This window comes from Methylobacterium sp. AC315 (assembly GCF_979253755.1).
The window spans coordinates 1-442,031 of sequence record NZ_CEEDEA010000004.1; the positions used below are offsets into that span (position 1 = coordinate 1).

441 protein-coding genes, 2 tRNA genes and 3 pseudogenes (1 of these 446 running past the window's edge) are annotated in these 442,031 nt (G+C 69.6%); 222 read left to right on the plus strand and 224 right to left on the minus strand.

Annotation, left to right across the window (positions count from 1 at the left end; all coding sequences use genetic code 11):
- Positions 1-290: 290 nt before the first annotated feature.
- Positions 291-1,508, plus strand: a complete 1,218-nt coding sequence (locus AC0IY0_RS07655; RefSeq protein ID WP_471763723.1) for a TIGR03862 family flavoprotein — start codon at positions 291-293, stop codon at positions 1,506-1,508.
- Positions 1,509-1,554: 46 nt separating this feature from the next.
- Here the strand turns inward: AC0IY0_RS07655 and AC0IY0_RS07660 are convergent, their stop codons facing one another.
- Complete coding sequence (locus tag AC0IY0_RS07660; RefSeq protein WP_471763477.1) at positions 1,555-2,385, minus strand: collagen-like protein; 831 nt, start codon at positions 2,383-2,385, stop codon at positions 1,555-1,557.
- 228 nt (positions 2,386-2,613) lie between these two features.
- Here AC0IY0_RS07660 and AC0IY0_RS07665 point away from each other — a divergent pair, with 228 nt between their 5' ends.
- Genes AC0IY0_RS07665 through AC0IY0_RS07675 form a run of 3 tightly spaced genes read left to right on the plus strand, consistent with a single transcriptional unit; the run spans position 2,614 to position 8,187 of the window.
- Positions 2,614-3,405: an ImuA family protein gene (locus tag AC0IY0_RS07665; protein ID WP_147910608.1), complete on the plus strand. Its 792-nt coding sequence runs from the start codon at positions 2,614-2,616 to the stop codon at positions 3,403-3,405.
- Positions 3,332-4,900, plus strand: a complete 1,569-nt coding sequence (locus AC0IY0_RS07670) for a Y-family DNA polymerase (RefSeq protein WP_471763479.1) — start codon at positions 3,332-3,334, stop codon at positions 4,898-4,900. Before AC0IY0_RS07665 ends, AC0IY0_RS07670 begins: the two co-directional genes overlap by 74 nt.
- Positions 4,897-8,187, plus strand: a complete 3,291-nt coding sequence (locus AC0IY0_RS07675; RefSeq protein WP_471763481.1) for an error-prone DNA polymerase — start codon at positions 4,897-4,899, stop codon at positions 8,185-8,187. Before AC0IY0_RS07670 ends, AC0IY0_RS07675 begins: the two co-directional genes overlap by 4 nt.
- A 148-nt stretch (positions 8,188-8,335) precedes the next feature.
- Here AC0IY0_RS07675 and AC0IY0_RS07680 read toward each other — a convergent pair whose 3' ends face one another.
- The 3 genes from AC0IY0_RS07680 to AC0IY0_RS07690 form a co-directional block, all read right to left on the minus strand.
- On the minus strand, positions 8,336-8,803 hold the full coding sequence (locus AC0IY0_RS07680) for a BLUF domain-containing protein (protein WP_471763482.1): 468 nt from the start codon (positions 8,801-8,803) through the stop codon (positions 8,336-8,338).
- A 126-nt stretch (positions 8,804-8,929) separates the two neighbouring features.
- Entirely contained in the window at positions 8,930-9,352 is a 423-nt protein-coding gene (locus tag AC0IY0_RS07685; protein WP_471763484.1) for a BLUF domain-containing protein, read from the minus strand.
- 51 nt (positions 9,353-9,403) lie between these two features.
- Positions 9,404-10,129 (minus strand): cobalamin B12-binding domain-containing protein, encoded by a 726-nt coding sequence (locus AC0IY0_RS07690; protein ID WP_461231172.1) that lies wholly within the window; start codon positions 10,127-10,129, stop codon positions 9,404-9,406.
- A 1,302-nt stretch (positions 10,130-11,431) separates the two neighbouring features.
- Between AC0IY0_RS07690 and AC0IY0_RS07695 the strand changes: the two genes are divergently transcribed.
- From AC0IY0_RS07695 to AC0IY0_RS07705, 3 genes are read left to right on the plus strand one after another with little or no spacing between them, the layout of a single operon-like run.
- Positions 11,432-12,553 carry a histidine kinase dimerization/phosphoacceptor domain -containing protein gene (locus tag AC0IY0_RS07695; protein ID WP_147909323.1) on the plus strand — a complete coding sequence of 374 codons (1,122 nt, stop codon included), beginning with the start codon at positions 11,432-11,434 and terminating at the stop codon, positions 12,551-12,553.
- Positions 12,550-12,999 (plus strand): response regulator, encoded by a 450-nt coding sequence (locus AC0IY0_RS07700; RefSeq protein WP_147909322.1) that lies wholly within the window; start codon positions 12,550-12,552, stop codon positions 12,997-12,999. Before AC0IY0_RS07695 ends, AC0IY0_RS07700 begins: the two co-directional genes overlap by 4 nt.
- 44 nt (positions 13,000-13,043) lie before the next feature.
- Positions 13,044-13,511, plus strand: a complete 468-nt coding sequence (locus AC0IY0_RS07705) for a hypothetical protein (RefSeq protein ID WP_147940487.1) — start codon at positions 13,044-13,046, stop codon at positions 13,509-13,511.
- On the opposite strand, the gene fae is transcribed toward AC0IY0_RS07705, so the two are convergent.
- Positions 13,512-14,051, minus strand: a complete 540-nt coding sequence (gene fae, locus AC0IY0_RS07710) for a formaldehyde-activating enzyme (RefSeq protein ID WP_471763486.1) — start codon at positions 14,049-14,051, stop codon at positions 13,512-13,514. It lies immediately after the preceding gene.
- Between the two features lie 56 nt (positions 14,052-14,107).
- Positions 14,108-14,308 (minus strand): hypothetical protein, encoded by a 201-nt coding sequence (locus tag AC0IY0_RS07715; protein ID WP_147909319.1) that lies wholly within the window; start codon positions 14,306-14,308, stop codon positions 14,108-14,110.
- Here AC0IY0_RS07715 and AC0IY0_RS07720 point away from each other — a divergent pair.
- Positions 14,307-14,522, plus strand: coding sequence for a hypothetical protein (locus tag AC0IY0_RS07720; protein ID WP_147909318.1), 216 nt, complete (start codon positions 14,307-14,309; stop codon positions 14,520-14,522). The two genes, AC0IY0_RS07715 and AC0IY0_RS07720, sit on opposite strands and share 2 nt — an antisense overlap.
- A gap of 35 nt (positions 14,523-14,557) precedes the next feature.
- Here the strand turns inward: AC0IY0_RS07720 and AC0IY0_RS07725 are convergent, their stop codons facing one another.
- Positions 14,558-15,010: a hypothetical protein gene (locus tag AC0IY0_RS07725; protein WP_147940489.1), complete on the minus strand. Its 453-nt coding sequence runs from the start codon at positions 15,008-15,010 to the stop codon at positions 14,558-14,560.
- 250 nt (positions 15,011-15,260) lie between these two features.
- Positions 15,261-15,860: a biliverdin-producing heme oxygenase gene (locus AC0IY0_RS07730; protein WP_471763487.1), complete on the minus strand. Its 600-nt coding sequence runs from the start codon at positions 15,858-15,860 to the stop codon at positions 15,261-15,263.
- Positions 15,861-16,180: 320 nt separating this feature from the next.
- Between AC0IY0_RS07730 and lexA the strand changes: the two genes are divergently transcribed.
- Positions 16,181-16,900, plus strand: a complete 720-nt coding sequence (gene lexA, locus AC0IY0_RS07735) for a transcriptional repressor LexA (RefSeq protein WP_147909315.1) — start codon at positions 16,181-16,183, stop codon at positions 16,898-16,900.
- Here the strand turns inward: lexA and AC0IY0_RS07740 are convergent.
- Positions 16,894-19,167, minus strand: coding sequence for a ComEC/Rec2 family competence protein (locus AC0IY0_RS07740; RefSeq protein ID WP_471763489.1), 2,274 nt, complete (start codon positions 19,165-19,167; stop codon positions 16,894-16,896). The genes lexA and AC0IY0_RS07740 overlap by 7 nt on opposite strands.
- Before the next feature lie 170 nt (positions 19,168-19,337).
- Between AC0IY0_RS07740 and gltX the strand changes: the two genes are divergently transcribed.
- The 3 genes from gltX (at position 19,338) to AC0IY0_RS07755 (ending at position 23,251) form a co-directional block, all read left to right on the plus strand.
- Positions 19,338-20,765 (plus strand): glutamate--tRNA ligase, encoded by a 1,428-nt coding sequence (gene gltX / locus AC0IY0_RS07745; RefSeq protein WP_147909313.1) that lies wholly within the window; start codon positions 19,338-19,340, stop codon positions 20,763-20,765.
- 228 nt (positions 20,766-20,993) lie between these two features.
- The gene (gltA, locus tag AC0IY0_RS07750) at positions 20,994-22,283 is read left to right on the plus strand and encodes a citrate synthase (protein ID WP_147909312.1); all 1,290 of its coding nucleotides are present in this window, start codon (positions 20,994-20,996) and stop codon (positions 22,281-22,283) included.
- Positions 22,178-23,251, plus strand: coding sequence for a DNA-3-methyladenine glycosylase family protein (locus tag AC0IY0_RS07755; protein ID WP_471763490.1), 1,074 nt, complete (start codon positions 22,178-22,180; stop codon positions 23,249-23,251). The genes gltA and AC0IY0_RS07755 overlap by 106 nt, the downstream gene beginning before the upstream one ends.
- Positions 23,252-23,260: 9 nt before the next feature.
- On the opposite strand, the gene parC is transcribed toward AC0IY0_RS07755, so the two are convergent.
- Both parC and recO read right to left on the minus strand, forming a co-directional pair.
- Complete coding sequence (parC, locus tag AC0IY0_RS07760) at positions 23,261-25,507, minus strand: DNA topoisomerase IV subunit A (RefSeq protein WP_147909311.1); 2,247 nt, start codon at positions 25,505-25,507, stop codon at positions 23,261-23,263.
- 160 nt (positions 25,508-25,667) lie between these two features.
- Positions 25,668-26,387 carry a DNA repair protein RecO gene (gene recO, locus AC0IY0_RS07765; RefSeq protein WP_419829684.1) on the minus strand — a complete coding sequence of 240 codons (720 nt, stop codon included), beginning with the start codon at positions 26,385-26,387 and terminating at the stop codon, positions 25,668-25,670.
- A gap of 145 nt (positions 26,388-26,532) precedes the next feature.
- Between recO and AC0IY0_RS07770 the strand changes: the two genes are divergently transcribed.
- Positions 26,533-26,934: a hypothetical protein gene (locus AC0IY0_RS07770; protein ID WP_147940492.1), complete on the plus strand. Its 402-nt coding sequence runs from the start codon at positions 26,533-26,535 to the stop codon at positions 26,932-26,934.
- A 19-nt stretch (positions 26,935-26,953) separates the two neighbouring features.
- Positions 26,954-27,649: a gamma-glutamylcyclotransferase gene (locus AC0IY0_RS07775; protein WP_471763492.1), complete on the plus strand. Its 696-nt coding sequence runs from the start codon at positions 26,954-26,956 to the stop codon at positions 27,647-27,649.
- Between the two features lie 3 nt (positions 27,650-27,652).
- On the opposite strand, the gene AC0IY0_RS07780 is transcribed toward AC0IY0_RS07775, so the two are convergent.
- Complete coding sequence (locus AC0IY0_RS07780; RefSeq protein WP_162886512.1) at positions 27,653-27,796, minus strand: hypothetical protein; 144 nt, start codon at positions 27,794-27,796, stop codon at positions 27,653-27,655.
- Between the two features lie 275 nt (positions 27,797-28,071).
- On the opposite strand from AC0IY0_RS07780, the gene AC0IY0_RS07785 reads away from it, so the two are divergent.
- Positions 28,072-28,689 (plus strand): hypothetical protein, encoded by a 618-nt coding sequence (locus tag AC0IY0_RS07785; RefSeq protein WP_147940499.1) that lies wholly within the window; start codon positions 28,072-28,074, stop codon positions 28,687-28,689.
- Between the two features lie 349 nt (positions 28,690-29,038).
- Here the strand turns inward: AC0IY0_RS07785 and AC0IY0_RS07790 are convergent, their stop codons facing one another.
- Positions 29,039-29,953, minus strand: a complete 915-nt coding sequence (locus tag AC0IY0_RS07790) for a manganese catalase family protein (protein ID WP_147853587.1) — start codon at positions 29,951-29,953, stop codon at positions 29,039-29,041.
- Between the two features lie 351 nt (positions 29,954-30,304).
- Here AC0IY0_RS07790 and AC0IY0_RS07795 point away from each other — a divergent pair.
- Positions 30,305-30,448 (plus strand): annotated as a pseudogene (locus AC0IY0_RS07795) (L,D-transpeptidase); the annotation flags it as partial.
- Here the strand turns inward: AC0IY0_RS07795 and dnaE are convergent.
- A complete protein-coding gene (gene dnaE, locus AC0IY0_RS07800) occupies positions 30,445-33,945 on the minus strand; it encodes a DNA polymerase III subunit alpha (protein ID WP_419829681.1) in 3,501 nt (1,166 codons plus the stop codon). The pseudogene AC0IY0_RS07795 and the gene dnaE sit on opposite strands and share 4 nt — an antisense overlap.
- 527 nt (positions 33,946-34,472) lie before the next feature.
- Here dnaE and AC0IY0_RS07805 point away from each other — a divergent pair.
- Positions 34,473-35,774 (plus strand): glycosyltransferase, encoded by a 1,302-nt coding sequence (locus AC0IY0_RS07805; RefSeq protein WP_461232467.1) that lies wholly within the window; start codon positions 34,473-34,475, stop codon positions 35,772-35,774.
- A gap of 55 nt (positions 35,775-35,829) precedes the next feature.
- Here AC0IY0_RS07805 and AC0IY0_RS07810 read toward each other — a convergent pair whose 3' ends face one another.
- Positions 35,830-36,291 (minus strand): hypothetical protein, encoded by a 462-nt coding sequence (locus tag AC0IY0_RS07810; RefSeq protein WP_471763494.1) that lies wholly within the window; start codon positions 36,289-36,291, stop codon positions 35,830-35,832.
- Positions 36,292-36,464: 173 nt separating this feature from the next.
- On the opposite strand from AC0IY0_RS07810, the gene AC0IY0_RS07815 reads away from it, so the two are divergent.
- Positions 36,465-37,121, plus strand: a complete 657-nt coding sequence (locus AC0IY0_RS07815) for a hypothetical protein (protein WP_471763496.1) — start codon at positions 36,465-36,467, stop codon at positions 37,119-37,121.
- 54 nt (positions 37,122-37,175) lie between these two features.
- Here AC0IY0_RS07815 and AC0IY0_RS07820 read toward each other — a convergent pair whose 3' ends face one another.
- The 4 genes from AC0IY0_RS07820 to AC0IY0_RS07835 form a co-directional block, all read right to left on the minus strand.
- Positions 37,176-37,889, minus strand: coding sequence for an ABC transporter ATP-binding protein (locus AC0IY0_RS07820; RefSeq protein ID WP_147909306.1), 714 nt, complete (start codon positions 37,887-37,889; stop codon positions 37,176-37,178).
- A gap of 13 nt (positions 37,890-37,902) precedes the next feature.
- Positions 37,903-39,201: a lipoprotein-releasing ABC transporter permease subunit gene (locus tag AC0IY0_RS07825; protein WP_147909305.1), complete on the minus strand. Its 1,299-nt coding sequence runs from the start codon at positions 39,199-39,201 to the stop codon at positions 37,903-37,905.
- Between the two features lie 129 nt (positions 39,202-39,330).
- Positions 39,331-40,656 (minus strand): proline--tRNA ligase, encoded by a 1,326-nt coding sequence (gene proS, locus AC0IY0_RS07830; RefSeq protein WP_147909304.1) that lies wholly within the window; start codon positions 40,654-40,656, stop codon positions 39,331-39,333.
- 348 nt (positions 40,657-41,004) lie between these two features.
- Entirely contained in the window at positions 41,005-41,127 is a 123-nt protein-coding gene (locus AC0IY0_RS07835; protein ID WP_281407091.1) for a hypothetical protein, read from the minus strand.
- 179 nt (positions 41,128-41,306) lie between these two features.
- Here AC0IY0_RS07835 and AC0IY0_RS07840 point away from each other — a divergent pair, with 179 nt between their 5' ends.
- The gene (locus tag AC0IY0_RS07840; protein ID WP_147909303.1) at positions 41,307-41,504 is read left to right on the plus strand and encodes a hypothetical protein; all 198 of its coding nucleotides are present in this window, start codon (positions 41,307-41,309) and stop codon (positions 41,502-41,504) included.
- 905 nt (positions 41,505-42,409) lie between these two features.
- Here AC0IY0_RS07840 and AC0IY0_RS07845 read toward each other — a convergent pair.
- From AC0IY0_RS07845 to AC0IY0_RS07855, 3 genes are all read right to left on the minus strand, one after another.
- Complete coding sequence (locus AC0IY0_RS07845; RefSeq protein WP_471763498.1) at positions 42,410-43,402, minus strand: hypothetical protein; 993 nt, start codon at positions 43,400-43,402, stop codon at positions 42,410-42,412.
- 321 nt (positions 43,403-43,723) lie between these two features.
- Complete coding sequence (gene msrB / locus AC0IY0_RS07850; RefSeq protein WP_147909638.1) at positions 43,724-44,134, minus strand: peptide-methionine (R)-S-oxide reductase MsrB; 411 nt, start codon at positions 44,132-44,134, stop codon at positions 43,724-43,726.
- A gap of 122 nt (positions 44,135-44,256) precedes the next feature.
- Positions 44,257-45,450, minus strand: coding sequence for a YihY/virulence factor BrkB family protein (locus tag AC0IY0_RS07855; RefSeq protein ID WP_147909639.1), 1,194 nt, complete (start codon positions 45,448-45,450; stop codon positions 44,257-44,259).
- A gap of 122 nt (positions 45,451-45,572) precedes the next feature.
- Between AC0IY0_RS07855 and AC0IY0_RS07860 the strand changes: the two genes are divergently transcribed.
- The 3 genes from AC0IY0_RS07860 to AC0IY0_RS07870 all read left to right on the plus strand — a co-directional run bounded on the left by AC0IY0_RS07860 (position 45,573) and on the right by AC0IY0_RS07870 (position 47,626).
- Positions 45,573-46,643, plus strand: a complete 1,071-nt coding sequence (locus AC0IY0_RS07860) for an apurinic/apyrimidinic endonuclease family protein (protein ID WP_419829677.1) — start codon at positions 45,573-45,575, stop codon at positions 46,641-46,643.
- A 106-nt stretch (positions 46,644-46,749) separates the two neighbouring features.
- Positions 46,750-47,301, plus strand: coding sequence for an RBBP9/YdeN family alpha/beta hydrolase (locus tag AC0IY0_RS07865; protein WP_471763500.1), 552 nt, complete (start codon positions 46,750-46,752; stop codon positions 47,299-47,301).
- A 94-nt stretch (positions 47,302-47,395) separates the two neighbouring features.
- Positions 47,396-47,626: a hypothetical protein gene (locus AC0IY0_RS07870; protein ID WP_147856450.1), complete on the plus strand. Its 231-nt coding sequence runs from the start codon at positions 47,396-47,398 to the stop codon at positions 47,624-47,626.
- A gap of 10 nt (positions 47,627-47,636) precedes the next feature.
- Here AC0IY0_RS07870 and AC0IY0_RS07875 read toward each other — a convergent pair whose 3' ends face one another.
- From AC0IY0_RS07875 to AC0IY0_RS07910, 8 genes are all read right to left on the minus strand, one after another.
- Positions 47,637-48,665, minus strand: a complete 1,029-nt coding sequence (locus tag AC0IY0_RS07875) for a YcjF family protein (protein WP_471763501.1) — start codon at positions 48,663-48,665, stop codon at positions 47,637-47,639.
- Between the two features lie 269 nt (positions 48,666-48,934).
- A complete protein-coding gene (locus AC0IY0_RS07880) occupies positions 48,935-50,380 on the minus strand; it encodes a YcjX family GTP-binding protein (RefSeq protein WP_147909643.1) in 1,446 nt (481 codons plus the stop codon).
- Between the two features lie 73 nt (positions 50,381-50,453).
- Positions 50,454-51,599 (minus strand): hypothetical protein, encoded by a 1,146-nt coding sequence (locus AC0IY0_RS07885; RefSeq protein ID WP_471763503.1) that lies wholly within the window; start codon positions 51,597-51,599, stop codon positions 50,454-50,456.
- 46 nt (positions 51,600-51,645) lie between these two features.
- Entirely contained in the window at positions 51,646-52,434 is a 789-nt protein-coding gene (gene hisN, locus AC0IY0_RS07890) for a histidinol-phosphatase (RefSeq protein WP_471763504.1), read from the minus strand.
- 146 nt (positions 52,435-52,580) lie between these two features.
- Complete coding sequence (locus AC0IY0_RS07895; protein WP_471763506.1) at positions 52,581-54,635, minus strand: AI-2E family transporter; 2,055 nt, start codon at positions 54,633-54,635, stop codon at positions 52,581-52,583.
- A 137-nt stretch (positions 54,636-54,772) separates the two neighbouring features.
- Positions 54,773-56,236 (minus strand): MmgE/PrpD family protein, encoded by a 1,464-nt coding sequence (locus AC0IY0_RS07900; protein WP_419829674.1) that lies wholly within the window; start codon positions 56,234-56,236, stop codon positions 54,773-54,775.
- Between the two features lie 309 nt (positions 56,237-56,545).
- Entirely contained in the window at positions 56,546-57,838 is a 1,293-nt protein-coding gene (locus tag AC0IY0_RS07905; protein ID WP_471763508.1) for a nicotinate phosphoribosyltransferase, read from the minus strand.
- A 127-nt stretch (positions 57,839-57,965) separates the two neighbouring features.
- A complete protein-coding gene (locus AC0IY0_RS07910) occupies positions 57,966-58,469 on the minus strand; it encodes a pyridoxamine 5'-phosphate oxidase family protein (protein ID WP_147856598.1) in 504 nt (167 codons plus the stop codon).
- 416 nt (positions 58,470-58,885) lie between these two features.
- Between AC0IY0_RS07910 and apbC the strand changes: the two genes are divergently transcribed.
- On the plus strand, positions 58,886-60,034 hold the full coding sequence (apbC, locus tag AC0IY0_RS07915) for an iron-sulfur cluster carrier protein ApbC (protein ID WP_147939578.1): 1,149 nt from the start codon (positions 58,886-58,888) through the stop codon (positions 60,032-60,034).
- Between the two features lie 10 nt (positions 60,035-60,044).
- Positions 60,045-60,671: a molybdenum cofactor guanylyltransferase MobA gene (mobA, locus tag AC0IY0_RS07920; protein WP_471763510.1), complete on the plus strand. Its 627-nt coding sequence runs from the start codon at positions 60,045-60,047 to the stop codon at positions 60,669-60,671.
- Positions 60,672-60,679: 8 nt separating this feature from the next.
- Here mobA and AC0IY0_RS07925 read toward each other — a convergent pair whose 3' ends face one another.
- From AC0IY0_RS07925 to AC0IY0_RS07955, 7 genes are all read right to left on the minus strand, one after another.
- Complete coding sequence (locus AC0IY0_RS07925; RefSeq protein WP_147939552.1) at positions 60,680-61,567, minus strand: EamA family transporter; 888 nt, start codon at positions 61,565-61,567, stop codon at positions 60,680-60,682.
- A 100-nt stretch (positions 61,568-61,667) separates the two neighbouring features.
- Positions 61,668-62,129 carry a peptidylprolyl isomerase gene (locus AC0IY0_RS07930; protein ID WP_147855449.1) on the minus strand — a complete coding sequence of 154 codons (462 nt, stop codon included), beginning with the start codon at positions 62,127-62,129 and terminating at the stop codon, positions 61,668-61,670.
- 66 nt (positions 62,130-62,195) lie between these two features.
- A complete protein-coding gene (locus AC0IY0_RS07935; RefSeq protein WP_471763511.1) occupies positions 62,196-62,693 on the minus strand; it encodes a hypothetical protein in 498 nt (165 codons plus the stop codon).
- A 10-nt stretch (positions 62,694-62,703) separates the two neighbouring features.
- Complete coding sequence (locus AC0IY0_RS07940; RefSeq protein ID WP_147909651.1) at positions 62,704-63,252, minus strand: peptidylprolyl isomerase; 549 nt, start codon at positions 63,250-63,252, stop codon at positions 62,704-62,706.
- 27 nt (positions 63,253-63,279) lie between these two features.
- Positions 63,280-63,783 carry a pantetheine-phosphate adenylyltransferase gene (gene coaD, locus AC0IY0_RS07945; RefSeq protein ID WP_147909652.1) on the minus strand — a complete coding sequence of 168 codons (504 nt, stop codon included), beginning with the start codon at positions 63,781-63,783 and terminating at the stop codon, positions 63,280-63,282.
- 61 nt (positions 63,784-63,844) lie between these two features.
- Positions 63,845-66,619, minus strand: a complete 2,775-nt coding sequence (gyrA, locus tag AC0IY0_RS07950) for a DNA gyrase subunit A (RefSeq protein ID WP_471763513.1) — start codon at positions 66,617-66,619, stop codon at positions 63,845-63,847.
- Positions 66,620-66,795: 176 nt separating this feature from the next.
- Positions 66,796-67,098: a hypothetical protein gene (locus AC0IY0_RS07955; RefSeq protein WP_147909654.1), complete on the minus strand. Its 303-nt coding sequence runs from the start codon at positions 67,096-67,098 to the stop codon at positions 66,796-66,798.
- Positions 67,099-67,315: 217 nt separating this feature from the next.
- On the opposite strand from AC0IY0_RS07955, the gene AC0IY0_RS07960 reads away from it, so the two are divergent.
- Complete coding sequence (locus tag AC0IY0_RS07960) at positions 67,316-68,167, plus strand: S49 family peptidase (RefSeq protein ID WP_471763514.1); 852 nt, start codon at positions 67,316-67,318, stop codon at positions 68,165-68,167.
- 13 nt (positions 68,168-68,180) lie between these two features.
- On the opposite strand, the gene AC0IY0_RS07965 is transcribed toward AC0IY0_RS07960, so the two are convergent.
- Positions 68,181-69,050: an NAD(P)-dependent oxidoreductase gene (locus AC0IY0_RS07965; protein ID WP_471763516.1), complete on the minus strand. Its 870-nt coding sequence runs from the start codon at positions 69,048-69,050 to the stop codon at positions 68,181-68,183.
- Positions 69,051-69,145: 95 nt separating this feature from the next.
- Here AC0IY0_RS07965 and AC0IY0_RS07970 point away from each other — a divergent pair, with 95 nt between their 5' ends.
- Positions 69,146-70,171, plus strand: a complete 1,026-nt coding sequence (locus tag AC0IY0_RS07970; protein ID WP_471763517.1) for a P1 family peptidase — start codon at positions 69,146-69,148, stop codon at positions 70,169-70,171.
- 545 nt (positions 70,172-70,716) lie between these two features.
- Positions 70,717-71,262 (plus strand): GNAT family N-acetyltransferase, encoded by a 546-nt coding sequence (locus AC0IY0_RS07975; RefSeq protein ID WP_471763724.1) that lies wholly within the window; start codon positions 70,717-70,719, stop codon positions 71,260-71,262.
- Between the two features lie 365 nt (positions 71,263-71,627).
- Here AC0IY0_RS07975 and AC0IY0_RS07980 read toward each other — a convergent pair whose 3' ends face one another.
- The 9 genes from AC0IY0_RS07980 to metC form a co-directional block, all read right to left on the minus strand.
- Positions 71,628-71,909, minus strand: coding sequence for a hypothetical protein (locus AC0IY0_RS07980; protein ID WP_471763518.1), 282 nt, complete (start codon positions 71,907-71,909; stop codon positions 71,628-71,630).
- Positions 71,906-74,305, minus strand: coding sequence for a response regulator (locus AC0IY0_RS07985; protein WP_471763520.1), 2,400 nt, complete (start codon positions 74,303-74,305; stop codon positions 71,906-71,908). Before AC0IY0_RS07985 ends, AC0IY0_RS07980 begins: the two co-directional genes overlap by 4 nt.
- Before the next feature lie 48 nt (positions 74,306-74,353).
- Positions 74,354-75,253, minus strand: a complete 900-nt coding sequence (gene rarD, locus AC0IY0_RS07990; RefSeq protein WP_147939558.1) for an EamA family transporter RarD — start codon at positions 75,251-75,253, stop codon at positions 74,354-74,356.
- Between the two features lie 149 nt (positions 75,254-75,402).
- Positions 75,403-77,037: a methyl-accepting chemotaxis protein gene (locus AC0IY0_RS07995; RefSeq protein WP_471763522.1), complete on the minus strand. Its 1,635-nt coding sequence runs from the start codon at positions 77,035-77,037 to the stop codon at positions 75,403-75,405.
- A 307-nt stretch (positions 77,038-77,344) separates the two neighbouring features.
- Positions 77,345-77,944, minus strand: a complete 600-nt coding sequence (locus AC0IY0_RS08000; RefSeq protein WP_147909208.1) for a pyridoxamine 5'-phosphate oxidase family protein — start codon at positions 77,942-77,944, stop codon at positions 77,345-77,347.
- Positions 77,941-78,276, minus strand: coding sequence for a lipid-A-disaccharide synthase N-terminal domain-containing protein (locus tag AC0IY0_RS08005; protein ID WP_147909207.1), 336 nt, complete (start codon positions 78,274-78,276; stop codon positions 77,941-77,943). The genes AC0IY0_RS08000 and AC0IY0_RS08005 overlap by 4 nt, the downstream gene beginning before the upstream one ends.
- Positions 78,270-79,037, minus strand: a complete 768-nt coding sequence (locus tag AC0IY0_RS08010) for a glycosyltransferase family 2 protein (protein WP_471763523.1) — start codon at positions 79,035-79,037, stop codon at positions 78,270-78,272. The genes AC0IY0_RS08005 and AC0IY0_RS08010 overlap by 7 nt, the downstream gene beginning before the upstream one ends.
- Positions 79,034-80,755, minus strand: coding sequence for an ArnT family glycosyltransferase (locus AC0IY0_RS08015; RefSeq protein WP_471763524.1), 1,722 nt, complete (start codon positions 80,753-80,755; stop codon positions 79,034-79,036). The genes AC0IY0_RS08010 and AC0IY0_RS08015 overlap by 4 nt, the downstream gene beginning before the upstream one ends.
- Before the next feature lie 82 nt (positions 80,756-80,837).
- Entirely contained in the window at positions 80,838-82,028 is a 1,191-nt protein-coding gene (gene metC, locus AC0IY0_RS08020; protein WP_471763525.1) for a cystathionine beta-lyase, read from the minus strand.
- A 164-nt stretch (positions 82,029-82,192) separates the two neighbouring features.
- Here metC and AC0IY0_RS08025 point away from each other — a divergent pair, with 164 nt between their 5' ends.
- Entirely contained in the window at positions 82,193-82,459 is a 267-nt protein-coding gene (locus AC0IY0_RS08025) for a type II toxin-antitoxin system HicA family toxin (RefSeq protein WP_471763526.1), read from the plus strand.
- Complete coding sequence (locus AC0IY0_RS08030) at positions 82,456-82,815, plus strand: type II toxin-antitoxin system HicB family antitoxin (RefSeq protein WP_147909202.1); 360 nt, start codon at positions 82,456-82,458, stop codon at positions 82,813-82,815. Before AC0IY0_RS08025 ends, AC0IY0_RS08030 begins: the two co-directional genes overlap by 4 nt.
- Before the next feature lie 29 nt (positions 82,816-82,844).
- Here AC0IY0_RS08030 and AC0IY0_RS08035 read toward each other — a convergent pair whose 3' ends face one another.
- Complete coding sequence (locus AC0IY0_RS08035; RefSeq protein ID WP_187193593.1) at positions 82,845-83,018, minus strand: ribosome modulation factor; 174 nt, start codon at positions 83,016-83,018, stop codon at positions 82,845-82,847.
- 74 nt (positions 83,019-83,092) lie between these two features.
- Here AC0IY0_RS08035 and AC0IY0_RS08040 point away from each other — a divergent pair, with 74 nt between their 5' ends.
- Complete coding sequence (locus tag AC0IY0_RS08040; protein ID WP_246692262.1) at positions 83,093-83,395, plus strand: hypothetical protein; 303 nt, start codon at positions 83,093-83,095, stop codon at positions 83,393-83,395.
- A gap of 51 nt (positions 83,396-83,446) precedes the next feature.
- On the opposite strand, the gene ntrC is transcribed toward AC0IY0_RS08040, so the two are convergent.
- Genes ntrC through dusB form a run of 3 tightly spaced genes read right to left on the minus strand, consistent with a single transcriptional unit; the run spans position 83,447 to position 87,117 of the window.
- The gene (gene ntrC, locus AC0IY0_RS08045; protein WP_147909200.1) at positions 83,447-84,907 is read right to left on the minus strand and encodes a nitrogen regulation protein NR(I); all 1,461 of its coding nucleotides are present in this window, start codon (positions 84,905-84,907) and stop codon (positions 83,447-83,449) included.
- 48 nt (positions 84,908-84,955) lie between these two features.
- Complete coding sequence (locus tag AC0IY0_RS08050; RefSeq protein WP_147909199.1) at positions 84,956-86,098, minus strand: two-component system sensor histidine kinase NtrB; 1,143 nt, start codon at positions 86,096-86,098, stop codon at positions 84,956-84,958.
- Positions 86,095-87,117, minus strand: coding sequence for a tRNA dihydrouridine synthase DusB (gene dusB / locus AC0IY0_RS08055; RefSeq protein ID WP_471763527.1), 1,023 nt, complete (start codon positions 87,115-87,117; stop codon positions 86,095-86,097). Before dusB ends, AC0IY0_RS08050 begins: the two co-directional genes overlap by 4 nt.
- A 172-nt stretch (positions 87,118-87,289) precedes the next feature.
- Here dusB and AC0IY0_RS08060 point away from each other — a divergent pair, with 172 nt between their 5' ends.
- Complete coding sequence (locus tag AC0IY0_RS08060) at positions 87,290-88,621, plus strand: bifunctional 2-C-methyl-D-erythritol 4-phosphate cytidylyltransferase/2-C-methyl-D-erythritol 2,4-cyclodiphosphate synthase (protein WP_147909197.1); 1,332 nt, start codon at positions 87,290-87,292, stop codon at positions 88,619-88,621.
- Positions 88,622-88,875: 254 nt separating this feature from the next.
- On the opposite strand, the gene AC0IY0_RS08065 is transcribed toward AC0IY0_RS08060, so the two are convergent.
- Positions 88,876-89,274: an MAPEG family protein gene (locus AC0IY0_RS08065; protein ID WP_147939566.1), complete on the minus strand. Its 399-nt coding sequence runs from the start codon at positions 89,272-89,274 to the stop codon at positions 88,876-88,878.
- Positions 89,275-89,375: 101 nt separating this feature from the next.
- Here AC0IY0_RS08065 and AC0IY0_RS08070 point away from each other — a divergent pair, with 101 nt between their 5' ends.
- Together AC0IY0_RS08070 and AC0IY0_RS08075 are read left to right on the plus strand one after the other, a co-directional pair.
- Positions 89,376-89,873 (plus strand): CinA family protein, encoded by a 498-nt coding sequence (locus AC0IY0_RS08070; RefSeq protein WP_147939567.1) that lies wholly within the window; start codon positions 89,376-89,378, stop codon positions 89,871-89,873.
- A 20-nt stretch (positions 89,874-89,893) separates the two neighbouring features.
- Positions 89,894-91,111: an FAD-dependent oxidoreductase gene (locus AC0IY0_RS08075; protein ID WP_471763529.1), complete on the plus strand. Its 1,218-nt coding sequence runs from the start codon at positions 89,894-89,896 to the stop codon at positions 91,109-91,111.
- A gap of 5 nt (positions 91,112-91,116) precedes the next feature.
- Here AC0IY0_RS08075 and AC0IY0_RS08080 read toward each other — a convergent pair whose 3' ends face one another.
- The 7 genes from AC0IY0_RS08080 to AC0IY0_RS08110 all read right to left on the minus strand — a co-directional run bounded on the left by AC0IY0_RS08080 (position 91,117) and on the right by AC0IY0_RS08110 (position 98,243).
- Positions 91,117-91,587 carry a type II toxin-antitoxin system RatA family toxin gene (locus AC0IY0_RS08080; RefSeq protein ID WP_471763531.1) on the minus strand — a complete coding sequence of 157 codons (471 nt, stop codon included), beginning with the start codon at positions 91,585-91,587 and terminating at the stop codon, positions 91,117-91,119.
- Positions 91,588-91,603: 16 nt separating this feature from the next.
- A complete protein-coding gene (gene lipA / locus AC0IY0_RS08085; RefSeq protein ID WP_147909192.1) occupies positions 91,604-92,599 on the minus strand; it encodes a lipoyl synthase in 996 nt (331 codons plus the stop codon).
- 128 nt (positions 92,600-92,727) lie between these two features.
- Positions 92,728-93,459, minus strand: a complete 732-nt coding sequence (locus AC0IY0_RS08090; RefSeq protein WP_147909191.1) for an MIP/aquaporin family protein — start codon at positions 93,457-93,459, stop codon at positions 92,728-92,730.
- A 217-nt stretch (positions 93,460-93,676) separates the two neighbouring features.
- On the minus strand, positions 93,677-95,182 hold the full coding sequence (gene glpK / locus AC0IY0_RS08095; RefSeq protein ID WP_419829662.1) for a glycerol kinase GlpK: 1,506 nt from the start codon (positions 95,180-95,182) through the stop codon (positions 93,677-93,679).
- Positions 95,183-95,238: 56 nt separating this feature from the next.
- Positions 95,239-96,771 (minus strand): glycerol-3-phosphate dehydrogenase, encoded by a 1,533-nt coding sequence (glpD, locus tag AC0IY0_RS08100; RefSeq protein ID WP_471763533.1) that lies wholly within the window; start codon positions 96,769-96,771, stop codon positions 95,239-95,241.
- Positions 96,772-96,856: 85 nt separating this feature from the next.
- On the minus strand, positions 96,857-97,678 hold the full coding sequence (locus tag AC0IY0_RS08105; protein ID WP_147909188.1) for a DeoR/GlpR family DNA-binding transcription regulator: 822 nt from the start codon (positions 97,676-97,678) through the stop codon (positions 96,857-96,859).
- Positions 97,679-97,994: 316 nt separating this feature from the next.
- Complete coding sequence (locus AC0IY0_RS08110) at positions 97,995-98,243, minus strand: hypothetical protein (RefSeq protein WP_147857686.1); 249 nt, start codon at positions 98,241-98,243, stop codon at positions 97,995-97,997.
- A 209-nt stretch (positions 98,244-98,452) separates the two neighbouring features.
- Between AC0IY0_RS08110 and AC0IY0_RS08115 the strand changes: the two genes are divergently transcribed.
- Genes AC0IY0_RS08115 through AC0IY0_RS08150 form a run of 8 tightly spaced genes read left to right on the plus strand, consistent with a single transcriptional unit; the run spans position 98,453 to position 109,804 of the window.
- The gene (locus AC0IY0_RS08115; RefSeq protein ID WP_147909187.1) at positions 98,453-98,947 is read left to right on the plus strand and encodes a chemotaxis protein CheW; all 495 of its coding nucleotides are present in this window, start codon (positions 98,453-98,455) and stop codon (positions 98,945-98,947) included.
- 7 nt (positions 98,948-98,954) lie between these two features.
- On the plus strand, positions 98,955-100,457 hold the full coding sequence (locus AC0IY0_RS08120) for a CheR family methyltransferase (RefSeq protein WP_471763535.1): 1,503 nt from the start codon (positions 98,955-98,957) through the stop codon (positions 100,455-100,457).
- On the plus strand, positions 100,457-101,077 hold the full coding sequence (locus AC0IY0_RS08125; RefSeq protein WP_471763537.1) for a chemotaxis protein CheW: 621 nt from the start codon (positions 100,457-100,459) through the stop codon (positions 101,075-101,077). Before AC0IY0_RS08120 ends, AC0IY0_RS08125 begins: the two co-directional genes overlap by 1 nt.
- Before the next feature lie 41 nt (positions 101,078-101,118).
- Positions 101,119-102,792 carry a methyl-accepting chemotaxis protein gene (locus tag AC0IY0_RS08130; protein WP_147939576.1) on the plus strand — a complete coding sequence of 558 codons (1,674 nt, stop codon included), beginning with the start codon at positions 101,119-101,121 and terminating at the stop codon, positions 102,790-102,792.
- Positions 102,793-102,805: 13 nt separating this feature from the next.
- Complete coding sequence (locus AC0IY0_RS08135) at positions 102,806-105,055, plus strand: hybrid sensor histidine kinase/response regulator (RefSeq protein WP_471763538.1); 2,250 nt, start codon at positions 102,806-102,808, stop codon at positions 105,053-105,055.
- On the plus strand, positions 105,052-106,119 hold the full coding sequence (gene cheB / locus AC0IY0_RS08140; RefSeq protein WP_419829658.1) for a chemotaxis-specific protein-glutamate methyltransferase CheB: 1,068 nt from the start codon (positions 105,052-105,054) through the stop codon (positions 106,117-106,119). The genes AC0IY0_RS08135 and cheB overlap by 4 nt, the downstream gene beginning before the upstream one ends.
- Complete coding sequence (locus AC0IY0_RS08145; RefSeq protein WP_147909514.1) at positions 106,116-107,837, plus strand: response regulator; 1,722 nt, start codon at positions 106,116-106,118, stop codon at positions 107,835-107,837. Before cheB ends, AC0IY0_RS08145 begins: the two co-directional genes overlap by 4 nt.
- Positions 107,834-109,804 carry a response regulator gene (locus AC0IY0_RS08150; protein ID WP_471763540.1) on the plus strand — a complete coding sequence of 657 codons (1,971 nt, stop codon included), beginning with the start codon at positions 107,834-107,836 and terminating at the stop codon, positions 109,802-109,804. The genes AC0IY0_RS08145 and AC0IY0_RS08150 overlap by 4 nt, the downstream gene beginning before the upstream one ends.
- Positions 109,805-110,339: 535 nt before the next feature.
- Here AC0IY0_RS08150 and rplQ read toward each other — a convergent pair.
- The 5 genes from rplQ to rpsM all read right to left on the minus strand — a co-directional run bounded on the left by rplQ (position 110,340) and on the right by rpsM (position 113,896).
- Entirely contained in the window at positions 110,340-110,750 is a 411-nt protein-coding gene (gene rplQ, locus AC0IY0_RS08155) for a 50S ribosomal protein L17 (RefSeq protein ID WP_147909515.1), read from the minus strand.
- Positions 110,751-110,943: 193 nt separating this feature from the next.
- A complete protein-coding gene (locus AC0IY0_RS08160; protein ID WP_147909516.1) occupies positions 110,944-111,963 on the minus strand; it encodes a DNA-directed RNA polymerase subunit alpha in 1,020 nt (339 codons plus the stop codon).
- A 105-nt stretch (positions 111,964-112,068) separates the two neighbouring features.
- Positions 112,069-112,941, minus strand: coding sequence for an MBL fold metallo-hydrolase (locus AC0IY0_RS08165; RefSeq protein WP_471763542.1), 873 nt, complete (start codon positions 112,939-112,941; stop codon positions 112,069-112,071).
- A 25-nt stretch (positions 112,942-112,966) separates the two neighbouring features.
- Positions 112,967-113,356, minus strand: coding sequence for a 30S ribosomal protein S11 (gene rpsK, locus AC0IY0_RS08170; protein ID WP_007557606.1), 390 nt, complete (start codon positions 113,354-113,356; stop codon positions 112,967-112,969).
- 171 nt (positions 113,357-113,527) lie between these two features.
- Complete coding sequence (rpsM, locus tag AC0IY0_RS08175; RefSeq protein WP_147853146.1) at positions 113,528-113,896, minus strand: 30S ribosomal protein S13; 369 nt, start codon at positions 113,894-113,896, stop codon at positions 113,528-113,530.
- A gap of 251 nt (positions 113,897-114,147) precedes the next feature.
- Between rpsM and AC0IY0_RS08180 the strand changes: the two genes are divergently transcribed.
- Positions 114,148-114,510, plus strand: coding sequence for a hypothetical protein (locus AC0IY0_RS08180; protein WP_147909518.1), 363 nt, complete (start codon positions 114,148-114,150; stop codon positions 114,508-114,510).
- Between the two features lie 10 nt (positions 114,511-114,520).
- On the opposite strand, the gene AC0IY0_RS08185 is transcribed toward AC0IY0_RS08180, so the two are convergent.
- Positions 114,521-114,751: a hypothetical protein gene (locus AC0IY0_RS08185; protein ID WP_471763544.1), complete on the minus strand. Its 231-nt coding sequence runs from the start codon at positions 114,749-114,751 to the stop codon at positions 114,521-114,523.
- A 287-nt stretch (positions 114,752-115,038) separates the two neighbouring features.
- On the opposite strand from AC0IY0_RS08185, the gene AC0IY0_RS08190 reads away from it, so the two are divergent.
- Complete coding sequence (locus AC0IY0_RS08190; RefSeq protein ID WP_471763546.1) at positions 115,039-115,224, plus strand: hypothetical protein; 186 nt, start codon at positions 115,039-115,041, stop codon at positions 115,222-115,224.
- 211 nt (positions 115,225-115,435) lie between these two features.
- Positions 115,436-116,779 (plus strand): glycosyltransferase family 61 protein, encoded by a 1,344-nt coding sequence (locus AC0IY0_RS08195; RefSeq protein ID WP_471763547.1) that lies wholly within the window; start codon positions 115,436-115,438, stop codon positions 116,777-116,779.
- Between the two features lie 182 nt (positions 116,780-116,961).
- Here the strand turns inward: AC0IY0_RS08195 and AC0IY0_RS08200 are convergent, their stop codons facing one another.
- From AC0IY0_RS08200 to AC0IY0_RS08275, 16 genes are all read right to left on the minus strand, one after another.
- The gene (locus tag AC0IY0_RS08200; RefSeq protein ID WP_147909521.1) at positions 116,962-117,564 is read right to left on the minus strand and encodes an adenylate kinase; all 603 of its coding nucleotides are present in this window, start codon (positions 117,562-117,564) and stop codon (positions 116,962-116,964) included.
- A 170-nt stretch (positions 117,565-117,734) separates the two neighbouring features.
- Positions 117,735-119,081: a preprotein translocase subunit SecY gene (secY, locus tag AC0IY0_RS08205; protein WP_058192231.1), complete on the minus strand. Its 1,347-nt coding sequence runs from the start codon at positions 119,079-119,081 to the stop codon at positions 117,735-117,737.
- Positions 119,082-119,235: 154 nt separating this feature from the next.
- Positions 119,236-119,742 carry a 50S ribosomal protein L15 gene (gene rplO, locus AC0IY0_RS08210; RefSeq protein WP_147909522.1) on the minus strand — a complete coding sequence of 169 codons (507 nt, stop codon included), beginning with the start codon at positions 119,740-119,742 and terminating at the stop codon, positions 119,236-119,238.
- A 10-nt stretch (positions 119,743-119,752) separates the two neighbouring features.
- Positions 119,753-119,944, minus strand: a complete 192-nt coding sequence (rpmD, locus tag AC0IY0_RS08215; RefSeq protein ID WP_007557591.1) for a 50S ribosomal protein L30 — start codon at positions 119,942-119,944, stop codon at positions 119,753-119,755.
- Between the two features lie 12 nt (positions 119,945-119,956).
- Positions 119,957-120,544 (minus strand): 30S ribosomal protein S5, encoded by a 588-nt coding sequence (gene rpsE, locus AC0IY0_RS08220; protein ID WP_007557588.1) that lies wholly within the window; start codon positions 120,542-120,544, stop codon positions 119,957-119,959.
- 112 nt (positions 120,545-120,656) lie between these two features.
- Entirely contained in the window at positions 120,657-121,019 is a 363-nt protein-coding gene (rplR, locus tag AC0IY0_RS08225; RefSeq protein WP_010686176.1) for a 50S ribosomal protein L18, read from the minus strand.
- A gap of 10 nt (positions 121,020-121,029) precedes the next feature.
- Complete coding sequence (gene rplF, locus AC0IY0_RS08230) at positions 121,030-121,563, minus strand: 50S ribosomal protein L6 (RefSeq protein WP_147898533.1); 534 nt, start codon at positions 121,561-121,563, stop codon at positions 121,030-121,032.
- Positions 121,564-121,585: 22 nt separating this feature from the next.
- Positions 121,586-121,981: a 30S ribosomal protein S8 gene (rpsH, locus tag AC0IY0_RS08235; RefSeq protein ID WP_007557585.1), complete on the minus strand. Its 396-nt coding sequence runs from the start codon at positions 121,979-121,981 to the stop codon at positions 121,586-121,588.
- Between the two features lie 10 nt (positions 121,982-121,991).
- Positions 121,992-122,297, minus strand: coding sequence for a 30S ribosomal protein S14 (gene rpsN / locus AC0IY0_RS08240; protein WP_092039092.1), 306 nt, complete (start codon positions 122,295-122,297; stop codon positions 121,992-121,994).
- 40 nt (positions 122,298-122,337) lie between these two features.
- Complete coding sequence (rplE, locus tag AC0IY0_RS08245; protein WP_147853154.1) at positions 122,338-122,904, minus strand: 50S ribosomal protein L5; 567 nt, start codon at positions 122,902-122,904, stop codon at positions 122,338-122,340.
- Positions 122,897-123,211, minus strand: a complete 315-nt coding sequence (gene rplX / locus AC0IY0_RS08250; protein ID WP_007557581.1) for a 50S ribosomal protein L24 — start codon at positions 123,209-123,211, stop codon at positions 122,897-122,899. The genes rplE and rplX overlap by 8 nt, the downstream gene beginning before the upstream one ends.
- The gene (rplN, locus tag AC0IY0_RS08255; RefSeq protein ID WP_007557579.1) at positions 123,211-123,579 is read right to left on the minus strand and encodes a 50S ribosomal protein L14; all 369 of its coding nucleotides are present in this window, start codon (positions 123,577-123,579) and stop codon (positions 123,211-123,213) included. The genes rplX and rplN overlap by 1 nt, the downstream gene beginning before the upstream one ends.
- Positions 123,580-124,055: 476 nt before the next feature.
- Complete coding sequence (locus AC0IY0_RS08260; protein WP_147909523.1) at positions 124,056-124,433, minus strand: hypothetical protein; 378 nt, start codon at positions 124,431-124,433, stop codon at positions 124,056-124,058.
- A gap of 294 nt (positions 124,434-124,727) precedes the next feature.
- Positions 124,728-125,117: an ABC transporter permease subunit gene (locus AC0IY0_RS08265; RefSeq protein WP_419829654.1), complete on the minus strand. Its 390-nt coding sequence runs from the start codon at positions 125,115-125,117 to the stop codon at positions 124,728-124,730.
- Between the two features lie 27 nt (positions 125,118-125,144).
- Positions 125,145-125,414 (minus strand): ABC transporter permease subunit, encoded by a 270-nt coding sequence (locus AC0IY0_RS08270; protein WP_246692258.1) that lies wholly within the window; start codon positions 125,412-125,414, stop codon positions 125,145-125,147.
- 48 nt (positions 125,415-125,462) lie between these two features.
- Positions 125,463-125,831 carry a type 2 periplasmic-binding domain-containing protein gene (locus AC0IY0_RS08275; protein ID WP_471763553.1) on the minus strand — a complete coding sequence of 123 codons (369 nt, stop codon included), beginning with the start codon at positions 125,829-125,831 and terminating at the stop codon, positions 125,463-125,465.
- 356 nt (positions 125,832-126,187) lie between these two features.
- Between AC0IY0_RS08275 and AC0IY0_RS08280 the strand changes: the two genes are divergently transcribed.
- The 17 genes from AC0IY0_RS08280 (at position 126,188) to rpsQ (ending at position 136,859) form a co-directional block, all read left to right on the plus strand.
- Positions 126,188-126,598, plus strand: a complete 411-nt coding sequence (locus tag AC0IY0_RS08280) for a hypothetical protein (RefSeq protein WP_471763555.1) — start codon at positions 126,188-126,190, stop codon at positions 126,596-126,598.
- On the plus strand, positions 126,582-126,854 hold the full coding sequence (locus tag AC0IY0_RS08285) for a DUF805 domain-containing protein (RefSeq protein WP_471763725.1): 273 nt from the start codon (positions 126,582-126,584) through the stop codon (positions 126,852-126,854). Before AC0IY0_RS08280 ends, AC0IY0_RS08285 begins: the two co-directional genes overlap by 17 nt.
- Before the next feature lie 361 nt (positions 126,855-127,215).
- The gene (gene rpsL / locus AC0IY0_RS08290) at positions 127,216-127,587 is read left to right on the plus strand and encodes a 30S ribosomal protein S12 (RefSeq protein WP_007557568.1); all 372 of its coding nucleotides are present in this window, start codon (positions 127,216-127,218) and stop codon (positions 127,585-127,587) included.
- A gap of 133 nt (positions 127,588-127,720) precedes the next feature.
- Positions 127,721-128,191, plus strand: a complete 471-nt coding sequence (rpsG, locus tag AC0IY0_RS08295) for a 30S ribosomal protein S7 (protein ID WP_007557567.1) — start codon at positions 127,721-127,723, stop codon at positions 128,189-128,191.
- 30 nt (positions 128,192-128,221) lie between these two features.
- Positions 128,222-130,297 carry an elongation factor G gene (gene fusA, locus AC0IY0_RS08300; RefSeq protein WP_147909525.1) on the plus strand — a complete coding sequence of 692 codons (2,076 nt, stop codon included), beginning with the start codon at positions 128,222-128,224 and terminating at the stop codon, positions 130,295-130,297.
- Positions 130,298-130,354: 57 nt separating this feature from the next.
- On the plus strand, positions 130,355-131,545 hold the full coding sequence (gene tuf, locus AC0IY0_RS08305; protein WP_147853161.1) for an elongation factor Tu: 1,191 nt from the start codon (positions 130,355-130,357) through the stop codon (positions 131,543-131,545).
- A gap of 79 nt (positions 131,546-131,624) precedes the next feature.
- Positions 131,625-131,933, plus strand: a complete 309-nt coding sequence (gene rpsJ / locus AC0IY0_RS08310) for a 30S ribosomal protein S10 (protein ID WP_007569268.1) — start codon at positions 131,625-131,627, stop codon at positions 131,931-131,933.
- Between the two features lie 50 nt (positions 131,934-131,983).
- Entirely contained in the window at positions 131,984-132,721 is a 738-nt protein-coding gene (gene rplC / locus AC0IY0_RS08315) for a 50S ribosomal protein L3 (RefSeq protein WP_058194332.1), read from the plus strand.
- Positions 132,721-133,341: a 50S ribosomal protein L4 gene (gene rplD / locus AC0IY0_RS08320; protein ID WP_147853162.1), complete on the plus strand. Its 621-nt coding sequence runs from the start codon at positions 132,721-132,723 to the stop codon at positions 133,339-133,341. The genes rplC and rplD overlap by 1 nt, the downstream gene beginning before the upstream one ends.
- Entirely contained in the window at positions 133,338-133,634 is a 297-nt protein-coding gene (locus AC0IY0_RS08325) for a 50S ribosomal protein L23 (RefSeq protein ID WP_007569272.1), read from the plus strand. Before rplD ends, AC0IY0_RS08325 begins: the two co-directional genes overlap by 4 nt.
- Positions 133,635-133,659: 25 nt before the next feature.
- The gene (gene rplB, locus AC0IY0_RS08330) at positions 133,660-134,496 is read left to right on the plus strand and encodes a 50S ribosomal protein L2 (protein ID WP_147853163.1); all 837 of its coding nucleotides are present in this window, start codon (positions 133,660-133,662) and stop codon (positions 134,494-134,496) included.
- A 5-nt stretch (positions 134,497-134,501) separates the two neighbouring features.
- Positions 134,502-134,780 carry a 30S ribosomal protein S19 gene (rpsS, locus tag AC0IY0_RS08335; protein WP_007569276.1) on the plus strand — a complete coding sequence of 93 codons (279 nt, stop codon included), beginning with the start codon at positions 134,502-134,504 and terminating at the stop codon, positions 134,778-134,780.
- A gap of 1 nt (position 134,781) precedes the next feature.
- On the plus strand, positions 134,782-135,168 hold the full coding sequence (gene rplV, locus AC0IY0_RS08340) for a 50S ribosomal protein L22 (protein WP_147853164.1): 387 nt from the start codon (positions 134,782-134,784) through the stop codon (positions 135,166-135,168).
- Positions 135,169-135,178: 10 nt separating this feature from the next.
- The gene (gene rpsC, locus AC0IY0_RS08345; RefSeq protein WP_147853165.1) at positions 135,179-135,919 is read left to right on the plus strand and encodes a 30S ribosomal protein S3; all 741 of its coding nucleotides are present in this window, start codon (positions 135,179-135,181) and stop codon (positions 135,917-135,919) included.
- 11 nt (positions 135,920-135,930) lie between these two features.
- Complete coding sequence (rplP, locus tag AC0IY0_RS08350) at positions 135,931-136,344, plus strand: 50S ribosomal protein L16 (RefSeq protein ID WP_007569280.1); 414 nt, start codon at positions 135,931-135,933, stop codon at positions 136,342-136,344.
- Positions 136,345-136,356: 12 nt separating this feature from the next.
- Positions 136,357-136,572 (plus strand): 50S ribosomal protein L29, encoded by a 216-nt coding sequence (rpmC, locus tag AC0IY0_RS08355; protein ID WP_058194328.1) that lies wholly within the window; start codon positions 136,357-136,359, stop codon positions 136,570-136,572.
- Between the two features lie 20 nt (positions 136,573-136,592).
- Complete coding sequence (gene rpsQ, locus AC0IY0_RS08360; RefSeq protein ID WP_147907559.1) at positions 136,593-136,859, plus strand: 30S ribosomal protein S17; 267 nt, start codon at positions 136,593-136,595, stop codon at positions 136,857-136,859.
- Between the two features lie 359 nt (positions 136,860-137,218).
- Here rpsQ and recA read toward each other — a convergent pair whose 3' ends face one another.
- From recA to flgB, 8 genes are all read right to left on the minus strand, one after another.
- Complete coding sequence (gene recA, locus AC0IY0_RS08365; protein WP_409565429.1) at positions 137,219-138,280, minus strand: recombinase RecA; 1,062 nt, start codon at positions 138,278-138,280, stop codon at positions 137,219-137,221.
- A gap of 195 nt (positions 138,281-138,475) precedes the next feature.
- Positions 138,476-141,181 carry a cell cycle histidine kinase CckA gene (gene cckA / locus AC0IY0_RS08370; protein ID WP_147907561.1) on the minus strand — a complete coding sequence of 902 codons (2,706 nt, stop codon included), beginning with the start codon at positions 141,179-141,181 and terminating at the stop codon, positions 138,476-138,478.
- 198 nt (positions 141,182-141,379) lie between these two features.
- Positions 141,380-142,447 carry an EscU/YscU/HrcU family type III secretion system export apparatus switch protein gene (locus AC0IY0_RS08375; protein ID WP_471763560.1) on the minus strand — a complete coding sequence of 356 codons (1,068 nt, stop codon included), beginning with the start codon at positions 142,445-142,447 and terminating at the stop codon, positions 141,380-141,382.
- A 32-nt stretch (positions 142,448-142,479) separates the two neighbouring features.
- Positions 142,480-143,241 carry a flagellar biosynthetic protein FliR gene (gene fliR / locus AC0IY0_RS08380; protein ID WP_147907563.1) on the minus strand — a complete coding sequence of 254 codons (762 nt, stop codon included), beginning with the start codon at positions 143,239-143,241 and terminating at the stop codon, positions 142,480-142,482.
- 51 nt (positions 143,242-143,292) lie between these two features.
- Positions 143,293-143,559, minus strand: a complete 267-nt coding sequence (gene fliQ / locus AC0IY0_RS08385) for a flagellar biosynthesis protein FliQ (RefSeq protein WP_147907564.1) — start codon at positions 143,557-143,559, stop codon at positions 143,293-143,295.
- Positions 143,560-143,614: 55 nt separating this feature from the next.
- Positions 143,615-143,929 carry a flagellar hook-basal body complex protein FliE gene (fliE, locus tag AC0IY0_RS08390; RefSeq protein WP_147907565.1) on the minus strand — a complete coding sequence of 105 codons (315 nt, stop codon included), beginning with the start codon at positions 143,927-143,929 and terminating at the stop codon, positions 143,615-143,617.
- Between the two features lie 35 nt (positions 143,930-143,964).
- Positions 143,965-144,372, minus strand: a complete 408-nt coding sequence (gene flgC / locus AC0IY0_RS08395) for a flagellar basal body rod protein FlgC (RefSeq protein ID WP_147907566.1) — start codon at positions 144,370-144,372, stop codon at positions 143,965-143,967.
- A 65-nt stretch (positions 144,373-144,437) separates the two neighbouring features.
- The gene (flgB, locus tag AC0IY0_RS08400) at positions 144,438-144,842 is read right to left on the minus strand and encodes a flagellar basal body rod protein FlgB (RefSeq protein WP_147907567.1); all 405 of its coding nucleotides are present in this window, start codon (positions 144,840-144,842) and stop codon (positions 144,438-144,440) included.
- 343 nt (positions 144,843-145,185) lie between these two features.
- Between flgB and AC0IY0_RS08405 the strand changes: the two genes are divergently transcribed.
- Together AC0IY0_RS08405 and AC0IY0_RS08410 are read left to right on the plus strand one after the other, a co-directional pair.
- On the plus strand, positions 145,186-146,469 hold the full coding sequence (locus AC0IY0_RS08405; RefSeq protein ID WP_471763562.1) for a hypothetical protein: 1,284 nt from the start codon (positions 145,186-145,188) through the stop codon (positions 146,467-146,469).
- 61 nt (positions 146,470-146,530) lie between these two features.
- Complete coding sequence (locus AC0IY0_RS08410; protein WP_147941550.1) at positions 146,531-146,752, plus strand: hypothetical protein; 222 nt, start codon at positions 146,531-146,533, stop codon at positions 146,750-146,752.
- Positions 146,753-146,770: 18 nt separating this feature from the next.
- Here the strand turns inward: AC0IY0_RS08410 and AC0IY0_RS08415 are convergent, their stop codons facing one another.
- Positions 146,771-148,081, minus strand: a complete 1,311-nt coding sequence (locus AC0IY0_RS08415) for an MFS transporter (protein WP_471763563.1) — start codon at positions 148,079-148,081, stop codon at positions 146,771-146,773.
- A gap of 221 nt (positions 148,082-148,302) precedes the next feature.
- Between AC0IY0_RS08415 and dnaN the strand changes: the two genes are divergently transcribed.
- The 3 genes from dnaN to recF all read left to right on the plus strand — a co-directional run bounded on the left by dnaN (position 148,303) and on the right by recF (position 151,115).
- Positions 148,303-149,424 (plus strand): DNA polymerase III subunit beta, encoded by a 1,122-nt coding sequence (gene dnaN / locus AC0IY0_RS08420; protein WP_147907571.1) that lies wholly within the window; start codon positions 148,303-148,305, stop codon positions 149,422-149,424.
- Positions 149,425-149,436: 12 nt separating this feature from the next.
- A complete protein-coding gene (locus AC0IY0_RS08425) occupies positions 149,437-149,688 on the plus strand; it encodes a type II toxin-antitoxin system ParD family antitoxin (protein ID WP_471763564.1) in 252 nt (83 codons plus the stop codon).
- A gap of 290 nt (positions 149,689-149,978) precedes the next feature.
- Complete coding sequence (recF, locus tag AC0IY0_RS08430; protein ID WP_471763566.1) at positions 149,979-151,115, plus strand: DNA replication/repair protein RecF; 1,137 nt, start codon at positions 149,979-149,981, stop codon at positions 151,113-151,115.
- 51 nt (positions 151,116-151,166) lie between these two features.
- On the opposite strand, the gene AC0IY0_RS08435 is transcribed toward recF, so the two are convergent.
- A complete protein-coding gene (locus tag AC0IY0_RS08435) occupies positions 151,167-151,841 on the minus strand; it encodes a Crp/Fnr family transcriptional regulator (RefSeq protein WP_147941552.1) in 675 nt (224 codons plus the stop codon).
- A 183-nt stretch (positions 151,842-152,024) separates the two neighbouring features.
- Between AC0IY0_RS08435 and AC0IY0_RS08440 the strand changes: the two genes are divergently transcribed.
- Together AC0IY0_RS08440 and AC0IY0_RS08445 are read left to right on the plus strand one after the other, a co-directional pair.
- Entirely contained in the window at positions 152,025-152,828 is an 804-nt protein-coding gene (locus AC0IY0_RS08440) for a pentapeptide repeat-containing protein (protein ID WP_419829649.1), read from the plus strand.
- A gap of 601 nt (positions 152,829-153,429) precedes the next feature.
- Positions 153,430-153,783, plus strand: coding sequence for a hypothetical protein (locus AC0IY0_RS08445; protein ID WP_147941553.1), 354 nt, complete (start codon positions 153,430-153,432; stop codon positions 153,781-153,783).
- Positions 153,784-154,106: 323 nt separating this feature from the next.
- Here the strand turns inward: AC0IY0_RS08445 and AC0IY0_RS08450 are convergent, their stop codons facing one another.
- Positions 154,107-155,798, minus strand: a complete 1,692-nt coding sequence (locus AC0IY0_RS08450) for a methyl-accepting chemotaxis protein (protein ID WP_471763568.1) — start codon at positions 155,796-155,798, stop codon at positions 154,107-154,109.
- A gap of 410 nt (positions 155,799-156,208) precedes the next feature.
- Between AC0IY0_RS08450 and AC0IY0_RS08455 the strand changes: the two genes are divergently transcribed.
- Together AC0IY0_RS08455 and AC0IY0_RS08460 are read left to right on the plus strand one after the other, a co-directional pair.
- On the plus strand, positions 156,209-156,604 hold the full coding sequence (locus tag AC0IY0_RS08455) for a VOC family protein (protein WP_147907578.1): 396 nt from the start codon (positions 156,209-156,211) through the stop codon (positions 156,602-156,604).
- A gap of 140 nt (positions 156,605-156,744) precedes the next feature.
- On the plus strand, positions 156,745-157,332 hold the full coding sequence (locus tag AC0IY0_RS08460; RefSeq protein WP_147938402.1) for a histidine phosphatase family protein: 588 nt from the start codon (positions 156,745-156,747) through the stop codon (positions 157,330-157,332).
- Here AC0IY0_RS08460 and AC0IY0_RS08465 read toward each other — a convergent pair whose 3' ends face one another.
- The 5 genes from AC0IY0_RS08465 to AC0IY0_RS08485 form a co-directional block, all read right to left on the minus strand.
- A complete protein-coding gene (locus AC0IY0_RS08465) occupies positions 157,333-158,049 on the minus strand; it encodes a hypothetical protein (RefSeq protein WP_461231139.1) in 717 nt (238 codons plus the stop codon).
- 146 nt (positions 158,050-158,195) lie between these two features.
- A complete protein-coding gene (locus tag AC0IY0_RS08470; RefSeq protein ID WP_471763570.1) occupies positions 158,196-159,188 on the minus strand; it encodes a nickel/cobalt transporter in 993 nt (330 codons plus the stop codon).
- On the minus strand, positions 159,179-159,889 hold the full coding sequence (locus AC0IY0_RS08475; protein WP_471763572.1) for a DUF1007 family protein: 711 nt from the start codon (positions 159,887-159,889) through the stop codon (positions 159,179-159,181). Before AC0IY0_RS08475 ends, AC0IY0_RS08470 begins: the two co-directional genes overlap by 10 nt.
- 103 nt (positions 159,890-159,992) lie before the next feature.
- Positions 159,993-160,919 (minus strand): amino acid ABC transporter substrate-binding protein, encoded by a 927-nt coding sequence (locus tag AC0IY0_RS08480; protein WP_419829646.1) that lies wholly within the window; start codon positions 160,917-160,919, stop codon positions 159,993-159,995.
- A gap of 30 nt (positions 160,920-160,949) precedes the next feature.
- Complete coding sequence (locus AC0IY0_RS08485; RefSeq protein WP_147907583.1) at positions 160,950-162,230, minus strand: dicarboxylate/amino acid:cation symporter; 1,281 nt, start codon at positions 162,228-162,230, stop codon at positions 160,950-160,952.
- A gap of 244 nt (positions 162,231-162,474) precedes the next feature.
- Between AC0IY0_RS08485 and AC0IY0_RS08490 the strand changes: the two genes are divergently transcribed.
- The 10 genes from AC0IY0_RS08490 (at position 162,475) to AC0IY0_RS08535 (ending at position 171,814) form a co-directional block, all read left to right on the plus strand.
- Entirely contained in the window at positions 162,475-163,392 is a 918-nt protein-coding gene (locus AC0IY0_RS08490) for a branched-chain amino acid ABC transporter permease (protein WP_147907584.1), read from the plus strand.
- Positions 163,392-164,801, plus strand: coding sequence for a high-affinity branched-chain amino acid ABC transporter permease LivM (gene livM, locus AC0IY0_RS08495; RefSeq protein ID WP_147907585.1), 1,410 nt, complete (start codon positions 163,392-163,394; stop codon positions 164,799-164,801). The genes AC0IY0_RS08490 and livM overlap by 1 nt, the downstream gene beginning before the upstream one ends.
- A complete protein-coding gene (locus AC0IY0_RS08500) occupies positions 164,801-165,730 on the plus strand; it encodes an ABC transporter ATP-binding protein (RefSeq protein WP_471763573.1) in 930 nt (309 codons plus the stop codon). The genes livM and AC0IY0_RS08500 overlap by 1 nt, the downstream gene beginning before the upstream one ends.
- Positions 165,727-166,524, plus strand: coding sequence for an ABC transporter ATP-binding protein (locus AC0IY0_RS08505; RefSeq protein ID WP_147907587.1), 798 nt, complete (start codon positions 165,727-165,729; stop codon positions 166,522-166,524). Before AC0IY0_RS08500 ends, AC0IY0_RS08505 begins: the two co-directional genes overlap by 4 nt.
- A 5-nt stretch (positions 166,525-166,529) precedes the next feature.
- Complete coding sequence (locus AC0IY0_RS08510) at positions 166,530-166,898, plus strand: DUF6867 family protein (protein ID WP_147907625.1); 369 nt, start codon at positions 166,530-166,532, stop codon at positions 166,896-166,898.
- A 49-nt stretch (positions 166,899-166,947) separates the two neighbouring features.
- Entirely contained in the window at positions 166,948-168,069 is a 1,122-nt protein-coding gene (locus tag AC0IY0_RS08515) for a branched-chain amino acid ABC transporter substrate-binding protein (protein WP_147907588.1), read from the plus strand.
- A 384-nt stretch (positions 168,070-168,453) separates the two neighbouring features.
- Positions 168,454-169,377 (plus strand): amino acid ABC transporter substrate-binding protein, encoded by a 924-nt coding sequence (locus tag AC0IY0_RS08520; RefSeq protein WP_147907589.1) that lies wholly within the window; start codon positions 168,454-168,456, stop codon positions 169,375-169,377.
- Positions 169,378-169,454: 77 nt separating this feature from the next.
- The gene (locus AC0IY0_RS08525; protein WP_147907590.1) at positions 169,455-170,177 is read left to right on the plus strand and encodes an amino acid ABC transporter permease; all 723 of its coding nucleotides are present in this window, start codon (positions 169,455-169,457) and stop codon (positions 170,175-170,177) included.
- A 63-nt stretch (positions 170,178-170,240) separates the two neighbouring features.
- Positions 170,241-170,933: an amino acid ABC transporter permease gene (locus tag AC0IY0_RS08530; RefSeq protein ID WP_147907591.1), complete on the plus strand. Its 693-nt coding sequence runs from the start codon at positions 170,241-170,243 to the stop codon at positions 170,931-170,933.
- A gap of 152 nt (positions 170,934-171,085) precedes the next feature.
- Complete coding sequence (locus AC0IY0_RS08535) at positions 171,086-171,814, plus strand: amino acid ABC transporter ATP-binding protein (RefSeq protein ID WP_147907626.1); 729 nt, start codon at positions 171,086-171,088, stop codon at positions 171,812-171,814.
- 27 nt (positions 171,815-171,841) lie between these two features.
- Here AC0IY0_RS08535 and AC0IY0_RS08540 read toward each other — a convergent pair whose 3' ends face one another.
- On the minus strand, positions 171,842-172,861 hold the full coding sequence (locus AC0IY0_RS08540) for a gamma carbonic anhydrase family protein (protein WP_471763575.1): 1,020 nt from the start codon (positions 172,859-172,861) through the stop codon (positions 171,842-171,844).
- Positions 172,862-173,004: 143 nt separating this feature from the next.
- Between AC0IY0_RS08540 and AC0IY0_RS08545 the strand changes: the two genes are divergently transcribed.
- Positions 173,005-173,475, plus strand: coding sequence for a molybdenum cofactor biosynthesis protein MoaE (locus tag AC0IY0_RS08545; RefSeq protein ID WP_147907593.1), 471 nt, complete (start codon positions 173,005-173,007; stop codon positions 173,473-173,475).
- Between the two features lie 124 nt (positions 173,476-173,599).
- On the opposite strand, the gene AC0IY0_RS08550 is transcribed toward AC0IY0_RS08545, so the two are convergent.
- Entirely contained in the window at positions 173,600-173,740 is a 141-nt protein-coding gene (locus tag AC0IY0_RS08550; protein ID WP_187193590.1) for a hypothetical protein, read from the minus strand.
- A 165-nt stretch (positions 173,741-173,905) separates the two neighbouring features.
- Between AC0IY0_RS08550 and AC0IY0_RS08555 the strand changes: the two genes are divergently transcribed.
- Together AC0IY0_RS08555 and AC0IY0_RS08560 are read left to right on the plus strand one after the other, a co-directional pair.
- Positions 173,906-175,039, plus strand: coding sequence for an AI-2E family transporter (locus AC0IY0_RS08555; RefSeq protein WP_187193589.1), 1,134 nt, complete (start codon positions 173,906-173,908; stop codon positions 175,037-175,039).
- A 273-nt stretch (positions 175,040-175,312) separates the two neighbouring features.
- Complete coding sequence (locus AC0IY0_RS08560) at positions 175,313-176,068, plus strand: SDR family NAD(P)-dependent oxidoreductase (RefSeq protein ID WP_471763576.1); 756 nt, start codon at positions 175,313-175,315, stop codon at positions 176,066-176,068.
- A gap of 244 nt (positions 176,069-176,312) precedes the next feature.
- On the opposite strand, the gene AC0IY0_RS08565 is transcribed toward AC0IY0_RS08560, so the two are convergent.
- Complete coding sequence (locus AC0IY0_RS08565; protein WP_471763578.1) at positions 176,313-177,545, minus strand: amidase; 1,233 nt, start codon at positions 177,543-177,545, stop codon at positions 176,313-176,315.
- Positions 177,546-177,759: 214 nt separating this feature from the next.
- Between AC0IY0_RS08565 and AC0IY0_RS08570 the strand changes: the two genes are divergently transcribed.
- The 6 genes from AC0IY0_RS08570 to AC0IY0_RS08595 all read left to right on the plus strand — a co-directional run bounded on the left by AC0IY0_RS08570 (position 177,760) and on the right by AC0IY0_RS08595 (position 183,086).
- A complete protein-coding gene (locus tag AC0IY0_RS08570) occupies positions 177,760-178,764 on the plus strand; it encodes an extensin-like domain-containing protein (RefSeq protein ID WP_147938408.1) in 1,005 nt (334 codons plus the stop codon).
- Between the two features lie 161 nt (positions 178,765-178,925).
- Positions 178,926-179,387, plus strand: coding sequence for a hypothetical protein (locus AC0IY0_RS08575; RefSeq protein ID WP_007562510.1), 462 nt, complete (start codon positions 178,926-178,928; stop codon positions 179,385-179,387).
- Between the two features lie 2 nt (positions 179,388-179,389).
- Complete coding sequence (locus AC0IY0_RS08580; protein WP_419829641.1) at positions 179,390-180,052, plus strand: ribonuclease T2 family protein; 663 nt, start codon at positions 179,390-179,392, stop codon at positions 180,050-180,052.
- Positions 180,053-180,118: 66 nt separating this feature from the next.
- Positions 180,119-180,967, plus strand: coding sequence for a 23S rRNA (adenine(2030)-N(6))-methyltransferase RlmJ (locus tag AC0IY0_RS08585; protein ID WP_419829640.1), 849 nt, complete (start codon positions 180,119-180,121; stop codon positions 180,965-180,967).
- Between the two features lie 224 nt (positions 180,968-181,191).
- Positions 181,192-182,469 (plus strand): porin, encoded by a 1,278-nt coding sequence (locus AC0IY0_RS08590; protein ID WP_147907598.1) that lies wholly within the window; start codon positions 181,192-181,194, stop codon positions 182,467-182,469.
- Between the two features lie 296 nt (positions 182,470-182,765).
- A complete protein-coding gene (locus tag AC0IY0_RS08595) occupies positions 182,766-183,086 on the plus strand; it encodes a hypothetical protein (RefSeq protein ID WP_419829639.1) in 321 nt (106 codons plus the stop codon).
- A gap of 44 nt (positions 183,087-183,130) precedes the next feature.
- On the opposite strand, the gene AC0IY0_RS08600 is transcribed toward AC0IY0_RS08595, so the two are convergent.
- The gene (locus tag AC0IY0_RS08600) at positions 183,131-183,676 is read right to left on the minus strand and encodes a GNAT family N-acetyltransferase (protein WP_147907600.1); all 546 of its coding nucleotides are present in this window, start codon (positions 183,674-183,676) and stop codon (positions 183,131-183,133) included.
- Positions 183,677-183,866: 190 nt separating this feature from the next.
- On the opposite strand from AC0IY0_RS08600, the gene AC0IY0_RS08605 reads away from it, so the two are divergent.
- The gene (locus AC0IY0_RS08605) at positions 183,867-185,318 is read left to right on the plus strand and encodes a peptidoglycan DD-metalloendopeptidase family protein (RefSeq protein ID WP_471763579.1); all 1,452 of its coding nucleotides are present in this window, start codon (positions 183,867-183,869) and stop codon (positions 185,316-185,318) included.
- Positions 185,319-185,410: 92 nt separating this feature from the next.
- On the opposite strand, the pseudogene AC0IY0_RS08610 reads toward AC0IY0_RS08605, so the two are convergent.
- Positions 185,411-185,761, minus strand: a pseudogene (locus AC0IY0_RS08610) (YidB family protein); the annotation flags it as partial.
- A 172-nt stretch (positions 185,762-185,933) separates the two neighbouring features.
- A complete protein-coding gene (locus AC0IY0_RS08615; RefSeq protein ID WP_471763580.1) occupies positions 185,934-186,326 on the minus strand; it encodes a YidB family protein in 393 nt (130 codons plus the stop codon).
- 136 nt (positions 186,327-186,462) lie between these two features.
- On the opposite strand from AC0IY0_RS08615, the gene AC0IY0_RS08620 reads away from it, so the two are divergent.
- From AC0IY0_RS08620 to AC0IY0_RS08645, 6 genes are all read left to right on the plus strand, one after another.
- Positions 186,463-187,347 (plus strand): alpha/beta fold hydrolase, encoded by an 885-nt coding sequence (locus AC0IY0_RS08620; protein WP_471763581.1) that lies wholly within the window; start codon positions 186,463-186,465, stop codon positions 187,345-187,347.
- Between the two features lie 120 nt (positions 187,348-187,467).
- Entirely contained in the window at positions 187,468-187,803 is a 336-nt protein-coding gene (yajC, locus tag AC0IY0_RS08625) for a preprotein translocase subunit YajC (protein WP_147907605.1), read from the plus strand.
- Between the two features lie 57 nt (positions 187,804-187,860).
- Entirely contained in the window at positions 187,861-189,465 is a 1,605-nt protein-coding gene (gene secD, locus AC0IY0_RS08630; RefSeq protein WP_147907606.1) for a protein translocase subunit SecD, read from the plus strand.
- 233 nt (positions 189,466-189,698) lie between these two features.
- The gene (secF, locus tag AC0IY0_RS08635; protein ID WP_147907607.1) at positions 189,699-190,640 is read left to right on the plus strand and encodes a protein translocase subunit SecF; all 942 of its coding nucleotides are present in this window, start codon (positions 189,699-189,701) and stop codon (positions 190,638-190,640) included.
- A gap of 12 nt (positions 190,641-190,652) precedes the next feature.
- Positions 190,653-191,051: an Mth938-like domain-containing protein gene (locus AC0IY0_RS08640; protein ID WP_147907608.1), complete on the plus strand. Its 399-nt coding sequence runs from the start codon at positions 190,653-190,655 to the stop codon at positions 191,049-191,051.
- Complete coding sequence (locus tag AC0IY0_RS08645; RefSeq protein WP_471763584.1) at positions 191,051-191,929, plus strand: phytoene/squalene synthase family protein; 879 nt, start codon at positions 191,051-191,053, stop codon at positions 191,927-191,929. Before AC0IY0_RS08640 ends, AC0IY0_RS08645 begins: the two co-directional genes overlap by 1 nt.
- 299 nt (positions 191,930-192,228) lie before the next feature.
- Here the strand turns inward: AC0IY0_RS08645 and AC0IY0_RS08650 are convergent.
- The 7 genes and pseudogenes from AC0IY0_RS08650 to AC0IY0_RS08680 all read right to left on the minus strand — a co-directional run.
- Positions 192,229-192,534: pseudogene (locus AC0IY0_RS08650) on the minus strand (DUF6883 domain-containing protein); the annotation flags it as partial.
- A gap of 41 nt (positions 192,535-192,575) precedes the next feature.
- Positions 192,576-192,827, minus strand: coding sequence for a DUF4926 domain-containing protein (locus AC0IY0_RS08655; RefSeq protein ID WP_147938385.1), 252 nt, complete (start codon positions 192,825-192,827; stop codon positions 192,576-192,578).
- 45 nt (positions 192,828-192,872) lie between these two features.
- A complete protein-coding gene (locus AC0IY0_RS08660) occupies positions 192,873-193,520 on the minus strand; it encodes a protein-L-isoaspartate O-methyltransferase family protein (RefSeq protein WP_471763586.1) in 648 nt (215 codons plus the stop codon).
- Positions 193,517-194,281, minus strand: a complete 765-nt coding sequence (gene surE / locus AC0IY0_RS08665; protein WP_147907613.1) for a 5'/3'-nucleotidase SurE — start codon at positions 194,279-194,281, stop codon at positions 193,517-193,519. The genes AC0IY0_RS08660 and surE overlap by 4 nt, the downstream gene beginning before the upstream one ends.
- Positions 194,281-195,639, minus strand: a complete 1,359-nt coding sequence (gene serS / locus AC0IY0_RS08670) for a serine--tRNA ligase (protein WP_471763588.1) — start codon at positions 195,637-195,639, stop codon at positions 194,281-194,283. Before serS ends, surE begins: the two co-directional genes overlap by 1 nt.
- Before the next feature lie 91 nt (positions 195,640-195,730).
- On the minus strand, positions 195,731-196,096 hold the full coding sequence (locus AC0IY0_RS08675) for a YybH family protein (protein ID WP_471763590.1): 366 nt from the start codon (positions 196,094-196,096) through the stop codon (positions 195,731-195,733).
- Positions 196,097-196,212: 116 nt separating this feature from the next.
- Positions 196,213-196,656, minus strand: a complete 444-nt coding sequence (locus AC0IY0_RS08680; protein WP_471763592.1) for an OsmC family protein — start codon at positions 196,654-196,656, stop codon at positions 196,213-196,215.
- 151 nt (positions 196,657-196,807) lie between these two features.
- Here AC0IY0_RS08680 and AC0IY0_RS08685 point away from each other — a divergent pair, with 151 nt between their 5' ends.
- On the plus strand, positions 196,808-197,674 hold the full coding sequence (locus AC0IY0_RS08685) for an ATP-binding protein (RefSeq protein WP_419829633.1): 867 nt from the start codon (positions 196,808-196,810) through the stop codon (positions 197,672-197,674).
- A 353-nt stretch (positions 197,675-198,027) separates the two neighbouring features.
- Here AC0IY0_RS08685 and dut read toward each other — a convergent pair whose 3' ends face one another.
- Positions 198,028-198,498, minus strand: coding sequence for a dUTP diphosphatase (gene dut / locus AC0IY0_RS08690; protein WP_471763594.1), 471 nt, complete (start codon positions 198,496-198,498; stop codon positions 198,028-198,030).
- Entirely contained in the window at positions 198,495-199,376 is an 882-nt protein-coding gene (locus tag AC0IY0_RS08695; RefSeq protein ID WP_471763596.1) for an HpcH/HpaI aldolase/citrate lyase family protein, read from the minus strand. The genes dut and AC0IY0_RS08695 overlap by 4 nt, the downstream gene beginning before the upstream one ends.
- 95 nt (positions 199,377-199,471) lie before the next feature.
- On the opposite strand from AC0IY0_RS08695, the gene AC0IY0_RS08700 reads away from it, so the two are divergent.
- From AC0IY0_RS08700 to AC0IY0_RS08710, 3 genes are all read left to right on the plus strand, one after another.
- Positions 199,472-200,212: a DUF429 domain-containing protein gene (locus AC0IY0_RS08700; protein ID WP_147907620.1), complete on the plus strand. Its 741-nt coding sequence runs from the start codon at positions 199,472-199,474 to the stop codon at positions 200,210-200,212.
- A gap of 90 nt (positions 200,213-200,302) precedes the next feature.
- Positions 200,303-200,818 carry an NUDIX hydrolase gene (locus AC0IY0_RS08705; protein ID WP_147907621.1) on the plus strand — a complete coding sequence of 172 codons (516 nt, stop codon included), beginning with the start codon at positions 200,303-200,305 and terminating at the stop codon, positions 200,816-200,818.
- A gap of 45 nt (positions 200,819-200,863) precedes the next feature.
- The gene (locus AC0IY0_RS08710) at positions 200,864-201,526 is read left to right on the plus strand and encodes a carbonic anhydrase (protein WP_147856742.1); all 663 of its coding nucleotides are present in this window, start codon (positions 200,864-200,866) and stop codon (positions 201,524-201,526) included.
- Positions 201,527-201,973: 447 nt separating this feature from the next.
- Here AC0IY0_RS08710 and AC0IY0_RS08715 read toward each other — a convergent pair whose 3' ends face one another.
- A complete protein-coding gene (locus tag AC0IY0_RS08715; RefSeq protein ID WP_147938375.1) occupies positions 201,974-202,678 on the minus strand; it encodes a DUF4142 domain-containing protein in 705 nt (234 codons plus the stop codon).
- A gap of 207 nt (positions 202,679-202,885) precedes the next feature.
- Here AC0IY0_RS08715 and AC0IY0_RS08720 point away from each other — a divergent pair, with 207 nt between their 5' ends.
- The 5 genes from AC0IY0_RS08720 (at position 202,886) to nudC (ending at position 207,000) form a co-directional block, all read left to right on the plus strand.
- Entirely contained in the window at positions 202,886-204,034 is a 1,149-nt protein-coding gene (locus AC0IY0_RS08720; RefSeq protein ID WP_471763598.1) for an acyltransferase family protein, read from the plus strand.
- 27 nt (positions 204,035-204,061) lie between these two features.
- Complete coding sequence (locus AC0IY0_RS08725) at positions 204,062-204,925, plus strand: universal stress protein (protein WP_471763600.1); 864 nt, start codon at positions 204,062-204,064, stop codon at positions 204,923-204,925.
- 61 nt (positions 204,926-204,986) lie between these two features.
- Positions 204,987-205,592 carry a hypothetical protein gene (locus AC0IY0_RS08730; protein ID WP_471763601.1) on the plus strand — a complete coding sequence of 202 codons (606 nt, stop codon included), beginning with the start codon at positions 204,987-204,989 and terminating at the stop codon, positions 205,590-205,592.
- An 82-nt stretch (positions 205,593-205,674) separates the two neighbouring features.
- Positions 205,675-206,094 (plus strand): HIT domain-containing protein, encoded by a 420-nt coding sequence (locus tag AC0IY0_RS08735; RefSeq protein WP_147909553.1) that lies wholly within the window; start codon positions 205,675-205,677, stop codon positions 206,092-206,094.
- Between the two features lie 6 nt (positions 206,095-206,100).
- Complete coding sequence (nudC, locus tag AC0IY0_RS08740; RefSeq protein ID WP_147909554.1) at positions 206,101-207,000, plus strand: NAD(+) diphosphatase; 900 nt, start codon at positions 206,101-206,103, stop codon at positions 206,998-207,000.
- A 211-nt stretch (positions 207,001-207,211) separates the two neighbouring features.
- Here nudC and AC0IY0_RS08745 read toward each other — a convergent pair whose 3' ends face one another.
- From AC0IY0_RS08745 to AC0IY0_RS08785, 9 genes are all read right to left on the minus strand, one after another.
- On the minus strand, positions 207,212-207,346 hold the full coding sequence (locus AC0IY0_RS08745) for a hypothetical protein (RefSeq protein ID WP_471763602.1): 135 nt from the start codon (positions 207,344-207,346) through the stop codon (positions 207,212-207,214).
- Positions 207,347-207,426: 80 nt separating this feature from the next.
- On the minus strand, positions 207,427-208,905 hold the full coding sequence (gene cysG, locus AC0IY0_RS08750; protein ID WP_471763603.1) for a siroheme synthase CysG: 1,479 nt from the start codon (positions 208,903-208,905) through the stop codon (positions 207,427-207,429).
- Between the two features lie 154 nt (positions 208,906-209,059).
- Positions 209,060-211,756 (minus strand): molybdopterin-dependent oxidoreductase, encoded by a 2,697-nt coding sequence (locus AC0IY0_RS08755; protein WP_471763605.1) that lies wholly within the window; start codon positions 211,754-211,756, stop codon positions 209,060-209,062.
- 92 nt (positions 211,757-211,848) lie between these two features.
- Positions 211,849-213,453, minus strand: coding sequence for a sulfite reductase subunit alpha (locus tag AC0IY0_RS08760; RefSeq protein WP_471763607.1), 1,605 nt, complete (start codon positions 213,451-213,453; stop codon positions 211,849-211,851).
- Positions 213,450-215,261 (minus strand): NirA family protein, encoded by a 1,812-nt coding sequence (locus AC0IY0_RS08765; protein WP_471763609.1) that lies wholly within the window; start codon positions 215,259-215,261, stop codon positions 213,450-213,452. The genes AC0IY0_RS08760 and AC0IY0_RS08765 overlap by 4 nt, the downstream gene beginning before the upstream one ends.
- A gap of 102 nt (positions 215,262-215,363) precedes the next feature.
- Entirely contained in the window at positions 215,364-216,632 is a 1,269-nt protein-coding gene (locus AC0IY0_RS08770) for an NAD(P)/FAD-dependent oxidoreductase (protein ID WP_471763611.1), read from the minus strand.
- A gap of 527 nt (positions 216,633-217,159) precedes the next feature.
- Positions 217,160-217,468 (minus strand): hypothetical protein, encoded by a 309-nt coding sequence (locus AC0IY0_RS08775; protein WP_147938367.1) that lies wholly within the window; start codon positions 217,466-217,468, stop codon positions 217,160-217,162.
- Positions 217,469-218,482 (minus strand): CmpA/NrtA family ABC transporter substrate-binding protein, encoded by a 1,014-nt coding sequence (locus tag AC0IY0_RS08780; RefSeq protein WP_471763613.1) that lies wholly within the window; start codon positions 218,480-218,482, stop codon positions 217,469-217,471. It lies immediately after the preceding gene.
- Positions 218,479-219,066, minus strand: a complete 588-nt coding sequence (locus AC0IY0_RS08785; protein ID WP_147854501.1) for an ANTAR domain-containing response regulator — start codon at positions 219,064-219,066, stop codon at positions 218,479-218,481. Before AC0IY0_RS08785 ends, AC0IY0_RS08780 begins: the two co-directional genes overlap by 4 nt.
- A 181-nt stretch (positions 219,067-219,247) precedes the next feature.
- Here AC0IY0_RS08785 and AC0IY0_RS08790 point away from each other — a divergent pair, with 181 nt between their 5' ends.
- The 9 genes from AC0IY0_RS08790 to argC all read left to right on the plus strand — a co-directional run bounded on the left by AC0IY0_RS08790 (position 219,248) and on the right by argC (position 232,125).
- Positions 219,248-219,835: a hypothetical protein gene (locus AC0IY0_RS08790; RefSeq protein WP_187193587.1), complete on the plus strand. Its 588-nt coding sequence runs from the start codon at positions 219,248-219,250 to the stop codon at positions 219,833-219,835.
- A gap of 139 nt (positions 219,836-219,974) precedes the next feature.
- Positions 219,975-221,864, plus strand: a complete 1,890-nt coding sequence (locus AC0IY0_RS08795; protein WP_419829621.1) for a glycoside hydrolase family 15 protein — start codon at positions 219,975-219,977, stop codon at positions 221,862-221,864.
- Positions 221,861-223,936: a transketolase gene (gene tkt / locus AC0IY0_RS08800; protein WP_471763615.1), complete on the plus strand. Its 2,076-nt coding sequence runs from the start codon at positions 221,861-221,863 to the stop codon at positions 223,934-223,936. Before AC0IY0_RS08795 ends, tkt begins: the two co-directional genes overlap by 4 nt.
- Before the next feature lie 151 nt (positions 223,937-224,087).
- Positions 224,088-226,934: a bifunctional transaldolase/phosoglucose isomerase gene (locus AC0IY0_RS08805; RefSeq protein WP_471763617.1), complete on the plus strand. Its 2,847-nt coding sequence runs from the start codon at positions 224,088-224,090 to the stop codon at positions 226,932-226,934.
- Between the two features lie 142 nt (positions 226,935-227,076).
- Complete coding sequence (gene gnd / locus AC0IY0_RS08810; protein ID WP_147909568.1) at positions 227,077-228,057, plus strand: phosphogluconate dehydrogenase (NAD(+)-dependent, decarboxylating); 981 nt, start codon at positions 227,077-227,079, stop codon at positions 228,055-228,057.
- Positions 228,058-228,096: 39 nt separating this feature from the next.
- Positions 228,097-228,822, plus strand: coding sequence for a 6-phosphogluconolactonase (gene pgl, locus AC0IY0_RS08815; protein ID WP_471763619.1), 726 nt, complete (start codon positions 228,097-228,099; stop codon positions 228,820-228,822).
- 111 nt (positions 228,823-228,933) lie between these two features.
- Positions 228,934-230,004 carry an HD-GYP domain-containing protein gene (locus AC0IY0_RS08820; RefSeq protein WP_419829618.1) on the plus strand — a complete coding sequence of 357 codons (1,071 nt, stop codon included), beginning with the start codon at positions 228,934-228,936 and terminating at the stop codon, positions 230,002-230,004.
- A 406-nt stretch (positions 230,005-230,410) separates the two neighbouring features.
- Positions 230,411-230,932: a cysteine dioxygenase gene (locus tag AC0IY0_RS08825; RefSeq protein ID WP_471763621.1), complete on the plus strand. Its 522-nt coding sequence runs from the start codon at positions 230,411-230,413 to the stop codon at positions 230,930-230,932.
- Between the two features lie 215 nt (positions 230,933-231,147).
- Positions 231,148-232,125 carry an N-acetyl-gamma-glutamyl-phosphate reductase gene (gene argC, locus AC0IY0_RS08830; protein WP_147938360.1) on the plus strand — a complete coding sequence of 326 codons (978 nt, stop codon included), beginning with the start codon at positions 231,148-231,150 and terminating at the stop codon, positions 232,123-232,125.
- A 155-nt stretch (positions 232,126-232,280) separates the two neighbouring features.
- On the opposite strand, the gene AC0IY0_RS08835 is transcribed toward argC, so the two are convergent.
- Positions 232,281-232,742 (minus strand): Lrp/AsnC family transcriptional regulator, encoded by a 462-nt coding sequence (locus AC0IY0_RS08835; protein WP_147908820.1) that lies wholly within the window; start codon positions 232,740-232,742, stop codon positions 232,281-232,283.
- A 38-nt stretch (positions 232,743-232,780) separates the two neighbouring features.
- Positions 232,781-233,920, minus strand: coding sequence for a 2'-deoxycytidine 5'-triphosphate deaminase (locus tag AC0IY0_RS08840; protein ID WP_147938359.1), 1,140 nt, complete (start codon positions 233,918-233,920; stop codon positions 232,781-232,783).
- A 264-nt stretch (positions 233,921-234,184) separates the two neighbouring features.
- Between AC0IY0_RS08840 and apaG the strand changes: the two genes are divergently transcribed.
- From apaG to speG, 3 genes are read left to right on the plus strand one after another with little or no spacing between them, the layout of a single operon-like run.
- The gene (gene apaG / locus AC0IY0_RS08845) at positions 234,185-234,577 is read left to right on the plus strand and encodes a Co2+/Mg2+ efflux protein ApaG (RefSeq protein WP_147908818.1); all 393 of its coding nucleotides are present in this window, start codon (positions 234,185-234,187) and stop codon (positions 234,575-234,577) included.
- A 35-nt stretch (positions 234,578-234,612) separates the two neighbouring features.
- Positions 234,613-235,782 carry an acetylornithine deacetylase gene (gene argE, locus AC0IY0_RS08850; RefSeq protein WP_419829616.1) on the plus strand — a complete coding sequence of 390 codons (1,170 nt, stop codon included), beginning with the start codon at positions 234,613-234,615 and terminating at the stop codon, positions 235,780-235,782.
- The gene (gene speG, locus AC0IY0_RS08855) at positions 235,779-236,345 is read left to right on the plus strand and encodes a spermidine N1-acetyltransferase (RefSeq protein WP_147908816.1); all 567 of its coding nucleotides are present in this window, start codon (positions 235,779-235,781) and stop codon (positions 236,343-236,345) included. Before argE ends, speG begins: the two co-directional genes overlap by 4 nt.
- 50 nt (positions 236,346-236,395) lie before the next feature.
- On the opposite strand, the gene AC0IY0_RS08860 is transcribed toward speG, so the two are convergent.
- The 4 genes from AC0IY0_RS08860 to AC0IY0_RS08875 form a co-directional block, all read right to left on the minus strand.
- On the minus strand, positions 236,396-237,493 hold the full coding sequence (locus AC0IY0_RS08860; RefSeq protein WP_471763624.1) for a hypothetical protein: 1,098 nt from the start codon (positions 237,491-237,493) through the stop codon (positions 236,396-236,398).
- A 172-nt stretch (positions 237,494-237,665) separates the two neighbouring features.
- Positions 237,666-238,691 carry an Hsp33 family molecular chaperone gene (locus tag AC0IY0_RS08865; protein ID WP_147908814.1) on the minus strand — a complete coding sequence of 342 codons (1,026 nt, stop codon included), beginning with the start codon at positions 238,689-238,691 and terminating at the stop codon, positions 237,666-237,668.
- 317 nt (positions 238,692-239,008) lie between these two features.
- Positions 239,009-239,989, minus strand: coding sequence for an ornithine carbamoyltransferase (gene argF, locus AC0IY0_RS08870; protein ID WP_147938355.1), 981 nt, complete (start codon positions 239,987-239,989; stop codon positions 239,009-239,011).
- A 177-nt stretch (positions 239,990-240,166) separates the two neighbouring features.
- Positions 240,167-241,357 carry an aspartate aminotransferase family protein gene (locus tag AC0IY0_RS08875; protein WP_147908812.1) on the minus strand — a complete coding sequence of 397 codons (1,191 nt, stop codon included), beginning with the start codon at positions 241,355-241,357 and terminating at the stop codon, positions 240,167-240,169.
- Positions 241,358-241,627: 270 nt separating this feature from the next.
- On the opposite strand from AC0IY0_RS08875, the gene AC0IY0_RS08880 reads away from it, so the two are divergent.
- The 4 genes from AC0IY0_RS08880 (at position 241,628) to AC0IY0_RS08895 (ending at position 245,403) form a co-directional block, all read left to right on the plus strand.
- Positions 241,628-242,101: a RidA family protein gene (locus AC0IY0_RS08880; protein WP_419829613.1), complete on the plus strand. Its 474-nt coding sequence runs from the start codon at positions 241,628-241,630 to the stop codon at positions 242,099-242,101.
- 2 nt (positions 242,102-242,103) lie between these two features.
- Complete coding sequence (locus tag AC0IY0_RS08885) at positions 242,104-242,853, plus strand: glycerophosphodiester phosphodiesterase family protein (RefSeq protein WP_471763625.1); 750 nt, start codon at positions 242,104-242,106, stop codon at positions 242,851-242,853.
- Between the two features lie 124 nt (positions 242,854-242,977).
- A complete protein-coding gene (locus AC0IY0_RS08890) occupies positions 242,978-244,246 on the plus strand; it encodes a GNAT family N-acetyltransferase (RefSeq protein ID WP_471763626.1) in 1,269 nt (422 codons plus the stop codon).
- Positions 244,243-245,403, plus strand: coding sequence for a M20 aminoacylase family protein (locus tag AC0IY0_RS08895; protein WP_147908808.1), 1,161 nt, complete (start codon positions 244,243-244,245; stop codon positions 245,401-245,403). Before AC0IY0_RS08890 ends, AC0IY0_RS08895 begins: the two co-directional genes overlap by 4 nt.
- A 9-nt stretch (positions 245,404-245,412) precedes the next feature.
- Here AC0IY0_RS08895 and AC0IY0_RS08900 read toward each other — a convergent pair whose 3' ends face one another.
- Genes AC0IY0_RS08900 through AC0IY0_RS08910 form a run of 3 tightly spaced genes read right to left on the minus strand, consistent with a single transcriptional unit; the run spans position 245,413 to position 247,039 of the window.
- Positions 245,413-245,967 (minus strand): TetR/AcrR family transcriptional regulator, encoded by a 555-nt coding sequence (locus AC0IY0_RS08900; protein WP_471763627.1) that lies wholly within the window; start codon positions 245,965-245,967, stop codon positions 245,413-245,415.
- Between the two features lie 5 nt (positions 245,968-245,972).
- The gene (locus AC0IY0_RS08905; protein WP_471763628.1) at positions 245,973-246,440 is read right to left on the minus strand and encodes a nuclear transport factor 2 family protein; all 468 of its coding nucleotides are present in this window, start codon (positions 246,438-246,440) and stop codon (positions 245,973-245,975) included.
- A gap of 59 nt (positions 246,441-246,499) precedes the next feature.
- Complete coding sequence (locus AC0IY0_RS08910; RefSeq protein ID WP_471763629.1) at positions 246,500-247,039, minus strand: AraC family transcriptional regulator; 540 nt, start codon at positions 247,037-247,039, stop codon at positions 246,500-246,502.
- Between the two features lie 278 nt (positions 247,040-247,317).
- On the opposite strand from AC0IY0_RS08910, the gene AC0IY0_RS08915 reads away from it, so the two are divergent.
- From AC0IY0_RS08915 to AC0IY0_RS08935, 5 genes are all read left to right on the plus strand, one after another.
- Positions 247,318-247,530 carry a hypothetical protein gene (locus AC0IY0_RS08915; RefSeq protein WP_471763630.1) on the plus strand — a complete coding sequence of 71 codons (213 nt, stop codon included), beginning with the start codon at positions 247,318-247,320 and terminating at the stop codon, positions 247,528-247,530.
- Positions 247,531-247,744: 214 nt separating this feature from the next.
- A complete protein-coding gene (locus AC0IY0_RS08920; protein WP_419829608.1) occupies positions 247,745-248,350 on the plus strand; it encodes a PAS domain-containing protein in 606 nt (201 codons plus the stop codon).
- 338 nt (positions 248,351-248,688) lie between these two features.
- Positions 248,689-249,852 carry an MFS transporter gene (locus AC0IY0_RS08925; protein ID WP_471763631.1) on the plus strand — a complete coding sequence of 388 codons (1,164 nt, stop codon included), beginning with the start codon at positions 248,689-248,691 and terminating at the stop codon, positions 249,850-249,852.
- A 64-nt stretch (positions 249,853-249,916) separates the two neighbouring features.
- Positions 249,917-252,103: a primosomal protein N' gene (locus AC0IY0_RS08930; RefSeq protein ID WP_471763632.1), complete on the plus strand. Its 2,187-nt coding sequence runs from the start codon at positions 249,917-249,919 to the stop codon at positions 252,101-252,103.
- 77 nt (positions 252,104-252,180) lie between these two features.
- Entirely contained in the window at positions 252,181-252,543 is a 363-nt protein-coding gene (locus tag AC0IY0_RS08935) for a SpoIIAA family protein (protein WP_147854795.1), read from the plus strand.
- 6 nt (positions 252,544-252,549) lie between these two features.
- Here the strand turns inward: AC0IY0_RS08935 and AC0IY0_RS08940 are convergent, their stop codons facing one another.
- The 6 genes from AC0IY0_RS08940 to AC0IY0_RS08965 all read right to left on the minus strand — a co-directional run bounded on the left by AC0IY0_RS08940 (position 252,550) and on the right by AC0IY0_RS08965 (position 257,004).
- Positions 252,550-252,939, minus strand: coding sequence for a hypothetical protein (locus tag AC0IY0_RS08940; RefSeq protein WP_419829607.1), 390 nt, complete (start codon positions 252,937-252,939; stop codon positions 252,550-252,552).
- Positions 252,940-253,536: 597 nt separating this feature from the next.
- Positions 253,537-253,743, minus strand: a complete 207-nt coding sequence (locus tag AC0IY0_RS08945) for a Trm112 family protein (protein ID WP_147854793.1) — start codon at positions 253,741-253,743, stop codon at positions 253,537-253,539.
- 13 nt (positions 253,744-253,756) lie between these two features.
- Positions 253,757-254,422, minus strand: coding sequence for an LON peptidase substrate-binding domain-containing protein (locus tag AC0IY0_RS08950; protein ID WP_147938342.1), 666 nt, complete (start codon positions 254,420-254,422; stop codon positions 253,757-253,759).
- A 61-nt stretch (positions 254,423-254,483) separates the two neighbouring features.
- A complete protein-coding gene (trxA, locus tag AC0IY0_RS08955; protein ID WP_471763633.1) occupies positions 254,484-255,398 on the minus strand; it encodes a thioredoxin in 915 nt (304 codons plus the stop codon).
- A 72-nt stretch (positions 255,399-255,470) separates the two neighbouring features.
- Positions 255,471-255,938, minus strand: coding sequence for a hypothetical protein (locus AC0IY0_RS08960; protein WP_147908797.1), 468 nt, complete (start codon positions 255,936-255,938; stop codon positions 255,471-255,473).
- Positions 255,939-256,029: 91 nt separating this feature from the next.
- The gene (locus AC0IY0_RS08965) at positions 256,030-257,004 is read right to left on the minus strand and encodes a glutathione S-transferase family protein (protein WP_471763634.1); all 975 of its coding nucleotides are present in this window, start codon (positions 257,002-257,004) and stop codon (positions 256,030-256,032) included.
- A gap of 235 nt (positions 257,005-257,239) precedes the next feature.
- On the opposite strand from AC0IY0_RS08965, the gene AC0IY0_RS08970 reads away from it, so the two are divergent.
- Positions 257,240-257,464 (plus strand): hypothetical protein, encoded by a 225-nt coding sequence (locus AC0IY0_RS08970; protein ID WP_147908795.1) that lies wholly within the window; start codon positions 257,240-257,242, stop codon positions 257,462-257,464.
- Here the strand turns inward: AC0IY0_RS08970 and AC0IY0_RS08975 are convergent.
- Positions 257,458-258,411 carry an alginate O-acetyltransferase AlgX-related protein gene (locus AC0IY0_RS08975; protein ID WP_471763635.1) on the minus strand — a complete coding sequence of 318 codons (954 nt, stop codon included), beginning with the start codon at positions 258,409-258,411 and terminating at the stop codon, positions 257,458-257,460. The genes AC0IY0_RS08970 and AC0IY0_RS08975 overlap by 7 nt on opposite strands.
- A gap of 157 nt (positions 258,412-258,568) precedes the next feature.
- Here AC0IY0_RS08975 and AC0IY0_RS08980 point away from each other — a divergent pair, with 157 nt between their 5' ends.
- The 4 genes from AC0IY0_RS08980 to AC0IY0_RS08995 all read left to right on the plus strand — a co-directional run bounded on the left by AC0IY0_RS08980 (position 258,569) and on the right by AC0IY0_RS08995 (position 262,574).
- Positions 258,569-259,675, plus strand: a complete 1,107-nt coding sequence (locus AC0IY0_RS08980; protein WP_147908826.1) for an SPL family radical SAM protein — start codon at positions 258,569-258,571, stop codon at positions 259,673-259,675.
- 26 nt (positions 259,676-259,701) lie between these two features.
- Positions 259,702-260,220 (plus strand): 2'-5' RNA ligase family protein, encoded by a 519-nt coding sequence (locus AC0IY0_RS08985; RefSeq protein ID WP_147908825.1) that lies wholly within the window; start codon positions 259,702-259,704, stop codon positions 260,218-260,220.
- Between the two features lie 31 nt (positions 260,221-260,251).
- Positions 260,252-261,010 carry a phosphatase PAP2 family protein gene (locus AC0IY0_RS08990; RefSeq protein WP_147908793.1) on the plus strand — a complete coding sequence of 253 codons (759 nt, stop codon included), beginning with the start codon at positions 260,252-260,254 and terminating at the stop codon, positions 261,008-261,010.
- A gap of 265 nt (positions 261,011-261,275) precedes the next feature.
- Positions 261,276-262,574, plus strand: coding sequence for a Gfo/Idh/MocA family protein (locus AC0IY0_RS08995; protein WP_147908792.1), 1,299 nt, complete (start codon positions 261,276-261,278; stop codon positions 262,572-262,574).
- A gap of 6 nt (positions 262,575-262,580) precedes the next feature.
- On the opposite strand, the gene flgH is transcribed toward AC0IY0_RS08995, so the two are convergent.
- From flgH to flgF, 4 genes are read right to left on the minus strand one after another with little or no spacing between them, the layout of a single operon-like run.
- Positions 262,581-263,327, minus strand: a complete 747-nt coding sequence (gene flgH, locus AC0IY0_RS09000; RefSeq protein WP_147855644.1) for a flagellar basal body L-ring protein FlgH — start codon at positions 263,325-263,327, stop codon at positions 262,581-262,583.
- Between the two features lie 31 nt (positions 263,328-263,358).
- The gene (flgA, locus tag AC0IY0_RS09005) at positions 263,359-264,510 is read right to left on the minus strand and encodes a flagellar basal body P-ring formation chaperone FlgA (protein WP_461231118.1); all 1,152 of its coding nucleotides are present in this window, start codon (positions 264,508-264,510) and stop codon (positions 263,359-263,361) included.
- Positions 264,511-264,544: 34 nt separating this feature from the next.
- Positions 264,545-265,336 (minus strand): flagellar basal-body rod protein FlgG, encoded by a 792-nt coding sequence (gene flgG, locus AC0IY0_RS09010; protein WP_092038758.1) that lies wholly within the window; start codon positions 265,334-265,336, stop codon positions 264,545-264,547.
- A 14-nt stretch (positions 265,337-265,350) separates the two neighbouring features.
- On the minus strand, positions 265,351-266,091 hold the full coding sequence (gene flgF, locus AC0IY0_RS09015) for a flagellar basal-body rod protein FlgF (RefSeq protein WP_147896360.1): 741 nt from the start codon (positions 266,089-266,091) through the stop codon (positions 265,351-265,353).
- Positions 266,092-266,348: 257 nt separating this feature from the next.
- On the opposite strand from flgF, the gene fliL reads away from it, so the two are divergent.
- The 5 genes from fliL (at position 266,349) to AC0IY0_RS09040 (ending at position 270,702) form a co-directional block, all read left to right on the plus strand.
- Positions 266,349-266,915 carry a flagellar basal body-associated protein FliL gene (fliL, locus tag AC0IY0_RS09020; RefSeq protein WP_471763636.1) on the plus strand — a complete coding sequence of 189 codons (567 nt, stop codon included), beginning with the start codon at positions 266,349-266,351 and terminating at the stop codon, positions 266,913-266,915.
- A 55-nt stretch (positions 266,916-266,970) separates the two neighbouring features.
- Complete coding sequence (fliM, locus tag AC0IY0_RS09025) at positions 266,971-268,185, plus strand: flagellar motor switch protein FliM (protein ID WP_378995020.1); 1,215 nt, start codon at positions 266,971-266,973, stop codon at positions 268,183-268,185.
- 19 nt (positions 268,186-268,204) lie between these two features.
- Entirely contained in the window at positions 268,205-268,711 is a 507-nt protein-coding gene (locus AC0IY0_RS09030) for a DUF6468 domain-containing protein (RefSeq protein ID WP_147938337.1), read from the plus strand.
- The gene (locus AC0IY0_RS09035) at positions 268,708-269,565 is read left to right on the plus strand and encodes a MotE family protein (protein ID WP_246692624.1); all 858 of its coding nucleotides are present in this window, start codon (positions 268,708-268,710) and stop codon (positions 269,563-269,565) included. The genes AC0IY0_RS09030 and AC0IY0_RS09035 overlap by 4 nt, the downstream gene beginning before the upstream one ends.
- Before the next feature lie 345 nt (positions 269,566-269,910).
- A complete protein-coding gene (locus AC0IY0_RS09040) occupies positions 269,911-270,702 on the plus strand; it encodes an FkbM family methyltransferase (protein ID WP_419829602.1) in 792 nt (263 codons plus the stop codon).
- A gap of 25 nt (positions 270,703-270,727) precedes the next feature.
- Here the strand turns inward: AC0IY0_RS09040 and AC0IY0_RS09045 are convergent, their stop codons facing one another.
- The 4 genes from AC0IY0_RS09045 to AC0IY0_RS09060 are packed head-to-tail and all read right to left on the minus strand — an operon-like array spanning position 270,728 to position 275,112.
- Positions 270,728-272,044, minus strand: a complete 1,317-nt coding sequence (locus tag AC0IY0_RS09045) for a leucine-rich repeat-containing protein kinase family protein (protein ID WP_471763637.1) — start codon at positions 272,042-272,044, stop codon at positions 270,728-270,730.
- A 4-nt stretch (positions 272,045-272,048) separates the two neighbouring features.
- Positions 272,049-272,240 (minus strand): DUF1192 family protein, encoded by a 192-nt coding sequence (locus AC0IY0_RS09050; RefSeq protein WP_147910565.1) that lies wholly within the window; start codon positions 272,238-272,240, stop codon positions 272,049-272,051.
- A gap of 11 nt (positions 272,241-272,251) precedes the next feature.
- Positions 272,252-273,472, minus strand: a complete 1,221-nt coding sequence (locus AC0IY0_RS09055; RefSeq protein ID WP_471763638.1) for a phosphopentomutase — start codon at positions 273,470-273,472, stop codon at positions 272,252-272,254.
- Positions 273,473-273,474: 2 nt separating this feature from the next.
- Entirely contained in the window at positions 273,475-275,112 is a 1,638-nt protein-coding gene (locus AC0IY0_RS09060) for an ABC transporter ATP-binding protein (protein ID WP_471763639.1), read from the minus strand.
- Between the two features lie 204 nt (positions 275,113-275,316).
- Here AC0IY0_RS09060 and AC0IY0_RS09065 point away from each other — a divergent pair, with 204 nt between their 5' ends.
- Both AC0IY0_RS09065 and AC0IY0_RS09070 read left to right on the plus strand, forming a co-directional pair.
- On the plus strand, positions 275,317-276,585 hold the full coding sequence (locus AC0IY0_RS09065; RefSeq protein ID WP_471763640.1) for a CoA transferase: 1,269 nt from the start codon (positions 275,317-275,319) through the stop codon (positions 276,583-276,585).
- Positions 276,586-277,060: 475 nt separating this feature from the next.
- The gene (locus AC0IY0_RS09070; protein ID WP_471763641.1) at positions 277,061-278,044 is read left to right on the plus strand and encodes a phytanoyl-CoA dioxygenase family protein; all 984 of its coding nucleotides are present in this window, start codon (positions 277,061-277,063) and stop codon (positions 278,042-278,044) included.
- A 587-nt stretch (positions 278,045-278,631) separates the two neighbouring features.
- Here the strand turns inward: AC0IY0_RS09070 and AC0IY0_RS09075 are convergent.
- From AC0IY0_RS09075 to AC0IY0_RS09085, 3 genes are read right to left on the minus strand one after another with little or no spacing between them, the layout of a single operon-like run.
- Entirely contained in the window at positions 278,632-279,123 is a 492-nt protein-coding gene (locus AC0IY0_RS09075) for a RidA family protein (RefSeq protein WP_147909376.1), read from the minus strand.
- The gene (locus AC0IY0_RS09080) at positions 279,120-279,545 is read right to left on the minus strand and encodes a c-type cytochrome (RefSeq protein WP_147909375.1); all 426 of its coding nucleotides are present in this window, start codon (positions 279,543-279,545) and stop codon (positions 279,120-279,122) included. The genes AC0IY0_RS09075 and AC0IY0_RS09080 overlap by 4 nt, the downstream gene beginning before the upstream one ends.
- Positions 279,542-281,137 carry a flavin monoamine oxidase family protein gene (locus tag AC0IY0_RS09085; protein ID WP_471763642.1) on the minus strand — a complete coding sequence of 532 codons (1,596 nt, stop codon included), beginning with the start codon at positions 281,135-281,137 and terminating at the stop codon, positions 279,542-279,544. Before AC0IY0_RS09085 ends, AC0IY0_RS09080 begins: the two co-directional genes overlap by 4 nt.
- 414 nt (positions 281,138-281,551) lie before the next feature.
- Between AC0IY0_RS09085 and AC0IY0_RS09090 the strand changes: the two genes are divergently transcribed.
- Entirely contained in the window at positions 281,552-282,493 is a 942-nt protein-coding gene (locus AC0IY0_RS09090) for a transglycosylase SLT domain-containing protein (protein ID WP_471763643.1), read from the plus strand.
- 86 nt (positions 282,494-282,579) lie between these two features.
- Positions 282,580-283,482: an alpha/beta hydrolase gene (locus AC0IY0_RS09095; RefSeq protein WP_147909373.1), complete on the plus strand. Its 903-nt coding sequence runs from the start codon at positions 282,580-282,582 to the stop codon at positions 283,480-283,482.
- 11 nt (positions 283,483-283,493) lie between these two features.
- On the opposite strand, the gene AC0IY0_RS09100 is transcribed toward AC0IY0_RS09095, so the two are convergent.
- The 5 genes from AC0IY0_RS09100 to AC0IY0_RS09120 form a co-directional block, all read right to left on the minus strand.
- Complete coding sequence (locus AC0IY0_RS09100) at positions 283,494-285,077, minus strand: ABC-F family ATP-binding cassette domain-containing protein (RefSeq protein WP_471763644.1); 1,584 nt, start codon at positions 285,075-285,077, stop codon at positions 283,494-283,496.
- A gap of 168 nt (positions 285,078-285,245) precedes the next feature.
- Positions 285,246-285,866 (minus strand): GNAT family N-acetyltransferase, encoded by a 621-nt coding sequence (locus AC0IY0_RS09105; RefSeq protein ID WP_471763645.1) that lies wholly within the window; start codon positions 285,864-285,866, stop codon positions 285,246-285,248.
- A gap of 54 nt (positions 285,867-285,920) precedes the next feature.
- On the minus strand, positions 285,921-286,940 hold the full coding sequence (locus tag AC0IY0_RS09110) for a zinc-dependent alcohol dehydrogenase family protein (protein WP_471763646.1): 1,020 nt from the start codon (positions 286,938-286,940) through the stop codon (positions 285,921-285,923).
- A 152-nt stretch (positions 286,941-287,092) separates the two neighbouring features.
- Positions 287,093-287,482: a PIN domain-containing protein gene (locus AC0IY0_RS09115; RefSeq protein ID WP_147855094.1), complete on the minus strand. Its 390-nt coding sequence runs from the start codon at positions 287,480-287,482 to the stop codon at positions 287,093-287,095.
- Complete coding sequence (locus AC0IY0_RS09120) at positions 287,479-287,721, minus strand: AbrB/MazE/SpoVT family DNA-binding domain-containing protein (RefSeq protein ID WP_147855093.1); 243 nt, start codon at positions 287,719-287,721, stop codon at positions 287,479-287,481. The genes AC0IY0_RS09115 and AC0IY0_RS09120 overlap by 4 nt, the downstream gene beginning before the upstream one ends.
- A 226-nt stretch (positions 287,722-287,947) precedes the next feature.
- Here AC0IY0_RS09120 and AC0IY0_RS09125 point away from each other — a divergent pair, with 226 nt between their 5' ends.
- Positions 287,948-289,273, plus strand: coding sequence for an O-antigen ligase family protein (locus AC0IY0_RS09125; protein ID WP_419829592.1), 1,326 nt, complete (start codon positions 287,948-287,950; stop codon positions 289,271-289,273).
- 143 nt (positions 289,274-289,416) lie between these two features.
- Here AC0IY0_RS09125 and AC0IY0_RS09130 read toward each other — a convergent pair whose 3' ends face one another.
- Both AC0IY0_RS09130 and AC0IY0_RS09135 read right to left on the minus strand, forming a co-directional pair.
- Positions 289,417-289,674 carry a DUF6894 family protein gene (locus AC0IY0_RS09130; RefSeq protein ID WP_147909368.1) on the minus strand — a complete coding sequence of 86 codons (258 nt, stop codon included), beginning with the start codon at positions 289,672-289,674 and terminating at the stop codon, positions 289,417-289,419.
- Positions 289,674-290,387, minus strand: a complete 714-nt coding sequence (locus AC0IY0_RS09135) for a Crp/Fnr family transcriptional regulator (RefSeq protein ID WP_147909367.1) — start codon at positions 290,385-290,387, stop codon at positions 289,674-289,676. The genes AC0IY0_RS09130 and AC0IY0_RS09135 overlap by 1 nt, the downstream gene beginning before the upstream one ends.
- A gap of 275 nt (positions 290,388-290,662) precedes the next feature.
- On the opposite strand from AC0IY0_RS09135, the gene AC0IY0_RS09140 reads away from it, so the two are divergent.
- From AC0IY0_RS09140 to AC0IY0_RS09150, 3 genes are read left to right on the plus strand one after another with little or no spacing between them, the layout of a single operon-like run.
- Positions 290,663-291,340: a cyclic nucleotide-binding domain-containing protein gene (locus AC0IY0_RS09140; RefSeq protein WP_471763647.1), complete on the plus strand. Its 678-nt coding sequence runs from the start codon at positions 290,663-290,665 to the stop codon at positions 291,338-291,340.
- A 5-nt stretch (positions 291,341-291,345) separates the two neighbouring features.
- Entirely contained in the window at positions 291,346-291,801 is a 456-nt protein-coding gene (locus AC0IY0_RS09145) for a Crp/Fnr family transcriptional regulator (protein ID WP_471763648.1), read from the plus strand.
- On the plus strand, positions 291,798-292,043 hold the full coding sequence (locus tag AC0IY0_RS09150; protein WP_147909365.1) for a hypothetical protein: 246 nt from the start codon (positions 291,798-291,800) through the stop codon (positions 292,041-292,043). The genes AC0IY0_RS09145 and AC0IY0_RS09150 overlap by 4 nt, the downstream gene beginning before the upstream one ends.
- 22 nt (positions 292,044-292,065) lie before the next feature.
- Here the strand turns inward: AC0IY0_RS09150 and AC0IY0_RS09155 are convergent, their stop codons facing one another.
- The 3 genes from AC0IY0_RS09155 to AC0IY0_RS09165 all read right to left on the minus strand — a co-directional run bounded on the left by AC0IY0_RS09155 (position 292,066) and on the right by AC0IY0_RS09165 (position 294,768).
- Positions 292,066-292,320, minus strand: coding sequence for a hypothetical protein (locus AC0IY0_RS09155; RefSeq protein WP_147909364.1), 255 nt, complete (start codon positions 292,318-292,320; stop codon positions 292,066-292,068).
- A gap of 217 nt (positions 292,321-292,537) precedes the next feature.
- Positions 292,538-292,963, minus strand: a complete 426-nt coding sequence (locus tag AC0IY0_RS09160) for an acyl-CoA thioesterase (RefSeq protein WP_471763649.1) — start codon at positions 292,961-292,963, stop codon at positions 292,538-292,540.
- A 56-nt stretch (positions 292,964-293,019) separates the two neighbouring features.
- A complete protein-coding gene (locus AC0IY0_RS09165; protein ID WP_471763650.1) occupies positions 293,020-294,768 on the minus strand; it encodes an outer membrane protein assembly factor BamB family protein in 1,749 nt (582 codons plus the stop codon).
- Between the two features lie 362 nt (positions 294,769-295,130).
- Between AC0IY0_RS09165 and AC0IY0_RS09170 the strand changes: the two genes are divergently transcribed.
- Positions 295,131-295,430: a hypothetical protein gene (locus AC0IY0_RS09170; RefSeq protein ID WP_471763651.1), complete on the plus strand. Its 300-nt coding sequence runs from the start codon at positions 295,131-295,133 to the stop codon at positions 295,428-295,430.
- A complete protein-coding gene (locus AC0IY0_RS09175) occupies positions 295,427-295,891 on the plus strand; it encodes a hypothetical protein (protein ID WP_147940685.1) in 465 nt (154 codons plus the stop codon). The genes AC0IY0_RS09170 and AC0IY0_RS09175 overlap by 4 nt, the downstream gene beginning before the upstream one ends.
- A gap of 302 nt (positions 295,892-296,193) precedes the next feature.
- Here AC0IY0_RS09175 and AC0IY0_RS09180 read toward each other — a convergent pair whose 3' ends face one another.
- A complete protein-coding gene (locus AC0IY0_RS09180; RefSeq protein WP_471763652.1) occupies positions 296,194-296,727 on the minus strand; it encodes an ankyrin repeat domain-containing protein in 534 nt (177 codons plus the stop codon).
- Between the two features lie 167 nt (positions 296,728-296,894).
- Here AC0IY0_RS09180 and AC0IY0_RS09185 point away from each other — a divergent pair, with 167 nt between their 5' ends.
- The gene (locus tag AC0IY0_RS09185; RefSeq protein ID WP_471763653.1) at positions 296,895-297,260 is read left to right on the plus strand and encodes a flavodoxin family protein; all 366 of its coding nucleotides are present in this window, start codon (positions 296,895-296,897) and stop codon (positions 297,258-297,260) included.
- Positions 297,261-297,378: 118 nt separating this feature from the next.
- Positions 297,379-297,597 (plus strand): hypothetical protein, encoded by a 219-nt coding sequence (locus AC0IY0_RS09190; protein WP_147909354.1) that lies wholly within the window; start codon positions 297,379-297,381, stop codon positions 297,595-297,597.
- Between the two features lie 11 nt (positions 297,598-297,608).
- Here the strand turns inward: AC0IY0_RS09190 and uvrB are convergent, their stop codons facing one another.
- Complete coding sequence (gene uvrB, locus AC0IY0_RS09195) at positions 297,609-300,368, minus strand: excinuclease ABC subunit UvrB (protein ID WP_471763654.1); 2,760 nt, start codon at positions 300,366-300,368, stop codon at positions 297,609-297,611.
- Positions 300,369-300,450: 82 nt separating this feature from the next.
- Between uvrB and AC0IY0_RS09200 the strand changes: the two genes are divergently transcribed.
- The 10 genes from AC0IY0_RS09200 to AC0IY0_RS09245 all read left to right on the plus strand — a co-directional run bounded on the left by AC0IY0_RS09200 (position 300,451) and on the right by AC0IY0_RS09245 (position 311,665).
- Positions 300,451-300,936: a VOC family protein gene (locus AC0IY0_RS09200; RefSeq protein ID WP_147940690.1), complete on the plus strand. Its 486-nt coding sequence runs from the start codon at positions 300,451-300,453 to the stop codon at positions 300,934-300,936.
- A 158-nt stretch (positions 300,937-301,094) separates the two neighbouring features.
- The gene (locus tag AC0IY0_RS09205) at positions 301,095-301,712 is read left to right on the plus strand and encodes a hypothetical protein (protein ID WP_147909351.1); all 618 of its coding nucleotides are present in this window, start codon (positions 301,095-301,097) and stop codon (positions 301,710-301,712) included.
- Complete coding sequence (locus AC0IY0_RS09210; RefSeq protein ID WP_147857943.1) at positions 301,699-302,088, plus strand: transcriptional regulator; 390 nt, start codon at positions 301,699-301,701, stop codon at positions 302,086-302,088. Before AC0IY0_RS09205 ends, AC0IY0_RS09210 begins: the two co-directional genes overlap by 14 nt.
- 77 nt (positions 302,089-302,165) lie before the next feature.
- The gene (locus tag AC0IY0_RS09215) at positions 302,166-302,888 is read left to right on the plus strand and encodes a di-trans,poly-cis-decaprenylcistransferase (RefSeq protein ID WP_147909350.1); all 723 of its coding nucleotides are present in this window, start codon (positions 302,166-302,168) and stop codon (positions 302,886-302,888) included.
- A gap of 49 nt (positions 302,889-302,937) precedes the next feature.
- On the plus strand, positions 302,938-304,206 hold the full coding sequence (coaBC, locus tag AC0IY0_RS09220) for a bifunctional phosphopantothenoylcysteine decarboxylase/phosphopantothenate--cysteine ligase CoaBC (protein WP_471763655.1): 1,269 nt from the start codon (positions 302,938-302,940) through the stop codon (positions 304,204-304,206).
- 414 nt (positions 304,207-304,620) lie between these two features.
- Positions 304,621-306,054, plus strand: coding sequence for a carbohydrate porin (locus AC0IY0_RS09225; protein ID WP_471763656.1), 1,434 nt, complete (start codon positions 304,621-304,623; stop codon positions 306,052-306,054).
- Positions 306,055-306,557: 503 nt separating this feature from the next.
- A complete protein-coding gene (locus AC0IY0_RS09230; protein ID WP_471763657.1) occupies positions 306,558-309,041 on the plus strand; it encodes a methyl-accepting chemotaxis protein in 2,484 nt (827 codons plus the stop codon).
- A gap of 183 nt (positions 309,042-309,224) precedes the next feature.
- Positions 309,225-309,641: an FKBP-type peptidyl-prolyl cis-trans isomerase gene (locus AC0IY0_RS09235; RefSeq protein ID WP_007569323.1), complete on the plus strand. Its 417-nt coding sequence runs from the start codon at positions 309,225-309,227 to the stop codon at positions 309,639-309,641.
- 34 nt (positions 309,642-309,675) lie between these two features.
- The gene (locus tag AC0IY0_RS09240) at positions 309,676-311,046 is read left to right on the plus strand and encodes a Wadjet anti-phage system protein JetA family protein (RefSeq protein ID WP_419829578.1); all 1,371 of its coding nucleotides are present in this window, start codon (positions 309,676-309,678) and stop codon (positions 311,044-311,046) included.
- On the plus strand, positions 311,039-311,665 hold the full coding sequence (locus tag AC0IY0_RS09245) for a DUF4194 domain-containing protein (protein ID WP_147909955.1): 627 nt from the start codon (positions 311,039-311,041) through the stop codon (positions 311,663-311,665). The genes AC0IY0_RS09240 and AC0IY0_RS09245 overlap by 8 nt, the downstream gene beginning before the upstream one ends.
- A gap of 171 nt (positions 311,666-311,836) precedes the next feature.
- On the opposite strand, the gene AC0IY0_RS09250 is transcribed toward AC0IY0_RS09245, so the two are convergent.
- Positions 311,837-313,513, minus strand: coding sequence for a methyl-accepting chemotaxis protein (locus tag AC0IY0_RS09250; protein ID WP_147909964.1), 1,677 nt, complete (start codon positions 313,511-313,513; stop codon positions 311,837-311,839).
- Positions 313,514-313,685: 172 nt separating this feature from the next.
- Between AC0IY0_RS09250 and AC0IY0_RS09255 the strand changes: the two genes are divergently transcribed.
- Positions 313,686-317,123 carry an SbcC/MukB-like Walker B domain-containing protein gene (locus tag AC0IY0_RS09255; RefSeq protein ID WP_471763658.1) on the plus strand — a complete coding sequence of 1,146 codons (3,438 nt, stop codon included), beginning with the start codon at positions 313,686-313,688 and terminating at the stop codon, positions 317,121-317,123.
- A gap of 64 nt (positions 317,124-317,187) precedes the next feature.
- Here AC0IY0_RS09255 and AC0IY0_RS09260 read toward each other — a convergent pair whose 3' ends face one another.
- Both AC0IY0_RS09260 and AC0IY0_RS09265 read right to left on the minus strand, forming a co-directional pair.
- Positions 317,188-317,460, minus strand: a complete 273-nt coding sequence (locus AC0IY0_RS09260; protein ID WP_471763659.1) for a DUF1640 domain-containing protein — start codon at positions 317,458-317,460, stop codon at positions 317,188-317,190.
- A 319-nt stretch (positions 317,461-317,779) separates the two neighbouring features.
- Positions 317,780-317,995, minus strand: a complete 216-nt coding sequence (locus AC0IY0_RS09265; protein WP_147909957.1) for a hypothetical protein — start codon at positions 317,993-317,995, stop codon at positions 317,780-317,782.
- Between the two features lie 443 nt (positions 317,996-318,438).
- Between AC0IY0_RS09265 and AC0IY0_RS09270 the strand changes: the two genes are divergently transcribed.
- From AC0IY0_RS09270 to AC0IY0_RS09280, 3 genes are read left to right on the plus strand one after another with little or no spacing between them, the layout of a single operon-like run.
- On the plus strand, positions 318,439-319,569 hold the full coding sequence (locus AC0IY0_RS09270) for a S1C family serine protease (RefSeq protein ID WP_419829575.1): 1,131 nt from the start codon (positions 318,439-318,441) through the stop codon (positions 319,567-319,569).
- Positions 319,566-319,817, plus strand: a complete 252-nt coding sequence (locus tag AC0IY0_RS09275) for a hypothetical protein (RefSeq protein ID WP_147909959.1) — start codon at positions 319,566-319,568, stop codon at positions 319,815-319,817. Before AC0IY0_RS09270 ends, AC0IY0_RS09275 begins: the two co-directional genes overlap by 4 nt.
- A gap of 15 nt (positions 319,818-319,832) precedes the next feature.
- On the plus strand, positions 319,833-320,579 hold the full coding sequence (locus tag AC0IY0_RS09280; protein ID WP_471763660.1) for a J domain-containing protein: 747 nt from the start codon (positions 319,833-319,835) through the stop codon (positions 320,577-320,579).
- Positions 320,580-320,791: 212 nt separating this feature from the next.
- Here the strand turns inward: AC0IY0_RS09280 and AC0IY0_RS09285 are convergent, their stop codons facing one another.
- Positions 320,792-322,273: a D-alanyl-D-alanine carboxypeptidase gene (locus AC0IY0_RS09285; RefSeq protein WP_147909961.1), complete on the minus strand. Its 1,482-nt coding sequence runs from the start codon at positions 322,271-322,273 to the stop codon at positions 320,792-320,794.
- Between the two features lie 604 nt (positions 322,274-322,877).
- Between AC0IY0_RS09285 and clpS the strand changes: the two genes are divergently transcribed.
- The 4 genes from clpS to AC0IY0_RS09305 all read left to right on the plus strand — a co-directional run bounded on the left by clpS (position 322,878) and on the right by AC0IY0_RS09305 (position 327,749).
- Complete coding sequence (clpS, locus tag AC0IY0_RS09290) at positions 322,878-323,279, plus strand: ATP-dependent Clp protease adapter ClpS (protein ID WP_187193701.1); 402 nt, start codon at positions 322,878-322,880, stop codon at positions 323,277-323,279.
- A 37-nt stretch (positions 323,280-323,316) separates the two neighbouring features.
- Positions 323,317-325,818 (plus strand): ATP-dependent Clp protease ATP-binding subunit ClpA, encoded by a 2,502-nt coding sequence (gene clpA / locus AC0IY0_RS09295; RefSeq protein ID WP_471763661.1) that lies wholly within the window; start codon positions 323,317-323,319, stop codon positions 325,816-325,818.
- Positions 325,819-325,909: 91 nt separating this feature from the next.
- Positions 325,910-326,191: a hypothetical protein gene (locus AC0IY0_RS09300; protein WP_147909963.1), complete on the plus strand. Its 282-nt coding sequence runs from the start codon at positions 325,910-325,912 to the stop codon at positions 326,189-326,191.
- A gap of 259 nt (positions 326,192-326,450) precedes the next feature.
- Positions 326,451-327,749: a flavin monoamine oxidase family protein gene (locus tag AC0IY0_RS09305; protein ID WP_471763662.1), complete on the plus strand. Its 1,299-nt coding sequence runs from the start codon at positions 326,451-326,453 to the stop codon at positions 327,747-327,749.
- A 101-nt stretch (positions 327,750-327,850) separates the two neighbouring features.
- Here AC0IY0_RS09305 and AC0IY0_RS09310 read toward each other — a convergent pair whose 3' ends face one another.
- From AC0IY0_RS09310 to egtB, 3 genes are all read right to left on the minus strand, one after another.
- Positions 327,851-328,867 carry an adenylate/guanylate cyclase domain-containing protein gene (locus AC0IY0_RS09310; RefSeq protein ID WP_471763663.1) on the minus strand — a complete coding sequence of 339 codons (1,017 nt, stop codon included), beginning with the start codon at positions 328,865-328,867 and terminating at the stop codon, positions 327,851-327,853.
- A 42-nt stretch (positions 328,868-328,909) separates the two neighbouring features.
- Positions 328,910-329,884 carry an L-histidine N(alpha)-methyltransferase gene (gene egtD, locus AC0IY0_RS09315; RefSeq protein ID WP_471763664.1) on the minus strand — a complete coding sequence of 325 codons (975 nt, stop codon included), beginning with the start codon at positions 329,882-329,884 and terminating at the stop codon, positions 328,910-328,912.
- A 107-nt stretch (positions 329,885-329,991) separates the two neighbouring features.
- A complete protein-coding gene (gene egtB / locus AC0IY0_RS09320; RefSeq protein WP_471763665.1) occupies positions 329,992-331,260 on the minus strand; it encodes an ergothioneine biosynthesis protein EgtB in 1,269 nt (422 codons plus the stop codon).
- Between the two features lie 261 nt (positions 331,261-331,521).
- On the opposite strand from egtB, the gene murI reads away from it, so the two are divergent.
- Entirely contained in the window at positions 331,522-332,397 is an 876-nt protein-coding gene (gene murI, locus AC0IY0_RS09325; protein WP_147905807.1) for a glutamate racemase, read from the plus strand.
- Between the two features lie 232 nt (positions 332,398-332,629).
- On the opposite strand, the gene AC0IY0_RS09330 is transcribed toward murI, so the two are convergent.
- Entirely contained in the window at positions 332,630-332,794 is a 165-nt protein-coding gene (locus AC0IY0_RS09330; RefSeq protein WP_187193582.1) for a hypothetical protein, read from the minus strand.
- A gap of 395 nt (positions 332,795-333,189) precedes the next feature.
- Here AC0IY0_RS09330 and AC0IY0_RS09335 point away from each other — a divergent pair, with 395 nt between their 5' ends.
- Together AC0IY0_RS09335 and AC0IY0_RS09340 are read left to right on the plus strand one after the other, a co-directional pair.
- Positions 333,190-333,402, plus strand: coding sequence for a hypothetical protein (locus tag AC0IY0_RS09335; RefSeq protein WP_147905806.1), 213 nt, complete (start codon positions 333,190-333,192; stop codon positions 333,400-333,402).
- A gap of 255 nt (positions 333,403-333,657) precedes the next feature.
- On the plus strand, positions 333,658-333,915 hold the full coding sequence (locus tag AC0IY0_RS09340) for a hypothetical protein (protein ID WP_461231092.1): 258 nt from the start codon (positions 333,658-333,660) through the stop codon (positions 333,913-333,915).
- A gap of 92 nt (positions 333,916-334,007) precedes the next feature.
- Here the strand turns inward: AC0IY0_RS09340 and mqo are convergent, their stop codons facing one another.
- From mqo to leuC, 4 genes are all read right to left on the minus strand, one after another.
- The gene (gene mqo / locus AC0IY0_RS09345) at positions 334,008-335,729 is read right to left on the minus strand and encodes a malate dehydrogenase (quinone) (RefSeq protein WP_419829569.1); all 1,722 of its coding nucleotides are present in this window, start codon (positions 335,727-335,729) and stop codon (positions 334,008-334,010) included.
- 475 nt (positions 335,730-336,204) lie between these two features.
- The gene (locus AC0IY0_RS09350; RefSeq protein ID WP_471763666.1) at positions 336,205-336,726 is read right to left on the minus strand and encodes a lipocalin-like domain-containing protein; all 522 of its coding nucleotides are present in this window, start codon (positions 336,724-336,726) and stop codon (positions 336,205-336,207) included.
- Positions 336,727-336,999: 273 nt separating this feature from the next.
- Positions 337,000-337,084 (minus strand) — tRNA-Leu (locus AC0IY0_RS09355).
- Between the two features lie 82 nt (positions 337,085-337,166).
- Complete coding sequence (leuC, locus tag AC0IY0_RS09360) at positions 337,167-338,579, minus strand: 3-isopropylmalate dehydratase large subunit (protein WP_147905802.1); 1,413 nt, start codon at positions 338,577-338,579, stop codon at positions 337,167-337,169.
- A gap of 279 nt (positions 338,580-338,858) precedes the next feature.
- On the opposite strand from leuC, the gene AC0IY0_RS09365 reads away from it, so the two are divergent.
- Positions 338,859-339,824: a 2-hydroxyacid dehydrogenase gene (locus tag AC0IY0_RS09365; RefSeq protein WP_147905801.1), complete on the plus strand. Its 966-nt coding sequence runs from the start codon at positions 338,859-338,861 to the stop codon at positions 339,822-339,824.
- Complete coding sequence (locus AC0IY0_RS09370) at positions 339,821-340,717, plus strand: AprI/Inh family metalloprotease inhibitor (protein WP_147905800.1); 897 nt, start codon at positions 339,821-339,823, stop codon at positions 340,715-340,717. The genes AC0IY0_RS09365 and AC0IY0_RS09370 overlap by 4 nt, the downstream gene beginning before the upstream one ends.
- Before the next feature lie 104 nt (positions 340,718-340,821).
- Here the strand turns inward: AC0IY0_RS09370 and AC0IY0_RS09375 are convergent, their stop codons facing one another.
- The 4 genes from AC0IY0_RS09375 to AC0IY0_RS09390 all read right to left on the minus strand — a co-directional run bounded on the left by AC0IY0_RS09375 (position 340,822) and on the right by AC0IY0_RS09390 (position 344,207).
- Positions 340,822-341,448: a cytochrome b gene (locus tag AC0IY0_RS09375; RefSeq protein WP_147938119.1), complete on the minus strand. Its 627-nt coding sequence runs from the start codon at positions 341,446-341,448 to the stop codon at positions 340,822-340,824.
- Between the two features lie 147 nt (positions 341,449-341,595).
- Complete coding sequence (locus AC0IY0_RS09380; protein ID WP_147905798.1) at positions 341,596-342,168, minus strand: NAD(P)H-dependent oxidoreductase; 573 nt, start codon at positions 342,166-342,168, stop codon at positions 341,596-341,598.
- Between the two features lie 213 nt (positions 342,169-342,381).
- Complete coding sequence (locus AC0IY0_RS09385; RefSeq protein ID WP_147938118.1) at positions 342,382-343,041, minus strand: class I SAM-dependent methyltransferase; 660 nt, start codon at positions 343,039-343,041, stop codon at positions 342,382-342,384.
- A gap of 2 nt (positions 343,042-343,043) precedes the next feature.
- Positions 343,044-344,207: a glycosyltransferase family 4 protein gene (locus tag AC0IY0_RS09390; protein ID WP_471763667.1), complete on the minus strand. Its 1,164-nt coding sequence runs from the start codon at positions 344,205-344,207 to the stop codon at positions 343,044-343,046.
- A 236-nt stretch (positions 344,208-344,443) separates the two neighbouring features.
- Here AC0IY0_RS09390 and AC0IY0_RS09395 point away from each other — a divergent pair, with 236 nt between their 5' ends.
- A complete protein-coding gene (locus tag AC0IY0_RS09395; RefSeq protein WP_471763726.1) occupies positions 344,444-345,667 on the plus strand; it encodes a DNA topoisomerase IB in 1,224 nt (407 codons plus the stop codon).
- Positions 345,668-345,970: 303 nt separating this feature from the next.
- On the opposite strand, the gene AC0IY0_RS09400 is transcribed toward AC0IY0_RS09395, so the two are convergent.
- Together AC0IY0_RS09400 and AC0IY0_RS09405 are read right to left on the minus strand one after the other, a co-directional pair.
- On the minus strand, positions 345,971-346,639 hold the full coding sequence (locus tag AC0IY0_RS09400; protein ID WP_147905795.1) for a LuxR C-terminal-related transcriptional regulator: 669 nt from the start codon (positions 346,637-346,639) through the stop codon (positions 345,971-345,973).
- A gap of 214 nt (positions 346,640-346,853) precedes the next feature.
- Positions 346,854-347,750, minus strand: a complete 897-nt coding sequence (locus AC0IY0_RS09405; protein WP_147938116.1) for a GGDEF domain-containing protein — start codon at positions 347,748-347,750, stop codon at positions 346,854-346,856.
- 78 nt (positions 347,751-347,828) lie between these two features.
- Between AC0IY0_RS09405 and AC0IY0_RS09410 the strand changes: the two genes are divergently transcribed.
- Positions 347,829-348,185, plus strand: a complete 357-nt coding sequence (locus tag AC0IY0_RS09410; RefSeq protein WP_471763668.1) for a hypothetical protein — start codon at positions 347,829-347,831, stop codon at positions 348,183-348,185.
- On the opposite strand, the gene AC0IY0_RS09415 is transcribed toward AC0IY0_RS09410, so the two are convergent.
- Positions 348,157-348,489 carry a hypothetical protein gene (locus AC0IY0_RS09415; RefSeq protein ID WP_147905792.1) on the minus strand — a complete coding sequence of 111 codons (333 nt, stop codon included), beginning with the start codon at positions 348,487-348,489 and terminating at the stop codon, positions 348,157-348,159. The genes AC0IY0_RS09410 and AC0IY0_RS09415 overlap by 29 nt on opposite strands.
- Positions 348,490-348,599: 110 nt before the next feature.
- A complete protein-coding gene (locus AC0IY0_RS09420; protein WP_471763669.1) occupies positions 348,600-348,839 on the minus strand; it encodes a hypothetical protein in 240 nt (79 codons plus the stop codon).
- A 269-nt stretch (positions 348,840-349,108) separates the two neighbouring features.
- Here AC0IY0_RS09420 and ruvB point away from each other — a divergent pair, with 269 nt between their 5' ends.
- The 3 genes from ruvB (at position 349,109) to ybgC (ending at position 351,839) form a co-directional block, all read left to right on the plus strand.
- Positions 349,109-350,158 carry a Holliday junction branch migration DNA helicase RuvB gene (ruvB, locus tag AC0IY0_RS09425; RefSeq protein WP_147854170.1) on the plus strand — a complete coding sequence of 350 codons (1,050 nt, stop codon included), beginning with the start codon at positions 349,109-349,111 and terminating at the stop codon, positions 350,156-350,158.
- 365 nt (positions 350,159-350,523) lie between these two features.
- Positions 350,524-351,249 (plus strand): DUF4142 domain-containing protein, encoded by a 726-nt coding sequence (locus AC0IY0_RS09430; RefSeq protein ID WP_147905790.1) that lies wholly within the window; start codon positions 350,524-350,526, stop codon positions 351,247-351,249.
- 143 nt (positions 351,250-351,392) lie between these two features.
- Complete coding sequence (gene ybgC / locus AC0IY0_RS09435) at positions 351,393-351,839, plus strand: tol-pal system-associated acyl-CoA thioesterase (RefSeq protein WP_147938113.1); 447 nt, start codon at positions 351,393-351,395, stop codon at positions 351,837-351,839.
- Positions 351,840-351,848: 9 nt separating this feature from the next.
- Here the strand turns inward: ybgC and AC0IY0_RS09440 are convergent, their stop codons facing one another.
- The gene (locus AC0IY0_RS09440) at positions 351,849-352,637 is read right to left on the minus strand and encodes an HpcH/HpaI aldolase family protein (RefSeq protein ID WP_471763670.1); all 789 of its coding nucleotides are present in this window, start codon (positions 352,635-352,637) and stop codon (positions 351,849-351,851) included.
- A 328-nt stretch (positions 352,638-352,965) separates the two neighbouring features.
- Here AC0IY0_RS09440 and tolQ point away from each other — a divergent pair, with 328 nt between their 5' ends.
- From tolQ to tolB, 4 genes are all read left to right on the plus strand, one after another.
- Entirely contained in the window at positions 352,966-353,682 is a 717-nt protein-coding gene (gene tolQ, locus AC0IY0_RS09445; protein ID WP_147905787.1) for a protein TolQ, read from the plus strand.
- 25 nt (positions 353,683-353,707) lie between these two features.
- Positions 353,708-354,154 carry an ExbD/TolR family protein gene (locus AC0IY0_RS09450; protein ID WP_147905786.1) on the plus strand — a complete coding sequence of 149 codons (447 nt, stop codon included), beginning with the start codon at positions 353,708-353,710 and terminating at the stop codon, positions 354,152-354,154.
- A gap of 10 nt (positions 354,155-354,164) precedes the next feature.
- Entirely contained in the window at positions 354,165-355,466 is a 1,302-nt protein-coding gene (gene tolA, locus AC0IY0_RS09455; RefSeq protein WP_147905785.1) for a cell envelope integrity protein TolA, read from the plus strand.
- 81 nt (positions 355,467-355,547) lie between these two features.
- Entirely contained in the window at positions 355,548-356,906 is a 1,359-nt protein-coding gene (gene tolB, locus AC0IY0_RS09460; RefSeq protein ID WP_246692246.1) for a Tol-Pal system beta propeller repeat protein TolB, read from the plus strand.
- A gap of 24 nt (positions 356,907-356,930) precedes the next feature.
- On the opposite strand, the gene AC0IY0_RS09465 is transcribed toward tolB, so the two are convergent.
- From AC0IY0_RS09465 to secA, 7 genes are all read right to left on the minus strand, one after another.
- The gene (locus tag AC0IY0_RS09465) at positions 356,931-357,989 is read right to left on the minus strand and encodes a GSU2403 family nucleotidyltransferase fold protein (protein ID WP_471763671.1); all 1,059 of its coding nucleotides are present in this window, start codon (positions 357,987-357,989) and stop codon (positions 356,931-356,933) included.
- Positions 357,990-358,120: 131 nt separating this feature from the next.
- Positions 358,121-359,353: an MFS transporter gene (locus tag AC0IY0_RS09470; protein WP_147905783.1), complete on the minus strand. Its 1,233-nt coding sequence runs from the start codon at positions 359,351-359,353 to the stop codon at positions 358,121-358,123.
- 293 nt (positions 359,354-359,646) lie between these two features.
- A complete protein-coding gene (locus tag AC0IY0_RS09475; protein ID WP_471763672.1) occupies positions 359,647-362,196 on the minus strand; it encodes a sensor histidine kinase in 2,550 nt (849 codons plus the stop codon).
- A gap of 395 nt (positions 362,197-362,591) precedes the next feature.
- Positions 362,592-363,992, minus strand: a complete 1,401-nt coding sequence (ahcY, locus tag AC0IY0_RS09480) for an adenosylhomocysteinase (protein WP_147905781.1) — start codon at positions 363,990-363,992, stop codon at positions 362,592-362,594.
- Positions 363,993-364,132: 140 nt separating this feature from the next.
- Complete coding sequence (locus tag AC0IY0_RS09485; RefSeq protein ID WP_471763673.1) at positions 364,133-366,082, minus strand: potassium transporter Kup; 1,950 nt, start codon at positions 366,080-366,082, stop codon at positions 364,133-364,135.
- A 270-nt stretch (positions 366,083-366,352) separates the two neighbouring features.
- Complete coding sequence (gene bioD, locus AC0IY0_RS09490; RefSeq protein ID WP_471763674.1) at positions 366,353-367,024, minus strand: dethiobiotin synthase; 672 nt, start codon at positions 367,022-367,024, stop codon at positions 366,353-366,355.
- Positions 367,025-367,037: 13 nt separating this feature from the next.
- On the minus strand, positions 367,038-369,935 hold the full coding sequence (secA, locus tag AC0IY0_RS09495) for a preprotein translocase subunit SecA (protein ID WP_147905778.1): 2,898 nt from the start codon (positions 369,933-369,935) through the stop codon (positions 367,038-367,040).
- Between the two features lie 249 nt (positions 369,936-370,184).
- Between secA and AC0IY0_RS09500 the strand changes: the two genes are divergently transcribed.
- Positions 370,185-371,099 (plus strand): peptidylprolyl isomerase, encoded by a 915-nt coding sequence (locus tag AC0IY0_RS09500; protein ID WP_147905777.1) that lies wholly within the window; start codon positions 370,185-370,187, stop codon positions 371,097-371,099.
- Between the two features lie 245 nt (positions 371,100-371,344).
- Here AC0IY0_RS09500 and AC0IY0_RS09505 read toward each other — a convergent pair whose 3' ends face one another.
- A complete protein-coding gene (locus AC0IY0_RS09505) occupies positions 371,345-371,503 on the minus strand; it encodes a hypothetical protein (RefSeq protein ID WP_187193581.1) in 159 nt (52 codons plus the stop codon).
- Between the two features lie 94 nt (positions 371,504-371,597).
- Positions 371,598-372,680: a ferrochelatase gene (hemH, locus tag AC0IY0_RS09510; protein WP_147938107.1), complete on the minus strand. Its 1,083-nt coding sequence runs from the start codon at positions 372,678-372,680 to the stop codon at positions 371,598-371,600.
- A 241-nt stretch (positions 372,681-372,921) separates the two neighbouring features.
- Here hemH and AC0IY0_RS09515 point away from each other — a divergent pair, with 241 nt between their 5' ends.
- On the plus strand, positions 372,922-373,611 hold the full coding sequence (locus AC0IY0_RS09515) for a uracil-DNA glycosylase (RefSeq protein WP_147905775.1): 690 nt from the start codon (positions 372,922-372,924) through the stop codon (positions 373,609-373,611).
- Positions 373,612-373,615: 4 nt separating this feature from the next.
- On the opposite strand, the gene AC0IY0_RS09520 is transcribed toward AC0IY0_RS09515, so the two are convergent.
- Complete coding sequence (locus AC0IY0_RS09520) at positions 373,616-374,071, minus strand: hypothetical protein (protein WP_471763675.1); 456 nt, start codon at positions 374,069-374,071, stop codon at positions 373,616-373,618.
- A 273-nt stretch (positions 374,072-374,344) separates the two neighbouring features.
- Between AC0IY0_RS09520 and AC0IY0_RS09525 the strand changes: the two genes are divergently transcribed.
- The 7 genes from AC0IY0_RS09525 to AC0IY0_RS09555 all read left to right on the plus strand — a co-directional run bounded on the left by AC0IY0_RS09525 (position 374,345) and on the right by AC0IY0_RS09555 (position 378,684).
- Positions 374,345-374,827: an AMP-dependent synthetase gene (locus tag AC0IY0_RS09525; RefSeq protein ID WP_147905773.1), complete on the plus strand. Its 483-nt coding sequence runs from the start codon at positions 374,345-374,347 to the stop codon at positions 374,825-374,827.
- Positions 374,828-374,909: 82 nt separating this feature from the next.
- Positions 374,910-375,146 (plus strand): hypothetical protein, encoded by a 237-nt coding sequence (locus AC0IY0_RS09530; protein ID WP_471763676.1) that lies wholly within the window; start codon positions 374,910-374,912, stop codon positions 375,144-375,146.
- Positions 375,112-375,576 (plus strand): hypothetical protein, encoded by a 465-nt coding sequence (locus AC0IY0_RS09535; protein WP_471763677.1) that lies wholly within the window; start codon positions 375,112-375,114, stop codon positions 375,574-375,576. The genes AC0IY0_RS09530 and AC0IY0_RS09535 overlap by 35 nt, the downstream gene beginning before the upstream one ends.
- 81 nt (positions 375,577-375,657) lie before the next feature.
- Positions 375,658-375,873 (plus strand): hypothetical protein, encoded by a 216-nt coding sequence (locus AC0IY0_RS09540; protein WP_471763678.1) that lies wholly within the window; start codon positions 375,658-375,660, stop codon positions 375,871-375,873.
- Positions 375,874-375,939: 66 nt separating this feature from the next.
- A complete protein-coding gene (locus AC0IY0_RS09545) occupies positions 375,940-376,746 on the plus strand; it encodes an enoyl-CoA hydratase (protein WP_147938101.1) in 807 nt (268 codons plus the stop codon).
- Positions 376,747-376,866: 120 nt separating this feature from the next.
- Positions 376,867-377,181: a hypothetical protein gene (locus AC0IY0_RS09550; RefSeq protein ID WP_471763679.1), complete on the plus strand. Its 315-nt coding sequence runs from the start codon at positions 376,867-376,869 to the stop codon at positions 377,179-377,181.
- A 66-nt stretch (positions 377,182-377,247) separates the two neighbouring features.
- Positions 377,248-378,684 carry a phospholipase D-like domain-containing protein gene (locus AC0IY0_RS09555; protein ID WP_471763680.1) on the plus strand — a complete coding sequence of 479 codons (1,437 nt, stop codon included), beginning with the start codon at positions 377,248-377,250 and terminating at the stop codon, positions 378,682-378,684.
- On the opposite strand, the gene AC0IY0_RS09560 is transcribed toward AC0IY0_RS09555, so the two are convergent.
- Positions 378,602-379,381 (minus strand): endonuclease/exonuclease/phosphatase family protein, encoded by a 780-nt coding sequence (locus tag AC0IY0_RS09560; protein WP_246692489.1) that lies wholly within the window; start codon positions 379,379-379,381, stop codon positions 378,602-378,604. The genes AC0IY0_RS09555 and AC0IY0_RS09560 overlap by 83 nt on opposite strands.
- Positions 379,382-379,819: 438 nt before the next feature.
- On the opposite strand from AC0IY0_RS09560, the gene katG reads away from it, so the two are divergent.
- From katG to AC0IY0_RS09580, 4 genes are all read left to right on the plus strand, one after another.
- Positions 379,820-382,141, plus strand: a complete 2,322-nt coding sequence (gene katG / locus AC0IY0_RS09565) for a catalase/peroxidase HPI (RefSeq protein ID WP_147938098.1) — start codon at positions 379,820-379,822, stop codon at positions 382,139-382,141.
- Between the two features lie 368 nt (positions 382,142-382,509).
- Positions 382,510-383,529, plus strand: a complete 1,020-nt coding sequence (locus tag AC0IY0_RS09570) for a helix-turn-helix domain-containing protein (RefSeq protein WP_471763681.1) — start codon at positions 382,510-382,512, stop codon at positions 383,527-383,529.
- Between the two features lie 312 nt (positions 383,530-383,841).
- Positions 383,842-385,080 carry a metallophosphoesterase family protein gene (locus tag AC0IY0_RS09575; RefSeq protein ID WP_147905764.1) on the plus strand — a complete coding sequence of 413 codons (1,239 nt, stop codon included), beginning with the start codon at positions 383,842-383,844 and terminating at the stop codon, positions 385,078-385,080.
- Positions 385,081-385,090: 10 nt separating this feature from the next.
- Positions 385,091-388,567 (plus strand): ATP-binding protein, encoded by a 3,477-nt coding sequence (locus tag AC0IY0_RS09580; protein WP_471763682.1) that lies wholly within the window; start codon positions 385,091-385,093, stop codon positions 388,565-388,567.
- Between the two features lie 306 nt (positions 388,568-388,873).
- Here AC0IY0_RS09580 and AC0IY0_RS09585 read toward each other — a convergent pair whose 3' ends face one another.
- The gene (locus AC0IY0_RS09585; protein ID WP_471763683.1) at positions 388,874-390,364 is read right to left on the minus strand and encodes a carboxypeptidase M32; all 1,491 of its coding nucleotides are present in this window, start codon (positions 390,362-390,364) and stop codon (positions 388,874-388,876) included.
- Positions 390,365-390,841: 477 nt separating this feature from the next.
- Here AC0IY0_RS09585 and AC0IY0_RS09590 point away from each other — a divergent pair, with 477 nt between their 5' ends.
- Positions 390,842-391,582, plus strand: a complete 741-nt coding sequence (locus tag AC0IY0_RS09590) for a glyoxalase superfamily protein (RefSeq protein WP_471763684.1) — start codon at positions 390,842-390,844, stop codon at positions 391,580-391,582.
- 70 nt (positions 391,583-391,652) lie between these two features.
- On the opposite strand, the gene AC0IY0_RS09595 is transcribed toward AC0IY0_RS09590, so the two are convergent.
- The 4 genes from AC0IY0_RS09595 to AC0IY0_RS09610 all read right to left on the minus strand — a co-directional run bounded on the left by AC0IY0_RS09595 (position 391,653) and on the right by AC0IY0_RS09610 (position 394,628).
- Complete coding sequence (locus tag AC0IY0_RS09595) at positions 391,653-393,455, minus strand: ABC-F family ATP-binding cassette domain-containing protein (RefSeq protein WP_471763685.1); 1,803 nt, start codon at positions 393,453-393,455, stop codon at positions 391,653-391,655.
- A gap of 71 nt (positions 393,456-393,526) precedes the next feature.
- The gene (locus AC0IY0_RS09600) at positions 393,527-393,763 is read right to left on the minus strand and encodes a hypothetical protein (RefSeq protein ID WP_471763686.1); all 237 of its coding nucleotides are present in this window, start codon (positions 393,761-393,763) and stop codon (positions 393,527-393,529) included.
- A gap of 80 nt (positions 393,764-393,843) precedes the next feature.
- Positions 393,844-394,158, minus strand: coding sequence for a polyhydroxyalkanoic acid system family protein (locus AC0IY0_RS09605; RefSeq protein WP_147854969.1), 315 nt, complete (start codon positions 394,156-394,158; stop codon positions 393,844-393,846).
- A gap of 119 nt (positions 394,159-394,277) precedes the next feature.
- A complete protein-coding gene (locus tag AC0IY0_RS09610; RefSeq protein ID WP_147896292.1) occupies positions 394,278-394,628 on the minus strand; it encodes a septal ring lytic transglycosylase RlpA family protein in 351 nt (116 codons plus the stop codon).
- Between the two features lie 658 nt (positions 394,629-395,286).
- Between AC0IY0_RS09610 and AC0IY0_RS09615 the strand changes: the two genes are divergently transcribed.
- On the plus strand, positions 395,287-396,393 hold the full coding sequence (locus AC0IY0_RS09615) for a site-specific DNA-methyltransferase (RefSeq protein ID WP_147905758.1): 1,107 nt from the start codon (positions 395,287-395,289) through the stop codon (positions 396,391-396,393).
- Positions 396,394-396,459: 66 nt separating this feature from the next.
- Here AC0IY0_RS09615 and mutY read toward each other — a convergent pair whose 3' ends face one another.
- Entirely contained in the window at positions 396,460-397,800 is a 1,341-nt protein-coding gene (gene mutY, locus AC0IY0_RS09620) for an A/G-specific adenine glycosylase (RefSeq protein WP_147938093.1), read from the minus strand.
- Positions 397,801-397,927: 127 nt separating this feature from the next.
- On the opposite strand from mutY, the gene AC0IY0_RS09625 reads away from it, so the two are divergent.
- The 7 genes from AC0IY0_RS09625 to AC0IY0_RS09655 all read left to right on the plus strand — a co-directional run bounded on the left by AC0IY0_RS09625 (position 397,928) and on the right by AC0IY0_RS09655 (position 402,127).
- Positions 397,928-398,410, plus strand: coding sequence for a DUF721 domain-containing protein (locus tag AC0IY0_RS09625; protein WP_147905819.1), 483 nt, complete (start codon positions 397,928-397,930; stop codon positions 398,408-398,410).
- A 115-nt stretch (positions 398,411-398,525) separates the two neighbouring features.
- Positions 398,526-399,170 carry a DsbA family protein gene (locus tag AC0IY0_RS09630; protein WP_147938092.1) on the plus strand — a complete coding sequence of 215 codons (645 nt, stop codon included), beginning with the start codon at positions 398,526-398,528 and terminating at the stop codon, positions 399,168-399,170.
- A 188-nt stretch (positions 399,171-399,358) separates the two neighbouring features.
- Entirely contained in the window at positions 399,359-399,733 is a 375-nt protein-coding gene (locus AC0IY0_RS09635; RefSeq protein WP_147938091.1) for an AtpZ/AtpI family protein, read from the plus strand.
- A 73-nt stretch (positions 399,734-399,806) separates the two neighbouring features.
- A complete protein-coding gene (locus tag AC0IY0_RS09640; RefSeq protein WP_147905754.1) occupies positions 399,807-400,562 on the plus strand; it encodes a F0F1 ATP synthase subunit A in 756 nt (251 codons plus the stop codon).
- A 107-nt stretch (positions 400,563-400,669) separates the two neighbouring features.
- Positions 400,670-400,897, plus strand: a complete 228-nt coding sequence (locus AC0IY0_RS09645) for a F0F1 ATP synthase subunit C (protein ID WP_007566773.1) — start codon at positions 400,670-400,672, stop codon at positions 400,895-400,897.
- A 149-nt stretch (positions 400,898-401,046) separates the two neighbouring features.
- On the plus strand, positions 401,047-401,625 hold the full coding sequence (locus tag AC0IY0_RS09650; protein WP_471763687.1) for a F0F1 ATP synthase subunit B family protein: 579 nt from the start codon (positions 401,047-401,049) through the stop codon (positions 401,623-401,625).
- 16 nt (positions 401,626-401,641) lie between these two features.
- Positions 401,642-402,127 carry a F0F1 ATP synthase subunit B family protein gene (locus tag AC0IY0_RS09655; protein WP_187193699.1) on the plus strand — a complete coding sequence of 162 codons (486 nt, stop codon included), beginning with the start codon at positions 401,642-401,644 and terminating at the stop codon, positions 402,125-402,127.
- A 114-nt stretch (positions 402,128-402,241) separates the two neighbouring features.
- On the opposite strand, the gene AC0IY0_RS09660 is transcribed toward AC0IY0_RS09655, so the two are convergent.
- On the minus strand, positions 402,242-402,565 hold the full coding sequence (locus AC0IY0_RS09660) for a hypothetical protein (RefSeq protein WP_471763688.1): 324 nt from the start codon (positions 402,563-402,565) through the stop codon (positions 402,242-402,244).
- Positions 402,566-402,588: 23 nt separating this feature from the next.
- Complete coding sequence (locus AC0IY0_RS09665; protein ID WP_471763689.1) at positions 402,589-404,511, minus strand: Hint domain-containing protein; 1,923 nt, start codon at positions 404,509-404,511, stop codon at positions 402,589-402,591.
- Positions 404,512-404,876: 365 nt separating this feature from the next.
- On the opposite strand from AC0IY0_RS09665, the gene AC0IY0_RS09670 reads away from it, so the two are divergent.
- Positions 404,877-406,157 (plus strand): NAD(P)/FAD-dependent oxidoreductase, encoded by a 1,281-nt coding sequence (locus tag AC0IY0_RS09670; RefSeq protein WP_471763690.1) that lies wholly within the window; start codon positions 404,877-404,879, stop codon positions 406,155-406,157.
- Between the two features lie 53 nt (positions 406,158-406,210).
- On the opposite strand, the gene AC0IY0_RS09675 is transcribed toward AC0IY0_RS09670, so the two are convergent.
- Positions 406,211-407,080 carry a formate/nitrite transporter family protein gene (locus tag AC0IY0_RS09675; RefSeq protein WP_147905748.1) on the minus strand — a complete coding sequence of 290 codons (870 nt, stop codon included), beginning with the start codon at positions 407,078-407,080 and terminating at the stop codon, positions 406,211-406,213.
- 41 nt (positions 407,081-407,121) lie between these two features.
- A complete protein-coding gene (locus tag AC0IY0_RS09680; RefSeq protein WP_471763691.1) occupies positions 407,122-407,862 on the minus strand; it encodes a competence/damage-inducible protein A in 741 nt (246 codons plus the stop codon).
- Positions 407,863-408,027: 165 nt separating this feature from the next.
- On the opposite strand from AC0IY0_RS09680, the gene sfsA reads away from it, so the two are divergent.
- Positions 408,028-408,741 (plus strand): DNA/RNA nuclease SfsA, encoded by a 714-nt coding sequence (gene sfsA / locus AC0IY0_RS09685; protein WP_471763692.1) that lies wholly within the window; start codon positions 408,028-408,030, stop codon positions 408,739-408,741.
- Here the strand turns inward: sfsA and AC0IY0_RS09690 are convergent.
- The gene (locus AC0IY0_RS09690; RefSeq protein WP_419829546.1) at positions 408,728-409,573 is read right to left on the minus strand and encodes an FkbM family methyltransferase; all 846 of its coding nucleotides are present in this window, start codon (positions 409,571-409,573) and stop codon (positions 408,728-408,730) included. The two genes, sfsA and AC0IY0_RS09690, sit on opposite strands and share 14 nt — an antisense overlap.
- A gap of 116 nt (positions 409,574-409,689) precedes the next feature.
- Between AC0IY0_RS09690 and AC0IY0_RS09695 the strand changes: the two genes are divergently transcribed.
- Positions 409,690-410,454 carry an alpha/beta fold hydrolase gene (locus tag AC0IY0_RS09695; protein ID WP_147938084.1) on the plus strand — a complete coding sequence of 255 codons (765 nt, stop codon included), beginning with the start codon at positions 409,690-409,692 and terminating at the stop codon, positions 410,452-410,454.
- 3 nt (positions 410,455-410,457) lie between these two features.
- On the opposite strand, the gene AC0IY0_RS09700 is transcribed toward AC0IY0_RS09695, so the two are convergent.
- From AC0IY0_RS09700 to AC0IY0_RS09750, 11 genes are all read right to left on the minus strand, one after another.
- Complete coding sequence (locus AC0IY0_RS09700; RefSeq protein ID WP_147905818.1) at positions 410,458-411,219, minus strand: ABC transporter permease; 762 nt, start codon at positions 411,217-411,219, stop codon at positions 410,458-410,460.
- Positions 411,220-411,233: 14 nt separating this feature from the next.
- Entirely contained in the window at positions 411,234-412,166 is a 933-nt protein-coding gene (locus AC0IY0_RS09705; RefSeq protein ID WP_147905817.1) for an ABC transporter ATP-binding protein, read from the minus strand.
- A gap of 191 nt (positions 412,167-412,357) precedes the next feature.
- Complete coding sequence (locus tag AC0IY0_RS09710; RefSeq protein ID WP_147905743.1) at positions 412,358-412,612, minus strand: hypothetical protein; 255 nt, start codon at positions 412,610-412,612, stop codon at positions 412,358-412,360.
- A gap of 356 nt (positions 412,613-412,968) precedes the next feature.
- Positions 412,969-413,280 (minus strand): hypothetical protein, encoded by a 312-nt coding sequence (locus AC0IY0_RS09715; protein WP_471763693.1) that lies wholly within the window; start codon positions 413,278-413,280, stop codon positions 412,969-412,971.
- A 313-nt stretch (positions 413,281-413,593) separates the two neighbouring features.
- The gene (locus AC0IY0_RS09720; RefSeq protein WP_471763694.1) at positions 413,594-413,935 is read right to left on the minus strand and encodes a hypothetical protein; all 342 of its coding nucleotides are present in this window, start codon (positions 413,933-413,935) and stop codon (positions 413,594-413,596) included.
- Between the two features lie 391 nt (positions 413,936-414,326).
- Positions 414,327-414,710 carry an SUF system Fe-S cluster assembly protein gene (locus AC0IY0_RS09725; protein WP_147852895.1) on the minus strand — a complete coding sequence of 128 codons (384 nt, stop codon included), beginning with the start codon at positions 414,708-414,710 and terminating at the stop codon, positions 414,327-414,329.
- A gap of 92 nt (positions 414,711-414,802) precedes the next feature.
- Positions 414,803-416,047 (minus strand): cysteine desulfurase, encoded by a 1,245-nt coding sequence (locus tag AC0IY0_RS09730; protein ID WP_471763695.1) that lies wholly within the window; start codon positions 416,045-416,047, stop codon positions 414,803-414,805.
- A 177-nt stretch (positions 416,048-416,224) separates the two neighbouring features.
- A complete protein-coding gene (locus AC0IY0_RS09735; RefSeq protein ID WP_419829543.1) occupies positions 416,225-417,547 on the minus strand; it encodes a SufB/SufD family protein in 1,323 nt (440 codons plus the stop codon).
- Between the two features lie 4 nt (positions 417,548-417,551).
- On the minus strand, positions 417,552-418,304 hold the full coding sequence (gene sufC / locus AC0IY0_RS09740) for a Fe-S cluster assembly ATPase SufC (protein ID WP_147852892.1): 753 nt from the start codon (positions 418,302-418,304) through the stop codon (positions 417,552-417,554).
- Between the two features lie 194 nt (positions 418,305-418,498).
- Complete coding sequence (gene sufB, locus AC0IY0_RS09745) at positions 418,499-419,968, minus strand: Fe-S cluster assembly protein SufB (RefSeq protein WP_147905738.1); 1,470 nt, start codon at positions 419,966-419,968, stop codon at positions 418,499-418,501.
- A gap of 70 nt (positions 419,969-420,038) precedes the next feature.
- Complete coding sequence (locus AC0IY0_RS09750; RefSeq protein ID WP_471763696.1) at positions 420,039-421,208, minus strand: cysteine desulfurase family protein; 1,170 nt, start codon at positions 421,206-421,208, stop codon at positions 420,039-420,041.
- Positions 421,209-421,482: 274 nt separating this feature from the next.
- Between AC0IY0_RS09750 and AC0IY0_RS09755 the strand changes: the two genes are divergently transcribed.
- From AC0IY0_RS09755 to AC0IY0_RS09765, 3 genes are all read left to right on the plus strand, one after another.
- Entirely contained in the window at positions 421,483-422,139 is a 657-nt protein-coding gene (locus AC0IY0_RS09755) for an alpha/beta hydrolase (protein ID WP_092045953.1), read from the plus strand.
- A gap of 86 nt (positions 422,140-422,225) precedes the next feature.
- Positions 422,226-422,612 (plus strand): response regulator, encoded by a 387-nt coding sequence (locus AC0IY0_RS09760; RefSeq protein WP_147852889.1) that lies wholly within the window; start codon positions 422,226-422,228, stop codon positions 422,610-422,612.
- Positions 422,613-422,670: 58 nt separating this feature from the next.
- Positions 422,671-423,963: an O-acetylhomoserine aminocarboxypropyltransferase/cysteine synthase family protein gene (locus AC0IY0_RS09765; RefSeq protein ID WP_471763697.1), complete on the plus strand. Its 1,293-nt coding sequence runs from the start codon at positions 422,671-422,673 to the stop codon at positions 423,961-423,963.
- A 46-nt stretch (positions 423,964-424,009) separates the two neighbouring features.
- Here AC0IY0_RS09765 and AC0IY0_RS09770 read toward each other — a convergent pair whose 3' ends face one another.
- The 6 genes from AC0IY0_RS09770 to AC0IY0_RS09795 all read right to left on the minus strand — a co-directional run bounded on the left by AC0IY0_RS09770 (position 424,010) and on the right by AC0IY0_RS09795 (position 429,825).
- Positions 424,010-425,179, minus strand: coding sequence for an acetyl-CoA acetyltransferase (locus AC0IY0_RS09770; protein ID WP_147938079.1), 1,170 nt, complete (start codon positions 425,177-425,179; stop codon positions 424,010-424,012).
- A gap of 69 nt (positions 425,180-425,248) precedes the next feature.
- A complete protein-coding gene (locus AC0IY0_RS09775; RefSeq protein ID WP_471763698.1) occupies positions 425,249-426,967 on the minus strand; it encodes an IlvD/Edd family dehydratase in 1,719 nt (572 codons plus the stop codon).
- Between the two features lie 114 nt (positions 426,968-427,081).
- The gene (locus AC0IY0_RS09780; protein ID WP_471763699.1) at positions 427,082-427,651 is read right to left on the minus strand and encodes an NUDIX domain-containing protein; all 570 of its coding nucleotides are present in this window, start codon (positions 427,649-427,651) and stop codon (positions 427,082-427,084) included.
- 177 nt (positions 427,652-427,828) lie between these two features.
- A tRNA-Thr gene (locus AC0IY0_RS09785) sits at positions 427,829-427,903 on the minus strand.
- A 157-nt stretch (positions 427,904-428,060) separates the two neighbouring features.
- Positions 428,061-429,206, minus strand: a complete 1,146-nt coding sequence (gene aroB, locus AC0IY0_RS09790; protein WP_471763700.1) for a 3-dehydroquinate synthase — start codon at positions 429,204-429,206, stop codon at positions 428,061-428,063.
- Between the two features lie 19 nt (positions 429,207-429,225).
- Positions 429,226-429,825: a shikimate kinase gene (locus AC0IY0_RS09795; RefSeq protein WP_246692242.1), complete on the minus strand. Its 600-nt coding sequence runs from the start codon at positions 429,823-429,825 to the stop codon at positions 429,226-429,228.
- 256 nt (positions 429,826-430,081) lie between these two features.
- Between AC0IY0_RS09795 and AC0IY0_RS09800 the strand changes: the two genes are divergently transcribed.
- From AC0IY0_RS09800 to AC0IY0_RS09810, 3 genes are all read left to right on the plus strand, one after another.
- Positions 430,082-430,234 (plus strand): histidine kinase, encoded by a 153-nt coding sequence (locus tag AC0IY0_RS09800; RefSeq protein ID WP_147896272.1) that lies wholly within the window; start codon positions 430,082-430,084, stop codon positions 430,232-430,234.
- Positions 430,231-431,172, plus strand: a complete 942-nt coding sequence (locus AC0IY0_RS09805; protein WP_147896271.1) for a site-specific tyrosine recombinase XerD — start codon at positions 430,231-430,233, stop codon at positions 431,170-431,172. The genes AC0IY0_RS09800 and AC0IY0_RS09805 overlap by 4 nt, the downstream gene beginning before the upstream one ends.
- 124 nt (positions 431,173-431,296) lie before the next feature.
- Positions 431,297-431,818 (plus strand): MarR family winged helix-turn-helix transcriptional regulator, encoded by a 522-nt coding sequence (locus AC0IY0_RS09810; protein ID WP_187278325.1) that lies wholly within the window; start codon positions 431,297-431,299, stop codon positions 431,816-431,818.
- A 109-nt stretch (positions 431,819-431,927) separates the two neighbouring features.
- On the opposite strand, the gene AC0IY0_RS09815 is transcribed toward AC0IY0_RS09810, so the two are convergent.
- The gene (locus AC0IY0_RS09815) at positions 431,928-432,293 is read right to left on the minus strand and encodes a c-type cytochrome (protein WP_147905729.1); all 366 of its coding nucleotides are present in this window, start codon (positions 432,291-432,293) and stop codon (positions 431,928-431,930) included.
- Positions 432,294-432,599: 306 nt separating this feature from the next.
- Here AC0IY0_RS09815 and AC0IY0_RS09820 point away from each other — a divergent pair, with 306 nt between their 5' ends.
- Positions 432,600-432,821, plus strand: coding sequence for a hypothetical protein (locus AC0IY0_RS09820; protein WP_471763701.1), 222 nt, complete (start codon positions 432,600-432,602; stop codon positions 432,819-432,821).
- Between the two features lie 16 nt (positions 432,822-432,837).
- Here AC0IY0_RS09820 and AC0IY0_RS09825 read toward each other — a convergent pair whose 3' ends face one another.
- Positions 432,838-433,854 (minus strand): NAD-dependent epimerase, encoded by a 1,017-nt coding sequence (locus AC0IY0_RS09825; RefSeq protein ID WP_471763702.1) that lies wholly within the window; start codon positions 433,852-433,854, stop codon positions 432,838-432,840.
- Positions 433,855-433,990: 136 nt separating this feature from the next.
- Here AC0IY0_RS09825 and AC0IY0_RS09830 point away from each other — a divergent pair, with 136 nt between their 5' ends.
- The 9 genes from AC0IY0_RS09830 to xseA all read left to right on the plus strand — a co-directional run bounded on the left by AC0IY0_RS09830 (position 433,991) and on the right by xseA (position 440,678).
- Positions 433,991-434,224, plus strand: coding sequence for a hypothetical protein (locus AC0IY0_RS09830; RefSeq protein ID WP_147938073.1), 234 nt, complete (start codon positions 433,991-433,993; stop codon positions 434,222-434,224).
- Between the two features lie 165 nt (positions 434,225-434,389).
- The gene (locus tag AC0IY0_RS09835; RefSeq protein ID WP_147905725.1) at positions 434,390-434,653 is read left to right on the plus strand and encodes a hypothetical protein; all 264 of its coding nucleotides are present in this window, start codon (positions 434,390-434,392) and stop codon (positions 434,651-434,653) included.
- Between the two features lie 84 nt (positions 434,654-434,737).
- A complete protein-coding gene (locus AC0IY0_RS09840; protein WP_147852874.1) occupies positions 434,738-434,995 on the plus strand; it encodes a DUF6894 family protein in 258 nt (85 codons plus the stop codon).
- A 58-nt stretch (positions 434,996-435,053) separates the two neighbouring features.
- Complete coding sequence (locus AC0IY0_RS09845; RefSeq protein WP_147852873.1) at positions 435,054-435,263, plus strand: Rmf/CrpP family protein; 210 nt, start codon at positions 435,054-435,056, stop codon at positions 435,261-435,263.
- Positions 435,263-436,582 (plus strand): MFS transporter, encoded by a 1,320-nt coding sequence (locus AC0IY0_RS09850; protein WP_471763703.1) that lies wholly within the window; start codon positions 435,263-435,265, stop codon positions 436,580-436,582. The genes AC0IY0_RS09845 and AC0IY0_RS09850 overlap by 1 nt, the downstream gene beginning before the upstream one ends.
- 97 nt (positions 436,583-436,679) lie before the next feature.
- Positions 436,680-438,152: an MDR family MFS transporter gene (locus tag AC0IY0_RS09855; RefSeq protein WP_147938071.1), complete on the plus strand. Its 1,473-nt coding sequence runs from the start codon at positions 436,680-436,682 to the stop codon at positions 438,150-438,152.
- 146 nt (positions 438,153-438,298) lie between these two features.
- Entirely contained in the window at positions 438,299-438,580 is a 282-nt protein-coding gene (locus tag AC0IY0_RS09860; protein ID WP_147905722.1) for a type II toxin-antitoxin system ParD family antitoxin, read from the plus strand.
- Entirely contained in the window at positions 438,577-438,879 is a 303-nt protein-coding gene (locus AC0IY0_RS09865) for a type II toxin-antitoxin system RelE/ParE family toxin (protein WP_147852869.1), read from the plus strand. The genes AC0IY0_RS09860 and AC0IY0_RS09865 overlap by 4 nt, the downstream gene beginning before the upstream one ends.
- 113 nt (positions 438,880-438,992) lie before the next feature.
- Positions 438,993-440,678: an exodeoxyribonuclease VII large subunit gene (xseA, locus tag AC0IY0_RS09870; protein WP_471763704.1), complete on the plus strand. Its 1,686-nt coding sequence runs from the start codon at positions 438,993-438,995 to the stop codon at positions 440,676-440,678.
- Between the two features lie 7 nt (positions 440,679-440,685).
- Here the strand turns inward: xseA and AC0IY0_RS09875 are convergent, their stop codons facing one another.
- Positions 440,686-441,450 (minus strand): GNAT family N-acetyltransferase, encoded by a 765-nt coding sequence (locus tag AC0IY0_RS09875; RefSeq protein WP_471763705.1) that lies wholly within the window; start codon positions 441,448-441,450, stop codon positions 440,686-440,688.
- A 120-nt stretch (positions 441,451-441,570) separates the two neighbouring features.
- Between AC0IY0_RS09875 and AC0IY0_RS09880 the strand changes: the two genes are divergently transcribed.
- A protein-coding gene (locus AC0IY0_RS09880) for an alpha/beta hydrolase (RefSeq protein ID WP_471763706.1) crosses the window boundary here: on the plus strand, positions 441,571-442,031 show its start. 964 nt of this gene lie beyond the right edge of the window; only the first 461 of its 1,425 coding nucleotides appear in the window; it begins with the start codon at positions 441,571-441,573; the stop codon falls past the right edge of the window.

Consider the following 442,031-nt stretch of genomic DNA (forward strand, 5'->3'; position numbering starts at 1 on the left):
CTCATCCTGAGGCGCCGGAGCGCAGCGGAGGCCTCGAAGGAGCCCTCCAGCCAGCCGCGCGATCCCTGGAGGGCTCCTTCGAGGCGGCTGCGCCGCACCTCAGGATGAGGGGGGAGTGTGGGATCTCCGCCAACCGGAACCGTCACGCGACGGGAACCGGGCGGACAAACAGGCTGTCGGGGAGCCGCATCGTCGCAGAACGACGCCGGGTAAGGCGGTCCGGCCCCTGAGACGCCGCCGACATCGGCCACATCTTGACAGGTGCGGGCAGCCTGCCGCTCTCCAGGCGGATGCCGGACGACATCAACGATATCGCCATCGTGGGCGGCGGGCCGGCCGGGCTGGCCGCGGCCGAGGTGCTGGCGCAGGCCGGCCGCGCGGTCACGGTTTACGACCGGATGCCCTCTGTCGCCCGCAAGCTGCTGATCGCCGGGCGCGGCGGCCTCAACCTCACCCACAGCGAGCCGCGCGCGGCCTTCCTGGCCCGCTACCATCCCGCCGGCCACCTGGACGCCGCCATCGCGGCGTTTCCCCCGGAGGCCCTGCGAGACTGGTGCGCGGATCTCGGCGAGCCGACCTTCGTGGGATCGAGCGGGCGGGTGTTTCCGACGAGCTTCAAGGCATCGCCGCTGCTCCGGGCCTGGCTGGCGCGGCTCGACCGGCTCGGGGTCCGGATCCGCACCCGACACCGGCTCACGGCGATCGGTGAGGCACTTGCCTTCGCGACGCCGGACGGGCCGGTCGAGATCCGGCCCCGGGCTGCCCTGCTGGCGCTCGGCGGGGCGAGCTGGCCGCGGCTCGGCTCTGACGGGCTCTGGGTGCCGCTTCTCGAGGGGCTCGGCGTGGACGTCGCGCCCCTGGAGCCGGCCAATGCGGGCTTTGCCGTGGCGTGGTCCGCCCTGTTCCGCGAGCGGTTTTCCGGGGCGCCGCTCAAGCGGGTGGCGCTCGCCTGCGACGGCGTTGCGGTCCGGGGCGAGGCCGTGATCACGGCCGCCGGGATCGAGGGCGGGGCGATCTACGCCCTGTCGCGGCCCCTGCGGACGGCGATCGCCGGGCGGGGCCGTGCCCGGCTCACCGTCGATCTGCGCCCCGACCTGACCGGGACGGATCTCGCCCGCCGCCTCGCCGGCGCCCGGCCGGGGGACTCGACCGCGACCCGCCTGCGCAAGGCCGCGGGGCTCTCGCCGGTGGCCGCGGGTCTCCTGCGCGAGGCGGCCGGCCAAAACCTTCCCGGCGAGCCCGAGGCGCTCGCCGGGCTGATCAAGGCCGCCCCCCTCGACCTCACCGGCTCGGCCCCGATCGAGCGGGCGATCTCGACGGCGGGCGGGGTCCGGCTCGACGCCCTCGACGGCCGCGCCATGCTGCGCGCCCGTCCCGGCCTGTTCCTGGCCGGCGAGATGCTCGACTGGGAGGCGCCGACCGGCGGCTACCTGCTCCAGGGCGCCTTCGCGGGCGGACGGGCCGCCGCCGCCGGGATGCTCGACTGGCTGCGCCAGAGCGGCGGCTAGGGCGCCCGTCGCGGCTAGGACGCTCGTCGCCGAAGGGGATACCGGCTCACCGCCGGGTGCAGAACCCGACGATCCCCGAGGCGTCCGCCGGGCAGGTGGCGCCCTCCCCGTCATAGACGGGGGTGCCGCCCTTGATGCAGTGGGCGGTGACCAGCATCTCATCGGCCGCGCAGGTGACGGTGCAGCCGCCCGCGCAGTCGGACTTGCGCACGGCCCGCAGGGCGGATGCGCCGGTCTCGCCCCTGGACCCTGCCCCGCCGGCCGGGCCGGGCTCGCCCTTGATGCCCGGCTCGCCCTTCGGTCCTGGATCGCCCTTTGCGCCCGGAATTCCCGCAGCACCCGGCTCACCCTTCTCGCCAGGCTCTCCCTTGCTGCCCGGTTCACCCTTGCTGCCCGAGTCGCCCTTGCTGCCCGGTTCACCCTTCGGGCCGGTCTCGCCCTTCGGACCAGGCTCCCCGGTCGGACCCGCGGCGCCCTGGGGGCCGGGCGGGCCCGGCGGGCCTTCGGCGGCGCAGTTCGCGACGACCGCCTCGCGCTCGTCCGGGTCGGCCTTGAGGGTCACCACGCAGGTCGGCGGCCGGTAGGGGACCCGGAACGCGAAGCGCCCGCGCCGGTCGGCCTGGATCGAGATGTCGTCGTCCAGGACCACGATCGCCCCCGGCTTGCGCACCGAGCCCGAGATCCGCAGGTCGCCGGCCTCGATCCGGGCGTCGTAGACCATGATCGGCTGGCTCGGGACCGGCGCGTGCCGGGGGCGCGGCTTGGCCTGGCGCGGGGGCGCCTCGGAGGATGGGGCGGGGCCGGGGTCGGGCGGCTGCTGGGCGAGGGCCGCTCCTGAGAGGGCGAGCAGGATCGTCAAGGCGAGGGCTGGGCGCATGCTCGGACCGTGTCGGCCGCGTCTGGCGCGGCAGACGACTGTGGTCTCGGCTCGCGGGCTCGGTCAACCGTGGCTTTGGTCGCGGGCGGGGCGGCTGATTCCACAGGCGTCCACAATCATCCACAGGCCAAGCTGCTGGCCCGGCGTCCGATTCAGGTGACCCGCTGAAACGGTTTGAACATGTTCCTGTTATGTTCTTATCGTCCGGCATGATCGGAGCACGCGGAGATGGGGCTGGACCCTGCGAACCAGACCGGGCGGGATCCCGCGCCGGGCAGCCCCCGGGAGCGGCTGGCGGCGCTGCGGGCGCGCCTGTCCGCGTCGGCCGGTCCGGCAGCCCCGCCGTCGGTCCTGTCCCTGGATCTGCCGGCGATCGACGCGCACCTGCCCGGCGGCGGTCTGGCGCTCGGGCCGCCGCACGAAATCGCCCCGGCCGAGCCTGCGGACGCGATCGCGGCCCTGAGCTTCGCCCTGGCGCTCTGTGCCGCCCGGCTCGCCCGCACGCAAGGCGCGGCGCTGATCGCCGCCGCCCCGAACCAGCCGTTGCCCCACGGGCCCGGCCTGGCCGGCCTCGGCCTGGATCCGGCCCGGCTGCTCCTGCTGGAAGCGGGCGGCGACGCGGAGGTGTTCCGCGCGCTCGAGGCGGCGCTCCACGCCCGCACCTTGTCGGCGCTCGTCGGCCTGGTCCAGGACGGCCTGCCGCTGAAGCCGGGCCGGCGCCTGCAGCTCGCCGCCGAAGGGGGCACGGAGGGCGACGGGCCGCCGCTCGTGCTGATCCTGCGGCCCGCCGAGGCCGGGCTGCCCAACGGCGCCGCCACCCGGTGGCGGATCGCCTCGGCTCCGGCCGCCCGGGACCGGTTCGGCACCCTCGACAACCCGCGCTGGCGGGCGCGCCTCGATCGCTGCCGCAACGGCCGGGGCGGCGACTGGCTTCTGGAGTGGGACCATGCCGCGCATCGTCTGCGTCTGCCTGAGCCATTGGCCCGTGACGCGGTTGCGGCGGGCCGGTCTCGTGCCTGACCGGGGCCCGCTCGCGGTGGCGGCCGAGGGGCCCGGCGGCCTGCGGCTCCTCGCCCTCGACCCGGAGGCGGGTGCCCTCGGCTTGAGGCCCGGCGAACTCCTGGGCCGGGTCCGGGCGCGGATCGGCGTGCCGCTCCAGGTCTACCCCGCCGATCCCGAAGCCGACCGGGCAGCGCTGCTGCGGCTCTGCCGCTGGGCGGAGTGCTACGCCCCCGGGGTGGCGCCGTTCGGGCCGGCCGAGGCCGCGGACGGGTTTTACGTCGACGTCGCCGGGGCGAGCCACCTGCGCGGGGGCGAGGCCCCCCTCGTGGACGACCTCGCCGGGCGCCTCGCCCGGTCGAAGATTCCCGCCCGGATCGCGCTGGCCGACACCCCCGGCGGCGCCTTCGCTGTGGCCCGCTTCGGCGCCGCCGACCGGGTGGTCGTACCCCCCGGCGAGGCCGCCCGGGCCCTCGGGGGGCTGCCCGTGGAGGCCCTGCGCCTCGATCCCGGCACGGTCTCGGGCCTGAGGCGGCTCGGCCTGCGCCGGGTCGGCGAGATCGACGCCCTCGCCCGGGGGCCGCTGGCCCGCCGCTTCGGCGAGGCCCTGCTGCTGCGCCTCGACCAGGCGATGGGCCGCCGGCCCGAACCCCTGGCGCCGCTCACCGAGGAGGCCGCGTACCGGGCCGCCCGGGGCTTCCTCGACCCGATCGGCCGGCAGTCGGACATCGTCGTCACCGCCCGGCTGCTGATGGCGGAGATCGCCCCCCGGCTGGAGCGCGACGGGGTCGGCGCCTGCGCCCTGCGCCTCGTCCTGCACCGGGTCGACGGGGTCACGCGCGCCCTCGATCTCGGCCTGTCCCGGCCCGAGCGCTGTCCCGAGCGCGTCGCCACCCTGGTCTCCCTGCGCCTCGACCGCCTCGGGGCGGCTCTCGACGCCGGCTTCGGCTTCGAGACCGTGGCGCTCACCGTCACGGTGACCGGGCCGATGACGGCCCGCCAGACGGATCTCGGGGCGTCGCCCCAGGGGGACGGGATCGGAGTCCTGGCCGACGCCCTGGCGCAGAGGCTCGGCCGGCCGCTCCTGCGCCTCGGGGCGCGGGCGAGCCACCTCCCGGAGCGCGCCGGCCACACCCTCCCGTGGACTGCAGACCCGACGCCCTGGCCGGACCACCTCCCGCCCCGGCCCCTGGTGCTGTTCCCCCGGGGCGAGGCTGCCCTCGACGTGCTGTCCACGGTGCCCGAGGGACCGCCCCGGCGCTTCCGCTGGCGCGCCCGGATCCACGCGATCGTCCATGCCGAGGGGCCGGAGCGGATCGCGGCCGAGTGGTGGCACACGCCCGGCGCGCCCGCCGCCGGCAGGGATGCCGACGCGGCGAACGGGGGCGCCTCCGGCCAGGCCCGGGACTATTACCGGGTCGAGTGCGCGGCCGGCCGAAGGCTCTGGCTGTACCGGGACGGGCCGCACGCCCCCGGCCGCCCGGCCGCCTGGTTCGTCCACGGGGTGTTCCCATGAGCGATCCCGCCTACGCCGAACTCGCCCTGACCACGAACTTCTCGTTTTTACGCGGCGCCTCGCATCCGCAGGAATACGTCGTGCAAGGCGCAGCCTACGGGCTCGCCGCGATCGGGATCGCCGACCGCAACACCGTGGCCGGGGTGGTGCGGGCCCATGCGGCGGCCCAGGCCCTCGCGGCGGAGGGCGTGGCGATCCGTGTCCTGCCGGGCGTGCGCCTCGTCACCGAGGACGGGTTCGAGGCCGTGACCTATCCGGTGGACCGGCAGGCCTGGGGCCGCCTCTGCCGGTTGCTCACCCAGGGCAACCGGCGCAGCCGCAAGGGCGCGTGCCAGTTCTCCTTCGCCGAGATGCTGGAGGCCGCCGAGGGACAGATGTTCATCGCGATCCCGCCGGGCCGGCGCCCGCGGCCCCCGGACGGCTTCCTCGGGCGGCTCGAGGCCCTGGCCGCCGCCGCGCCGGGCCGGACCTGGCTCGGGGCGAGCCATGCGCGGCGGGGCGACGAGCGCCGCCGTCTCGGCCTCCTGGCCGAGCTGGGGGAGACCTACGGGGCGCCCATGGTCGCGATCTCGGATGCGCTCTACCACCATCCCGACCGGCGCCCGCTCCAGGACGTGGTGGCCTGCATCCGCGAACGCTGCCGGATCGGGGAGGCCGGCTATCGGCTGGAGGCCAACGCCGAGCGCCACCTGAAGCCGCCCTCCGAGATCGCCCGGCTGTTCGCCGACCATCCGGAGGCGCTCGCCCGCACGGTCGAGATCGCGCAGGCCTGCACCTTCTGCCTGTCGCAGCTGCACTACGAGTATCCCGACGAGCCGGTGCCCCCCGGGCGCACGGCCCAGGAATACCTGGAGGAGAAGACCTGGGAGCGGGCGCGCTGGCGCTATGCCGGCGCCGTCCCGGACTCGGTCGGGGCCACGCTCGGCGAGGAGCTGCGGCTCATCGCCAAGCTGGACTACGCCCGCTACTTCCTGACCCTGTTCGACGTGGTCGAGTTCGCCCGGAGCCGGGGAATCCTGTGCCAGGGGCGCGGCTCGGCGGCCAATTCCGCCGTGTGCTTCTGCCTGGGCATCACCGCGGTGGACCCGTCCAAGCACCGGCTGCTGTTCGCCCGGTTCATCTCCGAGAACCGGGGCGAGCCCCCCGACATCGACGTCGATTTCGAGCACGAGCGGCGGGAGGAGGTGATCCAGCACCTCTACCACCGCTACGGGCGGGAGCGTGCCGCCCTCTGCGCCACGGTGATCCACTACCGTCCGCGCATGGCGATCCGGGAGGTCGGCAAGGTCTTGGGGCTCACCGAGGACGTGACCGCGGCGATCGCCGACACGGTTTGGGGCTCCTGGGGCAAGGACGTGCCGGACAAGCACGTGCGCGAGGCCGGCCTCGACCCCGACAACCCGGTGCTCCGGCAGGCGCTCGACCTCGCGCACCAGCTGATCGGCTTCCCCCGCCACCTGTCGCAGCATGTCGGCGGCTTCATCCTGACCCGCGGGCGCCTCGACGAGACCGTGCCGGTGGGCAACGGCGCCATGGCGGACCGCACCTTCATCGAGTGGGACAAGGACGACATCGACGCGATCGGCCTGATGAAGGTCGACGTGCTGGCGCTCGGCATGCTGACCTGCCTCAAGCGCGGCCTCGATTTTCTGGAGACGGACCACGGCGTCTTCTACGAGACCCTGGCCGACCTGCCCCGGGAGGATCCCGACACCTACGCGATGCTGGCGAAGGCCGATTCCGTCGGCGTGTTCCAGGTCGAGAGCCGGGCGCAGATGTCGATGCTGCCCCGCCTCAAGCCGAAGGAATTCTACGACCTCGTCGTCCAGGTGGCGATCGTGCGCCCGGGCCCGATCCAGGGCGACATGGTCCATCCCTACCTGCGCCGGCGGTCGGGGCAGGAGCCGGTGGTCTATCCGTCGCCCGACCCCGCCCACGGCGATGCGGACGAGCTGAAGGAAGTCCTGAAAAAAACCTACGGCGTGCCGCTGTTCCAGGAGCACGCGATGCAGATCGCCATCACGGCGGCGGGCTTCACCCCGGCCGAGGCCGACGGCCTGCGCCGGGCGATGGCGACGTTCCGGCATGTCGGCACGATCGGCGGCTTCGAGCAGAAGTTCGTGGGCGGGATGACCCGCCGCGGCTACCCGGCGGATTTCGCCCAGCGCTGCTTCGCGCAGATCAAGGGGTTCTCTACCTACGGTTTCCCGGAGAGCCACGCGGCGAGCTTCGCGCTCCTGGTCTACGCCTCGGCCTGGATGAAGTGCCGGCACCCGGACGTGTTCCTGGCCGCGATCCTCAACGCCCAGCCGATGGGCTTCTACCAGCCGGCCCAGCTGGTGCGGGACGCCCGCGCCCACGGGGTCGAGGTGCGGGGCGTCTGCGTCAACGCCAGCGCCTGGGACTGCACCCTGGAGCCGGCCGGGGATCCGAAGCTGCACGCGGTGCGTCTCGGCCTGCGCCAGGTGAACGGCCTGCCTGAGGCCGCGATGCACCGGCTCGTCCGGCTTCGCGCCAACGGCTATGCCAGCATCGAGGGCCTGCAGGCGGCCCTCGCCTTGCCACGCAACGCCTTGGAGCGCCTGGCCGAGGCCGATGCGTTCCGGTCGCTCGGCCTCGATCGGCGCGCCGCCCTGTGGATGGTGCGGACCCTCGAGGGCACCTCGGCCCGGAGGGCGGCCAAGGCAGACGGCACCGAGCGGCGCGGCCACCTCCTCGACGCGCCGCTGCCGCTGTTCGCCTGGCACGCCGACGACGGCCTGTTCCGGCACGAGCCGAACGTGGACCTGCCCTCGCTGCCCCTGTCCGAGGCGGTGGCCGAGGATTACGCCGCCACCGGCCTGTCCCTGCAGGGGCACCCGGTCGCGTTCTTCCGGGGCCGGCTCGCCCGGATCGGCGCGATCCCGGCCCGGGCCCATCAGGATCCGGCCCTGCCCCAGGGCGCCCGGGTCACGGTGGCGGGCCTGGTGCTGATCCGCCAGCGGCCGGGCACCGCCAAGGGCGTGGTGTTCCTGACCCTGGAGGACGAGACCGGCATCGCCAACGTGATCATCTGGAAGACGGTGTTCGAGGCGAACCGCCGGGCCGCCATGCAGGCCCGTTTCCTCGCCGTGCGCGGCCGGGTGCAGCGAGCCAAGGGGGTGGTCCACTTGGTCGCCGAGGGATTTCGCGATCTGACGGAATCCCTGCGCGACCTGCGCGCCGCCGGGATGAAGCTGCCCCCCGAGACCACCGATTTCGGGGCGCCTCAGGACCGGCGGGCGTATCCGAGCCGGGATTTCCATTGAGCGTTCGACCGGGGACGCCCGCCGCGAACGCGCGCGCAGCGACGCGACCGAGCGGCGGATGACAGACGCTTGGCAGCGCCTGCCGGCGACCCGATCGAGGCGTACACGGTGCTCCTAGGATCTGCCGAAAAGCGGATAGGGGCCCCGATCAGCCTCGACCAAGTGGACCCGCATCGAGTTGTTCGAGGATCCGCGTCAGCGTCGCACGATTGTTTTTATCGTCTGCGTTTTCGAGTGCATCTTCCAACACGAGCCGGATATCCTCGGCCTCGACTTTCTCCATGTCCCAGTTCGGGTAAAGACGCTCTCGTTCTTCTTCGCTCTGGCTCAGCGAAACGATGTCGTGATGCCGCTTGTCGCGATGCAAAATCGCGATCAGGTTCTGGATCTTGGTGGCCGGCCCCTCAATCCACTGGAAGAAGACGCCGCTGCCGAAAACCAGCACCCCGGTGATGCCGTGTTCGAAATTGTTGCGCTGGGCCGTCTCGACGATGCGGCAGACTTCGGCGTCGTCAACGCCCTCGGCGGCACGACTGCAATAGACAAAATGGTAGAGTTTGGGCAGTGCAGCTTCGTCTAACTCGACGCCGCGCGGGATGCCGTATTCGTCGAACATGAGTAAGCTCGCTTGATGTGTGACACTGTAATCAAGCCGCGACCTCAATCGGACCCGCGCCCGCATATGCGGGGCGGTGCCGGTCCAATCCGGTCGAGACTCATACGTTGCGGATCGCTCAGCGGTTCATGAGTCGCGAAGCGCGTCGCCGCGTTCGGGTTCGGCCGCAAGCCGCTCGAAGACTTTCAATGCTTGCACAGGAGTGGCCCGGTTTATCGCGCCGTTCGCGACTTCAGCTTGTGACCACATCCAAGATCGGGCCGGATCGTCCCGCATGGCCCAGCTCGGGAATAATCGGTCCGTCACAGTGTGATAGGACAATCGCCTGATCTCCAAATGCCGGTCGTCCCGCAAGATCCGAGCATAGGTGTCATCCAGCGCTTCGGCCGAGCCCTCCAACAACTGCATGTAGACATCGGCCCTACAGATGAGGGCGCCAGTGATCCCATCTCGCGCGTTGCATCGCCGCGATTGCGATAGGATGCCGTTGAGCATCGCTTGGTCAAACCCAAAGGGGCGTGAGGCATAGATGAGCTGAACGACAGACATGGCTGCTGGATCCTATCGGGCCGTCGGATTGGTTCGGATCGGTAGAGAGATCTACGTTCGGTCGTTCACAGGCTCGAAGGCGGATGTGAGCAATCTCTGCGCGAGCAGAACCGCGGTGGGTGCATCGACCGCCGAGGCATCGGCGCCGACCCGTTCGACGTATTCGGGATGCTCCAGGAAGACGGGTCCCCCGACCATGACGCCGATCGAGGGGTTGAGCGACGCCCGTCGTACCGCCTGGATCGAGGCGGCGAGTTGATCGAGATGGCTCTCCCGGCTCAGCGTCAGACCCACGACGCCGAACCGCTCCGAAGCGACGAGATCGGCGATCTCCTGGGGGCTGGAGGCAAGCCCGCTATCCGCATGCCAGCCGGCCTTCCGCATGAACTGTTCGACGATGGCCAAGCCGAAGGTGTGAAGTTCGCCCGGTGCTCCCATCAGGAGGATGCGGCGCCCGCTATCGTAGGGCGCGACGCCTCCGTCCGTGCGGAACGTGGCCAGCAGGAACTGGAGTTGGGCGAGGCCGGCCGTGACCTCGATGAAGTCGCACAGATCGTCGTCCCACATGCGCCCCAGCAGGGCCGCCGAAGGTGCCAACAGGTCGAGGAACAGGTCGTCGACGGAATATCCCTTGGCCGTCAGGGCGGTGAAGGCGTCCATGAGGGCCGTGACGTCGTGCCCGAGGATCAGGTCCGTGAAGCCCGCGACCGTTTCCGCTTCCAGCTTCGGCAGGACGTCCGACCGGACCTCCCTCTCGCCGCGATCGACCAGCATCATCCGCGGGATGATGTCCGTCTGAACGATGCGGCCAAGCGCTAGGGTTCGGTGCCGTGCCTCGTCGACGGATCTTCGTCGTGCATAATCCTCCCGGGCATACGCCGCTTCGGCGATCCCCTCCGTGATCAGATCGGCCCACTCTCGGTGGGTTGATCCCTGATCCAGCATTGCCTCCTCCCCATGGTCCGGGGTTGGCATCCCCGTTTGTTATTGACCGTCGTCGGCGAGTACGGGGCGCAGGAGAGACGCAAATGCGCGCGTTGTAAAGGAGACGACTCTCCTACCGCGCTCGCCCGATATCAGCAGTTTACGGCGGGCAGAGAAGTACAGCCGTCAGGCGGGAGATACAGGTCTTCGAACGTCCGCCCCTCGTCGACCGCAGCCTCGGGCGGACCGACTGCTCCCCAGCCGTTACGGACGGCACCAAACGTCGGATCCCGTCTCGGCGCATGAAGACGCAGACCCATCGACCGCCACGCCGCCCTTGACAATGTTCCTATTTTGTGCTCATTAGCCGTCACCTGTCCTTCGGCGGTGTGGGGGTGACTCCACGGCGCTCCTCGGGGGTCCGTCCGGTGGCTGACCGGCGGGCTCGGGGGACGGGGCGATGCCCGCGTCGGTGGCTCTCAGCCGCCATCGCCCCGGGCGGCGTGCCGATGCAGGGCGTGTCTCGGATGCGGGCGTGAAGATCGGGCGGTAGTCTGCCCGGCGGGGTGCGGAAATGCCCCCGCGGCGACCCGGATCTGGGCGTGACCCTCAGAAACCTGCGGACCCGCCCACTACGAGGCGGATGTCGGGTGGAAGGCCACGGCGGTGATGCGGGTTCCGGGGGCGTCTCGGCTGCGATTGCGGCTTGGGCGCCATGGGCAGTGACCGCTAACACGGAGTCGCGGGGATCGGGGCGTCGCACAGACATCGCGACGAGACAGACGGCACCGGCCGGGGACCATGCCCGGCCGATGCCGCGGGTCGCCGCGGGGATCGGATCCCGCGCGTAACTTGGCCGACACCTGGGTTCCCGCGGCGTCCCGCGTCCAGCGTGAGGAGACTTCTTGGGCCATGCCCCCGGCGCACCAGGCGCGCGGGGACGATGAAGCCTGTCGGGAGGTCGCGTGGCCGGCGCGCCCGCAAAACCGGACCGGGGCCCACCCGTGCGGCATCCTGTCTGGTCGATTCCAGAATCAAAGTGAGACTGGGCTGAACCCAATCTTCTGATTGGCCGTTGAGCGTTCGGCACTGCGACCGCGCAGGCCCAGCCGATTGCCGGAGGTCACGAACGCCGGGCATGAAAGAGTCGATTCGATGGAACAGCCCGACGCTTGGCATCTGACGGACCGGCTCGATGCCGAACACGGCAAGGGCGATCCGTTCGCCGCCGCGGTCCGTGCCACGCGGATGGCGATGATCGTGACCAATCCGCGCCTGCCCGACAACCCGATCGTCTTCGCCAACGACGCGTTCCTGCGGATGAGCGGCTATGACCGCCAGGATGTGCTCGGCCGCAACTGCCGCTTCCTCCAGGGGCCCGACACCGACCGGGGCGCCGTGGCGCTGATCCGGGAGGCCGTGGCGGCCCAGCGCGACATCGCGATCGACGTCCTGAACTATCGCAAGGACGGGGCGCCGTTCTGGAACGCCCTGTATCTCAGCCCCGTCGCCAACGAGGCCGGCGAGGTGCTGTTCTTCTTCGCCTCGCAGCTCGACGTCACCGATCGCGTCGACGCGCACCTGCAGGTGCAGAAGGAGAAGGACCATTTCGAGGCCGAGGTCGCCCGCCGGACCCGCGACCTCACCGAGGCCCTGGCCACGCAGACCATGCTGGTCCACGAGGTCGATCATCGGGTCAAGAACAACCTCCAGATGATCGCGGCCCTCCTGGCCATGCAGACGCGGGCGATCACCGATCCCGCCGCCCGCGCCGCGATGGAATCCATGCTGACCCGGGTGGAGGCCCTCGGCACGGTCCACCGCAGGCTCTACCAGTCCAACAACGTCGAGCGGTTCGACGTGGCCGAGTTCGCTCGCGACCTCGCCACCGACCTGATCCGCGGTTCCGGGACCGACCGGATCCGCCTGCACCTGGATCTGGAAACCGTGGAGATCCCGGTGACAAAGGCCCCGCCGGTGGCGCTGATGATGAACGAGCTGATCACCAACGCCCTCAAGCACGCCTTCCCGGACCACCGCGCCGGCCGGCTCTCCGTGACGGTGGCGCCGGACGACCGCCACTTCACCATCAAGATCGCCGACGACGGCGTCGGCATGCCCGTGCAGGTCATGGAGCAGCGCTCGTTCGGCAAGCGGCTGATCGGCACCCTCTGCCGCCAGCTCAATGCCAGCATCGCCTGGCAGGCGAACGACCCGGGCACGATCGTCAACGTTCGCCTGCCCCGCGAATTGGCTACCGGTCCGGAGGCCAGATGAGCGAGCCGATGCGAATCCTCGTCGTCGAGGACGAGGCCCTGATCCTGATGCAGATCGAGATGATGCTGGAGGAGGCCGGCTATCGCGTCGTGGGCACCGCCATGACGGCGGCAGAGGCGATCGCCCTCGTCCACGAAACCCGGCCCGAACTGGTGCTGATCGACCTGCGCCTCGGCGATGATTCCTCGGGCGTGGACGTGGCGCACGCGGTGCGCGCCATCGGCGGCATCACGGCCGCCTTCATGACCGCCAACGCCCGGGCCCTCTCGGACGACCTGGAGGGCGCCACGGCGGTGATCGCCAAGCCGTTCACCGGAGCGGTCCTGGAGGAATCCCTGGCCTACCTCGAGGATTGCGTCCGCCGGCCGCCGCCGGCCGAGCTGGTGCCGACCGGGATGCGCCTCGCCCCGGCCCTGCTCAAGAGCTTCGCCCAGATGCGGCAGTGAACGCCGCCCTCGACACCTCCGGCCCGGCGCGTAGAGTGCCGGCCATGTCAAGCTTCCGCGTCGCCCGCCCGCTCCTGGCCACATTCCTCGCGGCCCTGGCCGGCCTGCCCCTCGCCGCCCGGGCGGAGCCGTGTGACGACCTCGCCCAGCAGATCGCCGGGGCGATCGGCGGCAAGGTCGGCAAGCGCGCCGGGCCGAGCATCGACATCCGCCTGGCCGGTCCGATCAAGTTCGACGTGACCTGCCGGGCCGAACCGATCGTGCAGGCGACCTCCGCGGAGCCCGCTCCCTCGGCGGCCTTCTTCCGCGACCTCGCGGCGGCCTCGGAGATCCTGGTCGGCGAGCCGGCCGCGCGGGTCGAGCCGATCATCGCCGACGCCTACCGGACCGCCCTGTCGGACCGCCGCAAGTCGTTCATCCAGCAGAACGGCTGGTCCGCCTCCTGCTACACCGATCCCGGCAGCAGCGCGATGCGCACCCTGTGCTCGGTGGGGCGCATCCCGCCGCGCTGATCAATACTCGATCACGTCCTCAAGCGCGTAATGCTTCACGGTCTTCCGGTTGGCGATCAGCTCGTCCACGGTCGGCTCGCCCTTGAGGGCCCGGGCGATGGCGAGCTTCGTCGCCTCGTAGTTGGTGCGGTACAGGTCCTTGCGGTCGAGGTTGTCGTCCTCCGCGCAGCGCGGGTCGAGCCAGATCATGACGATCATGCACAGCTCGTCGAGACCGTCCTTGGGCAGCACGCCCTCGATGATGCAATCCACGATCGCGTCGCCGGTGGCGGCCTGGACGACGCCGCCGAGCAGCTCGACATACTCGGCCGTGTGGATCGTCGCCTTGGTGGTCATCATCGTGGCGGGGCGCACGAGCTGGTTGAGGTCGCGCACCACGAACATCCGGGTGTGGCCCTGGACCTGCCCCATCATCGACGCGAAGGCCTGACCCACCGGTCCCCGTACCGAGCCGATCAGCACCTCGGGCATGGCGTCGGTGTACTGCCCGTCGGCGGCCAGGACGGTGGCCTCGCCGGTGCGGAACCAGATCTCTTGCATGTGTCGCGACTCCCCGTGTCAGGTCGCCCGGGGGAGACATCATCGAGGCGCCGGCGTCAATCGCTCCGGAGCAGGCCGACCCCGTCGAGGGCGCCGACCCCGGCGATCGCCACGGTCGGGCCGGCGCTCTTGAGGAACTCGGATCCGCGGGGCAGGGAAGTCGGGTGCGGCGCGACGCGGGAACAGTCCCGGGCCAGGGCCGTTCCGGCCGGAGCCTGCGGCGTTGTCTCGGGTCCGGCAGCCGGGAGGGATGTCATGACGGAGAGCACGGATCGGGGGGGCGGCTGGAGCCTCCAGGCGAGCGCCATGCCGGACGGGGTACGGCTCGAACTCGCCCTCGCCGACCTCGGCGGCGGCCCGGTCACCGCGGCGATCGTGCTGGACCGGGCGGAGGCCCGGGCCTTCGCCCGCGCCCTGCTGGCGGCGGCCGGCGATGCGGCCGAGCGCACCTTCCCCAAGCCGGGCGCCTGACCGGGCGGTCTCGGGGCCGGCGCGGGCGGCTCAGATCATTGTTGGATGAAGCCCGGATTGCGGCCCGGCAGGCGCGGCACCACCGTGCCCCGCTTCTCGATCGGCGCGTCGCAGGCGTAGGTGAATTCGCTCTTCTGCGGATCGAACACCGTCTCGCCGGTGATCCGGCAATCCTCCCGCACGGTCTCGTCGAGATAGGCGCGGGCGGCGGTGCGGAAGCGCTTCACCCGGGTCGCGGCCGGATCGGGATCGATCCGCACCTCGCTGAGATTGCAGCCGGTGTACTCGCGCAGGGCGTTCGAGACGACGAGCATCCGGCGCACCTGCCGGTTGTCGTAGACCTCGTAGGGCTCCTTGCAGCCGATGGTGACCACCTGCGGGGTGAGCGCCACGTAGTTGCGCGAGATATACGAGAACCCGGTGGTGCAGCCGGCCAGCGCCAGGCCGACGGCCCCGGCACCGATGGGCAGAAGAGCCGCGCGTCGCATCCTCGTCATCCCAAGCCCAATTCCAGCCCAGTCTCGAAGCCGCCGGGACGATCCGCCTGCCCCGCCGACCGGGGCAAGCACCTCGGCGCATTGAAACGGCGCCGCTTGCCCAGTCAATTCGTTTGTCGCCCGAGACGCCGTTCCAAGCGTCCGCGACCGGTCATCGCTCGACTCGGCGGTGGACGGCGCGCGTGACAGGCTTTGTTGCTGCGCCAGGACGGCGGAACGATCCGACCGGGTGGCGGCGCCGTTAGTCCTCGAAGACGTCCCCGACCAGCCGACGCACGAACTGGAACGCCTCCGTCGCCCCCGCGGCGACGCGTTGCTCCCCGGCCTCCCGGAGTTCGACCCGGTCGAGGGCGGCCGTGAAAAGCCGCCAATGCAACCCGCGTCCTTCGGGATGTCCGGCAAGATGGCGCGCACCGTGGGTTTCCGACAGGCCGAGCGCCCGGGCCTCCTTGAGCAGGATGGCCGCCCCGAGATTCGAGCCCTCGGCGACGTAGAGCCAGCCCAATCCCTGCGCCGGTTCGATCGTCCCGGGATGTTCCTCGGACGCGCCGTCAGGGACGGGCGCTCCGACATCGCGCAGATCCTGCTGGATCAAGGGCAGTCGGCGCCTGCCGTCGAGATCGGGCAGGACATGGGCGAACGCGCCATCGCGATAGACTCGATCGACGACCGCATGGAACCTGTACTGGATCTGGAGGAACAGCGCGTAGCGCTCCAGGCTCGCGAACGGCTTTGCCGCCATGATGCGCCGGTCGAGCTGATCATGGGCGGCCGCGGTCGCCACTCTCAGGCGCTTCACGCGGCTGCCGGTCTCGGCGATGTCGGATGATGCGGCGTCCATGCGATCTATGTCTGTCGTCCGGGCAAGGTGCCGTGGGCAGACGTGAGCGGCCCGCCGCGCCACTCTGACCGTCCCAGCCTATGGACCACTCCGGCGATTCGGGTCACCGAGGCTGGCCCGGGATCGTGCCGATCCGGCCAGACCGGTTCTGCCATGGCGGCGCGACCGCGTCACGGCACACAACGGCCGCATCCGCACATCGCCGATCGATCAAGCTCGGCCGATCACGCTTGCGGAACACTTGCGGAACGTTTAACGTGTTCGTGATTTGTTTCCGCGACCGCATCGATGCGGTCCTCCAAGCCGCGAGTCCCCCGTCGATGCTCACGCGCAAGCAGCTGGACCTCCTGCGTTTCATCCAGAGCCGCATGCAGGAATGTGGCGTCCCGCCCTCGTTCGACGAGATGAAGGACGCCCTCGATCTGAAGTCCAAATCGGGCATCCACCGGCTGATCACGGCCCTCGAGGAGCGCGGCTTCCTGCGCCGCCTGCCGAACCGGGCGCGCGCCATCGAGGTGATCCGCATCCCCGAGAGCCTGTCCCAGGCGGCTGCTCCACCCGCGGAGCCCCGCCGCTTCACCCCGAGCGTGGTCGAGGGCGGGAAGTCCAAGCTGCCGGCGCAGCCGGCGACCGCCCGGATGATCGACGACGGCGGCCGCGCCATCTCGATCCCCGTGATGGGCCGGATCGCGGCCGGTACGCCGGTCTCGGCGATCCAGAACCAGAGCCACGCCATCACCATGTCGCCGGACTTCCTGGCCGGCGGCGAGCATTACGCCCTCGAGGTCCGCGGCGACTCGATGGTCGATGCCGGCATCCTGGACGGTGATCTCGTGGTGATCCGCAAGCAGGATACGGCCAATACCGGCGACATCATCGTGGCGCTGATCGACGACGAGGAGGCGACGCTCAAGCGCCTCCGCCGCCGGGGCTCCTCGATCGCCCTGGAGGCCGCCAACCCGGCCTACGAGACCCGCGTGCTCGGGCCCGACCGGGTCCAGATCCAGGGCCGGCTCGTCAGCCTCGTCCGCCGCTACTGAAGGGGTTCGGCCGGCGCGTCGCCGGGCGCGGCCTCGGAACCGGCGACGTCGGCCTCGGCCGGGATCGGCTCGGAGGGCGTTACCACTTTCGGTTGTGGGACAGGCGATGGCCGCGAAGCCGGTGATGCCCGCCAAGGCACGGTACGGCCCGTGTCGCGGGTATAGCGTGCCGTGAAGCCATCCCGGTCGGCCCGGAGTGCGACGGCGCCTCGTTCGGCGAGCACCCGGCGGTCGATCACCAGCGGCCCCGTGCAGGTGGGCGGCGCCGCGAGCCGCGAGATCAGCAGGGCCGCCCGGGCGCAGTCCTCCGTGAAGGCGCGCCGGTCGCGGACCAGGGCGACGGCGCGGCCGTCCGGCAGGCTTGCGGTGCAGCCGAGCCGGTCGCACCGTCCGACAGCCGACGAAGCCTGGATCACCGCCTTCGCCGATCGCCCGTCGCCATCCGCTTTCAGCCACTGCTCCATCACGAAGGCCGAAGGATTGCCGAGGGCCCACAGGACTCCGTCCGGTCCACGCACGGCCGCACCACCGCCCTGCCGGTCGACGTACAGGTCGAATCGCTCCGGAACGACGGCGAGGCCGAGCCCGAGCAGGGCGGGCGGCAGGGCCAGCCAGCGCAGCCGCGATACCGGCAGCGTCGCCAGCAGCAGCCCGGCCGCCAGCAGCATCAGCGCGCCGGTGCCGAAGGCCGGCAGCACCAGGACGGCCCGATTGAAGCCGGCGATCCATTCGGAGATCGCCAGCATGCCGCCCACCGCCTGTCCCATCAGCCACCAGATCGGCCGGTCCAGGGCGAAGGGATAGGCCAGGATCCCGATCACCGCCGCCGGCATCACGACCAGGGAGACCAGCGGCAGGGTCAGGGCGTTGCCGATCAGCCCGAACGGCTGGACCGTCTGGAAATGGTAGGTCGCGAACGGCGCCGTCGCGACCTGTGCCACCAGGGTCGTCGCGAGGGTGCCTGTCACGGCCGAGAGGCCGGTGCCGACGAACCGCTCGATCCGCCCCGCCCCGGGACGCTGGAACAGGCGTCCGTCGATCAGCCGCGCGCAGGCGATCAGCCCGGCCACCGCCCCGAACGACATCTGGAAGCTCGGTCCGAGCAGGCCCTCGGGTTCCCGCGCCAATGCTATCAGGGCGGCCAGCGCGAGGTTGCGCATGGACAGCGCCGGCCGGTCGACCAGGATCGCGCCGAGCATGATCAGCGTCATGATCAGCGAGCGCTCGGCGGCGATGTCCCAGCCCGAGAATGCGCAATAGGCGGTGACGCCCAGCATCGCGAACCCGGCGGCGATCTTCTTGATCGGCCAGACCAGCGCGCAATACGGCACCAGCGCCAAGACGGCCCGCACCAGCCAGAACACCACGCCGGCGGCCAGCACCATGTGGAGGCCCGAGATGGAAACGACGTGATAGATGCCCGCCGCCCGGAGCGCATCGTTGGCGGCCGGTCCGATCAGGCCGCGCTTGCCCGTGACCAGGGCCGCCGCCACGGCCCCCGCTTGCCCGCCCTCGGCCTGCGCGATCCGGCGTGTCAGCGCGTTGCGGGCCTCGTCCAGCAAGGCTGCCAGTCGCAGGCGCAGAGGTGGCGGGGTGGGCGGCTCTCGAACCGTGATCGCCCCGATCAGCGAGCCTACCGCGCCGAGTCCCTGAAAGTAGGCATCCCGGGCGAAATCGTAGCCGCCCGGTCGTGCCGCCTCGGGCGGCGGCAGCAATCTTGCCGTCGCGACGATGGAGTCCCCGGGCCGCAGGGATGGCGCCTTCCGGAACGAGACCCGCACCCGAAGCGGCCTCAAAGCGGGTTCGAGCCCGGCGAAGCTCTCGACCCTGATCACCAGCCGGGCGCCGACCTCGCGCTCGTCCAGCCCCTCGATCATCCCGGTCAGCGGCCCGATTGTGGTGCGGGTGAGGATCGGCGCCGCCACCTGCGAGACCCGCCAGGTCGCCGCCGCGAAGCCCAGGAAGCCGGCTGTCAGCGCCAGGCAAAGGGCGAGTGCCCCCGGCCGCGCACCCAGGAACGGCGCCGGCGCGAGGGCGAGCGCCGCTCCTGCCAAGGGGGCGGCGAGGAACGGCGTCCCGTCGGCACGCCCGAAGAAGACCAGGATCCCGGCGCCGAACGCCACCGCCAGCCACGGGAACAGGCGGCGCTGCTCGACCTCCCGGGTGAGCCCATCGGCGAGCCAGCCGCGGAGCGCCGGCATCGAGACCGGGCGCGTGCCGGCCAGCGCCACCGCGCCGCCCGCCAGCCTCGCGCCGATCCGCCGCATCCGCCCCGCCCCGTGCCGGACGACTCAAGTCCCGGCCGGGGATTCTTAACGCACCCGTCGGCCCGTGCTACAGCGGACGCTTCGTGCTACGGGCGCCACGCCGTGCGACGGGCGCCGCCCTGACGCCCTGCACCGCCCCGTCGCCCTTCGCCCCCGAACATATCGGCCCGATGTCCTCAGCCGTCGTCACGCGCTTCGCCCCCTCGCCCACCGGATACCTCCATATCGGCGGTGCCCGCACGGCGCTGTTCAATTGGCTGTACGCCCGCCACACCGGCGGCAAGATGCTGCTGCGCATCGAGGATACCGACCGGGAACGCTCGACCAAGGGCGCGATCGACGCGATCCTCGACGGCCTGTCCTGGCTCGGCCTCGATTGGGACGGGGACGTGGTCTTCCAGTTCGCCCGCGCCGAGCGCCATCGCGCGGTCGCCGAGGAGCTGCTGGCCGCCGGCCGCGCCTACCATTGCTACGCCTCCGCGGAGGAACTGACGCAGATGCGGGAGACCGCCCGAGCCGAGGGCCGGGCCCCGCGCTACGACGGGCGGTGGCGCGATCGCGACCCGTCCGAGGCTCCTGCCGGGGTCAGGCCGGTGATCCGGCTGCGCGCGCCCATCGAGGGCGAGACGGTGGTCGAGGATGCCGTGCAGGGGCGGGTGACCTGGGCCAACCGCGATCTCGACGACCTCGTCCTGCTGCGCTCGGACGGGACGCCGACCTACATGCTCGCCGTCGTGGTCGACGACCACGACATGGGCGTCACCCAGGTCATCCGCGGCGACGACCACCTCACCAACGCGGCCCGGCAGAGCCAGATCTTCTCTGCGCTCGGCTGGGACATCCCCAGGATGGCCCATATCCCGCTGATCCACGGCGCCGACGGGGCGAAGCTGTCGAAGCGCCACGGGGCGCTCGGGGTCGAGGCCTACCGCGACCTCGGCTACCTGCCGGAGGCGCTGCGCAACTACCTCGTGCGCCTGGGCTGGAGCCACGGCGACCAGGAGGTGTTCTCCACCGACGAGATGATCACGGCCTTCGATCTCCGCGCAGTGGGGCGCTCGGCGGCGCGGTTCGACTTCGCCAAGCTCGCCAACCTCAACGGACTCTACATCCGAGGCAGCGCCGATGCGGATCTGGTCGCCGCGCTCGAGACGATCCTGCCGAACGTCGGCCCGGAGCGCGGCCTCCCGGCGACGCTCCAGCCAGCCCTCAAGGACCAGCTGATCCAGGCCATGCCGGGCCTGAAAGAGCGGGCCAAGACACTGATCGAACTGCTCGACAGCGCCTATTACCTCACCGCCCAGCGTCCCCTGGTGCTCGACGACAAGGCCCGGACGCTCCTGTCCGACGAGGGCCGGGCGCGTCTGGCTGGGGTGCTGCCGGATCTCCAGTCGCTGCCCGAGTGGAGCGCGGCGGCGACCGAGGGTGCGGTGCGTCAGTATGCGGAGACAGCCGGGTGCAAGCTTGGGCAGGTGGCCCAGCCCCTGCGGGCCGCACTCACCGGCCGCACCACCTCCCCGCCCCTGTTCGACGTGATGGCGGTGCTCGGACGATCCGAGACCCTGGCGCGCCTCGCCGATCAGGTGCCGCAGGGCTGAGCGGGCGGGAAGGAACTGCGCGCCTCGGCCCGGATTTCGCTTGGTACCGGATTTTGCTTGGCGATGGCGGTCGGTTGTCACCGACCCCGTTGCTGCTGCACTGCCGTTTGGGTAACCCATGGCCTGTGAGCACCCGCAACATAACGCGCGGCGTGCTCCGGCCCCGGGGTCGACTCGGGCAGCCCGAGGCCGGCATCCGCCACGTCGCCAGAGAAGGGTCCACGTTCCATGAGCGCATCCAGCACCATCACCGTGGACGGCAAGGAGATCGAACTGCCGGTCAAGTCCGGCACGATCGGCCCGGACGTCATCGACATCGGCAAGCTCTACGCCAAGACCGGCGCCTTCACCTTCGATCCGGGCTTCACCTCGACGGCCTCGTGCGAATCGAAGATCACCTACATCGACGGCGATGAGGGCGTGCTGCTCTATCGCGGCTACCCGATCGAGCAACTCGCCGAGAAGGGCGACTTCCTCGAGACCTGCTACCTGATGCTGTTCGGTACGCTGCCGACCGCCGCCCAGAAGGCCGATTTCGACTATCGGGTCACGCGCCACACCATGGTGCACGACCAGATGAACCGGTTCTTCACCGGCTTCCGGCGTGACGCCCACCCCATGGCCGTGATGGTCGCCTCCGTCGGCGCGCTCTCGGCCTTCTACCACGACTCGACCGACATCACCGACGAGAGCCAGCGGCTGATCGCGTCGATCCGCATGATCGCCAAGATGCCGACGCTGGCCGCGATGGCCTACAAGTACTCTATCGGCCAGCCCTTCGTGTATCCGAAGAACGATCTGGACTATACCTCGAACTTCCTGCGGATGTGTTACGCGGTTCCGTGCGAGGATTACGAAGTCAATCCGGTCTTCGCGAAAGCCCTCGACAAGATCTTCATCCTGCACGCCGACCACGAGCAGAACGCCTCGACCTCGACCGTGCGGCTCGCCGGTTCGTCCGGCGCGAACCCGTTCGCCTGCATCGCGGCCGGCATCGCGTGCCTATGGGGGCCGGCCCATGGCGGCGCCAACGAGGCGGCGCTGAAGATGCTGATGGAGATTGGCACGCCCGAGAACGTCGGCAAGTACGTCGCGAAGGCCAAGGATAAGAACGACCCGTTCCGCCTCATGGGCTTCGGCCACCGGGTCTATAAGAACTACGATCCGCGCGCCCGGATCATGCAGAGCACCACGCACCAGGTCCTCAAGGAACTCGGCAAGACGGAGGATCCGCTGCTCCACGTTGCCATGGAACTGGAGCAGATCGCCCTCAAGGACGAGTACTTCATCGAGAAGAAGCTCTACCCGAACATCGATTTCTATTCGGGCATCACGCTCAAGGCGATGGGTTTCCCGACCGACATGTTCACTGTGCTGTTCGCGGTGGCGCGCACCGTCGGCTGGATCGCGCAATGGGCCGAGATGATCGAGGACCCGATGCAGAAGATCGGCCGTCCGCGCCAGCTCTATGTCGGCCCGGCGCAGCGCGACTACGTGCCGGTCGACGAGCGCGGCTGAGCCGAGCCATCGAACCCGAAGCGACACCGGGGGCGGCCGAAGGGCCGCCCCTGTCGCTTTGGCCGGTCCTGGCCAGCGGGGCGGTCGTCACGCTCCGCATCCCTTGTCGGCAACCCTATGATTGGCCGTCGATCCGCGCCTTCCTGGCGAAGCGAGCCATCCTTGGGGTCGAAGCGGCCGAGCCCGGCGCGCAATGTTACGCTCGCACGGTCTGCATCGGCGGACGGCCCGGCATCGTCGCGGTCGCGTTCGGCGATGCCGGCCTGGACGCGACGCTCCAGGGCCTCGACGTCACGTCCGGGATTGAGTTCGCCGAGCGCCTGCGCCGCCTGTTCGATTGCGACGCCGATCCGGCCGCGATCGCGGCCTGCCTGTCCCGAGACCCTACCCTGGCCGGACTCGTGGCGGCCAGGCCAGGATTGCGGCTGCCCGGCGCGTGGGACCCGTTCGAGACCGGATGCCGGGCGATCCTCGGCCAGCAGGTCTCGGTTCAGGCCGCGATCCGGCTCGCCGGAAAGCTGGTCGCCGCATTCGGGACGCCGCTGGCAGAGCCGGCGGGCAGCCTGACCCATGTCTTCCCGACGCCGCTTCAACTGGTCGAGGCCGACGTGGCGCTCGCGCTGAACATGCCCCGCGCCCGCGGCGCAGCGATCCGGGCGCTGGCGGCCGCCGCGCTCGCGAACCCGGACCTGTTCGCCCCGGCCGGGACCCTGGAGGATGCGGTGCTGCGCTTCACGGCGATCCGCGGGATCGGCCCCTGGACCGCGCAGTACATCGCCATGCGGGCGCTCAAGCTGCCGGACGCCCTGCCGGTGGGCGACATCGGCCTTCTCCGCGCCCTCGAGACCGCCACCGGCCGTCCCAGCCCGGCCGCACTCCTCGCCCGGGCCGAGGCATGGCGCCCGTTCAGAGCCTACGCGGCCCAGCATCTCTGGGCCGCCGACGAGGCTTTTGTGCGCGAGCGGTAATGCTGCCCCTCACCGCCCGAACCGCTCGAATTTCGGGAAGCTGCGCGCCATCATCAGGCCGACCTCGCCGCGGTGACCCAGCCATTTCTCGAGAACCGACGCGTTGGCGAGCCGCCCCTCGGGTGAGCCGTCCTGCCAGGGCAGACCGTCGGCCAGCCGGAAGACGTGCGCGTCGGTGAGGCCGCCGCTGCGGCAGCGCTGGAGCCGGACGCCCTTGCCCCGGGAGAGTTCGGCCACCTCCGAGATCGGGAAGATCAGCAGCAGCTTCTCGGTGTTGACCACCGCGACGTGATCGCCGTCGGCGGGGACGAGCACCACGGCCGCCGCGTCGCCGTCGAGGCCGAGCACGCCCTTGCCCTTGCGGGTGTTGGCCACCAGCGCGTCCGACGGCGCCACGAAGCCGCGCCCATCCGAGCCCACGATCAGCAGCTTGGTCTCCGGCTTGTAGGGCAGCGCGGCCACCACCTCGGTGCCGTCGTCGAGATCGACCATCAGCCGCACCGGATCGCCGAAGCCGCGCCCGCCCGGCAGCTTCGACGCCTCGATGGTGAACACTTTACCGTTCGAGGCGAGCAGCAGGATCTTTTGAGTGGTCTCGCTCGGGAAGGCGATCTTCAGGCCGTCGTCACCCTTGAACGCCACCCCTGACAGGTCGGCGACGTGCCCCTTGAGCGCCCGGATCCAGCCCTTGTTCGAGACGATCACGGTGATCGGCTCGCGCTCGACCAAGGCTGCCGTGAAATCGATGCCGCCGACATCCGGCGGGCTCGCGAGCGTGGTGCGGCGCTTGCCCAGCTTGGTCTCCGGCCCGAAGGTTTTTTTCACGGCGCGGATCTGGGCTTGGATCGCCTTCCATTGCGCTGGCTCGGAGGCGAGCAGCGCATCGATCTCCGCCTTCTCGGCGGTGAGTGCGTCCAGTTCGCGCTTCAGCTCCATCTCTTCGAGCTTTCGCAAGGACCGGAGGCGCGTGTCGAGGATCGCGTTGGCCTGGATCTCGGTCAGCTCGAACCGGGCCATCAGGGCCGGCTTCGGCTCGTCCTCCTCGCGGATGATGCGGATCACCTCGTCGAGGTCGAGATAGACGATCAGCAGTCCGCCGAGGATCTCCAGGCGCCTGTCGATCTGCCCGAGGCGATGGCGCGAGCGGCGCTGGAGCACCACGCGGCGATGGTCGACCCACTCCCGCAGGCATTCGGTGAGCCCGATCACCTTCGGCACGAGGCCGCCGACCAGGACGTTGAGGTTGAGCGGGATGCGGGCTTCCAGCTCGGTCAGCCGGAACAGCGATTCCATCAGGATCACGGGATCGACCGTGCGCGAGCGCGGCTCCAGCACAACGCGGACGTCCTCGGCCGATTCGTCGCGTACGTCGGCCAGCAGCGGCAGCTTCTTCTCCTGGAGAAGCTCTGCCATCTTCTCGATCAGCCGGCCCTTCGGGATGCCGTACGGGATCTCGGTGACGATGATGTTCCAGGTGCCGCGGCCGAGATCCTCCTTGTGCCAGCGGGCCCGGACCCGGAAGGCGCCGCGGCCGGTCCGGTAGGCCTCGGTGATCGACTCCGCCGAATCGACCAGGATGCCGCCGGTCGGGAAGTCCGGCCCCTGGACGAAGCTGTTGAGCTGCGCTGACGTCGCCCCAGGATGGCTGATCAGGTAGAGCGCCGCGTCGCACAGCTCGGCGGCGTTGTGGGGCGGGATCGAGGTCGCCATGCCGACCGCGATGCCCTGGCTGCCGTTGGCCAGCAGGTTCGGGAAGGCCGCCGGCAGCACCACCGGCTCGTCTTTCTCGCCGTTGTAGGACGGGCGGAAATCAACCGTGTCCTCGTCGATCCCGTCGAGCAGCAGCCGCGCGACCTCGGTGAGCCGGGCCTCCGTGTAGCGGTAGGCGGCCGGGCCGTCGCCGTCGATATTGCCGAAATTGCCCTGCCCGTCGACCAGCGGATAGCGCTGCGCGAAGTCCTGAGAGAGCCGCACCAGCGCGTCGTAGATCGCCTGGTCGCCGTGTGGGTGGAAGTCACCCATCACGTCGCCGACGATCTTGGCGCATTTCTTGTGCGCGGTGTTCGGGTCGAGGCGAAGCAGCCGCATGCCGTACAGGATGCGCCGGTGCACGGGCTTCAGCCCGTCGCGGGCATCCGGCAGCGCCCGGTGCATGATCGTGGAGAGCGCATAGGCGAGGTAGCGCTCTTCCAGCGCGGATTTCAGCTCGACGCTCTCGATCCCGTCGCCGGACGGCGGCTCGAAGGGCTGGCCCATGACGGCTCCTGTCTCAGGGCAGGGCCGCCGACCGGCAGCACCGCCTCAACGCGCGATTCGTCATTCCGTGGCGCCGTCGGCGAGCCCGGAATGACGGGGTTGGTTTCAACCGGGGCTCAGTCGCCCCCGGCTCGGCCGTCTCTAGAACATAACGCGAACATTACTCGGCCTCGCGACCGAGCGCAACGAATCGTGCGCGCTCTTCCGGCGCGGCGAGGCCGCGCGGACCCCAGACGTGCCGGTCGAGGAAGTATCCCGTCAAGGTAAACCCTTGGGCAACACCGTCCGGCCCCGGGGATCCGCCCGCGTGCAGGAAGGTCGGCAGCGCCAGCAGGCGATCGCGAAACGGCTCCCCAGCCGAGGCGCTGACCGCCCGGCCGCTCTTCGGCGAGACGTAGGCCAGCGCGTCGTTGCCGCCGGTCGCTGCGCAGGCAGTCAGGTCGAGGCCGAATCCGAGCTCAGACAGGATCTCCAGCTCGAACCGCACCATCAGGGGCGGCGCGACGGCCGGGTCGTCGAGGTGCTCGACCAGCACGCCGGCCGCCTCGTAGAGAGCCGGATGCGGATCCCGCTCCGGCAGGAGCCGCAGCAGCGCCGCCATGTGGCCGAGCCCGTAGAGCGCGATGCCCGACCCGATCATCCGCGAGACCTGGGATTCCAGCGGCTCCACAGTGTAGGCGCCGAGCCCCTCGTCGAGCCGCGCCCGCCAGCTCAGCCGGACCCGGTTGCCGGGCTGAAGCACTGGCTGCATCCGGCGCGAACGTCCGCCATGCACGAGGCCGAGATGGCGCCCGTGGTATTCGGTCATCGCTTCCAGAATGACGCCGGTCTCTCCGTGCCGGCGCAAGCCGAGCACGAGGGCGTCGTCGGTCCACTGCATCGAGTTCCCGTGACCGGTGGGCGTGGCGCGGGTCGGCGAACGCCGGTGATCCGCAAGAGATCTCCATATAAGCGCTCCTCGGCCGCCACGCCGCCTTTGCGCGCCGGCGGCGCAGCTTTAGCGTGGCCGTAAAGGAATCACGCCCATGCGCCGCGCCGCAGTTCTGGTTCTTGTCCTGGCCCTGACGCTCACCGGCGCGCGGGCTGCGCCCAAGGCGGCGAAGCCCGTTGCCGCGGAAGCGCCCTCCCCGGCCTTGAAGCAGCGGCTTGCCGCGCTCGCCCTGAAACAGGTCGATTTCGGTTCGGTCTCGCTGCTGCCGGTGCGCTTCGCGGGCAGCCGGCTCGCCGGGCCGATCGAGGATGGCGGGCGGACGATCTACTGCGTGTCGAGCCGGATGAGCGGCCGGACCTTCGGCAAGCCCGAGCGGCCCAAGGCGGTGATGCGCTACGCCGCCGACCGGCTGGACGTGATCGACGACGACGAGGTCTGCACCGGCCATCGCAGCCAGCCGTTCCCGGAACTGGACGCCCTCGGCAACGCGCGGTGAGCCGGCCGCGTTGATGGCCATGCCCTCGATACACGCGCGCACCCTGGACCTCAGCCTCGATCTGATCGTGCGCGCCCATGCCACCCCGGTCCCGGACGATCCGAGCACACTCGAGCTGCTCAGCGATGCGGAGCTGCGTCCCGGCCTCGAAGCGATCACGGCCGGGCGGGAGGGGCATGACCTCTGGGTGTTCGCCTACGGGTCCCTGATGTGGCGGCCGGAATTTCCGGTGGCCGAGCGCCGGATCGGGACCGTGCGGGGCTTCCACCGCCGCTTCTGTCTGCTCCAACGGCGGTTCCGTGGCACCCCGGAGCGGCCGGGTTTCGTCCTGGCGCTGGATCGCGGCGGCCTGTGCAAGGGCGTCGTGTTCCGTCTGCCGGGGACGGAGATCCGCGAGGCGCTGATGCCGGTCTGGCGGCGGGAGATGCGCGGCCGCGGCTATGTCGCCCGTTGGCTGCCGGTGGCGACCGAGGCCGGGACCGTCTCGGCGCTGACCTTCCTGGCCAACCGAGCCAACGAGCGCTACGCGGGCCGTCTCTCGGACCCGGACATCGCTGACAAGATCGCGGCCGCCCGCGGGCATGCCGGGCCGAGCGCCGAGTACCTGTTCCGGACCGTCGAGGCTTGCGAACGGCTCGGTATCCGCGACCGCCACCTCTGGAGCCTTCAGGCCCTCGTGGCTGCGCGGCTCAAGGCCCGTGCGGCGCGGCAGTGAGCCTCAAGACCAGGCGCGCTTCATCGCGATCACCACACGGCCGCCCGCATGCTCGGTATCCGGGTTGCGCGGCTCGCGGATACCCGGCGCCCGCCCGGTGGTGAGATAGACGACGAGGGTGAGGGCGAGGAGGATCTTGGTGCGCATCGCAACGCTCAGGGTTGAGCGAGGGTGCATAGGATCGATCGGTTTTTACGAAGTTGCCGACAGGCTCACAGGCTGTGGTTGTGGGCATTTCCATGGATCGTGGTGAACGAATCGTTGCGGGCCGGCCGCGATCGTCTCGCGTAGCCCGTTCCCGCGCGACCCTGGCAGGACGCCTTAGTTCCTTGAAATCGCATGGGGATTCCAAAAGGCTGGATTCGACTTTCACGCCTCATGCTTTATGCCGCCGGCCCAGGATCCCCATGGGCGAGGACAGGATGCGGCTGAGGATCGGTGTGGCTCTGGCGATTCTGGTGGTTGCGGTCGCAGTGCTGGCCGCGGGCCCCTGGCCCCACGGCTTCCGGCTGTCCGACGTCTTGACCGGGGGGACGCCTCTCCTGCCGGACGGGTCGCGGCCGATGGCCGGCGCCGTGGAACTTGCCGGCAACGCCACTCTGGGCGCCGGTCAGCGTCCCGCGACCCTGCGGCTCGCCTGCGACCCCGCGGGGGCCGGCCTGTCGGCGGTCCTGACGGTCCAGCGCTTCACGGATTTAGCGGATGGGTTCGATGTGGCCCGCCTCGACGGAGGAGGACCACCGCTCACCAGCATCCTGGTGTCGAGCGCGGGGAGCGTCCGCTCCGTGCGGATGGCAGCGCAGGGGGCTGTCTCGACCGATCCCAACAAACAGATCACCCTGACGGTGACCGGCGGCCACCGGGGCGAGGACCCATTGCGCGGCGTCGCCCTGGCGCTTGCCCAGCCCGGGACCCGAATCACCTGGACGCAGACGAGCCCACGCGCCGGTGACCAATCCCTGGTGGGGAGCTTCTCGGTGGCGGAAGGTGATGCGGCAGCGTTGAAGGCCGCGCTGAACAGCTGCCTCGCGGTGCCGTAACGGCGCTTGGCACCGACTGCGACATCTGAATTAAGCGTCGTGCCTTCAAAGGCACCGGGCGCTTGGATCTGGAGTCAAGCTGCAGTGGCTCGCTGCACGTCGTCTCGTGCGTCGATGGTGTACTCTGCCGTCGAACCCGCACTGCCCGTCGGGCGCTCCGGCGGCAAGACACACGTGGGTGGTCTGGGATCGAACGATCAATCCCAGACCACGATGCCGAACGCCCTGTCCGGCAGGGGGAGGCAGGACGGCTCGACATCCTGCTCCGAGGAGACGAAGACGCTTCACCCTGTCCGGGGTGGCCTCCTTGATGGCTTGGCGCCGGCAAAGGGCCCCAAGCGGAGCGGACTCAGCGCCCCTTCTTGTAGAGTTTGCTGGCGATCTCGAAGATTTCTTCCGGCGCGTAATCCGGCGCGAAGGCCCCGTAGTTGCCATCGAGTTCCGGAATCTTGCCGCCCTCGGGATAGCCATCAACCACTTCGAGGTTGCCCGGCGGGTCGCCCGGCAGCGCCACCTCGTCGTTCGACCAGACGCCGGCAGCTTCCTGATAATCCGCCTCGCTGAACGTGTAGAGGCGCCGGTGCTTGCCCTCGTCGAGGTACTTCTGACACTCAGGGACCCGCGACAGATCGATGTTCGGGGTCGGCAGCATCTTCTCGATCTCGACGCCGGTGAGCTTCTTCAGGGCCAGTGCGTAGGCATGGGCGTGCAGCGAGCCGCGGACCAGAAGGTAGGCACAGACTTCCCGGCCGGTCGGCTCGGACATGGTCTCGTAGACCCGCAGCTTGTGGATGCGGGCACCGCATTCCAAGTGGAAGTTGTGCAGCAGGTCGATGATCAGGTTACCGGTCGTCGTGACCATGTCCATGTTCCAGGACGCGGCGTTGGAATTCATCGGCATCGCGCCGCCGCCATTCGCCAGGAAGCTGCCGGCGAGGCGGACATCCTGCATCTCGGCAAACGGTGCCTTGGAGATGTCGACGTCCTTCTTCGGGTTGCCTGGACCATTGTTCAGCATGGCGATGCCGGTCGAGACGAGTTCGACGTGTCCGATCTCTTCAGCGAAGATGCTCGACACGAGGCTATAGAAAGGCCGAAGTTTGGTCTTGTTGCGGAAATTGAAGCTCTGGAACATGTAGTTCCCGAGGGTCGACATCTCGCCGTACTTGCCACCGAGCAGTTCCTGCAGGGCGGCGGCTGCGTTGGGCTCGGGCTTCTTCGGCTCCGGTAGCTCCGTCAGCAGACGGTCGATCTTCATGAACATGCGGGCAGCTCCGTTTGCGCGAGGTGCGCATGGGACCTACCGGCGAGGGACATACATGTTCCTGCCTGCGACCGAGCTTCTTTTGCCGTCCCCGCAGGAACGTTTCAGCTACGGCACCACGATAGCCGGAGAAGAATATTCTCAGAATGGCGTCGCCGCACGCCCCGATCGATGACATCCGCAACAGGTCAATCCGGCAGGATCAGCTGCGTTCCTCGATCATGCCGCCGACGTCCGGCGCGGTCCTGAGGCTGCGGGGCTCGGTGCTTCTCGGGGCCGGCAACCACCGTCGGGCAGCCTGGATGCATCTCGACCACGGCGTCACGCTGCGTCGCCGGTCCCTTCCGCAGCACGACGGAACCCCAGACCATCGGGACCATGGTGTCTTCGGGCTGCGTGCGGTTCCTGAACCAGGACATCGTCGACCTGTACGCCCGCGTGCCGGTCGGTACGCGGGCGGTGGTGCTGGCGGCAGGTGGCTCAGCGGCGAGTTAGCTCACCTCCACCTGCACCACCCCCGGCACGGTGCGAAGCAGGCCGGCGAGCTGGGGCGAGGCCTGGAACTTGCCCGGAAGCCGGATCTCGACCTCGCGGCCGCCACCATCGAGCTTGAGGATCAAGGAGACCTCGCTCTCCCCGCGCATCGAAAGCCGCTGCTGCACCGGCGCGACCCCGCGCGGGTCGCTCAGATGAATGCGAATGCCCTTCTGGTGCCGGGCGACCGCGTGATCGAGCGGTTCCGCGGTGAGGATCCGGGCGCGCACGTCCTCGCCCTCCAGGTTCGCCTGAAGCTGGAGCACCAGGGGTCGGCCCGGTTCAAGGATATCCCGGTACTGGCCGAGTCCCTCGGAGAAGATGATCGCCTCGAAATGGGCGGTCCGGTCCGACAGGGTGACGATGCCCATCTTGTTGCCGGTCTTGGTCCGCCGTTCTGCCCGGTCGAGCACCGAGGCGGCCACGCGGCCGACGCTGCTGGTCCCGGCCCGGACCGAGCGGCAGAAATCCGCCCAGCTCTGCACCCGCAGCTTGTCCAGAAGGTCGCCGTACTCGTCGAGCGGGTGGCCTGAGACGAAGAAGCCGATCGCCGTGTATTCGCGCTTGAGGGTGTCGGCCATCGGCCAGACCTCGTGCGGCGGGATGCGCAGCGACACGTCGTCCGCGACCACGCCGCCGAACATGTCGGTGACGCCGGTGGAGGCGGCCTCTGCGGCGCTGGCAGCCAGCTTCATCATCGGCTCGACCGCCGCGAAGGCCCGGGCGCGGTCCGGTTCGATGCAATCGAGGGCGCCGGCCTGGACCAGGCTCTCCAGGGTGCGCTTGTTGATCATCCGCGGGTTGAGCCGCCGGGCGAGGCAGGCCAGGTCCTTGAACGGCCGGTCGCCCCGCGCCTCGACCAGCGCCCGCACCGCTTCGCGGCCGACGCCCTTGATGGCGGCGAGCGCGTAGAAGATCTTGCCGTCGCGCACCTCGAACACTTCGCCGGAGGTGTTGATCGAGGGCGGCTCCACCGTGATCTTGAGCCGCTGCGCGTCCTGACGGAATTCGGCGAGCTTGTCGGTGTTGTCGATGTCCAGCGTCATGGCGGCGGCCAGGAACTCGACCGGGAAGTTCGCCTTCAGGTATCCGGTCTGGTAGGTCAGCAGCGCGTAGGCCGCCGCGTGGCTCTTGTTGAAGCCGTAATCGGCGAACTTGGCGAGCAGGTCGAAGATCTCGTTGGCCTTGGCCTTGATCAGCCCGCGCTCGATGCAGCCTTTCACGAACCGATCGCGCTGCGCATCCATCTCGGCGCGGATCTTCTTGCCCATGGCGCGCCGGAGCATGTCGGCCTCGCCGAGCGAGTAGCCGGCCAGGACCTTGGCGATCTCCATCACCTGTTCCTGGTAGACGATGATGCCGAAGGTCTCCTTCAGCATCGGCTCCAGCTTCGGATCCGGGTACCAGGACGCCTCGTTGCCGGCGTCGCGGCCGAGCTTGCGCTCGCAATAGACCGGGATGTTGGCCATCGGGCCCGGCCGGTAGAGCGCCACCAGGGCGATGATGTCCTCGAACCGGTCGGCCTGCATCTCGCAGAGCGCCTTGCGCATGCCGGCGGATTCCACCTGGAACACCCCGACGGTCTCGCCACGGCCCATCGGCTTGTAGGTCTCTTCGTTGTCGAGCGGCAGGCTCGCGAGGTCGATCTCGATGCCACGCTGCTTCAGCAGGTCGGTGCAGCACCGCAGCATGGTAAGCGTCTTCAGGCCCAGAAAATCGAACTTCACCAAGCCCGCCTGCTCGACCCACTTCATGTTGAACTGGGTCACCCGCATTCCGGTCTTCGGGTCCCGGTAGAGCGGCACCAGCTCCTCGAGGGGCCGATCGCCGATCACCACGCCGGCCGCGTGGGTGGAGGCGTGGCGGTGCAGGCCCTCGAGCTTCTTGGAGATGTCGATGAGCCGGGCGACGATCGGCTCCTCCTCCATGGCCTGCTGGAGCTTGGGCTCTCCCTCGATCGCCTGTGCGAGCGTCACCGGGTTGGCTGGATTCTGCGGGACGAGCTTGGTCAGCTTGTCGACTTGCCCGTAGGGCATCTCCAGCACGCGGCCGACATCGCGCAGCACGCCGCGGGCGAGCAGCGTACCGAAGGTGATGATCTGACCGACCTGCCGCTCGCCGTAGCGCTGCTGCACGTAGCGGATCACGCGCTCGCGGCCCTCGACGCAGAAATCGATGTCGAAATCCGGCATCGAGACGCGCTCGGGGTTGAGGAAGCGCTCGAACAGCAGGCCGAAGCGCAGCGGATCGAGGTCGGTGATGAGCAGCGACCAGGCCACCAGCGAGCCGGCGCCGGAGCCGCGGCCGGGACCAACCGGGATGTCGTGGTCCTTGGCCCACTTGATGAAGTCCGAGACGATCAGGAAGTAGCCCGGGAACTTCATCGACACGATGACGTCGAGCTCGAAGGCGAGGCGTTTGCGGTAATCGTCCTCCGAGAAACCCGGCGCAGTGCCGTGCTGCTTCAGCCGCAGCTCCAGCCCGGCCTCGGCCTGCCGGCGCAGCTCGGTCGGCTCGTTCGCGACTGACGCGACGCCAGGTTCACCGGCGTGATCCTCGGCGATCGCCTCGGCCACGACCTTCGAAAAGTTCGGCAGGATCGGCTTGCGGGTCCGCGCCCGCACGGCGCAGCGCATGGCGATCTCGACGGTGGCCTGAAGCGCATCCGGCAGGTCGCTGAACAGTTCGGCCATCTCGGCGCGGGTCTTGAAGGCGTGACGTGGCGTCACCCGGCGCCGGCGCTCGTCCGAGACGAGCCGTCCGTCCGCGATGGCGAGCAGCGCGTCATGGGCGTCGTAATCGTCGGACTTGGCGAAGAACGGTTCGTTGGTCGCGACAATTCCAAGACCGTGCCGGCCGGCGATGTCGAGCAGCGCCGTCTCGATCCGACCCTCCTCGGGCGAGCCGTGGCGCTGGATCTCGACGTAGAGCCGGTCCTCGCCGAAGGCCGCTTTCAGCTGCCCGAGGCGGCTCAGCGCCAGCTCGGGTCGCCCGGCCCGAAACGCCGCGTCGAGGGGCCCCGACAGACCGCCGGTGAGCGCGATCAAGCCGGCCCCTGCCTCGGCCAGGGCGGAGGCTTCGACTCGGGGCGCCTCGCCGAGCGCAGTGTCGAAATAGGCGCGGCTCGCCAGACGCAGAAGATTGGCGTAGCCGGTCTCGTCCTGGGCGAGCAGCACGACGCCGTGGCTCGTCGGAGCCGTGCGCTGGTGCGGGTCGGCCGCCTCGAACGCCACCGAGAGCTGCACCCCGGCGATCGGCTGGACACCCTCTCCGGCCGCCTTCTCGGAGAATTCCAGCGCACCGAACAGATTGTTGGTGTCGGTAAGCGCCAGGGCCGGCTGCCGGTCGGCGACCGCGGCCTTGACCAGAGAGCCGACCTTCAGCGCCCCTTCGAGGAGGGAATAGGACGAATGGACGTGGAGGTGGACGAATCCGACCTCCTTGAGCTGGCGTGGCATGGCCGACCTTGATCCGGGGTCGCCCAACATCCCCGCTCGGCCTTGCCAAGTCGACGTATGCCTGAGCCGAACCTGACGATATCCACCGGTCGTGCTCCCGGCGCACCAGTTCGGGCGCCCTCTGTGGATAATCGGCGTGGCCGGCTCGATCGCCTGTGCATAAGCCGCGCATGGCCGGAACTCGGCCCCGAAAGGGAGGACCCGGCTAACGAACCGGTGCCAGAGCTATTGCCCAGGCGCCGACCGCCGCAAACAGCATCCCGAAGGCCATGAACTCGACCATCCCGGTCAGGACCAACCGCTTCAGCATCGTCGCGCCTCCCGTGTTCCGTCTCCATTATGTTCATGTTTCGTTCTGGCGATAGGGGCGTGAGCGGTGCAGTGCCTGCGGCTTTACATCATAGTAAACAAATAGTGGCTTGATGGAGATCGGGCGGGCTGCCATGTCCGCCTTTATCGGGGCGTTCGTTATTTGACCGGGGGGGTCAAGGGAGCAGGCTATTCCCGCGCAACACATTGGGGGACGGATCCAGGTCGCGCTGGTGGCCGTCGGGACGCACGGCGACGTGCTGCCGTTCATCGCGCTGGGCCACATGCTCCTGGCCCGCGGGCATGGCGTCACCTTGGCCGCACCGGCGCCGTTCGAGGCGATGGCGCGGCGCGCGGGTCTGTACTTCCAGCCCCTCGGCACGACCGCCGATTACGAGGCCGTGATCGGCCAGCCCGAACTCTGGCATCCGCGCTGGGGCTTCCGTCCGATGTTCGACTTCGCCCTGCGGGTGGCCGAGACCACCTGCCTCTGGCTCGGAGCCACCCGGGCGCGCGGGGTCGATCAGATCGTGGTCGCATCGCCCCTGGCCTGGGGCGCGCGGCTCGCCCAGGAACTCTACGACATGCGGGCCGCGACTCTGCACGTGATGCCGTTCCTGATCGAAAGCCGGTCCGATCCGCCCCGGCTGCCGGGACTGCCGTTGCCCCGGATCCTCCCGGCGGCGTTGCGGGCCTGGCTCAACCAGGGCGCCGACACGGTGGCGGTCGGCCCGTTCACGCTGCCGCCCCTGAACGCGCTGCGTCAACGCCTCGGCCTCGATCCGGTGACCCGGCTGCGGCATTGGTGGAACAGCCCGACCCGCATGCTGCTGATGTTCCCGGATTGGTACGCCGCGCGACAGGCGGACTGGCCGTCCCAGGCGGTGCAACTCGGCTTCCCGCTCGTCGATCGGTTCGGCGACGTGCCGGCGATGCCGACGGAACTCGAGACCTTCCTGGCCGAAGGCGACGCGCCGATCGTGTTCACCTACGGCTCGGCGATGCGCCAGGGCGCCGCGTTCTTCGAGACCGCTCTGGAGGTGTGCCGGCGGATGGGCCGTCGCGGCGTCCTGCTCGCTCCCCAGGACGGCCAGATCCCGATGCCGCTGCCGCCCGGGATCATCCACCTGCCCTACGCGCCGTTGAGCGCGTTGCTGCCGCGCAGCGCCGCCCTGGTCCACCACGGTGGCGTCGGCACGGTGGCGCAGGCCCTGGCGGCGGGCATCCCGCAGCTCGTCGTCCCGGTGGCGTTCGATCATTTCGACGAGGGGCGGCGCCTGAAGGACCGGACGCTGGGCACCACCTTGAGCCGCCACGCCTTCCGTCCGGCCCGGGCCGCCCGGGTCCTGGGGCGGTTGCTGGCCGACCCGGCGGTGACGCGCGCTTGCGCCCAGGCCAAGGCGCACTTGGCCGAGAGCCCCGACGCGATCATCGCCGCTTGCGACCGCGTCGAAGAGCTGGCGTTTCTTACGGTCGAGCGCGGACCCGGCCTGAAGGTCGCAGAGGCCGGCCGCCGATGAGGGCTCGGGGCGACTGGAAGGCATAGCTCCGCTGAGTCGATGGCTTTGCCGGCCTTCAGGGGCTTCGCGACATCCGGAAATCACGGATCCGCGGTGCTGGGCCCGACGGTGCTGCGAGCCATGTGCGCCGCTGCTTGATCAGCGCCTTGAGCCGTGCGCGTCGCGGGTTCGACCGAATGCAATCGCAGCCGTCGAGGTCCGTCGACTCGCAGCTGAGGATCGATGCCACCATCACCACGATCGCGAGGATCGCCAGCGCCACGAGGGGCCAGGCGAGGCCGAGCCCGACCAACGCGGCGATCGCAAGTTTACCGGCCAGTGAGCCGACGATCTTGGCTTTCATCAGGACGAGCAGGGTGGTGCCGCCGCCTGCTCCGCCGCGCAGGGCCCGGACGATCCGCTTGCGCAACCGATGCTGTGCGGCGAGGGCCTCCAGGCGCCGAAGCTGCCGGCGGACCCGCGCGATCCCCGAAGAGACCGGATCGTGACGGAGGTTGGTCCGCGATTGATCCGCCACCGGCCCTCCGGGCTCTCGTCCGATCTGCTTCTCCTCAATGTTTAGCGCGACCGTACGAGCCGGTCGACAAGACCGATCCGGGCGAAGCTCGCTCCGGCGGCTGAAGGCCATGATTTGAACGACGGACCGGAGCAACATAGCGTTGATCCGATGATCCTGATCCGGAGGTTGCGGTGATCCGCCTGCTGTCGAGTGTCATGCTGCTGGGATGGATGCAGAGCGCCCAGGCCACGGATATCATCGTGGATTACCGGGACCGCGGCTTCCGGGATGCCAAGCCTTCGGTCGCGCCGGACGAGCGGGCCCGTCTCGCGCGGGTCATGGCCGAAGAGGCTCCGCAAGCGCTGCGCACGGAACTGGGGCCCGACTCCGTGGTGCTGGGGGTGGCCGCAGGTGCGTTCACGCGGCCCGGCAGACGCGAGCGCGCCTATCTCGTTCAGCGAACGGCGCCCGTGGCGAGCGAGCCGTTTCCGAATGCGGTGGCACCCGTCCTCGTCGTTCTCGGCGACGGCGCGAAGGCGCACTTCTTCCGCCTGCCCAAGGACGTCCAGTATCAGCGCGTCGCCGCCGCAGTCGATGCCGATCGCGACGGACGCAGCGACGTGCTGCTCGAATCCGGGTTCTACAACATGGGCGAGAGCGTCACGGCGCTCACCGCGGTCAAGCTCGATCCGGGCAGCGGGCTGGCGACGCCGGCCCAGGTCATCCGGGATGTCTTCACCGACAGCTGCGACGGCGGCTCGGCCCGCAAGAGCCGGACGGCGTCGACCCTGTCCCTCGACGCGGCGGGGAAACTCGTCACCCGGCGCTACCGGCTCACCTGTCGATGAAGGATCCAAAGTCCCTCAGGATGACGAAGGGCCGGGATTCCGCGCGCCGCGCCGTCAATCGAGCGGTGTGATCAGCCCGTCGCGGATCGTCACCCGGCGGTCCATGCGGGCGGCGAGGTCCAGGTTGTGGGTCGCAACCAGGGCCGCGAGGCCCGAGGCCCGCACCAGCGACATCAGCACCGAGAACACGTGGCCGGCGGTACCGGGGTCGAGATTCCCCGTGGGCTCGTCCGCCAGGAGCAGCCGCGGGCCGTTGGCCACCGCGCGGGCGATGGCGACGCGCTGCTGCTCGCCCCCCGACAGCTCGGCCGGTCGATGCGGCAGGCGGTCCTTGAGGCCGAGGAAGCTCAGCAGCTCGGTGGCGCGGGTCTTCGCCTCGCCACGGCCGAGGCCGCGGATGAGCTGCGGCATCACCACGTTCTCGAGGGCCGAGAACTCCGGTAGCAGATGGTGGAACTGGTAGACGAAGCCCATCTCCTCCCGGCGCAGGCGGGTGCGCTCGGTATCCGGCATCGCGGCGGTGGGCCGGCCGCCGATATAGACCTCGCCACCGTCCGGCCGCTCCAGCAGGCCGGCGAGGTGCAGGAGCGTCGACTTGCCGGCCCCGGAGGGCGCGACGAGGGCAACCAGCTCCCCGGGCCAGATCGCGAGATCGGCCCCGCGCAGGATGTCCAGGGCTCCTTCGGCCTGCCGGTAGCGCCGCTCGACGCGGGCGAAGAACAGGGCCGGCACCGGCGGGCTGCCGGCGGGCTCGCTTGCGTCACTCATGGGGTGCGGACCGTCAGCCGTAGCGCAGAGCCTGCACCGGATCGAGCCGGGCGGCACGCCAGGAGGGATAGAGCGTCGCTGCGAGCGACAGCAGCAGCGAGGTGATCACCACGGCGGTGATCTCCCGCGGGTTCATCTGAGCCGGGATCTCGGCGAGGAAGCGCACGGTCGGGTCCCAGGCCCCGGGAAACAGCACGTGCTGGATCGGCTTGATGTTCAGGGTGATCAGGACCCCGAGCCCGAGACCGCTCAGGGTCCCGACCAGGCCGATCAGTGCGCCGTTGATCAGGAACACCCGCATGATCGTGCCGGGGGTCGCCCCCATGGTGCGCAGGATCGCGATATCGCTCGACTTGTCGCGCACCAGCAGGATCAGGCCCGAGACGATGTTGAGCGTGGCCACCACCACGATCAGGCTGAGGATCAGGAACATCACGTTGCGCTCCACCTCGAGCGCCCCGAAGAAGGTGCGGTTGCGCTGGCGCCAGTCGGTCAGCAGGATCGGGCGCTCGGCCGCCATCTCGAGGGGCTCGCGCATGTCGCCGACCTGATCGGGGTTGTCGACGTAGATCTCGATCATGCTGACGTCGCTCTCCCGGTTGAAGAACGCCTGCGCCTCGGTCAGCGGCATGAACACGAAGGTCTGATCGAACTCGGTCATGCCGACCTCGAACACCGCCTTGACCGCGTAGCTCTTGGTCCTGGGCGCCGTACCGAAGGGCGTGGACGACCCCTTGGGCGTGACCAGCGTGATGTTGTCCCCTGCTTGAAGCCCCAGGGAATCCGCGAGCCGCCGGCCGATCAGGACGCCGGTGCCGTCATCGAACCCCTCCAGCGTGCCGCCGCGGATCGCGCTGGAGACCGCGGCCAGCGCGTCGAGGTCGGCGGCGCGCACGCCGCGCACGATCACGCCGGAGCCGCCGAACTGCGACGAGGCGAAGGCCTGGCCTTCCACGAGCGGCACTGCGGCGCGCACGCCCGCCACCTTCGACAGGCGCTCCGACAGGTCGACCCAGTCGTTGAACGGGCGGTCGATCGGCGTGGCGAACAGGTGACCGTTGATGCCGACGATCTTGGAGAGCAGCTCGGCGCGAAACCCGTTCATCACCGAGAGCACGATGATCAGGGTGGCGACGCCCAGCGCGATGCCGAGGACGGAGAAGAACGCCACCACCGACACGCCGCCACCCCGGCGACGCGCCCGCAGGTAGCGGCCGGCGATGATCCACTCGAACGGCGCGAAGGGGGCCGTCCCCTCGCGCAAGGAGGCCGCGAAGCCCCTCACCCGGTCGATCGCCGCTGCTCCAGTCATCGGCCTAGCCCTAAGCACCATTGGCTGCGTTGTCGCCGCTCAAGTGGCGAAAATGATGCCTAAACACGGATTGAAGCAGAATTGCCGCCGGCAATTTGGCCGGCCGCCGCGCTGGCGCCCTTTGCCGGCTCAGACGCGGCGGATGCGGGCCAGAAGGTCGACGGTCGCGAGGCTCTCTCGCTCGCCGCCGGCGCGCCGCTTCAGCTCGACCTTGCCCTCGGCCAGGCCCTTCGGCCCGACGATCACCTGCCAGGGCAGGCCGATCAGGTCCGCGGTGGCGAATTTCGCGCCCGGCCGCTCGTCGCGGTCGTCGTACAGCACCGACAGGCCGGCCGCCTCGAGGTCCGCCTGGATCTGCGCGCAGGCGGCGTCGGTGCCGGAATCGCCGACCTTGAGGTTGATCAGGGCCACATCGAAGGGGGCGACCGAGTCCGGCCAGATGATGCCGGCCTCGTCGTGGCTGGCCTCGATGATCGCAGCCACCAGCCGGCTCGGCCCGATGCCGTAGGAGCCCATGTGGACCGGCCGCTCGATCCCGTCGGGCCCGGTGACCTTGGCACCCATCGGCTCGGAATACTTGGTGCCGAAATAGAAGATGTGCCCGACCTCGATGCCCCGGGCGGCGAGGCGGTCGGCCTCCGGCACCTCCGCGAAGGCCTCCGGCTCGTGGATCTCGTCCGTGGCGGCGTAATGGGAGGTCCAGGCGTCGACGATGCCCTGCAGGCTCGCGACGTCGTCGAAGTCCACGGTCTCGGGCGGGGTCTCGAAATCGAGGTAGGCCCGGTCGCAGAACACCTCGCTCTCGCCGGTCTTGGCCAGGATGATGAACTCGTGGGACAGGTCGCCGCCGATCGGGCCGGTATCGGCGCGCATCGGGATCGCCCGGAGGCCGAGCCCCGCGAAGGTGCGCAGGTAGGCCACGAACATGCGATTGTAGGCGTGGCGCGCCCCGGCCTGGTCGAAGTCGAACGAGTAGGCGTCCTTCATCAGGAACTCGCGGGAGCGCATCGTGCCGAAGCGCGGCCGCACCTCGTCGCGGAACTTCCACGAGATCTGGTAGAGGTTCTTGGGCAGGTCCTTGTAGGAGCGCACGCTGGCCCGGAAGATCTCCGTGACCATCTCCTCGGCGGTCGGGCCGTAGAGCATCTCGCGGTCGTGCCGGTCCTTCAGGCGCAGCATCTCCTTGCCGTAGGCGTCGTAGCGCCCGGATTCCCGCCACAGCTCGGCCGATTGCACGGTCGGCATCAGGATCTCGATGGCGCCGGAGCGATCCTGTTCCCGGCGGATCACCGCGCAGACGCGCTCCAGCACCCGCAGGCCGAGCGGCAGCCACGCGTAGATGCCGGCCGATTCCTGGCGCACCAAACCGGCGCGCAGCATCAGACGGTGGGAGACGATCTCGGCTTCCTTGGGCGTCTCGCGCAAGGTCGGCATGAAGTAGCGAGACAGACGCATGTTTTCGGAGGCTTGTCTTCGGGGAGTTCGGCCTGGATCCGGCCGGGAGGCACCGAGGCGCCCGAGCACACAACACGCCGGGGACGCAAATTACAAGCACCGTCGGCCGACAGAGCGCGTAATCCGGCCGCGCCGCCGGAGGGCAGGCCGACCGGGCGCGGTGCCGCAATAGGAATCGAACTGCCCATTTGCCGGCAAGAAAGCGCAGATTTTTCTCGCACACCCGGTGACAACACGAATTGTTGTTCCTATAAGCGGCGCGTGATGTTTGCGACGCCCGCAAGAGGTGGCGCAGGGTCCGAGTCTCGGGAGGAAAACCGACCGCCACGCAGGCAATGCGTAGGATAATCAAAGGTCGAGCCACTGCAGCTTGAAAAGCAAGGCCTCAGGCCTTGCTTTTTTTGTTGTTCGGCATCCTTCGCCGCGCCCGTCCCGATCTTCCAGCACGCTGCCGGGCGTGGAAGTTGCCATCGTCGGCCCTCCCTCCAGGTCACGTCGCAGGCCTGATGCAGACGCCACGCTGTGAAGAGCGGTGAAAGCGCGGACAAGTCGATGGTTTGTCGACTATTCGACTTTGGCGGCGCAACCCATTAACCCGCAAGGCCTTTTCGCGGCGCATGGTGGTCCAGACCTTACGGGGTGGATTCGCCATGCACTTCCAGATCCGCCAGGCCGAGCATCTGTGGTCCTGGGTCCTGCTTAACGAGGCCGACGAGACCGTCGCCGAGTCGTCCCGGACGTTTCCTTCGGCCGCGCAGGCCTCGGCGGCTGCCCTGGCCTTCGCCCACTTGGTGTCCCGGGCCGGGAAGTCGCTGACGGTGCGGTCCTCCTCCGGGATGCTGCTGTAGAACCTGATCCGGTTTCGTCCCGAACTCAGGTTCATCGGGACGGTTCGCACGCGACCGCCTGACAGGCCTCATCGTCCCCGCGCGCCTGGTGCGCCGGGGGCATGGCCCAAGAAGTCTCCTCACGCTGGACGCGGGACGCCGCGGGAACCCAGGTGTCGGCCAAGTTACGCGCGGGATCCGATCCCCGCGGCGACCCGCGGCATTGGCCGGGCATGGTCCCCGGCCGGTGCCGTCTGTCTCGTCGCGATGTCTGTGCGACGCCCCGATCCCCGCGACTCCGTGTTAGCGGTCACTGCCCATGGCGCCCAAGCCGCAATCGCAGCCGAGACGCCCCCGGAACCCGCATCACCGCCGTGGCCTTCCACCCGACATCCGCCTCGTAGTGGGCGGGTCCGCAGGTTTCTGAGGGTCACGCCCAGATCCGGGTCGCCGCGGGGGCATTTCCGCACCCCGCCGGGCAGACTACCGCCCGATCTTCACGCCCGCATCCGAGACACGCCCTGCATCGGCACGCCGCCCGGGGCGATAGCGGCTGAGAGCCACCGACGCGGGCATCGCCCCATCCCCCGAGCCCGCCGGTCAGCCACCGGACGAACCCCCGAGGAGCGCCGTGGAGTCACCCCCACACCGCCGAAGGACAGGTGACGGCTAATGAGCACAAAATAGGAACATTGTCAAGGGCGGAGTGCCGCTCTGCCGGCTCCGTTGCGGCGAGCCCAGCCAAGCGGCCCGGGTTTGCCCCATTCTGAGCGCGCGTGCCGCACGGGGTTTGGTTCGCTCCGCTTGCGATGACGGAGGGGGCCGCGCAGGGCCCGTCACGTGGAAGCCTCATGTGGCTCCACGGCGCGCAGCAAAAAGGCCGCGGTGGCGCCCTGCCCCCGCGGCCTTCTCGATGGATCGGTTGATCAGGTCTGCTGCTGCGTCCGGCGGGGGCGCACGGTCCAGCGCTCGAACACGCCTGCCGACTCGTCGGCCTTCGCGTCCTTGGGCTCGGCGGTCGGCTCGGGATGCTGATGGATCGCGGCGCCGAGCGCCTGCGACAGGCTCTCGATCACGTCGTCGATGCGCGCGTCGCTGTGGATGCCGTCGTGGGCGGCGGCCGGGGCCGGGGTGGTTTCGTGGGCGGTCGGCGCCGGGGGCGCGACGGGCTCCGGGGCCGGCTCGGGTTGATGCTCGGGCTCCGGCGGCGGAGCCTCGGCGACGGGCAGGGGTGCGGGCGGCGGCTCGACGGCTTCGGGGGCCGGCGCCGGTGCAGGCGCGGGCGGTGCCGCCGGTGCGGCGGCCGCAGGCGTCACGATGCGGCGCATGGCGCTCATCGCGCCGTCGTCCGACGTCTCGCTGCCGCGCGCGTTGCTGCTGTAGCGGCCGAAGCCGAAACGCGGCTCGATCAGATCGAGCACGGCGTCGAGCGCCGCGTTGCTCAGCGGCACCTCCTCGCCGGCCGGCACGCCCTGGATGGCCAGAGCCTGGCGCTCGTAGGCCGGCTCGCTGCTGACCTCGCGTCCGAACCAGTTCGGGGTCTGGAAGGCACCCGCGTCGCCGTCATTGTCGAAGGCGACGCTGATCAGGTCGAGATTGCCCGGCGTGACGTACCGGTCGATCGTGACCTCGCGCCCGCCGAGCGTCAGCACGGTGCGGTCGTAGGCGGCCTTGCCGGGGCAGACATCCAGCAGCGCGTCGCCGTGGGCGCGCGGCACGTCGGTCCGCTCCTCGGCCGGGATGCCGTCGGCGCCCTTGTTCACCAGCACCAGCTGGCAGATCTGGCCATCGACGCGCACGTAGGAGCTGCGGCCGCCCTGGGCGACGAAGTGGCCCTCGGTGATCCGGGCGCCGCCCCGTTCCTTGCGGATCAGGCGGACCAGGGATGGCGCGACCAGGAATCGGCGAATGGTGCTCATGAACTCAAAACCCCTCCCGCTTCGTCGGCGGTGCGCCGATCCGGCGGACTGCCCTCAGGGCCGCCGGCCCGGATGGATCTGGTAAGTCGAGCCGGCCGGCACGGCGTAAAAGCTCAGCCGCAACGCCGTATTGGCTCTCCCTCAACCGCATCCATCGCCAATACCGGACGGCGACAACATGAGACGGTTAAGCGCTAAGCAAAAACACGACGAAATCAAGTCCGGAATGGGGTTGCGATTCCCCCAATTCCGGGCCTGTCCCCGATATCCCGTCTTTCGGTATGGATTTTCCAACCCAGGTTAATCCCGGGCCGGCCCGGCTCAGGCCGCCGGCTCGAAGGTCATGGCGGCGCCGTTCATGCAGTAGCGCAGGCCCGTGGGGGCGGGGCCGTCGTCGAAGACGTGGCCGAGATGGCCCTTGCAGCGGGCGCAATGAACCTCGGTCCGGACCATCCAGTGGCTGCGGTCCACGGTGGTTTCGACGGCGCCCTCCAGCGGCTCGAAGAAGCTCGGCCAGCCGCTGCCGGACTCGAACTTGGTGCCCTGCTCGAACAGCGGCTGTCCGCACCCGACGCAAGTGAACGTGCCGGGCCGCTTCTCGGCCAGCAGGCAGCTCGTGCCGGCGCGCTCGGTGCCGTGCTCGCGCAGCACCCGGTACTGCTCGGGCGTGAGCGTCGCCCGCCACTCGGCCTCGCTGCGGGCCTCCGGGCTGGTCGTCGCGGTATCGGCCATGAAGATCTCCCTGTTCGACGGGCGATATAGGCATCGTGCCCGGGGCCCGGCAGTCCTGCCACCCCGAAAACGCCTGCACCGGCGGCAACCTGTCGCTCACGGTCCCGCTTTACGGTCGCGTCCTACGCCGCCGCCCCCACGGTGTCGGCCATCCGGGCCCGGCGGTGTCCGAGCGGCAGGGGCGCCCCCGTGGTGGTGTCGCGGCCGGTCTGGTGCTCGAGCTCGGCGTTGATCTCGCCGCCGAGCAGCACGATGGTCGACGAGATCCAGATCCAGGTCATGAAGCCGATCACCGCCCCTAGCGAGCCGTAGGTCTCGTTGTAGGTGCCGAAGCTGGCGACGTACCAGGAGAACAGCAGGGACGCGATCAGCCAGAGCAGTCCCGCCACCACGCTGCCGACGCCGACCCAGCGCCAGCGGGCGTGTTCGCGGCTCGGGCCGAAGCGGTAGAGCACCGAGAGCCCGGCGAGCAGCACCAGCAGCACCGCCGGCCAGCGCAGGGCCGCGAGCAGCCAGGCGCCCGAGCCGAGGCCGAGGAAGTTCAGCACGATCGGAACCACCACGATCGCGTTGAGCGCGATGATGATGAACAGCAGCGCGCCCACCGTGAAGGTCAGCGAGCGGATGTTGAGCCACAGGAAGTTGCGCTTCTCCTCCTCCTCGTAGACCACGTTCAGGGCATCGAACATCGCCTTCATGGCGGCGTTGGCGCTCCAGAGCGACAGCAGCAGGCTGGTGAAGAACGTGACGCTGAGGGAGCTGCTGCCCTTGGCGGCGATGCGCTTGATCTGGTCGCCGATCAGCTCCACCGCGCCGGTCGGCAGTACGGCGTGCAGCTGCGCCAGGTGCTCGTTGATCGCGTTGACGTCCGCGAACAGGCCGTAGCAGGTGACCAGCGCCGCGATCGCCGGGAACAGCGACAGCAGGGTGTAGAAGGTCACCCCGGCGGCCACGGCCAGCACCCGGTCCTTGTTGAACTCCAGGTAGACCCGGACCGCGATGTCCTTCCAGCCGGCGCCCGTCATCTCGGCGGGGCTGTCGGCGGCGCGTCCGCGCTCGGGCTGGGTCGCCGCCGTGAGCTGCGCGGCGCGGCCCACGATCGAGCGTGCGCCGACATTGATCGCCGTGTTGCGCACAGGTGGGGCCGGGTCGACGTGCAGCGGTTCGGCCTGCGGCTCCGGGGTCTCGGACAGGGCCTGCGTGCGGCGCCGGGCCGGCGTCGCAGCGAGCGCCACCAGGGCCGAGCCCAGCATCAGGATCCAGAGGACCGAGCCGGTATCCGGCTCCGGACCCGGGCGGGGAGGCGACGCGCGCATGGCTGTACGAGACGGACGTTCCGCGCGGAACTGCCGCGCTCGAAGGCTCAAACGTCGGCGAAGCGCGGCCGTTCCGCACGCGTTTTCGGGCACGCGCGGCTGCGACGCGCGTTGTGCATCCTATGCGCGATCAGCCACGCCTCGGATTCTGCTGCAAGTTCGTCCTGGACGAGCCGCCCGGCACCCACGCCACCCTCAAGGCGGAGCGCGAGGCCACGCTCCACATGAACCTGACCAGCGTGACCATGGCGCATCTCACCAAGCTGGAGCCCGCCGCCCGGCGGGCGAAGCTCGCCGGGCTCGTCGCCCACAATCTGGACGCGCTGGCCCGCCAGATCGCCTGGGTCGGGGCCCGGCCGCCGATCGAGCGCCTGCTGCGGATGGCGAGCAACGTCCTGCCGGGCTACACCCACGCGATCGCCCGGGCGATCTACGCGGAGCCCGAGATGGAGGCCCTGGTCCAGCGGGGGCTGGCGGAGGCCGGGGCGCTGGCGCGCCGGCTCGGCGTGCGCCTGAGCTTCCACCCGGGCCCGTTCTGCCTGCTGGCGAGCCGCAACCCGGCGGCCATCGCCAACGGCCTGTCGGAACTCGACTATCACGCCGAGATCTTCGACCGCATGGGCTACGGGGGCGGCTGGCATCCCCACGGCGCCCACATCAACATCCATGTCGGGGCCGGCGACCCGGGCGTCGCGGGCTTCCGCGAGACCCTGCCCCGGGCCAGCCAGGTGGCGCGCGACCTCCTCACCGTCGAGAACGACGAGAACGTCTTCGGGGTCGAGGCGGTGCTGCAACTCGCCGACGTCGTGCCGGTGGTGCTCGACCTGCACCATCACTGGGTGCAGAGCGGCGGCGAATATCTCGAACCCGACGATCCCCGGATCGCCCGGGTGCGGGACTCCTGGCGCGGGGTGCGGCCGCTGGCGCATATCAGCGTCTCGCGCGAAGCGGTCTCGGCCGATTGCGACCCGGACGCCCTGCCCGATTTCCCGGCTTTGCGCGTGGCCGGCCACGCGGTCCGGGATCTCGCCGCCCATTCCGACATGATGTGGAACCGGGCCGTGAACGACCTCGTCGCCCGCCACCTCGTCTGGGCCGATTTCGAGATCGAGGCCAAGGCGAAGAACCACGCCTCCACGCAGATCGCCCGCCACATCACCGACCCGGCCCGGGCCGCCATCGCGGCGGAGTGACGGCGGATCTCGGCGGCGTCGCCGGACCGGGCTAGCGCCTTGTTCGGGCATGATGATCTCGGAGATCCGGATTTCACTTTCCCGCATCATGCGCTAGGCAGCCGGCATGAAGACGGCCGATTGCGACATCCTCATCGTCCCGGGGCTCGGAGGCTCCGACGAGGACCATTGGCAGGCCCGCTGGGCCGGCCGGCTCGCCACCGCCCGCGTGGTCGCCCAGGACGATTGGCACGCGCCGACCCCGGAGGCCTGGTGCGGACGGATCGCCGAGGCCGTCGCGGCCGCGACCCGTCCGGTGATCCTGATCGCCCACAGCCTCGGGGTCGTGGCCTGCGTCGAGGCGGCGCCGCGTTTCGCGCCGGGAATCGTGCGCGGCGCCCTGTTCGTGGCCTGCCCGGACGTCGAGGAGGCGCCCGACCTGCCCGATTCCGTGCGGGCCTTCGCGCCGATGCCCCGGGACCCCCTGCCCTTCCCGTCGCTCCTGGTCGCGAGCCGCACCGACCCGTATTGCACCTACGCGCGCGCCGACGACTTCGCCCATGCCTGGGGTTCCCTCACGGTCGATGCCGGCGAATCGGGGCACATCAACGTCGCGAGCGGCCACGGGCCGTGGCCCGAGGGGCTGATGCGGCTCGCCGGGTTCATGAAAGGGCTGTAGGCGCTGCGCCGCGCGTTAACGCGCCGTTTACCCTTGCGGCCTCCAGTGTCGGCTTGGGCGGACCTTCGCCCCGAAGGCGCCCCTGGAGAGCACCGTGACGCGTAAAGAGCTTCTGGAACGACTCGACGTGGTCCAGGCCGCCCTCGGGCAGCGGGCCCACATCAACTTCAACAGCTCGCTGTTCAACGACGCCGCGCTCCTGAAGCGCATCGAGGCGTTCGAGGCGAAGGTCGGCGAAGTCGAGAAGCCGAAGGTGGCCGATTACACCGGCAACATGTTCACGCGCATCGCCAACCGCCGCGCCGCCACGGCCGCCGCGAAGTAGCCGCGTCGGCCTATTTCGATTCGGGCTCTGCCGAGCGCAGCAATTCGCCCGCTACGTCGGCCAGGCGCGGCGGCGCTTCGCGCACGAACGGCAGCGGCCGGCAGACGTTGAGGGCGGCCAGCCCGAACCGGGCGGTCATCAGCCCGTTCAGCACGCCCTCCCCCAGCTTGGCCGAGACCCGGGCCGCGATCCCGAGCCCCAGTACCTGCTGCATCACGCTCTCGCCCACCGCCATCCCGCCCGTGATGGTGAGATGCGCGACCGCCGCCCGCGTCAGTCGCAGGAAGCCCAGGAAACCCGGCCGGCCGCCGTAGATGGCGGCGATCCGGCGCAGCAGCCGCACGGCGGCGAAGACTACGAACGCCACGTCGACGATCGCCCGCGGGCTCAGCGCCGTGACCGCCGAGACCTGCTTGGCCGCCGCCGCGATGGCGTTACGCGCCTGCCGGTCGAGACCCGCCAGCAACTCGTGCTCGGCCAGCCCGATCCGGTCGTCCACGTCGAGGATCGCGTCGGCGGCGGCGTCGATCCGGGCGCGGCCGGGCGCCAGGGATTCGCGATCGGCGTAAAAGGTCGAGAGCGCCTGCACCACCGCCTGTGCGCCGGTATGGTCGCGGCTGCCGAGCGCGTCGATGGCCGATTGGCGCAGGCGCTCGATCTTCCGCTCGCGCCGCAGGCCGGCCAGCTCCCGGACGACGATCGCCAGGAGCGCCAGACCGGCCAGCCCGAGCAGGGCGAGCGCCACCCAGCCGAGCCAAGGCGCGGCCTGGAACAGGTCTGCGATCATCCGCTCGATCGACAGGCCGATCCCCAGCGAGACCAATCCCCCCGCCGCGGTCAGGAACAGCGCCCCCCAGGGCGAGCCCCGGCGCGGCGCAACCGGCACCGCGACGCCGTCGGCCGCGTCGACGATCTCGAACGGCTCCTCGACGATCCGGGCCTGTTCCGGCCGGGGCGCGAGCGGCATCGTGGCCACGCCCGGCCCCGGCGGCGGCTCGGGATTGATCCGGAAGGCTCGGGGTTTCTGGCCTGAGGACATGGCTTACGGCCTCCTGAGGGGGCGGATTGTTTTAGGGTTTGCCCCGTCGGCAAGGACGCTGTTCGCACATCGTTTGGTGCTGGCCGCGACGTGCCCCATCTCCCGCACGGGAGAGGGGACCTGCATCGTGCCCGACGCCGTATGAGCCCGGCGACATGCGCGCGAACGCGGACCCGCCCATCGGTCGCGCGCGCCGCCCAGGGCGATCGAAATACGCGCCGACCGGCTCACGACCGCGGCGCCATCCTGGGCACCCACCCGCCCCATCATCACCCGAGCCTGTCACCGATCAGAAACTGCATCGCCCGGTCCAGCCGGATCTGCGGCAGGTGGCCGGCGCGGCCGAGGCCGTCCGGGCGGATCAGCGGCGGGCGGAAGCGGGGGAAGCGGAGCGACCCGGGGGCGACGGCGCCCTCCAGCACCGCTTCCGCGCGGGCGGGGAGTTCGCCCGGGAACACGGCGGCCTCGCTGTTGCCGTCGAAGACCTCGTCGCCCACCGTCTCGCCGGCCTCGGGCGTGCCCGCGACCGCGCGGAGAACCTCGGAGCCGTCATGAACCGTGGTCTCGCGGGTGGCGCGCACGGAGGCGAGCGCCACGGTGCCGACCCGGGCGCCCGCGGCCTCGGTCCGCCGCATGGAGCGGGAGACCAGCAGGCGCAGCAGCGCGTCGAGCCGGTCGTGGCTGGTCTGGTGGAGGTGGTCGGCCTTGGTGGCGGCGAACAGAACACGGTCGGCCCGGGGCGCGAACAGCTTCGACAGCACCGTGTTGCGCCCGATGTTGAGGCTGAGCAGCACCGCGTCCAGCGCCTCCTCCAGCTCCGCCAGGGCGGTGGCCCCGGCATCGACGGCGGCGAGCACGTCCACCAGCACGATCTGCCGGTCGACCCGCTGAAAATGGTCGCGGAAGAACGGGGTGACGACCTTGGCCTTGTAGGCTTCGAAGCGCCGCTCCATCAGCCCGGCCAGGCTGTCCGGGGGGATGCTGCCGGTGAGATTATCGAGCGGCGCGAAGGTCAGCGCCGGCGAGCCCGCGAGGTCGCCGGGCATCAGGAAGCGCCCCGGCGGCGTCGTGGCGACCGATTCCGGGCCGGCGCGCAGGGCCGCCAGATAAGCCTTGAACGCGTCGCTGGCGCGCTCGGCCGCGACCTCGTCGAGGGGGCCGTGCGGATCGAAGCCCTTGAGCGCCTCGAGCCACGGCGCCGCCACCGCGGTCCGGCCCGGCCGGCGGGTGCCGTTGATCGTGGCCCGGGACCAGGCGGTGTAGCCGGTCTCGATCAGCGCGAGGTCGAGCAGCCATTCGCCGGGGTAATCGACCACGTCGAGCATCAGGGTCGCCGGCCCGCTGCGCCAGCCTGCGGCGCGCTCGTAGGCGATCTCCAGGCGGAACTGGCTGATCCTGTCGGTGGAGCGCGGCCAGCGCCGGGCCTCCGTGAGGGTGCCGAAATGCTCCTCGTAGGGGAAGCGCGGCACGTCGTCGTCGGGCTGCGGCACCAGCCGGGCGCGGCGGAGGCGGCCCTCCTGCGCGGGCGCGAACGCCGGGAGCGCGTGAGCCTCCACGAGGTGGTGGATCAGCGCCGTGGTGAACACGGTCTTGCCGGACCGCGCGAGCCCGGTGACCCCGAGCCGCAAGGTCGGCTGGATCAGCAGGTCGTGCGAGGCTTCGGCGAAGGCTTTGACGGCCGAGCCGGCGCGTGCGGCAAGGTCGGTCAGGGGCACGGGCGGGCTCGTGATCGAGGGAAACTGGCCGCGCACAGGTGGCGCGATTGCAGCCGAACCGCAAGGCTTGCGGTTACGGTGTCGTCGCGTTGGCGGCGGGCGTGACCGGCTTCAGACGGGCGATGGCCGCGTTGACCAGGTCGGGACCTGCCCGGAGCGTGCCGAGTTCCACGGCCGACATCGCCAGCATCACCGGCCCCAGATTCGGTCGCGGCTCGCCGTCCGGCCCGAACAGGTCGAGGTCGTCGGTCGGCTTCAGCCCGACGCTGCCGCTGATCTTCGCGGCATAGGCCTGGATCCGAACCTCGTCGCCCGTGCAGAGCGGAGCCGGCAGGCGCAGGTCGAGCAGGGGCAGCCCGGAGGCGATGGCGGGCAGGAGCGCCGATTCCGCGACCATCCGGTCCGGGCTCGGGACCTTGCGGTCGAGGAGCGCGGCCGGATCCGCGGCGCCGCGGGGGAGCGCCGGTACCGTCGGGGACGCGATGCCGGCGGCGATGTCGGGCACCGGCTGGAGCGTCGCGACCCGGGACACGCGGGGGGCGGGCAGCCGAGCGCCGGCCTTCCCCGCCATCCGGGCGAGCGGCGACCAGGGCTGCACCCGCAGGGCCTTGGCCCGGCCCCGGGCCACGCCGCCCGGCCGGTGGGAGGCCAGGAACCGGGCACGCAGGGTCCGGCCCAGTCCCCGGGGTGCCAGGGTCGCCGAGACCGCCGGCGTGGCGACCCCGGTCGCGACCCCCCTGCCCGTCCGACTCGGCATCGCGACCCGGCACTCGGAAGGCGCCCAGCGGCGCACGATGGCGAGGGCGTTGCGCCGGTTGTAATCGCGGACGTAGCGGCGCAGCAGGCTCGCGGCGGCGTCTGCCCCGTCCGCCATCGTGGCGAAGGCGGTGTGGCCCTCGGTATCGGCCCCGATCTCCCCCGACCAGCGGGCGGACTTGATGCACCAGCCGTTGTTGAGCCGGACGCAGCGGGCGATGTAGGGCGGGTTCTCTGCGAGCCGGGCCGTCAGCGCCAGGGACCGCGGCAGCAGGTTGTCGCCGGCCTGCGCGTGCCAGTTGGATACCGACCGGGTGGCGGGATCGAAGCGCGGCGGGGCGGCCTCGGCCGGTGCCGCGGCCATCGGCGGCGCGGCGGCCAGCAGCGCGGCCGCGCGATCCTCCACGGCCGGCACGAGCGCCGGCACGAGGGCCGCCAGCAGGACGAGCGCGTTCAACAGCACGCGGACCGGCTCCCACGGTCGCGGTCCTCCGCGGAACGGCGCTGCGTCACGGGTTCAGCACCCTCAGCGCGGCCTCGTGGAGGCGTGGGTCGGCCGCCGCCACGACGCGCCCGCCGCCTGCGGCCGAGCCGCCGTCCCAGGCTGTGACGCGTCCGCCCGCGCCCTCGACGATCGGGATCAGCGCGACGATGTCGTAGGGCTTCAGGCCGGCCTCGACCACGAGGTCGATCTGGCCGGCGGCGAGCATGCAGTAGGCGTAGCAATCGGTGCCGTAGCGGGACATCCGCACGCGGCCCTCCAGATCGCGGAAGCGGTCGGCCTCCTCGCCGCCCGCGAACAGGCGCGGGTCGGTGGTGGCCAGGATGGCCTGGCTGAGTTCTCCGCAGCGGCGGCCGCGCAGGGTGCGCTCGCCGGCGGGGCCGCGCAGGCGGGCGTTGCGGCCGTCGCCGGTGAAGCGCTCGCCGAGATAGGGCTGGTGCATCAGCCCGCGCACCGGCACGCCGTTGCGCGTGAGCCCGATCAGCGTGCCCCAGGTCGGCAGGCCGGCGATGAAGGCGCGGGTCCCGTCGATCGGGTCGAGCACCCAGACGCACTCGGCGTCGGTGCGCTCGGAGCCGAATTCTTCGCCCAGGATGCCGTGGCTCGGGAAGGTCTGGGCGATCATCCGGCGGAGCACGGTCTCGGCCGCGCGGTCGGCCTCGGTGACCGGATCGAACGGTGCGCCGCCCCGCGCCTTGTCGTCGAGGCCGAACGCGGCGCGGAAGAACGGCAGGATCGCCTGGCCGGACGCCTCCGCGAGATCGTCCATGAACCGTCCGAGTTCGACGACGCTCATCGGCCCTGCCCCCTGCTCTGCCCGAGGCCCGATAGGGGCCTGCCCGGCGCGAGACGAAACCGGGGCCGGGCCCCGGCCGTCAAGCCCCTTTGCCCCAAGCCCCTTCGCCCCAAGCTCCTTGGCCGCAAGCTCCTCCGCTTCAAGCCTCACGCCTCCGCGGGTTCCGGCAACCGCGCCTCGGCGCCGGCCGCGGGCGCTGCCGTGCCCGCGATATCCGCTTGCACGGCGGCCAGCACCGCCTCGAGCGCCTCGCGCAAGGACGCGACCTGTCCGGACGCCTCGGTGGAGCCGTCCGGCACGCGCGCCACCCGGTCCGACTGGCCGTTCTGGGCCAGCCACAAGCCGAGCAGGACCGGTACGCCGGGCATCCGCGCCTGCAGCCGCCCGACCAGCCGGCGCAGGTGCGTCGGCTCGCCGTTCAGCGCCAGCGAGACGACGCAGGCCATCCGGGCCGGGCCCGGCTCGAACCGTCCGATCCGCGCCGTGGCGGCGTCCGAGAACGGCACGGTGCGGACGCCGATCCCGCGCTTCTCCAGGATCTGGGCCAGGATCGCGGCCGCCGCGCCGTCGAGGAAGCCGCGTCCGGAGATGCAGAGCACCGCGCCCGCGCGGGTCCAGGCTTCCGGCAGCGCATCCGGGGCCGGGCCGACCGGCATCGGGCTGCAGGCGTGCTCGCCACCCTCCCCCGTGCTTTCGGCGGTGGCGTCGCCGCGCTCGGACAGGTCGGCGATCAGCTCGCCCAGGGCGGTGCGCATCGCGCCCTTCTGCTGGGCGGTCAGCACGCCCCGCGCCGCGTCGCGGGCGGCGAGTTCGAGCGCCTTGAGCACCACCTCGTCGTAGTAGGACGAGAGCGAGCATTGCTGCAGGATCAGCTCGGCATGGCCCAGCACCTCCTCGGAATCGCCGGCCAGGATGCGCTGGTAGAAATTCTGCACGGGCGTGAGCGCCGGCCGGTCGCCGAACAGCACGTCCAGGAATTCGAGATGTTCGACGTGCCGTCCCAGCACCACCAGGCAGACGGTGAGCGGCGTCGACAGCAGCAGGCCCACGGGCCCCCACAGCCAGGTCCAGAACAGGGCCGAGACCAGCACCGCGAGCGGCGAGAGCCCGGTGGACTGGCCGTAGACGATCGGCTCGAACACCTGGCCGGTCAGCGGCTCCAGGATGAGGAACAGGATCGTCACCGCGATCATCATGTTCCAGCCGGGATCGACCGCGGCGGCGAGCGTGATCGGCAGGATCGCCGACAGGAACGCGCCGATGTAGGGCACGAACCGCATCAGCGCCGCGAAGATCGCCCACAGCACCGGGTTCGGCACGCCGATGACGTAGAGGCCGATCCCGATCACGACCCCGAAGGCGGTGTTGAGGGCGAGCTGCACCACGAAGTAGCGGCTGAGGCGCCCGGCCGCGTCGTCGATCGCCCCGGTGGTGCGGTGCAGGTCGCTGGAGCCCGCGAGCCGGATCATGCGGTCGCGCAGGTCCTCGCGCTGCATCAGGACGAACAGCAGCACCACGAAGACGATGCCCACCGTGGCCAGCGGCTGCAGCACCGGCGACAGCAGGGTGCCGAGCGTCTCGAGCGGCCCCGGCTGGGTCGAGGCCACCTCGACCAGGACGGGCTTTTGGCCGGGCCCGGCCTGGTCCAGTGCCGATCCCTGCGCCGGCTCGGAGGCCGGCGGGGCGCGGCGCGCGGGCTCCGGACCGGCCGGCGCCTTCGCGGGCTCCTTGCCCGCCTCCGCCTCCTTGCCGCCGGCATGGAGCGCCCGGCCGATATTGGCGACGTAATCGGTGATATGGCCCACCGGCGAGGCGCGCAGGCCCTCGATCTTGCGCTCGATGGTGGTGCGGTAGCGCGGGATGTCGCCGGCGAGGTCGGCCGCCTGGATGCCGATCAGCGTCGCCAGGGCGGCCACGATGCCGAGCGTCAGAAACACGCTCACGCCCACCGCCACCAGCCGCGGCAGGCGCAGGCGCCGCAGGCGGTTCACCAGCGGCGTCAGCACGAAGGACAGGAGCAGCGCGATCGCGATCGGGATGAAGATCTCGCGGCCGAAATACAGCACCGCCACGATGGTGGCCCCGACCAGGATCGGCGAGGCCATCGCGGACCGCGGGGTCTCGGCCGCGGCGACGCGCGTGGGGCGCGGCGCAACCAGCGCGCGCTCAGGCTGCGCCCCGACCGGGCTTCTCGTTCCCATGCTGCGATCCACACCCCGAACGCGACAGGCGGGCGCCCGCCGGGGTCGCGGGGCCTCGCGGCATGGGAACGGCACGGGGTCCGAAAACGATCCCGCGCGGCTCGCGGATCCGTTACCCAGAGTTGCGCGTGCTCCGGTTACGCCCCCTGGACCCCGGCCCGGGCCACCTCGCCCACGTCCTTCAATTCGGGGAGCGACCAGCACATCTGCATCACCCGCTTGGCCTGGGCGTCCGGCAGGATCCCGGCGGCGAGGTCGGTGAACTTCGCCTCCAGCTGCGCGTCCGACATCGGCGTCTCGACGCTGCCGATCGCGTGCTCGATCCGGCGGTGGAAGCTGCGCCCGTCGTTCAGCGTCACGGTCATGTCGACCTGCGCGGCGTCGATGCCCGGGGTGATCACCGGCACCACCTTCTGGCGCAGAGCCACGACGCGCGGGTCGTTCACGGCCCTGTCGCTGAACTGCTTCTCGCCGCCCGCGCCCTCCACGAGGGCGATCGCGGCCGCGTGGTAGATGCTGAACTTGCCCTCCAGGCCGGTCTTCGGCGCGGTCTTGCCGGTCAGCTCGAGCACCAGCGGGTGGACCTTGAGGTCGACCCGGGCGATGTCCTCCGGCCGGACGTGGTCCTGATCGCGGATCTGCACGCCGGCATCGATCGTCGGGTGCATGACGATCCCGCAGGCGAACGGCTTGTAGGTGTTGAGCAGGGCCTCGTAGCGGGTGCCGAGGCCGTCGGTGATCTCGGACCAGTCCTGCTTGGTCGAGATGGTGTTGGCCCAGCCGCGCTTGGCCTCGATCATGCCGTCCGACGACGTGAAGCCCTTCGCGGCCAGGATCGCCGCGAACAGGCCGTTCGAGGCCGCCCGGCCCGGGTTGAAGCTCTTGTTCATCGAGCCGAACGATTCGCGCAGGCCCACCGGCTGCGAGGCGGCGAGCCCCAGCGCGTAGACCATCTGCTGCTCGGTCAGCCCCATCAGCTTGCCGACTGCCGCAGCGGCGCCGAACGGCCCGCAGGTGCCCGTGATGTGCCAGCCGGCATCGTAGTGGTTCGGGTAGACCGCGTTGCCGATCCGGCACTCGGTCTCGATTCCAACGACCAGCGCATCGAGGAAGTCCTTGCCCGAGACCGGCTTCATCTGGGCATAGGCCAGGATCGCCGACGCGACCGGCCCGGCCGGATGGATGATCGTCTTGAGGTGGGTGTCGTCAAAGTCGAAGATGTGGCTCGCCACGCCGCTCAGGAAGGCGGCGTTCATGATGTCGAACCGCTCCGACCGGCCGAACAGCCCGGCCTGCGGCGGCCCCGAGAACGGCTGCAGCGCCGAGACCGCCACGTCCACGGTCTCGTGGTGCGAGCCGCCGATCGCCACGCCGACCCAGTTGAGGAAGCTGCGCACGCCCTCACGGCGGACCGTTTCGGGCAGGGTGTCGTAGGACGAGGCCAGGATCCACTGCGCGAGGATTTTCGTAACGGGCGGCGGCGCCTTGGCGGCCGGCTTCTTCGCGGGGTCGACGGCCTCGGCGGCCTGCACCCCTTGCACGGCCGGCGCCGCCAGGGCGAGGCTTGCGGCGCCGATGAGCGCGCGGCGATTGAAGGTCATGGCGTTCTCCCTTGGGGGCGTCCGCAGACGGCGGCCCTGTTGGTCGACACGATACTGAATAAAGTTCGGGTCCGTCAGGGGGTAACGTTTCGTATCCGCGCAGGCCCCGCCTGTCCCTGCGCGCAAGGCGCATGAGCGGACTGTGACCCGGGACCCGGCGCACGACGACGCGCAGCGTCCGTGGGGGTTCAGCGACGGTGCCGCGGCACGGCGCTCTGCGTGCTGGGTCCCGGATCACCGTCCCCTGACAGGCCCGGCGTCCGGGAAAGGGTGCGGTTCATCGGCCGGGGTGGCGAAGCCGGGCGTCCCTCACACCAGCACCGGCAGCACGTCCTGCTCGCCGACCCCAAACACCCGGCGGTAGCGGGCGATCTCGTCCTCCGGTCCCTGCGCCTTGGTGGGGTTGTCGGACAGCTTGACGGTGGGGCGGCCGTTCGCCTCCACGACCTTGCAGACCACCGAGACCGGATCGAGTTTGCCGTCCGGCAGGAGGCCGCGGAAATCGTTGGTGAGCAGGGTGCCCCAGCCGTAGCCGATGCGCATGCGCCCGTGGAAATGGGCGTGGATGCGCTCGATCTCGTCGATGTCGAGGCCGTCGGAGAAGATCGCGAGTTTGTCCGCGGGATCGTAGCCGCGCTCTCGCCAGAACCGGATCACCTCCTCGCCGCCCGCGATCGGGTCCTTCGAGTCGATGCGGATCCCGGTCCAGTCGCTCACCCAGTCCGGGGCGTTCGCCAGGAAGCCGGTGGTGCCGTAGGTGTCGGGCAGGATGACCCGCAGGTTGCCGTCGTAATCCTCCTGCCAGTCGGCCAGCACCGCGTAGGGCGCGGCGGCCAGCGCCGCATCGTCCTCGGCGAGCGCCGCGTAGACCATCGGCAATTCGTGGGCGTTGGTGCCCACGGGCTCGACCTCCTGCCGCGCCGCGATCAGGCAGTTCGAGGTGCCCAGGAATGCGGGGCCAAGTCCCTCGGCCATCGCCTGAACGCACCAATCCTGCCACAGGAAGCCGTGGCGCCGCCGCGTGCCGAAATCCGCCACCGACAGGTCCGGCAACCGCTGCAGCCGCTGGATCTTCTCCCAGACCCGGGTCATGGCGCGCGCGTAGAGCACCTGCAGGTCGAGCTTGCCAAGGCCGCGCAGCACCGCGCGCGCGCGGAGTTCGTTGAGGATCGCGAGCGCCGGGACCTCCCACATCGTGGTCTCGATCCAGGGACCGTGGAAGGTCAGCTCGTACTGGCCGTCATGGACCGCGAGCTCGTAGTCCGGCAACTGGAAGCCCTCGAACCACGCGACGAATTCGGGGCCCAGGATCCGCCCCTGGCCGCGGAACACGTTGCCGCGCAGCCAGGTCACTTCGCCCTTGCTGAGCCGCATGCTGCGGGCGTGGTCGAGCTGCTCGCGCAGCAGCCCGGCATCGACCTCGTCGGCGATGCGGATGCGCTTGGTGCGGTTGGTGATCCCGAAGGTGGTGTCGATCTGCGGATGCCGGCGCAGGATCGTCTGCGCCATCAGCAGCTTGTAGAAATCGGTGTCGAGCAGGGACCGCACGATCGGGTCGATGCGGAAGCTGTGATCGTAGACCCGCTTCGCCAGATCAATCATGCCGTTCGGACTCTTTCACGCGCGCCACCGGCGCAGAGCGCATGCCGCAAGCCGTGACGTCAAGAAGAAGGGCGGCCCGCCGATCTGGCGCGCCGCCCCGTCATCCGCATCGCCAAGTCACACGAGATCAGGCGAGGTCGACCTTCTTGGTCTCGGTCTTGGGGCTTTCGCCGGTGAGCGAGGCCTTCACGTAGCCGTAGAGATGCAGCATCGTGCTGTTGGGGCTGTCCCAGTACTCGCCCTTCTCCGGGTGGACGCGGATCAGCGCGACCTCGGGATCGTTCTTGCCGTTGGGGAACCAGGTCTTCAGGCTCTCATTCCACTTCTCGTCGATCTTGGCCTGATCGCGCACGATCTCGGCCTTGCCGGCGACCGACACGTAGGTCTGGCTCGACGGGTCGGAGTAGGCCAGGTTGATCTGGTTGTCCTTGCTGATCTCGGCCGTCTTGGGCGAGTGCAGCTTGGTGAAAAACCACAGGTCGCCGTTCTCGTCGGCGTCGTTGTTCCACATCGGGCGGCTGTTGAGCGTTCCGTCGGCATCGACGGTGGTCATCATGGCGATCTTCACGTCCTTGACCAGCTCGAACAGCTTCTTCGCGCCCTCGTGGTCGCGGTGGTTGCCCTGATGCATGAAACTGATCTCCTTAACTGTCGCCGACGTGGCGTTCGAGTCGCGCGGGCAGCCCCCTCCAGGAAGGCCCCGCCCGCAAGTCGCCTCGACAACGGGCGAAGGCCCGCTTGGTTCAGGTGGTTTCGGGATGGGGGCAATCGGGCGGTGGACGGCCTGCTCAGGCTTGGCCGTGGTCGCCGCTCGGGTCTGGCCGGCCATCGCACCGGCCGGGGCCGAGATCGGGTCCGGCGCAGGCGTCCGGATGGGCCGCTCCGGTTCCCGGGCGTTGAAGATCAGGCTGCCCGAGTCGCGACCGAACGCGGAGGCCGGTCGCGCGGGGCCGCGGCGTGGAGGTTTGACGCCAGGGTCTGGTGTTCTCGCCTGGCTTAGTTACATGCAGCGGGAACAAGACCTGCTTTCCCCCGGTGGAGGACGATTTGGCGATCACCCGCGACGACGTGCTGCGCGCGCTCCAATCCGTCACCGTCGATGCCGCCGGCACCACCCTGCCCGGCTCCGGCCGGCTCTCCCAGGTCGTGGTCGATCCCAATAACCGCGTGATGTTCTCGATCCTGGTCGATCCGAGCGAGGCCGAACGGTTCGAGCCGGTGCGGCGACAGGCGGAGGGGCGCATCCTGCAGATGCCGGGCGTCTCGGGGGTGTTCGCGAGCCTGACCTCGGAGCGCGGTCCGGGCATGCCCGCACAGAGCGACGCCGCGCCCCGCCCGGTGACGCCGCCGCCGGTCGCGCCGCCGCGGCCCGGCGCGCCCCCGAACCAGGGTCCGCAAATCGCGGGCGTGCGCCACATCGTGGCGGTCGCCTCCGGCAAGGGCGGCGTCGGCAAGTCCACCACCGCCTGCAACCTCGCGCTGGCCCTGCAGGCCCAGGGATTGAAGGTCGGCCTGCTCGATGCCGACATCTACGGGCCGTCCGTACCGAAGCTGTTCGGCCTGTCGGGCAAGCCGACCGTCGTCGACAACAAGTCCATGGAGCCGATGGTCGGCTACGGGCTGAAGGTCATGTCGATCGGCTTCCTGATCGAGCCCGAGACGGCGATGATCTGGCGCGGGCCGATGGTGCAGTCGGCGATCACCCAGATGCTGCGCGACGTGCTGTGGGGCGAACTCGACGTGCTCATCGTCGACATGCCGCCCGGCACCGGCGACGCCCAGCTGACCATGGCCCAGGCGACCCCGCTCTCGGGCGCCGTGATCGTCTCGACGCCCCAGGACTTGGCGCTGATCGACGCCCGGCGGGGCGTGACCATGTTCAAGAAGGTCGCGGTCCCGATCCTCGGGGTGATCGAGAACATGGCGACCTTCGTCTGCCCGAATTGCGGCCACGCCTCGCACATCTTCGGGCATGGCGGCGCCCGCATCGAGGCGCAGCGCCTCGGCGTGCCGTTCCTCGGCGAGGTGCCGCTCGACATGACGATTCGCGAGACCTCGGATTCCGGCCGGCCCGTGGTGGCGACCGATCCGGACGGCCCCCACGCCAAGGTCTACCGCGACATCGCCGCGTCCCTGTGGGCGAACCTCTCGGGTGCCCCGGCCGGGCGCACCGCGCCGAGGATCGTCATCGAGTGAGCGTCTCCCGGTGGATCGCCCGCACGTCCTGGGTCTGATCCTCGCCGGCGGCCTCGGCCGCCGGATGGGCGGGGTCGACAAGCCGCTGATGCGGCTGGTTGGCCGGACGCTTCTCGACCGCGTCGTGGAGAGGCTCGCCCCGCAATGCGGCGCGGGTCTGGCCTTGAGCGCCAACGGCGACCCGGATCGGTTCGCCGGGTTTCCGGGGCCGATCCTGCCCGATCCCGTGCCGGGGCGCCCGGGTCCCTTGGCCGGCCTGCTGGCGGGTCTGGACTTCGCCGCCGTGCGGCACCCGGACGTCACCCATGTGCTGAGTGCCCCCGGGGACGCCCCGTTCCTGCCGGACGATCTCGCCATGCGGCTCGAACCGGCCCTGCGGGACGCGCCGATCGCCCTCGCCGCCTCGGGCGCGCGCGCGCATTACACGGTGGCGCTCTGGCCGGTCGGGCTGCGGGCGGATCTGCGCCGCGCTCTGGTGGAGCGGGACGAGCGGCGGGTCGGGGCGTTCATCGCGCGCCACGGCGCGGCGACCGTCTCCTGGCCGACGGAGCCCCTGGATCCGTTCTGCAATCTCAACGCGCCCGACGACATAGCGGCTGCCGAGGCCGCGATCCTGGCCGGCCTCGGGCGCGGCTGAGCCCGGCCTCAGGCCCGGCGCGCTTGCCAGCGTGGATAGAGGATGCCGAGGGCGAGGCCCCCGAGGACGAGACCGGCCGCGCCGAGCTTCCAGCCCGGCAGCGTCTCACCGAGCCAGACGGCGGATCCGGCCATCCCGAAGACCGGTACCAGCAGCGCGATCGGGACGATGCGCGCGGCGGGGTGGCGGGAGAGCAGCCATCCCCAGACGGCGTAGCCGAACAGGGTATTGCCCACGGTTTGCCAGATCACCGCCCCCCAGGTCGCCGCATCGGCATTCTGGAGGCCGGCGCGGATCGCATCCCAGCCTTCGAGCAGGAAGGACAGCGCGAAGAGCGGCGGCGCGGAGAACAGGCTGGCCCAGACCACGTAGGGCAGCATCGCGCGGACGCCGCTGCGCTTCGCCGCGACGTTGCCGCCGGCCCAGCTCGCCGCCGCGAGGACGATGAGGCCGAGGCCAAAGGGCGTCGTGGCCCCGTCGGCATGCAGCGCGATCACGCCGATGCCGGCCGCCGCCAGTGCCAGGGCGGCCCATTGGTAGCCAAGGACCCGCTCGCCGGTGAGCCGGATCGACAATCCGATCGTGAAGAACACTTGGACCTGGATCACCAGCGACGCGAGGCCGGGGGTGATGTGGCCGCGCATGGCGATGAACAAGAGCCCGAACTGCCCGGCCCCGATCAGCAGCCCGTAGGCGGCGAGATTGCGCCAGGCGACGTTGGGCCGGGGCATGAGGAACACGCCGGGGCACGCCGCCAGCGTGAAGCGCAGCGCCGCGAACAGCAGCGGCGGCAGGTGGTCGAGCCCGATCCGGATCACCACGAAGTTGGTACCCCAGACGGCGACCACCGCGACGGCGAGGCAGAGGTCCCGAAGCGGAAGCGTGGCGGTTTGCATGGCGCGGCAACCTCACAGGCCGCGCGCGTCCTGCCAAGGGACAATCGTCCCATCGGTACGCGGACGTGTCCGCCCGGGCGGGCGGACACGTCCGGTCGTTTCAGGCCGCTTCGCCGACCGTCGCCTTCACGATCTTGTCCGGGGAGCGCGGCGGCTCGCCCTTGTTGATCGTGTCGACCACGTCCATGCCGTCCACGACCTTGCCCCACACCGTGTACTGCTTGTCGAGGAAGCGCGCGTCGTCGAAGCAGATGAAGAACTGCGAGTTCGCCGAGTGCGGGAAGTTGGTGCGGGCCATCGAGCAGGTGCCGCGCACGTGCGGCTCGGCGTTGAACTCGGCCTTCAGGTCCGGCAGCTCGGAGCCGCCCGAGCCGGTGCCGGTCGGATCGCCGGTCTGGGCCATGAAGCCGTCGATGACCCGGTGGAACGGCACGCCGTCGTAGAAGCCCTGGGCGGCCAGCGTCTTGATCCGCTCGACATGGCCCGGGGCGAGGTCGGGGCGCAGCCCGATCACGACGCGGCCCTTGGTGGTCTCGAGGATGAGGTTTTCGGTGTCGGCCATGGTAGGTCCTTCCTGTTGGTGAGAATGTAGCGGCGCCCACCCGATCCGGCGAGCGCGGCGAAACGGTCAGGCCGGCGGGCGGTAGACGAACCGCAGGGCTACGGGCCGCCCCGCGATCGCCCGGCCGAGGCCCGGGGTGATCCGCGCCGGCATGCACCCGGTGAGCGCGTCCAGGGTCGCCCGCACCAGGCTGCGGCGCCGGCCGGTCTGGAAACCCGCGGCGTAGGTGATGCGCGGGCGGCCGATCAGGCTGCCGTCGCGCCGGAGCGACAGCCGCGCGGTGATCTCGATATCGGCTGCCCCGCCGTCGGGCCGCCCCAGCCCTGCCGGCGGCTGCCAGCAGGTCGCCAGCACCGGGTAGAGTTCGGCCAGGGTATCGGCCGCCCGGGCCGGCCGATGCGCGAGCGGTACCGCGACGGTGCCGCGCAGGGTCTGTGGCAGGCTCAGCGGATAACCGCCGCCGGGCGCGTACGCGTAGCCGCCATAGGCTGAGACGCCATCATAGGCGCGCGCCGTGGCCGGGGCGAGGGCGAGCGCGCCGAGGAGGGCCAGCCGGTGCCACATCGGCGAGGGGCTACTTGGCCTTCTCGGCCAAGGTCATGCGGACGATCTTGTCCGGATCCTGCACGGCGCCGCCCGGGGCGCCGGGGGCGGCCTTCTTGATCCTGTCGAGCACGTCGAGCCCGTCCGTGACGTTGCCCACGACGGTGTACTGCTTGTTCAGGAACGGCGCGTCGCCGAGGCAGATGAAGAACTGCGAGTTGGCCGAGTTCGGATCCGAAGAGCGGGCCATGCCCACCGTGCCGCGGCGGAACTCGGCCGTCTGCGAAAACTCGCCCGGGATGTTCGGCAGGCTGGAGCCGCCGGTGCCGTTGCCCTTCGGGTCGCCGGTCTGGGCCATGAAGCCGTCGATCACCCGGTGGAACTTCAGGCCGTCGTAGAAGCCCTGGCCGACCAGCGTCTTGATCTGCTTCACGTGCTTCGGGGCGAGGTCCGGCCGCAACGCGATGGTGATGCGCCCGTCCTTGGTGTCGAGAAAGACCGTGTTGGCGTCGGCGGCCCGGGCGGCCGGGACGGAGCCGAGCGTGAGGGCGAGCGCGAGGAGGGCGTGGCGGCGATTCATCGGGTTCCTTCCAGAAAGGTCAGAGGATCAGGCTGTGGTGGCGAAGCGCTGCCGGAGGCGGTCGGCGACGGCCGCCGGCACGAAGGGCGAGACATCCCCACCCATGCCGGCGATCTGGCGCACCAGCGTCGCGGTGATCGGGCGCGCCTGCGTCGAGGCGGGCAGGAACACGGTCTGCACCTCCGGCGCCATGGCGCCGTTCATGCCCGCGAGCTGCATCTCGTAGTCGAGATCCGTGCCATCGCGCAGGCCGCGTATGAAGATCGACGCCCCGCAGCGCCGGGCCGCCGACACCGCAAGGTCGGCGAACGTCGCGATCTCCAGCGTCGCGCCCTCGGCCTGGGCCACCGGCCCGCAGGTCTCGGCGAGCAGGGCGGCGCGCTCCTCCGCAGAGAACAGCGGCGCCTTGCCGGGATGGACGCCGATGGCGATCACGAGGCGGTCCACCAGCCGGCAGGCTTGGCGGACCACGTCGAGATGGCCGTTCGTGACCGGATCGAACGAGCCGGCATAGAGGGCGGTGCGCGTCATCGCGGCCCGACCTAGAGCATTTTTGCGCGCGACGGAACCTCGGGCTGTGCGGGCCGAAGCCTCACACCTCTTCGGTGCCGTCCTCGGTGCCGTCCTCCGGACCAGCCTCGATGCCGCTCTCCAGGCCGGCCTCGGCGCTGCCCTCGTCCTCGCCCACGATGTGCTCGACCGACACGACCTTCTCGTCCTTGGCGGTGTTGAACACGGTGACGCCCTGCGAGGCGCGGCCGACGATGCGGATGTCGTCCACCGGCACCCGGATGAGCTGTCCGCGGTCGGTGACCAGCATGATCTGGTCCGTCGCCTCCACCGGGAAGGAGCCCACGAGGCTGCCGTTGCGGTCGTTGACCCGCATGGCCGTGATGCCCTTACCGCCGCGGCCCGAGGTCCGGTACTCGAACGACGAGGACCGCTTGCCGTAGCCCCGTTCGGACAGGGTGAGCACGTATTGCTCTGCCCCGCCCATCTCGGCGTAGCGCTCCTGCGAGATCGCGGCGGCCTCCGCGCCGTCCTCGGCCTCGACCTCGGCGCCCTCCTCCACCTCGCCAGTGACGGCGCGGCGCATCTTCAGGTAGCCGGTCCGCTCCTCGGCGCTTGCGTCGAAGGCGTTCAGGATCGTCATCGAGATGACCCGGTCGTCCTTGGCCAGCAGGATGCCGCGCACGCCGGTCGAGTCGCGGCCCTTGAAGACGCGCACGTCCTCGACGGGGAAGCGGATGCACTGCCCCATCGCGGTCGTCAGCAGCACGTTCTGGTCCGGCCGGCAGATCTCGACATGGACGATGTGATCGCCCGGATCGAGCTTCATGGCGATCTTGCCGTTGCGGTTCACCTGGACGAAGTCCGACAGCTTGTTGCGCCGGACGTTGCCGCTCGCGGTGGCGAACATCACGTCGAGGGTTTCCCAGGACGCCTCGTCCTCGGGCAGCGGCATGATCGTGGTGATGCGCTCGGAGGTGTCCTGCAGCTGCAGGATGTTCACCAGCGCCTTGCCGCGGGCGTTCGGAGCGGCCATCGGCAGGCGCCAGACCTTCTCCTTGTAGGCCTGGCCCTGGCTGGAGAAGAACAGCACCGGCGTGTGGGTGTTGGCCACGAACAGGCGGGTGACGAAATCCTCGTCGCGGGTCGCCATGCCCGAGCGGCCCTTTCCGCCCCGGCGCTGGGCCCGGTAGGTCGAGAGCGGCACGCGCTTGACGTAGCCGGCATGGGACACGGTCACGACCATGTCCTCGCGGGCGATCAGGTCCTCGTCCTCGACGCTCGAATCGAAGTCGACGATCTTGGTCCGGCGCGGGGTGGCGAATTGCTGGCGGACCTCGATCAGCTCGTCCGTGACGATCGCCTGGATGCGGGCGCGTGAGCGCAGGATGTCCAGGTAGTCGGCGATCTCGTCGGCGAGCGACTTCAGCTCGTCCCCGACCTCGTCGCGGCCAAGCGCCGTGAGGCGCTGCAGGCGCAGGTCGAGGATGGCGCGGGCCTGGGTCTCGGACAGGCGATAGGTGCCGTCCTCGGCGACCCGGTGGCGCGGGTCGTCCACGAGCGCGATCAGCGGCGCGATGTCGTGGGCCGGCCAGTCGCGGGCCATCAGGGCCTCGCGGGCGGTGTTCGGGTCCGGCGAGGTGCGGATCAGGCGGATGACCTCGTCGATGTTGGCGACCGCGATGGCCAAGCCGCACAACACGTGGGCGCGCTCGCGGGCCTTGCCGAGCAGGAACTTGGTGCGCCGGGAGACGACCTCCTCGCGGAAGTCGACGAAGGCCTGGAGCAGGTCCTTCAGGTTCATCAGCTCCGGCCGGCCGCCGTTGAGGGCGACCATGTTGCAGCCGAAGGAAGATTGCAGCGGTGTGAACCGGTAGAGCTGGTTCAGCACCACCTCGGCCATGGCGTCGCGCTTGATCTCGACCACGATGCGCATGCCGCTGCGGTCGGATTCGTCGCGCAGGTCCGAGATGCCCTCGACCCGCTTCTCCTTCACCAGCTCGGCGATCTTCTCGACCAGCGTCGCCTTGTTCACCTGATACGGGATCTCGGTGAAGATCAGCGCCTCGCGCTCCTTGCGCAGCTCCTCGACATGCGACTTGGCGCGCATGATCACCGAGCCGCGGCCGGTGGCGTAGGCCTGCCGGGTGCCGGCGCGGCCGAGGATCATCCCGCCCGTCGGGAAGTCCGGCCCGGGAACGATCTCGGTCAGCTGCTCGATGGTCAGCCCGGGATCGCCGATCAGCGCCACGCAGGCGTCGATCAGCTCACCCAGATTGTGCGGCGGGATGTTGGTCGCCATGCCGACCGCGATGCCGCCGGCGCCGTTGGCCAGGAGGTTCGGGAACCGGGCCGGGAGGACCTTGGGCTCCTCGCGCGATTCGTCGTAGTTCGGCTGGAAGTCGACGGTGTTCTTGTCGATGTCGGAGAGCAGCGCGGTCGCGGGCTTGGCCAGGCGCGATTCGGTGTAGCGCATGGCCGCCGGCGGATCGCCGTCGACCGAGCCGAAATTGCCCTGCCCGTCGATGAGCATCAGGCGCATGGAGAAATCCTGCGCCATCCGCACCAAGGCGTCGTAGATCGATTGGTCGCCGTGCGGGTGGTACAGACCGATCACGTCGCCCACGATGCGGGCCGACTTGACGTATTTCCGCTCCGGCAGGTGCCCGGATTCGAAGGCGGAATAGAGGATGCGCCGGTGCACCGGCTTCAGGCCGTCGCGCGCGTCGGGAAGCGCGCGACTCACGATCACGCTCATGGCGTAATCGAGGTACGAGCGGCGCATCTCGTCGGTGATGGAGACGGGGCGAATGTCGCTGGCGGGCGGGGGAGCGCCAGTCGGATCGGTCTCGGCCAAGGAAGTATCCGTTATCGGGCCCGGAGGGGCGGTGCTGGCGACCGTCCGGATGGCGCGCGGGGCGCCCGGACGGCCTTGCGGAACAGCAGTGATATCAGGTGGTTAAATAAGCTTTTCCGGGCCCGGACACAAGGCCGCGCCCCGGCCCGATCCGGCCGGGGCGCGCGCTGCACGCGTCAGTAGAACGTCGGGTGCCGCGGGCCGAAATGCCGGCGGTACGCGACGGGGCGCCGGTGCCAGTGATGGCGGTGCCAATGGTGGCGGCGGTGCCAGTGATGGCGCCGGTGGTGCCAGTGCCGCCGCCAGTGATGGCGCCGGTGCCAGTGGCGCCGGTAATGCCACCGGGCGAGCTGCACCGTCGGGGCGGGGGCTGCCGCCTCGGCGGTCGCCGGGACCGGCAGGGGCGCCGCGCGCGCCGGGGCGTCGGCGAAGCCCCCGATCAGCGCAGCGAGCAGGACCAGGATAGGCCAGGGTCGCATCGTCTCTCTCCCGTTTGAGGACCCGGAGCGTCCAGCCGATCCGGGCCGGCGCGATCCGTGCGCCGTCGGCAGGAACCGCCAAGGTGGGCAAACGGTTCGATCCGGTCTGACTGCGCAGACGGTTGGGCCCTGCTGTCCCGGTTCCCTTGCGCCGGCCGCCGGAACGCCCACCTCGGGCGGAAGCACCTCCGCGTCCCGCCTTTCCCGAAGAGCCTCCATGCCGTTCGCCCTCCCCGACGCCCTCCGGGCTTTCCTGCCGCGCCGCTTCCGCGACCGCCGTCCGCGGGTCGCCGTGGTCCGGCTGTCCGGCACGATCGGGGCGGTCTCGCCGATCCGCCCGGGGCTCTCGATCGGCGGCGTCGCCGGCAGCCTGGAGCGGGCCTTCACGATGCCGGGGATCAAGGCGGTGGCGATCGTGATCAACTCGCCGGGCGGCGCCCCGGCGCAGTCGCACCTGATCCACCGCCGCATCCGGGCCCTGGCCGACGAGAAGAAGCTCCCGGTCGTGGCCTTCGTCGAGGATGTGGCGGCGTCGGGCGGCTACATGATCGCCTGCGCGGCCGACGAGATCGTCGCCGACCCGACCTCGATCGTCGGATCGATCGGGGTGGTCTCGGCCGGCTTCGGCTTCCAGGGTCTCCTGGAGAAGATCGGCATCGAGCGTCGGGTGCACACCCAGGGCGAAGCCAAGTCGATGCTCGACCCGTTCCGCCCGGAGGACCCCGCCGATGTCGCGCGTCTGAAGCGTCTCCAGGCCGACATCCAGGACCTGTTCACCGGCCTCGTCACGAGCCGGCGCCCGAACCTGTCGACGTCGGAAAACCTGTTCACCGGCGCGGTCTGGACCGGGCGTCAGGCGGTCGGCCTCGGGCTGGTCGACGCGCTGGGCGATATCCGCTCGACCATGCGGGCGCGCTTCGGCGACACGGTCGACCTGCGGCTCGTGGCCGAGGCCCGGGGCGGGTTCCTGTCCCGCCTGCTGCGCCGGGGCGGGGCCCCGGGCGGCATCGCCGAGGAGGCGGTGGCCGCGTTGGAGGAACGCGCGGCCTTCGCCCGCTTCGGGCTCTGACGCCGGGGGCGCCTCAGCCCCGTCCGGCGCGCCGGGCCGAGACCCGCGCCAGGGCGGCCAGGTCCTTCTCGCCGTCGCCGTAGCTGATCGCCTCGATCAACCCGTCGCGCAGGACGCTGGCGAACGGCATCGGCACGCCCGCGCCCTCCGCCGCCTGGAGCGCCAGCCGCACGTCCTTGGCGCCGAGCCTCAATCCGAAGCCCGGCGGCTCGTAGCGGTTCTGGGCGATCGAGGCGCCGTAGCCCTTGTAGACCGGCGAAGCGAACAGCGTATTGGTCATCAGGTCGAGGAAGTCGGCGCCCGCGACCCCGTGGCCTTCGGTCAGCGCGCAGGCCTCGCCCATGGCCTCGATCGCCGAGATCAGCATGAAGTTGCCCGCGAGCTTGACCGCGTTGGCCCGTGACGGTTCGTCGCCGAAGGGCCAGGTCTTGGCGCCCATGGCGTCGAGCAGCGGCGCGGCGCGCTCGAGCGCGGTCGCCGCGCCGGCCGCCACGATGTTGAGCTTGCCGGCCTCGGCCACGTCCGGCCGCCCGAAGACCGGTGCGGAGACGTAAGGAACGCCCGCCCGCTCGTGGATTGCGGCGAGCTGCCGGGCGAGCGCCACCGAGATCGTGCTCATGCCGATATGCACGCCGGGGCGCTCCGGCTGGTCGAGCAGGCCGCCGGCCACGATCACCGACTCGAGGGCTGCGTCGTCGGCCAGCATGGTGACGACGGCATCCCCGGCGAACGCCTCCGCGGCGCTCGCCACCGGGGTCACGCCCTCGATGCCGCGGGCGCCCTCGGGCGAGCGGTTCCAGGCCCGGACCCGGTGGCCCGCCCGCGCGAGGTTGGCGGCCATGCCGCGGCCCATCCGCCCCAATCCGATGAATCCGACGTCCATGCCGCGCTCCTCGTTGCCGCCGTGCCGACCCGGGCCGGGCCCCGACGGCGCAGGCGGGGATTTGTCCCGATCGCCGGGCATGGCAAGCTCGCGCCATGCTGCGCAACCGCATCACAGACATTCCGGGCCTGCGGGTCGGCCACGCCGGCGACCCGACGGTCGCCAGCGGGGTCACCGCGATCCTGTTCGACGCGCCCGTCATCGCCTCCGTGGACGTGCGCGGCGGCGGCCCCGGCACCCGCGAGACCGACCTGCTCGATCCCGAGCGCACGGTGGAGCGGATCGACGCCCTGGTCCTCTCGGGCGGCTCGGTCTTCGGGCTCGACGCGGGCGCGGGCGTGACCGCGTGGCTCGCCGAGGCCGAACGCGGCTTTCCGGTCGGCCCGCTGCGGGTGCCGATCGTGCCGGGGGCGGTCCTGTTCGACCTGCTCAACGGCGGCGACAAGGATTGGGGCCGCTACCCGCCCTATCGCGAGCTGGGTTTCCTGGCGGCCGCTGCCGCGTCGGACGACTTCGCCCTGGGCTCCGTGGGGGCCGGCACGGGCGCGCGCACCGGAAACCTGAAGGGCGGGATCGGCTCGGCCTCGGCGACGGTGCCGGGCACCGGTTTCACGGTCGGCGCGCTGGCGGCGGTCAACGCTTTCGGCCGCGCCACAATCGGCGGTGGGCCGCATTTCTGGGCCGCGCCGTTCGAGGTGGGCGACGAGTTCGGCGGCCTCGGCTCCCCCGCCCGGGTGCCGGCGGATTCCCTCGCCTTCCCGGCACGGATCCTGCCCGGCTCGGCCACGACGCTCGCGGTGGTCGCCACCGATGCCGCCCTGACCAAGGCCCAGTGCCGGCGCCTCGCGGTGGCCGCGCAGGACGGCCTCGCCCGTGCCCTGGTCCCGGTCCACACACCCCTCGACGGCGATCTCGTCTTCGCGGTGGCGACCGGCACCGTGCCGCTGGGCGATCCGGTGGCCGATCTCGCCCGCCTGGGCGACGCCGCCGCGCGGGTGCTGGCCCGGAGCGTGGCGCGGGGAGTCTATTGCGCGACAAGCCTGCCGGGCTACGTGGCGGCGCCGCCGCTGTCGTGGTCGGGCCTGCCGCCGGCTTGGTGCGACGTGTTCCGGGAGTCTTAGCTTTCGGGACAGGCCTTGAAGCACGTGATCGCGGGTGTCTTCAATTTGGCGCCAGGAAAAAATATTTGTCCTGCTCGAATCTTATAACCTTGTCCTCGAATTGATCGTAGAATTCGGGTGTCGTAAAAAACACAACCTCATGCTCGGAAAGTATCTAAATGCCGTGTTCGATTTTGTGTCTTTCTGATATTTTTTGGAAGCTTGCGATGCTGCGAATCCATGATCTGCCATCGTTCATTATAGTCCTTCCCTAGCCGATCATGAGAACGCCGGTCTTATCGTCAAATTTGATATTCCAAAACTGCCGTATGCGGTCGATTTCCTCCCATGCCTCTGAGGGGATGGTGAAATTGATTGGGAGATACGGTTCTGTTTGCATGGCCCGCTGACCCTTGGAATTGTCGTTCAGCAGAATTCCATTATTGACGACGCATGTGTCGTTTCTACTACGTAAATATCTATCCCGACGAACGTTTGTTGAGATTGTAATAAATTTAAAATAATAACATCAATTAGTGCCGAGATGTTTGTGTGGTTTCGTGGACATGCGCTGGAACGGCGGCTATGATTTCGGTTCTGCGTCCCATGATGTCTTGTTTGACACAATCATGACTCTACGGAACTACGTTTCACAGGACAAGGCTCAACTCGGCAGCATCGCTCTTGCGGCCTTTGAGCAATTTAAGTCCGAGTATACGGACTGGCCAGCCATGGCTGCTGGCGTGTCTCGTATGGGGGATCTTGCCGAAGAGGGCGAAATCATCGTTGCGGAGAATGCAGGACGAATTGTCGGAGGCGTTGTTTATGTTGGACCCCACAAGCCCAAGGCATCGTACTTCGATCCATCTTGGCCGATCATAAGAATGCTTGTCGTGGCACCTGAAGCCCGAGGGTGGGGCCTCGGTCGGCAACTGACCCAGGCCTGCATCGATCGTGCCTCACGCGATCGTTCGCCGATCATCGCACTTCATACGTCGCCGATCATGGCTGTGGCGCTGCCGATGTATCTCCGCATGGGGTTCATCAAGCACAGCGACGCGCCCGATATCCATGGCGTGACCTACAATATCTACATCAGAGAGGTCGGATAAAAACTTTCTTCAGGCTGTAGAGGATAGGAACGCACGAAGCATAAAAAGTTGTTGGACTGGTCTTTCCCACCCACGCCCTCATCTTGAGGCGACGGAGCGAAGCGGAGGCCTCGAAGGAGCCCTCCAGGGATCGCGCGGCTGGCTGGAGGCCTCCTTCGAGGCTGCTGCGCAGCACCTCAGGATGAGGGGAACGATTGGGATATCCGTTGGTCGGAACCGTCACGCGGCTGTGATCGAGCAGTCAAACAGGCTGGAAGAGAAATATCCGATCTCGTTTCTTGCTGTGAGATGTTCCGTTGAATTGTTTTTTTGCTTGACTGCCGACGTGTCTATGCGTGCGTGTTTGTGCGCTACAATAGGTCGATCTATATTTCTTGCCGCGCATCCGCGATCAGCTGCGCCAGCCCGGCATCGACCTCCGCGCCGAGCATCTTGCGCTCGGCATCGGTGAGGTCTTTGGCCCAGGCGGTTCCGGCAAAGCCTTCCGCACAGCGCGCCCGCTCGGAGGCGATGTAGGCCTCGGTCTCGGCGGGCTGCGTTTTCATCGCGTGGACGAGGCCGAACCACGCCGCCCGCTCCACCACCGCCAGCCGCGCCCGCAGGCGGATCGCCGCCGCCTTGTCCGGATCGATCCCGTTGTCGCTCATTGTGTTTCTCCCACATCGTTCTCGGCGAGCCGCTCGATCAGGCCCTGGAGCCGGCCGGAGACGGGTTCGGCGGCGGAGCGCGCGTAGAGCACCCGCAGCTGCCGGCCGATCTCGGCGAGGCTCATGGAGCCCTTGGCGATCACCCGGTCGGCCTGGGCGCCGAGGCTCGCCTTCTCGGCGCTGGTGATCTCCTTGGCGGTGAGCACCACCACCGGCACGTCGCCGTCCGGCCGGGCGCGCAGCGCCCGCAGGAAGCCGAACCCGTCCATCTCCGGCATCATCAGGTCGAGCAGGATCAGGCTCGGGCGCGTCTGGCTGACCCGCTCCAGGGCGATCCGTCCGTTCTCGGCCTCGTCCACGGTCCAACCCTCGCGGCCGAGCGACCGGCGCAGGCGCTCCCGGGCATCCGGGTCGTCGTCGACCACGAGGACGCGCGCCTCCCCCGGGCCCTCCGGGCGGTAGCGCTCCATCATGCTCTTCAGCCGGTCCCAGTCGATCGGCTTGACGAAGTAGTCGGTGGCGCCGAGCGCCTGACCGAGTCCCTGCTCGGCCACCACCGAGGTCATGATCACCGGCGTCCCGGCGAGATCGGGATCGCTGCGGACCGCGTGCAGCACCGCCCAGCCGTCCATGCGCGGCATCTCGACATCGAGCAGGATCGCCCGCGGCTTGAGCGCCCGGGCGAGCGTCAGGCCGGCCCGGCCGTCATTGGCGGTGCGGACGTGGAACCCCTCGCGCTCGAGGAAGCGCTGGAGCAGCTCCCGGGCGGCGGGGTCGTCGTCCACCAGCAGGACCGTCTCGTGCTGCTCGTGCGACTCGACCGCCGTCGCCTCGGCCTCGGCGGTGACCTCCTGCGGCTCGTCCTCCGGCTTGAGCACCGCCGGCAGGCGGATCGTGAAGGTCGCGCCCTGCCCTTCCGTGCTGGTCACCGCGATGTCGCCGCCCATGGTCTGGCAGAAGGCCCGGGTGATCGCGAGGCCGAGGCCGGTGCCGCCGAACTGGCGGGTGGTCGAGTCGTCGGCCTGCACGAAGCGCTCGAACAGGCGCGCGATCTGCGCCTCGGACAGGCCGATGCCGGTATCGGTGACCGCGAAGGACAGCCAGTCCGCCGCCTCCTCCCGGTGGTGCCGCACGGTGAGGCGGATCGTCCCCTTCTCGGTGAACTTGGCGGCGTTGCCGATCAGGTTGAGCAGGCACTGGCGGATCTTGGTCTGGTCCTGGTGCATCGACCCGAGGCCGGCCTCGCCTGCCTCATCGCCCACATCGAGGACGAAGCGGTTGCCCTTCTTCTCCACCAGCGAGCCGGTGGAATCGACCACGTCCCGCAGCAGGTCCGAGACGGAAAACGTCTCGGCCGAGGCGGTCATGCGCCCGGCCTCGATCTTCGAGATGTCGAGCACGTCGTTGATCAGCGACAGCAGATGCCGGGCGGCCGCCTCGATCTTGCGCAGGTCTGGCAGCAGGGCGGCCTGGCCGATATCCTCAAGCTCCTCGCCGAGCATCTCGGAATAGCCGATCACCGCCGAGAGCGGCGTGCGCAGCTCGTGGCTCATGTTGGCGATGAACTGGCTTTTCGCCCGGTTGGCCGCCTCCGCGGCCTGGCGCGCCCGCTCGACCTCCTCCTCGGCCTCCTTGCGCTCCGTGACGTCGACGCAGGTGCCGACCCATTCGCGCAAAGTGCCGTCCGCGGCGAGCACGGGCACGCCCCGCACCTCCATGGCCCGCCAGGCGCCGTCGTGGCGGCGCAGGCGGTACTCGACCTCGTAGGGCTTGCGCGCCTCCACGGAGGCGGCCCAGGCATCGGCCGCGTGCGCGCTGTCGTCGGGATGGACAGCGTCGACCCAGCCCCAGCCCTGGTAGGCCTCTTCGGTCTGGCCGGTATAGGTGCTCCACCGGACCTGCGGCGGCATCAGCTCGCCCACCGCGTTGGTGTTCCAGATCACCGCCGCGGAGGCGTCCACCAGCGCCCGGAAGCGCTGCTCGGAATCGCGCAGGCGCTCCTCGACGGCGCGGCGGCGGGAGATGTCGGTGTTGGTGCCGTACCAGCGCAGGATGGTCCCGGCCTCGTCCCGGTGCGGCAGCGCCTTAGACAGGAACCAGCGGTAGATCCCGTCGCGCCCGCGCAGCGGAAACGTGTCCTCCCAGGACTGGCCGAGCAGGATCGCCGCCCGGAAGCGCTCGGTGACGGCATCGACGTGGTCGGGGTGGTGGACGGCGCGCCAGCCCCAGCCGCGCATCTCGTCCAGGGTGCTGCCCGTGTAATCGTACCAGCGTTGGTTGTACCAGACGATGGTCCCGTCGGCCTCGGCGATCCAAGCCAGCTGCGGCAGCGTCTCGGCGAGATTCCTGTAATCGGCATCGGTGACGACGCCTTGGCCGCCCTCGGATTCTCTCATCGGCTCGCCGAAATCCCGTCGCTCGCCCCGCGGGGCGCAGGGTATTCCTTATACACGCATCGGGTCGGGATCCGACCGGACCTCAACCACAGGGTCCACCGGCCGCCGGCCGCGGAGGGCATCGATGCTGTAGAGGGCCAGCGCCAGCCAGATCAGGGCGAACATGGCCGCCCGGTGCGGCTCCACGTGCTCGCCATAGACCAGGACGCTCAGGCCGAGCAGGCAGGTCGGGGCGACGTATTGCAGCAGGCCCAGCGTGGTCAGCCGCAGGCGCACCGCGGCGGCGGCGAACCAGATCAGCGGGAGCGCCGTGGTGAGCCCGGTCAGCATCAGCAGCGTTAGGTTCCTGGGCTCGGCCGGCAGGAACGGCTCGGGCGAGAGCACGAGCCACAGGATCGCGAGCGGCAGGAGCAGCAGCGTCTCGGTCAGGAACCCGACCAGAGCATCGACTCCCACAAACTTCCGCACCAGCCCGTAGAGTGCGAAGCTGACCGCGAGCGACAGCGAGAGGGCCGGTAACTCCCCCGCCCACACTACGGCGACGGCCACGCCCGTCGCCGCGATCGTGACCGCCACGACCTGCAGGGGCCGCAGCCGCTCGCCGAACACCACGCGCCCGAACGCCACGCTCACCAGGGGATTGATGTAGTAGCCGAGGCTCGCGTCGAGCAGGTGTCCGCGGTCGATCGCGTAGAGGTAGAGCAGCCAGTTCACCCCGATCATCGCGGCTGAGACCGCCAGAAGGGCGTGGCGCGGGCGCAGGGGCAGCGGCAGGTTCAGGCGCCGTCGCGCCGCGAGCGCCAGGGCCAGGGCGCCCGCGAACAGGCTCGACCAGACGATCCGCTCGGCCAGGATGTGGTTGGGGCTGAACGCCCCGAGCATGCGGAAATGCACCGGGACCAGCAGGCCCCAGCTCAGATAGGCGGCGAGCGCGTAGACCAGGCCCACGGTGTCCTCCCGATCGACCCGAGCGGGCGGACGGTGCTGCGGCTTTACGCCCGGCGTCGCGCCCATGACAGGGGTACGCGACGCAGAGCTGCTATCCCGGCTGACATCTCGGCCGCCATCCCGGGTGGACGCGCGGCGCGCCCCCCGGCTCAGGCGGCCCGGATCGTCTCCAGGAACCGGTCGACCTCGCCGCTGAGATGCTCGGACTGGCGCGACAGCTCGGAGGCCGCGTCGAGGACTTGGCCGGCCGCCCGGCCGGTCTCCGCGGCGGCGCCGGCCACGCCGGCGATGTTGCTGGTCACCTCGCCGGTGCCCTGCGCCGCCTGCCCGACGTTGCGCACGATCTCCTGGGTGGCCGCCCCTTGCTCCTCCACCGCGGCCGCGATGGTGGTGGCGACCGCCTCGATCTCCTTAATCCGAGCGGTGATCGCCGCGATCACCGAGACGGCCGCGCCGGTGGATGTCTGGATCTGGCCGATCTGGCCGGCGACCTCCTCGGTGGCCCGGGCGGTCTGGTTTGCCAGCTCCTTCACCTCGGCCGCCACCACGGCGAAGCCGCGCCCGGCCTCGCCGGCGCGCGCGGCCTCGATCGTGGCGTTGAGGGCGAGCAGGTTGGTCTGGGCCGCGATGTCGGTGATCAGCCGGACCACGTCACCGACCTTGGCGGCGGCGGCGCTCAGCTCCTGCACCAGCGTCGCGGTCTGGTCTGCCTCGGACACGGCGCCCTGAGCGAGCTTGGCGGATCCGTCCACCTGCCGGCTGATCTCCTGGACCGACGAGCCCAGCTCCTCGGCCGCGCTCGCCACCGTGTTGACGTTGGAGGCGGCCTCCTCGGCGGCGGCCGCCACGGCGGTGGATTGGCTGGCGGTCTGGGTCGCGGTGGCGGTCATGGCCTGCGCGGTGGCCTGCAGCTCGGTGGCCGAGGACGAGACCTGGCCGATGATCCGGCCGACCGTGCCCTGGAAGCCGTCGGCCAGTTCCAGCATCGCCTGGCGGCGCGCCTCGGCGGCGGCCTCGTCCGCCATCCGCCGGATCTCGGCCTGCTCGGCGGCCTTCTGGGCGACGAGCGCCTTGATGCCCTCCACGGCGCGGCCGATCAGGCCGATCTCGTCGCCGCGCCGCGCCTCCGGGATCTCGGCCCCGATCTCGCCGTCCGCCATGCGCCGCAGCACATCCGTCAGCCGGCGGATCGGGCGCGTCACGCCGTAGATCACGACCAGGCCGCCCCCGACGATGCCCGTGGCGATACCGATGAGCGACACGGTCAGCAGCAGGGAGCGGGTCGCGTTGGTCTCGACGGTGAGGTCGTCCGACCGCTTCTGGACCGAGACATCCATGTCGTCCACGAGGGTGCGGGCGGCCTCGGTCAGGTCCGCCCGGATCGGTTCGGCCGTCCGGTGTGCGAGCACCAGGGCCTCGCTGCCCTGGCCCTTGTCGGCGAGGCTACGCATGTCCCCAACGGTCCGGGCGTAGAGGTCGAATTGCGTAGCGATCCGGTCGATCCGCTCCCGGAAGGCGGGTGCGTCGCGACGGGCGTCTTCGACCAACTTCGCGGCTTCGGCCACGAGGCCCTCGAGGCCCATGCCGACCCGGGTCCCGTCCGCCGTGCCGGCTTCTGCCGCGCTGCGGAAGGCCACGTAGCTCAGCTGCGCGACGACGCGGTTCAAACGCGCCACCCGGACGACCGCCTTCGATTCCTTGTCGAGCAGGATCGTGTAGGCGACGTCGATTCCGGCGACGTTCTGTGATGTGTACCAAGCTGATCCGAAGAAGAGTATACTCATCAACGCAATGACAGAAAAGAGCTTCGTGGGAATATTGATCTTGGCTATCAGTTCCATGGAAGCCTCTGCTTGGCGCGATGGCGAACGTGCCCGAGAGATCTGTGTCGATTAATGTGAATGGCGGAAAGATGGATTGTTGCCGATCGATGTCTACGCTGCCCGTTCCGAGAGAACAGAAACGGCATTGTCTCGATCAAGCGACGCTATGAAAGCTTATTATTTGGCGAGGCTGGCGTTTGAATGAAGAAAGAACGTTATTTTAATGCTGTTTGCGCGATCCGAATGCCGTCATTCCGCGGTGTGAGGCTTACGGGGCGATCCAGCTGCCGGTCCAGTCACCCTGGCCCCGGGTCCAGGCGGCCCGGCGATGGCCGCGGCGGTCAAGGTAGAGGAAGTCGAGGCGCGCGGCCCGTACCCTGACGACGGCGAAATGCGGCCGGCCGAGGGTCGCCGCCGCCGTCTCGTCGGGCAGCGTGTAGGCGTCCCCCGTGGGCAGCGCCGTGCCCGGAGCGGGGGCGGCGCCGTAGCAGACCCGGCTCATCGCCCGGGAGCCGGCCCAGGCTTCCTCCGCCACGGCATCGTCCGTGTGGAGCGTCGCCCGGCCCTCGATCCGGATCTGGATCTTGGCCGCCGCGTCGTAGGCGGAGAGTGCGCAGGCCGGGTGCGCCAGGATCTCGGCGGCCTTGTCGGAGCGGCGGTCGCAATGGAACCGCAGGATGCCGGATCTCGCGTCGGCGGCGCGCAGCACCACCGTGCGCAGGCGGGGGCCTTCGGGTCCGAGCGTCGCCAGGGCCGGCAGGTGGAAGCCGCTCCGGCCCTGCGCGGCGCCCTCGTCCAAGAGCCGCCACAGCTCGGCGAAGCTGGCGTCGAGGTCGTCGTAGAAGGCCGGCACGGGAGCGCGGGTCATGCCGGGTCGCTCCGACGTCGCCGCTGCTCGCGAAAAATCAGCGCCAGGTTGCGCAGGTAGATGCCGGTGGACAGGCCCTGGCCGATGATGATCACCGGTTCCCGGCGCACGAATCCGTAGACCAGGGTCATCAGCCCGCCCAGGATCGACAGGAACCAGAACGAGAGCGGCATCACGCTCCGGCCGGCGCGCTCGCTGGCGATCCATTGCAGGATGAAGCGGGAGCCGAACACCAGCTGAGCGATGATGCCGAACACCACCCAGAAGTCGAGCCGGGTGACGAACACGTCGTAGAAATAGTCCGGCAGATCGCGCGCGAGCTGGATCAGCATCCGACATCCTGGTCTGCGGGCATGGCGGTATCGGAGGCGATCTCGGCGGGCTGCGGGTCGGCGCGCTTGCGTCGGATCAGCCACCAGACCCCGGCGAGGTCGAGGAGCCCGACCCAGAGCCGGTCGAACAGGCCGTAATTCGAGACGCCGGTGAGCCGCGGCCGGTCGATCACGTCGTGGTGGACCACCGAAAACCCTTCGCGCACCATCAGGGCCGGCATGAACCGGTGCAGGGCGTCGAAATAGGGCAGCCGGAGGTACACGGCCCGGCGGAAGACCTTCAGGCCGCAGCCGGTATCCCGGGTGGCGTCCTTGAGGATGCGCCCGCGCACGCCGTTGGCGATGCGCGATTGCAGCATCTTGAAGCGCCCATCCTTGCGTCCGCGCCGCTCGCCCTGGGCGAGCCCGGCCTGCGCGCCGCCCGCCTCCAGGGCGGCCAGCAGGGCCGGGATGAAGGCCGGGTCGTTCTGGCCGTCGCCGTCGAGGGTCGCGACGACCGGCGCCCGCGCGGCCAGGACGCCGCTGCGCACCGCCGCGGACTGGCCGCCACCGCGCGCATGCCGCACCACCCGCATCCACGGCCGGCCGGCGCGGGCCGCCGCCAGGGCCGCCGGCGTGCCGTCGGTGGAGCCGTCGTCGACGTAGATCAGCTCGAAGCCGAGCGGCGTGCAGGCGGCCTCGATCTCGGCCACCAGGGGGGCGATGTTGCCGGCCTCGTTCTTGACCGGCACGACCACGCTGAGGTTCGGCGCGCCGGTCACGGGGCCACCCCGTAGGCGGTCACGAAGACCCGCCGGCCGGTGTTGAGGTTGAAGCCCTCGACCTCGGCGAGCGGCGCGGGCGCGCCCCGCGCCACCGGCCAGGCGGCGTTGAAGTCGTCCCGCTCCCGGGCTTCCACGAACAGCAGCCGGCAGTCGCCGGCCTCGAGGAACTGCCTGGCGGCGGCGCCGTCCGGCGGCAGGGCGAGATCGGTGCCGGCCAGGAACACCAGGCTCGGCTCCCGGTAGCCGAGGCTCGCGACCTGCGGGTTCGCGCAGCCCACGCGGTCGCGCAGGGCGGCGAGCCGCGGCGAGACCTTCAGGGCCGGCAGCGCGCGTTGCGCCACGCCGAGTACCGCCGGCCCGAGCAGGCAGGACGCGAGGATCCCGAGCACGAGGGCGCGCTCGGGCCTGCCGCCCGCGAAGGCCATCCAGGCCTGGACTGCCACCGCGCAGGCGGCGGCGAGCAGCGGCAGCGCGGCCCAGGGGAGCGTGTGGCTGTCCAGGCGCCAGCCGGCCAGGCACAGACCGAGCGTCAGACCCACAGGAATCGCCGGCACGAGCAGGGCGGTCGCCCGCGCCCCGCGCAGACGCGGGTCGAGCGCACCGCGGGACAGGGCCAGGGCGGTGAGGATGGCGAGCCACGGCATCAGCGGCAGGACGTAGTGGGGCAGCTTGGTCGGCACCGCCTCGAAGATCAGCCAGGCCGGCAGCACGGAAGCGATCAGGAACGCGAAGGCCGGCTCGCGCCGGGCGCGCCAAGCCAGCGGCAGGCTCATCGCCGCGAAGGCCGCGCCGGGCCAGAAGGTCGCGAAGAACGCCAGCGCGTAGGCCCCGGGCGGGGCCCAGTGCCGCTCGGCCCCGCCGCCGACCTTGGCCAGCATGTCGTGCCCTACCGCCTCAGCATAGAAGGCGCCGCCGCTCTTCCAGGCGATCGCCGCGAACCAGGGGGCCACCAGCAGCAGCGTGAGCGCCAGCCCCGCCCACGGCTTCAGCGCCAGGAGCCAGCGACCCGAGCGCGCCACCACCGACAGGATCAGGGCCGGCAGCACCACGAACAGCGGCACCATCGGGCCCTTGATCAGGATGCCGAGCGCCATCCCGAGCCAGAAGGCGGGGAAGACGGCGCGACCCAAGGGTCCGCCGGCCCGGGACGCCAGCCATACCCGGGCTAGCGCCCCCAGGCTCGCGGTGGCGCAGGCGGCGAGCAGCGCGTCGGTCTTGGCCAGATGCGCCTCGGCCGAGAGCATCAGCCCGGCGCCGTACAGGGCGGCCGCCAGCAGCGCGAGGCGGCGGGGCAGGAAGGCGAGCGCGGCCCAGTAGGCGAGCAGCACCGAGGCGGTCGCGCCGATCAGCGACGGGATGCGATAGAGGGCGATCTGCCGGCGCGCGTCGGGCACGCCGAGCGCCTCGCCCGCCGCCACCGCGGCGGCCTGCGCCCAATAGATTCCGACCGGCTTCTTGTGCCGGGCCTCGCCCTGGAAGCGGATGTCGACGAAGTCGCCGCTCTCCAGCATCTGCTTCGAGGCCTGGGCGAAGCGCGGCTCGTCCCGGTCCATCGGCTGCAGGGAGATCTGCCCGGGCAGGAACAGCAGCAGGCAGAGCGCCAGCAGGGCGGCCGCGGCGCGGGCATGGGTCAGGCTCAGCGCGTCGAGCCCGCGGCCGATCCGATCGACAGGTGCGCGGCGCGGAATGCCGTCGGCGGAGAGGCTCGTGGTCATGCCCGGCCGGTCAATCAGGATCGGACGGGAAGGTCAAATGCCCCGTCAGTCCGCCGTCATCGCGCGCGGTGACGGCGCACCGTCAGGACGCGGCTCGCAGGCGCGCGAAGCCGGCGTCGAGATCGGCCTGGAGGTCGGAGATGTCCTCCAGCCCGATATGGAAGCGCAGGGCCGGGCCGCCGGGCGCCCACTGGGTCGCCGTCCGGTAGCCGGCGCAGTCGAACGGGATCACCAGGCTCTCGAAGCCGCCCCACGAGAAGCCCATCCCGAACAGCTCCAGCCCGTCCAGCATCCCGGCGACCGCCGCCTCGGGCACGGGCTTGAGGATCACCCCGAACAGCCCGGAAGCGCCGGAGAAGTCGCGCTTCCAGATCGCGTGGCCGGGATCCTCCGGCAGCCCCGGATGCAGCACCCGCAGCACCTCCGGCCGCGCCTGGAACCACCGGGCCATCTCGAGCCCGGCCCGGCCGTGCTCGCGCAGGCGCAGCGCCATGGTGCGCATACCCCGGAGCGCCAGGAAGATGTCCTCGGCGCCGGCGCAGGGGGCGAGGTGATCGAAGGTGCGCCGTACCGCCGGGTAATACGCGGCGTTGGCGGAGGTCAGGCCGATCAGCAGGTCCGAGCCACCGCTGAGATACTTGGTGCCGGCCTCGACCGCGATGTCGACCCCGCGTTCATGGGGCGGGAACAGCAGCGGCGTCGCCCAGGTGTTGTCCATGATCACGCAGGCGCCTCGCGCATGTGCGACCTCGGCGATGGCCGGAATGTCCTGCATCTCGAAGCTCTGGGAGCCCGGCGCCTCGACCAGCACCGCCTTGGTGTTCGGTTGCATCAGCTCCGCGATGCCGGCTCCCACGGTCGGATCGTAATAGGTGACCGCGACGCCGAACCGGGCCAGGACGCCGTCGCAGAACTGCCGGGTCGGCCGGTAGGCGGAATCGGTGACGAGGAGGTGGTCGCCGGCCGAGACCGCGGCCATCAACGCGATGGTGAGGGCCGACAATCCCGAGGGCGTCACCACGGTGCCGGCGGCGCCGGCAAGCTCCGTCCAGGCATCGGTGAGCGAATCCATCGTGGGCGTCGCCGAGGTGCCGTAATTGTAGCGCCCGCGCCGGTTCTTGATCGCGTCGTAGGTCGGATAGAGCACGGTCGAGCCGCGATAGATCGGCGTGTTGACGAAGCCGTGCTGCGCGCCCGGATCGCGGCCCGCATGGACGAGGCGCGTCGCAGCCCCGTACTTGTCCTTGGATTCGGGCTTGGGCGTCAGGGACATTGTGGCTCTGGGATCGCGTTGCGCTGCGACACACGAAGCCCGCGGGCTTGGGCGAGGTCAAGCGTGGCGCCGCTAGAGGGGCGGACGCACGACCTCCAGATTGACCCCATGAGCCTAGGGCGATATCAGCTCGTGATATCTCGTGCGCCGAGATCGGGCGCGAAATGAACAGCCGGCATGCGCGTAATTTGCGCGCCATCTACAAGGATCCGGTGCCGGCCTCGATCGAATGGCACGCCATCGAGAGCTTGCTGCTGGCAGTCGGATGTCGGCTTATTGAAGGGACCGGGTCACGGGTGCGTTTCGCGTACAGAGGCGTCGTGGCTGCTTTCCATCGGCCGCATCCGGCCAACGAGGCCGCGCGCTATCAGGTGCGCGCCACACGCGAGTTTCTCGTCAAAATCGGTGTCACACCGGGAGAGTCGCCGTGAACACGATGACCTATCAGGGCTTTCGTGCCCGCGTCGCGTTTGACGAGGAGGATGAGCTTTTCGTCGGCCAAATCGCTGGCATCAACGATGTGATCAGCTTTCACGCGGACACCGTGCCCGAGCTGAAGGCCGCGTTTCATGAGGCGGTGGACGACTACACCGCGGCGTGCCGAGCGATCGGAAAGGAGCCGGAAAAGGCTTATTCCGGCAAGCTGATGCTCCGGATTGACCCGAAAATCCATGCCCAGGCAGCCCGCGCGGCGGAACTCGCCGGAACGAGCCTCAATCAATGGGCCGAAGATGTCCTGCGTCGGGCGGGCTCAAACCTCATGCGGTCCGTGACCGAGGAGGCCTGAACCGCCTAACGCCGACCCGGCCCCATCGCTCACGGCGTCTCGGGCGGATCGGAGACCACCGCCTCCTCGTAAGCTTGCATCCAGGCGGCATGCTCTTCCGAGCCGTCCGGATAGGGACATTCGCTTGCCGGCTTGCCGTACAGGCGGGCGTTGCGCCCCTGAATGAACGCGCTGTCGCTGGCGGTGGCCTGGACGTTGGTCAATATCGCCTCCCGAACATTGGCACCCATCCCGACGATTTGGGGTGGGCTTCGTTAACGGGCCGGCGGGTAATCTGTTGCCGTCTCCAGTCGCGTTCCGGGTCGTCTGCGTGCGTATCCTGCGTTCCCTTTTCGGCGGCGTCCTCGTGCTGGTCTCGACGGCGATCGTCGCCTTCGTCAGCGCCGACCGGCTCGCCCACCTGGCGCCGCCGGCCGTGGTGCGCGCCGCCCAAGCCGAGCCCTCGGCCACCGGGTCGCTTCCAGCGCCGGTCAAGGCCGTGCCGACGCCCAAGGCGGCCGTGCCCAGCATCCCGAACGGGTTCGATACCGAGCGGCTCAACGCCCTGATGCGCGGCGACCCGATCCTGCCGCGCCGCTGAGCGGACGGGGCCCGTCACGGGGTCCCGCCAGGCGGCTCGTACGCCGGCCCCCTACCGGGCGGTGCGGAAAACCTGCAGGTCGAGGTCGCGGACCTTCTTGCGCAGGGTGTTGCGGTTGACCCCCAGCAGTTCCGCCGCGCGGATCTGGTTGCCCCGCGTGGCAGCGAGCGCCGCGCCGATCAGCGGGCCTTCGATCTCCCGCAGGATCCTGTGATAGAGCCCGGGCGGCGGCAGCGTGTCCCGGTAGCCGGAGAAGTAGTCCGACAGGTGGCGCTCCACCGCGCTGGACAGGGTCTCTGATTCGCCGTTGGCCTTGCGGGCGCTGCCGTTCGCCGAGGCCGGGGCGGCGAGCGGCAGGGTATCGAGCTCGGCCTCGATCACCGGGCCGGTGATCGTCTCCTGCGGGTACAGGGCGGCGAGCCGGCGGACCAGATTCTCCAACTCGCGGACGTTGCCGGGCCAGCGGTACCGCTTGAGCCGCTCCATGGCGTCGCCGTCGAGCGACTTGCGGGTCAGGCCCTCGCGCTCGACCAGCACGAAGAAGTGCCGGATCAGGTCCGGCACGTCCTCGGACCGCTCGCGCAGGGCCGGCAGCCGCAGGGGCACGACGTTCAGCCGGAAGAACAGGTCTTCGCGGAAGATCCCCTGCTGGATCGAGATCCGCAGGTCCTTGTTGGTCGCCGCGATGATCCGGACGTTGGTCTTGATCGGAACGCGGCCGCCGACCGTGGTGTACTCGCCCTGCTGCAGCACGCGCAGGAGCCGGGTCTGGGCCTCCATCGGCATGTCGCCGATCTCGTCGAGGAACAGGGTGCCGCCCTCGGCCTGTTCGAACCGGCCGGCGGAGCGCTGGAGCGCGCCCGTGAAGGCGCCCTTCTCGTGGCCGAACAGCTCGGATTCGATCAGGTCGCGCGGGATCGCGGCCATGTTGACCGGCACGAACGGGCCGGTGCGGCGGCGGCCGTAATCGTGCAGCGCCCGGGCGACCAGCTCCTTGCCGGTACCGGACTCTCCGGTGATCATCACGGTGAGGTCGGTGGGCATCAGCCGGGCGAGCGCCCGGTAGATCTCCTGCATGGCGGGCGAGCGCCCGACCAGCGGGATATCCTCGTTGTCGGGCGGCGCGCCGGCCGCGGGCGCCCCGCGGGGACGCGACAACGCGCGGCCCACGATGGCGATAAGCTCCTTCAGGTCGAAGGGTTTCGGCAGGTACTCGTAGGCCCCGCGCTCGGAGGCGCGGATCGCCGTCATGAAGGTGTTCTGCGCGCTCATGACGATGATCGGCAGTTCCGGCCGCACCCGCTTGATGCGGGGCAGCAGGTCGAACACGTTCTCGTCGGGCATCACCACGTCGGTGATGACGAGGTCGCCCTCGCCCTGCGCGACCCAGCGCCAGAGGGTTGCGCAATTGCCCGTCGAGCGGACTTCGTAGCCCGCCCGGGATAGTGCCTGGTTCAGCACCGTGCGGATGGCGGCGTCGTCGTCGGCGACGATGATGTGGCCGTTCGGCATGACTCTCTACTCAGACGTCCGGCCGGGCGGCCGAAACACAAGACGATTTCAAGGGTCGACCGACGATTCACGCCCGTCGCGGGCGCTCGACATCGGCAGAAGAATGCGGAACGTCGTGCGGCGGGGGGCGGGATCGCACTCGACGATGCCGCCGTGGTCGCCCACGATCTTGGCGACCAATGCAAGTCCGAGGCCGGAGCCCTGTGACTTGGTGGTCACGAAGGGGTCGAACAGGTCCGGCAGCAGGTCGGCCGAGATGCCCGGGCCGTTGTCGCGGATCGCGACCTCGATCGGCAGGCTGACCCGCTCGCGCGAGCCCGGCACCTGCAGGCGCAGGCCGGTGCGGAACGCGGTGGACAGGGTGATCTCGCCCTCGACCGCATCCGGGCCGATCGCCTCGGCGGCGTTCTTCACGAGGTTCAGGATCACCTGGATCAACTGGTCGCGGCTTCCGAGCACCGGCGGCAGCGACGGATCGTAGGTCTCGACGAAGCGGATATGGCGCGCGAACCCGCTCTGGGCCGAGCGCTTCACCTGGTCGAGCACCCCGTGGACGTTGACCGCGCCGCGATCGGCCGGGCGCTCGTCACCGAACAGCTCCATCCGCTCTACGATCCGCACGATCCGGTCGGATTCGTCGCAGATCAACCGGGTGAGCATCCGGTCCTCCTCGGCGCCGGTGCCCTCCAGGAGCTGCGCGGCGCCGCGGATGCCGGCGAGCGGGTTCTTGATCTCGTGGGCCAGCATCGCACCGAGCGCCACCATCGAGCGGGCGGCGCCGCGATGGGTGAGCTGGCGGTTCATCTTGTCCGCGATGGTGCGCTCCTGAAGCATCATCACCACGGCGTCGTCGTCGTCGGCGAGCGGCGTGGCGAACACGTCGACGCTACGCTCCAGACCGAGGCGGGGCTGGGTCAGCTCGACCCGGTATTCGCTGACGCTGGCCCGGCGGCGCCGGACGTCGGCCACGAGCGCGATGATCGGCGACGCGAACGGGATGATGTCGCGCAGGCGACGCCGCTGCATCAGGCGCGCGGAATAGTCGAAGAACGCCTCCGCGGCGTGGTTGCAGTGGAGGATCCGCTCGTCGCCCCCGATGGTCAGGACCGGCAGCGGCAGGGCGTTGAGCACGGCCTCCCCGGACGTGGCGCGCCGGCCGCCGGGCTCCTGCGGAAAGGCGTCCTCGGTCACGCGGCCTCCCGGATGGTCTCGGACGCCCCGAAGGCGCGCGCCAGAAGGGCCAGCGCCACCTCGGGATCGGTGGTGGTGAGGAGGGCGGCGCGCTCGGCCGGCTCCAGCGCCCCGCCGGTCTCGGCATAGGCGGCGAGGTGCTTGCGGGCGTGGCGCACGCCCATATGGCGGCCGTAGAGCGACAGCAGCCCGGCGTAATGCGCGGCCGCCATCCCGGCCTGCTCGGCCCGAGACGGCGGATCCGTCGGCCGGCCGGCCAGCGCCGCCGCGACCTGCCCGACCAGCCAGGGCCGCCCTGTGGCCGCGCGCCCGATCATCACCCCGGCGGCGCCGGAGGCGGCCAGGCACGCCCGGGCGCTGGCGAGGTCGACCACGTCGCCGTTAGCGATCACCGGGATCGACACCGCCTCGACCACGGGGCGGATCGCGGCCCAGTCGGCCACGCCTTTGTAGAATTGCTGCCGGGTCCGCCCGTGGACCGTGACGGCGTTGAGCCCGAGCCGCTCGGCCCGGGTCGCCAGATCGACGGCGTTGCGGGTCGCGTCGTCCCAGCCGAGCCGCATCTTAACGGTGACCGGCACCGACACCGCGCCGCGCACGGCCGCGAGCAGCCGTTCGGCATGGTCGAGATCGCGCATCAGGGCCGAGCCCGACGCGATTCCGGTGACGATCTTGGCCGGGCAACCCATGTTGACGTCGATCACGTCGGCGCCACCGGCCTCCGCGAGGCGTGCGGCCTCGGCCATGGGCTCTGCCTCGCAGCCGGCCAACTGGACCACGTGCAGGTCGACCCCGGAGCCGTCGGCCCGCAGGGTCGCCTCGCCGGCGCCGCGGGTGAACTCCCGTGCCGCCACCATTTCGGACACCACCGCGTCGGCGCCGCAGCGCCGGGCGATCCGACGCATGTGCAGGTCGGTGACCCCGGACAGGGGCGCGAGCAGGCAGAGCGGGGCGGGGGATTTCTCCCCGCCACCCGGACGTCCACGGCGCAGCGCGCTTAAATAATGATCAATCGCCATTCTGCACAACAATGAGGCAAGGGCGATCCGCTGGCAAGCGGATACCGCGCGTTGATTTCGAGCCCTCCCCCGCTTAAACGACGGGCACCCTCACCGGCAGAGGTTCGGCAGCACGGCTGGCCCGCGAGCCCGCCCCCGTTTCCCGCGCCAGGATCCCACGAGTTTCCCGCCCATGCCCGCCATCGGCACGCCTGCCACCGGACCCGCGGATACGGAGTCCGGCGTCGCCGCGGTGGTCGTGGCGGCCGGTCGCGGCATCCGCATCGGCGGCGGCACGCCCAAGCAGTACCGCAGGGTCGGCGGCCAGGCCGTTCTGACCCGTACGCTGGCGGCGCTGGCCGCCCAGGACACGATCGACCGGATCCAGCCGGTGATCGCCGCCGACGCGGCAGACTTCTTCCTCAGTTGCTTGGACGAACTCGCCCCCGGTCTCCGGGAAAAGATCGGCGCCCCCGTCGAGGGCGGGGCCACGCGCCAGCTCTCGGTGCGTGCCGGCCTCGAGGCGCTGGCGGCGGGTGCTGCGCCGGAGATCGTACTGGTCCACGACGCCGCCCGCCCCTACGTCGATGCGGCCTTGATCGCCCGGGCGATCGCGGCTGGCCGCGACCACGGCGCGGCGGTACCCGGCGTGCCGGTGACCGACACGGTCAAGCGCGTCGCCGAGATCGCCCCCGGTATCGGCCGCGTGATCGAGACCCCGCCCCGGGAGCACCTGCGCGCGGTCCAGACCCCCCAAGCCTTCGCCTTCGCCCCCCTGCTCGCCGCGCATCGCGACGCCGCCGGCCAGGGCCTCGACGGCTTCACCGACGACGGCGCGCTCGCCGAATGGGCGGGCTTGCCGGTGGTGGTGTTCCTGGGCGACATCGCCAACCGCAAGATCACCCAGCCCGCCGACCTGATCGAGGCGGATCGGGCCTTCGCGTCCGATTCAACCGAAACGCCAGCGCCCGGAGCCCGCGCCATGACCGCCTACGTCACCCGCCTCGGCACCGGCTTCGACGTCCACGCCTTCACGTCCGGCGACCACGTCTGGCTGGGCGGCATCAAGATCCCGGCCGATCGCGGCGTGCTGGCTCATTCCGACGGCGACGTGGCGCTGCATGCGCTCACCGATGCGCTGCTCGGCGCCATCGCGGACGGCGATATCGGCACGCATTTCCCGCCCTCCGACGAGCGTTGGCGGGGCGCTTCCTCGGACCAGTTCCTGGCCCACGCCTGTGCCCTCGTCCGCGCCCGCGGCGGTCGGATCGACCATCTCGACATCACCGTCCTGGCCGAGGCGCCGCGGATCGGCCAGCATCGGGAGGCGATCCGCGCCCGCATCGCCGAGATCGCCGGCGTGCCGCTCACTGCCGTTTCGATCAAGGCGACGACCACGGAGAAGCTCGGTTTCGTCGGCCGTGCCGAAGGCCTTGCAGCCCAGGCCGCCGCCACGATCCGCCTCCCCGAAGAGGACGGCCCGGTGCTCGACGCCGAGGCCGAGACCGCGATGCGGCAGGGGTAAACGGCTGGTTCGCATTGGCGGACCGAAGCTTATTCTGGCCGCCGCGTTCTACGTCTTGCTGCGCCCAGCCGCGATGTTCACGTCTCTGCTTTTACGGCGCGGCTTCCCCTCTCCCCGCGAGCGGGACGAGGGGATCCGTTCGGCCCGTCGCGCGAAGCCGTTAGCGCTGCGAGAGGAAGAGGCCGAAGGGTTTCCGACCGACCCCCGCCCTCATCCGCGTTGAACGCCGAAGGCACCCTCTCCAAAAAAGGAAATCACGCCGTCCGGAGCAGGAGCGCGATCGCCGCGATGGCGATCGTGGCCATCGTCAGCAGGATCCCGCCGCCCCGGCATGCGAACTGGCGTGGGGTGTTCGGCGCGGCGAACATGCCGATCGGGTGGAGGATACGGCCGACCAGCAGGGCGATCAGCAGGCCCTGGACCAGACCGTGGCCGCCGCCGCCAGCCTCCAGCAGGGCGATCAGGATCAGCGCCAGCGGGACGTATTCCGAAAAGTTGGCGTGGGTGCGGACCCGCTTGAGCAGGGATGCGTCGCCGCCGTCGCCCAACAGGACGTTGTCGGAGACGCGGGATCCCATCACCCACCCGGACAAGCCGAGATACACGAGGGCGAGCAGCGCGGCGTAGAAGGCCGTGGTCGCGGGGAAGATCATCGGTGTTGGGTTTCCTGTCTGGGCAGCTGGTCCTTGAGCCAGGGCCGGCCTTGCGTCACAACACGAGATAGGGCGCTCCGGCCCAGGGCGAACCGCGTGCGATGATCGACGACACGGAGCTTCTGGACCGCGCCGAGGCGCTGGTCGCGGCCTACGCCAAGGCCGGGCGCACGATCGTCACGGCCGAATCGTGCACCGGGGGGCTGGTGGCGGGGCTGCTCACCGCGGTGCCGGGTTCCTCGGCGGTGGTCGAGCGCGGCTACGTCACCTACTCGAACGAGGCCAAGGCGGAGGCGATCGGGGTGCCGATCGACCTGATCCGCCGGCACGGCGCCGTCAGCGAGGATGTGGCCCGGGCGATGGCCTGCGGGGCGCTGTCGGCCTCGCGTGCCACGGTCGCGGTGGCGATCACGGGCATCGCAGGCCCCGGCGGCGGCAGCGCCGAGAAGCCGGTCGGGTTGGTGCATTTCGGGTTGGCCCTGCGCGACGGCGGACGCCGGCACCTGGAGCGGCGCTACGGCGACCTCGGACGCGGCGCGATCCGCCGCGCGGCGGTCGCGGACGCGCTCGGCCTGCTCGAGGGAGCGCTGGCGGACTGATCCAGCGGCGGGAGGGGTCGATGGCCAGCCTGAAGACCCAGCTCTGCATCGTCGGCGGCGGCCCGGCCGGGATGATGGCCGGACTGCTCTTCGCCCGGGCCGGGATCGCCGTGACGGTGCTGGAGAAGCACGCGGATTTCCTGCGCGACTTCCGCGGCGACACGATCCACCCCTCCACCCTCGACCTGATGGACGAGCTCGGCCTCGGCGAGCGCTTTCGCGCCCTGCCCCAGCGGCGGGTCGAGTCCTTCTCGGGAGTCGTGAACGGCCGGAGCTACCGGGTCGCCGATTTCAGCCGGCTGCCGACCCGCAACCGATTCCTGTCTTTCATGCCGCAATGGGATTTCTTGGACTTTCTCGCCGGCGAGGCGGGCCGCTATCCGGGGTTCCGGCTGATCCGCCGGACCGAGGCACGCGACCTCGTCGAAGCGGAGGGCCGGGTCGCGGGCGTGCGGGCCGAAGGGCCGGACGGGCCGGTGGAGATCCGGGCCGACCTCGTGCTCTGCGCGGATGGCCGGCATTCGCGGATGCGCCAACGCGCCGGCTTGGTGCCCCGGGCCTTCGGGGCGCCGATCGACGTGCTGTGGTTCCGCCTGCCCCGCCGGGACGGCGACCCCGAGGCGGCGGCCGGGCGCTTCGCACCGGGGCGTCTCCTGATCACCCTCGACCGGGGCGACATCTGGCAATGCGCCTACCTGGTCCCGAAGGGCGGGGACACGACGCTTCGCGCCAGGGGGCTGCCGGCCTTCCGGGCGGCGGTGGCCGAGATGGCACCGTTCCTGGCCGACCGCACCGAGTCCATTCCCGACTGGGACGCGGTCAAGCTCCTCACCGTGACCGTCGACCGGCTGGAGCGCTGGCACCGCCCCGGCCTGCTCTGCATCGGCGATGCCGCGCACGCGATGTCACCGGTGGGTGGGGTCGGCATCAATCTCGCGATCCAGGACGCGGTGGCGGCGGCCAACATCCTGGCCGGGCCACTGCGGTCCGGGCCGGTCGCCGAGGCAGACCTCGCGCGGGTCCAGGCCCGGCGGTTGTTCCCGGTCCGGGCGACGCAGGCGCTACAGCGGTTCATCCAGGCCCGGGTGATCGCCACCACGCTCAAGGCCGATGCGCCGTTCCGGGCTCCGCTCGCCCTGCGGATCCTCGACAGGCTGCCGATCCTTCAGGTCCTGCCCGCCCGGATGATCGGGATGGGCGTGCGGCCGGAGCACGTGTCCGCGCCGGCCCGGACCTGACGCGTTCAGGCGGTGCCGTACATCCGGTCTGCCCGGCCCTCGAAGGCGTCGGTGAACTTGCGGAAGGCGCGGTCGAACATCGTGCCCATCAGGAGGCCGAGGGTCCGGCTCTTGAACTCGTAGGTGATGAAGAAATCCACGGCGCAGCCACCATTCGGCGCTTCCTTGAACAACCAGCGGTTCTCAAGGTGCCGGAACGGGCCGTCGATGTACTCGGCCACGATCTTGTGGTTGGCCGGATCGAGGCTGACCCGGGTGGTGAAGCGCTCGCGGATCGCCTTGTAGCCCACGCCCATCTCGGCGATCAGCACCTCACCGCCCTCCGGCATGTCCTGGTGCTGGACCTGCTGACGGCGGATCACCCGCAGGGATTCGCACAGCGGCAGGAACTCGGGATAGCGCTCCACGTCCGCCACGAGATCGTACATCTGCTGCGGCGAATGCCGCACCGTGCGGGTAACCCGGAAGGACGGCATTTCTGTTCCGACGTGCTCAGGCCGAGAGGGCGGGGGCGTGCGAGGAGGCATGCTTGGCGAGCCGGGCCGCCTGAAGCTTGGCGAAATCCTCGCCCGCATGGTGCGACGAGCGGGTCAGCGGCGTGGCCGAGACCAGCAGGAAGCCCTTGGCGTAGGCGGTGGTCTCGTAGGTCTTGAACTCGTCGGGCGGTACGAAGCGCACGACCTCGTGATGCTTCTTGGACGGCTGCAGGTACTGGCCGACGGTCAGGAAGTCGACCTCGGCCGAGCGCAGGTCGTCCATCAGCTGGAGCACTTCGTTGCGCTCCTCGCCCAGGCCGACCATGATGCCGGACTTGGTGAAGATCGTCGGGTCGAGCTCCTTCACCCGCTGCAGCAGGCGCACCGAGTGGAAGTAGCGGGCGCCCGGCCGCACCGTCAGGTACTTTGCCGGGACTGTCTCCAAGTTGTGGTTGAAGACGTCGGGCTTGGCCGCGACCACGACCTCCAGGGCCCCGTCCTTGCGCAGGAAGTCCGGGGTGAGGATCTCCACCGTGGTACCGGGGCTCGCACGACGGATCGCCGCGATGGTCCGGGCGAAATGCTGCGCGCCGCCGTCCTTCAGGTCGTCCCGGTCCACCGAGGTGATCACGACGTGGTGCAGGCCGAGCTTGGCCACCGAGTCGGCGATTTTCTCGGGCTCGTGCTGATCCAGCGCGTCTGGCAGGCCGGTGCGGACGTTGCAGAAGGCGCAGGCCCGCGTGCAGGTGTCGCCCATGATCATGAAGGTGGCGTGCCGCTTCTCCCAGCACTCGCCGATATTCGGGCAGCCGGCCTCCTCGCAGACCGTGACGAGGCCGTGCTCGCGCACGATCTTCTGGGTCTCGGTCCAGGCCTTGGAGCCCGGCGCCTTGACCCGGATCCAGTCCGGCTTCTTCGCCTGGACAGGCTGGTCCGGCCGGTGCGCCTTCTCGGGATGGCGCAGGCGCGCGGCGCGCGGATCGTTCTTCAGGATGTCGAGGACGATGGCCATGCCACACCGCGGGGAAGCGCCCGGGGGCGCGGTCGGTCAGTAGAGACTGACTTAAGGCGCCCGGCCCCGCGCCGCAAACCACCGCGACGCCGGGACGCCATGCGGTGGTTGAGGATGCCGCGTTTCCGTCAGATCCCGAGCACCCGCACGAGCAGGCCGGCCAGTGCCGCCCCGATCACCGGGCCGCCCACCGGAACCAGCGCGTAGCCCCAGTCGGACGCGCCCTTTCCGGCGATCGGCAGGATTGCGTGGGCGATGCGCGGCCCGAGGTCGCGAGCGGGGTTGATGGCGTAGCCGGTGGTGCCGCCGAGCGAGAGGCCGACGCCCCAGACCAGCATGCCGACCATGTAGGGCGCGACCCCGCGCGGGATCGCCCCGGAGGCGCCCAGCGTGTTGGTCACCAGCGCCGAGATGGTCAGGATCAGGAAGAAGGTCGCGATGATCTCCGACGTCCAGTTGGCCTTGGCGTCCCGGATCGCCGGCCCGGTGCAGAAGCAGGCGAGCTTCAGGTCCTGCTCGGGGGTTGCCGCCCAGTGCGGCAGGTAGTGCAGCCAGACGATCGCCGCCCCCGCGAAGGCGCCGAGCATCTGGGCCGGGATGTAGACGGCGAGCTTCGAGACATCCCCGGAGCTGACGGCGCCCGCCACGGTCACGGCCGGGTTGAGGTGCGCGTCCGGGCTGCCGGTGGCGGTGGCGACGAAGATCCCGGCGAGCACCGCGAAGGCCCAGCCGGCGGTGATCGCGATCCAGCCCGCGTTCTCGGCCTTGGATCCCTTGAGCAGGGCGCCGGCGACGACGCCGTCTCCGAGCACGATCAGGGTCATCGTGCCGAGGAATTCACCCAGGAATGGCGACGTCATGGTCTGGTCTCCCCCAAAGATCGTCTTGTTCCGAAAGTCTTTTTTTGAGGTTCTTCCGTCGCCGACCTCGGGCGTCGGCTGGAGGTCGGAACTTGCGGGTCTCAAAGGGCCCGGGCCTTTTCGCGTGCGCGGGGTTACGCCCGGCCATCCTGGGGGGCTCCGCCCCCGAACCCCTGCCGGAGGTCCCGCGCTCTCTCGAGCCGCGGGACCGGCCCGCTCAATCCTCGTCGAGCTTCCAGTCGAAGGAGCGCTTGACCGCGCGGCCCCAGGCGGCGGCGATCTTCTCGCGCTGGCCGGCATCCATCTTCGGGGTCCAGCGCTTGTCGACGCCCCAGTTGCGCTTGAGGTCGTCGAGGCCCTTCCAGTAGCCGACCGCGAGGCCGGCCGCGTAGGCGGCGCCGAGCGCCGTGGTCTCGGAGACCTTCGGGCGCACCACCGGCACGTCGAGCATGTCGGCCTGGAACTGCATCAGCGTGTTGTTGGCGACCATCCCGCCATCGGCCCGCAATTCCTTGACCGGAATGCCGGAATCCCGCGCCATGGCGTCCAGCACCTCGTGGGTCTGGAAGGCGGTCGCCTCCAGCACCGAGCGGGCGATGTGGCCGCGGTTGACGTAGCGGGTGAGGCCGATGATCAGCCCGCGCGCGCCCTCGTTCCAGTGCGGCGCGTAGAGGCCCGAGAAGGCCGGCACGAAGTAGACGCCGCCGTTGTCCTCGACGGTGGTTGCGAGCGTCTCGACCTCGGCCGAGTCCTTGATCATGTGGAGGTTGTCGCGCAGCCACTGCACCAGGGCGCCGGTGATCGCGATGGAGCCTTCGAGCGCGTAGGCGGGCTTCTGGCCGTCGAGGCGGTAGGCCAGGGTCGTGACCAGGCCGGCCTTGGATGGGACGGGCTCGGTGCCGGTGTTCATCAGCGCAAAGCAGCCGGTGCCGTAGGTGTTCTTGGCCTCGCCGGGTGCGAAGCAGGTCTGCCCGAACAGGGCCGCCTGCTGGTCGCCCAGGATGCCGGCGATCGGCACGCCCGCGAACGGCGCCGTGGTCTCGCCGTAGACCTCGCTCGACGAGACGATCCTCGGCAGCATCGCCTTCGGGATGCCGAAGACGCTCAGCATGCCGTCGTCCCATTCCAGGGTCTTCAGCGACATCAGCTGCGTGCGGCTGGCGTTGGTCACGTCGGTGACGTGCAGCCCGCCCTCGGTGCCGCCGGTGAGGTTCCAGACCAGCCAGGTGTCGATGTTGCCGAACAGCACGTCGCCGGCCTCGGCCCGCTCGCGGGCGCCCGCGACATGATCGAGCAGCCAGCGCAGCTTGAGGCCCGAGAAATAGCTCGCCAGGGGCAGGCCGGTGAGGTCGCGGAACCGGTCGCGGCCGCCGTCGCGGGCGAATTCGGAGACCAGCCGGTCGTTGCGGGTGTCCTGCCAGACCAGGGCGTTGTGCAGCGGCTTGCCGGTGCGCCGGTCCCAGATCAGCGTGGTCTCGCGCTGGTTGGTAATGCCGACGGCCGCGAGGTCGGTGGGCTGGAGGCCGGCCTTGTCCAGGGCCTCGCGCATCACACCCTGCGTCTTGGTCCAGATCTCGGCGGCGTCGTGCTCGACATGGCCAGGAGCCGGATAGATCTGCGCGTGCTCGGCCTGGGCCAGCGCGATCACGCTGCCCTCGCGATCGAACACCATGAAGCGGCTGCTCGTGGTGCCCTGGTCGATGGCCCCGACGTAACGGCTCATCGTTCCCTCCCTGTGTTATGCCCGACCGGTCTCGCGCCGGATCGGGTTCGGCAAGATCATGCGGCCTCGGCCCTGCGGTCGAGGTAGGCGGCGAGGCGTGCGGCGCTTTCCGGGCCGGTGCGCAGGCCGAGCTTCGAGCGGCGCCAGAGGATGTCCTCGGCGGTGACCGCCCATTCCGCGACCCGCAGGTAATCGACCTCGGCCGCCGTGAGGCCGCCATCGAAGACTTCGCCGAGATCGGCCATGGATTGCGCGGTCCCCACGATCTCGCGCGCCTTGGTTCCGTAGGCGCGAGCGAGGCGCCGCGCGGTCTCGGCGGGCAGGAACGGTTTTTCCGCCTGGAGCTTGGCGAGGAACGTGTCGAAATCCGCGTCTGGCATGGCGCCGCCGGGCAGCACCGCATCGCCGGTCCAGGCCAGCTTGAGGCCGGGTAAGAACGGCTTGAGCTTCTCGATCGCGTGCTCGGCCAAGCGCCGGTAGGTGGTGATCTTGCCGCCGAACACCGACAGCACGGCCGCCTTGCCGCCCTGGTCCTCCACGTCGAGGACGTAGTCGCGGGTCACCGCGGAGGCGTTCTCGGCGGCGTCGTCGTAGAGCGGGCGCACGCCCGAATAGCTCCAGACCACGTCGGCCGGGGTGATGCGCGTGTCGAACGAGCGGTTGACGCAGCCGCAGAGGTAATCGGTCTCGTCCCGGGAGATCGAGACCGGCCCGGGCTCGCCGTCATACGGCACGTCGGTGGTGCCGATCAGCGTGAAGTCGCGCTCGTAGGGGATCGCGAAGATGATGCGCTTGTCGGGCTGCTGCAGGATGTAGGCCTGGTCGCCCGGGAACAGGCGCTTCACCACGATGTGGCTGCCCTTGATCAGACGGACCGCCGCGCGGCTGTTGATGCCGAGCGTGCCGCCCAGGGTCGCGCTGACCCAAGGGCCTGCGGCGTTGACCACGGCCTTGGCCCGCACGGTCCGCTCGCCGCCGCCACGCTCGTCCCGCAACGTCGCGACCCAGCCGTCGCCATCGCGCCGGGCCGAGACGACGCTGGTGCGGGTCAGCACCGTGGCGCCGCGCTCGCGGGCATCCATGGCGTTGAGCACGACCAGGCGGCTGTCCTCCACCCAGCAGTCGGAATAGACGAAGCCGCGGGTCAGGCGCTTCTGCAGCGGCGCGCCGTAGGGCGAGCTGCGCAGGTCCACGGACTTGGAGCCCGGCAGGGTCCGCAGCCGCGCGAGATGGTCGTACAGGAACAGGCCGAGGCGCAGCATCCAGGCCGGGCGCAGGCCCTCGTCGTGGGGCAGCACGAAGCGCAGCGGCCAGATTACGTGGGGCGCCTGCCGCAGCAGCCGCTCGCGCTCGGCCAAGGCCTCCCGCACCAGACGAAACTCGTAATATTCGAGGTAGCGCAGGCCGCCGTGGATCAGCTTCGTCGAGGACGAGGAGGTGAAGCCGGCCAGATCCCCGCGCTCGGCCAGCAGGACCGACAGGCCGCGGCCCGCCGCGTCGCGTGCGATCCCGGTGCCGTTGATGCCGCCGCCGATGACCAGGAGATCGTAGGCGTCGGACGGCTCGCGCTGGCGCTGTGCAGCCGGCATTGTTCCTCCTCTCCTGCCCTCGATAGCAGGTTCAGGACATATTGAGCCGCCCGAACATTTTCGCAAGCGAAAAAAACGAAGTTCGTTACGGTTCGTCCGCGCTGTCCGCCACCGCCAGGGTCACGCCCTGCCGCTCGATCATCGCGACGATTTCCGGGGGCGGCATCCGGTCGGTGAAGAACGTGTCGACCTGATCCAGGCGACCGACCTGCACCATCGGCCTCCGGGTGAACTTGGTATGGTCCGCCACCAGGAAGGTCTTGCGGGCATGGGCCAGGATGGTCTGCGTCGCCCGCACCTCCTCGTAATCGTAGTCGAGCAGCGCGCCGTCGGCATCGATCCCGCTGATGCCGATCACCGCCACGTCGACTCGGAACTGGCTGAGCGTGTCGCAGGTGAGCTGGCCCAGCACCGCGCCGTCGCGGTTGCGCACGGTGCCGCCGGCCACGACGATGTGGAATTCCGTGGCCTCGGCCAGCGACAGCGCGACGTTGAGGTTGTTGGTGATGACGCTGAGGTCGTCGTGCCGGGTCAATTCCCGGGCCACGGCCTCGGGGGTCGTGCCGATGTTGACGAAGACCGAGCAGTGGGACGGGATCCGGCTGGCGGCCAACCGGCCGATCCGGGTCTTCTCGGGGAGCAGGGTCACCCGGCGGTCGGCGTAGTCGATGTTCTCGACGCTCGACGGCAGCCCGCCCCCGCCCCGGTAGCGCTCCAGCCGCCCTTCCGCGCTCAGCTCGTTGAGGTCGCGCCGGATCGTCTGGACGGTGACGCCGAATTGCGCGGCGAGGGCCTCGATGGTGACGAAGCCCCGCTGACGCACGGATGCCACGATGGCGCTGCGCCGCCCCTCGACGCCGGACACCTCGACCCTGTCCTCGGATCTCCGGTCGAGCGGTCGTGACATCGAGACTCCTGGTGTTCCCCGATCCGCTCGAAGACGCGGATGTTCGTTTGCGAACATTGTGTGCGTGCAGCGGCTTTCGCAGGAGAGTGAACCGGCGGGCGTGGCCGGGCAACCGCTTCGGTGCTGTGAACCGATGGACTCACAGACCTGCCGGAGGCTACGCCTGCCCCGTGGGAGGTTCGCGCTGTGCGCGGCTCCGCTCGTATTCGCCGTACCGATCCCGCGGGCCTGCGGCCAAAAGCCCGCAAAAAAGGCCTGTCGCGGGTGCGACAGGCCTGATCGTCCGGGTGACGCCGCCGTGCGGCGTCCCGGCAGATCACATCTGGTGGTGACGCATCCGGCGGTGATGCTTCATCATGCGCTTGTGCTTCATGCGCTTGCGCATCATCGGACGCTCGACCGGGGCTGCACCGCGCTCCATGGCGGCGGCTTCGCCAGCGCGCTCCATGCCGCCGCGGGGACCGCCCGCCTGGGCGCCGGAGGAGTTGTAGGGCGAGTTGCCCTGGGCGTAGGCGGAGCCCGCGAGCAGCGTCAGCGACGCGGCGGCCAACAGAAGTTTCCTCATGATCAATCCCTGGGCGTAGACTGTCGCAGGCGAGGCGCCGTCCGTCGTCTGGGTGGTGCCGCTGCGTCGGAAAATAAGCGGCCCAGAGGAGACTTGGTTCCCCGATCCCGCGTTTCGGAGACGAATGATTGCTTGGCGGGGTCCGAGGGCCTATTTCGCGACCTATCCCAGCGCGACCGCGCCCGGGATGCGTTCGGGAGGGGGCAGCTTTGGCCAGCAGCGGTTCGGCCTATCTGCTCCTGGATGTCGCCGGCACGCCCTGCGCCCTGCCGCGCGCGGCGGTGTCCGAGATCCTGCCCCTGCCGGCCCTGCACAATCCCCCCGCCACGGGCGGCTGGCTCGCCGGCTTCCTCAACCTCGGCGGCGCGCCGATTCCAGTGATCGATCTGGCCCCGCTGCTCGGCCTGCGCCAGGCCGCGACGGCTCCGAGCCTCTACGCGCATCTCGTACTGACCCGCGACGACGCGGTCGCGTACCTCGTCGATCGCGCCGCCGACCTCGTGGTCGTCCCGGATTCCGCGATCCGGCCGGCCGAGGAGGCCGGGACGCTCAACGGCTGCGTGGCCGCCGAACTCGTGATCGGCGACAGCCTGGTGCACGCCCTGGCGCCCGAGGGGTTGCTGACCGCGCAGGAACGGGCCCGGATCGCGGCGCTGACCCGGGCCGCCGCCGAGCGTCTCGCCGCTTTGCCGCCGTCCGCGTGATCCCACGATGGCGCGCCAAGTTCCGCCCCGCCCCCATCCGGGCGACGACCCCGCCTATGCTGCCCTGAAGGCACGCATCATCGCCCGCACGGGTCACCATTATTATATCGACAAGGACGAACTCCTGATCGAGCGCCTGCGCCGGCGCTTCCGGGCCACCGCCGTCGCCGACTGCGCCGCCTACAGCGTCTTGCTGGCCGACCGGTCCCGGGGCGAGGCGGAATGGGCCTGCCTGGAGGCCGAGATCACCGTCGGCGAGACCTTCTTCTTCCGGTACGCGGAGCAGTTCCAGGCCCTGCGCCAGACGATCCTGCCCGCGCTGATCGCGGCCCACAGCCTCGACCGCACCCTCCGGATCTGGAGCGCCGGCTGCTCGACCGGCGCCGAGCCCTATTCCCTGGCGATCCTGGTCCGCGAGGCCCTGGGCGACGCCCTGCCCGACTGGCGGATCGCGATCCTCGGCACCGATATCAGCGTCGAGGCGCTGGCCACCGCCCGGGCCGCCGAGTACGGGCGCTGGGCGCTTCGCACCATGCCGCCGGAGGACCGGCTGCGCTACTTCACGCGCCTGCCCCCCGCCCCCGGGATCCGCCGCGAGGGCGGTTACGCCCTGCGGCCGGAATTCCGCGCGCTGGTGCGGTTCGAGCGGGGCAACCTGTTAAGCCTCATCGAGCCCAAGACCCCGCCGGGCGAAGGGTACGACCTGATCCTGTGCCGCAACGTGCTGATCTATTTCGAGGCCGAGACGGTGGCCGCGGTGGTGCGCGGCCTCGAGCGCAGACTCCGGCCGGACGGCTGGCTGCTGCTGGGCCATGCCGAGCCGAACCCGACCTTCTCGGGGTTCCTCGATCCCGTAAGCCTGCCCGGGACCGTGGCTTACCGCCGCCTGGCCGACGCGGTGCCGCCCGCGCCCCGGCCGGTCCCGCCGCCGGCCGAGCCGGAGCCCCGCCCACGGCCTGTCGAGGAACCGCGCGCTGCGCTCGAGACCGTCGTGGCGACCCTAGCGCAGCCGCGCCCGCCCGCAATGGAGGTGGCCGAGCGGTCCTCTGTCGAGATCGTGGCCGCCGACCCGGACGCGCCGGCCGGCGACCTCGCCCGCATCCGTGCGCTCGCCGATGCCGGCGAAACCGGCGTCGCCTGGCGGGTCCTGCGCGGCGCCCTTGCGCACGACCCGACCGATCCGGCCCTGCGCTTCTACGAGGGCCTGCTCGCCCGTACCCTCGGCCGGGACGACGAAGCCGAGCGCGCGCTGCGGGCAGCGCTCTACCTCGACCGGGGCTTCGTGATGGCCCACTACCATCTCGGGCTGCTGCTGATCGGGCTCGACCGTCCCGTCGAGGCGGCCCGCGCCCTCGACAACGCCATCGCGTTGAGCCAAGCCCTCGGACCGAACACGCTCCTGCTCGAGGGCGACGGCGCCGCGGCCTGCGAGATCGCCGCCGGTGCCACCGCCGCCCGCGCCGGGCTCGGGCCGGAGCGTGGCCCTGACAGCGGCATCGGGAGCCCCTGATGGAAGCGCAGCCCAGCGCGCCGGATCGCGGCGGGCGCCCCAAGTCCGACCAGGCGCTCGAGTCCGACCGGGCGTTCAAGTCCGACCGGGCGTTCAAGTCCGACCGGGACCTGGTGGCCGAGCGCACCGCAGCGCTGGCCCAGCGCAGGGTCGTCTCGGCCGGGCCCGAGACCGGCATCGACCACCTCGTTTGCGCCTGCGGGGCCGAGCGCTACGGGCTGCCGCTCGCCGCGGTAGCGCACGTTCTGCCGATGCGCCCGTGCACGCCGATGCCGGAAGCGGTGCCGGCGCTGCTCGGCCTGATCGCGCTGTCGGGCCGGATCGTCGGCGTCCTGGGCCTTGCCCGGGCGCTGGGCCGCCCTGAATCGCCCCCCGAAGGCGAGCGCGGGGGCGGGCATCTCGTCGTGCTGCGCGGCGGCCAGGCTCAACCCGTCGCTCTGGCGGTCGACCGGGTGCTGGGCATCGCCACCGCCTCTGTCGACTCGACCGCGGAGGACGCCGATCCGGCCGGATTGGGCAATGCCGCCGCTTCGGGTTATGCCCCCGCCTCGGCCGGCGACGGCCGACCGGATTTCGTCGTCGTCGACCTTCCCCGCCTCTTGCGTCGCGTGCTGCCCTAAAATCCCGTCCGCGCGCCCCTCCACCGGAGCCAGCCCCGACCGTGACGTTCTCGATCGGAAGACGCATCCTCCTCGGCTTCGTGGCCGTCACCGTGGTGATCGTGGCGCTCGGCTTCTACGCGCTGGAGCAGATCGGGGCGGTGCGCGACACCACCGACGCCATCGTCCGGCGCGACATGTCGGTGCTGCGCCAGCTCGACGACCTCGGCAACCAGGCCCGGGATCTCGGGCTCCTGCGGCGCAGCGCCGTGATCGCGATGCTGTCGCAGGCGCAAGGGCGGCCGGCGCGCGCCGACGATACCCTGACGACCTGGCGCCGGACCGCCGCCCAGATCGAGAGCGGCCTCGCCGCCACGATGCAACTCGCCGGCGAGTACCGGACCCAGTCGATCTCCACCGAGCGCAACGCCGTCTGGGACCGCATCGCCACGGCCGCGGCGGACGTGCAGCGCTCGTTCCGGGAGGTGCGGAGCGTCGGCGAGGCGCAGTTCGCCGCCATCGCCCGACAGGACGTCGCCGGGGTCGAGGCGCGCAACGACGAGATCAGCCGGCTGCAGGCGCCGTTCCTGGGGGGCATCACGAACCTGCGCACCCTGCTCGACGGCGGTATGGCCCTGGGGCAGCGCGCCGCCCACGAGGTCTACGAGCGCTCGCGCCTGTCGATCTACCTGACGCTGACTGCAGCCGTGCTGCTGGCGATCATCGTCACCTGGATGATCCGGCAGGCCGTGGTGCGCCCGCTGGAGACCGTGATGGGCTTCGTGGAGCGGGTCGGCGACGGGGATCTCTCGGGCCGGCTCGACATGCGCGGCGGCGACGAGATCGCGCGCCTGGGGCGGACCCTGAACGCGATGGTGGACAACCTGTCGGACCTCGCCCGCACGAGCCGGGCGGCCACCGCCGACCTGAACGCCGCCGCGGCCGAGATCCGCGCCTCGGCGCAGCAGCAGGCGGCGTCGGTCGAGGAGCAGTTCGCGGCCGTGCAGGAGACTGCGGCCACGGTGGACGAGATCACCCATTCCGGCGCCCAGATCGGCAAGCGCGCCACCGAGGTGATCGCCACCGCCCAGGCCACGGCCCAGACCTCCCGGCAGGGCCTGCGCGCGGTCTCCGACACCGCCAAGGCGATGGACGCGATCCGCGAGCAGGCCGAGGCGGTGGCCGGCAACATCGTCAGCCTGTCGGAGAAGACCCAGACGATCGGCGACATCATCGAGACGGTCAACGACATCTCGGAGCGCACGCACCTGCTGGCGCTGAACGCCGCGATCGAGGCGGCGGCGGCCGGCGAGAGCGGGCGCAGCTTCGCCGTGGTGGCCTCCGAGATGAAGCTGCTGGCCGACCAGGCCAAGGCGGCCACCGGTCAGGTCCGGGGGATCCTGGGCGAGATCCAGCGGGGCATCAACACGTCGGTGATGCTCACCGAGGAGGCGGTCAAGCGCGCGGCGGCCGGCAAGACGCGCTCGGACACGACCCAGCGGACGATCGAGGAGATCACGGCGCGGGTGGAGGAGAACGTGCAGACGTTCCAGCAGATCGTGGCCTCGACCAACCAGCAGCAGCTCGGGATCGAGCAGGTGATGGGCGCGCTGCAGAACATCCGCCAGGCCAGCCAGCAGACGGCGGCCGGCACCCGCGAGGTCGAGGCGGCCTCGGCCAACCTCACCGAACTCGCCCAGGCCCTCATGGCCCTGGCCGAACGCTACCGGCACTGAGGGCGGTACCGCCTTGCCCGCCGATATCCGCCAGCTCCTGCTCGCGGCCTTCGAGGTCGAGCACCGCGAGCACGTCACGGCGATCCGGGCCGCGCTCGGGAGCGCGACCCCGGACTGGAACGACGTGTTCCGCCGCGCCCACAGCCTCAAGGGTGCCGCCCGCGCCGTCGATCTCCCGGCCGTGGAGGCGGTCGCCCACCGCCTGGAGACCCTGTTCGAGCGGGTCCGCACCAACGCGCAACCGGTCGACCGCGAGGCGGCCAACGCCGTCCACTTGGCCCTCGACCGGATCGAGAGCTACGTTGCCGGCCTCCAGGACGGGGCCGGGCCGGACATGCCGGCCGACGCCCTATCGGCCCTCGGGCAATGCCTCGGCCTCCCCGGGGAGGCCGCGGAGGAAGCCCCGCCGCCGGCTGCGCCACCGCCACCGGTCGCGCGGGCTGCCGAACCCCCCGCCCCGCCGGCGCCGGTTCAGGTCGCCCCGGCGCCGTCTCCCGAGCCCGCCGAGTCCGGCGCCGCGATCCTGCGCGTGCCCGGGGAGGCCGTGGAGGCCCTGGCTCGGGCAAGCCACGACCTGACCAGTACCCTTGCGGCGCAGGCCCCCGCCGCCGAGGGCCTGGCGCGCCTCGCCCGGCTCGCCCGCGACATGCGGGCCGGCGCCGAGGCGCTGGCGGCCAAATCCGTTGCGGACGAGCCGGAGCTGCGCGCGCTGGCGGCCCATCTCGGCGGCTTCGCCCGGGAGGCCGCGGAGCTGTCCCGCCGTCAGGCCGCGGCGACCAGCGCGGTCGAGGGCGCGGCGTTCCGGGTCCGCGCCGAGGCCGAGCGCCTCGCCCTGGTGCCGGCCGAGACCGTGCTCGGCCCCCTCGCCCGCTCGATCCGCGAGACCGCACGGGAGCAGGACCGCGACGTCGATCTCGACCTGCGCGGCCTCGACCTGCCTGTGGAGCGCGGCCTGCTCCAGGCCCTGAAGGATCCGCTGCTCCACGCCCTGCGCAACGCCCTGAGCCACGGCTGGCAGAGTCCGGAGATCCGCCGTGCCGCCGGCAAACCCGAGGCCTTGGCGCTCGGGCTGGAGGTGGCCGTGCGCGGCTCGCGCCTGCAGGTCACCGTCACGGATGACGGGCCGGGGCCGGACCTGTCCCGGATCGCCGCCACAGCCCGCGCCCGCGGCCTGATCGCCCCCGGGGAGGAAGCTGACCCCGAGACCCTGCTGCGCCTCGTCTTCGAGCCCGGCTTCTCCACCGCGGAGGCGGTCGATACCCTGTCGGGGCGGGGCTACGGCCTGTCCGTGGCCGCGGATGCCGCCCGCCAGCTGCTCGGCAGCGTGCGCCTGGAGCCGCGCGAGCCCGCCGGTACCGCCCTGGTGTTCAGCCTGCCGCTCTCGGCGGCCCGGCGCAGCCTGCTGCTGGTCGAGGCGGCCGGGCGGACCTATGCCTTGCCGGGCGGCGCGGTGGAGCGGCTGCTGCGCATGGACCGCGCCGGCTTGCCCATCGCCCTGGGGCGGACGATCCTGCGGATCTGCGCGGATGATGCCGCGACGAACCATCCGGTCGCCGCCCTCACCGAGATCCTGGGCCAAGCGCCGACCGCCCCGGACGCGGCCGGTCAGGACCCGACGATCCTGACCGCGGTGCTGCTGCGGGCCGGCGGCGGCCGCCTGGCGCTCGGGGTCGACCGCCTGCACGACGTCCGCGCTTTACTGGTCCTGCCGGCGCCGGCCTTCGGGGCCGATCCCGGCCTGATCGCCGGGACGGCTGTCCTGCCCGGCGACGTGCCGGTGCTGGTCCTCGACCCCGACGGCCTCGCCGCCCGGGCCGCGTCGATGGCGTCGGGCCTTTCGCTCGGAACGATGGCGCAGGCTCCACGTTCGACGACCGCGCCCCGCGCCACCGCACGGGCGACCATCCTGGTCGTCGACGACTCGATCACCACACGCACCTTGGAGAAGGGCATCTTGGAAGCCGCCGGCTACCGCGTGGTCGTCTGCGTCGACGGTCAGGACGCCCTCGACCGGCTGCGCGCCGAGATCGAGCCCATCGATCTTGTGCTGGCCGACGTGGAGATGCCGCGCCTCGACGGCTTCGGCCTGCTCAAGGCCCTGCGCGCCGATACCCGCTTCGCCCGGCTCCCAACAATCCTGATGACCTCGCGCGGGGATGCGGCCGACGTCTCCCGCGGCCTCGACCTCGGCGCGGACGCCTACCTAACCAAGCAGAAATTCGACCAGCGCCAGCTGCTCGACACGATCGGACAGCTGCTATGACGCCCGTCCGGGTCATGCTCGTCGAGGACAGCCTCGTGGTGCGCGAGTTGCTGCGCTACATCGTGTCGCGCGATCCCCGGCTCGAACTCGTGGCCGCGGTGCCCTCCGGCGAGGAGGCCCTGGCCACCCTTCAGACGGTGCGGCCGGACGTGATCTCCATGGATATCCGCCTGCCCGGCATCGACGGTCTCGAGACCACCCGCCGGATCATGGCGGAGCAACCGACCCCGATCGTCGTGATCGCCGATGCGGTGGAAGATTCGTCGCTCCGCATCTCCATGAATGCGCTGCGCGCCGGCGCCCTGTCGGTGGTCGAGAAGCCCGTGGCGACGACCCATGCGGGCTACGAGGCGGTGGCCGGAGAGATCTGCACCCAGCTTCGAATCATGGCGCAAGTCCCGGTGATCCGGCGGCGACCGATCGGTGCCGAATGGGCCGGACGAACCAGCCTGGCCTCCTTCGCCGCCCCCACCGAAGCGGCGGCGCAGGCGCCGAGCCTGCTGGCGATCGGCGCGTCGACAGGCGGCCCGCCGGCGCTCGCCCGGGTGATCGGCGCCCTGCCCAAAACCTTTCCGCTGCCGGTGCTGGTAGTCCAGCATATGGGCCCGGCCTTCATGGAGGGTTTCGCCACCTGGCTCGACAGCGTCGTGGCCCTGCCGGTCTCGCTGGCGCAGGACGGGGAGCGCGCGGAGCCCGGCCGCGTCTACGTGGCGCCCGGTGACCGGCACCTGGAGATCGGCTCCGGCCGGGTGATGCGCGTGATCGCCACCGAACCCGTCTCCGGCCAGCGCCCGGCTGCCACGGTGCTGTTCCGCTCTCTGGCCCGTCAGGTCGGACCCTCGGGGATCGGCGTGCTGCTCACCGGCATGGGCGAGGATGGGGCGGTCGGCCTCGCCGACATGCACCGGGCCGGCGCCCAGACCGTGGCCGAGCACGAGAGCACCGCTGTGGTCTACGGCATGCCGGCGGCGGCGGTGCGGCTCGGCGCCGCCCGCGCGATCCTGCCCCTCGACCGGATCGGCGACCATGTCCTGCGGCTTGCCGATCCCGGGGCTCGGCCGTGAGCCGGAGCGAGGCCGGCGCCCAGGACGGGCCTGCCCGGATCCTGCTCGTGGAGGATTCGGAGACGCAGGCTCTGGAACTGCGCCTTCTCCTTGAGGCGAACGGTTTCTCGGTGGAACGCTGCCCCTCCGCAGAAGCCGCCCTCGACCATCTCAACCGCAGCCAGCCCGACCTCGTGGTGGCCGATTATCACCTGCCCGGCATGGATGGCGACGAGCTGATCCGCCAGATGCGCCTGTCCCTGCGCACCCGGGCCCTGCCGGTGCTGATGCTCACCGGCGGCGGTGGCGGCGAACGGAAGGGCCTGGAGAGCGGCGCCGACGCCTACCTGCCGAAATCCGCCGACCGCGACCTGATGATTCTGCGCATCCGCGCCCTTCTGCGCGAGCGCCGGCCCTCCGCCGAGGGCGAGGGGCCCGGTGCCGCCGCGTTCCGGCGCGGGCGGATCCTGGTGATCGACGGCAGCCTGACCTACCGGACCTTCCTGGCGGGCCTGCTCGGGCAGGAGGGGCACCACGTTGCCACCGCCGACGGGCCGGAGGCCGCGCTCGAATCGCTCAACGGAGTGGGCGAGGATGCGTTCGACTGCGTGACCGTCGACCTGCTCGGACACGCCTATGACGGCCTCACCCTGTGCCGGGCGATCAGCCAGCGCCGCTCTGGCCAGGCCGCCGGGGCCGGCTTCCACCTCGTGGGCATCGCCGGCAGCGATCCGGCCAAGGACTTTCTGGTCGAGGCCTTCGCGGCCGGCGCCGACGATGTTGTCTCCAAGACCGATGCCGAGGTGCTGGCCCTGCGGGTGCGCGGCTTCGTGCGCCGCCGCCTGCTGGAGGAGGACGACCGTCGCATCGCCGGCCAGTTCGGCGAGCGCGAGCGGGCGGTGGAGCGCGCCCGCGCCGAGGCCGAGGCCTCCGAGGCGCGCGCCCGCCTCGCCGACGCCCTGGAGCGGGCCAACCGCGACCTCGCCGACGCCAATCGGCAGATCACCGAGGCCCAGGCCAAGCTGGTCCAGGCTGCCAAGATGGCCTCGCTCGGCGAGCTGGTCGCCGGCATCGCCCACGAGATCAACAATCCCCTGGCCTTCATCCTGGCCCATCAGGGTACGGTCGAGCGCCTGCTCAACGAATTGCCGAACGCTGCCCCGGAGGCGGCCTCCCGCGCCGTCGACAAGGCCCGTCAACGGGTCGGGTCGATGCGGATGGGGCTGACCCGGATCCAGGATCTGGTGCTCAACCTGCGCAAGTTCTCGCGCCTCGACGAGGGCGAGCGGGCCCTGGTCAACGTGCCCGAGGCGATCGAGACCGTGCTGGCGCTAATCCAGCACAAGCTCGGCGGCCGGATCGCGGTGGAGCGCAGCTTCGCCGGCCGGCCCGAGATCCACTGCACCCCGGCGCTGCTCAACCAGGTGGTGATGAACATCCTGGGCAACGCCGCCGACGCCATGCCGGAGGGCGGCATGATCCGGATCGATACCCTGTCGAACCCGGAGGTCGACGAGATCCGCATCAGCGATACTGGTCCTGGTATCCCGGAAGACCTACGTGAAAAGATATTCGAGCCGTTCTTCACGACAAAGCCCGTGGGCTCAGGCACCGGCCTGGGTCTTGCGATTGCCTACAGCGTCGTTCAGGCGCATAGCGGCTCGCTCACCGTGGAGGCGGCGCCGGACGGGGGAGCCTGCTTCGTGATCGGGATTCCGCGGCAGGCGTCCAGCGCATGAGTGAAGGCACGGCAGGACGAGCATTCCCCGCTGCGATGGACACCGGTTCGGTGACGGATACGCATTCACTGCACGAGAACGGGGCCGGGTTCGATGGCCCCCGCGGGACCATCCTGGCCGTCGATGACGAGCCGGATATCCTGATCGCCCTGGAGGACCTGTTCGAGGATTCCTACCGGGTTCTGACGACCTCGAACCCGAACGAGGCGCTCGAGATCCTGCACGCCGAGCCCGACATCGCCGTGGTGCTGTCGGACCAGCGCATGCCCGGCCTCACCGGCGACGCGCTCTTGGCCGAGGCACGCGCCTTCCACGACGCGCAGGCGATCCTGCTCACCGGCTATGCCGACATCACCGCGGTGATCGCCGCGCTCAACCGCGGCGGCATCGTCGGCTACGTCACCAAGCCCTGGGACGCGAGCCTGCTGCGCTCCACGGTCCGGCAGGCCTTCGAACGCCATCGGCTCGGCCGCGACCTCGCCACCGAGCGGGCCCTGCTGCGCGGTCTGCTCGACCACGCTCAGGACGCGATCAGCTTCAAGGACGCGGACGGGCGCTTCGTGCGCCTCAACGCCCGCAAGGCGGCCCAGCTCGGCCGGGACGTCTCGGGCTGCCTCGGGCAGCGGGAGGGCGACCTGATCGGCGCGAAGGGCGGCACCGTGGCCGAGGCCGATGCCGCCGCGATCCGCTCCGGGGCGGTCGCCGAGAGCCTGACCAGCGACGGCCCGGTCGGTGCAGAACTCTGGAGCCACGTCACCCGGGTGCCGATCCGCGATGCGGGCGGCGCGATCAGTCATCTCGCGGTGATCGAGCGGGACGTGACCGAGCAGCGGACCCTGGAGGCCCGGCTGCGCCAATCCGACAAGATGCAGGCTCTCGGCACCCTGGCCGGCGGCATCGCGCACGATTTCAACAACCTGCTTACCGCGATCCTCGGCAGCCTGGAACTCGCCGCCCCCAAGGTCGCCGACCTGCCGCGGGTGCAGCGCCTGATCGAGAATGCACGCGGCGCGGCCGAGCGCGGCGCCTCCCTGACCAAGCGCCTGCTGAGCTTCAGCCGCGCGCACGACCTCCAGGCCCGCGCCACGGACGTCAACGCCCTGATCGGCGGGATGAGCGACCTGTTCGGCCGCAGCCTCGGCGGCTTGGTCAGCGTCCGCACCGACCTGACCGAGGGCCTGCCCGCCGTTCAGGTCGATCCGGACCAGCTCGAACTCGCCGTGCTCAACCTATGCATCAACGCCCGGGACGCGATGCCGGAGGGCGGCACCATCACGGTGGCGACCCAGCGCCTCGACATCGCGGGCGACCCCGAGATCGCCGACGGCTCCTATCTCGGTATCAGCGTCACCGACGAGGGCACCGGCATCCCGGACGAGATCCTGCGCAGGGTCTGCGAGCCGTTCTTCACCACCAAGGCGGTGGGTCAGGGCACGGGCCTCGGCCTCGCCATGGTGTTCGGCCTCACCCAGCAATCGAAGGGCCGGCTCGCCATCGAGAGCGAGGTCGGCCGGGGAACGCGGGTCGAGCTCGCCCTGCCCTTCGCGACCGAGGCACCCGAGCAGGTGGCCGGTGAGCAGGACGACGCCCCGATGGCAGCCCGTTCGGCGCGGATCCTGGTGGTCGACGACGACGCGCAGGTCCGGCACGTCACCGCCTCGTTCCTGGCGGGCTTCGGCCACGACGCCACGGAGGCCGGCGACGGCGAGGCCGCGCTCCGGTCCTTCGCGCCTGGCCGCTTCGACCTGATCGTAGCCGACCTCGCCATGCCGGGCATGAGCGGCATCGAGCTCGCCGCCGAGATCCGCGGCCGCGACCCGAGCCTGCCGGTGCTGATCCTCACCGGCCATGCGGAGGCGATGCAGATTCCGGACGATCTGCCGGTGCTGACCAAGCCGTTCCGCTCGGCCGACCTGGCGAACCGGGTCTCGGCGCTGCTGGACGGGTCTGATCCGGGGCGGGGATAAACCCGACGGGGGGGGTACCCTGCCGGCGTTGCCGACGCTCGAAAAGCTCGCACGGGCGGACTGATCGGTCCGGCAAGGGGCGCACAGGCCCCTGGGAACGCGACGCCCCTGCCCGCTCTCGAAACCGGGAACGCAGCTTCCCGGGCCCCGGAGCCGGAAATTCTCGGGAACCACCGTGTTACCGGCTCATTGATCCTCCACGGAGCCGTCACGCTCCGGGTTACGATCGTGGAGGTGAACCATGAGCAATCACGGTATCTTCCCAGGCAGTCGGCGCGATGCTGACACGGATCAGGACGATCCACCCAACAAGAATCGGCAGGGATAGAGGTTTCGAAGCTGCCGCGCGGTCGAGTTCCCGGTCAGGCCGACACTGACCGCCAGGGCGAGCTCCCGCGACGCTTCGAAACGTAGACCCTGCTTCAGGCCCGCCGGCGCAAGCCGGCGGGTTTTTTTGGGGCTCTGCACGAACACGAAAAAGCCGCCCCGGACGGTCCCGGGACGGCTTTCTTCAGCTGGATCGTTGGAGCTTCGCTCAGGCCGCCTCGGCGACCTCGACCTGACCGGAATCCTTGCCGCGGGCCTCGACGTCGCGATCCACGAACTCGATCACGGCCAGCGGGGCGTTGTCGCCCTTGCGGAAGCCCGCCTTCATGATGCGGAGATAGCCGCCCGGACGGCCCTGGTAGCGCGGGCCGATCACGGCGAAGAGCTTCTTGACCATGTCGCCGTCGCGCAGCTGCGCCATGGCGAGACGGCGGGTGTGCACGCTGTCGATGCGGCCCAGGGTGACGAGCTTCTCGACCACGGGACGCAAGTCCTTGGCCTTCGGCAGGGTGGTGACGATCTGCTCGTGCTTCAGCAGCGCGACCGACATGTTGGCGAACATCGCCTTGCGATGCTCGGCTGTGCGGTTGAAGCGGCGACCGCGATAACCGTGACGCATGATTTGGCTTCCTTCTCATCTCGGCCGCCGTGCCACGGTACGGCCGGGTGCCTCATCGAGGCTGTTGTTATCCGCGTAACCCCGCGGCGGGATTTTTTGGACTTCGCGTCAGGTCTGCGGAGGTCCGTATCTGGCCAGGCCCGACGGACGGCACCGTACAGCGCCGCCCAGTCCGGCCCGAAGCCGTTTCGCCTCAGTAATGCTCTTCGAAGCGCTTGGCGAGATCTTCGATGTTCTCCGGCGGCCAGCCGGGGATGTCCATGCCGAGGTGCAGGCCCATGCCGGCCAGCACTTCCTTGATCTCGTTGAGCGACTTGCGGCCGAAGTTCGGGGTCCGCAGCATCTCGCCCTCGGACTTCTGGATCAGGTCGCCGATGTAGACGATGTTGTCGTTCTTCAGGCAATTCGCCGACCGGACCGACAGCTCCAGCTCGTCGACCTTCTTGAGCAGAGCCGGGTTGAAGGGCAGCTGCGGGGCCAGCGGGGCAGCCTCTTCCTTGCGCGGATCCTCGAAGTTCACGAAGACCTGCAGCTGGTCCTGGATGATCCGCGCGGCATAGGCCAGCGCGTCTTCCGGGCCCACGGCACCGTTGGTCTCGATCGTCATCGTCAGCTTGTCCTTGTCGAGATCCTGGCCCTCGCGGGTGGTCTCGACGCGGTAGCTGACCTTGGTCACCGGGGAGAACAGCGCGTCCACCGGGATCAGGCCGATCGGCGCGTCCTCTGGACGGTTGCGCTCGGCCGGGACGTAACCCTTGCCCGTGGCGACCGTGAACTCCATGCGGATCTCGGCGCCGTCGTCCAGCGTGCAGATCACCAGCTCCGGGTTCAGGATCTGGATGTCGCCGACCGTGCCGATGTCACCCGCCGTGACGGTGCCCGGGCCGGTCTTGCGTAGGGTCATGCGCTTGGGCGCATCGGTCTGCGACCGGATCGCGATGGTCTTGATGTTCAGCACGATGTCGGTGACGTCCTCGCGGACGCCCGGGATCGAGGAGAACTCGTGCAGCACGCCGTCGATCTGCACCGAGGTCACGGCCGCGCCCTGGAGCGAGGACAGGAGCACCCGGCGCAGGGCGTTGCCCAGGGTGGTGCCGAAGCCGCGCTCGAGCGGCTCGGCCACGACGGTGGCGACCCGCTTCGGGTCGTCGCCGGTCGAGACCTGCAGCTTGTTCGGCTTGATCAGTTCCTGCCAGTTCTTCTGAATGACCACGATCCTACCTCTCGTCCATGCTCGGGATCCGCGACACCCGTTCCCGCGCTTCGGCCGCCCGGCGCCGCCCCCTGGCGCCCCGAACGGTCCCTGAATTCAAGTCTGTTATTCGCCACCGACCCAGAGGGCCGGCACGAAGCGGTACCCGGCCCCGTCCCGATCCACGTAGCCGAGGGCCGGGAATTCCAGGTGCGCACCTGCGATGAAGGTCCGCTCCTGCGCCACCTCGTCCATGATGGCCTTGCGCGTCGCACGCGCCTGGTCGCCATCGACGTCGAATCCGACACCCGCCTCCGGGTTCTTGAACTGGATCGCGGGCAGGTGCACCACGTCCGTCCACATCAGCAGCGACTGTCCACCGGAGACGATGCGGAAACCGCAATGCCCGGGGGTATGACCCGGCAGGTGGACCGCGCTGATCCCCGGCAGGACCTCACCGCCGCGATGCTCGCGCATCCGCTTGGTGTAGGGCGCGACCGCCTTTCGGGCGTTTTCGAAGTACGGCTTGGCCTCGTCCGGCGCCCGCGAGAGAGTGTCGTCCGGCAGCCAGTGCGCCGCCTCGTCGGCATGCACCACGATCTCGGCGTTGGGGAACCGGGCCGCCCCGTTCTTGACCAGCCCGCCGACATGGTCGGGATGCAGGTGCGTGACCAGGACGGTTTCGATCTCCTCGAGCTTGACGCCGGTGAGCGCCAAAGCCGTGCTGAGCCGCCCCAGGGTCTCCACCGGGGCAAAGTCGCCGTATCCCGTATCGATCAACACCGGCTTGCGGCCGGCACCGGTGATCAGGAAGGCGTTCAGCGTGATCTTGGGCTGCTCGGTGCGGAAGCCCGCAACCTGGAGCTTGCCGGCTTCGTCTTTCGGGATCCCCGTGACGAGATCGAGGCTGGCCTGAAACCAGCCGTCGTTGAGCGCGGTGACCGTGAGGTCGCCGAGGTTCCAACGCAGCACGCCCGGAAGCGGCTTCGATCCCGTCATGAGCTTCTCCGTCAGACCGACTGGTTCAGACCCGACGACGCTTGCGCGGACGGCAGCCGTTGTGCGGGATCGAGGTCACGTCGCGGATCGAGGTGACCGTGAAGCCGGCGGCCTGGAGCGCGCGCAGGGCCGACTCACGACCCGAACCCGGGCCGGACACCTCGACCTCGAGGGTGCGCATGCCGTGCTCGGACGCCTTGCGGGCGGCATCCTCGGCGGCAACCTGCGCGGCGTACGGCGTCGACTTGCGCGAGCCCTTGAAGCCCATCGCGCCGGCGGAGGACCACGAGATCGTGTTGCCCTGCGCGTCCGTGATGGTGATCATCGTGTTGTTGAACGAAGCGTTCACGTGGGCGACGCCCGACACGATGTTCTTGCGTTCGCGCCGACGGACGCGTTGCGGTTCCTTGGCCATTCGGGTCTCACTCTTCCTTCAAGCGCGCCCGTAATTCCAGGCGCTCGGGATTCTTTTGGGGACTCGGCCGGCGCGCCCGTGAAGGGCGGTCCGGCCCGATGCGGGATCCCTCGCGGGACACCAACACGACGGAAGGAAGGCCGAGCTCAGCACGGCCTTCCAAGTGGAGAATTACTTCTTCTTGCCGGCGATCGGCTTCGCCTTGCCCTTGCGGGTGCGGGCGTTGGTGTGGGTGCGCTGGCCGCGGACCGGCAGCTGCTTGCGGTGACGCAGACCGCGATAGGCGCCAAGATCCATCAGGCGCTTGATGTTCATCGAAACTTCGCGGCGCAGGTCGCCCTCGACGATGTAGTCGCGGTCGATCGTCTCGCGGATCTGCAGCACCTCGGCGTCGGTGAGCTGGTTCACGCGACGCTCGGCGGGGATGTTCACCTTCTGGGTGATTTCCTCGGCCTTCTTGGAGCCGATGCCGTGGATGTACTGGAGCGCGATGACGACGCGCTTGTTGGTCGGGATGTTGACGCCTGCGATACGGGCCATGATCACGCTCCATCTGAGGCCCGGCGATGCGGGCGTTGATCGCGCGCGTCCGGTGGAGGCCGGCCCCTGCGCGCGCCAAACGACAACGTGGCCCTGGGGCGGCCCTGGACAGGGCACCTCGGACCAGCGATCGATTGGACGAAGGAGGGCCTGCTAGCGTGCGCGGGCCCAGATGTCAACGACTGGTGAACGATCGGCCGCGCTTCCATGCGTCGCGCGCGGACCATGCCAGGGTCACCGAGGGAGCACAGATGTCGGTTCTGACCAGCGACGGCGCCACCCTGCGGGCTTTCGCAGACTCGGTCCTTCGGGCCGCCGAAGAGAATGCCGAGGAAGTCGTCCCGGTGATCCTTGCGGTCGTCGGTGGCATCCTCACCGAGGCCCAGCCCGGTACCATCGCACTCCAAACCGAGGATGACGGTCCCGGCCAGCTCTGGGCGACCTTCGCGGGCCGCCGGATGGTGTTCCGCTACAACAGCATGACCGCGATGGTTGAATTGCGCGACGACCGCACCGACGGCAATCCCACCCGTCTATTCGGACGCCGCGCGCTGCCGATGGACATCGTCAATTTCTTTGGAGCGTTGCGGGCGGAGGGGCCTGGGGATCGCTGACACCGCCGCGTCAACGGAATCGCTGGCTTCGGTACCGGCAATAACCGCCCATCGTCTGGTAGCCGGCCGGGCAGCGGCGGACGCACGCACCCGCCGCATACTTGAGAGGCGGCCGACACGTATGCCGGAAACGCTTCTCCCCGTAGACGAAGGATTGCGCGGGGCTCTGCGCCGCGACCGAGAGGGGCGCCAGCACCACGGCCAGAAGCAGAAGGCTTACGGGGATACGGAGGGCGGTCATCGGGACTCCCGATCGTGTTTCGCCATCAACCTCCGGCTGCGCCTATGGTTCACCGCACGCTCCGATCCCGGGCAATTCGTCGTTCGAGACGGCGTCCCACGACCGGGCGATCAGATCTCGCACATCCGGTCGAGCGACCAAGCGCATGCCGGGCTGTGTGATGGGACCGCGTTCGGTGCCGGCCCCATGGGACCGACGCATCGCGCCGCAGGGCCGGTCGGCCCGTCGATGCCACCCCGCGAGTGTCGCCTGCTGGTTTCTCGCCGCGCGCAGGATCGTGGCGCAAGATGGAACTGATGGATGTGTCCTCCGGTAGCGGCCGGCATCCGAATGCATGCGGCATGCTGGCGTTTGCGGCAGGAGGGGCCGCGCTCGGCCTGCGGTCTCAGCACCGCCAAGATTTCTATGATCACCGGTTTGAGTTTTTGCATGCTCTCTCCTCGCGGATCGCAAGATCAGAACTTGATTTTTGATCACATATCCCCCTTAAGCCGCAAATGTAAGAAATATTTCTTCTTTTAATACGATATACTAATCCGAGGTATGGATTGATGTCGATCAATTAGGCTCGCGCGGAATGCCTTCCAGCGGTGCCATGCTGCGTAAATACTGCTTGACCTTGTGAAGCATCAGAGTTTCACATAAAATATCTTTGGCGACGAGCGGCGCAATCCGCATGAGTCCATGTGCGCATCGCGCTACATTTCCTGCGATCCATCGATCTATGCGTCGGGCGGCTTTCCGGGTGATCTGGATATGCTGCATCGACTGCACGCAACGCCGGCCCCGGAGATCGTTTCGGTCGCGAATCTCTACGATCCGGCCTGCTACACCCGCACTCTCGATCCGGACGCGATCTTCGCCGATCCCGCCCTCCGGCCGGATCTGGATCGGGCTTTCGCCCTCGTTGGCGGCGTCCAAGCGGTCGCACCGGCCTGTGTTTTGGTTCGGATCGACAATGCGAGCATCTGCGACCGGAGCATCACGGTCTCCCGCGATGGGGAAACGCTGCTCCTGTTCGAGACTTTCCGTCCCTCCGATCTCGTCACGCTCCCGCAACCGGGAGCCAGCGGGCCGACCACGACCCTTCCGAAGACCTGCGCTTATCTCCTGCTGACATCCTCCGGGACCTTCAACTGGGGACATTGGCTGGCCGAAGACCTGCCGCGCCTCCTGGCAGTGGACTGCCTGTCCGGTCTCCGCAGACCCATCTGCCTGTTGCTGCACGGTTTCATCCCGGCGACCGACAGGATGCGGATCGAGCTTCTCCGGGGCTTGCTCGGACGCCGGGACGTCACGATTCGGTTGCTGCGACCGGATACGACTTACCGGGCGGCGGACCTCTACTTTGCCTCGCCGGTGGCTGGTCTGCCTGGCCCGAAGCATCCCCAGGCTCTCGCAGACCTTTCCGTTCGGGCCATCGCGATGATGCGTCGCCTGGACCGGCGATGGTGGCGATCGCCCCCGCGCCGTCCGACCCGTCTGTTCGTGACTCGCCGACGTGATCGCGGCCGGGTGCCGATCGGATGGGTGGACCTCTGCAGGACCCTGCAGGCCCGCGGCTACCAGCCGATCGATCCCGAGGGGATCTCAGCGCGGGAGCAGGCCGCGACCTTCGCGTGTGCAGAGCGCGTCGTCGGCTGCATGGGCGCCGCGATGGTGAACACACTGTTCTGCGCGCCAGGGACGCGCATTCTATACTTCGCCCCGGAAACGTTCACCGATCCGTATTATCTCGACCTCGCAGCGGCGCGCGGTCATCGCTACGGCGTCTGCTACGGCAAGGCCCTCGATCCGGGTCGGCCAGCGCAATCGGATTACGTCCTCGATCCAGACCACCTAGCCCGCGCTCTGGCATGGCTCGATGGGGGTCGTGAGGGATGCCGGCAAGCTGCTCGAAACGATTTACCTGCGGGCCGGATATACCCCCACGCCCCGCTTCGCGTCGGCGCCGATGGCAGCCAAGATTCTTCGCGGCTCGCTCCGAACACGGAGCCGCACACGATCCGTACCGTCGAAGAACTGTGATCTTCCTGGAAGGACGACGGCGCTGACGCCATCGCCGATCATCGCCGTTGCGCCAACCTAAGGTCTACGCAACCGAACGTTGATCGAACCACTCTCAGCCCGCTGCTTGAGCGTCGGCTTCGCGCGCTTCGAGTTCATCACAAGGCCGGCCGCCGAATGATGCGGCGTGCCGGCGGTCTTGGTCAGGACTCCACACGTTCCGCGTGCGGCTCCAGCACCGCCATGATCTCCGTGGTCACGGTATCGATCGGCTGCATGCCATCGACGGTGTGGAGCAAACCGGTCTTGGCGTAGTAGTCCGAAAGCGGCGCGGTCAGGGCCCGGTAGGCCTCCAGGCGCTGCTTGAACACCTCGGGGGTGTCGTCCTTGCGCACCGCCTGCCCGCGCGCGAGCGTCTCCGCCGCCCGCTTCTGGATGCGCCCGACCAGCGCGTCCTCGTCGACCTTGAGCTCGACGACCGCGGACAGGTTCATGTCCTTGCCGGACAGCATGGTTGCCAGCGCCTCGGCCTGGGCCACAGTGCGGGGGAAACCGTCCAGGATGAAGCCGCGCTTCGCGTCGGGTTCCTCGATCCGGTCGGCAACGATCCCGACCACGATCCGGTCGGAGACGAGGCCACCCGATTCCATCACGGCCTTGGCCTCGAGGCCCACCGGCGTGCCGGCGGCGACAGCGGCGCGCAGCATGTCCCCGGTGGAGAGCTGCGGGATGCCGAAGCGCTCGACGATCCGCTCGGATTGCGTTCCCTTCCCCGCGCCGGGGGGGCCGAGCAGAATGATGCGCATGGCGTTGTCCTCGTCCGGCCCGACTCTCTACGGGCACAAGCGGCGGTTGGCGAAGCCTCCCCGGCGTCGCCCGTCTCGGGTTTTTCTAGTCGGTCCCGGGCCCGGAGGCATCCAGACCTTTTGCTGAGAGGCGGGCGCGGCGGTGGCTTCGTCCCGACTCTGTAGCAGGCTCAGCGGCGGCGTTGCGTGGTCGAGGCGCCACGCAGCTTGGCCTTCTTCACGAGGCCCTCGTACTGATGCGCCATCAGATGCCCGTGGATCTGAGCGACCGTGTCCATGGTCACCGAGACCACGATCAGCAGCGAGGTCCCGCCGAAGCCAAGGCTTGCCGAGGCGTAGGACGACAGGATCTCGGGGCAGAGGCAGACGAGAGTCAGGTACAGGGCGCCGATCACCGTGATCCGGGTCAGCACCTTGTCGATGAAGGCCGCGGTGCGCTCGCCCGGACGGATGCCCGGGATGAAGCCGCCATGCTTCTTCAGGTTGTCGGCCGTCTCCTGCGGATTGAAGACCACCGCGGTGTAGAAGAACGTGAAGAAGATGATCAGCGCCGCATAGAGCGCCATGAACAGTGGTGTCCCGTGGCCCAGATAGGCCGTCACGGTGCCCAGCCAGCCGGTGCTGCCGCCATTGGCGGAGAAGCTCGCCGCGGTGGCCGGCAGGAGCAGGAGCGACGAGGCGAAGATCGGCGGGATCACACCCGACGTGTTGAGCTTCAACGGCAGGAACGAGGTCTGGCCCTCGTACATGCGGTTGCCGACCTGGCGCTTCGGGTAATTGATCAGCAGGCGGCGCTGGGCGCGCTCCATGAACACGATGAAGTAGACCAACACCACGGCCGCCACGGCGACGCCCAGGATGATGATCGGCGACAGCGCGCCGGTGCGGCCGAGCTCGAGAGCGCCCGCGATCGCGACCGGGAGGTGGGCGACGATGCCGGCGAAGATGATCAGCGACGAGCCGTTGCCGATGCCGCGCGAGGTGATCTGCTCGCCGACCCACATCAGGAACAGGGTGCCGCCGGTCAGCGTGATCACCGTCGAGGCCAGGAAGAACGGGCCGGGATCGATGGCCGCGGACGAGCTCTGGAGACCGATCGCGATGCCCCAGGACTGCACAAGCGCCAGCACCACCGTGAGGTAGCGGGTGTACTGGTTGATCACCTTACGGCCGGACTCACCCTCCTTCTTCAGCGCTTCCAGGCTCGGGATCACCGAGGTGAGCAGCTGAACGATGATCGAGGCCGAGATGTACGGCATGATGTTGAGGGCGAAGATCGCCATGCGCTCGACGGCACCGCCGGAGAACATGTTGAACAGCCCGAGCACGCCGCCGGCCTGCTGCTGGAAGTTCCGGGCGAACTGCTCCGGATCGATGCCGGGGATCGGGATGTAGGTGCCCAGCCGGAACACCACGAGGGCGCCGAGCGTGAACCAGATGCGCTTCTTCAGCTCATCGGCCTTCGCGATGGCACCGAAATTGAGGTTGGCGGCAAGCTGCTCGGCGGCTGAGGCCATAAGCGTCGCGTCCTGGGAGTGTCGCCGGGCGAACGGCGCCCGGATGAATTGAAAACGGCGGCCCGCGTGGTCGCAGGGCCGCCGCTCGAAGGATCGGCTTAAAGGGTGCGCGGGGACCGTGCAACGGGGCCCCGCGTCGCTCCCATGCCGGCCGTCAGGCCGTGGCCTCGGCCTTGGCGCCACCGCGGGTCGATACGCCGGTGGCGAATGCGACGCTGACCGAGCCGCCGGCCTTCTCGACCGCCTCGATGGCGGACTTGGAAGCGCGGGTGACCTCGAAGCTGAGCTTCGCGGTCAGCTCGCCGACGCCGAGCAGCTTCACGCCGTCACGGGCCCGGGCGATGATGCCGGCGGTGACGAGGCTGTCGACCGTGACGGTCGCGGCCTTGTCGAGCTTGCCGGCGTCCACCGCCTCCTGGATCCGGCCCAGGTTCACCTCGTTCAGATCCTGGGCGTAGAGGTTGTTGAAGCCACGCTTCGGCAGGCGCCGATGCAGCGGCATCTGACCGCCCTCGAAGCCCTTGATGGACACGCCGGTCCGGGCCTTCTGACCCTTCACGCCGCGGCCGGCGGTCTTGCCCTTGCCGGAGCCGATGCCCCGACCGACACGCATCCGATTCTTGGTTGCGCCGGGATTGTCGCTGATCTCGTTGAGCTTCATCGGTGCCTCCTCACGCCACGTCGCCGTGGACGCGCACGAGGTGCGCAACCTTGCGGATCATGCCGCGCACGGAGGGGGTATCCTCCAGCTCGGACACGCGGTGGAGCTTGTTGAGCTTGAGGCCGATCAGCGTCTGGCGCTGGCTGGCCTCCTGGCGGATCGGCGAGCCGATCTGCTCGATACGGACGGTCTTCTGTGCCATCGGACCCTCCCCTTACGCGACCGCAGCTTCGGACTGGTCGGCCGGATCGGCGTCGCGGCGACGGGCCTGGAGGCTCGAAACCTTGATGCCGCGGCGGGCCGCCACGGAGCGCGGGCTGTCCTCGTTCTTAAGCGCCTCGAAGGTGGCGCGCACGAGGTTGTAGGGGTTGGAGGAGCCGAGCGACTTCGCGACAACGTCCTGCATGCCGAGCGTCTCGAACACGGCGCGCATCGGGCCGCCGGCGATGATGCCGGTACCCTGCGGAGCCGCACGGAGGATCACCTTGCCGGCGCCGTGGCGGCCGTTCACGTCGTGGTGCAGGGTCCGACCCTCGCGCAGCGACACCCGGATCAGGCCGCGCTTGGCCGCCTCGGTCGCCTTGCGGATCGCCTCCGGCACCTCACGGGCCTTGCCGTGGCCGAAGCCGACGCGGCCCTTCTGGTCGCCGACGACGACGAGGGCTGCGAAGCCGAAGCGACGGCCACCCTTCACCACCTTGGCGACGCGGTTGATGTGGACGAGCTTGTCCACGAATTCGCTGTCGCGCTCCTCGCGCTCGTCGCGGCGGCCGCGGCCCCCGCCTTCCCGTTCACGTGCCATGTTGTCTAACCTATCTCACTAGCGCGGATCCTCGGACCCGCTCGCTCGATTCCCCTCGCCGGAAACGGGAGGGAATGGCCGCGCGGGTATCACGCCGCGCGGGGTGAGTTCCTCAGAACTCCAGGCCGCCTTCGCGGGCGGCCTCGGCCACGGCTGCGACGCGGCCGTGGTAGATGTAGCCGGAGCGGTCGAAGATCACCTTCGTGACGCCCGCGGCCTTGGCGCGCTCGGCCACCAGCTTGCCCACCGCCTTGGCGGCGGCGACATCGGCGCCGGTCTTGAGTTCACCCTTGAGTGCCTTGTCGATCGACGAGGCGGCGGCCAGCGTCTTGCCGGCGACGTCGTCGATGACCTGCACGTAGATCTGCTTCGACGAGCGGAACACCGAGAGCCGCGGACGGCCATTGGCGGCCGCCCGCAGCGCGCGACGGACGCGCGCCTTGCGGCGATCGAGGGCTTCGAGCTTGCGAGACATGATGCCCTCCTTACTTCTTCTTGCCTTCCTTGCGGAAGATGAACTCGCCCGCGTACTTCACGCCCTTGCCCTTGTAGGGCTCGGGTCCGCGGTAATCGCGGATCTCGGCGGCGACCTGACCGACCTGCTGGCGGTTGATCCCGGTGATCGTGATCTCGGTGGGCTTCGGGGTAACGATCGTGATCCCGGCGGGGATCGCGTATTCGATGTCGTGGCTGTAGCCGAGCGACAGCTTGAGGGCCTTACCGGCCATCGCCGCACGATAACCGACGCCCGTGATCTCAAGCTTCTTTTCGAAGCCCTTCGACACGCCCTCGGCGATGTTGGCGATCTGAGCCCGCGACGTGCCCCACAGGGAACGGGCCGGCTTGGACTGGTTGATCGGCTCGACCGAGATCGCGCCGTCCTTCATCTCCACGCTGACCAGCGTGGGGACGTCGAACTGCAGCTCGCCCTTAGAGCCCTTCATCTTCACCGTCTGACCGGTGACGGTGGCGGTGACGCCGGCCGGCACGGGAACGGGCTTCTTGCCTACGCGAGACATGGGATAACCTCCTCCGTCCCGATCAGAATACGGTGCAGAGCACTTCACCGCCGACGTTGCGCTCACGCGCCTCGTGGTCGGCCATGACGCCCTGCGGTGTGGAGACGATGGTGACGCCGAGGCCGTCGGCCACGTGCGGCAGATCACCGACCGACGAGTAGACCCGACGACCCGGCTTCGAAACGCGCTTGATTTCGCGGATCACCGGGCGGCCGTCGTAGTACTTGAGCTCGATGGCGAACTCGGTACGGCCGTTGCCGAGGTCGGTCGCCGCGTAGTCGCGGATGTAGCCCTCGGACTTCAGGACGTTCAGGACGTTGGCGCGCAGGCGCGAGCCGGGTGTCTGAACGACGTTGCGACGGCGAAGCTGGCCGTTGCGGATACGGGTGAGCATGTCACCCACGGGATCGTTGACCATGGGGACCTCCTTACCAGCTCGACTTGACCAGGCCGGGGATCAGGCCCCGGTTGCCAAGCTCCCGCAGCGCGATGCGCGAGATGCCCATCTTGCGATAGAACGCGCGGGGCCGGCCAGTCATGCCGCAGCGGTTGCGGATGCGGGTGGCCGACGAGTTGCGCGGCAGTTCCGCGAGCTTGAGGCGCGCCTCGAAGCGCTCCTCCATCTCGAGGGTGTCGTTGTTGGCGATGTCCAGCAGCGCCTTCCGCTTGGCCGCGAAACGCTTCACCAGCGTCTTGCGGGCCTCATTCTTCTCGACTGAGCTTTTCTTCGACATGTGGTCTATCTCCGGTGTCCGCGTATGAGGCGCGAGGGCCTCACTGCCGGAACGGGAACTGGAACGCGGCGAGCAGTGCCTTGGCCTCGGCATCGGTCTGGGCGGTGGTCGCCACGACGATGTCCATGCCCCACATCTGCTCGGCCTTGTCGTAGGAGATCTCCGGGAACACGAGGTGCTCCTTGAGACCCAGGGCGTAGTTGCCGCGGCCGTCGAACGAGCGCGGGTTCAGGCCGCGGAAATCGCGGACGCGCGGCAGCGCGATCGTGATCAGGCGATCCATGAACTCGTACATGCGCTGCTTGCGCAGCGTCACCTTGCAACCGATCGGCATGCCTTCACGGACCTTGAAGGTCGCGATGGCCTTGCGGGCCCGGGTGATCACTGGCTTCTGGCCGGCGATGAGCGCGAGGTCGCCAGCCGCCACGGTCGCCTTCTTGGAGTCCGCGGTGGACTCGCCGACGCCCATGTTGATGACGATCTTCTCGATCTGCGGGACCTGCATCGGGTTCTTGTACCCGAACTCCTCGATCAGCTTCTGGCGCACCACTTCGTCGTAGTGCTTGCGCAGGCGCGGGGTGTAGGCGTTCTTGTCGGCCTCAGCCATCGATCTGATCCCCCGTGCTCTTGGCGAATCGGACCTTGCGCCCGTCTTCGAGGATGCGGAAACCTACGCGGGTCGGCTTGCCGTTGGCATCGGCGACCGCGATGTTCGAGAGTTGGATGGCGGCCTCCTTGGAGATGATGCCGCCTTCCTGGTTCTGCGTCTGCTTCTGGTGCTTCTTGACCAGGTTGATGCCACGCACGAAAGCGCGGCCTTCCTTCGGCAGAACCTGGATGACTTCGCCCGAGCGACCGGAATCGCGGCCGGTGAGTACGACGACCTTGTCGCCCTTCTTGATCTTCGCGGCCATCACAGCACCTCCGGCGCCAGCGAGATGATCTTCATGTGGTTGCGCGCGCGCAGCTCGCGCGGCACCGGTCCGAAGATGCGGGTGCCGATCGGCTCTTTCTGATTGTTGATCAGGACCGCAGCGTTCTTGTCGAAGCGGATCACCGACCCGTCGACGCGCTTCACGGCCTTGGCCGTGCGAACGACGACCGCCTTCATGACGTCGCCCTTCTTGACGCGACCGCGCGGGATCGCCTCCTTGACCGACACGACGATGACATCGCCAACGCCGGCATACTTCCGCTTCGACCCGCCGAGAACCTTGATGCACATCACACGGCGTGCACCCGAGTTGTCGGCGACGTCCAGATTCGTCTGCATCTGGATCACGTGCGTGACTCCTTGTTTCAGGCGGGTTTCCGCACACGGGCGGTATTGCCCGGCGGACGACGCCTGATGGGGATCTGATGTCCCCGGCTCATGGTATAGACCGCGCTTGCGGCGTCCGAGACGCTGGCGCGGTCACCGCGTTCACAGGGTGCGAGCACCCATCGAAATGTCGCGAAGGCCGGGCGGATACTACGGGCTGCCCCGAAAGGCAAGCCGATCGCGACACATTCGCCGGTGGGATCGGGGGGGATCGGGCGCGGTCGGGGCGATTCGATGGCTGGCGCAGCGTGGTGTCCCGGCGCGGCCGACCACGGGCTTATCGATGTGCGTCCGGCGGGTCGAGGGCGGCTTCCGCCAGGATGTCTCCGCGGCGGCTGGGCGGCGAGACGGGGCGGCCGACAAATCGAAACGACACCACAGCCATGTCCGCCGCGCAGCCTCGCGCGGCGGCTGGGTTCTCTCGGGCGTTCAGGGCTTCAGAAGGGCTGGCCCGCTGATTCGAACAGGAAGTCGTCGAGGCTCGGGATCGTCACGGCGCTTCCGTAGGCCGGCTTCGACAGGCGCCACGGACGCTCGGACCGGGCCCGGATCGCCTCCGAGGGGCGCAGACGCCGCATGCCGCCCTCCTCGGTCACCTCCTCGATCGTCAGGAAGCCGTAGACCTGCAAGCGGGACGCGGTGAGCTTGATCTCACGGTCCTCGGCGGCGACGATCATGCTGCCGGTGGCGTAGACCGCGTCCATGAGCGAGCGCTGCTCGCTGCGGCGGCGGTTGCGGGCGTCCCGCTCGCCTGCCGCGGAGGCGGGGGCGATCCGCCGGAAGGGGACGACGTTGCTGACCGCGACGCAACCCATACGCAACATCCTCGACGCACACAGAGGCCGGCCCACGGGCCGTCCGACGATCGGGACATTTCGACGGTTCGCTTTAATCTTCCGTAGACCGTGTTGCGGGGCCCCTGCCCCGATCCGGCACGCCCCCGTTCCGGCGCCCACGTTGGATGCACCATCCCGGATGGCCTCGACGATGCCGAATCACGCGGTGCTCGAGGGCGGTGCGGTCGAGACCGGACCGGGTCCGGCGGTTCGTCTCGACCTGATGGCCCCCCGGCGCGGTGCTGGGAGCAGGCTGCCGCGAGCCGCGCCCGTTCACGGCGCGATCTGGCTCGATTCGAGGCTCTCCAGGAGCGTCGCGATGCCGAAAACCTGGAAGGCCAGGAAGGTCTCTGTCTCCACCTCCCGGGACGCATAGGACAGCTCGGCGAGGCCGATGGTCATGGTCAGCGACGTGTCCTTGATGGTGTTGAGATATTGGCCGACCACCGGCAGCCAGGCGAAGCGCAGGGCCAGCGGCAACGCGATCTGGCGGAAGATCTGGAGATCGATCAGGTCGTGGGCCAAAGCGGCCTCCCGCTGGGCAGGCCGTACGCCGTCGAGGCCAGCCCGACATTCCTCGGCGATGTCGGCGGCCGCGTAGAGCGTCAGCCCGAGGAAGCCGGCCAGGGTCTCAGAGGCCGGCCAGTGCAGGGTGGCCGGCATCAGGGCCAGGCCGTGTGGGCTATTCAGTCAGGCGGTGAGCCAGGACGGCATCAGCGCGACGGCGCCGAAGTACCAGAAGAGCAGCTGCACCAGCGACGGCGTGTTCCGGGTGAGGTTGATAAAGGCGGTACTCCGCGCCTTCACGAACCGGCCCCCCGCCTCCTTCGGGCAGCAGAAGGCAAGGCCGAGCGCCGTTCCGGCCACGCACACCGACGCAGACAGGACCAGGGTGACCCCGAAACCCTGCAGCAGCCAGACCAGGTAGCGCGGCGCGAGCAGATCGCCGAAGGGACTCACCGCCGTCGGCTAGCTGTGGTCGCCGATCCGGAACAGGCACGGCAGCGGCTACGTCGTGTTCGGGCCGAACCAGCGGTCGTAGAGCGCCGCAGCCTTCGCGCTGGCCTCCAGCTCCCGGAGCGTCTCGTCCACCACTGCGCGGAGGCGGGTCTCACCCTTCGGGATGCCGGCGCCGATGTAGTCGTTGGAAATCGAGAAGGCCGGAACCTCGTGATTCTCTTTGTCGGGAGCCGTGGCTAGCAGATTGACGAGCTTCGATCCGTCCTGCGTGTTCGCCTGAACGTTGCCGTTGCGCAGGGCCGCGAAGGCGAAGGGCGTATCGTCGAACACCACCACGGTCGCGTTCGAAAAGTCCCGGCGCAGGACGGTCTCGTTGGTTGTGCCCTGATCGGCTGTAGGAGTGCGCTCTGCCGACATTGCTTAAGCACTGACTGTGAAATGGAGGATTCTCTCGCCAAAATATGAATTCAATCATATTAATATTAAAAAGTAAAACTCTATTAGTATGACCGAGACTGTTCGAATGAAATGAGATGAGTTTATGGGCGTTAAAAGATATCAATCGATGAGATAACAGAAGGGCGAGCCAGATAATGTAACGTATCACCTTAGTAATATGATATCGATTAATATGGTATTGAAATTCAATATATACATTTGTGATCACCAAAAAGTCGACATCTCCTCTCGCGTTGACTGAACGGTTTCCCAGGCACATTGTCGTGATCTCTGCATCCCAATGATAACGGGAGCAAAAACGAGAGGTTCGACGAATGCGCGGATATATTCTGGCAGTACCCGAAGCAAATGCGCCGGGCGCAATCTCGGGCGATGACGGTCAGCGCTATCGTTTCTCAAGTGCAGATCTGAACAGTAATAGCACACGGGCTGGTCATGCGGTGGACTTCATAGTTGTCGATGGTGAGGCACGCGAAATATACCCTGTCCCCGGTCGAGCCCCGGTTTTCTCACCGGCCTTCAGTAAAGCTGTTCGCCAGCGAGATTGGGTTGCTTTCTATTTTAATCCAAATGGCCGCATCGGACGTCGTGACTATTGGACCTTTGGATTTTTGGTGCTGATGATTGTAAACATTGTTCTTGGCCTTATTCCAGGCGTGAACATAATCGTTTTTTTTTGTTACGGCGTGGTGCGGCCTCGCTCTCGGCATCAAGCGCTGCCATGATGTCAATCGATCCGGTTGGCTGAACGCCGTACCTTACGTCCTCACTCCGCTGTCCTTCCTTTGTGCATCGATCGGCTTTCTCTCATCTTACAGCCGCCATGCGATCGGGGTTCCTGCCTTGTTCATCACTCTCGCCTTGCTGACTGGCGTTGCCACCTTCGGATTTTGGATCTGGTTCATCGTACAGGTGCTGGCAAAAGCCGGCGATGCGGAGCCGAACCGGTTCGGCCTTCCACCCATCGCACCGAGCGCATAGGATGCGGGAGCACATGCGTTTGTCGGCCGGGCTGATCACTCGATCGGCGCGGTGCCCAGAATATCGCGATCGACGCATTGACCTGCGGGTTAACCGAGGCTAAAAGCGCGCCACTTCGGACGGCCATTGGCTGCCGACGGCCCTAGGGTTTGACCCTTGGGCGCCGCGATCGCCTCGAGCGATCCGAAGGCTCAAATCGCCTGACGCTCTAAGTCAGATCCGTAGGTACGAGCGCGTTCGTTATGAGCGTGCTCCTCTGCCCACACCGCGCCGAGGGTCTGTGACAGGACCTCCGGCGCATATTCGTTTTGCGGACTGCCCTAGGCGGTCCGGCCAAGGTGACCGAGGAAGAGGGCACAGGATGCCGACGATCAACCAGCTGATCGCCCAGCCGCGGAAGATCCAGCGGAGCCGCAACAAGGTTCCGGCGCTTGACGCTTGCCCGCAGAAGCGCGGCGTCTGCACCCGGGTCTACACGACGACCCCGAAGAAGCCGAACTCGGCCCTTCGTAAGGTCGCCAAGGTCCGTTTGACCAACGGCTTCGAGGTGATTGGTTATATTCCTGGCGAGGGCCACAACCTCCAGGAGCACTCGGTCGTCATGATCCGCGGCGGCCGCGTGAAGGATCTTCCGGGTGTGCGCTACCACATCCTGCGCGGCGTGCTCGACACGCAGGGCGTGAAGAACCGGAAGCAGCGCCGTTCCAAGTACGGCGCTAAGCGTCCGAAGTAAGACCGGCGACCGGAGTTTATCCGGTCGCAGAGATGCGTTTCCACGGCCTCGTAAGGATGTCGCCGGCTTCATCAAGAAAGCCCAGGCGGCCTGCGCGAGGTGCTTAAGTCAGACTCGTTTGAGAGTTTAAGAGATGTCCCGTCGTCACTCTGCCGAGAAGCGTGAGATCATCCCGGACCCGAAGTACGGGGATGTGGTGCTGACGAAGTTCATGAACTCGATCATGTACGAGGGCAAGAAGTCGACCGCCGAGCGGATCGTCTACGGTGCCTTCGACATCGTCGAGAACCGCGCCCGCGCCAACCCGATCGAGGTGTTCCGCGCTGCGCTCGACAATGTCGCCCCGATGATCGAAGTGCGCTCCCGGCGCGTCGGCGGCGCGACCTACCAGGTCCCCGTCGAGGTCCGGACCGAGCGCCGCCAGGCCCTCGCCATCCGTTGGCTGATCCAGGCCGCCCGGTCGCGCAACGACCGCACCATGATCGAGCGGCTCTCCGCCGAGCTGCTCGACGCCGCGAACAACCGCGGCAACGCCGTCAAGAAGCGGGAAGATACGCACCGGATGGCTGAAGCCAACCGCGCCTTCTCGCACTACCGCTGGTAAGCGGTTCCGCCGTCTCTCAGGAGCAATCCAATGCCCCGCACGCACGCGATCGAGGACTACCGCAACTTCGGCATCATGGCCCACATTGATGCCGGGAAGACCACGACCACGGAGCGGATCCTCTACTACACCGGAAAGTCGCATAAGATCGGCGAAGTCCATGACGGCGCCGCCACCATGGACTGGATGGAGCAGGAGCAGGAGCGCGGCATCACGATCACGTCCGCCGCGACGACGTGCTTCTGGCGCGAGAAGCGCCTGAACATCATCGACACCCCTGGGCACGTCGACTTCACCATCGAGGTCGAGCGTTCCTTGCGCGTGCTCGACGGCGCCGTCTGCGTGCTCGACGGCAACCAGGGCGTGGAGCCCCAGACTGAGACCGTCTGGCGCCAGGCCGACAAGTACGACGTCCCGCGCGTCGTGTTCGTCAACAAGATGGACAAGATCGGCGCCGACTTCTTCAAGTGCGTTGCCGACATCATCGATCGCGTCGCCGGCAAGCCGGTCTGCCTGCAGCTGCCGATCGGCGCCGAGTCCAGCTTCAAGGGCGTCATCGACCTGATCAAGATGAAGGCGATCGTCTGGTCCGGTGAGACCCTGGGCGCCGACTTCTCCGAGGTCGAGATCCCCGAGGAGCTCAAGGACCAGGCCGTCGAGTACCGCAGCAAGCTGGTCGAAGCCTGCGTCGAACTCGATGACGAAGCCATGGTGGCCTATCTCGACGGTACCGAGCCGGATGCCGCGACGATGCACAAGCTCGTGCGTCGCGCCGTGCAGCTGCGCGCCTTCCATCCGGTGCTGTGCGGCTCGGCCTTCAAGAACAAGGGCGTGCAGCCCCTGCTCGACGCCGTGGTGGATTACCTCCCCTCCCCGGCCGATCGTGGCGACGTCGACGGACTAGACTTCAAGACCGAGGAGCCGGTCGTCCGTCACCCGACGGATGCCGATCCCTTCTCCATGCTCGCCTTCAAGATCATGGACGATCCCCACGTCGGCACCATCACGTTCTGCCGCGTGTACTCGGGCAAGATCGAGTCGGGCGCCAACGTCATCAACTCGACGCGCGACAAGAAGGAGCGCGTCGGCCGCATGCTCCTGATGCACGCCAACAACCGTGAGGACGTCAAGGAAGCCTTCGCGGGCGATATCGTCGCCCTCGCCGGTCTCAAGGACACCCGCACCGGTGACACCCTGTGCGATCCGCAGAAGGCCGTGATCCTGGAGCGCATGGAGTTCCCGGAGCCGGTGATCGAGATCGCCGTCGAGCCCAAGTCGAAGGCCGATCAGGAGAAGCTCGGCATCGCGCTCGCCAAGCTCGCCGCCGAGGATCCGTCCTTCCGGGTCTCGACGGACCAGGAATCCGGCCAGACCATCCTCAAGGGGATGGGGGAGCTTCACCTGGACATCAAGGTCGATATCCTGCGCCGGACCTACAAGGTCGACGCGAATATCGGCCAGCCGCAGGTGGCCTACCGCGAGAAGCTGACCCGACGTCAGGAGATCGACTACACCCACAAGAAGCAGACCGGCGGTACGGGCCAGTTCGCCCGCGTCAAGTTCGTCGTGGAGCCGAACGAGCCGGGTGCTGGCTTCCAGTTCGAGTCGAAGATCGTCGGCGGCGCGGTGCCCAAGGAGTACATCCCGGGCGTCGAGAAGGGCCTCAACTCGGTCCTGGGCGCCGGCGTGCTGGCGGGCTTCCCTGTGGTCGACGTCAAGGTCGAGCTGATCGACGGTGCCTACCACGACGTCGATTCATCGGCGTTGGCCTTCGAGATCGCGTCCCGGGCCGCACTGCGCGAGGCGCTTCAGAAGGGCGGCTCGGTCCTGCTCGAGCCGGTGATGAAGGTCGAGGTCGTCTCGCCGGAAGAGTATACCGGCTCGGTCATCGGCGACCTGAACTCCCGCCGCGGCCAGATCCAGGGCCAGGACATGCGTGGCAACGCCAACGTCATCAACGCGATGGTGCCGCTGGCCAACATGTTCGGTTACGTGAACAACCTGCGCTCCATGTCGCAGGGCCGGGCGAACTTCACCATGCAGTTCGACCACTACGAAGAGGTGCCGCGCGGCGAGGCCGACAAGGTCATCGCCAAGTACGCCTGAGGCTACGCCGGTACCACCTCTTCATCCGCAACACGATTTCGAATCTAGGAGGCTCTGATGGGCAAGGAAAAGTTCGCTCGCACCAAGCCGCACTGCAACATCGGCACGATCGGTCACGTCGACCACGGCAAGACGTCGCTGACGGCGGCGATCACGAAGGTGCTGGCTGAGACGGGCGGTGCGACGTTCACGGCCTACGACCAGATCGACAAGGCCCCGGAGGAGAAGGCGCGCGGGATCACGATCTCGACCGCGCACGTGGAGTACGAGACGGCCAACCGGCACTACGCGCACGTCGACTGCCCCGGCCACGCCGACTACGTGAAGAACATGATCACGGGCGCCGCCCAGATGGACGGCGCGATCCTGGTGGTGTCGGCGGCCGACGGCCCGATGCCGCAGACCCGCGAGCACATCTTGCTCGCCCGCCAGGTCGGCGTGCCGGCGCTGGTGGTGTTCCTGAACAAGGTCGACATGGTCGACGACGAGGAGCTCCTGGAGCTGGTCGAGCTCGAGGTGCGCGAGCTTCTGTCGAAGTACGACTTCCCGGGCGACGACATCCCGATCACCAAGGGCTCGGCGCTGATGGCGCTGGAGGACAAGGAGCCCAAGATCGGCAAGGAGGCGGTGCTGGCGCTGATGGCGACGGTGGATGCCTACATCCCGCAGCCGGAGCGTCCGATCGACCTGCCGTTCCTGATGCCGATCGAGGACGTGTTCTCGATCTCGGGCCGCGGCACGGTGGTGACGGGTCGCGTCGAGCGCGGGATCGTCAAGGTCGGCGAGACGGTGGAGATCGTCGGTATCCGGGCGACCACGACCACGACGGTGACCGGCGTGGAGATGTTCCGCAAGCTGCTCGACCAGGGCCAGGCGGGCGACAACGTCGGCGTGCTGCTGCGCGGCACCAAGCGCGAGGACGTGGAGCGTGGCCAGGTCGTGTGCAAGCCGGGTTCGGTGAAGCCGCACACCAAGTTCAAGGCCGAGGCGTACATCCTGACCAAGGAGGAAGGCGGCCGCCACACGCCGTTCTTCACCAACTACCGGCCGCAATTCTACTTCCGGACCACGGACGTGACCGGGGTGTGCGAGCTGCCGGAGGGCACCGAGATGGTGATGCCGGGCGACAACGTGACCATGGACGTCACGCTGATCGTGCCGGTGGCCATGGAGGAGAAGCTGCGCTTCGCCATCCGCGAGGGCGGTCGCACCGTCGGTGCCGGCGTCGTCGCCGCCATCAACGACTAAGCCAGGATAGCATCCTTAGCAGGGCGCGGCGGGGACACGTCCTCGCACCCCCCGCCGTCCCTCTCAAGGTTTCAGGATTATGAACGGTCAGAACATCCGCATCCGCCTCAAGGCGTTCGATCACCGCATCCTCGATGCGTCGACCAAGGAGATCGTCTCCACGGCCAAGCGCACCGGCGCGACCATCCGGGGTCCGATCCCGCTTCCGACGCATATCGCGAAGTTCACCGTGAACCGCTCGCCGCACATCGACAAGAAGTCGCGCGAGCAGTTCGAGATGCGCACGCATAAGCGAGTGCTCGATATCGTCGATCCGACGCCGCAGACCGTGGACGCGCTGATGAAGCTCGACCTCGCCGCCGGCGTGGACGTGGAGATCAAGCTCTAAGTCCCGCCGGGATTTCGAGCTTACCGTTTCATCGCGCGAGGGAGAGACCTATGCGCTCAGGCGTCATCGCACAGAAGGTCGGCATGACCCGCGTCTTTACGGACGCGGGGGAGCATGTCCCCGTCACAGTGCTTAAGATCGATCAGTGCCAGGTGGTGGCCCACCGCACCGTCGAAAAGAACGGCTACGTCGCCCTCCAGGTCGGCGTGGGCAAGGCCAAGGTTAAGAACGTGTCGGCGGCCGAGCGCGGTCGCTTCGCGGTCGCCAAGGTCGAGCCGAAGAAGAAGCTCGCCGAGTTCCGCGTGTCCGAGGACGCGCTGATCCCGGTCGGCGCGGAGATCACCGCGGACCACTTCATTCCGGGTCAGTTCGTCGACGTGACGGGCACGACCACGGGTAAGGGCTTCGCCGGCGGTATCAAGCGCTGGAACTTCGGCGGCCTGCGCGCCACCCACGGCGTGTCCATCTCGCACCGTTCGATCGGTTCGACCGGCGGCCGTCAGGACCCGGGCAAGACCTTCAAGAACAAGAAGATGCCGGGTCACCTCGGTGTCGAGCGGGTCACCACCCAGAACCTGCGCGTCGTGCGCACCGATCCCGAGCGCGGCCTGATCCTGGTCGAGGGCGCGGTCCCCGGTGTCGCCGGTGGCTGGATCCAGATCCGCGACGCGGTGAAGCGCAAGCTCCCCGCCGACGTTCCGCTGCCGGGCAAGTTCCGTGAGAACGGCGCGTCCACCGAGTCCGCCCAGACCGCCCCCGAGGCCCCTGCGGCTGAGGAGACCGCCTGATGAAGCTCGATATCACCACTCTCGACGGCGCCGGCGCTGGCTCGGTCGATCTGAACGAGGAAATCTTCGGCCTTGAGCCGCGGGCCGACCTCCTTCAGCGCATGGTACGCTGGCAGCTCGCCAAGCGGCGCGCCGGAACCCACGCGGTGAAGAACCGTTCGGACGTGAACCGCACCCGTAAGAAGCTGTACAAGCAGAAGGGCACCGGCAACGCCCGTCACGGCGCTGCCTCGGCACCGCAGTTCCGCGGTGGCGGACGCGCCTTCGGGCCGGTCGTTCGCGACCACAGCCACGACCTTCCCAAGAAGGTCCGTGCCCTGGCACTGCGCCACGCTCTGTCGGCCAAGGCCAAGTCCTCGACCCTGATCGTCGTCGACGACATCAAGATCGAGGATCACAAGACCAAGGGTCTCATCGAGCGCTTCGGCAAGATGGGCCTCTCGAACGCGCTGATCATCGGCGGTGCCGAGGTCGACGTGAATTTCGGCCGCGCCGCGCGTGCCATCCCGCAGATCGACGTCCTTCCCGTGCAGGGGATCAACGTCTACGACATCCTGCGCCGTAACACGCTCGTCCTGACGAAGGCCGCTGTCGACGCGCTGGAGGAGCGTTTCAAATGAGTGCCGATCCGCGCCACTACGATATCATCGTCTCCCCGGTCATCACCGAGAAGGCGACGAACCTGACCGAACAGAACAAGGTCGTCTTCCGGGTCGGCCCGAAGGCGACCAAGCCTCAGATCAAGGAGGCGGTCGAGAAGCTGTTCGACGTCAAGGTCACGGCGGTGAACACCCTCGTGACCAAGGGCAAGAAGAAGATTTTCCGCGGTCTCCGCGGGCAGCGCTCCGACGTGAAAAAGGCGATCGTCACCCTGGCCGAGGGCCACACGATCGACGTCACGACCGGGCTCTGAGGACGGGTTTTAGGGATCCAAGCCGATGGCCTTGAAGACATTCAAACCGGTCACGCCGAGCCTGCGCCAGCTCGTGCTCGTCGACCGCCGTGAGCTCTACAAGGGCAAGCCGGTGAAGGCGCTGACGGAGGGCAAGAGCTCCTCCGGCGGCCGTAACAACCTCGGCCGCATCACCGTCCGCTTCCGCGGCGGTGGCCACAAGCGTGTGCTGCGCAACGTCGATTTCAAGCGTCGCGAGCAGCTCGGCGTGACGGCGACGGTCGAGCGGATCGAGTACGATCCGAACCGCACCGCGTTCATCGCCCTGATCAACTTCCCCGACGGGAAGCAGAGCTACATCCTGGCTCCGCAGCGCCTGCAGCCGGGCGACAAGGTGGTGACGGGCGAGAACGTCGACATCAAGCCGGGCAATGCCGGTCCGGTCGGCTCGATGCCGGTGGGTACGATCATCCACAACGTCGAGCTGAAGATCGGCAAGGGCGGCGCGATCGCCCGCTCGGCCGGGAACTACGCTCAGATCGTCGGACGCGACCAGGGCTACGTGACGCTGCGGCTGAACTCGGGCGAGCAGCGCCTCGTGCATGGCCAGTGCTTCGCGACCGTCGGTGCGGTCTCGAACCCGGACCACATGAACATCTCGCTCGGCAAGGCCGGGCGCAACCGGTGGCTCGGCAAGCGCCCGCATAACCGCGGCGTCTCCATGAACCCGGTGGATCACCCGCACGGCGGCGGCGAGGGCCGTACCTCGGGCGGCCGCAACCCGGTCACGCCGTGGGGCGTGCCGACCAAGGGGAAGAAGACCCGGTCCAACAAGCGGACCGACGTGTTCATCCTGTCCAGCCGCCACAACCGCAAGAAGTAATCGCTATGGCACGCTCTCTCTGGAAGGGGCCGTTCGTCGACGGCTACCTCTTCAAGAAGGCCGAAGCGGCGCGGGGCTCCTCGCGCTCAGAGGTCATCAAGATCTGGAGCCGCCGCTCCACGATTCTCCCGCAGTTCGTCGGGCTCACCTTCGGTGTGCACAACGGGCAGAAGCATATCCCGGTCTACGTCTCCGAGGAGATGGTGGGGCATAAGTTCGGCGAGTTCTCGCCGACCCGCACCTTCCACGGGCACGCGGCCGACAAGAAGGCGAAGAGGCGCTGAGATGGGCAAGCAAGCCACCCCCCGCGCGCTCCCCGAGAACGAGGCGAAGGCAGTTGCGCGCATGCTGCGTGTCAGCCCGCAGAAGCTGAACCTCGTGGCGCAGATGATCCGCGGCAAGAAGGTCGACACTGCGTTGGCCGAGCTGCAGTTCTCGCGCAAGCGCATCTCGACCGAGGTCAAGAAGTGCCTCGAGAGCGCGATCGCGAATGCCGAGAACAACCACGATCTGGATGTCGACGATCTCGTCGTCACCCAGGCCTTCGTGGGCAAGGCCCTCGTGCTCAAGCGCTTCCACGCTCGTGCCCGCGGCCGCGGTGCGCGTATCCTGAAGCCCTTCTCGAACCTCACCATCGTGGTTCGCGAAGTCCGCCAGGCCGAAGCGGCTTAAGGAGGATCTCATGGGCCAGAAAGTCAATCCGATCGGTCTCCGTCTCGGTATCAACCGGACCTGGGACTCCCGCTGGTTCGCCGGCAAGGGCGAGTACGCCAAGCTGATGCACGAGGACGTCGCCATTCGCGCCGCCCTGATGAAGCAGCTGAAGCAGGCCGCCGTCTCGAAGATCGTAATCGAGCGTCCGCACCGGAAGTGCCGCGTCACCATCCACTCGGGTCGTCCGGGCGTGGTGATCGGCAAGAAGGGCGCGGATATCGAGAAGCTGCGCAAGCTGGTCGGCACGATGACCAAGGCTGACGTGACGATCAACATCGTCGAGGTGCGCAAGCCCGAGATCGACGCTACCCTGGTGGCCGACTCGATTGCTCAGCAGCTCGAGCGCCGCGTTGCCTTCCGTCGCGCCATGAAGCGCGCCGTGCAGTCGGCGATGCGTCTCGGTGCGGAGGGCATCCGGATCAACTGCTCGGGCCGTCTCGGCGGCGCCGAGATCGCTCGCCAGGAATGGTACCGCGAGGGCCGGGTCCCGCTGCACACGCTGCGCGCGGACGTGGATTACGGCACCGCTACGGCGTTCACGACCTACGGCACTTGCGGCATCAAGGTCTGGGTGTTCAAGGGCGAGATCCTTGAGCACGACCCGATGGCCCAGGACAAGAAGGCCCAGGAAGAGGGTGGCCGCTCCGGCGGACGCCGTGAGCGCGATGGCGAGGGCGGCCGCGAGCGCGGACGCCGCGAGCACGCGTAAGGTAGGAAGCCATGCTGCAACCCAAAAAGACTCGCTTCCGTAAGCAGTTCAAGGGCCGCATCCACGGTGCGGCCAAGGGCGGCTTCGAGCTGAACTTCGGTCAGTTCGGCCTGAAGGCTGTCGAGCCCGAGCGCGTTACCGCACGGCAGATTGAGGCGGCCCGCCGCGCGATCACCCGTGAGATGAAGCGCCAGGGCCGCGTCTGGATCCGGGTATTCCCGGACGTCCCGGTCTCCTCGAAGCCGACCGAAGTCCGCATGGGCTCGGGCAAGGGCGCTCCGGATTACTGGGCCGCCCGTGTCCATCCGGGCCGGATCATGTTCGAGGTCGACGGTGTCGCCGAGGACATTGCCAAGGAGGCCCTGCGCCTCGGTGCCGCCAAGCTCCCGATCCGTACGCGGGTCGTCCAACGCATCGCCGACTGAACGGAGGATATCGTGAAGTCGACCCAGAGAGTGTCTGATCTGAAGGCGTTGTCGCCGGATCAGCTGAACGACGAGTTGCTGAACCTCAAGAAGGAGCAGTTCAACCTGCGCTTCCAGGGGGCTACCGGCCAGCTCGAGAACGTCGCCCGCGTCCGTGAGGTCCGCCGCGACATCGCCCGCGTCCGCACCCTGCAGCGTTCGAAGACGCTGCAGGCGTCCAAGAGCTGACAGGGGCTTAGGAGAACACCATGCCGAAGCGCGTCCTGCAGGGCACCGTCGTCAGCGACAAGGGCGAGAAGACCATCGTGGTGAAGGTGGAGCGTCGCTTCACTCACCCGGTGATGAAGAAGACCGTGCGCCGCTCGAAGAACTACCATGCCCACGACGAGGCGAATGTCGCCAAGGTCGGGCAGACGGTGTTCATCGAGGAGTGCCGCCCCTTCTCGAAGACCAAGACCTGGAAGCTGGTCGAGGACCAGGCCTCCGCGGTCGCCGAGGCCGGCGAAGCCGCCTGATCAAGGGAAGCGGCGGCTGCGGGTTTCCGCGTCCGCCTCGACGTAGCTGGAAGTTGGACGGTCGGGACGTTGCACCGGATACGGTGCTTTCTTCCCTACCCGGCGTTCAGTACGACAAACGCCCGGACGAAGCTCGACCCTCATAGGGCCGGATTCGCGCCGGGCGTTGTCGTTTCTGGGGCGTGGCCTGGATCGGGCGAGAGCGGTCGATCCAGGCCTGGGACGATCAAGGCTTTAGGGGGTCATCGACCTTTCTCGGGTGCAAGGCGGAGCCCTGCGAGGCTCGCGAGACTGGCTCGAACCCCGCTGAACCTGCCAAAGGGCTCCAGCCCTTTGGCATTCCGCTTGTCTGCCGTTCGTCAGGCCTCGCCTTCGTCGAGGTCGTCCTCGGTCGGCTTGGCATTTTCCAGGATCTTCTCGGCGACGAGGCCGGAATTCTGGCGGATCGAGGCTTCGATCTTGCCGGCGATCTCAGGGTTGTCGCGCAGGAACCCCTTCGAGTTCTCGCGGCCCTGGCCGAGGCGCTGGCTGTTGTACGAGAACCAGGCGCCGGACTTCTCGACGATGCCGGCCTTCACGCCAAGGTCGATCAGCTCGCCGACCTTCGACACGCCCTCGCCGAACATGATGTCGAACTCGACCTGCTTGAACGGCGGCGCGACCTTGTTCTTGACGACCTTGACGCGAACCTGGTTGCCGATCGCCTCGTCGCGGTCCTTGAGGGTCGAGATCCGGCGGATGTCGAGGCGCACCGAGGCGTAGAACTTCAGCGCGTTGCCGCCCGTGGTGGTCTCCGGGCTGCCGTACATCACGCCGATCTTCATCCGGATCTGGTTGATGAAGATCACCATGCAGTTCGAGCGCGAGATCGAACCGGTGAGCTTGCGCAGGGCCTGGCTCATCAGGCGGGCCTGGAGGCCGGGCTGGCTCTCGCCCATCTCGCCCTCGATCTCGGCCCGCGGGGTCAGCGCGGCGACTGAATCGACCACCAGCACGTCGATGGCGCCGGAGCGCACCAGCGTGTCGGTGATCTCGAGCGCCTGCTCCCCGGTGTCCGGCTGCGAGATCAGCAGGTCGTCGAGATTGACGCCGAGCTTACGGGCGTAGATCGGGTCGAGGGCATGCTCGGCGTCCACGAAGGCGCAGACGCCGCCCTTCTTCTGGGCCTCGGCGATGGTGTGCAAGGCCAGCGTCGTCTTGCCGGACGATTCGGGGCCGTAGATCTCCACGACCCGGCCGCGGGGCAGGCCTCCGACGCCGAGCGCGATGTCCAGGCCGATCGAACCGGTTGAGACGGTCTCGACCTCCTGCACCTTGTCGTTCTTGCCGAGGCGCATGATCGAGCCCTTGCCGAAGGCACGCTCGATCTGGGACAGGGCGGCGTCGATCGCCTTGGACTTGTCCTTGTCCACCGGGGGCATGTCGACCACTTTCAATGCAGGCTGGGCCATCTGGCGGGCTCCTTATGAAGGGGTTGCGCGCCATTCACAACGCGCGTCAACACGGCGTTTGTGTACCCTTTTTGTTCTCATTCTGCAAGGCCGCCGGACATGGGAACGCCGCCCGGATGGGGCGGCGCTCAGGTTCTCGGTCGGGCTCTTTTTGCCGGAGCGCCGTCAGTCGGCCGCCATGGTCTTCTTCACGGTCTCGACCAGCTGCTTGAGGCTGAACGGCTTGGGCAGGAAGTTGAAGGCTTCGCCCTCGGGCAGGTTCTTGCGGAACGCGTCCTCGGCGTAGCCCGAGACGAAGATCACCTTCAGGTCCGGCTGGCTCTTGCGCACCTCGCGCAGCAGGGTCGGGCCGTCCATCTCGGGCATCACCACGTCCGAGACGACGAGGTCGATGGGCTGGCTGCCCTCGCGCACGATCGCCAGGGCCTCCAGGCCGGAGGCGGCCTCCAGGACGGTGTAGCCCCGAGCCGACAGCGCCCGGCTGTTGACCGCCCGGACGGGATCCTCGTCCTCGACCAGCAGGATCGTCCCCTGCCCGGTATGGTCGGCAGCGGGCTTGCGCGGGGCCGGCTTCTCCGGTGCCTTCTGGGTGCCGGTGCGATCGACGGAGCCGGGCGGCTTGGCCGTCGCCGGCATGTCGGCCCGGGGCAGGGCCGGAACCGCGGGGGCGGCCTCCTCGGGCTCCGCGACGGGCACGTGCCGCGGCAGGTAAATCCGGAAGGCGGTCCCCTCTCCGATGGTCGATTGCACGTCGATGGTGCCGCCGGATTGCTTGACGATGCCGAACACCGTCGAGAGCCCGAGGCCGGTGCCCTTGCCGATCTCCTTGGTGGTGAAGAAGGGCTCGAAGATCTTTTCCATCAGCTCGGCCGGAATGCCCTGGCCGGTATCGCGCACCTCGATCAGGACGTGGTCGCCCGCGGGTGCGCCGCCGCGTCCCTCCACGGCCGCAATCGGCCCCGGATCGGTCACGTTCTCGGTGCGGATCATCAGCTTGCCGCCGTCCGGCATCGCATCGCGGGCATTGACCGCCAGGTTCACGATCACCTGCTCGAACTGGTTGACGTCGGCCTTCACCGGCCAGACGTCGCGGCCGTGCTTCAGCTCCAGGGCGACGCGCTCGCCGAGCAGCCGCTTGAGCAGCAGGGTCAGCTCCGAGAGCCCCTCCCCGACATTCATCACCTCCGGACGCAGGGTCTGTCGGCGCGAGAACGCCAGGAGCTGGCGGACGAGGCCCGCCGCCCGGTTGGCGTTCTGCTTGATCTGCATGATGTCCTGGAAGGCCGGGTCGGTCGGCCGGTGGCTCGCCAGGAGCAGGTCCGAGTAGCCGATGATCGCCTGGAGGACGTTGTTGAAGTCGTGTGCGATGCCGCCGGCGAGCTGGCCTACGGCGTTCATCTTCTGAGCCTGGGCGACCTGCTGCTCCAGCTGCCGCTGCGCCGTGGTGTCGAGGGCGTACAGGATCACGCGCTCGGCCTCGTCGGCCTTGTGGGTGGCGTCACTGCTGTCGGCCGGGCTGAGCCAGAGCCGGGCCGAGCGGCCCCCCGGGCCGCTGAGCTGGACCTCGATCGGCTCCGGGTCGGACAGGCCGCTGGCGGCCCGGGCGAGGCCGGCCTCCAGGGAGGCGCGGTCGACCACCGAATCGGCCACGTTGGGCTCGGCGCCCTGGGTGCCCTCCCCCTCCGGACCGCCCTCGTCGACCTGGCGCGGCACCGTGCCGAACAGACGCGTGAACGAGGTGTTGGCCCGGGCGATCCGGCCGGAGCGGTCCAGGGTCGCGATGGCGATCGGGGAGTTGTTGAGGAAGCGGGCGAGCCGGACTTCGGCGGCGCGCTGCGGCTCGTCGGTCTCGGCCCCGGCCGAGCGGTTGATCACGAAGGTCCGCGACGAGCCGGGCTTGCCATCCTTGCCGAAGGCGACGCGGTGGTACAGCCGCACCGGCAGGGTGTGGCCGTTGCGGCGGCGCAGGTCGAGGTCGAACCGGTCGGTGCGGACCTCCCCGGGCAGGCCGGCGGTGCGCACCAGCACGTCGGCCTCCGGGGCGATCTCGGTGAGGTGCGGGCCGCCCGGGCCGACGCTCGCCAGGTCGTAGCCGAGCCAAGCCGCGAGCGTCGCGTTCATGTAGACGATCGCGCCGGCCGGATCGATCGACAGGAATCCCGCCGGGGCGTGGTCGAGATAATCGATCGCGTGCTGAAGCTCCTGGAAGACGTTCTCCTGGCGCTCGCGCTCGGCGGTGATGTCCGCCACCGTCCAGAGCGAGGCGGCCCGGCGCGGGCGCGCCAGGGGCCGCACCGACACCCGGTACCAGCCGAAGCCGCGCTCGTTCGCCTGGGGGCCGAGCGGCGGCGACATCCGGATTTCCTCGGTATGGGCCCGGCCGTCCCGCGAAGCCTGCGACAGGCGGTAGACCGCCTCCGAGACCTCCGGCGAGCCGACCAGGATGCGCTCCACGGGCACGAGGTTCGAGAACGCGTCGCCGCCGGCGACCCGCAGGTAGGCCTCGTTGGCGTAGATCAGGCGGCCGCCATCCTCGACCACCAGCGCCCCGTCCGGGGAGGCGTCGACGATGCCCTTGGTGATGTCGTCCCGGGTCGCGGTACCGCTGAGCTGAAGCGCCCCGATCGCCAGCGCGAACAGGAAGAACACGCCGGCCATCGCCAGCAGGGCCAGCAGCCAGACGATCAGCGACTGCGCCTGCTCGTTAGCCACGAAGGACAGGCCGATGGCGGCCCCGACCAGCAGGCCGGCGAGCACGAGCAGCAGCCCGACCCGGCCCGGCTGCTCCGAGCGGTCGATCGAGCCGGTCCCCTGCGGGTTCGCGATCTGCGTGCCCGTCGCGGGCGCCGGAGGTCCAGTGACGTCGGCCATCGGCATCATTCCAGAACAATCACCCGGTTAGGCCCGCCGGCCATAGCAGGGCACGGGCGGTACGGCATCACCCGCGTCGCGCCGTTCGCGTCGCGCCAAGCCTTGCTGCAGCCTTGCAAAAAAAGGTGGAGGAAGCGTGGCTTTTCGGGCCCACGGGATGCGATCGTCGTGCCGACGCCCACATCCTGCCAATCGCTCCTACGCCGCCCGCCGGCGCAGGCGCAGGACGAAGCCGATGACTTCCGCCACCGCGCGGTAGTGTTCGGCCGAGATCTCGCGGTCGATCTCCACCGTGGCGTGCAGCGCCCGGGCGAGCGGCGGGTTCTCGATCACCGCGACGCCATGCTCCGCCGCCACCGTGCGGATGCGCAGGGCCAGGGCATCGACGCCCTTGGCGACACAGATCGGGGCGGCCATGCCGGCCTCGTAGCGCAGGGCCACCGCGTAGTGGGTCGGGTTGGTCACCACCACGGTGGCGGTCGGCACCGCCGTCATCATCCGCTTCCGCGCCCGCGCCATGCGGATCTGCTTCATGCGGCCCTTGATCTCCGGGTTGCCGTCCGACTCCTTCATCTCCTGCTTCATCTCCTCCTTCGACATGCGGTGGCGCTTGCGCCAGCGGAAGCGCGCGTAGAGCGCGTCGCCCAGCGTGATCGCCAGGTGCATGCACAGCATGCCGGCGAGCAGCCGCAGGCTGAGGGAGAGGATCGCGGGCAGGCTGCCGGCCGGATCCAGGCGGGCGAACACCTCCAGCCGGTCGCGGTCGTTCCAGAGCAGCACCGCGCCGACGATGCCGACCGCGCCGATCTTGGCGAGGCCCTTGCCGAACTGGAACAGGGCCTCGACCCCCATCAGCCGCTTGATCCCAGCCATCGGCGAGATCCGGTCGAATTTCGGCGCCAGGGTCTGGGCGGTGAGGACCAGCGGGTGCTGCAGCAGGCCGGCGGCGAGGCCGGCCGCAGCCGCCATCCCGACCGGCACCGCCACCGCCTCCAGCCACAGCCACAGGCCCCGGGTCGCCGCCTGCTTCATGGCGGTGGCGTCGTCCGGCAGGGTGTGAGCGTTGGCGAGGTAGGCCTTGAGGCCCTGGGTCAGGTTCTGGGCGATGGTCGGGGCCGCGATCACCAGGGCAAGCGTGAACGCCCCGAGGATCGCGAAGGTGTTGATTTCCGCGCTTGTTGCGACGTCGCCGCGCTCGATCGCCTGATCGAGCCGCCGCTGGGTCGGCTCCTCGGTCTTGTCTTCCTGCTCCGCGCCCTCGGCCATCGTCCCTGCTCGACCTCAGTGCGCGTGGACGCTCAGCGCCCGACGAATTCGCCGAGATACCGGCCGAGATCGTCCAGAAAGACGCCCATCATGACGCCGAGCGAGCCCATCAGGATCAGCATGCCGACGAGCACCGAGGCCGGGACCGCCAGGAAGAACACCTGCAATTGCGGCATCAGCCGCGACAGCACCCCGAGCCCGAGGTTGAACAGCAGCCCGAAGGCGATGAACGGCCCGGAGATCTGCACCGCCAGGGTGAAGCCCCGGGTGAGCGCCTTCACCGCCAGCATCAGCGCGTCGGAGAAGGCCGGGACCCCGTCCGGAGGCAGCACCACGTAGCTCTGCGCCAGGCCCTCGATGGCGAGGTGGTGCAGGTCGGCGGCGAAGATCAGCGTGACGCCGAGCAGGGACAGGAAGTTGCCGAGCGCCGCCTGCTGGCCGCCGTAGCTCGGGTCCACCGTCATGGCGTAGGCCAGGCCGAGCTGCTGCGAGATGATCAGCCCGGCGGTCTGCAGCGCGGCCAGCACCATCCGGACCGACAGGCCGAGGACCAGGCCGACGATCGTCTCGGCGAACAGGAGCCCGATCAGCCGGGGCCCCGCCAGCCCGTCGGTGCCGCCGAGCAGCGGGCGCACGGTCGGGAACAGCACCAGCGTGGTCAGCAGCGCGAAGGCCAGCCGGATCCGCGGCGACACCATCTGCTCGCCGACCCCGGGCATCAGCATGATCAGCGTGCCGACCCGGGCGAAGGCGATCAGGTAGGCCGAGGCGATGCCGGGCAGGAGCAGGTTCATCGCCGCCCCTATGGCACGTGCGCGCCGCCCCTGTCCCGCCGGAGGGCGCCATCAGCCGCCGGCCGCGATGCGGGCGGCGATGCGGATCATGTAGCCCGCCATGGCGTCGCCGATGAACGGCAGCATCAGCAGGAGCGCGGCGAACACCGCGACGATCTTGGGCACGTAGATCAGGGTCTGCTCCTGGACCTGCGTCAGCGCCTGGAGCAGCGAGACGATCAGCCCGACCGCCAGCGCGACCAGCATCAGGGGGCCGGCCACCTTGAGGAAGACGAAGATACCGTCGCGGGCGACGTCGAGGATGGCCAGGCCGGTCATGGGGCGTCGTGCTCAAAAAGAAGGCAGCGGAAATCCGCTGGTCCGGGATGTCTGCTCAAATCTGCATCCGCATGATCTCTTCGTAGGCGGAGATCATGCGGTCGCGCACCGCAACCATGGTCTGCAGGGCGGTCTCGCTCTCGGCTACCGCGGTCACCACGTCGACCACGTTGGCCTTGCCGGACGCCGCCGAGATCGCCTGGCCGTCGGCCCGCCGTCCGGCATCCCCGACGTTGTCCAGGGCGCTGCCCAGCATCTGCATGAAGTTGCCGCCGGCCTCATTGGCCGACTGGATTTTCGGGGCGGGGCGGCCGTTCGCCATGCCCTGGACGGCGGCGTAGGCGCCGGCCGCGAAATTGCTCGTCGCCATCGGCTAGACTTCCTTCGGGATCACGTCAGGCGGGCTCACTTCAGGATCGACAGCGTCTGCGAGAGCATCTTGCGCGTGGACGTCACCATGTTGAGGTTCGCCTCGTAGGAGCGCTGGGCCTCGCGCAGGTCCATGTTCTCGATTAGGGCGTTGACGTTGGGCATCTGCACCTCGCCCCGGGCGTTAGCCGCGGGGTTGCCGGGCTCGTACTTGGTCCGGAACGCGGACGTGTCGCGCCGGACCCGGCCCGCTTCCACCAGCTTGGCCCCGGTCTCCGGGTCCATGTGGCTGGTGAAGGACGGGATCTTGCGGCGGTAGGGTTCGGTCCCAGCCGAGGCCGGCGCGGAATCGGCGTTGGCGATGTTCTCGGCGATGATCCGCATCCGGCCCGACTGCGCCTTGAGGCCGGCGGCGGCCACGGTGAGGGACTTACTGAATTCCATGGCTCAGGGCCCCTTTTCCGCCGCGCGTTTCGACGGCGCGTCCGATCGATCGGTGTCCGAAACGTTCAGCTCTTGCCGATGGCGATCTTCAGGGTCGTCAGGCTGTGCTGGTAGAGCGAGGCGGCGAGCTGGTAGTCGGACTGGTTGTCGCCGGCTTTCATCATCTCGTCCTCGAGGTTGACCGCGTTGCCGTTCGGCCGGATCTCGAAGCGCTTGGCGCCCTTGGCGTCGGCCCCGGCCTCGGATTGCCCGGGAGGCGCGAGGTGGGCGGGGCTGGTCAGCGCCAGGCTCGGAGAGGTGTTAACCGCAGTGCCGGTGGCCCGGTCGAAGCGCAGCTCGGCCAGGTCGCGCGGCTTGAAGCCCGGCATGTCGGCGTTGGCGACGTTCTCGGCGATCAGCCCCTGGCGCGCCTGCGCCCACTGCATCCGGGTGCGCAGCATCCCCAGGACGGGCAGGTCGGTCAGGGCCATGGTCGCCTCCGGGTGCGCGATGCCCCGTCGGTTCGAGCGGGCTCGGCAAAATCTGCCGCCTTCATGGTTAACGCACCGTTAAGCGCGCGAAGCCGGTCGGGAGATCGCCAACCGCCGCGTCGGGCGCTCGCGGACGGGGCCGCGGCGACGGTCCCCGGGATGGCGGCGCCCGGTCCTTCACAACCTCTTGTCTCGATGGCGCTAAACTTAAGAGCCTGTTAACGAAGTCTTAACGTCGTTTGCCTTGGGGGGCGGCCGGCGTGGTATGAGCGAGGCTCGTGCCGGGCGCGGCCCTGCGGCGGCCGAAACGTGCGAGTGCGTAATCTTGCAATGGCTGCAATCCGTGTTCGGTTCTGAGGGCTCTCCCATCGTCCAGTATGTCGTGATCTTCGCCGTCATCTTCACGGCGTTGGCCGCGATCGTGTTCACGGTGCGCCGCCTGACCGGACGCAGCCTGGCGCTGCCCGGACGCACCCCTGCCCGCGGGCGCCAGCCGCGGCTCGGCATCGTCGATGTCTACGAACTCGACCGGGCCCGGCAGCTGATCCTGCTGCGCCGGGACAACGTCGAGCACCTGCTGCTGGTCGGCGGCCCCAACGACGTCGTGGTCGAGCGCAACATCCAGCGCTCGCAGCGCCCCCTGCCCGAGGCGACGCTGCGCGCCGATGGCGGGTCGGAGCCCCTGGCCGAGCCGTTGCCCGATCCGATGGCCCAGGGTGGCCGCCTCGCCGAGCCGCCCCGGGCGCTCGCCGAGATCGCCGGCCGCCGCTCCGAGCCGTTGTTCGATCCCGGTTTCGAGATGCCGGTCGTGGTGCCGCCGCCGGTGCCGCGCTCCGCCGCCGCCCCGGCGGTCACCTTCCCGCTCGATGTCGGCTTGCTGGGCGGTGACGAGCCGGGCCAGGAGGTCTCGGCCCCGGCCGTCCCGCAGCCCCGCGCAGCCGAACCCTCTGCCCCGTCGCCGCCGCTCCGTGAGACGTTCTCGCCCCGGCGGATCCTGAGCCGCACCGCGCCGCCGCTGGCCGAGCCGCGCGCCAATCCCGCCTCCGAGCGCATGCCGGAGGCCGCCCCCGAGCGCGACGAGCCCGTCCGGTCCGCTCCGACTCCTCCGAGCCTTGCCGCTTCGAGCCTTGCCGCTCCAAGTCTGGCCGTCCCGACCGAGCGGCGCTCCGTCGATCCGGCGGTGCTCAACGATATGGCGCGGCAGCTCCAGGCCGCGCTGGCGCGCCCCGCCTCGGCGGTGACGCCCGCACCGTCCGCGCTGGCGCCTGAGCCGGTGGATCCCATGGCCGCTCTGATGGCGGCCGCGCCTCCTCCTCCGGCCCCTGCACCCGTTCCGCCCGCACCGCCTGTTTCTCCAGTCCCGCCGGCCGCCCAGCAGCTCCAGCCGCCGACACCCGCGCCCGAGCCGCCGCCGGCCGCGGTTTCGACGCCCGAGCCCCCGGCCCCGAGCCCACCATCCCCCGTGGAGCCGACGCCACCTCCGGCGCCTGTCGCGCCGCCGCCGCGGGCTGCACCCGCCGCGCCGCCACGGCCCGAGCCGAAGGCCGCCGGCAACCCGTTCTCCGTGGAGGAGATCGAGGCCGAGTTCGCGCGCCTGCTGGGCCGGCCCCTCGACAAGCGCAACTGAGATCACGCGTTGACGGACGGTTAACCAGTTTTGGGAAGGGTCGGGCTCCGAGGAGGATCCGATGCTCAACCTGGACGCCCAGACCGCTCAGCGAAACCGCGCCTACCGGGCGTTCAAGCTCGACCGGGCCGGCCGCGTGTTCTCGGCCGAGATCGTGCCGGCCGCCGACGACACGCAGGCCCGCCGCCGCGCCCGGGCCATGGCCACGGACGAGGCGATCGAGCTGTGGGATCGGACCCGGTTCCTCGGCCGTTACGAGCCGGCCGCCCAAGCCCGCATGTGAGGGGCGAACCCCTCTTCCTCAATCGTACGCGCTTTCCCGCATGGCCAGGACGGCGACGAAGCTGAGCACGGCGGCAGCCGCGAGATAGAATCCGACGAAACCGATCCCGCCATAGGCCGCCAGCTCCTGGGCGATGTAGGGCGCCCCCGAGGCGCCCAGGATCCCGGCGAGGTTGTAGGTGACCGAGGCTCCCGTGTAGCGCACCCGGGTCGGGAACAGTTCCGGCAGAACCGCGCCCATGGGGCCGAACACCCAGCCCATCGCCAGCAGGCTGAGGCACAGGAAGCCCAGCACCGGCGGCCAGGTCCCGGCCGAGGCGGCGTTCCCGAGCATCGGACCCATCAGGAAGCCGAGGGCGAACACCGCGGCCATTCCGGAGAGCAGCACCGGCTTACGGCCGAACCGGTCGGCGGCAGCCCCCGAGATCACGGTCCCGAGTGCCATGAAGCAGACCGCGATGCACTCGAACATCAGGAAGGTCGGGCGGCTGTAGCCCAGCGTGCCGGTGCCGTAGCCCAGGGCGAACACCGTCGAGAGATAGAACACGGCGTAGACCGCCACCATGGCGAAGGTCCCGATTAGTACTGAGCCGCCGTGTTGGGTCAGCATCGTGGCGAACGGCACGCGCTCGGGCTTCGCGTCGGTCAGCGCGGCCTTGAAGGCCGGCGTCTCGGTGAGCTTCAGGCGCACGTAGAGGCCGACCCCGACCAGGGCGGCGGAGGCCAGGAACGGCAGGCGCCAGCCCCAGGTCTGGAAACTCTCGGGCGAGAGGCCGAAGCTGAGGCAGAGGAAGCCGAGATTGGCCAGGATGAAGCCGACCGGCGCGCCGAGCTGCGGGAAGATGCCGTACCAGGCGCGCTTGCCCGGCGGTGCGTTCTCCACGGCCAGCAGGGCCGCCCCGCCCCATTCGCCGCCGAACCCGATCCCCTGGCCGCAGCGCAGGATGCACAGCGCGGCCGGCGCCCACCAGCCCGCGGTGGCATAGGTCGGCAGGCAGCCGATCAGGACGGTGGACAGGCCCATGATCAGCAGCGAGGCGACCAGCGTCGCCTTGCGGCCGACCCGGTCGCCGAAATGCCCGAACAAAGCCGCCCCGAACGGCCGCGCGATGAACGCGATCGCGAAGGTCGCGAACGCGCTGAGCTGCTGCACCCCGGGCGCCCCCGCCGGGAAGAAGACCGGGCCGATCACCAGGGCGGTCGCGGTCGCGTAGATGTAGAAGTCGAAGAACTCGATCGCGGTGCCGACGAAGCTCGCGGCCAGGATGCGCCCGGGGCTGGCGCTCGGTGCGGCGGCGTGCGGGCTCGCGGTCTCGACATTGTGCGGCATGGTCTGACGGAACTCGGGCGGCCGGTGCTGCTTCAGGTTGAGCGCGGCGCTTTCGCACGGGGCGGCCCCGGCGGGAACCCTGAATCCCACCGGCCGGCGGCGTAGCTGTGCGATGCCGCTGCGGCGGCCTTGCGTTCGCCCGTCCCCTTCGCCAAGCTGATCGGCCTGTTTTCGAGAGGGATGCCGGCCGCGGCGCCCTCCCCCATCACTTGAGTATCGCGATGAGAGTCACCGTCGAGCGCGCGGCCCTGCTCAGGTCGCTCGGCCACGTGCACCGGGTCGTCGAGCGCCGCAACACGATCCCGATCCTGTCGAACGTGCTGCTGCGTTCGGAGGGATCGAGCCTCCAGCTCCGGGCGACCGACCTCGACATCGAGGTCACCGAGAGCGTGCCGGCCGACGTGGCCGATCCCGGCGCCACCACGGTCCCGGCGCACGTGATCTACGACATCGTGCGCAAGCTGCCCGACGGCGCCCAGGTCTCGCTGGAGACCGGCGGTGAATCCGGCCAGATGACGATCCGCTCGGGCCGGTCGCGGTTCGCGCTCGGCGCCCTGCCGGAGGGCGACTTCCCGGATCTGGCCGCCGGCGAGATGCCACACGGGTTCGAGATCGCGAGCGCCGACCTGAAGCGCCTGATCGACAAGACGCAGTTCGCGATCTCCACCGAGGAGACGCGCTACTACCTCAACGGCATCTACCTGCACACGCTGGAGTCCGAGGCCGGCCCGGTGATGCGCGCGGTCGCCACCGACGGCCACCGCCTCGCCCGGGTCGAGATCCCGGCCCCGCAAGGCAGCGTCGGGATGCCGGGGGTGATCGTGCCCCGCAAGGCGGTCGCCGAGATTCAGAAGCTTCTGGACGATGGCGGCGAGACCGTGGCGGTCGACCTGTCTCCCGCCAAGATCCGCCTGCGCTTCGCCGGCGGCCTGACCCTGATCTCGAAGCTGATCGACGGCACCTTCCCGGACTATCAGCGGGTGATCCCGGCCAACAACGACAAGCGGCTGACCGTGGAGCGCGACGCCTTCGCCAAGGCGGTGGACCGGGTCTCGACGATCTCGTCGGAGCGCGGCCGCGCCGTGAAGCTCGGGCTCACCGAGGGGCGCCTGGCGCTCTCGGTCAACAACCCGGATTCGGGCAGCGCCACGGAAGAGCTGGACGTCGATTACGAGGCCGCCGGCCTCGATATCGGGTTCAATGCCCGCTACCTGCTCGACATCACCGCGCAGCTTGAGGGCGACACCGCCCTGTTCAAGCTCGCCGACCCGGGCTCGCCGACCCTGATCCAGGATCGCGAGGGCGCGCCGGCCTTGTACGTGCTGATGCCGATGCGGGTGTAGTCGCAGGCTGTCATGCCGAACGCCGTGATCCTCGATCCAACTCGGGAAGCCTTGCGCGATCGTCTGATCACGGCGGGTCGCTTCGGTTCGCCGCAGGAAGGGATCGCGGCTGGCGTCGCGCTGCGGCTCCAGCACGAGGATCGCCTCGCGACGATGCCTGAGGCCTGGCGGAAGGGCATCGAGAGCGGAGATGATGAGCCGCTCGACGTCAGGCCGAATGCCTTGGGCGCGCGCTATGCCGCCATGGAAAAGGCCGGCCCTTGAAGCCGGTCGTTTTGTCACGACGAGCCCGAACCGATCTGCGCGCAATCGGTGCCGTCATCGTGGCTGACAATCAGACGCGCGCCGGCAGCCGCGTCTCGGAGCTGCGCGATTCGACCGAAGTCCGTCGCTCGGTCGTTAGCCGATGACGGACAGGCCCGCGCCGAAGATTGCTCTCACTGAACGGATCCTCATATTCCGATCTTGCCTGATCCTTCATCGCATTCCCGGCGACCGCATTTCGATCGGGCGCGTGCTGCATTCAGAGCGCGATCGCTCCACCTTACCGCCTTATGAGTGAACTCGACGCCGCTGGATCCACGCGCCTGACCCGGCTGATCGCCCGCGACTTCCGCAACCACGCCGACCTCGAACTCAACCCCGGCGCCCGCTTCGTCGCGCTGGTCGGCGAGAACGGTGCCGGCAAGACCAACCTGCTCGAGGCGATCTCGCTGTTCGTGCCGGGCCGGGGCCTGCGCCGGGCGGAGTTCGCCGCCATGGCGCGCGTCGACGGCCCGGGGGGCTTCGCGGTCTCGCTCACCCTGGATCGCGACGGCGCGGAGCATCGCCTCGGCACCGGTCTCGAGCCGCCGGGGCCGGACGGGCGCACGAGCCGGCTCTGCCGCATCGACGGCGCCCCCGCTGCCTCGCCGGTGGCGTTCAGCGAGTTCGTCCGGGTGGTCTGGCTGACGCCGGATCTCGACGGCCTGTTCCGTGGCGCCGCCGGCGACCGCAGGCGCTTCCTCGACCGCCTCGTACTCGCGGTGGATTCCGGCCACGGTGCCCGGGTCTCCGCCATGGAGCGGGCGTTGCGCTCGCGCAACCGGCTGCTGGAGGACCGGCCCGACGACGGCCGCTGGCTCGACGCCGTGGAGCGGGAGGTGGCCGAGCTCGGGGTGGCGGTCGCGCTTGCCCGCCGCGAGACCGCCGAGCGCCTGGACCGGCTGATCGCCGAGACGCGCGACGATTCCCAGCCCTTTCCCTGGGCGTCGATCCGCTTGGAGGGCGACCTCGACGACTTGGTGGCGGTCTGGCCGGCGATCGAGGCGGAGGATCGCTTCCGGCTCGCCCTGCGCAACGGCCGCAACCGCGACCGCGCCGCCGGCCGCACCCTCATGGGGCCACAGACCACCGATCTCGTGGTCCGCCACGGCCCAAAGGACGTCCCGGCCGGTACCGCCTCCACGGGCGAGCAGAAGGCCCTGCTGATCGGCTTGGTCCTGGCCCATGCCCGCCTGGTGCGCGCGATGAGCGGCATCGCTCCGATGATTCTCCTCGACGAGGTCGCGGCGCATCTCGATCCGCGCCGCCGGGCCGGCCTGTTCGAGGCCCTCGACGCCCTCCCCGGGCAGGTTTGGATGACCGGTGCCGACCCGGCCGCCTTCGCGCAGGCGGGCGACCGGACGGAGGTGCTGCGGATCGGGGGGTGATCGGGATCGCGGCCGACCGCTCCAGTTAGAGCGGAGGGAGCGCGCCGCGCGTCACCGCCGGGCCGCGGCGGCCAGGCTGGCGCGGTCGACGACCTCGATCGCGCCGCGCCGGAGCTCGATCAGGCCGGCCTCGGCCCATTGCGCGAGAATGCGGCTCACCACCTCGCGCACGCTGCCGACGTCGTCGGCGAGCGTCTGATGGGTGACCATGGCGACGCCCCGGGGATCGGCTTCGGCCAGGATCCGCTGGGCCAGGCGCTGCTTGAGCGGGGCGAACGCGACCGCGTCGATCAGCGTGAACAGGCCGGACATCAGCCGCGTGTAGTCGTCCATGACGAAGCTGCGGAAGGCCGCGCTGTCGTCCATCAGGTGCTGGAACGAGCCCACCGGCAGCGCCGCCAGCTGGGTCCGCTCCTCGGCCACGCTCTCCGCCGGAAAGGTGCCGCCGGACAGGAGGCATTGCGTGGTCAGGGCGCAGGTGCCGCCCGGGCCGACCTTGTAAATCAGCACCTCGCGTCCGGCCTCCGACATTCGGAAGACGCGCGTGCGCCCGTCCAGGCACATCAGGTAGTTGGCGCATTCGCCATCGAGCTCGTACGCGGTGGCACCCGTCTCCAGCACCGGGAACTGCACGGTGCCCCGGGCGAGTTGCAGGTGCGCGGGGCTGAGGGCGCGCATCAGCGGAAACCGGTCGATCCAGCGCTCGACCATCTGCGCGTCCGTCATGGCTGGCGTCACCCTCCGGCCGCGACGATGGCGGATCGTCCGGCGCGCGTTGCGTTTTTCTCCCACCGTGCCGGACTTGTGTGACCTGGGTCACCGACCGGGTTCGGCGGCCCGGCATAGCATCGCGGCCCAACCAACACGATACGGGGCCGGCTCCGCCCGGCCCCCGATGGGAGTGAAAAGATGCGCCGCCTCGCCCTGAGCGTCATGCTGGCTACACTCGCCGCCAGTCCGGCCACGGCCGAGCAGGATCTGCTGCTCGGGGCCGACATGGCCTCGCCCGCGATGACACAGGCCGAGATGAGCCGCGCCGACGTCGAGGCGATGATCGCGGCCGCCGATGGCAAGCCGATCGATCTGCACGACAAAGCTTTGTCCGGCCTCGACCTGTCCGGGCTGAACCTGCATGGGGCCAACCTGCGGACCGCGCGCCTGAACAAGACCAATTTGCGCGGCACCGACCTCAGCGATGCCAACCTCGAACAGGCGTGGTTCCTGAAGGCCGACCTGTCCGGCGCCAAGCTGGCGGACGCCAGGATGTTCGGCATCACCGCACGGGATGCCGATCTCACCGGCGCCGACCTCAGCCGGTCCAGGCCGATCGGCGACTTCAAGGGCGCCAATATGAGCGGCGCGACGCTCGTGGACCTCAAGGGCGGCGCCGACATCAAGAACCAGTCCATGGGGCTGATGCGGGCGGTGTTCACCTCGGTGAATCTCACGGGGGCGAACCTCAAGGGGGCCAACCTCGGGCGATCGCGCCTGGAATACGCCGACTTGAAGGATGCCGACCTGACCGACGTCGTGCTGATGGGCTCGGACTTGTCCGGGGCAAACCTGACCGGGGCCACGGTGGCGGGCACGGACTTCAAGAACGTCGATGTCAGCGGCGCCCGGCTGATCGACCTCAAGGGTCAGGACCGCGCCAAGGACTGGGCCGGACGCGTGAACGCCGACCGGGCCGTCGTCACCCGCGCGGCACCCTGACCGGAGCGCTCACCAGAGCTCTCACCGCCGAGACGGCCGATCGCGCATCGTACCGGATCTCAGAACCGGCACGACGCGCGCGGTCCTCAATCCGCATCGTCGTTTTCTGAGAGTGGGCGGCCACCGTTCGGAACGATGCGTGAATGCGCATCATCACCGGGCTTCGCGACGCGGCCTCGGGATGATCCGGGTGGTGTCAGCACTGACGCGGCACAGCCCGAGCACCACCAGCCAATTCCTGGGTCCCGAGGGCCGCAGACATCTTGGAAGCGCCGGCGCTCTTGGTCCGAACCGCCGCTACCGCGTGGGCCGGGAGAATACATTATCCGAACCCGGTCCAAGGCGGGAAATTTCTACCACAATCAACCGGCGGTTGTCTTATTGCGCAGCAACGTTGTCGGTTATAAGGAACCTATGTTTGTCAAGCTCCCGTTACGATAAATATCGGCCGAAAAATTCCTCATGTTAAAGCCAGCGTCAAATTTTTATAAGCTCAAAATCAGATGGATTGGCGACAGCTCACATGGTTAATGCTTAGCTTCTGTCGTATTATAATAATATGTGCACAGCCATCGACGCCGCTATCCGCCCGAGCCCTGTTGTGCTCTGGCGCGATTCGATCGCGGCGATGCCGACGCAGGGCTCACCCTGTCGCTTTTTGGCGGTGGAGCGCTGGGTGCGGCTCCGGCACAGCGCCCTCGACTTCATCGAACGGTTTGGCGACGAGGCGCACGGGCTCGGTTGGACGACGGCCGATCTGTTCGGCGTCGACCCCCACTTCGGCACACGTCGGACCAAGCGGTGCGGCGCGCTGATGGTGGACGGCCGAGCGGTGTATCGGCTCGAGCTGCACAGGGTCAGGTTCACCATCAGCTCGGGGTCGGGAAACAGGTTCGACCAGCAGGCTGGCGTCCCGGTCTGGGAGTTCGCCGGGAACGGCGCCGCGCTCGGCTGAGGGAGCGGACGTGGAGCGGGTGGATAGGGCCTGAACGCGCAGTTTGCCCGCGCCGGCCCTATGATCTGCGCCGCGTTCGACGATTCATCGAGAGCGGCGAGTGGCTCTGCCGTCTACTCGTGCGGGCTACGCTGTTCACGGAGCGCGCTGCTGCACCCGGGCCAAGGCCGGCCCCGAGTGCGTCTCCTCCACCGCTGGGACCGGCGGATTCACGCAGCGGTGGCGGACGAGGCGCGAGGCCCCGCTCCCGTTCGGGAGCGGGGCCTGTCAGCCCAATGAGAGCCGATCTCTGAAGGTCGTAGCCCGCAGAGGGGACGGGTGCGTTACGCCGCCCGCACGGTGGAGAGGAAGCGGGACACTTCGGCGCCCAGGTGCTCGGACTGACGCGACAGCTCTCCGGCGGCGTTGAGCACCTGGCTTGCGGCGGCGCCGGTATCCTCGGAGGCCTGGGCCACGCCGGCGATGTTGCTGGTTACCTCGTTGGTGCCGGTGGCGGCCTGGGCGACGTTGCGGACGATTTCCTGCGTGGCGGCGCCCTGCTCCTCGACGGCCGCGGCGATCGAGGTCGCCACCGAGTCGATCTCCCGGATGCGCGCCGTGATGCCCCCGATCGCCGTGACGGCCTGGCCGGTCACGCCCTGGATCTGCCCGATCTGCTGGCTGATCTCTTCGGTGGCCTTTGCGGTCTGCGCAGCCAACTCCTTCACCTCGGAGGCCACCACGGCGAAGCCGCGGCCGGCTTCGCCGGCGCGGGCGGCCTCGATGGTGGCGTTCAGGGCCAGCAGGTTGGTCTGCCCGGCGATGTTGGAGATCAGGCCGACCATGTCGCCGATTCGGGTCGCCGCCTGGCTGAGCGCCTGCACGAGATGATGGGTCTGGTCCGCCTCGCCGACCGCCGACTGGGCGAGTCCGGCCGATCCGAGTACCTGCCGGCCGATCTCCTGGACCGACGAGCCAAGCTCCTCGGCGGCGGCGGCCACGGTCTGGACGTTGGCGGCGGCTTCCTCGGCGGCGGCGGCCACCGTGGTGGATTGGGTGGCGGTCTGGGTGGCGCTCGCCGTCATCGACTGGGCGGTCGCCTGCAACTCCGTCGCCGAGGACGAAACCAGGCCGACGATGCCGCCGACGGCGCGCTCGAACCCGTCGGCGAGCTCCAGCATGGTCTGCTTGCGCGCAGCCGCTGCCGCCTCCTCGGCAACCCGCCGGACCTCGGCCTCCTCGGCGGCCTTGCGGGCGACCATCGCCTTGATGCCCTCCACGGCTTTGCCGACGGCGCCGATCTCGTCCTTGCGGGCTGCCTCCTTGATCTCCGCCTCGATCTCGCCCTTCGCCATCCGCTGCAGCACGGCGACCAGGCGGTCGAGCGGCCGGGTGATGCCGACCATCGCGATGAACGCGGCCAGGACAGCGCCGGCGAGCATCCCGAGGGCGCTGACGATCATCAGGCTGAGGCGCGTGGCATCGGTCTTGGCCGACAGGTCGTTGGACCCCCTCTGCATGAAGTCGTTGATGTCGTTGGACAGCGCGTTGCCTTCGACCATGAGGGTCGAGAAGGTCGGATCGATCGCGGAATGGACCAGGGCGATCGCCTGGGCGTTCTGGTTGCTGGTGCCGAGGCGGCGCACCTCGGTGACGTCGGTGAGGAACTTGTTGATTCGCATCGCCAGCGCGTCGATGCGCGGCGCGAAACTGGGCGCGTGGTCGCGCAGCGACTTGAGCGTTTCCTTCAGGTTCGGCACTGCGGCCTCGAACCCCGCGTTGGCGGTCCGGATCTGGTCCGCGTCGGTCTCGGCGATGATCCGATAGACGAAGTAGTTGAGTTCGAAGACGAATCGGTTGAGGCGCCGGCCTTCGGCTACGGCGACGGCCTCGTCGTTGATGAACGCGCTGTAGGCGTCGTCGATCTGGCTCATGCGTGACTGAGCGTACCAGACGCAGCCGCCGACAATGACGCCGATCAGAGAGACGACCGTGATCAGCTTGGTCAAGATCTTGAGGTTCGACAGGCGCAGCATGTCTGTTCGGGTCCGTCGGTCTGGGGTCGGGCTGGAGCCCAGGTGAATGCTCCGTGTATCATGATTCTATTAATCTGGCCCTAAGGTCTGCTATTTTTCTGTCAAAGGACCAAATTTGAGGTATTATTCGCATAATACAGTTTGAATACAGATGTATTCGCAATTTTAGAACCAGAATATCGCACAATATATTTGAAAGTGTCTCATAATTGCGCCGATGAGCGCATCATCAATGTGTCAAAAAACTTGAATTTACTTTCAGGTATCAGGAATCAATGTACAGGCGCGGCGCGACGGTTGTCCGGAGACCGCGTGGGGTTGCAGCGGACGGTCGGCCCTTTCCCCCGGGCCGAGGCGGCGCCACATAGACCGCGTCCCGAATGCTTCGACGATCCCGGAACCGCTGCCGCATGTCCAAGCCCATCCACGCCATGATCCGCGTTCGCGACGAAGAGCGCGCGCGGAGTTACTACGCGCGCGCCTTCGGCTTCGAGGCTGCGGACCGCTACGACTTCGACGATTTCACACTGGTCTACCTGCGCGATCCGGCCTCTCCGTTCGAGCTGGAGCTCACGGTGAACAAGGGCCGCGACACGCCTTACGACCTCGGCGACGGCTACGGCCACATCGCCGTCGTGGTCGACGACGTCGAGGCCGAACACGCCCGCCATCTCCGCGAGGGCTTCCCGGCCACCGACGTGAAGACCCTCAAGCACGGCGACACCGTGCTGGCCCGGTTCTTCTTCGCCACGGACCCGGACGGCTACAAGATCGAGGTCATCCAGCGCGGCGGACGCTTCGCCTAGAGCCGTTCCCGACCGCGTTGCCATCAGGACCGGCGCTAAGTCCCTGATCCAACGCGCTCGCTGACGCCGAACCGGCATCCGCTTTCCGCGGCGCACGCTTGCAACGTCCCGCCTTCCCCCACGCGACACATTTGAGCCACATGCCCGAGACCACCCGCATCGTCTGCATCCGCCACGGCGAATCCACCTTCAACGCCGCCCACCGGCACGGGGGCGGCGATCCCGGCCTGCTCGACGCCCGCCTGACCCCGCGAGGTCAGGCCCAGGCCCGGGACGCGCGGGAGCGACTGAAGGATATCCCGTTCGAGCTGGTGGTGATCTCGCCGCTGACCCGGGCGATCGAGACCGCCGCGATCCTGTTCGGCCAGCACCCGAACCAGCCGCGGGTGCTGGTCGAGGTGCTGCACCGGGAGTGCCAGGAGAGCAGCTGCGACGTCGGCCGGGCCGCCTCCGAGATCGCCGCCGAGTTCCCGCATCTCGATGTCGGCCACCTGCCCGAGGTGTGGTGGCATGCCGAGCCCGGCTGCGAGGTCGGCGGATACCCGGTAGAGCCGCGCCACCTGTTCGACGCCCGCGTGGCCGGATTCCGGGAGTGGCTGCGGGGGCGGCCCGAGACGACGATCGCGGTGGTCGGTCACGGGACGTTCTTCTATCACCTCACCGGCACATTCCTGGAGAACTGCGCCTCCATCGAACTCGACCTCGCCGCCGAGCCCGTCCTGGCCTGATCAGGCCGGGATTCGCGCCCGGGCCGCGTCGAGGCGCGCACGGGCGCCGATGAGGTCGATCTCCGGCGCCTGCCGGCCGATCGCCAGGGCAGCGTCGAGGATCGTGCAGGCCCGCGCCCAGGTGTCCGGCACGAACGGGGCCGCGCCCTCGGCGACCTCGGCGGCACAGCGGGCATCCTCGGCCGCGCGCTGGGCCGCCGTCGCCGTGCGGGCGACCGCGGATTGCAGTGCGCCGTCCCGCCAGCGCCGCATGCGGGCGGCTTCCTGCGCCAGCGCGCCGCCCTGCCATTCGGCCGACCGTGCCGCCGCCAGGGCTAGGCTCAGGTCCGGCGCGCCGGCACAGGCCTCGGCATGCTCGGCCATGCCAGCCCGAGCGCAGAGGGGCGCCAGGATCTGCCGGATGCTGTCCAGAGCGAGGCGCCGGGTCCGGGCAGCCTCGACGTCCGGCCGGTCGGCGCTGCCGGACAGCCGCAGCACGAAGGCGATCAATTGGGACCGCGCGTCGTCCGGCATCGCGTCGTTGAGGCCCAGCGCATAGGCCGCGATCGGCCTGGAGAAGCAGGGTGGGCAATCGGCGCTGGAACGGATCGCCTTGTAAGGCAGCCCGGCGGCCACGATCGCCGCCTCGTTGATGCAGGTTCCGCCATCGGGACCCGGGAAGGGATGCGATCCGGCCAGCAGGCGCCAGTTCAGGATCGTCAGGAAGTCGGCGTGCATCCGCGCTCCTCCGCCTCGAGACGGCAGCGTGACACGCTAAAGCCCTGTTGGCGAGACGATTTTGCTCGCCGGTAAGGGGCTGATCCTGCGACAGCCCGCGCGCTGCCCGGCATCCGCAAACGGGCTTCGACCGTTCGATTGCGGACTCACCCGCCGAGGTTCATTGCCAGGCCGGACAGCATCGCGACGCCCAGCACCAGCACGAAGGCGGCGGCCACGAGCTCCAGGCCGCCGATGACCAGCAGACCCGCTTGGCCGCGACCGCCCGCGAGGCGCAGGGCCGCACGCTTGGCGAAGACTGCGAGGCAGGCCAGGGCCGTGGTGGTCAGCGCGGTGCCCACCGCCATCGCCAGGACAGCCAGGATCCCCGCCCCCGGCACCCCCTGCGAGACCGCGAAGACCAGGATCAGCACCGCTCCGGCGCAGGGCCGCGAGCCCGCCGCCAGGACCACGCCGGCGCGGGCGCGCCAGCTATCCAGGCTGTCGAGCGTCCGGGCGTCGGGCAGGTGGGCGCAGCCAGGTCCACAGGGCGTCCCGAGTTGGACGAGCCGGCCGGCCTTACGCCAGGTCAGCGACAGCCCGACCACGGCGACGAGGGCGAAGCTGGCGGTCTCGATCACGGTTCCGGCCCGGGTCACTCCGGCTGCGGTGGCGTTCAGCACCACGGTGCCGATCCCGATGATCGCCCCCGCGACCAGCGCCTGGAGCAGGGCCGCGCAGGCGCTCAGGGCGCAACCCCGACGCAGGGCCCGCTCGCCTGCCAGGATGTAGCCGGCGATCACCGCCTTGCCGTGGCCGGGGCCGGCGGCGTGGAACACGCCGTACGCGAAGGCCAGGCCGATCAGCGGTGCCCAGTCGCCGCCGCCCTTCAGCGCCATTACGGCGGCGTTGAGGCTGCGGGAGAAGCTCGCCTGCAGGGCCAGGATCACGCCGCCGAGACCCGAGGCGGCCGGGGCCGCCTCGCGGAAGCCGATGCCGAACGGCGAGCGTGTCGGCGGCGCGGCGATCCCGGGGGCGATGAGCCAGGCCAGCCCGGCTGCCACGAGGGCGGCCAGCACCACGGCGGCGGCCATCAGACCCAACCGCAGCCCGAGCCGTCCGTACCGGGGCTGCGCGGCGACGCCGATCCCTACGGACATGCGACCAGGATCCGGCTGGCGAACTGGACTCCGTAGGACGAGGCGGCGGTGAGCGCCTCGAAGAAGGCCTCGGTCATGCCGGGCGAACCGGCTTCGGCGGTCTTGGGCTGCTCCGTCTTCGGACGAGTGACCGTGGCGGCGCAGCCCTGCGGCGCACCCGCGAGGGTGGCCGCGTCCGAGCCCTCCGCGAAGGAGAAGGCGACGAAATACGTTGGGTCGTAGACTTCCAGGGCCGCGACGCCCCTGCCCTGCTGGACCGGCGCCTTGAGCGGCAGCAGAAAGCTCAGCTCCAGCGCCTTGCCCTCAAGGCGCATCGCCGGCTCCTTCGGTTCGGCGAAGGCCTGGTCTTTGCCGCCGACCTTCAGTTTCGTGAAGTAGCCGAACTCGGCGAGGTTCTTGGTGTTCTCGGCCGCGAGCCCAGCCAATTCGTCGGGCGAGAGCGTGCCGTCCTTGTTGGCGTCGAGCCCCTGGGTGACGAAGGCGGTGTATTCGGGATCGAAGCTCCAGGTATCGCGCACGCCCACGAGCTTGCCGTCCTGATAGACGAGCTGCGCCTTCGCGGTGACCCAGACATGGGGATGGGCGGACGCGGGCGTGGCGGCGCAGGCGAGGCCGGCGGCCAGGAGCAGGGCGACGGTCTTCAGGGCCGGCTTCGGCACCGGTTTGGGGACGGGCTTGGGGAAAGGCGCGGCGATCGGCATGGGGCGGCGGCACGCTCGCTGCAGAGAGGGGGGACCACGAGAAACGCGGCCCCTTCCTCATCCGCTGGTTGGGCGAAAGCGAGGCGCAACAGGTCCCGAGACGTCACTCCTGCGCGTCCAGGCCCATCAGCTGAAAACTCGTCCGCAGGTCGTTCGACATCGGGATGTCGAGGCGCTCGCCGTTGGGCAGGCGCTTCAGGAACCAGCGCTCGTAGATCCAGCGCAGCGCGCGCGATTCGGCGAGCCTCGTGAAGGTCTGGGCTACGATCCCGGCGAACTCTGGATCGTCCTTGCGGAACATGATGCCGTACGGCTCGTAGGAGAGCTTGTCGGGCAGGACAGTGTAGTTGGCCCCGTCCTGGCTGTCGGTGGCGATCAGGCCGTAGAGCAGCACGTCGTCGGTGGCGAAGGCGTCCGCCTGACCGGCCTTCACCATGGCGTAGGACGCCGCATGGTCGGGGGCCGTCACGATCTGCGCCTGGATCCTGAGCTTGGCCAGGAGGTCGCGCACCGCCTTCTCGTTGGTGGTGCCGGCCGTGACCACCACGGTCTTGCCGCCGAGGTCCCGGTAGGAGGCCACGCCGGAGCCCTTCTTCACCAATAGCTGCGTCGCGCTGATGTAGTCGACCGGGGAGAAGGCGACGCTCCGGCGCCGCTCGGCGTTGGCGGTGGTCGAGCCGCATTCGAGGTCGATCTTGCCCGAGGTCAGGGCTGGGATGCGCGTCTCCGCGGTGACCGGCTCGTACCGGACCGTCACGGTTCGTCCGATCGCCGCCTGGATGTCGTCGGCAATCTCGCCGCACAGGTCGATGGCGTAGCCGATCGCCCTTGGGCTGCCGTCCCGGTGCTTGCCCTCCACGAAAGAGAACGGCACCGAGCTCTCACGATAGCCGAGCACGATCTCGCCGCGCTCGGCCACCCGCTTCAGGGTGCCGGTGAGCACCTCGACGGCATCGGCGGGGCGCGGGGCGCCCACCAGCGCCAAGGCGAGCACGCCTGCCATGACCAAGCCGAACCGCATCGCCGACATCCCGTGTCCTCCGCGTGACCCCGAGCCGTCCTATTCAGCCGGCGATGGGACCGTGCCGACATGGTCGAGGCGCTGATCGGTGCTGGTGAGCTGGCCCTCCCACTTGGCCACCGCGACGGTGGCGATGCTGTTGCCCAGCACGTTGGTGGCCGAGCGGCCCATATCCAGGAACTGATCGATGCCGATGATCAGCAGCAGGCCGGCTTCGGGGATGTTGAACTGCGCCAGCGTCGCCGAGATCACCACCAGCGAGGCGCGCGGCACGCCGGCCATGCCCTTCGAGGTCACCATCAGCAGGAACAGCATCGTGAGCTGCTGGCCCCAGGTGAGAGGGATGTTGTAGGCCTGGGCGATGAACATCACCGCGAAGGTGCAGTACATCATCGAGCCGTCCAGGTTGAACGAGTAACCCATCGGCAGCACGAACGAGGTGATGCGATTGGGCACGCCGAACTGCTCGAGGTTGGTCAGCATCTTCGGGTAGGCCGCCTCGCTAGACGCGGTCGAGAAGGCGAGCACGAACGGCTCCTTGATCAGGTTGAACAGCCGCATGATGCCGCTGCCGCCGAGCATCAGGAAGCCGACGCCCATCAGCAGCGCCCAGAGCACCGCGAGGCCGGCGTAGAACTCGACCAGGAACTTGCCGTAGGTCACGAGGACGCCGATCCCTTGCGTGGTAATCGTGGCCGCAATGGCCGCGAACACCGCCACGGGGGCGAACAGCATCACGTAGCCGGTCACCTTGAGCATGACGTCGGCCAGGCCCTCGATGCCCTGGGCCAGGAAGTGCCCCTTCTCGCCGAGCGCCGCGAGCGCCACGCCGAAGAAGATCGAGAACACCACGATCTGCAGGATCTCGTTGTTGGCCATCGCCTCCACGGCGCTCTTGGGCACCAGGTGGGTGACGAATTCCTTGAGCGACAGCGAAGCCGCCTTGAGCCCGGTGCCGGCGCCGACATCGGGCAGGGGCAGGTTCAGATTGTGGCCCGGCTGCATAAGGTTAACCAGGATCAAGCCCAGCATCAGCGAGCAGAACGAGGCCCCGACGAACCAGAGCAACGCTTTTCCACCGACCCGGCCGACCGCGGCGGTATCCCCGAGATGGGCGATGCCGACGACAAGTGTCGAGAACACCAGCGGCGCAATGATCATCTTGATCAGGCGGAGGAAGATGTCCGAGACCAGTGCGATATAGCCGGCGATTTCCTTGGCCGTCTGCGGATCCGGCCAGGTGATGCTGCAGGCGTAGCCCACCGCTATCCCAAGCAGCATGCCGATGAAAATCAACGTCGTGAGCCGTGAACCCGACATCGGTACTGCTCCTCGTCGCCGCCCGGGATGGACCAGCATTGATTTTCGTTAACGTGAAGCACGAACTACGCCAGATGCAAGCCCATTCGCGGGGTGTTACTGACTTGGCCGACTGTTTTCCCGGGACGTTCGCCCGGGGTTGAAACCTGTGGCCGACTGGTCGCAGCTGCGGTACGAGACTTGCTCTCCCGGCTTGCCTGCCGTTTCTGCAGGCTGGACCAAAAACCTGCGCCCGCGAGAATACATGGACGTCTTCGTACAACAGCTGATAAACGGGCTTACGCTCGGTTCGATCTACGGTCTGATCGCGATCGGTTACACGATGGTGTTCGGAATTATTGGAATGGTAAACTTCGCCCATGGCGATGTGTTTATGGTGTCTTGCTTCATTGCGCTGATCACCTTCCTTCTCTTGACGACCTGGCTGGGCATTAGTTCGATCGCCCTGGCATTCCTGATCGTCCTCGTGGTCGCCATGGTGCTCACCGCCCTCTGGGGCTGGGCGATCGAGCGGATCGCGTACCGGCCCCTGCGCGGCTCGTTCCGGCTGGCGCCCCTGATCTCGGCGATCGGCGTCTCGATCTTCCTGTCGAACTTCGTCCAGGTGGTGCAGGGCGCACGCAACAAGCCGACGCCGCCGATGCTCTCGGGCGGCATCACGCTGTTCGAGCGCGACGGCTACGCGGTGTTCCTGGCCTACAAGCAGATCCTGATCATGGCGGTCACGGCCGTGCTGCTCACCGGCTTCTGGTATCTCGTGCAGCGGACCCCGTTCGGCCGGGCGCAGCGCGCCTGCGAGCAGGACCGCAAGATGGCCGCCCTGCTGGGCATCGACGTCGACCGGACGATCTCGCTGACCTTCGTGCTCGGCGCCGCGCTCGCGGCCGTCGCCGGGGTCCTCTACCTGATGTACTACGGCGTCGTGTCGTTCTCGGACGGGTTCGTGCCCGGCGTGAAGGCGTTCACCGCGGCGGTGCTCGGCGGGATCGGCTCGCTCCCCGGCGCCGTGCTCGGCGGCCTGATCATCGGGCTGATCGAGACCTTCTGGTCGGCCTACTTCTCCATCGAGTACAAGGACGTCGCCGCGTTCTCGATCCTGGCGATCGTGCTGATCTTCATGCCGTCTGGCATCCTGGGCCGGCCGGAGGTCGAGAAGGTCTGATGGCGAACCCCAACTCCGCGACCACCGCCACCGCGATTCCCGGATCCGCGATGGCCGGCATCCTGCGCGATGCCGCGATCTACGCGCTCGTCGCCTTCGGCCTCTGCGTGCCGATCATCAGCTACCGCACGGAGGCCGGACCCGGCAGCGACCTCCTGCTCCTGCCCCGCTGGGGCCTCGTGGCATCGCTGTGCGCGGCGATCTTCGTCGTCCGCGTCCTCCAGCGCCTCGTTCTCCTGCGCCGGGACGCCCGCCGCGCCCTGACCCCCTCCCCGGCCCAGGCCACCGAGGCGGTCCAGGGCGAGCCCGCGGCCGGACAGAAGACCTCAAAGGTTGGCCTGTACCTGTTCGTCGGCATCGCCCTGACCCTGCCGGCGATCGCTGCTGCGGCCACCGGCGGCCTGTCGTCGGCGCGCTACTGGATCGATCTCGGCATCCTGATCCTGACCTACGTGATGCTCGGCTGGGGCCTCAACATCGTGGTCGGCCTCGCCGGCCTGCTCGATCTCGGCTACGTCGCCTTCTACGCCGTCGGCGCCTATTCCTACGCGCTGCTGTCGACCACCTTCGGCCTGTCGTTCTGGATCTGCCTGCCGCTGGCGGGCGTGTTCGCCGGCCTGTGGGGGATGCTGCTCGGCTTCCCCGTGTTGCGCCTGCGCGGCGACTACCTCGCGATCGTGACGCTGGCTTTCGGCGAGATCATCCGCCTCGTCCTGATCAACTGGACGGACGTGACCGGGGGCGGGGCCGGCATCTCGTCGATCCCGCGGGCGACCTTCTTCGGCATCCCGTTCAGCGCCGGCGAGGACGGCTTCGCCGCCCGGTTCGGCATCCCGTACGATTCGATGCACCGGCTGGTGTTCCTCTACTACCTCATCCTGGCGCTGGCCCTGTTCACGAACTTCGTCACCCTGCGCCTGCGCAGGCTGCCGATCGGGCGGGCCTGGGAGGCGCTGCGCGAGGACGAGATCGCGTGCCGCTCACTCGGCATCGACACCACGGCGACCAAGCTCACGGCCTTCGCCCTCGGGGCGGCGTTCGGCGGCATCGCGGGCTCGTTCTTCGCGGTGCGCCAGGGCTTCATCAGCCCTGAGAGCTTCAACTTCCTGGAGAGCGCGATCATCCTGGCAATCGTGGTGCTGGGAGGCATGGGCAGCCAGGTCGGCGTCGCCATCGCGGCGGTGGCCATGGTCGGCGGCCCCGAGATGCTGCGCAACCTCGGCTTCCTCAAAGCCGTCTTCGGTGACGGCTTCGATCCCAACGAGTACCGCCTGCTGCTGTTCGGGCTCGCCATGGTGGCGATGATGGTCTGGCGACCGCGGGGCCTGATCTCGGTGCGCCTGCCCTCCGTGTCATTGGGCGAGCGCCGCGCCGTCTCGGGTGCGCATGTGAGCGAGGGGCACGGCTGATGGCGCTTCATCCGGATCCCCGGGCGCAGGCGCAGGTCTCCGCCCCGCCGGTGCTCGCCGTCGAGCACCTGACCATGCGGTTCGGCGGGCTCACCGCCGTCTCCGGCCTGTCCTTCGAGGCCAGGCGCGGCGACATCACCGCCCTGATCGGCCCGAACGGGGCCGGCAAGACCACGGTGTTCAACTGCATCACCGGCTTCTACAAGCCGACTGAGGGTATGCTCCGGCTCGCGCATGACGACGGCACCACGCACCTGCTGGAGCGGCTGCCGAACCACGCGGTCAACCGCACCGCCCGGGTGGCCCGGACCTTCCAGAACATCCGCCTGTTCCAGGGCATGACGGTGCTGGAGAACCTGCTGGTCGCCCAGCACAAGCCGCTGATGCGCGCCTCCGGCTACACCCTGTTCGGTCTGCTCGGCCTCAAGGGCTACCGGGACGCGCAGGCCGAGGCGATCGAGCGGGCCAAGGCTTGGCTCGACCGGATCGACCTGATGGCGCGGGCCGACGATCCGGCCGGCGCCCTTCCGTACGGCGCCCAGCGCCGGCTGGAGATCGCCCGGGCGATGTGCACCGATCCGGTGCTGCTCTGCCTCGACGAGCCGGCCGCGGGCCTCAATCCGCGTGAGTCCGCCGAGCTCAACGCGCTGCTGCGCCACATACGGGACGCGCACGACACCTCCGTGCTGCTGATCGAGCACGACATGTCGGTGGTGATGGAGATCTCGGATCACGTGGTCGTGCTGGATTACGGCCAGAAGATCGCCGACGGCACTCCGGCCGAGGTGCGGGCGGATCCGAAGGTGATCGCCGCCTATCTGGGCGTCGAGGACGACGAGGTGGAAGCCGTGGAGGCCGAGGTCGGCCTCACCGTGCCGCACGGGGACCCGACGCGTCCGGACGTGAACCGCTCGGAGGCTTCGGTATGAGCGTGGCCGGCATCAACGTCCTGGTCGAGGAAACCCGGGCGATCCAGGCGGGGGGCAAGCCCCCGCTCCTCGCGGTGCGCGACGTCTCGACCTATTACGGCAGCGTCGCAGCCCTACGGGGCGTCGATATCGACGTCGCCGACGGCGAGATCGTCACGCTGATCGGCGCCAACGGCGCCGGCAAGTCGACCCTGATGATGACGATCTTCGGCAGCCCCCAGGCGCGCACCGGGACGATCACGTACGACGGGCGCGACATCACCCGGCTGCCGACCCACGAGATCGCCCGGCTCGGCGTCGCACAATCGCCGGAGGGCCGCCGGGTCTTCCCGCGGATGAGCGTGTTCGAGAACCTCCAGATGGGCGCCTCGCTCCACGGCGAGCGCTACTTCCAGGAGGATCTCGAGAAGGTCTGCACCCTGTTCCCGCGGGTGAAGGAGCGCCTGAACCAGCGCGCCGGCACGATGTCGGGGGGCGAGCAGCAGATGCTGGCCATCGCCCGGGCGCTGATGAGCCGTCCGCGCCTGCTGCTCCTGGACGAGCCGTCGCTCGGCCTGGCGCCGCTGGTGGTCAAGGGCATCTTCGACGCGATCCGGGAGCTGAACCGCACGGACGGCATGACGATCTTTCTGGTCGAGCAGAACGCCTACCACGCCCTGAAGCTCGCCCATCGCGGCTACGTGCTGGTCAACGGTCGCGTCACGTTGAGCGGAACCGGCAGGGCGCTGCTCGACGATCCGAACGTCAAGGCCGCCTATCTGGAAGGGGGCCATACCGGCCCGGTCGGGGCATGAGCATGCTGCAGGGGATCCTGTACGAGGAGGAATCGGCTTGGCTGTTCCTGCTCGTCACCGTGGTGATGGGCGGCTGGGCCGGCTGGATGGCCGCCCGCGCGGTCGCCCGGGGCTGGCGGCCATTCTGGCAATGCGCGCTCGCGCTGCTCCTCGTGGCGGCGGCCGTGCGCTTCATCCACTTCGCATTGTTCTCGGGGACGCTCGTCTCGCTCCATTACTACGCGATCGACGCGACCGTCGTCATGATCATCGGTGCGGCCGGCTTCCGGTTCACGCGGACGCGCCAGATGACGAGCCAGTACCGCTGGCTCTACGAAAGAACCTCACCGCTGACGTGGCGTACACGGGATTCCGTGGCGGACGGGGGACGGTGAGTTCGGCCGGATCCGCACAGGCGGACCTGTAATCTAGGGGATGTTAGCGATGAGATCGTTTCTGCTCGCCGGGCTCGCTCTCGGTGCAATGATCGCCGCGGCGCAGGCGGCCGAGGTCAAGCTCGGCATCGCGGCGCCGATTACCGGCAACAGCGCCGCCATCGGCGTCCAGTTCAAGAACGGCGCCAGCCAAGCCGTCGACGACATCAACAAGGCCGGCGGGATCAAGGGCACGACCCTGACGGTCCTGATCGGCGACGATGCCTCCGACCCCAAGCAGGGTGTCTCGGTGGCCAACAAGTTCGCCAGCGACGGCGTCAAGATGGTGGTCGGGGACTACAATTCCGGCGTGTCGATCCCGGCCTCCGACGTCTACCTCGACGCCGGAATCATCCAGATCACCCCGGCCTCGACCAACGTGAAGTTCACCGAGCGCGGGATGTGGAACACCTTCCGCACCTGTGGCCGCGACGACCAGCAGGCTGCGGTGGCGGGCGCCTATCTGGTGGCCAACTACAAGGACAAGAAGATCGCCTTCGTCCACGACAAGACCCCCTACGGCAAGGGCCTCGTCGACGAGACCCAGATGGTGCTCAAGGCCAAGGGCGTGAAGCCGGTGATCTTCGAGGGCATCAACCCCGGTGAGAAGGACTACTCGGCCCTCGTCTCGAAACTGAAGTCGGCCAACGTCGACATCGTCTATTTCGGCGGCTACTACACCGAGGCCGGTCTGATCCTGCGCCAGATGCGCGACCAGGGCCTCAAGGCCACGTTGATGGGCGGCGACGGCATGGTCGACCGCGAGCTGGTGGCGATCGCCGGTCCGGCCGCCGAGGGCACGCTGACCACCTTCCCGCCGGATGCCCGCAAGAACCCGAACGCCAAGGCCGCCCTGGCCGCGTTCAAGGCCAAGAACATCGATCCCGAGGGCTACACGCTCTATTCCTATGCCTCCGTCCAGGTGCTCGCCAAGGCGATGGCCGAGACCGGATCCACCGACGGCAAGAAGCTCGCCGAGTGGTTGCACCAGGGCAAGCCGGTCGACACGGTTGTCGGCCCGATCGCGTACGACAAGAAGGGCGACATCACCCGGCCGGACTACGTCCTGTACGAGTGGAAGAAGGGCGCCGATGGCAAGATCGACTACACCGGCAACGAACTGACCAAGTAATCTGCATCCAATCCGGGCAGACGCCGCCTCGCACGCGTGCGGGGCGGCGTCTGCGTTTCCGGAACGGTGGATTCGTCAGCCTTAATTGTTCTTCCCGCCGCGCTACCCGGTGCGTACGCTCAAGAATTGTGCATGATGCCGGCGGCACGCGGGCCGGCAAGCTGCCGCGACCTGCCGGGGGAGGCCGAATGACGGCGGCGGGACACGCAACCGGGGACGCTCGCGCGACGGTGGCGGCCGGTCGTACGTCGTCCGCCACAGACCTGCGCGGCGCTGCAGCCCAGCTTCCGGCACCATCATTGCAGAGGCGTCGCCCGAGCGGGCGGGGCCGAGCGCCGAGCCGCCAGCCGATCCCGTTCGACACGATCCAGGAGTTCCGTACCGATGCAGTCTGATATCGCTCGCCGTGGCCTTGCCGCGGCGCTCGGCCTGAGCCTCGCCCTGGCCCCCCTCAGCCTGCGGGCCGAGGATCTGACCGGTACCCTCAAGAAGGTGAAGGACAACGGCGCCATCGTCATCGGCTACCGCGACGCCTCCGTGCCGTTCTCCTATCTCGGCGGCGACCAGAAGCCGGTCGGCTACGCGATGGAGATCTGCTTCAAGATCGCCGACGCCGTGAAGGCCAATCTGGGCCTCCCGAACCTCGAGGTTAAGCTCAACCCGGTCACCTCCGCCACCCGCATCCCGCTGATGGCGAACGGAACGATCGACCTCGAGTGCGGCTCGACGACGAACAACGCCGAGCGCGAGAAGCAGGTGTGGTTCACCAACTCGCACTTCCTGACCGCGACCCGCTACGTCTCGAAGAAGTCGGCCAACCTGCACACGATCGAGGACCTGAAGGGCAAGACCGTTGTGTCGACCTCCGGCACCACGAACATCAAGCAGATCAACGAGGCCAACACCGAGCGGAAGCTCGGCCTGACGATCCTGCCGGCCAAGGACCATGCCGAGGCGTTCCTGATGGTCGAGACCGGCCGCGCCGTGGCGTTCGTGATGGACGACGTGCTGCTCGCCTCGCTGGCCGCCTCCTCCAAGGACCCGTCGGCCTACGAGATCTCCACCGAAGCCCTGTCCAAGCCCGAGCCCTACGGGATCATGGTGCGCAAGGACGACACGGCGTTCAAGAAGGTCGCCGACGAGGCCACCGCCAAGCTCTATACGAGCCCCGAGGGCAAGGCACTCTACGACAAGTGGTTCACCCAGCCGATCCCGCCGCGCAACATCAACCTCAACCTGCCGATGAGCGCGGAGATGAAGAAGCAGTTCACGACGCCGATCGCCAGCCCCGATCCGGCGGCCTACTGAGAGCCGTCCAGCGTGACGCGCACCGCGGGGCCCTGCCCTGCGGTGCGCCTTCATAAGATCAGGGCAGAACCAGCGCGATGAACTACAATTGGAACTGGCGCATCTTCTTCGATGCCTCGCCCGAGGGCACGGGCACCTATCTCGACATGCTGCTCTCCGGGCTCATGTGGACGATCGCCACCGCCCTGTGCTCCTGGGTCATCGCGTTCTTCCTCGGCTCCCTGATCGGTGTGCTGCGCACGTTGCCGTCGAAGACCGCCAACGCGATCGGCACGACCTATGTCGAGCTGTTCCGGAACGTGCCGCTGCTGGTGCAGATGTTCCTCTGGTACTTCGTGCTGCCCGAGGTGGTGCCGACGCAGTTCGGCGACGCGATCAAGCAGATGCCTGACGCGCCGTTCTACACCGCGGTGGTGTGCCTGGGCTTCTTCACCGCCTCGCGGGTGGCCGAACAGGTCCGGGCCGGCATCCAGTCGCTGCCGCGTGGCCAGAACATGGCCGGCACCGCGATGGGCTTCACGGTCTACCAGACCTACCGGTACGTCCTGCTGCCGAACGCCTACCGGATCATCCTGCCGCCGATGACCTCGGAATTCCTGAACAACCTCAAGAACACCTCCGTGGCCCTGACGATCGGCCTCCTGGAGCTGACCGCTCGCGCCCGCTCGATGCAGGAATTCTCGTTCCAGGTGTTCGAGGCGTTCACGGCGGCGACGCTGCTGTACGTGATCGTCAACCTCGTGGTCGTCACCGCGGCGACCTACCTGGAGCGCGCCGTCGCGATCCCCGGCCAGCGCTGAGGCGCCGGCCCCGCCCCCGATTTCCCCGATCCGCCGGCGCTCGGCCACCGCGAACAGGTCCCGATGCTCTCGAATTTCGATTTCAACGTCATCCTCTCGTCCCTGCCCTACCTGTTCGGGCAGGGCATGGTCTTCACGGTGACGCTCACCGCCATGGCGGCGGTCGGTGGCGTGATCATCGGCACGCTGCTGGCGATGGCCCGGCTCTCGAGCGTGCCGGGCCTCAGCCACCTCGCCAAGGGCTATGTCGAGCTGTGCCGCTCGCTGCCGCTGGTGCTGGTGATCTTCTGGTTCTACTTCCTGGTACCGTATATCGGCGCCTACGTGACCGGCGCCTCGACCCCGATCCAGGTCGGCGCCTTCCCGTCGGCGCTGATCACCTTCATGGCCTTCGAGGCGGCCTACTTCTCCGAGATCATGCGGGCCGGCATCCAGTCGATCCCGAAGGGACAGACCGGGGCGGCCCTGGCGCTCGGGATGAACTACTGGCAGACCATGGCCAACGTCGTCCTGCCGCAGGCCTTCCGCAATATGCTGCCGCTTCTGCTGACGCAGACCGTGGTGCTGTTCCAGGATACTTCCCTGGTCTACGTGCTCTCGCTCACCGACTTCATGGGCGCCGCCTCGAAGGTGGCGCAGCGCGACGGCCGCCTCGTCGAGATGTATATCTTCGCCGCCATCGTCTACTTCGTGATCTGCTTCACGGCCTCGTTCCTGGTGCGTCGCCTGCAGCGCCGCGTCGCCATCATCCGCTGACCGACACTGGAGTCCGCGCCATGACCTCGACCCCGATGCCGGCCCCGTCCGTCAAGGAACCCGTCGCTGACGCCGCCCACGCGCCTCGCGATGCCGGGCTGCAGCCGGGCGCCCTCGTCTCCGGCTTACCGGACGCGGCCCCCGGCGGGACGATGATCTCGATCGACGCCATCAGCAAATGGTACGGCGACTTCCAAGTGCTGACCAACTGCTCCACCAAGGTCGCCAAAGGTGAGGTCGTGGTGGTCTGCGGCCCCTCGGGTTCGGGCAAGTCGACACTGATCAAATGCGTCAACGCCCTCGAGCCGTTCCAGAAGGGCCAGATCACCGTCGCCGGCACCAAGGTGATCGACAAGTCGACCAACCTGCCCAAGCTGCGCTCCCGGGTCGGCATGGTGTTCCAGCATTTCGAGCTGTTCCCGCACCTGTCGATCACCGAGAACCTCACCATCGCCCAGCGCAAGGTCCTGGGGCGCGGCGCCGAGGACGCGAAGAAGCGCGGCCTCGACCTGCTGGCCCGGGTGGGCCTGAGCGCCCAGGCAGACAAGTTCCCGGGCCAGCTCTCGGGCGGTCAGCAGCAGCGCGTGGCGATCGCCCGGGCGCTCGCCATGAACCCGGTGGTGATGCTGTTCGACGAGCCGACCTCGGCGCTGGATCCCGAAATGGTCGGCGAAGTGCTCGACGTGATGGTCGAGCTCGCCAAGGAGGGCATGACCATGATGGTCGTGACCCACGAGATGGGCTTCGCCCGCAAGGTCGCCGACCGGGTGATCTTCATGGACCGCGGCGAGATCGTCGAGGATGCCAGGAAGGAGGACTTCTTCGGCAGCCCCCGCTCCGAGCGCGCCCAGACCTTCTTGTCGAAGATCCTGCAGCACTGAGCGTTCCGGCCGTATTGGGCCGCACCGTCAGGCCAGGTCCGCCTGCGCGGCCCGATACTCCCGCCCGTGCTGGCAATAGCCCTCGACGATGCGGATCATCATCGCGCGCTTCTCGGCGTCGAGCGGCGCGAGGATCCGGGCCGGGCGGCCGCCCCAGAGATAGCCGGCCTCCAGGATCTGGCCAGGATCGGTGGTGGCGCCGGCCGCCAGCATGACGTCGTCGGCGATCAGCGTGCCGGGGGCGACCGTGGCGCCGATGCCGATCAGGGCCCGCGCGCCGATCCGGCAATCGGCGATCCGAACGTTGTGGGCGATGGTCGTGTCGCGCCCGATCACGACCCCCTCGGCTCGGCTGCGGATCGTCGTGTTGTCCTGGATGTTGGTGTCGGCCCCGACCACGATCGGCCCGGCCTCGGCGTTGAGATCGCACGAGAACAGGACGCTGACGCCGGCCCCCAGGCTCACCCGTCCACGCAAGCGCGCCGTCCGAGCCACGAACACGCTGTCCTCCACCTCCGGGGGGAGCCCAGGTTCGACGGATGCCCCGTCGCCCATCCGCTCGCGCAGGCGCTCGGCGCGCTCGGCGACCTCGTCCGGGCCGACCGGCCGGCTCGGCCGCGCCGGGCTGCCGCCATAGGCGTATCCACCCGCGAGCCTCATGCGCGGGAACACGGTTGCACCCGCCTCGATCACCGCGGTGTCGCCGATCTCGGCGCCGTCGAGGATCACGACGTCGTCCTCGATCACGACGTCGGAGCCGATCGTGCAGGCATGCACGACGCTGTTGCGCCCGACCGTGACCCGGTCGCCGACCTGCGTCGCGTGGGTGAGCGTGGCGATGTGCACCGTCGAGCGGTGGCCGAGCCAGAACCTGTCCCCGAGGGTGATGGCCTGCCCGTCGGCGCGGATCACCGCCTCGTCGCCGATCCAGGCCTGTGCGCCGATCCGGGCGGCGCCGATCACCGTGCTGCCGCGCCCGCACCAGACCGGGTGGCTCGCGAAATCCGGCAGGACGCCCGCGTAGGGCAGGATCAGGTCGGGGGTCACACGGTCATCCTTCTCCGCCGATCACGCCCGCGACCGGGGCGAATGCGACTTCACGTGCCATATAGAGGCGCGGCCGGGTGTGACAGGCGTGGGACCGGCACGCGCCGCCTGAGGATCGTCGGACGAGGATGTTGGACCGCAGCATGAGCGCCCCCGCACCGAGCGTCGCCATCCAGGCCGAGCCGTTCGACACCGCCGCCGAGATCGCCCGGGTGAGCGCCGAACTCGGCGGCCGGGCCGGGGCGGTCGTCACCTTCACGGGCCTGTGCCGGGACGAGGCCGGCCGGCTCGCGGCGCTCGAACTCGAACATTATCCGGGCATGGCGGAGGCGGAGATCCTCCGGGTCGCCGAGGACGCCGTCGCCCGCTGGCCGCTTCAGGCGCTGCGGGTGATCCATCGCCACGGACGCGTGTGTCCAGGCGACGGCATCGTACTGGTGGTGACCGCCTCCAGCCACCGGGTCGCGGCTTTCGAGGCGGCGAATTTCCTGATGGACTACCTGAAGACCCGTGCGCCGTTCTGGAAGCGCGAGCACCTGGCCGACGGCACCGTCGGCGGCTGGGTCGAGGCTGCCGCCCACGACGATGCGGCGGCCGAGCGCTGGGGACAATAGACCCCGCGCCGTCCAGTCATTCCCCAGACAGTCTTTCCCGGGCACATGCAGCGTCAGCGGAATGCGGCCCGTGACCCAGCGCGGGACGACTCGGAGCGCTCGCCGTTTCGCGCCAGAACACGCCCTACAGGATCGCGTTGAGCAGCACCGCCGCCAGGGCGCCCGCGACGGCGAGGCCGAGGATGACCACGCTGCTGACCTGGTCGCCCGTATCCACGGTCCGGCCGGGGCCGAGGGAATGGGTGTGGGGCTCGTTGCTGCTCACGCGGTCTCTCCTGGATGCGTCCGGCTCCCGGCGGGAGCGCTTGCGTGGGCGGACAACGCGCGAAAGGCCGTCCGGTCTCGTCCGGCCGCACACAAGCTTGGTACGGCGCCACCCTTGACCCCGGCCGGTCAGGGGCGTTCGTGAGCCCGCCACGCAGGAGCAATGATGACGGACGGTCAATCTCGGGAGTTGGACGGCCCGGTCGGGCCCTGGCGCGGAGCCTTGCCGCTGGCGGCTTCGGGGATCGCCGTCGTCTGCTTCGTCGCGGCGCTGGCGCTGGCCTGGATGTCGGTGGGCACGCTCCTGCTGATCTTCGCAGGCGTGCTGCTCGGCGTGTTCCTCGACGGCCTGACCCGGGGGCTCGGCCACGTCCTGCCCCTGCCCCGGGGCCTGCGCCTGACGATCGCCAGCCTCGCGGTCGCCGTCGGGGTGATCGGCTTCGCATCCTACGGCGGAGCCACCATCGTGCAGCAGGGCCGCGATCTCGGAACCACGATCAAGAATCAGGCCGGCACGGTGTCGAGCTGGCTGTCCGAGCGCGGTATCGACGTGCCGAGCCTGGCGCCGAAGGACGGCTCGGCCGAGCCCGGCCAGAAGGAGGGCGGCCTCGGCGGACTCGCCAACGGCCTGCTCAAGAGCAGCAGCTCGATCGTCTCCGACGCGGGCAGCGTCCTTGGGCCGGCGGCGGCCGTGATCCTCGGCTTGTTCGATGCCCTGGGCAACCTGCTGGTGATCGCGTTCCTGGGGCTCGCCTTCGCGGCCGACCCGGAGGCCTACCGGGACGGGGTGCTGCGGTTCGTGCCGCCGAAGAAGCGGCGGCGCGCCGCCAAGGTGCTGGACGGTGCGGGCGAAACCCTGCGGCACTGGCTGTTCGGCCAGCTGATCATCATGGCGGTGATCTTCGTCTGCACCTGGGCCGGGCTGGCCTTCCTGGGGATCGGCGGCGCGCTGATCCTCGGCCTCCAAGCCGGGCTGCTGGCCTTCGTGCCGACCGTGGGACCTTTGGTGGCGGGCATCGTGATAATCCTGGCGGCCCTCGCCTCGGGCCTCAAAGCGGTGATCGGCGCCGTCGGCGTCTATCTGGCGGTGCAGTGCCTGGAGAGCTACGGCCTGACGCCGTTCATCCAGAAGCGCGCTCTGGACATACCCCCGGCAACGATCTTCGCCGGCCAGCTCATCCTCGGCGTGATCTTCGGCCTCTGGGGCATCGCCCTCGCTCTGCCGCTGATGGCGGTGATCAAGGTGCTGCTGGAGCAGCTCTACGTGGAGGACACGCTGCACGAGGATCCGAGCAGTTGAGGCGCATGGCCTGAGGCGCGGGGCCGCGAGCCCGAACTTGCCCGGTTTGGCCGTGACGTTGTCTTGGAGGGTAGTTTGTGGACGGTCCGCTTGCGAAGCGAACACTGCCATCACGCCCGCTCACGACCGAAGCAGCTGCCCCGAATGTCCGCTCCTGGATGAAGCAACTCCGGTATCCGAAGCCGACGACAACGCCGCGTCTTGGGCCATTGCGGCGATCACGTGGTCGTAACTGGGCCCGAGACCGCTTGGCCGTAGGATGGAGGATAATCCTTGAGCCAGCGCCCTGAGGATGAGCCGCCCGTCGCCCTCGTGACCGGGTCCACGTCCGGCATCGGGGCGGCGATAGCGCGTCGGCTGTCCAGCGATGGCTACGCGGTCGTGTTGCACTCGCGCAAGTCTGCGGAGACGGGACACGCGCTAGCCGCCGAACTCGGGAGGGCCGCATACGTCCAGGCCGATCTGGCCGATGACGCCGACAGGGTCAAGCTGGTGGGGCAGGCCATCGCCTTCTGGGGGCGTCTCGATGTCTTGGTCAACAACGCAGGCATCAGCCGGGTCATCCCTCACGCCGATCTCAAGGCCGCCTCGCCAGCCGTCTGGCACGAGTTGCACGAGGTCAACGTAGTGGCGCCGTTTCGCCTCGTGGCAGAAGCTGAAACCGCTTTGCGGGACGCCGCGCGGCGAGGTCGTTCAGCGTGTGTTGTCAACATCAGCTCGCACGCGGGGATCAGACCCAAGGGGGCATCGATCCCCTATGCCGCATCGAAGGCGGCGTTGAATCACATGACCCGCCTGCTCGCCGTATCGTTGGCGCCGGACATTCGTGTGAATGCCGTTGCTCCCGGGTTAGTGGATACACCCCTGACAGCCGATTGGACTGCTGCCCAGGCGCTCTGGCGGGAGCGGTCGCCCATGCGCCGGGCTGCCAAGCCGGAGGATATCGCCCAGGCCGTCGCACTGCTGGCGGCCTCGGACTATCTTACCGGGGAAATCTTGCTGTCGGATGGAGGTTTGAACCTCACGTAGCGCGCGTGGAGCCAAGGTTCGCCTTCCAGGCCTGGGGTGGAGACCGCTCACCACCCTGAGCCGAAGTTGCCTGACGACCGGCGAATGTCCGCTTTTGGGAAGCGCCTATGGTCGACCATGCGGTTAGGTCGGGTCGATATCAGCCAATGCGTAGGCGAGACCGGCATCCGGACCCACGGACGAGTCCGGCCGCGTTCGCCCTTAGGTCCAAATTCCTGGCCCTGCCATCCGTGCTGCCGACGCGTCACCCGCGCAGCGCGTCCTCGATCATCCGCGCCACCGCCAGGGCCCGGGCATCGTCGCCGAAGCGGCCGATCACCTGCACGCCCACCGGCAGGCGGTCGCCCGGCACCGGTACGTTCACGCAGGGCACGCCCATCAGGGTCCAGAGCTGGTTGAAGCGCGGGTCGCCCGTCGAGGCCAGGGTCGCGGGGGCCGGGCCCGGCGCCGAGAAGGTGAGGATCGCGTCGTACTCGGCGAACAGGCCCTTGAGCACCCGGCGGGCCCGGTGGCCGTGGCGGCGGGCCTCGTCGTACTCCGCGGCGCCGAGCGCCGCGCCGGCGTCGAGATGCTCACGGACCCGCGGCGGCAGCGCGTCGCGCTGGCCGTCGTACTCCCAGGCCAGCGCCAGCCGGCCCTCGTAGTTCTGGATGATCCGGTGGCGCTCCCAGGCGAGCGCCAGCTCCGCCGGCAGCGTCAGGTCGGTGACCTGTGCACCGGACCGCTCGGCCGCCCGCCGGGCGCGGTCCAGCGCCGCCTCGGCGGCGGGCTCCGGCGCCTCGGCGAAATCCTGCCGCACGAGGCCGATCCGTGGCGCCGAGCCGGTCTCGGCCCGGTCGATCTCCGGTCGCCCGGTGACCAGCGCCAGCGCGTGGGCGACGTCCGCGACGCCGGCTGCGAACAGCCCGACCGTATCGAGCGCCCAGGAATACGTCTTGACCCCGACCGTCGGAATCAGCCGGAACGACGGCTTCACCGCCGCGCAGCCGCAATAGCTCGCCGGCCGGATCACCGAGCCGGCCGTCTGCGTGCCGAGCGCCAAGGGCAGCATCCCGGCACCCACCGCGGCGGCCGAGCCCGCCGAGGATCCGCCCGGGGTGTGGCCGGGATCGTGCGGGTTGACGGTCGCGGTCGGGTCGCTGCTGGCGAAGGCCGTGGTGGCGGTCTTGGCGAGCGCCACGGCGCCAAGGCTCTTCAGACGCGCCACCACCGAGGCATCGCCCCGGGGCTGCCAGCCGGCGTACAGCGACGAACCCATCTGCGTCGGCAGGCCGGCGCTGTCGATGATGTCTTTCACGCCCACCGCGATGCCGGCGAGCGGTCCGGACTCCGGGATGGCCGGGTTGTCGTCCAGGGTGACCAGCGCCCGCAGCTCCGGCTCCCGCGCGGCGATGGCCGCGCGGCACAGATCGATCGCGCCCGAAGGCGTCAGGGTGCCGGCTTCGATGCGGGCGCGGAGGTCGAGGATTGAAAGCATCTTGTATTCAGTCCGCGGTCGACGGGCTCTGTCAACTCGATCCCTCACCGCCGGTGTGAATACGGGTTCGGCGCATGGGCGCCCGTCCCACCGACGATTTGGCACCGCTCCCGATCAGACGCCGACAGGGCGCAATCCGCAAAAACCACAGGCCGCGCCAATCCCGAATCGCCGTTGACGAACGCTTTACGCGACCGTGCGCATCGTCCGGGTCATGTGGCGTGGCGTATCCCTGTTCTCCGCCCTGGCGCTGTTCGGCGCGGGGCTCACCGCTTGCTCGATCAACCGGTTCGAGCGGCGCGACCCGTGGCGCGACCAGGCGGAGCAGGTCTGCCTGGCGAAGAAGTTGGTCGAGCCGACCGAGTTCATCACGCCGATCGCGGCGATGGATGGGCCCGGCCCGTGCGGCATGCAGCAGCCCTTCCGGGTGACGCGGCTCGCCGGCGGCACGGTTGTGATGAAGCAGCGTATGACGCTGGGTTGCCCGGCGCTCGCCGAGGCCGAGGCTTGGCTCGCCGACACGATCCAACCCGCCGCGAACCTGTATTTCGGCGTGCCCGTGGCCGAGATCAACGCCGGCTCGTATTCCTGCCGGGGGCGCAACAACCAGCCCGGTGCGAAGCTCTCCGAGCACGGTTTCGGCAACGCGATCGACGTGATGTCGATCAAGCTCGCCGACGGCCACGTCATCACCGTCAAGGGCGGCTGGCGCGGTACCGAGGCCGAGCAGGGCTTCCTGCGCGAGATCTTTCTGGGCGCCTGCCAGCGCTTCACCACGGTGCTGGCGCCGGGCTCGAACGTGTTCCACTACGACCACATCCACGTCGACCTCGCCCGGCACGACCCGCGCGGCCTGAAGCGGATCTGCCAGCCGTTCATCAAGTTCACGCCCCAGCTCGGGAGCGGGGCCGAGCGGCCCCTGTCGCGCCCGCTGCCGCCGCCGCGCCAGCCGGCCGCGCCGCAGGCCCCGGTGGATATCGAGGAGGACGATCCCTACGGCGTCTCGCCGATGTCGAAGGCTGCGAGTCCGACGCAGGTCGCCCGCGCCCCGGCGCGCCTGCCCGCGGCCTCGGCCTACACCTCCGCGCCGCCGGTCCGCCCCGCACCCCGGATCGCAGCTGCCCCCCGGGTCGCCGCCGCCCCGGAGGAGTCGGTGCAGGATTACGACGAGCCACTGCAGCTCGGTGCGCCGCCGCCGAGCACGGGGCCGATCTACTGAGTCGACCGGTCTCCGCCGTGCCTCGGTAAGCCCCGACCTGTAGCGGCTGCGCCGCACAGATCGGTTAAAGCGTCCCGGATCGTGCGCAAGAGCTTGACTGGCGGCGCAGCCGAGCCATCGTCTCGCGCATGCAGGACAGCACCCCCGTCGAGGCACGCGCCATGCGCCCGATCCTTCACAGCCTCGCCCTCGGGCTGGCACTCCTCTCCGTCGCGCAGCCGGCGCTGGCCCGCTCGGCCCGGGAGGATATCGAGCCCGCCGAGGAGCGGATCTTCCCGTTCGACGCGCAGATTCCCGGCTGCCAGGACCCGAGCGTGCTGGAGCGGGTCTCGACCAACTTCGCCGAGAAGGAGGCGAAGTACTGGAATTCGTCGATGACGATCCGGTCGTTCGATACGATCGAGCGCACCGCCTGGCGACCCTGGGGCCTCGACACCTATCCGCGCCGGTTCTGCTCGGCCACCGTCACCACGTCGGACGGGGTGCGCCGCAAGGTCGATTATTCGGTGCGTGAGAGCCTCGGCATCATCGGGGCGACCTGGGGCGTCGAGTTCTGCGTCCACGGCCTCGACCGCGACCTCGCCTACGCTTACGCGACGGCCTGCCGGATGGCGCGGCCCTGAGGATGCGCGCTCGCGCCGCCTGCCTCGCCGGCCTGCTGCTCGCCGGGCCGGCCGCCGCCCAGGATTTCGGCGGCTTCAGCCGGCGGGGCGAGCCCGGCGCGTTCGATTTCTACGTGCTGGCACTCTCCTGGTCGCCCACCTACTGCGCGGGCGTCGGCGAGCGCCGGAACGACGTGCAATGCACCCCCGGCCGGGGCCTCGGCTTCGTCGTGCACGGGCTCTGGCCGCAATACGCCCGGGGCTACCCGCAGAACTGCTCCGCGGTGGAGCGGGCGCCGACCCGGCAGGCGCTTGAGGTGGCTGGCCAGGTCTATCCGAGCGAGGGGCTCGCCCGACACGAGTGGCGCACCCACGGCACCTGCTCCGGTCTCGACCCGGCCCGCTACTTCCAGGCCGCTCGCGACGCGCGCCTCGCCGTCACGATCCCCGAGGGGCTCAAGGGCGGCGGCGCCCCGCAGACCCTGGCGCCGATCGAGATCGCCCGGCAGTTCGTGGCGGCCAACCGCGGCCTGCGCCCCGACATGATGGCGGTGACTTGCACGCGCGGGCAGTTGCAGGAGGTGCGGATCTGCTTCTCCAAGGACCTGCGCGGCTTCACCCCATGCCCCGAGGTCGCCCGGAGCAATTGCCGCGCGCCGGATATCACCCTCGACGCCGCCCGCTGACTTTTTTGACCGTTTTTGCGGTCCGAGGCTGGACCTGGAGCGCAGGATCCGCTTGAGGGCGATGCCATGAACTATCGGCATGCCTTCCACGCCGGCAACCATGCCGACGTGCTCAAGCACCTCGTTCTCGCGCGGGTGCTCGCCCACCTGAGCCTCAAGGACAAGCCGTTCCGGGCGCTCGATGCCTTCGCGGGCCTGGGCGTCTACGACCTGACCGCCGACGAGGCCTCCCGCACCGGCGAGTGGCGGGACGGCTGGGGCCGGATGGACACGCCCTTCGCACCCGAGGTCGAGGCGCTGCTGGCGCCCTACCGGGAGACCGTCGCGGCAGTGCAGGCCCGCTACGGCGCCATGGCCTATCCCGGCTCGCCCGCGGTGATCCGCGAAGCCCTGCGGCCCGGCGACAAGGGCGTGTTCGTGGAACTCCACCCGGAGGATGCCGCGACCCTGGGGGAGCGCTACGCCCGCGACCCGCGCACCAGGGTCCTGAGCCTCGACGGCTGGACTGCGGTCAACGCGCAGATCCCGCCGCCCGAGCGGCGGGGCCTCGTGCTCATCGACCCGCCCTACGAAGTGCCGGGCGAGATCGAGCGGCTCGGGACCCACCTCGCCCGGGCGGTCGCAAAATGGCCGACCGGCGTGTTCCTGGCCTGGTATCCGATCAAGGATGCCGCCGCGATCGACCGCATGGTGGGGGACCTCGACGCCGCCCTGCCCCGCCCGGCCCTGCGCCTCGACCTGCTGATCGACCGGCCGGACGATCCGACACGGCTGTGCGGCAGCGGTTTGATCATCGTGAATCCGCCCTGGCGCCTCGCCGAGGAGGCGCTTCTATTTTTGCCGGCGCTAGCTGAGCGGCTGGCCCGGAACGCGTTCGGCGGGTTTCGCTGCGATCGGATCGGTGCAGAGGGCTGATTCGTCACTATTGCCGAAGGATCGCGCGATCCGGGCACCGGTCTGACAAGGTCTCGCAGCAACGCGGGCTGAAAAATGTGGCGACAAAACCACAGACCTCTGCCGACCCATCCCTGGCGTCCAAGAATGACTAAAAACTAGGCAAGTGCCATTTGTTTGATTTTGTATCAGCGGCGGGTCGGTGTCAGCTTGGCCGGGAACCAATTCAAACGAGCCGCGAAACCATGCTGAAGCGATCCACCCTGGCCGGCTTGGCCACCGTGCTGCTCTCCTCGACCAGCATTCTCGCGGCCGATCTCTCGGCTCCGGCGCCGGTCCCCGTCGCGCCTCCGGCCGAGCCCTGCAAGGCCACCCTGATCGGCCCGGTTTACAGCGGTACGATCAAGGCCAACCCGAACCCGACCTGCTTCTCCGCTGGCCCGCTGGGCGACCTCTATGTCGGCGGCGCCGTCACCGGCTACGGCTACACGCAGAGTAACCCGTTCGCGTCGTTCTCGACGCCGGCCGCCCCGAATGATCGGGATCGCTCCGCGCGGTTCGACTTCTCGAACATACAGGGCATCATTCAGAAGCCCGAAGGCGCATTCCAGTTCTATATCCAGGCGGGTGGCTACTCGATCCCGCAGCTGGGCTTCCCCACCCTCGGGACGTTCACCCAGACCGACCTGCTGTTCGGCCCGGTTCCGGTCGCCTTCGGCAAGATCCAGATCAACGATGAATGGTCGGTCCAGGGCGGACGGATGTTCACCCTGATCGGCACCGAGCTGCTGTTCACCTATCAGAACCTGAACATCAACCGCGGCCTCCTGTTCGTGCAGGAGAACTTCATCAACCAAGGCGTGCAGGTCAATTACAGCAGCGGTCCGCTCTCGGTCTCGCTCGCCGGCACGGACGGCTTCTTCTCCAACGAAATTACGTGGTTCACCGGCAACGTTGCCTACAAGCTGGACGATTACAACACGATTGGCGTCAATGGCGGCTTGAATGTTGGGCGCACCAATTCGCTCGACCGCAGCCCGCGCTACCAGTTCGCTACGCCGAACGCGCAGCAGAACAGCGGCATCTTCAACATCAACTACACCTACGCGAACGGCCCGTGGATCATCTCGCCCTACTTCCAGTTCACGAATGTCGAGCGTGACCTGCGTGTCGGGATCGGCAACACCGCTTCCACCTACGGCGGTGCCCTGCTGGCGGCCTATTCCTTCACCGATAACTTCTCCCTAGCCGGCCGGGTCGAGTACACCGAGCAGACCGGTGTGCGGGGTTCGACGCAGACGAACCTGCTCGGCTTCGGTCCTGGCAGCAACGCCTTCTCAGTCACCGTCACGCCGACCTTCACGTTCGACCGTTACTTCTTCCGGGTCGAATACGCTCACGTCGAGCTCGGTGGCATCACCCGTGGGAATCTTGCAGAGGGCTCGCTGGGCACCGGCTTCGGCCGCACCGGCAACCGTACCTCGCAGGATCGTTACATGGTCGAGACCGGCATCACGTTCTGATCTGATTCTTCATGCCGGACCCCGGGCCGGCCCTTTTGAAGACCCCCGGGCAAAGGCCCGGGGGTTTTTTCATGCCTGAAGAACAATTCGCAACCATTGTGCAAGACTGCCTCGGTCTGGGTTTGATCGCTGAATTAAAATATAGAACTTCTCCAATCCGGTATATTCTCGGCACAGAGGTTGGTAAATCCATACAATTCGAGCGATTCCGGAATCGCAATGAACTTGCGGTGGCGCCGTAAACTCTCGTAATAGACTTCGCCTGTGATGCGTATGCGGGTTGAGGATCTTAGAACATGCCGGTGATCAAGGCTTTGTCGGATACGTTGCGGAGTGTCGCCGCGCCCGGCATGACGCCGAAGGCGTTGCGCGCCGCCGTCCGGGAGAAGCACCCCGATGCCTCCAAGAAGGATATCGTGCGGGCCGCCTTCTATGCCTTGCTTGAGGAGCCGGAGCAGGATCTGGCCTGCCTGGCCGAACTACATGGCTTCGCCCTCGTCGAGCGCGTGTCGGAGGATGAGCGCACCATCAAGGTCGGTGGCAGCAAGAAGAAGCGCCGGGCCGCCGAGGCGGCGCAGGTTGCGACGGGTGAACTGGCCGGGGCCCTGAACACCTGACCTGACGGCGCCTGCAGTCGTCCTGCGGCGCGAAGATGCGCGGCTCAGCCGCGCTGGAGTATGCGTCGCCCGGGACGGTGCCCTTCCTCGCCGGTGTCGCGAAAGCCGAGCTTCTGCAGGAGGCCCCAGGAGGCGACGTTGCCGGGGCGGCACTCCGCCACGATGATACGGGCCGGGAACCGCCGGCCGAGGAGTTCGAGGATCGCCGAGACCGCCTCGTAGGCCAAGCCGCGCCCCCGCGCTGCGCCACCGACCCAGTAGCCGATCTCGATCGCACCGGGGCCGCGCAGATGCGTGCCGACCACGCCGACAAGGTCGGATGCGGCCGCGTGCTGGCCCGCCTCCGCGTCGTGCATCCAGACCCCCAGGAAGCGGTCCTGGCCGCGCCCACCGCTGCGGATCAGGTCTTCGGCGTCGCGTACGGTGAAGGGAGTCGGCAGGAAATCCACCGCCGCGGTGATCGCCGGATCGTCGGTGACCCGGCGGAGATCCTGGGCATCCTGTGGCCGCAGCGCGGCGATCGACAGCCGTGGGGTCTCGATTGAAGGCAGGTCGGCGAGGCTGTCGCGGGCGGCGCGAATGGTAAACATCTTTCCGATGTGGGGTGACGGCCGGACCGGAAAAGGCACGGTCAAACCCCGGTCTTTCATCCCGCGCAGAGTGCGGCCACTACTCAGACAGAGCGTCATGCGCTCACCGATAGGCCGGACGGGAACGGTTGCTTAACCTGAATCCGTCTTCATTGGGGCATCAAGTTGCGTCAGGCAAACGGGTGCGTCGATGCGGGTGCGCGGTACGGGTCGAGGGTTACGGACGCTGTCGCGCGTCGCCCTCATCGGCATCATCGGTGGCGGTGCCGCCGCCTGTTCCTCGGACGCATCGCGCCTGAGCAACCCTTTTTCAAACCCCTTCTCGTCGGAGCCTGCCGCCACCGGCAGCCTGCCGGAGGGTAGCCTGAAGCCGGCGCCGGTGATCCGCACCGGCCGGATCCAGTCCGAGGCGCTTGGCGCCCCCGGCGCTGCCTCGCGTCCGGCCGCTACGGCGATCCCGGCCCCGACCCCGGCGGCTGCGCCGGCCACCCGGGTCGCCTCGACCGGTGCCCCCGGCTGGAGCGCCCAGGGCGGCACGCAGATCACGGTCTCGAAGAACGACAGCCTGAACCAGATGTCGACGCGCTTCGGCGTGCCCGCTTCGGCGATCCTGTCGGCGAACGGCCTGTCCAACGCCAGCCAGATCACTCCCGGCCGGCAGATCGTGATCCCGGTCTACAACGCCTCGGGGCTGAACCCGGCCGCGGCTCCGATGACCGCCCGGCCGGCCCGGGCTGCCGAGGAGAAGCGCGAGGACGCGCGGCAGGTCGAGGCCAAGGTCGCCTCGAAGCGCGAGGAGGCCAAGGAGGTCGCCAAGCGCGAGGAGGCTTCCAAACGTGAGGAGGCGTCCAAGCGCGCCGCCGCCGAGAAGGAAGCGGACCGCAAGGAGGCGCTGGCTCGGGATACGGCAGCCCGCAAGGTCGCCGAGGACAAGGCTCGCAAGGAAGCGTCTCTGAAGGACGCCGACAAGAAGCATCACGTTCGCCCCGGCCAGATCGCCAAGGCGGACGAGAAGAAGGCCGACCCGAAGGCTGAGGCGAAGGCCAAGGCCGAGGCGAAGGCCCTGGAAGCCAAGGCCGAGGCCAAGGCGGCCGCGAAGGCTGAAGCCACCCAGAAGCTCGCCGAAGCGAAGGCCGCCAAGGAGGCGGCCCAGAAGGCCGCAGCCGCCGAGAAGCCCGAGAAGGTCGCCGCCAAGGAGGCGCCGAAGCCGGTCGCCGCCGCGCCAGCCAAGCCGGAGCCCGCCGCCACCGGGTCCGTCGCGGATGCGACGGCGTCGGAGAGCTTCCGCTGGCCCGCCAAGGGCCGGGTGATCTCGGGCTATGGCACGTCGGGCAACGAAGGCATCAACATCGCGGTGCCGGAGGGCACGCCGGTCAAGGCCGCCGAGGAAGGCACCGTGGCCTATGCCGGCTCGGACGTGAAGGGCTACGGCAAGCTGGTGCTGGTGCGCCACGCCAACGGGTTCGTCTCGGCCTACGCCCATAACGGCGAGATCGACGTGAAGCCCGGCGACAAGGTCAAGCGCGGTCAGACCATCGCGAAGTCCGGCGCCTCCGGTAACGTCACCTCGCCGCAGCTGCACTTCGAGATCCGGAAGGGCGGATCGCCCGTGGATCCGATGTCCCAGCTCGCCAGCAACTGAGACGCCGCAGTCGATGCGGCGCGTGCGGCGGTCCCGAGAGGGGCCGCCGTTCTCGTTCGCGACCGCTGGCTTAAACGATCAAACTCTTGCGATCAGGCTTTGGGGACCTGCAGCGATCCGTCCGGGCTGTGGTGGTCCACCGCTTCCGGCAGGGTCTTGGCCAGGGTCGGAAACAGCTGGTCGACCGGGATGCCGAGCTTCGCGGCCATCTGGCGGACCTGCTCGTTGTCCAGGACCTTTTGCAGGTCGTCGGCGGTGATCGGCTCGTTCGGGCCGCGGCCCAGCCAGGAATTGACCTGGCTCTCGTAGCCGGAGCGGCGGAGCTGATCCAGCAGCGCGTTGAGCCCGCCCGGCAGGACCTGCTGGATGATGCCGGGGAGCGCCTTGAGCGCCATCTGCCCCAACGAACCGCCGAGACTGTCGAGCAAGCTCACGATGATCCCCCGTCGCTTTCCGTACGTATGGACCCTAGCGCATCGTTCCGCTTACCGAAACCGGCCGGACGCGCTAGCGATTTGATCCGCAACAGCTTTTTCCCGGTGGCCGATGGCCGCCCGTTGGCGTGAGGCTTGGCGGCCGCCGACCGCTTCGGCCGAAGGCGTCCGATCAAAAAAATCAGCGGATCTGCGTGCTGAAGTTCGGCTGGGGCTTCAGCCGGCCGTCTTCGCTCTGGGCCGCGACCGCCGCGGGCAGGAACTCGGCGAGCGCCGTCGGCACGCGGCCGGCCGGCAGGCTGAGATCGTAGGCCAGTCGCTCGGTGACCGCATCCGGCAGGCACCCGGCAATCGCGGAGGCCGGGACGGGATGGTTCTCTCCGGACCCGATCCACGAGTCGACGGCCCCGCCGTGGCCGGCCTCGCGCAGCCGGTCCAGGAATGCGACGAGTCCGCCCGGGTAGAATTTTGCCAGTGCCAGCGCGAGCTTGCCGCTACCGGCGCTCACGACCGCCCGGTCGGCCGCCGCGACAACGTCGCCGATCAGGGTCTTCACACCATCGCGCAGGCTCATCGTGTCGTATCCCCGGGTTTGGTCACCACGCTCAAGGTTGGGCGGGACCGGCGGGCGGCAAGAGGCGGCCGGCAACGGTGCATGCGGCAATTGCGCGGCGATCGGCTAGAACATCCGACGCAGCGAGAGGTGATCCATGAAGCGCGTGCAGGCCGGTCTGCTCGACGTCGCCTACCTGGAGGTCGGTCCTGCGGACGGGAAGCCGGCCGTCCTGCTCCACGGCTTCCCGTACGACGTCCGTGCCTACGATGCGGCGGCGGCACGCCTGGCCTCTGCGGGCGTGCGCTGCCTGATCCCGTACCTGCGGGGCTACGGGCCGACCCGGTTCCGCGACCCGCAGACGCCGCGCTCGGGTGAGCAGGCGGCCTTGGGAGCGGATCTCCTGGCCTTCCTGGATGCGCTCGGGATTGGGCGGGCGGTGCTGGCCGGCTACGATTGGGGCGGCCGGGCGGCCTGCGTGGTGGCGGCGCTCTGGCCGGAGCGGGCGACGGGGCTCGTGAGCTGCGGCGTGGGCTACAACATCCAGAATATCCAGGCCTCGGCCCAGCCCGCATCGCCGGAGGCCGAGCACCGGTTGTGGTACCAGTACTACCTTCATGGCGCGCGCGGCCGCGCCGGCCTGGCGGCCAGCCGCGCGCAATTCTGCGCCTTACTGTGGCGGCTGTGGTCGCCCACGTGGTCTTTCTCCGAAGAAACGTTCGCCCAGACCGCACGGTCCTTCGAAGAGAATTCGGATTTCGTCGACGTCGTGGTCCACTCCTATCGCCATCGCTTCGCGCTTGTGCCCGGCGATCCGGCGCTTGCCGGAATCGAGGCAAGGCTGGCGGCTCAGCCGGACATCACCGTGCCGTCGGTGGTGCTGCTCGGGGCCGACGACGGGGTCGGGCCGCCTTCTCAGAAAGACACCGACGCCCGGCACTTCACCGGGCCGTACCGGCGCGCCATCGTCGCGGGGGTCGGGCACAACTTTCCCCAGGAGGCACCTGAGGCCTTCGCGGAGGCGGTACTCGGCCTGCTGTGACCGTCTGAGCGCGGGGCGTTGCTTTCGGGTAGCCCCTGGCTATAGTCCGCGCGCTTTCAGACAGGTCTGCGGACGCCGCTTCCGGCGGCAGGCCTGCGTGCCAATCGCAGGAGACGCTCGTTGATCACCCCCGCCTTCGCGCAAGGGGCCGCTACGGCCGCTGGCGGAGCGGAGATCGCCTTTCAGGTGATCCCGTTCGTCCTGATCTTCGTGATCATGTATTTCCTGATCCTGCGACCGCAGCAGAAGCGGGTCAAGGACCACCAGGCGCTGATCAAGGCCGTGCGCCGGGACGACACGGTCGTCACCAATGGCGGCCTCGTCGGGCGGGTCGTGAAGGCCGTCGACGACCAGGCGGAGATCGAGGTCGAGATCGCCCCGAACGTCCGCGTGCGGGTCGTCCGGACGATGATCTCCGAGGTCCGCGCCAAGGGCGGACCGGCCAAGGCCGTCTGACACCTTCCATGAAGCGGCCGGCGTAACCCGCCGGCCTGACAGAGAAAACATCGGCCGATGCTGCGCTTCTCCCGTGCGAAGATCATCACGACCCTCGCGGCGATCCTGATCGGTCTGATGCTCGCCGTGCCGAGCTTCTTCTCGCCCGAGCAGCGCAAGGGCTTCGTGGCGAGCCTCCCGACCTGGTTCCCGACCTGGATCGTCCCGACCCGGGGCATCGTGCTCGGCCTCGACCTGCAGGGCGGCTCGCAACTGCTGCTGGAGGTGGACCAGAACGAGCTGATCGCCTCCCAGGCCAAGGCCCTGCGCGACGACGTGCGCCGCACGCTCCAGCAGGAGAACGTCCGGGCCGACGGTGGCATCGGCCTGCTCCAGCGCGGCGTCCAAGTGAAGGTCGCGGACGACGCGGCCCGGGCCAAGGTCCTGCCGAAGCTGCAGGACCTGTCGCTGCCGATCACCACGTCGATCGGCCAGACCGCCGCCCGCACCCTCGACATCACCGAGCAGCCCGGCGGCGTGATCCGCCTGGCGCTCACCGATGCCGGCATCACCGACCGGACACGCCGGGCCGTGAGCCAGGGCATCGAGGTCATCCGCCGGCGGCTCGATTCCACCGGCACCACCGAGCCGTCGATCCAGCAGCAGGGCGCCGACCGGATCCTGATCCAGGTCCCGGGCGAGCAGAACCCGGAGCGCCTGGAAAGGCTGCTCGGCTCCACCGCCAAGCTCGAGTTCCGCATGCTGGCCGACAGCCCCTCGGGCGACGTCGATATGCTGCCCTCCAAGGACGAGAAGGGCGCTAAGGTCCCGGTCGAGCGCCGGGTCATGGCGGATGGCGGCGAGCTGACCGACGCCCAGCCGGCCTTCGACCAGCAGTCGCATGAGCCGATGGTCAGCTTCAAATTCAACCTGCGCGGAGCCCAGCGCTTCGGTCAGGCGACCTCGGAGAATGTCGGCCGGCGCATGGCGATCGTGCTCGACAACGAGGTCGTGTCGGCTCCGGTGATCCGTTCTGCGATCACCGGCGGCTCGGGCCAGATCACCGGCAACTTCACGGTTCAGCAGGCCAACGACCTGTCCGTCCTGCTCCGGGCCGGCGCCCTGCCGGCAAAGTTCACCGTGGTCGAGCGCCGCGTCGTCGGCCCCGGCCTCGGCCGCGACTCGATCCAGGCCGGCAAGCTCGCGACCCTGGTGGCGGCGGGCCTCGTGGTCTGCTTCATGTTCGCCACCTACGGGACCTTCGGGTTCATCGCCAACATCGCCCTGATGGTCCATGTCGGGCTGATCCTGGGCCTGATGTCGGTGCTGGAGGCGACCATGACGCTTCCGGGCATCGCCGGCATCGTGCTCACCATCGGCACGGCGGTGGATTCCAACGTGCTGATCTACGAGCGCATGCGCGAGGAGAGCCATGCCGGCCGCTCGCTGATCTCCGCGCTCCAGGCCGGCTTCGATCGGGCCTTCGCGACGATCATCGACTCGAACTCGACCATGGCGATCGCCGCGCTGATCCTGTTCTTCCTCGGCTCGGGGCCGGTGAAGGGGTTCGCCGTGGTGTTCATCCTCGGCATCCTGACCACGGTCATCACCGCGGTGACGCTGACCCGGATGATGATCGCGGTGTGGTATAAGACGTTCAGGCCGAAGGCCCTGCCGTTCTAAGGCTTCGAATCTTCCGAGGAGGTTGGCCGAGCGATCAGACACCGACCCGTCATCCCGGGGCCGCGAAGCGGAGCCGGGGATCCAGAGCCGCCGCCGGCGCCCGATCCTGTCGCCGCCGTGCGTCTGGATCCCGGGCTCGCCTACGGCGCCCTGGACTGGCGGAGCGAGCGGGATGAGCCCGCGTCGATCATCCGGAGGCCCCTCGCGCCCGATACGCGAACCGAGACGAAACCATGCGCCTGCTCCGCCTCTGGCCCGATGAATCGCATTTCGACTTCATGCGCTTCCGGCGGCTCACCTTTCCGCTCTCGGCGGTGCTGTCGCTCGTTACCGTGGTGCTGTTCCTCACCATCGGGCTGAACTTCGGCATCGACTTCAAGGGCGGCACCCTGGTCGAGCTGCAGGCCAAGTCCGGCACTGCCGACGTGGCTGCGATCCGGCACACCGCGGTGGGCTTCGGCTTCGGCGAGCCGGAGGTGCAGGAACTCGGCAACCAGGGCACCGTGCTGGTCCGCCTGCCGCTCCAGCCCGGCGAGCAGGGCCAGACCGCCGTGATGAACAAGGCGCACGCCGCCTTCGACGCCGATTACGATTTCCGCCGCACGGAGACGGTCGGCCCGCGCGTATCGGGCGAGCTGGTCCAGTCGGGGACGCTCGGCGTCGTGCTGTCGGTGGTCGCGGTGCTGCTCTACCTGTGGTTCCGATTCGAGCGCGAACTGGCGCTCGGCGCCATCGTCGGCACGCTCCACGACATCGTGCTCACGGTCGGCGTGTTCATCATCACCCGTATCGAGTTCAACATGACCTCGATCGCCGCGATCCTGACCATCGTCGGCTACTCGCTCAACGAGACCGTGGTGGTGTTCGACCGGACCCGCGAGCTGATGCGACGCTACAAGACGATCCCTACGGTCGACCTGCTCAACCTGTCGATCAACTCGACCATGTCGCGGACCGTGATGACCTCGATCTCGTCCGGCCTGTCGCTGCTCGCGCTGGTGCTGTTCGGCGGCGAGGCGATCAAGGGCTTCGCCACCGTGATGCTCTGCGGCGTCGTGATCTGCACCTACTCGGCGATCTTCGTGTCGACTCCGGTGTTGATCTATCTGGGGCTGATGCTCTCGGGCGCCCGCGCGGCGGCCGAGCGGTCCGGTGTCCCGCAACCCGCGGAGTAGTTTGTCCCCGAGATGGCCGAGCAGCCGAGTCCGAAGAGTTTCGAGTCCGGCTTCGTGCCGGGGCGCCACATCATCGACACCTACGGCAATGGCGGCTTCCGCTTCGCCGGGATGTCGCATCGCGGCTCGCTCCTGCTCCTGCCGTCGGGCGTTCGGGCGTGGGACGTGACGTCGCCGAAGGCGATCGACCGCACGGCCCTGCGCCCGGTCCAGGCCGAGGCGGCGGAGATCGAGCTGCTGCTGGTCGGCACTGGCCTCGACATCGCGGCGATCGATCCGTCCCTGCGCGGCTGGCTCAAGGATGCCGGCGTCGGGCTGGACGTGATGCAGACCGGGGCGGCGGCCCGAACTTACAACATCCTGGTGGCCGAGAACCGGAAGGTCGCGGCCGCCCTGATCGTGGTCGATTGATGCCGGAGGTCGATGACAAGCCCGCCGAGACCGGCCTGGCTTTCGCGCAGACCCATTGCGAGCAGCTGGTCCGCGACGGAGACCCCGACCGTTATTATGCGACCTTGTTCGCCCCGGCCGCCGCCCGCCCGCACCTCTTCGCCCTCTATGCCTTCAGCCTGACCGTCGCGCGGGTGCGCGAGGCGGCCTCGAACCCGATGGCCGGCGAGATCCGCCTGCAATGGTGGCGCGACGCCCTCCAGGGCGAGGCCCGGGGTGACGTGCGCGCCAACCCGGTTGCGGCGGCGCTCGAGGAGGCGATCCGGGTCAACCGCCTGCTGCGGCAGCCCTTCGTCGACCTGGTCGATGCCCGGGTGTTCGACCTCTACGAGGACCCGATGCCCCGGGTGAACGACCTGGAGGGCTATTGCGGCGAGACCGCCTCGGCGCTGTTCCGGTTGGCGAGCCTTGTGATCGGCAACGGCACCGAACCGGGCGGCGCGGGGGCCGCCGGCCATGCCGGCGTCGCCTATGGCATCACCGGGTTGCTCCGCGCCCTGCCGTGGCATGCCCGCTCGGGGCAGGTCTACCTGCCGGCGGACATCCTGGGCCGCTACGGAGTGACCCGCGAGGACATCACCAGCGGCCGCGGCGGCCCCGGCCTGCGCCGGGCCTGCGCCGACCTGCGCGACATCGCCCGGACCCATCTCAAGGCTTTCGAGGCCGCTCGTCCGGCGATCGCGCCGCTCGCCGGTACGGCGTTCCTGCCGGTAGCCCTGGTCGAGCCCTACCTGGCGACGATGGAGCGGGCGAGCTACGACCCGCTCAACACCGTCACCGACCTGCCGCGCTGGCGGCGGCTGTGGCGGTTGTGGCGGGCGTCGCGGCGGATTTCTTAGGGGAGGCGACGCCCTTTTCCGGACGCCGGTGACGCAGTGGACGACGGTCCGGAATCCGGCAGAGGAAGTGTCGCGCAGCAGCACGATCGAGAAGCAACGCAGACGCTTCGCGGCGTCATGTGCTTGGTCTAGGGTCGCATTCCGCTGACGCTGCATGCGCCCGGGAAAGGGGTGGTGCTCGGGACGGCATCGCCATTGCGAGCGCAGCGAAGCAGCCCGGTGCGACAGCCCACCGGGTCGGCTTTTGAATTCAATCGGTAATGAACCGGCACGAGCTTTGGGGGTGGTGCCAGACCATCTCAGGCAGGGATTAGGGTCAGAGGCACGGCGGTGACGAAGCAAGCGTTGCGCGCGGCATCGAGGCGCCACACCGTGCGCACCTGCGGATTGCGTCCATCGGGCGTGACGAGAGGCCCCGCGAAGATCACTTTCACGTCGCCGCGCCCAGACATCGTCTCCACCACGAAGGTGGTGTCCGCCGGGTGATCGAGGAGGGCGGCTGAGGACGTCAGGGGATCGTGCATCCCGAATCCGGAGCGCTTGAAGAAGCGTGCTTTCGGACCCCCTCCGATATGGATTTCATCCAGGAGGTAGCTGCTGATCGTGCGCGGGTCGAGCGATCAGCTCAGAGGCCAGTCCGGGAGGGTCAAGCCGGCCCGCGCTTCACGAGGCGGAGGTCGCTGGCCTCGACCGTCGCGAGGGCGCCCATCGGATGCGCGAACTCGACGTCGCAGGCTTCCCCGTCCCGCCAGATTCCGACGATCGTTCCCTCGGTGCCGGGCTCCATTGTCACGCCGTCGTCAGTTATCGCATGCGCCCTCAGCGCCACTCGGTCGAGGTCCCGAAGGTCCGACTGCGGCTCCTCGCGCCTGACGCTGTAGAATGCGTCGACCGACATGTCGGCGGGATGGCGGGTCGTGCGCGACGACGCAAGGCTTCAGCCTCACAGCACCCGCGCCAAGCCCGGCACCAGCCCCGCCAAACGTATCGGTGGCCCGAGTTCCGGGTCCGCATCGGGCGTCGCCAGCGTCGCGATCCGGCACCGGCCCTCTCGGCTGAGGCCCGTCACCAGGCGCCCGCCCGGTTCGAGGGCCGCGCGCCAGTGCGACGGGATGGCGTCGACGCTGCCATGGACCAGGATGCGGTCGAAGCCGCCGTCCGGCAGCTCCGGGGCGAGGCCGTCGGCCTGGACGACGTGCACCTCGGACTGGGCGGCGAGCCGCGCGGCGGCCTCATGGGCGAGCGTCGCGTAGCGCTCCAGGCTGAGGACGGCCCCGGCCCCGAGCCGGGCGAGCAGCGCCGTGACGTACCCTGAGCCGGTGCCGATCTCCAGGACACGGAGACCGGGTTCGATCCGCAGCAGCGCCAGCATCTGGGCCACCTGCGTGGGCGCCGTCATCGAGGCGCCGCAGGACAGCGGCAGGGCGAGGTCGCGCCGAGCCTGGGCGCGGTGGGCCTCGGGGGCGAACGGCTCTCGCGGGACCAGCTCCATGGCCCGCAGGATCGCGGTGTCCCGCATCCCCCGGCCGCGGAGCGCCATGACGAAGGCCGCGTTGCCGGCAGCCTCCTCGAGGCTGCCCAGGTCGATCACGCCGAGAAGGCCTGCGCAAAGCGGGTGAGCGTCGGCTCGTCCGTGAGGTCCAGGCGCAGGGGCGTCACCGAGATCTTCTTCTCGGCGATCGCCTTCAGGTCCGAGCCGTGGCCCGGCTCGAACCGGGCCTTGGCGAAGGCCAGCCAGAAATACGGGTTGCCGCGCCCGTCCATCCTTGCATCGATCGACAGCAGCGCCTGGTTGCGGAAGCCCTGCGCGGCCACCGCAATGCCCTGCACGTCGGCCGGTTCGCAGTCCGGAAAATTCACGTTGATCAGGATGCCGGGCTCAATGCCGGTCTCGAGGATCTTGCGGATCACCTTCGGCCCGTGCTCGCGGGCGCAATCCCACTTGAGATTGGTCCGCCCGCCCGCGCCGTAGGCCTGGCTCAGGGCGATCGAGCGGATGCCGAGGATCGTGCCCTCCATGGCGGCCGCGATCGTGCCCGAATAGGTCACGTCCTCGGCGACGTTCTGGCCGCGGTTGACCCCCGACAGGACGAGATCCGGCCCGTGCTCGCCGAGAATGTGGCGCACGCCCAGGATCACGCAGTCGGACGGCGTGCCCTTCACGGCGAAGCGCTGCTCCGAGACCTGCCGCAGGCGCAGCGGGTCGTTCAGCGACAGCGAGTGCGAGACGCCGGATTGGTCGCTCTCGGGCGCGACTACCCAGACGTCGTCGGACAGCTCCCGGGCGATCTCCTCCAGGGTGGCGAGCCCCGGCGCGTGGATGCCGTCGTCGTTGGTGACTAGGATGCGCATCAGCGGGCCCCTTCGATCCGGTTGAGCCCGCCCATGTAGGGGTGGAGCACCGACGGGATCGTGATGCTCCCGTCCGGGTTCTGGTAGTTCTCCATCACGGCGATGAGGGCGCGGCCGACCGCCACCCCCGAGCCGTTCAGCGTGTGGACATAGGCCGGCTTGCCGTCCTTGCCCCGGTAGCGGGCGTTCATCCGGCGGGCCTGGAACGGGCCGCACACCGAGCACGACGAGATCTCGCGGTGGGTGCGCTGGCCGGGCACCCAGACCTCGATGTCGTAGGTCTTCTGGGACGCGAAGCCCATGTCGCCGGTGCAGAGCGTCATCACCCGGTAGGGCAGATCGAGTTTCTTCAGGACCGCCTCCGCGCAGGTGAGCATGCGCTCGTGCTCGTTGGCGGATTCCTCCGGCGTGGTGATCGAGACCATCTCGACCTTGTTGAACTGGTGCTGGCGCAGCATGCCGCGGGTATCCCGCCCCGCCGCACCGGCCTCGGCCCGGAAGCAGGGCGTGAGCGCGGTGAAGCGCAGGGGCAATTCCTCTTCGCGCAGGATGGATTCGCGGACGAGGTTGGTCAGCGGCACCTCCGCGGTGGGGATGAGCCAGAATTTTTCAGACGTGCTCCGGCCGGCCTCGTCCTGATCTCCCGGGGTCACGCCGATCTCCTGCGCCTTCGGGGCATCGAGACCCTTGAAAACCGAGAACTGATCATCCTCGAATTTTGGCAGCTGTGCGGTGCCGAACATCGCGGCGTCCCGCACCAGTACCGGCGGCGCCACCTCCAAGTACCCGTGCTCCTGCGTGTGCAGGTCGAGCATGAACTGGCCGAGCGCGCGTTCCAGCCGGGCGAGCTGGCCCTTCAGCACCACGAAGCGCGAGCCGGAGAGCTTGGCGGCGGATTCGAAATCCATCAGCCCGCTGGCCTCGCCGAGCTCGAAATGCTCGCGGCCTTCGGTCAGCCGCTCTCGGGTCGAGGCGTGGCTGCGGTAGACCACGTTGCTGTGCTCGTCGGCGCCGTCCGGCACGTCGGACTTGGGCTGGTTCGGGATCGCAGCGAGTTTTTCGGACAGCGCCGCGTCGGCCCGGTCCTGAGTCGCCTTCAAGTCGGCCTCGGCGCTTTTGAGCGCGGCGACCTCGGCCATCAGGTCGGCCGCGCGCGCCTCGTCCTTGGCCTTCTTGGCGCCGCCGATCTCCTTGGCGAGCGCGTTGCGCCGCTCCTGGTTGGCCTGGGCCGCCGAGACCGCGGACTTGCGGGCCTCGTCGAGGCCGATCAGCGCGGACGAGAGCGGCGCGAGGCCCCGGCGGGCGAGGTCGCGGTCGAAGGCGTCCGGGTTGTCCCGGATGGCGCGGATGTCGTGCATCGTGTTGGCTCGGATCTGCGGCGCACGAGGCTCGGCGCGCGCGGCCCACGCTTTGCCGCATCGCGTCCGGTGGGACAAGCGCAGGCCGCCCTCACGCCTTCGGGGGCGCGATCTTCAGCTGGTCGATCGCCCAGAGCCAGGTGCCGTCCGGCTGCGCGCGGGCGACCTCCACGGACAGCGCGCCGTTGGGCAGCCGGGCGAAGGTCAACGCAAGGGCGCCGTTGCGCACGGGCTCCAGCGTCTCGGGGGCCGGGAAGTCGGACTTGCGCGCCAACAGGTCCGTGTAGAAGGCCCGGATCTCGGCATGACCCGTGGCCACGACGCGGCCGGCGGCCAGCACCGCGTCAGGCTCGTAGAGCGCCACCAGGCCCTCGACATCGCCGGCATTGGCCCGCTCGTTGAAGAGCTGGGCCAGCGCCGCCGGCTCGGTGGCAGCGTGTCGGTGATCTTGGGCCACGGGCAACTCCTGTGTAGGCTATGAGTGTGTGACATCTCGGGCCGCGCGCCCGGATGTTTGAGATGTCGGCCGCGACGCTGCGGGAAGGTCCGAAACGCCACACGTCCAGCCGGCGCTCATGCGAGCCGCGCCCCGTCGGCATCCTCCACCGAGACCGCCACCGGGATCCCGGCCTTCACGCTCTCCGAGACCGTGCAGAAGCGTTCGAACTGCTCCAGCACCCGGTCGATTCGGGGCATGGCCTCGGCCGCGGCCCCCAGCCGGATGCGCACGTCGATCCCGCCGATCCGCAGGCGGCCCTCCGGGTTGCGTGCCATCCGGCAAGTCGCCTCGGCGGCGACGCCCTGCGCGTCCTGCCGGAACTTGCCGAGGGCGAAGACCAGGCTGGCGCACAGGCAGTTCGCCACGCCCGATGCCAGCAGCTGCTCGGGGAGCGGACCTGTGCCGCCGCCGACCGGGGGCGCCTCGTCGGTGAGGAGGCCCGGAAGGCCCGCACCGAAATCGACGGTGAAGACGTAAGCCCCGACCTGGGTGATCCGGATCGTCGGTCCCGCATCCATCGGCGCCCTCCCGGGGCCGACACGACCGCCCTCGCGGAATATTTAACGCCCGATCCGGCTTCGCGTTCGAGCCGCACGGGGACAGATGATTTCCGCCACCGAACGCCGTAGTACGGTTGCTCGACCGATCCGGAAGCGAACCCCCGATCCGATGACGAGCCTCGAGACCCTGATGCCGCTCCTGGAGCGGATCGCCACCGCCCTGGAGCGCGCTGCGCCGCCCGCCCAGCCGGCCTTCGACCCGAACGCCGCCGACGCCTTCCTGTGGGGACCGGAGCGGCGGCTCACCCCGGTGCCACAGGTGGCGCGGGTGGAGATCGGCCTGCTCACCGGCATCGACCGGGCGCGCGACACGCTGATCGAGAACACCGAGCGCTTCGCCCGCGGCCTGCCGGCCAACAACGCCCTGCTGTGGGGCGCCCGCGGCATGGGCAAGTCCTCGCTGGTCAAGGCGGCCCATGCCGAGATCAACGCCCGCCGTCCCGAGGGTGCGCGGCCGATGAAGCTGGTGGAGATCCACCGGGAGGATATCGAGGCCCTGCCCGACTTGATGGCCCTGCTGCGGCCCGACCCGCATCGCTGGCTGGTCTATTGCGACGACCTGTCCTTCGACGGCGACGACACCTCGTACAAGTCGCTCAAGACCGCGCTGGACGGCGGCATAGAGGGCCGGCCTGGGAACGTCCTGTTCTACGCCACCTCGAACCGCCGGCACCTGCTGGCCCGCGACATGGTCGAGAACGAGCGCTCCACGGCGATCAACCCCGGCGAGGCCGTGGAGGAGAAGGTCTCCCTCTCGGACCGGTTCGGCCTCTGGCTCGGCTTCCACAAATGCAGCCAGGACGAGTTCCTGGCGATGATCCGCGCCTATGCCGAGCGCTATGGCCTGGACCTGCCCGCGGAGCGCCTGCGCGCCGAGGCCCTGGAATGGGCCACCACCCGGGGCTCCCGCTCGGGCCGCACCGCCTTCCAGTTCATCCAGGACCTGGCCGGGCGGATGGGGAAGGTGCTGGATTGAGGCGTTTGACCGCCTAGAACATGCGCGGCATCCCGGCGGACGCAGCCTCAGACGGTCATCGGCGGCGGGATCGGTGGATGCGCCGAGATCGGTCCACGCACCGTGTCGTCCCCGTCTCCGGCGCCCCGCCGGGACGACACGGTGAATCGTTCGGCCGCCGTCGTATCTCGGGAGTCGACCTTCGACTGGTCGGCACGGCGCGATACGTCAGGGCATGTTCGGCTTGGGCCTTGCGACCCATCGGCAGCTACGTCGGGCTCGCGCGATACGAGGTGATCGCCTTCGGGAATGATCTGGCTTGAGGGGCGGGGCGCCAACCGGCGATCTCCGTCACCCGCGTATCGCCCGGGGCCCTACCGACCGCTCGACCCGAACCCCCCTGCCCCTCGGCCCGAACCCGAACCGGGCTCGTCCTCCAGCACGGTGAGGACCGGCCGGGTCACGCGGGTTAAGACCAGTTGGGCGATCCGGTCGCCCGGCTCGATCCGGATCGGCCGCGCGTCGTCGCGATTCCAGGCCGAGACCATCAGGGGGCCTTCGTAATCCGCGTCGATCACTCCGGTGCCGTTGCCCAGCACCAAGCCGTCCCGGTGGCCGCGTCCGGAGCGCGGGAAGATCAGGCCGCACCAGGCGGGGTCGCGGATCAGCACGCAGAAGCCCGCCGGGATCAGGGCCGGTGCGCCCCGGGGCGGCAGCGTCAGCGGCGCGTCCAGGCAGGCGTGGAGGTCGAGCCCGGCCGCCGCCGCCGAGCCCCAGCGCGGGAAGCCCCAGCCAGGCAGCCGCGGGTCGAGGAGACGCAGGCCGACCTCGGGGAGCTCGTTCACGCGCCGAGCCGTTCGATCGCCTCGGCCAAGGCCAGGGTGCGCCGCGCGGCCTCGACATGGAGGCGCTCGACCATGCGCCCGTCCAGCGCGATGACCCCGTAGGCCTGGGTCTCCGGCGCATCGAAGGCCGCGGCGACCCGGCGGGCCTCCGCGATCTCGGCCGCGTCGGGTCCGAACGCGGCGTTGGCCGGGCCGATCTGGCTCGGGTGGATCAGCATCTTGCCGTCGAAGCCCAGGTTGCGGCCTTCGGCGCATTCCGCTTCAAATCCCGCCGCGTCGTCGAGACCGGAAAAAACCCCGTCGATTGCCTCGATCTCGTAGGCCCGGGCGGCGGCCAGGACATTCATCAGCCAGGGCACCAGGGCGGCCCGGCCCGGGGGGCGGATCCGGGCCGCCTTCTTGAGGTCGTTGGGGCCGATCACCAGGGCGGCGAGCCGTCCATCCACGTCCCGCGCGGCCCCGGCGATCTCGGCGGCGTTCACCACCGCCATCGGGGACTCGATCATCGCCCAGATCCGCGTCGCCGCGGGCGCTCCAAGCCGGCGCAGGCGGGCGCCCACCGCGATCAGCGCGTCGGAGCTGCGCACCTTCGGCACCAGGATCGCATCCGGGCCGGCGCCGGCCAGCGCCGCGAGGTCAGCCTCGCCGTCCTCGGTCTCGGGCGGGTTGATCCGCACGACCACCTCGCGCGAGCCGAAGCCCGATCCCGAGACCGCCGCGGCCACGAGGGCGCGGGCCTCGGCCTTCTTCTCCGGCGCGACCCCATCTTCCAGGTCGATCAGGATCACGTCGGCGGGCAGCGTGCGCGCCTTGTCGAGGGCGCGGGCGTTGGAGCCGGGCATGGCCAGCACGCTGCGACGGGGACGGATCTCGCTCATCACGCTTCTCCCGGGCCGGCGGCGATGCCCTTGCGGTCGCCGATAGCTTTCCACCGCGTCCCGGGCAAGAACGGATCGCGGGATGCGGGGACGGGATGGCGCGCTGGGTCGCGGGGCTGGACGGCTGCCGAGGCGCCTGGGCGGGGGCGCTCCTCGACCTCGACGATCCCGGTCGGTACCGCTGCGCCCTGTTTCCCGACGTGGCCGCACTCCTCGACGCGCCGGAGCAGCCGCTGATCGTCGGCATCGACGTGCCGATCGGCCTGCCGGACCGGATCGTTTCCGGCGGCCGGGGTGCCGACAGGGCCGCCCGCCTCCGGCTCGGCCCGGCCCGATCGTCCGTGTTCCCGATGCCGGCCCGGGCGGCGGTCTACGCGGCGGATTACGACGCGGCCAAGGCCATCGCCCGGGCGACGAGCGACCCGCCCTTCGCGCCCTCGATCCAGGGCTACAACATCTTCCGCGCCGTCCGCGCGGTGGACACGCTGCTGCGGGCGCGGCCGGTGGCGTTGGCACGCGTCCACGAGGTTCACCCGGAGGTGGCGTTCCACGCCCTGAACGGCCTCCGGCCCCTCGGCCTGCCCAAGAAGGGCGCCCGGGCCCGCGAGGGCCTCGCCCTGCGCCGGAGCCTGCTGGAGGCTGCGGGCTTGCCGGTCGCCCTGATCGAGGTCCGCGCCAAGGGCGTGCCGGCCGACGACCACCTCGACGCCCTCGCCGCCTTGTTGGTGGCACGGGACATCCTCGAGGGCACCGCGGTGCCGCTGCCGGACCCGCCTGAGCGGGATGGGTACGGCCTGCCGGTGGTGATCTGGGCGCCGGCCGCGCGGGTGCTGTGACCCGCCACCTCGAGGTCTTGTGATCGCTCACAACTTGGTGATCGCGGCTGAGCGGTGTCCGTCTGTGGCCTCGTGCTCTAGCTCAATTGCATGAGCGAACCGAACACACCCGCGATCCGCCACATTGCCCGGGCGATCGTCCTCGACCCGCAGGACCGGATCCTGCTGATCGCGTACGCCTCCGTCCACGCCAAGGGGCCGGACGGCGAGCCGCTGCGCTTCTGGTTCATGCCCGGTGGCGGACTGGAACCCGGCGAGGACCACGTCACCGCCTGCCGCAGGGAGCTGGGCGAGGAGATCGGCCGCGATGACGTCGCGATAGGCCCGCAGGTCGCGGCCTGCGACGGCCCGTTCCACCTGTTCCGCCAGTCGCGGGATGCCCGGGAGCGCTACTTCCTGGTCCGCCTGCCCGACGACCGGGTCGATACCAGCCAGCTCGCCGAGACCGAGGACAACCCGGTGATCGGAACCCGCTGGTGGCCGCTGGCCGAACTCAAGGCGAGCGGCGAGCGCGTCGAGCCGGCGGGGCTGGCCGATCTCGCGGCCGATCTCGCGGCCGGGACTATTCCGCCTCGGCCGCGCGTTCTGACTTGGCACGATCGCTGACCCGGATCTCGCATCTGCGAAGATCCCGAACCTCAAGGAGACGGCATGTTCCCTGAATTCCTGACCGAGGGCTACCGCGCGTTCCTGGCCGACCGGTTTCCCACCGAGCGGCGGCGCTTCGCGCAGCTCGCTCAAAGCCAGGAGCCTCAGATCCTGGTGATCAGCTGCTGCGACAGCCGGGTGGCCCCGGAGGCGATCTTCGATGCCGGCCCCGGTGAGTTGTTCGTGATCCGCAACGTGGCCAACATCGTGCCGACCTACGAGCCGGACGGAGCCTATCACGGCACCTCGGCGGCCATCGAGTTCGCGGTCCAGGCGCTCGAGGTGAAGCACATCGTCGTGCTCGGCCACGCCACCTGCGGCGGCATCAAGGCCTTCGCCAACAAGGCTGCGCCGCTCTCGAGCAGCAACTTCATCGGCAAGTGGGTCTCGCTGGTGGGCGCCGCGGAAGCGAAGGCGGGTGATTCGAGCGCGCCGGACTACCTGACCCGGATGGAGCACGCCATGGTCAGCCAGAGCATGGAGAACCTGCTGAGCTTCCCGTTCATCAAGGAGCGGGTCGAGGATGGCCGGCTCAACATCCACGGTGCGCATTTCGGCGTGGCCAACGGCGTGCTGCTGGTCCGGAATCCGGAGACCGGCGACTTCCACCCCGCGGTGGACGATGCCGGCCGCAAGATCCTGCCGACCGCGGTGGCTTGCGACTGAGGAACCCCTCGGACGGCTCGACATTCCGGCTTGAGGTGTTCTGCGGGGCGTCTCAGGCCGGGGGGCTGCATACCGGATGCTGCGGTCGCCAACTGGCAGATGCGCGTCGCCGCTCTTCGCGTATCGGTTGTCGCTTGCGAAAGCTGTAAGGCGCTTAAGCGTCTGCAGGGCTCGACGAACGCGCCTCCCCACGAGGGAGAGAGGAAGCAGGTTCCGCACCGATACTTACGGCTTGACGTCTACCATCTGCGGCTCCGCGAGCCCGCAAGGTCGAGTGGCTCGTCGCACCTTCGAACACGATGACGTCTGGCCGCAACTGCCGCCGGGGTGGCTTCGCTGCACCCGCAAGACGGGTGCCGTGCGCGGTCAGAGACAAGAAAAAGGCGGCGTGCTCGCGCACGCCGCCTCGCCCTGTCACCCGGCCGGAGCCGGGATATCCTAAAACGATCACATGGCGCCCGGCAGACGCTGGGCGTGATCGAAGTGCATCTGCAAGGCCGGCAGGGCCTGCTGGGCGTAGTTGCGCAGGGCCGGGTTCGGGCCGCCCTGGGCGTAGGCCTGCGTCATGGCGATCGACATCTGGTGCGCCTGGATCTGCTGGCTGGCGTAGAGACGGTCGAAGCGTGGGCCGGCCGGGGTCGCGGACAGCTCGGCGAGCATCGCCTGCTGCTCGGGGCTCGGCGGGACGACGGTCGAGGCGCCGGTGGCCATGGCATCGCCGCGTCCGAGGCGACTGCCCGCCGCCGCGCCGCTGGCCGCGCCGGTGCCGACGCCCTGAAGGCCGCCGACCGGGCCGCCCGCCAGGGTTCCGCCGACCACGCCGGTCGCTGCGCCGACGCCTGCGCCGACTGCGCCGCCCGCCACCGCCAGCGGTGCCGTCACGAGGCCGCCGAGGCCTTCGTCCCGGGCCGCCATGTAGTTGCTCTCGCCTCCCGACAGCGCCACGTTGGCGGCGCGATGGTCGCGGATGACTTCCTGGGCGAACGACCGAACCTTGGGATTACGCGACTTAGACAGGGCGATCTGCGAGGACTGGACCTCGAAGGCGTTCGCCTGCATCGACTGCAGGCGGAAATCGTTCGCGCCCTGTGCAAAGGCGGGGGTCGATAGCGCCAGGACGAGCGCGGACGCGGCAGCGTAGTTCTTCAGCATGGAAACCTCGATTACGTGTGAAGACGCGAAGCGGCCCGCGGGGCCAGCAAAGATCCGGTCCTGGTCGAAGGTCCAAGATCTTGCAGCCGAAACGGTACGGCGACACGTTCGCGAATTATTTCGATAACGGGGCTATCGACTTATGGTTCCTGCCGTTTTTTACTGAGAGCCCGGGATTAGAGGAACTCCATTTGTGTTGAAGGCTCCGTGACCCTGTTCGGAATCCAGATCCTGCGCGCCGCTGCTGCGCTCATGGTGGTCTGGCATCACGCGCGCCACGAGTCCGGGATGATGGCTGCCCGCGGCGCCGGCCCGACCCTCGATCCCGGGACGCTCCTGCCATGGTGGGGCGGGGTCGACCTGTTCTTCGTGATCTCTGGTTTCGTCATCGTCCATGCGAGCGGCCGGCTGTTCGGGGCGCCGGGCGGACGCGCCCGCTTCCTGGCGCACCGGGTCGCCCGGGTCGTCCCCCTGTACTGGCTGGTGAGCCTGATCGTCCTGGCCCTCGCCATCGCGCGCCCCGACTGGCTGGGCGAGGCCGCGGCCCTCGTCAGAGAGCCGGGCACGATCCTGGCCGGATTCCTGTTCTGGCCGGCGGCCCGGCCGGACGGCACCATCCAGCCCCTCTACGGCCTTGGCTGGACCCTCAATTACGAGGTGTTCTTCTACGGCCTCTTCGCCCTGGGGCTGGGCTTCGGCCGGCGCGGCGCCGTGGCCTGGCTCGCCCTGGCGCTGGTGCTGCTGGTGTCCGTGGGTGCGCTCGTGCCCGCCTTGCCGGTGCCGGTCCGGTTCTGGGCGAACCCGATCGTGCTGGAATTCCTGCTCGGGGCTGGGCTCGCCCTCGCCCATCGGGAGGGTCTTCGGCCTGGATCCGCGGTGCGCCTCGGGCTCGGGGTGATGGGTCTCCTGGGTCTCGCCCTGGCCGCCCGCCTGCTCGGCGACGACGGGTCCGCCGACGGGGTCCTCCGCCCCCTGCTCGTCGGCCTGCCATCCGCCCTCCTGGTGACCGCCGCCCTCGGGCCGGCGCGGGATGCCGCTCAGGTCGCGGCCCTGCCCGCCTTGACGCGGGGGCTCGTGATCCTCGGGAACGCCTCCTACGCGCTGTACCTCGTCCACCCCTTCGCGCTGCGCCTCGGGCGCGAGGCGCTGCTGCGGCTCGGCCTCGCCCCGGTTCTGCACCCCTGGGGCAGCGTCGTTGTGATGCTCGCCGGCAGCGTCGCGGCTGCCCTGCTGGTCCACCGGTTCGTCGAGCGGCCGCTGAGCCGCTGGGCGCGCGACCGCCTGGATCCCGGCACCGCGCAAAACCGTGTGCGCCCCGTCCCGGCCCCGGTTCCCACCGGGCCTCGGGCGGATTAGCCTCGCGCACCGGAGGAGGATGCCGCGATGAAGACTTTGCTCGTACCCGTCGCGATGCACGACGGCCTGACCTCCGTGTTCGAGACGACGCGGCTCGCGGCGTCGCGCTTCGGTAGCCTGATCGAGGGCGTATCCCTGCGCCCTGCGCTCGCCGAGTACGTCCCCGTCGACATGGTGGGCGGCATGACCTGGCTGCGCGACGAGGAGGCCGACCGCGCCGAGGCCGAGGAGGCCGGCGGCCGCTTCGTCGCCTTCATGGACGCGGCCGGGATCCCGCGGCACGCCCGCGACGGCCTGTGCATCCCCGAGAAGGTGGCGGATGCCGGGCCGCGCTACCGCTGGCGGCAGGACGTGCCCACCGGCGACGCGTTCCTCGGCCAATACGCCCGGCTGTTCTCGGCCACCGTGGTCGGACGCCCGGGGACCTCCGACAACGCCCCGCGGATGACCACTTTCGAGACTGCGCTGTTCGAGGGCGGCCGGCCGATCCTGCTGGCGCCGCCGGTCGCCCCGACGTCGCTCGGAGAAGCGATCCTGATCGCCTGGAACGGCTCTACCGAGACCGCCCGGGCGGTGGCCTTCGCGATGCCGTTCCTGCGACGGGCCGAGCGGGTGCTGGTGCTCAGCGTCGAGGGCGGCATGGTCCCGGGGCCGAGCGCCCAGGACCTCGCCCAGGCGCTGGCCTGCGAGGGCGTGGCCGCCTCGCATCGCTCCCTTCCGTCCGGCCGGCGCGCGCCGGGCGAGACCTTCCTGGCCGAAGCCAAGGCGTTCGACTGCGACCTCCTGATCAAGGGCGCCTACACCCAGAGCCGCCTGCGCCAGATGATCTTCGGAGGTGTCACCAGCCACGTCCTGGCCCATGCCGACATGCCGGTGCTGATGGCGCATTGACTGCGACTGGAACCGTCGTCCGCCCCTGGCGTTCGGCCCCCGCAGCCGGACCAGGATCCCCGTGACGACATCGCGAACCCGCTTCCTCCTCGCAGCGCTTCTGATGGCCGTGACGGCGACCGCCGTCCGGGCGCAGCCGAGCACCGTCCGGTTCCGCGGTACCATCGTGTGGGCCGAGGCCGACCGCCTGCAGATCCGCCGCGCCGGCGGCAGCACCCTGACCCTGCGGATGAACCCGCGGACCCGGGTCTTCGCGGTGACCGAGGCGGCCGTGCGCAACATCAAGCCCGAGAGCTACGTCAGCGTGCTCGCCGGCTCCGAGGCCGAGCCGCGGCGGGCGACGGCCGTGACCGTTTACTCGCCTTCCGAGCGCGGCTTCGAGGCGGGCAGCCAGACCTGGGATACCGAGCCGGGAGCGACGTTCACGGCTGGCTGGGTCTCGGACCTGCGTGGCGGACGTCCGCTCGGCCTGACCCTGGGCTTCGGCGGCGGTCAGGCCAGCTTCTCGGTTCCCGCCGGGACCCCGGTCACCGCGATGGCGCCCGGCGAGAAGGCCCTGCTGGAGCCCGGCGCGGCCACCACGATCTTCGCCCGGTCCGGGCCGGACGGCGCCCTCGATGTCGGCACGATCGCGGTGGGCCGGCAGGGCGCCGTGCCTTCGTTCTGACCGAAGCTTTGCGCCAGTTGCGTCATCGCTCCGCGCATCCGAGGCGCGCGCCGGCGCGCAGGCTGCGCTACACCGTCGTGCCATGACCGAGTCCGCCTTCCTCCTCGATCCGCGCCTCTCTGCCGACACCGTCGAGGTGGGCGACCTGACCCTCTGCCGCGTCCTGCTGATGGACGATGCCCGGTTCCCCTGGCTGATCCTGGTCCCGCGCCGCCCCGACGTCTCCGAGATCACGGATTTGTCCGAGGCCGATGCCGGGGCACTGTGGCGGGAGATCCGCATCGCCACCGGGGTGATGCAGGCGCTGTCGAAGCCCGACAAGGTCAATGTCGGGGCGTTGGGCAATGTCGTGGCGCAGCTCCACGTCCACGTCATCGGCCGGTTCCGCTCCGACCCGGCCTGGCCCGGGCCGGTCTGGGGCTTCGAGACCCGGAAGCCCTACCCGTTCCATGCCCGCGCCCAGCTGATCGAGCGCGCCGGCACGCTGTTCTCCGCGGCCTGAACCCGAATGACCGATCCCCGCGACACCCTCGGCTTCGTCCGCAACCGCCTCGACCGGCACTCGGCCGAGCAGCCCGAGGAGGCGGTGCCTCCGTTCGACGCGCCGGACGCGCGCCTCGTCCTGATCTGCGGCGACCGGATCGTGCTGCGCGGGGCGACCGCGCTGATCACCCCGGCCGAAGCGCCGGACCCGTCCGGCACGCGCATCTTCCTGGGCCATCGGGACGGAAGGCCGGTCTTCGCCGCGTCGGCACCGGCCGAGGCCGCGGAGGGTTTTGCCGCTGGCGAGACCCGTACCCTAGACCTGCGCGCCATCGCGACCGAAAACGCCGTCGAGGCCGAGGAGCTGGGCCTGCTGGCGGTGGCCAAGTCGATGCTCGATTGGCACGCCCGGCACGGCTTCTGCGCCAATTGCGGCACGGCCACCGTGGCGAAGGCCGGGGGCTTCCGCCGGGAATGTCCGTCCTGCAACGCCCACCATTTCCCCCGGGTCGACCCGGTGGTGATCATGCTGGTGCGCCGGGGCGAGACCTGCCTGCTCGGGCGCGGCCCACATTTCCGCCCGCACATGTATTCCTGCCTCGCCGGCTTCCTGGAGCCCGGCGAGACCATCGAGGACGCGGTGCGCCGGGAGGTGTTCGAGGAGACGCGGATCCGGGTCGGCGCGGTCACCTACCGGACCTCGCAGCCCTGGCCGTTCCCGTCCTCGCTGATGCTGGGCTGCGCCGCCGAGGCCCTCGACGGCGACATCGTCACCGATCCGAGCGAATTGGAGGACGCCCGCTGGTTCGACCGCGCCGCGGTCGCCGCCATGCTGGCCGGCACCCATCCCGAGGGCATCCAGTCCCCGCCGCCCATGGCGATCGCCAACTACCTGATGCGGGCGTTCGTGGCCGGCGAGACCTGAGCCACTCGCCGCTTCAGCCGATCGGAAACCGCCGGCGGCATCGACGGCGCTCAACGGTTCCGAGCGGTTCGGTACGCCTCATCCCCACCGCGCTTCCTCACGGCGACCACCGTCACGGTGATCGCCGCATCGCTGACTCGGTAGACCAAGCGGTGCCCGGAGGCGCGTCGATCCGCTCCATCTTGGCTTCCCAGGCGGCCGGAGGGGCCTTTTAGGCCATGACCCGATTGGGGTTGAGGATCGCGACCCGCTCGCCCTGCGCTGCGCTCGACACACCGGCCGGACCCTCCTCCAGATCCGACACGCTCAAAGCCCGGTTCGCCAGCACGGCTCGCATCGCGATCATCGAGAGATTTCATTCCTCGGGGCGTAACGCGATGCCAGGATCAGTACCGACTTTCGACCCAGGACCGATCCGTCTCGGCCTCAGATCGCCAAACGCTCCGGCACCGTCTCGGGGGCCACCGCCGCCCGCGTCTCCGAAAAGGCCTCGCCGACCATCAGCAGCGCGGGCCCGTCGAGGCCCGCAGCCTCGACCCGGTCGGCAAGGTCGGCGGCGGTGCCGCGCAGCGAGGCCTGGTTCGGGCGGCTGACGTTGAAGACGAGGAGCGCCGGGGTCGCGGGCGCCAGCCCCTCGTCCACGGCCCGGGCCAGCAGCGCGCGGAGCGTGCGCTTGGGCATGTAGACCACCGTGGTGACGCTCGGATCGGCGAGGGCACCCCAGTTCAGGTCGTCCGGCAGGGCGCCGCGGCGGTCGTGGCCGGTGACGAATTGCAGACGGCGGGCAGCGTCGCGGTGGGTCAGCGACAGGCCCAGCGCGGCCGCGGCCCCCTGCGCGGCCGAGATGCCCGGCACTACGGTGACGGGAATGCCCGCAGCCCGGCAGGCATCAATCTCCTCGCCGGCCCGGCCGAACACCAGCGGATCGCCGGATTTTAGCCGCACCACCTGCTTGCCGGTGCGGGCCAGCTGAACCATCAGCGCGTTGATGTCGTCCTGGCGGCAGGACGGGCCGTGACCGGTCTTGCCGACCAGCATGGTCCGCGCCTCCCGGCGGGCATAGTCCAGGATCTCGGGGGCGACGAGGTCGTCGTACAGGATCACGTCGGCGTTGCGCAGCGCCCGCAGGGCCTTGAGCGTGAGCAGCTCCGCGTCGCCCGGACCGGCGCCGACGAGGCTCACCGCGCCGCCCTTCGGCGCCGCCTCAGTCTCCCCCAGCAGCTCGGCGAGGTCCTGTTGCGTCGGAGCGCGGTCCGGCTCCGCGAAGGCGCGATCGGTGAAGCGTTCCCAAAAGCTGCGTCGCTCACTGAACCCGTGGAACCGGGCGGTGACGCCGTCCCGCCAGTCGCGGGCGGCCCCGACCCAGCGACTGAACCCGCGCGGCAGCATCGCCTCGATCCGGGCGCGCACGGTCTGGCCGAAGACCGGCGCCGCGCCCTCCGTGGAGATGCCGACGACCAGGGGCGAGCGGTTGACGATGGCGCCGAACTTGACGTCGCACAGGTGCGGCCGGTCCACCGCGTTGACGATCGCGCCGGCGCCGCGGGCCGCGACTACGAAGGCGACGCAGTCGGCCTCGTCCTCCATGGCGCCGATGCAGAAGGCGGCCCCCCAGAGGTCGTCGGGTGTCCAGGCGCGCTCGTGAAGGGCCACGCTGCCGTCGACGATCTCATCCGGCACCGCACGGAGCTCGTCGCTGGGCTGCGGCGCGTAGACGTCGACATGGGCGCCTGCGGCGGCCAGGACCTTCACTTTCCAAGGCGCCCCGCCCGAGGATCCGGCGAGCACCACCCGCTTGCCACGCAGGGGCACGAACACCGGCAGCACCGCCAGCGGCTCCAGGCCGGCGGATTGGGTCTCGCGGGGTGCGCGGGCCGCGCGCAGGAGGCTTGGGGTGTCGGTCACGAATCTATCCTGAGCCTACATCGTGCCGGTCATCCCAACCGACAACCTCATCCTGAGGTGCCGCGTCGCCGCTGCCGCTCCGCGCCCGCATCTCAGGATGAGAGGGGCTGGCGGGACGGGCCGATCCGTTCTCGATTGGGCATATATCAAAGAATCATGCGGCGCGGGCAGTCTGGCCGGGGAGCATCTTGCGGATCTCGGGGATGCAGGAGCCGCAATTCGTGCCCGCCTTGCAGGCCGCGCCCACCGCCGCGACGGATCCGGCCCCCGCCGCGATGGTCGCGGCGATCACGTCGGCACCGACCCCATGGCAGGCGCAGACCACCGGGCCGGCCGGCGCGGTGGCGGCACGGCCCGAGAGCAGGGCACGGCGCTCGGCCGCCTCGGGGGCCTCGATGGCGAACAGGGCCTTGGCCGTTTCCCAGTCCGGGCGGGCCTCCGCGGGGGCATAGGCGAGGCACGCGACCAGCCGCGCACCGTCGTAGACGGCGCAGCGGTAGCGGTCGCGGGCATGGTCGGCGTATTCGGCGAGTTCGTAGCCGGCGAGCGCCTCGCTCTGGATCAGCCCGCGGACCATCAGCGCCACGGCGCTGGAACTGGCCGCGGTGGCGAATTGTACGCCCCATCCGCCGGTGATCGCCGCCCGCGCCCACCACCAGCCCTCCGGCAGCGCCACCTGACGGCGCGACAGCAGGAAGCCCCGAGCCCGGTAGGCGACGGGCGCGATGGCGGCAGGCGTCGCCTTCAACTCGGGCTGGCCCGAGACCGGGTCCGGCACGCCGCGGACCAGGGCCCCGACCCGGGCCTTCGACGCGTGGGCGCTGCCCCAGTGCATCGGCATGAACAGGCAGCCCGGTACCACCGTGTCCGTGACCATCACCTCCAATTCGGCTTCGCCGTGCTCGGTCCACAGGCGGGCGATGTCGCCCTCGGTGAGGCCGAGGCCGGCCGCGTCGTCCGGATGCACCTCGACGAACGGCACGGCACGGTGCGCCGAGAGGCGCTGGCTTTTCCCGGTGCGGGTCATCGTGTGCCAGTGGTCGCGCACCCGGCCGGTGTTGAGCACGAACGGGAACGCCTCCGAGATCGCCTGCGCGAGGGCCGGTGGCTGCACCGCCACGAAGCGGGCGCGCCAGTCGAAGGTGTAGAACCGCCCGTCGCCGAACAGCCGGGCCTTGCCCTGCGGCGCGCCCCGCGGGCCGGAGCGCTTCGGGATCGGCCATTGCACCGGCAAGGCGCTCTCGTAGGCGGCGTCGCCGATGTCGGTGAGCGCGCCGAGATCGAAGTCGCGGGTGCCGTTGTTCTCGTAGGCCGAGAGCCCGGCATGCTCGCGGAACACCGCCGCCGCGGAGTCGAACGCGAAGGCCCGGCCGTGGCCGAGCCGGCGGCCGATGTCGGACAGCACCGCCCAGTCGGCCCGCGCCTCGCCTGGGGGCGCCAGGAACCGGCGCTGCCGGGAGATCCGCCGTTCGGAATTGGTGACCGTGCCGTCCTTCTCGCCCCAGGCGAGCGCGGGCAGCAGCACCGTAGTCTTGCCGAGACCCCGCACCGTGTCGGAATCGGCCATCACCTCGGAGACGACGTAGAGGTCGAGCCCGTCGAGGGCGTTGCGGATCATGTCGGCCCGCGGCATCGAGACCAGCGGGTTGGTGCCCATCACCCACAGGGCCTTGATCTTGCCCCGGCTGATCGCCTCGAACAGGGCCACCGCCTTCATGCCCTCGCCGGTGACGATCCGGGGCGCACCCCAGAACCGGCGAACCCGGTCCACCTCCTCGGGGGCGAAGTGCATGTGGGCGGCCAGCATGTTGGCCAGACCCCCGACCTCGCGGCCGCCCATGGCGTTGGGCTGGCCGGTGAGCGAGAACGGCCCCATCCCGGTCTCGCCGATGCGGCCGGTGATCAGGTGGCAGTTGATGATGCTGTTGCCCTTGTCGGTCCCCTGGGCCGACTGGTTCACACCCTGCGAGAAGGCGGTGACCACCCGGCGGGTGCCCGCGAACAGGTCGTAGAAGGCGGCGATGTCGGCGAGCGGTACCCCCGTCGCGGCGGCGACCGTCGCCACGTCCGGCGCGATGAGGCGGGCGCGATCCAGGGCGGCATCGAGCCCGGCGGTGTGGGCCTCCACGAAGGCCCGGTCGCGGAAGCCGTTATCCGAAAGGTGCACGAGCAGCCCCGAGAACAGCGCCACGTCGCTGCCGGGCCGGATCCCGAGGAACAGGTCGGCCTCCTGGCCGGTCTGGGTCCGGCGCGGGTCGATCACCACGAACTTGGTGCCCCGCCGGGCCTTGGCGTCGGCCATGCGGCGGAACAGCACCGGGTGGCACCAGGCGGCGTTGGACCCGACCATGACGATCAGGTCGGCCTCGTCCAAGTCCTCGTAGCAGCCCGGTACGGTGTCCGAGCCGAAGGCGCGGCGATGGGCCGCCACCGCGCTCGACATGCAGAGCCGCGAATTGGTGTCGACATGCGGCGTGCCGATGAAGCCCTTCGCCAGCTTGTTGGCGACGTAGTAATCCTCGGTGAGGAGCTGCCCCGAGAGGTAGAACGCGATCGATTCCGGACCGTGCGCCTCGGCCACCGCGCGCAGTTTTCCCGACACGGTCGACAGCGCCGCGTCCCACGAGGCCTGGACGCCATCGACCTGCGGGTGGAGCAGGCGGTTCTCCAGCGACAGGGTCTCGCCGAGCGCCGAGCCCTTCGAGCAGAGCCGGCCGAAATTGGCCGGGTGCTCGGAATCGCCCGCGATCGCCGCGCCGCCGTTCCCGTCCGGGGTCGCGAGAACGCCGCACCCGACACCGCAATAGGGGCAGGTCGTCCGCACCGCCGGGTCTGCCACGGACAGGGTCATGGCTGAATCCTCGAAACTTCTGTGTTCGACGGCGGCCGCAAGGGGCGGGCCGCCTATTCCCTCCCCCGCAGAGGGGGGAGGGTTTCACGGGCTCAGTACACGTCGGCCTGGTAGCGGCCGGCCCTCTTGAGTGCGCCGAGATACGCCACCGCGTCCTCGGGGCTCTTGCCCCCGAACTGCGCCGCCACGTCGATGATCGCCCGCTCCACGTCCTTGGCCATGCGCTTGGCATCGCCGCAGACGTAGAAATGCGCGCCGCCTTCGAGCCACTTCCACAGGTCGGCGCCGTTCTCGCGCATCCGGTCCTGGACGTAGGTCTTCTCGCTGCCGTCCCGGGACCAGGCGAGCGACAGGCGGTTGAGCACCTTGTCGTCCTTCAGCGCGTTGAGCTCGTCCTTGTAGAAGAAGTCCGTGGCTTGGCGCTGGTGGCCGTAGAACAGCCAGTTGCGGCCGGGGGCGTTGGTGGCGGCGCGCTCGCGCAGGAACGACCGGAACGGCGCGATGCCAGTGCCGGGGCCGCACATGATCACGTCCTTGGACAGGTCCGCCGGCAGGGCGAAGCCGTGGGCCTTCTGGAGGTAGATCTTCACCTTGGTCTGCTCGGGCAGGCGCTCGCCGAGATGGGTCGAGGCCACGCCGAGCCGCAGCCGGGAGCGGTGGTTGTAGCGCACCGCATCGACGGTCAGCGAGACGCGGCCGGCATCCATCTTGGGCGAGGACGAGATCGAGTAGAGCCTCGGTTGAAGCTCGTCCAAAGCTTCCAAGAAGACCTCCGCGTCGGGCCGAGCGCCGGGGAACTTGTGCAGGGCGCCGAGCACATCGAGATAGGCGGCGTCCCCGTCCGGGTCCTCGCCCGAGGCCAGCGCCTGCGCCTTCTTGCGCGCCGCTCCCGAGGTGAGCAGCGACAGCAGCTGGTAGAGGTTGTCTGGCGCGGCGCCGAGCGCGTAGTCCTTGAGCAGGTGGTCGCGCAGGGTCTGGGTCCCGATCATTCGCTCGGGCCGGGCGCCGAGTTCGGCGATCACCGCGTCCACCAGCGCCGGGGCGTTGGCCGGGAACAGGCCGAGCGAATCGCCGGCCTCGTAGGTGATCGGCGTGCCGTCCAGGCCGATCTCGATGTGCCAGGTCTCCTTCTCGCCGCCCGGCTCGTTGAGTCGGCGGCGGGACAGGAACAGCGCCTCGACCGGGTTCTCGCGGCAGAAGCCCAGGGGGCCGAGATCGGCCGTTTGCTTCGGTGTGTCGCCCTCGGCCATCGGGGTCACGGGCGCGCCGCCGGCGGTGCCGAATTCCTCGTCCAGCTTCTTGAGCATGCGCAGGGTCTCCTTGCCGCCGGGCTGGCAAAGATTCAGGCGCTCCTCGTTCTTCAGGAAGATCGCGTTGGCGTAGTCGGCGCAGTTGTAGCCGCACTGGCCGCAATCCTGCTGGGCCATGGCGGCCATGAGCTTCTGCGGCTCGGGCCGGTCCTTGGCCATCGCCATCCGGTCGCCGATCGGCACGGAGGGGTCGTGCCAGGGCGCGTCGTCGTTGTCGGCCAGCTTGGGGCCGGCGGCGGAGGCCTCGCCCGGCGCTAGGGCTGTGGCTCCCGTCACGGCGGGGCCGAGCAGGGCGGCGAAGTAGCCGGAGAGCCACGAGCGCTGGTCGGCGTCGAACGGGGCGGTCTCGGGGATCAGGACGAGGGGGGGCGAGACGTGCTGGGTCATGCGGCGGCCTTCAGGGCGGGCTGTTCCTCGGCGGCGTCCCGCAGGGCTTCGGCGCCGGTGCGGGCGGTGAAGGATTGGAAGCTCTCGTCCGGGCCCTGCCGGCGGGCCAGATAGGTGCGCAGCAGCGCCTCGACCCGGAACGGCGCGTCCTCGGCCTTCACGGCCTTCCAGATCTCGGTGCCGATCTTCGGGTTCTCGGCGAAGCCGCCGCCGACCACGATGTCGTAGCCCTCGACGGTGTCTCCCTCCTCCGAGACGACCACCTTGGCGCCGATCAGCCCGATGTCGCCGATGTAGTGCTGGGCGCAGGAATGATGGCAGCCGGTGAGGTGGACGTTCACCGGCACGTCGAGCTCCGTCACCGTGCGCTCGACGTGGTCGGCGATGATCAGCGCGTGACCCTTGGTGTCGGAGGCGGCGAACTTGCAGCCCCGGGCGCCGGTGCAGGCGACGAGACCCGAGCGGATGCCGGCCGCTTTGATGGTCAGGCCGAGTTCGAGGATACGGCTCTCGACCTCCGCCACCCGCGCGTCCGGGACCCCGGAAAAGATGAAATTCTGCCAGACGGTGAGGCGGATCTGGCCGTCGCCGCAGTCGCGGGCGATCTCGGCCAGCGCCCGGACCTCGTCGCTGGTCATCTTGCCGACCGGCAGGACCACGCCGATCCAGTTGAGGCCGGGCTGCTTCTGGGCGTGGACGCCGACATGGGCGAACCGGTCGGTGGGCCGGCGCGGCGCCACGTGGGCCGGATCGACCCGGTCGAGCTTGCGGCCGAGCTTCTCCTCGACGGCGGCGAGGTACGCGTCGAAGCCCCAGGCGTCGAGGACGTACTTCATCCGGCTCTTGTTGCGGTTGGTCCGGTCGCCGTTCTCGATGAACACCCGGATGATCGCGTCCGCGACCACATTGCAGTCTTCGGGCTTGAGCACGATGCCGGTGTCGCGGGCGAGGTCCCGGTGGCCGGAGATGCCGCCGAGCACGAGGCGCATGTAGACGCCCGCCGCCACCGCGGCCCCGTCCAGCACCTCGATCGCCTGGAAGCCGATGTCGTTGGTCTCCTCCAGGGTCGGCATGACGCCGCCGCCGTCAAAGGCGACGTTGAACTTGCGCGGCAGGCCGTAGAGCGAGCGGTCGTTGATGATCCAGTTGTTCCAGGATTTCGCCAGCGGGCGCGTATCCAGCAGCTCCTGGGTGTCGATGCCGGCGGTCGACGAGCCGGTGACGTTGCGGATGTTGTCGGCGCCCGAGCCGCGGGCGGTCAGGCCGATATCCACCAGCCCGTCGAGGAACGGCTGGGCGTGTTCGGGGCCGATCTCGCGGACCTGGAGGTTGGCCCGGGTCGTCACGTGGACGTAGCCGCCGCCGTGCCGGTCGGCGAGGTCGGCGACGCCTGCGAACTGCCAGTGGTGCAGGATGCCGTTGGGGATCCGCAGGCGCGCCATGTAGCTCACCTGGTTCGGCGCCACCCAGAACAGGCCGTGGTAGCGCCAGCGGAAATTGTCCTCGGGCTTGGGCGGCTTGCCGGCGGCGGCGTCCGCGATCAGCCGGTTATGGCCGTCGAACGGGTGCTCGGCGCGCTTCCACTTCTCTTGCTCGCAGAGCTTGCCGCCGTCCTTGACGGTCTTGTCCTGCGCCTTGAGGTGGATCGCATCCGGCCCGGTGGGCTCGGCCGGCGCGGCCGGGCCCTGCCCGATCGCCAGGCCGCCGGTCAGGCGGGCCGCGGCGACGCCCGAGGCGAAGCCTTCGAGGTAGCGCTTCTGCTCGGGGTTGAAGCCGTCCGGGGCGGTCTGTGGGGTGGTCTCGGCCATCTGCGCCTCCCTGGATCGCTCGCCGCCGAAGTGGATGCCGGTCCGGCGTAAGCGAGCGTGTCAAATCAAAGGCTTAGTTCCCCCGGCCGATCGGCCGGGAACCTAAGCGGCGAGCGGCTCGGGCGCCGGGCGCCCGAACATCAGATCATCGAGGTTCTCGACCGGATCGCCGGAGCGGATCAGGCCCTTGCAGGCGCCCTGCTCGGCGATGTCGCCGACGAACACGGCACCGATCAGTCTGCCCTCTCGCACCAGCAGCTTGCGGTAGAGCCCGGCGCCGGGATCGGAGAGGACGATCGCCTCGGCATCTTCGGGGGTGTCCACGAGGCCGGCGGAGAAAACCGGGAGGCCCGAGACCTTGAGGCTGGTGGCAAGCGAGGTGCCGGCATAGGCGGCGCTCTCGCCGGCGAGGTGCCGGGCCAGGATGTCGGCCTGCTCGTAGGCCGGCTCGACCAGCCCGTAGATCAGGCCGCGATGCTCGGCGCATTCCCCGAGGGCGAAGATGTTGGCGTCCGATGTGGTCATCCGGTCATCGACCTTGATGCCGCGGCCGATCTCCAGCCCCGCCCCCTGCGCCAGGGCAACTGAGGGACGCACCCCCACCGACATCACCACCATGTCGGCCGGGAGCACGGTCCCGTCGGCCAGGATCAGGTGCTCGACCCTGCCGTCGCCCTCGACCCGGGCGGTGTCGGCCTTGAGCAGCACCCGCACGCCGCGGGCCTCCATGGCCCGCTTCACCAGCCCGGCTGCGTGGTGGTCGAGCTGGCGCTCCATCAGCCGGTCCATGACGTGGAGAAGGGTCGTGTCGACCCCCAGACGCGCCAGGCCGACCGCGGCTTCCAGCCCGAGCAGGCCGCCGCCGATGACGATCGCCCGGGCGTGCTGCACGGCGGCCTTGCGGATCGCCGCCACGTCAGCGAGGTCACGGAACGTGATCACCCCGGGAAGGTCCATCCCGGGCTTGGGCAGGCGGATCGGCAGCGATCCCACCGCCAGCACGAGCTTGTCGAAGGGCAGGACGTGGGTCTCTCCCACGGTCGCCAGCCCGTTCTCGCGATCGATCTGGGTGACCGGGGCTCCGGTGATCAGGCGGATTCCGTGGGCCGCGTACCAGTCCAGGCCGCGGAAGTCGCAGGCCGCCTCTTCGACTTCGCCGCCCAGCAGCGAGGAGAGCAGGACCCGGTTATAGGCGGCCTTCGGCTCGGCGCCGACGCAGGTCACGTCGAACCGGCCGGGCGATCCTTCGGTCAGGCGCTCGAGGAAGCGGAGCGAGGCCATGCCGTTGCCGACGACGACGAGCCGCTCGCGTGGGAGACCGGTCTCGGCGCGCGTATTGTGTGCGCTGGTATCCATTGGGGATGTCGCCATCTCTCGATCGCGTCGGGGACCTCGATTGCAGGATCGTCGGCGGACCGCCCACGAAAAAGCCGCTGCCGGTTATCCCCCAGGGCAGGCTTGAACCCGCAGGAGAACCGGATCAGCGGCCTCGCTGACGGCGCTGCCCGTCGCCATTGACGGACGCGAGCTATCAAGCAGATCTCATGCCAAGCAGGACCCGCATCGGTAAAATGGTCTCATGACTCGTGAAATCGCGGCAGCCCATGGGGCCTGGCACGCTAGAGCGTGGCGCATCGCACTGCACAAAAAGCGGGCTGGTAGTCGCTTAAACGATCAGCGCTGTGGCAGTGGAACTGGCGTCCGAGCTGTCTTCAAACACGAGCGCAAACGGCAGAAGGATCGCACTGCACCCTCATTGCGGGCACGGCGAAGCAATCGAGGAATCCTATATACGCTCGTAGCGTGAGCGATCTCGGGTTGCTTCCCTCTACTCGGTGAGACGGAGAAGCAGGAACACGCCGATCGGATCGGATTACATGCCGTGTTCGACTCGGATCTCAGATCAGTGTCGAGAGCATCGCCAGCAGGCCCAGCGTCGGCATGGCGCCGGCCACGAGCACCCAATACCAGGACGGAACACCACCGGGACGGCGGTTGTCGTTGCTCGCGCGCGGAGCCTTGGCGCCGCGGCGAACATAGCGTCGAAGCTCGATCCGGCTGCGCGGATGCGATGTCGACGATTCGGTATCGAGTTTACGGCATCCGGGCATGGCGTAGTCACAACGGCCGAGACCCGGCAACGTTCCGCGATCTGCCGCATCCCGGCAATGGGCGAATGACGAAATCCGCGTGATGTCTGCTGCCACTCAGAGCGCTGTCGCGGCCCGGTAGAGGTCGGGCCTGTAGATGGCCGCCGCTTCGGCATCCGGGTGTCTCCCCGGCGGTAACTGCTGCGAGGCGGCCATCTGCGTCACGAGCCACCGCGCGGCCTCGGGCCGCGGCTCCTGCACGTCGGCGCCGAGGTCGAGACGGCCCGGCATCGGCCGCGCCGCGCCGGCCGCGTCCAGGATCGCATCGCCCGCGAAGCCCCGGGCCACGAGGTCGACGTCGAGGTCGAGATAGGTCCGGTGCGCTAGGCAATGGATCAGGTCGGTGCGGTTGGCCGGGTCGGCGCACCATAGGCCGGCCCGCGCCACCGCCCGGACGAGGGGCAGCAGCGCGTCGTCGAGCCGGCCCGACACGGCCAGGACCTTCTCGGGGGCGTCCGGTGCGAGGTCGCAACCGAGCGCCGCGATCCGCCCGTGGCCGGCTGATACCGCGACGTCGTTCCAGGGCGCGCCCGCGCAGTAGCCGTCGACCAGGCCGCGGGCGAGCGCCTCGACGCTGTGCTGGGGCGGAACCACGACCGTGCGGAAGGCCGACGGGTCGAGGCCGCCGGCCTCGGCGAACAGCCGCAGCTGATAGCTGTGGCAGGAGAACGGATGCACGGTCCCGAGCGTCAGCGGCTGGCCCGCGTCCCGGCGCTCGGCCGCCACCCGGGCGAAGGCCCGGGCCACATCCGTCAGGGCCTCGCTCGCCGGGCCCATCGCGGCCCAGAGCCCGCGCGACACCGTGATGGCGTTGCCGTTGGCGCTGAGCTGCAGCGGGACGACGAGGTCGGAGGGCGGTCCCGACAGGGCGAGCCGGCTCGCCAGCGCCAGCGGCGCCAGCATGTGGGCGCCGTCGAGATGGCCCAGCGCGAGGCGGTCGCGCAGGGTCGCCCAGGACGGCTCGGCCGAAAGGTCGAGTTCCAGTCCCTCGGCCCGGGCGAAGCCGAACGCGTGCGCCACGATCAGCGGCGCGGCATCGCAGAGCGGGACGTAGCCGAGCTGAAGCCTCATCCGAGCAGGTCCGCCGTGGTGACGATGGCCCGGGCGATGTCGGCGATCTTGCGCTTCTCGTTCATGGCCTTGCGTCGCAGCTGCTTGTAGGCCTCGTCCTCGGTCAGCCCCTTCAAGTTCATCAGGATGCCCTTGGCGCGCTCGATCAACTTGCGGTCGGCCAGTTCGCCGCGGGCCTCCGACAATTCGCGCTGGAGCCGCGCGAAGGCGTTGAAGCGCAGGATCGCGATATCGAGGATCGACTTGATCCGCTCCGCCCGCAGCCCGTCGACCACGTAGGCCGAGATGCCGGCGTCGACCGCCGCCTGCATCATGGTGGTGTCCGAGCGGTCGACGAACATCGCCACCGGCCGCTCGACTTGCCGAGAGACCCCGGACATCTGCTCCAGGATGTCCCGGCTGGGGCTCTCTAGGTGGATCACCACCACGTCGGGCTTGAGGGCGGTCACCCGCTCCAGAAGGTCGACGGTATCGGGAATCACCACGATTCGACCGATGCCGGCCGCGCGCAAGCCCTCCTCCAGGATCGCCGCGCGGGCGCGGCTCGGGTCGATCACGGCGACGGTGAGGTTGGATTCGGTCATCGGGGCCCGGTCGGGCGGGACTTCTCGAGAGGGCGACCCGGTTCGGGCGCTCCGGCCAAGCAAGGCATATGCCCCGCAGCTGTCGCCAGCGTTACCGCCGCGCAAAGAAACGGTCCAGCTTCCGCCGCAATGCTGGGGGCATTCTTGCGTCGTCGGAACTAGGGCGGGGGTGGTGAAACGGATGCGCAGGCCAGACCCGCTTGCCCTCACGGACGCCGCCACCGGCCGCGTGTCGATGCCGTTCCTGCCGACGTTGGTCGTTGTGGGGATCCTGGGCGTCGCGTCCCTCTACTGCCCGTCGTCGCAGCTGACGCCGCCGCCGGAGGCCCGCGCCGAGCTCGTCGCGCCCGAGGCTCCGTCGCCCACCGCGTTCGTCAAAGCCGCGCCGGTGTCCGTGCCGGTCCGCCGCCCGGCCACCGTGGCCTTCGCCGAAGTCTATCCCCTGGTCCCGACGCAGCCGGCCCGGCCGGCGTTCGCGGCCCGGGCGACGTCGCATATCGCGATCGCAGGCCGCCATGCCTGCCCCGGGCGCCGCTGCCCGGAGATGCCCCAGCGCATGACCGATCCGCTGGCCGCCGCCCGTGCGGAGACCATCGATTCGGATGAGGCCGGGCTGCTGCCCCCCGCCGCCCTGCCCTTCGCGGCCTCCGTGGTCGAACGGCTGACGCCCGCCGCCCGCGTCGTCGGCGATGCGGCCAACCTGATGCGCGACGGGGCGGCCGCCGTGCAGGGATCCGTCGCCCTGGTGGTGGCCGACTGCCTGCGCTGACGCGCCCGCAACTCCGTCCGTACGACACGGCATTCCGCTTGGCTCGCCGTGCCTCCGGCTCTGGACCTCGCAACCGGGCGTCCTAGGTGCGTTGCAGCGGATGGCCGGGGGATTCCGGCCGCGCGGGAGCCGGGGCCGTATGGCTGCACGCATCGAGGATTATGCGCTCGTCGGGGATTGCCGCAGCGCCGCGCTGATCAGCCGGCAGGGCAGTGTCGACTGGCTGTGCTGGCCGCGCTTCGACGCCGCCGCCCTGTTCACCAGCCTGCTCGGGACCGAGGCTCACGGATTCTGGAAGATCTATCCCGAGGCCGAGCATGTCGAGACCAGCTGGGCCTACCGTCCGGGGAGCCTGGTGCTGGAGACCCGGCACACGACGCGGCAGGGCGAGGTCCTGGTCACCGATTTCATGCCGGTCGGCGACGGCGCCCACTTGGTGCGCCTGGTCGAGGGTGTTCATGGGCGTGTCGCCATGCGCATGGAGATGGCGGTGCGATTCGACTACGGCTCCGCGGTGCCGTGGGTCTCGCGCTCGGAACTGGGCGACCTGCGCGCCGTGTCCGGCCCCCACAAGGTCGTGCTGCGCACCGATGTCCACTTGAAGGGCTCGGACGCGCAGACGACGCTATCCGAGTTCACCGTCCATGCCGGCGAACGCTGCCGCTTCGTCCTGAGCTACGGCGCCTCGCACGAGGACGACCCGCATCCGATCGAGCCGCTCAAGACCCTCGAAGCCACCGATCAGGTCTGGCGCGACTGGTCGAGCCGCTGCGCCGGCGGCACCGCCTGGGACCGGATGCTGCAACGCTCGCTGCTGACCCTGAAGGCGCTGATCTACGAGCCCACCGGCGGCATCGTCGCCGCGCCGACCGCGTCCCTGCCCGAGGGGCTCGGCGGTGAGCGGAACTGGGATTACCGCTTCTGCTGGCTGCGCGACTCGACCCTGACGCTCATCGCCCTGATGGATGCGGGCTACATCGACGAGGCGCGCGACTGGCTGGGCTGGCTGCTGCGGGCGGTGGCCGGCAACCCGGAGCAGGCGCACATCCTCTACGGTATCGGCGGCGAGCGGCTGCTGCCGGAGATCGAGCTCGACTGGCTGCCCGGCTACGAGAACTCCAAGCCCGTGCGGATCGGCAACGCCGCGGCCTCGCAGTTCCAGATCGATGTCTACGGCGAATTGTTCGACGCGCTCTACCAAGCCCATGCCCGCGGCCTGCCGATCAGCAAGGATGGCCTCCGGGTCGGGCTGGCGATCCTGGGCCACCTCGAGAAGGCCTGGCGCTTGCCCGACGAGGGCATCTGGGAGGTGCGCGGCGGCTCGCGTCACTTCACCCACTCGAAGGTGATGGCCTGGGTCGCCTTCGACCGGGCCCTGCGCATGCACGAGATGCACGAATCCGGCGCCACCGAGGGGCAGGCCGTGCGCTGGCGCGCGCTCCGCGACGAGATCCACGCGGAGGTCTGCGCGAAGGGCTTCGACGCCGAACTCAACAGTTTCGTGCAGTCGTACGGATCGAAGGCGCTGGATGCGAGCCTGCTGCTCATCGCCCATACCGGCTTCCTGCCGCAGGACGATCCCCGGGTGGTCGGCACCGTCGCGGCGATCGGCAAGGGACTGATGCGGGACGGCTTCATCCTCCGCTACGAGACGCAGGGGCAGACCACCGACGGCCTGTCCGGCAACGAGGGGGCGTTCCTGCCCTGCACGTTCTGGTATGCCGACAACCTGATCGGCCTCGGCCGGCGGGACGAGGCGCGGGCGATCATCGAGCGCCTGATCGGGATCTGCACCGATCTCGGCCTCGTCAGCGAGGAATACGACGTGCATGCCAAGCGCCTTGTGGGTAACTTCCCCCAGGCATTCACCCATGTGGCGCTCGTCAACACGCTGCTCAGCTATACGCGCGGCGAAGGGCCGGCGGATCGGCAGGGTGGTAAGGCCAACGGAGCCCCTCCCGCCGTCCTGCGGCAGCGTGAAGCCGACAAGCGGCACGCAAGAGGCGAACTGGAAGACGCGACATCATGAGCGGCGCTGATACTCCCGCCAAGGCGGCCCTCGCTGAGATCGATACGCTCAGCATCAACACCATCCGAACGCTCGCCATCGATGCGGTGCAGAAGGCGAATTCCGGCCATGCGGGCGCGCCTATGGGCCTCGCCCCGGTCGCCTACACGCTGTGGAACCGCTACCTCCGCTACGACCCGGCCCATCCGCACTGGCCGAACCGGGACCGCTTCGTGCTGTCCTGCGGTCACGCGTCGATGCTGCTCTACGCCCTGCTGCACCTGGCCAACGTCGCGGAGAGCGACGGCGGCAACGCGGCGGCCGTGACGCTGGACGAGATCAAGAAATTCCGGCAGCTCGACAGCCGCACCCCGGGACATCCCGAGTACCATTTCACCACCGGCGTCGAGACGACCACCGGGCCGCTGGGCCAGGGCGTGGCGAACTCGGTCGGCATGGCGATCGGCGGCCGCTTCCTCGGCCAGCACCTCAACCGGCCCAACCTGCCGCTGTTCGACTACAACGTCTACGCGATCTGCTCGGACGGCGACCTGATGGAGGGCGTCGCCTCGGAGGCCGCCTCGCTCGCCGGCCACCTGCGGCTGGCCAACCTCTGCTGGATCTACGACGACAACACCGTCACCATCGAGGGCCACACCGAACTCGCCTTCGGTGAAGAGGTCGCCACCCGGTTCCTGGCCTATGGCTGGCAGGTGCTGCGGGTCGCCGACGCCAACGACGTGCACGCGATCGCCGGCTCCATCGAGACGTTCCTGGCCACCAACGACCGGCCGACCCTGATCGTCGTCAAGTCGGTGATCGGCTACGGCGCCCCGAAGAAGCAGGGCACGTCGAAGGCGCACTCGGACGCGCTGGGCGAGGAGGAGGTCAAGGGTGCCAAGCGGGCCTACGGCTGGCCTGAAGACGCGCAGTTCCTGGTGCCGGACGGCGTGCACGAGAACTTCCGCGACGGCATAGGCAAGCGCGGCGCCGCGCTCTACGATGCCTGGCAGGATTTGCTGTCCAAGGCCCGGGAGGCCGATGCCGACCACGCCGAGGATCTCGACGCCCTGCTGGAAGGCCGCCTGCCCGACGGCTGGGATAAGGACATCCCGGTGTTCGAGCCCGACGCGAAGGGCCTCGCCACCCGCGAATCGTCCGGCAAGGTGCTCAACGCCATCGCGCAGCACGTGCCGTTCCTGCTCGGCGGCTCGGCCGACCTGGCCCCGTCCAACAAGTCGAACCTGACCTTCGAGGGCGCCGGCTCGTTCGGGCCGTTCTCGCCCGGCGGGCGCAACCTGCATTTCGGGGTGCGCGAGCACGCCATGGGCTCGATCGTGAACGGGCTCGGGCTCTCCGGCCTGCGGGCCTATGGCGCGACCTTCCTGGTGTTTGCCGACTACATGCGGCCGCCGGTCCGGCTCGCCTCCCTGATGGAGCTGCCGATCTTCCACATTTTCACGCACGATTCGATCGGCGTGGGTGAGGATGGACCGACCCACCAGCCGGTCGAGCAGCTGCTGTCGCTGCGTTGCATCCCGGGTCTCGTCACCCTGCGCCCGGCCGACGCGAACGAGGTCGCCGAGGCCTACCGGGTCATCTTCTCGCTCAAAGACCAGCCGGCCGTGCTGGCGCTCTCGCGCCAGCCGCTGCCGACGATGGACCGGACCAAGTTCGGCGCGGCCTCCGGCACCGCCAAGGGTGCCTACGTGCTGGCCGACAGCGACGGGACGCCCGACGTAATCCTGATCGGCGCCGGGTCCGAGGTGCAGCTCTGCGTCGGCGCCTACGAGACGCTGAAGGCCGAGGGCGTGAAGGCCCGAGTGGTCTCGATGCCGTCCTGGGACTTGTTCGAGCGCCAGGACCAAGCCTACCGGGATTCCGTGCTGCCCCCCACCGTCAAGGCGCGGGTGACCGTGGAGCAGGGCAGCATCATCGGCTGGGACCGCTACGCCGGAACCGAGGGCACGGTCATCGGCATGGATACGTTCGGCGCCTCGGCGCCGATCAAGGATCTCCAGACCAAGTTCGGCTTTACCCCCGAGAAGGTGCTGGAAGCAGCCCGGGCGCAGCTCGCCAAGCACAAGCGATAACGCGTGATCCCTCCCCTCTGCGGGGAGGGATCAGGGGTGGTGGTGGTTCATACGGAACCGCCGAGCCTCATCCGGCACCACCCCCACCTCCAACGCATCCCCACGAGGGGGAGGCGAGCAGGGCGTGAGTAGGGAAGGACGAGGAACCGACATGAACGCGCTCAAGGCCCTGCACGACGAACAGGATCAGGCGGTTTGGCTGGACTTCGTGGCCCGCGGCTTCGTCCAGAAGGGTGAGCTGAAGCGCCTCGTCGAGGAGGACGGCCTGCGCGGGGTGACGTCCAACCCGTCGATCTTCGAGAAGGCGATCGGCCACTCGGACGAGTACGATGCCAGCCTGAAGGCCGTGCAGGAGACCGGCGACAGCCGCGTCATCGACCTCTACGAGGGCCTGGCCATCGCCGACATCCAGGCTGCCGCCGACGTGCTCCGCCCGGTCTACGAGTCGAGCGACGGGGCGGACGGCTACGTCAGCCTCGAAGTCTCGCCCTACCTGGCGCTCGACACCGAGGCGACGCTGACCGAGGCGCGGCGCCTGCACAAGGCGGTCGCCCGCGACAACCTGATGGTGAAGGTGCCCGCCACCCCGGAGGGCATCCCGGCGATCCGGCAGCTCACGGCCGAGGGCATTTCGATCAACGTGACGCTCCTGTTCTCGCAGGAGGCCTACGAGGCGGTGGCCCGCGCCTTCGTCGACGGGCTCGACGCGCGGGCCAAGGCCGGCCACGACGTCTCGAAAATCGCCAGCGTGGCGAGCTTCTTCATCAGCCGGATCGACGTGCTGGTGGACAAGCTGCTCGACGAGAAGATCGCCCAGGCCAACGACCCCGACGAGAAGGCGGCACTCGGCCAGCTCAAGGGCAAGGTCGCGATCGCCAACGCCAAGCTGGCTTACCAGCGCTACCGGACGATTTTTTCCGAGGCGACCTGGACGTCGCTGTCGGAGAAGGGCGCCAAGGCGCAGCGGCTGCTTTGGGCCTCGACAGGCGTGAAGAACAAGGCCTATCCCGACGTGCTCTACGTCGAGGAGCTGATCGGGCCGAACACCGTCAACACCATGCCGCCTGCCACCATGGACGCGTTCCGCGACCACGGCACCGTGCGGGCGAAGATCGAGGAGGACGTGCCGGGCGCCGAGGCGGTCATGACCCGGCTCGCCCGGTCCGGCATCGACATCGAAAAGGTCGCTGAGCAGCTGGTGAAGGAGGGCGTGCGGCTCTTCATCGACGCCGCCGACGACCTGCTCGGCGCGGTCGCCGGCAAGCGTGCGGCGCTGCTGGGCCAGCGCCTCGACGGCCAGAGCCTCGTGATGGACGACAGCCTCGCCGCAGAGGCGAAGAAGACCGTCGAATCCTGGCGGGCGAGCGGCGCCATCCGCCGGCTCTGGGCCGGGGACGCGACGGTCTGGTCGGGCCACGACGAGGCCAGCTGGCTCGGCTGGCTGCACATCGTCGAGGAGGAGCTGGCGAAGGCCGAAGACTACGCCGCCTTTTCCGACTGGGTGAAGCAGGAAGGCTTCACCGACGCCGTGGTGTTGGGGATGGGCGGCTCCAGCCTCGGCCCCGAGGTGCTGAGCCTGACCTACGGACAGCGCGAGGGCTTCCCGAAGCTCCAGGTCCTCGACTCGACCCATCCGGACCAGGTGCGCGCCCTGGAGGCGAGCATCGACCTCGGCCGGACCCTGTTCATCGTCTCGTCCAAGTCCGGCTCGACGCTGGAGCCCAACGTTTTTCGCGATTATTTCCTGGGGCGCGTGAAGGAGACTCTGGGTGACCGGGCGGGCGATCACTTCGTCGCCGTGACCGACCCGGGCTCGGACATGGAGCGCGCCGCTCAAAGAGATAAGTTCAAGAAAATCTTCTACGGCGTGAAGCAGATCGGCGGGCGCTACTCGGTGCTGTCGGCCTTCGGGCTGGTGCCGGCCGCCGCCTTGGGCCTCGACGTGAAGGCGTTCTTGGAGACGGCTCGGATCATGGTTTGCTCCTGCGGACCGGTGGTGCCGCCGGCGCAGAACCCGGGCGTGCTGCTCGGTGCCGCGATGGGCGCGGCGGGTCTCGCCGGACGCGACAAGGTCACGATCATCGCCTCGCCGGGGATCGACAGCTTCGGCGCCTGGGCCGAGCAGCTCATCGCCGAATCGACCGGCAAGCAAGGCAAGGGCCTCGTGCCGGTGGACGGCGAGCCGGCGAGCGTCCCAGCGGTCTACGGCCGCGACCGGTTCTTCATCTACCTGCGCCTCGACGGTCAGGCTCAGGAGGCACAGGACGAGGCCCTGCGCGCCCTGGAGCGCGATGGACACCCGATCGCCCGGATCACCCTCGATTCGATCGAGCAGCTACCGCAGGAATTCTACCGGTTGGAGATGGCGACCGCCGTCGCCGGCGCGGTGCTCGGCATCAACCCGTTCGACCAGCCCGATGTCGAGGCCAGCAAGATCGAGACGAAGAAGCTGTTCTCGGAAGCGGAAGCGAGCGGCGCCCTCCCCGACGAGACGCCGCTGTTCGAGGACGACGCGATCGCCCTCTACGCCGACCCGAAGAATGCTGCGGCCTTGCCGCAGGCCACCGAGGGCCTGGAGGCGGCGCTCAAGGCGCAGATCGCCCGCCTGAAGGACGGTGACTATCTCGGGCTCCTGGCCTACGTCCCGCGCAACCCGAAGGCCGCCGGCATTCTGCAGGAAGCTCGGCTCGCCGTGCGCGACGCCCGGAAGGTCGCGACCTGCCTGGAATTCGGGCCGCGGTTCCTGCACTCGACCGGGCAGGCCTACAAGGGCGGCCCGGATACCGGCGTGTTCCTGCAGATTACCTCGGCCCCCTCCGAGGACCTGCCGATTCCCGGCCGGGCGCTTGGCTTCAGCACCGTGGTGGCCGCCCAGGCGCGGGGCGACTTCGCGGTGCTGGCCGAGCGCGGCCGCCGTGCCCTCCGGGTCCACATCAAGGGCGATCTCGACGCTGGGCTGAAGCGCGTGGCGGCGGCGCTCACGGCGGCAGTGGATTAGGCGCCAGCTCTCTCCTTCCCCTTGCGGGGAGGAACCGGAGGTGGAGGTGATTCCGGATGAGGCTCAGCGGTCCCGTCTGAACTGCCCCCACCCCTGACCCCTCTCCGCAAGGGGGAGGGGAAACCCCGAGGAGATGACGACAATGCAACTCGGCATGATCGGCCTCGGCCGGATGGGCGGCAACATCGTCCGGCGCCTCCTGCGCGACGGGCACACGGCCGTGGTCTTCGATCAGAACCCGGCGGCTTTGGCCGCGCTGGTCGAGGCCGGCGCGGTCGGCGCGTCGAGCCTGGAGGATCTGGTCTCCAAGCTGGAAGTGCCGCGCACCGCCTGGGTGATGCTGCCGGCCGGCGCGATCACCGAGGAGGCGGTCAAGACGCTGGGCGGCCTGATGCAGTCCGGCGACTGCATCATCGACGGTGGCAATTCCTTCTACGGCGACGACGTGCGCCGGGGGCTGGAATTGAAGGAGAAGGGTCTGCATTACGTCGATGTCGGCACATCGGGCGGCGTCTGGGGCCTGGAGCGCGGCTACTGCATGATGATCGGCGGCGATACCGAGACCGTCGACCGCCTCGACCCGATCTTCAAGACCCTGGCGCCGGGCATCGGCGACATCCCGAAGACCCCCAACCGCGACGGCCGCGACCCGCGCGCCGAGCAGGGCTACATCCATGCCGGGCCCACCGGCGCCGGCCATTTCGTCAAGATGGTCCATAACGGCATCGAGTACGGCCTGATGCAGGCCTATGCCGAGGGCTTCGACATCCTGAAACACGCCAATGCGGATGCGCTTCCGCCTGAGCGGCGCTTCGACCTGAACATGGGCGACATCGCCGAGGTCTGGCGACGCGGCAGCGTCGTCTCGTCCTGGCTGCTCGACCTGACCGCCCAGGCGCTGGCCGGCGACGAGAGCCTCCACGACTTCTCCGGCTACGTCGAGGATTCCGGCGAGGGCCGTTGGACGATCAACGCTGCCATCGAGGAGAGCGTCCCGGCAACCGTGCTGTCCGCCGCCCTGTACCGCCGCTTCCGCTCGCGCGAGCAGGAGAGCTACGCCGACAAGCTGCTCTCGGCCATGCGCAAGGGGTTCGGCGGCCACCAGGAGCCCAAGAAGTCCTGAAGCCAAGAACTCCTGATCCCAAAGAATCCCGAGGCGCCGATGAGCCTTCCCACCGGAATCCATGTCCTGCCCGATCCGCAGGCGGTCGCCCGCGAGGCGGCCGAGCGGCTGATCGTGGCCTGCGGCGAGACCGACGCCGAGCGGATCGCGCTCTGCCTGGCCGGAGGCTCGACCCCGAAGGTGCTCTACGGCCTGCTCGCCGGCCCGGACTACGCCGCCCGGGTGCCGTGGGAGAGGATCCACTGGTTCTTCGGCGACGACCGCGTGGTCCCCTGGGACGATGAGCGCAGCAATGTCCGGATGGTCCGCGAGGCGTTCGGGCACGGCTCCCGGATCCCCTCGACCCACCTGCACTTCATCCCGTCCGACGCGGGCGTGGAGGCCGGAGCCCGGGCCTACGAGCGGACCCTGCTGGACTTCTACGGGGCCGACAGCCTCGATCCCGCCCGGCCGCTGTTCGACCAGGTGCTGCTCGGCCTCGGCGAGGACGGGCACACGGCTTCCCTGTTCCCGGGCAAGCCGGCCGTCGCCGAGACCGACTGCCTGGTCGCCCCCGTGCCCGAAGCCGGGCTGGCGCCGTTCGTGCCGCGGATCAGCCTGACCCTGCCGGCCCTGGCCTCGTCACGGCACGTCCTGTTCCTGGTCACGGGTGCCGGCAAGCGCGAGGCCCTCGCTCGGATCGCCGACGGGGAGGACCTGCCGGCAGGCCGGGTCACCAGCGTGGGCGACGTGGCCTGGCTGCTCGACGCCGCGGCGGCGCCGTAGGCGGTGATCCGGCGTTACGGTCTGGCAAGGCCGATGCGCTAAGACGGCCTGCCTGCGACGCGACGCGGATCCCGCTGCCTCTCGGGCCGGGGGCATGCCACGAAGAGCCAGATGCGCGCGGGCACCGTCGTCCTTTACACCGACCAGCCCGGCCGCCGCGGCGAACTCCTGCGCGTGCTCGGAGACATTGCCCCCTGCACGGTGCTGAACGCGGCCGCGATGCCGCCCCCCGGCCCCTGCCTCGCCCTGGTGGCGGATGTCGACCTGCTGCAGCCCTCCCCGCTCATCGGCCTGCGGACCCTGATCGCCGCCGCCCCGGCCCTCCCGCGGGTGTTCCTGATGCGCAGCATGGGCGCACGCAGCCTGTCGGCGGCGCGCGGGCTCGGGGCGGGCCTCTGCCTCCCCGTGGATACGCCGGCCGAGACAGTGGCCGAGGCCCTGCTGGCGCAGCTGCCGCCCGTGCCCGGGGAAGTGACGAAGCCGGGCGGGCGCGTCGGGACGCCCCTCGTCGTCCAGGCCGCCGACAAGGCCGGCGCCGTCATCGCCAACCTGCTCGACGCCGCGCGAGCCTCCGGATCGGTCGATGCCGCCCTGGTCGACGACGGCCTTGAGCCGATCCTTGGGGCGATCGGCCAGGGCGGCCTCAACGCCTGGCTCGACACGGTCCGTGCCTACGACGACGCGACCTATCAGCATTGCCTTCTGGTAGCCGGCCTCGCCGCGACCTTCGCGATCGACCTCGGCTTCTCCGACGCCGACCGCCATCAACTCGTGCGCGCCGCCCTCGTGCACGATGTCGGCAAGGCCAAGATTCCCCTGGAGATCCTGAATAAGGCCGGTCCCCTCGACGTGGCGGAGCGGGCCGTGATGCGCGAGCACCCGGCGCTGGGGCACCGGATACTGGTCCAGGCCGGCGGCTTCGACGACGCGGTGCTGAAGGTGGTGCGACACCACCACGAACTCCTCGACGGCTCGGGCTATCCGGACGGGCTCGTGGGTGACGCCATCGACGACATCGTCCGGCTGATCACTGTCTGCGACGTCTACGCCGCGCTGGTCGAGCGCCGCCCCTACCGGGCCCCGATGTCGGCCGCGGCGGCCATGGCGATCCTGCACGGCATGGATGGCAAGCTCGACCGGGCGCTGGTGCGCGCTTTCGAGCGCTCCGTCGCCGGGTCCTGATGGGCGCTGGCGTCCGCGAACGATCGATCTCCCTGAACGGTCCGATCGACGCGGCCTCTCGCGTCACGTCGCCCTTACGAACGCAGCGAAGCGATCCGGGGAGACGCCGATGTCCGGACAACGCGCTGCGCCGGGTCGTTTCGCTGCGCTCGCGATGACGGTCGAGCCTGCAGACGAAGTATGCGGAAACCGCCGCCCACGCACCTCCTGCATTGCGCCGGAACAGCCAGACGCGTGGAACGGCCTGACGCGATTGGTCAACCAAGAAATCAAACCCTCGCGATCCGTCGCTCCGCGCAATCTCATTGCGCGAGGGAGCAGCACGAGACCGAACTTGGCAACCTGTCTCCCGCACCCTGGCGGTAGGATTCGCCGAGCCCGACGGAGGGCTTCGAAGGAGATCGCCATGACCCCGCTAAGCCATCCGGCCGACATCGAGGCGATGATGGCGGATCTGGCGCTCTCGGCCGCTCGCTCTCCTGACGCCTACCTGGCCGCGGCTCGGACGACCCTGACGCAGATCCTGGCGCGCCCGGGGGGCGTGGACCGGACGCGGCTGGCCGCACCGCCGGAGGGTCTGGGCCGCAACCTGCTGTTCGGGACGCGGGCGATCAGCGTCTGGGCCATGGTGTGGAGCCCCGGCGCCATCACGCCGGTGCACGACCACCATTGCTCCTGCTGCTTCGGCCTGCTCAGCGGCAGCCTGCGGGAGACCTGGTATCGCCCGATCAGCGACACCCACGCGGTCGCGACCCGCGATGCGGTCCGGGAGCCAGGCTACGTGGCCTGCATGATGCCCTCGGGGCCGAACCTGCACCGGATCGCCAACGACGGACCAGCGACAGCGATCTCGATCCACGTCTACGGCTACGATCACCGGGAGCAGGCCTCCTCGGTGCACCGCACCTACGAGGTCGCGGCGGGGTGACGGCGGGCGCCTACACGGTGCCCGGCTGAGGCTTTCGGATCTCGCTGATCGGCATCGCGCCGAGCAACCCGATCAACCCGCGTCTCACGCGTGGTACCGCCTCGAGGCGGTGACTTCCGGCGCAGGGCAGACGTCCGCTACAGGAACGAAAGGCCCCCCGGCCCGAGTCGTAACTCGGCTCGACGGTTCGTTCACTCTCGCAGCAGGACGCCAACATGAGCCTTCGCGTCGGCATCGTCGGGATCAGTGGTTTTGGCGGCGGCGAGGCGTTGCGCCTGATCGCGGGCCACCCGTCCTTCGAGCTCGTCTACGCCGCGGGCGAGGGGAGCGCCGGTAGCCGTTTGGCGGATCGCTATCCCGGTGTGCCGGCTAAGCTGGCTGAGCTGGTGATCGAGAAGTGGGACCCCGGGGCCCTGCCGAAGCTCGACGTGCTGTTCGCGTCGCTACCCACGGGCGCCTCGGCCGAGGCGCTGGCGCGCGTCCCCGGGGACGTCAAGATCGTCGATATCGGTGGTGACCACCGCTACGTCGCGGGGTGGGCATACGGCCTGGCCGACATCTGGCCGGCCCGGATCGTGGATCAAGCGCGCGTCGCCAACCCCGGCTGTTTTCCGGCAGCGACGCTGACGGCGCTGGCGCCGTTGCTGGCCGATAAGCTGATCGAGCCCGGCAACATCGTGATCGACGCCAAGACCGGCATTTCCGGTGCCGGTCGGGGCGGTGCGGACAGCCGGTTCGGCTACGCCGAGAGCAACGAGAACCTGGTGCCCTATGGCCTGCTCAATCATGTCCACATGCCCGAAATCGCCGAGACGATCGAGCGGCTGAGCGGTGGCAGCGCGGCCGGGCTGGTGTTCACGCCGCACTTGGTTCCGATGACCCGCGGCGTCCTCGTGACGATCTACTGCCGTGGCCGCGCCACGACGGATCAATGCCTGGAGGCGGCGCGGCGCTTCTACGCCGGACGTGCCTTCGTCCGCGTCACCGACAAGCCACCGCAGACCAAATGGGCGACCGGCTCGAACCTCGCGTTCGTCAGTTATGCGGCAGATCCCGAGCGCAACCTCGTGATCGCGATGGGCGTGGTCGACAATCTCGGCAAGGGGGCGGCCGGTCAGGCGGTTCAGAATGCGAACCTGATCTGCGGCCTGCCGGAAACCGCAGGGCTCGACGGCGCACCTGTCTGGCCGTGAGGCTTGCACGCGTGCGCGTCGTCGGCTTGAGGCGGTCGGCAGTGCTTCATTGCGCCGGATCCGCCGCGGTCCGGGACCGCGCATCGCCCCGGGTTGCCCCGCCGGTCCCGCGATGGCGCCGGAGGCCACGCCCTGCCTCCTGCTGAAAGACGGCCTCACGTCATGTAGATCGTCGGCACCGCGGTCGTGTACTTCATCTCCTCCATGGCGATGGAGGAGGACAGGTTCGAGAATTCGAGCTTCGCGATGAGCCGCTGGTAGACCGCGTCGTAGGTCTCGATGTCGGGCACGACGATGCGCAGCAGGTAGTCGATCTCGCCGGTCAGGCGCCAGGCCTCGACGATTTCCGGGAAGCCTGCCACCACCCGGCGGAACGCGTCGGACCAGTCTGCGGCGTGGCGCGGTGCCTTCACGGCGACGAACACCGTGGTCGGGACGTTGACCTTGCGGCGGTCCACCAGGGCGACCCGGCCCCGGATGACGCCGGAGGCCTCCAGCTTCTTGACCCGGCGCCAGCACGGCGCGGCGCTGACGCCGACTCGCTCGGCCAACTCGGCGACCGGCAGCGTCGCGTCCTGCTGCAGGACGTCCAGGATTTTTCGGTCCACCGCGTCCATACGACCATCGCTCCCGCGCGGGGTCCGGGCTGCCGGGGCTACAGGAAGAAGTGCTTCGAGAGCTTCAGCCCCTGGGCCTGGTAGTTCGATCCGGCCCCGGCGCCGTAGAGCGTGCCGGGGATGGCCAGCATCCGCTCGTAGACGAGCCGTCCGACGATCTGGCCGTCCTCCAGCAGGAACGGCACGTCCCGGGAGCGGACTTCGAGCACCGCGCGGGCACCCGCCCCGCCGGCCCCGGCATGGCCGAAGCCCGGGTCGAAGAACCCGGCGTAATGGACCCGGAACTCGCCGACCAGCGGATCGAACGGCACCATCTCGGCGGCGTGGTCGGGGGGGACCTGCACCGATTCCTTGGAGGCCAGGATGTAGAACTGGCCGGGATCGAGGATCAGGGCGCCCGAGCCGTCCGCCGGCAGCGGCTCCCAGAAATCCGCCGCCCGGTGGCGGCCCGGGGCGTCGACGTCCACCAACCCGGTATGGCGCTTGGCCCGGTAGCCGATCAGCCCATCGAACCCGGACAGGTCCACCGAGACCGCGACGCCGCCCTGGAAGGACGGGGCAGCGCAATCGACCAGCGGTGAACGCAGGTGGAGCTGGCCGAGTTCGGCCTCCGTCAGCCGCGGCGCCCCACGGCGGAAGCGGATCTGCGACAGACGCGATCCGGTGCGGACCAGCACCGGGAAGGTGCGTGGCGAGATCTCGGCATAGAGCGGCCCGGTATAGCCGGGCTCGACCTGGTCGAATGCCTCACCCCGGTCGGTGATGACCCGGGTGAACACGTCGATGCGGCCGGTTGAACTCTTGGGGTTCGCGGCCGCCGCCAGGTCGGCGGGGAGCGCCAGGCCCTCCTGCAGTTCCGCGATGTAGACGCAGCCCGTCTCCAGCACAGCGCCGGGGCGCAGGTCGATCGTGTGCAGCGACAGGCGGTCGACGCAGGCCTGGACCGTCCGGGCCGCCCCCGGCAGGAAGCTGGTGCGGACCCGGTAGGCCGTCGCACCGAGGCGCAGGTCGAGGCTTGCCGGCTGGATCTGGTCCGGCGCGAAGGCGGCGGCGGTGCGGATGCCGCCCGCCTGCGCCAGCGCCGCGATCGCCTCGGCCGGCAGGATGCCGCCACGGATCTCGACGCCCGGATCGGCGGCCTGCGAATCGGCGGCATCCTGGCCTGCGCCCGCGTTCATCGCGCCTCGACTCCTTCGCGCGCCTCCGGGTGGATCCGCGATCCCCGACGTTCTCCGCCCGGACTGGCTAATGCCGGCTTAATCCGGATGGTACGATACGCGCGGCGCGGGACTCGACCCCCCTCGGACGAGGCTGCGGCATCATCCGCGCGAGGTAGTCCGCCGCAATTGACGCCGATTTCACTGGCCACTACCACCGCCAGTGAAGCGCGTTCAATTCGTCTTCATCGAATCGCACCGTTCGAAGAAGGGCCTAATAGGGCGATGTACAAGGCCGAGACGCGGGGAATTCGTGTGACCGTTGAGCCCCGCTTCGTCGAGGAGGAATCCTCGCCGAATGAAAGTCGTTACTTCTTCGCCTATACGGTCGAGATCGTGAACACCGGCAGCGAGCAGGTGCAGCTGCGCTCCCGGCACTGGCGCATCATCGACGGGCACGGGGCCTGCCAGGAAGTGCGAGGCACGGGCGTGGTCGGCAAGCAGCCGGTGCTAGAGCCCGGCGAGTCCTTCTGCTACACGAGCGGCTGCCCGCTCAACACGCCCGATGGCCTGATGGCCGGCAGCTACACCATGGCGACGGTGGCCGGCGAGAGCTTCGAGGCCGAGATTCCCGCCTTCTCCCTCGACAGCCCGCACGTCCGCCGCAGCCTGCACTGAGGTCCCGGCTCCGGGGTCTCGCTCCGGAGGGACCTATGTCTGGGATCGGCGAGCGGCTCAGCCCGCTCGACATGCTCGCTCGCCTCGTGTCGTTCGATACCGAGAGCGACAAACCGAACCTCGCCCTGATCGATTCCGTCTGCGCCTATCTCGACGGTTGGGGTGTCCGTTATCTGCGCCTGCCGAACGCGGCCGGCGACAAGGCCGCCCTGTTCGCCACGATCGGCCCGATGGTCGACGGCGGCGTCGTGCTCTCCGGCCATACCGACGTGGTCCCGGTGGCGGGTCAGGCTTGGACCGGCGACCCGTTCACCCTGCGCGTCGCCGACGGGCGGGCCTACGGTCGTGGCGCCGTCGACATGAAGGCCTTCGACGCCCTGGCGCTGGCGCTGGTGCCCGACATGCTGGCCGCCAGCCTCACGCGGCCGATCCACATCCTGCTGTCCTACGACGAGGAGACCACCTGCCTCGGCTCGATGGATGTGATCACGCGGTTCGGTGCCGACCTCCCGCGGCCCGGCGCCGTGATCGTCGGAGAGCCGACCGGCATGGAGGTCGCGGACGCGCACAAGAGCATCGTCACCTGCCTGACCACCGTACACGGCCACGAGGCCCATTCGGCACGGCCGGCGCTGGGGGCGAACGCGGTCGCGGCGGCCTGCGAGCTGGTCGCCGGCCTGAACCGGATCGCCGACCTGATGATCGAGCGCGGCGACGCCTCCGGGCGCTTCGATCCGGCCGCCACCACGGTCCATGTCGGGACGATCCACGGTGGCACGGCGCGCAACATCCTCGCCAAGGAGTGCCGCTTCCTCTGGGAATACCGCGGCCTGCCGGACCTCGACCCGGCCGAGGTTCCGCGCCTGTTCGGCGAGGTGGTCGAGCGGGTGACGCGCGAGCGCCTGAACCGCTACGGTGAGTACGGGCGAATCGAGACGCTCGAGGAGGTCGACATTCCTGGGCTCGCACCAGATCCAGGCTCAGAGGCCGAACGGCTGTGCCTGCGGCTCGCGGGGCGCAACCGCACCATCGCGGTGCCCTACGCCACGGAGGCCGGTCGCTTCCAGCAGGCCGGGATCGCGACCGTCGTCTGCGGCCCCGGCGACATCGCCCAGGCCCACCAACCCGACGAGTTCATCACCCTCGACGCGCTCGGCAAGGGCGAGCGGTTCCTGAGGGCCCTGATCGAGGCTTGTGCGTCATGAACGCGCTGATCGGCATCACCATCAAGCTGCGCCCGCTGGAACGCGAGGACCTGCGCTTCGTCCACCAGCTGAACAACAACGACAGCATCATGCGCTACTGGTTCGAGGAGGCCTACGAGTCCTTCGCCGAGCTGCAGCAGCTCTACGAGCGCAACATCCACAACCAGACCGAGCGCCGCTTCATCGTGGCCGATCCGAGCGGCGAACCGGCGGGGCTGATCGAGCTCGTGGAGATCAACCACCTGCACCGGCGCTGCGAGTTCCAGATCGCGATCCACCCCAGCTTCCAGGGCCGTGGCTATGCTTGGCAGGCGACCCGGATCGCCATGGATTACGCGTTCAGCGTGCTCAACATCCACAAGCTGTACCTACACGTGGACCGGGACAATGCCCGGGCCGTGCGGATCTACGAGCGCTGCGGCTTCCATCCCGAAGGCGTGCTCAAGGACGAGTTCTTCGTGAACGGCCGCTATCGCGACGCCGTGCGGATGTGCCTGTTCCAGCCGGATTATCTCAAGAACCGCGGCAGCGGCGACATCGCCGAACCGGTGCTGAAAGTCTGATCCCGCGGCGGATGCGGGAGGGGCCGCGCGGACCCCTCCCGGACCTCTGCTTAGTTGCGGCCGGCGCCGGGCTCGCGGCCGACCCTTCCGGCTCCCTGCGCTGCGCCGCCCTGAGCGCCACCGGCATTCATGTCGCCGCGCTCGGTGTTGCCCATCCGGCCACCGTCGTTGTTGGCCGGCCGCGCGCCACCCTGCTGGTCGCCGCGCTCGGAGGCATCGCGGATGCCGTCCTGTCGGCCGCCCCGCATGTCGCCGCTACGCGTGCCGTTGTCCCGGCCCTGGCGATTGGCCGTCCGATCCCTGTCGCCGCCGTCAGTATTGCGGGCGCCGTCGCGCTGATCGCGACGGTCCGTGCGGACGCCGGCGCGGGTCTCGGCCCGGAAGCCGGCATTGACCGTGCCGCCGCCGCTCAGGCGACGGTATTCATCGGAGCCGTAGCGCACCCTCTGGCCGCGGATCGTCACGAACCGCTCCTCGCGCACCGATACCAGGCGGCGATACTCGGGCGAGCCGTACACGACACGCTGGCCCCGGATGGTCACGAAGCGTTCCCGCGGCCGGCTCTCGCGGACGCCGACGAGGCGGCGGTACTCGGGCGAGCCATAGAGGACGCGCTGCCCGCGGATCACCACGTACCGGACCCGAGGCCCCCGATTCTCGGTAACGATCAGGCGGCGGTACTCGGGCGATCCGTAGACCACCCGGTGGCCGCCGATCACCACGAACCGGCCCTCGCGGCGGACGCCGCCTCCGACTCGATCCGACCGGACATCGGTCCGGCGCTCCGTGCGGCTCTCGCTGCGCCCACCCCGGATCTCGGCGCGCTCGCCCCGCGCACCATCCCGGCCGCCGCGCGCACCGGCTTCCGAGTCGGCCCGCCCGCGATCCTGGGCTGCCCGGTCACCGGAAGCCCGGTTGCCGTTCCCACCCTGCGCGGCCCGGCCGCTCTCCGCACCGGTGCGTCCCGCTGCCGCCTGATCGGCGGCCTGTGACGCGGTCCGGTCGGACCCGGTCCGCAGGCTCGATTCCGAGCCGCCGGCTTCGGCCCGGCCGGCCATCCCGGTGCCGCGATCGGCCCCGCCCGGCTGCTGCGCATAGGCCGAGGTGCTGATCAGCAGCGCGGCCAACCCGATCGACAACGTTCGCATGGCGTCTCCTCCGATATTGAAGCAGCCACGCAACGTCGAAGGTCCGAAAACGGTTCTGTCCGGGATCCTTAAAAATTCGCGCATCGAATACTGAGGTGACAGCGTTTCGCGCGGAGAAGCTTGACCGTTATCGGTAGCCGAGACCGGAAGATCGGTCTTGCTGGCTAAGTATCTACTGGTTCGACTGCGCGCCGATTTCGGCTTCGACCTCCTGCGGGTCGAGGTCGTAGCGGCGGGAGCAGAACTCGCAGGTGATGACGATGCGCCCGTCATCCGCGATGATGTCGCGCCGCTCCTGAGGCGAGAACGAGCGGATCATGCCCATGACGCGCTCCTGGGAGCAACGGCAGGCCTCGTGCACCGGCTGACGGTCGAACACACGCACGCCGCGCTCGTGGAACAGCCGGTAGAGCAGGCGCTCGCTGGACACGTTCGGATCGACCAGCTCGTGGTCCTCGACCGTGCCGACGAGAGAACGCGCCTCGACCCAAGCATCGTCCTCGACAGCTTGACCGGACAGATGCGTATGTCCCTCCGGGATGTCGCCCGGCGGCAGATCGGCGAGGCGGGCGCGGTCGATCGACTGCGGCAGGAACTGCACGATCAGGCCGCCGGCCCGCCACCGGGCAGCCCCCTCCTCCACCGCCTCGGCGACCGCGAGGCGCACCTGGGTCGGGATCTGCTCGGACTGCCGGAAATACTGGTGCGCAGCCTCCTCCAGGCTCTGGCCTTCGAGGGCGACGACGCCCTGGTAGCGGCTGGACGCGGAGCCCTGGTCGATGGTCATGGCGAGGTGGCCCGCACCGATCAGGTCGGCGTCCTTCAGCGGGCGCTCGCCCAGGGCGGCGACCCGGTCGGCGTCGAACCGCGCGGTGGCGCGCAGGCGATCGGGCGCCTCGAAGTCGACGACGATCATCGCCACCGGACCGTCGGTCTTGGTCTGGAGCTGGAAGCGGCCCTCGAACTTGAGCGACGAGCCCAGCAGCACGGTCAGGGCGGCGGCCTCGCCCAGAAGCCGGGCGACGGCATCCGGGTAGCCGTGACGGCGCAGGATCGTATCCACCGAGGGGCCGAGCCGGACCAGCCGCCCGCGTACGTCGAGGGCTTCCACGGCAAAGGGCAGTACGGCATCGTCCGCGCCGTCATGGCCGTTGCCGACCGCCTGCACCTGGGATTGCGACTCTGTTCCTGAGGTCATGCCCGCTCCGATCGATCCATTCGGCGCCCGCGACGGCCGCTCCGACAGGCCGGGGCGCGGGTCCCGCTCCCGCAGGGAGGGGAATGGCGTGAGGAAGTGGACCCGTCTGGAGCGATCTGTTCCCTCACCCCGCCCGCGCCGGCACGGGAGAAGGGGCGCATCGCGCCACATCCGTCGCCGGGATGCTGCCGTCCGGCAGCCGTGATGGGGAGGCGGGCCGCGAAAGCCGCCCGCTCACCCGTATATGGGGCGGCATTCCGACATTCGCGACCGCCCCGCCTCGAAAATCGGGACCGGTGCGGTGCGCGAGCCTGCGTTCAGGGCGTCTCCGCGCCCAGGCACCAGGCCAGGATCCCCTTCTGCGCGTGCAGGCGGTTCTCGGCCTCGTCGAACACCACGGAGCGCGGCCCATCCATGATCTCGGCCGTGACTTCCTCGCCGCGGTGGGCCGGCAGGCAGTGCATGAAGATCGCGTCCGGGTTGGCGGTCGCCATCAGCTTGGCGTTCACCTGATAGGGGTTCAGCAGGTTGTGGCGGTGGCCTTCGTCGTCGTCGCCCATCGAGACCCAGCAATCCGTCACCACGGCGTCGGCGCCGGCCACGGCCGCGAAGGCGTCGGTGCCGACATTGACCGTCGCGCCTTCGCGCTTCGCCCAGGCGATCAGGCCGGGCGGGGGGGCGAGCTCGGGCGGGCTGGCGATGTTGAGACGGAAATCGAGCCGCGCGGCCGCGTGGACCCAACTCGCCAGAACGTTGTTCGAATCACCCGACCACGCCACCGTGCGGCCCTTGATCGGCCCGCGATGCTCCTCGAAGGTCATCACGTCGGCCATGATCTGGCACGGATGCGAGACCTTGGTCAGCGCGTTGATCACCGGCACGGTCGCGTGCTCGGCCAGTTCCAGCATCTGGCCGTGGTCGAGGATGCGGATCATGATCGCGTCCACGAAGCGCGACAGGACCTGGGCGGTGTCGCCGATGGTCTCGCCCCGGCCGAGCTGCATCTCGGAGCCGGTCAGCATCAGGGTCTCACCGCCGAGTTCACGCATCGCCACGTCGAACGAGACGCGCGTCCGGGTCGAGGGCCGGTCGAACACCATCGCGAGGGTCTTGCCGACCAGGGGGCGCTCGGCGGCGCGCTCACCCTTGCGGCGGCGCGCCTTGATGGCGGCGCTCGCGTCGAGCACCCCGCGCAGCTGCGCTCCGGAGAAGTCCTTGAGGTCGAGGAAGTGGCGGGGGCCGGCACCGTTCAGGTGCGGGACTGGGGCACGCGCCCGGCCGTCAATCTGGGCTTTCATCGCGTCACGTTCGCTAGAGCCTGCTCCACGATCACCTGATCATGAACGACACTCTATCTCCTGGTGAGGGGCATTCTCGTCACGCACGGCGGGATCGACCGTGCCCGAAAATGCTTCGCACCGCCCGGCACCGGAACGCGGCGCTGGGCGGTGATTCGTAGAAGCGGGATCGGCCTGCTATTCGGCCGCCCCGCGCAGAGCTGCGAAGGAGGAGGCGGCCTCGTCCAGCCGCCGGACCGCCTCGTCGATCTCGCTGTCGCCGACGATCAGCGGTGGCAGCAGGCGGACGATGTTGTCGCCCGCCGGGATAACCAGAAGATGTGCGGCCCGGGCGGCGGCGGCAAAATCCGTGTTCGGCACGCCGAGCTTGAGGCCGAGCATCAGTCCCTCGCCTCGGACCTCTTGGAATACGTGCGGGTGGCGGTCGCGCAGGGCGGCCAGCTTCTGCTTGAGCAGCAGCCCGGCATGGGCGACGCGGGCGAGGAACCCATCCGCCAGCACCACGTCGAGAACGGCGTTGCCGACCGCCATGGCGAGCGGGTTGCCGCCGAAGGTGGTGCCGTGGCTGCCGGCAGTCATGCCGCGGGCTGCCTCGCGGGTGGCGAGACAGGCGCCCATCGGGAAGCCGCCGCCGATGCCCTTGGCCACGCTCATGATGTCCGGGGTGATGCCGGACCATTCGTGCGCAAACAGCTTGCCGGTGCGCCCGACACCGGTCTGGACCTCGTCCATGATCAGCAGCAGGCCGTGCGCGTCGCAGATCTCGCGCAGGCGGCGCAGATCCGCATGCGGGATCACCCGCACGCCGCCCTCGCCCTGGATCGGCTCGATCATCAGGGCGGCCGTCTCCTCGCCGATCACGGCCTCCAGAGCCGCGAAGTCGCCGGCCGGGACCTGATCGAAGCCTTCGACCTTGGGGCCAAACCCCTCGATGTATTTCTGCTGGCCGCCTGCCGCGAGGGTCGCCAGGGTCCGGCCGTGGAAGGCGCCCGCGAAGGTGACGATCCGGTAGCGCTCCGGATTGCCGCCGGCCGCGTGATACTTCCGGGCGATCTTGATCGCCGCCTCGTTGGCCTCCGCCCCCGAGTTGCAGAAGAACGCCACGTCCGCAAAGGTCGCGTCCACGAGACGCCGCCCGAAGCGCTCGCCGCCCGGGATCTCGAACAGGTTCGACGTATGCCAGATCCGGCTGGCCTGCTCGGTGAGCGCGCCGACAAGGTGCGGATGGGCGTGGCCGAGGCCGTTGACCGCGATGCCGGCCCCGAAATCGAGATATCGCTCTCCGGCCTCCGTCACGAGCCAGGCGCCCTCGCCGCGCTCGAAAGCGAGCGGCGCGCGGACGTAGGTCGGCAGAAGGGCTGACGTCACGGATCCCGTCTCCGTCTCTCAAGGCACCGGAGCAAGCATTGTGCCGGCTCCAAATGAAAGTGCCGCCTCGTTATGGGCGGCACGCGCGCGATTACTATGAAACGGCCGGCTCCTGTCAACGTTGCGACGTCGGTTCAGGGTGCGCGGCAGCTCTGCGCGATGCTTGCGCGGATCGGATTTCAGCGGTGTGACACCCGGCCGATGCCCTTGCGCGGCAGGGTGCGGACATGCTCCTGCTGCCGCAGATTCGAGTTGGCGCGGGAGAATCCCATGAGCACGATCAAGGACCGTCTGGAGAGCCTGGGCCTCACCTTGCCGAAGGCGGCGGCACCGGTGGCCAACTACGTGCCGTTCGTGCGCACCGGCAACCTCGTGGTCATCTCCGGCCAGGTCTGCTTCGGCGCGGACGGGACCATCGCCCCCGAGCACAAGGGCAAGGTCGGCGGCGACGTCTCGGCCGAGGCCGGCAAGGCGGCGGCTCGGCTCTGCGCCCTCAACGTCCTGGCTCAGCTCGAGGCTGCGGTGGGTGACCTCGACCGGGCCCTGGAGCAATGCGTGCGGCTGGGCGGCTTCATCAATGCGGCCCCGGGCTTCTCCGCGGTCGCCGGGGTGATGAACGGCGCCTCCGACCTGATGGTCGAGCTGCTGGGCGACAGCGGACGCCATGCCCGCTCGACGGTCGGCGTCGCCGAATTGCCCCTCGACGCCGCGGTCGAGGTCGAGGCGATCTTCGAGGTCCGCTGAGCGTGGCTGCGCCCGACTGGCTCACCGCGCGGCCGATCGCCCATCGCGGGTTGCACGACCGGGCGGCGGGTCGGCCGGAGAACACCCTGGCTGCCGCCCGTGCGGCGGTGGCGGGGGGCTTTGCCATCGAATGCGACGTTCAACTGAGCGCCGATGGCGAGGCGATGGTGTTCCACGACGCGGCGCTGGGCCGGCTGACCGGGGCGAGCGAGGCGATCGGGACCAAATCGGCGGCCGAACTCGGGGCGCTCGTTGTCGGCGGGACCGCCGAGACGATCCCGACCCTGACGGCCTTCCTGGCGGCGGTGGCTGGGGCGGTCCCGGTCGTGATCGAGGTCAAGTCCCGCTACGATGGAGACCTGCGGCTGGCGACCCGTGCGGCGGAGATCGCCGTGGCTTCGGGCGGCCCCGTGGCGATGAAGTCCTTCGACCCGCAGGTGGTGGCCGCCTTGCGGGATCTCTGCCCGCCCGCAATGCCCCGTGGGATCGTGGCCGAGACCACCCAGGACGACCCTGCCTATGCCGCCCTCCCCTGGGCGACGCGCCGGGCCCTGTCCAACCTGCTGCACTTTTCGGAGTCGCGGCCCGACTTCCTGTCCTGGCGGGTCGACGACCTCCCCTGCGCGCCGACCTACCTGTGCCGGCTCCTCAGCCGCATCCCGGTGATGGCCTGGACGGTGCGGACCGAGGACCAGCGCATCCGCGCGGGCGCGCACGCGGACCAGATGGTGTTCGAGGGTTTCGTCCCGTGATCGATGCGGGCCGTTCGGTTTTGCCGCCCGACGGTGTGACGCCGTCGTCCATCTGACAAGTCCGCCGGGCAGCCGCGCGCATCCGCCCGCTTGCCCGGCTGCCCGGCCCGGCTAGATTGGGCGCATGAAGCAAACACCCGGGCCGGCGCCGGAGACCTCCTCGCTCACCGTGCGGGCGATGACCGGCTTGAAGGAGATCGGCGCCGCGGCCTGGGATGCCTGCGCGTTCTCCTCCGAGACCCTGGCGGCGGGCGACGAGACTCACAACCCGTTCGTCTCGCACGCCTTCCTGTCGGCGCTGGAGGAATCCGGCTGCGTCGCGCGCAAGACCGGCTGGCTGCCGCTCCACGTGGCGGTGGAGCGCGAAGGTACGCTGCTCGGGGTGGCGCCTTGCTATCTGAAGTCGCACAGCCAGGGCGAGTACGTGTTCGATCACGGCTGGGCCGATGCCTACGAGCGGGTCGGCGGCGCCTATTATCCGAAGCTGCAGGTCAGCGTGCCGTTCACCCCCGTGAGCGGCCCGCGTTTCCTGATCGCCCCGGGCGCCGATCCGGACGAGGCGACCGCCGGGCTGGTCGCCGGCCTGCGGGCGCTCCGGGCCGAGACCAAGGCGTCGTCGATCCACGTCACCTTCATGCGCGAGGCCGAGTGGGAGCGGGCCGGAGCCGCTGGCTTCCTGCAGCGCACCGACCAGCAGTTCCACTGGGAGAATGCCGGCTACGCGAGCTTCGACGATTTCCTCAACGCGCTCGCATCCCGAAAACGGAAGACCATCCGCAAGGAGCGGCGCGACGCGCTAGCCCCCGGGATCACCGTCGAGCACCTGACCGGCGCCGACATCACCGAGGCCCATTGGGATGCGTTCTACGCCTTCTACATGGATACGGGCGCGCGCAAATGGGGGCGGCCCTACCTCAACCGCCGGTTCTTCTCGCTCCTGTCCGAGCGCATGGCCGACCGGGTTCTGCTGATCATGGCCCGCCGCGGTGACGCCTACATCGCCGGCGCGATCAACCTGATCGGCGACACGGCGCTGTACGGACGCAACTGGGGCTGCATCGAGGACCACCCGTTCCTGCATTTCGAGATCTGCTACTATCAGGCGATCGACTTCGCGATCCGCCGCGGGCTCAAGCGGGTCGAGGCCGGGGCGCAGGGGGAGCACAAGCTGGCCCGCGGCTACAGGCCGGTGCTGATGCACTCCGCCCACGACATCGCCGACCCGGCCTTCCGCCGGGCGGTGGCCGATTATTTGCAGCGGGAGCGCGCCCACGTCGCCGAGGCGGTCGACGTCCTCGACACGCTCACGCCGTTCCGGCGCACCGACGCGGACGCTGTCGGCGACGCTGAGGCCCGGTCCACGCCTTCGTCCCCCGAGAGCCCGAGCACATGAGCCCGATCGACCACATCAAGACCTATGCCGACGAGCTGACGGCCCTGCGCCGCGACCTGCACGCCCACCCGGAGCTGGGCTTCGAGGAGGTACGCACCGCCGGCATCGTCGCCGATCTCCTGGAGCAGTACGGCTGCGAGGTGCATCGCGGCGTCGGCGGCACCGGCGTGGTCGGGCTCCTGAAGGGCCGCACCGATAACGGCCGCCGGATCGGCCTGCGCGCCGACATGGACGCCCTGCCGATCGAAGAGGAGACCAACCTCCCCTATCGCTCGACCTACGCGGGCAAGATGCACGCCTGCGGTCATGACGGCCACACGACGATGCTGGTCGGCGCGGCGCGCTACCTCGCCGAGACCCGCGACTTCGACGGCACGGCCGTGTTCGTGTTCCAGCCCGCCGAGGAGGGCCGCGGCGGCGCCCGGGCGATGCTGAAGGACGGGCTGTTCGAGCGCTTCCCGTGCGACGAGATCTACGGCCTGCACAACCAGCCGGGCGGCGGCCACGGGCGGATCAAGCTGCGCCCCGGGCCGCTCATGGCGGCGGCCGACTTCTTCGACATCAACATCCGTGGCCGGGGGGCGCACGCCGCCCATCCGCAAGGCGGCATCGACCCGATCGTGATCGCCACGGGGCTCGCCCAGGCGCTCCAGTCGATCGTCTCGCGCAACGCCGACCCGCTGAAGTCGATCGTGCTGTCGATCACCCGGATCTCGGCCGGCTCGGCCTACAACGTCATCCCGGAGACGGCGCAGCTGGCCGGCACGATCCGCACCTTCGATCGGGAACTGCGCGCGCTCGCCGGAACTCGCATGCGCGAGCTGGCCGCGGGCTTCGCCGCCGCGTACGGCGCCGAGATCAAGGTCGATATCCACGACATGTTCTCCGTTCTGGAGAACGCACCCGAGCAGGCGGCCGCCGCGACTGCGGTGGCGACCGAACTTTTCGGACCCGACAATGTCGAGGCGGATGCGGCCCCGAAGATGGGCAGCGAGGATTTTGCCGACATGGCCCAGGCTGTGCCGGCCGCGTATGTCTGGCTCGGCTCGAACCCCGGTCCGGGCCTGCACAATGCCAGCTACAATTTCGACGACTCGGTTATCCCGATCGGCAGCGCCTTCCTGGCCCGGATGGTCGAGAGCCGCACCGCCGCCTGAGACGACGCCTCAGCCCGCTGCGGTCGCGATCCGCGACCGCAGCGCGGCCAGCGCGCGGGTGAAGACCGCCGGCTCGTCGAGCGCCCGCGCGAGCACGATCGCCCCCTGGATCTGCGCGACGACGTCCTCAGCCAGCGCCGTGCAGGCTTCCGCATCGTGCCCCGCACGCATCAATGCGTCGGCGAGGGCGGCGACCCAGCGGGCGAAGTAGCCCCGCACCGCCTCGGCGAACAGATCACGGCCGCTGCCGAGGGCCAGGACGCCGACGAGGCAGACCCGCTGCCCCGACCGGAAATAGGTTTGGACCGACGCGAACATCTCCCAGATCGCGGTCTCGGGCCGGTCGGCCTCGCGCAGCGGCCGGTATACGTTGGCCTCGAACCACGCGTCGATCTCCGCGAGCACGCAGGCTGCCATCTCGGCCTTCCCGCCCGGGAAGAGGTGGTACAGGCTGCCTTTGCCCAGGCCGGTGGCCTTGCCGATCAGCGCGAGGCTGGCGCCCGCGTAGCCGTGCTCGCGAAAGACCTCCGCGAGCGCCGGCAGAATCTCGCTGCGCACCGTCACCGTGCCTAGAGGCCCAGGTCGCTCAGGCCCGGATGATCGTCGGGGCGCCGGCCCAGCGGCCAACGGAACTTCCGGTCGGCGGCGGCGATCGCCAGATCGTTGATGCTGGCGATCCGGCGGCGCATCAGCCCGTGCGCGTCGAACTCCCAGTTCTCGTTGCCGTACGAGCGGTACCATTGCCCGCCCGCGTCGTGCCACTCGTACGCGAAGCGCACGGCGATCCGGTCGCCGCCGCAGGTCCAGAGCTCCTTGATCAGCCGGTATTCGCGTTCGTGCGCCCACTTGCGCTGGAGGAACGCCACGATCGCCGCGCGCCCCGACAGGAACTCGCTTCGGTTCCGCCACACGCTGTCCGGCGTGTAGGCGTGCGAGACCCGCTCTGGATCCCGCCCGTTCCAGGCATCCTCGGCCATGCGGGCCTTTCGGGCGGCGGTCTCCGCGGTGAAAGGTGGAAATGGCGGGCGGTCCGACATCAGCGCATCCTCACGGTTTGTACCGATTGGTACAAACGTGGACGCATCGGGAGCTCCCGTCAACCGGATCGGCTCGCCTTGCGGGTCGGTACGGCTCGTCCAAAGGCAGCGGCGGGATCCGCGCCCTGGGTCCGATAGGCGGCCGGGGCTGCACCGATGATCCGGCGGAACATGGCCGCAAAGGCGCTGGGCGTCTCGTAGCCCAGCGCGGCCGCGGTTTCGGCGACCGATCCGCCTCCAACCAGCATCGGCAACGCGGCCAGGACGCGGGCCTGCTGACGCCAGACTGAGAACGGGACCATCAGCTCTCGTTCCGCCAGCCGCGCCAGTGTTCTCGGCGAGGCCCCGGCATCCCGGGCGAAGGCCGCCATGTCCCGCCGGTCGCCGGGACGCGCCAGGATCGCGTCGCAGACACGCCGGAGCCGCGGGTCGTCCGGCATCGCCAGGCAGAATGGGCAGTGCGGGAGCGCGGCGACCTCATCAAGCAGGACATCGAACAGCCGGCCCTGCCGCCCGACCCGATCGTCCGCCCGGCCATCGCGGATCGCCCGCAGGATCAGTTCGCGCAGGAGCGGCGTCACCGCGAGACCGGTCGGCACGTTCGGCCGCTACGGCAAGGTGGGCGACGTGGAAGGTCCGGAGCTCTTTCACCGCCGAGAAGCCGTGGGCCATCACCACGGCCGCAGCGGATGCGCCCTCCGGTGTGTCCGGCCGATAGAGCCAGCCCCGCAAGGTCCGGCCCTCCGAACTGAACACAACATCGCTTCGCATCGGTCGCTCCCTCGATCGCCGAAGCATCGTGCCGGACCTTGCTTAGGTCGGCGCGGTGAACCCGGTCAAAGATGGCGCCGTTTCGGCCAGAGATCCCTGTCGCCCGATGGCGCCGTCCACCGTCGACAGCCAGGCCGATCGGTGCAACTCTGGCACGCAAAGCGCCGCGGAGCGCGGCCCGGCGGACCGGGCGATACGATCGGGGAGGCTCATGGCGTCGGACATCCAAGAATCGCGGGCTGCGCTCATTCTTCTGGCGGTTGTGATCGGGGCGGTGCTGCTGTTCGGCGTGTTCACGCTGGTCACGCAGATCGGCTGAAGCCCGCGCATGAAGTACAACCGTCGCGCGTCCATCGACATGGCGCGAAACCGGGGACGGTTCGTCGGTCGGCGGGAATAACCTCAATCCATCAGTAGAATGACCGGGAGAGCATTGAGGTTGCGGTGTTGAGTTAACCGCCTCTTAATTCCATCATGGGTTGTATGGCTGCGAAGAATGCGTGCGAGGGGCACGCCGGTTTCGGAGATCGCCCATGGTTGTCGACGCGATCAAGCGCCCGCGCGGCCTGCCGGTGGATCTGTCGGCAGCCCTCGACGCGTCCGGCGTGATCGGCGCGTGGTCGTGGTCGCCCCGGTCCGATCGCTGCACCCTCGATGCCGGCGCCGCCGACGTGCTCGCGGGCGATCCTGGCCTCGCCGGGCGGCCGATTCCGCTGGAGATCGCGAAGGCCTGCGTCCATCCCGAGGACCGGCCGGCGGTGGTGCGGCAGTTCCAGGCGATCCGCGAGCGCGGCGGCCTGTTCGTGGCCGAGTACCGCACGCTCTCGCCGGCCGGCCAGGTCCGGTGGATCCTCGACCGCGGCCGGCTGCCGGCGGGCTCGTCGAGCCGGCGGACCGGGCACGGCATCATCATCGACGTGACCGACAGCCGGCTCGAGGATGAGCAGGCCGCCCCGTTGCCGGTCGAGCCGCTGGATGCGCTCTCGGTCGCCATCGACCGGGCCCTCGAATGCCGCGACGCGCTCGAAGGAGTCGCGGATACCGAACTGCAATTGCTGATCGATATGCTGCTGCTGCGCCTCGGGCAGAGCATCGCCAAGACCCCCGCCGCCGCGGCGGCAGGCCGGCGCGGGCATTGACCGATCGCGGGGGCGGCTCCTCGGCACCCTGGCACAGGATCGCGCGCGGAAGCGCGGAAGCGCGGACCGGATCGGCCTTCGGCGAGGATATCGGCCCCTCGGCAAACGAGAGGGCCCGCTTCGAGACGTTGTTTGCGAAGGCCGCGCGATTGCAAGGCGCGGGGGCGTAGGGGCGGCTGATTGCTAACCCGGTTGAACGGGCGATGCATCCGGAGCAGTGATTTGCTTCGGCGATCCGGATGCTGTTGTCTGGCCGTTGTCGGAGCGACCCCGGTCTCTCTTCGATCGGACCTCTATGTCGCCCTGCCCGCCGCACGCATCCTGACGAGGCTGCTCCGATGGATCCCGGCGCGCGCGACACCGCTCGGCGGGGTGGTCTGTCCCGCTTCCTCGTTTTGTACGTTGCCCTGTACGGGGCCTACGGTTTCCTCTCCCCGATCCTGCCGGGCTTTCTCGCGGCGCGTGGGCTGGAGCCGGGGCAGATCGGCACCCTCCTGGCAGCCGCCGGCGCCCTGCGGCTGGTGATCGGCCCCCTGGCCGGCGCCTTCGCGGACCGGAGCCGGGCCGGCCGTCCCGTCCTGGCGGCGAGCATCGCGCTCGCGGGTCTCGCCGTCCTGGCGCACCTGCCCGGCGTCGGGTTCTGGCAGCTCCTTGGGCCGGCCCTGCTGTACGCGGCCGGAACCGCCGCGCCTGCGCCGCTGGCCGACGCGCTGGCGCTCGCCGCCGCCCGGGGCGGGGCCGTCTTCCAGTATGGCTGGGTCCGGGCGGCCGGCTCGGCCGGCTTCATCGCCGCCACCGGCGCCGCCGGCTGGCTGATCGCCGCGTCCGGCTTGTGGGCCGCGCTGGTGGCGAGCGGGGGCCTGTTCATCGCCGCTTCGGGTGCGGCCCTGGCGCTGCCGGTCCGCGAAGGCGCGCAAAACGGCCCCATGCCGTGGCACAACTTCGCGGATCTGCTGCGGCTGCCGCGCTTCCTGCGCGTGGTCTTCGCGGCTTCGCTGGTGGTCGGCGCCCACGCCATGCATGACGGTTTCGCCATGATCCTGTGGCGCGCTGCCGGAATTGGAGCCGGCACCGCCGGACTGCTCTGGTCTGGATCGGTGGCGGCCGAGGTGCTGGTGTTCCTGTTCGCCGGACCCTGGCTCCTAGCGCGGATCGGGCTCCCGGCCGGAATCGCGGTCGCGGCGCTGGCCGGCGCCCTGCGCTGGGCGGCGCTCGCCTCGACCACAGCGATCCCCGTCCTCGCGGGTGCGGAGGTCCTGCACGGGCTGAGCTTCGCCCTGCTGCACCTCGCCTGCCTCGGCCTGATCGAGGCCGCGACGCCCCCGGAACGTCGGGCCACCGCGCTGGCACTCTACGGGACCCTGGGCCTCGGCCTGTCCGGCGTGCTGGCGACGCTGGCCTCCGGCGCGCTCTTCGGCGCCTTCGGGGCACTGGCCTTCTGGGCGATGGCGGCCATGAGCCTCGCCGCCCTGCCGCTGGTGCCGGGTCTGCGGGACGGCTGAAGCCGCGGGTTCTTTTCCCGGCCCTGTGGTACGGACCCGGAACGGACCCGCCCGATACGCCCGCATGCCCTTTGTCGCCGAGATCCTGATCCCGCTGGCGCTCGATGCGCCCTACAGCTACGCCGTGCCCGGCGGCCTCGACCTCGCGGTCGGCGACGTGGTGCAGGTGCCGCTCGGGCCCCGCGAGATCGTGGGCGTCGTCTGGGGCTTGGCCGAGACGGCCGGCGGCTCGAACCTGCGCCCCGTGACCGGCACCCTCCCCTACGCACCGCTCTCGGAGCCGCTGCGCAGTCTGGTCGACTGGATCGCCCGGTACACCCTCGCCCCGAAGGGCTCGGCGCTCGCCATGGTGCTGCGCCTGCCCGACGAGGCCGCCGCCGCCGAGACCGCCCGGGTTGCGGTGCGCCTCACCGACAAGCCGCCCTCACGGCCGACCGCGGCGCGAGCCAAGGTCGTGGCGACGGCCGCGGACCGTGCGCTGCGCGGCAAGAGCGCGCTCGCCAAGGAAGCCGGGGTCTCGCTCTCGGTAATCGACGGCCTGATCGACGACGGCGTCCTGGAGACCATCGCGGTCGAGCCCGAGCCGGTCGCCCTGCCCCCCGAGCCGGACTTTCCGCGCACGCCGCTCTCGCCCGCCCAGGCCGAGGCGGTGACGGAACTGGTCGAGCCGTTCCCGTGGCTGTCACCCGACGCGGAGGCGGCCGACAACCGGCCGATCCTGCTCGAGGGCGTCACCGGCTCCGGCAAGACCGAGGTTTATTTCGAGGCGGTCGCGGCCTGCGTCCGGGCGGGGCGCCAAGCGCTGATCCTGATGCCCGAGATCGCCCTCACGGCGCAGTTCCTCGACCGGTTCGCCCAGCGCTTCGGGGTCCGGCCGGCGGCCTGGCATTCCGGCATCGGCGGCAAACGCCGCGAGCGACTGCGGGCCGCGGTGGCGGCCGGCGAGGCTCTGGTGGTGGTGGGCGCGCGCTCGGCGCTGTTCCTGCCGTTCGCCCGCCTCGGCCTGATCGTCGTCGATGAGGAGCACGAGGCGGCCTACAAGCAGGAGGACGGCGTCCACTACCACGCCCGCGACATGGCGGTGGTGCGCGGGCGCCTGGAGGGCTGTCCGGTGGTGCTGGCCTCGGCGACGCCGTCGATCGAGACCCGGGTGAACGCGGCGCGCGGGCGCTACCGCCACGTGCTGCTGCCGGAGCGGTTCGGCGGGCGGCGCCTGCCCGACATCGCCGCCATCGACATGCGCAAGGACCAGCCCGAGCGGGGCCGCTTCCTCAGCCCGCCGCTGGTCAACGCCGTGAAGCATACCCTGGAGCGGGGCGAGCAGGCCTTGCTGTTCCTCAACCGCCGGGGCTACGCACCGCTGACCCTGTGCCGGGCCTGCGGGCACCGCTATCAGTGCAAGAACTGCTCGACCTGGCTCGTGGAGCACCGGTTCCGGCGGGCGCTCGTCTGCCATCAGTGCGGCTACACCGAGCGGCGGCCCGACGCCTGCACCGAGTGCGGCACCTTCGACAACCTGACCGCGTGCGGCCCCGGCGTCGAGCGGATCGCCGAGGAGGCCGCTGCGCTGTTCCCGGACCGGCGCATCGTCGTGCTGTCGAGCGACTTTCCCGGTGGCGCCGACCGCCTGCGACAGGAGCTGGAGGCGGTGGCGGCCGGTGAATGCGACCTCGTCATCGGCACGCAGCTGGTGGCCAAGGGCCACAACTTCCCGAGCCTGACCCTGGTCGGCGTTCTGGACGCCGATATCGGACTGACCTCTGGCGATCCGCGGGCGGCGGAGCGCACCTTCCAGCTGCTTCAGCAGGTCACCGGCCGGGCCGGGCGCGGCGACAAGCCCGGCCGGGCGCTGGTCCAGACCTACCAGCCCGAACACCCGGTGATCGCCTCCCTGTTGTCGGGGGATGCGGAGCGCTTCTATCAGGAGGAGATCCACGCCCGCGAGGCGGCGGGGCTGCCACCGTTCGGGCGGCTCGCCGCGCTGATCGTCTCGGCCGCCGAGCGGGAGGTCGCCGAGGCGCACGGACAGGCGCTCGCCCGCGCCGCCGATCCGCCGGAGGGTGTGATGGTGCTGGGGCCCGCGGAGGCGCCGCTCGCCTTGGTCCGGGGCCGCTACCGCTTCCGGCTGCTGGTGAAGACGGAGCGCAACATCGACATGCAGGCCTATCTGCGCGCCTGGATCGCCCGCGGCCCGAAGGTGCGTGGCAACGTCCGGGTCGCGATCGATGTCGACCCGCAGAGCTTTTTGTAAGACAGTGCGGCCACGGGCAGCGGACCCGCGGCCGGAGATCGGCGGCGGGACGCGTGCGGTTCCCGGAGGAGCGATCAGTGCTGAGCTATACCAAGACGCCGGACTCGAACGTCGCCGAGATCGTGGTCGACGGCAAGATCTCCGACGAGGAGATGAACGCCGCGATGAATGCCATGAAGGCGGACCTCGACAAGGGCGGCAAGATCAAGCTGCTCGAGGATATCCGCGCCTTCGAGGGCATGGAGCCGGCCGCCTTCTTCAAGGACCCGCGCTTCGGCATCTCGATGATGAAGAGCGTCAGCCATGTCGCCCTGGTGACGGATGCGCCCTGGCTGAAGGCATTGGCCGAGACCTTCAATTTCGTCTCGCCGACCCAGATCAAGGTGTTCGAGCGCGCCCGCCTCGCCGAGGCGCGGACCTGGCTCGCCGGCGCCGCCTGACCGTCGTCAGTCGGCCTGCGCGGTGCGGTCGTTCCTGCGCCGCGCGGTCCAGTGGCCGGAGCATAGGGTGGCGACCTTCCAGGTGCCCGAGCCGGTACCGGCCTGAAGCCGCCCGGTTCCGGTCCCGCTCGCCGTCCCGGTGGTGACGGCGAGACCGACGCTGCCGTCGGCGCCGACATGGCCGCTCACCCGGGCTCCTGCCTCGCCCGAGACCAGCCGAACCTGGCCCTCGCGGATCGCCAAGGCGTAAGTGTAGCGGGCGTTGCATAGCCCGCTCTCGGTCACGAGTTCCACCGACCACGTTCCGTTGTTCGCGCCCGGTGCGGCGTGGGCCGACGGGGATATGGCGGAGAACAGGCCGGCGGCGAGAGCCGCGGCGGCGACCAGTTTGATCATGCGGGTATCTCTTTCAGCAAAGCGCGCGCCGCCCGTCATGGCGCGCTGGGTCACACTCGTCGATGGAGGATGACGCAATGCTGAATGAGGGAAGCGGCAAGAGTATGGCTGCACGGTTTTTGGGTGAGATCAGGATCTGCGCCTCGATGAGGCGGAAATAGTCACGCCGCGCTCTGCGATTGCTTGGCCGTATCATTGATTGGGGAACGTTCATCCACGCCGTCCTCGAAGGCGGCGTGTGGAACGGGTGCGCCCGGGCCCGGCGTAGCATTCTTCTCGACCCGCGCCCGGATTTTCAGATTGCGCCTTGGCACGGGGAACAGACGCGCCCGCCCATACCGTCGAGCTCGTGCATCGCAGGGCGAGGCATCGGTCCCCCGCGCCGGGGCGAGAGACGAGATGTCCATTTCGGGCTGGACAGCGCGACGGCAGGATGAAGAAAAAGTCCTCTGCCGTCAGGGAAAGGAGGTACGGCGCACCTAGCGGAACGCGCTGCGTGACCGTCGCAGCCCGTCCTGGAGCGGCGGTACGAGGCCGGTGCTTCGTCGAGCGGCGCGGACCATGTCCGCCCGACCGCGTGTCCCGGCCCCGCGCGTCTCAATCCGTCAGTGAGCGCGCCTCTTCCGGCAGCATGATCGGGATGCCGTCGCGGATCGGGTAGGCGAGCTTCGCAGAGCGGCTGATCAGTTCCTGGCGGGCGGAATCGTATTCGAGCGTGCCCTTGGTCAGCGGACAAACCAGGATCTCAAGGAGCTTGGGGTCCACGCGGGTCGCCTCGACGGTGGTTGTGAGGTCGTTGGTCATCGGTCGTGCGAGCCTATTGCATCGTCGGCTCGGGGCCGGAGCCGCGAACCAGTTCCATCTGCGTGACCGCGATCAGGATTTCCGCCCGGGTCTTAAGGTCGGGGGCCTCCAGCATCGCCTGCTTCTCGCGAACGCCGAACGGACTCATCATGCAGAGGGCGTTGACCAGCGCCTCGTCTGGCGCCTCGTCGATCCCGTCCCAATCCACCTTCAGATCGTTCGATTCCACGAAGTCGCGCAGTGCCTTGAGGACGCCGTCGCGGTCGACCAATTCCTCGCCCGCCCGCGCCTCGAAGTCCACCGCGAAGTCCTCGTAGGAGACGTGGCAGCGGCGGTAGGTGCTGGTGGAGGCCAGCTCGCTCTCGACCCGGAACCGGCTGATGCCGGTCAGCGAGACGAGGTAACGGCCGTCGCCGGTCTCGGCGTATTGCGTGATCCGTCCCACGCAGCCGACCCGGTAGAGCTTGGGGTTCGCCGCCCCCGACCCTTCCGGATCGGGCTGGATCATCCCGATCACCCGATCCGTGCGCATCGCGTCGTCGATCATCGACAGGTAGCGTGGCTCGAAGATGTTCAGGGGCATCTGGCCGCGCGGCAGCAGCAATGCGCCGGGCAGCGGAAAGACTGGGATGACGGCGGGGCAATCCGCCGGGCCCTTGTAGCTCGCATGGGTGCTCATGGCGCCTCCCGGATGGGCCTGATGCTGGGGCGGAATATCCGCCCCAGGGCGAGCCGAAGTGTCATGAGAACAGGAGCGCCGAGAGCTTGCGTCGTCCCCGGATCGTGTCGGGATCCATCACGCCCCAGGCCTCGAAGAACTGCAGGAGCTGCTTGCGCGCCGCATCCTCGTTCCATTCCTTGTCGCGCTTGCGCAACTCGATCAGGTGATCGACCGCTTGTCCGCGCTCGTTCGCGGCGGCGAGACCCAGAGCGAGGTCGAACCGCGCCTGGTGGGCGTCCGGATTGGCGTCGACCTCACGCTGCAATCCCGTGAGGTCGCCGAGCGAGGCGGCCTGCTCGGCGAGTTCCAGGGCGGCACGGACGCCGGTGAGCGCCGGGTCGGCGGCCTTTGCGTCCGGGACCATCGCCAGCACGCGCTTGGCATTCTCGATCTCGCCGGCGTCGAGCTGCATCTTCGCCAGGCCGGCGAGCGCCGCCACGTTGTCGGGCTGCTGCTCCAGGACCGCGGCGTAGATCTCGGAGGCGCCCGCAAGGTCGCCCTCCTCGATCAGGGCGGCGGCGTCCGCGAGTGCCAGCTCGACCGGATCCTGGGCGGGGCCCGCGACACGGTCGATCAGCTCCTTGATCTGGCTTTCCGGTACTGCACCCATGAAGCCGTCGACGGGCTGGCCCTTCTGGAACACGATCACGGCCGGGATCGACTGGATCCCGAGCTGGCCCGCGATCGAGGGATGGTCGTCGATGTTCATCTTGACCAGCGCCACGGCGCCCTTGGCCGCCTTGACAATCTTCTCCAGGACCGGCGTGAGCTGCTTGCAGGGGCCGCACCAAGGCGCCCAGAAATCGACCAGGACCGGCCGGTGCATCGACTCGGCGATGACATCCTGTCGGAAGCCCGCGGTCGTCGTGTCCTTGATCAGGGCATCGGTGTCGCCGGCCGGAGCAGCGCCGCCGGCAAGGGTGTCATTCAGCATTGGCCTAGCTTCGGAACTTTTTTCGTGGAGTGCCTTAGATGGGGCTTCGGACCGGGTCTGACCAGTCCAAACTCACCGGGCCGGCGCCCCGGGTGCCCCCTTCTCCGCAGCTTTGGCGGCCGTTACGAAGGTTCCCGCGAAGGCGCGGCCATCCGCCGTGCTGGCCTCGCAGGTGATCGCGGTGCGGCCGGGCTCCGGGGCCGAGAAGCGGCAGGCGCCGATCGCCAGCGTCGGCGTCCCGTCCTTGCCGACCATCACCAAGTTGATCGGCTGCAGCGGGTCGGTCTCCTCGGTCGCCTCCTGCTGTGCGCCGTTGCCGCTGAAGCTGATGGTCTGGCCATCCTTCGCGGAGAAGTCGAAGCTCGTGCGGTTGCGGTTGACGGCATTCATCAGCACGTCGCTGCAGGACGCGCTGAGATCCTGGCCGTTGACGATCAGCTTCTCGCACGACCCTTCCAGCCGGAGCGCAGCCTGCGCGTGCGCCGTGCAGGGGAGGCCGAGGAGCGCGCAAAGCAGCGCGAGGCGCAGTCGGTTCGTCATGGCAGGCCTGTCTCCTCCGTTTGCGGTCGAACTAGGCGTCCTGAACGGTCTGTCGAGGGAGGCGGGCCTGCCGGGCGGGATCGGCCTCCGCTCAACCGAACCGTAGGGCACGGTCGTTTGGGGCGGTAAGATCGATTTCTGGACCGAGCGGTACGATCCGGGTCGGGTTGATGGTCGGATGACTCTCGTAATAGTGCCGCTTGATGTGCGTGAAATCGACTGTCGAGGCCACACCGGGAAGCGCGTAGAGGTCGCGCAGATAGTTCGACAGGTTGGGATAATCCGCGATGCGGCGCCGGTTGCACTTGAAATGCCCGACATAGACGGCATCGAACCGCACGAGCGTCGTGAACAGGCGGATATCAGCCTCGGTCAGTCGGTCGCCGCAGAGATAGCGGCCCCGGTCGAGGCGCTCCTCCAGCGCGTCGAGTTCGGAAAACAGCGCCTCGAAGGCTGCCGCGTAGGCGTCCTGCGCGGTGGCGAAGCCGGCCTTGTAGACGCCGTTGTTGACCCGGTCGTAAACCCGCTCGTTGATCGCGTCGATCGCAACGCGCAGATCCTCGGGGTACAGGTCCGGCCCGGTCTCCCCGAAGGCGCTGTTGAGCATCCGCAGGATCTCGGCGGATTCGTTCGACACGATGGTGCCGCGCTTGCGGTCCCACAGCACCGGCACCGTGACGCGGCCGGTATAGGATGAGTCCGCCGCCCGGTAGACCTCGTAGAGGCGGCTGGCGCGATGGATCGGGTCCGGCGTCGCCCCGGGCGTGTCTCCGAACACCCAGCCCTCGGCACCCATGTGCGGATCCACCACCGAGACCGTGATCGCCTCCTCCAGGCCCTTGAGCGCCCGCCCGATCAGGGTGCGGTGGGCCCACGGGCAGGCCAGCGAGACGTAGAGGTGATAGCGCCCCGGCTCGGCCCTGAAGCCGCCCTCCCCTGAAGGACCGGGTGCTCCGTCGGCGGTCACCCAGTTGCGGAAGGACGAGGCCTTTCGCTCGAACCGGCCTCCGGTCGAGGCGGTGTCGTACCACTGGTCGCGCCAGACGCCGTCGACGAGGAGGCCCATGGTGATATCCCGGTTCAGATGGTCGTCGAAGCGAGATGGGAGCCCGGACGGCTGCGGAAAGGGGCCGGCGGCGCCGTCCGACTCGGTTCCGGCGTGCGCCCCAGCCTCGTGCAACGCAGGCTTGCGCGAACGCTTCTATTGCAGTGCAGCATAATCGGCCATTTTCCGGCCACCCGCCCGCTTCTGCGCATCCGCAGCGCCCCCGGCTCGGCGGGAGACTGGATGGAGCTGAGAGATGTCGTTCGCGCTGGTGCCCGTCGCTGAGGCGGCCCTGTTCACCCTGGGGTGTCTGTTGATCCACACCCTTAAGCGGCATGCGGACGTGGTCACGGCGACGCTCGCCTGCGTCGCCACCCTGCTCGTGCTGATGATCGGGATCGCCTGCGCCCCCGAATCCTTCGTCAAGTATCAAGGGGCCAGCATCACCGAGTTCGCCCGCCTGGACCCCGCGATCTACTGAGCCGCGGTGGCGCGCCCGGCGCCGTTCATCTGCGCCAGCCGCCCGCCGGTCCCGCGCTGGCCAGAGACCGCCACGTCGAAATCGTCCCGCGGCAGCCGCGCCAGGAATCGCTCGGCCAACTCGAACAGCAGGATGTCGGGGCGCACGCGTTCGATGTAGCCCCAGTCGAGGCTGGCCGACCAGACAAAGTGAACCTCGCGGAAGCTTTCGGCCAGCAGCCCGGTCAGCAGGAACGGGTCAAAATGCGCGCAGGAATCACCGAACAGCACGAGGCGGCGCGGGTCGGCGCCCTCCGCCTCGTTCCGGAAGACGACGTGGGCCCCGACATGGGCCTCCCGGTCGCGCCCCTGCACCTCGTAGGCGGCGAGCAGCGGGCCGACCTCGACCCGCTTGGCGTCGCGCAGCAGCATGAACCGGTTCAGCCGCTCCAGTGGGCGCTCGCTGAGTTTCTCGCCGAGGTCCATTACGGCTTCGGTGACGAGTTGCGGCCGCGCGCCGATATCGGCCGGCGGGATCGACCCCAGCGCGCGCATGATCTCGCGATAGGCCAGGAGGCAGCCCTCGATGGTCCAATGCGTGTCGGTGCGGAGGTAGAGCGGCACCAGGCCGTCACGGCCCGCCCGGAGGGGCGCCAGGAGATCGAGGTAGGCCGGATGCCGGGCCAGGCGTCGCGCCAGACGGCGTGTGGAGGCCTTGCCCGGGGCGTAACGCAGCCCGTCGGTCTTGTCGTCGTAGACCGACAGCTTCTCCGGCACGATCACGTGAAGGCAGCGGATCCCGAGACGCTCCGCGCGCCGGGCCCGGGCTTCGATCAGCCGCGTCCAGCCGCGCAGGAGCAGCCAGTGCCGCAATCCGCCCCGGTAACGGTCCAGGACGCGGTTGGTGCCGCCGATGAGGAACAGCCATCCGTCGCGGCCGACATGTACGCTCTCCCTGCCTGCAGCCATGGCGGTGCTTTAGAGCCGTTCCCGATCACCTTGCAATCGGGAACGGCGACAGGCCTTCAATGCGGCGAGCGCTTCGGCCGCACGCTGCCGGGTCGCCGAGGCCGGACCCGCCCGGGGTGGCGTGCGTTCGACAGACATGTCGTCCAGCGCTGCCCTGATGCCCGCCCCCTCGCCGGTTGAAAGCCACGGCTCGGCCCGTGCCCGTCCGGCCCGGCTCTGGCGCCCGCGCCGAGTGCTGGTAACCCCGGCCGCGCTGGATTTCGCGCATGGGCGTGCCATGGTCGCGCGGGCCGAGGCGATGGGGCTGCCCGTGGAGCGGCTCGCCGCCAACCGCCTCACCGGGCTGCGCGACGCTGATCCGCGCCGGGCCTACACCGCTGCCAAGGCGACCCTCGCCATTACGGTGGCGCCGCCGACGAAGCTGCGGTTGCAACCGATCCCGCCCTCGGCCGACTGGCGCTTCGACCTCGCGGAGGGCTGCCCGGCCCATTGCCAGTATTGCTACCTCGCCGGCTCGCTCCAGGGGCCGCCCTTGACCCGGGCCTACGCCAATCTCGACGCGATACTGGGCAACCTCGCGGGCTATGCCGGCCAGGGCGCCGTGACCTCCGCGTCCACTGAGCGCGCTCACGAGGGCACGACCTTCGAGGCGTCCTGCTACACGGATCCTCTGGGCATCGAGCATCTCACCGGCTCGCTCTCGGCGGCGATCCGGCATTTCGGCGCTTGGAACGCGCCGGTGCAGTTGCGCTTCACCACGAAGTTCGCCGCCGTCGCCCCGCTCCTCGACCTGCCGCACAACCGGCGCACGCGGATCCGCTTCTCGGTCAATGCCCGTCCCGCTTCCCGCTACGAGGGCGGCACCGACCCGCTCGACGCGCGGCTCGCCGCCATGGCCGCGATGGCGCGGGCCGGCTATCCCGTGGGCCTAACCATCGCGCCGATCATCCCGGTACCGGATTGGGAGGCGGCCTATGCCGGGCTGATCCGCGATGCCGCCGACGCGCTGGCGGGCATCCCCGATCTGGACCTGACCGCCGAACTCATCACCCACCGCTTCACGCCGATCTCGAAGGCGGTCCTGCGCGGCTGGTACCCGGGATCGGACCTGCCCCTCGACGAGGCCGACCGCGTGGAGAAGCGCACCAAGTTCGGCACCGTGAAGCACGTCTTCCCGAAGCCCTTGATGCAGGCGATGCGCACGCATCTGACGGATCGCCTCGCTCGCGACCTGCCGGCCGCGCGGGTGCTCTACTGGACCTGAGCGGTTTTGGCGCCATGTCGCGTCTCATGCATGACGCGGCCCCCCTGATCCTGACGCTCGCCTTCGACGAGCCGACTTTCGCGCGCTTCGACGGCGAGCGCCGGCGCAACTTCCCGGAGGCCCTGAACTTCATCCCGGCCCACGCGACGCTGTTCCACCACCTGCCGGGGGACCGGGAGCGCGGGGTGATCGAGGCGGTGACGACGCTGGCCCGGACGGTGCCGGCGCCTGGCGTCGCCGTCACGGGCCTGCGCTTCACGGGCCGCGGCGTCGCCTACGTCCTCGAATCAGAGTCGCTGTCGAACTTCCGGGCTCGGCTGGCCAAGGCCTTCGAGCCCTACTTGACGGCGCAGGACCGGCAGGGTTGGCGGCCACACGTGACGGTGCAGAACAAGGTCACCCCCGACAAGGCCCGCGCGCTCCGCGCCGACCTGTCGGCCGGCTTCGCGCCGTTCCACTTCACTGCGCCCGCGACGCAACTGTGGCGCTATCTTGGCGGTCCCTGGGAGCCCGTCGCCACGCTGGCCTTCGGGGAGAATGCCTAATGGTTCTCACGCCGACCGGAAGGGGAGCGCCATGAGGGCGCCGGGTGGCCTGCAGCGCAATCCCCTGACCGGGCGCGCGATGTCGGTCTGGCTGCGCCTTCGGCTGAACGAGGTCGGGCCCCTCGTGGCTCTGCTCGGGGTCAGCATCCTGGGCTACGGCTTCTTCTACCTCGCCCACGAGGTCGGCGAGGGCTCGACCGCGGCGCTGGACCGCAAGATCCTCCTGGCCCTGCGCAATCCCGCCGACCTGTCCGACCCGATCGGGCCGCCCTGGCTCGAGGAGACGATGCGCGACATCACCGGGCTCGGCAGCGTCTTCACGGTCCTGTTCCTGACCTGTGCGGTGGCGGCCTACCTGGCGGTCTCCGGACGCCGGCGGATCAGCCTGTTCGTGCTCGCCGCGGTCGGCAGCGGTGAGCTAATCTCGACGGTGCTGAAGCTGTTCTACCAGCGGCCCCGGCCGGACCTTGTCCCGCACGGCATGGAGGTCTTCACGGCGAGCTTCCCGAGCGGCCACGCCACGATGTCGGCGATCGCGTACCTGACCCTGGCGACCCTCATTGCCCGGCTCGACCGCAATCGCAGCGCGAAGGCCCTGGTTCTCGGACTGGGGGTCGGCCTGACGCTGCTGGTCGGACTCAGCCGGATCTATCTCGGCGTTCACTGGCCGAGCGACGTGCTGGCCGGGTGGTGCATCGGCGCGGCCTGGGCGTCGCTGTGCTGGTTCGTCGCCCTCCAGCTTCAGCGGCGGGGCGAGGTGGAGGCGCCCGATCCCCCGCCGCCCGCCTGACCGGACGATCAAGGTAAACCGGAGGTTGAGGGGGCCTTCGGGTCCCATCCGCGAGGCGACGGAGGCGGCCTCCGAGTCGGATGCCGGCGGCCCGCCGCCTGACCGACAGTGAGGCGGAGGTCGCGCGTCTGCGCGCCGCGCTGCTGTCCGGAAACGACCGGATGGCGGCCTGCGTTCACTGACGGGACAGCGTTGATCGCGGACGCTCGTCCCATGTCGCGGCGATTCGCTGCCGTGACCCGGATCCAGCGAAACGGCGAGGCTCATGGCGGACGACACCCGACTCTCACGACGCACCCTCCTGGCCGCGGGGGGCGCCCTGGCCGGCGCTGGCCTCGGCAGCACCGCCCAGGCGGCCCAGCTCGGCCCGGCGGTTCCGGCCGATACCGGCGCTGTTCAGGGCGGCCGCGTGATGTTCCCGAACTGGCGCGGCCCGGCCGACCGGCCGCCGGCGCCGAGCCCGGCGCCGCAGCCTCCGGGCCAGCGGGTTGGCTATTGCGTCGTCGGCCTCGGGCGTTTGAGCCTCGACGAGATCCTGCCGGCCTTCGGGGTTACCAAGCGCTCGCGGTTGGCCGCGGTGATGTCGGGAACCCCCGACAAGGCCAAGCTCGTGGCGCGGCAATACGGCCTGCCCGAGGATGCCGTCTACGGCTACGACGAGTGGGATCGGCTGAAGGCCAACCCGGCAATCCAGGCGGTCTACGTCGTGACGCCCAACAGCGTGCACCGGGACAACGTCCTGGCCGCCGCGGCAGCCGGAAAGCAGGTGCTGTGCGAGAAGCCAATGGCGGTGGCCTCGCAGGAGTGCCGCGACATGATCGCGGCTTGCAACCAGGCCAACGTCAAGCTGATGATCGCCTATCGCTGCCAGTACGAGCCGCACAACCGCGCGGTGATCAAGCTCGCCCGCTCAGGCGAGTTCGGGCGTCCCCGGCTGATCCAGGCGTTCAACGGCCAGACGAGCGGGCTGCCTGAGCAGTGGCGGCTCAAGAAGGCGCTCGCGGGCGGCGGATCGCTGCCGGATATCGGGCTCTACTGCCTCAACACCACCCGGGCCGTCCTCGGCGAGGAGCCCGACCTGATCCAGGCCCAGATCCACTCTCCGCCCGACGATCCGAAGTTCCGCGAGGTCGAGGAGACGGTCACCTTCACGATGCGCTTCCCGTCCGGGGTGATCGCGCAATGCACGTCGAGCTACGGCGTGTACGAGGCCCGGAGCCTGACGCTCCACACCGGGAGCGCCTCCGTCGATCTGCAGAACGCCTTCGCGTACGAGGGCCAGCGCCTGTTCGTGTCCCACCGCGACGGCAAGAACGGAACCCGCGACGAGAAGGTTCTGAGCCCCAAGAACCAGTTCGCCCTCGAGATGGACCACTTCTCCCGGTGCATCCAGGAGAACCTGCGTCCCCGCACCCCCGGCGAAGAGGGGCTGCAGGATCAGGTGCTCATGGAGGCGATCTACGAGGCCGCGCGCACCGGTGCGCCGGTGAAGGTCGGGCCGCCCGCGGGGGCCGCCTCGGGCCTCGACGTGACCCGCGGGCCGGAGCCGGAGGAGCCGAGCTGAGAGCGCTCAGAACGGCAGCAGGATATCCACGATCTGCTGGCCGTAGCGGGGCTGCTGCACGTCGGTGATCTGGCCGCGGCCGCCATACGCGATGCGGGCCTGGGCGATCTTGGTCGAGTCGATGGTGTTGTCGGACTCGATGTCCTCCGGCCGGACCACGCCGGCCACCACCATCTCGCGAACCTCGAAGTTGACGCGGATCTCCTGCTTGCCCTCGACCACCAGGTTGCCGTTGGGCAGCACCTGCGTGACCACCGCGGCGACGTTGGTGGTCACGGTCTCGGCCCGCTGGACCGAGCCGGCGCCGTCGTTGGCAGTGGCCGAGGTGGCGGCGAGCAGCGCCGTGCTGCCGACGCCGAAGGACTTGCCGACCGCATTGTTCTCCAGCCCCAGGGCGTTCGGCAGGCCGAAGCTCTCGGTGTTGGCCCGGGACCGCTTGGTCTCGTTGTTGATGTTGGCCTTGTCGGTGACGTTGACCTTCACGGTCAGCAGGTCGCCGAGCCGGGCCGCCCGCTGATCCTTGAAGAACGCCCGGGAGCCGGTGCGCCAGAGCGAATTCGGCGCGTAGGAGACCGGCTGCACGTCGGGCATCGGCATCCGGACAGGCTTGTAGCCCGGCTGGGTGGTCGGATCCTCGATCGCCGACAGCGCCGGGGTGGCGCCGACCTGGGACAGCCGGTCGGCGGTGTTGCAGGCCCCGAGGCCGGCGAACAGCACGGCGACGAGCGGGGTCAGGGCGAGGCGGCTGGTCATCGGGAAACTCGTTGACGCATCGGATGGGCGATCAGCGCAGGGACGCCGTCGCCTGGACTTGCGGGGCCGCGGCGGCCTGCTGAGTCGTGGAGGCGGGGCCGACCGAGACCCGGCCGGGGCCGATCACGGTAGCCTGGAGGACCTTCTTCGAGGCCACATTCACGACGTTGACGACCGCGCCCATCCGGCCGGCCTCGTTGGCCAGCCCGCGCATCGACAGGCTGACGCTGGCGGTCTCGTACACGATGGTCACGCTCTCGCCCCGGGCCACCAGCTCCGGCAGGGCGGTGTCGGAGACCCGCAGCACCGTGCCGGCCGGCAGCGCGTGCTGGGCGACCTCACCCAGGACCGCCGTGGCGCCGGCCTGCGCGTCGGCCGCGACCATCTCGCGGGGGCGGCGCTCGACGACGAGGTCGCCGTCTCGCACCGGATCACCCCGGTTGAGCGACCGGGTGAGCACCGCCACCTCGCGCAGTTCGACCACCACGCCCGAGACCCGGAGCGATGCCTGCCGCTCGCCGAGACTGACGAGACCCGTGACGCGGCGGGAGCGCGGATCGTAGGTCAGGTCGAGGGCCGTGGCCTGACCGGCGAGGTCAACCGGCGCCAGCAGCGTCGGGCCGTCGCCGTCGAAGCGGACGGCCACGCTGCGCGGATCGAGGCCGTAGCCCGTCTCCAGGGCGCGCTTGAGCGCGGCCTCCAGATCCGGCGGTCCCAGGCGTCGCGCGGCGCGCTGCACGGCGATCTGCATCCGGCCACCGGTCTCCAGGCCGGTCAGGCCCAGGGCTGCGGCGGCCTCGACGATGCGGCGGGTCTGGATCGTGCCGGTGGCGCCGAGCGCGGGTGAGCGGAACAGCGGCCGCGCGGCGAGCGCGTCCGGCGCGCCCTCGACGAGGTCGGACAGGGCGAGCACATCGCCGCGGGCGGTCACGTCTCCGCGCAGGCGCGGCTGCGCCTTCTGAGCCTCGTTCTGCGGGGGGGCGGTCTGGGCCATCGCCGGGATCGCAAGGGCGCCGATGGCCGCGAAGGTCAGGAAGGCGAGCGCCGCGCGCACAAGCACCGCGGCGCCGGGGGGCGCCACCCGCGGGCGGGTCCGGCGGACGATCGGGTTGAGGTCGCTCTCGTCCGTCGCCGTGCTGACGAGGGGCAGGTCGGCAAGGTCGATCTGGGAGCCGGCATACATGATCGGAGACCTGAAGTGAGGGCAGGACGCGCGGTCAGCTGCGGAACATCTGCGAGGTGGTGGAGAGCATCTGGTCGGCGGCGGTCACGACCTTCGAGTTCATCTCGTAGGCGCGCTGCGCGGCGATCAGCGACGAGATCTCGGTGACGGCGTTCACGTTCGCCTCTTCCAAATAACTCTGCTGAAGGTTTCCAAATCCTTCCGCTCCCGGCAGGCCGCTGATCGCCGGCCCCGAGGCCGCCGTCTCGATGAACAGGTTGTCGCCGATCGATTCGAGGCCGACCTTGTTGACGAAGCGCGAGAGCTGGAACTGGCCGAGCGCCTGCGGCGCGGTCTGCCCGGGCAGCGTCGCCTGGACGGCGCCGGTAGCGCTGATCGTGACCGCGGTCGCCGTCTGCGGCACGGTGATCGCCGGATCGAGCAGGTAGCCGTCGCGGGTGACGAGCTGGCCGGTGGCCGAGAGGTCGAACGAACCGTCCCGGGAATAGGCGGTGCGGCCATCCGGCATCGTCACCCGGAAGAAGCCCTCGCCACGGACCGCGACGTCGTAGTCCTTCTCGGTCGAGCTCAGCGTGCCCTGCGACATGACGCGGGCGGTCGAGGTCGTCTTCACGCCCGAGCCGAGGGCGAGGCCGGCGGGAAGCTGGGTGTTCTGCTCGGAAGTCGAGGAGCCGGCTCGGCGCAGGTTCTGGTAGAGCAGATCCTGGAAATGCACCTGCTGGCGCTTGTAGCCGGTGGTGCGCAGGTTCGCGATGTTGTTCGAGATGACCTGGACGTTCAGTTCCTGGGCCGCCATGCCGGTGGCGGCTGAGTAAAGGGCGCGCATCGGTCGAGCCCCCCTTACGCGACGTCGGCGAGGCGGCGGATCGCCGTGCCCCGCAGGTCGTCGAGGCGGCTGATCATGCTCGACACCATGGCATAGGAGCGGTTCACGTCCATCAGCCGGGTCATCTCGATGACCGGACGGACGTTCGAGCGCTCCAGCGCGCCGGATTCCAGGCGGCCGTCGAGTCCGGCCGCGCGGGCCGGCTCGGGCGACGCGTAGAGGTTGCCGCCCTCGTTGGTGAGACGCTGCGGGTTTGCGAAGGTGACGAGCTTGATCTTGCCGCGGATGCCGAGGTTGGTCGACACGGTGCCGTCGAGGCCGATCGTCAGCCCGGTCTCCTGTTGGTTGATGGTGATCGGCCCGCCGTCGCCGACGACCTTGTAGCCGTCGCTGGTCACCAGCGCGCCGGTCGGGTCGATCTCGAAGGCGCCGTTCCGGGTGTAGCGCTCGCCTTGGGGCGACTGCACCGCGATGAACGCCGAGCCCTTCACCGCGACGTTGAGCGGGTTGCCGGTCTGCTCGATCGGCCCCTGCCCCAGGTCCAGCGTCGTGCCCTGGTCGATGACGTAGGAGAGGCGCCTGTCCGGGCGGGCGAACGAATCCGCGCTCGCCACCGGCATCAGGTATTCCTGGAACCGCGTGCTCCGGCCCTTGAAGCCGGTGGTCGAGACGTTCGCCATGTTGTTGGAGATGACGTCCAGCTCGCGCTGAAGCGCCACCTGGCTCGACACGCCGACGAAGAGGGCATTCTGCATCGTGGACTCTGACACTCGCGTGCCGCGGTGGCGGCAACGATCCATTCAGCATCCGCTGTGCCAACGCTCAAAAATCCAAATTTGCATGCAAATTGAATGATTTGCGCGACGCTCCGGCAACCACCCGGATGGGTCGGGCCTGCGCTACGGCAATCCTGGCCCGGCAGGATTTGCCCGCTTAACGACGCGTTAACCGTAATGCTCCGATATCCGGTCATACCCGGCACGCGGATATCCGCGAGAGAGTATTATTTCCCATGGCCAAGAAGCCCAAAAAGGCCGCCGAAGAGGGCGAAGCCGGCGCCGAGGCGGCTCCGAAGGGCAAGAAGAAGCTCATCATGATCGGGGCGGCCGTGTTGCTGGTCGTCGTCGGCGGCGGCGGTGCCTTCATGATGATGGGGTCTGGCGGTGGCGGTGAGGGCAAGGAGGCTGCCTCGGGCGGCGGACATGGTGGTGGTCACGGCGGCGGGCACGGCGACGCCGCCAAGGGCGTCGGCCCGGACGGCAAGAAGCCGATCGTGTTCGTCGAGATGCGCGAGATGCTGCTGAACCTCAGCCCCGACGCGCCACAGGAGAAGGCCAAGTACGCCAAGCTGCGGCTCGCCCTGGAACTCAAGGATGCCGGGGTCGAGGACGAGGTGAAGCCCCTGATGCCGCGCATCGAGGACACCCTGCAGGTCTACATGCGCGAGCTGCATGCGAGTGACCTCACCGGGTCGGTCGGGCTCTACCGGCTGCGCGAGGAGTTGCTGCGGCGCGTGAACGTCGCCGTCTATCCCGCCAAGGTCGAGGCGGTGCTGTTCAAGGACGTGATCGTCCAGTGACCGACCCGTCGGCCCTGGCGGTCACCGCGAACCAGGCTTCTAGCGGACGCGTCTGATGGAACCCGAGGACGAACTTCCCGAAGACGACTGGTCGGCCGCCCTCCTGGAGCAGGGCGCCGAGGGCGGCGACACGTCGCTCGCCGAGGAATGGGGCGCGGCGCTCGCCGAGCAGGGCACCACGCGCAACGCCGGAGACGTCGCCGCCGAATGGGCGACGATGATTGAGGACGGGGAGAGCGACAACCTCCCCGAGCTCGCCGGCAACGACCGGGTGCTGAACCAGGACGAGATCGACGGCGTCCTCGGCTTCTCGATGCGCGAGCTCTCGGCCTCGGGGGCCGGGGGCGTTCAGGCCATCGTCGACTCGGGCGTCGTCCAGTACGAACGCCTGCCGATGCTGGAGATCGTCTTCGACCGGATGATCCGGTTGCTGTCGACCTCCCTGCGCAACCTGTTCCAGGACAACGTCGAGGTGACGCTGGACAACATCACCTCGGTGCGCTTCGGCGACTATCTCAACGCGATCCCGCTCCCGACCCTGCTGGGCGTGTTCCGCGCCGAGCAATGGGAGAATTCCGGCCTCGTCACAGTCGATTCGAACCTCGCCTACGCGACCTTCGACCTGCTGCTCGGGGGCAAGCGCGGTGGCTCGTCGAGCCGTCTCGACGGACGGCCGTTCACGTCGATCGAGATGACGCTAGTGCGCCGCCTCGTGGAGATCGTGCTCGGCGATCTGGAGATGTCGTTCCAGCCGCTCTCGCCGGTGACCTTCGGCATCGACCGGATCGAGACCAACCCGCGCTTCGCCACCATCACCCGCCCCGGCAACGCCGCGATCCTGATCAGCCTCCGCCTCGACGTCGACGGGCGCGGCGGCATGCTGCAGATCCTGTTCCCCTACGCGACCATCGAGCCGATCCGGGAACTGCTGACCCAGAGCTTCATGGGCGAGAAGCTCGGCCGAGACCATGTCTGGGAGGGCCACCTCGCCACCGAGATCTGGCAGGCCGACGTCACCATGGAGGCGGTGCTGCACGAGATGATGCTGCCGCTCAAGCAGGTGATGCGCCTCAAGGTCGGCGACACCCTGATGTTCGACGCCAAGCCCTCCGACCTGATTGCGGTGCGCTGCGGCGACTGGGCCCTCACCCAGGGACGGATCGGCCAGGTCGACGGTAACATCGCCGTGCAGGTCACCCGGCCCCTGCGCCGCTCGCGCACGACCATCCAGGCCTACGAGGCCTCAATGAACAGCCACACAGACGTCTAGCGTGCGATAGGTCCGGATCATGAGTCTCTTCGTCACGCTCGCCGCCGATATCCTGGTCGCCGTCCTCCTGGCGGCCACGATCGTCACCTGCCTGCGCCTGTCGCGCCGGATCAGCCAACTCAAGGGTGACGAGGCGGCCTTGCGCCAGACTATCGGCGACTTAATGGTCGCCACCAGCACCGCCGAGCGCGCTATCGCGGGGCTGCGCTCGGCGATCGATGACGGCGACCGCACCCTGACCACGCGGATCGAGGCCGCCACAGCCCGCTCCGCCGAACTGGCTGCGCAGGTGGAGGCCGGGGAGACCGTCGTGATGCGCATCGGAGCGATCGTCGCGCAGATGCGGGCCGCGCCGGTCCGGTCCGAGCCGCCGTCCGCCCCGCGGCCGGTCCCCGAGCCCGAGGCTCCCGCGACGCGCCGGTCCGAGCCCGCGAGCCCCAACGGCGAGCGCCTCGGCGCCGCCGCCGCCGCGGCCCTGGCCATGAGCGAGCGCGCCCTCGCCCGCGTCCGGGCGCGCGCCGCGTGACCGGCGTCCCGGCCCCGAAGATCCCGCCGGCACCCAAGCCGACCCCGCAGGCGCCACGCACGGACGCCACGGCCCTGCGCCGCCCGCGGTTGAAGCCCGTGCGGCCGGTGCGGCTGCGCCTGATCGATGCCGTGGCGATCGCAGCCGGCGGCCTGCTGCTGCTCAAGCTGCTCACCCTGGGGCAGGTCGGCCTGCCGGGTGCCGGAACCCTGCCCGAATACGGCCGGGCGGTGGCCCGGGCGCGCACCGGCTACGAGCCCCCCGATCCCGGTACCACCGGCTCGGTCGGCGCCAAGGAGGAGACGGCCGCGGCACCGATCGAGAAGCCGTCGGAGATGCCCGCGCCCGAGCCGGCGAAGGCGGCATCCGGTTCCCCGACCGAACGCGCGCTCCTGGAAAAGCTCGGCGCCCGGCGCGACGCGCTGCGGCAGAAGAACGACGAGCTGGAACTGCGCGAGAAGATGCTCAACGAGGCCGAACGCAAGCTCGAGACCGGGCTGGGCGACCTCAAGCAGGCGGAGGAGAAGGTCGATTCGGCTGCCAAGGCCCGCGAGGACGCCGAGAAGCAGGGGCTCAAGAACATCGTCACGATGTACGAGACGATGAAGCCCAAGGATGCTGCCCGGGTGTTCGACCGCCTCGGCCAGGACGTGCTGGTGCCGATCGTGCTGGCCATGAACCCGCGCAAGATGGCCGAGGTGCTCTCGGCGATGCAGCCCGATACGGCCGAGCGCCTCACCGTCACCCTGGCCAACCGGGCGCGCGGGGTCGGAACTGCGCAGGCGCAGGTCGGCGCGGCCCTCCCGGCGAACGAGTTGCCGGCGATCGATCCGGGACCACCGCTGTCGCGATAGGCTCGCGAGGCCCTCCGGTCTCACGCCGATGCGGCAGCGCCTCCCGGCCTCCGCCTCGGTCGACGATGACGAATGGAGATCGCCCGGTGTCCCGGTGTCGAAGGGCGAGGCCGGGTCTTTCCTGGATGCCCGCGCGGCGACCTGGTCCCGGAGCAGGCAAGGGTTTTCGGGAAATCGTATCGTCTGCCGGCTCGGGACCGAACTGAATCGGTGCCGATCGCATGAGATGCGCTGCGCAGTGTCCTTGACATTACAGTAAAAACATTTACTGCGCTGCGCAAATTCATGTATCTGGGCCGGACGGTGATGACTTCGAGGGAATATCTCCTTTCCGGTGCGTCTAGCTTGGCCGGCAAGCTGTTAGACAATGTTGCCATCCAAAAGATGTTATTCAACGCTTTGCGCCTCAACAGGAAGCAGGTACGACGGTTCGTATTGGATCGCGATGCGACGTTCCTTGCGTATTGCCTTGCGCGAAGGTCTCAATCGAAATCGCAGATTTTGCAGGATCTCTGGGTTTGCTTCGAGCTGGGCGAGAAGATCGGCGGCTACTTTGTAGAATTCGGGGCCACGAACGGCAGGAAGAACAGCAACACGTGGCTGCTCGAAAAAACACTGGGGTGGAAGGGGATTCTTGCGGAGCCGAATCCTATCTGGCACGCCGCGTTGGCGGCCGAGCGAGACGCCGCGATCGAACACAGATGCGTTTCGTCCCGGTCGCACGAGACGGTCACCTTCATCGCGACCAACGACTCGGATCCCGAATTGAGCGGCATCGCCCGTTTCGCTGAGTCCGACCATTTCGCCGAGACGCGCAGCCGCGGGCAGCGCATCGAGATTGAAACCATTTCCCTGGACGATCTGCTCGACGCCTACGCGGCGCCGCCTTGCATCGATTACCTGTCGATCGATACCGAGGGGAGCGAACTCGACATCCTTTCGGCTTACAGCTTCAGCCGAAAATTCAATGTCCTATCTGTCGAGAACAATCCGAAGAACGAGGTCGCGATCGACGCGCTTCTCGCTGCGAAGGGATATGTCCGGGTTTTTCGGCAGTTCTCCCAGTGGGATAGCTGGTACGTATCCGGGGAACTGAGGGCTGAAGGACCGGTGATCGTGGCGGCCCCGGATGCATGATCGTCATCCCGGATCGCGAATGGCTTTAGGTTAAGCACCGGTCAAAGGTTTCGCCGGTCGTGATCGCTGAGATCACTTCCGCCAGATCGGGCCGGTTCGTCGGGGTCGGTTGCAGGCAGGCCTCCACAAGCGTCTGCAGCCCGTTCAGGGCCCCGTCGCTGCGGTCCAGCAACTCGCTCAGCAGGATCCCCACCGCCCGCACCTCGATCCGCTTCAGCGCCGCACCGTCTTCGCCAGCAGGCAGCGCCGAGGCGGCGCCGAAATCGCTGAGCACGGCGGCGCCGGTTGCGGCATTCCACAGCGTGTTGTGGGCGTAGACGTCGCCGTGGAGCAGGCCACGCCCGTGCAGATGGGCCACGGCTTCGGCCACCGCGCCGGCGATGCGCAGGCCATGCCCTGTGGCAAGCGTCAGGGTGGGGTCGTAGACGTCACGGCTGCAACTCGCGAGGCTCGGCGGGCCGGCGAGCACGCGCCACTGGGCCGGCAAGAGCCGGAGCAGCAAGCCCTGCGCACCGTCGGGATGGTCGACGAGCCGGCCGAGGGCGCCTGTGAGCGCCGGATGGGTTCCGGCAGCGAGGCAGGCTTCCATCTCGCGCTCCGGCAGACCGTCGCTGGTCATCGCGCCCTTGAACAGCTTCAGCGCAACCTCCTGCGGGCCAGTAGGTCCGCGCCAGACGGCGCGGTGGACCCGGCCCGAGGCACCCTCCCCGAGCAAATCGCCGACCTCGAGCGCGGTCCACGGCACGGCCGCCGCCGGTGCGGGCTCCGTCGGCGGTTCGGCGGGATTGCCCGCGTAGGAGATCCAGGCGAGGCGCGGCAGGCGTGCCAGCCAAGGCGGCAGCGCCTCGAGACGGTTGCAGGACAGGCGGATCAGTTCGAGGTTCTGCGCCTCCGCCAAGCTCTCGGGCAGATGCGCGATGCGGTTGCCCGACAGCATCAGCTTCTGTAGCAGCGGCCGTGCCCCCAGCGTGTTCGGCAGCGTCTCGATCCGGTTGTCCGTGAGGGTGAGCCAGCGCAGGTCGCGTGGCAGCGCCTCCGCCGGCACCTCCCGGATGCCGCATCCGCGAAAGCCGAGCTGGCTCAGCGTCGGGCATTGGCCGAGGACGGACGGCAGCCGCGCGAACGGATTGCCGGAGCAGAACAGCACCCTCAGATTCTGGAGGCGGCCGAGATCGACCGGCAGATCGGCGAGGCTACCACGCCCGAGATCCAGCACTTCCAGGGTGTCTGCGAGGCCGAACACCTCCTGGGGAAATTCAGCGAGTCCGTCCGGCAACCGCAGTTCCCGGGCGCCCGCGAGATCGCCGCGCCGCAGGGCCGCGAGGGTTTCGGTCCGATCCAAGATGTCAGCCCCGCTTGAAAAAGGCGTCGGCCGCGCCTTGTGCGGCCTGCTTGGCCGCCCGGGCCGCCTCGATCCGCGCGATCTCCTCTCGCAGCAGCGCGACGCGCGCGTCGAGGTCGGAGAGCGACAGCGTGTCGAGGGATTGCCCGATCTCGTGGGCGACGGCCTTGCGCGGCCGCTCGTCGTCGTCTCGCATGTCTCGGCTCCCTACAGGAACGATTGGCCGGCGCCATCCCAGGCCAGGCCGAGATGGGCCGCCAGGGTGGCGCCGATATCGGCGAAGGTGTCCCGCCGGCCGATCGATCGGGACGCGACACCGGGGCCGAAAGCCAGGACTGGCACCTGCTCCCGCGTATGGTCGGTCCCCGGCCAGGTCGGGTCGTTGCCGTGGTCGGCAGTGATCACCGCCAGGTCGCCGGGCCCGAGCGCCGCCAGGATCTCCGGGATGCGGGCGTCGAACGCCTCCAGTTCCGCGGCGTAGCCGGGCACGTCCCGGCGGTGGCCGTGCTCCGTGTCGAAATCCACCAGGTTCACGAAGATCAGCCCGCCCTCGGGCAGATCTCCCAAGGCGTCCAGGGCCGCATTGAGGCAGGCCGCGTTCGCGCCAGGCTTGATCTCGCGGCCGGTGGCGCGGTGGGCGAAGATGTCGCCGATCTTGCCGACGCTGACCACTGCCCGGCCCTCGGCTTCGGCCCGGTCGAGCAGGGTTTGCCCCGGGGGGGCGACCGCGAAATCCTTGCGGTTGCCGGTCCGGCGGAAGCCCGCCGCCACGGAGCCGATGAACGGCCGGGCGATCACGCGGCAGACCCGGTAGGGGTCGCATAGGCGGCGCGCGGTCATGCAAAGCGCGTAGAGGCGCTCCAATCCGAACGCCTCCTCGTGGGCGGCGATCTGGAAGACGCTGTCGGCCGAGGTGTAGCAGATCGGCCGACCGGTCCGGACGTGCTCGGCGCCGAGTTCGTAGATGATGGCGACGCCGGGCGCGTGTCGGTCACCCAGGATGCCGGGTAGGCCGCCTTCCGCGATCAACGCCGCCGTCAGCGCGGCCGGGAAGGCTGGTTGGCTGTTCGGGAAATGGCCCCAGGGTTCGGGCATCGGTAGCCCGGTGATCTCCCAATGGCCGGATGGGGTGTCCTTGCCGGCGGCCGTCTCCACGGCATGTCCGTAGGCGCCCTCCGGCTCACCTGCGGGGTCGAGGTTCGGAGGCATACGGCCCGAAGCTCCGGCGGCCGCCAGACCCAGCCCGAGGCCGGCGAGATGGGGCAGGCGCAGAGGGCCGGCGCGTAGGCCCGCCCGGTCGCCGCGCCCGGCCGCGCAGGCCTCGGCGATATGCCCGAGCGTGTCGGACCCAGTATCGCCGTACGCTGCGGCGTCCGGGGCGCCGCCGATGCCGACGGAATCGAGGACGATGAGGAGGGCGCGCGCCACTTTCAGGCGGGCTCCAGCTCGGCGGCGACATCGCTGTCCAGGGCGAAGGCGGCCTTGAACAGCGCCCGTGTGTAGGGTGTCTGCGGATCGGAAAAAATCGTCTCCGCCGGGCCTTCCTCGACCACCCGGCCGTTCTGCATCACCACCACGTAGTTCGCGAGCGCCCGCACCACCTTCAGGTCGTGGCTGATGAACAGGTAGGCCAACCCGCGCTCGCGCTGCAGGTCGCGCAGCAGCGTCACGATCTGCGCCTGCACCGAGCGGTCCAGCGCCGACGTCGGCTCGTCCAACACGACGAAGCGTGGGTTGAGCACCATGGCCCGGGCGATGGCGATGCGCTGGCGCTGGCCGCCGGAGAATTCGTGCGGGTAGCGGTCCATGGCGGCCGGGTCGAGGCCGACATCGGTGAGCGCCTTGGAGACCACCGCCCGCCGCTCGGCCCGGGAGCGCGCGGTGCCCTGCACGATCAGCCCCTCGGCGACGATGTCGGCCACGGACATGCGCGGCGAGAGCGAGCCGTAGGGGTCCTGGAAGACCACCTGCATGTCCTTCCGGAGTGGGCGCATCTGCGCCACGGTGAAGCCGTCGATGGCCTGGCCCAGGAACACGATCGGGCCTTCGGAGCCGGTGAGCCGCAGCAGGGCGAGGCCCAGCGTGGTCTTGCCGGACCCGGATTCGCCAACGACACCAACGGTTTCGCCCGCCCGCACCGTGAGCGAGACCCCGTCCACCGCCTTGACGTGGCCGGTGACGCGCCGGAACGCGCCCGCCTTCAGCGGGAACCAGACCTTGAGCGGGCCGGCCTCCACCAGGGGCGCCGCGTCGGCCGGGACCGGGTTGGCCCGGCCCTTCGGTTCCGAGGCGATCAGGCGGCGTGTGTAGTCGTGCTGCGGGTCGGCGAAGACCGCCTTGGTCTCGCCGGCCTCGACGATCTTGCCCTTCAGCATCACGCAGACCCGGTCGGCGATGCGCTCGACGATGCCGAGATCGTGGGTGATGAACAGGAGCGCCATGCCGAGCCGCTTCTGCAGGTCGGCGAGCAGCGCCAGGATCTGGGCCTGCACCGTCACATCGAGAGCGGTGGTCGGCTCGTCGGCGACCAGCAGGTCCGGTTCGCAGGCCAGCGCCATGGCGATCATCACCCGCTGGCGCTGGCCACCGGAGAGTTCGTGCGGGTAGGCGCCCAGGCGGCGCGCGGCATCGCGCAGGCCAACCAGTTCCAGGAGCTCGAGAATCCGCGCCCGGGCGGGTTTGCCGGTGAGGCCGCGGTGGAGCCCCAGCACCTCGCCGATCTGCCGCTCGATCGTGTGGAGCGGGTTGAGCGAGGTCATCGGCTCCTGGAACACCATGGTGATGTCGGCGCCGCGCACATCGCGCATCTGGCGTTCCGATAGAACCGCCAAGTCCCTGCCTTTGAACAGGATTTTTCCACTCTGCCGCGCCGCGCCGTCGAGCAGCCGCAGGATCGCCAGGGCGGTCACGGACTTGCCGGAGCCCGATTCCCCCACCAGCGCGACGGTCTCGCCCCGGTGGATCGTGAAGCCGATCGAATCGACCGCCGCCGTCTCGCCTGCGCGGGAGCGGAAGGCGACGGACAGGCCCTCGACGGACAGGAGCGGCGGGGTTTCGGCCTCGGACATGGGACCCTTATAGCGCGGCCGGCACCCTAGCCTACCCGCCCGCGGATGCGCGATCATGCGCGGTGCTCGCAGCGGGGGGGACGCGCCATGCCCGGGATCGACGAAGAATTGGCCGCCCAAGTCCGGCTTCCCTTCGCAGAGCCTTCACGGCCTGCCGCCAGACTTCGCGTTTCCGGGTCCGGCGCCCTGCCCTCCGCATTCCGGGTGACGGACCTCGCCGCGGCCTCGATTGCAGCCGCCGGCCAGGCGCTCGCGGAAGTTGCGGGCCTCGATGGGCCGGTCGCCGTGGACCGGCGGCTCGCCGCGGCCTGGTTCGCGACGTCGCTGCGGCCGGATAACTGGCGGGTGCCGGCGCCCTGGGATCCGGTGGCCGGGGATTACCGGACCCGGGACGGCTGGATCCGGCTCCACACCAACGCCCCGCATCACCGGGCGGCGGCCGAACGGGTGCTCGGCGCCCAGGCCGACCGGGCCGGCATGGCGCGGGCGGTGGCCGGCTGGGCCAAGGCGGATCTCGAGGCGGCGGTGGTGGCCGAGGGCGGCTGCGCGGCCGAGATGCGTGGGTTGGAGGCGTGGGCGTCCCATCCCCAGGGCCGGGCGGTGGCGGCCGAGCCCCTGGTGGCGTTCGATTCGGACCCCGACCGGAGCGCGTCGCGCTGGCGGCCCCGGCCGGAGCGGCCGCTGGCGGGTTTGCGGGTGCTCGACCTGACCCGGGTGCTCGCCGGCCCGGTGGCGACCCGGTTCCTGGCCGGGTTCGGGGCGGATGTGCTGCGGATCGATGCGCCCGACTGGGACGAGCCGGCCCTCGTGCCCGAGATGACGCTGGGGAAGACCTGTTCCCGCCTCGACCTGCGCAGGGCCGCAGACCGGGCGACCTTCGAGGCGCTGCTGGCGGGGGCGGACGTGCTGGTCCACGGCTACCGCCCCGGCGCCCTCGACGGCCTCGGCTACGGCCCCGAGGCGCGGCGGGCTCTGGCCCCGGGCCTGATCGACGTGGCGCTCGACGCCTATGGCTGGACCGGCCCCTGGGCGGGGCGGCGCGGCTTCGACAGCCTCGTGCAGATGAGCTGCGGCCTCGCCGCGGCCGGGCAGGCCTGGCGGCAGGCCGAGGCGCCGGTGCCGCTCCCGGTCCAGGCGCTCGACCACGCCACCGGCTACCTCATGGCGGCGGGCGCGCTCCGCCTGCTGGCCCACCGGCTTCGAGACGGCACCGGCGGCCGCGCCCGCCTGTCGCTCGCCCGGACGGCGGCGTTCCTGGTCGCGGCCGGCCCGGCCGAACCGGAGCCGGCCTTCGCCCCCGAGACCCCGGAGGATCTCGCCCCGGAGGTCGAGGCGACCTCCTGGGGGCCTGCGCATCGCCTGCGCCCACCGCTGAATGTGGCGGGTGCCGCGATGCGCTGGGACCGGGCCGCCCGCCGGCTGGGGGATGACGCGCCGGCTTGGGCCGGGGAGCCGGGGGCGTCCCTGCGGTAGGAGCCGGGTTTTGGGCCAGCCCTCTCGAGCTGTTTGGATGGGGTCGCGATCGAGACGTTCGACCAAGCGGATCGACACGTCTCAGTTTGGCGCCAACGCCTCGAAAAATAGGCGTTTTCCCGCTCCGCGCTCCACTTCGGCGGACCGCACGCTGGACCGGCGCGTGAGGCCGGCAACGCCGTGATGTTGGCGATCTGGTCGATCGGCCCCGTGCGCGGAAGATTGACGGTGAACCAGTCCACCGGAGACATGCCGGCAAGAGCGGTAGTGGGAGCGAGAATTGGGCTTCAAGACCACCAATTTGAGCTTGACATTTAACATGAATCAAATAGAAACACTTGAAAATGGTATTGACCTATAAAAATTGAAACATTCGGAGACGTGTATACTCTGAAAGCATGGGTGGAAAGCAGAAGCGGCGGACACTGAGCCATTGCGCGCCTAATTTTTCAGCAGCGGGTGCCTTATGACAGCGATGCAAAAGATCGACGTCACGATACGAAAGATCTTCCATCGCATTGCACAATGGCCGTCCAAGACAACGCATTTGGTCTATTCGCTTGGTCCTATCCAGCGCAGGTCGATCAACAACCGGGCGTCTGATATCGAAGCTCACAGGCACAAGTTGCCGATATTGACGTTTCAGGAGCTGCCGCTCGCGCATGCTTTGAGTGAGCGGGGTTTCTGCAGGGCGGACGTGGATTTATTCGAATCCTTCACGGCGAACCGATTTCGTACCGCCGCCAATCGGATCTATGATGAGACAGAACGGACCTACCTCAAAACAGGCAAGACTATCGACATCATAAGGTTGCTCGACGCAAATCCCTCTTTGCTGGATCAATTCAAGGTCATTTTCTCCGCGGGACTGGATGAAAAATTTCTTAAAATCATTGAGCATTACTTGAAGCTCCCCGTCGCGTTCGGAGGAGTCGATATATTTTTCACTGTTGCCGATGGCTTAGAAAAAGGCGCCCGGACTTGGCACAAAGATAGCGAAGACACTCCGATGGTGAAAGTTGCTATCTATCTGAACGATGTCGGTGACGACGACGGACCTTTTGAAATTCTTCATTTGCAACACAAAACCTCCGATCTTGAAAAATCACGAGGCTTCAAGCAACAGAAATTGATAAAGGCTCAAAACGAGGGCAAGATCGATTTCGACATCACAACCTTCAACGGCCCGGCGGGGTCCGTGATATTTTGTGATACATCGAAATACTACCACAGGGGCAAGCCTGCCACCGGCAAAAATCGCAGGGCCTTGTTCTATAACTACTACGCCAGCAGGCCGCTAACCCCGTATTTCTGCCCGAATCCGCCATTCTCCCCGGATGGCATGAGAGATCTGGTTTCAGGTCTATCGCCGACACAAAAGGCAGCGGCTTTGTGGCGCGAGAATTTAACGCGCTTCGATAAAATCGTGACCAAGCGAAAGCCGTATCTGAACTTATAACGTGGCAACTTCGGTCACCTATAGATTGACGGGCGCTTGCCGGAGAAACGACATCTCCCCGTGCCGGTCGGGGCTATGTGCCGACAATCTTGAGGGTGCGGCTGAACTGACCGCCGTTACAGGTGGATGATGGCGCCGCTGACCAAGGATGTTTAATCGCGGCCGCGTTTTATCTCTCTAATAAAAAATGGATTTAATCTAAACTTTTCAAATATTTAGCAAAAGTCGTGCATCTCTTCGTTCGCGTGCATTCAGTAAAGCAATTGCAGTCGAGAAACTACAGTCATGCAAATCAGGTGGCGAGCGCCCGCCGGCGAAGAGCATACTGGTGCGGCGGCGCGCGTTGAATTGCGGATTGAGACCCATCCGTTTCCAAGTGTTTGCTGCGGGAGGCAGACACTATCCCGCCATCCGACGCGCAAGTTGCTTGCCGACGCCGGTCCGACAGCAACCCCGGTCATCCCGGGGTGCTTCGCTGACCGCCATGACGGAGCGGGTCGCGTCAGCTGGCCGAAACCGAATTCATCCCGGATATCGCGGCCGCGGGATGACGCGGTGGGCATCCGTGTAGCTTGAGCAATCCCTAGTCACGGCCGCACGGCGGTGACCTCGATCTCCACCAGCCAGCCCGGATTGGCGAGCGCCGCGACCTGCACGGCCGAGCGGGTCGGCAGGTTCGGCTGAGCCGCCGTCCCGAACGTCGCGCGGTAGGATTCCATCAGGCCGGCGAAATCCATCCGCCCGCCCTTGGCCGGGTCACCGACCAAGAAGACCGTCATTTTCACAACGTCGCGGAGGGAGAGGTTCCGGCGTTTCAGGGCCGCCTCGATGGCGGCTAGGGTCGAGGCGGTCTGGGCGCGGGTATCGCCGAAGGCGGCGACCGTGTTCTTCTCGGCGTTGGGATCGGTCACGGCCGGCCCGAAGCCGCTGAGATAGACGGTCGCGTGCCCGGCGGGCACCTCGACCGCTTCCGAGATCGGGAAGTCCGAGCCAGGGATCGGGTGCCGGGTAATGTCTTCGGAAAGCGCCGGCCCGGCCGACAGGGCGAGGGCGAGCGGTATCAGGATCCGTCCGATCATGGCCGTGCTGCCTTCACATCCTGGGGGGCGACCGCGTCGCCGTAATGGTTGTCGAAATGGGTGCGGACGTAGTTCACCACCGCGGCCACCTGGGTGTCGCTCATCATGCGCCCGAGCGGGGGCATGCCGCGCAGGCCGTACAGCAGCACCGTGACGGCGTAGCCGGCGCCGGCGAGTCTTTCGTTGTGCAGGAGCGGCGGATACGAGGCCGCGCCGACCGCGCCCTCGCCCCCCGCCTGGTGGCAGGCGGCGCAGACCTGGGCGTAGAGCGCCTCGCCTTCGGCCTGGGTGAAGCTCTTGCCTTGGCTCATCGCGGGACCGGCCGACGGCAGGGCCGCCATCGTGGCGTGCTCCTGCGCGGTGGCGGCTCCGCCCGAGGCGAGCAGCAGCGCGACGATTCGGGGGATCGAAAGGACATTCATGCCGCCAGAACCCTCTTGTGGAGCCGCGTGACCGCGTCAAGCGCCGAGAGGATCGCACCCTCCTGCCAGGCCGGGATGTATGAGGCGTGCTCGCCGGCCAGCATGATCCGCCCGTCGATCGCGCAGAGGTTGTCGTAGTGCTGGGCCCGCGCCTCGTCGGTCCAGTCGCCGGCGCAGCCCAGGGTGAACGGCACCCGGTGCCAGGCCACCGCGATCCCGGTCTCGAACTCGGTGCGGTATTGCGGGTGGATCTGGCTGCCGTAGGCCACCGCCCGGCGCACCCGCTCGGCGGGGCTCTGGGCTGTGAATTCATAGGAGTTCGGCCCGTTCCAGGTATAGGCGCCGAGTAGAACGCCCTTGCCGCCGGCATTGTAACCGGTCGCGGGATAGGCGATCTGGCGGATCGGCAGGTCGGTGTAGGAGATGCCGCCGAAGATATGCTCGTCCTCCTCCCAGAACCGCCGCTTGAACTGAAGCCCGACCTTTACGGATGAGGCGTAGGGCACGGCGTCGATCGCCGCCTTCATGGTCGGGCCGACCTGGGTCGGGATCTGGCTCAGCACCGTCAGCGGCAGGGCGCAGACGCACCAATCCGCCTGAGCCTGCCGCATGGCGCCGCCCTGGCCGAGATCCCGGTAGGTGGCGGTGACGCCGTGGGCATCCTGCGCAATCTGCGTGACCTTGGCGCCGTACCGGATCATGTCCGGCGGCAGCGCGCGGGCGAAGGCCTCGCCGATCCGGCCCATGCCGCCGACCGGCTGGAACATCGTGGTCTGGAACTCGTAGAGCAGGAAATTCTGCAGGCCGCGCCACAGCCGCGAGGTCAGGATGTCGTGCAGCGCCATCGGCTCGCCGTCGACCGGGCGTGCCGAGAGGCCGCCGCCGGGATCGTGGGCGTAGCCGCGGAATTCCGAGGACTCGGATCCGGCGCGATAGGCGAGGTTCTCGTCGAGACCGCCGAGGGAGCGCAGGGCCTCGATCAGGATCTCCTGGTCCTCCTTGGAGACCTGCGCGTCCAGCGCGCCCTTGCGGGTGGCCTTGGCGAGCAATTCTGCGGTGGCACCGTCGAGATCGGTCTTCACCGTGCGGATCCGCTGCGGCTTGCCGCCGAAAGCGGTCGCGCTGTGCACGAAGGCGTTGTGGTTGAGCTGGATGAACGGCTCCAGCGCCACCCCGAGCCGGCGGCAGTAATCGAGCACGCCGTGGTGGTGGTAGGGAATCCGCCAGGGACCGGGATTGAGGTAGAGGCCGGCGTCGAATTGGCAGCGCTGGGTTTCGCCGCCCAACTCCGTGTAGGTGTCGCCCCCGCGCAGCGACCAGTTCCGGCCGCCGGCGCGGGTGTTGTATTCGAGGATCTGCACCCGGTACCCGGCCCGGTGCAGCTCCAGCGCCGCCGTCATGCCGGCGAGCCCGGCCCCGAGGACCAGCACCGAGGCGCCTTTGGGATCCCCGTCGAGCTGGATCGGCCCGCGATAGGGCGATTCCCCGGCAAACCCGAGGCTGGTCATCACCTGATAGGCCGCCGCGCTCCCGGCGGCGGCGCCGACCATGGCGATGAGCTTGCGGCGACTGAAGCCTGATGTGTCTGCCATCTCGCCTCCCGTTTCCTCATAAGGATGCGTCCAGGACGATTCGGTCTAAGCAAGCCGGAGGCCAATTTTGGAGCTATGCAAATGAAGCGCGCCGGACGCAGCGTCCAGCCGATGGAATGCGTCCTCGGACTTGCAACTTAAGCGGATGTGAGGCGCGGATAAATCATCGTCCCCGGTGGTCTTGCTTCGGATCGCGCCGGGATCGCCTGAGATAGTCTTTCCGGTCCGGGTCCTCATCCCGAGATGCGGCGGCGTCGCCACGGCCACGAAGGAGCCCGCCCGCCGGCCGCGCGATCCCCGGAAGGCGCCCTCGCGGTTCGCCGCGCTCGCGGCGCAGGCCGGCGATGCCCAGCGCGTCATCGCTCCCCAACCGTACGGATTGATCCGCCCGTGCGCCCCGCTACAAGCGGTTGCGTGATCGTCCCCCGCCTGCGCCTCCTCGCCCTCCTCGCCCTCCTCCCGCTGCTCTGCGCCGGCCCGGCCGCGGCGGCCCCGTCCGAGGGGGCGACCGAGACCGTCGAGCAGGCTTTGTGCCGCCTCATCGACGATTCCGCGAAGGCGCGCGGGCTGCCGGTGCCGTTCCTGACCCGGCTGATCTGGCGCGAGAGCAGTTTTCGCGTCGGCGTGGTGAGCTCGGCCGGCGCGCAGGGCGTCGCGCAGTTCATGCCCGGCACGGCCCGGGAGCGCGGCCTGCTCGACCCGTTCGATCCCGAGCAGGCGATCCCGCACGCCGCCCACCTGCTCGCGGACCTGAAGACGCAGTTCGGCAATCTCGGGCTCGCGGCGGCGGCCTATAACGGCGGTGCCGGCCGGGTCAGCAAGTGGCTGTCCGGCGAGGGCGGCCTGCCCGCCGAGACCCGGGCCTACGTCGCCGCCATCACGGGGACGCCCGCCGAGGATTGGCGCGGCGGCACCGCCGGGACGATCACGTATCCCGAGGGCGGCGCGCCGGAGGCGAAGGCCAGAGAGGCCAAAGAAACCAAGCCCGGGGCCAAGTCCGAGACCAAGCCGGAGACGCCGGTGACCTGCCTGCAGGTCACGGCCAGCCTGCGCATCCCGTCGCGCGGCGACCGCTTCGCGCTGGGGCCGAACGAGGGTCCGGCGGCGCCCTGGGGCATCCAGCTCGCCGGCAACTTCTCCAAGGCGCTGGCCCTGCAGAGCTTCAACCGTGCGCGCAGCGCCTATGCCGGCGTGATCGGCGAGGCCCGGCCGATGATCATCGGCACCCGCCTGCGCAACCGCGGCACCCGGGCCTTCTACCGGATCCGCCTCCCCGCCCAGAGCCGGCAGGCCGCCGACGACCTGTGCGGCCGCATCCGCAAGGTCGGGGGCGCCTGCATCGTGCTCCGGACCTGACGATTTATGGCCCGCTGCCCCGCCCGCGTCATCAATCCGCCCCGAGCGGAGCCCTGAATGGGCCAATCAGGGCAACCGGACGGGATATGACACGCCTCCTCATCGCGTTTGCCAGCCTTCTCGGGCTCGGTCTTGCGGCGTACGGCTTCAGCGCCGCCTCGCCGCTGACCCTGTTCGACGCAATCGGCCCGCGCGACGCCGGCGGCCGCCTCGCGGCGCGCGATCAGGCCTTCGGTGCGGGGCCGCGGCGGCGGCTCGACGTCTACGTCCCCACCGTGGCGGCCGAGCGGGCGCCCGTGCTGGTGTTCTTCTACGGCGGCTCCTGGCAGAGCGGCTCCAAGGACGACTACGCCTTCGTGGGCCACGCGCTGGCCGCCCAGGGCTTCGTGACGGTGATGCCGGATTACCGGCTCTACCCGGAGGCGCCGTTCCCCGGCTTCCTCCAAGACGGCGCGGCGGCGATCGCCTGGGTGCGGGACAACATCGCGGCCTATGGCGGCGACCCCCGCCGCATCGTGCTCGCCGGCCACTCGGCCGGGGCCTACAACGCCGTGATGCTCGGGCTCGATCCGCGCTACCTCACCGCCGCCGGGGTCGATCCCAAGGTGATCAAGGCGGTGGCGGGCCTGTCCGGCCCCTACGACTTCCTGCCGCTCGACCAGGACACCACCGTCAAGGTCTTCGGTCAGGCGCCCGATCTGCCCCTGACCCAGCCGATGACCTTCGCGGGCCCGCTCTCGCCGCCGACCTTCCTGGCCTCGGGCGATTCCGACACGGTGGTGAAGCCCCGGCATACGGCGAGCCTCGCCGCCAAGCTGCGCGCCGCCCACGTACCCGTGCAGGAGCGCATCTATGCCGGGCTCGACCACAAGGACACGCTGCTGGCGCTGTCGGTGACATTCCGCTCCAAGGCCCCGGAACTCGCCGAGATGGCCTCGTTCCTGATGCGCCAGGCCGCCGGGCGGTCGCAGTACACGATGCGGCGGTAGGGCCGCACCGCTCAGCGCCGGCCCGGAATCTCGACCGTCCGCGCGATCCCGATGGCGTGCAGGAACGCCGGATCGTGGCTGACCACGAGCAGCGCGCCGTCATAGCCCCGCAACGCCCCCTCCAGCAGCGCGACGGACTCGATGTCGAGGTGGTTGGTCGGCTCGTCGAGGATCAGCAGCCAGGGCGCCTCCTTCCGACCGAGGAGGGCGGCGAGCCCGGCGCGCAGGCGCTCGCCGCCCGAGAGCGTGTCCACCCGCCGCCCGGCCTCGCGGTTGCGGAAGGCGAAGCGGGCGCAGACCGCATAGGCCTCCCGTTCACTCAGACCCTCGTTCAGGCGGCGGACATTGGCCAGGATGCTGGCGGCGGGGTCGAGCAACCCGACATGCTGGTCGAGCGTGGCGACCCGGCCCTCCGCCCGCCGCACCCGGCCCTTGACCGGCATCGTTGAACCCGCCGCCACCGTCAGCAGGGTCGTCTTGCCCGCGCCGTTCGGGCCCTCAACCGCCACCCGCTCCGGCCCGGTGATCGCGAGCGTCCAGGGACCGAGCGGGCGGCCGCCGGGATCGGCGACGACATCCTCCAGGGCGAGTAGGTCGGCCCCCGAGGGCAGCCCGCTCGGCGGCAAGGCGATGGTCAGTGGCGTCAGCACCTCGACGCGTGCCCGCGCCGCCCCGGCCCGGGCGGCGGCATCCCCGATCAGCCGCGCGCCTACGGCCTGGACGCGGGCGCCGGTCTTTTCGGCGCGCTCTGCCCGGGCGCCGAGCAGGATCTTCGGCTCCGAGCCTTTGACCGCCGCGGCGCGACCGGTCCTGTCGCGCCGGGCCTTGGCTTCGCGTTCCTGCTGTGCGGCCTCGCGCACGTCGCGCAACTGGATGTCGGCCCGCTCCAATTCAGCGGCGGCGCGGGCCCGCTCTGTCTCCCGCCAGGCCGCGAAGGCGGACCAGCCGCCACCGACGATCCGAACACCGAGGGGCGTCAATTCGACGATGCGGTCGACATGCTCCAGCAGAGCGCGGTCGTGGCTCGCCACCAGCACGCCGCCGCGCCAGCCGCGCACCAGCGCCTGGATCGCGTCCCGCCCGGACCCGTCGAGATTGTTGGTCGGCTCGTCGAGCAGGATGAGATCGGGCGTCTCGACCAGAAGGCGCGCGATGCCGACGCGCGTGCGCTCGCCGCCCGACAGCGTGCCCACGCGGCGCTCGAGCGGCCATCCGGGCAGGCCTGCCTCTGCGAGCGCTCCCGCGATGCGCGATTCCAGGGTCCAGTCTGCGGTATCGAGGTCGTCGGGGCTGCCGGTTCCGGTCAGAACCCGCTCCAGCGTCGCCAACTGGGCGGCCATCCCGAGCGCGTCCGCCAGCGTCCATTCTTCGGGCCAGTCCTGCCGAAGCAGGCCGACCGTGCCCGAGCGTTGCAGGCAACCGGCGGCGGGCTCGGCCTCACCCGCGACGACGCGCAGGAGCGATGACTTGCCGGAGCCGTTGCGGCCGACAAGGCCGACCCGCTCCGCCCCGAGCGACAGTCTCAGATCGTCGAAGAGGGTCTGCCCCTCAGGTGTGCGGAGGGAAACACCGTCCAGGGTGAGGAATGCGGACATGGCGAGCCGGGAGCGTGAACGAGACGGGGCGAAGAGCGGTGTTCATCCTGTCGTTCACGGCGGCGCACTCCTTCTGGGCTGCGGTGGAAAGCTAGAGCTGCCGGGGCTCGTGGTGCAACCCGGGGCCGACGATCGCCGCGCGCGCAAGGGTACGACGGGGCGCGGCGGTCACGCCAGCACCGGCACGTGCGGGGCGCAGGTCCGGGGCAGGACGCCGGTGAGGCGCGGATCGGGTGCGACTTCGACCGTCACGGCGCAGGGCGTGAAGCCCGAGCGGCGGTAGAGACCGAGCGCCCCGGGATGGTCGAACGTGCAGGTATGGACCCAGAACCGCCGGATCGGGTGCGACCAGGCGCTTTCGATCGCCGCGTCGATCAGGTTGCGGCCGAGCCCCTGCCCGACCGCGCTCGGGATGAGGCCGAGGAAGGCGAGCTCGCAGGTGTCCGGCTCGCGGAAGTCGAGCTCCAGCAGGCCGACATCCGTGCCGTCCCGGCGCAGCGCCTGGATCTCGACGCGTGGATCGTCGAGGATCGCCTGCAGCGCCGCCTCCGGCAGGGTCAGGCGCGAGAACCACAGCCACTCCGCCCCGACGGCCCGATACAGCCTGCGGTAGGTCTCGCAATCCGGCCGGACGAGGCGGTGGAGCGCCGTCCCGGCCGGGCAAGGCCGCTCTGGCCGCGGGGCCGGCGGCTCGAACATTTCCAGGCTGGTGACGATGGCCGCGATGTAGCCCGGCGGGACCGCGGAAAAGCCCGGCGGCAGCGCCGGCGAAGAAGGGTTGGTTGGCATCGGCTCGGAGCTGTGGCGACCGCGAAGGCCGCCACCCTACCCGATTCCCGCCCCTCAGATCTGGATGCAGATCTTGCCGAAATGGCGGTTGCTCTCCTGGTGCCGGAACGCCGCCACGATCTCGTCCAGCGGGTAGACGCTGTCCACGACCGGCCGCAGGCCGCACGCCTCGATGCCGCGGATCATCGCGATCTGCTGGCTGCGGCTGCCGACCAGCACGCCCTGGAGCCGGATCTGCCGGATCAGCGCCGGGACCAGCGGCAGCGGCCCGGCCACGCCCGTCAGGATCCCGATCACCGAGATGTGGCCGGCCACCCGGACGGCCGCCATCGATTGCTCCAGCGTCCCGGGGCCGCCGACATCGAGCACGTGGTCGACGCCGCGCCCGTCGGTCAGGCGCCTTGCGGTCTCGCCCCAGGCCGGATCGGCGCGGTAGTTGATCAGGTGGTCGGCGCCGAGGGCGCGCAGGCGCTCGAGCTTCGCGTCGCTGGACGAGGTGGCGATCACGGTCGCGCCCGCCGCCTTGGCGAATTGCAGGGCGAACAGCGACACGCCGCCGGTGCCCTGCACCAGCACCACGTCGCCGCCCTTGAGCCCGGCATCGGCGTGGAGCGCCCGCCACGCGGTGAGCGCGGCCGTGGTCAGGGTCGCGGCCTCGGCATGGTCCCAGCCCCGGGGGGCGTGGGTGAAGGCGGTCGCGGGCGCCGTGACCCACTCGCGGGCGTAGCCGTCGACCCCGTCGCCCGGCACGGTCGCGAAGCCCTCGACGAGCGGCGTGCCGTCGAGCCAGGTCGGGAAGAACGTGCTGACCACCCGGTCGCCCACCGCGCACCCGTCCACGCCCGGGCCCACGGCCTCGATCTCCCCGGCGCCGTCCGACATCGGCACCCGCGCCTCGCTCGGCCCCCACAGGCCGCTGACCACGGCGTAGTCGTGATAGTTGAGCGAACTCGCCCGCAGCCGCACGGTGATCGCGCCGGGTCCCGGCTCAGGCACGGGGCGCTCGCCGAACCCCACCGCGTCGAAGCCGCCGCCGGGCTGGACGATGACCGCCCGGGATGCCGATCGGGTCATGGTGCACCTGTTGTCTGCGCGGGGCCGGCGGGTGTTCCCACGATCTGGGCCGGATCGAACTGGCCGCCACGCCCGAGGCAGGAGCGGCGGCAAGAGCAGTCTGCTCGACGGAGCGTCACATCAAGAAAGTCGTGCCTCAGAGGATCCCTGCCTCAGCGGATCAGCGCGATCGTGACACCGGCGGCCCCGGCGATGTCCGGCCAGCGCCGCTCCGCCGTGAGGGCGGGTACGCCTTCTCGCTTCGCCAGAGCCAAGCAATAGCGGTCCCCGAGCGACAGGCCGCCTTCGAGCGTGATCGAACGTAAGAGGCCCGCGTCGTAGGACAATGCCGCATCGACGGGAAACAGGCGGATCGGCAGGGGCCGCAGCAGCATCTCGATGTCGTGGCGTCCAGCACCGAGCTTGGCGTAGTCGCTGATCACCTCGGCGAGGTTGACGGTCGTCATGACAGAACCGTCGAGCCCGGCCTTGACCGTGTCGGCCCCACGCTCTCCGAGCAGGAGCGCGAGGAGAGCCGAGGCATCGAGGACGAAGCGTGTCACTCGCGCTCGGCCTCGCGGGCGCGGTCGGCCAGGAAATCCTCGACCGAGGCGCCGACGTGGCCGCCAATCAACCGGCGGCTCATATCCTGCGCGCGCGCCACCACCTGATCCAGCGTCCGGAGCACGATGGCGTCCCCGACATCTTCGACGATGACCTCGCCGCCATTGCCGAGCCCATGCCTCTTGCGGAGGTCGGCGGGCAGGCTCATCCGTCCATCAGGCATGACCTTGGCCCTCATGGGGTACCTCCACGTTATGCCGTACGTGGATCTATACGCCAGGAGGTATCTCCGATGCCAGATCTGTCATCTTAAGCCGTCGCCTTCGCAGGCCCCCTCCTGCGATCGCCCCCGCTAAGGTTATCGCCAGATCTTCCGCTGCAACTGTCGGTCGCCCCATCGCCCCGGCGTCCACACCCGCTACAATGACAAGCGCCGCATCACGCGGCTGCTGCGGTGGAACGGCATGGCTACGGCGGACGCGGCGATCGGGATCCCGGCCGGGACGGCTCAGAACGGCGTGGCCGGGCGCGACCTGCCGGATGTCGTGCGCGTGCTCCTGAACGGGGCGGTGTTCGTCCTGCTGTGGAACCACGACTGGCTCAAGGACCTGTCCGACCGGTCGTCGCTGGCGGCCGCCGAGGATGGCAGCCTGCTGACCCAGGTGCTGTTCCTGGCGGCGGGACTCGGCATGGCGGCGGCGATCCACCGGATCGGGTTCCGCCACCTGCGGCCGCTCGCGACCTGGCCGCTGATGCTGTGCGGCGCCTGGCTCGGGCTCACCGCGCTCCTGTCGGTGGAGCCGAGCCTGTCGCTGCGGCGGCTCGCCCTGCTCGGCATCGCCACGATGCTGTCGGCGGGCGTCCTGTTGGTCGCGCGCTCGCCGCGGCAGCTGGCCCTGACCATGGCCTGGTCCGCCCTGGTGATCCTGGTCGCGTCGTACCTGGCGGTGGCCCTGGTGCCGGATCTGGCGATCCACTCGGCCTTCGACGTGAATTCCGATCCGAGCCATCCGGGCCTGTGGCGGGGCATCTTCCCGCAGAAGAACGAGGCCGGGGCCGCCATGGTGATCCTGGTGATCGTGGGGTTCTACGTCGCCGCCGCCGCGAGCCGCGTGCTCGGCTGGACCATCGTGCTCCTGGCCCTCGGCTTCCTGGTGGCCAGCGGCTCCAAGACCGCGATCCTGCTCCTGCCGGTGATCCTGGCGGTCACCGGCCTGTGCCGGATCCTGACCGGGCGGGGCCTGCGGGCGCTGCTGCTGCTCGGGCCGATCGCCGGGTTCTCGCTGGTCTCGATCGGCTCGATCCTGATCCCGGCGATTCAGGACGCGGTCGGCACGCTCCTGACCGACGCGACCTTCACGGGGCGCAGCGAGATCTGGCAGTTCGCCCTGGACAACATCATGGTCCGCCCCTGGCGGGGCTGGGGCATCGGCGCATTCTGGATGACCGAGCGGACCATGTATGGCGGCTCCGAGGAACTCACCTGGGTCAACACCGCCAACCACTCGCACAACGCCTACCTCGACACGGCGCTGATCGGCGGATTCCCATTCCTGGCGCTCACCGTGGTGGCGTTCGTGCTGGCGCCGGTCCGCGACCTGCAGCGCGTCGCCGGGGGGCGCGGCCTCGATGCCGAGACGCTGCTGTTCCTGCGCCTGTGGTTCCTGGGCCTCGTCTCGGCCTCGTTCGAGACCGTGCTGTACAACGGCAACAACGCCACCTGCTGCATGTTCATGATGGCGGTGTTCGGCCTGCGGCTGCGGACGCGCTACGCCTTGGCGGCGGGGTGAACAGGGTCGTTCGCATCAGAGTGACGAGTCGAAGCCGCCGCCGCATCCGTGGTCGTACGGCAGGCGGGAAGAAGCTGCGATGCGCGATCCGCTTCCGCACCATCGACGTCCCAGCCCGAGGCGAGCGTCCGACACAAGCGCCCTCAGCCCGGGTCCTCGTCGGGGACGGTGTCGTGGAACGGCACCGTGAGCACCAATTCGCCCGCCTCGTCCCCGATCTCGAAGGCGCATTCCATCCAGTCGCGGATGAACGTGTGGCGCTCCCGCGCGATCATCCCGCGCGCCTGAGACAGGGCGTTCTCGCGCGCCGCACCCAGGTCCGTGTAGTCCTCGCCTTCCGGATCCACGGCCAGCCCCGCCGGGCCGGGACGATGCCGGACGTTGAAGAAGTAGCGCGGCATCACGCCCCCTTGATCAGCCGGGCGAACTCTCGCTCGGGCAGGCCGTAGCTGTCGTCGGCCACCGCCACCAGGGCCGCCCGGTCCAGGATCGTGATGCGGCCGCGCCGGGCCCGGATCAGGCGATGCCCCTCCAGCGTCTGGATGGCCAGGGTCGTGCTGGACCGCTGCACGCCCAGCATCATCGACAGGAACTCGTGCGTGAGGAGGAGCTCGTCGCCGTCGAGCCGGTCGTGGCACATCAGCAGCCAGCGGGCGAGGCGGATGTCGACCGTGTAGCTCGCGTTGGCGAAGGCGGTCTGCGCCGTCTGGAGGATCTGAACCTGGATCGAGCGCAGGAGCAGCGTGTGCAGCCGCGGGCTCTCCGCGACGGCCGCGTACAGCGCCTCGGTATCGATGACCAGCATCATGCCGGCGTTCTGGACGAAGTGTTCGTGGGGCGTGCGATCGGTGCCCAGCAGGATGGGCGAGGCGCCGCCCAGACCCTCGCGTCCGACGATGCCGACCTCGACCTTCCTGTCCGCGCCGTGGGTGACGATCGAGCCGAAGCCCACCTCGGGAAAGTACAGCTGCCGGATCGGTACGTCGGCCTCGATGAGCGGCTGGTGCAGGACCGTCGTCACGGGCTGCAGGTGCGGCTGCAGCAGAGCGAAGTCGCCGGGCGCGAGCGCCTTCAGCAGATGATTGCGGATACTGGATTGCTCAGGCTGGGGCACGCTTTCGCTCCCGTCGGGGCAAGAGCACACGCCGTCTCTCAAGCGCCTGCGCCCGGATCAGCCGGCAGGCGACATTCTAATAATCCAGTCGAATTGGCGGTATCAAGCCTCGAATTCAAACCTATGTTAGCGGAAAACGCAGTATTCCGTATGGTGGGGTACCATACCGATATACGGATGCACCTTCCATAACACGGGAGCCTAGGTTTACAGCTTGCGTTATCCATTCATGCGTGAGCCGAATGATCGGACGGCTCGACCGGCGGGAGCTTTGCATGCTACAGATGGGCCAACAGCGTGCCATCCTGCTCGCCGAGAGCGACGCCGTGATCGGCATGGACCTGAGCGACGCCCTCGAGAGGTCCGGCTACCGCGTGCTCGGGCCGGCCAGGACCACGGCCGAGGCGCTGCGCCTGCTGGTGCAGCGGAAGCCCGACCTGGCGTTCGTCGACGGCGCGCTGAAGGACGGCAGCTTCATCGAGCTCGCGCACACCCTGCGCCGGCTCGACGTGCCGATCCTCGTCCACCTGGAGGCGGGTCAGGACCAGCATCTGACGCCCGACCTCGCGGGCGTGCCCTGGCTCCTCAAGCCGGCCTTATCCTTCGACGTCGTGGCCGCGCTCCGTGAGTTGATGGCGGCGTCGGTGCGTGCAAGAGCCGCCCCGGTGCCGCGCCTCCGGCCCGCCGGCACCGCGGGCAATCCGCTGATCCGCAAGCTGAGCGGCCTCACCACCCTGTCGGACGCGGACCGGGTCACGCTGGCGCGGATCAGCGCCGAGCCGCGCCGGGTCACCCCCGGCACCGACCTGGTGCGCGAGGGCGACCGCCCGGACGGCGTGTTCCTGGTGATGAACGGCGTGGCGGTCCGGCACAAGCTGCGGGTGAGCGGCGCCCGGCAGATCATGGCGTACCTGGTGCCGGGCGACCTGTGCGACCTCACGTCGCCCTTCTGAGCGCGATGGACCATACCATCACGGCCCTGTCGGCCTGCGAGGTCGTGCGCCTGGCGCCCGAGACGGTGGCCGACCTCCTGGCGAACCATCCGCAGATCGCCCGGGGGCTGCGCAAGGCCCAGCTCGTGGACGAGGCCACCCTGCGCGAGTGGCTGGTCAACGTCGGCCGCCGTTCGGCCCTGGAGCGGCTGGCGCACCTGCTCTGCGAGCTGCTGCTGCGCCTGCGCGCGGTGGGTCTGGCGCCGGGCGACAGCTACGAACTTCCGGTCACCCAGATGGACCTCGCCGACACCGCCGGGCTCACGCCCGTGCACGTGAACCGCACCCTCGGGGAACTCCGGCGACAGGGGCTGATTGAACTGAGGACGAGACGGCTCAAGATCCTCGACCTGCCCCGCCTGCGGGCGCTGGCGGAGTTCCGGCCCAATTACCTGCATCTTGGAGACCAAGCTGCGGCATGAACCTACGCCTGCAACCCATCCAAGTCGCGACGGGCAGCTACGACACTGAGGGTCAGCTGGTCTTCGCTGATGGGTTCCTCGCGGCGGTGCTGGTGAAGCTCTCGGGCTTTCACCAGGACATGGCCGGGATGTGGTTCCTGGAGGCCGGCTTCGGCCGGGTCGACACCCCGAACCGGCCGACGTTCTCCGATCTCGACGAAGCGCAGGACTGGATCGAGCGGCAGCTGGAACGGGTGCGCTGACGCCGCCCGCCGCGACGCAGGATCAGGTCCGCGAGAAGGGGCCGTTCGACGGTTCGACCTGTTCCCGATCCCCGAGGACGCGCCGCGCGGAGGCGAGGATCTGGATCACGCTCCGGCTGTCGCATTCCTGCCGGGCCACCGCCTCCAGGTCCCGCAGGTAGGCGATCACCGGCTTCCGCGCGCGCGGCCCCTGCCGCAGGACGGGTTCGACCTTCGTGGTCACATGCACGGCCAGGCCGTCCCAGAAGTCCGGATCCTTCGAAGACCCTTCCGTCATCCAGCGTGCTCCGTACCGAAAGAGCGGCCCCGTTGACCATGGACCGAGGGGGCGAAAACCCATGATCGACGGGGCCGACCGGAGCGGATCCGGCGCGCCCGATCTGGCCCAGGAGCGCCGTCGCTGAAATCACCTGGGTTGCGTCACGCGTCCGGTGCGACAGTGCTGTCCATCCGGCGCGCCCGCCGGCTCCGGTGGCGGGGTTGCCAGCACGGGCTTACTCCGCCGGCACCGGGCGCGGGCGGCGGTCGTCGCCGATCGCCACGAAGGTGAAGGTCGCCTCCGTGACCTTCATGGTGGTCTCGCTCGCCCGCTCCCGGCGCCAGACCTCGACCTGGATGCGCAGGGACGAGCGCCCGACCGTGATCAGCCAGGCGTAGAGGCTGACCTCGTCGCCGACGAAGACCGGATGGTGGAAGGTGATCGCGTCGACCGCGATGGTGGCGCACCGCCCGCGCGAGCGCCGGGCCGCCACGTTGCCGGCCGCCAGATCCATCTGGGCCATCAGCCAGCCGCCGAAGATGTCGCCCGCCGGGTTGGTGTCGGCCGGCCTCGCGATGGTGCGGATCACCGGCGCGCCGCGCTGGCTCGGCTGCGAAGCCGCGCCCGCCTGCGCACCGTCCTGGCTGCTTCCGTCCGCCATCGTCCCGCCGAGTCGCCGAGCTTGACCGGAAGCCTTCCAGTCAAGCTCGGCCGGCGTCAATCGGGCAGCGCGAAGACCAGCAGTGCGTCGCCGGTGCCGAACCCGGCCGCCTTGGTGAAGGACGCGCCGCCGGCCGCCACCGCGAGGTACTGCTTGCCGTCGAGCGCGTAGGTCATGGCCGGGCCGCTGATGCCCGCCCCGCACTGGAACCGCCAGAGCAGCGTGCCGTCGCGCGCATCGTGGGCTTCGAGGTGGCCATCCTCGGCGCCGGAGAATACGAGGCCGCCCGCGGTGGCGAGCGTCCCCCCGGAGAGCCGGCTGTCGGACCGCAGGGTCCAGGCGATCTTGCCGCCGTCGGCGAGGTCCACGGCGGTCAGCGTGCTGAAGGACGGCTCGCCCTTCGCCTCGCTGGTCTCGGTGTAGCGGATCTCCGCCCGGTCGCCGGAGGCCGGCACGGTCTTGATCGTGTAGGTCGTGGCCCCATGGCGGACCTGCACGTAGGCGCGGCGGCCGTCATAGGCGGTGGGCGGCCACGACACGGCGCCGAGCGGCCCCGGCGCCACCACGGTGCCCTGCGGGGTCGGCGGCGCGAACAGGTTCTTCTGCTCGATCAGCGGGGCCGAGCGTTCGAGCAGCGTCCCCGTCGCGCGGTCGTGGACGTAGATCCACCCGGTCTTGCTGGCCGAGGCTACGGCCTTGGTGCCGTTCGGCCCGTCGAGCAGGAACGGTGGCGCGGCGACGTCGTAGCCCCATTCGTCGTGCGGCACCTGCTGCGAATACCAGCGCAGCTGTCCGGTGCGGACGTCGAGCGCCACGAGGCACATCGTGTAGAGGTTGTCCCCCGGGCGCGACAGGCCGAAATTCTGCGGCGCCGGGTTGCCGGTGCCGAGGAAGATCAGGCCGAGATCCGGGTCGTAGGCCGGGGTCATCCAGAGCGAGCCGCCGCCGACCCGCCAGGCGTCGCGGTTGGCCGGCGCCGCTTCCTTCTCGGCGGCGATGTCGCGCTGGAGCGGCACGCCGTCCACCGTCTGGGCGACGAAGCCGCCCTCCCAGCCCTCGGGCGGGGTGACGTACCAGCGCCAGCGCTCCGCGCCGGTCTTGGCATCGTAGGCCGCGAGCCAGCCGCGCCGTCCGTAGCCGCCCTCGATCCCGACCACGGCGCCGCCGTCGAGCCCGCCGGCCTCGTCCGCGATATGCAGGCCGTAGCCCGCCCCCGTGACCCCGACGATCACCAGCCCTTCAACCACCAGCGGCGGCATCTTGAACCCGAGCCGGCTCGAACCCTGCACCGGCTTGCCGCCGAGCTTGCCCGCGAGATCCGAGGCGGTCTCGCTCTCGCCCTCCTCCGGGCGCACCGCCTCCGTGTCCCACACCACCCGGCCGGTCTTGGCGTCGAGCGCGATCAGCCGCCCGTCCATGGTCGCCTCGAACACGAGGCCGTCCGAGACCGCGACCCCGCGGTTGGAGGGGGGCCCGAAGATCTTTTCCGTGCGCAGCTTGTGCGTGTAGGTCCAGAGCGGCCGGCCGGTGCGGGCATCGAGCGCCGCGACGTTGTTCTGGGTCGTGGACGTGTAGAGCGCGCCGTCCACCATCACCGGCTGCGCCTGGAAATAGCCCGTCACCCCGGTCTGGAAGATCCAGGACGGCCGCAGCCGCGCGACGCTGGCACGGTCGATCTGGGTGAGGTCGGAGAAGTTGCGGTTGCTGTGGTCGTGCCCGAAGGCCGGCCAGGGGGTCTCGGCGGCGCGGGCGGCGGCGGGTAGGAGGATCGCGACGGCGATCAGCGCGGGGCGAAGTGCGGTCATGGGCGGCTCGGCGTTTCCTCGAGTTTTATCGGTTCTCTATTCCTTCACGTGCCCGGCTCGTGAATACAACGCGCCCATTCCTGCGCATCCCGTGCCGCTGCCGTCCCGGGCGAGAGTTTCCGGCGCCCGTCGTGTCGTCCCCCCTCGACGTTGGAGCCGACGCACCGGGTTTGCGTCCTCGACGCGATCCGGGCAGCGGAGTGTCTGGAAAGCTTGGGATCCGAGGTCGGCTCGACTTCCTGGGTACATCGACTCACTTAGAAAGAGATCGACAGCGAGCGCCGACGGTCTATGCTATCCTCGTCTTCGGTCCGACGTGCGTTTCGAGCCGGGATGTTTCTCATGCGCGGCAGGGCGCAGACATGATCGGTGCGGACATCTCCCCCACGCTTCGGGCCGCGATCGAAGCCGTCGTGTGGCAAGAGCTCGGCCGCTTCGGCGTCAGCGAGGTTGAAGTCACGGAGTCCGAGGATGCCGATGGCGATCCCGTCATCCTCGTCAACGTCCATTATCGGGATCCCGAAGCCGAGCCCGATTTCAAGGTCGCGTCCGGGGCTCTCACAAAACTGAATGACACGCTCTTCGAACTGAAAGAGCCGCGCTTCGGCTACATACGGCACAAGGTCCCGGACGCCATGCCTGAGCCGCGCAGCCGGCGATGAGCCGGGAGTTGCTCGGGACTGCACGGCGGTTGGCGCGGGCGAGTCCCGGCAAGCCGCGGCAGTCGGACCTCAAGCGCGCGATCAGCTCGGCCTATTACGCGCTCTTCCATGCGCTCGCGAAAGAATGTGCGGACCGGCTTGTCGGAACGGGACGGGCTCGGCCCGACAAGGCCTGGCGACACGCGTATCGCGCCCTGAATCACGGGGACGTCAAGAAGGCCTGCAGACAGCTGCGCACCTTCGGATTTCCTCCCGAGCTGATTCAGGTCGGAGACATCTTCCAGGGGCTCATGCTTCAGCGACACAGTGCGGATTACGACCCGACGCATCGCGTCACCCGTGCCGATGCTCTGGCAGTCATTTCACTGGCCGAAGAAGGTATGGCAAAGCTCGGCTCGGCGACCGCACGGGATCGCGTGGCCTTGGCGATCCAGCTTTTGTTAAAGCAACGGTCGGCGTGAAGATTGGTCGGGACAAGCGAACGGCAGGCAGGTTCGGTGTCGCGTCTTGTTCATGCTTCGCTGGCCACTTTCACGAAGGCGCGTAGACGGTTCGCGAAGGCCGCTCTTGGCTGATCCCGAGACTCCCACCCGGCCCTTCGACGTTTCGACGTATCTGCGTACGCCGGAGGACTCCGCCGCCTACCTATCTGCCGCCCTCGACGAACGATCCCGCTTCCTTCCGTCGAGCCCTGTGTGACGTTGCGCGCGCAGAGCATGGCGGTCGTCCCGTCGGCCCCCTTCGTCGAAAAATCCCTGATCCCTCACCCCGTCTTCCGTGCCGCCGCGTCGAGCTGGCCCGGGGTCGCCTGGGCGCCCATGGCCCGGGCCATGTCGGCGGCGCTCTGGCCGGCGGCATCGCGAAAGTCCGGGTCGGCGCCGTGCTCCAGCAGCAGCGCCACCATCTCGGTGCGGTCGAACATCGCCGCGGTCATCAGGGCGGTGCGGCTGCCGGTGCCGGTGCCGTTCACCGCGGCGCCGTGCTGGAGCAGCAGTCGGGCGACGGCGAGGTCGTTCTTGAACGCGGCGCCGGCCAGAGGCGTCTGGCCGCGATCGTTGGCGAGTTCCGGGTCGCCGCCGGCCTCCAGGATCACCCGGGTGGCGTCCGCTTGGCCGTTATAGGCCGCGAGCATCAGCAGGCTGTCGCCCTTGTCGTTGCGCAGGTTCGCCGGGAGCCCCTGCCCGAACAGCTCCGCCAGCTCGTCGGCGTGGCCCATCCGGGCGAACTGGAAGACCCGGCCCGCGAAAGCCAGGGTCGCGTCGTCGAGGGGCGGGGGCGTGTTCGTCTCGGAGGTCATCGTCGTTCGCCTGCTTCAACCAGGGCCGATCTGGGACGGGACCGTGCCCCTGTCCAGCGCCGGCCGAAACGCGCTTCATGAAAGGGTCGTTGCCGGACTCACGCGCATGTCACACCGGGCGGGGCTTCCTTGTCATGTCATCCGGGACCGGACTGACAGGGGGGATCATGGTCGACATTCGCGTGACGGAGCGTCGTGAGGATCCGGCGGCGGCCGCCGGATCCATGCGGATCGCCATCGTATTCCACTCGGGCTACGGCCACACGGCCCGCCAGGCCGAGGCTGTGGCACAGGGGGTGAGGCTCGTCGAAGGTGCCGACGCCCTGATTTTGCCCGTCGCAGACGTGGAGCGGTCCTGGGCCGTGCTGGAGGCCGCCCCAGCCATCATCTTCGGCACCCCGACGTATGTGGCCGGGCCGTCCGCGGCGTTCAAAACGTTCCAGGAATCGACTTCGAACCGGGTGATGGCCAAGGGTTATCCGTGGAAGGGCAAGATCGCCGCCGGGTTCACAAATTCCGGACAAGGGGCGTGAAGCCCTGGTCTGGCCCGGCATGCGAAGACGCCCAGCACCAGGCGGGAACGTTTTCCCCCGGATGCTCGTTGCAGCCGCCACCCGGGCCGTGACGGCCCGATCCGTCGCCGGAGCGAGCATGCCGCGCCCCTATGAGCCCTTCGCCGATGCGTTGCGCATCGCCCGCGACATCGTCCGCGACCGGGTCGGCGCGGTGACGCGGGCGGCCGTGCAGGCGGATCCCCACGCCTACGACGAGGCCTGCGACGCCCTCGCGCTCCGGATCGCCGAGGCGCTGGTCGACGAGGGCGAGGCGGTGGCGAGCCGCTATGCCGGCCGGGACGACCGGGCCGCCTGAAACCGGCGCGGTCAGCCGCGCTTGCGGCCGCCCCCGCCCTTGTATTTCGGCTTCTGGCCGCCGAGGCCCTGCGTCGAGCGCGGCTTGGGCCGCTCCTGCCAGGCCACCGCCCCCGCCGGCATCTCGCGGTCGGTGCCCGGGCCCATGTTGTCGAGTTCCGGCTTCGAGATCCGGGTCGCCCCGGCGCCGCGCGGCGCCTTGCGGCCGTACTTGCCGGCCTCGCGCTCGACGTCGCCCTGCCGGGCCATCGGGTCGTCCGAGACCAGCAGCTCCGTCGCCTGGAGACGCTTGAGCTCGTCGCGCAGGCGCGCGGCCTCCTCGAAGTCGAGATCGGCGGCGGCCGTCCGCATCCGCTTCTCCAGGTCGGCCAGCACCGCCTTGAGGTTGTGGCCCACCGTGATCGCGTCCTTGGCCAGGCCGGTATCGACCTGGACGTGGTCGCGCTCGTAGACGCTGTTGAGGATGTCGCTGATCCCGCGCTTCACGCTCTGGGGCGTGATGCCGTGCTCCTCGTTGTAGGCGAGCTGCTTGGTGCGGCGCCGCTCGGTCTCGGCCATCGCCCGCTCCATCGAGCCGGTGATGGAATCGGCGTACAGGATGCAGCGCGCGTCGGCGTTCCGGGCGGCCCGGCCGATGGTCTGGACCAGGGAGGTCTCCGAGCGCAGGAAGCCCTCCTTGTCGGCGTCCAGGATGGCGACCAGGGCGCATTCCGGGATGTCGAGGCCCTCGCGCAGCAGGTTGATGCCGATCAGGACGTCGAAGGCGCCGAGCCGCAGGTCGCGGATGATCTCGATCCGCTCCAGGGTGTCGATGTCGGAGTGCATGTAGCGCACCCGCACGCCGTTCTCGTGCAGGTACTCGGTGAGGTCTTCGGCCATGCGCTTGGTCAGCGTGGTCACGAGGGTCCGGTAGCCGGCCAGGGCGACCGCCTTGACCTCACCCAGCAGGTCGTCGACCTGCGCGCGCGCCGGGCGGATCTCGATCACCGGGTCGACCAGGCCGGTGGGGCGGATCACCTGCTCGGCGAAGACGCCACCGGTGCGCTCCATCTCCCACTTGCCGGGGGTGGCCGAGACGTGGACCGTCTGGGGCCGCATCGCGTCCCATTCCTCGAAGCGCAGCGGCCGATTGTCCAGGCAGGACGGCAGGCGGAAGCCGTACTCCGCCAGGGTCGCCTTGCGGCGGAAGTCGCCCCGGTACATGCCGCCGATCTGCGGCACGGTGACGTGGCTCTCGTCCGTGAACACCAGGGCGTTGTCGGGCAGGTACTCGAACAGGGTCGGCGGCGGCTCGCCGGGCCGGCGGCCGGTGAGGTAGCGGGAATAGTTCTCGATGCCGTTGCAGGCGCCGGTGGCCTCGATCATCTCGATGTCGAAGGTGCAGCGCTGGTCGATGCGCTGGGCCTCGATCAGCCGGCCCATCTTGGTCAATTCCTCGATCCGGCCGTTCAGCTCGTTCTTGATGCCCTTGATCGCCTGCTGCAGCGTCGGCCGCGGCGTGACGTAGTGGGAGTTGGCGTAGACCTTCACGAATTTCAGCTCGGCGATCTTCTTGCCGGTGAGCGGGTCGAACTCGACGATCGACTCGATCTCGTCGCCGAACATGCCGATCCGCCAGCCGCGATCTTCCAGGTGGGCCGGCCACAGCTCGATGGAATCGCCCCGCACCCGGAAGGTGCCGCGGGCGAAATCCGCCTGGATCCGCTTGTACTGGAGGGCCACGAGGTCGGCTACGAGCTGGCGCTGCTCGATCTTCTCACCCAGCGTCACGGTGAACGACATCGCCGTGTAGGTCTCGACCGAGCCGATGCCGTAGATGCACGAAACCGAGGCGACGATGATGACGTCGTCCCGTTCCAGCAGGGCGCGGGTGGCCGAATGGCGCATCCGGTCGATCTGCTCGTTGATCGACGATTCTTTTTCGATGAACGTGTCGGAGCGCGGGACATACGCCTCGGGCTGATAGTAATCGTAATACGAAACGAAATACTCGACGGCGTTGTCCGGGAAGAACGACTTGAACTCGCCGTAGAGCTGCGCCGCCAGGGTCTTGTTCGGGGCGAGGATCAGCGCCGGGCGCTGGGTCTGCTCGATGATCTTGGCCATCGTGAAGGTCTTGCCCGAACCGGTGACGCCCAGCAGCACCTGGTCGCGCTCGTGCGCCTGCACGCCCTTCACCAATTCGGCGATGGCGGTGGGCTGGTCGCCCGCCGGCTCGAACTCGGATTTCAGCGTGAACCGGAGGCCGCCCTCGGATTTCTGCGGCCGGTCCGGCCGGTGCGGCACCCAGGTCTGGCCGTCCTTGAACAGCGGGTTGCCCTCGATGAGCAGCCGCTCCAGCGCCGTCACGGTCGCGGAGGCGCCGCCGTCGCCGCCCGGATCCGGCAGCTCTGCGCCCGCGGGCACGGGCCCGTCCTCGGGCGGGGTCAGCCCCAGGGCCTGGGCGAGGCGCGGATCGACCTCGGCCGCGTCGCCGAGCGCGTAGCCGGCCTGGGCCGCCTCGGCGAAGCCGTCGCGGGCGATCTCGACCTTGCGGGTGGCCGCCTTGCCGGTCGACTCCTTGGCGGGCCGTCCCTTGGGCTTGCCCGGAGGCGGCTTCTCCAGCTCCGCCGCGATCGGCGGCGGCCGGTTGCGGTTCAGCGCCGGGTTCAGCAGTTCCGCCAGGTAGGTGTCGAGCGGCTTCAGCTCGGGCTTCGACGCCTTGGCCGACGAGGCCGAGACGGATACGGCGCGCGGCTTCTTCGGAGCGGGCGTGTTCTTCGGAGCGGGCATGGGTCCAATATGGGCCCCGCACGCGCCGCGAGAAACCCTCGGCCGCGCGGAGTTTTCACGCTTTCCCGGATGAGGCCCGCCGATGACCGCACCGATCCATCCCGAGACCCGCATCGGGCACGTCCACCTCAAGGTGGCCGACCTGGACCGGGCGCTCGGGTTCTATTGCGGGATCCTCGGCCTGGGCCTGACCCAGCGCTTCGGCACGCGCGCCGCCTTCGTCGCGGCCGGGGGCTACCACCACCATATCGGGCTCAACACCTGGGAGAGCCTCGGCGGCCTGCCGCCGGCCCCGGGCACCACCGGCCTGTACCATCTCGCCCTGCTCTACCCGACCCGGGCCGCCCTGGCGGATGCCCTGCGCCGGGTCGAGGCGGCCGGCATCCCCCTGGACGGCGCCAGCGACCACGGCGTCAGCGAGGCCCTGTACCTGCGCGACCCGGACGGGAACGGCGTCGAGCTCTACCGGGACCGGCCGGAGGCGGAGTGGCCCCGCGCTCCGGACGGCGCCCTGCGGATGGTCACGGCCCCGCTCGATCTCGATGCTCTTCGCCGCGAAGATGGATAATTACAACTCTTAGGTAGAATTCACCGTGCTTTGGCCTGGACCGGACCGGTCGATGCTGAGAAAATTCGGTCCCATCACCCGGTGAATTGGCTTGCGGCGACCGGAGCCCGTCGGTACTTTGCGGCGCAAAGCATGATGCAGGGCGGGGGCTGAAGCTCATGCAGGACCTGGACAAGGCGCTGGCCGACATCGTGGCGATCCGGTCGCAGATCGCCCGCGATACCGCGTTCCGCGGCCTGGGCGCCGCCACCGTGGCGGGCACCGGCGGCCTGTCGCTCGCCTGCGCGGTGGGCCAAGCCCTGTGGCTCGGCGATCCGTCGGCCCGGCCGGCCCTGTTCTTCGGCCTGTGGATCGGCGCCGCCCTGGTGGCGTTCGCGCTGATCGGGGTCGAGGCGGTCCGGCGCAGCCGCCGGCTCCATTCCGGCCTCGCCGACGCGATGGTGTGGAACGCCATCGAGGTGTTCATGCCGGCCGCCGGCACCGGGGCGTGCCTGGCCCTGGTGATCGCCCGCTTCGCTCCGGAAGAGGTCTGGATGCTGCCCGGCCTGTGGCAGGTGCTGGTCGGGCTCGGCCTGTTCGCCTCGGCGCGGATCCTGCCCCGGGCGGTCCAGGGCGTCGGCGCCTGGTACCTGCTCACCGGCCTCGCCGCGCTGGCGTTCGCGGCCGAGACCCGCACCCTGTCGCCCTGGACCATGGGACTTCCCTTCGTGGTCGGCCAGATCTGGCTGGCCGGCCTCATCCATCGCGGCGCCCGGGCCTTCGATGATGACCTCTGACCGCGACGACGGACGGTTCTCCTACGAGGGGCTGGACCGGATCATCCACGAGCGGGCGCGGCTCAGCGTGCTCACCTCCCTGGTGGCCCATCCCAAGGGGTTGCCGTTCCCCGACCTCAAGCGCCTGTGCGGGCTGACCGACGGCAACCTGAGCCGCCACCTGGCCGTGCTCAGCGAGGCCGACCTGGTGAGCCTCGAGAAGGGGTTTTCGCTCAACCGGACGCAGACGGTGTGCCGGATGACGCCGACCGGGCGCCGGCGCTTCATCTTCTATCTCGGCGTGCTCGAGCAGGTGGTGCGCGACGCGGCGGCGGCGGCCGAGCGAAGTCCGGACGGCGGGGTGCGCGGCCTCGATCCGGCCACGAAACCGGCCTGAGAACGCCGGATCGCGCAGAGACTGTCAACGCAAACCGAATAAACCTCAGCGATACGCCCATGCCGGGAGACTTTACGATGCAAAGCGAAGCGGGGCCGGGGGGGCTGCACGCCGCGATCATCATGGACGGCAACGGGCGCTGGGCGACGCAGCGCGGCCTGCCGCGTCTGGCGGGCCACCATCGCGGCGTCGAGGCGATCCGGCGCACCGCCGAGGCCTGCCCGGATCTCGGCATCGGCACGCTCACGCTCTACGCCTTCTCGGCCGACAACTGGCAGCGCCCCGACGACGAGGTCGGCGGCCTGATGCGGCTGCTGCGCTCCTACCTGCGCAACGAGACCCAGCGGCTCGCCCGCACCGGCACCCGGCTCAGCGTCGTGGGCCGGCGCGACCGCCTGCCCCGGGGCATCCCGGAGGCGATCGCGGCCGCCGAGGCGGCCACGGCGGCCGGCACCCGCCTGCACCTGCGGATCTGCGTCGACTATTCCGCGCGGGACGCCATCATCGCGGCGGCGCAGGCGCTCCAGGGCGGCGACGCCTCCCGCGAGAGTTTCGGCGCGCTGGTGGCCGGGCAGATGCACGGCTCGCCGGTGGACGTGGACCTCGTGATCCGCACCGGCGGCGAGCAGCGCCTGTCGGATTTCCTGCTGTGGGAGGCGGCCTATGCCGAACTCCACTTCACCGATCGGATGTGGCCCGATTTCGGCCCCGACGACCTCGCCGCGGCGACGGCCGACTTCGCCCGCCGGGACCGCCGCTTCGGCGGCCTGAAGGCGCCGGCGGTCCCGGCGGCGGCCTGACCCCCGGCCCGCTTGACGGGCGCGCCGGCTCAGGCAGAGGCTTTCCGTCATGACTGAAACGCTCGCCAACCGCCGCGTCCTCCTCGTCATCGGCGGCGGCATCGCGGCCTACAAGGCCCTCGACCTGATCCGGCGCCTGCGCGAGCGGGGCGCCAGCGTCTGCCCGGTGCTGACCGCGGGGGCGCAGGAATTCGTGACGCCGCTCGCTGCCGCGGCGCTCGCGGGCGAGCGGGCCCATACCGACCTGTTCGACCGGGCCGAGGAGGCGGATATCGGCCACATCAAGCTGGCCCGCCAGGCGGACGCCGTCGTGGTGGCGCCGGCGACCGCCAACCTGATGGCCCGGATGGCGGGCGGCCACGCCGCCGACCTCGCGACCACGATCCTGCTGGCCACAACCCTGCCGATCCTGATCGCGCCGGCCATGAACGTGCAGATGTGGGCGCATCCGGCGACGAGCCGCAACCGCGCGACCCTGGAGGGCGACGGAATCCGCCTCGTCGGGCCGAATGCCGGCAAGATGGCCGAGGCGGAGACCGGCCCCGGCCGCATGGCCGAGCCCAACGAGATCGCCGACGCCCTCGAGCGGATGCTGGCCGCGGCGGGCGACGGGGCCCCGGGCCTCGGCTTCCTGTCGGGCCGCCGGAGCGCGCCCGCCCGCCCCCTCGCCGGCCGTCGGGTGCTCGTGACCTCCGGGCCGACCCACGAGCCGATCGACCCGGTGCGCTACCTCGCCAACCGCTCCTCCGGGCGCCAGGGCCACGCGATCGCGGCTGCCGCCGCCGAGGCCGGCGCCACCGTGACGCTGGTCTCCGGGCCGGTCTCGATCCCGGATCCCGCCGGCGTCGGCGTGGTGCGGGTCGAGACCGCCCGGGAGATGCTGGCGGCGGTCGAGGCGGCCCTGCCCGCCGACATCGCGATCTTCGCGGCCGCGGTGGCCGACTGGCGCCCCGAGACCGAAGCCGGCGCGAAGAAGATCAAGAAGGACGGCGCCGGCCCGGTGCCGCTGCCGCTGGTCGAGAACCCCGACATCCTCGCCACCGTCGCGCATCTGGAGACCGGGCGGCCCCCCCTGGTGGTCGGCTTCGCCGCCGAGACCGACACGGTGCTCGACCACGCCCGGGCCAAGATCGCCCGGAAGGGGTGCGACCTGATCGTGGCCAACGACGTCTCCGCCGCGGGCGGCGTCATGGGCGGGACCGACAACACCGTCCACCTGATCCACCGCGACGGCGCGTTGGAGACCTGGCCGCGCCTCGGAAAGGACGAGGTCGCCCGCCGCCTGGTCGCGCATCTGGCCGGCCTGCTGGTTCGCTGAGGCGGCATCGGACCCGCAGAATCGACCGCGCGAAGCCGATTTCGCCGCGGGTGTGGCGGCGAAGCCTCGGCCGTTTCGTGGATCTTCGCGCTTCGCAAAGCTGGCTTCCGGCCAAGATGAAGCCAGCAAAGAACGTTGCGAATGTGGACACGGCGTTCACATCGGACGATCGATCATGTGGTTGCCCACGTATTAACCCGATCGATCTCCCGATTTAAAAAAACAGTCGGTATTTGAAATCTGTTTTATGTCCTCAAAATATGGCGGGTTTTCTAAGTCTGTTCTTGAGATTGAATTATAGACCTCGCTCAAACAAATACAAACTGTCTCTGTAAACTTGCAATTTGCGGTTTTACGATGGTGTAAGTCCACGGCGCCGAACAGAAGACTGTCGGCTCGGGGGCGTTATGGATCATGGAACGTAGACTTCTATCGGGATGGGCGGCTGCTCTGCTGGTCATCGGAGCCTGTCCTTGTGTTGGACTGGCGCAGGCACAGCCCTCGGCGCCCCGAAACACGGAAGAATCGACGATCCTGCCGGATCCGAATGCGCCGCAGCGCCTGCCGCTGGATCGGCCCTCGACGCCCGCGCCGGACACCCGCCCCGCCGTGGGCTCGGTGGATCCGCGCAATATCGGCCCGAAATTCGGCCTGCTCGGCAATCTCGGCGGTATCCGCGATCGGCTCTGGGAGCACGGCATCCTGCTCAACCTCGGCTACGTCTACGAGGGCGCCACGAACGCGGCCGGTGGGGATCGCACGCTGGCGCGCGGAGCGGCCCAGTTCACCGCCAAGGGCCTGTTCGATTTCGAGAAGATGTTCGGCCTGGAGGGCGGGTCCGGCGCGGTCACGCTCACCCACCGCCACGGCCGCGACCTGACCCTCGACGCGCATCTCGGCACGCAGACCAGCGTCGAGGAGATCTACGGCCGCAGCCGCATCTGGCGGTTGAGCCAGTTCTGGTACGATCAGAAGTTCGGCCCCTGGGTGGACCTGAAGATCGGCCGGATGCCGTCGAGCGACGACTTCGCCGGCTTCGCCTGCGAGTTCCAGCTCAACGCCCTGTGCGGCGCCCCGACCGGCAAGATCGCCGGCAACTACATCTACAACTACCCGGTCGGGCAATGGGCGACCCGCCTGCGCGTCGGCACGGCGGATACGGCCTACGTCCAGGTCGGCGCCTACCAGGTCAATCCGGACAACCTCGTCGACGGCTTCAGCTTCAACTTCAGCAAGGGCACCGGCGCCCTGATCCTGTCCGAGGCGGGCTGGTTCCCGAAGGTCGGCGGCGCGGGCTATGCCGGCAGCTACAAGGTCGGCGGCTGGCACGAGACCAGTGGCGGCAACGACGTCTACCTGAACGACCGGCGCCTGCCGTTTCCCATGTACCGGGGACAGCCGCTGCATCACGACGGCCGGAACGGCCTGTATTTCGTCGGTGTCCAGGAGGTCTACCGCCCGGATCCCGCCAACACCGTCCGCAACGTCTCGGCCTTCGTCCGGGCCGTGGCCAGTGACCGGGAGACCTCAATCTACTCGGCCCAGGTGACGGGCGGGTTCATCTACAAGGGCTGGTGCGCGGAGCGTCCGAACGACTGGATCGGCTTCGGCGCCGGCCAGACGACCCCGAATCCCCGGGCGGTCGAGGCCATCGAGCTGAGCAACCTGGTCACCCGGACCAACCGGCGGCTGCCGTGGCAGGAGCGCTTCGTCGAGGCGTTCTACAGCATCGCGGTGACCGACAACATCGTCGTCCGACCCAACATCCAGTACATCACCCGGCGGGCCACGCCGGAGCAGAAGCCCGACGTCGTGGTGTTCGGCCTGACCTCGTTGATCACCTTCTGAGTGCTTTGAACGCCCCCCGTGAGGAGGGGCCCGGGGATGGGGGATGCGTCGGATCGCGCGGAGCCGCGCCTTCAGAACCGCCCCCACCCCCACCTCCCCCACACGAGGGAGTGAGCCCTCGGCACGCCCTGCGCGGACTTCGTCGCCCGCGCGGCTCTGGGGGGGGGGCGTGCCGCGCGCCGTCATCGCGCCCGGCCCGGAGCCGTGGTCGAAACGCCCCACCCCGGCGCGATGACCAGTGACCCGCGCGATTGCGAGCGTAAATACACCGTTAAACAGCTTTCAATTGAAACGAAGGCGCCAAAATTTTCCGACGGATGCAGTTCCGATACGAATGAGTTCGAGTATCGATTGTCAGCCCGCGACATCGGTTGGAGAGAGGTCAAACAGACTCGTTGTCATAACATTCGACAAATGATGCGGTGTAAGACATGACCTCGCAACCGCCGGGCTTCGGGAGTTGTGCGATGATCCGCCTGCAAAATATTTCGATCCGAATGACGATGAGCGTGGTGCTCTTCGTCTTGGGTCTGATTATCTTCACCTATGCAACGTCCGCGCTGATCGGAGCCCGTGCTTCTGCTGTCCAGGCCGAGGCGGGTATCTCGCTCGTGCGGGCGAGCCGCGCGCTGCTCCAGACCCTGTACGCGACGCGGCTGGAGCGGGGCGCCACCCTGCAGTTCCTGGCCGCCGGCCAGCCGATGGATGCCGAGACCCTGTCCGGGCTCTACACGGAGCGGCAGCGGGCGGTCGCCGGCATCGCCGCCGCGACGACACTGGTGGGCGACCTGGATCTGCCCTCCGTCCGGGCGACGCTCGGTCAGCTTCAGGCGTCCCGCGAGCGTGTCGAGCGCCTCCGCCCCCGGGTGGATGACGCCCTGAAGGTGTCGAAGGCCCAGCGTGACGCCTCCGTCACCGCGGAGGCGCAGACGGCCTTCCTCGCCATGCTCGACACCCTGACGGCGACGACGGATGCGGTCGATGCCGCGATCCCGCGCTCCGATACCGTCCTGGAGCGCGATCTCGCCCTCAAGCGCTCGGCCTGGGCGACCCGCATGGCGCTCGGCGCCATCGCGCTGCGGATCCAGACATCCCTGTCGGCCGGGACGCCCTGGTCGCCCGCCGAGACTGTCGCCGCCGCCGAGGAGCGGGGGCGGCTCGACGCCACGTGGAAGCTTGCCGCGGAGACGTCGGCGACCCTCTCGGGCACCGTCCGGGCGGCCTTCGACAAGGCCCGCACCAACAATTTCGAGGGCGCGCCCCTCGACCGGCGCATCGCGGTCTCGACAGCTTTGGCGCAAGCTCAGCCGCCGGGGATCACGCTCCAGCAGGCGCGCAAGCTCGACACCCCGGAACAGGCCACCCTCGTGGACCTCGCCTACGCCGCCCTCGACGAGATGATCGCGCGCGCCGAGACCCTGGCCCAGGATGCACGCAGCGTCCTGGTGCGCAACGTGGCGGCGCTGCTGGTCTCCGGGCTGCTCGTCGCCCTCGGCCTGGTCGCCCTGTTCCGCTTGGTGCTGCGTCCGATCCGGACGATGACCGGGACCATGCAGGCCCTGGCCGACGGCGACGCGTCGGTCGAGGTGCCGCTGCGCGACCGCAACACCGAGGTGGGCGCGATGGCGCGGACGGTGCAGGTGTTCAAGGACAACCTGATCCGCACCCGCGCGCTTGAGGCCGAGACCGTGCAGGAACGGTTGTCCGCCGAGGTGCAGCGTCGTGACGGCATGCGGGCTTTGGCCGAGTCGTTCGAGACCGCGGTCGGCGGCATCATCAAACAGGTGTCGGTCTCCGCCACGGACCTGCAAGCCACCGCACAAACCCTGACCGCAACGGTCGATCGGACGGCTGGCCAGGCCGTCACAGTCGCCTCCGCAGCCGAGGAGGCCGCCAGCAACGTCAACACGGTGGCGGCCGCCGCCGAGGAACTGGGAACCTCGGTCGAGGAGATCGGCCGGCAGGTCGATGGATCGGCCAAGCTCGCGCAGGGCGCGGTGGGCGAGACCGATCGGACCGGGGCGCTGGTACAAGAGTTGAGCAGCGCCGTGGCGCGGATCGGCGACGTGGTCGGGCTGATCTCGTCCATCGCCGCCCAGACGAACCTGCTGGCGCTCAATGCGACGATCGAGGCGGCGCGCGCGGGTGAGGCCGGGCGCGGCTTCGCGGTCGTCGCCGCCGAAGTGAAGGCGCTGGCCGAGCAGACCGCCAAGGCCACCGAGGAGATCTCCGGGCAGATCGCACGCGTCCAGACCTCGACGGGCCAGGCGGTCTCGGCGATCGGCGCGATCACCGGACGGATCCAGGAAATCAGCGCCGTGTCGACCAGTATCGCCGCCGCGGTTGAGGAGCAGGGCGCCGCCACCCAGGAGATCGTCCGCAATGTCGGGCAGGCGGCGACCGGCACCGGTGCGGTGACCAGCAACATCGTCGGCGTGGCGGGGGCGGTGGAGCAGGCCGGGCGGGCGGCGAACCAGGTCCTGGGGTCGGCCTCGGTCCTGTCGCGCCAGTCCGAGCAGCTCACCGCGGAAGTGACCCGCTTCCTGATGAACGTGCGTACGGTCTACGCGATGGCGCCGCGTCAGATCCAGCTCGTGCGGGACAGCTTCGAGAAGGTCCGGCCGATCGCCGGTACGGCGGCCGACCTGTTCTACGGACGCCTGTTCGAGATCGCCCCGCAGGTCCGCTCCATGTTTCCGGACGACATGGCCCCGCAGAAGAAGAAGCTGATGACGATGCTCGGGCTCGCGGTCGCCAATCTGGATCAACCGGCGACTCTGACGGCCAGGGTCCAGGAACTCGGCCAGCGTCACGTGGGCTACGGCACGAGGAACGACCATTTCGCGCCGGTCGGCGCCGCCCTGCTCTGGACCTTGGAGCAGGGGCTCGGCCCGGCCTTCACGCCGGAGGTTCGGGACGCTTGGACCGAAACCTACAACCTCATCGTGGACCTCATGAAAACCGCGTCCGCCGACATCGCCGCCTGACCCGACACCGGGCGGAGCCAAGCTGTCGGGTTTCGCTCCGACGACCCGCCGCAGGACGGCGCGCCCGTCGCACGTCCGAACCCCGATCCGTCGGATCGCGCGCCTCCCTGGCCTGGACCGGCTCGAGTCGATAGAAGGCCCCCCGACGGCCGGCGCGGACGGCGCCGGCTCCAGGGAGATACCATGCCTCGCCTGTCCCTCATTGCCGGAGCCGCGTTCATCGCCATGACAGCAGCCGCGAATGCCGAGATCGTCACCCTGCCCTCGGGCCTGAAGTACCAGGATGAAGTGGTGGGCACCGGGCCCGAGCCGAAGGCCGGCCAGCAGGTCACCGTGCAGTACACGGGCTGGCTCGACGAGGGTGGCAAGAAGGGCAAGAAGTTCGATTCCTCCCGCGACCGCAACCAGCCCTTCAGCTTCCCGCTGGGCGCCGGCCAGGTGATCAAGGGCTGGGATCTCGGCGTCGCCACCATGAAGACCGGGGGCAAGCGCACCCTGATCATCCCGCCGGAGCTGGGCTACGGCGCCCGGGGCGCCGGCGGCGTGATCCCGCCGAACGCCACGCTGATCTTCGACGTCGAACTCCTCGGCGCGAAGTAGTCTGACCGCTGCGCGAGCGCGAGACTCCGAGACAATGCTGTTCGCGCAGCTGCCCGACGAGCTGTTCAAGCCGCTGGCCTCGCCGAGCCGGGGCTTCAACGCGGCCCTGCTGCTGCACCTGCACCGGCGCGTCCTCGGGGCGGAGCCGGTGCGCAAGGCCGAGCTGCTCGCCGAGATCGGCGATTTCGCCGCCGGCTGGAGCGACCCCGAGATCCTGGGCGACGAGCCGATCTCCGCGGATCCGGCCGAACGCCGCAACGCCCTCTACCGGCGCCTCCTGGAGACCGGCTGGCTGCTCGAGCGCCGCGAGCGCTACGTCCCGGTGGCCGAGTTCGACCCGGAGGCACGCCTCCTGCTCGAGGAGCTGTCGCGCCTGGAGCGGGGCGAGACCCGCTCGTATGGCGGCGCGGTGCTGGAGGTGCTGGGCGGCCTGGAGAGCGCCGTCTCCGATCCGGCCAACCGCTCCGAGGCCCTGTCCAACGCCGCCCGGGCGTCCGCCGCGTTCCTGGCCCATGTCCGCGGACTCGCCGCCGGCATGCGCAAGGTCGAGGAGCGGATCCTGCGCGAGCCCGACCGGGCCAAGACCTTCCGGCTGTTCTTCGAGGATTTCGTCGAACGCCACCTGATCAGCGACTACCGGACGCTGCACACCCGGTTCAATCCGTTCCGGTTTCGCGCCAGCGTGGTCCGCGAGGCCGGGCGGGCGCTGCGCGACGCCCTCACGGTGCGGGCGCTGGCCGAGGGGCAGATCCGCGAGGGCCGCAGCCCCGACCTCGACACCGCGCAGCGCGCGGTCCGGGCCGATCTCGCCCAGATCCTCTCGGTGTTCGAGGGGCTCGACAACCATCTCGACGCGGTCGATGCCGTGGTGGCGCGCCTGGAACGGCGGATCGGCGCCGCGCTCCATGCCATGGACCGGCCGGACCCTTCGGGGATCGAGCGGGTCGCCGGGATGCTGCGCGCCGTCGGCGCCGCCGAGGTCGCGCCGGAGGTGCCGCCGGTGGTGTCGCTGCTCCGGCCGCCGATCGGCCAGGGTCACCTGCAGACGCCGCGCGCCCGCCGCAGCGCCATCGAGGTCGAACCGCTGCCGGATATCGACGACGACCCCGCGGTGGATGCCTTCGCGGCCGCCAAGGCCGAGTTCCGCCGCCGCACCACCGTCACGCCGGAGACCATGACGGCCTTCGTCGAGGCGCGGCTCGGCAAGGCCGTATCGCTGCGCGGCTCGCAGATCGCGATCGAGGGGGTCGACGACTTCGTGGTGTTCCAGCGCCTGCGCGAGATCGAGGTGCTGTTCGACGCGCGGCTGCGCGACCGCTACGCGGTGGTCCGGCTGCCCGAGCGGCTGGCCAACGGCTGGCTGGACTGTCCCGATTTCCTGCTGGAGCGGCGTGCCGGTGCTTGAGGGATTTCGCGCGATCATCGACGGCGACGAGCCGCCGCCGCCGGGTGCCCGCGCTCCGGACGCCGAGGAGCTGTGCCGCGCCCTCCAGGTGATGCTCAAGGGCCAGGTGATCTACGCCGACACGCCCGGCATCGGCCGCTCCTACGAGCTGGCCCGGCACTACGCGCCGTTCTTCACCGATTACTTCGCCTGCCTGGGCTACGCGCTCACGGTCTCGCACCGCGACCAGATGGTGTCGCTGAGCCCCGCCGCCGACGCGCCCCGGCACGACATCGCCTCCGAGCGCCTGCGCAAGGACGAGACCCTGGTGCTGCTGGCGCTGCGGCTGCTCTACGAGGAGGGCCTGCGCGACAACCGCGCCGGCACGGACGGGATCGTCGCGTGCACCACCGACGAGATCGTGGAGAAGATCCGGGCCGTCGCCCGCAACGAGCCCCCGGAAGAGGGCCGGCTCGCCGACATCCTGCGCCTCTACGCCCGGCGCGGGGGCCTGCGGATGGGCGAGCGCGACCGGGTCGAGCGGGTCACGCCGCTGTCGCTGCTGCCGGGCCTCGCGGTGCTGGCCTCCGACGCCTGGCTGGAGCGCCTGCGGGCGTGGTCGGAAGCCGGGGAGCTCTGAGGGCGGACCTCGGCACCGCTGGCGGATGAACCGCGCCCGGTTCCCGGACGCCTGGACCGTCAGGGGGTGCCATGTCGCTGCGCGCGGACGCGTCGCGTCCCGCTGGATCGCCGGCCGCTCACGCTGCCTGCGCCCGGGAAAGAGGCTCGGCGCAAACGGTAACCCGGCGTCTCAAGCCGCGCGCACCGTCGCCAGAAAATGCTCGACCTCCTCGCCGAGCTGCGCCGCCTGCCGGGCCATCTCGGAGGCCGAATCGAGCACCTGCCCGGCCGCTTGCCCGGTCGCCGCTGCGGCGCCGGCCACGCCGGTGACGTTGGCGGTCACCGCCTCGGTTCCGGTGGCGGCCTGGGTGACGTTGCGGACGATCTCCTGGGTCGCGGCGCCCTGCTCCTCCACGGCGGCGGCGATCGCGGTCGCCATCCCGCTGATGTCGCGGATGCGGGCCGCGATGCCGTCGATCGCCCGCACCGCCTCGCCGGTCGAGCCCTGGATCCGGCCGATCTGCGCCGCGATCTCGGCGGTGGCCCGGGCGGTCTGGGCCGCGAGCGCCTTCACCTCGGTGGCGACGACCGCGAAGCCGCGCCCCGCCTCCCCGGCCCGCGCGGCCTCGATGGTGGCGTTCAGGGCCAGCAGGTTGGTCTGGTCGGCGATCGAGGAGATCAGCGTCACGACTTCCCCGACCCGCTGCGCCCCCGTGCTCAGGGCCTGGACCAGCTGCGCGGTCGCGGCCGCCTCGTGGACGGCGGCCTGGGCCAGATCGGCCGATGCGCCGACCTGGCGCCCGATCTCGTCCACCGTCGAGCCCAGTTGCTCGGCCGCCACCGCCACCGTGGTCACGTTGGTGGAGGCCTGCTCGGCCGCCGCCGCCGCGCCGGTCGACCGGCCGGCGGTCTGCGACGCGGTCGCGTTCAGGCCCTGGGCGGTGGCCTGCAACCGAGTCGCCGCCGCGGTCACCGAGCCGAGGATGCCGCCGACGGCGCCCTCGAACCGGTCGGCCAGCGTCCGCGTCGCCTCCCGGCGCTGGGTCTCGGACTCGGCGCGGGCTCGTGCCGCCTCGCCCTCGAGGGTGCGGGTATGCAGCAGGTTCCGCCGGAACACCGCCACGGTGGCCGACATGGCGCCGATCTCGTCCCGGCGGGCCGCGTAGGGGATCTCCGCCTGCACGTCGCCGTCCGCCAGCCGGCGCATGGCCTGGGTCATGACGGTGATCGGGCGCGAGACGCCGACGAAGCTGTAGAGCGTCGCCCCCAGGGCGATCAGCAGCGTGACGCCCAGCATGATCACGGTCGAGCGGACCGCCTCGGCCTGGCTCCCGCGGGCGCTGCGCCCGGCCGCGTCGCCGGCCTGGATGTTCATCTCGGCCAGCGCGTGCGCGGCTCCGGCGGCGGCGACGTAATGGCCGTTCATCGCTCCGCGGAAATACGACATCGCCGGGTCGCGCTGCTCGAGCGTGAAGCCGCGCAGGCGCTCCCAGTCGTAGTGCTGCACCTTGAGCTTGGCGAGCAGGTCGTCGAACCGGGCCTTCTCGTCGGGCGAGGCGATCAGCGTCCGATAGGCCTCGACCTTGGCGTTCCGCTCCCGGGTCAGCCCCTCGACCTCCTTGACGGTGAGCTGCCGCTCGGTCTCGGCCATCGCGGTGACGAAGCGGACCTGCGTGAGCCGCGACCGGATCACCAGCGCCTCGATGGCCTGCGCCTCGTTCATCGACAGGACCGCGTGATCGAGCAGCGTCGCGAGCTGGCGGTCGAGTGCGATCATCCGATGGATCGCGAACCCGCCCTGAAGCGTGGCGGCCAGGAGGAGCAGGGCGAAGAGGCCGCTCAAGGTAAACTTTAGACTGGTGCGCATGGTTTTCATGGATCCCCCCGGCGGGACGATACAGGCGCGAAATTGTCTGACAAGTTGCGAATCCCGGTTGAGGTGACAGCTCGGCGCCGGGAACGCCGAAGCTTGCATGCGCGGCCGAACCCGGCCAACTGGTCCGAACATCCTTCCGACAGCGGCCCGGCCTCCCGACATCGTGTACGTCCTCACCGACATCGCCATCTCGAACTGGTACCTGATCCGGCGCGAGCAGATCCGCCTCCGGGGCGCCGCCGCCCTGGTCGGGCCGACGGGGGCCGGCAAGTCCACGATCTTCGACGCGGTCGGCACGGTGCTCGCCGGCAACAACGCCAGCCGGCTTGCGCTGAACGCCTCGGCCTCCGGACGCAGCGCCCGCACGGTGCGCGACTATTGCCTGGGCTGGATCAGCGATCCGGCGGAGGGCGGACGGCCGACGCGGGAATCCTGCGAGACCGTGCTGGCCCTGGTGTTCGAGAACCCCGCCTCGGGCCGCACCGTCACGGTCGGGCTGGCGCTGGCGGCCCGGGCGGTGGAGCCGCGTGAGACCGTGCTGTCCCGCTTCATCGCGGTCGGGCACCGGTTCGAGGTCGCCGACTATACCCGCACCGCACCGGGCGGCAGCTTCACGGCGCCGTGGAGCGAGATCGCCGCGGATCTGCGCGCCCGGGCGGCGAGCTTCACCGAGTACCGGACCTCCGGCGAGCGCTTCACCGCCGACATCCTGGCGACCCTGCGCGAGGGCGCGCCCTCCCCCGAGCCCCGGCACTTCCTGCGCAGCTTCTCCAACGCCGTGGCGTTCAAGCCGATCTTCGACACCAGCGCCTTCGTGCGCGCCTTCGTGCTCGACCCGGAGCCCCTGGACGTCGAGCGGGTGCGGCTCTCCATCGCCAACTGGCGCCGCCTGCTCGAGACGATCGGCGAACTGGAGAGCCGTCTCGCCCGGCTGCGGCGCCTGCGCGACCGCTACGAGGCCTGGGGCGAGGCGGTGCTGGCCGCTGCCACCCACGAGTTCGCGGCGGCCTGCGCCGAGCTGCGCCGCCGCAACCTCGACCTCGTCGCGGTCCGCCTGCGCCTGCGCGAGGGTGCCGACACGTTGCGGATCGCCCGGGAGCGGGTCGCGGCGAGCCGCGGCCACGTCCGGGAGATCGACGGCGAGATCGCCGAGAAGAAGGCCCTGCTCGCCGGCAGCGCCGCGGAGGGCCGGCTCGCCGCCTCGACGCTGGGCCTGTCGATGCTGGAGCGGGACCGGAAGGACCTCTCCACCCGGATCGCCGACCACGTCGGCCTGGTCGGCCAGATGGGCAAGCTTCAGCCGGTCGCCCCGATCCTGCGACAGGCCTGCCCGCCGGCGGCCCGCCTCGCGGAATCCTGCGCCCGGGCCGGCCTGCGCCGGGAATCCTCGCCCGACGAGATCCTGCGCCCGGACGGGCCCCTGGCGGACCTGATCGACGGGCTGCGGCGCCTGCCGGAATTCGACGAGGCCCTGGAGCGGGCGGCCGAGGATGCCGCCCTGAAGGCCCGCGCGCAGGAGAGCGAGGCCGAGCGCACCGCGCCGCGCACCGGCGCCGGCCCGGCGGCGCGCCTGTCCTCCGATACGGTCGCGTTCCGGGGGGAGTTGGCCCGGCGCGACATCGACGCGCTGCCGATCTGCGAGCTGGCCGAGATCGTCGACCCGACCTGGGGGCCCGCGCTGGAGGGCCTGCTCGGGCGCGCCCGCGAGGCCCTGGTGGTGGCGCCCGACCGGTTGAGCGAGGCGCTGGGCGTCCTGCAATCGGGCCGCGACCGGTTCCACCGCTGCATCCTGGTCAAGACCACCGACACCGCGAAGCAGCGGGCGCGCCGCTACGATGACGGCCCGCTCACCGTGATCGAGACCCGCGACCCGCACGCGGAGGCGTTTTTGGGGGTGCGGCTCGGGGGCTACGACCTGGCAAAGGACGATGCCGAGCTCGCCCGCCTGTCCCGCGCCGTCGCGCCGAGCGGCCGGACCACGGCCGGCATGGCCTATTCGGTGACCCGCAGCGTCGATCTGCTGATGACCCGCGGCCATCGCGGGCCCACGGTGGACAGCCGCAGGGCGCACGAGGCCGCGGTTGCGGAGGCCCGGCGGCTGCGCGGCGAGGCGGCGGTCCTGCGCGAGGCCGCCCGCACCGCCGCGGCGGTCCGGGCCCGCATCGCGCGCGGCCTCGACGACGTCGATACCCTGCGGAGCGAGCTGGACGGGCTGGAGGGGCGGCGGCGCACGCTCCAGACCGAGCGCGAGGGCATCGAGAAGCGCGACAATGCCGGCCTCACCGCCGAGATCGCCGCGCTGACCACCGAGCGGATCGGCTACCTGCGGGAATTGTCCGACGATCTGGAACCGAAGCTCGACCGCCTGCTCGCCGACGAGGCGGCGCTGCGGGGGCGCCTCGGGACCGTGCGCGAGGCCGCCCGCGCGGCGCTGGCGGCCCGGCGCTCAGCCCTGCGGCAGGCGATGGGCGGCGACGCGGCGCGGGTGCGCCTCGCCCGCTCCGAGACGTTCGGCATCGGCGTGATCGCGCAGGCGCGGGGTGCGCTCGCGGGCCTCGACGCCAAGGCCGCGGGCACACGGGCCGCCACAGAGCGCGGGCTCGCCCGGGAGGCCGCCGAGGCGGCCCGCTCGCACGGGCGCGTCGCCGAGCGCGAGCTGACCGAGGCCTGCTCGGCCTGGCGGGTCGAGAATCCGCTGAACGCCGGCGACGCCCCGGCGATCGACGGCTACGCCTGGGTCTCCAAGGAATACGAGGCCGTCGAGGGCCACGAGCTGCGCCGCTACCGCGCCCAGGCCGAGCGGGCCGAGGTCGAGATGCGCCGGCTCATGACCGAGGATCTTCTGACCCGCCTGGCCGACCGGTTCGAGCGGGTCCATGCCCGGCTCGCCGCCCTGAACGAGCGGCTCTCGGCGCGCAGCTTCACCGGCCAGACCTACGCGTTCGAGGCGGCGGTGGACCGGCGCTACGCCGCCGTCCACGCCCTGGCCACCGAGACCGCCCGCTCCCCCGAGGCCGCGCAGGCGCTGCTGGCCGGCGAAACCGAGGGGCCGATGGCGGCGGCGCTGGAAGAGATCACCGCGCTGATCGCCGGCCAGGAGGATGCGGCCCGGCTCGCCGATTACCGCAACTACTTCGTGTACGAGATCGGCATGAAGGACGCGGCCGGCAACCGCACGACGATGTCGGCGCGGGCGCTGCGCGGGTCCGGCGGCGAGGCGCAGGCGCCGTTCTACGTGGCGATCGCGGCTTCGCTGGCGAGCGCCTACTATCCGGGCGACCGGCCCGGCGACGAGAATCCGGGCCTGGGCCTCTGTCTCCTCGACGAGGCGTTCTCCAAGCTCGACGTGCGCAACAGCCAGGCGCTGGTCGATCTCTACCGCGCCTGGGGATTGCAGCTGCTGATCGCCGCCCCCGAGGACAAGCGCACGACGCTGACCGAGGTGATGGACACCATCGTCACCGTCTACAAGAGCCCGGATCTGACGTCGGTGCGGATCGAGGCCGAGCACCCGTTGGAGGCGGCGCGCCGGGCGCTGCACGCGATCAACCCGGAGCAGGTCGGGGTCGAGGGCTTCCGCCACTCCGACGCCGCGGAGTGAGCCGGCGGGGTACCGATTGCGATCCCCGATATCCCCGCTGTTCCTGAGCCGCGCCCAGGTTCGCTCAGTGCAGGCCCCGTGCCAGGGCCACGCTGCCGCGGACGATCACCAGCGCCTGGAACCCGATCGCGCCGAGCATCCATGTGACGATCTCGGCCTTCGTCTCGGCGAGGGCGGCCTTGTTGGCGAGCCGCAGCGCCTCGATCTCGGACTTGGTCGAGAGCCGCAGCGCCTCGATATCCGTCCGGACCGCGGCGATGTCGGTCTTGGTCGCCAGATCGTTCTGGATCGCCTCGGCGATGGCGTCGGCCAGACCTTCGGCCTGCTCCGAGGACATTTTGGCCTTGTCGCGGAGCGTGCGGACGAACCGCAGGGTGTCGAAAGCAACGGCTGTCGCGGACGCGGCTCGCACTCTTGAGAAGAGGCTGGCCTGAAGTGCAGCTTCAGGCTCCGTTCGTCCAGCATACGAACGGAGCTGGCGCACGGGCGACGTGACCTTGGCAGGATCGATCGACCGCCTCGCCGTCATCCGGCGGGCGCGGCACGACCGGTCGGCAATTCGTCACGGCGCCGCCGATCGGCGGGGCTCTGCGCTGCGACGACCCCAGCAGGTCGACCCTCCTCGCGCAAAGCCACTTTGGATCCGCTGGAACCGGTCAGTTCAGGTAGGTGCGGATCCAGTTCGGGGAGAGGATCTCGCCCTCCTCGGTGATGATCCAGGGCTGCTTGGCCGGATCGGTCAGGGCGCCCGCGGCGGCGGCGATCGCCTCGCGCAGGGTGCCGTACCGCTCGGGCTGGGCCAGCGGGGCGCTCGCCGGGGCCGTGCGCCAGATCGTGAGATCGGCCGGGCGTTCGAGAGCTTCGGTTTCCATGATGTCGTGTCCTTCCGAACCGTTTTGGACCGTTCAGATCCCCGCCGCCCGGTCGAGCCGGTGTGCCGCGGGATCCGAGAGGCTGAGCGTCAATGCAAGCATCTCTGCGGCAGCTTTGCGATTAATTTGGGCATTTCAGGCACCAGTATCTAGTCCTACTACGTAGGATAAGGTGCGGTGCCTTGTTCCATGCCCAAACCGGCCATGCCTGATCCGCCGTGAACTTGCGAGAATTGTGGCCACCGATTGATGACCATTCCGTTAGCCAATGCGCGCCAGTCTCCGAGGTGCGCCAGAACACGTCAGGGCCCCGGCGGAGACCGTGCTTCCCCTGTGTTGACGCCCCGATCCTGAACGCGCACTTAAGGCTTTCCCCGCGCGTCCTGCGCCGCTGCCCCGCCGCCGCCCCTTCGCTGCCTCGTCCTGACCTGGAGACCGCCCCCGTGCCGGATCGTACCGTGCGCATCGTGCTCGCCGCGGTCCTGGTCCTGCTGGCGCTCTACGTCGCCCAACCCTACGTGCAGGCGCTGCTCTACGCGGCCGAGACGCCGCGGGCGGTGACCGCACGCGGCGATCTGGCCCAGTCCGAATCTGCCACGATCGCGCTGTTCGAGCGAGCGAGCCCCTCGGTCGTTCACGTCTTCGCGCGGAGCGCCGCGACCGGGCGCGACCTGCTCGACGCGGACGACGAGGGCGGCGAGCAGGGCGGCACGCAGACCGGCACCGGCTTCGTCTGGGACGGGGCCGGCCACGTCGTCACCAACACGCATGTCGTGCAGAACGCGGCGCAATCCGGCGGCTCGGTTTCGGTGCGGATGAGCGACGGAGAGGTGGTCTCCGCGACCCTGGTGGGGCTGGCGCCGTCCTACGACCTCGCGGTCCTGCGGCTCGGGCGGGTGGCCAAGATGCCGCCGCCCCTGGCGATCGGGACCTCGGCGGACCTGAAGGTCGGCCAGTCGACCTTCGCGATCGGCAACCCGTTCGGCCTCGACCACACCCTGACCACCGGCGTGATCAGCGCCGTGCGCCGGCGGATGCCGACCAGCGCCGGGCGTGAGCTATCCGGCGTCATCCAGACCGACGCGGCGATCAACCCCGGCAATTCCGGCGGCCCCTTGCTCGATTCCGCCGGCCGGCTGATCGGGGTCAACACCGCCATCGTCTCGCCATCGGGGGCCAGCGCCGGCATCGGGTTCGCGATCCCGGTGGACGTGGTCAACCGGGTCGTCCCGGAGCTGATCCGGGTGGGGCGGGTGCGCAACCCCGGCATCGGCATCATCGCCGCCCAGGAGGCCGCCGCCGCCCGGCTGGGGATCGACGGCGTGGTGGTGCTGCGGGTCCTGCCCGGGTCGCCCGCGTCCCAGGCCGGCCTGCGCGGCGTCGACCCGCAATCCGGCGATCTCGGCGACGTGATCGTGGCGGCCGAGGACCGGCCGATCCGCCGGCTGGCCGACCTCACCGCGGCGATCGAGGAGGCCGGCCTCGGCGCGGCCATCAACCTGAAGGTCGTGCGCGGCGGCCGGATCCGGGAGGTCCGCATCACCACCGCGGATGTCGCGGAGAACCGCCGGTGAGGCGGCTGCCCGGCCTCGTGCTGCTCGTCCTGGTCTCCGCCGGCATCGCGCAGGCCGCCGAGACGCGGGTGCGGTCCCGCCTCTGCCCGGAGGACCTGCCGGAGGGTGTCCGCCTGCCGCCGCCGCCCGGCTGCGACGTTCCGGCCCACGCCCCGACGACGGCCCCGCGCGGGTTCTACGATCTGGGTGACGGCACCACGGTGCGGATCGGTGGCCGCGTCGGCGCCGAATTCGGCGCGCGGCGATAACGGCGGCGGTTCGCGATGGTGCTGTTTGCGGTCCTACTGGCCTGCGCCACGCTCTGGTGGCTCTCGAAGAACGGGGACGGCCTCGGCCGCCGGCTCGGGCGTGCCTTCGGCAAGGGCGTCGGCGCGGTGACCGGCGCGGTCCAGCCGCAGAAGCTCGGCGGCGCCTTCGCGCTCGCGGCGGCCGGGTTCCTGCTCCTGCACGGGAACCTCATCCTGGCGGCCCTGCTCGGCCTCAGCGGCATCTGGATGATCGAGGGGCAGGCCGCCATGACCGAGCGTCTCGCCCGCCTCGTCACGTCCCGGTTCGGCCCCGGGCTCCGGCACCGCACGTCCCTGCTCGATGTCCGCCTGCGTCCGGACGGCTCCATCCGCGACGGCCGGGTGATCGCCGGGCCCGGTGCCGGGGCCCGGCTCGACGCCCTGCCGGCCGAAATCCTGATCGCGCTGCTGCAGGTCTGCCGCGCACGCGATGCCGAGGGCGCGGCGCTGCTAGAGCCGTATCTCGACCGCCGGGCGCCCGGCTGGCGTGTAGACGCTGAGCGCGATCGAGACCCGCGGCCGGGACGCCCGGCGTATCCAGGGTCGATGACGCAGGAGGAGGCGCACCAGATCCTGGGGCTTCAGCGCGGGGCGACCGCTGAGCAGGTCCGGACGGCCCACAGGTCTCTGATGAAGCTCACCCACCCCGACCAGGGCGGAAGTGCCGACAGGGCGGCGCGGGTCAACGCGGCCCGGGACAGGCTTTTGAGCCGACATCGCTGAACTCCACGCGCGTTGTCAGATGCTGACTGGTTCGCAGCCGCGGGCAAACACAGCCGCGGCTCCGCCGTGCCGGCGCGCCGGAGGGGCGCGCCGTCGATCGTCTAGAGCGTCGTCCCGGAAATCAGGGCCGGGACGACGCTCGAGGCCTCTGTCTCCGCATCATCTTGGTCCGAAAGCCGGAATCCACCTTTCGGGATGATGCTCAGGGTCGTTCAGCTGCGGGTCGCGAAGCAGCTGAAGCCGCTGCGCTTCAGGGCCGAGCAGGCATCCTGCGCGGAATCCTGCTCGGCGAACCCGGAGAAGCGGGCGCGGTACAGCGTGGTCCCGCCATGCTCGACCTTGACCGTGTAGGGCGCCGCCTTGGACAGGCTGCCGCCGGCCTTGGCGCGGGCCTCGGAGAGCATCGTGCGGGCCTTGGACTCGTCGTCCATGGCGCCGAGCTGGATCACCCAGGCGGTGGGGACGACGCGGGTCCCGGCGACGGCCTTGGGCGGTTCGTCGCGTTCCGCGGAGGCCATCCGGGCCGCGGTCTTGGACGCGCCCGGGAACGGTGCCTGGGCGCCGCTCGCGCCGGCATAGGCCTGCGCGGCTTTCGGGAGGGCCTGCGACACGCCCTGCGGACCGGGCTTCCAGGTGCCGCCCGGCGTCGTGGTCGAGCGCGAGGGCATGATGTCCAGGGGCTCGCCGGTGGTGCCGGTGGTCTCGACATCCTCGTCGTCGGCCGAGGCGACCTGGGTGCGGGTGCGCGAGACGGCGTCCGCCACCACGGCCGGGCGGGCCCGCTCGGCCATCTCGGTGACCGGCGCCGACTGGCGGACGCCGGCATAGGCCCGGGGCAGGTTGGCGCGGACGAGGTCGGCCATGATCCGGTCGCGGCTGCCGCCCGACTTGCCGCCGAGCACGATCGCCACGATCTGGCGGCCCTCGGACTTGGCCGCGGTCATCAGGTTGAACCCGGAGTCGCGGGTGTAGCCGGTCTTGATGCCGTCCACGCCCTGGACGTTGCCGAGCAGGTGGTTGTGGTTGCCGATCACCCGGCCGCGGAACGCGAAGGCGCGGGTCTGGAAGTAGCGGTAATAGTGCGGGAACCGGTCCTGGATGGCGCGGGCCAGGACGGTGAGGTCCCGGGCGGTGGTGAGCTGGTCGGGGTCCGGCAGGCCGGAGGCGTTGGCGTAGCGGGTCCGGCTCATGCCGAGCGCGTGCGCCTTGGCGGTCATCATCTGGGCGAAGCGCTCCTCGGAGCCGGCGATGTTCTCGCCGATCGCGCAGGCCACGTCGTTGGCCGACTTGGTGACGATCGCCTTGATCGCGTCCTCGACCGTGATGGTCTGGCCCGGGCGCAGGCCGAGCTTCGAGGGCGCCTGGGCGGCGGCGTGGGCCGACATGGTCAGCTCGGAATCGAGGGCGAACTTGCCGCGCTCCATCTGCTCGAACAGCATGTAGAGCGTCATGACCTTGGTGATCGAGGCCGGATGGCGCAGCGCGTCCTCGTTGACCGCGTGCAGCGTCTTCCCGCTCTTCACGTCCACCACCATGGCGGCGTAGGGCGGGTTGTAGCCGCCCCCTGACGCATGGTGATGGTGCCGCCCGCGGCGGGCTTCGGCCGGGGCGGCCAGGGCGGTCAGGACCGCGGCGGCGGCCAAGGCGGCCGGCAGCGCGGGGATCGTCCGGGGGCGGCCTACAACGCTACGCATCACGCCTGATTGCCTCGCGAGACCGGCATGCGCCGGTCGTATCTCTGGTGCTGGCCTGCGTTGATCGCGTGGCCCCGCTGCATCGGTTGAGAATTAGGCGGGTGCAGTTACAGGCCCGTTAATGCGAACCACTCGCGTTCCGAATCGCGCCGGTCCGGCCATGTCTTGACGATGGCGTATGCGACCCACACTCTTGGGTGAGATCCGGTTTCGTCATCGGTGTCGGCGCGCGGCGAGCCGGCCCGGCGGCGCCGAGGAGGCCGGCCATGCAACGATCCCCCGCCCTCCCCGCGTCTCCCGGCATTCCCCGGTCGGGAATCGGGTTTCGCGCGGTTCGATCCGGGCGCTGCGTGCCGACCCTGGCCCCGCCTGCCGGGCGCGTTCCGCGTGCCGACCTCGGCAGGTCGGCATGAGCGGGTCGCAGGCGTCGCGCCGGGCGCAAGCTTTGCGGGGCGGACAAGTGCGCGCAGGCGTCTGGCGAAGTCGCTTCACGGTCTGTAGATTAATGTCCGCCGACCCGGACGCCGCTCCCGGCAGGGTCATGACGGGATCGGTATTGGGGGCCGGCGACGCCCGCTCCAATCGAGGGATCGGTTCGACGCACATGACACAGGTCCCCCTTCAGGGCACCGCGATATCGACGACGCTTCACGGGCCGGCGCGTTTGGCGATCACGGCCTCCGGTTCGCGCGCCCCGGGCGGCGACGACCGGTCCAACACCGCGATCATCACCCGCACCAAGCCGAAGACCAAGAAGCCAAGCCTGTACCGGGTACTCCTTCTGAACGACGATTATACGCCGATGGAATTCGTCGTGCTGGTCGTCGAACGCTTCTTCAACAAGAGTCACGAGGACGCCTACCACATCATGATGCACGTGCATCAGAACGGGGTCGGCGAGTGTGGGGTCTTCACCTACGAGGTGGCGGAGACCAAGGTGACGCAGGTCATGGACTTCGCGCGCAAACACCAACATCCTCTCCAGTGCGTTATGGAAAAGAAATAGGCGCCGTTCGCGGTAGGCACCCACACAGAGGCCAGCTTTGCCAAGCTTCTCACGCAGCCTAGAACAAGCCCTCCACCGAGCCCTGGCGCTCGCCGGCGAGCGACGGCACGAATACGCGACGCTGGAGCATCTCCTGCTCGCCCTTGTCGACGACCAGGACGCGGCCGCGGTCATGCGCGCCTGCAACGTCGAGATCGACACGCTCAAGCGCAGCCTGGTCGATTACGTGGACACCGAGCTCTCGAACCTGACCGGGGACGGGCGCCAGGACGCCAAGCCCACCGCCGGGTTCCAGCGGGTGATCCAGCGGGCGGTGATCCACGTCCAGTCCTCGGGCCGTGAGGAGGTGACCGGGGCCAACGTGCTGGTGGCGATCTTCGCCGAGCGCGAGAGCCACGCCGCCTACTTCCTGCAGGAGCAGGACATGACCCGCTACGACGCGGTCAACTACATCAGCCACGGCATCGCCAAGCGCCCCGGCGCGTCCGAGGCCAAGCCCGTGCGCGGCGCGGAAGAGGAAGGCGCGCCCGAGCGCCCGAGCGACGAGGGCGATCCCCGCGGCGGCGCGAAGAAGAAGGGCGACGCCCTCGACGCCTACTGCGTGAACCTCAACAAGAAGGCCCGGGACGGCAAGATCGACCCGCTGATCGGTCGCCACTCCGAGGTCGAGCGCACGATCCAGGTGCTCTGCCGCCGGCAGAAGAACAACCCGCTGCTGGTGGGCGACCCCGGCGTCGGCAAGACCGCGATCGCCGAAGGCCTGGCCCGCAAGATCATCCAGCACGAGGTGCCGGAGGTCCTGGCCGACGCGACCGTGTTTTCCCTCGACATGGGCACGCTGCTGGCCGGCACCCGCTACCGGGGCGACTTCGAGGAGCGCCTCAAGCAGGTGATGAAGGAGATCGAGGCGCACCCGAACGCGATCATGTTCATCGACGAGATCCACACGGTGATCGGTGCCGGTGCGACCTCGGGCGGCGCCATGGACGCGTCGAACCTGCTCAAGCCGGCGCTCGCCTCGGGCACGCTGCGCTGCATCGGCTCGACCACCTACAAGGAGTACCGCCAGTACTTCGAGAAGGACCGCGCCCTGGTGCGCCGGTTCCAGAAGATCGACGTCAACGAGCCGTCGATCCCGGACACGATCGAGATCGTGAAGGGCCTGCGCCCGTACTTCGAGGAGTTCCACAAGCTCAAGTACACGACCGAGGCCGTGAAGGCGGCGGTCGAGCTGTCGGCCCGCTACATCAACGACCGCAAGCTGCCCGATAAGGCGATCGACGTGATCGACGAGACCGGCGCGTCGCAGATGCTGGTGCCGGAGGCGCGTCGCAAGCGCACCATCGGCATCAAGGAGATCGAGGCGACCATCGCCACGATGGCCCGCATCCCGCCAAAGACCGTCTCGAAGGACGACGCGGTGGTGCTGCAGCACCTCACCGAGAACCTGAAGCGGGTGGTCTACGGCCAGCCGAACGCGATCGAGGCGCTGACCTCGGCGATCAAGCTCGCCCGGGCGGGCCTGCGCGATCCGGACAAGCCGATCGGCTCGTACCTGTTCGCGGGTCCCACCGGCGTCGGCAAGACCGAGGCCGCCAAGCAGCTCGCTTCCTCGCTCGGCGTCGAGATGCTGCGGTTCGACATGTCGGAATACATGGAGCGCCACACGGTCAGCCGCCTGATCGGCGCGCCCCCCGGCTATGTCGGCTTCGACCAGGGCGGCCTGCTCACCGACGGGATCGACCAGCACCCGCATTGCGTGCTGCTGCTCGACGAGATCGAGAAGGCCCACCCGGACCTGTTCAACATCCTGTTGCAGGTGATGGACCACGGCAAGCTGACCGACCACAACGGCAAGCAGGTCGATTTCCGCAACGTCATCATCATCATGACGACCAATGCCGGCGCCTCGGACCTGGCGAAGTCGGCCTACGGCTTCACCCAGACGAAGCGCACGGGTGACGACGTGGAGGCGATCAACAAGCTGTTCGCGCCGGAATTCCGCAACCGCCTCGACGCGATCATTTCGTTCGGCCACCTGCCGAAGGAGGTCGTGGCCAAGGTCGTGGACAAGTTCGTCCTCCAGCTCGAGGCGCAGCTCGCCGACCGCAACGTGACGATCGAGCTGTCCGACGAGGCGCGGGCGTGGCTGGTGGAGCACGGTTACGACGACGCCATGGGCGCCCGCCCGATGGCGCGTCTGATCCAGGCGACCATCAAGACGCCGCTGGCCGATGAGGTGCTGTTCGGCAAGCTCAAGGACGGCGGCGCCGTCCGGGTGGTGGTGCGCAAGCCGGAGGACGAGGAGGCCAAGGCCGGCGCCAAGGACAGCCTCGGCTTCGACTTCCCGGCCGGTCCGGTCACGCCGAAGCCGGAGGCGGACGTCACCAACGCGGCCAAGCGGCACAAGCGGGCCAAGCCCCGCGCGGCCACGCGCAAGAAGACCCCGAAGGACGACAAGGGCGGCGGCGGTGGTGGCAGCGGCGGCTCGGGCGGCGGCGTCCGGACCGTGCCGAAGGTGCCACTGGTCCGCGCATAAGAGCCCTCACGCCGGCCGGCAGGCTTCCGGACCACGGCCTGCCGGTCTATGACCGCCGCGACGCGAACGCGCCGCGGCGAGGAGGCGCTTGATGACCGAAGATCTGCACGAGGGGCCTCTATCCCCCGTCACGCATCCTGCGCCTGCCCCGAAGCTGACCCGGCGCGAGGAGCGGCGCCGGCGCCGCCAGCGGCGTCGCCGCGGCGAGGAGGTGCTGGCCTGGGTGCTGGTGCCACTGATCTGCGTCGGGATCTTTCTCGGCGTGAATGCCGGCTTCGACTTCTTCGGCACCTCGCCCGGTCAGGTCTGGGACCAGCTGATGCAGGTCAAGACCATGATGGAGAAGCGGTCCGCCAACCCGGCCGCGCATTAGAGCCTCGGATCGGGCAACAGGATCGACGCCCTGCGTGCGGTCCTGGCCTCGCGGCGTCGGTGGCATTCAAGGCGGCATCTCCGTTTCCGCGATGATGCTCGGGGACGTCCAGACGGCATCACCCTTTGCCGGCCGCAGGCTCGCCTCCTTCGGGAAGATGCCGCGGCCCTGCCGCGCTTGCCGGTCCGCGATCTCGGTACAGGTATCCGGGGTGAAGCCGGATTGATCCGGCTCAGAATGGCCCCCCAGCGGTGACGCCATGAGTCCGACCCGACGAACGATCCTGGCGGCTGCCGTGCTGGCGGCCCCGTCCGTGCGCGCCGCGACGCGGGGCGGCTCCGTGGCGGTCGTCGGCGCCGGGGCGGCCGGCCTGGCGGCGGCGTCGGCACTGCGCGCGGCCGGGCAGGACGTCGTGCTGGTCGAGGCCCGGGACCGGATCGGCGGCCGGGCTTTCACCGATCGGTCGCTCGGACCCGATTGCCGCTTCGATGCCGGCGCCGAGTACATCCACTGGGCCGAGCGCAACCCCTGGGCCCCCGTGGCCCGGGCATCGGGCGTGCGTTTCGCGCAGGAGAGCGGCTGGGCCCGGACGCTCATGATCGACGGCCGGCCGGCGACCGACGCGGAGAATGCGAGCCGCCGTGCGGGCTTCTCCGGGCTCGACGCGCTGCTGGCCCCCAAGGGGCGCGACACCTCGCTGGCCGAGGCCGCCCGCGCTGGGGGCCCGAACGCCGAGGGTGCGGCGGCCGGCCTGAGCCGGCTCTCGCTCGGCGAGGATCCCGAGCGGGTCTCGGCGGTGGATTACGATCGCTTGTGGTCCGGGACCGACCTCTGGGTCGATGGCTACGGCGACCTCGTGGCGCGGCGCTTCGCCGACCTCCCGGTCCGGCTGAGCTGTCCGGTGCGGGCGATCGACTGGTCCGGCAAGACCGTCCGGATCGACACGGCCTGCGGCACGCTCGCGGTGGCGGCGGCAATCGTGACGGTGCCGGTCGGCGTGCTGAGAGAAGGGGCGATCCGGTTCACCCCGGGCCTGCCCGATGGCACTGCGGCGGCCCTGGATGGTCTGCACATGGGCGCCTACACCAAGATCGGCCTGCGGCTCGACCCTGCGAAGGTCGATCCGGCAGCTCTGGGCGACGCGGTGTCGGTGATCACCGGCGGCCCGACGGTGTATTTCGAGATGGGCCCGTTCGGCCGCGCCATCGCGGTGGCCAATCTCGGCGGCGACCTCGCCCGGGACCTGTGCCGCGCGGGCGAACCGGCCGCGATCGCCCTGGCCACCGAGCGCCTCGGCGCGATCCTGGGCGCGAAGGCGCAGGGCGCCGTCCTGGCCGGCCGCCTCGCCGGGTGGTGGACCGACCCGCACGCCCGCGGCTCGTATTCCATCGTCGAGCCCGGACACGCGGAGGCTCGCGAGCGCTTGCGCGATCCGGTCGGCGGGCGGGTGTTCTTCGCCGGCGAAGCGCTCGCCGGCGGCGGCGCCATGACGGTCGGCGGCGCCACCCTCGACGGTGAGCGCGCGGCCCAGGAAGTGCTGAAGGTCCTGGGCGCCTAGAGCATCGCCCCGAGAGGTGGCTGCCGGCTTTCGGAAGGCGACGATGCGCGAGCGCGGCGCGCAGAGTATCTGAGCCGGCAGCCGACGGTCCTGACGATGCCTTAAGCCGGCTTCCGGATCGCCGCCACGGCCAGCGGCTGTTCTCGGCCGCGCAGGGCGTGCGTGCCGAGATCCTCCGCCACGAGGTCGGGCGGCAGCGGGCCGATCCGGTCGAGCAGGTCGGCCGAGACCAGCACGTGCACGCCGAGGCTCTTGGACAGGCTCTCCAGCCGGGCTGTGGTGTTCACGACGTCGCCGAAATACGCGATCTTGTGGCGCTCCAGCCCGATCTCTGCGGTGACCACCGAGCCGCAATGCAGGGCGGCGCGGAATTCCGGGACCTGCCCGAACCGCTTCGTCCAGGCGTCGGCCTCGGCGGCGAGCTGCTCGGCGAAGGCGAAGACGCAGCGCAGGCAGGCCGCGTCGCGCGTGCCCCGCTCGATCGTCCAGGTGACCAGGGCCATGTCGCCGATGTAATCGTCGATCGAGCCCCGGAAGCGCGAGACCGGCGGCGCCAGGGCGTTGAACACTTGCCCGAGATAGGCCTGCGCCGCGCGGTCACCGTAGCGGTCGGCGAAGCGGGTCGAGCCGGTGACATCGAGGAACAGGAAGATGCGCTCCTCGCTGATCGGCCGGTGGTAGCGGCCGATCAGCAGGTTGGCGAAGACGCCGGGACCGATCAGGTCGCGCACCCGGAACACGAACACCACGAGGACCGAAATCGCGAGCCCGTAGAGCAGGCCGGATTCGGTCATCAGCATCGCGTTCCGCTCGCTGTACATGAAGCGGAACAGGCGGTTCAGCACCGTACTGGCGACCGCGTTGCCGGCCACGATCAGGGCGATGTAGAGCGCCACGGTGGAAAGCAGGAACAGCGGCGTCGCCAGCTGGCGCACGCGCTCCCGCATCTGCCGCCACAGCAGCCCGCGCTCGTAAAGCAGGATCGGTGCCCCGATGATCGCGCCCCGGATCGCCGAGCCCAGCAGCGGGCCGACCGCGAACAGCGATCCGTAGAGCAGGCCGGCCAGGGCGCCGAGCCCCGGCGCCACGAGGTAGAACCAGCGCGGGCTGAAACGCATCCGGCCGTCCTTCACCCCACGTGCCGGCCCGACGCGCCGGGTTCAATCCTGCCGGAGGGCGTGGACCGAGAACAGCCCCTCCGAATCGGTCCAGACCTGGATCCAGGTCCAGCCGGCCCGCTCCACCAGGGCTCGGAAGGTCTCGACCGTGTACTTGTAGCTGCTCTCGGTGTGGATCGTCTCGCCGGCCGCGAACGCGAAGGTCTCGGAGCCGATCCCGACATCCTGCGCGCGCTGCGAGACCAGATGCATCTCGATCCGTGAGGGCCCCGGGTTGAACACCGCCCGGTGCGAGAAGGCGCCGAGATCGAAGCGGCCGGCGAGCTCCCGGTTGATCCGGGTCAGGAGGTTGAGGTTGAACGCAGCCGTTACGCCTGCTGCATCCGCGTAGGCGTTCTCCAGGATCGCGGTATCCTTCACGAGGTCGACGCCCACGATCATGTGGGCGCCCTTCCCCAGGATGCGCCCGAACCGCCGCAGCAGGTCCTCGGCCTCGGCGGGCTCGAAGTTGCCGATGGTCGAGCCCGGGAAGAAGCCGGCCCGGGGCATGCCCGCGAGGCTCGCGGGCAGGTCGAAGTCGCGGGTGAAGTCGGCCGCCACCGGCTCGACCCGCAGATGCGGGAAGTCGCTGCTCAGCACGTCCGCCTGCGCCCGCAGGAACTCGGCCGAGACGTCCACCGGCACGTAGGCCGCGAGCTTGTCGAGGTGGCGCAGCAGGCGGCGCAGCTTGATGGTCGAGCCGCTGCCGAACTCGACGAGCGCGGCCTTGGCCGGCAGCAGCGCGGCCATCTCGGGGCCGCTGCGGTCGAGGATCCCGACCTCCGTGCGGGTCGGGTAGTATTCCGGCAACCGCGTGATCGCCTCGAACAGGTCCGAGCCGGCGGTGTCGTAGAAGTACTTCGGCGCGAGTGCCTTCTGCGGGCGGGACAGGCCGTCCCGCACATCGGCCAGGAAGGCCAGTTCGGGCGTGTCCAGGGCGACCGGGGCCGCGTCGGGGAAGCTGGGCTTGACGGTCAAGGGCGACTCCGGGGCGCTTGGAGCGCTCGCGGCCGACGGGGATACCGGTTCGGCGTCGGCGAGCGTTTCGAATCGAGGATTGAGGCCGTTCGCGATCGGGAACGGCCCTAGGCGGCGTCGGTGAGGCGCAGGCCGGTGAACTGCCAACGCTGATGCGGATAGAAGAAGTTGCGGTACGGCAGCCGGGCGTGGCCCTCCGGCGTCGCCACCGACGAGCCGCGCAGCACGAACTGGCTGACCATGAACTTGCCGTTGTATTCGCCCAGGGCCCCCGGCAACGGCCGGTAGCCCGGATAGGCGGTGTAGGCGCTGCGGGTCCATTGCCAGACGAGGCCGAACGCGTCCGGCAGTGCGCCGTCCCGCGCCGCCACCTCCCACTCGAACTCGGTCGGCAGGCTGCGACCGGCCCACCGGGCATAGGCGTCGGCTTCGTAGTAGCTGAGATGGGTGACCGGCGCGTCGAGATCCACCGGCCGCACGCCGCCGAGCGTCATGGTCGCCCAGCCGTCGCCGTCCCGGCGCCAATAGCCCGGCGCCTCCCAGCCCTCGGCCTGGCCGGCGTACCAGCCGTCGGAGAGCCACAACTCGGGCTTGGCGTAGCCACCCGCCTCCATGAAGGCGAGCCATTCGCGGTTGGTGACCAGCGCCCTGTCGATCCGGCCGGGCAGGATCAGCGCCTCGTGGCGGGGCGATTCGTTGTCGAACGAGAACCCGTCTCCGGTATGCCCGATCCAGGCGATGCCGCGGGCGAGCGGGGCCTGACCCGTCTGCCCGGAGGCGGCCGGGAAGCGCCAGCCGCCATCGTAGACCGGCCCGAGGGGGTTCTGCGCGAAGGCGTGCAGAATGTCGGTGAGCAGAAGCTCCTGATGCTGCTGCTCGTGGTACAGCCCGATCTCGAGGATCGGCAGCACGGCCTCCAGGGCGCTTTCCGAGGCTTGGCCGAGCAGCGACTCCACCGCGCGGTCGATATGCGCCCGATAGGCCGTGACCTCGTCCATGGTCGGCCGGGTGATCATGCCCCGCTGGATGCGCGGCTGTCGCGGGCCGGCCGCCACGTAGTACGAGTTGAACAGGTAGTGCAGGCGCTCGTCGAAGATGGCGTAGCCCGGCAGGTGCTCCCGCAGCAGGAACTGCTCGAAGAACCACGACACGTGCGCCCGGTGCCACTTGGTCGGGCTGGCATCGGCCATCGACTGGACCTGCTGGTCCTCCGCCGAGAGCGGCGCGGCGCGGCGCTCGGTCTCGCTGCGCACGAAACGGAATGCGGCGATCCAGGCGGCGCGGTCGATCGGCCGGGCGGTCACGGCCGGGGGCGGGAAAGCCGCAGCCGGTTGCGCGCGCGTGTCGCCGGAGCGGAGTGCCGCCGTGGCTGCCATGCGGATCTTCCCTTATTCGCGTCTCTGCTGGGATCGTCTTATCGACGCTCAGCTTGGTCGCAGAAGATATGTCCCCGCGGTGGTCAGACAACCTCCGCTCGTGATTCCGCCTGCGCCCGGGTCGTTCGCCTCATTCGCCGCCGGGGACGCGGGGGTTAACGGGGAGAACTTGAAATCGCGGGTCTTTCTTGCGCCGCAGTGAGGAGGTTTTAACCCTCGACACCGAGATTCGAGGCGCTGAGTGCGGAGTCCAGAATTTCCATGCGGATCGATCTGATGGCCGGGGCGAGCTTGTCCCCCGCGGCGTTCCGCCCGTCACCGGAGCCGACCATCCTGGTGTTCGATTCCGGCCTGGGCGGCCTGACGGTCCTCGATGCGGTGCGCCGCGCCCGGCCGGACGGCCGCTACGTCTATGCCGGCGACGATGCCGCCTTCCCGTACGGGCGGCTCGGCGAGGCGACCCTCGTGGCCCGGGTGCTCGCGGTGATGGAGCAGCTCGTCGCGACGCACCGGCCGGACCTGGTGGTCATCGCCTGCAACACCGCCTCGACCCTGGTCCTGCCGGCCCTGCGCCAGCGCTTCGCGACGCCGTTCGTCGGCGTGGTGCCGCCGATCAAGCCCGCCGCCGCGGCGACCCGCTCGGGCCTGATCACGCTGCTGGCCACGCCCGGCACGGTGGCACGCTCCTACACGCACGACCTGATCGCGACCTATGCCGGATCCTGCGCGGTGACGCTGGTCGGCTCGCCGAACCTCGCGGGCTTCGCCGAGGCCGAACTGGCCGGCGCACCGATCGACGATGCCGCCCTGGCGGCCGAGATCGCGCCCTGCTTCGTCGCCGAGGCTGACGGACGGCGCACCGACGTGGTCTGCCTCGCCTGCACCCACTACCCGCTGCTGCTGCCGCGCCTCGAAGCGCTGGCGCCCTGGCCGGTGACCTGGATCGATCCGGCGCCCGCCATCGCCCGGCGCGTGATCCAGCTGATCGGCCCGGCCCGGCGGGATGCCGACCATGACGGGGCCGTGCATGGCGCCTTTACGGCCGGCACCTGCCTGACCGGCCCATTGCGCGCCTCCCTCGCCGCCCGCGGGATCGGCGAGGTCGCCGTCGAGGCGATGCCGCTGGCGATGCAGTAGGCGGCGCCGACCCAGCCGGGCCCCGACGGGCCGCGGCTTCTCCCGCCGGCTCCTTCCGGAAGCCGGCGGCCCTCCTGCGAAATGATACTCCAGGTCCGGCCCTGGGCCGCCGCGTCCGGGCCTGCCGCGGATCCGCCTCGGACGGAGCCCGCGGCCTTCGCCCCGCCGACGAGGCCGCCGGTCCGCCGTCCAGCCGTGCCGAACGAGAGAGACGGCGACTGGGACGGGTGCGTCAGCGCAGCGCTGCGGTGCTTGCGGGTCTGTCGAGGGCTTCGGCCTCGGCGGGGACGACCAGATGGACGAAGAGCATCCCGGCCGCGACGATCAGCGCCAGCGCCAGGATCCGCCACAGCTCCATGATCGGCTCTTGCGGTGTCGTGTCGGTCTTGCGCGGCATCGGTCTCGGATCCCTGTTGTGTGATCTGTCCTGTGGGCCGGTCCCTGGCCCGTCGCGGGTGGCGTGGTCCACCGAAGGCTTGCCTGGCCTTGGTGGCGTAAAGTGGACACCCGCAGGATGAACGCTTCGTAAAATTTGCAACCACGGTCGCCGAAGCGGGTGGAGCGCGGCGTTGGGGTGGGGATCGGGGGTATCGGGCGCTGCCGCGCGCTCCGGCCTTGGCCAGGCTCGCGGGGATCGCCGCAGCGGAAATGGCCCGCCGCAAGGGTTGCACACCGCAAAGCCACCCGCAGCGATACTGATAAGTGTGCAAAATAATCTGCGCAGTCTAGCTTCTGCCGCAATTTCGATCAGACTTCAGGCCTATAAAAGGAAATGCCGGCGGGAAGGACCAGATGTTCGAGAGTCTTTTCTGGGGTGCCGCGATCATGGCGCTGGTCGGATCGGCCGCCCTGGTGGCCATCGGTGCGGCGGTGCAGCCCCGGATCATCCAGAAGGATGAGGTCGGATCCGGCATCCTCGACTCGCGCAGGACGTTCGGACGCAAGCGGCGCTGGCGCCGCCCGTCCCGGGTGACGCGCCGCCTCGGCTGGCTGCCGCTGCGCTAGACGCCTGGTCCGCATCGCCTTTTCCCGAACGCCGCCGGCCCCGTCCGGAACCGCCCTCGGTCCTCGATCCGACGGGCTTGCTTTCCCCGAACCGGTATCGATCCCGGCCGCGAGCGCCCCAGAAGGCCGGCTTTACCAAGCTGGATACTAAACCTGTCTGCACCAAAGACGTACATCTGACGTTGCTGCCGCGGATGCTAAGATCCGATGACTGCGCAATAGCGGTCCAACGGCAGTGCAAAGGGCTCAAGACTGATGAGCGTGCGTCAAATCTGCGATCAGGTGCGGGTGACCGAGCAGGCCTTCACCGCGGCCCTTGGGGCCATGAAGGCGACGGGGCTGCGCGAGGCGTTGACCCAGGAGCTTCAGGAGATGGAATCCGCGGAGATCGAGGCCGGACAGGACGCCGGCTCGGCCCGCTCGGCCTCGTGGAAGCGGGTCAAGATGCTGCACGGCCTCGGTTATCCGGTGGATTTCGGCTGGCTGCACATCGCGCACGGCGCCACCCGGTAGAGCCCCCTGTCCGAAACCGATCCCGGAGGGACTGCGAAACGCCGCCGGCCCCGGGCCCCGTGCGTCCGCACGAGGCCCGGGAGAGACCGCGCTCAGGGCGCGAGGTCGTGGACCGGCGCCGGGACCGGCGTGTCGCTGCTGTTCAGCACGGTACTGCTCGCCGGCACGGGCTTGAGCGCTGCCGTGTCGATCCGGGGCGGCGCCGGCAGCTGCAGCTGCTCGCTGGTGTAGGCCCATTCCTCGGCGACCCGGGCGGGGTCGTCGTTGAGCGTCGTGCCGTAGCTCGGGACGATCTGCCGGATCTTCGCCTGCCACTCGGGCGTGGCGACGTTCTTGGCGAACACCTTCTCCAGCACCTGCAGCATGATCGGCGCCGCCGTCGAAGCGCCCGGCGAGGCACCCAGCAGGGCGGCGATGCTGCCGTCCTTGGCGTTGACGATTTCGGTGCCGAGCTTCAGCACGCCGCCCTTGTTCGGGTCGCGCTTGATGATCTGCACGCGCTGACCCGCCTGCCACAGGCGCCACTCCCCCTTCTTGGCCTTCGGGAAGTATTCGCGCAGGGCCGCGATCCGGTCGTCGTCCGACAGCATGAGCTGGCCGGCCAGGTACTCGACCAGCGGATACTCGTCCAGGCCGACCCGGACCATCGGCCAGATGTTGCTGGTCGTGGTCGAGCTGAGGAGGTCGAGATACGAGCCCTCCTTCAGGAACTTGGTCGAGAAGGTCGCGAACGGTCCGAACAGGATCACGCGCTTGCCGCCGAGCACCCGCGTGTCCAGGTGCGGCACCGACATCGGGGGCGAGCCGACCGACGCCTTGCCGTAGGCCTTGGCGAGGTGCAGCGTCGCGACGTCCGGGTTCTCATTGATCAGGAACGAGCCGCCGACCGGGAAGCCGGCGTAATCCTCGCCCTCCGGGATGCCCGATTTCTGCAGCAGGTGCAGGGCGCCGCCGCCGGCGCCGATGAACACGAACTTGGCGTCGACGCTGCGCCGCGACCCATCCTTCACGTTGCGCGACGTCACCCGCCAGGAGCCGTCGGCGTTCTTGGCGATGCCCTCGACCTCGGTGGAGAGGCTCAGCTTGAAAGTCGGCTGGCCCTGCAGGTGGGCGACGTACTGGCGGGTGACCTCGCCCCACTCGACATCGGTGCCGAGCGGCGACCAGGTGGCGGCCACCTTCTGGGCCGGGTCGCGCCCCTCCATCATCAGGGGCACCCATGTCTTGAGCTGCTCCGGATCGGTCGAGAATTCCATGCCGGCAAACAGCGGGCTGGCCTTCAGGGCCTCCCAGCGCTTCCGCAGGTAGGCGATGTTGTCGTCGCCCCAGACGAAGCTCATGTGCGGGGTGTAGTTGATGAAGGCGTGGGGGTTCTTCAGCACCCCGGCCTTGACCAGCGAGGCCATGAACTGGCGCGTGACCTGGAACGCCTCGTTGATCTCTACCGCTTTGGCGATCTCGACCTGGCCGTTCTTCTTCTCCGGGGTGTAGTTCAGCTCCGCCAGCGCCGAGTGCCCGGTGCCGGCGTTGTTCCAGCCGTTCGAGCTCTCGAGGGCGACCTGATCCAGGCGCTCGACCATCTGGATCGACCACGTGGGCTCGAGCTGGTTCAGCCACACGCCGAGCGTCGCGCTCATGATGCCGCCGCCGATCAGCAGCACGTCGACCTTGGTGTCGGCGCTGTCGGCGAACGCGAGGGCGCTCGGCAGCGAGGCCGCGGCGAGCCCGGTGGCCGCCGTCCCGAGGAGCTGCCGCCGGCTGACCGCGAGCGTGTCGCGCGGGGATCGGGGCTTGTTGGTGTCGTCGGCACGCATCGCCACATCTCATCGGTTGAGGGCCGGGCATGCACGGCTGGCACGTCCCGGCACAGAAGGCGTCGGATCGATGCGACGGGAGCCCCGCGCATCCAGCCTTCCGGAACGTTCCCCCGCGGATGATGCGGCACGCAGCGCGTGATCGATCGTGTGCGATCGTTTCTTGTCTTGTGCGCCGTCGATGCTTCCGAAGACAGCTTCCGGAAGTGCAGGGCCGGATAGAAACGTCTTTTCCCAGTCGATGGCCGGGTTCGACGTGGCAGCGCCGAATAGAGCCAAGACCCGATCCGGAGGTCGCGCGGTGATCGGCGAGTCTCGACGGTGAAAAGACGCCGGCCGATCTGGCGCGGCGGCGTGTTCACCGCGTCTTAGAGGATGAGGTCTGAAAGGACAATCTGTGGTGTAGGACAAACGCCGCCGCCTGTCCTGTGCGGAACATGCGGGGTGCGCGCGGGCGGCATGGCGGGAGCCGCCCTTATCGGCTGCGCCGGAATCGGATGATGCTGCGCGAGAGTCGGCCGGCATCCCAGTTGGGCATGATCCGCCAGGGCGTCGTCACGTCGGCCTCAACGCCATGGATCTTGATCGTCCGCCGCTGCTCGGTGTTGACCCATTCCGGCGCCCAGGCGGTCTGGACCGTCGTGATCCATTGGTCGCCCTCGATCCGGTAGCGGCCGATATAGGCGACCAGCGTCTTCATCAGCGCCGCGCGATCAGCATCGGTCTCGGCCGGCTTGCGGTCGGTGCCCTCGAGGTTGAATGCGACCCAGCCATCCGGGGTAAAGATCACCCGGCCCCGCGGCGCGCTGCCCATCGCGTCGATGAGCGACCCGGTCGCCTTGTCCTCGACCTGGTAGGAGACGAGTTCCCAGGTTCCGACGATCTTCTCGGCGAGATCGCCCTCGTCCGCCTGGATCTGCGGCTGGGCGTCGGCGGCCTGGCCGGGCGACGCGGCCATGAGCAACGCGGCCGCGAGCGTCGCGGAGAACTTCGTCATCCGGTGATTCTCCTTCCGGCCCGCTTCGCCTGCAGCCCCGGGAACCGGAGCCGTTCCGACGGGTGGCCATGCAGTCCGCGCGAATCGGGCGACACCGGGATACGGCGTGCGGCCCTGTCGTGACAGGTGTCGGTCGCGCGGGGCTGGGTTCGGATGATGGCGCACGGCTTCGATCGACAGGGATCCGAAGCGGCACCGACCGGCAGCGATGGCCGGTCCCGTGTCATGGTCTGGGGAGAGAGTGTTGTGCGGATCAGCGCTTTAGGCGGCTGATGGTGCCCAGGAAAGGACTCGAACCTTCACCTCTTGCAAGACTGGTACCTGAAACCAGCGCGTCTACCAATTCCGCCACCTGGGCTCGCCGTCGGCCATTGGCCGGCGACGGCTTCGTTTATGCGGACGCGTGGGGTCCGTCAATCGCGATTTGTGCCTTTTGCGCCTCAGCCGCGCGGCCAATCCCGGATGTCCACGAACCGGCCGGCGACCGCGGCCGCTGCCGCCATGGCCGGCGAGACCAAGTGCGTGCGTCCGCGATGGCCCTGACGGCCCTCGAAGTTGCGGTTCGAGGTCGAGGCGCAGCGCTCCAGCGGGTTGAGCCGGTCGGCGTTCATCCCGAGGCACATGGAGCAGCCCGGCTCGCGCCAATCGAAGCCCGCGGCCTTCAGCACCCGATCGATGCCTTCGGCCTCGGCCTGCGCCTTCACCAGCCCCGAGCCCGGGACCACCATGGCGGACACGCTCTCGTGCACCTTGCGGCCCTCGACCATCTGGGCGACGACCCGCAGGTCCTCGATCCGGCCGTTGGTGCAGGAGCCGATGAACACCCGGTCCAGGGTGATGTCGGTGATCGGCGTGCCCGGGGTCAGGCCCATATAGGCCAGCGCCTTCTCCTTGGACTGGCGCTTGTTCTCGTCCACGATCGCCGCCGGATCCGGCACGCGGCCGCGCACCGAGATCACGTCCTCCGGGCTGGTGCCCCAGCTGACGATCGGCGGCAGGCTCGCGGCGTCGAGGCGCACCTCGCGGTCGAAGAACGCGCCCTCGTCGGTGAGCAGGCTCTCCCAGTAGGCCCGGGCCTTGTCGAACGCCGCGCCCTTGGGGGCCTTCGGGCGATCCTTGACGTAGGCGTAAGTCGTGGCGTCCGGCGCCACCAGGCCGGCGCGGGCGCCGCCCTCGATCGACATGTTGCAGATGGTCATCCGCCCCTCCATCGAGAGGGCGCGGATCGCTTCGCCGGCATACTCGATCACGTGGCCGGTGCCGCCCGCCGTGCCGATCTCGCCGATGATCGCCAGGATGATGTCCTTGGCGCCCACGCCGGGCGGCAGCGCGCCGTCCACCGTGACGCGCATGTTCTTGGCCTTGTTCTGCACCAGCGTCTGCGTGGCGAGCACGTGCTCGACCTCCGAGGTGCCGATGCCGTGCGCCAGTGCCCCGAAGGCGCCGTGCGTCGAGGTGTGCGAATCCCCGCACACGATCGTCTGGCCGGGCAGCGTGAAGCCCTGCTCGGGCCCGATGATGTGGACGATGCCCTGGCGCACATCGAGGGCGTCGTAGAACTCGATGCCGAAGTCGCGCACGTTCTCAGCCAGCGCCTCGAGCTGGGTGCGGCTCTCGGGATCGTCGATGCCCTTCGACCGGTCGGTGGTCTGGACGTTGTGATCCACCACCGCCAGCGTCTTCTCGGGATGGCGCACCTTGCGGCCGGCCACGCGTAGACCCTCGAACGCCTGCGGGCTCGTGACTTCGTGAACGAGGTGCCGGTCGATGTAGAGGAGGCTGGTGCCGTCCGGCTGGACATCGACGACGTGGTCGTCCCAGATCTTGTCGTAGAGGGTGCGCGGGCTGGTCATCGGTTTTCGTCTTCGAATGGGATCGGTGCAGAGCTCTCGCGATAATGCGTCTTCCTTAGTAGGCATCGCGGGCGAATTTCGAAAGGGGCGAGTCCTCGTCTCGTCGTGTCCTGGTCCCGTCGTGTCCAGGTCCCGTCGTGTCTTCGCCCTGCCGCACGGCGCCGGCCGCCGGTTGTCACCGCCCGGGGCCGGGCATGGCTGGCGCCGGACCGGCGGCAGGCCCTATGCCGGATCCAAACCGCCGGTCGCAGCAGCGAGCGGCCAAACAGGGAGTGTGAGATGTCCGAAGCGCCGCCCGAGATCCTGCTGCTCAAGACGATGCATCCGCTGGTCGAGGCCGCCTTCGAGGAGCGCTTCACCGTGCACCGGCTCGCGGGCGTCGCGGATCCGAACGCCAAGCTGGCCGAGATCGGCCCGCGGATCCGGGGGCTCTGCGTCGGCGGCCAAGTCGATGCCGCCCTGATGGAGCGGCTGCCGAAGCTCGAACTGATCGCCAATTTCGGCGTCGGCTACGATGGCGTCGACGCGGTCGAGGCGCATCGGCGCGGCATCGTCGTCACCAACACGCCCGACGTGCTCACCGACGAGGTCGCCGACCTCGCCGTCGGCCTGGTGCTGGCGACCGTCCGGCGGCTGCCGCAGGCGGACCGCTACCTGCGGGCGGGCCACTGGCCGAAGGCGCCGTTCCCGCTCACCGCGTCCTTGCGCGGGAGGCGGGTCGGCATCCTGGGACTCGGCCGGATCGGGCAGGCGATCGCCCATCGCCTGGAGAGCTTCGGCGTCACGATCGACTATCACGGCCGCAGCCGGAAGGCGGGCATCGCCTACACCTATCACGACAGCCTGATCGCCATGGCGCGGGCGGTCCACATCCTGATCGTGGTCGCCCCCGGGGGCGACGACACCCGCAAGCTGGTGGATGCCGCCGTCCTGGAGGCACTGGGACCCGAGGGTATCCTGATCAACGTCGCCCGCGGCAGCCTCGTCGACGAGGCTGCGCTGATCGCCGCGCTTCAGGCGGGCACGATCCTGGGAGCCGGCCTCGACGTGTTCGAGAACGAGCCGCACGTGCCGGCGGAGCTGGCCGCCCTCGACAAGACCGTGCTGCTGCCGCATGTCGGCTCAGCCTCCGAGCATACCCGCACGGCGATGGCCCAACTCGTGGTCGACAACGTGTTGTCGTGGTTCGAGGGTCGGGGCCCGCTGACCCCCGTGACCGAGACACCCTGGAGCCCGCCCGCGTGAGACCCGTACAGGCTGCGCTGCTCGCCGCCCTGGCCCTGGCGCCGCGGCCGGCGACGGCGCAGGAGGACTTCGCCGCCCCCTCCACGGCCCCCGAGCCGAGCCTCCTGGACCCGGGGACGCTCGCCGCGCCCCCGACGGCGATACAAGCGGCCCCCCCTGCCCCGCCGAGCCTCCCCGAGCGGCTCAGCGAGGTGCCGGGGACCTGGGACCTGTCGCGCGACGGCACCAACCGCCGCTGCGTCATGACCCTGCGGAGCGAGAACGGCGAGGCCGGCCAGCGCATCAGCTTCCCGGCCGGGTGCCGGCGCGCCCTGCCGATCGTGAACGGCGTCGCCGGCTGGCTGTTCAGCGACCGGGGCGTGCGCCTGGTCGACCGGAACGTCCGCCCGATCCTCGAATTCGTCCGGCGGCCGGACCAGCGCAGCCTCGTCGCCAAGCCGGACGGTGGCGAGACCTACAGCCTGGTGCCCCTCGACATCGCGGCGATGCGCCCGCCCGCTCCCCCCGCCATCGCGGGGATCGAGGCGGCGCCCGCAACGAACGCTCCGCTGCAGACGGCGCCGTCGGTGCCCGCCGAACTGCAGCGCACCACGGCCGCGACCGCCACGGCGGCGCCGGGGCCCGCGCCGGGCACCTACGCCCTCGATCGATTCCAGGAGCGCGACACCTGCCGGATCACCCTCGACGGGGCCGGCGGCGGCGTCCACGTGGTCCCGGGCTGCCACGATGGCGGGCTCGAAGTGTTCGATCCCGTCCGCTGGCGCTACGCCAACGGCCGCATGACGCTCACCGCCAAGCGCGGCCACACCATCGACCTGGTGCCGAGCGGCGACGGCCGCTGGCGGCGCGAGCCCGAGGTCGGGACGACCTTCGTGCTGCGCCGGGTCGACTGATCCGAGCGCCGTTCCCGGTCGCGGTGCGATCGGGGACGGCGTTCAGTCCTGGATGTGACGCGCTCGCCGACGCCCTGCCGGTATCCACCCCGGCGGCGACCGCCTCAACGCAATCCGCGCCCGTCCTGGACCGGAAGCATCCGCTCCAGCAGGCCGTCCCGGCGGATCATGAGGTGCCAGGCCGTGCCGGCGACGTGCAGCAGCACCAGGGCGTAGACGAACCATTGCCCGACGAGGTGGATCGACTCGGCGATCTTCTGCGCGCCGTCGTCCTTGGTCAGGCCCGGGATGGTGAACAGCCAGAAATACGGCGTGGACCGTCCCGAGAGCGCGCTCAGCAGGTAGCCGCTGATCGGCATGATCAGGAAGATCGCGTAGAGCAGCCAATGGTTGACGCGACCGATCAGCGTCAGCAGCCGTGGCGCCTGGGGATCCGGCGGCGCCGGCCGGATCATGCGCCAGACGATCCGCAGGACCACGATCGCCAGGATCGTCAGCCCGACCGATTTGTGGAGAACGAACAGGCTGCCCTTGGCGGGGTCCGGCGGCAGGCTCACCGCCACCCAGGCCAGCGGCAGGACCGCCAGCGCCAGGGCCGCCGTGACCCAGTGCAGCGCCTGCGACACCGGATGGTGGCGCGGCAGGCCGGACGCCGTGACGTAGGTGGCGGGAAGCGGCGCGCCCGCCTTCCGGTCCGCCTTCTTGCCGGCCGAGATGGTTGAACCTGCCATGATCCCTCGCGGATGGGCTTCGTCAACCGCGGGCTGGAACGGACAGGCGCACTCAACCCACGCCGGGCCCGATCACGGTTTAGAACGATGCCAGGCTGACGGTGTAGAACCGCTCCCGGCCCGCTGCAAACCGGCGACGCTCCCGCGTCAGGCCGCCGCGCCGGCGTCGATCGCCCGGGCCACGTCCAAGAGCGCGGCCAGCTCCACCGCCGCCGCGGCGAGGCGGGCCGCCACGGTGGCGTCGGTGATCTGCCCGTCGGCCATGTCCTCGGGGCCGGCATAGACCGAGGTCGGTGCGACGTGGGCCGCGAAGAAGCCGAACAGCGGGCGCAGGCCGTGCTCGACCACCAGGGCGTGGCGCAGGCCGCCGCCCGTGGCGGTGAGCACCACCGGCATACCCGCCATCCGCGCCGGATCGACGAAGTCGAAGACGTGCTTGAACAGCCCGGCATAGCCGCCCTGGTAGACCGGCGTCCCGACGATCAGGGCGTCCGCGCCCTCGATCGCCGCGATCAGGTGCGCCGCCGGCAGGGGCAGGTCCTCGCGCAGCGACGCCCCGATGCCCGGGCCGGCATCGACCAGATCGTAGACGGTCAGCTCGATCCGGCGCAGCCGCCCGAGCTCGGCGCCGACCGCCGTCACGAGATCGCGGGTCCGCGACGGTCGTTTGGCACTCCCGGAGAAGGCGACGACACGGGGAAGGCTCGGCTTGACGCTCACGACTCGACGCTCACCTGGACATAATCTTTCAGACGCCGCGCGCCCGGAGGCGGGATACGCGCAAATCTCGAGCCCGCCGAGCGCCCGGCGACGCATCTTTCGGAGGCGCGCCCGCATCTCGCGGTCCGGCTGCACGGTAACGCATTCCGGCCTGGGATGAAGCCTCGATGCCGCGGCCGGATCGATTGGACGCGCGACGCGCGGGCCATCGTCTCACCCCTGCAGCCGCCAGACGTGGCTCTGCTTGATCTCGGCGTCTTCGAGGGCGCGGGAGACCGGCACCGCGTAGGTCGCCAGGCATTCCAGGCGCTCGCGCGGCAGGTAGGTCCGCCCCGGGTCGCCGATCAGCACCGTCACCCCGCCCGCCTGCAGGTCGATGAGCCAGGCCGTCACCGCCTGGGCGAGGTCGCGCTCGTAGAACACGTCGGCGGCCAGCACGAGGTCGGCCTCCGGCCGCGTCCCGAGGAGGTCGGCCGAGACCGGGGCGATCCGGCCGGCCACGCCGTTGGCGGCGGCATTGATGCCGATCGCCGCCACGGCGAACGGGTCGAGGTCGCTGGCGACGACGTGCCGCGCGCCCGCCCGGGCCGCGGCGATCGCCACCAGGCCGGAGCCGGAAGCGAAGTCCACGGCCCGGCGCCCGCGGGCCATTTCGGGATGGTCGAGGATGTAGCGGGCGAGCGCCTGCCCGCCCGCCCAGGCGAAGGCCCAGAACGGCGGCGGCAGCCCGATCGCCTGCAATTCGTCCTCGGTCTTCTGCCAGAGCTCGGTCGCCTCGTCGGCGACGTGGAGGCGGATCTCGGGCGCGTAGGGAACCGGCAGCAGCCGCGTGTTGGCCTGGATGAAGCCCTGCGGATCGTCCGGGGCGCGCATCGTCAGGCGTCCAGCAGGTCGCGCCAGACGGCGCAGACCTGATCGGTGACGGCGGCCTCGGTGAAGCCGCCCGCCTCGATCCGCGCCCGCGCCGCCGCGCCGAACGTCGCGACCTCGGCCGGATCGTTGCACAGCCGGACCAGGGCGTCGGCCAGGGCCGGGGCGTCGCCGGGGGGCACGAGCAGGCCCTCGATGCCGTCGCGCACGAGGCTCCGGCAGCCCGGGACATCCGTGGTAACGAGCGCCCGGCCGCAGGCGCCGGCTTCGAGCAGGGTCCGCGGAAGCCCCTCCCCGCCCCGGGACGGCAGGCACGCGACATGGTGTCCGGCCCAGACGGCGGCGACATCCTCGGTGGGGCCGTGCCAGGCGACGCCGTCGCGGCTCCACCCCCGCAACGTCGCCGCGTCGATCGAGCGGCGGTTCGACGGATCGGGCGCCCCGTACAGGGCGAGCTCCACGGCTGCGCCCCGGGACCTGGCCAGGCGGGTCGCCTCCACGGCCACGTCGACGCCCTTGGACCAGAGCATGCGCGCCACCAGGGCGACCTTCAGGGGCGGTACCGGCGGCATCGGCTGCGGTGCGAACGCGGCGAGGGCGACGCCGGCGCCGCCGACCACCGTCACGGACCGATCGGACGGGTCGAGGCCGAGCGCCAGCGCGTCGTCCGGATTCTCGAACAGGAAGCGCGTCCGCGCCGACGCCAGCGGACCCCGGATCAGCGCCTTCAGCCCGAGGCGCGCGACGCGCCCGATCCGGTCCGCGCGGGCGCCGACGAGGCCGAGCCCGGTCAGCGCGTAGACCCGCGCCGGGATGCCGGCCATGGCGGCCGCGGTGCCGCCCACCAGGATGCTGCGCAGGGCGATGCAGTGGACGATGTCGGCCTCGAGCGCCTTCAGGATCCCGGCGAGCTGCCCGGCCGCATAGCCGGCGGTCATCGGGTTGAGGCTTGCCCGCTCGGCCTCCAGCGGCACGACGCGGGCCCCCGTCGCCTCGATGGCGGCGCGGTGCGCCCGCACCCGGGTGACGACGGCGACCGACAGGCCCATGCCGATCGCGGCACGCGCCATCGGCAGGAAGTGGGAGGCGAAGAACCAATCCTCGGTGACCACGAAGACCAGACTTCGCTTGGGATTGGTGAGGGGGTCGCGGGCGGGTTCGAGGTCCATCAATCCTGTCTAGCGCATCGGGCCGGATACCGGAACCGGCACGATGCGCTAGCGCCTTGATCCGCATCGTCTTTTTCCGGAAGCCGGCGGCCCGCTTGCGGAACGAGGCTTTTCGCATGGCCCACGGCGCCGGCCTGCGGCGGATGCGCAGGCCCGGAACGGCCCACCTGCGCCGCCGGTTGACCGGGGCCTTCTCGCCGGGTGTCACCCCGGCGGCGTATCCGGGAGGGGCGGCCATGGCGGACACCGAGACTGACCAAAGCGGCGGAACCCTGCGCGCGGCGGCCGAGGAAGCCGGCCTCGTCTACGTCGATGACGGCCTGCCGGGCCTCACCCGCAAGCGCAGCGGCACCGGTTTCCGCTACCTGGATGCGAAGGGCGCGCCGGTGCGCGACAAGCGGATCCTCGCCCGCATCCGTGCCTTGGCGATCCCCCCGGCCTACACCGATGTCTGGATCTGCCCGCGCAGCAACGGCCACATCCAGGCCACCGGCCGGGATGCCAAGGGGCGCAAGCAATACCGCTACCACGCCGACTTCCGGCAGGCCCGCGAGGAGAACAAGTTCTCGCGGATCATGGCCTTCGCGGACGCCCTGCCGGGCATCCGCCAGCGGGTCGATGCCGACATGAAGCGTCAGGGCCTGTGCCGCGAGAAGGTTCTGGCCACGGTGGTCCACCTGCTCGAGACCACGCTGATCCGCGTCGGCAACGACGATTACGCCCGCACCAACAAGAGCTACGGCCTGACGACCTTGCGCGATCCGCATGTCCGGATCGCGGGGGCCGAGCTGTCGTTCCGGTTCAAGGGCAAGAGCGGCAAGACCTGGGACGTGTCGCTGAAGGACCGGCGCGTCGCCCGGATCGTGAAGGCCTGCCAGGACCTGCCCGGGCAGGAGCTGTTCCAGTACATCGACGGCGAGGGCGTGCAGCGCGACGTGACCTCGTCGGACGTGAACGCGTATCTGCGCGAGGTCACGGGCGAGGATTTCACCGCCAAGGATTTCCGGACCTGGGCCGGGACGGTCTTGGCGGCGCTGGCCTTGCGCGAGTTCGAGAGCTTCGACAGCGAGGCGGGGGCCAAGCGCAACGTCCGCGCGGCGATCGAGAGCGTCGCCGGGCGCCTGGGCAACACGCCGACGATCTGCCGGAAGTGCTACATCCACCCCCAGGTCCTCGATTGCTACCTCGAAGGCGACCTCCTGATTCAGGTGCAGGACGCGGTCGAGACCGAGCTGAGCGGAGACCTCGGCAAGCTCCGCTCCGAGGAGGCCGCGGTGCTCGGCCTGCTGCAGGCACGGCTCGCCGCCTCGCGGGACGCCGCCGAGGCGGGCAAGCCGGTCAAGCCCGGCGCGACTCCGGCCCGCAAACGGAGCAAGACGGCAGCCCGGGCCAAGGCGGCAGCCCTGGTCAAAAAAACCGCCGGGCGGTCCCGCACCGCGGCGCAAGCCGTTGCCACGTAAGACGTTTTTCGTGGTGGACGGCGCGGTGGCGCCATGAGGCCTGTGTCCGACCGATTCACGCGGTGGCGACACGCGTTGGCCGACTTCGCTGCCCCCGGTGTCTGACGCGCGCTCCTATCCCGGACGCCCGGAACGTTGATCCGGAACCCGCAAGAGTAAGGGCCGCGCGGCGGCACGATCAAGACCAAGGCGGACGCTTCGCATCGTCTCGTGCTGGTCCCGGATCGCATTCCGGTCGCGCTGCAGGCGCGCGGGCAAGGACGTAGGGGGGCAGCCCCCGCATTGGGCTGCCCGGGATCCCGGTCAATGCCGGGACTGGTTGCCGCCGGACCCGCCGCGACGGTTCGGGTCGCTGTCGACCACCGGGGCCAGACCCAGCTGGCGCGCCAGCGAGACCAAGTCCTTGAGCCGTCCGGTCTGCGTCTTCCGGCGCAGGTTGAGCCGGTGCGTCTCCACGGTCCGCACGCTGAGCGCGAGGCGGCGGGCGACCTCCTTGTTGCTGAAGCCCGAGCTGAGGAAGCGCAGCACCTCCGCCTCGCGCGGCGTGAGCCCGAGGCTGTCGCCCTGCTCCGCCGGCATCGCGGCCTGCTGCTCCGGGGGAACGAGACACTCCGATCCCTCGGCCAGGGCGAGCAGGGCGGCGCCCAGCTCCCGCGGTGACTTCGACCGGGCCACGAAGGCGTCGGCACCCGCCGCCAGCAGCGCCCGGAGGTCGTCGGCGGTGAGTGCCCCGAAAGCTACGAGGGTGCGCAGGTTCGGCTGCCGCTCCTTCAAGCCGACGAGACGCGCGATCCCATCCGCCAGCCGGATCTCGTCGAGGAAGATCAGCGCGACCGCGGATCCGGCATCGGCCCGGTCCAAGTCTTCTTCGCCGATCGTGTGAAACTCCGGCATATGCTCCAGAGTGGCGCGCACAGTCGCGCTCAGGTCCTGCGGTTCATCCAGGATCAGGACGCCAACGGCCGTACTCATGACCTCGCACCTTTCGTCTCCCGGCGATACAAAGGGGCCGGGATCGGATGCGTAGTTCCAAGATCCATTCCACGAGTTTGGGGCGAATATTAAGCTTTATATTCGCGGAATCGGGCGATTCCTGTCTTCGTGCTCCAAATTGGTGTGCCAATATGGGTTGCCGTCTTTAACCATGCCGCGGCGATGCGTCCCAGGCTGGGGCGGCTCGGCCGTCTCAGCTTGCGACGGCCAAGGTGGCCTCGCCCTGGTACGGCACGACGCGGTTACGCCCGCCGCTCTTGGCCGCGTAGAGCGCGAGGTCGGCCCGCTTGAGCAGGGCGTTGACGTCGTCGCCTTCGACCCAGGTGCTCACGCCGAAGCTGCAGGTGAAGCCGATTGCATGCCGGCTGCCGCGGATACGCAGAGCCTGAACGGCTTCCCGCAGACGCTCGGCCCGGGCGGTCGCCTCCTCAAGGCTCAACCCCGGGAGGGCGATGCCGAATTCCTCGCCGCCCAGGCGGCCGCCGATGCCGGCCCCGGCGATGAGCTCGGCCATGGCCTTGATGGCGACGTCGCCGACATCGTGGCCGTGCTCGTCGTTGATCCGCTTGAAATGGTCGATGTCGGCCAGGATCGCCGAGATCCGGGCCGGGCGCCCGCTCTGCTCGGCGGCGAGGCGCGCCCGGTCGAAGAAGGCGCGCCGGTTGAAGACCCCGGTGAGCGGATCGGTCTCGGCGAGGCGGATCAGCTCCTCCTGCATGGTGATCATGCGCTCGGCCGCGCGCAAGCGTGCGTTCAGCTCCTCGGCGCTCGGCGGTTTCTCGATGAAGTCGTCGGCGCCGCTGTCGAGGGCCTCGGCCAGGCTGCGAACGTTGCGGGCGGACGACATGGTGATGACGTGCAGCGGCCTGCGCTCCTCGGCGAGCAGCCGCGCGGACCAGCAGAGTTCGAGGCCGCAGAGCGGCCGGACCTCGACGCTGGTGATCAGGACGCGGACCGACGGGGTGGCGGCGAGGTGTCGCAGCGCCTGTTCGGAATCCGTGAACGCGTGGACCTCGTGGCCGCGTGGCTCGATCAGGGATGCGATGATCTGGAGGACGACGCGGCTCGAATCGACGACGACGATCTGCATGGCATGACCCGGACCCGATCTCGGGTGTCTACCAGAGCAAGACTTAATTTCGACCGAACAGAGAGTGCGAATTCCAGCATGAGCGCCGTCATAACCACCCCTGACTTGCGCTATATCGTGGTCCGCGGTCGCCTGTGGCGGCGCGCCGACCCGCACCTGCCGGAGGCGCGTCGCGCAGCGCTGGTGGCCGGGCTGATGGATGCGCGCCGGGCGGTGAAGGCGGCCAAGCGCGCCGAGCGCGAGGGCGAGCCCGATGCCGCCACCGCGACGGCCGCGGCCCGGGCCGCGGTCGACGAAGCCAAGACCGGGCTGGGCGAGCGCGGCCCCGTCTGGTGGCACGACGACGCCCCCGACCTGAACCGGCACCTGGTCCGGAATACGCCCTACGCCGACTGGTTCGCGGCGCTCAGCGCCGGGGAACCTGAACCGAGATGATCTGCGCGCCGGAAGCGCGGCGGGCCGCCGGCTGGGCAGCGTTGATGACCGTGAGGGTCGGCGGAAGGGCCGGCGCGGCCGCGATGCCGGTGACGGTCGGGACTCCGTAGGTCCCGTAGCTCCACGGCGCCGGCACGATCTGGCTCGGCCGCGGCACCCGGGTCAGGGGCGCGCCGATATAGGTGCCGCGCACGAACGGGCCTGCAAAGCCGTCCTGGCCCGACCCGTAGGCGTAGACGCCCTGCGCGGAGGCGGGTGCGGCCACGAGGGCGGCGAGGAGCGTGAGGGCTGTCCGGGTGATCATGCGGGCGGCTCCAGGACGCGGCGCTTCAGGAACGATCGTGGGGAACCGACACGATCACTGCCCGTTCCGGGCCGCAGCCCCGGCAGAATGCGTAACGCGGCGGCGCGATGTCAGCGGCAGGTGGTGATCCGGCGGACCACCCAGCCCTCGCCCTCGATCCAGAGACGCCGCCGGGCACGGCTGCAGGTCGCGTCGTCCTCGCGCTCGACGGCGGAGATGGGATGGACCTGCTGCGGGCTGGCCTCGGCGACCTTGGTCTCGGTGCCGGCCGGGGCGGCCTCGGCCTGCGTCACGGCGGACAGGAGCAGGACGGCGCTGGCCGCACCGAAAGCCATCGATCGGCGATGCATGCGGATATTCATGGTGGAGCAGCGCCCTGCGGCCGAGTTTAAGGATTCGTCAGTGAAATGCGCGGCGCACCATTTCGGTTTCATCGAGGCCGCGCCTTCCCGGCCGGCGGCGGGCGTGACCGTGTGCTGCGGCACGGCGCCGGCCCGGCGCCGAGACGGCTCGGACGCTTAGACTTCGCAGCGCGCGCGTATTAGGAGGAACGGCCCGGACGCGACGGCTCCCGCGGACCCCTGAACCAGCGGGCGAGCCGGTCCACGAGCGAAGGTCCATGAGCAAGCCCAAGCCCCCGACCAACGTGCTCCTGACGCCGGAGAAGCGCGCCGAGGACGTGGATCAGACGATCCGGCCGCTGAGCCTGTCCGAATTCATCGGGCAGAAGGCCGCACGCGCCAACATGCAGATCTTCATCGAGGCGGCCAAGATGACCGGCCAGGCCCTCGATCACGTGCTGTTCGTCGGGCCGCCCGGGCTCGGCAAGACCACGCTGGCCCAGATCGTCGCCCGCGAACTCGGGGTGAACTTCCGCTCGACCTCGGGCCCGGTCATCGCGAAGGCCGGCGACCTCGCGGCGCAGCTGACCAACCTCGAGGAGCGCGACGTGCTCTTCATCGACGAGATCCACCGGCTCAACCCGGCCGTGGAGGAGATCCTCTACCCGGCCATGGAGGATTACCAGCTCGACCTGATCATCGGCGAGGGGCCGGCGGCGCGCTCGGTGAAGATCGAGCTGCCGAAGTTCACGCTCGTCGGCGCCACCACCCGGGCGGGCCTGCTGACGACGCCCCTGCGCGACCGGTTCGGCATCCCGATCCGGCTCGAGTTCTACGAGATCGACGAACTTGAGAAGATCGTCGCCCGCGGCGCCCGGGTGCTCGGGCTCGGCATGTCGCCGGAAGGTGCCAACGAGATCGCCCGGCGGGCCCGGGGCACGCCGCGCATCGCCGGCCGGCTGCTGCGGCGGGTGCGCGACTTCGCGATCGTGGCCGAGGCCGAGACGGTGACGCGCGCCATCGCCGACCGGGCGCTGAAGCTGCTCGACGTCGATTCGGTCGGCCTCGACGTGATGGACCGCAAGTACCTGACGTTGATCGCCACCTCGTTCGGCGGCGGCCCGGTGGGGATCGAGACGATCGGGGCCGCCCTGTCCGAGCCGCGCGACGCGATCGAGGACATCATCGAGCCCTATCTGATCCAACGCGGCTTCGTGCAGCGCACGCCCCGGGGCCGAGTGCTCACCAAGCACGCGTTCCGGCACATGGGCTTTGCCGAGCCGCGACGTCAGCAGGACGGCCTGTTCGACGACGGCGACGCCGCCTGAGCCGGATCTCCGTACCGTCCATGCGGTCGGGACGGGGCTGGTTCACGCCTCGTTCATAGGTTGCCATCTGCACCCGCAACGGCGATCGGCGCGGACTTGTGCGCCGCACTAAGGCCAAGCGCCTCAACCGGCGGGTGTTTCTCCGCGGGCCAGCGGACACTATTGCCAAGCTTTTGCGTAATCCCGCTCCCGTCGGTTCACGCAAACGCGATCTTGGCGGCGGAACAGCTGCAAAACGCGGCAGTTGAGATGGCGACCGCGCCAGTCTGCGTGGCGCTGGCAGGATTGCGGGACTGTGGCTCTTGCCACGGTATCCCGGCCGATCCTTGAGCCATCAATAAGAACACCAGGGACTTCCTTCCTCCATGAAGACACTCACGCTCGCCGTCCTCGGCCTCTCCGCCGCCGCGCTCTCGACCCCGGCGCTCGCGCAGGACGCGCTCCCGATCCGGATTCTGCCTTTCGCCAACCAGCAGGGCGTCGGCGCCGCCGCGACCGAGACCCCGGCCTTCCGCGCCGAGGCGCTGCGTTCGGATGCGACCAGCATCGAGGCGAGCCGCATCGCCCTCGAGCGTTCGCGCAACCCGCGCGTTCGGAACTACGCCCATCGCGTTCTGGTCGAGCGTAAGGCCACCACCGACGCCCTCCTGCCGGCGAACACCTCGCTGTCGCGCAACGGCACGGTCGTCTCGGACAACCAGGGCATCAAGACGGACCTGAGCAATCCGGTCGGCTTCGTGCTGGCGCCCGTGACCATCGCGGCGAACCTCGGGACCAGCATCGTCGGCGGCGCGCTCGGCGCAGTCGGCATCGTCGACAACAGCCCGACTGAGCCCGGCCGTCGCGTCGCCCTCGGCGAGCGCGGTCAGGCCCGCCTGTCGCAGCTCCAGTCGGCCCGAAGCGGCCGCTCGTTCGACCGCGCCTACATCGACCAGCAGGCCCGTTCGGACGCCCAGACGCTGGCGCTCTACGACGCCTACGCCAAGTCGGGCGACAGCGCCCAGGGCCGCCGCTTCGCCAGCGAGGCGCTGCCCTACATCGCCGACGAGCACGCCCACTCAGCGAGCTTGGCCGCCCGCATCGGCGGCTGATCGTTCAGTCCAGACCCGATCACGCGAGGGCCGCCCCAGGGTGGCCCTCGTCGTGTCGGACGGGTACCGGTTTTATCCCACACACCCGGCGAGGCGTGACGGCTGCTTCCCCCGCTGCCGCATCGTGCCGTAGACGATGTTCGATGAGCGCACAGACCTCCGCCACCGGCGCGCCGACGGACGACGCCCCCCATCGCCTGGGCGTGCGCGTCTACTACGAGGACACCGACTTCTCGGGCTTCGTCTACCATGCCAGCTACCTGCGCTTCCTGGAGCGTGGCCGGACCGAGCTGCTCCGGGATCTGGCGGGCGATCAGTCCGATCTGCATCGAGAGGCCAGCGGCCTCGTCTTCGTGGTCCGGCGCATGGCGCTCGACTTCATCCGCCCCGCCCGCATGGACGACCAGCTCACCATCGTGACCCGGACCCGGCAGCTGCGCGGCGCCTCGATGCAGCTCGCCCAGGAGGTCCGGCGCGGCGACGATCTGCTGGTCGCCGCCGACGTCCTTGTCGCCTGCGTGCGCGACGGACGCGCCATCCGGCTGCCGGAGGCCCTGCGCCGGCTCCTGGCCCCTCCCGGAGCCGCCTGACGCGTCCGGTCAGGCGACCCGCGTCGGGTCGGCGTCGCGCAGGAGTTTGGCGAAGGCGTTGACGATGGTCATCGCGTCGTACTCGACCGAGACCAGCTGGAAGCCCATCGCAACCATCTCCCGGGCCCGCACGGGCGACGGCGAGAACGCGCAGGGCAGCTTGCCGGCAGCCCGGGTCTTGCGCACGATCTCGCCGAGGGCGGCCGTGACCGCAGCGCCGGACGGGTCGATCGCCGTTCCCTTGGACAGGGCGATCGACAGGTCGGCGGGGCCGACCAGGATGCCGTCGATGCCCGGCAGGGCCAGGATCTGCTCCAGCGCGTCGATCGCTTCCGCGGTCTCGCACATGGCGATGGTCAGCGCCCAGGCGTTGGCGCCGGCGAGGTATTCGGAGGCGTCGCTCAGGCCCGACATCCACATGGCGCGGTCGGGCCCCCAGCTCCGCTGCCCGACCGGCGGATACTTGGTGGCGGCCGCTAGCGCCTGTGCGTCCGCCACGCTGTTGATCATCGGCGCGACGATGCCCGCGGCGCCGGCATCCAGCATCCGCGACGCCATGGCAAAGTCGCCGACCGGGATCCGCACCAGGCTCGGCTTGCCGGCGAGCGCCACCTCGGTGATCGCCGCGCAGCACGACTGATAGCCGTGCGCCCCGTGCTGCTGGTCGAGCAGCACGGCGTCGAAGCCGGCGCGCGCCAGGGCTCCGGCGATGGTCGGGTCGGCGATGCAGGACCAGCCGAGAAATCGGGCCGGCCCCGCGGGCAGCAGGCCGTGGAGGCTCGGAACGGGCAGGGTCATGACACGTCCTGGACTGAGGCTCGCGGCGACGGGTTCGCCGTAGGGGTGAGGATAACGGGCCTGGTTTCGCGAGGTCCAGTCTCGGGCGGGCGCGTCGCGACCCATACTGCGGCCGATGTCCTGGAATGCCCTAGGATCGCCCCGATCGAAACCGATCCTTAACCTTGTCGCGCCCTTAACGAAGTCGGTGCGATGCCGCCCGATTACGGGGTGAAGACGGCCCTTACTTTCGACAGATTCGCGGACGATAGCATTGATATCGCTCACGGATCCGGCGGACGTGGGCCTCGCCCGGCGCATCGCGATCCGGAGCAGGAGATCTCGACGGATGAACCCAGCCGACGCGATGCAGGCCGCGCCTGTCGCCGACATGACGCTGCTCGGACTGTTCCTGCAGGCCCACTTCGTCGTGAAGATCGTGATGGTCGGGCTGCTCAGCGCCTCGGTCTGGTGCTGGTCGATCATCGTCGACAAGACGCTGCTGTTCCGCCGCACCAAAGCCGAGATGGACGCGTTCGAGGACGCGTTCTGGTCCGGCCGCTCCCTGGAGGAGCTGTTCCGCTCGTTCAACGACCGTCCGGCCACCGGGCTGGCGGCGGTGTTCGTGGCCGCCATGCGCGAGTGGAAGCGCTCGTTCGAGGGCTCGGGCCGTCAGGTCCAGTCCCTGTCGCAGCGCATCGAGAAGCAACTCGACGTCACCATCCAGCGTGAGGTCGAGCGGCTCGAATCGCGCCTGCTGTTCCTCGCCTCGATCGGCTCGGCCGGCCCGTATATCGGCCTGTTCGGCACCGTTTGGGGCATCATGACTGCGTTCACCTCGATCGCGGCCTCGAAGAACACCTCGCTGGCCGTCGTCGCCCCCGGCATCGCCGAGGCGCTGTTCGCCACCGCGATCGGCCTGTTCGCCGCGATCCCGGCGGTGCTCGCCTACAACAAGCTGCAGGCCGAGGTCTCGAAGTCGCAATCGCGGCTGGAGGGTTTCGCCGACGAGTTCTCCGCGATCCTCTCCCGCCAGATCGACGAGCGCCTGTCGCTCGCCGCCTGACCGGGCTGATCCAGGAGATTGATCCATGAGCATGGCGGCGGGTGCATCCCACGGCGGCAAGCGGCGGCGGCGCAGGGGCCGGCGCGGCGGGCCGATCAACGAGATCAACATGACGCCGTTCATCGACGTCGTGCTGGTGCTGCTGATCATCTTCATGGTCGCGGCGCCGATGATGACGGTGGGCGTTCCCCTCGATCTGCCGCAGTCGAAAGCCTCGCCGCTCAATTCCGACGTGAAGCCGGTGACGATCTCGATCCGGCAGACCGGCCAGGTCTTCCTGGGTGAGGACGAGCTGACCGACGACACGATCATCCCGAAGCTCCTCGAGACGTCGAAGTCCGGCACCGAGGAGCGTGTGTTCGTTCGCGGCGACAAGCGGGTCGATTACGGCCGCGTCGCCCAGGTGATGGCGATCGTGACCGGCGGCGGCTTCAAGAAGGTCGCCCTCGTGACCGAGCCAGAGCATCAGTAGGGTCCGGACCGTGGAGTTCCACTTCGACCGCAAGGAACCGGGTGTCTGGATCTCTGCCGGCACCCACGTGGCGCTGCTGGCCTTCGCGCTGTTCAGCGTGGCGGCTCCGGCCCTGCCGGAGGCCCAGGAGGGCGTCCCCGTCGAGGTGATCACCGAGAACCAGTTCTCCGAGATCACCAAGGGCGAGCGCCAGGCCGACAAGCCGATGCCGAATGCCCAGCCGCGGGCCGATCGCCAGGCCGAGAAGGTCGAGGATCGCGAGCCCGAGAACGCCAAGACCGACGCGCCGACCGCGCCCACCCGCACCGCCGACATGAAGCTCGCCAACGCGGAGGAGATGCCCCTGCGCGCCGAGCCGGATCCGCAGGAGGTGGCGAAAGCCGCCAAGGCTGCCGAGGAGAAGCGCGAGGCGGAGAAGTCTGCCGCCAAGGCCGCCGAGAAGGCGGCTGAGAAAGCTGCGGCCGACAAGGCTGCGGCGGCCGAGAAGGCTGCGGCGGCCAAGGCCGAGGCGAAGGCGGCCGCCAAGGCCGAAGCCGAGAAGCGCGAGCAACTCGACAAGCTGATCGAGCGGCAGGAGGCTGAAGCCGCGGCTGCGGCCGCGAAGGCCGCCGCCGCGAAGGCGGAGGCCAAGGCCAAGGCGGATGCTGCCAAGGCCGAGGCCGCCCGGGAAGCCGCCCGGAAGGCTGCCGAGGCCAAGGCCGAGGCGGAAGCCGAGCGCCAGAAGGAGGTGGCCGAGGCCAAGGCCGCGCACGAGAAGGCGGAAGCCGCCGCCAAGGCCGAGGCCGCCGCCAAGGCGAAATCCAAGGCGATGGCGGACGCCAAGGCCAAGGCCGACGGCGAGGCCAAGGCGCGCAAGCAGGCCGAGCTCGCCGACAAGTTCAACGCCGGCGACATCCGCTCCGTGCTGGCCTCGAAGGCGCCGTCGCAATCCACCGGGGCCACCGGCCACACGGTGCAGAAGGTCGCGGCTCTGGGCGCCGCGACCGGCACGGCGCAGCGCCTGTCGCCGTCCCTGCGCGACGCCCTGGTCGGGCTGCTGCAGCAGCAGATCGAGCGCTGCTACTCCGCGCCTCCGGGCGCCGCCCAGGGGGTGGTTCTGCCGGTGCTCGACATCCGGCTGAACCCGAACGGCTCGCTGAGCACCGAACCGCGGATCATGCGGGGCGGCTCCAGCGGGGTGGACCAGTCGATCGCGCAAGCCGCGCTCCGGGCGGTGCGCCGCTGCGCGCCGTATAACATTCCGGCCACCTACGCGCCGTACTACAACGACTGGAAGGCCATCAACGCGGAGTTCGAGTTCACGGCGACCTGAGATCGCCCTCCGCGTCGCCTGCCGTCACCCGCCTCCCCGTCTGATCGCCACTTCGTCTGATCGCCACTTCGGGTCCGACCCATGCACAGCACTTCCTCCGCCGGGCGCCTTCTGGCGCCCTCAGCCGCGCACCTGATCGCGCCCATCGTCGCGTTGCTGGCGCTGCTGTCGGTCGCCGTCGGCTTCGCGGCCCCGGCCCAGGCGCAGCTGCAGCTGCGCATCGGCGGCGGCAACTTCCAGCCCTTGCCGATCGCCATCGCGGATTTCGGCGGCGACCCGAGCCTCGGCGGCCTCGTCTCCGGCGTGGTAACCAACAACCTGCGCCGCTCCGGCTACTTCACGCCCCTCGACCACGCCCGCTTCCCCGAACAGCCGAACTTCGACGCCGCGCCGAACTTCGAGAAATGGCGCGCCACCGGCATCCAGGGCCTGGTCACGGGGCGCGTGTCCCGGGACGCCGCGGGCAAGCTGAAGGTCGAGTTCCGCCTCTGGGACGTGAGCTCGGGCCAGCAGATGACCGGTCAGCAATACGGCACCGACACCGCCAACGCCCGGCGCACCGGCCACCTGATCTCGGACGCGGTCTACACGAAGATCACCGGCCTCGGCCCCTGGTTCGACAGCCGTATCGCCTTCGTGGACGAGAGCGGCCCCAAGGAGAACCGGCGCAAGCGCCTGATGGTGATGGACCAGGACGGCGCCAACGTCCGGGCGATCACCAGCGGCGAGATGTCGATCGTCGCGCCGCGCTACTCGCCGGCCACGCAGGACATCGCCTTCATGGCGCAGGCCACCGGGCATCAGCCGCGGGTGCAGGTGATCAACCTCGAGACCGGCGCCCGCCAAGCCCTCGGCAACGTCGATTCGATGAGCGCGAGCCCGCGCTTCTCGCCCGACGGCCGCAAGCTCGTCATGAGCGTGCAGCAGGGCGGCAACGCCGACATCGTGACCATGGACATCGCCTCGAAGGCCCAGCGCTCGATCACCAACGGCATGGCCATCGACACCTCGCCGACCTACGCCCCGGACGGCGCGCAGATCGCCTTCGAATCGGATCGCGGCGGCTCGCAGCAGGTCTACGTGATGGGCGCGGACGGCTCGAACCCGCACCGCATCACCTTCGGGGCGGGCTCAGCCTCCCAGCCGGCCTGGTCGCCCCGCGGCGACCTGATCGCCTACACCCGCCAGCGCAACGGCGGGTTCGCCATCTGCGTCTCGAAGCCCGACGGCACCGGCGAGCGCGTCCTCACCGAGGGCTATCACAACGAGGGGCCGACCTTCGCGCCGAACGGCCAGTACGTGCTGTTCTTCCGCGACCCGGGCGGCCAGGGCGGCGGCAAGCTGTTCATGGTCGACATCACCGGCAAGGTGGAGCAGTCGGTCCCGACGCCCTCCTACGCGTCCGACCCGACCTGGTCGCCGCTGCTGGCGGGACGCTGAGTCGTTTGGCATTATGGAGCCCGGCTACCAGTCGGGCTCCGACCGTTTAGCGTCGGCATCTTCGGGCGCCGGTGGCTTGCCGATCGTATCGGCCAGATCGCGCAGGGCGCGCGGTAGGGCTCTGAGCGCAGGGTCGTCGAACGGCAATCGGGGCAGCCGCGTCCGAATCAGGGATGCGACGAGACCCGCCTGTGCGGCATCGCGCGAACGTTTCAGCGGATCGCGGTCGCCCCTGGTCGAGAGCCATGCCTTGTGGAGCGCGAAGGCGCGCGGGTCGATGACCCACATCTGCACCGGATAGCCCCTGGCATCGATCGCCGTGACGGCGGTCTTCGGGCTGTTGACCGACCATGCAAGCCCCTCGATCTCGACCGCCTGCAATTCATCCGAGGCCGATCCGATGCGATTGAGAACCGGAGGCCGTATCGGATCCTTCCCGGCCGGCATGATCAGATCGACCAAGTAACCGTCGCGGTTGACGGCGCGGAAGCCGGGAACCCCGACGACGGTGAACGAGCGATCGACCTTTCGCAGTTCGGCCAGCAACCCGCCTGCCGCCGTCTCCGGCGCAACGAGGCGCAGGCTTTTTCGGGCATCGTACAGCAGATCGATGGCGCCCGTCGCGAGCTGCGGGCCTGCAATCTGAACGCCTCCGAGACGTTCATAGGCGTATAGGGCGTTGGAACCGACGACCCCGAAGACGGGACCGTAGAGCCGCGTCTCAGTCAGGCGGCGCAGGACACGGGCCGCGATGATGGGCATTCTCCCGATGCGGAGCGCGCGATTGACCGGGGCCATCGCGTCCATGCGGGCAGCGAGGTTTGCGATTCGATCCTGCAGATCCGCGCGGCCGTCATGGAAGCCGCGGTGGATCTCCTCCGTGTCGGACGAGCGGGCACCGAGAGATTTCCAGACGCCCTGTCGCTTCCGATACAGGTACGTATGCGAGCCCACCGTCTTCCAAGCTATCGAACCCGCATAGCGGTGATCGAGCTCGGTGCGGGCCGCGACGTAGGCGCCGAAGACCTGCTCCGTGTCGATCGTCTGTCGGGCTTGATCGCCATTCAAGTCGGTGAACAGCATGGCTCGATTCCGAGCCCTTTTCGACGAGCTTGGTTTGATAGCACACGTCGCGTCCGGCGCAAGGTATTGAAAGGGAATGCATTATCCCTTTCTGATTGTGATACTGACCTCGAAGGGATAATGGCCGGCCGCTACCCCCGCACCAGCAACCGGTCCCGCGCCCGCAAGGCCGGGAAGAACCGGCCCCAGAGCAGCGCGACCGCGATCGTCGCGGCGCCGCCCGCCACCACCGCCGGGACCGCCCCGATCGCGGCCGCCAGTACGCCGGATTCGAACTCGCCGAGTTCGTTCGAGGCGCCGATGAACACCGTGTTTACCGCCGAGACCCGGCCCCGCATGGCATCCGGGGTCTCGCCCTGCACGAAGGTCTGGCGGACATAGACCGAGATCATGTCGGCGGCGCCGGTGACGAACAGGCAGGCCATCGACAGGGGCAGCGAGGTCGAGAGGCCGAACACGACGGTGGCCGCACCGAACAGCGCGCAGGCCCGCAGCATCCGCACGCCGGCATGGCGGCGCAGCGGGCGGTAGGCCAGCAGGACCGCCATGGCGACCGCCCCGAAGGCCGGCATGCTGCGGAGCGCGCCGAGCCCCAGCGGGCCGACATGCAGCACCTCGCCGGCATAGATCGGCAGGAGCGCGGTGGCGCCGCCCAGCAGGACGGTGAACAGGTCGAGGCTGATCGCACCCAGCACCACCGGCTGCGAGCGGATGTAGCCGATGCCGGCCGAGAGGGCCGCCCAGGTGATCGGCGGCCGCTCGGTCACGGCAGCAGGCCGGAACCGGATCAGCCCCGTCAGGACGCTCGCCAGCGCGAAGCTCGCCGCCGCGCCGCCGAACACGACCGACGGCCCGAGCGCGTAGAGCAGGCCGCCGAGCGCCGGGCCCATCACCGACGCGCTCTGCCAGAGCGAGGCGTTCCACGCGATGGCCGATCCGAATTGCGGCCCCGGCACCAGGGTCGGCAGCAGCGCCTGCAGGGCCGGGTTGGCGAAGGCCCGCGCGGTGCCGACGACGATCACCAGGGCGTAGATCGGCCAGATCGCCTGGAAGCCGGCCAGCGCGTAGGCGAGCAGGCCGAAGCTCGCGAAGCTCTGGAGCCCGAAGGCCGCAGCGCCGACCAGGCGGCGGTCATAGGCGTCGGCCACGTGGCCGGTGATCAGGGCGCAGATCACCGCGGGCAGGAAACCCGCCAGCCCGACGAGGCCCAGCGCCAGCGCGGAATGGGTCAGGTCGTAGACGAACCAGCCGATCGCCACCGCCTGCATCTGATACGCGAGGCCCGTAAGGAAGCGGGCCGAGCCGAACAGCCGGAAGTCCCCGATCCCGAAGACGGCCCAGCCGGAACGATCTTTTTCGGACATGCGCCCTGCTGAGCCCGGCGGGGGGATTAATCAAGCCCGGCGGAGGGCCTGCTCCGGCAAACGGAGCGTCCTGTTCGCCGCCCTGGTCGGGGCGCGTTCGACGGCCCCCCCGGCCGACCGAGGGCTCGAATCGACGGAGATCCCGATCCCGAGATCCTGAGGTACCGCGTCAGTGGCTGCGCAGGAGCCCTCCGGGGAGCGCCCGCCGGTTGGAGGCCCCCGTCGCGGTTTCCGCTTCGCTGCGTCCCGTCCGGACGAGGTGGGAGATCGGGAAGGACCGGTGAAACAGCGCTTCAGTGGACCGCCAGGCCCGGCTTGCGCGCGGCGATCACGGTCGGGGTCGTGGCGGGTCGTCGTTCGGGATGCTCGCGCTGCAGCCCGTCAAAAGGGAAGAGCGGGAAGATGCAGGTCACCTGGGTGCCGGCCCCGGGTGCGGTCTCGAGGAGGACCCGCCCGCCATGGAGTTCGACGAAGGACCGCACGATCGACAGGCCGAGCCCGACCCCGCGATGGCGGGTGCCCAGGGTGTGGCTCTCGAAGCGGTTGAAGACCGAATCGGCGATCTCCGGCGGCATGCCGCGGCCGTGGTCGCGCACGCTCAGGATCAGCTCCTGGGCCTCCCGGCGGGCGCGGACCTCGACCCGCTGCCCGGCGTCCGAGAAGCCGACGGCGTTGGACAGCAGGTTGAACAGGATCTGGCGGATGCGCTTCCCGTCCGCGTGGACGCTGCCGATATCCTCGGGCACGTCGAGGGCCAGGGTGATGTGGGATTCGGCCAACCGGTCCTCGATGCCGCGCAGGGCGGCCTCGATCGTGGTCTGGACGTCGACCTCCTCCCGCTGAAGCTCCAGCGAGCCGGCATCGATCGAGGCGAGGTCGAGGATGTCGTTGATGATGACCAAGAGCGCCGCCGACGAGCGCATGATGTGGTCGGAATATTCGCGCTGACGGTCGTTGAGCGCCCCGACCGTCTCGTCGCCCAGCAGCTGCGTGAAGCCGATGATGTTGGTGAGCGGCGAGCGTAGCTCGTAGGAGACGTGGTGCACGAAGGTGTCGCGCAGCTGCGCGGCCTTCTCGAGCGCGTCGTTCTTCTCGGTCAGCGCCCGCTCGACGTTCACGCTCGCGGTGACGTCGATCAGGGTCAGCAGGGTCGCGCCCTCGGGCAGCGGCTGCGCGGCGCAGTCGAGAACCGTGCCGTCCACCACCTCCAGGCGGCAGGACTGGGCGGTGCGTGATTCGAGGCCGACCACCGCGTCGCGGATGTCGAGCCACGGCTCCTCGGCCGGCGCCAGCGACCGGCAGGCGGCGATGACGGCATCGACATGCGGCCGCTCCTCGACGGTCGCCGGATCGAGGCGCCAGACGGTGCAGAACGCCCGGTTGGCGAGCGTCATGCGCCCGTCGGCGCCGAACACCGCCACCGGCTCGGCCAGGGTGTCGAGGGTCTCGGCCTGGAGGCGGCGCAGGGCGATGTAGCGCGTCTCGGCGTTCAGGCTGTCGGAGACGTCGTCGAACAGGTAGGTCAGGCCGCCCTGCGGGTTGGGGTCGGCCACGACGCGGAGCGTTCGTCCGTCGGGCAGGTACCACCAGCTCTGGTTGGCCTCGGCGGCCCGGTAGGCGGCGAGCACCCCGTGCTTCCAGCCGCGGAAATCGGCCTGCTCCTCCAGCTTCCGCTCAGCCCGGAGATGGTCGAGGATCTCGCCGTCGGAGGGGCGGCTGTCGAGGAAGGCCTGGTCGAGGTCCCAGAGCTGGCGGTAGGCGGCGTTGTGGAAGATCAGCCGCTGCGAGACGTCGAACATCGCCACCGCGGTCGGCAACTGGTCCAGGGTGCGGACGTTCGCATTCATCTGGCGCTGCAGGTCGGCGCGGACGCTCTCCAGCTCAGAGACGTCGATGGCGATCCCGACCCGGCCGCTGTCCAGGGTGGTCTCGAACACATCCAGCATGCGCCGGCTGCCGGCCACCACGGCCGAGAGCCGCGGGACGGTCCGGGTCAGGCCGGCGGCGCGCGCCGCCTCGTCGCGGATGATCGCCTCGCGGGCCGGACGGTCGAACAGCTCGACGCCGCCGTCGAGAGCGGCCTCGCGGGTCTCGGCCTCGACGGCCGCCGCGTAGGCGGCGTTGACCCAGCTCAGGCCGCCGTCCCGATTGCGCCGCCAGACGGGCTGCGGGATCGCGTCGAGGAGCCCGGCCAGCGCCGACAGGCCGCGGCGGGTCTCGTCCAGGGTCGCGCGCAGGTCGGCGATCTCGCAGCGCTCCTGGCTTGTCTCGCGCAGGCGCAGCAGCGCGCGGCCGGCCACCGCCTGCCCGTGGGCGTCGATGCTGCGCCCGGTCTGGGTGCGCAGGCTCAGGGAGAAGCTCGTGCCCCGCGCCCGCAGGGTCTCCACCGCAGCCTCGACCGCGGCGGCGTCGGAGGCGACCAGCCAGGTGCCGAAGGCGAGGACACGGCGGGCATAGCCCGAGGTCGGCCGCTCGCCGTAGATCGCGAGGCTGATATCGCCCTCGACCACCGGCTCGCTGCGCCGGTCCCAGGTGACGATGACCTGGCGCTCGGCGTTGAGCAGCGTCTCGGCGCGATCGTGGGCGCCGCGGAGCACGTCGAGGGCGCCGGCCAGCTCCCGCTCCCGGCGGGTCCAGCGTGCGCGCTCGTAGAGGTGGAGCAGCGAGAGAATCACCGCGAAGGCGACGAGGCCGCCGAAGATCGCCAGGGCGGCGACGCCGTGCATCTCACGCGGCGCGTGCGTGGTCGCGGTCTCGGGCAGTTCGGCGAGCGCAGCGCTCGCCGCCGTCAATGTGAGCGCACCCACGCAGATTCGAACGTGCGCGGCACGACCGACACCCATGATAGCCCTGCCCCCACCCCTGGCGATCCGACATGCGCGTGCAACCGCGCGGCGCGAAACGCACCGTCCCCGCGACGATTCTCTCGAACCCTCGCGGACCCACCGATCTAAGATTCGGCTGCACCTTACCGTGCGGCGGAATCCAGCCGGAAGGGGAACGAAGCGTGGCTATACGCCGGGGGCTCACAATCATCCGTTAACGACACTCAGAAGACACAGTGCGTTGGCGCTCAAACGGGTTGACAAACGAAAGGGCCCGACGCAGCGCGCCGGGCCCTATTTTGCTTGGTGATGGAGGCGTCGAACGCCGTCCCGGCCCTTATAGATCCGGTTAGGAATTCAACCTCCGGTTTGGCTCGCGCGCCGAACCGGAGGCGCCGCCGGCCGGAGCCGGCTCAGTAGCGGTAATGCTCGGACTTGAACGGGCCGGCCTCAGAGACGCCGATATAGGCGGCCTGGTCGGGGCGCAGCTTGGAGAGCTTCACGCCGATCTTCTCGAGGTGCAGGGCCGCAACCTTCTCGTCGAGGGTCTTGGGCAGGGTGTAGACCTGCTTCTGGTACTTGGACGTGTTGGTCCAGAGTTCGATCTGCGCCAGCGTCTGGTTGGTGAACGAGGCCGACATCACGAAGGACGGGTGACCCGTGGCGTTGCCGAGGTTCACCAAGCGGCCCTCCGACAGGAGGATGATGCGGTGGCCGTCCGCGAAGGTGATCTCGTCCACCTGCGGCTTGATGTTGGACCACTTGAGGTTCTTCAGGCCGGCGACCTGAATCTCGTTGTCGAAGTGGCCGATGTTGCAGACGATCGCCCGGTCCTTCATCGACCGCATGTGATCGAGGGTGATGATGTCCTTGTTGCCGGTGGCGGTGACGAAGATGTCGGCGCGCGGGGCGGCGTCCTCCATCGTCACGACCTCGTAGCCCTCCATGGCGGCCTGGAGCGCGCAGATCGGATCGATCTCCGACACGAGCACGCGGCAGCCGGCATTGCGCAGCGAGGCGGCCGAACCCTTGCCGACATCGCCGAAGCCGGCGACCATGGCGACCTTGCCGGCCATCATCACGTCGGTGCCGCGGCGGATGCCGTCGACCAGCGACTCCTTGCAGCCGTAGAGGTTGTCGAACTTCGACTTGGTGACCGAGTCGTTCACGTTGATCGCCGGGAAGAGCAGCTTGCCCTCCTTGGCCAGCACGTACAGGCGGTGCACGCCCGTGGTGGTCTCCTCGGAGACGCCCTTGATGCTGTCGGCGAGGCCGGCGAACCAGCCCTTCGGCTTCTCGGCCAGCTTCTTCTTGAGCAGCGCGAAGAAGACCTCCTCCTCCTCGCTCTCCGGCTTGTCGAGGAAGGCGGTGTCGCCGCGCTCGGCGCGCAGGCCGAGATGGACGAACATGGTGGCGTCGCCGCCATCGTCGAGGATCATGTTCGGCATGCCGCCGTCATGCCAGTCGAACAGGCGCGAGGTGTAGTCCCAATACTCCTCCAGGGTCTCGCCCTTCACGGCGAAGACCGGGATGCCGGCGGCCGCGATGGCGGCGGCGGCGTGGTCCTGGGTCGAGTAGATGTTGCAGGAGACCCAGCGGATGTCGGCGCCGAGCGCCTTCAGGGTCTCGATCAGCACGGCGGTCTGGATCGTCATGTGCAGCGAGCCGGCGATCTTGGCGCCCTTCAGGGGCTGCGCAGCGCCGTACTCCTCGCGGACCGCCATCAGGCCCGGCATCTCCGTCTCGGCGATCGAGATCTCCTTGCGGCCGTAATCGGCCAGCCCGATGTCCTTGACGATATAATCCTTGGCCATGAGTCGGCGGCTCCGTGTGTTCGCGTTGCGGTTCGGGGCCAGCCCCTACCACTTCGAACGTTACGAAGCAATCAAGACATAAACATGTCTTTATGCGTTCCAGGCTGCGAGGGCGTTCGCCGCCGGTTCTTTTCGCCTGCTCAGATCTCGATCTCCGTGCCGACCTCGACCACCTGCCGGGTCGGCACGCCGAAGAAGGCGCCGGTGCGCTCGGCGTTGCGCTGCATGAAGGCGAACAGGTTTTCGCGCCACGGCGCCATGCCGAGATGGTCGTCCTTGGGGATGATCGTCTCGTGCCCGACGAACACGGTCATGTCGTCGACGACGTTCGCGGGCAGGTGGCGGGACGCGACCGCGCAGGCCAGCCCTTCCGGGATCGAGGCCTCCTCCATGAAGCCGTAGCGCAGGATCACCCGGTAGAAGTCCGGCGCCAGGATCGTCACGTGGGCGCGCTGCTCCACCGGGACCGTGGGAGTCTCCTCGTAGAGCGCGGTGATGATCAGGATGCGCTCCATCAGCGCGTGGTTGCGCTCGACGAAGCGCGACAGGTGGAGGGGGATCCCGTGCTCGGCCGCCGACAGGAAGGCCGCGGTGCCGGGCAGGCGCAGCAGGTCGCGGTGCTGGAGCCCGGCCAGGAACGCATCCTCCGGCAGGCGCAGCGCGACCCGGGCCTGCTCGACCAGCTCGTTGCCCTTCTTCCAGGTGAGCATCATCAGCGCGACGAAACCGGCGAGCACCAGGGGAAACCAGCCGCCCTCCAGGATCTTCACGCTGTTGGCCGCGAAGAACACGGCGTCGATGGCCAGGAAGACGCCGTTGACCGCGAAGACGAGGATCGGGTTGTAGCCCCACCGCAGCGCGATCAGCGCCGCGAGCAGCGTGGTGATGGCCATCAGCATCGAAACCGCGATGCCGTAGGCCCCGGCGAGCGCGTCGGAGGACCCGAACAGCACCACGGCCACCAGGGTCGCGGCGGCGAGTAGCCAGTTCACCATCGGGACGTAGATCTGGCCGCGCTCCTCCCGGGCGGTCTGGACGATGCGCATCGCCGGCAGGAAGCCGAGCTGTACCGATTGCTGGGTCAGGGAGAACACCCCGGAGATGATCGCCTGCGAGGCGATGATGGTGGCGAGCGTTGCCAGCGCGATCAGCGGGTAGTGGCCCCAATCCGGGCACAGGCGGAAGAACGGGTTCTCGATCGCGTCGGGCGCGGCGAGCAGCAGGGCGCCCTGCCCGAAATAGTTGAGCACCAGCGCCGGCAGGACCAGGACGAACCACGCGGCCCGGATCGGCATCGCGCCGAAATGGCCGAGATCGGCGTACATCGCCTCGCCGCCGGTGACCGCCAGGAAGGCCGCGCCCAGCATCGCGAAGCTCACGTGCCAGCCGGCATGCAGCATGAAATCGACGGCGCGCAGCGGGTTCAGCGCCGACAGGATCTCGGGCTTGCCCAGGATGCCGACGATCCCGAGGGCCGCCAGCACCACGAACCAGACCAGCATCACCGGGCCGAACACCCGGCCGATCACCGCGACGCCCTTGTGCTGGACGGCAAACAGCACGACCAGGATCGCGATCGTGATCGGCACGACGAAGTGCCCGAGCGACGGCGCGTCGACCTTCAGCCCCTCGATCGCCGAGAGCACCGAGATCGCCGGGGTGATCGCGCCGTCGCCGTAGAGCAGCGCGGCACCGATCAGCCCGACCACCAGCAGCACGGCCTTCAACGTTCCGGGCTGCGCCTGCCGGGCGCCGAGCAGCGCCAGCATGGCCACGATGCCGCCCTCGCCCTTGTTGTCGGCGCGCAGGATCAGCACCGCGTATTTCAGCGACACGATCAGGATCAGCGACCACAGGATCAGCGACACCGCGCCCGTCGCGGCGGCCGGGACCGTAGCGCCCCCGGCGGTGGCCGCCTTCACGGCCTCCTTGAAGGCGTAGAGCGGGCTGGTGCCGATATCCCCGTAGACGACGCCGAGCGCGCCGAAGACGAGGGCGGGCTTGAGCCGGCTTTTCTGGGAGGCATCGTTGTCGTCGCCCGCGCGGGTTCGCGCATCCGGAGCCGCCGCGGGTGCAAGGGACTGACTCAACGCACGTCTCCCGCGGGCTCAAACGCGCCGGCCCTGGCGGCACAGGTAGAGCGCTGTCCGTCCGAGTGGAAGCGGTCGCGTTCGGATGGGCTCCCGGTCAAAGGGCTCGCCATGGGTCGAACGATCACCGGGAAGCCGTATCGCGTCTCCAACGGCGTGGTCGTCGCCGGCGAAGGGACCACGCCGCTTTTCCCGGACGGTCGGACCGTCAGCGGACTGCGACCCGGGAACGGGACGGCGCGCAACAGGCGCTTTCCGGCCCGTACCCGGTCACACCCGATCGGCCAGGGCGTCCGGGCACGGCTCGCCCCGCCGCAGGCCGAACACCGGCACGCCGGCATGCCGGGCGATCGACGCGGCGACGGTGGAGAGCGGCGCGGGCGCGCCCTCGCTTTCGCTGATGGCGACGGCCAGCAGCGGCACGCGGTTCAGCCGCAGGGTCTCGCAGGCGGTGAGCGCGTGGCTGATCGCCCCGAGATAGCTGCCGGAGACGAGCAGCGCCGGCACGGCCAGCTCCCGCAGCCAGTCGAGGCCGGTCGCGGCCCCGGTGACCGGGCTCATCAGCCCGCCGACCCCTTCGATCAGCAGCGTGCCCTCGGTGCGGGCGATCTGCGCCCGGCACCAGGCGACGAGCTCGGGCAGGTCCAGCGCCCGGCCCTCCAGGGCGGCCGCCTGATCGGGCGCAAGCGGGGCCGAGAACCGCCAGGGTGAGCAGGCCTCAACGGTCTCGGCTTCGACAGCGAGGCCCTGCGCGTCGAGGAGGTGCGCCGTGTCGCTCTCCGCGAAGGCCGGATCGCTCAACGGCGGCACGCCGCTCGCCAGGGGCTTCAGGGTCCGGACCTGCCGGCCCTGCGCCCGCAGGCGCCGGGTCAGCGCCGCGGTGACGTAGGTCTTGCCGATCTCGGTGCCGGCGCCGGCGACGAAGACCGTGCGGGCGGCCATGATGCCGGCCGCCTCAGGCCTGGAACGTGCCGTGGCAGTGCTTGTACTTCTTGCCCGAACCGCACGGGCACGGCTCGTTGCGCCCGACCCGGCCCCAGGTGGCGGAATCGTTCGGGTCGCGCTCGAGCACCGCGCCATCCACCGAGAGGCCCTGGGCCGCGTAGCCGTAGGCGGGACCGCCGCCGCCGTCGCTGCCCGAGCCGCGCTCGCCGTAATCCATTTCGTTCTCGCCGGTCACCGGGTCGAGATGCTGGGCGAACATCGGCGGCAGCTCCGGCGTGCCGCCCGGGAAGCCCTGCTGCTGATCGGGCTGCTGGTGCACGATCTCGACGCGGGAGAGCTGCGCCGTCACCTGCTCGCGCAGGGACGTCACCAGGCTGTTGAAGAGGTCGAACGCCTCGGACTTGTACTCGTTGAGCGGGTCGCGCTGGGCGAAACCGCGCCAACCGATCACCTGCCTGAGGTGGTCGAGGGTCACAAGGTGCTCGCGCCAGAGGTGGTCCAGCGTCTGGAGCAGGACCTGCTTCTCGATGTAGGCGGTGATCTCGGTGCCGTTCTTCTCGGCCCGCTCGGCGTAGCCCGTCTCGGCGGCCTTGAGCAGGCGTTCGCGCATCTCCTCGTCCGCGATGCCCTCTTCCTTGGCCCAATCCTCCACCGGCGCGTCGAGGTTCAGCACGTCGCGGACCTGTTCGCGCAAGGCCGCGACGTCCCACTGCTCGGCGTAGGCGTTCTGCGGGATGTAGCGGGCGACGAAGTCGTCGATCACGCCCTCGCGCATCTCGTCGACGGTCTCGCGCACGCTCTCCTGGGCCATGAAGTCCCGGCGCTGCTCGAACACGACCTTGCGCTGGTCGTTCATGACGTTGTCGTATTTGAGCACGTTCTTGCGCATGTCGAAGTTGCGCGCCTCGACCTTCTGTTGCGCCTTCTCGATCGCCTTGTTGATCCAGGGGTGGATGATCGCTTCGCCCTGCTCCAGGCCGAGCTTCTGCAGCATCCCGTCCATGCGGTCGGAGCCGAAGATCCGCATCAGGTCGTCCTGAAGCGACAGGTAGAACTTCGAGCGGCCCGGATCGCCCTGGCGGCCGGAGCGGCCGCGGAGCTGGTTGTCGATGCGCCGGGATTCGTGGCGCTCGGTGCCGATGATGTAGAGGCCGCCCGGCAGGGCCTTCTTGCGGCCGGCCTCGGGGTCGGCCGGCTCGCCGGAGGCCAGGACCTTGGCGCGGTTGTCGGCGATCTCCGCCTTGATGGCGTCGATGGCGGCGTCGCGCTCCGGACCGTCGGCGAGCTGACCGAGCTCCTTCTCGATGCGCATCTCGAGGTTGCCGCCGAGTTTGATGTCGGTGCCGCGGCCGGCCATGTTGGTGGCGATGGTGATCGCGCCGGGCACACCGGCCTCGGCGACGATGTAGGCCTCCTGCTCGTGGAAGCGGGCGTTCAGCACGGCGAAGCGCTTGGTGACCCGGCCCTCGCGGGCGGCCTTGTAGACGTCGGTGAGCGCGTTCGGATCGGAATAGTCGAGCAGGGTGTAGCCGGCCTTCTTCAGCATCTCGGCCAGGTGCTCGGACTTCTCGATCGAGCCGGTGCCGACCAGGATCGGCTGGTGGCGGCTATGCGCCTTGTCGATCTCCGCGATGATGCCTTCGTACTTCTCGCCCACCGTGCGGTAGACCTCGTCGTCCTCGTCGACGCGCTCGACCTCCTTGTTGGTCGGGATGTCGACCACGTCGAGCTTGTAGATCTCGGCGAACTCGTCCGCTTCCGTCGAGGCCGTACCGGTCATGCCGGCGAGCTTGCCGTAGAGGCGGAAGTAGTTCTGGAACGTGATCGAGGCCAGCGTCTGGTTCTCGGGCTGGATCGTCACGCGCTCCTTGGCCTCGAGGGCCTGGTGCAGTCCCTCCGAGTAGCGCCGCCCCTGCATCATGCGACCGGTGAACTCGTCGATGATCACCACCTCGTCGTTCTTGACGATGTAGTCCTTGTCCCGGGTGAACAGGGTGTTGGCGCGCAGGGCCTGGTTCACGTGGTGGACGAGGCTGACGTTGTGGGCGTCGTACAGGTCGCCGTCCTTGAGCAGGCCGACCTCGCGCAGGGTCTCCTCGACGAACTCGTTGCCGGCTTCCGTGAGCGAGACCGTGCGCTGCTTCTCGTCGAGGTCGTAATGCTCGCGCACCAGCCGGGGCATGATCGCGTCGACCGAGACGTACAGCTCGGAGCGGTCGTCCACCGGCCCGGAGATGATCAGCGGCGTCCGGGCCTCGTCGATCAGGATCGAATCGACCTCATCCACGATCGCGAAGTTGTGTCCCCGCTGGGCGAGCTGCGACAGCTCGTACTTCATGTTGTCGCGCAGGTAGTCGAAGCCGTACTCGTTGTTGGTGCCGTACGTGATGTCGCAGGCGTAGGCCGCCTTGCGCTGCTCGTCGTCGAGTCCGTGCACGATGGTTCCGACGGTGAGGCCGAGGAACCGGTAGAGCTGGCCCATCCACTCGGCATCGCGGGCGGCGAGGTAGTCGTTCACGGTGACGACGTGGACGCCCTTGCCCTCCAGGGCGTTCAGGTAGACCGGCAGGGTCGCCACCAGGGTCTTGCCCTCGCCGGTCTTCATCTCGGCGATGGCGCCCTCGTGCAGCACCATGCCGCCGATCAGCTGCACGTCGAAATGGCGCTGGCCGAAGACCCGCTTGGCCGCCTCGCGGACGGTGGCGAAGGCCGGGACCAGGATGTCGTCGAGGCTCTTGCCGGCGGCCAGCTCCGCCTTCAGCATGTCGGTCCGCGCCCGGAGCGCGTCGTCCGACAGGGCCTGGATCTCCGGTTCCAGCGCGTTGATCAGCGCCACCCGCGGGCGATAGCCCTTGACGCGGCGGTCGTTGGAGGAGCCGAAAATCTTCTTGGCGATCGAGCCGAGCATCGTTGACCTGCAGACGCGCGAGCCCGCCGACGGGTGAGCGTGGCGGGCCGGCCTTGGCGGAGTTGGCCGGGCTTATAGAGGTAAACATCCGCCGACGCACCTGAAAGAGGCAGGCTCCGATAGGCTCGGCGCCGGAAGGCCGAAACGGCAGCGCTTGCCTTCTCGCGCGACGCGCGCCACCTGTGCCGCGGCCCGCCGCCCGGCCTCGACAGGGGCGGCAACGAGACGTCAGCCGAGGACCACGCCAGCATGCCGAACACCGCCCTCCTCCGGCGCGCGAGCGCGCTCGCCCTCATGCTCGCGATACCGGGATCCGCGCTGGCCCAGGCGCCCCAGGCGGCCCCGTCCTCGACATCGACGCCCGCGGCCAACACGGCGACTGCGCCGAGCCCCGACACCGTGGTGGCGAGCGTCAACGGCAAGCCGATCACCCAGGGCGACCTCGCCATCGCGTCCGACGACCCGGCCCTGTCGCTCCCGGGGGTGGACGAGGCGCAGAAGAAGTCCCTCCTGGTGGATTACATGGTCGACCTGCGGGTCGGCGCACAGGCGGCCGAGGCCGCCAAGATCGGCGACACGCCGGAGTTCAAGCGCAAGCTTGCCTACTTCCGCGACAAGCTCCTGCTCGACGATTACCTGGAGCAGGAGGCCAAGCGGGCGGTGACCCCTGAGGCCGAGCACGCGATCTACGATCAGACCGTCAAGCTGATGAAGCCCGAGGAGGAGGTGCACGCGCGCCACATCCTGGTGGACAACGAGGGCGACGCGAAGAAGATCGCGGCCCGGATCAAGGGCGGCGAGGATTTCGCCAAGGTCGCGGCCGAGGCCTCGAAGGATCCCGGCTCCAAGGCGGAGGGCGGCGATCTCGGCTGGTTCACCAAGGAGCGGATGGTCCCGGACTTCGCCAACGCCGCCTTCGCGATGAAGCCCGGCCAGGTCTCCGATCCTGTGAAGAGCCAGTTCGGCTGGCATGTGATCAAGGTCGAGGAGAAGCGGACCAAGCCGCAGCCGACCTTCGACGAGCTGAAGGAACAGATCGACCAGCACATCGTCCGCAAGGCGCAGCAGGACATGATCCTGAAGCTGCGCGCCGAGGCCAAGATCGACCGGACCGACGCTGCGCCGGCCGCCGCGCAGCCGGCGCCGGATACGAAGAAGCCGTGAGCCGGTCGGGACGAAAGGTGTTCCCCATCCTCTCGTCAGGGAACGGGATCGGATAACAAATCGTGGCCTTCCGGGGCGCCGCAGGCGAACCCGGAGGCCAGATCCACCGACAGCGCTAGGCCGGATCGGTCTGCGTCTCTGGATCCCGAGCTCCGCTTCGCGGCCCCGGGATGACCAGGAGGGTGGTCGAACGACTAGCGAACGCTCACGCCTTCAGACGGTCAGTCCTTCCGCGCCCGGATGCCTCAATACGGCCGGTCGGGATGCAGGTAGGCGGAGTGGGTGGGCGCCACCGGTACGGTCACCCCGAGCGCGGCGAGTTCGGCCGTGCGGCGGCCTTCGGCGATCCGGTCGAGCACCGCGATCAGCAGCCAGGGACACGCGATCCCGATGAAGAAGGCCATGTGATCCTCCAACGCCGGATCTGCGAGGCGTCCAGCTTTGGAGGATGATAGGCCGGTCCGGGCCGTCCGCAAGCGTTGCGCGGACGCTTTCGCGTCAGAGCCAGCCCTGAAGCTCGCGGCGCACGACGTGCTCGATGACCTTCATGCCCAGGTCGGAATCGTTCAGGCACGGGATGTAGGCGAAGCGCTCGCCGCCGTTGCCCTCGAAATAGTGGCGGTTCTCGCCGTCGAGCTCCTCCAGCGTCTCCAGGCAATCGGCCGTGAAGCCCGGGGCGACGATGGCCATGCGCTTCACGCCGGATTTCGCCAGCTCCGTGACGGTCTCGTCGGTGTAGGGTTTGAGCCATTCCTCGTTGCCGAAGCGCGACTGGAACGTCACCCGCATGCGCTCGGGCGACATCCCCAGGGCCTCCCGGATCAGGCGCCCGGTCTTGTGGCACTGGCAATGGTAGGGGTCGCCCTTAAGCAGGTAGCTGCGCGGCACGCCGTGGAACGAGGTCAGGATCACCTCGGGCTCGAAATCGAGCTTTGCCAAGCCCTCGCGGATCGAATCGGCCATCGCGGCGATGTAGACCGGATCGTCGTGATAGGGCGGCGACACCCGTACGGTCGGCTGCCAGCGCATGTCCATCAGGGCGCGGAACGCCTGATCGCAGGCGGTGGCCGAGGTCGCGGCGGCATATTGCGGATAGAGCGGAACCAGCAGGATCCGGTCGCAGCCCTGGTCGAGCAGCGCCTGGAGCCGGTCGGCGACCTCCGGCTTGCCGTAGCGCATCGCCCAGTCGACCACGACGGAATCCCCCATCGCGGCCTGCAGGCGCTCGCTCTGGCCCCGGGTGGTGGTCTTGAGCGGGCCCTCGTTGCGGGTGTTGTTCCAGACGCTGGCGTAGTCGCGGCCCTTCGGCCCCGGTCGCTTGGTCAGGATGATCAGGTTGAGCAGCGGCCACCAGATCAGCCGCGGCACCTCGATCACCCGCCGGTCCGACAGGAACTCCTTGAGGTAGCGCCGCATCGGCCAGTAGCTGGTGCCCTCGGGGGTGCCGAGGTTCATCAGCAAGACGCCGACGCGGCCCCAGGCGACCTTCGGATGGTCGGCCGGCATGCCGCCCGCAGCGGGGACCATTGTGGAGAGGGGCCGGCCTTCCGCCAGCGCGGCGGGTTCGACGCGTTCGTTCATGGCAGCGTTCCGGCGCCGCGCGCCGAGTCCTTCTTCTGGCTTCAGATACCCGGCAGCCGGCGCACGCGCTTGGGCCGGAGGCTTCCCGGTGTCAGAGGCTTCCCGGTATGCGCTGCAATCCCATGTAGGGTGCCGCGCCGCCCAGCGAAGGCCGGCTGCGACATGCTGCACCGGACGTGCCATGCATGATCGACCGTTCCTCCCTAGCCACCGCCGTCCCGGCCCGCAACCGCGAGACCCGATGTCCGACACCCCCGTGGCCGCCGCACTGGCGGCTTTCCGCGCCTCCGGGTCGCCGTGGCTGGCGCTGCCGTTCTTCGTCGGCGACGCGGCCGACGCCGTCGCGGCCCGGGTCGATGCCCGGATCGCCGCGGGCGCGCGGGTTCTGCCGGCGCCGGCCGACATCTTCCGGGCGCTCGCCGAGACGCCGCTGCCGGCGGTCCGCGCCGTCATCCTCGGGCAGGATCCCTACCCGACGCCGGGCGACGCCAACGGCCTTGCCTTCTCGTATGTCGGATCCGGCCGCGTCCCGGCCTCGCTGCGGGTGATCCTGGCCGAGGCCGGCTCGGAACGGTCCGCCGGCGGCGACCTGACGGCCTGGGCCCGGCAGGGCGTGCTGCTCCTCAACAGCGCGCTCACCGTCGAGGCCGGCAAGGCCGGCGCGCATCTGCGCTATGGCTGGTCGGCGTTGACCGACGAGGCCGTCGCGGCGGTCTCGGCGCGTCCGGAACCGGCGGTTTTCCTGCTGTGGGGCGCTCAGGCCCGCGCCCGGGTGCCGCTGATCGATGCGGCGCGCCACGGCGTGTTCGAGAGCGGGCACCCCTCGCCGCTCAACCGCGCCCGGGATTTCCCGGGCTCGGACCCGTTCGGCCGCGCCAACGGCTGGCTCGGTGAGCGCGGGGTGGCGTCGATCGACTGGCGCCTCGGCTGACCGGTTATTGCGCCGGCTTTGCGGGCTCTGCCGGCTCTACGGGCTCCGCCGGAGCCGGCGCGTCGGCGGCTTGGCCGGCCGGCAGCAGGACGTTCTTGGTGATGGAGCCCTCGGGCCCGTACTCGCCGGCCACCGCGATGCAGGCCTGATCCCGGTTCTGGGCCATCTGGTTCGACATCAGCGTGAACATGGTCTGGACGCGGTTCCCGAACGGGCCGCGCGGCTGGACGTCGTCCACCCGCACGTTCTGCTTCGCCAGCAGGCCCTCGAAGGCCGCGTTGCCGATGCGGTAGCCGCAGACGTTCGAGGCGGCGAAGATGTAGGCGGCGAATTCGAGCGCGCGCGGCGACGGGGCGTTCCGGATCTGCGCCTGCGCCGGCAAGGCGGCGAGCGTCGCGGCGGCGAGCGTCAGGGAGAGGGCTGTGGCGTTGGGGGCGACCCGGCGCGTGGGGCGGTTCATGGGACGGTGTTCCTCGGTCCGGGGCGACCTCTTCCGGGCCGCCCGCGTAGAGCCGGACATAGGCCGGACCGGGCACATCGCCAATGCGACCGAATTCGCATGCAAATTGCGGTCGGCCGTTCATCAACGATTCGGCATAGGCGCAGTCGCAGGGGTCCGCGGACCGGAAAACAGCCCAGTGTTCCGATGATCTGCGTTCGTGAGACAGAGTGTTAACCGGCTCGCGTCACGCCAAGGTCCACCGTTTAACCAGATCCAGGCGGTTCGCAGCGTATGTTTGGCGTGAACTCCACTGTCGCAGACATCTCCGTCCCGACGCCGGTTCCCAATCCGGTCACCCGTGATCCGGGCCGGCGCCTCCGCTCCGGCGGCGCTTCCGGGGATCGGCATCCGCACCACGCGCAGACCGCCCCGGCGATCTGCGCCAACCGGGTCGCGCATTGGGCTTACGGCGAAGGCCTCCGGGCCGGCGCGACCGTCGCGCTCCTCGTCCGCGACCTCGGCCAGGCGGAGGCGATGCGGCTCGGCCTGGCCCGGCTCGGGATCCGGGTCGTCGCCATCGACGGCAGCCGGCGCGGCGAGGCCCTCGCCGACAGCCTAGCCCTCTCGGCCGCGACGCTGGTAATCGCCGATACGGTCCTGGCCGAGGCCTATGCCGGCGTGATGGGCCGCCTCGCCTCCTATCCGTCCGTGTGGTGGAACGGTCCCGGCGCCGACTTCGCCAGCCTGGATCTCGCCCTGGCCGAGCAGGATTGAGGGGCGATTGGCTTCGGCGCCGTGAGGCATCTGCTGCGGATCGGTGATACGCGCATCACAGATCCGATCGAAGCGCTCACGCATGACGGCGACCGAGGCCACGAAGCCCGGTGATTCGAGCAACGCCCTCCGGCGAGATCTCCTGAGCGTCCGCGACGACGTTGGCTCCGCGGCTCGCGAACATCGGCAGGCCGGGTTTCCCATCTGCTCCGTCGAGGACGATACGCCCGAAGACTTGCTCGTGAAGGAATACCCGGACGGACGGCCGCAACGGGTCCGGTTCGATGTCGCAGGCGACCAAGTCATCCGCGATCTATGACACCGCAGCGCCGGGGTTTTGCCGGGCCGACTGCTGCTGGCAAATCAATCCCGGCCCGCCGTTATGCAGTTGGACCAATCGCGGCCGTAAATCCGGACGCCTTCGCGTTGCTGCCGGTGCGAGCCGCCTCGCCATCGAGCATGGCCGGGCTTTGCGAGACGGGCGGCAGACTTTCGGCCTCGCAACGACCTCGGCCGGTCGACGCCAGCGCGCTTCCCCGGCCGAGACCCGCGCACCGGGCTTCCAGATCAACCTCGTCTTCGTCGGGATCGCGCGCCTCCTCCAATCGCGGACCCGCGGGGCCGAGCGCGTGAAGCGCGGCGGCCATCCTGTTCGGCCGGCCGACCTCGAGCGGCGTTGGGCCCGCAACTCGGAACATCTGCTGGACGCTCGGCGGGTCGCCCACCGTGTCTCGGTCTTCGACACTTGAGCGCTCGCCGCCGAAGTGGAGGCCGGTTCGGCGTTAGCGAGCACGTCGAATTAAGGGCTTAGCGCTGTTTCCGATCGCAACGTGATCGGAAAAAGCTCGAGCGGCAAGCGAAGCAAACTGATCTTGAGCCGCGAAAATGATGATACGAAGCTGGCCAACCGCATCTTGCCGCTCTGGGCCATGACCGCCATCCCCGTCACCATGGGACACGTTGCCGGCGAGGAAACGCTCACAGACGATCGTGGCCATGCAGATCGCAACCGGATCCCAGGGGGCATCGGCCCCAGGCAACGATGACCCGCATCGGCCGCGGGAGCACATGTGCGCCCCTTCGCGCGACTCAGCTCAAGTGAGGATCCCGGAATGTCCGCAGCCCTGACCGCCCAAGCACCCGCAGACGCCCCCGTCCTGCTGCGCCACGATGCCGACGGCGTCGCCACCCTCACGCTGAACCGTCCCCAGGCGCGCAACGCCCTGTCGATGGCCCTGATGGGCGCCCTTCAAGCGCAACTCGACGCGATCCGGGAGGATGCCGGGGTGCGCGTGGTGATCCTGCGCGGCGCCGGCCCGGCCTTCTGCGCCGGCCACGACCTCAAGGAGATGCGCGCCGATCCTTCGCGAGCGGCGACCGAGGCGGTGTTCCGCACCTGCGCCCGCCTGATGCTGAGCCTCACGCGCCTGCCGCAGCCGGTGATCGCCCAGGTCCACGGCATCGCGACCGCAGCCGGCTGCCAGCTCGTCGCCACCTGCGACCTCGCGATCTGCGCCGAGGAGGCCCGGTTCGCCACGCCGGGCGTGCAGATCGGCTTGTTCTGCTCGACCCCGATGGTCGCCGTGTCGCGGGCGGTGTCGCGCAAGGCCGCCCTCGAGATGCTGCTGGTCGGCGAGCCGATCGACGCGCAGGAGGCGCACAGAATCGGCCTCGTCAACCGCGCCGTGCCGGCCGCGGATCTGGAAGACGCGGTGGCCGCCATGGCCCGGAAGATCGCCGGGAAGGCCCGGCGGGTTCTGGCGGTCGGCAAGGAGGCGTTCGGCCGCCAGATCGAGATGGGCCTGGAAGAGGCCTACGGCTACACCGCCGAGGTCATGACCCGGAACATGATGATGGCCGACGCCCAGGAAGGCATCGACGCGTTCCTGACCAAGCGGACGCCGCGCTGGGAGCCGTGAGCCCGGCGCGATACGACGCAGGCCCGGTGCCTCACGACGCGTAGGCTCGAGCTCCGCCCTGCCCTAGGATCGGGGCACACCCTGTCCTGCCGGTCTCGGCACGTCCTCGCGGAACGGCTGATGAGCACCCTCGACCTGTTCGGACTGACGCTCGCCTTCGTCGGTGCGATGCCGCCGCCCCGGCCGCCGCGTCCGCGGCCCGACCGCGCGACCTGGGCCGCGGCCCTGCTGTTCGGCGGCGTCTGCCTGGGCACCGTCGGGCCGATGATCACGATCTGGAGCTTCCACCGGCCCTATGCCGAGGCCAAGGCGCGGTGCATCGCGGATGGTGGCCGGATCCTGTACGCGGCGCTGGACGGCAGCGGCCCCTACCGCTGTGCCCGCCCGCTCGGTTCCGCCGATGGCGGCGCGCAGCCACCCCTGCGGGCGTATTAAATCCGCTCGCCCACGTTTCCTTCGGTTATATCCGGCGGCGTCTGACACGAACCGGATGCCGAGACCTTGGAAGACGCGCTGTATCGATGGCTGCAGTCCACCGCCCTGTTGCGGGCGGATGTCGCGGCGCTCATCGGCATTGCCCTGGCGCTCGGCGTCACCCTGCACGCCCTGCTGCGCAAGCGCCGGGTCAGCGTCGCGGTCGGGTGGATCGGGCTGGCCTGGCTCTCGCCGATTTTCGGCACCGCCCTCTACCTGACCTTCGGCATCAACCGCGTCTCCCGGCGGGCCCGGAAGCTGCGCACCAAGCCCACCGACGCGACGCAGCTCCCCGACACCGATGATGCCGTGGTGCCAGAGACGCTCTGGCCCCTCGACCGGGCGATCCGGCGCATCACCGGCCTGCCGGCCTTCTCGGGCAACCACGTCGAGATGTTCCGCAACGGCGACGCCGGATACCCGGCCATGCTGGCGGAGATCCGCGCGGCGAAGGCCAGCATCGGGTTGTCGAGCTACATCTTCCGCGACGATCCCGTCGGCCGGGAATTCTGCACGGCGCTGGCGGAGGCGCAGGCCCGCGGCGTCAAGGTCCGGGTGATCATCGACGGGATCGGCGGCGGCTACTTCCGGGCACCGGTCTATCATCGCCTGACCAGCCTCGGGGTGCCGGCGGCCCTGTTCATGCACTCCGCCCTGCCCTGGCGGATGCCGTTCCTCAACCTGCGCTCGCACAAGAAGCTGCTGATCATCGACGGGCGCATCGCCTTCACGGGCGGGCTGAACATCTCACAGCCCAACCGCGTGGCGCTGAAGCCGGAGCACCCGATCCGCGACACGCATTACCGGCTCCGGGGGCCGGTGGTCGAGCAACTCGCCGTGGCGTTCGCGGCCGACTGGGCCTTCGTGGACGGCGAGATCCTCGATTCCGAGCCGTGGGTCGCCGACCTCGCGCCGGTCGGGACCAGCGTCGCCCGGGTCGTCACCTCGGGGCCGGATGCCGACGTCGAGAAGATCGAGCAGGTGATCCTCCAGGCGCTGTCCTGCGCCCGCCGGACCGTCCGGTTCGTCACCCCGTACTTCCTGCCCGACGAGCTGGTGACCGGCGCCCTCGCCCAGGCGGCGACCCGGGGCATCACCGTGGACCTGATCATCCCGCGGGTGAGCGACCATCCGTTCATCGACTGGGCGACCCAGGCGCATCTCGATCCGCTGCTCCGGGCCGGCGTGCGGGTCTGGCTCGACGAGCCGCCGTTCGATCACTCCAAGGTGATGGTCGTTGACGACGTCTGGTGCTTCATCGGAAGCGCCAACTGGGACATGCGCAGCTTCCGTCTCAATTTCGAGCTGAACGTCGAGATCATCGATGCCGACCTCGCGGCCCGGCTTGATACCTTCATGCGCGGCAAGATGGAGACGCGGCTCAGCCGTGAGGTTCTCGCCGCCCGCGCCCTGCCGATCCGTCTGCGCGACGCAGGCGTGCGACTGCTGCTGCCATACCTTTGAGGCGCGCGGGGGCGTGCGCCTCCGGCGCCGGCCCGAGATGGACCACGATCGGCTTATGGTCCGAGGGCCCGCGCGGCAGCACCGCGTGCTCGTGGCAGATCAGGCCGCGGGCCAGGCAGCGGTCGAGCCGCAGCGGCAGCACGTCGACCATCGCGTGGGTCGGTCTCCGCGGGCCGACGTCGCGAAAGCCCGGGATCAGCGCCGGGCCGACGATGTTGTAGTCGCCGAGCACCGCGGCCCGCGGCGGCAATTCGCCGACGATCCGGCGCAGCTGGCGGCGGTTGAGCATCTGCCCGTGCGACAGGTGGACGTTGGCCACACCGAACTCGCCGAGATCGAGCACCTGGCAGACCCGGTGCACCAGGGCGCCGGCCGGGAGCTCGATCACCCGGGGCGGCGTCGCGAACGGCTTCGGGCTCCACATGGCGAGCCCGTGGATCCGCCCCGGCAGCGGCGCCCAGGCGTAGTGACCGCCGATCCGGTCGCGCAGGAAGCCGATCGCCCGGGTCGCCTCCTGCATCAGCAGCAAGTCCGGCTTCTCCTGGGCGACCAGGGCGGCCACGTCGTCCACCGCGGCGCCGGTGCGCCGGAGCAGGTTCCAGCTCACGATCTTGAACGGCCGGCGGCTGCGCTCGGCCGGCCGGATCGGGAGGGCCGGGGCGAGGCCGGAGCGGTCCGGATGGGCGAAGCTGTTCATCGGGCCGGACTCGTACCTCACCGGCGGGCTCCGTCGCCACCGCCGCGCTTCAACGCGCCGGGGGCTTAGGCGTTCGCTCCGGTGCGAGGCCAATCGGCTTTTGCCACGGGCGGCTGCGCGGTTTCCCCACCGTCGGCACGCATGGCGTCCTGCCGGTCGGCAGCGTGGATCGGCCGAGTGATGGCCGACGCTTCCATTGTGCGCCATTGACTCGCGCAATCGTGAGGTGCGTCTTCCTGAGGCGTACGCCCAGCCGGCGTACCGGTATGGGTGGCGTCGGCACCTTGATTTTCGAGGCGGGCGGCTGATGTCGCTTGCGGTGCAGCATCGTTCCTGCGCGGCCGTTCGCGAGAGCGGCACGCCGATCGCTGCTGTCGGCGACAGGCTGGCGGACCGAACGGTCCAGTGACGCCGGTCCTGCGCCAAGGGGGGACATTCATGACCACGACGACGATCGACAAGACCAATACCCAGTCGTACCCGATGGCGGGTCAATGCCCGTTCGGAGGCGACCGCGTCGGCGGGGCCTTCGGCAGCCGTCCCGCCCTGGAGAACTGGTATCCGCACCGGCTCAGGGTCGAGCTCCTGCACCAGAACGGGCTGGCGGCCGATCCGCTGGGCCCGGATTTCGACTACGCCGGCGCCTTCCGGACGATCGACCTGGACGCTCTCAAGAACGACATCAAGCAGTTCCTGACGTCGTCGGTGGCCTGGTGGCCGTCCGATTACGGCAATTACGGCCCGCAGATGATCCGCATGGCCTGGCACTCGGCCGGAACCTACCGCATCGCGGACGGGCGGGGCGGAGCCGGCACCGGGATGCAGCGCTTCGCGCCGATCTCGAGTTGGTGGGACAACGGCAATACCGACAAGTCGCGTCGCCTCCTGCAGCCGCTCAAGCACAAGTACGGCAACGCCCTGTCCTGGGCCGACTTGATGGTGCTCACCGGCAATTGCGCCCTGGAGATCATGGGCCTGCCGACCTACGGCTTTGCCGGCGGACGTCTCGACGCCTGGGAGGCGGACGACGCCACCTACTGGGGTCCCGAGGTGGTCGAGATGGGCTCGGTGTCGAGCTTCGACGAGATGGTCAACCGCGATCAGCGCTGGCGCGGCAAGAACGGCGACGCCGACTACGACCTGGAGAACCCACTCGCCGCCTCGCACCAGGCGCTGATCTACGTCAACCCCGAGGGGCCCTACGCGAACGGGGATCCGCAGGGCTCGGCCAACGATATCCGGGTGACGTTCACCCGCATGGCCATGAACGACGAGGAGACCGTGGCGCTGATCGCCGGCGGCCATGCCTTCGGCAAGAGCCACGGCATGACCCCCGCCAAGGAGATCGGGCCGCCGCCGGAGATGGCGCCGATGGAGGCGATGGGGCTCGGCTGGCACAACCCGAACGGCACGGGGGCCGGCAAGGACACGATGACCAACGGCATCGAGGGCAGCTGGACCCCCGACCCGACCCAGTGGGACAACGCCTACCTGGAGAACCTCTTCAAGTTCGACTGGGAGCAGACCAAGAGCCCGGCCGGCGCCCTGCAATGGACCCCGAAGGACCCGAATGCACCCAAAACCCCCGACGCCCATGTCGCGGGGCAGATGCACCCGCTCATGATGATGACCTCCGACATCGCCCTCAAGGTCGATCCGGAGTACCGCAAGGTCTGCGAGAAGTTCCTCAACGACTTCGACGCCTTCACGCAGGCCTTCTCGAAGGCGTGGTACAAGCTCACCCACCGCGACATGGGCCCCAAGCACCGCTACCTCGGCCCGGAGGTGACGATCGAGGACGGCCTGCTGTGGCAGGATCCGATTCCCGATGCCGCCTACGCCCCGGTGGGGGAAGCCGAGATCGCCGCCCTGAAGCAAGCGATCCTGGCCACGGGCGTCTCGGTCTCTGACTTGGCCTTCACCGCCTTCTCGGCGGCCTCGACCTACCGCGACAGCGACAAGCGCGGCGGCGCCAACGGCGGCCGTCTCGCCCTCGCCCCGCAGAAGGACTGGGCCGTCAATCGCCGGGCCGCACCCGTGGTCGAGGCGCTGCGCGGTGTCATGGCCACGTTCAACGGCGGGCGCGGAGACGGCAAGCAGGTTTCGCTGGCCGACCTCATCGTGCTCGCCGGCTGTACCGCCGTCGAGAAGGCTGCCCGGGATGCGGGCGTCGAGACGCGCGTGCCGTTCACGCCCGGCCGGGTCGACACCACGCAGGACCTCACCGACATCGAGATGTTCGAGTGGCTGAGGCCCCTCGTCGACGGCTTCCGCAACTACGTCGACGGCGGGTTCAGGGACATGGCACCGCGCCTGTCGCCGGAGGAGATGTTCCTCGATAAGGCCAACCTGCTGACGCTGACCGCCCCGGAATGGGTGGTGCTGACGGGCGGCCTACGGGCCCTCAACGCCAACCACGACGGATCGAACCAGGGCATCTTCACCGATCGGGTGGGCGTGCTGACGACGGACTTCTTCCGGACCCTGACCGACACGAACCTTGTCTGGGAGAAGGTCGATTCGGACGGGACGTCCTTCGTCCTCAAGGACCGCGAGACCGGGCAGGCCCGGTTCGAGGCGACGCGCAACGACCTCGTCTTCGGGGCGAACGCGCAACTGCGCAACATCGCCGACGCCTATGCCGGCCGCGACGGTCAGCAGCGGTTCGTGGCGGACTTCGTGCGGGTCTGGGACAAGGTGATGATGCTCGATCGCTACGACGTGAAGGGCCACCGCCGTTACGGGCCCATGGCGGCCTGAACGACGCGGCGCAACACGCCGTGCCCCCGTCGCACCACCGGGTGTGACGGGGGCATCGCCAAACGGGTGACGGCAAAGCCGGTGTCACGGCACCGTTGCGTCGTCGGTGCGATCGGACGGACGTGACACGCCCGGATCATGGTCTCAGGCGAGGATCGGAACAGTCAGCGGGGCGGATCCGGGGACGCCGCCGCCGTTTCTGGATCGGCGGACGAAAGGACGGGTCTTCGCGCCGGCCTCGAAGGGACGCCCTGCTTGCGACACTTTCGCGCTCCGCGGACTGCACACACGCATTTGAGTTGCCCCACCGAGGGCCGAATGATCAACCTCCGCCGTTGCACGGGTCGGATAGTGACGGATCGGGCCGCGTGAGTGCAGACGACACGACGGCTGAGCCGGGTCTGCCGCACTTCTTCCTGACGACCTCGGGCTTGCCGCCCGGGGAGGCCTTCGAGCGATGGCGCACCCTCCTGGCGCCGATGTACGCGGTCAGTCCGACGACGCCCTCGGCCCCACTGCCGTTCGGCAGCAACATCGCGTACCCGATCGATGACCTCGTCGCGCATCGCACGCTGCTCTCGACCCAGCGGCTCCAGCGGGACCGCCGACGCGTAGAGGCCGGTCCCGACCACTACATCGTCCAGCTCTACCGATCCGGCCGTTTCCAGGGCACTGTCGGTGGCAAGCCGGTCTCGGCCTCGCCCGGCACCGTGACCCTCATCGGCCGCCGTCATCTGCTCGACGGGATGCTCGACCGAGCCGATGCGATCGGCATCGCCGTACCCTGCAACCGCCTCCACGGGCTGCCGCTCGAGGAGCACGGCCTGCTCTTCGATGCGACCCGCAACCGGTTGCTGGCCGCGCGCATCTCGGACATCTACCGCCGATTGCCGACCACGCGCGCCGACGAGGCCCCGGCTCTCGCCCATGAGTTCGTGACCTTCCTGCACCGCCTTCTTGATCGCTCGCAGGCCGCGGACGTGCTGGAAGGTCGCGAGCTCAATGGCGCCCTGCTCGCGCTCGCCAGGGTCATCGTGCAGGAAAACCTGTCGCGGCCGACGCTGTCGCCCGAGTTCATCGCCGGGCAGATGCAGGTCTCGCGGTCCACGCTCTACCGGCTGTTCGAGCCGGAGGGCGGCGTGATGCATTTCGTGCAGGGCGAGCGCCTGCGGGCGGTGCGCGACGCCCTCGCCGATCCGATGGAGCGGCGCACCATCAGCCGGTTGGCCGAGGTGTTCGCGTTCAACACCATCTCGCAGCTCAGCCGCAGCTTCCGCAACCGCTACGGCGCCCCACCGCAGGCTTGGCGTGGCGAGCGCCGGGTGGCCCAACGGATCGGCGGCCAGGGGACGGAGCAACACGTCTGGAAGTGGCTGCGCGAAACGTGATGCCCGCACCGGCGGCGTGCCGGATAGACCGACGCCGTGAGACGGCGGCCGCTTGGCGCACCCAATGATTCGGGCCGACCGGTCGGCGCCGGCGGAAGCCCCGGCCGATGTCCGGCACAGGCATTCCTTGCCCGGAAGCACCCGGTCAGGAATGTACCCCGCTGAGAGATCACGTTTGCCGGGCCGAGCGTGCCCAGCCCGTCAGGACGGTCACCGGCCTTTCGTGCCTGTGCAGCAATCGGAGCGCCACGCTTGAGGCCGCACGCCCCGGCGGCCTAAGACCCCCGCTCACCGATTGCGCCTCGGAGACCGATGTCGGGCTTCAGCTTCATCCACGCGGCGGACCTGCATCTCGGCAGCCCGCTCTCAGGCCTCGCGACCCGGGACGCGGAGCTCGCCCGGCGTCTCGCCACGGCCGGGCGGCAGGCTTTCGAGGATCTGGTGACGCAGGCGATCGAGCGGCGGGTCGCCTTCGTGGTGGTCGCCGGGGATATCTACGATGGCGACTGGGCCGACAACACGATCGGGCTGTTCTTCGCCCGGCAGGTGGCGCGCCTCGACCGGGCCGGCATCCCGACCCTCCTGGTCCGCGGCAACCACGACGCCGAAAGCGTGATCACCCGCTCGATCACCCTGCCGCCCTCGGTGCACGTGTTCCCGGCGGCCCGAGCCGAGACCCTGCGTCTCGAGGCCGTGCGGGTCGCCGTGCATGGCCGCAGCTTCCAGGCCCGGGCCGTGGAGGAGAACCTGTCGCTCACCTACCCGGCCGCCCTGCCCGGCTGGTTCAACCTCGGGATCCTCCACACTTCCTGCACCGGCCACGCCGCCCACGAGACCTACGCGCCCTGCTCGATCGCCGACCTGGCCGGGCGGGGCTACGAGTACTGGGCGCTCGGCCACATCCACGAGTACGCCGAGCTGTCCCGGGATCCCTGGATCGTGTTCCCCGGCAATATCCAAGGCCGTAGCGTGCGCGAATGCGGCGCGAAGGGCGCGGTCCTGGTCGAGGTCGCGGACGGGCGGGTCACCGGCCTCAGCCGCCTCCCCCTCGACCGGGCGCGCTTCGAGCAGGTCACCGTCGACCTGGGCGCGGCCGCCGACACGAGCGCGGCGCTGGACCTCGTCGAGGCCGCCCTGCGGCCCCTGGCGGAGGTGGCGGCGCGGCGCCTCGTGCTGGTGCGGGTCCACCTCACCGGCACGACGCCGGCCCACGACGCGCTGTCGGCCGACCGCGAGGGCGTCACCGCCGAGATCCAGGCCGCCGCCCACCGGCTGCACGAGGACATCTGGCTGGAGCGCCTGAAGATCGAGACCCGCCGGCCGCGCGCTCCCGTGGACGCCTCCGGGGCGGCGATCGACCCGGCGGCTTTGCTGGCGGACCTCGACCGCGACCCGGATTTCCGCACCCGCGCCAAGGCCGCCCTCGCCGAGATCGGCGCGCGGATGCCCGCCACCGCGGCGGCCGAAGCCGACCTGGAGGCCGAGTTCGACGCGCTCTGCGCCGAGGCGGAGGCGCTGATCCTGGGCCGCCTCGGCGGCCGGCATTGCTGAGGCGCGCACCATGCGGCTGATCCGCCTCGCCCTGGAGCGCTACGGCGCCTTCACCGACCGGACCGTGAGTTTCCGGCCCGACGCCCGCCTGCACGTGGTGCTGGGCGCCAACGAGGCCGGCAAGAGCACGGCACTCGCGGCGGTGACCGACCTCCTGTTCGGCTTCGAGAAAACCACCCGGTACGCCTTCCTGCACGACATGCCGCTGCTGCGCCTCGGCGCCGAGGTCGAGGCCGCGGACGGGCGCCGCCTGGCGTTCCGCCGCCGCAAGGGCAACACCCGCACCTTGATCGACGCCGACGAGGCGCCGCTGGCGGACGACGCCCTGGCGTCGTTCCTCGGCGGCATCTCCCGCACGGTGTTCTGCCGCGCGTTCGGGTTGGATGCCGGAAGCCTCCGGGCGGGCGGGCGCGAGATGGTGGATGTCGAAGGCGAGGTCGGCGCCAGCCTGTTCGCGGCGGGCTCGGGCCTGCGCGGCCTCACCGAGCTGCAATCCGCCCTGGACGCCGAGGCCGAGGGCATCTTCGCACCCCGGCAGGCCAAGCACCGGACCTTCTACCAGGCACTGGAGCGTCACGAGACCGCCCGCAAGGCGATCCGCGAGAAGGGCCTGCGGTCCGGGGACTGGCGCGCGCTCAACGACGAGATCGTCACCGCCGCCGAGAAGCTCGATGGGCTCCGGGCCGAGACGCAACGCATCGCGACCGAGCGCGCCCGGCTGGAGCGGCTCAAGCGCGCCCGGCCGATCGTCGCCGAGATCGATGTGCTGGATCACCGGATCGCCGCCGATTCCGGCCTCGCCGAGGCGGATGCCGCTTGGATCGAGCGCCTGGGCGCCGCCCTCGAAAGCTGCCGCAAAGCCGAGGCCGAGGCGGCCCGGACCGACGCCGCCCTCACCCGGGCACGCGGCGAGGCCGAGTCCGTGCCCGTAGAGGCGGCGCTGATCCTGCACACCGAAGAAATCCTGGCGGCGTTCAGCGGAACCAAGGAGTTCGAGAAGGGTGGCACAGACCTGCCCCGGATCGAGGGCGACGCCCACAAGGTGGGACTCGACTTGGAGCGCCTGCGCGCCCGGATCGGCGTCCCGGACCTCGCTTCCCTGGAGGCCGGCCAGCCCACCGACGCCGCCCGCGCCCGGGTCGAGCGCCTGATCCGCGACGGCCGGACGCTGGCCGCCGCCGAGGAGCAGATCGCCCGCGACGGCGCCGCCGCCCGGGCCGAGCGCGACCGGCTGGCCCGGGAGGTCGAGGCGGCCGGCGCCACCCACGATCCGACGCCGCTGCGCGAGGACCTGAAGCCACTCGCGAAGCTGCACGAGCGCATCGCCGCCCACGAGGCCCTGGAGACCGCGATCCGGCGGGAAGCGGCGCTCTTGCGCAACCAGGCCGGCCGGTTGTCGCCGCCGGTGGCCGACACCGCCGTTCTGGCCCGCCTGCCCCTGCCCGCCGCCGACACGGTGGCACGCTATCGCACCCTGCTCGACGGCAAGCGGCGCGAGCACGAGCGTGCTGCAGACCGCCGTGACGCGGCGCACAGCCAAGCTGCCTCCACCCGTGACCGCCTGCGCGAGCGCGAGGCCGGCCGGCCGATCGCCACCCAAGAGCGGCTCGACGCCGCCCGTACGGCCCGCGATGCCGCCTTCGCGCTCCTGCGCGACGCCCTCGCGGCCGGGCGCACCGCCGGGCCCGGTGCGATCGCGGTCTACGAGCGCGCCCTGTTCGAGGCAGACCGCCTGGCCGACGCGCGCGCCGCCGACGCCGCCCGGGTCGCGGCCCACGCCGCCGACCTTGACCGGCTGGCCGCCGAGGACGCGGCCTGCGCGGCGGCGGATCGGGTGCTCGCCGGGATCGTCCAGGACGTCGCCGAGGGCGAGGCCGCCTGGCGCGAAGCGTGGCGGCCTGCCGGCCTCGTTCCCGGCCCGCCGGCCGAGATGGCGGCCTGGCTCACGGAGACCGAGAACCTGATCGAGGCCGAGCAGCGCCTGGCCGAGCAGCGGATCGAGCGGGACCGCCTAGCGGCCCGGATCGAGGCTGCCCGGGTGCCGCTCGCCGGCCTGTTCGCCCGGGCCGGCCTCGATCCAGCCCCCGATCTCGAGGTCGGGCAGGCGCTCGAGCGGGTGGAGACGCGGGTCGCCACCCTGGCGAGCCGGTGGGAGGCCAATCTTCAGACCGCCGGCCTCCTCCGCGCGGCTGCGGCGACCGCCCAGAGGCTCGATGCGGCCCTGGCCGAGACCGAGGCCCGCCGGGCCGCCTGGCAGGCCGAGTGGGCGGAGGCTCTGCGCCCCCTCGGTCTCGCCGCGGGCGCCCGTCCCGAGGAGGCCGAGAGCGCCCTGGAGGCGTGGCGCGCCGTTCCGGATCGCCTCACGGCCCGCGCCGACCTGCAGCGCCGGGCGACGGGCCTGCGGCGCGATCGGGAGGCGTTCCGGGTCACGGCCGCGTCCTTGATCGACGCCTTGGCCCCCGACCTCGCCGGCACGTCGCCGACCGCAGCCGTCCGCACGCTGCATGACCGCCTGGTCGCCACCCAGGCCCGGGCGGCCCGCCGTGCCGAGCTGGACCGGCGCCTAGCGGATTCGGAGGAGGCGGCACAGGCCGCAGCCGGGCTGCACGCCGCCGCCCGGGCCGAGCTGACCCGGCAGATTGCGCAGACCATGCCGGACCTCGCCGCCGCGCCCATCGCGGGGATCGAGGTGGTGTTCGGGCGGCTGAACACCCGGGAGTCGCTCCGGGCCGAGCGCCTGCGCCTGCGTGGCAGCCTCGCGGGCGCCGCCGACGGTTTGCCGGAAGCCGAGATCCGCGCCGGCCTCGACGCCTTGCCCCCGGAGGCGGTCGAGGCGGAACTCGCCCGCCTCGCCATGGAGGCCGAGGAGCAGGCGGAGCGCGGCCAGGTCATCTACGCCGACCGCGACCGCGCCGAGCGGCGCCGGGCGGAGCTGGAGGGCGGCAGCGGCGCCGAACTGGCCGCCGCCGAGCGCAAGGCCGCCGAGGCGGATCTGCAGGCGGCGTCCCGCTCCTGGGCGGTGCTGCGGCTCGCCGGCCTGATGCTCGGCCAAGCGGTGGCCCGGCACCGGGCCGGCCAGCAGGACCCCCTGGTGGCGCGGGCCGGAGCCCTGTTCCGCGCCCTCACCGGCGGTGGCTTCGCGGGGCTGGCCCAGACCTACGACGAGGCCGACACCCCGAAGCTCGCCGGACAGCGCGCGGGGGGCGGGCTGGTCGGGATCGAGGGGATGAGCGAGGGTACCCGCGACCAGCTCTACCTCGCCCTGCGCCTCGCCTACCTGGAGGATTACGCCGGGCGCGCCGAGCCGGCCCCCTTCATCGGCGACGATCTGTTCTCGACGTTTGACGAAGCGCGAACTGGATACGGCCTCGACGCGCTGGCCGAGATCGGTGCCAGCGTCCAGCCGATCCTGTTCACCCACCACCGTCACGTCGCCGAGATCGCCCAGGACCGGCTGGGGGACGCGGTGGATGTTTTGGAGTTGTAGGGGGCGGTTCCGACCGCGGAGCGCCGCCTCCCGTCATCTCTTGGGCGACAGCCGCCGCAACAGCGGTGGGATAGACCTGCCCGTCTTTCCAGGGCGCCGCAGGCGAGCCCCGAATCCAGAACCGCCAACGGTGCAAGTCCTTGAGCGGTCGGCGGTCATGGATCCCGGGCTCGCATGCGTGGCCCCGGGATGACGAGACGGGTGAGCGCGAGGTTCGCGAACCCTCGGCGGCCGCAGGAACAGCCTTTCACCAAGTCTGCGCGCCCTTCCGCTCGGGACAGACGCCCTGCTTTGGCCAGTCAGCCCTCACCTGCCCAGATACCGCGCTTCCAGATGTGCCCGGAACGCCGTCGTCCCGAGCGGCGCGCCCGTCGCCCGGATCAACAGCTCGTCCGTCCCGAGGAGGCTGCCCACTTCGTGCACGTTGGCCCGCAGCCAGGTCCGCAGCGGCGCGAAGTCGCCCTCGGCCAGGCAGCCCGGCAGGGCGGGCTCCGCGGTGCGGGCCGCCCGGAACAGCTGGGCCGCCGCGAGCGCGCCGAGCGTGTAGGTCGGGAAGTAGCCGAACGCCCCGCTCGGCCAGTGGATGTCCTGCAGGCAGCCGAGGCGGTCGTCCGGGACCGTGAGGCCGAGGAGGTCGCGCAGGCCGTCGTTGAAGGCGCCCGGCAGGTCGGCCGCCGCGAGGTCGCCCGCGATCATCGCGGTCTCCAGCCGGTAGCGCAGCAGGATATGGGCCGGGTAGGTCGCCTCGTCGGCATCGACCCGGATGAAGCCCGGCCGGACCCGGGTGTTCAGTGCGTGCAGGTTCTCCGGCGACCATTCCGGCCCGGAGCGGCCGAACGCCTCCCGCAGCAGCGGCGCCAGATAGGTGAAGAAGTCGCGGCTGCGGCAGGCCTGCATCTCGACGATGAGCGACTGGCTCTCGTGAAGGCTCATGCCCCGGGCCGCCCCCACCGGCTGGTGCCGCCACGCGGCGGGACGGCCCTGCTCGTAGAGGGCGTGGCCGGTCTCGTGCAGCACGCCCATCAGGGCGCGGCCGAAATCGGCTTCGTCGTAGCGCGTGGTGATGCGCACGTCGTCGGTGGCGCCCCCGCAGAACGGATGCAGGCTTATGTCGAGCCGGCCGCGGCTGAAATCGAAGCCGAGCGCGCTCATCAGCTTGAGGCCGAGGGCGCGCTGCGTGCCGACGTCGAACGGGCCTTCCAGGGGCAGCGGCGCCGGGCGGGAATCCTGAATCTCCCGGGCGCGGGCGATCAGGTCCGGCAGCCAGCTCGTGAGATCGGCAAACAGCGGGTCGATCACCGATCGGCGCATCCCGGGATCGTAGCTGTCGAGCAGCGCGTCGTAGGGATCGAGCCCCAGCGCCGCACCCTTGGCCTGCCCGATCTCGCGCTGGAGCCGCAGAACTTCTTCCAGATAGGGCGCCAGCCGGGCGAAGTCGGCGTCACGCCGCGCCTCCCGCCAGACCATCTCCGACCGGGACACCGCCCGCGAGCTGGCCTCGACCAGATCCCGGGGCACGGCGGCGCCGTGGGCCTGGGTCCGCCGCATCTCCCGCAGGTTGGCGGCCGGCCACGGATCGAGCCCGCCCGCCGCCTCGGCCGCGTCGATCTCTCCCTGCGTCTCGGGCGCCGTCAGGATCTCGTGCGCCATCCCGCGCAGGATCGCCAGCTGGTCTCCCCGCGCCTCGGCCGCCCCGTCGGGCATCAGCGTCTGCGCATCCCAGCCGAGGATCCCGGCCGCCCCTTCCAGGGCCGCCAGGCGGGAGAAACGCTGTTCGAGGATCTGGTAGGCGGTCATGCGATCTCCGAGGGGCCATCGGTTCGTCGGCACGCGAAGGCCACCGAACCATACGCGATTTTGATAGAAAGCGAGCCCAACTGCGTCGGCCCGCCGAGCATCTTCTTGTGTCTGCTTCGACGGCATACTTCCCGAGACATGTTAGATCCGGGCATTTTTATTGCATCAAAGGTAGGGATTCCGACAGTTTCAGATGTATCTCGGAAGAATTATGAATTATAAAATTACTGTTCTATAATTGAGTATGAACAAGCTTTTTTGCATGCGAGCATGCAACCTGGAGTAACTGCTTGCTTGCTCTTGACGAGACGGCGTGTCTCGATTTTACTCGATCTAGGCCGATGCAGCCTGCCGCCTGCGCCCGAGAGGGTTTGGTGAATGCATCTCACTTGCGTCCGCTCCGATCCCGATCCCGGGTAGACCGGTCAGCAACGCAGGCACTGACTTCGCTGGTCTGCCCCAGACTGGGAACGGTTCATGCGCACCTTTCGCGATTCCAAAGCCATGGCGAAATCGCTGTCGGCCGAACTCGCGCGGCGAAGCATCGTGCTGTCGCACGGCGAATGCCTCGATATCGTCGCGCGCCAATTCGGGCTCGACAACTGGAACGTCTTGTCGGATCGGCTGAGCTCGAAACCCGAGCCCGGACCGAAGTCGGACCTCGTCCTTCCTGCGGGATGGTTCGTCTCCGGGTCGAAGCCGCGCTTCTACGACATCGGCCGCGATACCGCGATGCGGTATCGCTCCGGCCACCCCGCGCTGATCCGCTGCCGGAAGACCGGCGAGGACGGGTTCACCGAGGAAGGCCTCGGCTTCGCGACGCTGATGCAGAGCGTGCTGGCAGACGAGTTTCGCGGCCACCGTGTGAAGCTCAGGGCGGATCTGAGGACTGAAGCCGTCACATATTCCGCGACGATTTGGTTCCGGATCGACGGCGAGCGGAAGAAGCAGCTCGGCTTCAACAATTTAGAGCAGCGTACGGTCGATGGTCCCCTCGCTGGCACCCATGAATGGACTGAGCGATCAATCGTTCTGGACGTCCCGGAGGATGCCGAGAGCTTGCATTTCGGTTTCTATCTACGCGGGCCGGGCGCGGTCTGGGCTGGCGGGTTTGAGCTTACGATCGCCGACCACGAGTCCGAACCCAAACCGCCGTACCGCTACCTCTCGCAGCCGACGAACCTGAACTTCACCGAACTGCAGCATCCCGCCGCCTGACGCGCAGGCGCATTGTCCTGCAAAAGCGGATGGCGGCCTCGGCAAGAGCGGCGCGCCATCCGTGCAGCTGTCACCCCGCCTGCAGCATCTCCAGTTCCAGCCAGCGGTCCTCCGCCTGCGACAGCTCGGTCTCGGCCTGGGCCAGCATGGCGGTGGCCTTGTCGAACCGGGCCGGGTCGCGGGCGTAGAGGTTGGCATCGTCCAGCACCGTCTTGAGCTGGCCGATCGCCGCTTCCAGCTTCGCGATGCGGGCCGGGAGCGTCTTCAACTCGTGCTGGTCCTTGAAGCCGAGCTTCGGCTTGGCGGAGGCCTGCGGGGCCGGCGCGGCGGATTGGCGCTCGCGCGGCCCCTTCTTGGCCGTGACCGTGCGGGCCTCGACCCCCTGCCCGCGCTGGACCAGCATGTCGCTGTAGCCGCCGGCATATTCCATCCAGCGGCCCGCCCCCTCGGAGACCAGCACGCTGCTGGCGACCCGGTCGAGGAAGTCGCGGTCGTGGCTGACCAGGATCAACGTGCCCTGGTAGTCGCCGAGCATCTCCTGCAGCAGGTCCAGGGTCTCGAGATCGAGGTCGTTGGTCGGCTCGTCCAGCACCAGCAGGTTGGCCGGTTGCGCCAGTGCGCGGGCGATCAACAGCCGGTTGCGCTCGCCGCCAGACAGCACAGAGACCGGGGTCCGGGCCTGCTCGGGGGTGAACAGGAAGTCCTTGAGGTAGCCGATGACGTGGCGGCTCTGGCCGTTCACCGTGACGCTGTCGCCCCGGCCGCCGGTCAGCACCTCGGTGACGGTCATCCCGGGCTCCAACGTGGCCCGCGCCTGATCGAGCACCACCGGCATCAGGTTGGTGCCGAGCACGATCTGCCCCGAATCGGGGGCGAGGCGGCCCATCAGCAGGTTGATCAGCGTCGACTTGCCGGCGCCGTTGGCCCCGACGATGCCGAGCCGGTCGCCGCGCATCACCCGCAGCGACAGCCCGTCCACGATGGTCCGCTCGCCGTAGGCCTTCGCGATGTCCCGGGCCTCGACCACGAGGCTGCCGGAGGATTCGGCCTCCGAGGCCTGCATGCTGACGCTGCCGACCGGGCGGCGGACCTCGCGGCGGTTCTGGCGAAGCTCGTGCAAGTTGCCGAGGCGGCGGACGTTTCGCTTGCGCCGCGCGGTGACGCCGTAGCGCAGCCAATGCTCCTCCGCGACGATCTTGCGGTCGAGCTTGTGCTGGTCGCGCTCCTCCTCTTCGAAGAAGGCGTCGCGCCAGGCCTCGAAATTCGAGAATCCCTGCTCGATCCGGCGCGTTTCCCCGCGGTCCAGCCAGATCGTGGCCCGGGACAGCGCGGAGAGAAACCGCCGGTCGTGGCTGATCAGGACCATGGCGGCGCGGGTGCCGCGCAGCTCCGCTTCGAGCCACTCGATCGCCGGAAGGTCGAGATGGTTGGTCGGCTCGTCGAGGAGCAGCACGTCGGGCTCCGGCGCCAGCGCCTGGGCCAGCGCCGTGCGCCGGCCCTCTCCGCCCGAGAGCTTGGCCGGATCCTCCGCCCCGGTCATCCCGAGGCTTTCCAGCAAGTACTTGGCGCGATAGGTCGATTCGCCCGGCGGCAACCCGGCCTCGACGAAATCGAGGGTGGTCGAGAAGCCCGAGAAATCCGGCTCCTGGGCCAGGTAGCGGATCGTGGTCCCGGGCTGCAGGAACAACCGCCCCTTGTCCGGCTCGACCAAGCCGGCGGCGATCTTCATCAGCGTCGACTTGCCGGAGCCGTTCCGCCCGACCAGGCAGGTCCGCTCGCCGGGGGAGATGGTCAGGTCCGCGCGGTTGATCAGCGGGGTGCCGCCGAAAGTGAGCGCGATATCCTGGAGGGTCAGAAGCGGGGGAGCGGCCATACCGGGCTTATGGCAGCGCCGGGCTTCCGGTTCAAACGGTGCCGCCCCGCGGGGCGGGGCGGCACACGCGCTCAGGCGGTCGGGTTGGCCGGCCCAGTGGGCGGGCTGATCTCCGGCGGGCCGGGATCGTTCACCGGGATCTCCGGCGGCTGGATGCCGGGCGCCTCGGCCGGGGTGTTCCCGGGGATCTCGGGACCGGGCGGCTGCGTCGGGGCCTGCGGCGGCTCGTAGGGAGCGTCCGGCACCGGCGTGGGCTGCGGCGGAACCTCGGGCACTTGGCCGGGATCGGCGAGGGTGAAGTCTGGCACGGCTGTCCTCCAGATGGCCCGCGGTGCTGGGCTGCACCGTTCGGGCGGAAACGAGGGCCTGCCGCTCCGGTTCCGGCGTGCTACTTCTTGGTGAGGAGGAGATTGCCCTCCTTGCTCGCCACCTTCTGAATCTTCTCGGCGAACAACGCCAGCAGGAACGGCAGCTTCACCTCGAGGCGCACGCTCTCGGGGCCGACATCGATAGTGCCGCCGATCTTCTGGGTCATCGCCGAGACCCCGAAATCGAGGCGGTCGCCCGTCCAGGCGAGCTGGTCCACGCTGACGCCGCTCTTGGCCAGGAAGGCCCGCGCCTGATCGGTGCCGTGCTCGAGGCGCCGCTTGGCCTCGTCGCGGCCGAGGTCGTGCGGGATGTCGACGATCAGGGGTTTGGGCATGGGGCGGCTGGGTCCGGACTGCTTTCGCAGCACATGGGGCCTCCCGATGCCGCAGACAACGTCGGGAGGCCGCAGGGCTTCAGGACAGGCTCGTCCTGCAAGCCGTCAACGCCGGATCTTCAGTTCAGGACTTGAAGCGAGACGTAGCTCGTGCCGCCCATGCCGAGGGCACGCGCCGAGCCCCGCGAGAGATCGATGATCCGGCCGCGCACGAATGGGCCGCGGTCGTTGATGCGCACCACCACCGAGCGGCCGGTCCTGCGGTTCTCCACGCGGACCCGGGTTCCGAACGGCAGGCTGCGATGGGCAGCGGTCAGTCCGTTGGGGTTGAAACGCTCACCGTTCGCGGTGCGATGGCCGCTCCCGTACCAGGAGGCCCCGCCGCTCTGGGCGGCAGCCGGGAGGGTCGTTCCGACGATGGCAGACAGCATTCCAACGGTGGCCACGAACTTACCGAAACCAGATGTCATTCTTCCCGCATTCCCTTGTTGTTTCCGGGACGGCGCAAGTCGTTTCAGAAATCGACCGGAATAAGGCGGCCTTTCCGGCCTGCTGCGGGTCACATTTTAGCCGGTTTTCAGCTGGTCATGCAGATTACATTACTTTTTGTATCTCAATATTTCTCGGAGGTCTTCGATTTGTAGACACGACAGTCGTTCGCGGTAATCGGTAAGTTCTGATCGCGGATGCCGCAACGATCCTACGATGAGCTCGAATTCCTAAGCCCTGCGTGGGGTGTGACCCTGTATCCCGCTCAGTTGGACGCGAGCGTCATTCGGACGTGACAATTGTCGTTCGGAACGCCGGAGTAAGAATGGGCCGTTCGGTACCCGCACTCCGTCAGCAAAGCCCAGCCCCAGCAATTGACGACGCGCCTGTAGGCACGCGTCGATGGCTGGCTTTCTCTGCTGAAAGACTGGCGGATCGGGCGCTAGGCAAAAAATGCAGCCCCAGAACGGGACGCGCGGCGGAAGAATCCGAAAACCCGGCCTTTACCGTGTCCGACGCATGGTCTGCCGGTCAGTCGCGTAACCGGTGTTTGCCATGGCTTCCCCGCGTACCGTGGCTGCCGATGCCGTCGCCCGGAAACAGGTCTCGCGTGCCGGGCGGCCCGCATCGGCGCCACGGATGGGTCTCGTACCCGCCCAGCGTCCCCTTCCCCTTGACCAAGTTCTGGTCGGGGATTGCATCTCGGCCATGAACGCGCTGCCGGCTTCGAGCGTCGACTGCGTGTTCGCCGACCCACCCTACAACCTGCAGCTCGGCGAGGCCGGCCTGCTGCGTCCGGACCAGAGCCGTGTCGACGCGGTCGACGACGACTGGGACAAGTTCGCGACCTTCGAAGCCTACGACAGCTTCACCCGCGAATGGCTCGCCGCCTGTCGCCGCGTGATGAAGCCGAACGCGACCCTCTGGGTGATCGGGTCGTACCACAACATCTTCCGGGTCGGGAGCGCGTTGCAGGATCTCGGTTACTGGATCCTCAACGACATCGTGTGGCGCAAGGCCAACCCGATGCCGAACTTCCGCGGCAAGCGCTTCACCAATGCCCACGAGACCCTGATCTGGGCCTCGCGCTCGGCGGATTCGAAAGGCTACACCTTCCACTACGACGCGCTGAAGGGAGGCAACGAAGACCTCCAGATGCGCTCGGACTGGTTCATCCCCCTCTGCACCGGCGAGGAGCGGCTGAAGGATGCGGAGGGCCACAAGGTCCATCCGACGCAGAAGCCCGAAGCGCTGCTCGCCCGCACCCTGATGGCGGCGACCAATCCCGGCGACGTGGTGCTCGACCCGTTCTTCGGCACCGGCACCACCGGTGCCGTCGCCAAGCGCCTCGGCCGCCGCTTCATCGGCATCGAGCGCGAGGCCACCTACGCGAAGGCCGCCATGGAGCGGATCGCCGCCGTCCAGCCGCTGTCGAAGGCCGCCCTGATGGTGGCGCCGACCAAGCGCGCCGAGCCGCGGGTGCCGTTCCTCTCGGTGATCGAGGCCGGGCATATCCGCGCGGGCGAGATCGTCACCGACGAGCGGCGCCGCTTCCGCGCCACGGTGCGTCCGGACGGCCAGCTCGACAACGGCCTGGTCATCGGCTCGATCCACAAGATTGGCGCCCTGGTCCAGGGTCTTCCGGCCTGCAACGGCTGGACCTTCTGGCACGTCGAGCGTTCGGGCAAGCCGTTGGTGATCGACAGCTACCGGGCCGGCCTGCGGCAGGCGATGGCGAACGGCTGAGCCCTCCCCGTATCGGTCCTGGGATCCCAAAGGGCCGAGCCCTCTGGGATCCCGCTTCCTTTGGAACTAGCGGCGCCGCGCGGCGCCCGGTCGGCGCGGCGTCGATCGCGCGCGCACCGGCGCAACAGGCGCCTCCGGCTCGCCATCCAAGAAGTCGTCCGTGTCCGGCGGTGGCTCCGGTGCCGGTTTCGGCCGGGGCTTGGGGACTGCGCGCACGCTCGGCCGGGGCTCCGGATCGGCCATCGAGATCGGCGCCTCCATGGCCGCGAGCAGCGGCATCGCCGGTGGCTCCTTCTTGGGGCGGCCGCGCGGCTTCTTCTCGGGCTCCGGCTTCGGGTCGAAGGCGTGGGCCAGCACCTTGCGCATCAGGCCTGGCAGCGGCTCGTCGTCCAGCGCGCTGCGCGGGGTGAAGCGCATGCCCGGCGGCGTCGGGGTCGAGAGCGCGACCCGGGCCGCGAACACGGTCAACTCCAGCGGGAAGTGCGTGAAGCCGTGCCGCACCAGACCCGGCAGCCGCTTCCAGCGAGCGTCGATCGGCGCGTCCAGCAGGGCCGCGGCGACGTCGTAATCCGGTTCCCAGGCGCTGCCGGGCGGCTCGGCCATGGTGCCGAGCAAACCCTCCGGCGGACGCGTCCGCAGCAGTACCGCCTCGTCGCCGCTGCGAATCGCCACGAAGGCTGCGCCGCGGCGCAGCGCCCCTTTCGCAACCTTGATCTTGCGCGGGAACGTGTCCTGCGTGCCGCGTGCCCGGGCCTCGCAGGGCCGCATCCACGGGCAGAGCGCGCATGCGGGGCGCTTGGGCGTGCAGATCGTCGCGCCGAGATCCATGAGCGCCTGCGCGAAGTCGCCGGGCCGGTCGTGCGGCACCAGGGCCTGGGTCAGCCGACGGATCTCCGGGCGGCTGCCGGGCAGCGGCGCCTCCACGGCGAACACCCGGCTCAGCACCCGCTCGACATTGCCGTCGACCGCGGCCTCCGCCCGCTCGAACGCGATCGCGGCGATCGCTCCGGCCGTGTAGGCGCCGATGCCCGGGAGCTTGCGGAGGCCCTCGGCCGTGTTGGGGAAGCGGCCCGCCGCCGCGACGGTTTTGGCGCAGGCGTGGAGGTTGCGGGCCCGGGAATAGTAGCCGAGCCCGGCCCAGGCCGACATCACCGCCTCCTCGGGGGCTCCGGCCAGCGCATTCACGTCGGGGAAGCGCGTCAGGAAGCGCTCGAAATACGGGCGCACCGCCGCGATCGTGGTCTGCTGCAGCATCACCTCGGAGAGCCAGACCCGGTAGGGATCGGGCACCTCGCCGGCGAGCGCGCGCCACGGCAGGACCCGCCGGTGCCGGTCGTACCAGGCGAGCAGGTCGTCGGCGCGTGGTCCGGGAGCGGACCCGGAATCCGTGGCTGAACAGGTCGGCATGGGCCAGGCTGCATACCCGGAGGGACCGGGCGATCATAGGCCCGCCCGGCACCGGGGCGGTGCTCCCTTCTTAAACGAAGCTGCGCTACCGTGATGCGATTCATCCGGGGGCGAGGCCCAGAGCACCATGGCGCGCGTCAAACCGCTGGCCGAGCTGATCGAGAGCTGCATCGGGCCCGCCTTCGCGGCGCAGGGCTTCGCGTCCACCGATATCCTGGCGGCCTGGCCGGAAATCGTCGGCGAGCGGCTGGCCCGCTATTGCCGGCCCTCGAAGCTCGAATGGCCCAAGCGCCGCCGCAAGGAGGCCGACGCGCCGGAATCCGGCACGCTCGTGGTCCGGGTCGAGGGCGTCTTCGCGATCGAGCTCCAGCATCTCGCGCCTGTGGTGATCCAGCGCATCAACGCGCATTACGGCTGGGCCTGCGTCTCGCGCATCGTGCTGCAGCAGGACCGGGTCGGCCGCGGCGGCCGGCCGGCGCCGCGCACCGGTATCGACCCGTCCCGGGCCGTGGAGGTGAAGCGCGCGGTGGCCGGGATCGAAGATGACGGGTTACGCGCCGCCCTGGACCGCCTCGGGATCGCCGCGGTGGCCACGCGGCCGGAGCGCTGACCTGCCGGTTTCAGCGGCGATTGCGTCATCTTGCCAGGAAAGCCGCGCCCGAGTACCCGCATCGGGACGCCAAGATAAAAACGCCAAGACCAACCAGATCCGGCGGAGCCTGCCCATGACCACGCGACGCGACGCTCTCAAGTTCACCGGCCTCGCGCTCGGCGCCGGATTGGCCCTGCCTTACCTGGCCCGCTCGGCCTGGGCGCAGAACGCCGATCTGGCCGCCCTGATGCAGCCGGGCCCGCTCGGCGACGTCTGGCTCGGCCCGGCCGATGCCAAGTGCACGATCATCGAATACGCCTCGATGACCTGCTCGCACTGCGCCGCGTTCCATCGCACCACCTGGCCGGTGCTCAAGGAGCGCTACATCGATACCGGCAAGGTGCGCTTCACTCTGCGCGAATTCCCCCTCGACCCGCTGGCCACCGCAGCGTTCATGCTGGCGCGCTGCCAGGGCGAGGCCAAGTATTACCCGATCACCGACCTGCTGTTCGACCAGCAGCCGGCCTGGGCCTTCACCCAGAAGCCCGTCGACGCGCTCGAGCAGATGCTCCGTCAGGCCGGCTACACCAAGGAGACGTTCGAGGCCTGCCTGAAGGACCAGAAGGTCTACGGTGCGGTCAACGCCGTGAAGCAGCGCGGGCTGGACGTGATGAAGGTCGATTCCACGCCGACCTTCTTCATCAACGGCGAGCGCTACACCGGCGAGATGACGATCGACGGCATGGAGAAGGTCATCAAGCCGATCATCGGTGCCTGATCGTCGCGGCGGTCGATGCGCGAAGCACCACCGCAGAGCCAGGGCTAAAACCTGAAAACAACATAAAGATCAAGTACTTACTATGTATCGACGTCGCCTTGACACCCAAGATAGGCGAAACTATGGTGCGCCCGCTTGATGGGGGCGTCCAGCCGGTTTCAGATCCTCCCGCCCTGTGAGTTTCAGCCGTGAGCGGCGACGATTCCAGGGACGGGAAAGAGACCGCGGGAACGCCGACGGACAGCGAACTCTCCGCGAGGCTCAGACGTCTCGAGACGCAGATCGAACGGAAGCGTCCGCAGGCCGCTCCCGATCCTTCCTTGCGGCCTCGGGGTACCGGGCCCTCCTCGCTCGGTCAGGCCATGACGATCTCCACGGAGTTCGTCGCAGGCGTGATCGCGGGGGGCATACTCGGCTGGATCGTCGATCATGTCTTCGGGACGAAACCCTGGGGCCTGATCGTCCTCCTCATGCTGGGGTTCGTGGCGGGGATCTACAACGTGATGCGGGTGTCTGGTTTTGCCGGCGCGCGTCCCGGACGAGGCGATCGGCAGGAGCCATAAGGCGCGCCGGTCGATAGGGGTTTGAGGCGATCGACGCTGTCGATGCGCCGGATCAAGAGGGGCGGAAGCGGGAATGGCGGTCACGATCGACCCGATCCATCAGTTCGAGCTGAAGCCGCTCGTATCGCTCGGCCATATCGGCCATCAGCAACTCGCGTTCACGCAATCCGCCCTGTACATGTTCGCCGCCGTCGGCGTGATCGCCCTGATCACGATCGTGGCGACGGCATCGCGCTCGGTGGTTCCGGGGCGGATGCAGTCGCTGGCCGAGATCTTCTACGAGTTCATCGCCGACACGCTCCACCAGGCGACCGGCGACGGCGGCAAGCGGTTCATGCCGCTTGTGTTCTCCCTGTTCATGTTCGTGCTGATCCTGAACCTGTTCGGGATGATCCCGTACGCGTTCGCCGTGACCAGCCACCTGGTCATCACCTTCGGCCTCGCCGCCCTGGTGATCTCCGTCGTGGTGATCTTCGGCGTCATGAAGCACGGCACCCACTTCTTCGGGCTGTTCGTGCCGTCGGGCGTGCCGAAGCCGCTGCTGGCGATCCTGGTGCCGATCGAGATCATCTCGTTCATCTCGCGGCCGATCAGCCTGTCGGTGCGTCTGTTCGCGAACGTGCTCGCCGGCCACATCGCGATGAAGATCTTCGCGTTCTTCGTGGTCCAGCTTCTTCTCGCAGGGGCCTGGAGCGTGCTATCGCCCCTCCCGCTGTTCCTGACGATCGCGCTGACCGCTCTCGAGTTCCTCGTTGCGGCGCTTCAGGCCTACGTCTTCGCGACGCTGACGGCGATCTACCTCAACGACGCTCTCCACCCCGGCCACTAGGCGCACGCCCAGGCCGCTCAGCTTCACCCCGGCCTCCGGACTTGGCCGGCTCCACCCGCCGCGAACGTCACCGCACGTTTCGATCTGAAGAGACCTCAGGAGTTATCATGGATCCCGTCGCTGCGAAGTACATCGGCGCCGGCCTCGCCTGCCTTGGCATGGCGGGTGCAGGCATCGGCCTCGGCAACCTGTTCGGTCAGTTCCTCGCCGGCGCCCTTCGCAACCCCTCCGCGGCCGACGGCCAGCGCGCCACGCTGCTCCTGGGCTTCGCCCTGACCGAGGCGCTGGGCATCTTCTCGCTGCTCATCGCGCTGCTGCTGCTCTTCGCCGTCTGATCGACGCGCTCGGGGGCCGCGGACACCGCGGCCTCCACCGGGCTCTCACCGCCCGACCAACGGGTGGACGCTTCGCGAACGAGGCGTCCGCCTTCTTCCGTCACCGCGTCGGCGGTGACCTGTGCGAACGGTGTCAGTGTAGCGGTCTCATGGCGCAGCCGAATCCCCTCACCACGCCGCCCCCGGGCGCCGACACGCAGCTCGTGCCCGGCCATGTCGAGCACACGGAAGCGCATAGCGGTGCCTTCCCGCCCTTCGAGACCTCCGGGTTCCTGTCGCAGCTAATCTGGCTCGCGCTGGCCTTCGGTCTCCTCTATTACCTCATGGATAAGGTTGCGCTGCCGCGGATCCAGGCGATCCTGCACGCTCGCGCCGAGCGCCTGCGGACCGATCTCGACCAGGCCCAGGCCATGAAGTCCGAGGCCGATGCCGCCGGTCTGGCCTACGAGACCGCGCTTCGCGATGCGCAGGGCAAAGCCCGCGACATCGCCCAGACCACCCGGAACGCGCTGGCCGCCGAGGCCGATGCCAAGCGCAAGGCGCTCGAAGCCGACCTGAACACGAAGCTCTCGTCCGCCGAGGCGACGATCCGCACGCGGACCGAGGCTGCGATGGGCAACGTCCGCAGCATCGCCGGCGAGACCGCGGTGGCGATCGTGGAGCGCCTGACGGGCCAGGCGCCCGATCCGGCGACCCTCGACCGCGCCCTCGACGCCACCGCACACTGAACGGGAACCCACGATGCTGCTCGAAGCCGAATTCTGGGTCGCCGTCGCGTTCGTGATCTTCATGGGGATCGCCTGGAAGGCCGGCGCCTTCTCGACCATGACGAAGGGCCTCGACGGTCGCGCCACCCGCGTCCGCCACGAGCTCGACGAGGCCAAGCGCCTGCGCGAGGAGGCCGCCACCGTGCTGGCCGACTACAAGCGCCGTCGCGCCGAGGCCGAGAAGGAGGCCGAGTCGATCATCGCCAGTGCCCGCGAGGAGGCCAAGCGCGCCGCCGAGGAAGGCCATCGCAAGCTGGACGACTTCCTGGCCCGGCGCACCAAGGCCGCCGAGACCAAGATCGCGCAGGCTGAGGTGCAGGCCGAAGCCCAGGTCCGGGCGGCGGCAGCCGATGCGGCCGTGAAGGTCTCCGAGACCATCCTGCGCGAGCGGATGCAGGGCGATGCCGCGCAGGGCCTGATTCGCGCCAGCCTCGGCGAAGTTCGGACCCGCCTGCGGTCCTGATTCCGAAGGGTCCACGCCGACGAGAAGCCGCCTCCGGGCGGCTTTTTTCGTTTGATTGCCACGGATGCCGGTTCCCGGCCGCGACCCGGTCCCGACGGCGGTGTGGCAGGGACGTCACGGCGTGGGGACGATCCGAAGCGTTGCCGGGAGCACGTAGGGTGAGCCCGGCAGGTGCGCGCCGTCGCCCTCCCGCCGCACGCTGATCGCGTAATCCTGGCGCGGAGAGAGCAGCCCGACCGGGAGGTCCAGCGCGAAACCGCATCGGCCCGTGCCGATACCTTCGATGGCGAGATCCTCGCGGAACAGGTCGGCCCGGCAGCGTCCGAGGACGCGCCGGTCGACCGCCACCAGGATGGCGACCGGAACGTCCGGAGCATCCATCTCCCACGCCCAGCCGACGATGCGGCGATGGCTGAGCACGTCGATACTGCCGCGCATCGTCATGGTGTCGCTTTCCGAAATCAGGCGACCTGCGCCCGACTCCATTCACCCGTTGCATCGAGCCGCATGGCCCCGATCTTGGCTCCGTCGGCCGAGCGACGCACCGATACGGTTTGGAAGACGCCGACCGCGAGCGGCACGTCGAGACCCAGGTCGAACCCGTGCCGCCCCTCCCCGATCGCGGCCGCACCGAGATCGGGCCGATCGATCTCCGCCAGCGTCATGGCGACCACGGCGCCGTCCAAGAGGACATCCAGGCAGACCGGTCCACTCGGATGCTCGGCATCCTGTGCCCAACCGGCGACGCGCAGGTCGCCGTTCCGGACCTCGCACAAATCCAGGCTGCCTCGGAGATCACCGAAACCCGGCTCGTTCACCGACAGGCCGGCCCGTTGGATCAGGCGACGGGCCAGCGCCGTGAGGGTCGGACCATCCTCCACGCGCTCGGCATAGGGCGCGGCTGTCGGACGCGTTCCCGGCCAGCCCATGCCGCCGTCGAACCGCGCCCGCAGGCCGGCTGCAGGGAAGAAACTCTCGGCCGGTGCTCCCTCGGCCAGCAGCAGGTCATGCGCGTCGAGTTCGATATGCCAGTAGGTCAGGTCGGCCACCGCCTCACCGCGCGTGATGGACCGGCCGTTGACGAGATGGCCCGCGGCGACGAGCAGGCCGTCCAGATGGAGCGCATGGTCCGGCGAGACCCAGAGGTCCCGGAACGGTATGCCGTCCGCCAGGGCACCCGCCGTGATGCGGACGGGCCGGTCCGCTCGCGGAGCGGTCGAGCCGGGATAGCGGCGCGTGCCGATCCAGCGGATCGGCCGAAGCGGCCCGGAGGCGGTCACCACCCGCTGCCCGACTCGGAGATTCTCGACTGCGACCTCACCGCGTTCGGTCAGGATGCGGGTGCCGGTGCAGTAGCACGGCGCCGGAGTGGCGGATGGCGACGATCCGGGCGTGGCCTCCGTGCCGGACGGCGCCGCGGCCGCACCTGTCGCGGGCGATGATGTCGCCGCGCCGGATGTCGGCGACGATGCTGCGGGACCTGACACGGATGACGACGCGGCTGCCCCTCCCCGGATGGGTGACGACCCGACCGCTATCGGCGCGACCGAACGGGCGGCGGCGGCTCCGTAGAGGCCCGGATCGTACCCATCCGGAGACGAAACCCGGCCCTGAGGGACCGCGACCGCGTTCGTGCTGTTGGAGTAGACCCGGATGTAATCGATGTTCGATGTGATCGGGCTTCCCGTGGCGGTCCCTTCGCTCCGGACCGCCAAATCGGCGAGCAGATACATCGGGCTGTGTAGATCCGACGGCGTGATCTGCGATCCGGTCAGCTGGCCGTCGACGTAGAAGCTGATCTTGTCCGCCTGCCAATTCATCCCGTAGGTGTGATAGCCGGATGGATTGTTGAGGCCGGTGACGACTTGCCGATTGGTCTGCCAGGGTATGCCGTTCTGCGGATCGGTCGTGTGGATCGTGCTGTAGACGCTCCGGTCGTCGTTGCCATAATGCTCGACGACGTCCAGTTCCTGGTGACCATTGGTTGCGCTCGACGTCGGACTCTGCTGGTTCGGCAGCAGCCAGAACGCGTCCCAGGCATTCGAATCGTTGGAGAAATCAGCCCGGATCTCGAAGTAGCCGTAGGTCTGCGAGAAGTTGCCCTGCGTGGTGATCAGGCCCGATTCCCAGCTGCCTGGAACGCCCGACGCGGTTCGGTCGGGCACGGCCGTGATCGAGAGCGTGCCGTTCTGGACGCTGAACGGATCGTAGCCTGACGACGGATCCACGAAGGATGAACGCCCGAAGCCGACATCAGCTTTGCCGTCGGCCGTTCGCCATTCGGCGCGGATGTCCGCGTAGGTGGTCCCGGCCCCGTTCGAAGAGATGCTGCGGCTGTTGAACTCGTCGTCGAACGTCAGCCGATAGCCGGACAGATCAACCATTCAGCCGCCCCTTTTAGTCAGATTGTCCGCTATTAAACGCTAATCTCGGCGTCAATCATTGGTCATTAACAATGATTAAATGGTAAACGAAGCGTTACACATTGTCTTCGGCGCGTCGATAAGAGGCTTCTGACGCCGGGCCGCGACCCGACCGGGGATCTGCGTTGGCGCGGCTGTTCCGGGTGGTGCCGCAATGATCCGGATGCCAACCGACGACACCGGGTTCGTCGATCCAACGCCGACGGTCTCTTGTCGACCGTGAAGTCCGCGCTGAGACGACTGACGGCACGGTATGTCCGGACAGCAGGTTGCGAACATCGACGCCGGGACTGCGTTCACCGGGAACGGAAGTTCCGGGAGACGGCATGGCGGACAAGGCGCGGATCGTGATCGTCGGTGGTGGGGTTGCGGGAATCGAGGTGGCCACCAGCCTCGGCCGCGGTGGCAAAGCCGAAATCGTGCTCGCCGATCGCAGCCTGTCACATGTCTGGAAGCCGATGCTTCATACCTTCGCCGCCGGCACCGCCCGGCCCGATCGGCAGAAGGTTGATTTCTTCGCGCAGGCGCGCCGGAACGGCTTCCGGTTCCAGCCCGGGACCCTGATTGGGATCGACCGCGCGACCCGCCGGGTGCGCCTCGCGGTCGAGGCGGCGCAGGGGCGGCCGGACGTCGATCTCGACTACGATCTCCTGGTCCTCGCCATCGGCAGCAGGGCCAACGATTTCGGAACCCCCGGCGTCGCCGAGCACTGCCTGACCATCGATGACCTCACCGAGGCGGAATCGTTCCACCGGCACCTGCGGCGCCACCTGCTGGCCCGGCTCGACAGTCCCGACTGGCTCGAGATCGCCATCGTCGGCGGCGGCGCCACCGGTGTCGAACTGGCCGCGGAGCTGAAGCACGCCATCAACCTGGCGTCGGATTACGGCTCGCCGGATCTGCCGCGCCGGCTGCGCCTGACCCTCATCGAGAGCGGTCCGCGCCTCCTTCCAGCGTTCCCGGAGCGGGTCTCCCGGGCCGCCGCCCGGACCCTGTCGGATCTTGCCGTGGAGGTACGGACCGGCGCCATGGTGACGGGCGCGGACGCATCTGGCTTCACCCTACGGGATGGCAGCCGCATCTCGGCTGGGTTGAAGGTCTGGGCCGCCGGCGTGAAGGCCCCGGACGTGCTCGGTGCCGTCGAGGGGCTGGAGCGGTCGCGGACCGGCCAGCTCACGGTCGGCTCCGACCTGCGCACGACCCGGGACCCGGCGATCGTCGCGCTCGGGGATTGCGCCAGCCTCGTTGACCGCAAGACCGGTAAACCCGTGCCGGCCACGGCCCAGGCGGCGCGGCAGCAGGCGCAGCACCTCGCGTCCCACCTCGGTCGGGCGCTGGCCCGGGGCGACACCGTCGCGACCGAGCTGCCGCCGTTCCAGTATGTCGAGAAGGGCGCCATCGTCTCGCTGGCCGATTTCAACGGATGGGGCACCCTGGGGCGCTACACGTTCGGGGGCGGCCGGCTGAACGGCCTCTCGGCGCGGCTCACGCACGACCTGCTGTACCGGCAGCACCAGATCGGCCTGTACGGCCCCCTCCGTGGGACGATGACCTGGATCCTCGATGACCTCGACCACCTGATCAGCCCGCCGGTGAGCCTCGATTAGCCCCTAGGCACGCGCGAACTGGAGACCGGTTCGGCGTCAGCAAGCGCGTCCGGTCAGTCGGGGCGGTCGCCCTCGACCTCTTTGGTCTCCTCGACCTGCGGGGCGACCTGGCCGTAGTTCAACACCGCCACCAGGGTGACGCCGCCGAAGACGTTGCCGAGCAGCGTCGGCAGGAAGAACCGGTACCCGTAATCTTCGAGCGAGGCCGCGCCGGTGATCAGCAGGTAGAAGGCTTCTACGGAGCCGGCGACGATGTGGGCGAGCCCGCAGAGCGAGACCAGCCAGGTCATCAGCAGGATCACGATCGGCGCCGCGCTGCCGGTGGCCGGCAGGAACCAGACCATCAGGGCGATCATCCAGCCGGCGAACACCGCCTTCACGAAGGTGGCCCAGAACCCGTGCGCGATGGCGTCGTGGCTGATCTCCGCGAAGGCCTTGAGCACCGGCGGCTCGAACGCGCCGGCGCCGGCGAGCACCGCGGCGATGGCAAGCGTCCCCAGGATGTTGCCGCATAGGACGATCAGCCAGAGCCGCACCACCCGGAAGGCGGTCTTCACCGTCCGGTCGTGCAGCAGCGGCAGGATCGGAGTGATGGTGTTCTCGGTGAACAGCTGCTGGCGCCCCAGCACCACGACCAGGAAGCCCACCGCGTAACCCATCGTAGTCACGATCTTGGCCCAGTCGGCCTCCGGCAGGTGGCTCTTGAGCACGCCCGGCACGATCAGCGACAGCGCGATGCTGAGGCCCGCGGCGAAGGCGGAGAGGAACAGGGCGATGCCGTGGCGGCGCAACTCCTCGTCGCCCTCCAGACGGATCACCTCGTGCAGCACGTAGGCGTCGGGGCGGCCGATCTCGGACACCTCCTTCAGCAACTCGTCGCGCCGCGCCTCCTTGTCGGCCCGGTCCCTCTGATCTTGGATCATCCGTTCAGCTCCCTGACGCCACGCGACCGAACGTGAGAGTGTCAGTTCGTGAGCCGCGCCACGAGCGCTTCGACCGCCGCCTTCGCCTCCGTCAGGGCCTGCGCATCCCGGCTGCGCACCACGATCCGGTTGCGGAATCCCTCCGGCGTCAGCGCCGGGTAGGAGCCGATCGACACGGCCGGCCGGGCCCGGGCGATCTCGCCGAGCTCGCTCGCGTACTGACCCTCGGGAAGCCCGACGGCCTCGATGGTCTCGGAGATCATCGCGGCACCGCCTTTCAGCGTCGGCGCGACGGCATCGAGCATGGCCTGCATGATGCTCGGCACCCCGGCCATGACGTGGACGTTGCCGATGCGGAAGCCCGGGGCCTTCGACACCGCATTGGGGATCAGGTCGGCGCCGAACGGGATCCTCGCCATGCGCAGGCGGGCCTCGTTCAGGTCCTCGAGCTTGTGGCGTTCCAGCAGCATCGCCCGCGCCCGCTCGTCGATGTCGATGCCGACCCCGAAGGCCTGGGCGACGCAATCGGCGGTGATGTCGTCGTGGGTGGGCCCGATCCCCCCGGTGGTGAACAGGTAGGTGTAGCGCGCCCGCAGGACGTTCACCGCCTCCACGATCATCGCGGCCTCGTCGGGCACGATCCGCACCTCGCGCAGGTCGATCCCGGCGGCGGTGAGGAAATCGGCGATGGTGCCGATGTTCTTGTCCTTGGTACGCCCCGATAGGATCTCGTCGCCGATGACGAGGATCGCGGCCGTGATCGGATCGGAAGGCTGGTCCATGGAACTCTGTCGGCGAGGAGCAGGTCGAGGCCGGATTGCGGTCCGGCCGACGGTATCCCGCGCGCATCGGTCTCGCCGCCGCAGCGGTGACACCTTTGGCGGTGGATGTTCTGCAGATAGCGCGTCCGCCGGCCCGGACCACACGAACCCGGAGATATCCCCCCGATGCTGTTCGCTGCGCCGCTCGCGCCCGGTCTGCTGGTGCGGCGCTACAAGCGCTTCCTCGCCGACATCGAAACCGACGACGGCCTCGTCACCGCGCATTGCCCCAATCCCGGTGCGATGCTGGGCCTCAACGTGCCGGGACGGCCGGTCCTGCTCTCCCGCTCGAGCAATCCCGCGCGCAAGCTGCCGCTGACCTGGGAATTGGTGGAGGCCGACCTGCCGGGCGGGACGCAATGGGTGGGCATCAACACCCTGCGCCCGAACGCCCTGGTGGCCGAGGCGTTTCGCGCCGGCGTGATCGCCTCACTCGCCGGGCACGACGTCTTCCGTCCGGAAGTCCGCTACGCGAAGGCCAGCCGCGTCGATTTCCTCGCGAGCGGCGCGGCCACCGGGCCCTGCCACGTCGAGGTCAAGAACTGCCACCTGATGCGCCGGGCGGGCCTTGCGGAATTTCCGGATTGCATCGCCGCCCGCAGCGCCCGGCACATGCGCGATTTGGCCCAGGTGGTCGTGGATGGCGGCCGGGCGATGGTGATCATCGTGGTGCAGATGCACGCGGAGGCGTTCGACGTCGCGCGGGACATCGACCCGGCCTTCGACCGGGCGTTCCGCGACGCCCGCGCGGCCGGCGTCGCGGTCCATGCCTATCGCTGCGCGGTGAGCCCCGCGGGGGTCGCCGTGACCGACGAGATCCCGGTGATCACGCCGCCCTGACCGGTGCCTGGCGCTCGAACATCAGGTTCAGCCGGGAGCGCGAGATCTCGCGATAGCCCAACCTCTCCAGGTGCTTGGGCAGGTCGATCTGCCACTGGCCGGTGCCGTTCTCGATGAGCAGGATGCGGGGGAGCAGCGCTTCCGGCGCCTCGCGCAGGAACGGCTCCAGGATCAGGTCCTCGGCGCCCTCGACGTCGAGCTTGATGGCATCGACCCGGGTCAGGCCTTCGGTTCGTAGGAGGTCGATGAGCGGCACCGCCGGCACGGTGATCCGGGCGCCCTCGTTGGTGCCGACGATCCGCAAGCTCGACTCGCCGCGGTTGCGCGGGTCGATGAACAGGGTCAGCTCGCCCGCCTTGTCGGCCACCGCGCAGGCGACCGCCTTGACGGTGTGGAACGGGTTCTGGGCGATGTTGTAGGTGAGGCGCTCGAATACGTCGGGTTGGGGCTCGACTGCGACGATCCGGGCGGCCGGCCCCGAGAACGCCGCGACGCACAGGGCGTAGGCGCCGATGTTGGCGCCGATATCCAGGAAGACGCAGTCCTTCGGCAGGCGGTCCTGCAGCAGCGCACGCTCCTGCGGATCGAAGAATTGCGGCGTGAACAGCACCTTCTTCTCGCAGTTGTTGTTGTAGGGGTGCAGGCGCATCCGGGCGCCGTAGCGGGTCACGTCGAGGGGCTTGCCGCCCAGTCGCGAGATCGCGATCCGGCGCAGGAACAGCGCTAGGCGCCGCCCATACCAGGACTCGGCCGGGATCCGGTTGGTCCGGCGGGTGATCGCCGCCACGAGGCCGGCCGGTTCGTAGGTGCCGTAGGGCTTGGGATCGGTCATAGCCGGGGCGGTGTGCCAGCCGGCGCCCTCCCCCGCAAGCGGAGCGATCCGCGTTGCCCCCGCGCGGCCCTGTGGTCTAAGCGGAGGCCGAGCTTCGACGGCACGGGTTGCACGGCATGGATTCCTTCGATTCGGACGGCGTGCGGATCGCGTATATCGACGTCCCGCCGGCGGAGGGGGCCGGCACGCCGATCCTGCTGATCCATGGTTTCGCCTCCAACCACGCGGTCAACTGGGTCAACACCCAGTGGGTGCGCGCGCTGACGCAGGCCGGATACCGGGCGATCGCCCTCGACAATCGCGGGCACGGCGAGAGCCAGAAGCTCTACGACCCGGCGGAATATAGCTCGGAGGCCATGGCGGGCGACGCGATACGGCTGCTCGACCATATCGGCATCGAACGCGCGCACGTGATGGGCTACTCGATGGGCGGGCGGATCACCGCCCACATCGCCCTCGACCATGCCGACCGGGTCCGGTCCGCGCTGATCGGCGGGCTCGGCATGCACCTCGTCGAGGGCAAGGGCTTGCCGTCCGGGATCTCGGAGGCGCTGGAGGCGCCCCCCGGCACCCCCGCTCCGAACCCGACCGCCGCGGCGTTCCGCACCTTCGCCGAGCAGACCCGCAGCGACCTTCGCGCGCTCGCGGCCTGCATGCGCGGCTCGCGCCAGACGCTGAGCCGGGCGGAACTCTCACAGATCGAGGTGCCGGTGCTGGTCTCGGTCGGCACCCTCGATACGGTTGCGGGCTCGGGCCCCGCGCTAGCCGCCCTGATGCCGGATGCCCGGGCGCTCGAGATCGAGGGCAAGGACCACTCCACCGCGGTGGGGGCCAAGCCGCACCGGGACGGCGTATTGGCCTTCCTCGCCGCGCAGCCCTGAACGTCAGCTCTTCAGGCGGTAGCCGGTGCGGAAGATGTAGGTCACGAGGCCGAGGCAGATCACCAGAAACAGCATCGTCATCCCGAGGCTGATTGCGATGCTGACATCCGCCTTGCCGAAGAACGCCCAGCGGAAGGCGCTGATCAGGTAGACCACCGGGTTGACGAGGCTCACCGCGTGCCAGAACGGCGGCAGCATGTCGATGGCGTAGAAGCTGCCGCCCAGGAACGTCAGGGGCGTCACCACGAGGAGCGGCACCAGCTGCAGCTTCTCGAACCCATCCGCCCAGAGCCCGATGACGAAGCCGAACAGGCTGAACGTCACCGCCGTGAGCAACAGGAAGCCGATCATCCAGACCGGATGGTCGATCCGCAGCGGCACGAACAGCGCCGAGGTCGCCAGGATGATCAGGCCGATCAGGATCGACTTGGACGCCGCCGCGCCGACGAAGCCCAACACCACCTCCAGCGGTGAGATCGGGGCTGAGAGGATCTCGTAGATCGTGCCGGCGAAGCGCGGGAAGTAGATGCCGAACGAGGCGTTCGAGATGCTCTGCGTCAGCAGCGAGAGCATGATCAGCCCGGGCACGATGAACAGCCCGTAGGGCACGTCGTCCACCGCCGAGACCCGCGAGCCGATCGCGGCCCCGAACACCACGAAGTACAGGGTCGTCGAGATCACCGGGGCCAGGATGCTCTGCCCGGCGGTGCGCCAGAACCGGCCCATCTCGAAGCGGTAGATGGCGCGGACGGCCGGCCAGTTCATGCTCATGGTCGCGTTCATATCCGTGCCTCTCCCTCGCGCACCAAGCCGACGAAGATGTCCTCCAGGGAACTCTGCTCCGTCTGAAGATCGCTGAACCGGATGCCGGCAGCGGCGAGGCCGGTGAGCAGGCCGGTGATCCCGGTCCGCTCCGCGCGGGTGTCGTAGGTGTAGACCAGTTCACGGCCGTCGCCGGCGAGCGCCAGCTCGTACTCCGCAAGCTCGGGCGGGATCGCGGTGATCGGGGTCTGGAGCTGCAGGGTCAGCTGCTTGCGCCCAAGCTTGCGCATCAGCGCGGCCTTCTCCTCGACCAGGATGATCTGGCCCCGCCGGATCACGCCGATCCGGTCCGCCATCTCCTCCGCCTCCTCGATGTAGTGGGTGGTCAGGATCACGGTGACGCCCTGCTGGCGCAGGTCGCGCACGAGCCGCCACATGTCCTGGCGCAACTCCACATCGACGCCGGCGGTCGGCTCGTCGAGGAACAGCACCCGGGGTTCGTGCGAGAGGGCCTTGGCGATCAGAACCCGGCGCTTCATCCCGCCCGAGAGGGTCATCAGGCGGCTGTCGCGCTTGTCCCAGAGCGACAGCGCCCGCAGGATCCGCTCGATATGGCCAGGATCGGGCTGCAGTCCGAACAGGCCGCGCGAGAAGCTCACGGTGTTCAGCACCGTCTCGAAGGCGTCGGTGGTGAGTTCCTGCGGGACGAGCCCGATCGCCCGGCGCGCGGCGCGGTAATCCACGGCGATGTCGTGGCCGTCGACCACCACCGTTCCGGAACTCGCGGTGACGATGCCGCAGACGATATTGATCAATGTCGACTTGCCGGCCCCGTTCGGGCCCAGCAGTGCGAAGATCTCGCCCCGCTCGATGGTGAGGTCGATGCCGCTCAACGCGGTGAAGCCGGACTGATAGGTTTTCGAGAGCTTCGAAATGGAGATGATCGGCATCGGGGCCTGAATGGAATGCGGGGCGTCGTGCACCGGCGACCGCCGGCTCGGCTCTGGGCCCGTCTGCCGCCGCGACGTTCCGCACGGCCTGACGATCGGGTGGGCCTCTGGCGGAAGCGGGCGCCCCTATAGCACGGCGTCTATACGGTTCTCACGCCACCCACGTGCGCAAGCGCACAGCGAGACCGGCGTCATTCCTGAGCGTCGGCGCAGCGAGAGACCAGCGCCAGGCAGTGCCGCCGGGCCTCCGGATCGCGGATGCGCGAAAAGGTCGCCAGGATCGCGTCGCATTCGGCGGCCGTCGGGCCGTCATCGCCTTGCGCGGTGCGGCGGCGAAAGAGCGATACCGGAAGGTCCAGGGTATCGGCGATGTAGCGGAGGAGCTGCGCCCGCTCATCGAGCCGCTCTGCAGCTTCGGAGGATTCGAAGGCGCCTGGCGTGGTCATCGTGCGGTCCAGCTTAAACGGCAGCCGAGCAGGGGTCTGCGCAGCTCGAAAGGCCGACGCTGCTCGGGACGGAATTCGACCCGACCATTCATGAGTTTTCGCGACGCGGCAATCAACCGTTACGCTTCTCGGTAGTCACATGGACCGGAGACGCAGGATTGGTTTTGAGCCGGCCGGTAACGACCGGCTGCGGAGATTGAATACCGCGGTCGATTGAATTGCGCGCCGTCGCCGCTCTTGCATGCCGAAACGCACCGCCGATCGCGAAGATCAGTAGAGGTGTGCTCCCGCTGAGGTCCGGCTGTCGATCCCGGGGCGCAGGTTCGTGTGCGGCTGCTGACGCGCCTACGACGAGCCTATCCACCGTGCCGGAGCAAGACGAGCGCGGCCAGTCCGACCAGCGTCGCGAGGCCGAGCATCCTGCGCCATGGGTTGACGCCGCGGACGAGTTCATCGACCGCCCACCAGCCCAGGGCGACATCGGCGCCGATGGCGAGCCAAGATCCCAGGGGCTCGGCGCCGCTTGCCAGCCATGCCGCCAGCGTCAGCGCGAGGAACAACCAGAGCGGCAGGTTCGGCCATTGCGCAACCGTGATGGCGCCGGTCTGCCGGTCCCGGAAAAGCCAGTCGCGCACCCGCAGGAGGGGACTGGTCGATGGCTGCATCATGGTCCGGCGCCCTTCCTGTTGCCGCGCGATCGTGCGGCGGCGCACCGCTGGCCGGCCGAAGCCCCGTTAAGACGAACTCAACAGGCCGGATCGAACTTAACCTTATATCAACCTTACTAATTGGAAAGCGCGGTCCAATCCCTAACAGTTCCTGAAACGACTCGCGAAACAGTCGTTAATCAGACGATAATGCATCATCGGAACGGCGACGAACCGCACCAAGAGGACGGATCCACCATGAGCACTCGCTTCGAAGACCTGAAGTTCATGCTCCTCCTCAGCGCCGTCACGCTGCTCGGCAGCGGCCTGGACGTCATCCTGCGCTGATCGAGGCCGCCACCATCCCGCCCATCTCCGTCGAACCGTGTCTCGCGAAGGCGCGTCCCAAGGCTGACCGTGCCGCCGTTTCCTGAGGCCGCCCGTCACGGCGTTGCTGGGTAGCGACGGGGACATTCACGACACGGGGCGTGGGCGAAAACCATCGGTTCTGCGCGACCGGGGTGGGAACCGCCACCGAAGTCTGGCCGGAGAGAAGGAAACTGCGCAATTCGGCCACCCGCGCTTTCCGCTCCGTACGCATTGCGAACGCGGCCACGACGATACCGCTCAGCCCGGCCACTTCGAGCAGCACCGCGACCACGTAACCCGGACCCATTCGTCCCCACCATGTGCGATCGGCGACGCCGAATAAACCGGCGGCCACCTGCCCCAGTGGACACTCTTGGTTACTAAAATCTTAAACTCTACATCAATTGATAGATTGCCTGGCCGTTTCTGTGTTCGTTTCACAGTAGCTGTCGAATTGAAGCTCATCGGCCGGTCGAGCGCTGCTTCCATCGCGCCCGTCGGCGTGCAGGCCTATAGCGCGATCGACGCTCTCTCGACCCGGGCGGGTGGCCTTAATATTAGCCCTGCCCGTGGAAGTTGCTCGTGTCGTGGCCGATGCGAACGATTGAAACGTTTGGCACGGGTAAAGGGGCGCATGTGGAGCATGCGCCCTCCCGATAGCCGGCGTCGGTGTTGAGCGTCGGCCGTTCGGGGCTGCGCTACCACATATCCAGGGCGACGCGAGCCTCGTCCGACATCCGGCTCTGATCCCACGGCGGGTCGAACACCATCGTGACGGCGCACGATTGAATGCCCGGCACGGCGCTGACGGCGTTCTCGACCCAGCCCGGCATCTCACCGGCGACGGGACAGCCGGGAGCGGTCAGGGTCATGTCGATCGCGACCTTCCGGTCGTCGCCGATATCGACCTTGTAGATCAGGCCGAGCTCGTAGATGTCCGCCGGGATCTCCGGATCGTAGACGGATTTCAGCGCCGCGACGATGTCGTCGGTCAGCCGGTCCAGCTCGGCCGGCGGGATCGCCGATGCGGCTTCGACCGCGGGGGCGTTCGCGCCGCCGGTGATTGTGGCGTCGGTGCTCATGGTTTCACTCTCCCCCGGGCCCGTCCAGACGGCCCCGGTTTCCTCGCGGCACGCGCATCGTCCTCACGATCGTGTTCGGAACGCTGCGCCGATCAGGCGAACATCATCTCGGCTTTGCCGAGTGCCTCGGCAAGGGCATCGATCTCGGCCGGCGTCGTGTAAAGCCCGAACGAGGCCCTGCAGGTCGAGGTGACGCCGAAGCGCGTCAGCAGCGGCATAGCGCAATGCGTGCCGGCCCGCACCGCGACGCCCTGTCGGTCGATCACCGTGGCGATGTCGTGCGCGTGGGCGCCCTTCATCTCGAAGCTGACCACGCCGCCCTTGCCCTTGGCGGTGCCGATGATCCGCAGGGCGTTCATGGCGCCCAGGCGCTCGTGCGCGTAGCGCGTCAGCATCGCTTCGTGCGCCGCGATGTTCTCCCGGCCCAGGCCCAGCATGTATTCCAGCGCCGCCCCGAGCCCGACCGCCTCGACGATCGCCGGAGTACCGGCCTCGAAGCGGTGGGGCGGGTCGTTGTACGTGACCGTGTCCTGGCTGACGGCCCGAATCATCTCGCCGCCGCCCTGGTACGGGGGCAGGCGCTCCAGCCATTCCTTCTTGCCGTAGAGCACGCCGATGCCGGTGGGCCCGTAGACCTTGTGGCCGGTGAAGATGAAGAAGTCGCAGTCGAGCGCCCGCACGTCGATCGGCTGGTGGACGGCGCTCTGCGCGCCGTCGAGCAGCACCGGAACGCCGTGCGCATGCGCGATGCGGACGATTTCCTCCGCAGGCGTCACCGTACCCAGCACGTTCGACATGTGGGTGATCGCCACCATCTTGGTCCGCGGCGTGAACAGCTTCTCGTATTCCTCAAGGAGGAAGTTGCCGTCCTCGTCCACCGGCGCCCACTTGATCACGGCCCCGCGCCGCTCGCGCAGGAAGTGCCAGGGCACGATGTTGGAGTGGTGCTCCATGATCGACAGGATGATCTCGTCACCCTCTCCGATCAGCCCGGCCCAGCCCATGCTGGAGGCCACGAGGTTGTAGGCCTCGGTGGCGTTGCGGGTGAAGATGATCTCGTCGGTGGAGGCGGCGTTGAGGAACTGGCGCGTGGTCTCCCGGGCGCCCTCGAACCCCTCCGTGGCGGCGTTCGCCATGAAGTGCAGGCCGCGGTGAACGTTGGCGTAGCCGGTCTCCATGCAGGAGACCATCGCGTCGATGACCTGTCTGGGCTTCTGGGCCGAGGCCGCGTTGTCGAGATAGACCAGCGGCTTGCCGTAGACTGTCTGCGACAGGATCGGGAAGTCCTTGCGGACCGCCTCGACATCGTAGCCGGTGGTGAGGACGGGTGCGTTCATGGTCGCGACCTTCTGGGACCTCGAGTCCGTCCCATGGGCCACCTCGATCCGAGGGGCCGAAGCGAAGCGAAGGTCTCGAAGGAGGCCTCCGGAAAGGGCGTCGCGACCCCGATGACCCGCGAACGGGGCTCGGGATTCGCGGAGCCGGCCGATCCTGCGGGAGGACCGGCCGATCGTTCAAGCGCGTGCAGCGAGCCAGGCTTCGATCTCGCCGATCAGCGCTGCGCGGGCACCCTCGTGCGTGACCGATTCGATCGCCTCGCCGACGAAGGCCTGGACCAGGAGGCTCTCGGCCACCGAGCGCGGCAGGCCACGGGCCATCAGGTAGAACAGCAGGTCCTCGTCCGGGGCGCCACAGGTGGCACCATGGCCGCAGGCGACGTCGTCGGCGAAGATCTCCAGCTCCGGCTTGTTCATCATCTGCCCCTCGTCATTGAGGAGCAGGCAGTCCGACTTCATCTTGCCGTCGGTCTGCTGCGCAGCCTGCCGGACGATGATCTTGCCCTGGAATACCCCGGTGGCATCCCCGTCGATCACCGTCTTGAACATCTCGCGGCCGATGCCGCCCACGGCCGCGTGGTCGGCCAACAGGGTCGAGTCGGCCAGCTGCCCGTTGCCCAGCATCGCCGCGCCGTTGACCACGGCGTTCACGTTTTCACCGGCGACGTGCATGTAGATCTGGTGGCGCGACAGGACGGCACCGGTGACCAGGTTGACCGTCTCCAGCCGGGACTCGTCGTCGAGGCGCACGCTGATCGTCGAGAGTGCGATGGCGGCGTTACCCTCCCGGTTGAGCCGGGCATGGCGGAAGACGGCCTGCTTGCCGACCCGCACGTCGAGCGCATCGTTCGGCTGGTAGGTCAGGCCGTCCGGACCCTCGTGGCTCTCCAGCACGGTGATCTCGGCGCCGTCGCCGAGATCGACCAGGACCCGCGTCGCCGTGGAGAAACCCTCGGAGCCGCTGCCGATGAAGCGCAGATGCAGGGCCCGCTCGATCTTGGTACCGGGAGCGACCGAAATCAGCGCGCCGTCGGCCAGGAAGGCGGTGTTGAGCTGGTAGATCGGGTTCTCGCGAGCCTGCTCCACCGGCGCGAGCAGCCGGAGGCGGGTGTCGCTCTTGCCCATCGCATCGTTGAGCGGCGTTACGGTGAGGCCGGCCGGCAGCCCGTCGAGGTCCGACAGCGGACGGACGAGATGGCCGTTGACGAAGGTCAGATGCGCCGCGTCGAGGCCGGCAAAGCCCTTGGCGGATGCCGCGGCGGCCTGGGCGGCTTCCGCAGACGGGGCCTCGGCCGGCGGCACGGCCTCCTTCATGGCGGCGCGCAGGTCGGTGTACTTGAACGCCTCCACCCGCCGGCTGGGAAGGCCGGCGGCCTCGAAGAAGCGGAACGCCTCCTCGCGGGCGATCGCCTCTTCCGAGGCGAAGCCCTTGCGAGCAGCCTCGAACAGGCTCGACAGCCCGGTCTCGGCGCTGGTGCGCAGGTTCTGGATCTCGGCCATGGGCTTACGCGGCCTCGTTGGTGCGGTACTCGGCGTAGCCAGACGCCTCGAGTTCGAGCGCCAGTTCCTTGCCGCCGGTCTTCACGATCAGGCCCTTCGACATGACGTGCACGGTATCGGGCACGATGTGGTTGAGCAGGCGCTGGTAGTGGGTGATCACCAGGAACGAGCGGCCCTGGGCCCGGAGCGCGTTGACGCCCTCGGAGACGATGCGCAGGGCGTCGATGTCGAGGCCGGAATCGGTCTCGTCGAGCACGCAGAACTTCGGCTCGAGCAGCGCCATCTGGAGGATCTCCATGCGCTTCTTCTCACCGCCGGAGAAGCCGACGTTGAGGGCGCGCTTGAGCATCTCCTTGTTGATCTCGAGCTTGTCGGCGGCGGCGTTGACTTTGCGGATGAAGTCCGGCGTCGAAATCTCGCCCTCTCCGCGGGCGCGGCGCTGGGCGTTGAGGCAGGCCTTGAGGAAGGTCATGGTGCCGACGCCGGGAATCTCCAGCGGGTACTGGAACGCCAGGAAGACGCCGGCCGCGGCGCGCTCGTCGGCCGCCATCTCTAGCACGTTCTGCCCGTCGAGCAGGATCTCGCCGTCGAGGACCTCGTAGTCCTCCTTGCCGGCGATGACGTAGGACAGGGTCGACTTGCCCGACCCGTTCGGCCCCATGATCGCCGCGACCTCGCCGTCGTTCACGGTCAGGTTCAGGCCGTTCAGGATGCGGTTGTCCTCGATCTGCACGACGAGGTTCTTGATTTCCAGCATGTTAGTTCAAGTCCTATCGAACGGCGGATCGGGTTGATGCACCGACCGCGTGCCGTCAGTTCCTTATCGCCGTCACCGAGACGGCCATTTCGAAGGCCTTCATCTCCGGATGTGGCGCATGAACACCTTCGCGCAATCCGGTCGGCGACCGCGGGGATGCCGCGATCGCCATGGGTATCGACGCCCGTCGGACCTTAGCCGACCGAGCCTTCGAGGCTGATCGAGATCAGCTTCTGGGCCTCGACGGCGAACTCCATCGGAAGCTGCTGCAGCACGTCCCGGACGAAGCCGTTGACGATGAGCGCGGTCGCCTCCTCCTCGGAGAGGCCGCGCTGCAGGCAGTAGAACTTCTGGTCCTCGGAGATCTTCGAGGTGGTCGCCTCGTGCTCGAACACCGCGGACGCGTTCTTCGACTCGATGTAGGGCACGGTGTGCGCCCCGCACTGGTCGCCGATCAGCAGCGAGTCGCAGTTGGTGAAGTTGCGGGCGTTCTTGGCCTTCTTGTGGGCCGAGACCAAGCCCCGGTAGGTGTTCTGCGAACGCCCGGCGGAGATGCCCTTCGAGATGATCCGGCTGGTGGTGTTCTTGCCGAGGTGGATCATCTTGGTGCCGGAATCGACCTGCTGCATGCCGTTCGATACAGCGATCGAATAGAACTCGCCGCGGGATTCGTCGCCACGCAGGATACAGGACGGGTACTTCCAGGTGATCGCCGAGCCGGTCTCGACCTGGGTCCAGGAGATCTTGGAGCGGGCGCCGCGGCAATCACCGCGCTTGGTGACGAAGTTGTAGATGCCACCCTTACCTTCGTTGTCGCCCGGGTACCAGTTCTGGACCGTCGAGTACTTGATCTCGGCGTCGTCCAAAGCGACCAGCTCGACCACCGCGGCGTGGAGCTGGTTGTCGTCGCGCTTCGGGGCGGTGCAGCCCTCGAGGTACGAGACGTACGAGCCCTTGTCGGCGATGATCAGCGTGCGCTCGAACTGGCCGGTGTCGCGCTCGTTGATGCGGAAGTAGGTCGACAGCTCCATCGGGCAGCGGACGCCCGGCGGGATGTAGACGAACGAGCCGTCGGAGAAGACCGCAGAGTTCAGCGTCGCGAAGAAGTTGTCGGTCGAGGGCACCACCGTGCCCAGGTACTTCTTCACCAGCTCGGGATATTCCTGCACGGCCTCGGAAATCGGCATGAAGATCACGCCGGCCTTCGAGAGTTCCTTCTTGAAGGTCGTGGCCACCGAAACCGAATCGAACACGGCGTCGACTGCGACGCGGCGCTCCGGCGCGATGCCTTCCAGCACCTCGACCTCACGCAGCGGGATGCCGAGCTTCTCGTAGGTCTTCAGGATCTCCGGATCGATCTCGTCGAGCGACATCGCCGCCGGGCGCTTGGGCGCGGCGTAGTAGTAGATGTCGCTATAGTCGACCTTGTCGTACGCGACACGCGCCCACTCCGGCTCCTTCATGGTGAGCCAGCGGCGATAGGCGTCGAGGCGCCATTCGAGCAGCCATGCCGGCTCGTTCTTCTTGGCAGAGATGAAGCGCACGACGTCCTCGGAGATGCCCTTGGCGGACTTCTCCATCTCGATGGTGGTCTCGAACCCGTACTTGTACTGGTCGAGGTCGATCGAGCGGACCCGGTCGATTGTTTCCTGCACGGCAGGCATGAGCATCTCCTGGCAAGCCCGGTTTCAAGGACCGGGAAGCGTCTTTCGGAAAGCGTGGGACGCGGCTGATTCAGGCCGCGTACCCTCGCCGCTTATATAGGGGCTGCAAGACCCGTTCGAAGGCGTCGAGAAAGCATGACGCATCCTCGTCCACCGTGTTCCAGCCGAGGCTGACGCGCAGCGCGCCCCCGGCAAGCTCGGGCGCGACGCCCATCGCCGACAGTGTCGCCGAACGTGCGACTTTGCCCGACGAGCAGGCCGAGCCCGACGACACCGCCACGCCGGCGAGGTCGAAGGCGATCAGGGCGGCGGGCGCGTCGAGGCCCGGAACCGCGAAGCTCAGCGTGTTCGGTAGTCGCGGCGCGCCGGCCGCGAACACCACGGCCTCCGGGGCGCGGACGCGCAGGCCGGCTTCGATCCGGTCGCGCAAGCCGGCGAGGCGAACGCCCTCCGGCACGAGGGCTTCGGTCGCGATCCGGGCCGCCTCGCCCATACCAACGATCGCCGGCAGGCACTCGGTTCCGCAGCGCTGGCGCCGCTCCTGCCCGCCACCGCGGAGGAACGCCGCGTCCAGGGCGACATCGTCGGCCAGGATCATCGCGCCGACCCCCTTGGGGGCCGCGAATTTGTGCCCCGACAGCGTGAGCGCGTCGATTCCCAGGGTCGCCATGTCGAAGGCGACCTTGCCGACCGCCTGAACGGCATCGGTGTGGACCAGGGCCCGGCCATGCGCGCGGGCCAGGGCGACGACGTCGGACAGGGGCTGGATCGCGCCGGTCTCGTTGTTGGCCGCATGGACCGAGATCAGCACGCTCTCGTCCGCGAGCGCGCCGAGGCGTCGTTGGAGGACGAGGAGATCGATCACGCCCTCGGGTGTGACCGGTATTTCCTCGACCGCCCCATGAGAGAATCGGTGGCCTGCGGCAACGCAGGGGTGCTCGGTGGCGGAATGGAGCAGCCGCGTCGGCTTCGGCTGGCCGCGCCGGCCGAGGGCGCCGGACAGAACCGCATTCGCGGCCTCCGTCCCGCCGCTGGTGAACACCACCTGCGCCGGCCGGGCATTCACGAGGGCCGCGACCTGACCGCGGGCCGCTTCCAGCGCGGCGCGGGCAGCCCGGCCCTCTTGATGGATCGAGGACGGGTTGCCGGGCAGCATCAGCGCGCGCGCCACCGCTTCCGCCACGGCGGGGCGGACGGGGGCGGTCGCGTTGTGATCGAGATAGGCGCGGGCCCGGCTCATGCTGATTCCGTGTGGTCCCCTGCATACGGCGCGTGACAATTCCTTGCCCGCGGACCGGCTCGCCGTGCTAAGGCGCGCCGACAAATGAGATGTCGCCAACCGAACGGCTGGTGCAGAGAACTGGCACCGCGTGCCCGCTCACCTACATTAGAACAGTTCTAATCGCCTAGAACTGTTCTAAGAGCGTTTGTATGGTGTGCGTGCGGCGAGTCAAGGCTGCCTCTTCACTGCCCGAGATCGCGCGGCCGGCGACCGCTGAAACGAGAGTTGAACGATGCCTGAAGTCATCTTCACCGGCCCGGCCGGACGTCTGGAAGGCCGCTATCAGGCCCCCAAGAAGCGCGGCGCGCCGATTGCCATCGTCCTGCACCCGCACCCCCAGTTCGGGGGTACGATGAACAATCAAATTGTGTACAATCTTTTCTACACCTTCGCCAATCGCGGCTTTGCAGCCCTGCGTTTCAATTTTCGCGGGGTCGGCCGCAGCCAGGGCGCGTTCGACCACGGTTCGGGTGAGCTCTCCGACGCGGCCGCGGCCCTCGACTGGGTGCAGTCGGTCAACCCGGAGGCGAAGTCGTGCTGGATCGCCGGCGTGTCGTTCGGCGCCTGGATTGGCATGCAGCTGCTGATGCGGCGCCCCGAGATCGAGGGCTTCATCTCGATCGCCGCGATGGCCAACCGCTTCGACTTCACTTTCCTGGCCCCTTGCCCCTCCTCCGGCCTGTTCGTGCACGGCTCCGAGGATCGCGTCGCGCCGGCCCGGGACGTCATGCCGGTGATCGAGAAGGTGAAGGTGCAGAAGGGCGTGATCATCGAGCATCAGATGGTCGAGGGCGCCAACCACTTCTTCGACGGCAAGGTCGACGAACTGACTCAGACGGTGGACACTTACCTCGACAAGCGCCTGGGGAAGCGTGAGGAGGCCGCCTGACGCCGCAGGTCTCGCGCCTTGACGGGGGCAGGCCCGGGGAATACGGCGCGGGCTTCGAACGTCGCGACTGAACCTTTGCAGGTCTGATGACTGAAAGCTTGTCCGACCAACCCGTGGTGCTGCTGGTGGAGGATGACGGCCTCCTGCTCATGGAGGCGTCCGATACCCTGGCGGATGCCGGCTTCACCGTGCTGGAGGCCAGCCACGCCGACAAGGCGCTGAAGGTCCTGGAAAACCGCGACGATGTCGGCGTCCTGATGACGGATGTCGACATGCCGCAGGGCTCGATGGACGGGTTCGCCCTGGCCCGCCTCGTGGCGCATCGCTGGCCGACCATCCCCGTCCTCGTCGTATCCGGCATGGGCACCCCCGGCCCCAACGACATGCCGGAGGGGGCCCGCTTCATTCCGAAGCCCTACGAGCCCACGACCCTGGTCCGAACCCTGCAGGCCTTCATCCGTCGCGCGGCGTGAAGCCTCCTCCGGCTCGGGCGCGTCGACGATCCGGGCGCCGTACAGCCGACCGAGAGCCATGACGGATACCAGCCGACAGCACCGCTTCGCGACCCGGGCCATCCATGCCGGCGCGGCGCCCGATCCCGCCACCGGCGCGCGGGTCCAGCCGATCTACTTCACCAACGGCTTCGTGTTCGATTCCACCGAGCAGGCGGCGGACATCTTCGCGGGCCGCCGGTCCGGGTTCTCGTACTCGCGCGGGTCGAACCCAACGGTGGCCGCCCTGGAGCGCCGGGTCGCCGACCTGGAGGGCGCCAAGGCCGGCGTCGCGGTCTCCTCCGGGCAGTCGGCGATGATGCTGGTGCTGATGACCCTGATGAAGAGCGGCGACGCCTACGTGGCCTCGCCGCGGCTGTTCGGCGGCTCGCTGGGCCTGATGCGCCGACTCGACGGCCGCTACAACCTGAAGCCCCGCTTCGCCGCCGGCATGCGGCCGGAGGATTTCGAGGCGGCGATCACGCCGGAATGCCGGGCCATCTTCTGCGAGTCGATCGTGAACCCGTGCGCCTCGGTGGTGGACCTCGACGGGATCGCCGCGGTAGCCCGTCGCCACGGCCTGCCCCTCGTGGTCGACAACACCCTGGCCTCGCCGGCCCTGATCCGGCCGATCGAGCACGGTGCGGACATCGTCTGGCACTCGACCTCGAAGTTCTTGAGCGGTTCGGGCCAGACCATCGGCGGCATGATCTGCGATGCCGGCTCCTTCGACTGGACCCGGACCACTGGCTACAACCTGATCACCGACCCCTGGCCGGACTACGACGGCTTGGTCCTGACCAAGAGCTTCCCCGAGACGCCCTTCGCGGCGGCCTGCCGGTTCTTCGGCCTGCGCGATCTCGGCCCCGGTCTATCACCGATGAACGCCTTCCTGACCCTGATGGGCATCGAGACCCTGCCGTTGCGCATGGAACGCCACTGCGCCAACGCGCGGGCCGTGGCAGCCTTCCTGAAGGACCACCCGGCGGTGGCCTGGGTGAGCTATCCCGGACTGCCGGGGCAGATTGGGGAAGACCTCGTCCGGCGCTACACCCCGCAGGGACCGGGCTCGATCTTCACCTTCGCGCTTAAGGGCGGTGAGCCGGCGGCCCTGGCGTTCATCGCCGGGCTCGAACTGATCTCGCACCTAGTCAACATCGGCGAGATCAAGTCGCTGGCGATCCACCCGTCCTCGACGACGCACCGGCAATTGCCCGAGGGCGAGAAGGCCGCCGCGCAGGTCGGCCCCGAGACCGTGCGTCTCTCGATCGGCCTGGAGAACGAGGCCGACCTGATCGCCGACCTCAGCCAAGCCCTCGACAAGCTCGGCTGAGAGGGGATCGCTCCCCTCCCCTCTGTTGGCCCGATGTGGAGCGGTGCTACCGCCGCCGCTCCAGGATCGACACGTAGTTGGCCACCGCGGCCCCGCCCATGTTGAAGATCCCTGCCAGGTTCGCGCCTGGGACCTGCATCTCGCCCGCCTCGCCCATGAGCTGGAGGCAGGCCATCACGTGCATCGAGACGCCGGTGGCGCCGACCGGATGGCCTTTGGACTTCAGCCCGCCCGACGGATTGATCGGCAGCCTGCCGCCCTTCTCGGTCAGCCCCTCGCGGACGACGCGATAACCCTGGCCGGGTTCGGCCAGCCCCATCGCCTCGTACTCGATGAGTTCGGCGATGGTGAAGCAATCGTGCGTCTCCACGAACGACAGGTCGTCGTTGCCGATCCCGGCCTGCGCGCGCGCCTTCTCCCAGGCGAGCCGGGCGCCCTTGAACGCGGTCGGGTCCCGGCGGGACAGGGGGAGGATGTCGTTGACGTGCGCACGGGCGCGGAAGCCGACGGCGCGGGCCAACCCTTCCGCCGTCTCGGCATCGGCCACCACCAGGGCGGCGGCGCCGTCGGAGATCAGCGAGCAGTCGGTGCGCCGCAGCGGTGCCGCCACGTAGGGGTTCTTCTCGGAGACTTTGTTGCAGAACTCGAAGCCCAGGTCTTTCCTGAGCTGCGCGTAGGGGTTGCCTACACCGTTGCGGTGGTTCTTGGCGGCGATCCGGGCCAGTTCCTCGCTGCGGTCGCCGTAGCGCTGGAAGTAGCCGGCCGCGATCCGCCCGAACACGCCCGCGAAGCCGCCCTCGATGTCGGCCTCCTCTTTCCGGTAGGAGGCGCCGAGCAGGATGTCGCCGGTCTCGGCCACGGATTTCGCCGTCATCTTCTCGGCGCCGACCACCAGGGCGATCCGCCCGCGGCCGCTATCGACGAAATCGAGGGCCGCGTAGAGCGCCGCCGAACCGGTGGCGCAGGCGTTCTCCAGATGCGTCGCCGGTGCATGGGCGAGGCCCGGCCGAGTGAGCGCGACTTGCGACCCCTCGAAGCCCTGCTTCGAGAAGCCGGTGTTCATGACGCCCACATAGATCCCGTCGACCTGGGAATCCTCGACGCCGGCATGAGCCAACGCCTCGCCGGACACCCGCGCGATCAGGCCCTCGACATCCGGCTCCTCGAGCTTGCCGAACGGTGTATGGGCCCAGCCCACGATACAGGCGCGCGTCATGCTCTTCGACTCCTCCCGATCCTTCACCGAACGATGGCCCCGGCGTGCCCGGGGATCAAGCGGCCGGCCTCAGCCCGGCTCGCCCTCCCCGATCAGGAAGTCGAAGTCGCATCCCTCCGGCGCTTGCGTGACGGTGCGCCGGTAGAGTGCCTTGTAGCCACGCTTGGGAGCGGGCGGCGGTTGATGGCCGGCGAGGCGGCGGGCGATCTCGGCCTCGTCCACCAGCAGGTCGATCCGCTTGTCGCGGATCGACAGGCGGACCCGGTCGCCGTCGCGCACGGCTCCGAGCGGACCGCCGATGGCCGCCTCCGGGGCGATGTGCAGCACGATCGACCCGAAGGCGGTGCCGGACATCCGGGCGTCCGAGATCCGCACCATGTCTTTCACCCCCGCCCTGGCGAGTTTCTTGGGGATCGGCAGGTAGCCCGCCTCGGGCATGCCGGCGGCGTGCGGCCCGGCATTCTGCAGCACCAGCACATCCCCCGGCGCCACGTCGAGGTCCGGGTCGTCGATTCGGCGGCTCAGGTCTTCGAGGCCGGTGAACACCACCGCTCGCCCCTCGGATTCGAACAGCTCCGGCGTCGCGGCGGCGCGCTTGAAGATCGCTCCGTCCGGGGCCAGGTTGCCGCTGAGCGCCACTAGGCCGCCTACCGGCGAGACCGGATCGTCGAAGGCTCGGATCACCGCGCGGTCGACCCAGCCGGCCGGTTCGTCCAGACGCTCGGCCAGGGTGCGGCCCTCCACGTCCACGGTGTCGAGATGCAGGAGCGGGCGCAGCTCTCGCAGCAGCGCACCCATGCCGCCCGCGGCGTGGAAATCCTCCATGTAGCCCTCGCCCACGGGCTTCAGGTCGACCAGCACCGGGGTCTCGTCCGAGATTTCGTTGAAGCGCCCGGACGGGATGCGGATTCCGAGGCGCCCGGCGATGGCCGTGAGGTGCACGATGGCGTTGGTGGAGCCCGATACCGCCATCAGGACCCGGATCGCGTTCTCGACCGATTTCTGCGTGATGACCTGCGCCGGCGTGATCTTGGTCTGGATCAGCCGCACCGCGGCGCGTCCGGTCTCTTCGGCGGCCACCAGCCGGTCCGAATGCACGGCCGGGATCGCGGCGGTCCCGGGCAGCGACATGCCGAGCGCCTCGGCGATGCAGGCCATGGTCGAGGCCGTGCCCATCACCGCGCAGGTGCCGGCCGTGACCGAGAGCCGGCCCTCGACCTCGGCGATTTCCTCCGAATCCACCGTTCCGGCCCGGTACTTGGCCCAGAAGCCCCGGCAATCCGTGCAGGCGCCGAGCCGCTGGCCGCGATGACGGCCGGTGGACATCGGGCCGGTCACGACCTGGATCGCCGGCAGGCCGGCCGAGGCCGCCCCCATGAGCTGAGCCGGCACGGTCTTGTCGCAGCCGCCGATCAGGACCACCGCATCCATCGGCTGGGCCTGGATCATCTCCTCCGTGTCCATGGCCATGAGGTTGCGGTACATCATGCTGGTCGGGTTGAGGAAAACCTCTCCGAGCGACACGGTCGGGAACGGCAGCGGCAGGGCCCCGGCAGCCAGCACCCCGCGCGAGACCGCCTCGACCAGTTCCGGCATGCCGCGATGGCAGTTGTTGAACCCGGACGGCGTCATGGCGATGCCGACCACCGGCTTGTCGAGGAGCGTGCGCGAGATGCCCATGGACCGGGCGAAGGAGCGGCGCAGGTAGCGGGCGAAATCGCGGTCGCCGTAATTGGTCAGACCCCGGTCGAGGCCGTGGGGTTCGGCGGTGACGGCGTCTTCGCTCATCGCTTCGATTCCTGAGACGGGTTTCTACTCAGCGCAGGTGAAACGCGATCCAGGCGACCGCGCCGAATACCATGGCGGTGATCAACCATTGCGCGAATACGCGATAGCGGATTCTCACGCCGCGAAAAGCTCCGGATGGCGGGCGCGCAGCGCCAGGACCAGCGTCAACGTCTTGAGATCGGTGAGTTCGGCCCGGTCCGCCATCCCGGCGAGGTCAGCGAGCGGCATTTCCATAATCCGGATGTTCTCGTGCTCGCCCTCAGCGCCGCCGCCGTCCTCGGCGCGGTCGGCCTTGCCGTAGGGGGCGAGGTAGAGATGCAGCTTTTCGGTGGTCAAGCTGGCGCAGGAATAGGTCGCGCCGACGAATTCGAGCGCGTGCAGGCGCAAGCCGACCTCCTCCAGCACCTCCCGGCGGCCGTTCTCCTCCGGGCTGCCGTCGTCGATGAGGCCGGCCGGCGCCTCCAGTTGGACCTGCTCGCCGGCCGCGAACAGGGGTGGCACCCGCAGCTCCCGCACCAGCGTGGCGACCCGCCGCTCCGGATCGTAGGGTAGAACACCAACCGAATTGCCGTGATCCTCGATCTCGCGCTCGACCACGGCGCCGTCTGCGAGACGCACCTTGGCGATCCCGAATCGGCTCCAGCCCTCGTGGACGAACCGGACGTCCAGGATCTCGGCTTTCATGACGTATCCCCGCCCGTGGGCCGCCGCGCGGCACAGAAGGCCCTACACCAGGATGGGCAATCCGGTTCCGAAGAAGGTGCTGCGCATGTAACGCTCAGGCACGGCGGCTTTCGGCCGACACGCGCTCCGGCCGCTCGCGGCTCGACCTGGTTCGCTAGGGCTGTTTAGGGAGGAAAGTGGTGCCGGAGGAGGGATTTGAACCCCCGACCTTCGCTTTACGAAAGCGCTGCTCTACCACTGAGCTACACCGGCAACCGGCGAGATCGGCGCACCGATCTCGAACCTCTGCCCCGAGCGCCCCGAGGGCCGTTCGAGCCAGACCTCCGTGACGGTTTGCGCCGTCCCGGACGTGGCAGGCTCATAGCGGTCCGACCGGCGCAAGGCAAGGCCGATGGTCGGATGAAGACCCTCAGGCCTGACGATCGGCAGCCAGTTCGTCCAGCAGGAACGCCCGCACCTCCCCCCGGTCGATCCCTGGAGCGATGAAGCTCTGGCCGATGCCGCGGGCAAGGATGAAGGTCAGGGCGCCGTCGCGGACCTTCTTGTCTTGGGCCATCGCTTCGAGGATGGCGTCGGCGTCGCCGCATCCACCCGGAACCGCCTGGAGGCGGGTCGGCAGGCCGGCGAGCGTGAGGTGGTTGGCGACGCGGCCGGCATCCTGCCCGGCGCAGAGCCCGAGCCGGGCCGAGAACCGGAAGGCCAGGGCGAGACCGATCGCGACGCCCTCTCCATGGACCAGCCGAGCCGACTCGTAGCCCGTGAGCCGCTCCAGGGCGTGCCCGAACGTGTGTCCGAGGTTGAGCAGCGCGCGCTCGCCGTCCTCGCGTTCGTCCCGGGTCACCACGCTGGCCTTGGCCCGGCAGCATGCGGCCACGGCCTCGTCACGCTCCGGACCGCCCGCGAAAATCCCGCGCCAGTTGGCCTCGCACCAGTCGAAGAAGCCGGCATCGGCGATCAGCCCGTACTTGGCGACCTCGGCGTAGCCGGCACGCATCTCGCGCTCGGACAGGGTGTCGAGGGCCCCCGTGTCGGCCAGCACCAGGCGCGGCTGATGGAAGGCGCCGATCAGGTTCTTGCCGAGCGGCGCGTTGATCCCGGTCTTGCCGCCCACCGAGGAATCGACCTGGGCGAGCAGGCTGGTTGGGACCTGCACGAAGCGTACGCCCCGGCGCAGGGTGGCAGCCGCGAAACCGGCGAGATCCCCGACCACGCCGCCCCCGAGGGCGACCACGAGATCGCCGCGTTCGACCTTCAGCGCCAGCAGGCCGTCGCAGACCTGCGCGTAACCCGCGTAGGATTTCGAGCTTTCGCCGGGCGCCACCGTGACGAAACCCGCGTTCAGGCCCGCCCGCTCCAGGCTGTCGCGCAGCCGCTCGCCATAAAGCGCCCCGACATTCTCGTCGGTGACGATCGCCGCCCGCCGGCCCCCGAGGGCCGCCACCTGAGCGCCGGCCGTCTCGATCAGGCCACGCCCGATCAGGATGTCGTAGTCGCGCCCGGCATCGAGGGGCACGTGGACCGTCAGGGGAACCGGTTGGGTCGATGGCTCGGTCACGGACAGGCTCGCTTGGGCGTCACTGGGCGGCGATGGGGCGCGGGGCGGCGGCATTCATGTGGGCGTCCAGCGCCTCCAGCACGTCCTGGACGACCCGGTCGTGCGAGACCTCCCGGGAGATCACCACCACGTCGGCGGCCGCGTAGACCGGGTGGCGGACCGCCATCAGGTCGCGCATCGTCGCCTCGGGATCGTCGGTGTGGAGCAGGGGCCTGTTGCCGCGCTTGCGCACCCGCCGCATCAGCACGTCGAGATCGGCCTTCAACCAGACCGAGATGGCGGATTCCCGGATGCGCACCCGCGTCGCCTCGCGCAGGTAGGCGCCGCCGCCGGTGGCCAGCACGAGGGGGCCGGCACGCAGGAGGCGCGAGATCACGCGCTCTTCGCCGTCGCGGAAGCTCGGCTCGCCGTAGATCGCGAAGATATCGGGGATGGTCAGGCCGGCCGCCGCCTCGATCTCGCTGTCGGCATCCTTGAAGATCAGTCCGAGCCGACTGGCCAAGCGCCGGCCGACCGTGCTCTTGCCCGCCCCCATCAAGCCGACGAGCACGATCGAGCGCAGGCCCAGCGCCCGGCGCAGGCGCGCCTCGATCGGTTCCCCGACGTCCTCTTCGTTCATCGACGGCAGCATCGCATGATCGTGGCGTCTCCGGCTCCCTATCGCCGCCCCGTACGCGCCTCGCCGGGGGGCTTCCAATCCTGTGCCAGGCTCTTAGCGCGATTCAAGCGGCCTGCGAAACGCATCGCTGTGTCCTTCCAGGCCTTGTCAGCGCCGTGATCGCATGTTCGAAACCGAGCCTTCGTGACATTTCGGGGGAGATTTCCGCGCGCTCCCTCCCCGTCGACTGCGCTCGTCTGCCCGAGGTTCGACCGACGTGCCGACCCTGTTCCGTTTCTTCGCTACCCTCGCGATCCTGGCCGGCCTCGTCTTCGCGGCGATGTTCGCGCTGGCGAACTTCGTGGTGCCGACCCCCCGGGAGATGACCGTGACCATCCCGGCCTCGAAGCTCCAACCGGGCAGCCGTTGAGCGCGGCCGTCGCCGGCGGCGCGGCTCCGCCCCCGTCCCCGGAGGTCGCCGCCTATCTCGACATGCTGGCCGCCGAGCGCGGTGCCGGCGCCAACACGCTGGCCGCCTACAGGCGCGACCTCGACGATTACCTCGCCTATCTCAAGCGCGCGGGCATCCCTCTCGAAGAGGCCGACACCCACAGCCTCCGGGCCTTCGTCGCCGATCTGGAGACACGGGGGTTGATGGCGTCGTCGGCGGCGCGGCGCCTGTCGTGCGTGCGCGGCTTCCACAAGTTTCTCTACGCTGAGGGATACGCCGAAGCCGATCCGAGCGTCGCGGTCTCGGGGCCGCGCCGGGGCCGCACGCTCCCGAAAGTGCTGTCGATCGCCGAGGTGGACGGGCTTCTTGCCACCGCCCACGCGGCGGCATCCGCCGACGAGCAGCCCGGTCCGGCGCGCCGGGCCCGCCGGATGGTCTGCCTGCTCGAGCTTCTCTACGCGACGGGCCTGCGCGTCTCGGAACTCGTCGCCCTCCCGCGCACCGCGGGCGCCACCCGTGAGCGCTACCTGTTCATCAAGGGCAAGGGCGGCCGAGAACGGCTCGTCCCGCTGACGGAGGCGTCCAGGGCCGCGATGACCGCCCACCTCGCTGCGGTGCCGGAGGAGTCCCCCTGGCTGTTTCCCGCCGACAGCGACAGCGGCCACCTCACCCGGCAGGCCTTCGCCCGCGACCTCAAGGCCGTCGCGCTGGCCGCGGGCTTGCGCCCCGACCGCGTCAGCCCGCACGTCCTGCGCCACGCCTTCGCCAGTCATCTGCTGCAGAACGGGGCCGACCTACGCATCGTTCAGGAGTTGCTCGGCCACGCCGATATCTCGACGACGCAGATCTACACGCACGTCCTCGATGAACGCCTGAAAGCGATGGTACGAGATCTGCACCCGTTGATGGATGGCTGAACGTCGCAGAGGATCTGTGGCACGTCCGCGGTCCACGAGAATTGTACAGGTTTGACGAACTGACTAAGAGTGCCCTTCGGCATACCGGTACGATAGGCCGCCTTTACCAGAGAGAGTCCACCCCATGTCAGGCCCGACTGCTCCGCAGAGCGGCGCTGCGCCAACCACCAAGGCGGGTCAGGCGTCCGTCGACCAGCTATCGCAGCGGGACCGGCAGCGTCTCGACAACCAATTGTGCTTCGCGGTCTACGCCGCCGCGCACGCCTTCGGCCGTGCCTATCGCAACCTCCTCGGCCAGCACGAGCTGACATACCCGCAATATCTCGTCCTGCTGGTCCTGTGGGAAGAGGACGGCCTGTCGGTCAAGGAGATCGGCAACCGCCTGTTCCTCGATTCCGGGACCCTGACGCCGTTGCTCAAGCGCCTGGAAGCCTCCGGTCGCGTGCGGCGCGCTCGCGACCGGGCCGACGAGCGGCAGGTCAGCATCTTCCTCACGCCCGCCGGAGCCAAGCTGCGCGACGTGCTTGCCTGCCTCCCCGACGAGGCGGGTGACAGGACCGGGCTGAACGTGCAGGGGCGGAAGGACCTGCTGAACGATCTGGTGACCCTGCGGCTCGGGCTTCAAGCCGGGCTGATCCCGGAATAGCACGCCGTCTCGAGCCTCGATCCGCTCATCGGGCGGTCCTGAACGACGGAAGGCACCCGCGCGGCTGCGCGGATGCCTTCGTTTGGAGGTCAGACCTTGGAGCGAGGGCTCAGGACTGCGTCTTGAGGTAGGCGATCACGTCGTTGATCTTCTTGTCGTCGGGGTAGCCCTGGAAGATCATCTTGGTGCCGGGCACCTTGGTCTTCGGGTTCTTCAGCCACTCGTGAAGGTTGGCCTCGTCCCAGGTGATGCCGGAATTCTTCAGCGCGGCGGAGTAGTTGTAGCCCTCGTAGGTGCCGGCCTTGCGCCCGACGACGCCCTTCAGGTCCGGACCGACGCCGTTCTTCTGAAAGTTGTGGCAGGCCTTGCACGGGGCGAACGCCTTCTCGCCGGCAGCCGCGTCACCGGCCTCCTGGGCCTGCGCGGAGAACGGGAGCAAGGCAGCGAGAACGGCGCCGAGAATGAGTGAACGCATGGATTTCCTCCTTTTGGCCGCTGTCGCGGCAGCGTTTAAAGCAGAGCTTTCCTGCCTGGAACAGCTCTAAATGATTACACGCAGATGGTGCAACGGCCTAGCCTCGCGAGGTCGTCGTCCCGCCGCATGCGCTGGCGACCAAACCTTCAACGGCGGGGCCCGCCCTCGGCGGCCTGCGGCCGATGGAAGCTGGATCGGGATGGGGCGACAGCGCCCGGTGTCGGCTGGGCGGTTGCGCTCCGCTCGGGCGAAGTCATAGACAAGACCGGTCGCCTCGCGTCCTTCGCGGCGCCGGGAGTGCCCACGATGACCTTCCGCGTCCTGGCGATCTTTGTGACGCTCTGCGGTCTTGTCGGAATCGTGATCGCGCTCGTCGACGAGCCGGATCGCTTGTCGGTCGCGGTGGGCAAGCTCGGCGAGGGCGGCATGTGGACGGCGCTGGCCGCCTTCGTGGGGATCGCGGCCTTGCTCGGCCACCGGCGGCGCGACACGGGACGACCGCATCGACCTTCGGGACGTCGTCGCTGAGGCGCAGTCTCCCCGCTCAAAGTCCGTAGAAACCGCGATACCAGGCGGCGAAACGCGCGATGCCGAGATTCAGCGGTGTCGCCGGCCGGAAGCCGGTGTCGCGGGCGAGGTCGTCGATATCCGCGAAGGTGGCCGGCACGTCGCCGGGCTGCATCGGCAGCAGGATCGTCTCGGCCTTCCGTCCGAGCGCCTCTTCGAGAAGCGCGATCATCTGCATCAGCTCCACCGGCTCGTTGTTGCCGATGTTGTAGATCCGATACGGCGCCGCGCTGGTGCCCGGATCCGGATCGGCCCCGCTCCAGTCCGGGTTGGCCGCGGCCGGTCTTTCGGCCAGGGCGACGATCCCCTCGAGAATGTCGTCGATATAGGTGAAGTCGCGCCGCATCCGGCCCTCGTTGAACACCTGGATCGGTTCCCCGGCCAGGATCGCGCGGGCGAACAGGGACATCGCCATGTCCGGTCGGCCCCAGGGTCCGTACACGGTGAAGAAGCGCAGGCCGGTGGTTGGCAGCCGGTAGAGGTGGCTGTAGCTGTGGGCCATCAGCTCGTTGGCCTTCTTGGTGGCCGCGTAAAGGCTCACCGGATGGTCGACGTTCTGGTGGATCGAGAACGGCATCGTCGTGACCGCCCCGTAGACCGAGCTCGATGACGCGTAGAGCAGATGCTCGACGCCGCCGTGGCGGCAGGCCTCGAGGATATTGAGGAAGCCGACGAGGTTGCTCGCCGCGTAGGCCTGCGGGTTCGTCAGCGAGTAGCGCACGCCGGCCTGCGCGGCGAGGTGGACGACGGTTCGAAAGCCGTGCCGGACGAACAGCGCATCGAGGCCGGCCGTGTCGGTCAGGTCGAGGCGCGCGAAGCTGTAGCCCGGGAACGGATCGAGGCGCCGGAGCCGCGCCTCCTTCAGGCCGACATCGTAATAAGCGTTGACGTTATCGAGGCCCACGACCTCCCGGCCAGCCTCCAGGAATCGCAGCGCGAGCGCGTTGCCGATGAAGCCGGCGACGCCCGTGATCAGGACAGGGGGCAGGGACATGATCGGACGCCGAGGGCGGGCCGTCCCGCAGGGGTCGGCGCTCTCTATCACGGGCAGGCCGACGATTCACCCGCGCCGGCTTCCTCAATAGAGGTGTCTTGTGACGCGAGCCCGGCGGCGCCTATCCTTCCGATCCGTGACGACCCACCACAGACCACTGCCGGACAGCCTGACCCGCATTCTCGCTGCCCCTCCCGGCGGTGCGCGCGGCGCGGCGCGGTCATCCGCGGAGTCTCGCGCCGACGGACCTGGGCAGGTCTCGGCGCACCATGCGCTGGAATCCGCGCTCCTACGCGGCTTCGTCTACGTGACCTCGGGGCTGGTCTGGCTCCTCGTCCTCGGCCTGGTCGTGCGTCACGTCATGCGCTGAGCGCCGGACTGCCGGGTGGTGGCCTGTGGATATCGAACGACTCGCAATTGTTCGGCTTCGAAGACTGGTAAGTCCGCGGCCAAGTCGGGTATTGGGCGACGCGAGAGCGGGGCGCCGTGATCCCGGCCCATCGTACCGGGCGGGACTGTCGACAAGGATCGGACGATGTCTCTGACGGGGCGATTCTGGTTCCGCAAATCCTGGACGGGGCGACTCGTCCTGCTGGTCGAGGAGGTGCGGCCGCGCTGGTTCGGTCGTGGCGCCGGAAAGCCGCGCTGGCGCAACGCCCGACTGATGGACTTCGCGGAGCCCGAATTGCGGCCGCTGATGGCCATGGAGAAGCTCCACCGCACGGGGGGCGCCTCCGCCACCGTGCACACCCTCCGACCGGTCGCCGCCGCTCCGGCGCGGAGCGCCGCCAACGGCTGAGTCCGGTTGCTGATTGCGGCCGCCTCGATCCCCATCTGGTGCCTGCCGCCCCGCGGGGGCGGTCGACACCCGGGGTTGAAGGCCATGCCGCGCTACTTCTTCCACACGCAGATCGGCGACGACGTGATCACCGATGCGACCGGCGTCGCTCTGCGCGATCCGGATCAGGCCTGGGAGAAGGCCCAGGACACGATCCGTGCGGCCCTGGCCGAGGCCCGGGATCAGGCTAGGCTCCTGACCGCCTGCCTGGTGGTCACCGACGAAGCCGGCGACGTCGTTCTGGAATTCCCGTTCAGCGAGGTCGTATCGCTGCCGCCGGACGCGGATCCGACCCTGCATTGAGCGCCCCGCCCCGCGCGCCCTACATCGCGGCGGCCGCCACACGAGGAGCGCCGCCCGAATGGATTCGCCACCGAACGACCTCGACACGCATGCGCTCGGCAAGGCTGCGCCCGGAAAGGGTCTGGCCCGCGAGGCCTGCCCCTATGCCGAAGGCACCGAAGCCCGGGACCGCTGGCTTGCGGGCTACGACGAAGCCGTCTCCGATGGCGCCGAGCCGGTGACGGGGGGAATCGCCAAGCATCCGCCGGCCGGGGAGCCGACTCGCTGATGGATGCCACGACGCAGGTACACGCCGCCGCGCCGGCCCACCCCGCCCTCGACCGCAAGGCGGTCGGGGCCGTGGTGCTCGGCAACGCCCTCGAATTCTACGATTTCACGGTCTACGCGTTCTTCGCGAAACCGATCGGCGAAGCGTTCTTTCCGGCCACCGACCCGACGCACAGCCTGCTGGCGTCGCTCGCCCTGTTCGGCATCGGCTACGTGATGCGGCCGATCGGCGGCGTGCTGATCGGCGCCTTCGCGGATCGGGCCGGGCGAAAGCCGGCGATGCTGATCACCATCGCGCTGATGGCGCTCGGCATGCTGATGCTGGCCGCATGCCCGTCCTACGCGGCGATCGGCGGCTGGGCACAGGTGATCGTCATCGCGGGCCGTCTCATCCAGGGCCTCGCGCTCGGCGGCGAGGTCGGCCCGTCCACCGCCTACCTGCTCGAGGCGGCGCCGCCGGCCAAGCGAGGTTTCGTGACCAGCTGGCAGATCGCCAGCCAGGGCTGCGCGGCCCTGTTCGCCGGCATCATCGCGACCATCCTGGCCCTCGTGGTCGGCGATCAGGCGATGTCGGCCTGGGGCTGGCGGCTGATGTTCGCGCTCGGCCTCTGCGTCGTTCCGGTCGGCTTGGTGATCCGCAGCCACCTGCCCGAGACCGCCGGCGCCGAGGAGGATCCCCACGCTGCCCCCTCGACCCTCTCGGTGGTCGGGCGTCTCCTGCGCGAGCACGGCCGCCTGCTGGGCCTGACCTTCCTGGTCATCGCTGCCTCCACGGTGTCGAACGCCGTCGGCACCAACATGCCGGTCTATGCCGGCGCGACCCTGGGCCTGAGCGAGACCGCCGCGACCGCGGTGCCGATCGCGCTGGGTCTCGCCTCGGTGATCTTCCCGCTGCTGGGCGGCTGGCTGGCGGACCGGGTCGGACGGCGCCCGGTGATGATCTGGCCGCGGGCGCTCATCCTGATCCTGGCGGTCCCGGCCTTCGCCTGGGTGGTGCGATCCCCGAGCGCCATGAGCGTCTACGCCGTGACCTTCCTGCTCTCGGCCCTCTCCTCCATCAACGCCGCGGCGGTGATCGTCGGGATTCCGGAGGCGCTGCCGCGGGCGGTGCGCAGCGCCGGGCTGTCGATCGTTTACGCGCTCTCGGTCTCGGTCTTCGGCGGCAGCACCAACTACGTGATCAACTGGCTGATCGCCGCCACCGGCGACCGGCTCGCCCCGGCCTATTACCTGGCGGCCTTCAGCTTGGTCGGGACGATTGCGGCCTTCCTGCTGCCCGAGACCCGCGGCCGGGACCTGGACGCCGACGTGGAAGCGTAGCCGCGGATGTGCGCTCCCGCACGGCCCGGAAGCGGGGCCGCGCGGGAGCCCGTCTTCGGCGCTAGGTCTCGGCCGGAGCCGGGCCTAGACCGCGCCCATGCCCAGTCCTTCCGAGACGCGCCGCCCGCTGGTCCTCGCCGCGGTGATGGCGGCGATGTTCATGATCGCCATCGAGGCGACCATCGTCTCGACCGCGATGCCGCAGATCGCCGGCCAGCTTGGCGACCTCCATCTGTATGCCTGGGTGTTCGGCTCGTTCCTGCTGACCCAGACCGCCACCACGGTGGTGTTCGGCAAGCTGTCCGACCTTTACGGGCGCCGCCCGGTCCTACTGTTCGGCATCGCCGTGTTCCTGGCCGGCTCGCTGCTGTGCGGGCTCGCCTGGTCGATGCCGTCGCTGATCCTGTTCCGCCTCGTCCAGGGCGTCGGGGCCGGCGCGATCCAGCCGGTGAGCCTGACGGTCATCGGCGATCTCTATCCGGCCCGGGAACGCGGCAAGGTCCAGGGTTATCTCGCGAGCGTGTGGGGCATCTCGTCGGTGGCGGGCCCCCTGGTCGGCGGCTTGATCATCGGCCATCTGAGCTGGCCGTGGATCTTCTGGATCAACCTGCCCGTGGGGCTCGTCGCGGCGAGCCTGTTCCTGGTCTACCTGCGGGAAAGCGTCGAGCGGCGCAGCCGGCCGATCGACGCGTTGGGTGCCGCCCTGTTCACCGCGGCCATCGCCGCGCTGATGATGGCGCTGACGGAGGCCGGCACGTCGGCTTCGGCGGCCCTGTGGCCGGCACTCGGCTTTGCGGTGGCGGCCATCCTGTTCGTGCTCCAGGAGCGCCGCGCCGCCGACCCGATGCTCGATGTCCGCCTGTGGATGCAGCGCCCGATTGCGACCACCAACGCCGCGACGCTGCTCTCCGGCATGACCGTGATCGGGCTCACCGCGTTCCTGCCGATGTACGTCCAGGGCGTCCTTCGGCAGTCGCCCCTGATCGCCGGATTGACCCTCACGCTGATGGTGCTCGGCTGGCCGATCGGGGCCACCACGGCAGCCCGCAACTTCGTGCGCTTCGGCCTGCGCCCGACGCTGCTGGTCGGCGCGACGCTGCTGCCGCTGGGTGCCACCGCGTTCGTCGCCCTGGGTTCGGAGTCCTCGCCGATCGTGGCCGCCTGCGGCTCGATCGTGATGGGGCTCGGCATGGGCTTCCTGTCCACCGCCGCCATCGTGATCATCCAGGACAGCGTGGCCTGGGCGCAGCGCGGCGCCGCCACCGCGTCGAACATCTTCGCGCGCAACCTCGGCTCGACCCTGGGTGCCACGGCGCTCGGCGCGGTGCTGAACTACCGGCTGGCCCATCCGGCAGACGGCTCACCGGTCGATTCCGGCCAGCTCCGGAGCCTCCTGGAGGATCCGGGCAGCCTCGGCGCCGGCGGCGACGCCATCCGGCACGGACTCCAGCATGCCCTCCACGGCACGTTCTGGACGGTCTTCGCGGTGGCTCTGCTGACCCTGGTGCTGGCGCTGTTCGTGCCGCGGATCACGATCTCGGACGCGCCGCGCGAACTGGCCGTGGAATAGGGATCCGACGCGTTGCCGCGACCGGCGCTCAGCCCGACATCGCGTGGATGGGCGTCTCCGGCACGACCAGCTGAAGACGCTTCAGAGGTTGCGGCGTGTCCCGAAGATGGTATGATACTTTCATACCCATCGACGCGAGAATCCGCATGGCTGCGTCCGAGAAGCGAACCTTCAGCCTTCCTGCCGAGCAGGCCGCGTTCATCGATGCACAGGTCAAGACCGGTGCGTTTGCTAGCGCCAGCGAGGTGGTGCGGGCCGGATTGCGTGCCCTTCAGGAGCGTGACGCCGCCGTCGAGCGCTGGCTGCGCGAGGAAGTGGTTGCGACCTACGACGCGATGAGAGCGCATCCCGAGCGCGCCATCTCGTCGGAGGGCATGGCCGAGCGGATGCGCCTTCGTCATGAAGCGCGGATTCGGCCTGGGACGTGAAGCGGCGGAGCATTATCTACGCGCCTGCTGCCGGTGACGACCTCGATTGGATCTACGACACCATCGCGCAGGCCGGCACGCCCGCCATTGCGTCGGGCTTCGAACAGAGCATCCGTGCGTTCTGCGAGGGGCTTGAATACGGCGCCGAGCGCGGGACCTTGCACAGCGAACTTCGCCCAGGCCTGCGCACGATCGGCTTCGCGCGGCGTGTCACGGTTGCTTTCACGGTCGAGGATCGCCGCGTCGTGATCCTGCGCATTTTCTACGGCGGCCGCGATTGGGAAGCGGATTTCGGCTGACCGGAGATGCCACCGGCAAAAGGCGCCGCGCGCCGCAGCCCCGCCCAAGCGTCGGATTCGACGGGCCGGAAATCCGGTTTCCAGTTTTCAGCCTCTTGCTCTACCGTCCGTCCATGCCCCTCGTGCCGCCTCCGCGCCCCGCAGCCTCGCCTGCGGCGGATATTCCGCCGACCAGCGTGCTCACCGCCAACCAGCCGGAATGGTCGGTCGGCGAGCTCGCGGGCGCGCTCAAGCGGACCCTGGAGGACGCGTTCGGCCATGTGCGCCTGCGTGGCGAAATCTCCGGCTATCGCGGCCAGCACGGCTCCGGCCACGCCTACTTCTCCCTGAAGGACGGCCAAGCGCGGATCGATGCCGTGGTCTGGAAGGGCGTGTTCGGGCGCCTGCGCCAGAAGCCCCAGGAGGGGTTGGAGGTCGTCGCGACGGGCCGCATCACCACCTTCGCGGGAAAATCCTCGTACCAGATCGTGGTCGAGAGCCTCGAGCCGGCGGGTCTCGGCGCCTGGATGGCCCTGCTGGAGGAGCGCAAGAAGCTGCTCACCGCCGAGGGGCTGTTCGCTCCGGAGCACAAGCGGGCCATCCCTTACCTGCCGCGCGTGGTCGGCGTCGTCACCTCGCCCACCGGGGCGGTCATCCGGGACATCCTGCATCGGTTGGAGGACCGCTTCCCGCGCCCCGTGCTGGTCTGGCCGGTACGGGTCCAGGGTGACGGTGCGGCCGAGGAGGTCGCGGCCGCGATCCGCGGGTTCAATGCCCTGGCCCCGGACGGCCCCCTGCCCCGGCCGGACGTGCTGATCGTCGCCCGCGGCGGCGGCTCCATCGAGGATCTGTGGGCGTTCAACGAGGAATGCGTGGTCCGCGCCGCATTCGAGAGCGCGATCCCGCTGATCTCGGCGGTCGGGCACGAGACCGACACCACGCTGATCGACTACGTCTCCGACCGCCGGGCGCCGACGCCGACGGGGGCCGCCGAGATGGCCGTCCCCGTCCGGGCCGACCTGATCGCCACGGTGGCCGACCTGTCCGCCCGGGCGGTCGGGGCGGTCGGCCGGCGGGTCGAGCGCGACCGGTCGGATCTGCGGGCCCTCGCGCGTGCCCTGCCGAGCGCCGATGCCTTGCTGGCGGCCAAGCGCCAGCGCCTCGACCTCGCCGAGGCACGGCTCGCTCCGGCCCTGGCGGCCGGGGCCAGCCGCCATCGCGCGCGCCTGCAGCTCCTTCTCGACCGGATGGCCCGGCGCTCGCCCGACGTGGCGCTGGCGAATGCCCGGGCCCGGCTGGCGCGGATCGACCACCGGCCGCTCACCGCCCTCCGCAACGACGTCCAGCGCAAGGGCGAGGCTCTGGCCCAGCTCGGTCGGCGCCTGGTCGTCGCCCGGGATGCCAGCCTCGAGCGGGCGCGGGCGCTTCAGGCACGCCGGGCCGATCGCCTCGTCGCCCTGTCCGACCGCCTGAATCAGGCAGGCCTGCGGGGCGTCGAGCGCCGCCGCGACCGGCTCGAGGGCCTGGCCCATCTCCTCGGATCGCTCAGCTACCGGGCCGTGCTGGAGCGGGGCTACGTCCTCGTCCGCGACGCCGCCGGCCTTCCGGTCCGCCACGCGGCCGATGCCGCCGCCGCCAGCCGCCTCAGCCTGCAATTCGCCGACGGGACGGTGAACGCCGTGCCGGACGGGACGCCGGACCCGTCCGTATCCGCAAAGCCGGTGCGGCGGTCCGCACGGACGGAGCCGGCTGCGACAGGAAAGCGTGCGCAAGCGGGCGCCCCCGCGGTGACCCGGCAGGGTTCGCTGTTCGACGCCTGAGGCCGTTTCAGGCCGGCTCCGGCCCGACCCGGTAGTGATACCGGTACAGCTCCCGCTCGAATCCCAGCCCGCGGTACAGTGATCGGGCCGGCGTGTTGGCCGCCACCACCTGCAGACAGGCCGCGCGGGCGCCCTGCGAGCGGGCCCAGCGCAGCAGCGCGCCCACGGCCCGCCAAGCATGGCCCCGTCCCCGCAGCCTCTCGGGGGTCGCCACGGACTCGATCACCAGAAGGTCGCCGTCGCACACGCCGAAGGCCAAGGCCCCGATCTCACCCCCGATCTCGCCCTCGTTCGCCACGGCCGCGAAGGCCCGAGGGAGGATCAGCGCCTCGACGGTGGTGCGAAAAGCCTGGGCGGCGGCGGGATCCGCCCGGTTCATGGCGTCCCGGAGGGCCAGCCATGCGGCATCGGGATTGCGCGCGAGCGTGACCGCCGGGTCCGGCTCGTCACAGAATCCGTCGAGTTCCCGGAACAGCGTGCAGGTCTCGTCGACGACGGCGTAAGGGCCGCCTGACAGCAGCGGCTCCATCTGCGGCGCGATCCCCGGAATCCGGAAGATCGCCCGGCGTCCGAGCGCGGCGTAGACGGCCTCTCCGGCCCGGATCGCCAGCTCGGGCCGGCCGCTGCCGCGCATCGGATTGATGGAGTTCTGCCGCTTCGAGGTGCCGCCGGCTGCGCGCAGCAGATAGCCGTGAACCAGGAGCTGGCGCGGGCTCGGCCAGGCGTTGAGGCAGGCCTCCTCGACCCGCCAGGCCAGATCGATCTTCGACATCGTGTGAGTCTCCGCGGGCTTGATCCCACGGCGTTCGGGACCGCACCACCCCCGCGGCAACCGGAGCCGTGCGGCGTCGCGTACGCTTGAAGCATTCCAGGCTCGCGCGATGTCGTCGTCATGCCCGATCCTGAAATCCTCTTCTGCCTCCATTTCCTGGGCGGCAGCGCCCGCACCTGGGAGCCCGTCTCGCGCGCGCTGGGCGGAACCCCGGCCTGCCTGCCCGTGGATCTACCGGGCTTCGGCGACGCCGCCGCGGGGACGGGATTTTCCGTTGATGCGATGGCGGACCATGTGGCGGCGGCGATCCGCGCCCGGGCGCCGAAGCGTTTCGCGATCGCCGGCCACAGCATGGGCGCGAAGGTCGCGCTCGCCCTGGCGCGCCGATCCGAAGATGGAGAGCCGGGCCTGGACGGTCTCACGGACCTGATCCTGGTCTCGGGCTCGCCGCCGAGCCCGGAACCGATTCCCGAGGATCGCCGGTCCAAGATGATCGCCTGGATCGATGCCGATCCGGAGACGCGGCTGCGCGAGGCGCAGGCTTTCGTCTCGGAGAATGTCGGCAGCCCCTTGGACCCGGA

Excerpts from the sequence above, each read along its gene's own strand:
- AC0IY0_RS09710 (WP_147905743.1), bottom strand. The coding sequence starts at position 412,612 with ATGACCACGCCAGGCGCCTTCGAATCCTCCGAAGCTGCAGAGCGGCTC.
- leuC (WP_147905802.1), bottom strand. The coding sequence starts at position 338,579 with ATGACCAGCCCGCGCACCCTCTACGACAAGATCTGGGACGACCACGTC.
- rpmD (WP_007557591.1), bottom strand. The coding sequence starts at position 119,944 with ATGGCACAGAAGACCGTCCGTATCGAGCAGATCGGCTCGCCGATCCGC.
- AC0IY0_RS09185 (WP_471763653.1), top strand. The coding sequence starts at position 296,895 with ATGGTCGACATTCGCGTGACGGAGCGTCGTGAGGATCCGGCGGCGGCC.
- AC0IY0_RS07955 (WP_147909654.1), bottom strand. The coding sequence starts at position 67,098 with ATGCGACCCTGGCCTATCCTGGTCCTGCTCGCTGCGCTGATCGGGGGC.
- AC0IY0_RS09230 (WP_471763657.1), top strand. The coding sequence starts at position 306,558 with ATGAGCGTGGTGCTCTTCGTCTTGGGTCTGATTATCTTCACCTATGCA.
- AC0IY0_RS09625 (WP_147905819.1), top strand. The coding sequence starts at position 397,928 with ATGGCGCGCGTCAAACCGCTGGCCGAGCTGATCGAGAGCTGCATCGGG.
- secF (WP_147907607.1), top strand. The coding sequence starts at position 189,699 with ATGCGCCTGCTCCGCCTCTGGCCCGATGAATCGCATTTCGACTTCATG.
- AC0IY0_RS08595 (WP_419829639.1), top strand. The coding sequence starts at position 182,766 with ATGCCGGTGATCAAGGCTTTGTCGGATACGTTGCGGAGTGTCGCCGCG.
- coaD (WP_147909652.1), bottom strand. The coding sequence starts at position 63,783 with ATGACGCGCACCGCCCTCTATGCCGGCTCGTTCGATCCGGTCACGAAC.
- AC0IY0_RS09705 (WP_147905817.1), bottom strand. The coding sequence starts at position 412,166 with ATGCCGATCATCTCCATTTCGAAGCTCTCGAAAACCTATCAGTCCGGC.
- AC0IY0_RS09535 (WP_471763677.1), top strand. The coding sequence starts at position 375,112 with ATGTCGCAGGCGACCAAGTCATCCGCGATCTATGACACCGCAGCGCCG.
- AC0IY0_RS09835 (WP_147905725.1), top strand. The coding sequence starts at position 434,390 with ATGTCTCTGACGGGGCGATTCTGGTTCCGCAAATCCTGGACGGGGCGA.
- AC0IY0_RS09550 (WP_471763679.1), top strand. The coding sequence starts at position 376,867 with ATGAGCACCCTCGACCTGTTCGGACTGACGCTCGCCTTCGTCGGTGCG.
- rpsH (WP_007557585.1), bottom strand. The coding sequence starts at position 121,981 with ATGGTCAACGATCCCGTGGGTGACATGCTCACCCGTATCCGCAACGGC.
- AC0IY0_RS09770 (WP_147938079.1), bottom strand. The coding sequence starts at position 425,179 with ATGACGCGCGCCTGTATCGTGGGCTGGGCCCATACACCGTTCGGCAAG.
- AC0IY0_RS07940 (WP_147909651.1), bottom strand. The coding sequence starts at position 63,252 with ATGAATCGCCGCCACGCCCTCCTCGCGCTCGCCCTCACGCTCGGCTCC.
- rplD (WP_147853162.1), top strand. The coding sequence starts at position 132,721 with ATGAAGCTCGATATCACCACTCTCGACGGCGCCGGCGCTGGCTCGGTC.
- AC0IY0_RS08375 (WP_471763560.1), bottom strand. The coding sequence starts at position 142,447 with ATGGCCGAGGGCGCGGAGCAGGAAGACAAGACCGAGGAGCCGACCCAG.
- AC0IY0_RS08490 (WP_147907584.1), top strand. The coding sequence starts at position 162,475 with ATGGACGTCTTCGTACAACAGCTGATAAACGGGCTTACGCTCGGTTCG.
- AC0IY0_RS09730 (WP_471763695.1), bottom strand. The coding sequence starts at position 416,047 with ATGAACGCACCCGTCCTCACCACCGGCTACGATGTCGAGGCGGTCCGC.
- AC0IY0_RS08570 (WP_147938408.1), top strand. The coding sequence starts at position 177,760 with ATGTGGCGTGGCGTATCCCTGTTCTCCGCCCTGGCGCTGTTCGGCGCG.
- AC0IY0_RS09030 (WP_147938337.1), top strand. The coding sequence starts at position 268,205 with ATGAGTCTCTTCGTCACGCTCGCCGCCGATATCCTGGTCGCCGTCCTC.
- AC0IY0_RS08280 (WP_471763555.1), top strand. The coding sequence starts at position 126,188 with ATGCGCGGATATATTCTGGCAGTACCCGAAGCAAATGCGCCGGGCGCA.
- rplE (WP_147853154.1), bottom strand. The coding sequence starts at position 122,904 with ATGGCTGAGGCCGACAAGAACGCCTACACCCCGCGCCTGCGCAAGCAC.
- AC0IY0_RS08180 (WP_147909518.1), top strand. The coding sequence starts at position 114,148 with ATGTCGGTTCTGACCAGCGACGGCGCCACCCTGCGGGCTTTCGCAGAC.
- AC0IY0_RS07790 (WP_147853587.1), bottom strand. The coding sequence starts at position 29,953 with ATGTTCATGAAGATCGACCGTCTGCTGACGGAGCTACCGGAGCCGAAG.
- AC0IY0_RS07965 (WP_471763516.1), bottom strand. The coding sequence starts at position 69,050 with ATGGACGTCGGATTCATCGGATTGGGGCGGATGGGCCGCGGCATGGCC.
- AC0IY0_RS09085 (WP_471763642.1), bottom strand. The coding sequence starts at position 281,137 with ATGGCAGACACATCAGGCTTCAGTCGCCGCAAGCTCATCGCCATGGTC.
- glpK (WP_419829662.1), bottom strand. The coding sequence starts at position 95,182 with ATGAGCCGTTACGTCGGGGCCATCGACCAGGGCACCACGAGCAGCCGC.
- AC0IY0_RS08415 (WP_471763563.1), bottom strand. The coding sequence starts at position 148,081 with ATGCCGCACAATGTCGAGACCGCGAGCCCGCACGCCGCCGCACCGAGC.
- gltA (WP_147909312.1), top strand. The coding sequence starts at position 20,994 with ATGAGCGCATCCAGCACCATCACCGTGGACGGCAAGGAGATCGAACTG.
- AC0IY0_RS08435 (WP_147941552.1), bottom strand. The coding sequence starts at position 151,841 with ATGACGGACGCGCAGATGGTCGAGCGCTGGATCGACCGGTTTCCGCTG.
- tkt (WP_471763615.1), top strand. The coding sequence starts at position 221,861 with ATGAGCGGCGCTGATACTCCCGCCAAGGCGGCCCTCGCTGAGATCGAT.
- rpsL (WP_007557568.1), top strand. The coding sequence starts at position 127,216 with ATGCCGACGATCAACCAGCTGATCGCCCAGCCGCGGAAGATCCAGCGG.
- AC0IY0_RS08825 (WP_471763621.1), top strand. The coding sequence starts at position 230,411 with ATGACCCCGCTAAGCCATCCGGCCGACATCGAGGCGATGATGGCGGAT.
- AC0IY0_RS07895 (WP_471763506.1), bottom strand. The coding sequence starts at position 54,635 with ATGGGAACGAGAAGCCCGGTCGGGGCGCAGCCTGAGCGCGCGCTGGTT.
- AC0IY0_RS09395 (WP_471763726.1), top strand. The coding sequence starts at position 344,444 with ATGGCGGACACCGAGACTGACCAAAGCGGCGGAACCCTGCGCGCGGCG.
- rplQ (WP_147909515.1), bottom strand. The coding sequence starts at position 110,750 with ATGCGTCACGGTTATCGCGGTCGCCGCTTCAACCGCACAGCCGAGCAT.
- AC0IY0_RS08475 (WP_471763572.1), bottom strand. The coding sequence starts at position 159,889 with ATGCCGATCGCCGCGCCTTTCCCCAAGCCCGTCCCCAAACCGGTGCCG.
- AC0IY0_RS08110 (WP_147857686.1), bottom strand. The coding sequence starts at position 98,243 with ATGAGGAAACTTCTGTTGGCCGCCGCGTCGCTGACGCTGCTCGCGGGC.
- AC0IY0_RS08605 (WP_471763579.1), top strand. The coding sequence starts at position 183,867 with ATGCGGGTGCGCGGTACGGGTCGAGGGTTACGGACGCTGTCGCGCGTC.
- AC0IY0_RS08520 (WP_147907589.1), top strand. The coding sequence starts at position 168,454 with ATGCAGTCTGATATCGCTCGCCGTGGCCTTGCCGCGGCGCTCGGCCTG.
- AC0IY0_RS08710 (WP_147856742.1), top strand. The coding sequence starts at position 200,864 with ATGTTCCCTGAATTCCTGACCGAGGGCTACCGCGCGTTCCTGGCCGAC.
- AC0IY0_RS07980 (WP_471763518.1), bottom strand. The coding sequence starts at position 71,909 with ATGAGCGACAACGGGATCGATCCGGACAAGGCGGCGGCGATCCGCCTG.
- serS (WP_471763588.1), bottom strand. The coding sequence starts at position 195,639 with ATGCACGACATCCGCGCCATCCGGGACAACCCGGACGCCTTCGACCGC.
- AC0IY0_RS08990 (WP_147908793.1), top strand. The coding sequence starts at position 260,252 with ATGAGGGCGCCGGGTGGCCTGCAGCGCAATCCCCTGACCGGGCGCGCG.
- bioD (WP_471763674.1), bottom strand. The coding sequence starts at position 367,024 with ATGGCCGCCCGCACGGTCTTCGTCGCCGGCGCCGGCACCGAGATCGGC.
- AC0IY0_RS09280 (WP_471763660.1), top strand. The coding sequence starts at position 319,833 with ATGGTGCTGTTTGCGGTCCTACTGGCCTGCGCCACGCTCTGGTGGCTC.
- AC0IY0_RS08685 (WP_419829633.1), top strand. The coding sequence starts at position 196,808 with ATGACGAGCCTCGAGACCCTGATGCCGCTCCTGGAGCGGATCGCCACC.
- AC0IY0_RS07665 (WP_147910608.1), top strand. The coding sequence starts at position 2,614 with ATGGGGCTGGACCCTGCGAACCAGACCGGGCGGGATCCCGCGCCGGGC.
- AC0IY0_RS09300 (WP_147909963.1), top strand. The coding sequence starts at position 325,910 with ATGACCGAAGATCTGCACGAGGGGCCTCTATCCCCCGTCACGCATCCT.
- AC0IY0_RS07930 (WP_147855449.1), bottom strand. The coding sequence starts at position 62,129 with ATGGCCGACACCGAAAACCTCATCCTCGAGACCACCAAGGGCCGCGTC.
- argE (WP_419829616.1), top strand. The coding sequence starts at position 234,613 with ATGTCTGGGATCGGCGAGCGGCTCAGCCCGCTCGACATGCTCGCTCGC.
- AC0IY0_RS07835 (WP_281407091.1), bottom strand. The coding sequence starts at position 41,127 with ATGGCAACTTCCACGCCCGGCAGCGTGCTGGAAGATCGGGACGGGCGC.
- AC0IY0_RS08835 (WP_147908820.1), bottom strand. The coding sequence starts at position 232,742 with ATGGACGCGGTGGACCGAAAAATCCTGGACGTCCTGCAGCAGGACGCG.
- rpsC (WP_147853165.1), top strand. The coding sequence starts at position 135,179 with ATGGGCCAGAAAGTCAATCCGATCGGTCTCCGTCTCGGTATCAACCGG.
- trxA (WP_471763633.1), bottom strand. The coding sequence starts at position 255,398 with ATGCTGAATGACACCCTTGCCGGCGGCGCTGCTCCGGCCGGCGACACC.
- AC0IY0_RS09400 (WP_147905795.1), bottom strand. The coding sequence starts at position 346,639 with ATGAGTACGGCCGTTGGCGTCCTGATCCTGGATGAACCGCAGGACCTG.
- AC0IY0_RS09410 (WP_471763668.1), top strand. The coding sequence starts at position 347,829 with ATGAGCGCCGTCATAACCACCCCTGACTTGCGCTATATCGTGGTCCGC.
- rpsN (WP_092039092.1), bottom strand. The coding sequence starts at position 122,297 with ATGTCGAAGAAAAGCTCAGTCGAGAAGAATGAGGCCCGCAAGACGCTG.
- AC0IY0_RS08975 (WP_471763635.1), bottom strand. The coding sequence starts at position 258,411 with ATGGCTGCAGGCAGGGAGAGCGTACATGTCGGCCGCGACGGATGGCTG.
- AC0IY0_RS08505 (WP_147907587.1), top strand. The coding sequence starts at position 165,727 with ATGAGCGTGGCCGGCATCAACGTCCTGGTCGAGGAAACCCGGGCGATC.
- AC0IY0_RS07755 (WP_471763490.1), top strand. The coding sequence starts at position 22,178 with ATGGGCCGAGATGATCGAGGACCCGATGCAGAAGATCGGCCGTCCGCG.
- rpsJ (WP_007569268.1), top strand. The coding sequence starts at position 131,625 with ATGAACGGTCAGAACATCCGCATCCGCCTCAAGGCGTTCGATCACCGC.
- AC0IY0_RS08485 (WP_147907583.1), bottom strand. The coding sequence starts at position 162,230 with ATGTCGGGTTCACGGCTCACGACGTTGATTTTCATCGGCATGCTGCTT.
- sfsA (WP_471763692.1), top strand. The coding sequence starts at position 408,028 with ATGCTGTTCGCTGCGCCGCTCGCGCCCGGTCTGCTGGTGCGGCGCTAC.
- AC0IY0_RS09505 (WP_187193581.1), bottom strand. The coding sequence starts at position 371,503 with ATGGCCTTCTTCATCGGGATCGCGTGTCCCTGGCTGCTGATCGCGGTG.
- AC0IY0_RS08700 (WP_147907620.1), top strand. The coding sequence starts at position 199,472 with ATGGCGCGCTGGGTCGCGGGGCTGGACGGCTGCCGAGGCGCCTGGGCG.
- AC0IY0_RS09650 (WP_471763687.1), top strand. The coding sequence starts at position 401,047 with ATGGCGCAGCCGAATCCCCTCACCACGCCGCCCCCGGGCGCCGACACG.
- ntrC (WP_147909200.1), bottom strand. The coding sequence starts at position 84,907 with ATGCCGAACGGCCACATCATCGTCGCCGACGACGACGCCGCCATCCGC.
- livM (WP_147907585.1), top strand. The coding sequence starts at position 163,392 with ATGGCGAACCCCAACTCCGCGACCACCGCCACCGCGATTCCCGGATCC.
- AC0IY0_RS08555 (WP_187193589.1), top strand. The coding sequence starts at position 173,906 with ATGACGGACGGTCAATCTCGGGAGTTGGACGGCCCGGTCGGGCCCTGG.
- rpsS (WP_007569276.1), top strand. The coding sequence starts at position 134,502 with ATGGCACGCTCTCTCTGGAAGGGGCCGTTCGTCGACGGCTACCTCTTC.
- AC0IY0_RS08575 (WP_007562510.1), top strand. The coding sequence starts at position 178,926 with ATGCGCCCGATCCTTCACAGCCTCGCCCTCGGGCTGGCACTCCTCTCC.
- AC0IY0_RS09340 (WP_461231092.1), top strand. The coding sequence starts at position 333,658 with ATGAGCGTGCGTCAAATCTGCGATCAGGTGCGGGTGACCGAGCAGGCC.
- tolQ (WP_147905787.1), top strand. The coding sequence starts at position 352,966 with ATGAACCCAGCCGACGCGATGCAGGCCGCGCCTGTCGCCGACATGACG.
- AC0IY0_RS09205 (WP_147909351.1), top strand. The coding sequence starts at position 301,095 with ATGCAGGACCTGGACAAGGCGCTGGCCGACATCGTGGCGATCCGGTCG.
- AC0IY0_RS07860 (WP_419829677.1), top strand. The coding sequence starts at position 45,573 with ATGCGCGATCAGCCACGCCTCGGATTCTGCTGCAAGTTCGTCCTGGAC.
- AC0IY0_RS09140 (WP_471763647.1), top strand. The coding sequence starts at position 290,663 with ATGCTACAGATGGGCCAACAGCGTGCCATCCTGCTCGCCGAGAGCGAC.
- flgH (WP_147855644.1), bottom strand. The coding sequence starts at position 263,327 with ATGACCAGCCGCCTCGCCCTGACCCCGCTCGTCGCCGTGCTGTTCGCC.
- AC0IY0_RS07865 (WP_471763500.1), top strand. The coding sequence starts at position 46,750 with ATGAAGACGGCCGATTGCGACATCCTCATCGTCCCGGGGCTCGGAGGC.
- AC0IY0_RS09675 (WP_147905748.1), bottom strand. The coding sequence starts at position 407,080 with ATGATCCAAGATCAGAGGGACCGGGCCGACAAGGAGGCGCGGCGCGAC.
- rplF (WP_147898533.1), bottom strand. The coding sequence starts at position 121,563 with ATGTCTCGCGTAGGCAAGAAGCCCGTTCCCGTGCCGGCCGGCGTCACC.
- AC0IY0_RS09430 (WP_147905790.1), top strand. The coding sequence starts at position 350,524 with ATGAAGACACTCACGCTCGCCGTCCTCGGCCTCTCCGCCGCCGCGCTC.
- AC0IY0_RS09100 (WP_471763644.1), bottom strand. The coding sequence starts at position 285,077 with ATGTCCGCATTCCTCACCCTGGACGGTGTTTCCCTCCGCACACCTGAG.
- AC0IY0_RS09305 (WP_471763662.1), top strand. The coding sequence starts at position 326,451 with ATGAGTCCGACCCGACGAACGATCCTGGCGGCTGCCGTGCTGGCGGCC.
- flgA (WP_461231118.1), bottom strand. The coding sequence starts at position 264,510 with ATGTATGCCGGCTCCCAGATCGACCTTGCCGACCTGCCCCTCGTCAGC.
- fliR (WP_147907563.1), bottom strand. The coding sequence starts at position 143,241 with ATGAACCTGCTCCTGCCCGGCATCGCCTCGGCCTACCTGATCGCCTTC.
- AC0IY0_RS07975 (WP_471763724.1), top strand. The coding sequence starts at position 70,717 with ATGCGCTGGAACGGCGGCTATGATTTCGGTTCTGCGTCCCATGATGTC.
- AC0IY0_RS09640 (WP_147905754.1), top strand. The coding sequence starts at position 399,807 with ATGGCGGTCACGATCGACCCGATCCATCAGTTCGAGCTGAAGCCGCTC.
- AC0IY0_RS09660 (WP_471763688.1), bottom strand. The coding sequence starts at position 402,565 with ATGCGCGGCAGTATCGACGTGCTCAGCCATCGCCGCATCGTCGGCTGG.
- AC0IY0_RS08065 (WP_147939566.1), bottom strand. The coding sequence starts at position 89,274 with ATGATCTTCCCCGCGACCACGGCCTTCTACGCCGCGCTGCTCGCCCTC.
- AC0IY0_RS09585 (WP_471763683.1), bottom strand. The coding sequence starts at position 390,364 with ATGACCGCCTACCAGATCCTCGAACAGCGTTTCTCCCGCCTGGCGGCC.
- AC0IY0_RS09750 (WP_471763696.1), bottom strand. The coding sequence starts at position 421,208 with ATGAGCCGGGCCCGCGCCTATCTCGATCACAACGCGACCGCCCCCGTC.
- tuf (WP_147853161.1), top strand. The coding sequence starts at position 130,355 with ATGGGCAAGGAAAAGTTCGCTCGCACCAAGCCGCACTGCAACATCGGC.
- AC0IY0_RS09235 (WP_007569323.1), top strand. The coding sequence starts at position 309,225 with ATGCCTCGCCTGTCCCTCATTGCCGGAGCCGCGTTCATCGCCATGACA.
- AC0IY0_RS09775 (WP_471763698.1), bottom strand. The coding sequence starts at position 426,967 with ATGAGCGAAGACGCCGTCACCGCCGAACCCCACGGCCTCGACCGGGGT.
- sufC (WP_147852892.1), bottom strand. The coding sequence starts at position 418,304 with ATGCTGGAAATCAAGAACCTCGTCGTGCAGATCGAGGACAACCGCATC.
- AC0IY0_RS08165 (WP_471763542.1), bottom strand. The coding sequence starts at position 112,941 with ATGACGGGATCGAAGCCGCTTCCGGGCGTGCTGCGTTGGAACCTCGGC.
- AC0IY0_RS09875 (WP_471763705.1), bottom strand. The coding sequence starts at position 441,450 with ATGTCGAAGATCGATCTGGCCTGGCGGGTCGAGGAGGCCTGCCTCAAC.
- AC0IY0_RS07875 (WP_471763501.1), bottom strand. The coding sequence starts at position 48,665 with ATGTCCTCAGGCCAGAAACCCCGAGCCTTCCGGATCAATCCCGAGCCG.
- AC0IY0_RS09580 (WP_471763682.1), top strand. The coding sequence starts at position 385,091 with ATGCGGCTGATCCGCCTCGCCCTGGAGCGCTACGGCGCCTTCACCGAC.
- AC0IY0_RS08530 (WP_147907591.1), top strand. The coding sequence starts at position 170,241 with ATGCTCTCGAATTTCGATTTCAACGTCATCCTCTCGTCCCTGCCCTAC.
- apaG (WP_147908818.1), top strand. The coding sequence starts at position 234,185 with ATGTACAAGGCCGAGACGCGGGGAATTCGTGTGACCGTTGAGCCCCGC.
- AC0IY0_RS07905 (WP_471763508.1), bottom strand. The coding sequence starts at position 57,838 with ATGATTGATCTGGCGAAGCGGGTCTACGATCACAGCTTCCGCATCGAC.
- AC0IY0_RS07910 (WP_147856598.1), bottom strand. The coding sequence starts at position 58,469 with ATGCATCAGGGCAACCACCGCGACCACGAGGGCGCGAAGAAGCTGTTC.
- AC0IY0_RS09060 (WP_471763639.1), bottom strand. The coding sequence starts at position 275,112 with ATGTCCGAGGCCGAAACCCCGCCGCTCCTGTCCGTCGAGGGCCTGTCC.
- AC0IY0_RS09350 (WP_471763666.1), bottom strand. The coding sequence starts at position 336,726 with ATGACGAAGTTCTCCGCGACGCTCGCGGCCGCGTTGCTCATGGCCGCG.
- AC0IY0_RS08515 (WP_147907588.1), top strand. The coding sequence starts at position 166,948 with ATGAGATCGTTTCTGCTCGCCGGGCTCGCTCTCGGTGCAATGATCGCC.
- dnaE (WP_419829681.1), bottom strand. The coding sequence starts at position 33,945 with ATGCCACGCCAGCTCAAGGAGGTCGGATTCGTCCACCTCCACGTCCAT.
- dnaN (WP_147907571.1), top strand. The coding sequence starts at position 148,303 with ATGAGAGTCACCGTCGAGCGCGCGGCCCTGCTCAGGTCGCTCGGCCAC.
- AC0IY0_RS09820 (WP_471763701.1), top strand. The coding sequence starts at position 432,600 with ATGACCTTCCGCGTCCTGGCGATCTTTGTGACGCTCTGCGGTCTTGTC.
- AC0IY0_RS09120 (WP_147855093.1), bottom strand. The coding sequence starts at position 287,721 with ATGAGGGCCAAGGTCATGCCTGATGGACGGATGAGCCTGCCCGCCGAC.
- AC0IY0_RS07670 (WP_471763479.1), top strand. The coding sequence starts at position 3,332 with ATGCCGCGCATCGTCTGCGTCTGCCTGAGCCATTGGCCCGTGACGCGG.
- rpsQ (WP_147907559.1), top strand. The coding sequence starts at position 136,593 with ATGCCGAAGCGCGTCCTGCAGGGCACCGTCGTCAGCGACAAGGGCGAG.
- AC0IY0_RS09095 (WP_147909373.1), top strand. The coding sequence starts at position 282,580 with ATGACACGCCTCCTCATCGCGTTTGCCAGCCTTCTCGGGCTCGGTCTT.
- AC0IY0_RS08500 (WP_471763573.1), top strand. The coding sequence starts at position 164,801 with ATGGCGCTTCATCCGGATCCCCGGGCGCAGGCGCAGGTCTCCGCCCCG.
- recA (WP_409565429.1), bottom strand. The coding sequence starts at position 138,280 with ATGCCCCCGGTGGACAAGGACAAGTCCAAGGCGATCGACGCCGCCCTG.
- AC0IY0_RS08890 (WP_471763626.1), top strand. The coding sequence starts at position 242,978 with ATGAAGCAAACACCCGGGCCGGCGCCGGAGACCTCCTCGCTCACCGTG.
- AC0IY0_RS07785 (WP_147940499.1), top strand. The coding sequence starts at position 28,072 with ATGCGGCTGAGGATCGGTGTGGCTCTGGCGATTCTGGTGGTTGCGGTC.
- ruvB (WP_147854170.1), top strand. The coding sequence starts at position 349,109 with ATGAGCAAGCCCAAGCCCCCGACCAACGTGCTCCTGACGCCGGAGAAG.
- uvrB (WP_471763654.1), bottom strand. The coding sequence starts at position 300,368 with ATGCCCGCTCCGAAGAACACGCCCGCTCCGAAGAAGCCGCGCGCCGTA.
- clpS (WP_187193701.1), top strand. The coding sequence starts at position 322,878 with ATGACACAGGTCCCCCTTCAGGGCACCGCGATATCGACGACGCTTCAC.
- AC0IY0_RS09825 (WP_471763702.1), bottom strand. The coding sequence starts at position 433,854 with ATGTCCCTGCCCCCTGTCCTGATCACGGGCGTCGCCGGCTTCATCGGC.
- AC0IY0_RS08200 (WP_147909521.1), bottom strand. The coding sequence starts at position 117,564 with ATGCGCATCATTCTGCTCGGCCCCCCCGGCGCGGGGAAGGGAACGCAA.
- AC0IY0_RS09335 (WP_147905806.1), top strand. The coding sequence starts at position 333,190 with ATGTTCGAGAGTCTTTTCTGGGGTGCCGCGATCATGGCGCTGGTCGGA.
- xseA (WP_471763704.1), top strand. The coding sequence starts at position 438,993 with ATGCCCCTCGTGCCGCCTCCGCGCCCCGCAGCCTCGCCTGCGGCGGAT.
- AC0IY0_RS09285 (WP_147909961.1), bottom strand. The coding sequence starts at position 322,273 with ATGCGTAGCGTTGTAGGCCGCCCCCGGACGATCCCCGCGCTGCCGGCC.
- fliQ (WP_147907564.1), bottom strand. The coding sequence starts at position 143,559 with ATGACCGGCCTGGCCATCCTCGACGTCGCCCGCGACGGTATCTTCGTC.
- gltX (WP_147909313.1), top strand. The coding sequence starts at position 19,338 with ATGTCCTCAGCCGTCGTCACGCGCTTCGCCCCCTCGCCCACCGGATAC.
- AC0IY0_RS09715 (WP_471763693.1), bottom strand. The coding sequence starts at position 413,280 with ATGATGCAGCCATCGACCAGTCCCCTCCTGCGGGTGCGCGACTGGCTT.
- fae (WP_471763486.1), bottom strand. The coding sequence starts at position 14,051 with ATGCAAGAGATCTGGTTCCGCACCGGCGAGGCCACCGTCCTGGCCGCC.
- AC0IY0_RS08795 (WP_419829621.1), top strand. The coding sequence starts at position 219,975 with ATGGCTGCACGCATCGAGGATTATGCGCTCGTCGGGGATTGCCGCAGC.
- AC0IY0_RS07715 (WP_147909319.1), bottom strand. The coding sequence starts at position 14,308 with ATGACATCCCTCCCGGCTGCCGGACCCGAGACAACGCCGCAGGCTCCG.
- AC0IY0_RS09695 (WP_147938084.1), top strand. The coding sequence starts at position 409,690 with ATGGATTCCTTCGATTCGGACGGCGTGCGGATCGCGTATATCGACGTC.
- AC0IY0_RS08450 (WP_471763568.1), bottom strand. The coding sequence starts at position 155,798 with ATGCTGCGCCTGTCGAACCTCAAGATCTTGACCAAGCTGATCACGGTC.
- AC0IY0_RS07730 (WP_471763487.1), bottom strand. The coding sequence starts at position 15,860 with ATGGACGCCGCATCATCCGACATCGCCGAGACCGGCAGCCGCGTGAAG.
- AC0IY0_RS07780 (WP_162886512.1), bottom strand. The coding sequence starts at position 27,796 with ATGCGCACCAAGATCCTCCTCGCCCTCACCCTCGTCGTCTATCTCACC.
- AC0IY0_RS08725 (WP_471763600.1), top strand. The coding sequence starts at position 204,062 with ATGAAGACTTTGCTCGTACCCGTCGCGATGCACGACGGCCTGACCTCC.
- glpD (WP_471763533.1), bottom strand. The coding sequence starts at position 96,771 with ATGCCGGCTGCACAGCGCCAGCGCGAGCCGTCCGACGCCTACGATCTC.
- AC0IY0_RS09475 (WP_471763672.1), bottom strand. The coding sequence starts at position 362,196 with ATGGGTGTCGGTCGTGCCGCGCACGTTCGAATCTGCGTGGGTGCGCTC.
- argF (WP_147938355.1), bottom strand. The coding sequence starts at position 239,989 with ATGAAAGCCCAGATTGACGGCCGGGCGCGTGCCCCAGTCCCGCACCTG.
- AC0IY0_RS08715 (WP_147938375.1), bottom strand. The coding sequence starts at position 202,678 with ATGCTGAAGAACTACGCTGCCGCGTCCGCGCTCGTCCTGGCGCTATCG.
- AC0IY0_RS08080 (WP_471763531.1), bottom strand. The coding sequence starts at position 91,587 with ATGCCGTCCTTCCGGGTTACCCGCACGGTGCGGCATTCGCCGCAGCAG.
- AC0IY0_RS09630 (WP_147938092.1), top strand. The coding sequence starts at position 398,526 with ATGACCACGCGACGCGACGCTCTCAAGTTCACCGGCCTCGCGCTCGGC.
- AC0IY0_RS08655 (WP_147938385.1), bottom strand. The coding sequence starts at position 192,827 with ATGTCGGTCGACGCATTCTACAGCGTCAGGCGCGAGGAGCCGCAGTCG.
- AC0IY0_RS09680 (WP_471763691.1), bottom strand. The coding sequence starts at position 407,862 with ATGGACCAGCCTTCCGATCCGATCACGGCCGCGATCCTCGTCATCGGC.
- AC0IY0_RS08015 (WP_471763524.1), bottom strand. The coding sequence starts at position 80,755 with ATGACCACGAGCCTCTCCGCCGACGGCATTCCGCGCCGCGCACCTGTC.
- AC0IY0_RS08195 (WP_471763547.1), top strand. The coding sequence starts at position 115,436 with ATGTGCGCATCGCGCTACATTTCCTGCGATCCATCGATCTATGCGTCG.
- AC0IY0_RS07720 (WP_147909318.1), top strand. The coding sequence starts at position 14,307 with ATGACGGAGAGCACGGATCGGGGGGGCGGCTGGAGCCTCCAGGCGAGC.
- AC0IY0_RS09075 (WP_147909376.1), bottom strand. The coding sequence starts at position 279,123 with ATGATCGGACGGATCCTGATACCGCTCGCCCTCGCCCTGTCGGCCGGG.
- rpsE (WP_007557588.1), bottom strand. The coding sequence starts at position 120,544 with ATGGCACGTGAACGGGAAGGCGGGGGCCGCGGCCGCCGCGACGAGCGC.
- AC0IY0_RS09050 (WP_147910565.1), bottom strand. The coding sequence starts at position 272,240 with ATGCGAGACGACGACGAGCGGCCGCGCAAGGCCGTCGCCCACGAGATC.
- AC0IY0_RS09180 (WP_471763652.1), bottom strand. The coding sequence starts at position 296,727 with ATGACCTCCGAGACGAACACGCCCCCGCCCCTCGACGACGCGACCCTG.
- fliE (WP_147907565.1), bottom strand. The coding sequence starts at position 143,929 with ATGGCGACGAGCAATTTCGCGGCCGGCGCCTACGCCGCCGTCCAGGGC.
- katG (WP_147938098.1), top strand. The coding sequence starts at position 379,820 with ATGACCACGACGACGATCGACAAGACCAATACCCAGTCGTACCCGATG.
- AC0IY0_RS08545 (WP_147907593.1), top strand. The coding sequence starts at position 173,005 with ATGAGCGCCCCCGCACCGAGCGTCGCCATCCAGGCCGAGCCGTTCGAC.
- AC0IY0_RS09610 (WP_147896292.1), bottom strand. The coding sequence starts at position 394,628 with ATGACATCTGGTTTCGGTAAGTTCGTGGCCACCGTTGGAATGCTGTCT.
- AC0IY0_RS09260 (WP_471763659.1), bottom strand. The coding sequence starts at position 317,460 with ATGTCCTCGGAGCAGGCCGAAGGTCTGGCCGACGCCATCGCCGAGGCG.
- sufB (WP_147905738.1), bottom strand. The coding sequence starts at position 419,968 with ATGCCTGCCGTGCAGGAAACAATCGACCGGGTCCGCTCGATCGACCTC.
- AC0IY0_RS08185 (WP_471763544.1), bottom strand. The coding sequence starts at position 114,751 with ATGACCGCCCTCCGTATCCCCGTAAGCCTTCTGCTTCTGGCCGTGGTG.
- AC0IY0_RS08965 (WP_471763634.1), bottom strand. The coding sequence starts at position 257,004 with ATGGGCCTCCTCGTCGACGGCGTCTGGCGCGACCAGTGGTACGACACC.
- AC0IY0_RS08260 (WP_147909523.1), bottom strand. The coding sequence starts at position 124,433 with ATGGGTTGCGTCGCGGTCAGCAACGTCGTCCCCTTCCGGCGGATCGCC.
- AC0IY0_RS09780 (WP_471763699.1), bottom strand. The coding sequence starts at position 427,651 with ATGAAAGCCGAGATCCTGGACGTCCGGTTCGTCCACGAGGGCTGGAGC.
- AC0IY0_RS08090 (WP_147909191.1), bottom strand. The coding sequence starts at position 93,459 with ATGACGTCGCCATTCCTGGGTGAATTCCTCGGCACGATGACCCTGATC.
- AC0IY0_RS09145 (WP_471763648.1), top strand. The coding sequence starts at position 291,346 with ATGGACCATACCATCACGGCCCTGTCGGCCTGCGAGGTCGTGCGCCTG.
- AC0IY0_RS08805 (WP_471763617.1), top strand. The coding sequence starts at position 224,088 with ATGAACGCGCTCAAGGCCCTGCACGACGAACAGGATCAGGCGGTTTGG.
- AC0IY0_RS09390 (WP_471763667.1), bottom strand. The coding sequence starts at position 344,207 with ATGGACCTCGAACCCGCCCGCGACCCCCTCACCAATCCCAAGCGAAGT.
- AC0IY0_RS09590 (WP_471763684.1), top strand. The coding sequence starts at position 390,842 with ATGCGCACCTTTCGCGATTCCAAAGCCATGGCGAAATCGCTGTCGGCC.
- AC0IY0_RS09500 (WP_147905777.1), top strand. The coding sequence starts at position 370,185 with ATGCCGAACACCGCCCTCCTCCGGCGCGCGAGCGCGCTCGCCCTCATG.
- AC0IY0_RS09520 (WP_471763675.1), bottom strand. The coding sequence starts at position 374,071 with ATGAACCGCCCCACGCGCCGGGTCGCCCCCAACGCCACAGCCCTCTCC.
- AC0IY0_RS07775 (WP_471763492.1), top strand. The coding sequence starts at position 26,954 with ATGCCCTCGATACACGCGCGCACCCTGGACCTCAGCCTCGATCTGATC.
- surE (WP_147907613.1), bottom strand. The coding sequence starts at position 194,281 with ATGCGCATCCTAGTCACCAACGACGACGGCATCCACGCGCCGGGGCTC.
- AC0IY0_RS09470 (WP_147905783.1), bottom strand. The coding sequence starts at position 359,353 with ATGTCCGAAAAAGATCGTTCCGGCTGGGCCGTCTTCGGGATCGGGGAC.
- rplX (WP_007557581.1), bottom strand. The coding sequence starts at position 123,211 with ATGGCCGCGAAGATCAAGAAGGGCGACAAGGTCGTCGTACTCACCGGC.
- AC0IY0_RS09605 (WP_147854969.1), bottom strand. The coding sequence starts at position 394,158 with ATGCCCAAACCCCTGATCGTCGACATCCCGCACGACCTCGGCCGCGAC.
- AC0IY0_RS09405 (WP_147938116.1), bottom strand. The coding sequence starts at position 347,750 with ATGCAGATCGTCGTCGTCGATTCGAGCCGCGTCGTCCTCCAGATCATC.
- AC0IY0_RS07855 (WP_147909639.1), bottom strand. The coding sequence starts at position 45,450 with ATGCGCGCGTCGCCTCCCCGCCCGGGTCCGGAGCCGGATACCGGCTCG.
- AC0IY0_RS08920 (WP_419829608.1), top strand. The coding sequence starts at position 247,745 with ATGGTTGTCGACGCGATCAAGCGCCCGCGCGGCCTGCCGGTGGATCTG.
- AC0IY0_RS08190 (WP_471763546.1), top strand. The coding sequence starts at position 115,039 with ATGGAACTGATGGATGTGTCCTCCGGTAGCGGCCGGCATCCGAATGCA.
- AC0IY0_RS07770 (WP_147940492.1), top strand. The coding sequence starts at position 26,533 with ATGCGCCGCGCCGCAGTTCTGGTTCTTGTCCTGGCCCTGACGCTCACC.
- AC0IY0_RS08525 (WP_147907590.1), top strand. The coding sequence starts at position 169,455 with ATGAACTACAATTGGAACTGGCGCATCTTCTTCGATGCCTCGCCCGAG.
- gnd (WP_147909568.1), top strand. The coding sequence starts at position 227,077 with ATGCAACTCGGCATGATCGGCCTCGGCCGGATGGGCGGCAACATCGTC.
- AC0IY0_RS09665 (WP_471763689.1), bottom strand. The coding sequence starts at position 404,511 with ATGGTTGATCTGTCCGGCTATCGGCTGACGTTCGACGACGAGTTCAAC.
- secA (WP_147905778.1), bottom strand. The coding sequence starts at position 369,935 with ATGCTCGGCTCGATCGCCAAGAAGATTTTCGGCTCCTCCAACGACCGC.
- AC0IY0_RS09760 (WP_147852889.1), top strand. The coding sequence starts at position 422,226 with ATGACTGAAAGCTTGTCCGACCAACCCGTGGTGCTGCTGGTGGAGGAT.
- AC0IY0_RS09375 (WP_147938119.1), bottom strand. The coding sequence starts at position 341,448 with ATGGCAGGTTCAACCATCTCGGCCGGCAAGAAGGCGGACCGGAAGGCG.
- AC0IY0_RS08425 (WP_471763564.1), top strand. The coding sequence starts at position 149,437 with ATGCCGAACGCCGTGATCCTCGATCCAACTCGGGAAGCCTTGCGCGAT.
- AC0IY0_RS09420 (WP_471763669.1), bottom strand. The coding sequence starts at position 348,839 with ATGCATCGCCGATCGATGGCTTTCGGTGCGGCCAGCGCCGTCCTGCTC.
- AC0IY0_RS09810 (WP_187278325.1), top strand. The coding sequence starts at position 431,297 with ATGTCAGGCCCGACTGCTCCGCAGAGCGGCGCTGCGCCAACCACCAAG.
- AC0IY0_RS09450 (WP_147905786.1), top strand. The coding sequence starts at position 353,708 with ATGAGCATGGCGGCGGGTGCATCCCACGGCGGCAAGCGGCGGCGGCGC.
- AC0IY0_RS08455 (WP_147907578.1), top strand. The coding sequence starts at position 156,209 with ATGTCCAAGCCCATCCACGCCATGATCCGCGTTCGCGACGAAGAGCGC.
- AC0IY0_RS08440 (WP_419829649.1), top strand. The coding sequence starts at position 152,025 with ATGCGCCGCCTCGCCCTGAGCGTCATGCTGGCTACACTCGCCGCCAGT.
- ahcY (WP_147905781.1), bottom strand. The coding sequence starts at position 363,992 with ATGGCCAAGGATTATATCGTCAAGGACATCGGGCTGGCCGATTACGGC.
- AC0IY0_RS09150 (WP_147909365.1), top strand. The coding sequence starts at position 291,798 with ATGAACCTACGCCTGCAACCCATCCAAGTCGCGACGGGCAGCTACGAC.
- rplB (WP_147853163.1), top strand. The coding sequence starts at position 133,660 with ATGGCCTTGAAGACATTCAAACCGGTCACGCCGAGCCTGCGCCAGCTC.
- metC (WP_471763525.1), bottom strand. The coding sequence starts at position 82,028 with ATGTCCCTGACGCCCAAGCCCGAATCCAAGGACAAGTACGGGGCTGCG.
- AC0IY0_RS07840 (WP_147909303.1), top strand. The coding sequence starts at position 41,307 with ATGCACTTCCAGATCCGCCAGGCCGAGCATCTGTGGTCCTGGGTCCTG.
- AC0IY0_RS08905 (WP_471763628.1), bottom strand. The coding sequence starts at position 246,440 with ATGTCGGACCGCCCGCCATTTCCACCTTTCACCGCGGAGACCGCCGCC.
- AC0IY0_RS08125 (WP_471763537.1), top strand. The coding sequence starts at position 100,457 with ATGGAAGCGCAGCCCAGCGCGCCGGATCGCGGCGGGCGCCCCAAGTCC.
- AC0IY0_RS08840 (WP_147938359.1), bottom strand. The coding sequence starts at position 233,920 with ATGAACGCGGGCGCAGGCCAGGATGCCGCCGATTCGCAGGCCGCCGAT.
- AC0IY0_RS09735 (WP_419829543.1), bottom strand. The coding sequence starts at position 417,547 with ATGGCCGAGATCCAGAACCTGCGCACCAGCGCCGAGACCGGGCTGTCG.
- AC0IY0_RS07690 (WP_461231172.1), bottom strand. The coding sequence starts at position 10,129 with ATGATGCTGGTCGATCGCGGCGAGAGGGAGGTCCGGTCGGACGTCCTG.
- argC (WP_147938360.1), top strand. The coding sequence starts at position 231,148 with ATGAGCCTTCGCGTCGGCATCGTCGGGATCAGTGGTTTTGGCGGCGGC.
- AC0IY0_RS08150 (WP_471763540.1), top strand. The coding sequence starts at position 107,834 with ATGAGTGAAGGCACGGCAGGACGAGCATTCCCCGCTGCGATGGACACC.
- AC0IY0_RS07825 (WP_147909305.1), bottom strand. The coding sequence starts at position 39,201 with ATGACTGGAGCAGCGGCGATCGACCGGGTGAGGGGCTTCGCGGCCTCC.
- rpsM (WP_147853146.1), bottom strand. The coding sequence starts at position 113,896 with ATGGCCCGTATCGCAGGCGTCAACATCCCGACCAACAAGCGCGTCGTC.
- fusA (WP_147909525.1), top strand. The coding sequence starts at position 128,222 with ATGCCCCGCACGCACGCGATCGAGGACTACCGCAACTTCGGCATCATG.
- AC0IY0_RS08960 (WP_147908797.1), bottom strand. The coding sequence starts at position 255,938 with ATGACGAACCGACTGCGCCTCGCGCTGCTTTGCGCGCTCCTCGGCCTC.
- AC0IY0_RS09330 (WP_187193582.1), bottom strand. The coding sequence starts at position 332,794 with ATGCCGCGCAAGACCGACACGACACCGCAAGAGCCGATCATGGAGCTG.
- secD (WP_147907606.1), top strand. The coding sequence starts at position 187,861 with ATGCTGCGCTTCTCCCGTGCGAAGATCATCACGACCCTCGCGGCGATC.
- AC0IY0_RS09755 (WP_092045953.1), top strand. The coding sequence starts at position 421,483 with ATGCCTGAAGTCATCTTCACCGGCCCGGCCGGACGTCTGGAAGGCCGC.
- AC0IY0_RS09365 (WP_147905801.1), top strand. The coding sequence starts at position 338,859 with ATGTCCGAAGCGCCGCCCGAGATCCTGCTGCTCAAGACGATGCATCCG.
- AC0IY0_RS07685 (WP_471763484.1), bottom strand. The coding sequence starts at position 9,352 with ATGTCTGTCGTTCAGCTCATCTATGCCTCACGCCCCTTTGGGTTTGAC.
- AC0IY0_RS09175 (WP_147940685.1), top strand. The coding sequence starts at position 295,427 with ATGAGCCGGGAGTTGCTCGGGACTGCACGGCGGTTGGCGCGGGCGAGT.
- AC0IY0_RS09250 (WP_147909964.1), bottom strand. The coding sequence starts at position 313,513 with ATGCGCACCAGTCTAAAGTTTACCTTGAGCGGCCTCTTCGCCCTGCTC.
- AC0IY0_RS07985 (WP_471763520.1), bottom strand. The coding sequence starts at position 74,305 with ATGAGAGAATCCGAGGGCGGCCAAGGCGTCGTCACCGATGCCGATTAC.
- AC0IY0_RS09105 (WP_471763645.1), bottom strand. The coding sequence starts at position 285,866 with ATGCCAACCAACCCTTCTTCGCCGGCGCTGCCGCCGGGCTTTTCCGCG.
- AC0IY0_RS08075 (WP_471763529.1), top strand. The coding sequence starts at position 89,894 with ATGGCCAGCCTGAAGACCCAGCTCTGCATCGTCGGCGGCGGCCCGGCC.
- rplP (WP_007569280.1), top strand. The coding sequence starts at position 135,931 with ATGCTGCAACCCAAAAAGACTCGCTTCCGTAAGCAGTTCAAGGGCCGC.
- AC0IY0_RS09200 (WP_147940690.1), top strand. The coding sequence starts at position 300,451 with ATGACCGCACCGATCCATCCCGAGACCCGCATCGGGCACGTCCACCTC.
- AC0IY0_RS08950 (WP_147938342.1), bottom strand. The coding sequence starts at position 254,422 with ATGAGCACCCATGCGAGCTACAAGGGCCCGGCGGATTGCCCCGCCGTC.
- rplO (WP_147909522.1), bottom strand. The coding sequence starts at position 119,742 with ATGAAGCTCAACGAGATCAGCGACAATCCCGGCGCAACCAAGAATCGG.
- AC0IY0_RS08760 (WP_471763607.1), bottom strand. The coding sequence starts at position 213,453 with ATGACCCAGCACGTCTCGCCCCCCCTCGTCCTGATCCCCGAGACCGCC.
- AC0IY0_RS08895 (WP_147908808.1), top strand. The coding sequence starts at position 244,243 with ATGAGCCCGATCGACCACATCAAGACCTATGCCGACGAGCTGACGGCC.
- AC0IY0_RS07680 (WP_471763482.1), bottom strand. The coding sequence starts at position 8,803 with ATGTTCGACGAATACGGCATCCCGCGCGGCGTCGAGTTAGACGAAGCT.
- AC0IY0_RS09725 (WP_147852895.1), bottom strand. The coding sequence starts at position 414,710 with ATGAGCACCGACGCCACAATCACCGGCGGCGCGAACGCCCCCGCGGTC.
- lexA (WP_147909315.1), top strand. The coding sequence starts at position 16,181 with ATGCTCACGCGCAAGCAGCTGGACCTCCTGCGTTTCATCCAGAGCCGC.
- AC0IY0_RS08880 (WP_419829613.1), top strand. The coding sequence starts at position 241,628 with ATGAGCACGATCAAGGACCGTCTGGAGAGCCTGGGCCTCACCTTGCCG.
- AC0IY0_RS09080 (WP_147909375.1), bottom strand. The coding sequence starts at position 279,545 with ATGAATGTCCTTTCGATCCCCCGAATCGTCGCGCTGCTGCTCGCCTCG.
- AC0IY0_RS08640 (WP_147907608.1), top strand. The coding sequence starts at position 190,653 with ATGGCCGAGCAGCCGAGTCCGAAGAGTTTCGAGTCCGGCTTCGTGCCG.
- AC0IY0_RS09515 (WP_147905775.1), top strand. The coding sequence starts at position 372,922 with ATGTCCGACACCCCCGTGGCCGCCGCACTGGCGGCTTTCCGCGCCTCC.
- AC0IY0_RS09855 (WP_147938071.1), top strand. The coding sequence starts at position 436,680 with ATGCCCAGTCCTTCCGAGACGCGCCGCCCGCTGGTCCTCGCCGCGGTG.
- AC0IY0_RS08600 (WP_147907600.1), bottom strand. The coding sequence starts at position 183,676 with ATGTTTACCATTCGCGCCGCCCGCGACAGCCTCGCCGACCTGCCTTCA.
- speG (WP_147908816.1), top strand. The coding sequence starts at position 235,779 with ATGAACGCGCTGATCGGCATCACCATCAAGCTGCGCCCGCTGGAACGC.
- AC0IY0_RS08945 (WP_147854793.1), bottom strand. The coding sequence starts at position 253,743 with ATGACCAACGACCTCACAACCACCGTCGAGGCGACCCGCGTGGACCCC.
- AC0IY0_RS08025 (WP_471763526.1), top strand. The coding sequence starts at position 82,193 with ATGAACAGCCGGCATGCGCGTAATTTGCGCGCCATCTACAAGGATCCG.
- AC0IY0_RS08465 (WP_461231139.1), bottom strand. The coding sequence starts at position 158,049 with ATGCACGCCGACTTCCTGACGATCCTGAACTGGCGCCTGCTGGCCGGA.
- AC0IY0_RS08325 (WP_007569272.1), top strand. The coding sequence starts at position 133,338 with ATGAGTGCCGATCCGCGCCACTACGATATCATCGTCTCCCCGGTCATC.
- AC0IY0_RS09765 (WP_471763697.1), top strand. The coding sequence starts at position 422,671 with ATGACGGATACCAGCCGACAGCACCGCTTCGCGACCCGGGCCATCCAT.
- AC0IY0_RS09155 (WP_147909364.1), bottom strand. The coding sequence starts at position 292,320 with ATGACGGAAGGGTCTTCGAAGGATCCGGACTTCTGGGACGGCCTGGCC.
- dusB (WP_471763527.1), bottom strand. The coding sequence starts at position 87,117 with ATGGCGATTGATCATTATTTAAGCGCGCTGCGCCGTGGACGTCCGGGT.
- AC0IY0_RS08915 (WP_471763630.1), top strand. The coding sequence starts at position 247,318 with ATGGCGCCGTCCACCGTCGACAGCCAGGCCGATCGGTGCAACTCTGGC.
- AC0IY0_RS09850 (WP_471763703.1), top strand. The coding sequence starts at position 435,263 with ATGGATGCCACGACGCAGGTACACGCCGCCGCGCCGGCCCACCCCGCC.
- AC0IY0_RS08770 (WP_471763611.1), bottom strand. The coding sequence starts at position 216,632 with ATGGCGACATCCCCAATGGATACCAGCGCACACAATACGCGCGCCGAG.
- cheB (WP_419829658.1), top strand. The coding sequence starts at position 105,052 with ATGACGCCCGTCCGGGTCATGCTCGTCGAGGACAGCCTCGTGGTGCGC.
- cckA (WP_147907561.1), bottom strand. The coding sequence starts at position 141,181 with ATGGCCGACGTCACTGGACCTCCGGCGCCCGCGACGGGCACGCAGATC.
- AC0IY0_RS09670 (WP_471763690.1), top strand. The coding sequence starts at position 404,877 with ATGGCGGACAAGGCGCGGATCGTGATCGTCGGTGGTGGGGTTGCGGGA.
- AC0IY0_RS09190 (WP_147909354.1), top strand. The coding sequence starts at position 297,379 with ATGCCGCGCCCCTATGAGCCCTTCGCCGATGCGTTGCGCATCGCCCGC.
- fliM (WP_378995020.1), top strand. The coding sequence starts at position 266,971 with ATGGAACCCGAGGACGAACTTCCCGAAGACGACTGGTCGGCCGCCCTC.
- AC0IY0_RS08980 (WP_147908826.1), top strand. The coding sequence starts at position 258,569 with ATGCCCGCCCCCTCGCCGGTTGAAAGCCACGGCTCGGCCCGTGCCCGT.
- msrB (WP_147909638.1), bottom strand. The coding sequence starts at position 44,134 with ATGGCCGATACCGCGACGACCAGCCCGGAGGCCCGCAGCGAGGCCGAG.
- AC0IY0_RS08785 (WP_147854501.1), bottom strand. The coding sequence starts at position 219,066 with ATGACCGAATCCAACCTCACCGTCGCCGTGATCGACCCGAGCCGCGCC.
- rpsK (WP_007557606.1), bottom strand. The coding sequence starts at position 113,356 with ATGGCCAAGGAACCGCAACGCGTCCGTCGGCGCGAACGCAAGAACATC.
- murI (WP_147905807.1), top strand. The coding sequence starts at position 331,522 with ATGCGGATCGATCTGATGGCCGGGGCGAGCTTGTCCCCCGCGGCGTTC.
- AC0IY0_RS09795 (WP_246692242.1), bottom strand. The coding sequence starts at position 429,825 with ATGAACGAAGAGGACGTCGGGGAACCGATCGAGGCGCGCCTGCGCCGG.
- AC0IY0_RS09720 (WP_471763694.1), bottom strand. The coding sequence starts at position 413,935 with ATGGGTCCGGGTTACGTGGTCGCGGTGCTGCTCGAAGTGGCCGGGCTG.
- AC0IY0_RS08265 (WP_419829654.1), bottom strand. The coding sequence starts at position 125,117 with ATGCCGGCCACCCTGCACTGGCCGGCCTCTGAGACCCTGGCCGGCTTC.
- AC0IY0_RS07845 (WP_471763498.1), bottom strand. The coding sequence starts at position 43,402 with ATGAGCACCATTCGCCGATTCCTGGTCGCGCCATCCCTGGTCCGCCTG.
- egtB (WP_471763665.1), bottom strand. The coding sequence starts at position 331,260 with ATGGCAGCCACGGCGGCACTCCGCTCCGGCGACACGCGCGCGCAACCG.
- flgB (WP_147907567.1), bottom strand. The coding sequence starts at position 144,842 with ATGGCCCTGACCGACCTGCCCGTCCTGGGGATGCTGCGCACCCGGATG.
- AC0IY0_RS08585 (WP_419829640.1), top strand. The coding sequence starts at position 180,119 with ATGAACTATCGGCATGCCTTCCACGCCGGCAACCATGCCGACGTGCTC.
- AC0IY0_RS08590 (WP_147907598.1), top strand. The coding sequence starts at position 181,192 with ATGCTGAAGCGATCCACCCTGGCCGGCTTGGCCACCGTGCTGCTCTCC.
- AC0IY0_RS08735 (WP_147909553.1), top strand. The coding sequence starts at position 205,675 with ATGACCGAGTCCGCCTTCCTCCTCGATCCGCGCCTCTCTGCCGACACC.
- AC0IY0_RS09165 (WP_471763650.1), bottom strand. The coding sequence starts at position 294,768 with ATGACCGCACTTCGCCCCGCGCTGATCGCCGTCGCGATCCTCCTACCC.
- AC0IY0_RS09465 (WP_471763671.1), bottom strand. The coding sequence starts at position 357,989 with ATGCTGTTCACCGACTTGAATGGCGATCAAGCCCGACAGACGATCGAC.
- AC0IY0_RS08410 (WP_147941550.1), top strand. The coding sequence starts at position 146,531 with ATGCTCAACCTGGACGCCCAGACCGCTCAGCGAAACCGCGCCTACCGG.
- AC0IY0_RS08940 (WP_419829607.1), bottom strand. The coding sequence starts at position 252,939 with ATGATCAAACTGGTCGCCGCCGCGGCTCTCGCCGCCGGCCTGTTCTCC.
- rplV (WP_147853164.1), top strand. The coding sequence starts at position 134,782 with ATGGGCAAGCAAGCCACCCCCCGCGCGCTCCCCGAGAACGAGGCGAAG.
- pgl (WP_471763619.1), top strand. The coding sequence starts at position 228,097 with ATGAGCCTTCCCACCGGAATCCATGTCCTGCCCGATCCGCAGGCGGTC.
- AC0IY0_RS09700 (WP_147905818.1), bottom strand. The coding sequence starts at position 411,219 with ATGAACTGGCCGGCCGTCCGCGCCATCTACCGCTTCGAGATGGGCCGG.
- AC0IY0_RS08860 (WP_471763624.1), bottom strand. The coding sequence starts at position 237,493 with ATGCGAACGTTGTCGATCGGGTTGGCCGCGCTGCTGATCAGCACCTCG.
- AC0IY0_RS09645 (WP_007566773.1), top strand. The coding sequence starts at position 400,670 with ATGGATCCCGTCGCTGCGAAGTACATCGGCGCCGGCCTCGCCTGCCTT.
- AC0IY0_RS08120 (WP_471763535.1), top strand. The coding sequence starts at position 98,955 with ATGGCGCGCCAAGTTCCGCCCCGCCCCCATCCGGGCGACGACCCCGCC.
- AC0IY0_RS08535 (WP_147907626.1), top strand. The coding sequence starts at position 171,086 with ATGATCTCGATCGACGCCATCAGCAAATGGTACGGCGACTTCCAAGTG.
- AC0IY0_RS08620 (WP_471763581.1), top strand. The coding sequence starts at position 186,463 with ATGAAGCGCGTGCAGGCCGGTCTGCTCGACGTCGCCTACCTGGAGGTC.
- ybgC (WP_147938113.1), top strand. The coding sequence starts at position 351,393 with ATGAGCGCACAGACCTCCGCCACCGGCGCGCCGACGGACGACGCCCCC.
- parC (WP_147909311.1), bottom strand. The coding sequence starts at position 25,507 with ATGGGCCAGCCCTTCGAGCCGCCGTCCGGCGACGGGATCGAGAGCGTC.
- AC0IY0_RS08820 (WP_419829618.1), top strand. The coding sequence starts at position 228,934 with ATGCGCGCGGGCACCGTCGTCCTTTACACCGACCAGCCCGGCCGCCGC.
- AC0IY0_RS09125 (WP_419829592.1), top strand. The coding sequence starts at position 287,948 with ATGGCTACGGCGGACGCGGCGATCGGGATCCCGGCCGGGACGGCTCAG.
- AC0IY0_RS08865 (WP_147908814.1), bottom strand. The coding sequence starts at position 238,691 with ATGACCTCAGGAACAGAGTCGCAATCCCAGGTGCAGGCGGTCGGCAAC.
- AC0IY0_RS08580 (WP_419829641.1), top strand. The coding sequence starts at position 179,390 with ATGCGCGCTCGCGCCGCCTGCCTCGCCGGCCTGCTGCTCGCCGGGCCG.
- AC0IY0_RS07705 (WP_147940487.1), top strand. The coding sequence starts at position 13,044 with ATGTCAAGCTTCCGCGTCGCCCGCCCGCTCCTGGCCACATTCCTCGCG.
- AC0IY0_RS09160 (WP_471763649.1), bottom strand. The coding sequence starts at position 292,963 with ATGGCGGACGGAAGCAGCCAGGACGGTGCGCAGGCGGGCGCGGCTTCG.
- AC0IY0_RS08925 (WP_471763631.1), top strand. The coding sequence starts at position 248,689 with ATGGATCCCGGCGCGCGCGACACCGCTCGGCGGGGTGGTCTGTCCCGC.
- AC0IY0_RS08930 (WP_471763632.1), top strand. The coding sequence starts at position 249,917 with ATGCCCTTTGTCGCCGAGATCCTGATCCCGCTGGCGCTCGATGCGCCC.
- AC0IY0_RS08680 (WP_471763592.1), bottom strand. The coding sequence starts at position 196,656 with ATGGATGCGGGACCGACGATCCGGATCACCCAGGTCGGGGCTTACGTC.
- flgC (WP_147907566.1), bottom strand. The coding sequence starts at position 144,372 with ATGGAATTCAGTAAGTCCCTCACCGTGGCCGCCGCCGGCCTCAAGGCG.
- AC0IY0_RS09845 (WP_147852873.1), top strand. The coding sequence starts at position 435,054 with ATGGATTCGCCACCGAACGACCTCGACACGCATGCGCTCGGCAAGGCT.
- AC0IY0_RS07960 (WP_471763514.1), top strand. The coding sequence starts at position 67,316 with ATGCCGTTCGCCCTCCCCGACGCCCTCCGGGCTTTCCTGCCGCGCCGC.
- AC0IY0_RS07900 (WP_419829674.1), bottom strand. The coding sequence starts at position 56,236 with ATGACCTTCAATCGCCGCGCGCTCATCGGCGCCGCAAGCCTCGCCCTG.
- hemH (WP_147938107.1), bottom strand. The coding sequence starts at position 372,680 with ATGAACGAACGCGTCGAACCCGCCGCGCTGGCGGAAGGCCGGCCCCTC.
- AC0IY0_RS07935 (WP_471763511.1), bottom strand. The coding sequence starts at position 62,693 with ATGTGGCACCGGCTGGCCCTCCTCGGCGCGCTCGCCCTCGCCCCGGCC.
- AC0IY0_RS08000 (WP_147909208.1), bottom strand. The coding sequence starts at position 77,944 with ATGACCCGCGCTCCCGTGCCGGCCTTCTACGACGACCTCGACGCCAGC.
- AC0IY0_RS08480 (WP_419829646.1), bottom strand. The coding sequence starts at position 160,919 with ATGTCGGCGATGCGGTTCGGCTTGGTCATGGCAGGCGTGCTCGCCTTG.
- proS (WP_147909304.1), bottom strand. The coding sequence starts at position 40,656 with ATGCGTCTGTCTCGCTACTTCATGCCGACCTTGCGCGAGACGCCCAAG.
- AC0IY0_RS08070 (WP_147939567.1), top strand. The coding sequence starts at position 89,376 with ATGATCGACGACACGGAGCTTCTGGACCGCGCCGAGGCGCTGGTCGCG.
- AC0IY0_RS09440 (WP_471763670.1), bottom strand. The coding sequence starts at position 352,637 with ATGACCCTGCCCGTTCCGAGCCTCCACGGCCTGCTGCCCGCGGGGCCG.
- AC0IY0_RS08970 (WP_147908795.1), top strand. The coding sequence starts at position 257,240 with ATGTCGTTCGCGCTGGTGCCCGTCGCTGAGGCGGCCCTGTTCACCCTG.
- AC0IY0_RS09690 (WP_419829546.1), bottom strand. The coding sequence starts at position 409,573 with ATGACCGATCCCAAGCCCTACGGCACCTACGAACCGGCCGGCCTCGTG.
- AC0IY0_RS09615 (WP_147905758.1), top strand. The coding sequence starts at position 395,287 with ATGGGTCTCGTACCCGCCCAGCGTCCCCTTCCCCTTGACCAAGTTCTG.
- recF (WP_471763566.1), top strand. The coding sequence starts at position 149,979 with ATGAGTGAACTCGACGCCGCTGGATCCACGCGCCTGACCCGGCTGATC.
- AC0IY0_RS07725 (WP_147940489.1), bottom strand. The coding sequence starts at position 15,010 with ATGCGACGCGCGGCTCTTCTGCCCATCGGTGCCGGGGCCGTCGGCCTG.
- AC0IY0_RS08765 (WP_471763609.1), bottom strand. The coding sequence starts at position 215,261 with ATGGCCGAGACCACCCCACAGACCGCCCCGGACGGCTTCAACCCCGAG.
- lipA (WP_147909192.1), bottom strand. The coding sequence starts at position 92,599 with ATGGCCATCGTCCTCGACATCCTGAAGAACGATCCGCGCGCCGCGCGC.
- AC0IY0_RS09110 (WP_471763646.1), bottom strand. The coding sequence starts at position 286,940 with ATGACCCGATCGGCATCCCGGGCGGTCATCGTCCAGCCCGGCGGCGGC.
- AC0IY0_RS07925 (WP_147939552.1), bottom strand. The coding sequence starts at position 61,567 with ATGCAAACCGCCACGCTTCCGCTTCGGGACCTCTGCCTCGCCGTCGCG.
- flgG (WP_092038758.1), bottom strand. The coding sequence starts at position 265,336 with ATGCGCGCCCTTTACTCAGCCGCCACCGGCATGGCGGCCCAGGAACTG.
- AC0IY0_RS09385 (WP_147938118.1), bottom strand. The coding sequence starts at position 343,041 with ATGCGCGCCCCGGACGATCCGCAGGGCTTCATCCAGGCCAACACGCGG.
- AC0IY0_RS08470 (WP_471763570.1), bottom strand. The coding sequence starts at position 159,188 with ATGTCCGTAGGGATCGGCGTCGCCGCGCAGCCCCGGTACGGACGGCTC.
- AC0IY0_RS09265 (WP_147909957.1), bottom strand. The coding sequence starts at position 317,995 with ATGGAAACCGAAGCTCTCGAACGCCCGGCCGATCTCACGATCTGGCGC.
- hisN (WP_471763504.1), bottom strand. The coding sequence starts at position 52,434 with ATGAGCGTCGTCGAACTCGGACGGTTCATGGACGATCTCGCGGAGGCG.
- AC0IY0_RS08565 (WP_471763578.1), bottom strand. The coding sequence starts at position 177,545 with ATGCTTTCAATCCTCGACCTCCGCGCCCGCATCGAAGCCGGCACCCTG.
- AC0IY0_RS08615 (WP_471763580.1), bottom strand. The coding sequence starts at position 186,326 with ATGAGCCTGCGCGATGGTGTGAAGACCCTGATCGGCGACGTTGTCGCG.
- nudC (WP_147909554.1), top strand. The coding sequence starts at position 206,101 with ATGACCGATCCCCGCGACACCCTCGGCTTCGTCCGCAACCGCCTCGAC.
- AC0IY0_RS07820 (WP_147909306.1), bottom strand. The coding sequence starts at position 37,889 with ATGAGTGACGCAAGCGAGCCCGCCGGCAGCCCGCCGGTGCCGGCCCTG.
- rplR (WP_010686176.1), bottom strand. The coding sequence starts at position 121,019 with ATGTCTCGCAAGCTCGAAGCCCTCGATCGCCGCAAGGCGCGCGTCCGT.
- AC0IY0_RS08780 (WP_471763613.1), bottom strand. The coding sequence starts at position 218,482 with ATGAGGCTTCAGCTCGGCTACGTCCCGCTCTGCGATGCCGCGCCGCTG.
- AC0IY0_RS07695 (WP_147909323.1), top strand. The coding sequence starts at position 11,432 with ATGGAACAGCCCGACGCTTGGCATCTGACGGACCGGCTCGATGCCGAA.
- AC0IY0_RS09840 (WP_147852874.1), top strand. The coding sequence starts at position 434,738 with ATGCCGCGCTACTTCTTCCACACGCAGATCGGCGACGACGTGATCACC.
- AC0IY0_RS09415 (WP_147905792.1), bottom strand. The coding sequence starts at position 348,489 with ATGATCACCCGGACAGCCCTCACGCTCCTCGCCGCCCTCGTGGCCGCA.
- AC0IY0_RS07655 (WP_471763723.1), top strand. The coding sequence starts at position 291 with ATGCCGGACGACATCAACGATATCGCCATCGTGGGCGGCGGGCCGGCC.
- secY (WP_058192231.1), bottom strand. The coding sequence starts at position 119,081 with ATGGCCTCAGCCGCCGAGCAGCTTGCCGCCAACCTCAATTTCGGTGCC.
- AC0IY0_RS07700 (WP_147909322.1), top strand. The coding sequence starts at position 12,550 with ATGAGCGAGCCGATGCGAATCCTCGTCGTCGAGGACGAGGCCCTGATC.
- AC0IY0_RS09545 (WP_147938101.1), top strand. The coding sequence starts at position 375,940 with ATGTCCGCAGCCCTGACCGCCCAAGCACCCGCAGACGCCCCCGTCCTG.
- AC0IY0_RS07660 (WP_471763477.1), bottom strand. The coding sequence starts at position 2,385 with ATGCGCCCAGCCCTCGCCTTGACGATCCTGCTCGCCCTCTCAGGAGCG.
- recO (WP_419829684.1), bottom strand. The coding sequence starts at position 26,387 with ATGCAGTGGACCGACGACGCCCTCGTGCTCGGCTTGCGCCGGCACGGA.
- AC0IY0_RS09210 (WP_147857943.1), top strand. The coding sequence starts at position 301,699 with ATGATGACCTCTGACCGCGACGACGGACGGTTCTCCTACGAGGGGCTG.
- AC0IY0_RS08105 (WP_147909188.1), bottom strand. The coding sequence starts at position 97,678 with ATGTCACGACCGCTCGACCGGAGATCCGAGGACAGGGTCGAGGTGTCC.
- AC0IY0_RS09560 (WP_246692489.1), bottom strand. The coding sequence starts at position 379,381 with ATGAACAGCTTCGCCCATCCGGACCGCTCCGGCCTCGCCCCGGCCCTC.
- AC0IY0_RS07970 (WP_471763517.1), top strand. The coding sequence starts at position 69,146 with ATGCTGCGCAACCGCATCACAGACATTCCGGGCCTGCGGGTCGGCCAC.
- AC0IY0_RS09575 (WP_147905764.1), top strand. The coding sequence starts at position 383,842 with ATGTCGGGCTTCAGCTTCATCCACGCGGCGGACCTGCATCTCGGCAGC.
- AC0IY0_RS08790 (WP_187193587.1), top strand. The coding sequence starts at position 219,248 with ATGCGCAGGCCAGACCCGCTTGCCCTCACGGACGCCGCCACCGGCCGC.
- mutY (WP_147938093.1), bottom strand. The coding sequence starts at position 397,800 with ATGCCGACCTGTTCAGCCACGGATTCCGGGTCCGCTCCCGGACCACGC.
- AC0IY0_RS08060 (WP_147909197.1), top strand. The coding sequence starts at position 87,290 with ATGCCCGCCATCGGCACGCCTGCCACCGGACCCGCGGATACGGAGTCC.
- AC0IY0_RS08005 (WP_147909207.1), bottom strand. The coding sequence starts at position 78,276 with ATGCTGATCCAGCTCGCGCGCGATCTGCCGGACTATTTCTACGACGTG.
- AC0IY0_RS08645 (WP_471763584.1), top strand. The coding sequence starts at position 191,051 with ATGCCGGAGGTCGATGACAAGCCCGCCGAGACCGGCCTGGCTTTCGCG.
- AC0IY0_RS09070 (WP_471763641.1), top strand. The coding sequence starts at position 277,061 with ATGCAAAAGATCGACGTCACGATACGAAAGATCTTCCATCGCATTGCA.
- AC0IY0_RS09815 (WP_147905729.1), bottom strand. The coding sequence starts at position 432,293 with ATGCGTTCACTCATTCTCGGCGCCGTTCTCGCTGCCTTGCTCCCGTTC.
- coaBC (WP_471763655.1), top strand. The coding sequence starts at position 302,938 with ATGACTGAAACGCTCGCCAACCGCCGCGTCCTCCTCGTCATCGGCGGC.
- AC0IY0_RS09225 (WP_471763656.1), top strand. The coding sequence starts at position 304,621 with ATGGAACGTAGACTTCTATCGGGATGGGCGGCTGCTCTGCTGGTCATC.
- AC0IY0_RS09130 (WP_147909368.1), bottom strand. The coding sequence starts at position 289,674 with ATGCCGCGCTACTTCTTCAACGTCCGGCATCGTCCCGGCCCGGCGGGG.
- rpsG (WP_007557567.1), top strand. The coding sequence starts at position 127,721 with ATGTCCCGTCGTCACTCTGCCGAGAAGCGTGAGATCATCCCGGACCCG.
- AC0IY0_RS08695 (WP_471763596.1), bottom strand. The coding sequence starts at position 199,376 with ATGAGCGAGATCCGTCCCCGTCGCAGCGTGCTGGCCATGCCCGGCTCC.
- AC0IY0_RS09240 (WP_419829578.1), top strand. The coding sequence starts at position 309,676 with ATGCTGTTCGCGCAGCTGCCCGACGAGCTGTTCAAGCCGCTGGCCTCG.
- AC0IY0_RS09310 (WP_471763663.1), bottom strand. The coding sequence starts at position 328,867 with ATGCGTTTCAGCCCGCGCTGGTTCTACCTCGTGGCGCCGGGGCTCGGC.
- AC0IY0_RS08755 (WP_471763605.1), bottom strand. The coding sequence starts at position 211,756 with ATGACCCTGTCCGTGGCAGACCCGGCGGTGCGGACGACCTGCCCCTAT.
- fliL (WP_471763636.1), top strand. The coding sequence starts at position 266,349 with ATGGCCAAGAAGCCCAAAAAGGCCGCCGAAGAGGGCGAAGCCGGCGCC.
- AC0IY0_RS09525 (WP_147905773.1), top strand. The coding sequence starts at position 374,345 with ATGTTTGGCGTGAACTCCACTGTCGCAGACATCTCCGTCCCGACGCCG.
- AC0IY0_RS08995 (WP_147908792.1), top strand. The coding sequence starts at position 261,276 with ATGGCGGACGACACCCGACTCTCACGACGCACCCTCCTGGCCGCGGGG.
- tolB (WP_246692246.1), top strand. The coding sequence starts at position 355,548 with ATGCACAGCACTTCCTCCGCCGGGCGCCTTCTGGCGCCCTCAGCCGCG.
- flgF (WP_147896360.1), bottom strand. The coding sequence starts at position 266,091 with ATGCAGAATGCCCTCTTCGTCGGCGTGTCGAGCCAGGTGGCGCTTCAG.
- AC0IY0_RS08745 (WP_471763602.1), bottom strand. The coding sequence starts at position 207,346 with ATGATCGCGATGCGAGCCGTGCTGGCGAACCGGGCTTTGAGCGTGTCG.
- AC0IY0_RS08275 (WP_471763553.1), bottom strand. The coding sequence starts at position 125,831 with ATGTCGGCAGAGCGCACTCCTACAGCCGATCAGGGCACAACCAACGAG.
- AC0IY0_RS09215 (WP_147909350.1), top strand. The coding sequence starts at position 302,166 with ATGCAAAGCGAAGCGGGGCCGGGGGGGCTGCACGCCGCGATCATCATG.
- AC0IY0_RS09860 (WP_147905722.1), top strand. The coding sequence starts at position 438,299 with ATGGCTGCGTCCGAGAAGCGAACCTTCAGCCTTCCTGCCGAGCAGGCC.
- AC0IY0_RS09530 (WP_471763676.1), top strand. The coding sequence starts at position 374,910 with ATGACGGCGACCGAGGCCACGAAGCCCGGTGATTCGAGCAACGCCCTC.
- mqo (WP_419829569.1), bottom strand. The coding sequence starts at position 335,729 with ATGCGTGCCGACGACACCAACAAGCCCCGATCCCCGCGCGACACGCTC.
- AC0IY0_RS08985 (WP_147908825.1), top strand. The coding sequence starts at position 259,702 with ATGCATGACGCGGCCCCCCTGATCCTGACGCTCGCCTTCGACGAGCCG.
- AC0IY0_RS08460 (WP_147938402.1), top strand. The coding sequence starts at position 156,745 with ATGCCCGAGACCACCCGCATCGTCTGCATCCGCCACGGCGAATCCACC.
- AC0IY0_RS09170 (WP_471763651.1), top strand. The coding sequence starts at position 295,131 with ATGATCGGTGCGGACATCTCCCCCACGCTTCGGGCCGCGATCGAAGCC.
- AC0IY0_RS07675 (WP_471763481.1), top strand. The coding sequence starts at position 4,897 with ATGAGCGATCCCGCCTACGCCGAACTCGCCCTGACCACGAACTTCTCG.
- rplC (WP_058194332.1), top strand. The coding sequence starts at position 131,984 with ATGCGCTCAGGCGTCATCGCACAGAAGGTCGGCATGACCCGCGTCTTT.
- AC0IY0_RS07995 (WP_471763522.1), bottom strand. The coding sequence starts at position 77,037 with ATGAGTATACTCTTCTTCGGATCAGCTTGGTACACATCACAGAACGTC.
- AC0IY0_RS07740 (WP_471763489.1), bottom strand. The coding sequence starts at position 19,167 with ATGCGGCGGATCGGCGCGAGGCTGGCGGGCGGCGCGGTGGCGCTGGCC.
- AC0IY0_RS09595 (WP_471763685.1), bottom strand. The coding sequence starts at position 393,455 with ATGGCCGCTCCCCCGCTTCTGACCCTCCAGGATATCGCGCTCACTTTC.
- AC0IY0_RS08705 (WP_147907621.1), top strand. The coding sequence starts at position 200,303 with ATGAGCGAACCGAACACACCCGCGATCCGCCACATTGCCCGGGCGATC.